The 461,373-nt window shown below is 36.7% G+C and carries 458 protein-coding genes, 1 tRNA gene, 1 other RNA gene, 5 pseudogenes, 3 riboswitches and 3 other annotated features (2 of these 471 running past the window's edge); of the genes and pseudogenes, 131 read left to right on the top strand and 334 right to left on the bottom strand.

Annotation, left to right across the window (positions count from 1 at the left end; all coding sequences use genetic code 11):
• On the top strand, nt 1–197 hold the end of the coding sequence (locus tag MKY00_RS24700) for a potassium channel family protein (protein ID WP_016718786.1). Its footprint begins 799 nt before the window's first position; the window shows 197 of its 996 coding nt (coding positions 800–996); the start codon falls outside the window, past its left edge; the stop codon is at nt 195–197.
• Here MKY00_RS24700 and MKY00_RS24705 read toward each other — a convergent pair.
• Together MKY00_RS24705 and MKY00_RS24710 are read right to left on the bottom strand one after the other, a co-directional pair.
• Nucleotides 184–597 carry a YugN-like family protein gene (locus MKY00_RS24705; RefSeq protein WP_016718787.1) on the bottom strand — a complete coding sequence of 138 codons (414 nt, stop codon included), beginning with the start codon at nt 595–597 and terminating at the stop codon, nt 184–186. The genes MKY00_RS24700 and MKY00_RS24705 overlap by 14 nt on opposite strands.
• A gap of 106 nt (nt 598–703) precedes the next feature.
• Entirely contained in the window at nt 704–2,056 is a 1,353-nt protein-coding gene (locus MKY00_RS24710) for a glucose-6-phosphate isomerase (protein WP_000103652.1), read from the bottom strand.
• Between the two features lie 274 nt (nt 2,057–2,330).
• On the opposite strand from MKY00_RS24710, the gene MKY00_RS24715 reads away from it, so the two are divergent.
• Entirely contained in the window at nt 2,331–2,564 is a 234-nt protein-coding gene (locus MKY00_RS24715) for a DUF378 domain-containing protein (protein WP_000105788.1), read from the top strand.
• A 111-nt stretch (nt 2,565–2,675) separates the two neighbouring features.
• Here MKY00_RS24715 and yugI read toward each other — a convergent pair whose 3' ends face one another.
• From yugI to MKY00_RS24730, 3 genes are all read right to left on the bottom strand, one after another.
• Complete coding sequence (yugI, locus tag MKY00_RS24720; RefSeq protein WP_000003767.1) at nt 2,676–3,020, bottom strand: S1 domain-containing post-transcriptional regulator GSP13; 345 nt, start codon at nt 3,018–3,020, stop codon at nt 2,676–2,678.
• A gap of 253 nt (nt 3,021–3,273) precedes the next feature.
• Nucleotides 3,274–4,464, bottom strand: coding sequence for an aminotransferase (locus tag MKY00_RS24725; RefSeq protein ID WP_016718788.1), 1,191 nt, complete (start codon nt 4,462–4,464; stop codon nt 3,274–3,276).
• Entirely contained in the window at nt 4,461–4,958 is a 498-nt protein-coding gene (locus MKY00_RS24730) for an Lrp/AsnC family transcriptional regulator (RefSeq protein WP_000255706.1), read from the bottom strand. The genes MKY00_RS24725 and MKY00_RS24730 overlap by 4 nt, the downstream gene beginning before the upstream one ends.
• Nucleotides 4,959–5,076: 118 nt before the next feature.
• Here MKY00_RS24730 and MKY00_RS24735 point away from each other — a divergent pair, with 118 nt between their 5' ends.
• Entirely contained in the window at nt 5,077–6,069 is a 993-nt protein-coding gene (locus MKY00_RS24735; RefSeq protein WP_016718789.1) for a 2-hydroxyacid dehydrogenase, read from the top strand.
• Nucleotides 6,070–6,178: 109 nt separating this feature from the next.
• Nucleotides 6,179–7,018, top strand: a complete 840-nt coding sequence (locus MKY00_RS24740; RefSeq protein WP_341035313.1) for an alpha/beta fold hydrolase — start codon at nt 6,179–6,181, stop codon at nt 7,016–7,018.
• A gap of 31 nt (nt 7,019–7,049) precedes the next feature.
• Here MKY00_RS24740 and MKY00_RS24745 read toward each other — a convergent pair whose 3' ends face one another.
• On the bottom strand, nt 7,050–7,301 hold the full coding sequence (locus MKY00_RS24745) for a YugE family protein (protein ID WP_000537636.1): 252 nt from the start codon (nt 7,299–7,301) through the stop codon (nt 7,050–7,052).
• Between the two features lie 117 nt (nt 7,302–7,418).
• On the opposite strand from MKY00_RS24745, the gene MKY00_RS24750 reads away from it, so the two are divergent.
• On the top strand, nt 7,419–8,570 hold the full coding sequence (locus MKY00_RS24750; RefSeq protein ID WP_016718790.1) for a MalY/PatB family protein: 1,152 nt from the start codon (nt 7,419–7,421) through the stop codon (nt 8,568–8,570).
• Nucleotides 8,571–8,694: 124 nt separating this feature from the next.
• Here the strand turns inward: MKY00_RS24750 and sodC are convergent, their stop codons facing one another.
• Together sodC and MKY00_RS24760 are read right to left on the bottom strand one after the other, a co-directional pair.
• Nucleotides 8,695–9,234, bottom strand: a complete 540-nt coding sequence (gene sodC, locus MKY00_RS24755) for a superoxide dismutase [Cu-Zn] (protein WP_000746511.1) — start codon at nt 9,232–9,234, stop codon at nt 8,695–8,697.
• A gap of 68 nt (nt 9,235–9,302) precedes the next feature.
• Nucleotides 9,303–9,479 carry a hypothetical protein gene (locus MKY00_RS24760; RefSeq protein WP_000982762.1) on the bottom strand — a complete coding sequence of 59 codons (177 nt, stop codon included), beginning with the start codon at nt 9,477–9,479 and terminating at the stop codon, nt 9,303–9,305.
• A gap of 165 nt (nt 9,480–9,644) precedes the next feature.
• On the opposite strand from MKY00_RS24760, the gene MKY00_RS24765 reads away from it, so the two are divergent.
• A complete protein-coding gene (locus MKY00_RS24765) occupies nt 9,645–10,028 on the top strand; it encodes a kinase-associated lipoprotein B (protein ID WP_001209341.1) in 384 nt (127 codons plus the stop codon).
• Between the two features lie 41 nt (nt 10,029–10,069).
• On the opposite strand, the gene kapD is transcribed toward MKY00_RS24765, so the two are convergent.
• Nucleotides 10,070–10,693: a 3'-5' exonuclease KapD gene (kapD, locus tag MKY00_RS24770; protein WP_001005369.1), complete on the bottom strand. Its 624-nt coding sequence runs from the start codon at nt 10,691–10,693 to the stop codon at nt 10,070–10,072.
• A 289-nt stretch (nt 10,694–10,982) separates the two neighbouring features.
• Between kapD and MKY00_RS24775 the strand changes: the two genes are divergently transcribed.
• The gene (locus MKY00_RS24775; RefSeq protein WP_000545225.1) at nt 10,983–12,308 is read left to right on the top strand and encodes an ArsB/NhaD family transporter; all 1,326 of its coding nucleotides are present in this window, start codon (nt 10,983–10,985) and stop codon (nt 12,306–12,308) included.
• A 54-nt stretch (nt 12,309–12,362) separates the two neighbouring features.
• Here MKY00_RS24775 and MKY00_RS24780 read toward each other — a convergent pair whose 3' ends face one another.
• Entirely contained in the window at nt 12,363–12,830 is a 468-nt protein-coding gene (locus MKY00_RS24780; RefSeq protein ID WP_000390059.1) for a hypothetical protein, read from the bottom strand.
• A gap of 118 nt (nt 12,831–12,948) precedes the next feature.
• On the opposite strand from MKY00_RS24780, the gene MKY00_RS24785 reads away from it, so the two are divergent.
• The 3 genes from MKY00_RS24785 to MKY00_RS24795 all read left to right on the top strand — a co-directional run bounded on the left by MKY00_RS24785 (nt 12,949) and on the right by MKY00_RS24795 (nt 16,841).
• On the top strand, nt 12,949–13,662 hold the full coding sequence (locus tag MKY00_RS24785) for a DNA alkylation repair protein (RefSeq protein ID WP_016718791.1): 714 nt from the start codon (nt 12,949–12,951) through the stop codon (nt 13,660–13,662).
• Between the two features lie 347 nt (nt 13,663–14,009).
• Nucleotides 14,010–15,386: a glycine--tRNA ligase gene (locus MKY00_RS24790; RefSeq protein WP_000287154.1), complete on the top strand. Its 1,377-nt coding sequence runs from the start codon at nt 14,010–14,012 to the stop codon at nt 15,384–15,386.
• Nucleotides 15,387–15,507: 121 nt separating this feature from the next.
• Nucleotides 15,508–16,841, top strand: a protein-coding gene (locus tag MKY00_RS24795) for an IS3 family transposase (RefSeq protein ID WP_085966774.1) whose coding sequence is annotated in 2 segments (ribosomal slippage) — nt 15,508–15,895 and nt 15,895–16,841 — 1,335 coding nt in all. Because the reading frame shifts where the segments join, the coding sequence is not laid out codon by codon here.
• Nucleotides 16,842–16,897: 56 nt separating this feature from the next.
• On the opposite strand, the gene MKY00_RS24800 is transcribed toward MKY00_RS24795, so the two are convergent.
• Nucleotides 16,898–17,281 carry a hotdog fold thioesterase gene (locus MKY00_RS24800; RefSeq protein WP_001140611.1) on the bottom strand — a complete coding sequence of 128 codons (384 nt, stop codon included), beginning with the start codon at nt 17,279–17,281 and terminating at the stop codon, nt 16,898–16,900.
• Nucleotides 17,282–17,376: 95 nt separating this feature from the next.
• Here MKY00_RS24800 and MKY00_RS24805 point away from each other — a divergent pair, with 95 nt between their 5' ends.
• Together MKY00_RS24805 and MKY00_RS24810 are read left to right on the top strand one after the other, a co-directional pair.
• Nucleotides 17,377–18,120: a DUF3298 and DUF4163 domain-containing protein gene (locus MKY00_RS24805; RefSeq protein ID WP_014893444.1), complete on the top strand. Its 744-nt coding sequence runs from the start codon at nt 17,377–17,379 to the stop codon at nt 18,118–18,120.
• A gap of 50 nt (nt 18,121–18,170) precedes the next feature.
• Nucleotides 18,171–18,764 (top strand): biotin transporter BioY, encoded by a 594-nt coding sequence (locus tag MKY00_RS24810; protein ID WP_016718792.1) that lies wholly within the window; start codon nt 18,171–18,173, stop codon nt 18,762–18,764.
• 118 nt (nt 18,765–18,882) lie between these two features.
• On the opposite strand, the pseudogene MKY00_RS24815 reads toward MKY00_RS24810, so the two are convergent.
• The 3 genes and pseudogenes from MKY00_RS24815 to MKY00_RS24825 all read right to left on the bottom strand — a co-directional run bounded on the left by MKY00_RS24815 (nt 18,883) and on the right by MKY00_RS24825 (nt 23,304).
• Nucleotides 18,883–20,437 (bottom strand): annotated as a pseudogene (locus MKY00_RS24815) (IS1182-like element ISBce1 family transposase).
• Nucleotides 20,438–20,584: 147 nt separating this feature from the next.
• A complete protein-coding gene (galU, locus tag MKY00_RS24820) occupies nt 20,585–21,472 on the bottom strand; it encodes a UTP--glucose-1-phosphate uridylyltransferase GalU (protein WP_029141219.1) in 888 nt (295 codons plus the stop codon).
• 107 nt (nt 21,473–21,579) lie between these two features.
• Nucleotides 21,580–23,304 (bottom strand): phospho-sugar mutase, encoded by a 1,725-nt coding sequence (locus tag MKY00_RS24825; RefSeq protein ID WP_016718795.1) that lies wholly within the window; start codon nt 23,302–23,304, stop codon nt 21,580–21,582.
• A gap of 143 nt (nt 23,305–23,447) precedes the next feature.
• Here MKY00_RS24825 and cdaS point away from each other — a divergent pair, with 143 nt between their 5' ends.
• Nucleotides 23,448–24,053 (top strand): sporulation-specific diadenylate cyclase CdaS, encoded by a 606-nt coding sequence (gene cdaS, locus MKY00_RS24830; protein WP_001158738.1) that lies wholly within the window; start codon nt 23,448–23,450, stop codon nt 24,051–24,053.
• Between the two features lie 81 nt (nt 24,054–24,134).
• On the opposite strand, the gene pepA is transcribed toward cdaS, so the two are convergent.
• The 5 genes from pepA to MKY00_RS24855 form a co-directional block, all read right to left on the bottom strand.
• Nucleotides 24,135–25,619 (bottom strand): cytosol aminopeptidase, encoded by a 1,485-nt coding sequence (pepA, locus tag MKY00_RS24835; RefSeq protein ID WP_016718796.1) that lies wholly within the window; start codon nt 25,617–25,619, stop codon nt 24,135–24,137.
• 125 nt (nt 25,620–25,744) lie between these two features.
• Nucleotides 25,745–26,371: a 3D domain-containing protein gene (locus MKY00_RS24840; RefSeq protein ID WP_000920108.1), complete on the bottom strand. Its 627-nt coding sequence runs from the start codon at nt 26,369–26,371 to the stop codon at nt 25,745–25,747.
• Between the two features lie 86 nt (nt 26,372–26,457).
• Nucleotides 26,458–26,775, bottom strand: coding sequence for a YuiB family protein (locus MKY00_RS24845; RefSeq protein ID WP_016718797.1), 318 nt, complete (start codon nt 26,773–26,775; stop codon nt 26,458–26,460).
• On the bottom strand, nt 26,772–27,278 hold the full coding sequence (locus MKY00_RS24850) for an NUDIX hydrolase (RefSeq protein WP_000415312.1): 507 nt from the start codon (nt 27,276–27,278) through the stop codon (nt 26,772–26,774). The genes MKY00_RS24845 and MKY00_RS24850 overlap by 4 nt, the downstream gene beginning before the upstream one ends.
• Before the next feature lie 122 nt (nt 27,279–27,400).
• Nucleotides 27,401–28,609: an NAD(P)/FAD-dependent oxidoreductase gene (locus MKY00_RS24855; protein ID WP_000856615.1), complete on the bottom strand. Its 1,209-nt coding sequence runs from the start codon at nt 28,607–28,609 to the stop codon at nt 27,401–27,403.
• Between the two features lie 462 nt (nt 28,610–29,071).
• Between MKY00_RS24855 and MKY00_RS24860 the strand changes: the two genes are divergently transcribed.
• The 3 genes from MKY00_RS24860 to MKY00_RS24870 all read left to right on the top strand — a co-directional run bounded on the left by MKY00_RS24860 (nt 29,072) and on the right by MKY00_RS24870 (nt 32,242).
• Nucleotides 29,072–30,061: an NAD(P)/FAD-dependent oxidoreductase gene (locus tag MKY00_RS24860; protein ID WP_000829779.1), complete on the top strand. Its 990-nt coding sequence runs from the start codon at nt 29,072–29,074 to the stop codon at nt 30,059–30,061.
• Nucleotides 30,062–30,185: 124 nt separating this feature from the next.
• A complete protein-coding gene (locus MKY00_RS24865; protein WP_016718798.1) occupies nt 30,186–30,662 on the top strand; it encodes a GyrI-like domain-containing protein in 477 nt (158 codons plus the stop codon).
• 332 nt (nt 30,663–30,994) lie between these two features.
• Complete coding sequence (locus MKY00_RS24870; RefSeq protein WP_016718799.1) at nt 30,995–32,242, top strand: MFS transporter; 1,248 nt, start codon at nt 30,995–30,997, stop codon at nt 32,240–32,242.
• A 17-nt stretch (nt 32,243–32,259) separates the two neighbouring features.
• On the opposite strand, the gene MKY00_RS24875 is transcribed toward MKY00_RS24870, so the two are convergent.
• Entirely contained in the window at nt 32,260–33,141 is an 882-nt protein-coding gene (locus MKY00_RS24875; protein WP_016718800.1) for a helix-turn-helix domain-containing protein, read from the bottom strand.
• Nucleotides 33,142–33,221: 80 nt separating this feature from the next.
• Between MKY00_RS24875 and MKY00_RS24880 the strand changes: the two genes are divergently transcribed.
• On the top strand, nt 33,222–33,677 hold the full coding sequence (locus MKY00_RS24880) for a DUF523 domain-containing protein (protein ID WP_016718801.1): 456 nt from the start codon (nt 33,222–33,224) through the stop codon (nt 33,675–33,677).
• A 184-nt stretch (nt 33,678–33,861) separates the two neighbouring features.
• Here the strand turns inward: MKY00_RS24880 and MKY00_RS24885 are convergent, their stop codons facing one another.
• The 7 genes from MKY00_RS24885 to MKY00_RS24915 form a co-directional block, all read right to left on the bottom strand.
• On the bottom strand, nt 33,862–34,215 hold the full coding sequence (locus MKY00_RS24885; RefSeq protein ID WP_016718802.1) for a YxeA family protein: 354 nt from the start codon (nt 34,213–34,215) through the stop codon (nt 33,862–33,864).
• Between the two features lie 105 nt (nt 34,216–34,320).
• Nucleotides 34,321–34,959, bottom strand: a complete 639-nt coding sequence (locus MKY00_RS24890; protein WP_016718803.1) for an O-methyltransferase — start codon at nt 34,957–34,959, stop codon at nt 34,321–34,323.
• On the bottom strand, nt 34,946–35,287 hold the full coding sequence (locus tag MKY00_RS24895) for a hypothetical protein (protein WP_016718804.1): 342 nt from the start codon (nt 35,285–35,287) through the stop codon (nt 34,946–34,948). Before MKY00_RS24895 ends, MKY00_RS24890 begins: the two co-directional genes overlap by 14 nt.
• A 172-nt stretch (nt 35,288–35,459) precedes the next feature.
• Nucleotides 35,460–35,648: a hypothetical protein gene (locus MKY00_RS24900; protein ID WP_016718805.1), complete on the bottom strand. Its 189-nt coding sequence runs from the start codon at nt 35,646–35,648 to the stop codon at nt 35,460–35,462.
• A gap of 289 nt (nt 35,649–35,937) precedes the next feature.
• Nucleotides 35,938–36,291: a HesB/IscA family protein gene (locus MKY00_RS24905; protein ID WP_000573827.1), complete on the bottom strand. Its 354-nt coding sequence runs from the start codon at nt 36,289–36,291 to the stop codon at nt 35,938–35,940.
• 41 nt (nt 36,292–36,332) lie between these two features.
• Nucleotides 36,333–37,199, bottom strand: a complete 867-nt coding sequence (dapF, locus tag MKY00_RS24910; RefSeq protein WP_000077382.1) for a diaminopimelate epimerase — start codon at nt 37,197–37,199, stop codon at nt 36,333–36,335.
• A 241-nt stretch (nt 37,200–37,440) separates the two neighbouring features.
• Nucleotides 37,441–37,680 carry a YuzB family protein gene (locus MKY00_RS24915; protein WP_000595026.1) on the bottom strand — a complete coding sequence of 80 codons (240 nt, stop codon included), beginning with the start codon at nt 37,678–37,680 and terminating at the stop codon, nt 37,441–37,443.
• Between the two features lie 351 nt (nt 37,681–38,031).
• Between MKY00_RS24915 and MKY00_RS24920 the strand changes: the two genes are divergently transcribed.
• From MKY00_RS24920 to MKY00_RS24935, 4 genes are all read left to right on the top strand, one after another.
• Nucleotides 38,032–39,102: an NAD(P)/FAD-dependent oxidoreductase gene (locus MKY00_RS24920; protein ID WP_016718806.1), complete on the top strand. Its 1,071-nt coding sequence runs from the start codon at nt 38,032–38,034 to the stop codon at nt 39,100–39,102.
• Between the two features lie 230 nt (nt 39,103–39,332).
• On the top strand, nt 39,333–39,506 hold the full coding sequence (locus MKY00_RS24925; protein WP_016718807.1) for an aspartyl-phosphate phosphatase Spo0E family protein: 174 nt from the start codon (nt 39,333–39,335) through the stop codon (nt 39,504–39,506).
• 54 nt (nt 39,507–39,560) lie between these two features.
• Nucleotides 39,561–40,220: an ABC transporter ATP-binding protein gene (locus MKY00_RS24930; RefSeq protein ID WP_016718808.1), complete on the top strand. Its 660-nt coding sequence runs from the start codon at nt 39,561–39,563 to the stop codon at nt 40,218–40,220.
• Nucleotides 40,204–41,001 carry an ABC transporter permease gene (locus MKY00_RS24935; RefSeq protein ID WP_016718809.1) on the top strand — a complete coding sequence of 266 codons (798 nt, stop codon included), beginning with the start codon at nt 40,204–40,206 and terminating at the stop codon, nt 40,999–41,001. Before MKY00_RS24930 ends, MKY00_RS24935 begins: the two co-directional genes overlap by 17 nt.
• A 133-nt stretch (nt 41,002–41,134) precedes the next feature.
• On the opposite strand, the gene phnA is transcribed toward MKY00_RS24935, so the two are convergent.
• Together phnA and MKY00_RS24945 are read right to left on the bottom strand one after the other, a co-directional pair.
• The gene (gene phnA, locus MKY00_RS24940; protein ID WP_000212737.1) at nt 41,135–41,476 is read right to left on the bottom strand and encodes an alkylphosphonate utilization operon protein PhnA; all 342 of its coding nucleotides are present in this window, start codon (nt 41,474–41,476) and stop codon (nt 41,135–41,137) included.
• A gap of 236 nt (nt 41,477–41,712) precedes the next feature.
• Nucleotides 41,713–42,495 carry a DUF2628 domain-containing protein gene (locus MKY00_RS24945; RefSeq protein ID WP_073530180.1) on the bottom strand — a complete coding sequence of 261 codons (783 nt, stop codon included), beginning with the start codon at nt 42,493–42,495 and terminating at the stop codon, nt 41,713–41,715.
• Between the two features lie 492 nt (nt 42,496–42,987).
• Here MKY00_RS24945 and MKY00_RS24950 point away from each other — a divergent pair, with 492 nt between their 5' ends.
• Nucleotides 42,988–43,458 carry an SMI1/KNR4 family protein gene (locus MKY00_RS24950; RefSeq protein ID WP_000858819.1) on the top strand — a complete coding sequence of 157 codons (471 nt, stop codon included), beginning with the start codon at nt 42,988–42,990 and terminating at the stop codon, nt 43,456–43,458.
• Nucleotides 43,445–44,083 (top strand): DUF4304 domain-containing protein, encoded by a 639-nt coding sequence (locus tag MKY00_RS24955; protein WP_029141220.1) that lies wholly within the window; start codon nt 43,445–43,447, stop codon nt 44,081–44,083. Before MKY00_RS24950 ends, MKY00_RS24955 begins: the two co-directional genes overlap by 14 nt.
• A 2-nt stretch (nt 44,084–44,085) precedes the next feature.
• Here the strand turns inward: MKY00_RS24955 and MKY00_RS24960 are convergent, their stop codons facing one another.
• The 4 genes from MKY00_RS24960 to MKY00_RS24975 all read right to left on the bottom strand — a co-directional run bounded on the left by MKY00_RS24960 (nt 44,086) and on the right by MKY00_RS24975 (nt 46,656).
• Nucleotides 44,086–44,631 (bottom strand): hypothetical protein, encoded by a 546-nt coding sequence (locus MKY00_RS24960; RefSeq protein WP_016718813.1) that lies wholly within the window; start codon nt 44,629–44,631, stop codon nt 44,086–44,088.
• A gap of 106 nt (nt 44,632–44,737) precedes the next feature.
• On the bottom strand, nt 44,738–45,415 hold the full coding sequence (locus MKY00_RS24965; RefSeq protein ID WP_029141221.1) for a CPBP family intramembrane glutamic endopeptidase: 678 nt from the start codon (nt 45,413–45,415) through the stop codon (nt 44,738–44,740).
• A gap of 97 nt (nt 45,416–45,512) precedes the next feature.
• The gene (locus MKY00_RS24970; protein WP_074585793.1) at nt 45,513–46,379 is read right to left on the bottom strand and encodes a nucleotidyltransferase domain-containing protein; all 867 of its coding nucleotides are present in this window, start codon (nt 46,377–46,379) and stop codon (nt 45,513–45,515) included.
• Nucleotides 46,348–46,656 (bottom strand): YuzD family protein, encoded by a 309-nt coding sequence (locus MKY00_RS24975; RefSeq protein WP_000248590.1) that lies wholly within the window; start codon nt 46,654–46,656, stop codon nt 46,348–46,350. Before MKY00_RS24975 ends, MKY00_RS24970 begins: the two co-directional genes overlap by 32 nt.
• 206 nt (nt 46,657–46,862) lie before the next feature.
• On the opposite strand from MKY00_RS24975, the gene MKY00_RS24980 reads away from it, so the two are divergent.
• On the top strand, nt 46,863–47,099 hold the full coding sequence (locus MKY00_RS24980) for a NifU family protein (protein WP_000431159.1): 237 nt from the start codon (nt 46,863–46,865) through the stop codon (nt 47,097–47,099).
• Between the two features lie 194 nt (nt 47,100–47,293).
• Complete coding sequence (locus MKY00_RS24985) at nt 47,294–47,509, top strand: hypothetical protein (RefSeq protein ID WP_016718816.1); 216 nt, start codon at nt 47,294–47,296, stop codon at nt 47,507–47,509.
• A 61-nt stretch (nt 47,510–47,570) separates the two neighbouring features.
• On the opposite strand, the gene yutH is transcribed toward MKY00_RS24985, so the two are convergent.
• Complete coding sequence (yutH, locus tag MKY00_RS24990; RefSeq protein WP_016718817.1) at nt 47,571–48,572, bottom strand: spore coat putative kinase YutH; 1,002 nt, start codon at nt 48,570–48,572, stop codon at nt 47,571–47,573.
• 120 nt (nt 48,573–48,692) lie between these two features.
• Between yutH and MKY00_RS24995 the strand changes: the two genes are divergently transcribed.
• Nucleotides 48,693–49,184 carry a phosphatidylglycerophosphatase A family protein gene (locus MKY00_RS24995; RefSeq protein WP_000665103.1) on the top strand — a complete coding sequence of 164 codons (492 nt, stop codon included), beginning with the start codon at nt 48,693–48,695 and terminating at the stop codon, nt 49,182–49,184.
• A gap of 20 nt (nt 49,185–49,204) precedes the next feature.
• Here the strand turns inward: MKY00_RS24995 and MKY00_RS25000 are convergent, their stop codons facing one another.
• Nucleotides 49,205–49,684 carry a GNAT family N-acetyltransferase gene (locus MKY00_RS25000; RefSeq protein ID WP_016718818.1) on the bottom strand — a complete coding sequence of 160 codons (480 nt, stop codon included), beginning with the start codon at nt 49,682–49,684 and terminating at the stop codon, nt 49,205–49,207.
• A 161-nt stretch (nt 49,685–49,845) separates the two neighbouring features.
• Here MKY00_RS25000 and MKY00_RS25005 point away from each other — a divergent pair, with 161 nt between their 5' ends.
• The 5 genes from MKY00_RS25005 to MKY00_RS25025 all read left to right on the top strand — a co-directional run bounded on the left by MKY00_RS25005 (nt 49,846) and on the right by MKY00_RS25025 (nt 55,296).
• On the top strand, nt 49,846–50,949 hold the full coding sequence (locus tag MKY00_RS25005) for an HpcH/HpaI aldolase/citrate lyase family protein (RefSeq protein ID WP_001106073.1): 1,104 nt from the start codon (nt 49,846–49,848) through the stop codon (nt 50,947–50,949).
• Nucleotides 50,894–52,240 (top strand): phosphoribosyltransferase family protein, encoded by a 1,347-nt coding sequence (locus MKY00_RS25010; protein ID WP_016718819.1) that lies wholly within the window; start codon nt 50,894–50,896, stop codon nt 52,238–52,240. The genes MKY00_RS25005 and MKY00_RS25010 overlap by 56 nt, the downstream gene beginning before the upstream one ends.
• Nucleotides 52,241–52,245: 5 nt before the next feature.
• Nucleotides 52,246–53,358, top strand: coding sequence for a cysteine protease StiP family protein (locus MKY00_RS25015; protein ID WP_014893436.1), 1,113 nt, complete (start codon nt 52,246–52,248; stop codon nt 53,356–53,358).
• Nucleotides 53,355–54,170, top strand: a complete 816-nt coding sequence (locus tag MKY00_RS25020) for an HAD family hydrolase (RefSeq protein WP_000575371.1) — start codon at nt 53,355–53,357, stop codon at nt 54,168–54,170. The genes MKY00_RS25015 and MKY00_RS25020 overlap by 4 nt, the downstream gene beginning before the upstream one ends.
• Nucleotides 54,171–54,714: 544 nt before the next feature.
• Nucleotides 54,715–55,296: an NAD(P)H-dependent oxidoreductase gene (locus tag MKY00_RS25025; RefSeq protein ID WP_029141223.1), complete on the top strand. Its 582-nt coding sequence runs from the start codon at nt 54,715–54,717 to the stop codon at nt 55,294–55,296.
• A 225-nt stretch (nt 55,297–55,521) separates the two neighbouring features.
• Here MKY00_RS25025 and MKY00_RS25030 read toward each other — a convergent pair whose 3' ends face one another.
• The 3 genes from MKY00_RS25030 to MKY00_RS25040 form a co-directional block, all read right to left on the bottom strand.
• Complete coding sequence (locus tag MKY00_RS25030; protein ID WP_000276467.1) at nt 55,522–56,286, bottom strand: TIGR01457 family HAD-type hydrolase; 765 nt, start codon at nt 56,284–56,286, stop codon at nt 55,522–55,524.
• A gap of 109 nt (nt 56,287–56,395) precedes the next feature.
• On the bottom strand, nt 56,396–57,028 hold the full coding sequence (locus tag MKY00_RS25035) for a helix-turn-helix transcriptional regulator (protein WP_016718821.1): 633 nt from the start codon (nt 57,026–57,028) through the stop codon (nt 56,396–56,398).
• Between the two features lie 71 nt (nt 57,029–57,099).
• Nucleotides 57,100–57,540 (bottom strand): DUF86 domain-containing protein, encoded by a 441-nt coding sequence (locus MKY00_RS25040; RefSeq protein WP_000274011.1) that lies wholly within the window; start codon nt 57,538–57,540, stop codon nt 57,100–57,102.
• Between the two features lie 147 nt (nt 57,541–57,687).
• On the opposite strand from MKY00_RS25040, the gene glpX (MKY00_RS25045) reads away from it, so the two are divergent.
• From glpX (MKY00_RS25045) to MKY00_RS25055, 3 genes are all read left to right on the top strand, one after another.
• Nucleotides 57,688–58,659, top strand: a complete 972-nt coding sequence (gene glpX, locus MKY00_RS25045; RefSeq protein WP_000439091.1) for a class II fructose-bisphosphatase — start codon at nt 57,688–57,690, stop codon at nt 58,657–58,659.
• Nucleotides 58,660–58,676: 17 nt separating this feature from the next.
• Nucleotides 58,677–58,943: a DUF3055 domain-containing protein gene (locus tag MKY00_RS25050; protein WP_000392606.1), complete on the top strand. Its 267-nt coding sequence runs from the start codon at nt 58,677–58,679 to the stop codon at nt 58,941–58,943.
• Nucleotides 58,944–59,316: 373 nt separating this feature from the next.
• Nucleotides 59,317–59,814, top strand: a complete 498-nt coding sequence (locus tag MKY00_RS25055) for a hypothetical protein (protein WP_016718822.1) — start codon at nt 59,317–59,319, stop codon at nt 59,812–59,814.
• A 36-nt stretch (nt 59,815–59,850) separates the two neighbouring features.
• Here MKY00_RS25055 and MKY00_RS25060 read toward each other — a convergent pair whose 3' ends face one another.
• Entirely contained in the window at nt 59,851–60,153 is a 303-nt protein-coding gene (locus tag MKY00_RS25060) for a YutD family protein (RefSeq protein WP_000435941.1), read from the bottom strand.
• Between the two features lie 118 nt (nt 60,154–60,271).
• Here MKY00_RS25060 and MKY00_RS25065 point away from each other — a divergent pair, with 118 nt between their 5' ends.
• Nucleotides 60,272–60,850, top strand: a complete 579-nt coding sequence (locus MKY00_RS25065) for a YhcN/YlaJ family sporulation lipoprotein (RefSeq protein ID WP_000744038.1) — start codon at nt 60,272–60,274, stop codon at nt 60,848–60,850.
• Nucleotides 60,851–60,887: 37 nt separating this feature from the next.
• On the opposite strand, the gene MKY00_RS25070 is transcribed toward MKY00_RS25065, so the two are convergent.
• A complete protein-coding gene (locus tag MKY00_RS25070) occupies nt 60,888–61,619 on the bottom strand; it encodes a MerR family transcriptional regulator (protein ID WP_016718823.1) in 732 nt (243 codons plus the stop codon).
• Nucleotides 61,620–61,719: 100 nt separating this feature from the next.
• Here MKY00_RS25070 and MKY00_RS25075 point away from each other — a divergent pair, with 100 nt between their 5' ends.
• Nucleotides 61,720–62,535, top strand: coding sequence for a YhfC family intramembrane metalloprotease (locus MKY00_RS25075; protein ID WP_011040809.1), 816 nt, complete (start codon nt 61,720–61,722; stop codon nt 62,533–62,535).
• A gap of 23 nt (nt 62,536–62,558) precedes the next feature.
• On the opposite strand, the gene MKY00_RS25080 is transcribed toward MKY00_RS25075, so the two are convergent.
• Nucleotides 62,559–63,002, bottom strand: a complete 444-nt coding sequence (locus MKY00_RS25080) for a hypothetical protein (protein ID WP_016718824.1) — start codon at nt 63,000–63,002, stop codon at nt 62,559–62,561.
• A 132-nt stretch (nt 63,003–63,134) separates the two neighbouring features.
• On the opposite strand from MKY00_RS25080, the gene MKY00_RS25085 reads away from it, so the two are divergent.
• Nucleotides 63,135–63,689 (top strand): histidine phosphatase family protein, encoded by a 555-nt coding sequence (locus MKY00_RS25085; RefSeq protein WP_016718825.1) that lies wholly within the window; start codon nt 63,135–63,137, stop codon nt 63,687–63,689.
• 74 nt (nt 63,690–63,763) lie between these two features.
• A complete protein-coding gene (locus MKY00_RS25090; protein ID WP_000272744.1) occupies nt 63,764–64,243 on the top strand; it encodes a YbaK/EbsC family protein in 480 nt (159 codons plus the stop codon).
• Between the two features lie 20 nt (nt 64,244–64,263).
• On the opposite strand, the gene lipA is transcribed toward MKY00_RS25090, so the two are convergent.
• Nucleotides 64,264–65,160, bottom strand: a complete 897-nt coding sequence (gene lipA / locus MKY00_RS25095; RefSeq protein ID WP_000166370.1) for a lipoyl synthase — start codon at nt 65,158–65,160, stop codon at nt 64,264–64,266.
• 189 nt (nt 65,161–65,349) lie between these two features.
• Between lipA and MKY00_RS25100 the strand changes: the two genes are divergently transcribed.
• Entirely contained in the window at nt 65,350–66,333 is a 984-nt protein-coding gene (locus MKY00_RS25100) for a M23 family metallopeptidase (protein WP_016718826.1), read from the top strand.
• Nucleotides 66,334–66,369: 36 nt separating this feature from the next.
• On the opposite strand, the gene yunB is transcribed toward MKY00_RS25100, so the two are convergent.
• The 3 genes from yunB to MKY00_RS25115 form a co-directional block, all read right to left on the bottom strand.
• Nucleotides 66,370–67,101, bottom strand: a complete 732-nt coding sequence (gene yunB / locus MKY00_RS25105; protein ID WP_016718827.1) for a sporulation protein YunB — start codon at nt 67,099–67,101, stop codon at nt 66,370–66,372.
• A gap of 54 nt (nt 67,102–67,155) precedes the next feature.
• Nucleotides 67,156–67,458 (bottom strand): YunC family protein, encoded by a 303-nt coding sequence (locus MKY00_RS25110; protein WP_000248463.1) that lies wholly within the window; start codon nt 67,456–67,458, stop codon nt 67,156–67,158.
• A gap of 65 nt (nt 67,459–67,523) precedes the next feature.
• Entirely contained in the window at nt 67,524–68,939 is a 1,416-nt protein-coding gene (locus tag MKY00_RS25115) for a bifunctional metallophosphatase/5'-nucleotidase (protein ID WP_267498555.1), read from the bottom strand.
• A 555-nt stretch (nt 68,940–69,494) separates the two neighbouring features.
• Here MKY00_RS25115 and MKY00_RS25120 point away from each other — a divergent pair.
• Both MKY00_RS25120 and MKY00_RS25125 read left to right on the top strand, forming a co-directional pair.
• Entirely contained in the window at nt 69,495–69,824 is a 330-nt protein-coding gene (locus MKY00_RS25120; RefSeq protein ID WP_000356633.1) for a PadR family transcriptional regulator, read from the top strand.
• Nucleotides 69,824–70,570, top strand: coding sequence for a VanZ family protein (locus tag MKY00_RS25125; RefSeq protein WP_016718829.1), 747 nt, complete (start codon nt 69,824–69,826; stop codon nt 70,568–70,570). The genes MKY00_RS25120 and MKY00_RS25125 overlap by 1 nt, the downstream gene beginning before the upstream one ends.
• Before the next feature lie 363 nt (nt 70,571–70,933).
• Here the strand turns inward: MKY00_RS25125 and sufB are convergent, their stop codons facing one another.
• The 16 genes from sufB to MKY00_RS25205 all read right to left on the bottom strand — a co-directional run bounded on the left by sufB (nt 70,934) and on the right by MKY00_RS25205 (nt 84,180).
• On the bottom strand, nt 70,934–72,331 hold the full coding sequence (gene sufB, locus MKY00_RS25130) for a Fe-S cluster assembly protein SufB (RefSeq protein ID WP_001118823.1): 1,398 nt from the start codon (nt 72,329–72,331) through the stop codon (nt 70,934–70,936).
• Between the two features lie 48 nt (nt 72,332–72,379).
• Nucleotides 72,380–72,811, bottom strand: a complete 432-nt coding sequence (gene sufU, locus MKY00_RS25135) for a Fe-S cluster assembly sulfur transfer protein SufU (protein WP_000009523.1) — start codon at nt 72,809–72,811, stop codon at nt 72,380–72,382.
• Nucleotides 72,801–74,021 carry a cysteine desulfurase SufS gene (sufS, locus tag MKY00_RS25140; RefSeq protein WP_016718830.1) on the bottom strand — a complete coding sequence of 407 codons (1,221 nt, stop codon included), beginning with the start codon at nt 74,019–74,021 and terminating at the stop codon, nt 72,801–72,803. The genes sufU and sufS overlap by 11 nt, the downstream gene beginning before the upstream one ends.
• The gene (sufD, locus tag MKY00_RS25145) at nt 74,021–75,313 is read right to left on the bottom strand and encodes a Fe-S cluster assembly protein SufD (protein ID WP_016718831.1); all 1,293 of its coding nucleotides are present in this window, start codon (nt 75,311–75,313) and stop codon (nt 74,021–74,023) included. Before sufD ends, sufS begins: the two co-directional genes overlap by 1 nt.
• Nucleotides 75,314–75,328: 15 nt before the next feature.
• Nucleotides 75,329–76,114, bottom strand: a complete 786-nt coding sequence (gene sufC / locus MKY00_RS25150) for a Fe-S cluster assembly ATPase SufC (RefSeq protein WP_000929157.1) — start codon at nt 76,112–76,114, stop codon at nt 75,329–75,331.
• A gap of 238 nt (nt 76,115–76,352) precedes the next feature.
• Complete coding sequence (gene metQ, locus MKY00_RS25155) at nt 76,353–77,159, bottom strand: methionine ABC transporter substrate-binding lipoprotein MetQ (protein WP_000722401.1); 807 nt, start codon at nt 77,157–77,159, stop codon at nt 76,353–76,355.
• A gap of 72 nt (nt 77,160–77,231) precedes the next feature.
• Entirely contained in the window at nt 77,232–78,044 is an 813-nt protein-coding gene (gene metQ, locus MKY00_RS25160; protein WP_016718832.1) for a methionine ABC transporter substrate-binding lipoprotein MetQ, read from the bottom strand.
• A 23-nt stretch (nt 78,045–78,067) separates the two neighbouring features.
• Nucleotides 78,068–78,733 (bottom strand): methionine ABC transporter permease, encoded by a 666-nt coding sequence (locus tag MKY00_RS25165; RefSeq protein ID WP_016718833.1) that lies wholly within the window; start codon nt 78,731–78,733, stop codon nt 78,068–78,070.
• The gene (locus tag MKY00_RS25170; protein WP_000601777.1) at nt 78,726–79,751 is read right to left on the bottom strand and encodes a methionine ABC transporter ATP-binding protein; all 1,026 of its coding nucleotides are present in this window, start codon (nt 79,749–79,751) and stop codon (nt 78,726–78,728) included. The genes MKY00_RS25165 and MKY00_RS25170 overlap by 8 nt, the downstream gene beginning before the upstream one ends.
• Before the next feature lie 179 nt (nt 79,752–79,930).
• A riboswitch (SAM riboswitch) is annotated at nt 79,931–80,039 on the bottom strand.
• A 125-nt stretch (nt 80,040–80,164) separates the two neighbouring features.
• Nucleotides 80,165–80,509 carry a hypothetical protein gene (locus MKY00_RS25175; RefSeq protein ID WP_000781222.1) on the bottom strand — a complete coding sequence of 115 codons (345 nt, stop codon included), beginning with the start codon at nt 80,507–80,509 and terminating at the stop codon, nt 80,165–80,167.
• Nucleotides 80,510–80,663: 154 nt separating this feature from the next.
• Nucleotides 80,664–80,972, bottom strand: a complete 309-nt coding sequence (locus tag MKY00_RS25180) for a thioredoxin family protein (RefSeq protein ID WP_001974355.1) — start codon at nt 80,970–80,972, stop codon at nt 80,664–80,666.
• 3 nt (nt 80,973–80,975) lie between these two features.
• On the bottom strand, nt 80,976–81,320 hold the full coding sequence (locus MKY00_RS25185) for a toprim domain-containing protein (protein WP_000263237.1): 345 nt from the start codon (nt 81,318–81,320) through the stop codon (nt 80,976–80,978).
• Between the two features lie 446 nt (nt 81,321–81,766).
• Complete coding sequence (gene gcvH, locus MKY00_RS25190; RefSeq protein ID WP_000026900.1) at nt 81,767–82,150, bottom strand: glycine cleavage system protein GcvH; 384 nt, start codon at nt 82,148–82,150, stop codon at nt 81,767–81,769.
• Between the two features lie 41 nt (nt 82,151–82,191).
• Nucleotides 82,192–82,557: an arsenate reductase family protein gene (locus MKY00_RS25195; RefSeq protein WP_000218967.1), complete on the bottom strand. Its 366-nt coding sequence runs from the start codon at nt 82,555–82,557 to the stop codon at nt 82,192–82,194.
• Between the two features lie 610 nt (nt 82,558–83,167).
• The gene (locus tag MKY00_RS25200; protein ID WP_016718835.1) at nt 83,168–83,407 is read right to left on the bottom strand and encodes a DUF3937 family protein; all 240 of its coding nucleotides are present in this window, start codon (nt 83,405–83,407) and stop codon (nt 83,168–83,170) included.
• Between the two features lie 245 nt (nt 83,408–83,652).
• Nucleotides 83,653–84,180 carry a hypothetical protein gene (locus tag MKY00_RS25205; RefSeq protein WP_000826900.1) on the bottom strand — a complete coding sequence of 176 codons (528 nt, stop codon included), beginning with the start codon at nt 84,178–84,180 and terminating at the stop codon, nt 83,653–83,655.
• Nucleotides 84,181–84,323: 143 nt separating this feature from the next.
• Between MKY00_RS25205 and MKY00_RS25210 the strand changes: the two genes are divergently transcribed.
• Nucleotides 84,324–84,971, top strand: a complete 648-nt coding sequence (locus tag MKY00_RS25210) for a phosphatase PAP2 family protein (protein WP_000713765.1) — start codon at nt 84,324–84,326, stop codon at nt 84,969–84,971.
• Between the two features lie 56 nt (nt 84,972–85,027).
• Here MKY00_RS25210 and MKY00_RS25215 read toward each other — a convergent pair whose 3' ends face one another.
• From MKY00_RS25215 to MKY00_RS25270, 12 genes are all read right to left on the bottom strand, one after another.
• Nucleotides 85,028–86,041: a PTS transporter subunit IIC gene (locus MKY00_RS25215; RefSeq protein ID WP_000666177.1), complete on the bottom strand. Its 1,014-nt coding sequence runs from the start codon at nt 86,039–86,041 to the stop codon at nt 85,028–85,030.
• Nucleotides 86,042–86,063: 22 nt separating this feature from the next.
• Nucleotides 86,064–87,014 (bottom strand): L-lactate dehydrogenase, encoded by a 951-nt coding sequence (locus tag MKY00_RS25220; protein ID WP_011040814.1) that lies wholly within the window; start codon nt 87,012–87,014, stop codon nt 86,064–86,066.
• 245 nt (nt 87,015–87,259) lie between these two features.
• Nucleotides 87,260–87,508: a spore coat protein gene (locus MKY00_RS25225; RefSeq protein WP_001002987.1), complete on the bottom strand. Its 249-nt coding sequence runs from the start codon at nt 87,506–87,508 to the stop codon at nt 87,260–87,262.
• 13 nt (nt 87,509–87,521) lie between these two features.
• A complete protein-coding gene (locus MKY00_RS25230) occupies nt 87,522–87,707 on the bottom strand; it encodes a hypothetical protein (protein WP_001180555.1) in 186 nt (61 codons plus the stop codon).
• A 635-nt stretch (nt 87,708–88,342) separates the two neighbouring features.
• Nucleotides 88,343–88,630 carry a DUF2178 domain-containing protein gene (locus MKY00_RS25235; RefSeq protein WP_016718836.1) on the bottom strand — a complete coding sequence of 96 codons (288 nt, stop codon included), beginning with the start codon at nt 88,628–88,630 and terminating at the stop codon, nt 88,343–88,345.
• Nucleotides 88,627–88,854 carry a helix-turn-helix transcriptional regulator gene (locus MKY00_RS25240; RefSeq protein WP_029141224.1) on the bottom strand — a complete coding sequence of 76 codons (228 nt, stop codon included), beginning with the start codon at nt 88,852–88,854 and terminating at the stop codon, nt 88,627–88,629. Before MKY00_RS25240 ends, MKY00_RS25235 begins: the two co-directional genes overlap by 4 nt.
• Before the next feature lie 172 nt (nt 88,855–89,026).
• A complete protein-coding gene (locus tag MKY00_RS25245) occupies nt 89,027–89,593 on the bottom strand; it encodes a metal-dependent hydrolase (protein WP_016718838.1) in 567 nt (188 codons plus the stop codon).
• 98 nt (nt 89,594–89,691) lie between these two features.
• A complete protein-coding gene (locus tag MKY00_RS25250) occupies nt 89,692–90,249 on the bottom strand; it encodes a TetR/AcrR family transcriptional regulator (RefSeq protein ID WP_016718839.1) in 558 nt (185 codons plus the stop codon).
• 3 nt (nt 90,250–90,252) lie between these two features.
• Nucleotides 90,253–90,975 carry an MBL fold metallo-hydrolase gene (locus MKY00_RS25255; RefSeq protein WP_016718840.1) on the bottom strand — a complete coding sequence of 241 codons (723 nt, stop codon included), beginning with the start codon at nt 90,973–90,975 and terminating at the stop codon, nt 90,253–90,255.
• 140 nt (nt 90,976–91,115) lie between these two features.
• Nucleotides 91,116–92,900 carry an acyl-CoA dehydrogenase family protein gene (locus MKY00_RS25260; protein ID WP_029141225.1) on the bottom strand — a complete coding sequence of 595 codons (1,785 nt, stop codon included), beginning with the start codon at nt 92,898–92,900 and terminating at the stop codon, nt 91,116–91,118.
• Nucleotides 92,901–93,286: 386 nt separating this feature from the next.
• Nucleotides 93,287–94,459, bottom strand: a complete 1,173-nt coding sequence (locus MKY00_RS25265) for an acetyl-CoA C-acetyltransferase (protein ID WP_001206327.1) — start codon at nt 94,457–94,459, stop codon at nt 93,287–93,289.
• A 21-nt stretch (nt 94,460–94,480) separates the two neighbouring features.
• Nucleotides 94,481–96,862, bottom strand: a complete 2,382-nt coding sequence (locus MKY00_RS25270; RefSeq protein ID WP_016718844.1) for a 3-hydroxyacyl-CoA dehydrogenase/enoyl-CoA hydratase family protein — start codon at nt 96,860–96,862, stop codon at nt 94,481–94,483.
• 386 nt (nt 96,863–97,248) lie between these two features.
• On the opposite strand from MKY00_RS25270, the gene MKY00_RS25275 reads away from it, so the two are divergent.
• The gene (locus MKY00_RS25275) at nt 97,249–97,395 is read left to right on the top strand and encodes a YuzL family protein (RefSeq protein ID WP_001096347.1); all 147 of its coding nucleotides are present in this window, start codon (nt 97,249–97,251) and stop codon (nt 97,393–97,395) included.
• Nucleotides 97,396–97,482: 87 nt separating this feature from the next.
• Nucleotides 97,483–98,322, top strand: coding sequence for a D-alanyl-D-alanine carboxypeptidase family protein (locus MKY00_RS25280; RefSeq protein WP_000831458.1), 840 nt, complete (start codon nt 97,483–97,485; stop codon nt 98,320–98,322).
• A gap of 22 nt (nt 98,323–98,344) precedes the next feature.
• Here MKY00_RS25280 and MKY00_RS25285 read toward each other — a convergent pair whose 3' ends face one another.
• The 4 genes from MKY00_RS25285 to MKY00_RS25300 all read right to left on the bottom strand — a co-directional run bounded on the left by MKY00_RS25285 (nt 98,345) and on the right by MKY00_RS25300 (nt 102,247).
• On the bottom strand, nt 98,345–99,262 hold the full coding sequence (locus MKY00_RS25285; RefSeq protein ID WP_000436772.1) for a proline dehydrogenase family protein: 918 nt from the start codon (nt 99,260–99,262) through the stop codon (nt 98,345–98,347).
• A gap of 310 nt (nt 99,263–99,572) precedes the next feature.
• The gene (locus MKY00_RS25290) at nt 99,573–99,818 is read right to left on the bottom strand and encodes a YusU family protein (protein WP_001290596.1); all 246 of its coding nucleotides are present in this window, start codon (nt 99,816–99,818) and stop codon (nt 99,573–99,575) included.
• A gap of 48 nt (nt 99,819–99,866) precedes the next feature.
• Nucleotides 99,867–100,169 (bottom strand): MTH1187 family thiamine-binding protein, encoded by a 303-nt coding sequence (locus MKY00_RS25295; protein ID WP_001018866.1) that lies wholly within the window; start codon nt 100,167–100,169, stop codon nt 99,867–99,869.
• Nucleotides 100,170–100,246: 77 nt separating this feature from the next.
• Nucleotides 100,247–102,247 (bottom strand): methyl-accepting chemotaxis protein, encoded by a 2,001-nt coding sequence (locus MKY00_RS25300; RefSeq protein ID WP_016718845.1) that lies wholly within the window; start codon nt 102,245–102,247, stop codon nt 100,247–100,249.
• A gap of 188 nt (nt 102,248–102,435) precedes the next feature.
• On the opposite strand from MKY00_RS25300, the gene MKY00_RS25305 reads away from it, so the two are divergent.
• Entirely contained in the window at nt 102,436–103,194 is a 759-nt protein-coding gene (locus MKY00_RS25305) for a TrmB family transcriptional regulator (protein ID WP_016718846.1), read from the top strand.
• A gap of 213 nt (nt 103,195–103,407) precedes the next feature.
• Here MKY00_RS25305 and MKY00_RS25310 read toward each other — a convergent pair whose 3' ends face one another.
• The 3 genes from MKY00_RS25310 to MKY00_RS25320 all read right to left on the bottom strand — a co-directional run bounded on the left by MKY00_RS25310 (nt 103,408) and on the right by MKY00_RS25320 (nt 106,279).
• Entirely contained in the window at nt 103,408–103,590 is a 183-nt protein-coding gene (locus MKY00_RS25310; protein WP_016718847.1) for a hypothetical protein, read from the bottom strand.
• 80 nt (nt 103,591–103,670) lie between these two features.
• The gene (locus MKY00_RS25315) at nt 103,671–104,855 is read right to left on the bottom strand and encodes an MFS transporter (RefSeq protein ID WP_141114935.1); all 1,185 of its coding nucleotides are present in this window, start codon (nt 104,853–104,855) and stop codon (nt 103,671–103,673) included.
• Nucleotides 104,856–104,962: 107 nt separating this feature from the next.
• Nucleotides 104,963–106,279 carry an APC family permease gene (locus MKY00_RS25320; protein ID WP_016718849.1) on the bottom strand — a complete coding sequence of 439 codons (1,317 nt, stop codon included), beginning with the start codon at nt 106,277–106,279 and terminating at the stop codon, nt 104,963–104,965.
• Between the two features lie 65 nt (nt 106,280–106,344).
• Nucleotides 106,345–106,581: a binding site (T-box leader), on the bottom strand.
• Between the two features lie 165 nt (nt 106,582–106,746).
• On the opposite strand from MKY00_RS25320, the gene MKY00_RS25325 reads away from it, so the two are divergent.
• The gene (locus MKY00_RS25325) at nt 106,747–106,974 is read left to right on the top strand and encodes a hypothetical protein (RefSeq protein WP_000562235.1); all 228 of its coding nucleotides are present in this window, start codon (nt 106,747–106,749) and stop codon (nt 106,972–106,974) included.
• Between the two features lie 78 nt (nt 106,975–107,052).
• Here the strand turns inward: MKY00_RS25325 and MKY00_RS25330 are convergent, their stop codons facing one another.
• The 3 genes from MKY00_RS25330 to MKY00_RS25340 form a co-directional block, all read right to left on the bottom strand.
• On the bottom strand, nt 107,053–107,868 hold the full coding sequence (locus MKY00_RS25330; RefSeq protein WP_016718850.1) for a hypothetical protein: 816 nt from the start codon (nt 107,866–107,868) through the stop codon (nt 107,053–107,055).
• Nucleotides 107,869–107,997: 129 nt separating this feature from the next.
• Complete coding sequence (yidC, locus tag MKY00_RS25335; RefSeq protein WP_000920550.1) at nt 107,998–108,780, bottom strand: membrane protein insertase YidC; 783 nt, start codon at nt 108,778–108,780, stop codon at nt 107,998–108,000.
• Between the two features lie 28 nt (nt 108,781–108,808).
• Nucleotides 108,809–109,093: a hypothetical protein gene (locus MKY00_RS25340; protein ID WP_000394930.1), complete on the bottom strand. Its 285-nt coding sequence runs from the start codon at nt 109,091–109,093 to the stop codon at nt 108,809–108,811.
• Nucleotides 109,094–109,370: 277 nt separating this feature from the next.
• Between MKY00_RS25340 and MKY00_RS25345 the strand changes: the two genes are divergently transcribed.
• The gene (locus tag MKY00_RS25345; RefSeq protein ID WP_000530037.1) at nt 109,371–110,264 is read left to right on the top strand and encodes a YitT family protein; all 894 of its coding nucleotides are present in this window, start codon (nt 109,371–109,373) and stop codon (nt 110,262–110,264) included.
• Between the two features lie 331 nt (nt 110,265–110,595).
• Entirely contained in the window at nt 110,596–110,982 is a 387-nt protein-coding gene (locus MKY00_RS25350; protein ID WP_001077770.1) for a DUF3938 domain-containing protein, read from the top strand.
• 118 nt (nt 110,983–111,100) lie between these two features.
• On the opposite strand, the gene MKY00_RS25355 is transcribed toward MKY00_RS25350, so the two are convergent.
• The 11 genes from MKY00_RS25355 to MKY00_RS25405 all read right to left on the bottom strand — a co-directional run bounded on the left by MKY00_RS25355 (nt 111,101) and on the right by MKY00_RS25405 (nt 119,000).
• A complete protein-coding gene (locus MKY00_RS25355; RefSeq protein WP_016718851.1) occupies nt 111,101–111,223 on the bottom strand; it encodes a hypothetical protein in 123 nt (40 codons plus the stop codon).
• Complete coding sequence (locus MKY00_RS25360) at nt 111,224–112,657, bottom strand: sensor histidine kinase (protein ID WP_016718852.1); 1,434 nt, start codon at nt 112,655–112,657, stop codon at nt 111,224–111,226.
• On the bottom strand, nt 112,657–113,346 hold the full coding sequence (locus MKY00_RS25365; RefSeq protein WP_016718853.1) for a response regulator transcription factor: 690 nt from the start codon (nt 113,344–113,346) through the stop codon (nt 112,657–112,659). The genes MKY00_RS25360 and MKY00_RS25365 overlap by 1 nt, the downstream gene beginning before the upstream one ends.
• Before the next feature lie 12 nt (nt 113,347–113,358).
• Nucleotides 113,359–114,129, bottom strand: a complete 771-nt coding sequence (locus MKY00_RS25370) for an ABC transporter permease (protein ID WP_016718854.1) — start codon at nt 114,127–114,129, stop codon at nt 113,359–113,361.
• A gap of 10 nt (nt 114,130–114,139) precedes the next feature.
• The gene (locus MKY00_RS25375) at nt 114,140–114,958 is read right to left on the bottom strand and encodes an ABC transporter permease subunit (RefSeq protein ID WP_016718855.1); all 819 of its coding nucleotides are present in this window, start codon (nt 114,956–114,958) and stop codon (nt 114,140–114,142) included.
• Nucleotides 114,955–115,683 carry an ABC transporter ATP-binding protein gene (locus tag MKY00_RS25380; RefSeq protein ID WP_000710432.1) on the bottom strand — a complete coding sequence of 243 codons (729 nt, stop codon included), beginning with the start codon at nt 115,681–115,683 and terminating at the stop codon, nt 114,955–114,957. Before MKY00_RS25380 ends, MKY00_RS25375 begins: the two co-directional genes overlap by 4 nt.
• 249 nt (nt 115,684–115,932) lie before the next feature.
• On the bottom strand, nt 115,933–116,073 hold the full coding sequence (locus tag MKY00_RS25385) for a DUF3985 family protein (RefSeq protein WP_000404784.1): 141 nt from the start codon (nt 116,071–116,073) through the stop codon (nt 115,933–115,935).
• A gap of 96 nt (nt 116,074–116,169) precedes the next feature.
• The gene (locus tag MKY00_RS25390; protein WP_033678579.1) at nt 116,170–117,222 is read right to left on the bottom strand and encodes a M50 family metallopeptidase; all 1,053 of its coding nucleotides are present in this window, start codon (nt 117,220–117,222) and stop codon (nt 116,170–116,172) included.
• Between the two features lie 42 nt (nt 117,223–117,264).
• Complete coding sequence (locus MKY00_RS25395) at nt 117,265–117,975, bottom strand: DUF3169 family protein (protein WP_016718857.1); 711 nt, start codon at nt 117,973–117,975, stop codon at nt 117,265–117,267.
• Complete coding sequence (locus tag MKY00_RS25400; protein WP_000776164.1) at nt 117,962–118,183, bottom strand: helix-turn-helix transcriptional regulator; 222 nt, start codon at nt 118,181–118,183, stop codon at nt 117,962–117,964. The genes MKY00_RS25395 and MKY00_RS25400 overlap by 14 nt, the downstream gene beginning before the upstream one ends.
• Nucleotides 118,184–118,385: 202 nt before the next feature.
• A complete protein-coding gene (locus MKY00_RS25405; protein ID WP_000454756.1) occupies nt 118,386–119,000 on the bottom strand; it encodes a DedA family protein in 615 nt (204 codons plus the stop codon).
• 404 nt (nt 119,001–119,404) lie between these two features.
• Here MKY00_RS25405 and MKY00_RS25410 point away from each other — a divergent pair, with 404 nt between their 5' ends.
• From MKY00_RS25410 to MKY00_RS25435, 6 genes are all read left to right on the top strand, one after another.
• Nucleotides 119,405–119,848 carry a DUF3978 domain-containing protein gene (locus MKY00_RS25410; protein WP_000388750.1) on the top strand — a complete coding sequence of 148 codons (444 nt, stop codon included), beginning with the start codon at nt 119,405–119,407 and terminating at the stop codon, nt 119,846–119,848.
• Between the two features lie 30 nt (nt 119,849–119,878).
• On the top strand, nt 119,879–120,340 hold the full coding sequence (locus MKY00_RS25415; protein WP_000735048.1) for a L,D-transpeptidase: 462 nt from the start codon (nt 119,879–119,881) through the stop codon (nt 120,338–120,340).
• 364 nt (nt 120,341–120,704) lie between these two features.
• Complete coding sequence (locus MKY00_RS25420; protein ID WP_000148833.1) at nt 120,705–121,370, top strand: response regulator transcription factor; 666 nt, start codon at nt 120,705–120,707, stop codon at nt 121,368–121,370.
• Entirely contained in the window at nt 121,348–122,790 is a 1,443-nt protein-coding gene (locus MKY00_RS25425) for a sensor histidine kinase (protein WP_000201975.1), read from the top strand. Before MKY00_RS25420 ends, MKY00_RS25425 begins: the two co-directional genes overlap by 23 nt.
• A gap of 139 nt (nt 122,791–122,929) precedes the next feature.
• Complete coding sequence (locus MKY00_RS25430; protein WP_000410497.1) at nt 122,930–123,832, top strand: EamA family transporter; 903 nt, start codon at nt 122,930–122,932, stop codon at nt 123,830–123,832.
• 72 nt (nt 123,833–123,904) lie between these two features.
• Nucleotides 123,905–124,159: a hypothetical protein gene (locus MKY00_RS25435; RefSeq protein WP_000154154.1), complete on the top strand. Its 255-nt coding sequence runs from the start codon at nt 123,905–123,907 to the stop codon at nt 124,157–124,159.
• Nucleotides 124,160–124,200: 41 nt separating this feature from the next.
• Here the strand turns inward: MKY00_RS25435 and metG are convergent, their stop codons facing one another.
• A complete protein-coding gene (metG, locus tag MKY00_RS25440; protein WP_016718858.1) occupies nt 124,201–125,835 on the bottom strand; it encodes a methionine--tRNA ligase in 1,635 nt (544 codons plus the stop codon).
• A gap of 50 nt (nt 125,836–125,885) precedes the next feature.
• Nucleotides 125,886–126,156 (bottom strand) — a binding site (T-box leader).
• 114 nt (nt 126,157–126,270) lie between these two features.
• Between metG and MKY00_RS25445 the strand changes: the two genes are divergently transcribed.
• From MKY00_RS25445 to MKY00_RS25460, 4 genes are all read left to right on the top strand, one after another.
• A complete protein-coding gene (locus tag MKY00_RS25445; RefSeq protein ID WP_016718859.1) occupies nt 126,271–127,089 on the top strand; it encodes a class I SAM-dependent methyltransferase in 819 nt (272 codons plus the stop codon).
• Nucleotides 127,090–127,501: 412 nt separating this feature from the next.
• Entirely contained in the window at nt 127,502–129,196 is a 1,695-nt protein-coding gene (locus tag MKY00_RS25450) for a methyl-accepting chemotaxis protein (RefSeq protein ID WP_016718860.1), read from the top strand.
• Between the two features lie 188 nt (nt 129,197–129,384).
• On the top strand, nt 129,385–131,076 hold the full coding sequence (locus MKY00_RS25455) for a methyl-accepting chemotaxis protein (RefSeq protein WP_016718861.1): 1,692 nt from the start codon (nt 129,385–129,387) through the stop codon (nt 131,074–131,076).
• 118 nt (nt 131,077–131,194) lie between these two features.
• Entirely contained in the window at nt 131,195–131,512 is a 318-nt protein-coding gene (locus MKY00_RS25460; protein ID WP_016718862.1) for a metal-sulfur cluster assembly factor, read from the top strand.
• Nucleotides 131,513–131,554: 42 nt separating this feature from the next.
• Here the strand turns inward: MKY00_RS25460 and nprB are convergent, their stop codons facing one another.
• The 6 genes from nprB to MKY00_RS25490 all read right to left on the bottom strand — a co-directional run bounded on the left by nprB (nt 131,555) and on the right by MKY00_RS25490 (nt 136,939).
• Nucleotides 131,555–133,204 (bottom strand): neutral protease NprB, encoded by a 1,650-nt coding sequence (gene nprB / locus MKY00_RS25465; RefSeq protein ID WP_014893422.1) that lies wholly within the window; start codon nt 133,202–133,204, stop codon nt 131,555–131,557.
• A 153-nt stretch (nt 133,205–133,357) separates the two neighbouring features.
• Entirely contained in the window at nt 133,358–134,056 is a 699-nt protein-coding gene (locus tag MKY00_RS25470) for a pirin family protein (protein WP_016718863.1), read from the bottom strand.
• A gap of 50 nt (nt 134,057–134,106) precedes the next feature.
• A complete protein-coding gene (locus tag MKY00_RS25475) occupies nt 134,107–134,517 on the bottom strand; it encodes a MarR family winged helix-turn-helix transcriptional regulator (protein WP_000845455.1) in 411 nt (136 codons plus the stop codon).
• Nucleotides 134,518–134,629: 112 nt separating this feature from the next.
• Nucleotides 134,630–135,064 carry a DUF3920 family protein gene (locus tag MKY00_RS25480; RefSeq protein ID WP_000422828.1) on the bottom strand — a complete coding sequence of 145 codons (435 nt, stop codon included), beginning with the start codon at nt 135,062–135,064 and terminating at the stop codon, nt 134,630–134,632.
• Nucleotides 135,065–135,241: 177 nt separating this feature from the next.
• A complete protein-coding gene (locus MKY00_RS25485; protein WP_000380218.1) occupies nt 135,242–136,441 on the bottom strand; it encodes a cation:proton antiporter in 1,200 nt (399 codons plus the stop codon).
• Nucleotides 136,442–136,939: a cation:proton antiporter regulatory subunit gene (locus MKY00_RS25490; RefSeq protein WP_016718864.1), complete on the bottom strand. Its 498-nt coding sequence runs from the start codon at nt 136,937–136,939 to the stop codon at nt 136,442–136,444.
• A gap of 410 nt (nt 136,940–137,349) precedes the next feature.
• Between MKY00_RS25490 and MKY00_RS25495 the strand changes: the two genes are divergently transcribed.
• The 3 genes from MKY00_RS25495 to MKY00_RS25505 all read left to right on the top strand — a co-directional run bounded on the left by MKY00_RS25495 (nt 137,350) and on the right by MKY00_RS25505 (nt 140,197).
• On the top strand, nt 137,350–138,783 hold the full coding sequence (locus tag MKY00_RS25495) for an alanine/glycine:cation symporter family protein (protein ID WP_000227573.1): 1,434 nt from the start codon (nt 137,350–137,352) through the stop codon (nt 138,781–138,783).
• A 336-nt stretch (nt 138,784–139,119) separates the two neighbouring features.
• On the top strand, nt 139,120–139,560 hold the full coding sequence (locus MKY00_RS25500) for a Dps family protein (protein ID WP_001041889.1): 441 nt from the start codon (nt 139,120–139,122) through the stop codon (nt 139,558–139,560).
• A gap of 439 nt (nt 139,561–139,999) precedes the next feature.
• A complete protein-coding gene (locus tag MKY00_RS25505; RefSeq protein WP_000656322.1) occupies nt 140,000–140,197 on the top strand; it encodes a hypothetical protein in 198 nt (65 codons plus the stop codon).
• Nucleotides 140,198–140,214: 17 nt separating this feature from the next.
• Here MKY00_RS25505 and MKY00_RS25510 read toward each other — a convergent pair whose 3' ends face one another.
• Together MKY00_RS25510 and MKY00_RS25515 are read right to left on the bottom strand one after the other, a co-directional pair.
• A complete protein-coding gene (locus MKY00_RS25510; RefSeq protein WP_016718865.1) occupies nt 140,215–140,496 on the bottom strand; it encodes a hypothetical protein in 282 nt (93 codons plus the stop codon).
• A 118-nt stretch (nt 140,497–140,614) separates the two neighbouring features.
• Nucleotides 140,615–141,193, bottom strand: coding sequence for an LOG family protein (locus tag MKY00_RS25515; RefSeq protein WP_001225729.1), 579 nt, complete (start codon nt 141,191–141,193; stop codon nt 140,615–140,617).
• 73 nt (nt 141,194–141,266) lie between these two features.
• On the opposite strand from MKY00_RS25515, the gene MKY00_RS25520 reads away from it, so the two are divergent.
• Both MKY00_RS25520 and MKY00_RS25525 read left to right on the top strand, forming a co-directional pair.
• Nucleotides 141,267–141,590, top strand: a complete 324-nt coding sequence (locus tag MKY00_RS25520; RefSeq protein WP_000355748.1) for a MazG nucleotide pyrophosphohydrolase domain-containing protein — start codon at nt 141,267–141,269, stop codon at nt 141,588–141,590.
• Nucleotides 141,591–141,643: 53 nt separating this feature from the next.
• Nucleotides 141,644–142,150 carry a ferritin gene (locus tag MKY00_RS25525; RefSeq protein WP_000949389.1) on the top strand — a complete coding sequence of 169 codons (507 nt, stop codon included), beginning with the start codon at nt 141,644–141,646 and terminating at the stop codon, nt 142,148–142,150.
• Between the two features lie 25 nt (nt 142,151–142,175).
• Here MKY00_RS25525 and MKY00_RS25530 read toward each other — a convergent pair whose 3' ends face one another.
• From MKY00_RS25530 to MKY00_RS25550, 5 genes are all read right to left on the bottom strand, one after another.
• A complete protein-coding gene (locus tag MKY00_RS25530; RefSeq protein ID WP_016718866.1) occupies nt 142,176–142,409 on the bottom strand; it encodes a hypothetical protein in 234 nt (77 codons plus the stop codon).
• Between the two features lie 92 nt (nt 142,410–142,501).
• Nucleotides 142,502–143,683 carry a NupC/NupG family nucleoside CNT transporter gene (locus MKY00_RS25535; RefSeq protein ID WP_000706846.1) on the bottom strand — a complete coding sequence of 394 codons (1,182 nt, stop codon included), beginning with the start codon at nt 143,681–143,683 and terminating at the stop codon, nt 142,502–142,504.
• 344 nt (nt 143,684–144,027) lie between these two features.
• A complete protein-coding gene (locus tag MKY00_RS25540; protein ID WP_016718867.1) occupies nt 144,028–145,209 on the bottom strand; it encodes a NupC/NupG family nucleoside CNT transporter in 1,182 nt (393 codons plus the stop codon).
• A 296-nt stretch (nt 145,210–145,505) separates the two neighbouring features.
• Nucleotides 145,506–146,945 carry an alanine/glycine:cation symporter family protein gene (locus MKY00_RS25545; protein ID WP_016718868.1) on the bottom strand — a complete coding sequence of 480 codons (1,440 nt, stop codon included), beginning with the start codon at nt 146,943–146,945 and terminating at the stop codon, nt 145,506–145,508.
• Nucleotides 146,946–147,277: 332 nt separating this feature from the next.
• Entirely contained in the window at nt 147,278–148,708 is a 1,431-nt protein-coding gene (locus tag MKY00_RS25550) for an alanine/glycine:cation symporter family protein (RefSeq protein WP_016718869.1), read from the bottom strand.
• A 299-nt stretch (nt 148,709–149,007) separates the two neighbouring features.
• On the opposite strand from MKY00_RS25550, the gene MKY00_RS25555 reads away from it, so the two are divergent.
• On the top strand, nt 149,008–149,646 hold the full coding sequence (locus MKY00_RS25555; RefSeq protein ID WP_014893420.1) for an NAD(P)-dependent oxidoreductase: 639 nt from the start codon (nt 149,008–149,010) through the stop codon (nt 149,644–149,646).
• Nucleotides 149,647–149,689: 43 nt separating this feature from the next.
• On the opposite strand, the gene MKY00_RS25560 is transcribed toward MKY00_RS25555, so the two are convergent.
• The 4 genes from MKY00_RS25560 to MKY00_RS25575 form a co-directional block, all read right to left on the bottom strand.
• Nucleotides 149,690–153,511: a putative mucin/carbohydrate-binding domain-containing protein gene (locus MKY00_RS25560; protein ID WP_016718870.1), complete on the bottom strand. Its 3,822-nt coding sequence runs from the start codon at nt 153,509–153,511 to the stop codon at nt 149,690–149,692.
• Between the two features lie 572 nt (nt 153,512–154,083).
• The gene (locus MKY00_RS25565; RefSeq protein ID WP_016718872.1) at nt 154,084–155,007 is read right to left on the bottom strand and encodes a thioester domain-containing protein; all 924 of its coding nucleotides are present in this window, start codon (nt 155,005–155,007) and stop codon (nt 154,084–154,086) included.
• A 109-nt stretch (nt 155,008–155,116) separates the two neighbouring features.
• Nucleotides 155,117–155,956: an aldo/keto reductase gene (locus tag MKY00_RS25570; protein WP_016718873.1), complete on the bottom strand. Its 840-nt coding sequence runs from the start codon at nt 155,954–155,956 to the stop codon at nt 155,117–155,119.
• A gap of 16 nt (nt 155,957–155,972) precedes the next feature.
• Complete coding sequence (locus MKY00_RS25575) at nt 155,973–157,157, bottom strand: MFS transporter (RefSeq protein WP_161945776.1); 1,185 nt, start codon at nt 157,155–157,157, stop codon at nt 155,973–155,975.
• Between the two features lie 371 nt (nt 157,158–157,528).
• Here MKY00_RS25575 and MKY00_RS25580 point away from each other — a divergent pair, with 371 nt between their 5' ends.
• From MKY00_RS25580 to MKY00_RS25590, 3 genes are all read left to right on the top strand, one after another.
• Nucleotides 157,529–157,873, top strand: coding sequence for a winged helix-turn-helix transcriptional regulator (locus tag MKY00_RS25580; protein WP_000760472.1), 345 nt, complete (start codon nt 157,529–157,531; stop codon nt 157,871–157,873).
• A 435-nt stretch (nt 157,874–158,308) separates the two neighbouring features.
• Nucleotides 158,309–158,749: a DUF1641 domain-containing protein gene (locus MKY00_RS25585; protein ID WP_001115309.1), complete on the top strand. Its 441-nt coding sequence runs from the start codon at nt 158,309–158,311 to the stop codon at nt 158,747–158,749.
• Between the two features lie 44 nt (nt 158,750–158,793).
• Complete coding sequence (locus MKY00_RS25590; RefSeq protein WP_000043204.1) at nt 158,794–159,972, top strand: NAD(P)/FAD-dependent oxidoreductase; 1,179 nt, start codon at nt 158,794–158,796, stop codon at nt 159,970–159,972.
• Between the two features lie 360 nt (nt 159,973–160,332).
• On the opposite strand, the gene tyrS is transcribed toward MKY00_RS25590, so the two are convergent.
• The 5 genes from tyrS to MKY00_RS25615 all read right to left on the bottom strand — a co-directional run bounded on the left by tyrS (nt 160,333) and on the right by MKY00_RS25615 (nt 166,411).
• Entirely contained in the window at nt 160,333–161,592 is a 1,260-nt protein-coding gene (tyrS, locus tag MKY00_RS25595) for a tyrosine--tRNA ligase (RefSeq protein ID WP_001021077.1), read from the bottom strand.
• Between the two features lie 51 nt (nt 161,593–161,643).
• Nucleotides 161,644–161,859 (bottom strand) — a binding site (T-box leader).
• A 96-nt stretch (nt 161,860–161,955) separates the two neighbouring features.
• On the bottom strand, nt 161,956–162,873 hold the full coding sequence (gene murB / locus MKY00_RS25600) for a UDP-N-acetylmuramate dehydrogenase (RefSeq protein WP_001057089.1): 918 nt from the start codon (nt 162,871–162,873) through the stop codon (nt 161,956–161,958).
• Between the two features lie 389 nt (nt 162,874–163,262).
• Nucleotides 163,263–163,658, bottom strand: a complete 396-nt coding sequence (locus MKY00_RS25605; RefSeq protein WP_000573649.1) for an SET domain-containing protein — start codon at nt 163,656–163,658, stop codon at nt 163,263–163,265.
• A 166-nt stretch (nt 163,659–163,824) separates the two neighbouring features.
• Nucleotides 163,825–165,327, bottom strand: a complete 1,503-nt coding sequence (locus MKY00_RS25610) for a DUF4077 domain-containing protein (RefSeq protein ID WP_016718875.1) — start codon at nt 165,325–165,327, stop codon at nt 163,825–163,827.
• Between the two features lie 25 nt (nt 165,328–165,352).
• Complete coding sequence (locus tag MKY00_RS25615; protein ID WP_000734866.1) at nt 165,353–166,411, bottom strand: endonuclease/exonuclease/phosphatase family protein; 1,059 nt, start codon at nt 166,409–166,411, stop codon at nt 165,353–165,355.
• 217 nt (nt 166,412–166,628) lie between these two features.
• A riboswitch (Fluoride riboswitch) is annotated at nt 166,629–166,688 on the top strand.
• Nucleotides 166,689–166,742: 54 nt separating this feature from the next.
• On the opposite strand from MKY00_RS25615, the gene crcB (MKY00_RS25620) reads away from it, so the two are divergent.
• Both crcB (MKY00_RS25620) and crcB (MKY00_RS25625) read left to right on the top strand, forming a co-directional pair.
• Nucleotides 166,743–167,147 (top strand): fluoride efflux transporter CrcB, encoded by a 405-nt coding sequence (crcB, locus tag MKY00_RS25620; protein WP_016718876.1) that lies wholly within the window; start codon nt 166,743–166,745, stop codon nt 167,145–167,147.
• Nucleotides 167,144–167,500, top strand: coding sequence for a fluoride efflux transporter CrcB (gene crcB, locus MKY00_RS25625; RefSeq protein ID WP_016718877.1), 357 nt, complete (start codon nt 167,144–167,146; stop codon nt 167,498–167,500). The genes crcB (MKY00_RS25620) and crcB (MKY00_RS25625) overlap by 4 nt, the downstream gene beginning before the upstream one ends.
• 32 nt (nt 167,501–167,532) lie before the next feature.
• Here crcB (MKY00_RS25625) and MKY00_RS25630 read toward each other — a convergent pair whose 3' ends face one another.
• From MKY00_RS25630 to MKY00_RS25645, 4 genes are all read right to left on the bottom strand, one after another.
• Nucleotides 167,533–167,772, bottom strand: coding sequence for a DUF3947 family protein (locus tag MKY00_RS25630; RefSeq protein WP_061183365.1), 240 nt, complete (start codon nt 167,770–167,772; stop codon nt 167,533–167,535).
• A 66-nt stretch (nt 167,773–167,838) separates the two neighbouring features.
• The gene (locus MKY00_RS25635) at nt 167,839–168,075 is read right to left on the bottom strand and encodes a DUF3955 domain-containing protein (RefSeq protein ID WP_341035337.1); all 237 of its coding nucleotides are present in this window, start codon (nt 168,073–168,075) and stop codon (nt 167,839–167,841) included.
• 134 nt (nt 168,076–168,209) lie between these two features.
• Nucleotides 168,210–168,725 (bottom strand): spermidine N1-acetyltransferase, encoded by a 516-nt coding sequence (gene speG / locus MKY00_RS25640; protein WP_000076827.1) that lies wholly within the window; start codon nt 168,723–168,725, stop codon nt 168,210–168,212.
• A gap of 228 nt (nt 168,726–168,953) precedes the next feature.
• The gene (locus MKY00_RS25645) at nt 168,954–169,505 is read right to left on the bottom strand and encodes a PadR family transcriptional regulator (protein ID WP_016718879.1); all 552 of its coding nucleotides are present in this window, start codon (nt 169,503–169,505) and stop codon (nt 168,954–168,956) included.
• A gap of 148 nt (nt 169,506–169,653) precedes the next feature.
• Here MKY00_RS25645 and MKY00_RS25650 point away from each other — a divergent pair, with 148 nt between their 5' ends.
• On the top strand, nt 169,654–170,814 hold the full coding sequence (locus MKY00_RS25650) for an MFS transporter (protein WP_016718880.1): 1,161 nt from the start codon (nt 169,654–169,656) through the stop codon (nt 170,812–170,814).
• Nucleotides 170,814–171,143, top strand: coding sequence for a DUF1516 family protein (locus MKY00_RS25655; protein WP_016718881.1), 330 nt, complete (start codon nt 170,814–170,816; stop codon nt 171,141–171,143). Before MKY00_RS25650 ends, MKY00_RS25655 begins: the two co-directional genes overlap by 1 nt.
• An 81-nt stretch (nt 171,144–171,224) precedes the next feature.
• Here MKY00_RS25655 and psiE read toward each other — a convergent pair whose 3' ends face one another.
• The 8 genes from psiE to MKY00_RS25695 all read right to left on the bottom strand — a co-directional run bounded on the left by psiE (nt 171,225) and on the right by MKY00_RS25695 (nt 179,192).
• A complete protein-coding gene (psiE, locus tag MKY00_RS25660) occupies nt 171,225–171,629 on the bottom strand; it encodes a phosphate-starvation-inducible protein PsiE (protein WP_016718882.1) in 405 nt (134 codons plus the stop codon).
• A gap of 49 nt (nt 171,630–171,678) precedes the next feature.
• Nucleotides 171,679–172,641, bottom strand: coding sequence for a nuclease-related domain-containing protein (locus MKY00_RS25665; protein ID WP_016718883.1), 963 nt, complete (start codon nt 172,639–172,641; stop codon nt 171,679–171,681).
• A 344-nt stretch (nt 172,642–172,985) separates the two neighbouring features.
• Complete coding sequence (locus tag MKY00_RS25670; RefSeq protein ID WP_000590065.1) at nt 172,986–173,738, bottom strand: iron ABC transporter ATP-binding protein; 753 nt, start codon at nt 173,736–173,738, stop codon at nt 172,986–172,988.
• Nucleotides 173,735–174,799 carry an iron chelate uptake ABC transporter family permease subunit gene (locus MKY00_RS25675; protein ID WP_000631131.1) on the bottom strand — a complete coding sequence of 355 codons (1,065 nt, stop codon included), beginning with the start codon at nt 174,797–174,799 and terminating at the stop codon, nt 173,735–173,737. The genes MKY00_RS25670 and MKY00_RS25675 overlap by 4 nt, the downstream gene beginning before the upstream one ends.
• Complete coding sequence (locus MKY00_RS25680; protein ID WP_000041834.1) at nt 174,796–175,812, bottom strand: ABC transporter permease; 1,017 nt, start codon at nt 175,810–175,812, stop codon at nt 174,796–174,798. Before MKY00_RS25680 ends, MKY00_RS25675 begins: the two co-directional genes overlap by 4 nt.
• Before the next feature lie 19 nt (nt 175,813–175,831).
• Nucleotides 175,832–176,845: a siderophore ABC transporter substrate-binding protein gene (locus tag MKY00_RS25685; RefSeq protein WP_016718884.1), complete on the bottom strand. Its 1,014-nt coding sequence runs from the start codon at nt 176,843–176,845 to the stop codon at nt 175,832–175,834.
• A 331-nt stretch (nt 176,846–177,176) separates the two neighbouring features.
• On the bottom strand, nt 177,177–177,854 hold the full coding sequence (locus MKY00_RS25690; RefSeq protein ID WP_016718885.1) for a response regulator transcription factor: 678 nt from the start codon (nt 177,852–177,854) through the stop codon (nt 177,177–177,179).
• A gap of 717 nt (nt 177,855–178,571) precedes the next feature.
• Nucleotides 178,572–179,192 (bottom strand): flavin reductase family protein, encoded by a 621-nt coding sequence (locus tag MKY00_RS25695; protein ID WP_016718886.1) that lies wholly within the window; start codon nt 179,190–179,192, stop codon nt 178,572–178,574.
• A 103-nt stretch (nt 179,193–179,295) separates the two neighbouring features.
• Here MKY00_RS25695 and MKY00_RS25700 point away from each other — a divergent pair, with 103 nt between their 5' ends.
• Nucleotides 179,296–179,991, top strand: a complete 696-nt coding sequence (locus MKY00_RS25700) for an ArsR/SmtB family transcription factor (protein WP_016718887.1) — start codon at nt 179,296–179,298, stop codon at nt 179,989–179,991.
• 226 nt (nt 179,992–180,217) lie between these two features.
• On the opposite strand, the pseudogene MKY00_RS25705 reads toward MKY00_RS25700, so the two are convergent.
• The 8 genes and pseudogenes from MKY00_RS25705 to MKY00_RS25740 form a co-directional block, all read right to left on the bottom strand.
• A pseudogene (locus MKY00_RS25705) lies at nt 180,218–180,928 on the bottom strand (transposase); the annotation flags it as partial.
• 211 nt (nt 180,929–181,139) lie between these two features.
• Nucleotides 181,140–181,494: a transfer-messenger RNA gene (gene ssrA, locus MKY00_RS25710) on the bottom strand.
• Nucleotides 181,495–181,620: 126 nt separating this feature from the next.
• Entirely contained in the window at nt 181,621–182,088 is a 468-nt protein-coding gene (gene smpB / locus MKY00_RS25715; protein WP_001123901.1) for an SsrA-binding protein, read from the bottom strand.
• Between the two features lie 248 nt (nt 182,089–182,336).
• Nucleotides 182,337–184,757, bottom strand: coding sequence for a ribonuclease R (gene rnr / locus MKY00_RS25720; protein ID WP_016718890.1), 2,421 nt, complete (start codon nt 184,755–184,757; stop codon nt 182,337–182,339).
• Between the two features lie 145 nt (nt 184,758–184,902).
• A complete protein-coding gene (estA, locus tag MKY00_RS25725; protein WP_000761976.1) occupies nt 184,903–185,643 on the bottom strand; it encodes a carboxylesterase in 741 nt (246 codons plus the stop codon).
• 161 nt (nt 185,644–185,804) lie between these two features.
• Entirely contained in the window at nt 185,805–186,038 is a 234-nt protein-coding gene (secG, locus tag MKY00_RS25730; RefSeq protein WP_000557262.1) for a preprotein translocase subunit SecG, read from the bottom strand.
• Between the two features lie 94 nt (nt 186,039–186,132).
• The gene (locus MKY00_RS25735; RefSeq protein WP_000078293.1) at nt 186,133–186,825 is read right to left on the bottom strand and encodes an LrgB family protein; all 693 of its coding nucleotides are present in this window, start codon (nt 186,823–186,825) and stop codon (nt 186,133–186,135) included.
• Nucleotides 186,822–187,190 carry a CidA/LrgA family holin-like protein gene (locus tag MKY00_RS25740; protein WP_000673220.1) on the bottom strand — a complete coding sequence of 123 codons (369 nt, stop codon included), beginning with the start codon at nt 187,188–187,190 and terminating at the stop codon, nt 186,822–186,824. Before MKY00_RS25740 ends, MKY00_RS25735 begins: the two co-directional genes overlap by 4 nt.
• Nucleotides 187,191–187,571: 381 nt before the next feature.
• On the opposite strand from MKY00_RS25740, the gene MKY00_RS25745 reads away from it, so the two are divergent.
• Nucleotides 187,572–188,522: a nucleoside hydrolase gene (locus tag MKY00_RS25745; RefSeq protein ID WP_016718892.1), complete on the top strand. Its 951-nt coding sequence runs from the start codon at nt 187,572–187,574 to the stop codon at nt 188,520–188,522.
• Between the two features lie 50 nt (nt 188,523–188,572).
• On the opposite strand, the gene eno is transcribed toward MKY00_RS25745, so the two are convergent.
• From eno to MKY00_RS25790, 9 genes are all read right to left on the bottom strand, one after another.
• On the bottom strand, nt 188,573–189,868 hold the full coding sequence (eno, locus tag MKY00_RS25750) for a phosphopyruvate hydratase (RefSeq protein WP_000103957.1): 1,296 nt from the start codon (nt 189,866–189,868) through the stop codon (nt 188,573–188,575).
• A gap of 30 nt (nt 189,869–189,898) precedes the next feature.
• On the bottom strand, nt 189,899–191,428 hold the full coding sequence (gene gpmI, locus MKY00_RS25755; protein ID WP_001231150.1) for a 2,3-bisphosphoglycerate-independent phosphoglycerate mutase: 1,530 nt from the start codon (nt 191,426–191,428) through the stop codon (nt 189,899–189,901).
• Entirely contained in the window at nt 191,425–192,180 is a 756-nt protein-coding gene (tpiA, locus tag MKY00_RS25760; RefSeq protein WP_016718893.1) for a triose-phosphate isomerase, read from the bottom strand. Before tpiA ends, gpmI begins: the two co-directional genes overlap by 4 nt.
• A 32-nt stretch (nt 192,181–192,212) precedes the next feature.
• Nucleotides 192,213–193,397 (bottom strand): phosphoglycerate kinase, encoded by a 1,185-nt coding sequence (locus MKY00_RS25765; RefSeq protein ID WP_016718894.1) that lies wholly within the window; start codon nt 193,395–193,397, stop codon nt 192,213–192,215.
• 139 nt (nt 193,398–193,536) lie between these two features.
• Entirely contained in the window at nt 193,537–194,541 is a 1,005-nt protein-coding gene (gene gap, locus MKY00_RS25770) for a type I glyceraldehyde-3-phosphate dehydrogenase (protein WP_016718895.1), read from the bottom strand.
• A 26-nt stretch (nt 194,542–194,567) separates the two neighbouring features.
• On the bottom strand, nt 194,568–195,596 hold the full coding sequence (gene cggR / locus MKY00_RS25775; protein ID WP_001258187.1) for a gapA transcriptional regulator CggR: 1,029 nt from the start codon (nt 195,594–195,596) through the stop codon (nt 194,568–194,570).
• A gap of 135 nt (nt 195,597–195,731) precedes the next feature.
• Complete coding sequence (locus MKY00_RS25780) at nt 195,732–195,977, bottom strand: glutaredoxin family protein (RefSeq protein WP_000869738.1); 246 nt, start codon at nt 195,975–195,977, stop codon at nt 195,732–195,734.
• 9 nt (nt 195,978–195,986) lie between these two features.
• Nucleotides 195,987–197,294 (bottom strand): RNA polymerase factor sigma-54, encoded by a 1,308-nt coding sequence (gene rpoN, locus MKY00_RS25785; RefSeq protein ID WP_000647971.1) that lies wholly within the window; start codon nt 197,292–197,294, stop codon nt 195,987–195,989.
• A 259-nt stretch (nt 197,295–197,553) separates the two neighbouring features.
• Nucleotides 197,554–197,629: transfer RNA gene (locus tag MKY00_RS25790), tRNA-Arg, on the bottom strand.
• Between the two features lie 532 nt (nt 197,630–198,161).
• Here MKY00_RS25790 and MKY00_RS25795 point away from each other — a divergent pair.
• Nucleotides 198,162–198,365 (top strand): hypothetical protein, encoded by a 204-nt coding sequence (locus tag MKY00_RS25795; protein WP_016718896.1) that lies wholly within the window; start codon nt 198,162–198,164, stop codon nt 198,363–198,365.
• A gap of 117 nt (nt 198,366–198,482) precedes the next feature.
• Here MKY00_RS25795 and MKY00_RS25800 read toward each other — a convergent pair whose 3' ends face one another.
• Nucleotides 198,483–199,337: a cell division protein ZapC gene (locus MKY00_RS25800; protein ID WP_016718897.1), complete on the bottom strand. Its 855-nt coding sequence runs from the start codon at nt 199,335–199,337 to the stop codon at nt 198,483–198,485.
• A gap of 238 nt (nt 199,338–199,575) precedes the next feature.
• Between MKY00_RS25800 and MKY00_RS25805 the strand changes: the two genes are divergently transcribed.
• From MKY00_RS25805 to clpP, 8 genes are all read left to right on the top strand, one after another.
• Complete coding sequence (locus MKY00_RS25805) at nt 199,576–199,782, top strand: DUF1657 domain-containing protein (RefSeq protein ID WP_000216166.1); 207 nt, start codon at nt 199,576–199,578, stop codon at nt 199,780–199,782.
• A 93-nt stretch (nt 199,783–199,875) separates the two neighbouring features.
• Nucleotides 199,876–200,364 carry a YhcN/YlaJ family sporulation lipoprotein gene (locus MKY00_RS25810; RefSeq protein ID WP_001226063.1) on the top strand — a complete coding sequence of 163 codons (489 nt, stop codon included), beginning with the start codon at nt 199,876–199,878 and terminating at the stop codon, nt 200,362–200,364.
• Nucleotides 200,365–200,393: 29 nt separating this feature from the next.
• Nucleotides 200,394–200,870, top strand: a complete 477-nt coding sequence (gene spoVAC, locus MKY00_RS25815) for a stage V sporulation protein AC (RefSeq protein WP_000095406.1) — start codon at nt 200,394–200,396, stop codon at nt 200,868–200,870.
• The gene (gene spoVAD, locus MKY00_RS25820; RefSeq protein WP_000938952.1) at nt 200,871–201,887 is read left to right on the top strand and encodes a stage V sporulation protein AD; all 1,017 of its coding nucleotides are present in this window, start codon (nt 200,871–200,873) and stop codon (nt 201,885–201,887) included.
• Nucleotides 201,884–202,234: a stage V sporulation protein AE gene (gene spoVAE / locus MKY00_RS25825; RefSeq protein WP_000575919.1), complete on the top strand. Its 351-nt coding sequence runs from the start codon at nt 201,884–201,886 to the stop codon at nt 202,232–202,234. The genes spoVAD and spoVAE overlap by 4 nt, the downstream gene beginning before the upstream one ends.
• Before the next feature lie 9 nt (nt 202,235–202,243).
• On the top strand, nt 202,244–202,450 hold the full coding sequence (locus tag MKY00_RS25830; protein ID WP_000215900.1) for a DUF1657 domain-containing protein: 207 nt from the start codon (nt 202,244–202,246) through the stop codon (nt 202,448–202,450).
• 20 nt (nt 202,451–202,470) lie between these two features.
• The gene (locus tag MKY00_RS25835) at nt 202,471–203,340 is read left to right on the top strand and encodes a DUF421 domain-containing protein (protein WP_000018910.1); all 870 of its coding nucleotides are present in this window, start codon (nt 202,471–202,473) and stop codon (nt 203,338–203,340) included.
• Nucleotides 203,341–203,581: 241 nt separating this feature from the next.
• Nucleotides 203,582–204,163 (top strand): ATP-dependent Clp endopeptidase proteolytic subunit ClpP, encoded by a 582-nt coding sequence (gene clpP, locus MKY00_RS25840; RefSeq protein WP_001049162.1) that lies wholly within the window; start codon nt 203,582–203,584, stop codon nt 204,161–204,163.
• Between the two features lie 392 nt (nt 204,164–204,555).
• Here clpP and MKY00_RS25845 read toward each other — a convergent pair whose 3' ends face one another.
• The 20 genes and pseudogenes from MKY00_RS25845 to MKY00_RS25940 all read right to left on the bottom strand — a co-directional run bounded on the left by MKY00_RS25845 (nt 204,556) and on the right by MKY00_RS25940 (nt 229,321).
• A complete protein-coding gene (locus tag MKY00_RS25845; protein WP_000250307.1) occupies nt 204,556–204,804 on the bottom strand; it encodes an HPr family phosphocarrier protein in 249 nt (82 codons plus the stop codon).
• Between the two features lie 23 nt (nt 204,805–204,827).
• Nucleotides 204,828–205,778 carry a DNA-binding protein WhiA gene (gene whiA / locus MKY00_RS25850; RefSeq protein WP_000006561.1) on the bottom strand — a complete coding sequence of 317 codons (951 nt, stop codon included), beginning with the start codon at nt 205,776–205,778 and terminating at the stop codon, nt 204,828–204,830.
• A gap of 89 nt (nt 205,779–205,867) precedes the next feature.
• A complete protein-coding gene (locus MKY00_RS25855; protein ID WP_000712175.1) occupies nt 205,868–206,821 on the bottom strand; it encodes a gluconeogenesis factor YvcK family protein in 954 nt (317 codons plus the stop codon).
• 3 nt (nt 206,822–206,824) lie between these two features.
• Nucleotides 206,825–207,706 carry an RNase adapter RapZ gene (gene rapZ, locus MKY00_RS25860; protein ID WP_000138457.1) on the bottom strand — a complete coding sequence of 294 codons (882 nt, stop codon included), beginning with the start codon at nt 207,704–207,706 and terminating at the stop codon, nt 206,825–206,827.
• 20 nt (nt 207,707–207,726) lie between these two features.
• Complete coding sequence (locus MKY00_RS25865; protein ID WP_001190080.1) at nt 207,727–208,185, bottom strand: NUDIX hydrolase; 459 nt, start codon at nt 208,183–208,185, stop codon at nt 207,727–207,729.
• A gap of 228 nt (nt 208,186–208,413) precedes the next feature.
• Nucleotides 208,414–209,220, bottom strand: coding sequence for a DUF368 domain-containing protein (locus MKY00_RS25870; RefSeq protein ID WP_016718901.1), 807 nt, complete (start codon nt 209,218–209,220; stop codon nt 208,414–208,416).
• A gap of 166 nt (nt 209,221–209,386) precedes the next feature.
• The gene (trxB, locus tag MKY00_RS25875; protein WP_001288072.1) at nt 209,387–210,343 is read right to left on the bottom strand and encodes a thioredoxin-disulfide reductase; all 957 of its coding nucleotides are present in this window, start codon (nt 210,341–210,343) and stop codon (nt 209,387–209,389) included.
• An 84-nt stretch (nt 210,344–210,427) separates the two neighbouring features.
• Nucleotides 210,428–211,939 (bottom strand): tetratricopeptide repeat protein, encoded by a 1,512-nt coding sequence (locus MKY00_RS25880; protein WP_016718902.1) that lies wholly within the window; start codon nt 211,937–211,939, stop codon nt 210,428–210,430.
• Nucleotides 211,940–212,084: 145 nt separating this feature from the next.
• Nucleotides 212,085–212,591 carry an acyltransferase gene (locus MKY00_RS25885; RefSeq protein WP_016718903.1) on the bottom strand — a complete coding sequence of 169 codons (507 nt, stop codon included), beginning with the start codon at nt 212,589–212,591 and terminating at the stop codon, nt 212,085–212,087.
• Between the two features lie 23 nt (nt 212,592–212,614).
• On the bottom strand, nt 212,615–213,265 hold the full coding sequence (ppaX, locus tag MKY00_RS25890) for a pyrophosphatase PpaX (RefSeq protein ID WP_016718904.1): 651 nt from the start codon (nt 213,263–213,265) through the stop codon (nt 212,615–212,617).
• 67 nt (nt 213,266–213,332) lie between these two features.
• Nucleotides 213,333–214,145, bottom strand: coding sequence for a prolipoprotein diacylglyceryl transferase (lgt, locus tag MKY00_RS25895; RefSeq protein ID WP_000924232.1), 813 nt, complete (start codon nt 214,143–214,145; stop codon nt 213,333–213,335).
• Nucleotides 214,146–214,169: 24 nt separating this feature from the next.
• Nucleotides 214,170–215,099: an HPr(Ser) kinase/phosphatase gene (gene hprK / locus MKY00_RS25900; RefSeq protein ID WP_001127250.1), complete on the bottom strand. Its 930-nt coding sequence runs from the start codon at nt 215,097–215,099 to the stop codon at nt 214,170–214,172.
• Nucleotides 215,100–215,255: 156 nt separating this feature from the next.
• Nucleotides 215,256–215,636 (bottom strand): phage holin family protein, encoded by a 381-nt coding sequence (locus MKY00_RS25905; protein WP_001267308.1) that lies wholly within the window; start codon nt 215,634–215,636, stop codon nt 215,256–215,258.
• 114 nt (nt 215,637–215,750) lie between these two features.
• Nucleotides 215,751–216,014 (bottom strand): annotated as a pseudogene (locus tag MKY00_RS25910) (DUF4275 family protein); the annotation flags it as partial.
• Between the two features lie 28 nt (nt 216,015–216,042).
• Nucleotides 216,043–216,519 (bottom strand): DUF5680 domain-containing protein, encoded by a 477-nt coding sequence (locus MKY00_RS25915; RefSeq protein ID WP_000026297.1) that lies wholly within the window; start codon nt 216,517–216,519, stop codon nt 216,043–216,045.
• A 115-nt stretch (nt 216,520–216,634) separates the two neighbouring features.
• Nucleotides 216,635–219,511, bottom strand: coding sequence for an excinuclease ABC subunit UvrA (gene uvrA, locus MKY00_RS25920; protein ID WP_016718906.1), 2,877 nt, complete (start codon nt 219,509–219,511; stop codon nt 216,635–216,637).
• Between the two features lie 5 nt (nt 219,512–219,516).
• On the bottom strand, nt 219,517–221,493 hold the full coding sequence (gene uvrB, locus MKY00_RS25925) for an excinuclease ABC subunit B (RefSeq protein ID WP_000441061.1): 1,977 nt from the start codon (nt 221,491–221,493) through the stop codon (nt 219,517–219,519).
• A gap of 150 nt (nt 221,494–221,643) precedes the next feature.
• On the bottom strand, nt 221,644–222,066 hold the full coding sequence (locus MKY00_RS25930; protein WP_016718907.1) for a DUF4362 domain-containing protein: 423 nt from the start codon (nt 222,064–222,066) through the stop codon (nt 221,644–221,646).
• 114 nt (nt 222,067–222,180) lie between these two features.
• A complete protein-coding gene (locus MKY00_RS25935; protein ID WP_341035348.1) occupies nt 222,181–223,902 on the bottom strand; it encodes an LPXTG cell wall anchor domain-containing protein in 1,722 nt (573 codons plus the stop codon).
• Nucleotides 223,883–229,321: an immunoglobulin-like domain-containing protein gene (locus MKY00_RS25940; protein WP_341035350.1), complete on the bottom strand. Its 5,439-nt coding sequence runs from the start codon at nt 229,319–229,321 to the stop codon at nt 223,883–223,885. The genes MKY00_RS25935 and MKY00_RS25940 overlap by 20 nt, the downstream gene beginning before the upstream one ends.
• A gap of 222 nt (nt 229,322–229,543) precedes the next feature.
• On the opposite strand from MKY00_RS25940, the gene MKY00_RS25945 reads away from it, so the two are divergent.
• Nucleotides 229,544–230,956, top strand: a complete 1,413-nt coding sequence (locus tag MKY00_RS25945; protein ID WP_016718910.1) for an HTH domain-containing protein — start codon at nt 229,544–229,546, stop codon at nt 230,954–230,956.
• Between the two features lie 20 nt (nt 230,957–230,976).
• On the opposite strand, the gene MKY00_RS25950 is transcribed toward MKY00_RS25945, so the two are convergent.
• The 7 genes from MKY00_RS25950 to MKY00_RS25980 all read right to left on the bottom strand — a co-directional run bounded on the left by MKY00_RS25950 (nt 230,977) and on the right by MKY00_RS25980 (nt 234,877).
• A complete protein-coding gene (locus tag MKY00_RS25950; protein ID WP_016718911.1) occupies nt 230,977–231,597 on the bottom strand; it encodes a hypothetical protein in 621 nt (206 codons plus the stop codon).
• Nucleotides 231,594–232,355 (bottom strand): MerR family transcriptional regulator, encoded by a 762-nt coding sequence (locus MKY00_RS25955; protein ID WP_016718912.1) that lies wholly within the window; start codon nt 232,353–232,355, stop codon nt 231,594–231,596. Before MKY00_RS25955 ends, MKY00_RS25950 begins: the two co-directional genes overlap by 4 nt.
• A 100-nt stretch (nt 232,356–232,455) precedes the next feature.
• Nucleotides 232,456–232,683, bottom strand: a complete 228-nt coding sequence (locus tag MKY00_RS25960; protein WP_000524119.1) for a hypothetical protein — start codon at nt 232,681–232,683, stop codon at nt 232,456–232,458.
• A gap of 16 nt (nt 232,684–232,699) precedes the next feature.
• Nucleotides 232,700–233,092 carry a hypothetical protein gene (locus MKY00_RS25965; RefSeq protein WP_016718913.1) on the bottom strand — a complete coding sequence of 131 codons (393 nt, stop codon included), beginning with the start codon at nt 233,090–233,092 and terminating at the stop codon, nt 232,700–232,702.
• A complete protein-coding gene (locus MKY00_RS25970) occupies nt 233,089–233,310 on the bottom strand; it encodes a hypothetical protein (protein ID WP_001150192.1) in 222 nt (73 codons plus the stop codon). The genes MKY00_RS25965 and MKY00_RS25970 overlap by 4 nt, the downstream gene beginning before the upstream one ends.
• Before the next feature lie 12 nt (nt 233,311–233,322).
• On the bottom strand, nt 233,323–233,520 hold the full coding sequence (locus MKY00_RS25975) for a helix-turn-helix transcriptional regulator (RefSeq protein ID WP_000538359.1): 198 nt from the start codon (nt 233,518–233,520) through the stop codon (nt 233,323–233,325).
• 334 nt (nt 233,521–233,854) lie between these two features.
• On the bottom strand, nt 233,855–234,877 hold the full coding sequence (locus tag MKY00_RS25980; protein ID WP_016718914.1) for a YeiH family protein: 1,023 nt from the start codon (nt 234,875–234,877) through the stop codon (nt 233,855–233,857).
• Between the two features lie 151 nt (nt 234,878–235,028).
• On the opposite strand from MKY00_RS25980, the gene MKY00_RS25985 reads away from it, so the two are divergent.
• The 4 genes from MKY00_RS25985 (at nt 235,029) to abc-f (ending at nt 238,791) form a co-directional block, all read left to right on the top strand.
• Nucleotides 235,029–235,922 carry a LysR family transcriptional regulator gene (locus tag MKY00_RS25985; RefSeq protein WP_016718915.1) on the top strand — a complete coding sequence of 298 codons (894 nt, stop codon included), beginning with the start codon at nt 235,029–235,031 and terminating at the stop codon, nt 235,920–235,922.
• Nucleotides 235,923–235,973: 51 nt separating this feature from the next.
• A complete protein-coding gene (locus MKY00_RS25990; protein WP_001219200.1) occupies nt 235,974–236,342 on the top strand; it encodes a MerR family transcriptional regulator in 369 nt (122 codons plus the stop codon).
• Nucleotides 236,343–236,346: 4 nt separating this feature from the next.
• The gene (locus tag MKY00_RS25995; protein WP_000497604.1) at nt 236,347–236,892 is read left to right on the top strand and encodes a flavodoxin family protein; all 546 of its coding nucleotides are present in this window, start codon (nt 236,347–236,349) and stop codon (nt 236,890–236,892) included.
• Between the two features lie 264 nt (nt 236,893–237,156).
• On the top strand, nt 237,157–238,791 hold the full coding sequence (gene abc-f, locus MKY00_RS26000; protein ID WP_016718916.1) for a ribosomal protection-like ABC-F family protein: 1,635 nt from the start codon (nt 237,157–237,159) through the stop codon (nt 238,789–238,791).
• A 100-nt stretch (nt 238,792–238,891) separates the two neighbouring features.
• On the opposite strand, the gene MKY00_RS26005 is transcribed toward abc-f, so the two are convergent.
• The 23 genes from MKY00_RS26005 to MKY00_RS26115 form a co-directional block, all read right to left on the bottom strand.
• Nucleotides 238,892–239,203 carry a heavy metal-binding domain-containing protein gene (locus MKY00_RS26005; protein ID WP_000637523.1) on the bottom strand — a complete coding sequence of 104 codons (312 nt, stop codon included), beginning with the start codon at nt 239,201–239,203 and terminating at the stop codon, nt 238,892–238,894.
• Nucleotides 239,204–239,268: 65 nt separating this feature from the next.
• Nucleotides 239,269–240,984, bottom strand: a complete 1,716-nt coding sequence (locus MKY00_RS26010; protein ID WP_000944619.1) for an ABC transporter ATP-binding protein — start codon at nt 240,982–240,984, stop codon at nt 239,269–239,271.
• A 309-nt stretch (nt 240,985–241,293) separates the two neighbouring features.
• Complete coding sequence (locus tag MKY00_RS26015) at nt 241,294–242,496, bottom strand: PDZ domain-containing protein (protein WP_033678208.1); 1,203 nt, start codon at nt 242,494–242,496, stop codon at nt 241,294–241,296.
• Between the two features lie 240 nt (nt 242,497–242,736).
• Entirely contained in the window at nt 242,737–244,173 is a 1,437-nt protein-coding gene (locus MKY00_RS26020) for a S41 family peptidase (protein ID WP_000830290.1), read from the bottom strand.
• 118 nt (nt 244,174–244,291) lie between these two features.
• Nucleotides 244,292–245,185, bottom strand: coding sequence for a permease-like cell division protein FtsX (ftsX, locus tag MKY00_RS26025; protein WP_000645019.1), 894 nt, complete (start codon nt 245,183–245,185; stop codon nt 244,292–244,294).
• The gene (ftsE, locus tag MKY00_RS26030; RefSeq protein ID WP_000594318.1) at nt 245,175–245,861 is read right to left on the bottom strand and encodes a cell division ATP-binding protein FtsE; all 687 of its coding nucleotides are present in this window, start codon (nt 245,859–245,861) and stop codon (nt 245,175–245,177) included. Before ftsE ends, ftsX begins: the two co-directional genes overlap by 11 nt.
• Nucleotides 245,862–246,150: 289 nt before the next feature.
• The gene (gene cccB, locus MKY00_RS26035) at nt 246,151–246,474 is read right to left on the bottom strand and encodes a cytochrome c551 (RefSeq protein ID WP_000727968.1); all 324 of its coding nucleotides are present in this window, start codon (nt 246,472–246,474) and stop codon (nt 246,151–246,153) included.
• A 443-nt stretch (nt 246,475–246,917) separates the two neighbouring features.
• Nucleotides 246,918–248,016, bottom strand: a protein-coding gene (prfB, locus tag MKY00_RS26040; RefSeq protein ID WP_096001716.1) for a peptide chain release factor 2 whose coding sequence is annotated in 2 segments (ribosomal slippage) — nt 246,918–247,943 and nt 247,945–248,016 — 1,098 coding nt in all. Because the reading frame shifts where the segments join, the coding sequence is not laid out codon by codon here.
• 144 nt (nt 248,017–248,160) lie between these two features.
• A complete protein-coding gene (secA, locus tag MKY00_RS26045) occupies nt 248,161–250,668 on the bottom strand; it encodes a preprotein translocase subunit SecA (RefSeq protein WP_048553050.1) in 2,508 nt (835 codons plus the stop codon).
• 562 nt (nt 250,669–251,230) lie between these two features.
• The gene (locus tag MKY00_RS26050) at nt 251,231–251,758 is read right to left on the bottom strand and encodes a hypothetical protein (protein WP_033678590.1); all 528 of its coding nucleotides are present in this window, start codon (nt 251,756–251,758) and stop codon (nt 251,231–251,233) included.
• A gap of 41 nt (nt 251,759–251,799) precedes the next feature.
• A complete protein-coding gene (locus MKY00_RS26055) occupies nt 251,800–252,438 on the bottom strand; it encodes an ATP-binding cassette domain-containing protein (protein ID WP_016718920.1) in 639 nt (212 codons plus the stop codon).
• A gap of 3 nt (nt 252,439–252,441) precedes the next feature.
• On the bottom strand, nt 252,442–253,206 hold the full coding sequence (locus tag MKY00_RS26060; protein ID WP_033678593.1) for a hypothetical protein: 765 nt from the start codon (nt 253,204–253,206) through the stop codon (nt 252,442–252,444).
• A 71-nt stretch (nt 253,207–253,277) separates the two neighbouring features.
• Nucleotides 253,278–253,973: a hypothetical protein gene (locus MKY00_RS26065; RefSeq protein ID WP_074585736.1), complete on the bottom strand. Its 696-nt coding sequence runs from the start codon at nt 253,971–253,973 to the stop codon at nt 253,278–253,280.
• Nucleotides 253,960–254,748 carry a hypothetical protein gene (locus MKY00_RS26070; RefSeq protein WP_016718923.1) on the bottom strand — a complete coding sequence of 263 codons (789 nt, stop codon included), beginning with the start codon at nt 254,746–254,748 and terminating at the stop codon, nt 253,960–253,962. The genes MKY00_RS26065 and MKY00_RS26070 overlap by 14 nt, the downstream gene beginning before the upstream one ends.
• Nucleotides 254,749–254,779: 31 nt before the next feature.
• Entirely contained in the window at nt 254,780–255,349 is a 570-nt protein-coding gene (locus MKY00_RS26075) for a hypothetical protein (RefSeq protein WP_016718924.1), read from the bottom strand.
• Between the two features lie 117 nt (nt 255,350–255,466).
• The gene (locus MKY00_RS26080; protein WP_016718925.1) at nt 255,467–255,949 is read right to left on the bottom strand and encodes a hypothetical protein; all 483 of its coding nucleotides are present in this window, start codon (nt 255,947–255,949) and stop codon (nt 255,467–255,469) included.
• 321 nt (nt 255,950–256,270) lie between these two features.
• The gene (gene hpf / locus MKY00_RS26085; protein WP_000671190.1) at nt 256,271–256,813 is read right to left on the bottom strand and encodes a ribosome hibernation-promoting factor, HPF/YfiA family; all 543 of its coding nucleotides are present in this window, start codon (nt 256,811–256,813) and stop codon (nt 256,271–256,273) included.
• 321 nt (nt 256,814–257,134) lie between these two features.
• Complete coding sequence (cspC, locus tag MKY00_RS26090; RefSeq protein WP_001162041.1) at nt 257,135–257,332, bottom strand: cold shock protein CspC; 198 nt, start codon at nt 257,330–257,332, stop codon at nt 257,135–257,137.
• Nucleotides 257,333–257,458: 126 nt separating this feature from the next.
• Nucleotides 257,459–258,163 (bottom strand): ComF family protein, encoded by a 705-nt coding sequence (locus MKY00_RS26095; RefSeq protein ID WP_016718926.1) that lies wholly within the window; start codon nt 258,161–258,163, stop codon nt 257,459–257,461.
• Entirely contained in the window at nt 258,163–259,512 is a 1,350-nt protein-coding gene (gene comFA / locus MKY00_RS26100) for an ATP-dependent helicase ComFA (protein ID WP_029141232.1), read from the bottom strand. Before comFA ends, MKY00_RS26095 begins: the two co-directional genes overlap by 1 nt.
• A 127-nt stretch (nt 259,513–259,639) precedes the next feature.
• Nucleotides 259,640–260,956 carry a C40 family peptidase gene (locus tag MKY00_RS26105; RefSeq protein WP_016718928.1) on the bottom strand — a complete coding sequence of 439 codons (1,317 nt, stop codon included), beginning with the start codon at nt 260,954–260,956 and terminating at the stop codon, nt 259,640–259,642.
• Between the two features lie 252 nt (nt 260,957–261,208).
• The gene (locus MKY00_RS26110; protein WP_000400857.1) at nt 261,209–261,523 is read right to left on the bottom strand and encodes a winged helix-turn-helix transcriptional regulator; all 315 of its coding nucleotides are present in this window, start codon (nt 261,521–261,523) and stop codon (nt 261,209–261,211) included.
• Nucleotides 261,524–261,696: 173 nt separating this feature from the next.
• Nucleotides 261,697–262,539, bottom strand: a complete 843-nt coding sequence (locus tag MKY00_RS26115) for a DegV family protein (protein WP_016718929.1) — start codon at nt 262,537–262,539, stop codon at nt 261,697–261,699.
• A gap of 239 nt (nt 262,540–262,778) precedes the next feature.
• Between MKY00_RS26115 and MKY00_RS26120 the strand changes: the two genes are divergently transcribed.
• Both MKY00_RS26120 and MKY00_RS26125 read left to right on the top strand, forming a co-directional pair.
• On the top strand, nt 262,779–263,414 hold the full coding sequence (locus MKY00_RS26120; protein WP_016718930.1) for a YigZ family protein: 636 nt from the start codon (nt 262,779–262,781) through the stop codon (nt 263,412–263,414).
• Between the two features lie 74 nt (nt 263,415–263,488).
• Nucleotides 263,489–264,622, top strand: coding sequence for an LCP family protein (locus MKY00_RS26125; protein ID WP_061184241.1), 1,134 nt, complete (start codon nt 263,489–263,491; stop codon nt 264,620–264,622).
• A 32-nt stretch (nt 264,623–264,654) separates the two neighbouring features.
• On the opposite strand, the gene wecB is transcribed toward MKY00_RS26125, so the two are convergent.
• On the bottom strand, nt 264,655–265,770 hold the full coding sequence (gene wecB, locus MKY00_RS26130; RefSeq protein WP_000140128.1) for a non-hydrolyzing UDP-N-acetylglucosamine 2-epimerase: 1,116 nt from the start codon (nt 265,768–265,770) through the stop codon (nt 264,655–264,657).
• A gap of 74 nt (nt 265,771–265,844) precedes the next feature.
• Nucleotides 265,845–267,215: a UDP-glucose dehydrogenase family protein gene (locus tag MKY00_RS26135; protein WP_016718933.1), complete on the bottom strand. Its 1,371-nt coding sequence runs from the start codon at nt 267,213–267,215 to the stop codon at nt 265,845–265,847.
• Nucleotides 267,216–267,704: 489 nt separating this feature from the next.
• Between MKY00_RS26135 and MKY00_RS26140 the strand changes: the two genes are divergently transcribed.
• From MKY00_RS26140 to MKY00_RS26150, 3 genes are all read left to right on the top strand, one after another.
• The gene (locus MKY00_RS26140; RefSeq protein WP_016718934.1) at nt 267,705–268,778 is read left to right on the top strand and encodes a glycosyltransferase family 4 protein; all 1,074 of its coding nucleotides are present in this window, start codon (nt 267,705–267,707) and stop codon (nt 268,776–268,778) included.
• A gap of 200 nt (nt 268,779–268,978) precedes the next feature.
• The gene (locus tag MKY00_RS26145; RefSeq protein ID WP_016718935.1) at nt 268,979–269,716 is read left to right on the top strand and encodes a polysaccharide deacetylase family protein; all 738 of its coding nucleotides are present in this window, start codon (nt 268,979–268,981) and stop codon (nt 269,714–269,716) included.
• 104 nt (nt 269,717–269,820) lie between these two features.
• Entirely contained in the window at nt 269,821–272,496 is a 2,676-nt protein-coding gene (locus MKY00_RS26150; RefSeq protein WP_016718936.1) for a PRD domain-containing protein, read from the top strand.
• Nucleotides 272,497–272,753: 257 nt separating this feature from the next.
• Here the strand turns inward: MKY00_RS26150 and exsM are convergent, their stop codons facing one another.
• Nucleotides 272,754–273,167 (bottom strand): exosporium regulatory protein ExsM, encoded by a 414-nt coding sequence (gene exsM / locus MKY00_RS26155; RefSeq protein ID WP_000207032.1) that lies wholly within the window; start codon nt 273,165–273,167, stop codon nt 272,754–272,756.
• A 189-nt stretch (nt 273,168–273,356) separates the two neighbouring features.
• Between exsM and MKY00_RS26160 the strand changes: the two genes are divergently transcribed.
• Nucleotides 273,357–274,538 (top strand): chromate transporter, encoded by a 1,182-nt coding sequence (locus MKY00_RS26160; protein WP_016718937.1) that lies wholly within the window; start codon nt 273,357–273,359, stop codon nt 274,536–274,538.
• A 40-nt stretch (nt 274,539–274,578) separates the two neighbouring features.
• On the opposite strand, the gene chbG is transcribed toward MKY00_RS26160, so the two are convergent.
• The 5 genes from chbG to MKY00_RS26185 all read right to left on the bottom strand — a co-directional run bounded on the left by chbG (nt 274,579) and on the right by MKY00_RS26185 (nt 278,947).
• Entirely contained in the window at nt 274,579–275,283 is a 705-nt protein-coding gene (gene chbG, locus MKY00_RS26165) for a chitin disaccharide deacetylase (RefSeq protein ID WP_000593452.1), read from the bottom strand.
• Between the two features lie 202 nt (nt 275,284–275,485).
• Nucleotides 275,486–276,811, bottom strand: a complete 1,326-nt coding sequence (gene celF, locus MKY00_RS26170; RefSeq protein WP_000145748.1) for a 6-phospho-beta-glucosidase — start codon at nt 276,809–276,811, stop codon at nt 275,486–275,488.
• A 3-nt stretch (nt 276,812–276,814) separates the two neighbouring features.
• Nucleotides 276,815–277,138: a PTS lactose/cellobiose transporter subunit IIA gene (locus MKY00_RS26175; protein ID WP_000989047.1), complete on the bottom strand. Its 324-nt coding sequence runs from the start codon at nt 277,136–277,138 to the stop codon at nt 276,815–276,817.
• 182 nt (nt 277,139–277,320) lie between these two features.
• Nucleotides 277,321–278,628 carry a PTS cellobiose transporter subunit IIC gene (gene celB, locus MKY00_RS26180; protein ID WP_016718938.1) on the bottom strand — a complete coding sequence of 436 codons (1,308 nt, stop codon included), beginning with the start codon at nt 278,626–278,628 and terminating at the stop codon, nt 277,321–277,323.
• Between the two features lie 16 nt (nt 278,629–278,644).
• The gene (locus tag MKY00_RS26185; protein ID WP_001023567.1) at nt 278,645–278,947 is read right to left on the bottom strand and encodes a PTS sugar transporter subunit IIB; all 303 of its coding nucleotides are present in this window, start codon (nt 278,945–278,947) and stop codon (nt 278,645–278,647) included.
• A 427-nt stretch (nt 278,948–279,374) separates the two neighbouring features.
• Here MKY00_RS26185 and MKY00_RS26190 point away from each other — a divergent pair, with 427 nt between their 5' ends.
• Together MKY00_RS26190 and MKY00_RS26195 are read left to right on the top strand one after the other, a co-directional pair.
• A complete protein-coding gene (locus tag MKY00_RS26190) occupies nt 279,375–279,947 on the top strand; it encodes a sigma-70 family RNA polymerase sigma factor (protein ID WP_011040847.1) in 573 nt (190 codons plus the stop codon).
• A complete protein-coding gene (locus MKY00_RS26195) occupies nt 279,913–280,584 on the top strand; it encodes a hypothetical protein (RefSeq protein ID WP_016718939.1) in 672 nt (223 codons plus the stop codon). The genes MKY00_RS26190 and MKY00_RS26195 overlap by 35 nt, the downstream gene beginning before the upstream one ends.
• Before the next feature lie 66 nt (nt 280,585–280,650).
• Here MKY00_RS26195 and MKY00_RS26200 read toward each other — a convergent pair whose 3' ends face one another.
• The 3 genes from MKY00_RS26200 to MKY00_RS26210 are packed head-to-tail and all read right to left on the bottom strand — an operon-like array spanning nt 280,651 to nt 282,596.
• A complete protein-coding gene (locus MKY00_RS26200; RefSeq protein ID WP_000379635.1) occupies nt 280,651–280,968 on the bottom strand; it encodes a PTS lactose/cellobiose transporter subunit IIA in 318 nt (105 codons plus the stop codon).
• A 9-nt stretch (nt 280,969–280,977) separates the two neighbouring features.
• A complete protein-coding gene (gene celB / locus MKY00_RS26205) occupies nt 280,978–282,279 on the bottom strand; it encodes a PTS cellobiose transporter subunit IIC (RefSeq protein WP_016718940.1) in 1,302 nt (433 codons plus the stop codon).
• Between the two features lie 14 nt (nt 282,280–282,293).
• Entirely contained in the window at nt 282,294–282,596 is a 303-nt protein-coding gene (locus tag MKY00_RS26210; RefSeq protein ID WP_001023538.1) for a PTS sugar transporter subunit IIB, read from the bottom strand.
• 224 nt (nt 282,597–282,820) lie between these two features.
• On the opposite strand from MKY00_RS26210, the gene MKY00_RS26215 reads away from it, so the two are divergent.
• The 3 genes from MKY00_RS26215 (at nt 282,821) to MKY00_RS26225 (ending at nt 285,826) form a co-directional block, all read left to right on the top strand.
• Complete coding sequence (locus tag MKY00_RS26215; RefSeq protein ID WP_016718941.1) at nt 282,821–284,038, top strand: dicarboxylate/amino acid:cation symporter; 1,218 nt, start codon at nt 282,821–282,823, stop codon at nt 284,036–284,038.
• 207 nt (nt 284,039–284,245) lie between these two features.
• Nucleotides 284,246–285,403: an acyltransferase gene (locus tag MKY00_RS26220; protein WP_016718942.1), complete on the top strand. Its 1,158-nt coding sequence runs from the start codon at nt 284,246–284,248 to the stop codon at nt 285,401–285,403.
• 42 nt (nt 285,404–285,445) lie between these two features.
• Nucleotides 285,446–285,826: a VOC family protein gene (locus MKY00_RS26225; RefSeq protein WP_000609844.1), complete on the top strand. Its 381-nt coding sequence runs from the start codon at nt 285,446–285,448 to the stop codon at nt 285,824–285,826.
• A 53-nt stretch (nt 285,827–285,879) separates the two neighbouring features.
• Here MKY00_RS26225 and MKY00_RS26230 read toward each other — a convergent pair whose 3' ends face one another.
• The 5 genes from MKY00_RS26230 to MKY00_RS26250 all read right to left on the bottom strand — a co-directional run bounded on the left by MKY00_RS26230 (nt 285,880) and on the right by MKY00_RS26250 (nt 295,402).
• Nucleotides 285,880–286,698: a class C sortase gene (locus tag MKY00_RS26230; protein ID WP_016718943.1), complete on the bottom strand. Its 819-nt coding sequence runs from the start codon at nt 286,696–286,698 to the stop codon at nt 285,880–285,882.
• A gap of 118 nt (nt 286,699–286,816) precedes the next feature.
• Nucleotides 286,817–288,511 (bottom strand): SpaH/EbpB family LPXTG-anchored major pilin, encoded by a 1,695-nt coding sequence (locus MKY00_RS26235; protein WP_016718944.1) that lies wholly within the window; start codon nt 288,509–288,511, stop codon nt 286,817–286,819.
• A 23-nt stretch (nt 288,512–288,534) separates the two neighbouring features.
• A complete protein-coding gene (locus tag MKY00_RS26240; RefSeq protein WP_016718945.1) occupies nt 288,535–291,462 on the bottom strand; it encodes an isopeptide-forming domain-containing fimbrial protein in 2,928 nt (975 codons plus the stop codon).
• A gap of 661 nt (nt 291,463–292,123) precedes the next feature.
• Nucleotides 292,124–293,283, bottom strand: a protein-coding gene (locus tag MKY00_RS26245; protein WP_085966782.1) for an IS3 family transposase whose coding sequence is annotated in 2 segments (ribosomal slippage) — nt 292,124–293,025 and nt 293,025–293,283 — 1,161 coding nt in all. Because the reading frame shifts where the segments join, the coding sequence is not laid out codon by codon here.
• 118 nt (nt 293,284–293,401) lie between these two features.
• The gene (locus MKY00_RS26250; protein ID WP_016718948.1) at nt 293,402–295,402 is read right to left on the bottom strand and encodes a YhgE/Pip domain-containing protein; all 2,001 of its coding nucleotides are present in this window, start codon (nt 295,400–295,402) and stop codon (nt 293,402–293,404) included.
• Nucleotides 295,403–295,537: 135 nt separating this feature from the next.
• Here MKY00_RS26250 and MKY00_RS26255 point away from each other — a divergent pair, with 135 nt between their 5' ends.
• Nucleotides 295,538–296,422 carry a LysR family transcriptional regulator gene (locus MKY00_RS26255; RefSeq protein ID WP_000421935.1) on the top strand — a complete coding sequence of 295 codons (885 nt, stop codon included), beginning with the start codon at nt 295,538–295,540 and terminating at the stop codon, nt 296,420–296,422.
• A 47-nt stretch (nt 296,423–296,469) separates the two neighbouring features.
• Here the strand turns inward: MKY00_RS26255 and MKY00_RS26260 are convergent, their stop codons facing one another.
• Entirely contained in the window at nt 296,470–297,555 is a 1,086-nt protein-coding gene (locus MKY00_RS26260) for a hypothetical protein (protein WP_001231580.1), read from the bottom strand.
• A 91-nt stretch (nt 297,556–297,646) separates the two neighbouring features.
• Nucleotides 297,647–297,796, bottom strand: a complete 150-nt coding sequence (locus tag MKY00_RS26265; protein ID WP_000283184.1) for a hypothetical protein — start codon at nt 297,794–297,796, stop codon at nt 297,647–297,649.
• A 255-nt stretch (nt 297,797–298,051) separates the two neighbouring features.
• On the opposite strand from MKY00_RS26265, the gene cydA reads away from it, so the two are divergent.
• The 3 genes from cydA to MKY00_RS26280 all read left to right on the top strand — a co-directional run bounded on the left by cydA (nt 298,052) and on the right by MKY00_RS26280 (nt 302,194).
• Nucleotides 298,052–299,407, top strand: a complete 1,356-nt coding sequence (gene cydA / locus MKY00_RS26270) for a cytochrome ubiquinol oxidase subunit I (protein WP_000381964.1) — start codon at nt 298,052–298,054, stop codon at nt 299,405–299,407.
• A complete protein-coding gene (locus MKY00_RS26275) occupies nt 299,400–300,425 on the top strand; it encodes a cytochrome d ubiquinol oxidase subunit II (protein WP_000544167.1) in 1,026 nt (341 codons plus the stop codon). Before cydA ends, MKY00_RS26275 begins: the two co-directional genes overlap by 8 nt.
• Before the next feature lie 410 nt (nt 300,426–300,835).
• A complete protein-coding gene (locus tag MKY00_RS26280; protein ID WP_000021133.1) occupies nt 300,836–302,194 on the top strand; it encodes an arsenic transporter in 1,359 nt (452 codons plus the stop codon).
• A 152-nt stretch (nt 302,195–302,346) separates the two neighbouring features.
• On the opposite strand, the gene thiC is transcribed toward MKY00_RS26280, so the two are convergent.
• Nucleotides 302,347–304,107 (bottom strand): phosphomethylpyrimidine synthase ThiC, encoded by a 1,761-nt coding sequence (thiC, locus tag MKY00_RS26285; protein WP_000814474.1) that lies wholly within the window; start codon nt 304,105–304,107, stop codon nt 302,347–302,349.
• 113 nt (nt 304,108–304,220) lie between these two features.
• Nucleotides 304,221–304,336, bottom strand: a riboswitch (TPP riboswitch).
• Between the two features lie 71 nt (nt 304,337–304,407).
• Complete coding sequence (gene lldP / locus MKY00_RS26290) at nt 304,408–306,066, bottom strand: L-lactate permease (protein ID WP_016718949.1); 1,659 nt, start codon at nt 306,064–306,066, stop codon at nt 304,408–304,410.
• 297 nt (nt 306,067–306,363) lie between these two features.
• Between lldP and MKY00_RS26295 the strand changes: the two genes are divergently transcribed.
• Entirely contained in the window at nt 306,364–306,681 is a 318-nt protein-coding gene (locus MKY00_RS26295) for a DUF4870 domain-containing protein (protein ID WP_001014115.1), read from the top strand.
• Nucleotides 306,682–306,749: 68 nt separating this feature from the next.
• On the opposite strand, the gene MKY00_RS26300 is transcribed toward MKY00_RS26295, so the two are convergent.
• Nucleotides 306,750–307,241 carry a metal-binding protein gene (locus MKY00_RS26300; RefSeq protein WP_001139074.1) on the bottom strand — a complete coding sequence of 164 codons (492 nt, stop codon included), beginning with the start codon at nt 307,239–307,241 and terminating at the stop codon, nt 306,750–306,752.
• A gap of 50 nt (nt 307,242–307,291) precedes the next feature.
• Nucleotides 307,292–307,657 (bottom strand): YkvA family protein, encoded by a 366-nt coding sequence (locus tag MKY00_RS26305; protein ID WP_016718950.1) that lies wholly within the window; start codon nt 307,655–307,657, stop codon nt 307,292–307,294.
• A 545-nt stretch (nt 307,658–308,202) separates the two neighbouring features.
• Between MKY00_RS26305 and MKY00_RS26310 the strand changes: the two genes are divergently transcribed.
• From MKY00_RS26310 to MKY00_RS26335, 6 genes are all read left to right on the top strand, one after another.
• Complete coding sequence (locus tag MKY00_RS26310) at nt 308,203–310,131, top strand: LTA synthase family protein (RefSeq protein WP_016718951.1); 1,929 nt, start codon at nt 308,203–308,205, stop codon at nt 310,129–310,131.
• A 510-nt stretch (nt 310,132–310,641) separates the two neighbouring features.
• A complete protein-coding gene (locus MKY00_RS26315; RefSeq protein WP_049112924.1) occupies nt 310,642–311,526 on the top strand; it encodes a D-amino-acid transaminase in 885 nt (294 codons plus the stop codon).
• 210 nt (nt 311,527–311,736) lie between these two features.
• Complete coding sequence (locus MKY00_RS26320; protein ID WP_016718952.1) at nt 311,737–313,494, top strand: C40 family peptidase; 1,758 nt, start codon at nt 311,737–311,739, stop codon at nt 313,492–313,494.
• Between the two features lie 345 nt (nt 313,495–313,839).
• Nucleotides 313,840–315,051 (top strand): NupC/NupG family nucleoside CNT transporter, encoded by a 1,212-nt coding sequence (locus MKY00_RS26325; RefSeq protein ID WP_001051013.1) that lies wholly within the window; start codon nt 313,840–313,842, stop codon nt 315,049–315,051.
• Nucleotides 315,052–315,298: 247 nt separating this feature from the next.
• The gene (locus MKY00_RS26330; RefSeq protein WP_016718953.1) at nt 315,299–316,054 is read left to right on the top strand and encodes a diguanylate cyclase domain-containing protein; all 756 of its coding nucleotides are present in this window, start codon (nt 315,299–315,301) and stop codon (nt 316,052–316,054) included.
• The gene (locus MKY00_RS26335) at nt 316,051–317,352 is read left to right on the top strand and encodes a glycosyltransferase family 2 protein (RefSeq protein ID WP_000988770.1); all 1,302 of its coding nucleotides are present in this window, start codon (nt 316,051–316,053) and stop codon (nt 317,350–317,352) included. Before MKY00_RS26330 ends, MKY00_RS26335 begins: the two co-directional genes overlap by 4 nt.
• 1,020 nt (nt 317,353–318,372) lie before the next feature.
• Here MKY00_RS26335 and opuD read toward each other — a convergent pair.
• Nucleotides 318,373–319,890, bottom strand: a complete 1,518-nt coding sequence (gene opuD / locus MKY00_RS26340) for a glycine betaine transporter OpuD (RefSeq protein ID WP_001229108.1) — start codon at nt 319,888–319,890, stop codon at nt 318,373–318,375.
• 664 nt (nt 319,891–320,554) lie between these two features.
• On the opposite strand from opuD, the gene MKY00_RS26345 reads away from it, so the two are divergent.
• Entirely contained in the window at nt 320,555–321,427 is an 873-nt protein-coding gene (locus tag MKY00_RS26345) for a cell wall-binding protein EntA (protein ID WP_016718954.1), read from the top strand.
• 79 nt (nt 321,428–321,506) lie between these two features.
• Nucleotides 321,507–321,809, top strand: a complete 303-nt coding sequence (locus MKY00_RS26350) for a DUF3910 family protein (protein ID WP_016718955.1) — start codon at nt 321,507–321,509, stop codon at nt 321,807–321,809.
• A gap of 40 nt (nt 321,810–321,849) precedes the next feature.
• On the opposite strand, the gene MKY00_RS26355 is transcribed toward MKY00_RS26350, so the two are convergent.
• The 3 genes from MKY00_RS26355 to MKY00_RS26365 are packed head-to-tail and all read right to left on the bottom strand — an operon-like array spanning nt 321,850 to nt 325,289.
• Nucleotides 321,850–323,229 carry a zinc ribbon domain-containing protein gene (locus MKY00_RS26355; protein WP_029141234.1) on the bottom strand — a complete coding sequence of 460 codons (1,380 nt, stop codon included), beginning with the start codon at nt 323,227–323,229 and terminating at the stop codon, nt 321,850–321,852.
• A gap of 12 nt (nt 323,230–323,241) precedes the next feature.
• Nucleotides 323,242–324,792 (bottom strand): zinc ribbon domain-containing protein, encoded by a 1,551-nt coding sequence (locus MKY00_RS26360; protein ID WP_016718957.1) that lies wholly within the window; start codon nt 324,790–324,792, stop codon nt 323,242–323,244.
• 5 nt (nt 324,793–324,797) lie between these two features.
• Nucleotides 324,798–325,289 carry a zinc ribbon domain-containing protein gene (locus MKY00_RS26365; protein ID WP_016718958.1) on the bottom strand — a complete coding sequence of 164 codons (492 nt, stop codon included), beginning with the start codon at nt 325,287–325,289 and terminating at the stop codon, nt 324,798–324,800.
• A 158-nt stretch (nt 325,290–325,447) separates the two neighbouring features.
• Here MKY00_RS26365 and MKY00_RS26370 point away from each other — a divergent pair, with 158 nt between their 5' ends.
• Nucleotides 325,448–327,067 (top strand): SWIM zinc finger family protein, encoded by a 1,620-nt coding sequence (locus tag MKY00_RS26370; RefSeq protein WP_016718959.1) that lies wholly within the window; start codon nt 325,448–325,450, stop codon nt 327,065–327,067.
• A complete protein-coding gene (locus MKY00_RS26375) occupies nt 327,051–329,807 on the top strand; it encodes a DEAD/DEAH box helicase (protein WP_016718960.1) in 2,757 nt (918 codons plus the stop codon). Before MKY00_RS26370 ends, MKY00_RS26375 begins: the two co-directional genes overlap by 17 nt.
• A gap of 25 nt (nt 329,808–329,832) precedes the next feature.
• On the opposite strand, the gene MKY00_RS26380 is transcribed toward MKY00_RS26375, so the two are convergent.
• The gene (locus MKY00_RS26380) at nt 329,833–330,318 is read right to left on the bottom strand and encodes a VanZ family protein (protein ID WP_001080717.1); all 486 of its coding nucleotides are present in this window, start codon (nt 330,316–330,318) and stop codon (nt 329,833–329,835) included.
• A gap of 110 nt (nt 330,319–330,428) precedes the next feature.
• Between MKY00_RS26380 and MKY00_RS26385 the strand changes: the two genes are divergently transcribed.
• Nucleotides 330,429–330,653, top strand: a complete 225-nt coding sequence (locus tag MKY00_RS26385) for a DUF1659 domain-containing protein (RefSeq protein ID WP_000257707.1) — start codon at nt 330,429–330,431, stop codon at nt 330,651–330,653.
• A 66-nt stretch (nt 330,654–330,719) separates the two neighbouring features.
• Nucleotides 330,720–330,935, top strand: a complete 216-nt coding sequence (locus MKY00_RS26390) for a DUF2922 domain-containing protein (RefSeq protein WP_016718961.1) — start codon at nt 330,720–330,722, stop codon at nt 330,933–330,935.
• A gap of 19 nt (nt 330,936–330,954) precedes the next feature.
• On the opposite strand, the gene MKY00_RS26395 is transcribed toward MKY00_RS26390, so the two are convergent.
• Nucleotides 330,955–331,353, bottom strand: coding sequence for a DUF4359 domain-containing protein (locus tag MKY00_RS26395; protein ID WP_000747726.1), 399 nt, complete (start codon nt 331,351–331,353; stop codon nt 330,955–330,957).
• A 194-nt stretch (nt 331,354–331,547) separates the two neighbouring features.
• Here MKY00_RS26395 and MKY00_RS26400 point away from each other — a divergent pair, with 194 nt between their 5' ends.
• Entirely contained in the window at nt 331,548–332,054 is a 507-nt protein-coding gene (locus MKY00_RS26400) for a competence protein ComK (protein WP_000997440.1), read from the top strand.
• 55 nt (nt 332,055–332,109) lie between these two features.
• On the opposite strand, the gene MKY00_RS26405 is transcribed toward MKY00_RS26400, so the two are convergent.
• From MKY00_RS26405 to nuoA, 53 genes are all read right to left on the bottom strand, one after another.
• Nucleotides 332,110–332,580, bottom strand: a complete 471-nt coding sequence (locus MKY00_RS26405; RefSeq protein ID WP_016718962.1) for a sigma-70 family RNA polymerase sigma factor — start codon at nt 332,578–332,580, stop codon at nt 332,110–332,112.
• A gap of 218 nt (nt 332,581–332,798) precedes the next feature.
• Nucleotides 332,799–333,476, bottom strand: a complete 678-nt coding sequence (locus tag MKY00_RS26410) for a Yip1 family protein (RefSeq protein ID WP_016718963.1) — start codon at nt 333,474–333,476, stop codon at nt 332,799–332,801.
• Nucleotides 333,477–333,492: 16 nt separating this feature from the next.
• Nucleotides 333,493–334,191 carry a Yip1 family protein gene (locus MKY00_RS26415; RefSeq protein ID WP_016718964.1) on the bottom strand — a complete coding sequence of 233 codons (699 nt, stop codon included), beginning with the start codon at nt 334,189–334,191 and terminating at the stop codon, nt 333,493–333,495.
• A 113-nt stretch (nt 334,192–334,304) separates the two neighbouring features.
• A complete protein-coding gene (locus MKY00_RS26420; protein ID WP_016718965.1) occupies nt 334,305–335,504 on the bottom strand; it encodes an ABC transporter permease in 1,200 nt (399 codons plus the stop codon).
• Complete coding sequence (locus tag MKY00_RS26425) at nt 335,501–336,181, bottom strand: ABC transporter ATP-binding protein (protein ID WP_000631615.1); 681 nt, start codon at nt 336,179–336,181, stop codon at nt 335,501–335,503. Before MKY00_RS26425 ends, MKY00_RS26420 begins: the two co-directional genes overlap by 4 nt.
• Nucleotides 336,178–337,371, bottom strand: a complete 1,194-nt coding sequence (locus MKY00_RS26430) for an efflux RND transporter periplasmic adaptor subunit (RefSeq protein WP_016718966.1) — start codon at nt 337,369–337,371, stop codon at nt 336,178–336,180. Before MKY00_RS26430 ends, MKY00_RS26425 begins: the two co-directional genes overlap by 4 nt.
• 240 nt (nt 337,372–337,611) lie before the next feature.
• Nucleotides 337,612–338,946 (bottom strand): MFS transporter, encoded by a 1,335-nt coding sequence (locus MKY00_RS26435; protein ID WP_000477605.1) that lies wholly within the window; start codon nt 338,944–338,946, stop codon nt 337,612–337,614.
• A 19-nt stretch (nt 338,947–338,965) separates the two neighbouring features.
• Nucleotides 338,966–340,000 (bottom strand): ABC transporter substrate-binding protein, encoded by a 1,035-nt coding sequence (locus MKY00_RS26440; RefSeq protein WP_016718967.1) that lies wholly within the window; start codon nt 339,998–340,000, stop codon nt 338,966–338,968.
• Nucleotides 339,997–340,779, bottom strand: a complete 783-nt coding sequence (locus MKY00_RS26445) for a DUF3919 family protein (RefSeq protein ID WP_016718968.1) — start codon at nt 340,777–340,779, stop codon at nt 339,997–339,999. The genes MKY00_RS26440 and MKY00_RS26445 overlap by 4 nt, the downstream gene beginning before the upstream one ends.
• A gap of 66 nt (nt 340,780–340,845) precedes the next feature.
• Entirely contained in the window at nt 340,846–342,276 is a 1,431-nt protein-coding gene (locus MKY00_RS26450; RefSeq protein WP_000054051.1) for a HAMP domain-containing sensor histidine kinase, read from the bottom strand.
• Nucleotides 342,277–342,287: 11 nt separating this feature from the next.
• Nucleotides 342,288–342,959, bottom strand: coding sequence for a response regulator transcription factor (locus MKY00_RS26455; protein ID WP_000699577.1), 672 nt, complete (start codon nt 342,957–342,959; stop codon nt 342,288–342,290).
• 121 nt (nt 342,960–343,080) lie between these two features.
• Nucleotides 343,081–344,073 carry a UDP-glucose 4-epimerase GalE gene (gene galE, locus MKY00_RS26460; RefSeq protein WP_000095013.1) on the bottom strand — a complete coding sequence of 331 codons (993 nt, stop codon included), beginning with the start codon at nt 344,071–344,073 and terminating at the stop codon, nt 343,081–343,083.
• A gap of 90 nt (nt 344,074–344,163) precedes the next feature.
• Nucleotides 344,164–344,982, bottom strand: a complete 819-nt coding sequence (locus MKY00_RS26465) for an SGNH/GDSL hydrolase family protein (RefSeq protein WP_016718969.1) — start codon at nt 344,980–344,982, stop codon at nt 344,164–344,166.
• 98 nt (nt 344,983–345,080) lie between these two features.
• Nucleotides 345,081–345,992, bottom strand: a complete 912-nt coding sequence (gene tagU, locus MKY00_RS26470; protein WP_016718970.1) for a polyisoprenyl-teichoic acid--peptidoglycan teichoic acid transferase TagU — start codon at nt 345,990–345,992, stop codon at nt 345,081–345,083.
• 102 nt (nt 345,993–346,094) lie between these two features.
• The gene (galE, locus tag MKY00_RS26475) at nt 346,095–347,102 is read right to left on the bottom strand and encodes a UDP-glucose 4-epimerase GalE (RefSeq protein ID WP_016718971.1); all 1,008 of its coding nucleotides are present in this window, start codon (nt 347,100–347,102) and stop codon (nt 346,095–346,097) included.
• Between the two features lie 266 nt (nt 347,103–347,368).
• On the bottom strand, nt 347,369–348,208 hold the full coding sequence (gene rfbD / locus MKY00_RS26480) for a dTDP-4-dehydrorhamnose reductase (RefSeq protein ID WP_016718972.1): 840 nt from the start codon (nt 348,206–348,208) through the stop codon (nt 347,369–347,371).
• A gap of 3 nt (nt 348,209–348,211) precedes the next feature.
• Nucleotides 348,212–349,231, bottom strand: a complete 1,020-nt coding sequence (gene rfbB, locus MKY00_RS26485; protein WP_016718973.1) for a dTDP-glucose 4,6-dehydratase — start codon at nt 349,229–349,231, stop codon at nt 348,212–348,214.
• 11 nt (nt 349,232–349,242) lie between these two features.
• Nucleotides 349,243–349,800 carry a dTDP-4-dehydrorhamnose 3,5-epimerase gene (gene rfbC, locus MKY00_RS26490; RefSeq protein WP_016718974.1) on the bottom strand — a complete coding sequence of 186 codons (558 nt, stop codon included), beginning with the start codon at nt 349,798–349,800 and terminating at the stop codon, nt 349,243–349,245.
• A gap of 13 nt (nt 349,801–349,813) precedes the next feature.
• Nucleotides 349,814–350,707, bottom strand: coding sequence for a glucose-1-phosphate thymidylyltransferase RfbA (rfbA, locus tag MKY00_RS26495; RefSeq protein ID WP_016718975.1), 894 nt, complete (start codon nt 350,705–350,707; stop codon nt 349,814–349,816).
• A gap of 44 nt (nt 350,708–350,751) precedes the next feature.
• The gene (locus MKY00_RS26500) at nt 350,752–352,239 is read right to left on the bottom strand and encodes an oligosaccharide flippase family protein (RefSeq protein ID WP_175574683.1); all 1,488 of its coding nucleotides are present in this window, start codon (nt 352,237–352,239) and stop codon (nt 350,752–350,754) included.
• Between the two features lie 72 nt (nt 352,240–352,311).
• Nucleotides 352,312–353,442, bottom strand: coding sequence for a glycosyltransferase (locus MKY00_RS26505; protein WP_016718977.1), 1,131 nt, complete (start codon nt 353,440–353,442; stop codon nt 352,312–352,314).
• Between the two features lie 60 nt (nt 353,443–353,502).
• Nucleotides 353,503–354,663 (bottom strand): glycosyltransferase, encoded by a 1,161-nt coding sequence (locus tag MKY00_RS26510; RefSeq protein WP_016718978.1) that lies wholly within the window; start codon nt 354,661–354,663, stop codon nt 353,503–353,505.
• A 37-nt stretch (nt 354,664–354,700) separates the two neighbouring features.
• Entirely contained in the window at nt 354,701–355,618 is a 918-nt protein-coding gene (locus MKY00_RS26515; protein ID WP_016718979.1) for a glycosyltransferase family 2 protein, read from the bottom strand.
• Entirely contained in the window at nt 355,611–357,014 is a 1,404-nt protein-coding gene (locus tag MKY00_RS26520; protein WP_016718980.1) for an O-antigen ligase family protein, read from the bottom strand. The genes MKY00_RS26515 and MKY00_RS26520 overlap by 8 nt, the downstream gene beginning before the upstream one ends.
• A gap of 12 nt (nt 357,015–357,026) precedes the next feature.
• On the bottom strand, nt 357,027–358,130 hold the full coding sequence (locus MKY00_RS26525) for a glycosyltransferase family 4 protein (protein WP_016718981.1): 1,104 nt from the start codon (nt 358,128–358,130) through the stop codon (nt 357,027–357,029).
• Nucleotides 358,131–358,191: 61 nt separating this feature from the next.
• Nucleotides 358,192–358,839 (bottom strand): sugar transferase, encoded by a 648-nt coding sequence (locus MKY00_RS26530; protein WP_016718982.1) that lies wholly within the window; start codon nt 358,837–358,839, stop codon nt 358,192–358,194.
• Between the two features lie 260 nt (nt 358,840–359,099).
• Nucleotides 359,100–359,867, bottom strand: coding sequence for a tyrosine-protein phosphatase (locus MKY00_RS26535; protein ID WP_029141235.1), 768 nt, complete (start codon nt 359,865–359,867; stop codon nt 359,100–359,102).
• A gap of 108 nt (nt 359,868–359,975) precedes the next feature.
• Nucleotides 359,976–360,677 carry a CpsD/CapB family tyrosine-protein kinase gene (locus MKY00_RS26540; RefSeq protein WP_016718984.1) on the bottom strand — a complete coding sequence of 234 codons (702 nt, stop codon included), beginning with the start codon at nt 360,675–360,677 and terminating at the stop codon, nt 359,976–359,978.
• Nucleotides 360,667–361,410 (bottom strand): YveK family protein, encoded by a 744-nt coding sequence (locus tag MKY00_RS26545; protein WP_016718985.1) that lies wholly within the window; start codon nt 361,408–361,410, stop codon nt 360,667–360,669. The genes MKY00_RS26540 and MKY00_RS26545 overlap by 11 nt, the downstream gene beginning before the upstream one ends.
• Before the next feature lie 277 nt (nt 361,411–361,687).
• Nucleotides 361,688–362,365, bottom strand: coding sequence for a CpsD/CapB family tyrosine-protein kinase (locus MKY00_RS26550; RefSeq protein WP_016718986.1), 678 nt, complete (start codon nt 362,363–362,365; stop codon nt 361,688–361,690).
• A gap of 518 nt (nt 362,366–362,883) precedes the next feature.
• Nucleotides 362,884–363,318, bottom strand: a complete 435-nt coding sequence (fabZ, locus tag MKY00_RS26555) for a 3-hydroxyacyl-ACP dehydratase FabZ (RefSeq protein WP_000931959.1) — start codon at nt 363,316–363,318, stop codon at nt 362,884–362,886.
• 421 nt (nt 363,319–363,739) lie between these two features.
• On the bottom strand, nt 363,740–364,741 hold the full coding sequence (locus MKY00_RS26560) for a rod shape-determining protein (protein ID WP_000457987.1): 1,002 nt from the start codon (nt 364,739–364,741) through the stop codon (nt 363,740–363,742).
• Between the two features lie 161 nt (nt 364,742–364,902).
• The gene (gene spoIIID, locus MKY00_RS26565) at nt 364,903–365,175 is read right to left on the bottom strand and encodes a sporulation transcriptional regulator SpoIIID (RefSeq protein ID WP_000544012.1); all 273 of its coding nucleotides are present in this window, start codon (nt 365,173–365,175) and stop codon (nt 364,903–364,905) included.
• 307 nt (nt 365,176–365,482) lie between these two features.
• A complete protein-coding gene (locus MKY00_RS26570) occupies nt 365,483–365,617 on the bottom strand; it encodes a hypothetical protein (protein WP_000008903.1) in 135 nt (44 codons plus the stop codon).
• Nucleotides 365,618–365,758: 141 nt separating this feature from the next.
• Nucleotides 365,759–366,664, bottom strand: a complete 906-nt coding sequence (locus MKY00_RS26575) for a M23 family metallopeptidase (protein ID WP_016718987.1) — start codon at nt 366,662–366,664, stop codon at nt 365,759–365,761.
• Between the two features lie 161 nt (nt 366,665–366,825).
• Nucleotides 366,826–367,530, bottom strand: a complete 705-nt coding sequence (locus tag MKY00_RS26580) for an ABC transporter permease (protein ID WP_016718988.1) — start codon at nt 367,528–367,530, stop codon at nt 366,826–366,828.
• The gene (locus tag MKY00_RS26585; protein WP_000170839.1) at nt 367,530–368,372 is read right to left on the bottom strand and encodes an ABC transporter ATP-binding protein; all 843 of its coding nucleotides are present in this window, start codon (nt 368,370–368,372) and stop codon (nt 367,530–367,532) included. The genes MKY00_RS26580 and MKY00_RS26585 overlap by 1 nt, the downstream gene beginning before the upstream one ends.
• Before the next feature lie 180 nt (nt 368,373–368,552).
• Nucleotides 368,553–369,560, bottom strand: a complete 1,008-nt coding sequence (locus MKY00_RS26590) for a LytTR family transcriptional regulator DNA-binding domain-containing protein (protein WP_016718989.1) — start codon at nt 369,558–369,560, stop codon at nt 368,553–368,555.
• Between the two features lie 98 nt (nt 369,561–369,658).
• Complete coding sequence (gene spoIID / locus MKY00_RS26595) at nt 369,659–370,678, bottom strand: stage II sporulation protein D (RefSeq protein ID WP_000672636.1); 1,020 nt, start codon at nt 370,676–370,678, stop codon at nt 369,659–369,661.
• A gap of 361 nt (nt 370,679–371,039) precedes the next feature.
• Nucleotides 371,040–372,344: a UDP-N-acetylglucosamine 1-carboxyvinyltransferase gene (murA, locus tag MKY00_RS26600; protein WP_000411263.1), complete on the bottom strand. Its 1,305-nt coding sequence runs from the start codon at nt 372,342–372,344 to the stop codon at nt 371,040–371,042.
• A gap of 39 nt (nt 372,345–372,383) precedes the next feature.
• Nucleotides 372,384–373,088, bottom strand: coding sequence for a YwmB family TATA-box binding protein (locus MKY00_RS26605; protein ID WP_016718990.1), 705 nt, complete (start codon nt 373,086–373,088; stop codon nt 372,384–372,386).
• A 51-nt stretch (nt 373,089–373,139) separates the two neighbouring features.
• Nucleotides 373,140–373,376, bottom strand: a complete 237-nt coding sequence (locus MKY00_RS26610) for a DUF1146 family protein (protein ID WP_000940742.1) — start codon at nt 373,374–373,376, stop codon at nt 373,140–373,142.
• A 363-nt stretch (nt 373,377–373,739) separates the two neighbouring features.
• Nucleotides 373,740–375,254, bottom strand: coding sequence for an NADH-quinone oxidoreductase subunit NuoN (gene nuoN / locus MKY00_RS26615; protein WP_029141236.1), 1,515 nt, complete (start codon nt 375,252–375,254; stop codon nt 373,740–373,742).
• 7 nt (nt 375,255–375,261) lie between these two features.
• Nucleotides 375,262–376,764 (bottom strand): NADH-quinone oxidoreductase subunit M, encoded by a 1,503-nt coding sequence (locus tag MKY00_RS26620; RefSeq protein WP_016718993.1) that lies wholly within the window; start codon nt 376,762–376,764, stop codon nt 375,262–375,264.
• Nucleotides 376,761–378,623, bottom strand: coding sequence for an NADH-quinone oxidoreductase subunit L (gene nuoL / locus MKY00_RS26625; RefSeq protein ID WP_016718994.1), 1,863 nt, complete (start codon nt 378,621–378,623; stop codon nt 376,761–376,763). The genes MKY00_RS26620 and nuoL overlap by 4 nt, the downstream gene beginning before the upstream one ends.
• A gap of 29 nt (nt 378,624–378,652) precedes the next feature.
• On the bottom strand, nt 378,653–378,967 hold the full coding sequence (gene nuoK, locus MKY00_RS26630; protein WP_000100078.1) for an NADH-quinone oxidoreductase subunit NuoK: 315 nt from the start codon (nt 378,965–378,967) through the stop codon (nt 378,653–378,655).
• Entirely contained in the window at nt 378,960–379,484 is a 525-nt protein-coding gene (locus MKY00_RS26635; protein WP_001012806.1) for an NADH-quinone oxidoreductase subunit J, read from the bottom strand. The genes nuoK and MKY00_RS26635 overlap by 8 nt, the downstream gene beginning before the upstream one ends.
• Complete coding sequence (gene nuoI / locus MKY00_RS26640) at nt 379,481–379,900, bottom strand: NADH-quinone oxidoreductase subunit NuoI (protein WP_000677191.1); 420 nt, start codon at nt 379,898–379,900, stop codon at nt 379,481–379,483. The genes MKY00_RS26635 and nuoI overlap by 4 nt, the downstream gene beginning before the upstream one ends.
• A gap of 25 nt (nt 379,901–379,925) precedes the next feature.
• Complete coding sequence (nuoH, locus tag MKY00_RS26645) at nt 379,926–380,927, bottom strand: NADH-quinone oxidoreductase subunit NuoH (RefSeq protein WP_000573430.1); 1,002 nt, start codon at nt 380,925–380,927, stop codon at nt 379,926–379,928.
• The gene (gene nuoD, locus MKY00_RS26650; protein ID WP_016718995.1) at nt 380,927–382,027 is read right to left on the bottom strand and encodes an NADH-quinone oxidoreductase subunit NuoD; all 1,101 of its coding nucleotides are present in this window, start codon (nt 382,025–382,027) and stop codon (nt 380,927–380,929) included. The genes nuoH and nuoD overlap by 1 nt, the downstream gene beginning before the upstream one ends.
• 4 nt (nt 382,028–382,031) lie before the next feature.
• Nucleotides 382,032–383,195, bottom strand: coding sequence for an NADH-quinone oxidoreductase subunit C (locus tag MKY00_RS26655; protein WP_262731315.1), 1,164 nt, complete (start codon nt 383,193–383,195; stop codon nt 382,032–382,034).
• The gene (gene nuoB, locus MKY00_RS26660) at nt 383,192–383,710 is read right to left on the bottom strand and encodes an NADH-quinone oxidoreductase subunit NuoB (protein ID WP_016718996.1); all 519 of its coding nucleotides are present in this window, start codon (nt 383,708–383,710) and stop codon (nt 383,192–383,194) included. The genes MKY00_RS26655 and nuoB overlap by 4 nt, the downstream gene beginning before the upstream one ends.
• Complete coding sequence (gene nuoA / locus MKY00_RS26665; protein ID WP_016718997.1) at nt 383,701–384,069, bottom strand: NADH-quinone oxidoreductase subunit NuoA; 369 nt, start codon at nt 384,067–384,069, stop codon at nt 383,701–383,703. Before nuoA ends, nuoB begins: the two co-directional genes overlap by 10 nt.
• A gap of 268 nt (nt 384,070–384,337) precedes the next feature.
• Here nuoA and MKY00_RS26670 point away from each other — a divergent pair, with 268 nt between their 5' ends.
• A complete protein-coding gene (locus MKY00_RS26670) occupies nt 384,338–387,067 on the top strand; it encodes a putative bifunctional diguanylate cyclase/phosphodiesterase (RefSeq protein ID WP_341035390.1) in 2,730 nt (909 codons plus the stop codon).
• A gap of 50 nt (nt 387,068–387,117) precedes the next feature.
• Here the strand turns inward: MKY00_RS26670 and MKY00_RS26675 are convergent, their stop codons facing one another.
• From MKY00_RS26675 to MKY00_RS26765, 19 genes are all read right to left on the bottom strand, one after another.
• Nucleotides 387,118–387,771 carry a DUF975 family protein gene (locus MKY00_RS26675; RefSeq protein ID WP_016718999.1) on the bottom strand — a complete coding sequence of 218 codons (654 nt, stop codon included), beginning with the start codon at nt 387,769–387,771 and terminating at the stop codon, nt 387,118–387,120.
• Between the two features lie 49 nt (nt 387,772–387,820).
• Nucleotides 387,821–388,606 carry a DUF975 family protein gene (locus MKY00_RS26680; protein WP_016719000.1) on the bottom strand — a complete coding sequence of 262 codons (786 nt, stop codon included), beginning with the start codon at nt 388,604–388,606 and terminating at the stop codon, nt 387,821–387,823.
• A gap of 130 nt (nt 388,607–388,736) precedes the next feature.
• Entirely contained in the window at nt 388,737–389,138 is a 402-nt protein-coding gene (atpC, locus tag MKY00_RS26685; RefSeq protein WP_000847211.1) for a F0F1 ATP synthase subunit epsilon, read from the bottom strand.
• A gap of 20 nt (nt 389,139–389,158) precedes the next feature.
• Nucleotides 389,159–390,565, bottom strand: coding sequence for a F0F1 ATP synthase subunit beta (atpD, locus tag MKY00_RS26690; RefSeq protein ID WP_001032591.1), 1,407 nt, complete (start codon nt 390,563–390,565; stop codon nt 389,159–389,161).
• A 364-nt stretch (nt 390,566–390,929) separates the two neighbouring features.
• Entirely contained in the window at nt 390,930–391,790 is an 861-nt protein-coding gene (gene atpG / locus MKY00_RS26695) for a F0F1 ATP synthase subunit gamma (protein WP_000157696.1), read from the bottom strand.
• Between the two features lie 408 nt (nt 391,791–392,198).
• The gene (gene atpA, locus MKY00_RS26700; protein ID WP_000027518.1) at nt 392,199–393,707 is read right to left on the bottom strand and encodes a F0F1 ATP synthase subunit alpha; all 1,509 of its coding nucleotides are present in this window, start codon (nt 393,705–393,707) and stop codon (nt 392,199–392,201) included.
• Between the two features lie 11 nt (nt 393,708–393,718).
• Nucleotides 393,719–394,261 (bottom strand): F0F1 ATP synthase subunit delta, encoded by a 543-nt coding sequence (gene atpH / locus MKY00_RS26705; RefSeq protein WP_000064683.1) that lies wholly within the window; start codon nt 394,259–394,261, stop codon nt 393,719–393,721.
• Nucleotides 394,258–394,764 (bottom strand): F0F1 ATP synthase subunit B, encoded by a 507-nt coding sequence (gene atpF, locus MKY00_RS26710; RefSeq protein WP_001142617.1) that lies wholly within the window; start codon nt 394,762–394,764, stop codon nt 394,258–394,260. Before atpF ends, atpH begins: the two co-directional genes overlap by 4 nt.
• Before the next feature lie 129 nt (nt 394,765–394,893).
• Nucleotides 394,894–395,112 carry a F0F1 ATP synthase subunit C gene (gene atpE, locus MKY00_RS26715; RefSeq protein ID WP_000052064.1) on the bottom strand — a complete coding sequence of 73 codons (219 nt, stop codon included), beginning with the start codon at nt 395,110–395,112 and terminating at the stop codon, nt 394,894–394,896.
• A 56-nt stretch (nt 395,113–395,168) separates the two neighbouring features.
• Nucleotides 395,169–395,888, bottom strand: coding sequence for a F0F1 ATP synthase subunit A (atpB, locus tag MKY00_RS26720; protein WP_000399870.1), 720 nt, complete (start codon nt 395,886–395,888; stop codon nt 395,169–395,171).
• 7 nt (nt 395,889–395,895) lie between these two features.
• Complete coding sequence (locus MKY00_RS26725; protein WP_000567600.1) at nt 395,896–396,288, bottom strand: ATP synthase subunit I; 393 nt, start codon at nt 396,286–396,288, stop codon at nt 395,896–395,898.
• Nucleotides 396,288–396,512 (bottom strand): AtpZ/AtpI family protein, encoded by a 225-nt coding sequence (locus MKY00_RS26730; protein ID WP_001171223.1) that lies wholly within the window; start codon nt 396,510–396,512, stop codon nt 396,288–396,290. Before MKY00_RS26730 ends, MKY00_RS26725 begins: the two co-directional genes overlap by 1 nt.
• A 26-nt stretch (nt 396,513–396,538) precedes the next feature.
• Nucleotides 396,539–396,652: a DUF4024 domain-containing protein gene (locus MKY00_RS26735; protein WP_000232961.1), complete on the bottom strand. Its 114-nt coding sequence runs from the start codon at nt 396,650–396,652 to the stop codon at nt 396,539–396,541.
• Between the two features lie 378 nt (nt 396,653–397,030).
• On the bottom strand, nt 397,031–397,660 hold the full coding sequence (upp, locus tag MKY00_RS26740; RefSeq protein WP_000517539.1) for a uracil phosphoribosyltransferase: 630 nt from the start codon (nt 397,658–397,660) through the stop codon (nt 397,031–397,033).
• A gap of 271 nt (nt 397,661–397,931) precedes the next feature.
• On the bottom strand, nt 397,932–399,173 hold the full coding sequence (glyA, locus tag MKY00_RS26745) for a serine hydroxymethyltransferase (RefSeq protein WP_000349818.1): 1,242 nt from the start codon (nt 399,171–399,173) through the stop codon (nt 397,932–397,934).
• Between the two features lie 216 nt (nt 399,174–399,389).
• Nucleotides 399,390–399,962 (bottom strand): TIGR01440 family protein, encoded by a 573-nt coding sequence (locus MKY00_RS26750; protein ID WP_029141237.1) that lies wholly within the window; start codon nt 399,960–399,962, stop codon nt 399,390–399,392.
• Nucleotides 399,963–400,028: 66 nt separating this feature from the next.
• On the bottom strand, nt 400,029–400,472 hold the full coding sequence (gene rpiB / locus MKY00_RS26755) for a ribose 5-phosphate isomerase B (RefSeq protein ID WP_000869919.1): 444 nt from the start codon (nt 400,470–400,472) through the stop codon (nt 400,029–400,031).
• A 95-nt stretch (nt 400,473–400,567) separates the two neighbouring features.
• A complete protein-coding gene (locus MKY00_RS26760; protein WP_016719002.1) occupies nt 400,568–401,008 on the bottom strand; it encodes a low molecular weight protein arginine phosphatase in 441 nt (146 codons plus the stop codon).
• Nucleotides 401,009–401,254: 246 nt separating this feature from the next.
• A complete protein-coding gene (locus MKY00_RS26765) occupies nt 401,255–401,752 on the bottom strand; it encodes a PTS sugar transporter subunit IIA (protein ID WP_000473666.1) in 498 nt (165 codons plus the stop codon).
• A gap of 387 nt (nt 401,753–402,139) precedes the next feature.
• On the opposite strand from MKY00_RS26765, the gene MKY00_RS26770 reads away from it, so the two are divergent.
• Nucleotides 402,140–402,526 carry a DoxX family protein gene (locus MKY00_RS26770; protein WP_016719003.1) on the top strand — a complete coding sequence of 129 codons (387 nt, stop codon included), beginning with the start codon at nt 402,140–402,142 and terminating at the stop codon, nt 402,524–402,526.
• Between the two features lie 159 nt (nt 402,527–402,685).
• Nucleotides 402,686–403,297, top strand: coding sequence for a flavin reductase family protein (locus tag MKY00_RS26775; protein WP_014893403.1), 612 nt, complete (start codon nt 402,686–402,688; stop codon nt 403,295–403,297).
• 496 nt (nt 403,298–403,793) lie between these two features.
• Here the strand turns inward: MKY00_RS26775 and MKY00_RS26780 are convergent, their stop codons facing one another.
• The 16 genes from MKY00_RS26780 to spo0F form a co-directional block, all read right to left on the bottom strand.
• Nucleotides 403,794–404,309, bottom strand: a complete 516-nt coding sequence (locus MKY00_RS26780; RefSeq protein ID WP_000065590.1) for a hypothetical protein — start codon at nt 404,307–404,309, stop codon at nt 403,794–403,796.
• 10 nt (nt 404,310–404,319) lie between these two features.
• Complete coding sequence (locus MKY00_RS26785) at nt 404,320–404,595, bottom strand: DUF3935 domain-containing protein (RefSeq protein WP_000197468.1); 276 nt, start codon at nt 404,593–404,595, stop codon at nt 404,320–404,322.
• Nucleotides 404,596–404,676: 81 nt separating this feature from the next.
• Nucleotides 404,677–404,808, bottom strand: a complete 132-nt coding sequence (locus MKY00_RS26790; RefSeq protein ID WP_001037628.1) for a hypothetical protein — start codon at nt 404,806–404,808, stop codon at nt 404,677–404,679.
• A gap of 19 nt (nt 404,809–404,827) precedes the next feature.
• Nucleotides 404,828–405,376 carry a manganese efflux pump MntP gene (locus MKY00_RS26795; RefSeq protein WP_000142468.1) on the bottom strand — a complete coding sequence of 183 codons (549 nt, stop codon included), beginning with the start codon at nt 405,374–405,376 and terminating at the stop codon, nt 404,828–404,830.
• Between the two features lie 77 nt (nt 405,377–405,453).
• Complete coding sequence (locus MKY00_RS26800; RefSeq protein WP_000557347.1) at nt 405,454–406,494, bottom strand: L-threonylcarbamoyladenylate synthase; 1,041 nt, start codon at nt 406,492–406,494, stop codon at nt 405,454–405,456.
• A 108-nt stretch (nt 406,495–406,602) separates the two neighbouring features.
• On the bottom strand, nt 406,603–407,061 hold the full coding sequence (locus MKY00_RS26805) for a mechanosensitive ion channel protein (protein ID WP_000758435.1): 459 nt from the start codon (nt 407,059–407,061) through the stop codon (nt 406,603–406,605).
• Nucleotides 407,062–407,110: 49 nt separating this feature from the next.
• On the bottom strand, nt 407,111–407,974 hold the full coding sequence (gene spoIIR / locus MKY00_RS26810) for a stage II sporulation protein R (RefSeq protein ID WP_029141238.1): 864 nt from the start codon (nt 407,972–407,974) through the stop codon (nt 407,111–407,113).
• A gap of 113 nt (nt 407,975–408,087) precedes the next feature.
• Nucleotides 408,088–408,939 (bottom strand): peptide chain release factor N(5)-glutamine methyltransferase, encoded by an 852-nt coding sequence (gene prmC / locus MKY00_RS26815; RefSeq protein WP_016719005.1) that lies wholly within the window; start codon nt 408,937–408,939, stop codon nt 408,088–408,090.
• Entirely contained in the window at nt 408,939–410,006 is a 1,068-nt protein-coding gene (gene prfA / locus MKY00_RS26820) for a peptide chain release factor 1 (RefSeq protein ID WP_000887065.1), read from the bottom strand. Before prfA ends, prmC begins: the two co-directional genes overlap by 1 nt.
• 269 nt (nt 410,007–410,275) lie before the next feature.
• Entirely contained in the window at nt 410,276–410,863 is a 588-nt protein-coding gene (locus tag MKY00_RS26825) for a thymidine kinase (protein ID WP_000280862.1), read from the bottom strand.
• Between the two features lie 108 nt (nt 410,864–410,971).
• The gene (locus MKY00_RS26830; RefSeq protein WP_000643437.1) at nt 410,972–411,217 is read right to left on the bottom strand and encodes a type B 50S ribosomal protein L31; all 246 of its coding nucleotides are present in this window, start codon (nt 411,215–411,217) and stop codon (nt 410,972–410,974) included.
• 399 nt (nt 411,218–411,616) lie between these two features.
• Entirely contained in the window at nt 411,617–412,888 is a 1,272-nt protein-coding gene (rho, locus tag MKY00_RS26835; protein WP_001053898.1) for a transcription termination factor Rho, read from the bottom strand.
• Between the two features lie 278 nt (nt 412,889–413,166).
• On the bottom strand, nt 413,167–414,132 hold the full coding sequence (gene glpX / locus MKY00_RS26840; protein WP_000442334.1) for a class II fructose-bisphosphatase: 966 nt from the start codon (nt 414,130–414,132) through the stop codon (nt 413,167–413,169).
• 116 nt (nt 414,133–414,248) lie between these two features.
• Nucleotides 414,249–415,538, bottom strand: a complete 1,290-nt coding sequence (murA, locus tag MKY00_RS26845; protein WP_000413260.1) for a UDP-N-acetylglucosamine 1-carboxyvinyltransferase — start codon at nt 415,536–415,538, stop codon at nt 414,249–414,251.
• 331 nt (nt 415,539–415,869) lie between these two features.
• The gene (locus tag MKY00_RS26850; RefSeq protein WP_001131850.1) at nt 415,870–416,727 is read right to left on the bottom strand and encodes a class II fructose-bisphosphate aldolase; all 858 of its coding nucleotides are present in this window, start codon (nt 416,725–416,727) and stop codon (nt 415,870–415,872) included.
• A gap of 210 nt (nt 416,728–416,937) precedes the next feature.
• Nucleotides 416,938–417,306, bottom strand: a complete 369-nt coding sequence (gene spo0F / locus MKY00_RS26855) for a sporulation initiation phosphotransferase Spo0F (RefSeq protein ID WP_000398594.1) — start codon at nt 417,304–417,306, stop codon at nt 416,938–416,940.
• Nucleotides 417,307–417,507: 201 nt separating this feature from the next.
• Between spo0F and MKY00_RS26860 the strand changes: the two genes are divergently transcribed.
• Together MKY00_RS26860 and MKY00_RS26865 are read left to right on the top strand one after the other, a co-directional pair.
• Nucleotides 417,508–418,035 carry a DUF2529 domain-containing protein gene (locus MKY00_RS26860; protein ID WP_016719006.1) on the top strand — a complete coding sequence of 176 codons (528 nt, stop codon included), beginning with the start codon at nt 417,508–417,510 and terminating at the stop codon, nt 418,033–418,035.
• 178 nt (nt 418,036–418,213) lie between these two features.
• A complete protein-coding gene (locus MKY00_RS26865) occupies nt 418,214–419,074 on the top strand; it encodes a J domain-containing protein (protein WP_061184178.1) in 861 nt (286 codons plus the stop codon).
• A gap of 55 nt (nt 419,075–419,129) precedes the next feature.
• Here MKY00_RS26865 and pyrG read toward each other — a convergent pair whose 3' ends face one another.
• The 8 genes and pseudogenes from pyrG to MKY00_RS26905 all read right to left on the bottom strand — a co-directional run bounded on the left by pyrG (nt 419,130) and on the right by MKY00_RS26905 (nt 429,031).
• Nucleotides 419,130–420,737, bottom strand: a complete 1,608-nt coding sequence (gene pyrG, locus MKY00_RS26870; RefSeq protein ID WP_000170453.1) for a CTP synthase — start codon at nt 420,735–420,737, stop codon at nt 419,130–419,132.
• 257 nt (nt 420,738–420,994) lie between these two features.
• Entirely contained in the window at nt 420,995–421,528 is a 534-nt protein-coding gene (gene rpoE / locus MKY00_RS26875) for a DNA-directed RNA polymerase subunit delta (protein WP_016719008.1), read from the bottom strand.
• A 141-nt stretch (nt 421,529–421,669) separates the two neighbouring features.
• Entirely contained in the window at nt 421,670–422,299 is a 630-nt protein-coding gene (locus MKY00_RS26880) for a TetR/AcrR family transcriptional regulator (protein WP_000238604.1), read from the bottom strand.
• Between the two features lie 64 nt (nt 422,300–422,363).
• Complete coding sequence (acdA, locus tag MKY00_RS26885) at nt 422,364–423,503, bottom strand: acyl-CoA dehydrogenase AcdA (RefSeq protein WP_000545534.1); 1,140 nt, start codon at nt 423,501–423,503, stop codon at nt 422,364–422,366.
• Nucleotides 423,504–423,524: 21 nt separating this feature from the next.
• The gene (locus MKY00_RS26890) at nt 423,525–424,655 is read right to left on the bottom strand and encodes an acyl-CoA dehydrogenase (RefSeq protein ID WP_016719009.1); all 1,131 of its coding nucleotides are present in this window, start codon (nt 424,653–424,655) and stop codon (nt 423,525–423,527) included.
• Nucleotides 424,656–424,727: 72 nt separating this feature from the next.
• Nucleotides 424,728–425,579 carry a 3-hydroxybutyryl-CoA dehydrogenase gene (locus tag MKY00_RS26895; protein WP_000116031.1) on the bottom strand — a complete coding sequence of 284 codons (852 nt, stop codon included), beginning with the start codon at nt 425,577–425,579 and terminating at the stop codon, nt 424,728–424,730.
• Between the two features lie 49 nt (nt 425,580–425,628).
• A pseudogene (locus tag MKY00_RS26900) lies at nt 425,629–426,910 on the bottom strand (acetyl-CoA C-acetyltransferase).
• A gap of 9 nt (nt 426,911–426,919) precedes the next feature.
• Entirely contained in the window at nt 426,920–429,031 is a 2,112-nt protein-coding gene (locus MKY00_RS26905; RefSeq protein WP_016719011.1) for a heterodisulfide reductase-related iron-sulfur binding cluster, read from the bottom strand.
• Nucleotides 429,032–429,337: 306 nt separating this feature from the next.
• Between MKY00_RS26905 and cls the strand changes: the two genes are divergently transcribed.
• From cls to MKY00_RS26920, 3 genes are all read left to right on the top strand, one after another.
• Nucleotides 429,338–430,531 carry a cardiolipin synthase gene (gene cls / locus MKY00_RS26910; protein ID WP_000465820.1) on the top strand — a complete coding sequence of 398 codons (1,194 nt, stop codon included), beginning with the start codon at nt 429,338–429,340 and terminating at the stop codon, nt 430,529–430,531.
• A gap of 32 nt (nt 430,532–430,563) precedes the next feature.
• Entirely contained in the window at nt 430,564–431,517 is a 954-nt protein-coding gene (gene uvsE / locus MKY00_RS26915) for a UV DNA damage repair endonuclease UvsE (protein WP_016719012.1), read from the top strand.
• A 128-nt stretch (nt 431,518–431,645) separates the two neighbouring features.
• Nucleotides 431,646–434,324, top strand: coding sequence for a DUF4084 domain-containing protein (locus tag MKY00_RS26920; protein ID WP_029141240.1), 2,679 nt, complete (start codon nt 431,646–431,648; stop codon nt 434,322–434,324).
• Between the two features lie 17 nt (nt 434,325–434,341).
• Here the strand turns inward: MKY00_RS26920 and papR are convergent, their stop codons facing one another.
• Both papR and plcR read right to left on the bottom strand, forming a co-directional pair.
• Nucleotides 434,342–434,488 (bottom strand): quorum-sensing peptide PapR, encoded by a 147-nt coding sequence (gene papR, locus MKY00_RS26925; RefSeq protein ID WP_000734728.1) that lies wholly within the window; start codon nt 434,486–434,488, stop codon nt 434,342–434,344.
• A gap of 90 nt (nt 434,489–434,578) precedes the next feature.
• Nucleotides 434,579–435,436 (bottom strand): transcriptional regulator PlcR, encoded by an 858-nt coding sequence (gene plcR, locus MKY00_RS26930; protein ID WP_000542932.1) that lies wholly within the window; start codon nt 435,434–435,436, stop codon nt 434,579–434,581.
• 168 nt (nt 435,437–435,604) lie between these two features.
• On the opposite strand from plcR, the pseudogene MKY00_RS26935 reads away from it, so the two are divergent.
• Nucleotides 435,605–436,064 (top strand): annotated as a pseudogene (locus tag MKY00_RS26935) (M4 family metallopeptidase); the annotation flags it as partial.
• Nucleotides 436,065–436,150: 86 nt separating this feature from the next.
• Here MKY00_RS26935 and MKY00_RS26940 read toward each other — a convergent pair.
• Genes MKY00_RS26940 through MKY00_RS26955 form a run of 4 tightly spaced genes read right to left on the bottom strand, consistent with a single transcriptional unit; the run spans nt 436,151 to nt 439,514 of the window.
• The gene (locus MKY00_RS26940; protein WP_000619253.1) at nt 436,151–436,753 is read right to left on the bottom strand and encodes a response regulator transcription factor; all 603 of its coding nucleotides are present in this window, start codon (nt 436,751–436,753) and stop codon (nt 436,151–436,153) included.
• The gene (locus MKY00_RS26945) at nt 436,750–437,880 is read right to left on the bottom strand and encodes a sensor histidine kinase (protein ID WP_016719015.1); all 1,131 of its coding nucleotides are present in this window, start codon (nt 437,878–437,880) and stop codon (nt 436,750–436,752) included. Before MKY00_RS26945 ends, MKY00_RS26940 begins: the two co-directional genes overlap by 4 nt.
• Nucleotides 437,881–438,615 carry an ABC transporter permease gene (locus MKY00_RS26950; protein WP_001202426.1) on the bottom strand — a complete coding sequence of 245 codons (735 nt, stop codon included), beginning with the start codon at nt 438,613–438,615 and terminating at the stop codon, nt 437,881–437,883.
• Complete coding sequence (locus MKY00_RS26955; protein WP_016719016.1) at nt 438,612–439,514, bottom strand: ABC transporter ATP-binding protein; 903 nt, start codon at nt 439,512–439,514, stop codon at nt 438,612–438,614. Before MKY00_RS26955 ends, MKY00_RS26950 begins: the two co-directional genes overlap by 4 nt.
• Nucleotides 439,515–439,672: 158 nt before the next feature.
• Here MKY00_RS26955 and map point away from each other — a divergent pair, with 158 nt between their 5' ends.
• The 4 genes from map to MKY00_RS26975 all read left to right on the top strand — a co-directional run bounded on the left by map (nt 439,673) and on the right by MKY00_RS26975 (nt 453,577).
• On the top strand, nt 439,673–440,467 hold the full coding sequence (gene map, locus MKY00_RS26960) for a type I methionyl aminopeptidase (RefSeq protein ID WP_002096176.1): 795 nt from the start codon (nt 439,673–439,675) through the stop codon (nt 440,465–440,467).
• 728 nt (nt 440,468–441,195) lie between these two features.
• Nucleotides 441,196–451,167 carry a SpaA isopeptide-forming pilin-related protein gene (locus MKY00_RS26965; protein ID WP_262726467.1) on the top strand — a complete coding sequence of 3,324 codons (9,972 nt, stop codon included), beginning with the start codon at nt 441,196–441,198 and terminating at the stop codon, nt 451,165–451,167.
• A 489-nt stretch (nt 451,168–451,656) separates the two neighbouring features.
• Complete coding sequence (locus tag MKY00_RS26970; protein ID WP_000749143.1) at nt 451,657–453,057, top strand: M28 family metallopeptidase; 1,401 nt, start codon at nt 451,657–451,659, stop codon at nt 453,055–453,057.
• A gap of 145 nt (nt 453,058–453,202) precedes the next feature.
• On the top strand, nt 453,203–453,577 hold the full coding sequence (locus MKY00_RS26975) for a hypothetical protein (protein WP_016719018.1): 375 nt from the start codon (nt 453,203–453,205) through the stop codon (nt 453,575–453,577).
• Nucleotides 453,578–453,602: 25 nt separating this feature from the next.
• Here the strand turns inward: MKY00_RS26975 and MKY00_RS26980 are convergent, their stop codons facing one another.
• From MKY00_RS26980 to MKY00_RS27000, 5 genes are all read right to left on the bottom strand, one after another.
• Nucleotides 453,603–454,274, bottom strand: a complete 672-nt coding sequence (locus tag MKY00_RS26980; RefSeq protein ID WP_016719019.1) for an ECF-type sigma factor negative effector — start codon at nt 454,272–454,274, stop codon at nt 453,603–453,605.
• Nucleotides 454,258–454,572 carry a hypothetical protein gene (locus tag MKY00_RS26985; RefSeq protein WP_016719020.1) on the bottom strand — a complete coding sequence of 105 codons (315 nt, stop codon included), beginning with the start codon at nt 454,570–454,572 and terminating at the stop codon, nt 454,258–454,260. The genes MKY00_RS26980 and MKY00_RS26985 overlap by 17 nt, the downstream gene beginning before the upstream one ends.
• The gene (locus MKY00_RS26990) at nt 454,559–455,086 is read right to left on the bottom strand and encodes an RNA polymerase sigma factor (protein ID WP_016719021.1); all 528 of its coding nucleotides are present in this window, start codon (nt 455,084–455,086) and stop codon (nt 454,559–454,561) included. The genes MKY00_RS26985 and MKY00_RS26990 overlap by 14 nt, the downstream gene beginning before the upstream one ends.
• 396 nt (nt 455,087–455,482) lie before the next feature.
• The gene (gene argS / locus MKY00_RS26995) at nt 455,483–457,153 is read right to left on the bottom strand and encodes an arginine--tRNA ligase (RefSeq protein ID WP_016719022.1); all 1,671 of its coding nucleotides are present in this window, start codon (nt 457,151–457,153) and stop codon (nt 455,483–455,485) included.
• Nucleotides 457,153–457,590, bottom strand: coding sequence for a DUF1934 domain-containing protein (locus MKY00_RS27000; RefSeq protein ID WP_000414867.1), 438 nt, complete (start codon nt 457,588–457,590; stop codon nt 457,153–457,155). The genes argS and MKY00_RS27000 overlap by 1 nt, the downstream gene beginning before the upstream one ends.
• A 202-nt stretch (nt 457,591–457,792) precedes the next feature.
• Between MKY00_RS27000 and MKY00_RS27005 the strand changes: the two genes are divergently transcribed.
• The gene (locus MKY00_RS27005) at nt 457,793–458,779 is read left to right on the top strand and encodes a S66 family peptidase (protein ID WP_016719023.1); all 987 of its coding nucleotides are present in this window, start codon (nt 457,793–457,795) and stop codon (nt 458,777–458,779) included.
• Nucleotides 458,780–458,804: 25 nt separating this feature from the next.
• Here the strand turns inward: MKY00_RS27005 and MKY00_RS27010 are convergent, their stop codons facing one another.
• A complete protein-coding gene (locus MKY00_RS27010) occupies nt 458,805–459,167 on the bottom strand; it encodes a YxeA family protein (RefSeq protein WP_016719024.1) in 363 nt (120 codons plus the stop codon).
• A gap of 234 nt (nt 459,168–459,401) precedes the next feature.
• Between MKY00_RS27010 and MKY00_RS27015 the strand changes: the two genes are divergently transcribed.
• The gene (locus MKY00_RS27015; RefSeq protein ID WP_016719025.1) at nt 459,402–460,439 is read left to right on the top strand and encodes a PTS sugar transporter subunit IIC; all 1,038 of its coding nucleotides are present in this window, start codon (nt 459,402–459,404) and stop codon (nt 460,437–460,439) included.
• A gap of 176 nt (nt 460,440–460,615) precedes the next feature.
• Here the strand turns inward: MKY00_RS27015 and speB are convergent, their stop codons facing one another.
• Nucleotides 460,616–461,373 carry the 3' portion of an agmatinase gene (speB, locus tag MKY00_RS27020; RefSeq protein WP_001209831.1) on the bottom strand. It continues 115 nt past the right edge of the window, so 758 of the gene's 873 nt are visible here — the last part of the coding sequence; its start codon lies beyond the right edge, outside the window — the gene reads right to left on this strand; its stop codon occupies nt 460,616–460,618.

Raw genomic sequence — 461,373 nt, forward strand, 5'->3', positions numbered from 1 at the left:
AAATCTCTGATAATAAATTACAACTGATGGAGCTTCCCCCATCCTGCACTGGACAAACTTTTGCAAATTGTAGCTATACTCTTTTAAAGCAAAACATTCTCTTACTAGGTATAAAGCGCGACGAACAATATATGATTAACCCAGTTCATTCTTTTGTTCTCATTGAAAGCGACATACTCATTGTTATTCATCATTAGTAAAATGACGCTCTAGTTCCTGCATGAGCACTTTCCCAATATTGATATATTTTCTTTTTACATCTCCATCTGGATCTTTCGGCTCAGCAAATTGATCCAATCCACTCGTACCGGCTGTTAACGTATTTACATGATCATCTAGTTCGTCTTGATATACGTGCGAAAGAATATACGGCGTTTCAAGACGGACTATTACGCCTGGCACATCTAATTCACCATTCACCGCTGTAAAGGGCACTCGCAGAAATTGATAGCCATCTTCTTCATCAATTTTATAATCAAAGCATCCTTTATCATAATCCCAATTGCCACCAATGCTATATCCGAGTGGCTTCATGATTTCTTCTAACTTATATAACGCATATGTACGTCCTTCTAAATTTGATTGAATCGGAATCAAGTCCATCCCTCCTAGACTTTTTCCTTAGCATACCCACTCTAGTTTGAATATACTGATGGACTTTTCGATGAAATAATAAAAAGCGGCCGGATCCGGCCGCTTTTTATTATTTTAAACGCTCTTCTAATTCTGCTTTTAATTCTTCAAATCCTGGTTTACCAAGTAAAGCAAACATGTTTTTCTTGTATGCTTCTACTCCTGGTTGGTCAAATGGATTTACGCCTAATAAGTAGCCGCTCATCGCACATGCTTTTTCGAAGAAGTATACAAGGTAACCAAATGTGTACTCATTTAATTCAGGAATATTTACGATTAAGTTTGGTACTCCGCCATCGCTATGTGCAAGTAATGTACCTTCGTATGCTTTCGTGTTTACGAAGTCTACAGTTTCACCAGCAAGGTAATTTAATCCATCTAAATCGTTTTCTTCTGATTCGATTGTTAGTTCATGTGTAGGTTTACCTACTTTTAGAACTGTTTCAAATAAGTCACGACGACCTTCTTGAACGTATTGACCTAATGAGTGTAAGTCAGTTGAGAAGTTTGCTGAAGATGGGAAAATACCTTTTTGATCTTTTCCTTCACTTTCACCAAATAACTGTTTCCACCACTCAGCGAAGTATTGAAGTGCTGGCTCATAGTTAACAAGCATTTCAATTGTTTTTCCTTTATTGTATAAAGCGTTACGAACTACTGCATATTGGTAAGCTGGGTTTTCTTCTAGTTCTGATGTTCCGAAGTCATCATGACCAGCAGCTGCACCTTTCATCATCTCTTCAATATTTAAGCCACTCACTGCGATTGGTAATAAACCAACTGGCGTTAATACAGAGAAACGTCCTCCAACATCATCTGGAATAACGAATGTTTCGTAACCTTCATTATCAGCTAATGTTTTTAATGCACCACGCGCTTTATCTGTCGTTGCATAAATACGTTTGCGAGCTTCTTCTTTTCCATATTTTTCTTCTAACAACTTACGGAAAATACGGAATGCTAGTGCAGGCTCTGTTGTTGTACCTGATTTGGAAATAACGTTAATAGAGAAGTCTTTACCTTCTAATACATCCATTAAATCTTTCATGTAAGTGGAGCTAATGTTTTGTCCAACAAATAGCACTTGTGGAGTTTTACGTTGTTCTTTAGAAAGTGTGTTGTAGAAAGAATGGTTTAACATTTCAATTGCTGCACGTGCTCCTAGGTAAGAACCACCGATACCTACAACAAGTAAAATGTCAGAGTCATTTTTAATTTTTTCTGCGCATTTTTGAATGCGAGCAAATTCTTCTTTGTCATATTGAAGCGGAAGGTCTACCCACCCAAGGAAATCGTTCCCAGCTCCAGTTTTTTCGTGGATTGCGTGATGTGTTACTTTCACTGCATCACGTAAATAAGTGATTTCATGTTCACCGATGAAGGATAACGCTTTAGAATAGTCGAACGTTACATGTGTACTCATCTTTTTCCCTCCAATTATGGATATGTATTTCTGTATTCACTTTAGCGAAACTGAAGTTGTAAATCAAGCGATTAGCCAATTGTAAACGCAACCAATATATATTTTTTAAAAAAAGTTCATTTTTTGCATAAAAATTCGCATTTTTCGGTATAGATGTATATACATCCTGTTTCAAACATTTTTTATGTATAAAAACAACATAACTACACCATTCTATAAAAGAGTTAATTAACTCATCGCTTGCTCATGCTTCACAATTAAGGGGGGCTTTTTCATGAGTACTTTGCAACGTATCGCATTAGTCTTTACTGTAATTGGCGCTGTGAACTGGGGATTAATCGGGTTCTTCCAGTTTGACTTAGTGGCAGCTATTTTCGGTGGACAAAACTCAGCTCTTGCACGTATTATTTACGGCATCGTCGGTATTTCTGGGCTGATCAATCTTGGTTTACTCTTTAAACCATCAGAAAATCTTGGTACTCACCCAGAAACGAACGAAATTCGCTAGTCAGTATGTCCTTACTCACCTTCGACATACGAATATGATTGCATGCAATCATATTTGCAAATATATATCATAAGAAAAAGTAAAAGAGGAACGCTCATATGCGCTCCTCTTTTACTTTGTTAACTCGGACTCTTCAATCCATTCTGTTAGCTTTTCTCGCAGCGTATTAAATCCGTCCTTAGATGGATTCGGTATAAGAATCCGTCCTTGTTTTCTTTTCGCCGCTTTTAACGATAAACTCATTTTTCTGTGTTCTTCATCAATTGAAAGTACTTTTACTTCTACTGTATCGCCGACTTTTAAAAAGTCATGAATATCCTTTACATATCCATTTGTAATTTCAGATATATGCACAAGTCCTTGTGTTTCTGCATCTAACGCTACAAATGCACCGTAATCTTGAATCCCAGTCACTTTCCCTGTTACAACCACTCCTGTTGTATATTGTTCTGACATATGAAACACTCCCATACGTTTACCATTTTCTCTACAATTGTAGATAGCAAAGCAGATGATTTATTGTTAAATATCCGATTAGTTAATACGTACCCTAAGTAAAGCAACTCAAGATACGCATACCTTATATTAGTAAATTATACCACTATGACAGAGCTCATTCAAAATTCATGAAAAAATTTCCTTAAGTAAGTATAATTCTCCAATATTAGGATAGAATACTAACACATGGCTTTCTAGTATTCCCCCCCTTTTATGGACAAAACGTATTGTGTTTTGTCCTTTTTTTATTCTCTATAAACCGTTCCATTCTCTTCATTGCTTCCATAAGCTGTTCAAGCGATGTTGCATACGAACAACGAATAAACCCTTCGCCACTTTCGCCAAATACACTTCCAGGTACAACAGCCACTTTTTCTTCTAATAATAACTGTTCTGCAAATTCCGCTGAAGATAGTCCGGTTGAAGAAATGGAAGGAAAGACATAAAATGCTCCGCCTGGCACATGACACGTTAATCCCATGTCATTAAAAGATGTCGTCATAAAATTACGGCGTTTCTTATAACTATCTCTCATCCGAATTACTTCATCATTCCCCGCACGTAACGCTTCAAGTGCTGCGAACTGAGACATCGTCGGTGCACACATCATAGAATATTGGTGAATTTTGAGCATTAATTCTGAAAAATGAACAGGAGCTGCAATCATACCAAGACGCCATCCTGTCATTGCAAATCCTTTTGAAAATCCTGAGATTAAAATCGTATGCTCGCGCATATTTTTAATACTCGCGAAACTTGTATATGCTTCGTCGTATACAAGTTCTGCATAAATTTCATCAGATAATACGATTAAATTGTACTTCTCAACAATCACTGCTATTTCTTCAAGCTCGGACTTGTTTAACATTGCACCTGTTGGGTTATTTGGTGAACAAAGTAAAATTGCCTTTGTCTTCGCTGTAATAGCTGCTTCAATTTGTTCTGGTTGTACTTTAAATTCATTTTCTAAAGTAGTCGCCACAGGAACTGGAACGCCTCCAGCTAATGTCACAAGCGGGGCATAAGAAACGAAACTTGGCTCAATAATGAGTACTTCGTCATCAGGATTTATAATGGCGCGCATCGCTACATCTAACGCCTGACTTGCTCCAACTGTAACAATGATTTCATCGTTTGGATCATAAGAAACTGCAAATTGTTTTTTTAGATACTTTGCTATTTCTTGACGGAGCTCCAATAATCCTGCATTTGCTGTATATGACGTATATCCTTGTTCTAAAGAACGGATACATGCTTGCCTCACATTCCAAGGTGTAACGAAATCAGGCTCTCCTACTCCAAGCGAAATAACACCTTTCATATTTGCTGCTAAATCGAAAAACTTTCGAATACCAGATGGTTGTAAAGATTCCGCTGCTCTAGATAGTTCAAATTGCTTCATGGTGTCACCACAATTCGCTTATCATCATCGTTTTTTTCATAAATAATTCCCTCATGTTTATACTTCTTCAAAATGAAATGCGTTGTCGTAGAAACGACAGATTCAATTGTTGCTAATTTCTCAGAAACAAACATCGCCACTTCTCCCATTGTCTTTCCTTCTAATGTAATAGAAAGGTCATATGTCCCTGACATTAAATACACAGATTTCACTTCTGAATAGCGATAAATTTGCTCAGCAACCGCATCGAACCCAACGCCGTGCTTTGGCGTAACTTTCACATCAATCATTGCCGTTAAACCTGTATGTTCTTTCACCTTCGTCCAATCGATATGTGTTACATAATCCACGATAATCTTTTCCGCTTCTAATTTTTCAACCATTTTCTTTACTTCTTCTACTTCTATATTTAACAGCTTCGCTAATGTATCTACAGTTAATCGACTACTTTTTTCAAGACAAGCTAATAATTCTAATTCTTTTTCTGTCACCATATAAATCATCCTTCCTTTTCGTTTGTGTCTAAATTATACAAATAGCCTTTCCAGTTTGAAAAGAAGATTTTTTTAGTGAATTATGTCAAAATAAAGTGAAACTTTAATCAGCGGATAAATGCGTGATAAAGCGAAAGGGGATGGAACCGTGAAACCAAAAGTTTATATTGCTGAACCAGTTCCAACATTTGTAGAAAACTATTTATCAGAACACTGTGATTATGAAAAATGGGAGCAAAATGAGAAGGTACCTCGTGATGTTCTACTAGAGAAAATACAAGATAAAGATGGTTTATTAAATTTCGGATCTGCTATTAATGAAGAATTATTGGAGGCGGCTCCTAACTTAAAAGTAGTAAGCAACATTTCTGTCGGTTACGATAATTTTGATTTACAAGCGATGGAAAAGCGCAATGTCCTCGGAACAAATACACCTTACGTACTAGATGATACAGTAGCTGACCTCGTTTTTGCTCTTATGTTATCTGCTGGTCGTCGTGTTTGTGAACTCGACTCCTACGTAAAAAATGGTAAATGGAATGCGGAAATTGGAAAAGAGCACTTTGGGCTAGATGTACACCATAGTACAATCGGCATTATCGGTATGGGCCGAATTGGTGAAGCTGTTGCAAAACGAGCGAAATTCGGATTTGATATGGATGTTCTTTATTATAACCGTCGCCGAAAAGAAGAAGCTGAACAAAAATTCGATGCTACATATTGTGATTTACAGACGCTACTCAAACAGTCTGACTTTATCGTTCTTCTTACTCCATTAACAGATGAAACGTACCATCTTATCGGAGAAAAGGAATTTTCATTCATGAAAGAAACAGCTATCTTCATTAATGCTTCTCGCGGGAAAACAGTAGATGAAGAAGCGTTAATTCATGCGTTAACAGAAAAGAAAATCTTTGCAGCAGGCATCGATACTTTTACACAAGAGCCGATTCAAAAAGACAGTCCGCTCTTATCCTTACAAAATGTTGTGACCTTACCACATATCGGATCTGCAACATTAAAAACTAGGCAACAAATGGCTATGACCGCCGCTGAAAATTTAGTTGCAGCGTTACAAGGAAAAACACCGCCTAATATTGTTCGCGGGTAATACTGAATATACGAAAGGCAAGATGACATCGTCATCTTGCCTTTTTTTGTTAACATATTTTTTTCTGCCTTGGAAATGATATGAACAAAAATCAATGGAGTGACAAAAAATGAATCACGAATCTACTTGTCCTTATTTCACTTTTTCCACTCGCGGCACTACTGTTCATTACGAATTGTATGAACATGAAAATAAAACAGAACGTCCTACTTTCGTACTCGTTCACGGTTTTTTATCTTCCTCATTCAGCTACCGCCGTCTTATTCCTTTATTATCGAAAGAAGGCACAGTCATTGCTCTTGATTTGCCCCCGTTCGGAAAGAGCGATAAGTCTCATCTATTTAAGTATTCTTATCATAATTTAGCAACGATTATAATCGATTTAATTGAACACTTATCTCTCTCAAACATTGTGTTAGTTGGACATTCTATGGGCGGCCAAATTTCACTTTACGTAAACCGTATACGTCCTGAATTAATTTCAAAGACAATTTTACTATGTAGCTCTAGCTATTTAGCACGCGCAACTTTACCTTTACTGTACTCTTCTTATTTACCGTTCTTTCATTTATACGTAAAGAATTGGATTATACGGCGCGGCATCGTTCATAACTTAATGAATGTCGTTCATGATCATTCATTAATTGACGATGAAATGAAGGCAGGTTACTCTGCTCCTTTTTATGACAACCGTATATTCCCCGCTTTAACTCGTATGATACGAGATCGTGAAGGTGACTTATCTTCAACTGAATTACAAAAAATCGAAACACCTACTCTACTCATTTTGGGTGAAAAAGATCGGGTCGTCCCTGTACATGTAGGTCATCGTCTGCACAAAGATTTACCGAATTCGAAATTTATTTCTTACGAAAATACAGGGCATTTACTACCTGAAGAAAAACCGGAACATGTTTATGAAGAAATTATCGCTTTTTCTGCGCAATAATATCAAAAAGGCTGTCGGAAATTCCGACAGCCTACAATGAACAACTTCCGCCTTCTTTTATTACAAGTAATTCCACAGCTAACTTCTCACATTTTTCAAGCGCAGGTACTTCCTCAAAAGACATAAAGTATATATGTTGAATCTTCTTTGCGATGTATTTTGAATCATCAAACACACTTGCGACGTTCACAACATCGCTCGCTTCTGTTTCATAAAACTCCGGTCCCATTTGAAACGGATCCCAATTCTTCACAACCTCTATCATCTTTTCATATGTACCCATTCGCTTCCCGCCTTTTCACTTTTTAATACTTTTCTTTATCCTATCACATCAGCTATTCTATAAGAAGAGAGAGAACTTTCATAACTTAACGGTTTTACAGAAGAAGGGAGCAAACTTATGCAACTATTTCATAAAGCAGTCAATCGCCGTGGAACTCATAGTACAAAATGGGATACATATAAAAACGAAGAACTTATCCACGCGTGGATTGCTGATATGGATTTTGAAGTACCACAACCAATTCAAACTGCTTTAAAGCAACGTATCGAGCATCCTATTTTCGGCTATACACTTCCTCCCGAAAATATTGGCGATATTATTTGTAACTGGACAAAAAAACAGTACAACTGGGATATTCAAAAAGAATGGATTGTCTTTAGCGCCGGAATCGTTCCAGCTCTTAGTACGAGCATACAGGCCTTCACAAAGGAAAACGAATCCGTTCTCGTACAACCACCTATTTATCCCCCATTTTTCGAAATGGTCACAACAAACAATAGACAATTATGCGTAAGTCCATTACAGAAACACAATGATACATATGCCATAGACTTCGAACATTTAGAAAAGCAATTTCAACAAGGCGTCAAACTTATGCTTCTTTGCAGTCCTCACAACCCGATAGGGCGTGTTTGGACGAAAGAGGAATTAACAAAGCTTGGATCTTTATGTACAAAATATAATGTAATCGTTGTCGCAGATGAAATTCATTCCGATATTATTTACGCAAATCATACACATACACCGTTCGCTTCTTTATCTGAAGAACTAGCAGCGCGCACGATAACTTGTATGGCTCCAAGTAAAACATTTAATATCGCTGGATTACAAGCATCGATTATTATCATTCCAAATGAAAAACTCCGTCAAGCCTTTACATCTATCCAATATAGACAAGGCTTCCACGGATTAAATACATTTGCCTATACAGCGATGGTAAGTGCCTATACAGAATGTAACGATTGGCTAAATGAAATTCGATTATATATAGAAGATAACGCTAAGTTCGCTTGTGAATATATGAAAGATCACATACCTGCTCTTTCCGTAACGAAGCCAGAAGGTAGCTTTTTGTTATGGATTGATTGCTCTCGCCTACAACTGTCTCAAGATGAGCGCACTAAATTGCTCGAAGAAAAAGGAAAAATTATTGTTGAACCTGGTGAGAAATACGGATTAGGCGGCGAAGAACATATTCGAATTAACATCGGCTGTCCAAGGTCTGTTTTAGAAGAAATTTTAAATAGGCTGCGCCATACGTTTTCATAATAAGAAAGGAGGCTATTTGAGACAGCCTCCTTTGTCATATTTTGTCGGTAAGTCGATATATTTTAAAAATCGCCGATATATTTTCACTTACACTACACAAAAAAGCTACCGCGCACGGTAGCTTTTATTTTTTCTTCATATCCGACGCTTTTTTTACAATAACCCCACAAGCAATTCGATCACCTGATTTACCTGTCGGTTGTGTCATACCATCATCAGCATTTTCTGTAATAATAATAGACGCTCCATCTTTTCTATGAATCGTCGTTTTCCCTTCTTCAAGCGTTATATGTGGCGCATCAATTTCTGCTTTAATTTTCCCGGAACCGTCTGCAATTACGTTCGGTAAATCACCGTTTTCTGCACCCTTCGGATTAAGGAGTCCATGCTTTTTATTATCAGGGTTAAAATGATTCCCAGATGATTCAAAACGCGGTGCTTTACACTCACCAATTTCATGTACATGTATGCCGTGTGGGCCAGGTGTGAACCCTTCCCCTTTAATCTTAATTTTTACTCCGCTTGTTTGCTGCACTACTTTCGCAGTCCCCACTTCATCACCTGAAGCATTATGTAATTTCACGTCAATTTCTTTCGGCTTTCCTTGGTCACAACCTGCCATCAGAAATAGTAAACAACAACTGAAAAAAAGCCGTTTTTTCATTTTATTCCCTCCAAAATACATTCTGCCCTTAGATTGTCCGAGCATAGAGGGAAACATACAAAAATGAGTTACTGTTTCTTTTCAGCTAACAGCTTTTCTTCAACTTTCTGTAATCGATCTGCTTCTCGTTTTGATACACGAATGAACATACGCCACGTGGCAACCGCACCGATAATAAATAGAACACAAACAATCCCTGGAATAATATATTCTGTTTTATCTTCCGGAAAATATAATGGCATCATATAAATCACTCCTTATTATAGGATTCGCAAAACATCAGAATTTTCTGTTATATTATTTTAAATTATAGTGGAACCTATCCACATTCTCAAGGGGGCATTCCGAACGCGAATGATTTCTTTGACTCCTTCTCCTACTTTCCTTACTATAAACTTGAGGTGAAAAATATGAGAGAAACATTTGAAATTGGCGAAATCGTTACTGGTATTTATAAAACGGGAAAATACATTGGCGAAGTTACAAATAGCCGCCCTGGCAGTTACGTCGTAAAAGTATTAGCTGTTTTAAAACATCCGGTGCAAGGTGACTTACATAACGTAAAACAAGCTGACGTACCATTTTTCCACGAAAGACGTGCTTTAGCTTTTCGTGAACAGACGAACATTCCAGAGCAAATGGTGAAGAAATATGAAGGAGAAATTCCAGATTATACAGATTCACTCAAATTAGCATTAGAAACTCAAATGAATTCATTTTCTGAAGATGATTCACCTTTTGCAGTTCGTAGTCTAGAAACATTAGAGCAATTAAAAAAAGACTACAAACTTTAAAAAAACAAAACGACCAAATTACATACTGTGCAATTTGGTCGTTACTGTGTACTCACTTTCTTTAACACTTTTGAAAAATCAACGAGTTCCCCTAATGTTGGAGGTGCTGGTTTCACTAAATACTCTTTATCTTTTTCTACTAACTTAAAAATATTATACGTCGTCATCGCATCATCTAGCGCACAATGATGCTTACCCGTCCCTACTTTTCCATACGCCTCAATTGCTTTCCACAGTCCTGTTTGATTTCTCTCACCAAAAAACTTCTTATACTCAAGTGATAAATCACGACACTGTCCTTGGAAAGGAAAATCTACTCCCGCTTTTTCACAATTATGCTTCAACACTTTCATATCCATATTTCCCCACGTAACAATGGTCGGTTTACATCTCTTTTCATATTCTGCAAGTTTTTCAACGAGTTCTGGAAACGAAATTCCTTTATCTACGACTTCTTGTTTAATCCCTAAAAACTTCTTACATCGATCCGTTAAAGATGGAAAAGTTTTCGGCCTAACATGAGCTGAATACGTATCTTCTACCTTACAGCCAACAACCGAAACGAGTCCTACCTCAATAATCTCCGGGAAAAATCCTTTTGGTTTTTTTCTGTGCTGGGGCATCGTAAACTCAAAATCCAAAAATAAAAATTGTTGTTCATTCATACGATCCCTTCCTTATCATCTTTGTCATTCCTTTCTATTTGACACTCCTACACGAACAAGCTCGAATGCTAATTCCATTTTAAATATTCAGATTGGATGTATCTTATATATATGTCAAATGCCCGCAAATATTTTTAAAAATAAGAAAAAGTAACCTTTGCAGAAAATATAACAAAATAAGCCCTTTCATTTACATCCGACATTTTTCTACTTTATAATGACGTTATGTGTGTTTCATCTAGTTAATTTTTGACACACTAAGAAAAGTGAATGAAAGGAGATGAGAGTTTTGCACGAAACAACGCAAGAGCTCGCAAACTGGCAGTATTATTTTGCTATCGCAGTCTTTTTAATTACATATGCCATTATTATTTCTGAAAAAATTAATCGCGCTGTCATCGCACTTCTTGGCGCAGCACTCATGGTAATTATGGGGGTTGTTGATTTACACAATGCCTTTACGAAACATATTGAATGGGGGACGATTACACTACTCATCGGTATGATGATTTTGGTGAACATTACGAGTAAATCGGGCGTCTTCCAATACGTTGCCATTAAAGCAGCAAAAGGAGCGCAAGGAAATCCAATTAAAATTTTAATTTCACTTTCCTTACTTACTGCACTTGGTTCCGCGTTTTTAGATAACGTTACAACTGTACTTCTTGTTGTTCCAGTTACTTTATCTATTACGCGCATACTGCAAGTAAATCCTGTTCCTTATTTACTTTCTGAAATTATTTTTTCAAACATCGGGGGAACAGCAACATTAATTGGTGATCCACCTAACATTATGATTGGTTCTGCCAATAAGCATTTAGATTTCAATGCTTTCTTGCTAAACTTAGCGCCAATCGTAATTATTATCATTGGTGTGACAGCGACAATCCTTTACTTCATGTACCGCAAACAATTAATCGCTGATCCTGTACAAGTTAAAAAATTAATGAGTTTAGATGAAAAACAATACATTAAAGATCCAGTATTAATGAAAAAGTCTTTAACAGTACTTGGACTTACAATTGTAGGTTTCATGACCCATTCCATTTTCCACGTCGATGCAGCTATCATCGCTTTAACTGGTGCTACTGTACTTATGTTAATCGGTGTAAAAGAACATGAAATTGAAGAAGTATTCGCAAGTGTAGAATGGGTAACAATCTTCTTCTTCGCAGGACTATTCGTACTCGTTGGAGGACTTATCGATATCGGTCTTATTAAAATGTTAGCTCAAAAAGTAATTGGCATAACAGGCGGAGATATTTCTTACGCATCTATCCTTATTTTATGGGTATCTGGTATCGCCTCTGCAACGATTGATAACATTCCATTCGTTGCAACAATGATTCCTCTTATTAACGATATGGCTGTCGGATTAGGTTTATCACCTGCTGACGCGCAAATCGACGTATTATGGTGGGCATTAGCATTAGGTGCTTGTCTAGGCGGAAACGGAACATTAATCGGCGCTTCTGCTAACGTAATCGTTGCAGGTATCGCAAGCCGAGAAGGACATAAATTTAGCTACATGGACTTCTTAAAAGTCGGTTTCCCAATTATGATCGTTTCATTAATCATTTCTCATATTTATATTTATGTACGCTACCTTATGTAGCACAAAAAGCGCCCTGCTTTCAGGGCGCTTTTTCTATCTCAAATATTACATATACTACTCGTTATACCTCACCGGCTCATTTCGAATAATGAACAAGTGAATCGGCAAGAACACCGAAAATGTGATGACATGAATAATTGTAAATAATATAGAGTTCGTTCCATATCTGTCTAAGATAGCGTAGATGAGATAAATGGACAACACAATCGATACAGCTGTTGCTAGTATACTTATAATTGGTACAAAATTAAAAATGAAACACGCGACATATATGCCGAATACTTTCCATCCTGCTTCTTCTTTCAAGAAATCTGGTAATTTATCTTTTGCTAAATCGCCCCACGTTTTACTATTTATAAAAGGAATAAAAGCAAGAACCCCATCCGTTGCACCATCATTTTTCGCCATCGTATACAGTGCAAAAGCCGTTAACAAATACGAAATAATTGCCCAAATTATGATAACAAGAATAAACGCAAAACTAAGAGCAAAGAAACCTGCTAGTACGCCTTGATCTTCCATCTTATCCTCTCCTCTCTACTTTCAACATATTTCGTTACATGGCAAGTTATGTTTTAAAATTCAACCAAACTCTCTGTATAATGAAATAAGCAAGATAATAAGAGAGGAGAATGTACTTATGCACCCATTTGTAAAAGCATTACAAGAGCACTTCATAGCAAATCAAAACCCAGAAAAAGCAGAACCGATGGCACGTTATATGAAAAATCACTTCCCGTTTCTTGGTATTCAAACTCCCGAGAGAAGACAATTATTGAAAGACGTCATTCAAATACATACGCTCCCAGACCAAAAAGACTTCCAAGTTATCGTACGTGAGCTTTGGGATTTACCAGAACGAGAATTTCAGGCAGCCGCACTCGATATGATGCAAAAATATAAAAAGCATATAAACGAAACGCATATCCCCTTCTTAGAAGAACTCATTGTAACAAAATCTTGGTGGGACACTGTCGATAGCATCGTCCCTACATTTTTAGGTACTATTTTTTTACAACATCCCGAATTGATTTCTGCCTATATTCCAAAATGGATTGCATCAAATAACATATGGTTACAACGCGCCGCTATTTTATTCCAGCTAAAATATAAACAAAAGATGGATGAAGAACTTCTTTTTTGGGTTATTGGACAACTACATTCTTCGAAAGAATTTTTCATTCAAAAAGCGATTGGATGGGTACTTCGCGAATATGCAAAAACAAAGCCCCATGTCGTTTGGGAATACGTGCAAAATAACGAGCTTGCCCCGCTCAGCAGGCGTGAAGCAATTAAGCACATTAAAGAAAATTACGGAATAAATAACGAAAAAATAGGCGAGACTCTATCGTAGATAGACGCGTTCCTCTATTGAGATTTAAAAAAGAACGTGTTAGAATATGTTCATTATTATTAATATAAGTAGCGATGACGGACTTATAAGTACTTGCACAAAAAGCGATTCAGGGATAGTGAAAGCCTGAAGCCGCAAGGAAACGGCAGTCTCGAGCAATACGTGATAAAGTGGATGCACCTTTTGTGTATCAACTAGGGTGGAACCGCGGGCAAACGCTCGTCCCTAGGCAATAAGGCCTTGGGATGAGCGTTTTTTTATGTTTTTTAAAGCATATACTGCTCGTTTCACAAGTTACCTGAGCACGTCATCGCCAATACGTTAACTTTCAAAAGGAGGATTTTATTATGTATTCAATGGAACAAGTAGTAAACTTAGCGAAACATCGCGGTTTCGTTTTCCCTGGTTCTGAAATTTACGGTGGTCTTGCAAACACTTGGGATTACGGTCCACTTGGAATCGAATTAAAAAATAACGTTAAAAAAGCTTGGTGGAAAAAATTCATTCAAGAATCCCCATACAACGTTGGTTTAGACGCAGCTATTTTAATGAACCCAAAAACTTGGATCGCTTCTGGTCACGTTGGTAACTTCAACGATCCAATGATCGACTGTAAAAAATGTAAAGCGCGTCACCGTGCTGACAAATTAATTGAAGATGCATTAGATGCAAAAGGCATCGAAATGGTTGTTGATGGTCTTACTTTCGACCAAATGGCTGACTTAATGAAAGAACATGAAGTAAAATGTCCTGATTGCGGTAGTGAAGAATTCACTGAAATCCGTCAGTTCAACTTAATGTTCAAAACATTCCAAGGTGTTACAGAGTCTAGCACAAACGAAATCTTCCTTCGTCCAGAAACAGCACAAGGTATTTTCGTAAACTTCAAAAACGTACAACGCTCTATGCGTAAAAAGCTTCCATTTGGTATTGGCCAAATCGGTAAGAGCTTCCGTAACGAAATCACGCCTGGTAACTTCACATTCCGTACACGTGAATTCGAACAAATGGAACTTGAATTCTTCTGTAAGCCTGGTGAAGATTTAGAGTGGTTCGCATTCTGGCGTGAAACTTGTAAGAACTGGTTACTTTCACTTGGTATGACTGAAGAAAGCATGCGTCTTCGTGACCACGGTGAAGAGGAATTATCTCACTACAGTAACGCAACAACTGACATTGAATTCAAATTCCCATTCGGTTGGGGCGAACTATGGGGCGTTGCATCTCGTACAGACTTCGATTTAAAACGTCACATGGAACACTCTAACGAAGACTTTAACTATATTGATCCACAAACGAATGAGCGTTACGTACCATACTGCATCGAGCCATCTTTAGGTGCTGACCGCGTAACATTAGCATTCTTATGTGATGCATACGAAGAAGAGCAATTAGAAAACGATTCTCGTACAGTTCTTCGTTTCCACCCTGCTTTAGCACCATACAAAGCAGCTATCTTACCATTATCTAAAAAGCTATCTGAAGGTGCTACTGAAGTATTTGCAGAACTAGCTAAAGACTTCATGGTAGACTTTGACGAAACTGGTTCTATCGGTAAACGTTACCGTCGTCAAGACGAAATCGGTACACCATTCTGTATCACTTACGACTTCGACTCAGTTGAAGACAAAGCTGTTACAGTACGTGACCGTGACACAATGGAACAAGTTCGTATGCCAATTAGCGAACTAAAAGGTTTCTTAGAGAAGAAAATCCAGTTCTAATTATAAGAAAAAGAGGCTGCTCTATAAACTGTACCCTATAGAATAGACACTTAAAAAAAGTCTATTCTATAGGGTATTTCTTGTATAATGAGAGAAAAATGAGAATCGGAGAAATTTCAAAATGACGAAAAAATTGCTTACAGAAAAGGAAATTCAAATATTATCAAAAAATCGATACGTAAAATCGGTAAGCCAAAAAGGAATTACCTATACCGATGAATTCAAGCGTATTTTTATTAAGGAAAATGAACAGGGTAAACCACCTCGTATTATTTTTGAAGAATGTGGTTTTGATATAGATATCATCGGTCTACAACGTATTGTGTCATCAGGAAATAGATGGCGTACGTCCTATAAGCAAAACGGTGTATGGGGCTTAAGAGACACACGTAAGGAAAACTCAGGAAGAAAGTCAGAAAGAGAACTTACATTAGAGGAGAAATATGCACGTTTGGAAGCGGAACGAAACTTATTAAAAGCTGAAAATGAACTGTTAAAAAAGATCAAATTTATGGAAGGGAGGATGGGAAAGAAATAACGTTACACGCTAGTCAAAAGTACCTATTAATTCGTTCTATCATTGAAAAATACCGCCTGAAAAATATGGTGAGATATTTGTGTCAGGTCGCAGGCGTTTCACGTTCTGGATACTATAATTATTTTTTAGCCATTTCTCAAAGTCGGCGAGAGAAAAGAATACATCAAGATGAAATAGTGAAAGAGATTATATTAAAGGCATTTCGATTTAAAAACCGAAAAAAGGGGGCTCGTCAGATCAAAATGACATTGGCGGGTCAATTTCAAGTTGTCTACAATTTGAAACGCATCCGTAGAATCATGAAAAAATATGGGATAATCTGTCCTATTCGTAGAGAAAATCCCTATAAAAAAATGTTGAAAGCGACGAAAGAACACTTCGTGGTACCCAATCGATTAAAACGCGAATTTAGGCAAGGTGTACCGGGAAAGGTACTTCTTACAGATATCACATACCTGTTTTATGGTAAGAATCAAAAAGGATATTTATCTACTATTCTAGACGGGTCTACGAATGAAGTTTTGGCGTATCATGTTTCAGAACGACTTACCTTAGATATCGCAACGACGACGCTGCACAAACTAAAGAAGAATAAGAAGGTACGATTAACGCAAGATGCCTATATTCATTCTGATCAAGGTGCTCATTACACAAGTCCTACCTATCAAAAATTAGTCAAAAAATTAAAGCTGGGACAATCTATGTCAAGGCGAGGAAACTGTTGGGATAATGCCCCACAAGAATCTTTTTTCGGGCACTTTAAAGATGAAGCACACATCAAAACTTGTACATCTTTCACACAGTTAAAACAAGAAATTAAAGACTATATGAAATACTATAATCAGCACAGATATCAGTGGAATTTAAAGAAGATGACTCCTGTCGAATACAGAAACCATCTTCTTGATGCCGCCTAACTTTTTTTAAAATGTCCTTTACAAAGGGTACAGATTACTAATGAGCGCCTCTTTTTTTACTTTTCACGTTTTTCTTTAATTGCTACTGTACATCTTGAAATACATAATAAATCGTCATTCTCATCAATGATACGTACATCCCAAACCATCGTTGAGTTTCCTCTATGTATCGGTGTTCCGATCGCTGTTACAATTCCATCTTTCTTTGAGCGAATATGATTTGCATTAATTTCTAGACCGAAACAGATGCATTTTTCTTGATCAATTAAATTGTATGAACCGACACTTGCTACTGTTTCCGCCAACGCAACAGAAGCACCACCATGTAAAAATCCAAATGGCTGATGCGTACGCTCATCTACGGGCATCGTAGCAACCACCTTATCTTCTGTCATCTCTAACAACTCAATTCCAAGTGAATCCATTAAAGTTTTTGCCATATCGTTTCCCCCTTCTCTTACTTTAATAAAATGTATAATTTTACCTATTTATTTTCAAACTACTTATAACACTTATATAAGGAGGTTTCACCTAAATGAAACAGAAATTTTGTATATTACTGCTTATGTGCTCCTTGCTGACTATTGTACCAAATTGTGCACTAGTAGCCAAAGCATCCAACCTGACAATCGATGTTCAGACTGTCACACAAAAAGGTAAGAAACCTTATATAGAATATCAAATTAACAGACCTTCTTTTCATAACTTTTCCGATTCTAAATTTCAAAATAAGCTCAATTTCTATTACAAAAAATCTACTGACAAATTTAAAACCAAATTAGAAAAAGACGCAAAAAAATATTATAAAGAAACAGAAGGATCAAGTACACCATTTCATCCGTACGTGGCGAATGTTGATTATAAAGTCTCTTTAAATAAACCACCTTTTCTTAGCCTATATTTGAATTACTATCAATATACAGGCGGAGCACATGGTCTTTATACGTGGAAGGCAAACACATTCGATTTAAACGAAAAAAAGTTACTACACTTAGACGATTTATTTCAACAAAAAGATGCATACAAAGAAGTAATTCGTGCTGAGATTGTAAGACAAATTAAACAAAATGAAAGTATTTATTTTCCTGATGCATCTGAAAAAGTCATGAGCACGAAAAAGTTCCACTTCTTTTTAGAACCGGACAATCTCGTCATTTATTTCCCTTTATATGAGATTGCCCCTTATTCAAGTGGAATTCCGCAATTTCGTATTCCTTATACGTTGTTAAGAGACTATTTGAAGCCTTCTTATCAAAATATTTTAATTGACAACAAGTAAATCTTTTCGCTACGATAATGTTAACCTAAAAACAACAGGAGGTTAACATTATGAGAAGATTTCATGTTTTAGATTTAGCATTAGCTGCCATGTTCGTTGCTCTTATGGCTATTGGTGCAAATATTGTATCTTGGGCACCATTCTTACAAATAGCGGGCGTCCCACTATCTATGCAACCATTTTTCGCAATTTTAGCAGGGCTTCTTCTTGGAAGTAGACTTGGTGCATTATCAATGACCGTTTACATGCTTGTTGGAGTAGCAGGTGCGCCAATCTTCGCTAACTTCAAAGCTGGATTTGGAGCACTTTTAGATCCTACTGGTGGCTTTATTATTGCATTTATTATCGTTGCTTACGTATCAGGAAAACTAGTAGAACAAAAAGAACGACCGACATTCAGTACATTTGCAATTGCTTCGTTCACAGGAATCATTTTAACGTATATTATCGGTACTACTTACATGTACGGAGCAGTCAATCTCTTCATGGGTGGTAATATGAGCTATAAAGCGGCTTGGATGATTATGATGTGGTTCGCAGTAAAAGATATTGCATTTACCATTATCGGTGCTATTATCGCACCTCGTATATACTATGCTGTACGTCGTTCCGCTTATCAGCATTCTCATTCGACGATTTCATAAGAAAAAGGAGGTTGTCCCAAAAGGTCGTTAAAAACGACCTTTTGGAGACAATTTCTTATATTTTACCTTTATATGGATAAAAACCCAATCATAAGTAGAAAACCAATTGTTTTTCTACTTATGATTGGGGTTTTTTCGCTTTTGATTGAGCTGTTGTTGTCCATTTCCGTAAATTATGGGCAACAACAAATAAGACCCCATTCCAGTCGATTTTTGGAAAGGCCTCGTAAGGAAAAACGTTGGAAGAAACGATTATATTTAATATGACCAAATACGGGTTCCACCTCTATTTTTCGCTTTCCATATAATTCTTTACCTTCTTTTGTATGTAAACGTTCGCGTACTTCTTTTCGCTGTTTTTGATTTTGGACAGAGACACTGATAGATTTTGTTTCTTTTCCTTTGGCACATGTTTCTTGAAATGGACAGTCTAAACATTCTGTACAACGATAGGTTCTTTTGATAGAAGTATAACCATTGCTTGTTTGTTGTTTGCTTTCATGTGAAAAAATAAGGCGTTTTTCATTTGCACAAATCCATTCATCTAGCTCTTCCTCATAAAACATATTTTCCACGCGACCTATTTGTTTCGTCCACGCCTTCGTTTGTTCTTTTTCAAACGTATTGTATTTCACATATGCTTTCATTTTTTTCTCTTCACAAAATGCATAGTTTTCTTCACTTCCATAACCAGAATCGGCAACTACATTTTGAGGCTTTACACGATTGTACTTCTCAAATATTTCAAAATGAGGAATCAAACAAGTTGTATCTCCCGCTTTTTGATGAATACTAAACCCTGTAATAAATTGATCCTCGGTTCCGATTTGTATATTGTACCCTGGTTTAAGTTGACCATTTTTCATGTGATCTTCTTTCATCCGCATAAAGGTCGCATCTGTATCTGTTTTTGAAAAGCTATTTCTTTCTTGAAATGTTTCTTTATGAGCTTCGTATTTTATTTTGCGTGGAAGAAGATCATTTTCTAACTGGCGCTTTGCTTTTTTCATCGTTTTATTTTTCGGTTCATCTTGTAGGCGTTTTTCTAAGGTTTGAATGGTTTGTTTAATTTTTTCTGAAGTGACCGAACAGGTATCTTTCATTTGTTCTTCTTCTAATTCCGCTTTCTGATCGTCTTCACTTGCTTGTTCAATTGTCGCGACAATTTTTTGGTACTTCTCATCTAGTTTTTGATCATATTTTTCTGTGGATTTTTTCCATACAAACGTATATCGATTGGCATTTGCCTCGATTTTTGTTCCATCTAGAAAATAATCTTCGAGTTTGACAAGCCCTTCTTGTTTCAACAGGTCGATGAGAGAGAAGAAAGTTTCATAAATCACGTCTTTCATGCGCTCCGATCGAAAACGATTGATCGTACGAAAGTCTGGTGTTTTTTCATCAGAAAGCCACATGAAATGGATATTTTCATGGAGTTGTTCTTCAATTTTTCGAGAAGAATAGATTCCTTTTGCGTAGGCATATAATAAAATTTTCAACATCATTTTTGAGTGATAAGGTGGTCTGCCACCACCTGGATAACGTGATAAGAGGATAGAGAGATCCATCGCTTCTACAGCCGTATGAACCACACGTGAAAGATGATGTTCAGGAATATGAACCTCAACATCTAGTGGAAAAGTCAGTTGGTTTTTGTTATAATCTATAAACATAAAAGAATCGTTCCTTTCTTTTGATAATTTGGTTGTGGTGACTTAATTATATCAAAAATGGACGATTCTTTTTTATATTTTCCGTAAAGAAAGAGGTTGCCTAAAAGTAGCTATTCAGCTACTTTTGGGACAACCTCCTTTTTTATATTAAGACTCTTGATTCGTTTGTTCTTCTAAAATTTTCTTCATCATCGTAACCATGTCATCACGTAATTCTGGGTGTTGTAGTGCCATTTCGATTGTTGTTTGAACAAATCCTAACTTTTCACCTACGTCGTAGCGCTTTCCTTCGAAGTCGTAAGCGAATACACGTTGAATTTCGTTTAAGCTTTGAATCGCATCTGTTAACTGAATTTCACCACCAGCACCAACATGTTGCTGGTCTAAGAACATGAAGATTTCAGGTGTTAAAACGTAACGTCCCATAATTGCTAAGTTTGAAGGTGCTGTACCTGCTGCTGGTTTCTCAACGAAATTGCGAACTTGGTAACGACGTCCTTCCTGCTCTAACGGATCGATAATTCCGTAACGATGTGTTTCCTCTTCTGGAACCGTTTGTACACCAATAACAGAAGAAAGCGTTTTATCATATTCTTCAATTAATTGACGTAAACATGGTTTTTCAGCTTGAACGATATCATCACCTAATAAAACAGCAAATGGCTCATCACCAATGAATTTACGCGCACACCAAACAGCGTGACCTAATCCTTTTGGTTCTTTTTGACGAATATAGTGAATGTCTACCATTTTTGAAGAAGCCTGTACTTTTTCAAGTAACTCATACTTTTTCTTTTCTAATAAGTTTTGCTCTAACTCAAATGCATTATCAAAATGATCTTCAATAGAACGCTTCGTTTTACCAGTAACGATAATAATATCTTCGATTCCTGATTTTACTGCTTCTTCTACAATGTATTGGATAGTTGGTTTATCAACAATCGGTAACATTTCTTTCGGCATCGCTTTCGTTGCTGGTAAAAAACGTGTTCCTAATCCAGCTGCTGGGATTATCGCTTTTCTTACTTTTTTCATCACAAAATACCCTCTCTCCTGTCGGAATTCATAGCAATCATTTCCTACATAAAACAAAAGGGAGATCTCGCTCCCTTTTGTTCCTTACTACTTAAAATTACTTTATATTATAAACGATTCATAATATCTTCTTTAATAGTAAGTAACTTTTGTTCACTATTTTGTAAAGAATTATCTTGAACACCGAAGTAGAACTTAATCTTCGGTTCAGTTCCAGATGGACGTAGGCAGAACCAAGAACCATCTTCTAATTGATATTTTAACACATTTGATTTCGGTAAGTGAATCTCTTCTTTATGTCCATCTTGTAAAGATGTAATAATGCTCGCTTTATAGTCTTCAACTGCTACAACTGTTAAGCCCGCTACTTCTTTCGGAGGATTTTCACGGAATGTTGCCATCATTTCTTGAATTTGTTCCGCTCCATCTTTTCCTTTTAGCGTTAACGATACAAGATCTTCACGGAAGAAACCGTACTTCTCAAACACTTCTAATAGACCATCGTATAACGTTTTACCTTGTGATTTGTAGTATGCAGCTACTTCACATGCAAATAGAACAGATTGTACTGCATCTTTATCACGGCAGAATGGACGGATTAAATAACCATAGCTTTCCTCATAACCGAATTGGAATTCGTATTGTCCGCTTTCTTCATACTGTTTAATTTTCTCACCGATAAATTTAAATCCAGTTAACGTATCAACTGTATCTAAACCGTATGCTTTCGCGATTGTACGACCAATTTCAGACGTTACGATTGTTTTTAATACAACACCGTTCTCTGGTAGCGTTCCGTTTTCTTTCTTTTGAGATAATAAGTAATCAAGCATTAATGCACCTGTTTGGTTACCAGTTAATACTTGGAACTCACCATCGTGATTACGAACTGCTACACCAAGACGGTCTGCGTCAGGATCCGTTGCGATTAACACATCTGCGCCTACCTTCTCACCGTCACGAATTGCATATTCAAATGCTGCATGCTCTTCTGGGTTCGGTGATTTTACTGTAGAGAAGTTCGGATCTGGTAACTCTTGCTCTTTTACAACTGTTACATCTGTAAATCCAACTTCTTCTAAACCACGGCGTACAGAAATATTTGATGTTCCGTGTAGTGGTGTGAAGACGATTTTTAAGTCTTTCCCAACCTTTTGTACCATTTCTTTATTAATAATGACATTGTTCAATTCTGCAGCATATGCATCATCGACTTCTTGTCCAATAATATGTAATAAACCGTCAGCTTTTAATTGCTCCACATCAGCAACCTCAACTGTTAATTCATCTTCTACTGCGTTTACGTAGCTAATTAATTCATCAGCTTCTTTCGGAGGCAACTGCCCACCATCTTCACCGTATACTTTATAACCGTTATATTCAGGCGGATTATGACTTGCCGTAAGAACGATTCCACTCACTGTATGTAAATGACGAACTGCGAAAGAAAGCACTGGCGTTGGACGTAAGCTTTCAAACACATATGTTGTAATGCCGTGTGCACCTAGTGTAGCAGCAACTTCCATTGCGAACTCAGGTGATTTATGACGAGAATCATACGCTACAACAACACCACGCTTCTTCGCTTCTTCACCTAACTTTTCAATAAACTTCGCTAATCCTTGTGTCGCTTTACGAACTGTATATACGTTCAGACGGTTCGTACCAGCACCAAGTTCACCACGCATACCACCTGTGCCGAATTCTAGATTTTTATAAAAGCTGTCCTCGATTTTTTTCTCATCTTGCTTCATGTTTTCTAACTGTTCTTTTAGTTCTGCATCTAACTCTGCATATGAAAGCCAGCGACTAAATTCTTGTTTCCAGTTCATACTTCTATCTCCTCTCGCTTGTCATACCTTTATTATATGAAAAAAACAACCTGTATCTCAATATTTTTTACAATCTAACAGGATTTTACTAGGAATATTTGTATACACTATGATTAAATACTCCACTAAAGGGAATGAGGATTATGCAAGAATGGGGCTTGTCAGAAGAGCTCAAAATACAAACAAAGCAAATGATTGAAATTGCTGAAAAAGAATTATCAATTATGAGGCAGGCAATTGATAAAGAAGATGAATGTATTTTGTGCAAGATGGAAGATATTCATCATATGTTAGCAAATGTACAAACACTGGCAGCTACATACTATATTCAAGCGTATTTATCACCTTATACAGAAAGCTCACAGTTCATTACAACAGCTGTTCAACATTTAAGTGCCAGAAAACATGGTGCTCTTATTGTTGTGGAACGAAACGAGCCACTTGAATCTTGTATTCAAACTGGAACAACATTACATGCTCATTTAACCGCACCACTGCTCGAATCGATTTTTTATCCAGGGAACCCTCTTCACGACGGAGCCGTTCTCGTTAAAAATAACCATATTGTTTCTGCTGCTAATATTCTTCCATTAACGAAAAGTACAGAAGTTGATCCTGAACTCGGAACACGTCACAGAGCTGCAATTGGCTTATCAGAAAAAAGCGATGCCCTTATTTTAGTTGTCTCTGAAGAAACGGGCCGCACTTCATTCGCTTTAAACGGGACTTTATATACAATTTCTCTATAAAGTAAAATTACATCGGCCGTAACACCATATATCAATAAAAAAGGCTGTTCCAAAATGTAGGAACAGCCTTCTCTTATTATCCTATTCTTCTCCGAAACGTTCAACAAGTGTTGCAAGTGTACGTACCATTGCACCTGTCGCTCCAGCTGGTCCTAAATCATGCGCTCCTGATGATTCAGATGTTCCAGCGATGTCTAAATGTACCCAAGGTGTATCTTCAGCGAATTCACCTAGGAATGTACCTGCCATAACCGCATGTCCTTCACGGCCTGGTGAGTTATTTAAATCAGCAAACTTACTGTTTCTCACGCGCTCTTTATCACGATCAAAAATCGGTAATTGCCAAATTGATTCATCTGTTTCCATAGATGCCTCTAGCACTTGCTCGAATAACTCTTCATTATTTGTCATTGCACCTGTCGTATGATTTCCAAGTGCAACAATTACTCCACCTGTCAATGTCGCAACATCAATAAGGTAGTTTGCACCTAATTTTTTAGCATACGTAATACCGTCAGCTAATGCTAAGCGACCTTCTGCATCTGTATTTAATACTTCAATTGTTTTTCCGCTCATAGATGTGATTACATCGTCTGGCTTAAATGCTGTACCACTTACAACGTTATCTGTTGATGGAATAACAGCGATCACATTTTGCTCTGGGCGAAGTTCACCGATAATTTCCATCGCACCTAATACAGCAGCCGCACCGCCCATATCACCTTTCATACCGACCATGCCTTCACGTGGTTTTAAAGAATAACCGCCTGTATCGTATGTGATTCCTTTTCCAACGAATCCAATAACATCTGTCCACTCTTCTTTTCCTTTATAAATAAGAGCGATCATTTTGGGTGGCTCTACACTACCTTGGTTTACTGCAAGTAACGCACCCATACCAAGCTCTTCCATCTCTTCTTTCTCAAGAACTTTATAATCCATATCATACTTCTCGGCTAACTCAACAGCATACTCAGCGAGCTTTGTCGCTGTTAATACGTTTGGCGGCATATTTACAAGTGTACGAGCTGAATTTGTTGCACGCCCATGTACGTAGCCAACTGTTAATGCAGCTTCAATTTCTTGTGTATCTTCCGCTGTAATAGCCGTGAACTTCTCTAGCTCCACACGATCCTTTTTATCTGATTTATACGTTTGTAACTCATATGTACCAAGGCCTTGTACTTCTGCTGCAATATGAGCGACATCAATCGCGTCTAATTTCTCTGTTACGAAAGAATCAAGCAAGATTGCTGCATCTTGTACTTTTGCTGCTTGCAATGTTTTAAATGCCTTACCAAGAGCCGCACGTAATGTTTCTGTCGTATAAGATTCTTTCTTACCTAAACCAACAAAATAATAGCGTTTTACCTCTGTTTTTCCTAAACTATGTACTTTTGAAATAGCTTTCTTCTTCGTAGAAAGTTCTTTCTCTTCTAATAAAACTTGTAATTGTCCTTCAAACGCTTTGTCCAGTTCTTGTACAAAACTACTCGTTTTCTCTTCTTCAAATAAGGCAACAATCACCGCTTCATGGCTTCCTAATTCTTTTTGTACGTGAAACATGTTCAGACCCCCTAAATTTCTCTACTCTATCTTTATTATAACTTTATTTTCGATAAAATGCGACAATTCTAACTTCTGTTACATCCTATATAAAATAAAAAAAGTCTAGCGTACTTACCACTAGACTATCTTTGTTTTAAATATTGACCACGAAACACTTGCATCGTTTCGTCTTGATTTAACATCGTTAACTCTTCTTCTGAAAACTTACCATTTCCTAGCTTAACTATATACACATTTACTTTTTTCTTACCCCATTGGCTATAAACATCTTTCACCGTATCATAATACAAATCAAGACGGTTTCCTTTTATTGCACCGCCCTTATCAGCTACTACACCATACCCATAACCTGGTATGAATAAAATTGTTCCAATCGGGAATACGCGTAAGTCCGCTGCGATTGTGGAATATAAATCCCGTTTCGCCTTAACACCTGAATATGTAATACCATACTCCGGATGTCCCGGCCTCTTACCAGTTGACTCAATTCCCGATGTATAACCTGTTGCAGTCATTTCAATTGAACGATATTTAGACCAGTCATTTGCCTGCTCTAAAGCATTTATCACTTCTTTACTCGGAGCAACATTTCTCTTAACTTCTGCTGCATGTACTTCTTTTGCACTCGTTCCCTCATATTTCTTTACAATCTCTAATAAAGAAACTCCTGTGAAAGCATTCCATGTTACGCATAATGCGGATACAAGTAAACAAGTCATCATAATGCGAATACAATATCGTTTTAACATTTTTATATTCCACACTCCTTCATCGTTAATCATTCCCTATACGATGAAAGAATATGCAAAAAAATAATCTCCAATTGCATTGGAGATTAAAACATTTGATATCCGCTTTTCCGAAGTTTCTTAATGACGATTCCTGCTAAAACAGCACCAACCAATCCAGTAGATAAAATAAACAAATCTGCTTGTCCTAAATGCGATACACTTGTCCCAAATGAAGAGAATGTTTCTTTTGGCTTTGAAAAATAATCCCACACACTCGCCTTATTAATAATAAGCATACAAACAATCGGATATACAATAACCATTACCCATGTCGCTCGCAATATCATGTTGAGTAAAAATCCAATTCCAAAAAACAAAATGAAAAATAACATCATTGAAATAAGTAATACCGGTATACTCACTCTTTCTCCCTCTCCTTCGTACGTGCCGTAAATACGTGATAGGCTGTATAACCAAATTGCTCTCCTGGATTTAATGTTTTGTCCATTTCAAGATGTAATTCTGATTGTCTTTCTAACAAATATGTAATAAGCACAGACGTATTTGGATCGTCCGCAATCGTATCCGGATGTAGAAACGCTACTTCAGACAATTCCTTCTCCTGTACAATAATCTCTTCCCCTTCAGGCTCCAAAAGGAAAATAATCATATTATCACTAATCTCATTGCGAATCACACCCGATCTAACACCAATGATCCCCTTCACATGAGCGACAATACCTGTCTCTTCTAACACTTCACGCTTCACAGCTTCATCAACGGTCTCACCTTCATTTACAAAACCAGCCGGTAAAGACCATTTCCCCTTTAATCCACTGTATTTCTTCTTAACGAATAGCCACCTGCCATCTTTTGTAGCTACTAGGCCACTGACAGCTAACCATACTTTTCCTCGCTTCTCCATGATGCAGTACCCTCCTCTACCAGAACGGACAGAATATTCTTTCTTTTTATACATTATACTATATTTTTTAAATGAAAAAAGCAGAAACAGCTCTTAGCCGTTTCTGCTTTTTCTACTATATATTAAAAGAACTTTAACTTACCTTTTTTAAGAACTAATAAAGGTCCACCTAATAAGAATAGGTAACGGTTATCGATAACTTTCTTCATGAAGGAAGCTTTCCAACCTGTTAACTTTTTGCCCATAACAACGCCCATTGCATCGTCATGGCCTAAAGAACATACAGATCCTTTATTGTCGAATACGAATTTCTTCATTTCGCCTTTACCACGAACTAACACAGTTAAGTTGTGCGCAATGTTGTAACCTTGTTGAATTGCGATCTGTGCTGTTGGTGGGTATGGACGGTTAATTTCTTCGTTAATGATTAACGCTGCGTCACCAACCATGAATACATCTTCGTATCCTGGAGCGTGCATGTACTCATCAACTTTTACACGTCCGCGCATTGCTTCAAAACCAGACTCTTCCACAATACCGTTACCACGAACACCTGCAGCCCAAACTACTGTTTCAGACTTAATTAATTCAGTGTCATCGCCATTCGCAACGATAATACCTTCTTCAGTTGCTTCTTTAATTGCTGTACCGATGCGGAATTCTACACCTTTTTTCTCAAGTTGTTTCACAGCGTATTCTACTAACGCTGGATCGAAACCTGGAAGTGCTGTTGGAGCAGCTTCTACACAAATAATACGTGCTTTTTCACGTGGTACATTGTACTGTTTACAAAGTTCAGGAACGCGGTTTGCAAGCTCACCTACGTACTCGATACCAGTAAATCCAGCACCACCAACAACGATTGTTACTAACTCATCGCGCTTTTCATCTGCATATTTAGCGAAGCTAGCTTCCATATGCTCACGAATTTGACGAGTTGCATTAATGTTAGCGATTGAGAATGCATGCTCTTTTAATCCTGTAATTCCGAATGTTTCTGATTCGAAACCAAGACCGATTACTAAGTAGTCATATTCTAACTCGCCGTCTTTTAAGATAATGCGTTTTTCAGCAGCTTTAATTTCTACTACTGTATCTTGTACAAAGTTCACTTTATTTGTATCAATAACGTCTTGAATATCTAGACAGATTTTTTCATCTTGTAATGTACCAGCTGCGCTCTCGTGTAACCAAGTCGCTTGGTAGTGATAGCTGTTGTTGTTTACTAACGTAATTTCAGCTTCATTTACAGATAATGCTTTTTGCAGACGAACAGTCGTAATCATCCCGCCATAACCTGCACCTAAAACTACGATTTTTGGAGTCTTCACCAAATCACAACCCTTTTCTTTATATAATAGTAATGAAAAATAATACCAAGTACTAAAAACTCTATTTGTCAAGAATGTGGAATTTATCACATTCTATATCATAACAAAACGCAGTCAAAAAATCGTACGAATTTTGTCATAGAAATTTAACATAATACTTCCCTATATTAGTCGGTTTTATTCCAGAATTCAAGCGTCTGGAGAATTATCAATATTTTAAAATAACATAGCGTTTTCAAGGGTTTTTCAGCCTTTTTTTCATGTATTTTCCTTTCTGTATATTTTATACAATGTAAAAAACATCTATGCGAAAACTTACACACAATTCAGTCGTTTTCAGAAGTATTATGAACTCAAATATGCTATCATTTATTTGAAAGTGTCATCATTTGCAGGATTTTCGTGTACATATGAACAATATATGAAATCAATATCAAAATTCCATCTATAGGGGGAATGAAAGTGGCAGAAAATCAAAAAGTTTACGACATAACAATTATTGGTGGTGGTCCAACAGGACTATTCACAGCATTTTATGGTGGTATGAGACAAGCAAGTGTAAAAATTATTGAAAGCTTACCTCAGCTTGGAGGACAATTATCCGCGCTCTACCCTGAAAAATATATTTATGATGTAGCCGGATTCCCGAAAGTGCGTGCACAAGAATTAGTTGATAACTTAAAAGAGCAAATGAAGAAATTTGATCCAACCGTTTGTTTAGAAGAAGCTGTTGATACGCTTGAGAAACAAGCTGACGGTATATTTAAACTTGTTACAAATAAGCAAACTCACTATTCTAAATCAGTAATTATTACTGCTGGCAATGGTGCTTTCCAACCACGCCGCTTAGAATTAGAAGGAACAGCAAAGTATGAAAAGAAAAACTTACATTATTTCGTTGATGATATGAATAAATTTGCTGGTAAGCGCGTCGTAGTATTTGGCGGCGGCGATTCAGCTGTTGATTGGACAATGATGTTAGAGCCGATCGCTGACAAAGTTACAATCGTTCATCGTCGTGATAAATTCCGTGCGCATGAACATAGCGTAGAAAGCTTAATGAACTCTCGTGCAGAAGTAAGCACACCATACGTTCCAGTAGAACTCATTGGTGATGACAAAATTGAACAAGTCGTTCTTCAGCATGTAAAAACGGAAGAAAAAATTATCATCGATGTTGATGATGTAATCGTAAACTACGGCTTCGTTTCTTCCCTTGGACCAATAAAAAACTGGGGCTTAGATATACAAAAAAACAGCATTCTCGTGAACTCGAAAATGGAAACAAATATTCCTGGCATTTACGCTGCTGGTGACATTTGTACATATGAAGGAAAAGTAAAACTCATTGCTTGCGGCTTCGGTGAAGCACCGACAGCGGTAAACAATGCGAAAGCTTACTTCGATCCAAACGCAAAGCTTCAACCGATGCATAGCTCTAGTATGTTTTAATATAGAAATGAAAAGAACTCCTTTTATGCGAAGGAGTTCTTTTTTATTACGCTATCGTTCCCTTCCAAAATATGTTACAATAAACAAGAACAAACGTTCTATTTAATAAGGGGGATATTTAAAAATGAAAGAACCTACTATCGTAAAAAAAGAAGCTTTTCAAGCAATAGGCATTTCGATTACGACGACCAATGAAAAAGAGGCATCTACTGAAGGAAAAATTCCCGGGCTTTGGAATCGCTACTTCCACGAACAAATCATGCATCACATCCCAAATCAACAAACGAAAGAAACATTCGCTTTTTACTCAAACTACGAATCAGATGAAACTGGTACATATCAATTCACAATTGGTATGCCCGTTTCTTCATTAGAAGACGTTCCTGAAAATATGACAACTTTAACAATACCTGCCGCTACGTATGCGGTATTTACAACGAGAAAAGGACCAGTTGCTGAAGTCGTTTGCGAAGCTTGGGAATATATTTGGAAATGGTCAAAAGGAAACAAACGTGCTTTCACAATAGACTTCGAGCTATACGATGAAAAAGTAACAGATCCAAACAACGCACAATTGGATATTTATATTGCATTAGCCTAAACAACGAAAGAGAAGATACCAAATGGTATCTTCTCTTTCGTCGTTAAATAGCCACTGTGCAAATCCAGCATAATTGTCTACAATGAGAAAGTGCAGTATAGAAATATTAGAAACTGTATAAAGTGAAACTATACTCAGTGGTGGGAGGGGATTCATCCCCCACCACTGAGTATTAGTTGAACCAATCGGACGTTTACGGGCAGTTAGTCTCCCACCTAACTTCTTTGCTCGAGCCAAATTTTGAGGTGGGAGTTTTACTGCCCGTTAACGCGGGATAAAGTGATTGTTAACAAGTTTTTTAGTTTAAATTTGTCGCATAGAAAGGAAGCAATATGGAGGAACTACAACAAAATAAATCTGCTTTAGAAGGAAGCGGAAAACCGTTATTAAAAAATACGAATTTCCTTTTTCTTTGGGCAGCTACTCTTTTTTCAAGTTTCGCTTTAGCCTTTTTTACTTTTTCACAAACGTGGTACATAGCAAAGACATTAAACCTTGAGGCATCACTCGGTGTTGTTTTCGTAGCTCTTAGTGTTCCAAGGCTTATTTTTATGATTATCGGCGGCGCTGTAGCTGATAAATTCCCGAAAAAAAACATTATGTTTTATTCTAATATTGTTCGTGCTATTCTTGTCGCAACCATCCTTACATGGTTTATCGTAGGTGATGTAACACTATATACATTTGCTTTATTCGCTCTATTCTTCGGGCTTGCTGATGCTTTTTTCTGGTCAGCTGATGGATCTATCTTGCCTGAACTTGTAGAAAAAAGCCGTTTAACACAAGCAAACTCACTTACACAAATGACAAACCAAGCATCGGTCATCTTAGGCCCTGTACTTGGCGGCATTCTTATCAAATTTACGAACTATGAAACGATTTTCTCAATTACAATTTTATTACTCATTATCGCAGCCATACTCGTTCAAAAAATACAATTTACGATGCCAGAGCAGCAAAATACAGACAAAGGCATGTTCACTTCTATTAAAGAAGGAATTTTATATGTAAAGGACTCGCCATTCCTTTCAACTTTCCTTATTTGTAGCGCCTTTCTAAACTTATTTTTAATCGGTCCGATGCAAGTCGGTTTCCCGCTTTTCGTTAAAAATGTTCTGCATGGTGACTCGCTTCAGTTTAGTTACTTAGAAGCATCTGTAGGTGGCGGTATGGCGATAGGTGCTGTCATTGTCGGTTTAAAAAATATTAATCGTAGACGCGGTCTATTTTGCATTATCATGATGCTACTGTCTGGTGTATTCTTCTTATCCATCAACTTTAGCACTGTACTATGGCAAGCATTATTAGCTGGCATGTTTTATGGTATTACAATCGCAATGGCTATCGTTCCACTTATGGCGATGATTCAATCGACAGTAAAAGAAGAAATGATGGGACGCGTAATGAGTTTGCTTATGCTATCATCAATGGGCTTTATCCCGCTTTCTTATGCATTCACATCCATCGCACTTGCAATTGGAATTCCAATCGTAACCGTTATGAAAAGTGGTGCAATCGCCGTTATCGTCTTCGTACTATTTGTAGCGATTCGTGTTCCAGTTGTAAGAAAGTTTGATTAACTACTTGGAGTCATGCGTTATACGCATGGCTCCTTTTTAAACGGATCAAATAACGGTATTCCCTTACTTCTTCTCAGTGCTGCTCCCCATTCTAATCCAACTTCTAAAAATAAATCCCGCACTGTACTATATAAAAGAGCCTTCACATTTTTACGGATTTCCCCGTATTTATAAGCTCTCACAACACTTTTCACGCGCCAAATGAAATTTCCATACACTTCTTCATCAGCTAATATTTGCTCCAGTAAAACACCTTGCTCTAGTAACCCACTCTTTTTATATGCAAGTTCCACCTTACTCCAAAATATATTGATCTTCTTCGGATTACTCGTCATCGGTAGAAGTGCATATATAAAAGGCTTCGGTATATCATGACGGCAATACGTCTCATCAAGCTCGTACGTTCCTTTTCTATTCTCTTTTATTTGTGGAAAGTTTTTAAAAAGAATTGTTTCCCCCTCATTTTTTTGCTCATTTTTACTACAGCCAGCTGCATCATTCTCACTTTCACATGCGGACATTTTCATACGGTCATCCATGCGGTCAATTGCAGATGTAAGAAAAACATATAAGTTCGCACTATATCCGCCTCGCCTATGTCTTTCTTTTGTTGCAACACGCTTTATAATTCCTAATTCCTCTAACTTTGCAATGGAGCGACGTACTGTACGAATACTTTTTCTAACATTTTTAGCAATTGTCTCCATTAACGGACAAGCAACTCCCACTGTTTTCTGTTTCTCATTCACTGCATACTTTCCTAAAAAATGAATAATGGTAGCATCCGTTTTATTTAATTGAAATTGATAATGTTTCAAAACTTGTTTTTGATATGTATTAAACTCTTCTTTACTTCGAAATTCACTATATGGTTTCATTAAGTTATATAAGCTTCCCATTTTTATCACCTCATTTATAAGTAAGAGGCAGGAAGGGAATTTGGCGTGCTATTTAATATTTTTTTAGTGGAGATGAAAATATGATCGTAATTAGCGCTTGTTTAGGTGGTATTGCTTGTCGGTATGATGGAAATGACAATCTCGTTTCAAAAATAGAGGATTTGCTGCAACAAGAAGAGACACTACTCATTTGCCCTGAAGTATTAGGAGGATTGCCAACGCCTCGTCCCTCAGCTGAAATTATTGGCGGGAATGGCGATGACGTTTTGGATGGAAAAGCAAAAGTGATGACAAAAGATGGGGAAGATGTCACGGAAGCTTTCGTAAATGGTGCTTATAAAGCATTAGAACAAATGAAAGATTTGCGCCCAGAATATATTATTTTAAAAGAACGCAGTCCCTCTTGTGGTAGTTCTACAATTTATACGGGAGAATTTAACGGAAATAAACAAACTGGTTACGGGGTAACAACTGCTTTATTCAAAAGACATGGATTGAAAGTCATTTCAGAAGAGGATTTTGAGAATATAAAGTGAAACTTTAATCAGTGGGGGTTTTCTTCATCCCCCACTGATTATTAGTTGAACCAATCGGACTTTTATGGGCAGTTGATCCCACCTAACTTCTTTGCTTTTGCTGAATTTTGAGGTGGGGGTCTTACTGCCCATTAAAGCGGGATAAAAAGGAATTGACCCTGTTCGTCAATTCCTTTTTTCTGTCTTATTTCACATTTAATTTTTCTTTCACTTTCGCTGGAAGCTCGTCTTTCTTCACTTCTTCCCAAGCTGTTACACCTTTTTTATCTGAGTGGTATACGCGTAAGAATGCTTCTTTACGAAGGTTTTTTTGTGCCATAAATTCTAATTCTTTTTCTTTACCTTCTTTATCAAATCCAGTTAATTTATATTGGTAATCTTTATATGGTTCACCATTATCAGATTTACCATTATACTCTTTTCCATCTACTGTAATTTGAACGTAGTACTCATCTTTACCCATACGATTTAAATCACAGCCAACTAAAAGACTCGCGAATACAACTAAAATACTAAAAAGTGCAATATATCTTTTCATTTCCTTCACCTCATGTGTTTTTCTTATATTGTTATCTTAAAGCCCAGAGCTTAAAGAAGAAATTCAAAAACATGACATGAACATTACACTTTTGTAAGATATTAATTATTTCTTCACTTTAGAAACCGTCATCCCGTCACCAATTGGAATAAGTACAGATTCTAAATTCGGATGAGCTGCTACTACTTCATTAAACTTCTTCATAACTTCTGTATAACGTTTTTGTTTCGCACCTTCATCAGCTACACTACCACCAGCTAGAACATTATCTGTAACAATTAAAGCCCCTGGCTTAGCAAGCTTAATGCAGTACGTCAAGTAATTTTCATAATTCTCCTTATCAGCATCGATAAAGAAGAAATCAAATTGTTTATTACCTGCAGCTAATATTTCAAGACTTTGTAAGGCAGCACCAGTCATATACGACACTTGTTTTCCAAATCCCGCTTTATGTAGATTGCGGTGCGCTACCTTTGCATATTTTTCTTCTAGTTCCAGTGAAGTTAACGTCCCCTCTTCTCCAAAACCTTTCGCAAGACAAATTCCGCTATACCCACCTAATGCACCTATTTCTAAAATATCTTTCGCTCCAGAAATAGAAACTAACATCGTCAAAAGTTTACCAGAAGAAGGCGATACCGATATGGGCGGCATTTCGTTTTCTTTTATGGAAGCAATCACTTCATCCAAAAGTGTATCTTGACCACAAAATACGGAATCAATATAACGATTAATTTGTTTCATCAGATGCAGTCCCTTTCTCTAAATCTGCCTGCTCATCTAACATAGGCGCTTCTTCTGTTTCACTCTCATGTATTTCAAATAGTTGTGTAAATTCATTAATAACCATATCAATTGCCTTTAATTCCCCAATTAAAATTTGCTGAATAGACTGGAATTCTGGCTCACTTAACTGTTGTTTAATTGTCGCTCGTTTCAAATTCATCATTTCTAAAAAAGCAATTGCTCTCCCGCGTCGAAATGTTTTCGGCCCGCGATGATGCAATCCATCTCTCCCTTTATGACGCTCACCACGGTGGTGTCCTTCTTTCATGAACTTATCTTTTCTCATTTCAAATCCCCCTTTGTATACAAATGTATACGTTTATTTTATTAATCACAAGTGTATACGTTCGTATACATAATGTCAAAAGAAAAAGCCTTAAGGGAGATGAATTTTATCATTCATCTCCCTTAAGGCTTTTTCTCCGCTATCTCTTTACTACCAATTTTTTATGTACCGATTACCGCCAATAACGTCTTTCACGCCAGTTTCGCCACTTATCATGGGCTTTATCACGTAATTTCCTTATACCGTTTATTACACCTTCTATTATGCATTCTATTATAATATCTATCACAATGTATCTTATAAATCTAAAAATAGGACCTATAATGTACTTCAATATAAATTCAAAAGTATTTTCCAGCATATATCCTCTCTTTCTGCCCCTCAATTATAACTCGAAAAAAGAGAACTTTAAAAGAAGCTCAAATAACTAGCAATGAATGAATTGAACAACCTAAAGCTACTTTAGCAGTTTCGTTTTCAATATGTGAAAAGAAATTTCTAAATGATGAAGTGACTATATATTGTTTTCTAACTTTTGAGCAAAAGTTTTTTACATAAGTTTCATTTTGGACTTTTACGCCAAAAGAAAAGACCTCCTTAACGATTGCATTCCATCGCTAAAAAGGTCTTTTTCTATTTCACCTAAAAACTTAGCACTCTTCTGGCTTACCAGCATTCGTCGCTGTACGGAAAGATGATCCACATCCGCATGATGCGATTGCGTTTGGATTGTCGATTGTGAATCCGCCGCCAAGCATAGATTGTTTATAATCAATTTTTACTCCTTTAACAATGGGAGCACTTTCTTTATCGATAACAAATTCGACACCGAAAAACTCAAGAACTGTGTCGTCTTCGTTTGGTTCTACTTCAAATCCTAAGCCGTAAGAAAGACCACTGCATCCGCCGCCATGTACAGCAAGGCGCACGTACTTCTCTCCATCCTCAGCATCTTTTAACATATCTTTAATTTGAAAAGCTGCTTGTTCTGTAACTTCAATCATGAAATACACCATCCTTTCTGTTCTCATTCTATTATACATCTTTACGCTTCTATCTTGTACTCATACACTCCGCGGCAAATTACTTCCGCTGGTCCTTTCATTAACACGTTGCCTTCTTCTGTCCATGCAATCATTAAATCGCCGCCAGCTAAATGAACTGTAATTTCCTTACCACGTTCCATCTTTCCATTTAAAATAGAGGCTACAACTGCAGCACACGCCCCTGTTCCGCAAGCTTGTGTTACACCAGATCCACGTTCCCAAACGCGGAAGTTCATCTCTTCCTCATTTAAGATTTCGATGAATTCAACATTTACTCGTTCCGGGAACATTTCATGTGTCTCAAGGACTGGACCAAGCGTTGTAAGAGGTGCTTGGTCTACATCATCAACAAAAATAACTGCATGCGGATTTCCCATTGAAACAGCTGTAAATGCATAACGATGATTATTGTATAAGAAGTTTTCACGAATAAATGGTGTTTCACCTTCACCAAGCATCGGTATTTCTGCACGTGTTAAACGAGGTGCTCCCATATCGATTTTCGCTAATGTAACTTTCCCTTCTTCTACCGTTACTTCCGCCGTTACAATGCCAGCTAACGTTTCAATTGTGAAAACTGTATCTTCTACTAGTTTATGCTCATACGCATATTTCGCTACGCAGCGTAAACCGTTACCACAGCTCTTTCCTTCTGATCCATCATTATTAAACATGCGCATTTTCACCGGCGCTACGTCAGATGGACAAATTAAAATCATTCCATCTGCTCCAATACCAGTATTAATATTTGAAACCTTTTCCGCCACAAGAGCTAAATCTTCTTCAGGAATTTGTTCTTCAAACATATTTACATATATATAACTATTGCCAAGACCATGCATTTTTGTAAAAGAAAATTGGCTCATTTGTATTCACTCCAAAAATAATTTGTTATTTCAAGTATAAAATGCACGCTTTTAGAACACAATATGAATGTCCCCCGTTTCTCATATTTGACAACATTTGGCGATGAGCCAATCTTGCGCAAATTGTGTAAGAAAAAGCCCTTCTAAAAGGGCCTTTTTTTATTTATATACAGTATTATCTCCCTGCGAAAGAAGATTTTATCTCATAGAAAAAGAAAAAGGTGCTGCCGATTGCAACACCTTAAAACATTGGATTTTCATCCAAATACTCATATACATTATTAACAAGTTCTTCTACTGTAGCACCTTGTACTACTTCACCATTTACAAGTGCAAACGGTCCTTCAAAACAAATGCCACAATATCCTAAACAACCATACTCCATTACATCTAAATTCGGATCTTTTTCTAATTTCTCTAAAGCTGCTTGTGAACCACTTGCAAGGTTACCTACACAAAATTCAATTAATGGTTTAATCAAAATTCTCCCCCCTGTACTACAAAACAAATTACTTTCTGACTTCATCTATAAGAAAAAAACTAAGCTGTTTCTTGTTGTTTTCATTACACCTTCTAAACTATTTAGTTACTTCATTATTTCACTTCAAAATAGATGATTCCTTCTATATAACATGCTACTTGCGATGAAATGGTAACTAAATAAGAAAAACAGTTTACTCTACTTTTCTTCTTATTGTACAACAGAGTATTCATTCATGCATTGTTATTTGTTCACAAATTCGATATAATTTGATTGAGTAAAGTCAAAATATTTTATTAATATAAAATTTTATGATTAGGGGATATTTCAACAGAAAAGGGGTAATCCATCATGAAACACCTCGTAATATTAGGTGGCGGCTACGGTGGAATGAGAATTCTGCAGCGGCTACTTCCAAGCAACCAACTTCCAGATGATGTACAAGTGACATTAATCGACAAAGTACCATATCATTGCTTCAAAACTGAATATTATGCATTAGTTGCGGGTACTATTTCAGAAACGCATATTCGTATACCGTTTCCTGAACACCCACGCCTCAATATTCAATACGGCACAGTAACAAATATTGATCTCGAAGAAAAAGCTGCTCATCTCGATGGCGGCGAAGCGATCCAATATGATGATTTAATTATTGGACTTGGCTGTGAGGATAAATACCATAACGTTCCTGGGGCGAAGGAATATACACATAGCCTACAATCGATTGAACAAACACGTAAGACATATGAACAATTAAATAGTCTAGAACCAAATGCAACAGTAGCTGTCGTTGGCGCTGGATTAAGTGGCGTTGAAGTTGCAAGTGAACTTCGCGAGAGTCGTTCTGATTTAAAAATCTACTTATTTGATCGAAAAGATAGAATTCTATTCCCATATCCAGAGAAATTAAGTAGATATGTAGAAGAATGGTTCGTAAAACATAAAGTTACTATCATACGAAACTCTAACATTACAAAAGTAGAGCCAAATATTGTGTACAACCACGATGAACCACTTGAATGTGATGCAATCGTCTGGACAGCTGGTATTCAAGCAAATGAAGTTGTTCGAAACCTTCCAGTTGAACAAGATGGTAGCGGACGGGTTGTTTTAACAAAATATCACAATATTCCAAATAACGAGCATGTATATGTTGTAGGAGATTGTGCAGCACTTCCACACGCACCATCTGCACAACTTGCTGAAGGGCAAGGAGAACAAATTGTCCAAATATTATTAAAACGTTGGAATAATGAACCACTTCCTGACGAACTACCTGTCATTAAATTAAAAGGTGTTCTCGGCTCTCTTGGTAAGAAGCATGGCTTTGGTTTGCTAGCAAACCAACCATTAATGGGACGTGTACCAAGGTTACTAAAATCCGGTATCCTCTGGATGTACAAATATCATAACGGTTAATACTTTACAGGCTGTCTCCTAAGTAGGCAGCCTCTCTTATTCGTTAAAATATAATTATCAGACACATCTTTCTCAATATGAATCATGATTTATTTTTCATTTTCATATTAAAAACTACCAATAAACAGTGTATGCTATTTATAAGTTGTTTTATTTCCTTTAAGGCCGAATTCATTCGGTCTTATTTTTTGTGTTGTAAATACTTTTACAGGAGGCATTCCATTTCACTTATGAACATAACGAAACTAAACGATCGAATAGAAGCGAAGAAGAAAGAGTTGATTCATCTCGTTGAACAATATGGATTCACTCATCATAAAGTAATTTCTTTCAGCCAAGAATTAGATCGTTTACTTAACTTATTAATAGAAATCAAGACGAAGAAAAAACGTTGCTCTTTATAACCGTTACCTTCTCTTTTTTGATACGATAGAACTAGAATCAGAAAGGAGCCATCTATGTTTATATTAAAAGACGTTACATATAAAGATATACTGCACATTCCTTATTTACAGATTCAAAAAGAAAAAATCACATGTATAATCGGTGAGAGTGGGAGCGGAAAAAGCACATTGCTCCGTATGTTAAATGATCTACAATCTCCAACATCTGGAACAATTGAATATAACGGAAAATTGATTTCTGACTATCCCCCTATTCAATTACGACGTGACGTAGTCATGCTTGGGCAAACGCCACCTATTTTCGATGGAACCATTAAAGACAATCTATTAATGGGACTTCGTCTTTCTGAAAAAACATTTCCAAATGATGCCGCCTTGCGAAGTGCATTAACGACTGTTAGCTTAGAAAAAAATTTAGAAGACAACGCTAATTCATTATCAGGCGGGGAAAAACAACGACTTGCTTTTGCACGTATCGTACTTATGGATCCACCTGTTTATTTATTAGATGAACCAACTTCGGCGCTAGATAGCGATACAGAACGACGCGTTATGAAACAATTCACTACGCTAGCAAGAGAAAAGAACAAAACAGTTATCGTTATCACACACTCGCAACAACTTCCAGAAGAAATTGCAGACGATATTATTGAGATTAGTAAAGCAAACGGTGCAACTAGAAAGGAAGTGCTCTCAGTTGAAGGGCGTGATTGAACTCCAAATTTGGCAACTTGCCGCTGCATATATTTTTATTCTTATTTTAATCGGGCTCGTGAAATTAAAAGGGATACCTCGCGAAAAACAAATCGCGCTCGCAACGTTCCGTATGACGATTCAGCTCGTACTCGTTGCCTATGTCCTTACATACGTATTTGAAAACAGTAATCCATTTTATACAATTGCTCTCATTACTTCTATTACTACCTTTGCAATTTTTAATATTTATAAACGAGTTAATATCCCAATGTCTAAAGAATTAAAACGAGTAGCCGCTCTTTCCATGGTCGCCGGATCAATTGGGCCACTTCTACTATTTATCTTTGTTATTATCGGACACGATCCGTGGTATGCACCGCAATATATCGTTCCGATTACCGGAATGTTAGTTGGGAACGCGATGACAGGTGTTTCTCTCGGTGCAAATACGTTCTTAAACAATATGAAATCGCAAAGAGGTCAACTCGAGGGGGCACTTATGCTCGGTGCCACACCGAAAGAAGCCGCTGCTCCGCTCATACGCGACGCTTTTGACTCTGCTATTTTACCAACAATCAATTCTATGGTCGGAATGGGAATTATAAGCTTACCGGGCATGATGACCGGTCAAATCTTATCTGGTGTATCACCATTTACAGCCATTCAATATCAAATCGCAATTATACTCGGTATTTCAGGAAGTACCGCTTTTGCTGTTATTATCTTCTTGCAGCTTGGATATAAAACTTTCTTTAATAAGCGGTGTCAGTTGAAGGAGATTGACTATGGCGGACGGTAATCTGGCTTTTTGCTCGGTAAATGATGCACCTTTCTCGGTGAGTGAAATTATATCGACGATTCGACAAGGAATATCGACTTACCGACAAAAAATGACAATAAACAAGAGGAGGCTAGTCGCCTCCTCTTGTTACTTACGCCTTCTTCACGAATTGTGATTTTAACTTCATAGCTCCGAAACCGTCGATTTTGCAATCAATATCGTGATCACCATCAACTAGACGGATACTCTTTACTTTCGTACCGATCTTCACAACTGAAGAAGTTCCTTTTACTTTTAAATCTTTAATGACAGTAACAGCATCGCCGTCTTGAAGAACGTTTCCGTTCGCATCTTTTACAACTTTTGCACCATCATTATTTTCAGCTTCTGCTTCTTGGCCCCACTCATGAGCACACTCAGGACATACGAAAAGAACGCCATCCTCATACGTATATTCTGAATTACATTTTGGACAATTTGGTAAAGTAGCCATAAATTCATTTCCTCCGTTCATTATTTATACGTAAAAATCAAAATTGATGTTTACATCTCGATAAATAAAATTTGTACAGCATTTCTTTATAGTGCCATAGTCTCACGTTATTGACAAGCCTACCTGGAATTCTCATTTTTTATTGTATTTTACAAAATTTCAATTCGTATGGTGTTTTACAATAAAAAAGAAGAACCCTCACAAGATTCTTCTTTTCAAAATGGACGAGTTTCCCTCTAGAAAAACCACATATTTTCTTCAACGTACATTTGATATTCTTCTACTTCTTCTTCACTTAACTTTTTATTATTTACATACACTTCTTGCCATTCAAAATAATCATCATTTAAGTATACAGCGAATTTAATTTTTACATTTTTCTTTTCTTCATAATCATAACCAGTAAATTCTACTACGTCATAATCCTTTTCTTTCTTTACATACTTCCAATTTGACTTATCTGTAATAGACTCTAAAGCCTCTCCTTCAAGACTTAGGCGAACAACATTTTTAATATTAGGTTCAGTTGGTACATACGATAAACCAAAGCTAGCACCTGCAAACAATACAAATACTATCGCTTGCAAACCAATCATAAGCCCGATATGAGCGCCGCCTTTTGATTGTAAATAATACTCTTTCTTATACTCAGGTACATCTTCTACTTTATGTAAAATACGGATAACATGCTTATAATACAATCGATTTCCTTGCCATCCAATAAACAGCATCGTTCCAGCGTATATGATAAAATCTATCCACATTGGTATATCAATAAAAGTAGCTACAATGAAAGTAGGTACCGCTAATAACGTAAGTATAATAAACAACTTATACATTTTACGATAAGCTAACCAAAAAGGTGGGAAGAAAAAGGCTACCCAATTCCACGTATTCCCTTGCGCTGGATTTTCTACTTTGCCCCACTTAAAGTCATAATAAGCTGTATTCTTTTGAACAACTTTATGTAATTCTTGTGGAGAAATCGTTTCTTGTAAAACAGTGTCCTTCACGTACATCATCCTTTTCTCATATCTACATACGTGTATTTTATAGAAATAAAAAGAAGGAATCTAACAAAAAGTACATATATTTCATAAAAATGAACAGAAATCGAATATATTCCGACAATTATCCGTTTCTTATTCCATTTTACTTTTAAATATATTAGAATACTTATGAATGATATGTTTAATACACTAGGTTAAGGATTTTATATATACAAAAAAGATGTCTCATTTTTTTTGAAACACCTTACTAACTTTTTATTATTTCAAATTACCTTTCACGTTATCAATACTATCTTCTATACGTCCCGCTATGCATTCAGGCTCCCATTTTAAAATCCTTTTGCAGATATATAAGAAACTCCAACCAATCTTCTTTAGGATTCACATCATCAAAGTATTCGAATACATCCATATTTTATCCCTCTTTCTATTGCTCGTTATTCAAACTAACTATAATATATGACATAAGATTCTTAAAACTATTATTTGAGGTGATCCAATATGAAGACTACAATTTGGACAGAAGATGATTATTTAAAACTAGCACCTATTAACGACGAACTAATCAAAAAAGCAGAAGAAGTACTGAACGTAAAGCTTCCTGAATCGTACATAAACCTTCTAAAAGAACAAAATGGAGGAACACTGCGCCTTGATGCTCACCCTACTTCAGAGCCAAATTCTTGGGCAGACGATCACGTTAATGTGTCTGGCTTATATGGCATTTCTTTTGATGAAAATGAATCTAGTATTTTAGAGAGTCATTATTTAATTCAAGAATGGGAAATGCCTGAGAATCTCGTACTTTTATCGGGGGACGGGCATACGTGGATTGCATTAGACTATCGAAATGTAGCTGAAAATCCTCCAGTTATATTTATTGATAATGAAGTTGAGCAAATAATTGAATTAGCACCTAACTTTGAAAGTTTCTTACAAAACTTAACTACATATGAATATGATGAAGAGTAAGCCTTATTCTAAAGCGGTACAAAGTTCCATGGCAAATTTACATGCTGCTTTAAAACCGCTTGGATTTAAGAAAAAAAGACATACATTTTGCAAAACTGAAAACGGATTTTATAAACTCATTAACATACAAAAAAGTCAATTTGGAGATGACTTCTATATACATATAGGAGTTCATCCTATCGGTCTCCCGCAGCTTATCACGGACCAATTACTAATTAAAGAAAACATCTCAATATTCGATTGCATTCTGCGAACGAGAATAGAGCCTATACATATGAAACAGAACCAGTTATTGCATAATGTTTCACATGAAACTATCGACATTCCAAATTATCTTTCTACTATTTTCGACTGGTTTCAAGTGTGGGCATCTTATGAGAATTTAGTAAAAACAAATATACATTCCGTTACTTCGGTACTAGCCGTCGTTCCAATATTACAGGAAAAAGCGTTTCTGCTTCTTACTTGTTTCTCTTTCTACAATTTAAAACAGTACGAGCAAGCTAATCACTACTTACAGCAATATTTGCAATGTGCTGTACATCTGAATACCGAGGAAAAAGAGCAGGTATTCTTTCGTGAAGTTGATATGTATATGAAAAAACTAGTAGAAGGTGCAATGTGAAATTACATTGTACCTTCTACTAGTGCTTTATATTCCTCTTGTAACTTTTTAAATTCCTCTTCATACTTTTGTATCTTTACCGTATCCGTTTTCGAATTAAGGAGTGGTCTTCTTCTCACAATCACCATTATATTTTTCCCTTCTATTGCATCGTTCATATATACGTATGGTTTGAAAAATTCACATTCCGTATATGGCAATGCCACAGATAATTTTGCATACTCTTCTTCCAATACGTATTGAAGAGCTTCCTCTTTCGCAATTTCTAACACTTCCGAAGGTGCCTCTTCAAAATAATTTGCCGCATCAATCCACTCATCAATTCTTTCACTATTCACATCTTGAAGACATACGATCGTATAATCCGGATGAAACGTAATTGTCCCTTGTTCCCCTTGGCTATCTTGCATACTATAGTTACATCCATCCCATGAACTTTCATGTGCAAAATCAGGCGCATGCGCTACAAAAATTGCGTCTGCAATCGACTTTAATATGCACCCTTTCCATAGCTCTTCTTTATCTATATGTAATTTATATTTACTCATCATCTTCCTCCATGCACATATTTTTTCTATTATCTTTCCTCTACACAATACTTGTAAAGCCTTTTCCACCTACTGTAAAAAGACGCCCTTTTCAAAAGGACGTCTTTTACAGTTGAAAATTTACTAATAAATAAAAGGAATTATTTAATACATGAATCCCCCATGGGACGAGTAAATTGTTTGTTTTCTTATAGGTGTAAGCTAAACATATACCGCCACCCAAAATATATAATACACTACCTAAAGTAAGTGGATGTCCTAAAGTAAATATAAAAGCACTTATAACAATGCTACTGAGCATAGAAAAGCGCTGAGATAATTTCGTGAAAAACATCCCCCGAAATAGAAGTTCTTCCCAAACCGGTGCAAAAACTGTGAGCACCACTACGTATATAAGGATTTCACTTTTGGTAGGCTCGATTACTATATTAGGTTCATCCACACTAACTCCCGTTGGTAGAATTAAATTTAATACCGCAAGATATATAAGCAGTACGATCATCGTCATTACTATTGTTACATAATGTTTAAAATGGTTGAACTGTATTGATTTTACTAACTGCACACAGTAATTTCTTGCTGGTGCATATATTAAAATAATAGTAAGAAATGTTAAAGGCGGAATAAGATGATCTACATACCATGGATATAAGGAAGAATCATATATAATGTTTAAATAACCAATTCCATACATTACCCCAAAAATAATGACTATCATACTGATTACTTCGAGCATGCTCATTTGTACATTTTTTTCTTTATATGTAACTAATTCCGTGTTCAACATATCCCCTCCAGTATAATTAAACCTTTTAACCATTATATACCAAATTAAATGTAAAAAAAGACAATACACCACAATGTATTGTCCATTTTCCTTCCTACCATTTCTCTCTACACGCCTCAATTAAGTGCAGCAAATACCTCTTCGTCATATCCGCTCTTCTCCATCTTGAGAGCATTCGCTTTTCTTTTGGATTCTGCCGTATTCTCTCTACTTCTTTTAATAAAGGTCCCCATTCTTCCGATGAATGTTCTAACAAGTATTGTAGTCCTCTATCTTTTGAAACGATTGTTTTATGATCTAGTGTATATAAAATACGCCCCATCGTAACGACCGCTGATTCTACCCATTCTTCTATAAAGAATAAATATGGCTGCTTCGCCTTCCCGCTCCAGTACTGTTCTACGTTGTATTTCATCGTATTTACTACATCATCCCACCTTATTTGGAACGAAAGGTCTTCTGCTTCTTTCCCGATCACTGTAATACCTTGATTTTTCAATGTCCACCATGTGACTGCATTAATATCCCAATGTCCTATATTCGCCTTACCATCTGCACAATACACGTACTCATTCATTTCATCATTGTATTTTCCTAAATCAGCAAGCGGAATATACATACCATCCATTCTTTTCCCTAACGTACTACCACTAAGTTTCTTATGAAGCTCTACAAGTTGCTGTTTTTCAGCTTCATTCACGGGATCACTTATTACCGTGACAAAATCAACATCACTCGTTTCTGCATGAAATGCACCGAGCGCGATGGATCCGTAAATATATACCCCGACTATTTTTTCATCTAAAAAAATTTCTTTCAGTCCTCCTATGTACTGCTCCATCAACTGCTCTACTTCTTTCGGTAACGCATGCTTCACATCTATCCCTCCAATAAAAAAAGCCTTTGCAAATTCGCAAAGGCTTCCTGCTTTATAAATATTTCTCGATTTCTTCGTAAACATCCTTCAAACGAGGATTTCCTTCTCCAACAATTTCTCCATTTACAAGAACGACCGGATAAAATAAATCTTCCTCCACTACGCGCTCTGCGAATGCTTTTTTATCTTCATCTTCTTGTTCTTCTTGAAAATCAATATACTCGAAATTAAATTTATTTTCTTGTCCTTCATATTTACGACCAATCGCCGCTTGTAACCACTCAAACGTTTCTGTTGAAGATGGCATTCCAACGCAGCTCGCACAAATTACTTTCGTCCCATACACTTGCACATTAACCATTTCTTCTCCCCCACTTCTTGTTCTAACAGTATATTCAGATACCTTATTACATAAGCACATCATTTTACAAACTCATTCCATACCCCTATACTGAAAAAACACGTTGTAAACATGATAAAAAATTTCGGCAATAAAACAAGAACAGAAAAAATAGATTTTCCCCTCTATCTTGATTATAATAAAACTGATGAAAGGAGTCGATAAAAATGGAAAACCCACATATGCAAGAACAAGTACTAGAAGTATTAGATAAATTACGTCCATTCTTACTTCGCGATGGCGGAGACGTTGAATTAGTAGACATTGAAGAAGGTATCGTAAAATTACGCCTTATGGGTGCATGCGGAAGCTGCCCAAGTTCTACAATCACACTAAAAGCTGGTATCGAACGCGCATTACTTGAAGAAGTACCAGGCGTTATCGAAGTAGAACAAGTATTTTAATTAAAAGCGGAAGCGGCTCGTTCAAAGCCACTTGCTAAAAGGAGACCAAATTTGGTCTCCTTTTTTTATACAAATCACATTTATCCGTTAACATCATAAAACAAAATTGGAAATCCTTCTCAAAAAATGCGATAATTGATACTATATAGTGAATCGTTCACACATATAAAGTAAAAAACATAGGGGGACGACACATGCCAAAAATGGGGAACACGTTTTTAACAATTCAAGAACTAGAAAAGAAAAAAGAGTATTTATTGGAGCTTTCATCCGTTATACCGACATGGAATGCGAGCTATCAATTTTTATTTAAAGAAATCCAGCAAGAATTATTGAGTAAAGTAAATGAAAAAATCGAAAGACATCAATTCATTTTAAATATATGTGCAGATCAACAGGTAGGGGCATAATGTATTACATACAATTGTGGTATATAAAAAAGAGACCTCAATCGGTCTCTTTTTTATATTTTTAAGACAGCCAATCTAATTTTCTAATCCCGAGCTTATCAACTGGTAAACGAAGTGAGCCATAAAAATGTTTCATAAATTGCTCAGAGCGGTTCACATCGTGTAAAATGGCTTCTAAGCGATCTCTATATATGCTTTTTTGTTCTTCGTTTCCAGTTTGGTAATATCGTTCAACTGTTTCAAAATAGTGAAGCGGGAACAGGAGCCTTGCAAATAATAGGCGCCACCCAAATGAGGATAGCGAATAGTTCCGTTCATAATCTGTAACAAATTGAACGATTGTTTGCTCCCAGTCTTTCTTTTTTTCAATCATCATATAGCGAATCCATTCTGCTATATCTCGAGTTGGATGATCATACACCCAGTCAAAAGGGAGTTTGAGACGCTTCGTTTGATGCCATAATAAAGGTGTGAATCGTTCTTGGCAAATGGTTGCTGCATCCGTTAGTTGCGGCGTATCATCCATCTCTGTATCAACAACGTATTGAATGGCATTTTCCGCAACTCCTAAGTAATACGGGAAGGATTCAATAAATAATTGATCGAATACGTCTGTAGGGTGGTTCATCACTTGTGACTGCCAAAACTTTTCTAACTGATCGAGCCTTTTTTCCCATAACGCTTTCCATTCACCAATGCGGCTTAATTGCTCAATTTCTTCTGGAAAGAATGCACCTCGTTTATGGAATATAGAAAGCTCACTTCCTAATGACATAGCATGTCGTTCTAACGCGCGCATACCTTTTAATAAACAGTAATTTTGTTCTTCTATCTCACTTACATAGTAGCCGTGTATAGTCGGAACGAAAGTCGCTACAGTTATATCCCCTTGCTGGTTCATATAATCACTGAGCTTTTTCATCTCTACAAGTACTTCTTCCTCCATTTCTCCAATTGGAACAAGTACATAAATTTTGTTGCGAATCCAAAAGCTTTTATAGGGGCCAAGGGGGATTAATTCTTTAACATGCATATGATAATGCTCATAAATATGATGAATCATCGCAGTCGCCACCTATGGTTTTTCTTTATATATATGAGCTTGTGCTCGCCTTTCATTCCTATGCACATGATAAAGCAACGAAACGTATACAAATACTAAAAAGAAAAAAAGGTGATAAACATGAAAGAATCAAATCAACTACAAGAAAGAGCATTGCAACTATTACAAGAACGCGGTGTAACAATTGATGATATTGCTGAGCTTGTTCATTTTCTTCAAAAAAAATATCATCCAAATTTAGAGATGTCAGAATGCCGTTATAACGTTGAGCGTGTATTATCAAAACGTGAAGTACAGAATGCACTAATTACTGGTATCGAACTCGATGTCCTTGCTGAAAAAGGAATGTTAAGTGAGCCGTTACAAGATATCGTAAAACGTGATGAAGGCTTATACGGAATTGATGAAGTGATCGCACTTTCTATCGTTAACGTGTACGGTTCTATCGGTTTCACAAACTTTGGATATATCGATAAATTAAAACCTGGTATTTTAGAATACTTAAATGATAAATCAACTGGAAAGGTGCATACATTCCTTGATGATATCGTTGGTGGAATCGCTGCCGCTGCTTCAAGCCGTTTAGCACATAGAGCTGAGCATTCGGAGTGAAATATGAAAGCCCGTCAGTGTCATACTGACGGGCTTTCGTATTCCATGAGCATAAATTCTCTTCCACGGCTCAAAAAAATAGGTCCTTGTTGAAAACCTATTTTTTTATATAGCGTAATCGCTCTTGTATTAAATGTCGCTACGCTAAGTCGAAACGTTTTCGGCTTATATTCTTTCGCTGCAAAGGCTATCCCAGCTTGAAAAAATATTTTCCCCAGCCCTTTCCCTGTTAACTCCGGCTTCATGCCAAGTCCGATATCCATTACATCTTCTCCACTATATAAATGAGCATCTCTTCCACCTGGCACTTGTGCATTTTCCCCAAAACAAAAATAGCCGATAAACTCTCCATTATCGTCACAACAGCCATAATACGTCCCATCTAGCAATTCTTCTATTACTTCTTTCTCGCCTGAAAAGCTATATAAATTATAGGGTTCTTCGTACGTCCACGTATTTATCTCATTTGCTTCTTCTACCGTCAGCTCATGTATTTCCACTTTCTCTTCCCCCTATTATATTTCTACTAACAATATTCGATACTCATCTTATAATTCATCTTTCTCAATATGTTTTTTTAATTTCTCGCTTTATTTTTATGGAAGATTTTTCTTATTATGTTACGATTAAACAGAATCATTTGAAATAAGGTGGTGACAATTTGAATTATTTTTCTTATCTCTCCTTAGAAGAACGTCAAAATTTTTTCTATAAAGAACCTCTTAGTTTTTCAAAAAATATAGAGAAAGAGCAATTAGCGTACGCATTAGGTGCTACACTATATACTCCTGGCACGAAAGAAACGATCGCGGAAGATATAATTAGAAAAAAACATGTGGAAGCTACCTCGATTATTTTTTGTCTAGAAGACTCTATCAGCGATAAGGAAGTAAAGTTTGCAGAGCAAAATATCGTCTTTCAAATACAGCAAATCGCCAACTTGGTCAGTGCTAACATACTAAATCAAGCAGACATCCCCCTTCTTTTTATTAGAGTTCGACAGCCAAGTCAAATGAGGACAATTGTTACTGAATTAGGTAGTGCGGTTCATTGCTTATGTGGTTTTGTCTTTCCAAAATTCACACCCGTTAATGGAAAGTCTTATATCGATCAGCTTGCTTATATAAACAAGCTATATTCATTATCCCTTTACGGAATGCCGATTTTAGAATCCCCAGAAATTATGTATAGAGAAACACGTGTAAAATCATTGTTACAAATAAAAGATCTACTAGATTCCTATCGTGATTACATCTTAAATGTACGCATTGGTGCTACTGATTTTTCAAGCATATTTGGTATTCGGCGTAATAAACACACCCCTATCTATCATATTACTGTTGTTCGTGATTGTATTTCCGACATTATTAATATTTTCTCCAGAGCAACAAATGGATATGTTATTTCAGGATGTGTATGGGAATATTTTTCTAATGATTACGAAGAAGGGCTCATTCAAGAGGTATCGCTTGACCATGCAAATGGATTAATTGGAAAGACAGTCATTCACCCATCTCATATTAAAGTTGTACAAGCAATGCACATTGTTACAATGGAAGATTATTTAGACGCAAGGTCAATTTTACAACATGCAAATACGTATAACGGAGTGCTAAAAAGCAGTTTTGCTAACAAAATGAATGAAGTAAAGCCCCATTATAACTGGGCTCGCAAAACCATTTTAAAATCTAATATTTACGGGGTGCTACATGAAAACAAACAATTCACCGATCTCCTTATTACAAACGCAAAACAACACGTATAACGTTTTGAATAATATAAAGGTTCATGTAGAAGTACGTGATAATCCATATAACTTAGAATTAGACAATCTTTTTCAAATGGCTGCGAGAATCAATAAGAAGCGGAGTTTTTTATTTGTAAGTACAATTCTTGGAAAGCATCTTCCTATTAAACCTGCAGTCTCTCTAGCAAGTGGATTTGCTCTCGCTGCAAGATATATGGAAATACTACATAATACTTTTCATCCATTTCAAAAAGAAATTTTAAATCTTATTTCATTAGAAGTTGATGAAATTCCAGAAGAAATATTTCATTATCAATATCCCTTGCCAGAAGAAGTTTTATTTATCGGATTCGCTGAAACAGCAACAGCACTTGGCCATTCTATGTTTCAATGCTTTCAAAATGCAAAGTATGTACATACAACTAGGGAATCGATACCCAATCTCGAATCTGTCATTACATTTGAGGAAGAACATTCCCATGCAACATCACACCGTTGTTATGTGGATAAAAGCTTTTTTCAAAACAACAATCCAATCATTCTCGTAGATGATGAGATGACAACTGGGAAAACCGCACTAAATATTATCAGGTCTATTCAACAGCAATTTCCACGAGAAGAGTATACCATCGCTTCTTTATTAGACTGGCGTTCTAATACTAATAGAAGACAATTTAAACAACTAGAAGAAGAACTTCAAATAAAAATTCATGTTATTTCTTTATTAGAAGGCCGCATTCACACAACTGGCCAGCCATTGAATATTACAAAAACAGATACTCATATTGAAGAAACAAAACCTTATTTCAAAAAACATACGATTATTTGTCCAGCATTATCCTATACATCAAATTATATAAAATATACTGGACGCTTTGGCATTTCATCATATGAACAAAAGCACATTCATTCTTTTGCTCAAGAAGCAGGAAAAATGTTACAAAGAAAAAGAATTGGAAAACGAACACTCTGCCTCGGAACGGGTGAGTTTATGTATATTCCAATGAAAATTGCTGCTGAAATGGATGAAAATATTTTATATCAATCTACAACACGAAGCCCTATCCACCCTGTTTCAAATGATGTGAACTACGCCATTCATAATCATTTCTCTTATCCAAATCCCGAAGATTCTACTATTACAAATTACTTTTATAATATTTCACCCCATGAATACGATGAAGTATTTGTGTTTATGGAACGTGATGTAGGAGAAGAAGCCTTATCACCTCTTCTACAGCAGTTACAAACAGTTATTCCTTGTATTCATATCGTCTCATTTTCAAATAGCATAGAAAAGGAAGGTTGATAATTATGGTAAAGGTAAATTCCCATATTAGTAGTTACGATCCAAATGATGCTATTTTTCTATTAAAAGATATTAGTGATTTAATGAAAGAAAGTTCCACAGAAACGAGAGAACAAGCCATTCAAGCTGGCATACATTATTCTGAAATGTTACCAACGGAATATAAACCATCTAAAGCATATATGGATTTATTCTTTTCTTCCCTGCAACATTACAAACACAAACTAGCCATCGCTGTCGGAGTTGTCGCTGAACAAATTATACAGACTAAAGGAACGAATCTCGTCCTCGTCTCATTAGCGCGTGCTGGTACACCTATTGGTATTCTTATAAAACGCTACATACGCTATCAATATAACCTTGATGTACCTCACTATTGTATTTCTATTATTCGTGGACGCGGCATCGATGAAAATGCACTTCACTATATTTTAGAACATCATCCTACAGAAACAATTCAATTCATTGATGGCTGGACTGGAAAGGGTGCAATAAAAAAGGAATTGGAACAGGCAGTACATACATTTAACGAGAGAAATAATACACACCTTTCTCATTGTATGGCTGTACTTGCTGATCCCGGTTACTGTACTTCAATTTACGGTACACGCGAAGATTTTCTTATCCCTAGTGCTTGCTTAAATGCGACCGTCTCTGGACTAATTAGCCGCACTGTACTAAATGACACCTATATTGGCCCAAATGATTTTCATGGTGTTAAATATTATAAAGAGCTAGAACAAGAAGATTTATCAAATTTCTTTATCGATGAGATAACAGATTTATTCCCTTCTGTTCATTCTCATATAGATAATCAATTACATTATATTGCTTCAACATACACCGATCCATCTTGGCAAGGATTAAAAGATATACAATCTATCCAAACTCACTTTGAAATTGATGATATTAATCTAATTAAACCAGGAGTCGGTGAAACAACTCGCGTATTACTCCGGAGAATACCGTGGAAAATTTTAATACGAAAGCAAGACACTCCTGATTTAAAGCATATTTTACTTCTTGCTAAAGAAAAGAATGTCCCTGTTGAAATATATGAGAATATGACTTATTCATGTTGCGGACTCATTAAGCCTCTTAGGGGGAATACGATATGATTTTCGCCAGTGATCTTGATCAGACACTTATTTATTCCCGTAAATCATTTCGTGCTCATATAGAAGATAATTCAATTCAGCTCATTGAAACTTTAGATGGAAAAGAAATTTCTTTCATAACATATAAAACCATTACACTACTAATAAAATTGCAACTGCATTCATATTTTATCCCAGTTACAACAAGAACGATTGAACAATTTCAACGTATTACTTTATTCCAAAATGAAATCATTCCTGAATATGCCATTACAAGTAACGGCGGTAATATCCTTCATAACGGTAAGCAAGATGTTACTTGGAACAAAGAAATAAAAAAAAGAATTTCAGTAGAATGTATAGAGAGGAACGATATACTAAAGGAATTTGAACAAATCGCTCATAAAGATTGGGTTATATCACAAAAAACGGCTGATGATTTATTCCACTATTGCATCATTAAACGAGAGAACATTCCTTATGATGAATTATCATCCTTCACTTCCTGGTTAGACAAACAGGGCTGGAATCATTCACTTCAAGGTAGGAAACTATACTTTGTACCAAAACCAATTAACAAATGGGACGCCGTGCAATATATACAAGAAATACTACAAATGGATACTATTATTACAGCTGGGGATTCTTTACTTGATTTATGCATGCTTGAAAAGGCGAACTATGCCTTTGCACCACTTCATGGTGAATTAGGGGCAACATATAATCATTTACAACCCCATATTGTAAAAACAGATGCAATCGGCATATATGCCGCAGAAGAAATCGTAAGTAAATCACTTCAAATCATTCACAGTTCATCACCTACCTCATAATTGAAATATGCACAATTGCATACGCACGCCCATGGAACAAATGGTACAATTTATTCGAATCGCTGTTGCTACACTTCTTGATCAAAGAAAAGGCGTTAAAACGGATATTAGCGCCTTATCAAACTCAAGCAATTGGCACATTTTGTCATCTTGAAAGACACTCGAAAGAGTGTCTTTTTTTCTATACCTTACAAGGACTTACTCATTTCAAAGCATAAACACATAAAATGATATAACTCTTTACATGCATGAGTCCTTTTTTCAAAGTTTTTAAGTAGACTCAAAATAAAAAAGCACTCTTGTCTAGAGTGCTTTTTACTTTCAAACAAGGAGGTTACATAATATGGATAGTACTCTCGTATTTAACTTCGGCATTGGTATTGTTATCATTTTATTTGTTTTCTTTGTTCTTTGTATGAGCGGAGTGTAGAAAGACGATTTGAGGCGTCTTTTTATACATATGTATTACTTGACTTTCGCAAAAGAGGTAACAATAATGGTTACAGTGAAACCATTCACATATCCACAAATAGGAGGAAGAACAATGAAACATGTAATCGTTTATGCACACCCGAATACAGAAAGCTTCAACCATGCGATTTTAGAAACGGTAAAAAGTGAATTAGAAGAAAAAGGTCATGAAGTACGCGTTCGCGATCTATACGAATTAAACTTCAACCCAGTATTAGACGCTTCCGATTTCATCTCATTTTCTCAAGGAAACACACCAGCAGATATTAAAGAAGAGCAAGAACATATCTCTTGGGCTGATAGCATTACATTTATTTATCCGGTTTGGTGGGCGGGACTTCCTGCTATTTTAAAAGGATACGTTGATCGTGTATTTAGCCACGGCTTCGCTTATGCTTACGGTGAGAATGGTATTGAAAAGTTATTAAGCGGTAAAAAAGGATTATTATTATCTACAATGGGAAATACGAAAGAGGCATACACAACAGGCGGTATGTTTGACGCAATGAAGAAAACAGCGGATGTTGGTATTTTTGAATTTACAGGCATTGAAACAATTGAGCATACATTCTATACAAGTGTCCCTTCTGTGGATGATAGTGTGCGTAAACAATATCTTGAAGAGGTTAAAGATGTTGTGAATCGTGCGTTTTAAATAACATTATATCAGCGATTTTTTTAATATATCAGCGCAACTCAGATTATATCGGCGATTTTCCAAATATATCAGCGCAACTCAAATTATATCGGCGATTTTCTAAATATATCGACTTATCGACAAAAAACGACACTAATTACAACTGAATATTAGCCCACCCCAATCGGGCTACCCGCAAATATTAGAAAAAAGCTGCTCCAAAGTATGGAACAGCTTTCTTCATTACATCTTCTCAATCCACTCCGTCAAGTTATGCACAACTTGCGTCGGTTGAACTTCGTATTCTGTTAACTTCTCCACAGTTGTTACTCCAGTGTGGACAAGAAGTGTATGCATACCAGCATTTATTCCTGCTAAAATGTCTGTATCGTAGTTATCCCCAACCATTAATGCTTCATTCTTTTCTATGCCAAGCACTTTCAAGGCTTGTTCCATAATGATTGATTCTGGTTTTCCGATAAAGATTGGATCCACACCTGTTGATACTGCTACAACTGATGTTAATGAACCGTTACCTGGTAATAATCCGCGCTCAGTCGGAATGGCAATGTCTCCATTTGTAGAAATAAACGTTGCGCCGTTACGCACAGCAAGACAAGCTTTTGCTAATTTTTCATATGTGATGTCACGATCTAAACCGACAACAACGAAATCAGGATTTTCATCTACAAGTTCAAATCCTTTTTCCACAAGCGCATCGTGTAAACCTTCTTCACCAATCATATATACAGTTGCGTCTTGTTTACGTTCATAAATGAAGTTTGCTGTTGCCATACTCGTTGTGAATACTTGCTCTGCTTTCGCTGGAATATCGAAACGAACAAGTTTTTCTGCCACTTGTTCTGGTTTACGAGTTGAGTTATTCGTAACGAATAAATACGGAATGCCGCGCTCTCCTAACGCTTTTACGAAGTCGCTCGCTTCTTCAATTTGTTCTTCTCCGCGATACATTGTACCGTCTAAGTCAATTAAGTAACCTTTATACATCGATTATGTCTCTCCTTCTATGCTAACGTTCTCACCTTATCATACCACTCTTATATTACCCGCTTTTCCAAAAGAAAAAAACGCTTTACCTTAAAGCGCCCCATAACGTTCATTTTTTCTCTTTTATTTGGTAAGAACAACTACAATCGCCCTCGCACATGTTTGCTAGCGTTTTCACATCTGCGTTCACAAATAAACGATTATACATCTCTTTTTCATCTTCACACACTTGCGGGAATCTCTCTGCAATTTCCTTTAACGGACAATTTTGTTTTTCAATTACGAAAGAGTTCTCTCCATCTCTCTTGATTTGAACCATATAACCATTTTTCTCTTGCATAGCTGCTATCTCTTGCACTTTATATGCTAAATTCTTTTGATTACTCACTCGCTTTTGCAACTGTTCTTCCATACGCTTCGTTCTCTCTTTTAAAACGTAACGAAGTATTTTTTCATCGCCCATTCGAGCTAAATCTTCTAGCATATCAATCGCAAATTGCTTATACTCTTTCGGAAATGTATCTTCTCCCTTTTCGCTTAATCCATACAAATAAGTTGGTCTTCCGACATGTTGCCTTACCATCTTGGAATAGATGAAACCATCTTTCTCAAGATTACTTAAATGTCTTCGAATTGCCATTTCTGTAATCTCTAACATTTCAGCTAGTTCCGCTACCGTGTGCTCTCCCTTTACTTTCAACAACTGCACAATTTCATCTTTCGTCGTACGTGCTTCCCCCATGCTTCACCCTTCTCCCTCACATACAATATAAGACCCCCAAAAGGCATTCTCTGGGGATCTTATAAGCATAATTATTCTGGTACAAATGCAGATACAGGTCCTAATTCCTTCTCTAAATAACTGCGAATATTTGCTGGGTATTTCTCTACCACTGCAATATGTTTTTGAATCGTCTTATATAATTCATCATGATTCATTTGAATATAATCTTGCGTAAGCATTTTTCGAAGAAGGATAATTTCTTTCATCCCTTGTCCATCTTCTGTACTTATCACTCGCTCGTCCATTAAAATATCGATAATATCTTCATAACTTCCTGGATCGCGCATAATAAATCCATCAATCATCGCATTCCCTACATCTAATACACAATCAATCATTAGATGAGCTATGCGTTCTAATGCGTAAAATTCAAACTCGGTTTCATATATCTTTTTCTCTTGAAATGTACTTGTTGCTCGTTCTAAACATACTAGCATTTGTTCTATTTTCTTTCTGTCTACAAAATACATGAATGTCACCTACCTGGAAATTAAAGCATTTACATTTTAATTGTAACGCTTTCTTCTGAAAAAATCGACAATTTTTCGAATTCACCTTTTCTCCGTTATTTGTTATAGTTATATTTGTATGATTTTTGAAATTGGAGGAATGGAACCTTGGAACGTGAACTCGCACTAGAAATTGTCCGTGTAACAGAAGCAGCAGCATTAGCATCCGCACAGTGGATGGGCCGCGGAAAGAAAAACGAAGCAGATGATGCAGCAACTACAGCAATGCGTGATATGTTCGATTCAGTAAACATGGCAGGTACAGTTGTAATTGGTGAAGGAGAACTTGATGAAGCACCGATGTTATATATTGGTGAAGAACTAGGAACAGGTAACGGTCCAGAAGTAGATATCGCCGTTGACCCATTAGAAGGTACAAACATCGTTGCAAAAGGTCTTGCAAATGCAATGGCAGTTATCGCAATCGCAGATAAAGGAAACCTTCTTCATGCTCCTGATATGTACATGGAAAAAATCGCGGTTGGTCCAAAAGCAGCTGGTAAAATTAGCTTAGATGATCCAATTGAAAAAACAATTGAAATTGTAGCAGAAGCTAACAATAAAAAGATTCGCGATCTAACAGTTATCGTTCAAGAACGTGAACGTCATCAAGATATTATTGATCGTGTTCGTGCAAAAGGTGCACGCGTAAAATTATTTGGTGATGGTGATGTTGGTGCGTCAATCGCAACAGCACTACCTGGGACAGGTATCGACTTATTCGTAGGTATCGGTGGAGCTCCAGAAGGTGTTATTTCTGCAGCAGCATTAAAATGTCTTGAAGGTGAAATGCAAGCTCGCTTAGTTCCAATGAACGAAGAAGAAGAAGCTCGTTGTCGTGAAATGGGATTAGAAGACCCTCGTCAACTTCTAATGCTAGAAGACTTAGTATCTGGTGATGACGCAATCTTCTCAGCAACTGGTGTATCTGCTGGTGAATTATTAGACGGCGTAAAATTCCTAGGCGGAGATTTAGCTGAAACATACTCTATCGTAATGCGTTACAAAACAAGAACAGTACGATTCATTAAAACGCATCACCATTTAGATCATAAGCCACACTTAAACTTAGATATTTAATAAAAGGAGCCATGTGTATGGAAGAACGTTTCTTTCTGTACGACGACACTGTCGCTACAAAAACTCGTTTCGTTAGCTTTATGGGAGAAAATGAGCGTCATGATTTAGCGCTATTATACTCCGATCGTCATTACGGTAAAACAATTGTCCTTGATATGCAGCGTAATAAATTCGCAATCATCGGCGCTGACGATTTAAACGAACCAGGCTACTTAGAGCACGCATTTTCTATGACTGAAGAAATTGCAGAAGAACTACGCTCATTTTTATTTGAACTTATATAATTTATCCCAAACACCAGCTTTTTAGCTGGTGTTTTTTTCGCTTTAAGTATTTTGAATTTTCTAATCTTTATGTTATAATGAAGAATAAATCTATTTGGATAGAAAGGACGTTATCTACGTATGCCAATAACTACTTTGTAATGGACCAGCAATTGGATAGCATTACTCTCAAAAAAGCACCATGCTTTTTCAAGGGAGTAGTCTGCCCATTCCCATTACAAAGGAACGTATTGCATCTGTAGTATGATGTTTACGGAGGTTCCTCTTTGGGGAACCTCCTTTTATTTTTGTCTTTTCCTTCTGTCTTCATACTACAAGACATCCAAATAGCTGTATTACGTTTCTTTGCCACTACTATAAGAGGTGAAGGAAAATGCAGAAAGTACAACTTTCTTGGAGTTTATATGAAAACGAGCAAAACACAATCGAAAAGTATTGTAAAAATTGCAGACGCACTACCCTATTTACCGATACAAATATTCGTAGGCATAACGCCAACGGAAAAAACATATACCGCTTTGCTATTTATAAATGTCCGAAAGATCATACGTGGAATCAAAAATTGCGTATTTATAAATCATTTACTGATCACGTTGAAACAGTCGATATGTCGCAGCAGGATCAACTAGAAACAACTACTACCATTTCCATTACGCAACATAAAGAAAATGGTATAGCTGAAATTACGATTGTATTAGACCTCGTTTTCGGTTCCCACCGGATGGATAAAACTTTATCCACATATATTTCCGACTGGAGCCGTACACGCATTGTGAATAAAATTAAAAACGGGGATATTCAATTGAACGGACAACAAATGAAACCAAATACAATACTTTCTGAAGGCGATCGTATCTCGATTTGTTTATAATGCAAAAAATCCTCTTACAATCGTAAGAGGATTTTTTTATTTCTTCACTTTTCGTAATACGAAGTGTGCACAACCGAAGTTACAGTACTCGTATAAATACTCCGATAACGTACTAATTTTCGTATCATATGTCGCACGCTGGTTACTGTCATCAAAGAATCCGCGCAATCTAAGTTGCTCATAACCCCAGTCCCCAACGATGTAATCATATTTATTTAAAATTTCTGCATAGCGCTCTTTAAATGCTTCTTCACTAAAACCGTCACGAAAGTTTTTAATTACTTCGTACTGCACATTATTAATGCTCACCGTAGCATGAATCTCTTGCTTTTGCTCCATCATTAACTTCCTCTCTAAGCATTCTTCTTTTTATCGTATCACAAAGCATACCAACCAACAATTTCAAATACAAAAAATTGAAAATTAGTGCATGCTATGGAGAAGGAGGTGATACATCGTGAAAAAACAAATTATACTTTCTCTTCTCACTCTTTCCTTATTTGCAGGCTGCCAATCAACGAATAAAGCCGAAATGGAACGTGAAGAAGGAAGTCGTGTTCTTGTTTCCAATAAAAACGACATGTATCATACGGAAAATACAAATACACGGCTTACAAGAGTCGGTTATTCATCTAAACAAAAGCATGAAGTGTCTAACAAACAAGTAGGAGCCATTAACCGTGAGAAAGTCGCTGAAATGATTACAAGTATGACAGTCAAACTTCCTGACGTTACAAACGCTGCTACGCTCGTTACCGATGATGAAGTATTTGTTGTATACCGTGCAAACACAACAGATCCAAAACTCGTAGCGGATCAAGTATATAGAGCTGCTTTGTCCATCGTCCCTCGCTATTATAAAGCATATGTATCAACAGACCAAAAGTTGATTTCTCAAATTCAAGGCCTTCAATCTGGCGCATTAAATGATACAGAATATACACAGAGCCTCGATATGTTAAAACGTGAAATGAGCAAAAATCCTCATTTGAACAATACGGGGGATCAGACTTTGAATGATATGATAAAAAAATAAAGAAGGTGGAGAAAACCTCCATCTTCTTTATTTTTTACTATTTCTTACGATTTGCGTAAACCTCCATCGCATCACACATAAACTGAGCTAAACCTTCGCCAAACTTATCGATATTTTTCGTAAAGCGCTCATCAGCGACGTACATTTGACCAAGTCCTTTAAAAGCATCTAATGAATATTCACCGAAGTTTTGCAAATAATCGTACCATACTCCAATTGCTTCTTGTGCCTCTTTAGAATCTGGTGCACCATGTCTAAGCGCCGCTAAATTTCTGTAAATCGTATTAAACTCTTCTTGATTGTCTTTTGACATACCTTTCGCATATTCATTCGCTTTATCTACAGCTGCGTCTCCCCATCTTTCACGCGCTTCTTCTTCGTACGGATTATGGCTGAAATCGAAGCCTTCAAATTTCTCTTTATTCGTCATTTCAATCTCTCCTTTTGTATGCTGAATTGTCTTATCAATCGTCGCAATCACTTTATCTAACCTAGCCCGCTTTTCAAGAAGCATTTTTTTATGAAGCTGCAATGCTTCTTCCCGGTCAAATGATGGACTCATGATAATGTCTTTAATTTTCTTCAAAGGGAAGCCTAATTCTTTAAAAAATAAAATTTGCTGCAACGTCTCTAAATTTTCATTGGAATACAGACGATATCCAGACTCTGTCGTCTCGTCTGGGGTTAACAACCCGATTTCATCGTAATGATGCAGTGTGCGCACACTAATTCCAACTAAATTAGCTACTTCTTTTACCTTCATTGTCATGCGTATCTCCCCCTTAGTACATACGATAAAGTATGACGCAACGTTAGAGTCAATAAGTAAATTCATTTTATCTTAAAAAGTTTCATCTCTCCTATATTTCATGCATAATAGATATGTACATATATTAGAAAGCGGTGAAAGTATGGTTTCAAATACTGTAATTGCCAGCATCATCTTTCAACTCATTGTCTCGATTCTGGTCCCAATTATTGTACTCGTTTATTTCCGTAAAAAATATAATATAAATTGGAAAGTAGTCGGCGTTGGTGTTCTTATCTTTATCGGATTTACCCAAATTCTCGAAACACCATTCCACCTATTTATGCGCGGTAATCCAGCAATCGCTCCAATTTTAGAAAATCCATTTGTTTTCGCACTCTATGGCGGACTCACTGCTGGTATTTTTGAAGAATTAGGACGCTTCGTTGCCTTCTTCTTCCTACTAAAAAAATATCAAGAATATAAAGATGGCTTTGCTTACGGAATAGGTCACGGCGGGATAGAATCCATTTTAGTTGGCGGATTCTCTGCATTCCAAGCACTTATATTTGCGAATTCAATTAACAACGGTAGCTTCGCCCAGATGGTCGAAAAAATGCCGGAACTAAGTCGCCTACAGGACATGTTAATTCAGCAACCTGCCTACTTATACTTCCTTGGTAGCTTAGAAAGAATTATGGCACTCGTGCTTCAAATCGCCTTTACAATGCTTGTTTTATACGCAGTGAAGCAGAAGAAATATATCTTCCTTGTGTACGCTATACTATTCCACGCACTTGTAGACTTCTTCGCGGCACTTTACCAAACGAAAACAATTAACATCTTTGTTGCAGAAGGAATCACCCTTCTCTTCACAATTGGTGCTATCATTCTTATTCGTAAAATGAAAGAGAAATTAATGAGTGTGCCGGAATAAAAAATAACCCGCCAATTGGTGGGTTATTTTTTATAAGGATTATCATAGTGATGATAACTTTTGCCACTTTGCAGCTCCTTCTTTGTTTCTGCATCTATAACGATGTACTTGTGTAACTCTTCTACTTCATTTTGAGAAAAGGAAGCGAAAAAATAAACTTGGCGATCAGGGTGAATAAAAGAATCTTGAAGCACCACTTCACCCCGACAACCCGCGGCTGTTTTTTGTAGAAAAGAAAGTTCTTCATCGGGTACTTCTTTAAATAAAATCTTTTTTCGAACACTATACGCTGCATTATTGTATTCTTTATACATTTTCTTATCTAACTGTTCGTAAAACACATCTTCGCTCACAAATGGCTTATTTCGATTACTTGGATAACCTAACTTTTGATTGGATTGTGCATATGTTGTGGACATTTGCGTCAGAAAACACATCATGAATACGATACATATCATTTTTTTCATACTGGCACCTCAATTTTCATTATCCACATTACTTTTCCATATATATAAATCACTATGCACTTTCCAATAAAAAGGAATTTTTTTCGCATTTGTCGAAGTATATAGCGTCAACTTGAAAGATGGGGATGAATTATGAAGAAAATTATTGTAATACGACATTGTTCAGCAACTGGCCAAGAACGTGATGCCGAATTAACGACCGATGGAAAAAAACAAGCAAACACCCTTGCTACATTCCTCTTAGAAAACCAACTACAAATAGATCATATTATTTCAAGCCCATTTGTGCGAGCTATCGATTCTATTCGGCCCTATGCACTCCAAGCTAATTTGTCTATCCAAGAAGATGAACGATTAGCTGAACGCATATTAAGCGACGTTCCAATGGACGATTGGATGCAAAAACTAGAATCTACTTTTATAAATATAGATATTGCCTTTTCAGGCGGAGAGTCAACAAAACAAGCAACGGACCGTGCTATATCGCTTATCGAAGACGTTTTAAAATTAAACCATTCTACAACATTACTCGTTACACATGGAAACTTACTTACGCTCATTTTAAAGCACCTTGATCATACGATCGGCTTTCATGAATGGAAAGCTTTAACCAATCCTGATATGTACGAAATTACAATTGATGAACAATGTAGCCTAAAACGATTATGGAAAGCACCGTCCAAGTAATATCTCTTTCCAACACATTCAGTTGACGCCACGAGAAGGAACTGTACTAATAATAGAAAGGGGTATCACTCCATATGTACGAAGATGTACTTGCTTTACTACATAAAACAAATGTTTCTTATGAAAAATTTGAACATGAACCGGTACTCGATTATGAGACAGATCGGATCGTACGCGAGAGGCTTGGCTTACAAGGCACTCCAAGTAAAAGCTTATTTTTAAAATCAAAGGCTGGAGATTATTACGTATTTTTCACGTTAGAGGGCACAAGGCTTAACCGCGGAGAGATGAAAGAACTAACGGGAGAACGCTTATCTCTCTGTTCTCCTGATGAACTGCGAGACAAAACTGGTTGTACGCCGGGATGTGTAGCTCCTTTCGGGTATTCACACGATGTAACAATTATTGTGGATAACGCTATTTATACGTACGATAAAATTTTAATTACACCTGGTGTACCTGAATTTACAATTGAATTATCCACAGAAGAATTAAAAAAGATTTTATTAACATGTTCAAATACTGTTTTGGAGTACAAACAAAAAGAGAGCTAATCATTAGCTCCCTTTTTTCATTATTTTGCTTCTGCTGTGTTTTCTTTTGCAGAACGAACTTGCTCGTCCGCATGGTAAGAAGAACGCACAAGTGGGCCAGCTTCACAGTGGCTAAAGCCTTTGCTAAGTGCAATTTCTTTTAGCTCTGCAAATTCTGCTGGTGGGTAATATTTAAGAACTGGTAAATGCTTCTTAGATGGTTGTAGGTATTGTCCAAGAGTTAAAATATCTACATTGTTTGCACGTAAGTCATCCATTGCTTCAATTAAATCTTCTCTCGTTTCACCTAAGCCCACCATAATGCTCGATTTAGTTGGAATATCAGGCTGCATTTCTTTTGCTCGACGTAAAAACTCTAATGAACGATCATATTTTGCTCTAGCGCGAACTCGGTCAGATAATCGACGTACTGTTTCAATGTTATGGTTTAAAATATCTGGTTTTGCATCCATTAACATTTTTAAGTTTTCTTCTACTCCACCCATATCAGATGGTAATACTTCGATTGACGTAAATGGATTTTTACGACGTACAGCGCGTACTGTTTCAGCAAAAACAGCTGCTCCACCATCTTTTAAATCATCACGTGCAACCGCTGTTATAACAACGTGCTTTAAGCCCATCTGTACTACAGAATCTGCTACGCGTTCTGGCTCTTGTAAATCAAGCTCAGTTGGTAAGCCTGTTTTAACCGCACAAAAACGACAAGCACGTGTACAAACCGCACCTAAAATCATAAATGTTGCTGTTTTTCTTACAGCCCAGCATTCATGAATATTCGGACATTTTGCTTCCTCACAAACTGTATGAAGATTTTTAGAACGCATCATTTTCTTTAAGCCTGTATAGTTTTCATTCGTGTTTAACTTAATTTTCAACCATTCGGGCTTGCGCTTATATTCTGTTTGTTTTGTCATGGTTATCAACTCCGCACAATATGAAATAGTTTACCGTGTTCGCTTCTTTCAATGTAACATATCTATTCTAACGTATGAAAGCGATTTGCTCAAATGAAGATTCTAAGATTTTTTCCAATCGTTCCCTATAATGAAATACTCCGTATATCCCACACTAAAAAGAGTGATGATGTGAAAGGAGTCTATTTCATGCTTCGAAAAATTTCTCTTTTGCTTTCGATTTGCTTTCTTCTCCACCAAAACATCGCTTACGGTGAAGATAATCAGCAAAGCATATACGAAAAGCGCATGGCACTATATAAAGAAACCGAGCAAGCTTCAGGCATTCCGTGGTATTACTTAGCTGCAATGGATCAATACGAAAGAAATATACGGAGCGTAAGAAAAGATATTCCGAAAAAACCAGATGCCATCATTTCCCTTTATTTCAAACCAGAAATATGGGCTGGACCTGTTAATGGTAACGACACTCTCCCCCATACAATTGCTCTATTTGGCGGGTTAGGTTTAGATGGTGACAAAGATGGATTTGCAAATGCAAATAACGACCGTGATCTTTTGCATACAGCAGCAACGATTTTAAAGAAACAAGGAACGTCAGAAGAACGTATTAAAATCATGCTCTGGGAATATTATAGACGTGCAAAAACAGTTGATTTAATCACCGAATACGCCCAAATTTATAAACATTATGGACGTATTAATTTAGAAGGAAATGCGTTTCCTCTCCCTATTCGCAGTGACCATAGCTACCGTAGTACTTTCGGCGCTGGAAGAAGTTTTGGAGGACGAAGAGTTCATGAAGGAACTGATATTTTTGCAGGCTATGGCGTACCAGTAAGATCCACTTGCTATGGCATTATTGAAACAAAAGGCTGGAACCGCCTTGGCGGATGGCGCATCGGCATTCGCGACCTTCATAATAATTACCATTATTACGCTCATTTAGGTGGATTCTCAAAAGAAATACAGCTTGGGCAAATTGTCGAGCCTGGAAAAGTAATCGGATTTGTTGGTAGCACCGGTTACGGACCTCCCGGCACAGCTGGAAAATTCCCGCCCCACCTACATTTCGGTATGTATAAAGACAATGGTTATACAGAATGGGCTTTCGATCCATACATGCATTTAAGTCTTTGGGAGCGAAAAGAACGCGCGAATACAAAACGATAACCGTAGCACATTGCTACGGTTATTTTTTATATTCGACTAACTATCCGTTTTCTTTTTATCAGGTACAACAACACTTCCGCTTCCATAATACGTAGGCACTTCCCCTTGAACGATACGCGTCGCAATCGGAACATCTTGTTTTACTTTTATTTCTTTCGTATGAAATGGAATAATGACTTGCAACGTCACTTCCATCTCCATAATAATTTGAATCGCAGTCGTATTGATTCCGTGCGGCTCAATTTTTTGTTTAATATCCGTATTTACATGACCAATCGTTGTGAAATCAATTGGAATGCCGGGTCCGATATTTCCAAGAAGTGCATTATTTGTTACACGGCCAAACGGAACTGCCATTGTTGCCCCATTTTTTTCAGAAATACCTAGCCCCTTCAAATTCCCTTGTTCTACTTGCTGTAAATATTTTTCTATGTATGTGGTCGTTGACGTTACGATTTCATTTACTTGCTTCGTATTTAAATTAATTGTGGACACTTTCCCGTTTTTATCATTTTGTACTTTCATTAATGAATCGACATCGAATCCCTCATCGATCCTATCTTTTACCGCCTTCGTCATAACCGCTGTCGCCATTTTATGTGTCTCTACTTCTCCATATTTCATTAATGTCGGCTGAATGCTGCTATTCACAATCCATAATCCTTGCACGAGTAATATGACAAAAAGAATAAACGACATAAGCAGTATGTGCCGAAAGGAAATAGGTCCCCTTCGAAACCGCGAATTTTTCGAACGAAATATACTCATACAAAACCCTCCTTCTTATATCATTTCTATGCAAGAAGGAGGGACGATATATGCTTATCTCATTTTTAATAATGCTTCTTTTCCGATTGTGCCAGCCGTAATACCTAAAGCTTCAGCTTCAATCGTTACTGATTCTAGCGGCGCTTCAAGAAGTTGTTCAATCGTTCTTACACCAACCGCGCGGCCGGCAATAATACCTCGATCCCCTAACTTCTCATTTAAAAGACCTACATCTAATGCACCGCACATAATATATCCTTTATCGCTCATTACAGCTAGCAAATTTGTCTTTGGAAGTTTGACGCTAACCGCAATAAACGTATAATTATCGATTATAATTGGCTCCACATTAACCATAGTTCACACTCCTCTCTTTCTTATCTGTATGACAAGAGAAAAATGAGTGTTACAAGTTAACTAGCCTATAGTTTGACGGAAGATGTATAAGTTATTAACATGTCTGTTAACACATCTCTAAGTAGTTCTGGCATATAATATTGTTTGTCAGAAAGTGTGGATAGCTCTGGGTATAAGTAGCCGAATGTAAACATATCAATCGTTCCTACTGTATATATACGATCTAATTCCAGCGATTCCCCGTTAATTAATACATCTTCGAGTAAAATTTTATTCCCAGGAATCGTATCTGGAATGACTTCTACACCAGCGTAAATCATTTTTCCCATTACTTTCCCGCGGAATCCGAATCCTTTTACCTCAAGGTTCTCCATATTCGGGCGACCTGCTTTCAATATCACTTCTCGTAACGTTTTCCCCGGCACTTTCAATAAACATGGATTAATGGGATGTGGACAAATTCTGTGAATATCTCCGCGCGTCACAACGCCTTCTTCTAATCCTTCAAGAAGTACACCAGCGTTCACCATGCCAATCTCTGCACCACACCAGTTTTTCAGCGCATTTGCTAACATGTGCGAAAATGCTGTCTCATGAAACCAATTAACCGGTAATGATTCCTTTAAATGAACGACAGGCTCTTCCATAATATGTTCACTTTCTTCCTGCAGCGCTTCAATTGTGGATAACGGTTTGCTATAAGCACCTAAACGTTCAGTCTTAATCGCTCTACCATCCTTTTTCAACAGCTTCTTCATCTCTTTATCCACAGTAAGTTGAACGTGCCCAACGTAACGTCCCCACTTCTCACAACAGCAAAGTAACGTATTATTCATAAGAACACCACGCTCAAATAAATGATGCGTATGTGCCCCTAAAATAACATCTATATCATAATGCTCCGCCATATGCTCATCCATGCTTTTTCCAAGGTGAGAAAGGACAACCGTTATATGAGCCTCACCTCTCACTTCTTCTAAAATAGACTCTAAATGCTCGATTGGATCTTCAATATGCCAATCTAACATTTGATAAAACTCTGGATACGCAACCGTTAATCCGATAAAAGCAATCGTAATCCCATCTGTCGTTGTATGTAATTTATAAGGCTTTGCCCACTCCGGACGTACCCCTTCTTTTTCAAATAAATTCGCGACAAGCACCTCAAATCCAGCATCATCATATAGACGATTCAAATGCTCCTTCGCTAACGTAATTCCTTCATTGTTTCCGATCGTTACATAATCATATAACGCCTCATTTAAAAGCTTCGTATTGCCAAGCCCATTCGTCGCTTCCGAAATACTATGAAAACGATCCACATGATCGCCGATATCTACAGTCAAAACGGTCTCTCCCGCTTCCTGTCTTCGCTTTTTCTCTCCTTGTACAAACCGAGAAATTTGCGGCCAATTTTCAAAATGACTATGTATATCGTTTGTATGATAAAGGTGGATAATTGTTTCTTTATTTATATTCAGAGAAAAAACCTCCTCTCAGTTCCTTACTGCCATTTACGCTATGCGTACGCAATAATCCTGTAAATACTTTTCGTCTTTTCTTGCTATTTTACATTGTACTCGCATTGTGAGAAAAAGCAAAAGATTGCCCTTTTTCATATGAGAAACTTTCTTTTTTTAGTTGTTGGATTCGTTGAGAGAACGGGGGTGGGATTTGTCAGAAAGTTTGTTGAGTGGTTTTACGAGGTGTTTGTTTGGTTTTCTTGTGGGGGTGTTGTGGGGGTTTGTCAATATCTTAGCCTCAACTACTTCCATTCGGCCACTTCATGCATATCATCTAAATATTGAGGGGTATACGCCCGCTCTGCTATGTCGTAATTTGTTGATAAGTCGATATTCCTTGTCGAATCGTCGATATATTGAAATAATCGCTGATATATTGAAATAATCGTCGATATATTTGAAAAATCGCTGATATATTGAAATGTATACTAGCAGGGGTATACTCATGCATATATACCTTGTAACACGACATATGTCGTGTTACAATCTCATTATAAGGTGGTGAACCATAAAATGGATAAAGAGATATTAAAAGGAAGTATTGATATTTTACTTCTCTCCATCATTAAACAGCACGATACGTACGGATATGAAATTATTCAAAAGCTAAAAGAAAACAGCAATGATTTATACACAATGAGCCAAGGTACACTCTATCCAGCACTCAAACGTCTGGAACAAAAGGATTTAATAAATTCCTACTGGGGCGAATCTGAAACGGGTATGAAACGAAAATTTTATCGCATCACTACGAACGGAAAGAAAATTTTAGAAGAAAAACTAACAGCGTGGGATTCAGTTACAGCTCTTATTAAAACTTGTCAGAAAGGAGCTTTAAATTAATGACGATTGAAAAATACATAAAGAGTATCGTTCAAAAAACAAACCTATCCCAATCTGATAAAAGCGAACTATACTTCGAAATTTATGATCATCTCACAAGCTTAAAACAAGAATTTCTCGATCAAGGAAAATCTGAAAAAGAAGCTACTGCATTAGCCATTCAAAACTTTGGAGAAGCCTCTACTTTAGGAACTGAAATTGAAAAAGCGATGCAATCTTCTATGCAAAAATATGTGCAGTGGATTGGCTGGGGACTGTTTTTACCGTATTCGTTTGTTTTGTTATTTAAACTATTGCTCGGGAGGTCAGCTTTTTACTTTGGTAATCTGAAGTACTTCTTTGAAACAGGTGACTGGCATGCTATACACGGTGGGTTAATAAACTTAGTTCCTTTCAGAAGTACAATCAACTATTTAAGTGGATTCGATCCTACTCATTTACTAGATCCTTATAATATAGAAATCGTACTTATGAACACATTAGGAAACGTCATCATATTCATCCCATTCGGATTCCTGCTACCTTTATTATTTAAACAAATTAACAATGTAAAAATGGCATCCAAAATTTTTATTAAGTTCATTTTATTAATTGAATCGTTACAACTCCTTACCTTTACTGGTGTTTTCGATATTGATGACATCATACTCAATATGCTAGGAGCTTTAATTGGGTACGGTTCTTTTGTTGGGATGAAGTATATTTTGGAACGTGTTAAATCTGTGGATAAGGTGGATACGATTTAGGTTCGGGGTATACGACCTGTTCTTCCTGTCGTAATTTGTTGATAAGTCGATATCCCTTGTCGAATCGCCGATATATTGAAATAATCGCTGATATATTCGGAGTTATCGTCGATATATTTGAAAAATCGCTAATATATTTAGCCAGAAACCCACCTGGGTATCTCGGCTAACCCCACCCCAAGCCAAGCTCACACAATAAAAAAAGCGCCCTGCACAGCAGGGCGCTTTCTTCATACATATATTGTCCAGCTTCGCCTCCTAGACCCTCATGTCTAAGAACCTTCCGCACGAGAAGATAAAAAGCATCTTCTGTGCGGAAGAACCTTAGCCAACGGGTCTGAACAGTCGGCTCCGCATTTCTATTTAACCGATAGAACCTTCCATCTCAAACTTGATTAGGCGGTTCATTTCAACTGCGTATTCCATTGGAAGTTCGCGAGTGAATGGCTCGATGAAGCCCATTACGATCATTTCTGTAGCTTCTTGCTCAGAAATACCACGGCTCATTAGGTAGAATAATTGTTCTTCTGATACTTTCGATACTTTCGCCTCGTGCTCAAGTGAAACGTAATCGTTTTTAATTTCGTTGTAAGGAATTGTATCAGATGTAGATTGGTTATCCATGATTAACGTGTCACACTCGATGTTAGAGCGAGAGTTTTTCGCTTTTGGTCCGAAGTGTACAATACCACGGTAAGTTACTTTACCACCATGCTTCGCAATCGATTTAGAAACGATTGTTGAAGATGTGTTTGGTGCTAAGTGAATCATTTTCGCACCAGCATCTTGGTGTTGGCCTTTACCAGCAATCGCGATAGATAATGTTAAACCACGAGCACCTTCGCCTTTTAAGATAACTGCTGGGTATTTCATCGTTAATTTAGATCCGATGTTACCGTCAATCCATTCCATCGTTGCGTTTTCTTCACAAACCGCACGTTTTGTAACTAGGTTGTATACGTTGTTCGCCCAGTTTTGGATTGTTGTATAACGGCAATATGCATCTTTCTTAATGATGATTTCTACTACCGCACTGTGAAGTGAGTTAGTCGTGTAAACAGGTGCTGTACAACCTTCTACGTAGTGTACGTGTGCGCCTTCGTCTACGATGATAAGCGTACGCTCGAATTGTCCCATATTTTCAGAGTTAATACGGAAATACGCTTGAAGTGGTGTATCAACTTTCACACCTTTTGGAACGTAGATGAATGATCCACCAGACCAAACTGCAGAGTTTAATGCTGCGAATTTGTTGTCTGTTGGTGGGATTACTTTTCCGAAATGCTCACGGAAAATATCTTCGTTCTCTTTTAATGCGCTATCTGTATCTTTAAAGACGATTCCTAGAGCTTCTAGGTCTTCTTTCATGTTGTGGTATACAACTTCAGATTCGTACTGTGCAGATACACCAGCTAAATATTTTTGCTCAGCTTCTGGAATACCTAATTTATCAAATGTCGCTTTAATTTCATCAGGTACTTCATCCCAAGACTTCTCAGATTTCTCAGATGGTTTTACGTAGTACGTAATTTCATCGAAATCTAAGTCGTTTAAGTCGCCGCCCCATTGTGGCATTGGCATTTCATAGAACTTATCCAGTGATTTTAAACGGAAGTCTAACATCCACTGTGGTTCTTCTTTCATACGTGAAATCTCTTCAACGATCTCTTTTGTTAAACCGCGTCCAGCACGGAAAATCGAAACGTCTTTGTCTTTGAAACCATATTTATAATCGCCGATATCTGGCAGTTGCTTCGCCATGTTGGTGTGTCCCTCCTTAGATAACCTCGTTTTTAGGAACCTTTAACATTACTTATCTTCGTTTAAGCCCTTTTCTAACGCTTTCCACGCTAATGTTGCACATTTAATACGTGCAGGGAACTTGCATACGCCTTGTAATGCTTCAATATCTCCTAAATCGATGCTGTCATCGTACTCTTTTCCTAGCATCATGTCAGAGAAAATTTTAGAAAGCTGAAGCGCCTCTTCAATTTTCTTACCTTTTACTGCTTGTGTCATCATGGAAGCTGAAGACATTGAGATAGAACATCCTTCTCCTTCAAACTTCGCTTCTTGCACAATACCTTCTTCTACTTTCATCGTAAGTTGAATACGATCGCCGCAAGTTGGATTGTTCAAGTTAACTGTAACACTATCTTCTAGCACGCCATGGTTACGAGGATTTTTGTAATGATCCATAATAACTTGACGATATAACGTATCTAAATTATTAAATGACATTTGTGAAATACTCCTTTGTCTTGATTAGCGATTCAACAAATGTATCAATTTCTTCTTTTGTATTATATAAATAGAAGCTCGCACGTGCTGTTGAAGAAGCTTTCAGCCACTTCATAAGCGGTTGTGCACAGTGGTGTCCTGCGCGAACCGCAATACCTTCTACATCTAATACAGTCGCTACATCGTGAGGATGTACGTCTTCAATATTAAATGTAACAAGACCAGCGCGATGCTTTGGACCATAAATTGTAACGCCATCTACTTCTGATAGTCTTTCTAAAGCGTATTGCGCTAATTCATGCTCATGCTTTTCAATATTATCAAGACCGATTTCTTCTAGGAAATCAATTGCCGCACCAAGTCCAATTGCATTACCGATAATCGGTGTACCTGCTTCAAACTTCCACGGAAGCTCTTTCCAAGTAGATTCTTGTAAATCTACGAAATCAATCATTTCACCGCCAAATTCAATTGGCTCCATATTGTTTAGCAATTCTTTCTTACCATATAATACGCCGATACCTGTAGGTCCGCACATCTTATGAGCAGATAATGCGTAGAAATCACAGTTTAAATCTTGTACATCTACTTTCATATGAGGTGTACTTTGTGCACCGTCAACGACCATAATTGCGCCATTCTCATGTGCGATTGCTCCGATTTCTTTTACAGGGTTAATCGTTCCAAGTACGTTAGAAACATACATGATAGAAACGATTTTTGTATTCGGTGTAATTGTTTGACGAGCATCTTCTATTGAAATTGTCCCATCTGGTTGAAGCGGAAGATATTTTAAAGTTGCGCCAGTTTTCTTCGCAACTTGCTGCCACGGAATGATGTTACTATGGTGCTCCATGTAAGAAATAACGATTTCATCGCCTTCTTTTACATTTTCAAGACCATAGCTAGCCGCTACTGTATTTAATGCAGTTGTCGTTCCGCGCGTGAAAATAATCTCTTCCATTGATTTCGCATTAATAAACTTGCGAACTTTCTCGCGTGCACCTTCATACGCGTCGGTAGCTTTCGTACCGAGCGTATGAACACCGCGATGCACGTTAGAGTTATATTCTTTATAGTAATGTTCTAACGTTTCAATGACTTGAATTGGTTTTTGAGAAGTTGCTGCACTATCGAAATAAACAAGTTGTTTGCCGTTCACTTTTTGATCAAGAATTGGAAACTGTTTGCGTATTTCATGAATATTCATTAGCGAACTTTCCTTTCAATTACCTCAACAAGCTGTGCCTTTACTCCTTCAATTGGAAGCTCATTAACTACAGGTGCTAAGAATCCATGGATGACTAAACGTTCTGCTTCGCGTTTTGGAATACCACGGCTCATTAAGTAGTATAGTTGAGTTGGATCTACGCGACCTACTGAAGCTGCGTGACCTGCCATTACATCATCTTCGTCGATTAAAAGAATTGGGTTTGCATCACCGCGAGCTTTTTCATCTAACATAAGAACGCGAGAAGATTGTTGTGCATTTGATTTAGATGCACCGTGTTCAATCTTACCAATTCCGTTAAAGATAGATGTTGCACTATCTTTTTGTACACCGTGTTTTAAAATCCAACCTTCAGAATGTTTACCGAAGTGAACAACTTTAGTTGTAAAGTTTTGTGTTTGGTTACCACGGCCAATTGTTACTGTTTTCGTATCAGCATATGAACCGTCGCCCATTAAGTTTGTAACGTTCTCTGAAATTGTGTTTCCGTCATTCATAAGGCCTAGAGCCCAATCAACGCGGCCGTCGCGTCCAACAATACCGCGGCGGTTAACGTAAGTTGTTACGTCTTTTGCTAATAAATCAACCGCACCGAATTTCACTTGTGCGCCTTGTTCCACGATTACTTCTGCTACGATATTTGCAATACCTTTAGCATTTTCATTTGCAACGTAGTTTTCTACATAAGTTGCAGTACTGTTCGCATCAGCTACGAATAATACGTGGTTATATACGTTAGCTTCTTCGCCGTCTACTAAGAATACAGCTTGAAGTGGCGTTTCAAGAACAACGTTTTTCGGAACATATACGAATGCACCACCGTTGATTAATGCAGCATGAAGTGCAGTTAGACGATGCTCGTCTACCTTCACGCCGTCTTTCATTAAGTACTTTTGTACTAGTTCAGCATGCTCTGTTGCAGCTGTTACGATGTCTGTGAAAATAACACCTTTTTCTTTTGCTTCGTCTGCTAAAGAAACGAATGCAGTTGTACCAGTACGTTGCACTAATACGCTGTTATTTTCATCGATTAAGTTTTTCACTGCTTCTGGAAGCTCTGTTAAAGAACTTACAGGCTCTTGCTTAGCAGCGTCGCCTTTTCCGATAAAGTCCCATTTGTCAATTTTCGTTTTATCAGGAGTTGGCATTGGAAGTTCAGTTGCTTGTGCAAGAGCTTGTAAGCGGAACTCAGTCAACCAAGCTGCTTCGTTTACTTCGCTTGCGCGTTGACGGATTATTTCTTGATCGAAAGGTAATGTACCGATTGTCATGTTTATGCTCCTCTCTTACGCTTCTTGCTCTGTTGTTTCGTCTTCAATACCTAATTCTTTTTTAATCCAGTCGTAACCTTCAGCTTCTAGACGTTGTGCAAGCTCAGGGCCACCAGATTTAACGATACGACCGTTCATCATAACGTGAACGAAGTCTGGAGTGATGTAGTTTAATAAACGTTGGTAATGCGTAATCATTAGGCAACCGAAGTCTTCGCCGCGCATTTCGTTAATACCTTTAGATACAACTTTTAATGCATCGATATCAAGACCTGAGTCAATTTCGTCTAAGATTGCGATTTTTGGCTCAATCATCATTAATTGAAGAATTTCGTTACGTTTTTTCTCACCGCCAGAGAAACCTTCGTTTAAGTAACGTTGTGCCATTTCTGGATCCATTTCTAGGAATTCCATGTTTTTATCTAATTTACGGATAAATTTCATAAGAGAAATTTCATCGCCTTCTTCACGACGTGCGTTAATTGCAGAACGTAAGAAGTCAGCGTTTGTTACTCCGCTAATTTCACTTGGATATTGCATTGCTAGGAATAGACCTGCTTGCGCGCGCTCGTCTACTTCCATTTCTAATACATCTTCACCGTCGATGATGATGCTACCTTCTGTTACTTCATATTTTGGGTGACCCATAATTGCAGAAGATAAAGTTGATTTACCTGTTCCGTTAGGTCCCATAATTGCGTGGATTTCTCCACCTTTTACTTCAAGGTTTACACCTTTTAAAATTTCTTTGCCATCAATTGATACGTGTAAGTCTTTAACCGTTAATGTAGAACCAGCCATCTCAATACCTCCATTAATCCTATATATACATTTTAAAAATTCCTAAAACGTTCATATTCTCATTTTATTCTCATTCTAATTTTATATCAAATAAAATGATATCGCAAACGATGAAAAAAAGTAACAATTTTTTCACAAATGTATATAAGTATTTCACTTGCATCCTTATATGATACACCTTTCTTCTTATTTATATAAAGAAAAAAGGACTGGTAAATTTCCAGCCCTTTCCTTATATCTATTCACTTACCGGAAGTACAGCACCTTTATATTCTTTATTAATAAAATCTTGAATTTCTTTTGAATGCAGCACTTCTACTAGCTCCTTAATTTCTTTTTTCTTCTCGTCACCTTTACGAACTGCAATAATATTTGCATACGGAGAGTCTGATCCTTCAATCGCAATCGCATCCTTTGTTGGATTTAATTTTGCATCAATTGCATAGTTTGAATTAATAAATAATGCATCACCTTCATTATTTTCATATAACTTCGGTGAAAGACCAGGCTCTACATCTGTTTTAAACTTTAAGTTTTTCGGATTTTCTACAACATCTTTTACTGTTGCTTTCACAACATCTACTCCGTCTTTTAATTTAATAACGCCGCCTTTTTGTAACAGCGCTAGCATACGGCCACGCTCCGCTACGTTATTACTCATAATCACTGTCCCGCCATCTGGTAAGTCTTTTAAGCTTTTATATTTCTTAGAATAAATGCCCATTGGCTCTAAATGAATTTTCCCTGCGTTTACAATTTTATATCCTTTTTCTTGAATTTCTTTATCTAAGTAAGGAATGTGCTGGAAGTAGTTTGCATCAATTTCCTTATCCGCTAACGCTTTATTCGGCAGCACATAATCTTGGAATTTTTTAATTTCTAATTTAATACCCTTTTTCTCTAATATCGGCTGTGCCTTTTCTAAAATAACAGCGTGCGGTACGTTAGAAGCTCCCACAACAAGCTTATTCTCCTCTTTTCCTCCGCAAGCAGCTAATGTAAATACAGACAGCGCTGTAACAACTGACAATAAAATCTTTTTCATATGATGTCCCCTTCTCCCGTATAATTATGTAGTTATAAAAAGGGCTGGCATACACCAGCTCTTTTACAGCAATTATTCTTTTACAGGAACAACTGCCCCTTTATATTCTTTATTAATGAAATCTTCAATTTCTTTAGAATGTAATACTTCTACAAGAGCTTTAATCTCTTTCTTATCTTTATCGCCTTTACGAACAGCTACTACGTTTGCGTATGGTGAATCATTACTTTCAATTGCAATTGCATCTTTTTCTGGGTTTAACTTCGCATCAATTGCATAGTTCGAGTTAATTAGAACCGCGTCGCCTTCTTTATTGTTATACACTTGTGGCAATAAACCAGGCTCAATATCTGTTTTGAATTTCAAGTTTTTCGGGTTATCCGCAATATCTTTTGGAGTTGCTTTAACCGGATCTACTCCGTCTTTAATTTTTAAAATACCTTCTTTTTGTAAAATTGCTAGACCACGTCCATGGTCAGCAACTGAATTACTCATAATAATTGTCGCTCCGTCTGGAAGTTCTTTTAAGCTCTTATATTTTTGAGAATATACACCAATCGGTTCTAAATGAATCTTTCCTGCTACTTCAAAATCATATTTTTTATCTTTCATTTCTTTTTCTAAATACGGAATGTGCTGGAAGTAGTTTGCATCTAAATCCTTATCCGCTAACGATTTATTTGGTAATACGTAGTCTTGGAATTTTTTCACTTCTAACTCAATTCCTTTTTTCTCTAATAAAGGTTTAGCCTTTTCTAAAATAACCGCATGCGGTACGTTAGAAGCCCCCACAACAAGTTTCTTTTCATCTTTATCTTTTCCGCCACAAGCAGCTAGCCCCAAAATTGAAGTTGAAATCAGTGCTGTAAGTAATAATTTTTTCATTTGAAACATCCTCCCGTTTTTTATTATCGTTTATCTATTCGAGTCGTTACACGATCACCAATCCACTGAATGAAAAATACAACTAGTAATACACAAATTGTCGCAACGATTGTTACGTCGTTATTTCCTCGTTGGAATCCTTCTAAATAAGCAAGTGTTCCAAGACCACCAGCACCAACAACTCCCGCCATTGCTGTATAGCCCACTAAAGCAATTGTCGTAACCGTAATACCAGATACTAACGCTGGTAACGATTCTGGAATTAACACTTTCAAAATAATTGTGCTTGTTTTTGCTCCCATCGCTTTTGAAGCTTCAATTACACCTTTATCAATTTCGCGAAGTGCAATTTCAACCATTCTTGCGTAAAACGGTGCCGCTCCAATAATTAAAGCTGGAAGTGCAGCACTCGCTCCAAGAATTGTTCCAAGCAAAATCTTTGTGAATGGAATTAATAAAATGATTAAAATAATGAACGGTATCGAGCGAAAAATGTTTACGAAAGCTCCAATCGCTGTGTTAACCGCTTTGTTTTCCCATAAATTATCTTTCGCTGTCATAAAGAGTAACAATCCTAAAATGAGTCCTAAAACAAATGTGGCAAGAGCTGCGATTGCCGTCATATATAACGTTTCACCAGTTGCTTCTAACATTTGATTCCAATCAACATTTGTGAATAACTTATCCATGTGCAATCACCTCCAGCTCTACTTGATCTTGATGTATTCCCTCTATTGCTTGCTGAATCGCTGTTTCCTCACCATTTAAATGAACAACTAAACTACCGTAAGAGCCGTTATTTGTTTGTGCGATATTTCCTTGCAAAATGCTAACTTCTATATCACTGCGTTGCATTAATCTTTGAAGTACTGGTCTTTCTACCGCTTCACCGATAAACTGCAAACGAACCACTTTTCCATCTGGATATTTTTCAATTAAACTTTCAATTGTTTCATTTGTATCTTCAGAATCCGTTAACTGCTGTACAAATCGTTTCGTAATGTCTTGCTGCGGATTACGGAACACATCAAGTACTGGACCTGTTTCTACAATCTTCCCTTTTTCCATTACTGCAACACGATTACAAATCTTTCGAATTACGTGCATCTCATGTGTAATGAGTACAATCGTTAAACCGAGACGTTTATTAATATCTAATAATAGATCTAAAATTTGATCTGTCGTTTCTGGATCAAGAGCTGACGTTGCTTCATCACATAAAAGTACTTGCGGATTGTTAGCTAACGCTCTCGCAATACCAACACGTTGCTTTTGTCCTCCGCTCAGCTGAGATGGGTACGCGTCTCCTCTTCCTTCTAATCCAACAAGATGAATTAACTCATCCACGCGTTTTCTTCTCTTCGCCTTATCAACACCTGCAATTTCAAGTGGGAACTCAATATTTTCACGTACAGTTCGTGACCAAAGTAAGTTGAAGTGTTGAAAAATCATTCCGATTTCTTGCCTTGCCTTACGAAGTTCGCTTCCTGTAATCGCTGAAATGACGCGATTTGCAATTGTAATTTGGCCTGAAGTTGGTTTCTCCAACTGATTGAATAATCGAATTAAAGAACTTTTTCCAGCGCCACTATATCCGATAACACCAAATATCTCACCTTTCTCTATTTTTAAATTGGCATTATCTACAGCAGTGACATCACCGCTTTTTGCTTTATATATTTTCTTTACATTCTCTAATAGAATCATGGTGTATCACCCCTTTTTTGTTTGGATCGACTCCGCAATTTTTTATGTTTAATGCGTGTAGTCCACCGTTATCACTACTTTTATTATTTGAATGTCCTCCACATTCAAACAACAAAAAAACCTTTCTGCCTTAGAGAAGCAGAAAGGTTTATGTGCGTATATAACAACATTATCCCTCTCTCTCATCTCTCAAAGCATTTGCTTTGCAGGAATTGGCACCATTTCAACATAAAGTTGACGGTTGCCGGGCTTCACAGGGCACAGTCCCTCCACCTCTCTTGATAAGAGAAATCAGATTACATTTTCGTCTGATTTGTAATTTATGAAATTATCTATATTTTATGAATTGAATTGTATCAATATCCACACACCATGTCAACAGAAATTTTCGCAAAAAATGAAACTTCAGAATTTTAAGCACCTACTGACATCGGTTTACATATATGAAACATCGATTCAACTAATAGCATCGTTCGATACGTTCCCGAATATTGTACACGTCCATCGTTCATTAACATTTGCAATCGTACATTGCCGTTCACCAATTCTTTTACATCTTCTTCATCTACACACACAATTTGCTCTGTTCCTCTTTCTTCTTTCAACAGCTCTATATAATCTCTTGAAATTTGTAACGAACAACTTTCATCTCCAAAGCGGAAATTAACAGTTTTTTCTCCTTGTCTTAAAAGCGGTTCTAAATGATATTGACCATTAGCGTAATTTACAAATGATTGCAGCAAAGAATATAATTTCACTCTAAATCACATCCTTCATATCACTTTCTATTACACATACCATTCCCTCTCACTAAAGAGCAATCCTGTTATTTTCGCTCGACAAATACTGTAACCACCCTGCATCTCGACATATTTCCCGAGAAATATGTCGAGGCGACAAAAACTTTGCCGCCTACTTTAATTCCGTATATAAATATTCAACCGAATGAAATGCGTATATCTTCTTCATCAGTGTCCCATTTTCAAAAACAAGTAAACAAGGTACACTTTCGATCCCATACTCTTTCGCGAAATGCGGAGCATAATTTAAATCTAACATTCCAATTTTCAAACCTTCAATTGTCATCTCAACGACAGTTAACATCTTTTTTGCTAATTGGCATGTTCCACACATTGGAGTATATACATATAACACTGTTTTTTCTTCATTCTCTATTAGAGCTGTAGCTTCGGCTCCTGTCCAGTCAATCACTTCTATCATTCCTTACCGTAAATATTCTGTATAAACGTCAATGTCAGCTCCCCATAATACATTTGCTAAGTGTGAAGATGGCGCAGTTGCCACTTCTCGGTACGAGCGATCAATATAAATATGCTCTGCTTGCGGGAATTCTTTTCGAAATTGTTTCCTTAACTTTTCTCCAGCATCATCAGCATCCACTAGTACATACACTTCCTTATCAAAAAACTGATCAACGAGCTCATCCATTTTCGACAAACCAATTGTACCATTTGTACAAACAATTTCCACCGGTTCCCGAATAATAGATTCAATCTTTCTTCTATCTGATGTACCTTCTACAATAATGACTTTTTCTACATAAACCATATGTCATCACCCGATCACCATATACTATACAACCTTTAACTTAGTATATAGTATATTCGTTATTTTCATGTTGTTTCCTGTTTATTTTTGCAAAAGAAAAGCGGAACCGACTGCTTAGCCCTGTTGGCTAAGGTTCTTTCGCACAGAAGACGCTTTTTGTCTTCTCGTGCGGAAGGTTCTTAGACATGAAGGGCTAGGAGGTGGAGCTGGACAAAGAAAAGCGCAAGCGGCTCGTTCAGATTGCGAGGGGGATGGAGCTTCTGACGTAAAGGCGCTTTTTGCCTTGCAAGAAGAAGCGAAAACAGCTAGAACTATATAAAGCTTAAAACAAAAAAGTTTTTCCAAAAAACGTTCTCCCACACGATAATTAGTATATGATTCTACGTTCATTATTTTACATAAAATAAAAAAGGACAGCACAAAGGCTGTCCTTCAGTCGACTATAATTAGTCTTGGTTTGTCATTTCTGCATATTTTTCAGCAGTTAATAACTTCTCAACTTGGCTTGCATCAGAAAGTTCAACTTTAACCATCCATGCACCCTCGTATGGAGATTCGTTAACAAGTTCTGGTTGGTCACTTAATTCTTCGTTTACTGCTACAACTTTACCGCTTACAGGTGCGTATAATTCAGAAACTGTTTTAACAGATTCTACGCTTCCGAATGGCTCGTCAGCTTCGATTGTTGCACCTACTTCTGGAAGTTCAACGAATACGATATCGCCTAGCTCACTTTGTGCAAAGTGAGTAATACCGATAACAACTTCATTACCTTCAGTTTTTACCCATTCGTGTTCTTCAGAGTAACGTAAATTATTTGGAATGCTCATGACTGTACCTCCAGTGAATGTATTAATTATGTAAAAATACCTTATTGGTACTTTTTCCACACACTTTCAAACTGCTCTTCGTTAAAACCAAGTGTTACCTTCGTTCCATCTGTTACAATTGGACGTTTAATCAACATGCCATCAGATGCTAAAAGCTCGTACATTTCGTCTTCACTTGCATCTTTTAACTTATCTTTCAGACCAAGTTCACGGTAACGCATTCCACTTGTATTAAAGAATTTTTTTAATGGTAATTCACTTTTTTCATGTAAATTACGTAAATCTTCTTTTGATGGTGGATTTTCAACAATATGAATCATCTCATATGCTACATCGTTTGCCTCAAACCATTTCTTTGCTTTTTGACATGTGCCACACTTTGGATATGAATAAAATGTTACTGTCATAAATTCACCTACTTTTTTACTAACCTTTACCTTTATCATATAGAAAACGTTTTATTATTTCAAACGATTATTCGCTAAACTTTTACTTATTTCGTGATAATTTTTAATAATCCTGCAAATTTTTCTTATTTTTCCGCCATTTGTTAAGAAAAAATAACTATATAAATTTTTTTAGATTCTTCTCTTATCACTCGCCGAACATATATCTTAAACAAACGTTTGATTAACTCCCCTTTTTTCTTTGTTAACCCTTGAGCTGTATCGCTTTCTTCCTACCGAACATACTTCTTAAACAAACGTTTGATTAATTCCCCTTTTTTCTTTGTTAACCCTTGAGTTGTATCAGTTTCTTCCTACCGAACATACTTCTTAAACAAACGTTTGATTAACTCCCCTTTTTTCTTTGTTAACCCTTGATCTACATCGCTTTCTTCCTACCGAACATACTTCTTAAACAAACGTTTATTTAACCATTTCAGCCTATAGTCACAAAACCTGAAAACACTTTACATGACAAAGATGTACAGATAAAAGGAACTAACGATTTTGGCCGTAATAATGAGAGTGTTCCATGATTTTGAAGAAATTACTGCAAAGAAAAAAGACGCATTTAAATGGATGCGTCTTTTGGCGATGTTTCTTTTGTAAAATCATATAAAGCAATTGCGCCTAAAATAACCAATATACTTTCAGGGGCATCTAACAAAATAGTTCTCCAAGTTTCTGATATTACCCATTTAATACCTGCTGATTCAAGATATGCTTGAAAATAACCGATTGTAAAATCAATTACAAATAAACATACAAGTAATGTTAGACCAAAACGAATTAATTTCTTGTTTGTAAACATGTAACACCTCTCAAAATTCACTGGATATTTCTGATTTTAGTTATTTATATACGAAAATCCTTATATTTAATTTTAACACATTTAATATCCAAATAAATACAATATGCATATTTGCATATTGTATTTACAGTATTCCATAATTTCGACTAGTTACCTCATAAACAATGACATCGGTTGAACCCACTATGTACCCGATTCCTGCATGCGAAATAAAGGAGAAGCTTCGTTTACAGGACCCTTCTTCATCATCGACTCAAATAATCTGCAATTGTTTGAAATACGACGATATACATATTGTGAATACTTTCTTCAGTATTTCCACCATTCGATAAACCAACTGCCCATTGTTGTCCTTCCCCACTTCCGATATTTGCAAAGCCTTGCGTATACATAGCATTTACATCTTTTCGGGCACTGTTATACTCTATCCCTTTTGTAATAAAAATCGAATATGATTTATCTTGCAAACCGATAAAAAATACTGGTTTCTTTAGTGATGAAAATACATTTTTATATTGCTCTGTTGAGGCTTCTTGAAAGTGATCTTTCATTATGAGAAAACCATCTACTTCCTTAGATTTCTTTTCCAGTTCCTCTAACTTCATTTCCTCAAACTTTACATTCCTAAACGTATCTTTCGGTTTTTCTCCAACAACTCCAATTACGAGTGCTCTTCCGTTATATTCTAATTTCTCTCCTTCTTTATCCTTTGCACACCCAGCACTCGCTAGGCATATCAATATAAAAACTAAGAAATACGATAAACGCTTCATTTAGCACCCTCCCCTTCTTTTCAGTCAAGTGACAAAAACGTAAGGTTCATTCAAGAAAATGTAAGCAAAATCGATAGCCCAAATTACGTTTCTATATTATAATCAATTGAATTTACTTACATTACTAAACATAGGAGATTATCATGAAGAAATTTAAACTTTCATCTTTTCTTCCGTTAAGTTATATACTTCTACTCGTACTCGTAAGTCCCCTTTACGATGTATTAAATAAATCGACTGTACACGCAGTAGATGTCACAACTGTAGTAGATGATTGGATTCCATTTGTGAAAGCATTTATTATTCCTTATTTACTTTGGTTTCCTTACTTATACGGCGCACTTATTTATTACTGCTTTGCAGATCGAAAACAATATTATGTCACTTTAAGTAGTATCATTCTCGGAAAACTTGCTTGTTTTTCCATTTATTATTTTTGGCAGACAACTGTACCACGTCCAACCGTCGTTGGATCAGACGTGTTTTCTGAACTAGTCCGCTATATTTATAGTATCGATCAACCGGTAAATTGTTTCCCGAGCATTCATGTTCTTACTACATTTGTCATTATGCTAGCTGCCTTTAAACGTAGAGAACAACATGCTTTTGAATATTACATTCTTACCTTCTTCGGTACGCTTATTATTTTATCAACGTTATTTACGAAGCAACATGCATTTGTAGACGCCATCTCTGGAATGACGCTTGCAAGCATACTATACTTCGGCGTTCAGCTGTTATTAGCAAAAGAAACAGTACGTGTTCCAGTAAAACAAAATCAAAAAATGTAAAAAGCAGACTGTGGCTTCTCAGTCTGCTTTTCTCTATATAAAGGGAGATTTTCAAGTTAAGATTGCGGTACAGTCATATCACCAGAGTGAATACGACCTGCTTTTTTAAGAGCAATGTAAAGTATATAAGAAACAGCTACTGGAATGACGATATAAGTGATTACCATCGCTGGGACAACTTCCCATCCTTCGCTGGAAATTAAATTAATTGGTGCGATAAGGGAACTTAATCCAAGACCTGCAATTTCTTTTCCTGCTTCCAGTTGGAAAATTAATGCTGATACTGGACCAACTATCGCACTGGCGACGACCGTTGGGACGAGAATCATTGGATTTTTAGTGATATTTGGCAACTGTACTTTTGGAGTACACAGAGCTTGAGCTAATATGCCACCTAAATTATTTTCTTTCGCTGAGATAACAGAGAATCCGATAAACTGAGCAACGCAGCCTGCAAGAGCAGCACCACCTGCAACACCGTCTAAGCTAAGTGCGATCGCTAACGCAGCTGATGAAGCTGGGGAGATAAGTAATAGTCCCCAAACTACCGCAATAACGATAGAAGCGATGAACGGGCTACCAGCTGAGCTATCTTTAATGAATGCTCCAACTGTATTTAAAACAGGAGTAATATTATGAGATAACCAAATACCGACTAAACCAGAACCTAATATGGCCGCAAATGGAACGAGCATCATATCTAACGCAGTTTTTCCACTTAAACGTTTACCAATATATACAGCTAAAGTCGCTGTTAATAATGCTCCGATTGGCTCACCTGTTTTAATAATTAGACCTGCTTCAGTAATTGAAATGGATCCGGCACCAATCGCTCCAGCTACCATAGCCGAGAAGATTACAAGGCCATTTGCACCAAGCATAAAAGCAATTCCGGCACCAATGGCTGGTGCCATAAGTGATTTTGCAACAACTCCGATTGTAATAAGCAACGGAATATCAACAATTCTTCCTATATTTTCGATCAGTAAACCAATTCCGAGGGATACGAAAATACCTTGTGCAATTCCAGCAGAAGCTTTAAATACACGAGACATTATATATTCCTTCATTTGTTTCACCTTCTCCTATAAGTTAGTAACCAATTGTTTTCATATAATCACGTAAAATGTCGTTTGATTTTGCGAATCGAGATTCTTCATCTTCTGTTAAGTTTAGTTCTACAATTTCTTTTATACCGTCTCTAGTAATAATAGCTGGTACTCCTGTGCAAAGATCATATTCACCATACTCACCATCTAAAATAGCTGATACAGCAATGACACGGTAATCATCGTTAAAGATTGAGCTCGCAATATATGCTAGAGAATTTCCGATTCCGTAATAAGTTGTTCCTTTACGTTTATAAATTTCCCATCCAGCTTTTGCAGTCTTCTCAACAATTTCATCTAAATCTATTTCACCAAATTGATCTTTTTTCTCTTCTAAAATTTGCAGAATTGGTTTTCCACCAACAGTTACGTGTGACCAAGCAACCATTTGAGAATCACCATGTTCCCCTAATGAATACCCGTGAATACTCCGAGGATCTACATGTAACATTTCAGATAAAATTGTTCGTAAGCGAGAAGAATCTAGTGATGTACCAGTACCGATCACACGATTTCTAGGTAATCCAGATAATTTCCACACTTGATATGTAATAATATCAACTGGGTTCGATGCAAGTAAGAAAATACCGTCAAATCCACTTTCCATTACGCCACCAACAACACTTTCCATAATCTTCGCACTCGCTCCTAAAGTATCTAAGCGACTTTGCCCTGGCTTTGGTGCTGGTCCTGCTGTAATAATAACAATATCCATATCTTTGCAGTCTTCATAGCTTCCTGCATATACTTTTGTTCTTGTATTTGTAAAGTTAATGCAGTGTGATAAATCCATCGCTTCCCCAACTGCACGTTCATGATTTATATCAATTAATAATAGCTCTTCGCAAATGCCTTGATTCACAATGGAATATGCACAACTGGATCCAACTAATCCAGTACCGATAATTGCAATTTTTCTTGTATTTCGTTTCATAGCAATCTCTCCTAATTGATCATATAATCTATTTCTTTTGTTCTTTACACTCCTAATTATAGAGATTCCCACGATATAAACCATGGATACTTTGTGAAATATTGAGCAAAGTTTTTGTCCTTTTTGTGAATTGTTATATTCCATTTTCGTCATATTTGTTACAACTGGAAAAATATTTATTATGTATTTATTGACATATACAAAAAGAAAACGAGCGAATAGATTCGCTCGTTTTCTTTTTTCTGTTATTCCGCACTTAATTGGCTCTTTAATTGTTGTACAATCATCGGATTTGCAGGTGCTGCCGGTTTGTAATAACTCTTTTGCTTTGCATACTCATACATATTACGTTGACGCATTTCATCTTGATTACGAATTTGAATTAACGTTTGGTGTAACTGTTCATTATCAGACTGAGCGATATAATTTGCATAACTTGTTAAACTTGCATTTAATCCTGCTAAATAATCATTTACCATATCTTTTTCATTCATCTTTCGCTTCCTCCTATCCTAAGAAAGTCATTAATTGTTGTTTCGTATTTCGTGCATCTTGCGCATCTTTTTGTAGCATTTGTTTCAGTTGTGGATCCGTACACGTCTGTGCATACTGCTCCAACTTGTTAATAATTGTTGCATGTCCACCAATTAAATGACGTAAGTTTTCTACTTCAAGCTCTGTTAAATTTTGCATGGAATACTCCTACCTTTCTTCTTTCATTCTCCTTTAGTATTCTGTTCTTTTTAAATCGTATTCATGAAAAAGCTTTCTTACATTTCACATCTATTTATAAATACAAAAAAATGTTATAATTACAGAAAAATACAAATTTTAAAAAGTCACCTTACACTAACGATAGCATCTCAAAACAAACCATAGTAGGTAGGTGTGCTTATGCAAAAATATTTTAAAATTATCTTCTTTATCGTCTACACCATTCTATATGTAAAATTATTAATTGATGTATTAACTTTAAAACCACTATTCACTTCTATCCCTTTACATATGTTATTTCTCATTTGTTTTTTACTCATTGCGCTTAACAATTATAAAAATCGTAACACTACATTTTTCCTATTGTTTATTAGTGCAACTCTATTAGTCAGTACTAGTTTCATTAAAAGTATTCTTATATAAAGGAGCAATAAACATGAAAACACACGACTTCCTTACAGAAATCCAAAAGGGCTCTGAGCCTAGTCCCTATCAAGATCCCATCGCATTCAGTTTCGTTTGCTTTTTCTTAGCGATATTTACATTTTTCAAACCAGCTAAATAATATCATTTAACAAAAAAGAGCCTCTAAACCACTAGAGGCTCTTTCTCATCTAATATCTTCTTTTCAAAACTACAATAGTTAAAGCATACGAACAAAGCACTCCAGCTAATAAACATGCATTTGCTAACTTATACTGTTCGCCTGTCAGTGAATATAGATTCCCAATCAAAAAGATAACTAAATATAGAAATAAAAATACAAATAATGAAATTTTAGCGGCATTTCCTGTAATATGCTCGCCTCTTTCATCTTCCCCCTCATTCTTCTGAAAACGTGTGGAATATAAAACACCTATTAGTCCTGCTACTGAGATTATGACCCCTATTACAATGCTCATTCCGTTTCCCCCTCTATTTTATATTGAAAAACTTCATAAAACTCCTTACCTAAAATATGTGCAATTTCAAAAGCTAAAATTAAAGATGGATTGTAACGATTTGCTTCAATTGAGGCAATCGTTTGTCTACTTACCCCTGCTTTGTTCGCTAAATCAGTTTGTGACCAGCGTTTTTCTGCTCTAAGTACAACGAGATTATTTTGTAAAATTCCACTCTGTTTCATAACCTCTCCTTTTTTACAATATTTTCTATATTTTGATTGTAATTTATTTTTAACATCATGTAAACTATTTTTAACAATAATAAAAAGAAACTTTAATCCACTTACTGTTCTTTTCAAATCATATACACTAAAAAACCTTAGAATCGCTTCTAAGGTTTCCGGCTATCCATATTCAAAACACTATACTAATAAGTAACGAAAGAATTAATAATATAACTACCAATCCGCCAGTTACTCGTGCTATAAACTTCTTTTGTGCGCCCGCACTTGAAACGATAAAACGGAAGTATAATATACCTCCTATCGCAATAAGAATACATTCCAATATGATACTAATAGCCGGAAATCTCCACCATCCAAAACCAAGCATAGGTAAATCTCCGTAATTGCCCGGAAGTAACGGCAAATCAGCACGGTGCACAAGTAAATCTAAAATCCAATGACTAAAAACTACAGCCCCTATAACAAAACCACTCCGCTTGCCCCAAAACCTTTTCCCCACTATTCCTGCAACAAAAGCAATAAACAGTGCTCCTATTAAAGAATGTGTGTAATCCGCATGAATGATTGCTTCACCATAACTATTCCTATTAATAGGTTCAATTGTCTCTACTCCTAAAATATACAGCGGCAAAAAAATGATATCCAACAATTGTGAGCTTACCATAAGAGCCCAAAGTGGTAGTTTAGGTGACTTGGCTTTTACTGCTGCCGCTAAGCCAAAATGTCCTGCAAACATTTCACTTCACATCCTTTTGTCATTGTCCCTCCAGCAAATCAAAGCCTGCTATATAAAAAGCATCCTCAGCGACAAATTCATGCTTTTTCTCCTCTTATTCACTCTTTCATTCCACGTAATCCTTTAATAAACGTTTCCAACAATACATGTAAACTTATATCCAAATCTAACGGCAAACCAAATCCGCCCTGCTGTTCAATCGACGCAAATCCATGACAAATACTTCTGAATCCACGTGTCGCATGAAGTGCATTCTCTCCTTCTAAGCCGTACTGTTGTAAAACTTGAAGACAAAGCTTTACAATTCCGTCACCTGCTTTTCTTACTTCTTCATCTCGTAAAAAGGTTGCTTCATATAGTCCAGGATGTTTGCGTACGAATGCTACATACGCTTCTCCTAAAGCATGAATTGCTTCATCCATCCGTTTACCCTCGGCCGCTTCTTCCAGTTTGTTATACAGCTGCTTGATTCCGTAAATACCAAGATGTTTCCGTACATCTTGTAAACCTTTCACATGATTGTATAGCGAAGGTGAACGTACCCCTAATGTTTGCGCTAATGAAGCTAACGTTACTTCTTGTATTCCATTTGCATCTGCAATTTCTGCTGCTGTTTCTACAATTTTCTGTAATGTAAGTCCGATTCTCGGTGACATCAATTAACCCTCTTTTCTACTTTCTATATTCCGCTTAGCTTCCTTAATAGCAAGCTCTATGACAGCCCCTGGATCGTTTATCATTTTCCCATGCCCTGCCGCAAGCAAGGACGGCTCATATTCTCTTAGCTTCTCTGCACTTTGTAATGATATTTCTTTACTCCACGTTGCCATCGCTGGAAACGGAAACCAAAATTTCATTTGTCCCGAAACAGCCGTACCTCCTCTCGTTTGGAATGCATCCCCAACAATAAGAGCTTTATTTCGTACATCAAGAAACGCCATGGAGCCTGGCGTATGTCCCGGTGTCATAATCGCAAGAAGCGATCCAACTCGGTCGCCATCTTCCAATAAAACATCAGGTACCGTTTTTACTTTTTTAGGTACACCGCCTTTTATCGGTATATTCGGTTCATCCTTTTGTAACGTCGTATCTCCTTCTAACAGCTTTGCGTCCCTTTTAGAAATATAGACGGGAACATGAGGAAGTACTTCCTTTAATGCGTCTAATGCACCGATGTGATCATCATGCGCATGTGTTAATACAATATTCGTAATTGGTTTTCCTATTTTCTCAGCCGCCTGTAAAATTCCTTTTGCGCTATATGGCAAAGCAGCATCAATTAAAGTTAAACCATCTTCTTCCTCTATAAAGTAACAATTCACAGGAAACACTCTTGGCAAAAATGACAATTGATATACCGTTTTTTCATGCATCATTCTCATATTCCCATCTCCCTTTTCACGAAAACTAATACCATTAGTTTTATTATACTAATGGTATTAGTTTTATGTCACTAAAAACTTTATTTTCTCAGAAAAAAAAGAAAAGCAGTCGTTTATACGACTACTTTTCTTTAAAAATATTAAACCGTGTAACGCTCATCTTCTAAAATTTTCGCAGCAATTTCACGTTTCTTCGGAATTACGTTAAGTGGTGTGTGGCGAGTTAATTTACGTAATGATGATAACATCATGCGCAGCATGTCGCCGTTTTCAACTGCGATAAGTGTTTCTTTCGCATCTGCTTCGATTTCGTTAAATGCTTCTTGGCAGAATACTTCAGTGTATAACACTTTTTGTTTATTCTTTTCAAGACCAGTTGTTTTAATTGCTTTTTCTGTACGAAGAACAGCTGACTCCATTGCGTATAGGTTGCTTACGATGTCAGCGATATTCACAAGAATTTCTTGTTCTTTATCTAATGCTTTACCGTATTTTTGAGCAGCTAATCCAGCTACCATTAAGCCGATTTTCTTCGCGTTATTTACTAAATATTTTTGAAGTGCTAATGGCTCATCGCCTACTTCTTCTGGCATCATCATCATTAACTCTTCTTGTAATTTTTGTGCTTTTTGAAGAAGTGGTAATTCACCTTTCATCGCTTTACGTAAGAACGTACCTGGTACGATTAGGCGGTTAATTTCATTCGTTCCTTCGAAAATACGGTTAATACGAGAATCGCGGTACATTCTTTCAATCTCATACTCTGCCATAAATCCGTAACCACCGTGAATTTGAACACCTTCATCTACTGTATAGTCTAGTACTTCAGAACCGAATACTTTGTTTAAAGAACACTCGATTGCATATTCAGCGATAGAAGCTGCTACTGCTTTACCGTCTTTTACTTCTTCTTCAGATAATGTGCTCATGCGGCTTTCGAATAAGCCTACTGTACGATATACAGAGCTTTCAGCTGCATATGTTTTTGCTGCCATATTCGCAAGTTTCTCTTGAATTAATGGGAAGCGAGCGATTGGTTGTTTGAACTGTTGACGTTGGTTTGCATATTGTGCTGAAATTTCTACTGCACGTTTCGCAGATCCAACTGTACCAACACCTAATTTATAACGACCGATATTTAAAATGTTGAATGCGATAATATGACCTTTACCGATTTCGCCAAGTAAGTTTTCTTTCGGTACTAACGCATCTTCCAAAATTAACGTACGAGTTGAAGAACATTTAATACCCATTTTCTTTTCTTCTGGGCTTGTAGATACACCAGCATAGTCTTTCTCCACGATAAATGCTGAGAAGTGCTCTCCATCAATTTTTGCATATACGATAAATACGTCAGCGAATGCAGAGTTTGTAATCCACTGTTTTTCACCATTTAATACGTAATGTGTACCTTCTGCATTTAAACGTGCCGTTGTTTTTGCACCTAATGCGTCCGATCCTGAACCTGGCTCTGTTAATGCGTATGCCGCTAATTTTTCACCAGTTGCAAGTAATGGTAAATACTTTTTCTTTTGCTCTTCGTTACCGAATAATACGATTGGTAAAGATCCGATACCTACGTGAGCACCGTGAGTAATTGCAAAGCCACCAGCACGAGAGAATTTCTCTGCGATTAACGCTGAGCTTACTTTATCAAGACCAATTCCACCATACTCTTCTGGTACATCAGCGCCTAATAAACCAAGTTCCCCAGCTTCTTTTAAAAGACGAACAGAACGATCAAACTCATGTTGCTCTAAATATTCAAGCTCTGGAAGAACTTCATTTACGATAAAGTCCTCTGTCGTTTTTGCAATCATTTTATGCTCAGATGAAAAATCTTCTGGCGTAAACACTTGATCAATTGTAATCTCATCTACTAAAAAGCTACCGCCTTTAACTGCACTTCCTACTGTTTTTTCCATGAAAATTTCCTCCTTCATATTTTCATAAGCCGCTTCTCTCATTTTGAAAGAAGCTGGCTCTCCCTTTTGTTTTTATAAACCTTTGTTGCTTCCATTCTTTGCATTGGTGACGTCTCGTTCTGAACGGGCCACCTGCACTTTTTTATAGTCCAGTTCCAGCGGCTAGAATGTTCGGTGGCTTCACTTCTTCCTGCGAGGCAAAGAACGCCTCTACGTCTGAAGCTCCATCCCCCTCACATTCTGAGCGAGCCGCTTCCACTTTTTTTCATAATCCAGTTCCGGTGGCTAGAACAGTCGGTCGTTTCACCCCTTCCTGTGAGGCAAAAAGCGCCTCTTCGTCAGGGCTTCCAACGCCCTCCTGTTCTGAACGAGCCACCTGCACTTTTTTATAGTAATTCAAACACTCCCGCTGCTCCCATTCCGCCGCCGATACACATTGTTACGATACCGAATTGTTCGTTGCGGCGTTTCATTTCGTGAATAAGAGATAGTGTTAGTTTTGCTCCTGTACAGCCAAGTGGATGTCCAAGTGCGATTGCACCGCCGTTTACGTTTACTTTTTCTTCATCTAAACCAAGTTCACGAATAACTTGGATCGATTGAGAAGCGAATGCTTCATTTAGTTCGAATAAGCCAATATCAGATAGCTCTAAGCCAGCTAGTTTTAATGCTTTCGGAATTGCTGCGATTGGGCCAATTCCCATTACTTCTGGTGGTACACCCGCTACTGCAAATGAACGGAATTTCGCAAGTGGCTTCATACCATCGCTTACTGCTTTTTCACGGTCCATTAATAATACAGATGCTGCACCATCACTCATTTGTGAAGAGTTACCAGCTGTTACAGAACCGCGAACGTTAAATGCTGGACGTAATTTACCTAAAATGTCTATCGTCGTTTCTGCTCTTACACCTTCGTCTTGCGTGAAAGTGATTGTTTCTTCTTGCAGTTTGTTATTTGATCCAACAGTACGTAACGTTACATCTACAGGTACTGTTTCATCAGCAAAGTTTCCTGCAGCTAATGCTTTCGCAGCACGTTGATGACTTCTTACGGCAAATGCATCTTGCTCTTCACGAGAAATTCCATATTTCACAGCAACTTGCTCTGCTGTATGTCCCATACCCATATAATATTCTGGAGCTGCTTCTACAAGGCGGCTATTTGGACGAACAACGTGTCCCATCATTGGAACTAAACTCATTGATTCCGCTCCGCCTGATAATACAGCTTCTGAGTGACCAAGCATAATGCGCTCTGCTCCGTAAGCGATACTTTGTAAACCTGAAGAACAGTAACGGTTAATTGTAATAGCTGGAACATCGTAAGAAAGTCCTGCTAATCCGCCGATATTACGAGCCATATTTAAACCTTGCTCTGCTTCTGGCATCGCACAACCGAAAATTAAATCATCGATTGGTCCTTCATAATTCGCACGCTTTAACGTTTCCTTTACTACTAACGCCCCTAGATCGTCAGGACGAACTGTTTTTAATGAACCCCTCTTTGCTTTTCCAATTGGTGTTCTTGCTCCCGCAACAATGACAGCTTCTCTCATGAACGATATCTCCCCTCGTTATTAGTTACGTAATGGCTTTCCTTTTACAAGCATGTGCTGCATTCTTGCTTGTGATTTCATCTCACTTACTAAGCTAATAAATGCTTCACGTTCTACATCTAATAAATACTGCTCATCAACTTCTGTTCCATACGGCACTTTTCCGCCCGCAATGACATATGCAAGTTTCTTCGCAATGTGAAGATCGTACTCTGAAATGTAACCAGATAAATGCATTGCTTCTGCACCAAGTGCAAGAGTTGCATATCCTGTTTCACCAACAACCGGTATCTTTTTACGAATCGGCGCTTTATAACCAGCTTCATATAAAGCAAGTGCTTTCTGTTTCGCATCGTATAGTAAGTGATCACCATTCACACTAATACCGTCTTTATCACCTAAGAAGTTATGAGAAACTGCTTCTTGTCCTGAAGTGGAAACTTTCGCCATTGCGACTGTTTCGAACACTTTATTTGCAACTTTTTGTATGTCAAACTCTACGCCGTTTGCCATTTTATTTAAGTGCTTAATGTATAGCTCTTTATTACCGCCTCCGCCAGGGATTAAGCCAACGCCAACTTCTACTAAGCCCATATACGTTTCACTAGAAGCTTGAATGCTCGCTGCTGGTAAGCAAACTTCTGTACCTCCGCCAAGCGTCATACCATATGGTGCTGCTACAACTGGCTTAGAAGAGTATTTAATTTTCATCATTGCATCTTGGAAGTTTTTCACAACTAACTCAATTTCAAAGTAGTTGTCGTCTTGTGCTTCCATTAAGATCATTGCTAAGTTCGCACCAACGCAGAAGTTCTTCGATTGGTTACCGATAACAAGACCTTTATAATTCTTTTCTACTTCATCAACAGCGTAGTTAATCATTTGCGTAATATCCATACCGATTGCATTGCTCTTCGAATGGAATTCTAAACAAAGGATGCCGTCTCCTAAATCAATTAAGCTCGCTCCGCTATTTTTCTTTAATACGCCATTTTTCGCTTTTAATTGCTTAAGAGAAATTGCCTTTTTATTACGTTCGATTAGCTTATATTCGCCATTATCGTAATAGTAGCTATCTCCGTTATCATGTTTGTAGAAAGTAGTGAAACCTTTCTCTAACATTTCTTTCACCCAAGCCGGAACAACTACGCCGTTTTCTTCCATCTTTTGAACGGACTTTTCAACGCCGATTGCATCCCAAACTTCAAACGGTCCTTGCTCCCAGCCGAAGCCCCACTTCATCGCTTGGTCAATTGCAACGATATCGTCAGCAATTTCTTTATGCAGTTTTGCAGAGTATAAAAGAGTCGGTGTAATAATGTTCCATAACAACTCTCCTGCGCGGTCTTTCGCGTATACAAGCGCTTTCAATTTATTCGATAAACCTTTTTCTTGTTTACTTAACTCGATCGATGCAGCTTTTAATTTTTTACGAGCTTCGTACTCCATCGTTTCTGGATTTAATTCTAAAATTTCTTTTCCTTGTTTTAAGAAGAAGCCTTGACCTGTTTTGCTTCCAAGCCATTTTTTATCAAGCATGTCATGCATGAAAGCTGGTACTTTAAATACATCGCGCTCTTCTTCTTGTACGTTTTCATATACGTTATTTGCAACGTGTACGAATGTATCTAAACCGACAACATCTAATGTACGGAACGTTGCGCTCTTCGGACGACCAATAAGTGGGCCTGTTACTGAATCAACTTCCCCAATGCTATAGCCGCGTTTTACCATCTCTTGAAGAGTTACTAATAAACCGTACGTACCGATGCGGTTTCCAATAAAGTTTGGTGTGTCTTTTGCGATAACAACGCCTTTTCCAAGAACGTCTTCGCCAAATAGTTTCATGAAGCTTAATACTTGTGGATCAGTTTCTTTCGTCGGTATTACCTCTAGAAGTTTTAAATATCGTGGTGGGTTAAAAAAGTGTGTGCCTAAGAAGTGTTTCTGGAAGTCGTCTGAACGACCTTCTGCCATTTTTTCAACTGAAATGCCTGACGTATTCGAGCTTACGATAGAACCCGGTTTACGAACAGCATCTACTTTTTCAAATAGTTTCTTTTTAATATCTAAGTTTTCAACTACTACTTCAATAATCCAATCTACATCAGCTAGACGCTCAAGGTCATCTTCTAAGTTACCTGCTTCAATCAGTGCTAAATTTCCTTTCACTGTCAGAGGAGCTGGTTTTTGCTTTAATAGTTTTTGTAGTGCCGTATTACTAAAACGATTTCTCACACTTTTATGTTCTAATGTAAGTCCCTTCGCTTCTTCTTCTTTCGTAAGCGCAGGTGGTACAATATCAAGCAATAATGTCGGAATACCAATATTAGCTAAGTGTGCCGCAATTCCTGAACCCATTACGCCTGACCCTAGAACAGCAGCCTTTTTAATTTGGAACATCCAATTCTCCCCCTATTCTTGAATGAATGCTCATTCAATTTTTCGACATAAGTCGCAATCAATGAGTGAGCCTCTACTAATAAATATATGATACTATTTAAATTTTCGCAATATATTTATTGATAAAATTTTCTGAAATAAAGTGAAACTTTAATCAGTAGGGGTTTCCTTCATCCCCTACTGATTATTAGTTGAACCAATCGGACTTTTATGGGCAGTTGACCCCTACCTAACTTCTTTGCTTTCGCTGAATTTTGAGGTGGGGGTCTTACTGCCCATTAAAGTGGGATAAATATTTTTCTTTTATTTGCCCATGCTATATATGTATTTTCTTCACTAAAATACACTTTCCCTTTTTATAATCTGACGAAACTGGAGGAATATATATGGCAAAACTTAAGAAGAACCCTTCAAAGGCTGGAATTAGCGCAGCAAGTGTGACAGGAAACGCTGGCCCAACCGATCGAGGCGTAGAAAAAGGACGTCAAGGTAATAACCAACAATATAAGAAGCATAATATGGGCGAAAAATAACGCTATATTTTTGGGCAGAGAACGTGGCATAATGGGTAATGGCTGCTTTTTCTGCCCAATTTATTTGTAACAAATGAGGGAATTATAATGAAACGAACAATAGTTATGATTGTAATGATCGCCACACTATTTACAGGGATGATTTTCTTCTCTTACGCACAAAGACAACAAGCTGTAAGAGCTGATCAACCTAATATCACTGGGCAATACGGCATTACAATTGATGCAGACACAGGTGAAATTTTGTATGGGAAACGAGAAGACGAACGCTCTTATCCGGCTAGTATAGCCAAAATGATGACAACCCTTCTTTTACTAGAGAATGTAAAAGAAGATGAAGAAATTACAGTTACAGAAAACGCAATTAAAACAGAAAGTCAAAGTAAGAAAATTAAACTTCGTGCTGGGGAAAAGTTAAAACGTGATGAAGCATTAAAACTGATGCTTATCATTAGTGCAGACCCAATAGCTGAATCCATTGCAGAACATATTGCAGGATCAAAAAATGAATTTGTAAAAATGATGAATGCTAGAGCGAAGGAACTTGGTACAAAGCATGCGACTTTCAAAAACGCAAGTGGTGCTGATGCACTAGGAAACAAAGTATCACCATATGACATTGCTATAATTACGAAAGAAGCATTAAAGTACCCAGTTGTTTTAGAATATATGAATTCAACGCGTACAACTCTACATACTTCAGAACGCTCTCCAAAGATTGCAAACTATGGACGAGAAGAACTATATGACGATCCATATGCAATTGGAAGTAAAAGCGGTCTATCAGCACTCGGAAAATATACAGTCGTAACAGTGGATGAGAAAGACGGTAAACGTGTCATTAATGTTGTATTATCTTCTACTCGCAAGCAACTGTATCCTGATACGAAGAAAATGGCACATTACGCATTTCAGCAATTAAAATAACCAAGGAGTATTTTCTCCTTGGTTATTTTTTAACCATACCTTTTAATACGAACGCAACGTTTGCTGGACGCTCTGCTAGACGACGCATGAAGTAGCCATACCAGTCGTTTCCATAAGGTACGTAAACACGCATTTTGTAACCTTCTTTTACTAGCTCGAGTTGACGCTCATTACGAATACCATATAACATCTGGAATTCAAATTGATCCCTTGGAATGTTGTGTTCTTCGGCAAGTTTTTTCGTATATTCAATAATCGCTTCGTCATGTGAAGCAATTGCAGTATAATTTCCATTTAATAAGTGCATTTTAATAATCTTTTTATAATTGTCATCTACATCTTTCTTGTCCGGGAACGCCACTTCTTCAGGTTCTTTATAAGCCCCTTTTACAAGGCGTAAATTAGGATTATAAGCATTTAAGTCTTCAATATCTTTTTCTGTACGATATAGGTAAGCTTGAATAACAGTACCAATATTATCGTACTCAGACTTTAACTGTTTAAAGATATCAATCGTCTTTCCACAGCGTGTATAATCTTCCATATCAATTGTAACGAACACACCATTTTCTTTTGCAGCTTCTAAAATGCGGCGCATATTGTTCATTACGATTTCATCAGAGATATCTAATCCCATAGAAGTCATCTTTAAAGAAAGTTGCGAATCAAGACCTTCTCTTCCAATTGCACGGATTGCTTCAATCGATTGGTTAGCCATTTCATTTGCTTCCGCTTCATTATCAACGAATTCCCCTAAATAATCGATTGTTACACAAAGTCCTTGCTTGTTTAATTGTTTAATAGCTGCTGTCGCTAATTCAATTGTCTCCCCTGCGACAAAGCGACCTGCACCAAAGCGTAAACCGTACTTTTTAGCCAGTTTTGTTAGCGCTTTATTTTTAGATAAGAAAAGAAACGAATTTCGCATTAATTGTTCCATGTAATTCACCCCTATGACTTAATTTATCTGTTTTTTACCCCTCTTCGAAATTATATCATTGTTTAAAATTATTGGATACAAATAATTATTTAGATAATTTATAAAATACTATAAAAACATTTAAAAACCTATATTCTCGCTTATAAATATGCCTGAAATATTTTTCGTCATTTAGAAAAATAGAGTTTAATAGGCACAAAATAGGCATGCCGAAAATATTCGACATGCCTATAAAACCCTTTATATTCCATGTAAATTATATGAGGATATTAATACAGAAAACTTGAGATTATATTTACCCCAAGTTTTTTTATTGCTCATTTCTCTTCTCTTCATTCAGCCTTTTAATATGTGTAATTAACTGCACCATCTCTTCTTTCGCATCGGGATAAGTCTCATTCCAATGCTTCACTAAAGCCGGCATCGTCTTCGCTATGTAAGAATACAGCGCCCACTTCTGTACCTGTTCTTTTCTCTCTTCATTGCTCTCTCCAAGTAATAGTTCCGTGTATTTCTCTAACAACCCGTCAAATTGTTCGTTAAACTTTTCACTCATCTTATCTACCTCCTATATGAAAAAAGCAGCGAAGATCGCTGCTTTTCTTTATAATTTTGATCGAACAGAGTTTAATTTCTTCTCCATTGTGCTTACTTTATCACGACGATCATCGATACGAATTGTTGTCGCAACGCGCTGCGCACCTTTCGCATATGGAACTTCATGCATTTGTTGAATTACTTCTAGAATGACAGGAAGATCTCCTTCAATAATTGTATTCATTGGTGTTAATTGATACTTCACACGATCTGAGTTTTTCTCTAGCACCTTTTGTACTTCTGCTACATATTCACTCACACTTGGATTACCTGTTCCTACTGGAATAATCGATACGTCAACAATTGCCATAGTAGTCTTCCTCCTATACTTGCTTCTTATATATCCATTGTCTATTTTACCGAAATACGCATCATTTTACTAATTTGTTATTCCTCTATTTTAAACTGCTCAACTAATCTTTCTAAGTCTCTCATATGCTCCGTCAAGCTTTCCATCGTATGAGCTACCTTTTCTAGATGATTCACTTGTGATTCAGTTGCAGCATTTACCTCTTCCGAAACCGCTGCGCTTTCTTGACTCGTACCAGCAATTGTATGCATGACCGCTGTAATTTCTCCTTGCTCGTGACCGATGTTATGTACCTCTTCTACAATTTGTTCCACTGAAGTACTAATTGTATTTACAACTGACATAATGGTACGGAATTCCGCCTCTGCTTCTGTCGTAACATTATTTTGTATATCCGCAATGTCTTTCAATTTACTTACAACTTCTACAACTCGTCTTACCTCTACTTGTACATCACCAATCATCGTCGCAATTTCTACTGTTGCTTCTTTTGATTGTTCCGCTAATTTCCGAACCTCTTCCGCAACAACAGCAAAGCCCTTACCTTGTTCACCCGCACGTGCCGCCTCGATTGAAGCATTTAAAGCAAGTAAATTCGTTTGATCTGAAATACCTTTTATAAGCTCTACAACATTTTGAATCGATCCAACCCTTTGCTCTAACTTTCCAGATGCTTCCTCTGTATAAACAACAATCGAAGAGGATTGGCCCCTCGTACGAACTAAATTACGCATCGTATTTAATCCTTGCTTAGATGCCTCTTCAGCTTTGCCAGCCACACCTTTTATTTCACTAACAGAGTTATTCATTTGTTCCACTGACTGCGCCATATTCTCGAGCTGCTCTGAAACTTCATCTACACTATTAGCAAGCGTAGAAGCTCCTCCGCTCACGTCATCCATTGCACCTGACACTTCTCTACTAGCTGCTACAGTCTCATTCGTTAAATAATGTAGATTATTCGTTGATTGTTGCACGGTTGATACACTATTTTTAATTTTGCTTACCATTTCATTCATTTGCTCAACCATATGATTAAAATGGTTCGTCAGTTCTCCAACTTCATCCTTACTTGTCACTTTCATTTGCAACGTTAAATCACCTTCTGCTACTTTTTGAACGTGATTCGTTAATAGTTGCAGCGGTCTTGCTAACCTTCTTGAGAACAAGTATGAGGCTACAATTCCAACGAATAAGCTAATACATGCCATTATAAGGACTGTATTTCTCGTACTATTTAATAGCCCATCAATCGTTTCTTTCGGATAAAAAATTCCTATCTTCCATTTCATCAAATCAAATGACTGACTATATGCAACTACATCTTCACCTTTTAATGTAGTCACAGCATATTTTGTTACATCTTTATTTAAACTCTTCACAAGTGGCTCTTTCGAAACATCTTTCCCTATCTTTTCTGGGTAAACAAGAGCCATATTTTTATCATTTATAATAAACATTTCTCCGCCGTTATTGTATTGAATATTATGAAGTAATTTCTGAATTGTTCCGAGCGATACATCCATCGCTACAACACCTAATACAGATCCATCTTGAGCTGTGATTGCTTTAGAAACTCCCACACTTAGCTTACCTGTTGCAATTTCATACATAGGTTGTCCCCAGTGAACCTTTTTCACATCAGCTTCTGAGTCTTTATACCAAGGTCTTGTCGTTGGGTCATATCCTTCTGGCACTTGTCCACCTTCAGCAAGATTGGCACTTAATGTTTTTTTATCTTTCGTACCAATATATAAGTCTAAAATACCAGGATGATTCTTTTTATACTCCGAAAACTCTTTCGTCAAAAATGCTTCCTCTTCTGGAGTAACCCCGTCTTGAAGCATATTACGAATCATCTCACTGTTCGCATAATACCCCATATCTTCATCCGTTCTTTGAACAAATGTCGTAAGTTGCTCTGTCACAAGATCCATCGTATTTTGAGAATACTGGTCTAAGGAGCTCACTTCCTTCTCTTTCTGTAATTGATACATAGCTGTACCTAAAATTACGAACATCATTGAAATAAGTACTGAAAATACTACTGCAATTTTTAAACGTAAACTTCTCAACATCTTCCCCAACGCATCCCCTTCTCGTTGTATTGTAATCATATTAATCACTATATTAAGTATAATGGATAAAATTAAAAAATTGAAATTAATTCTCAACTCAATCCCATTAGAAAACCTACTACCACTTGTGTAAAAACAAATAGTTCATTATCCTTAAACTATATAATCTCATTCGTTCGGAGGTAACTATGTTACAAAAATTCGGTTTCTCACAATATGAAAGCCAAGCTTATGAAGTTGTCGTATCAAGCAACGAACCATTAGATGCTACAACGATTGTGAAGCATTCTGGTGTGCCAAAAGCCAAAATATATGAAGTGCTAGCACGCCTGATCGATAAAGGAATGGTAATGGATTCTGTTTCAGAAAAGAAAAAGCTGTATACAGCATTACCACTCAAGCTAGCAATTGAAAAATTAACGACAGAATTCCAATCTAATATTAAAGAATTAGAGACAACTATATCAAAAAAATCATTTACAGATGACCGTGTATGGAGCTTAAAAATGCAATCTTCTATTCGCGTTCAAAGTAAAGAGCTCATCGAAAGTGCAAAAGAATCGATTCGCATTTCAGCTTGGAACGATACTCTTTTAGAATATCTTCCGTTACTAGAAGAAAAAGCAAAACAAGCCGTCCAAATTGAATCTCTTATAGTTGGAGAAGTAGAAACGAATTTAGAAAACATGCATTTTCTAATTCCAGCTGAAGAACCTAACGCATTAGAGCGCTATTTACTACTCATCGTTGACGACCGCGAAATTTTATTTGCTGGTGTAGAGCAAGAGTCATGGCAAGCAATGAAAACAATGTCACAACCTTTCGTAAAGTTCTTTACAGAATTTTTCTATCACGACGTTGCACTTGCAAAGATTACCCAGAAACACCATGATCTCTTTATGGAAGATGAGGAAATTAAAAGTTTGTTGATGAAGTTGAGATACTAATACACATACGATAAAGTTCAACTAATCGAACTTTAATGGACAGCCCGACCCACCTCAAAATTCTTTGCTTTCATTGAATTTTGAGGTGGGTCTTACTGCCCATTAAAGCGGGATAAAAAACAAAAAGCATCTAGTGCGCCACTAGATGCTTTTTTTCAAATTATTGCAATGCAACTTTGATTTCATTTCCAATCCAAAACGGAATCTAGTTCTTTATCTAGACTCCTTTTTATTTTCCTCTTTTATCTCCATCAACAACTCAATCATTTTCTCATTCTGCTCCACTTGTTTCTCTGAATTTTGATAGATGAAACGAACCCATCTTAATACAAAAACAAATATTAATATCGGTAGTAGTGCAATTATCATACCGAATACCGAGAAATTAGACATCATTTTCCATCACCTCGCTGTATACACTTTCTCCATTTCCCTACTAAAACCTGCAATTTTTTACAAATCAAAAAAAGAACCTATCAAACGATAGATTCTTCTTTTGCAAACTGAGTAGAACGCCCTCTCGTAATCGAGAAAATCGCACAAAGTAGCGCTAATATAATAAAGCCGCCCCCTACCCAAGCGTTATATATAACAGATGATTTTTCAATAACAACTCCACCTACTGTTGAACCGAGCGCAATCCCTAAGTGAAGGGCAGAGTTATTTAAACTTTGCTGAATACCAGCTGATTCTGGTGCAATTTCAATTAAATAATTTTGCTGTGCTGGCGAAATAGCCCAGCTCAGCATACTCCAAAGTCCCATCATAATAATGAACAGCGGGAATGAGAATGTCATCATCGGCAATAGGAAGATCGCACACGCAAATACGATAATAATTGAGATAATACTTTTCTTCGATCCCCATTTATCAGCAAGCCAGCCTCCGAAGCCGCCCCCAATTACTGCTGCGATTCCGAAGATGAAATAAAATACACTAATCCAATTCGCTTCCACATGCATAACATCTTTTAAAAATGGTGTTAAATATGCATATAGTGTTAAATGACCCGTTAAAAATAAGAACGACGTTAACTGTGCACTGACGATTTTTTTATCTTTTAACGTAGCAATTTGCTCTCTTATTGATAATACCGATGTCGGTGGTACTTTCGTTAAGAATAATGAAATACAAGCGATTGCCATCACTGTTAAGATTGAAATGAGCACAAATGGTGCACGCCATCCATATGCATTTCCGAGCACAAGGCCAAGCGGTACTCCAAGTACAAGTGACCCACTAATCCCCATGAAAATGATTCCAATTGCACGCGCACGAAAATGCGGTTCTACAACGCTAGAAGCAAGTGTTACTGACAGTGCAATAATAAGCGAACCACTCGCCGCACAAATCACCCTTGAGAACATTAACATCCCATAATTCACACTACATGCTGAAATAATATTTCCGATTAAGAAAATCGATAATGCCCCAACATACAATGCTTTTCTTTCAAATTTCCCTGTTAATGCTAATAAAACAGGGCCTGATAAAGCAAATACTACTGAAAATATTGTGATAAGCTGACCAGCTGCACTAATAGATACTCCTAAATCATTGGCAACTAAATCAAGCGTTCCTCCTATAATTAGCTCAACCGTTCCGACTACGAAAGCCGCGATAGCTAAAATATACACACGAAAATTCAAGTCTTTCCCCACGCTTTCTATTTTGGTTACTACGATTATAGTAACCAAAATAGAAGTTGAACACAAGTACAATTTTTTTACAGTAAAAAAGGTAGGCGCATTATACGCCTACCCTTCACTCATGACACTTCATTTTTATTCTTCTTATTTAAATACCAATATACCGGAAGCCCCGTAAATACAATTCCAATTGATAAGAAACAACTTACCGGATCATTGATAATTGCACTACCAATTACAAAGAGCGAGCCGAAAATGGCAACGATTGGTACGATTGGGAATAACGGTACACTGTATGCACGCTCTTTATTCTTATTACGCTTTCTTAAAATGAAGACGCCAATAAACGTCATTACATAGAAAATATAAATAATGAATACGGAAATCTCAGATAGCTTATTCGGATCACTAATAATCATTAAAATAATTCCTAAAATGATTTCAACAGTAATCGCATTTGCTGGTGTTTTAAATCTTGGGCTTTCCTTCGCAATAAACTTAGCAAATGGAAGTTGTCCACGTTCTGCCATCGACATCGGGATACGTGGGAACGTTAAAATCTTTCCATTTAAACAACCGAAAATAGAAACGATAATACCGATACTAATAATTTTCCCGCCATATTCTCCAAGTAGCATGCCTGCAGCTGTCGCTGTTGCATTTTCTCCAAGGTCTACAATTTGTGTTGCTGGTAATACATTCAGTAACGCCAAATTAATTAATACGTAAGCAGCTGTTACAATTAAAATCCCAACTGTCATAGCTTTCGGTAATAACTTTGTTGGATTTTTCATTTCTCCACCAATCGAAGCAAGTAAAATCCAGCCATCATAAGCAAATAACGTTGCTAAAATTGCCATCCCGATACTTTGATTTTCTGATATTGGCACAACTACGTTAAAGATATCGCTATTTCCTTTCCAAAAACCTAACACAACAATTAATACGATTGGAATCATCTTCCCGATTGTCGTAATCGTTTGAACGATACCTCCGTATTTTGTTCCCATACTATTTACAACGCCAAGGAACACAACTGTTCCGATCGCGATTGGTAAATTCCATACTTTATCTAAATAGAAAAAATTAATCATTAAAGAACTAAAGTATAACCCTAATGTTCCAATAATAGCTGGCCCATAAACAATCGTTTGCATCCAGCCTGATAAATATCCCCAAAAACTTCCGTAAATCTCCTCTAAATACGTATACAACCCACCATTTTTCGGGATTTGCGCTCCAATTTCAGCTACTGTTAAACCACTTGCTAACGTTAACAGACCACCAATTATCCAAGCAAGAATCGCCATATTAGAACTCCCCGAGTAATCTAATACGCTGCCTGGTTTCATAAACACACCAGACCCAATAATCGTTCCTACTACGATAGAAAGTGCTACCGTTAAACCAATTTTGTTCTTCTCATCATGATGCATGCTGCGTATCCTCCTTCCAATCCTAGTGTGATGCAAAAATGAAATAAAAAAACACTCCTCCCTAAAAAAGGGACGAGTGTTGTATTCGTGGTTCCACCCTTGTTTCAATTCGCAAAGTAACACACTTCACCAATTTCTCAAGTCTACATAACGGTTTTTGCCGGCAAGCAATTACTAGATGTTCGTTCACTGCTGCAGTTCAGAGGTGGTAATCTATTTTTCCGTATTAGGAAGCTCACAGCCAAAGGCCTCCCTCTCTGAGAATCGTAAAAAATTGATCATGTCCTCATCATCACTTCTTGATGTCGAATTTTGTAGTTATTGTTCATTATATTGAATTGTTAGAAAAAATCAATATATTTTTTATATAACATATGAAATATTTCTCTTCTTATATTATAACAGAAGTTACGCCACTTCTCTAATTCCCTAAAAATGGTATAATTCATATAGGAGGTGCATCAATCATGATTGCTGTTTTTTGTATCATCGCTACATTTCTTTCTGTTCTATTCGCTATCATGTTCAGGTACAAGTATCCTGGTTATAGCATTTTAGCGGTAGCTATTATACCAGCTGTTTCCTTCTACGTATTAGGTAAATATCAATATACGGAAGTGTTTATCGGCTTTGCAATCTTCTACTGCGTCTTTGGATACATACTAACAATGAAAAGAATTTTATTGAATCATTAAAAGGGACCGATTTCTGTCAGCAGAAATCGGTCCTCGCACGTATCTTCCGGTTGCCCACACGAAAGATACGTAATTCGATTATTTATCTTCTTTGTTCATAAAAAACTTATGATGCGGAAGATCCACATTTAATGCCTCTAATTGTTTCTTTTCATTGTCTAAAATCGCTTTTGCTTTTGTTTTTGTTGCCTCATCTAATCCCGCAAAGATGTCTTCATGCTTCTCTTTCTCTGGGAGCTTCACACCTAGTTTTGTTAATTCTTCTTTTGCTTGCTCATGCGTTAATTTCCCGGACTTTTCCTGTTCAAAAATAGACTTTGCTTTTTCCTTTGTTGCTTCATCTAAGTTAGCAAGTATGTCTTTATGCTTATCCTTCTCTGGCATTTTCACACCTAACTTCGTTAATTCCTCTTTTGCTTGTTCACGTGTTAATTTGCCGGATTTCTCTTGCTCTAAAATTGATTTTGCTTTTTCTTTTGTTGCTTCGTCTAATCCCGCAAACATTTCTTTGTGTTTACCCTTTTCCGGGAACTTCACGCCTAATTTTGTTAATTCTTCTTTTGCTTGTTCACGTGTTAATTTCCCAGACTTTTCTTGCTCTAAAATTGATTTCGCTTTTTCTTTTGTCGCTTCATCTAATCCCGCAAACATTTCTTTACGTTTTTCTTTCTCTGGAAGCTTTACACCTAGCTCCTCTAACTGTTTCTTTGTATCATCCATAATCGTTTTTACTTTTTGTTTTGTAGCGTCATCTAAATCTTTTTTCGCCGTTTTTGTAGATTGCTCAGCTGCTGGAGTATTCGTTGCCGCGAATGCCGGGATGCCGACTCCTCCAATGATTCCGAATGATAAAGCACCTGCAATCGCTAAATACCCAACTGTTTTCTTCTTCATAGGAAATTTCCTCCTTCATATTTCTAATGCATGTACACTCTCGTATACAATGCCTATAGTAATGTTGGTTTCTTAAAATTTCCTTAACGACTTAACAAAAAAACACCGCTCATGATGAGCGGTGTTTTTCTATGCTTTTTGTAATTGTAATTCTTCACGTTCCATTATTCTTCTTAATACAATTGTTTGTGTCATTGTAAATAAGTTACCTGTTATCCAGTACAACACAAGACCCGATGGTGCCGCAAATCCCATAAATAAAATCATTGCCGGCATCATAATTTGCTGCATTTTCAGCATCTGTACTTGTTCTCCAGCTGTAATATTAGACTGGAAAACCTTCATCTGAATAAATGTCGTTAACGCTGCAATAATCGGTAATATATGATAAGGATCTGCATGTCCTAAGTTCACCCATAAAAACGAAGATGTGCGAATCTCTTCTGTTCGGCTAATCGCATAATACAAAGCAGAGAAAATCGGCATTTGTATAAAGATTGGCCAGCAACCAGCAAGTGGATTCCAACCGCCTGATTTCATTAGTTCTGACATTTCTTTTTGATACTGTTTTTGTTTTTCAAGATCTTTACTTACATCACCGTATTTTTTCTTTAACTTCTGCAATTCAGGTTGCATTTTCTTCATTTTCGCTTGGCTACGATATTGCGAAACAGCTAATGGAATCATTGCTGAACGAATAACGAGCGTCATAATAATGATAGCAATCCCGAAGCTAGCTCCCGGTATATGATGAGCAACAAATTGAATCATAAACGAGATTGGATATACAAAATAATGATCCCAAATTCCCGTACTATGTGCATCAATTGGGGCTGCATTACTACAACCAGATAAAACAAAAACAAGTAATAATGATAAACTAACGAGCGCAGTTCGGTATGATTTTAACATGTTCATTCCTCCAATGTTTCGTAATTATTTAGCGAAACATTGGTGTATACGGACCGACCTCGTCATTCTCTTCACTCGATTCTTGTCTGCGTACAGAACGAATCATTCCATATTTATAAAAAATCGAAAATAGCGGTACATTCCCCGCACTATCTTCACACGTATCAACTAACGCAAATGCTCTTTGTCTACCGCTTGATGCTTGCTGACGCACAAAGCGAGAAACGTTAGCAAGGAAGAAAACTTCTAATAAACAAAGTGCTGTCGTTACAAACGATATATATAGAATTGCATCCTGCAATAAAAATTCCATCGCTTCACATCCTTAATAAGGTCATTTTAGCACATTCGGCAAACATTCTCTATTTCCTTTTATCGTCAAAAAAAGTATTTTGCATATTTTCTCAAGAAAACAATAATTAAGAAACATTGTATTCGCTTTCTTTAGTATATTCACACACATCAATGAATAGGCTTGATTTATTAGAAATTTATAAAATTTTTGCATTATAATAAAACTATTGCCAGTTTTTGAAAAAACCTTTATTCTCTTCTTGTAATCAAAAATGAATATGGAGATGAAACATACTATGGGTCAACTAGGAGACGCCGATTACGTTCCCGACACCGCCTTTTTATCCTTCCCAGCAGCTAAAACATTTCACTTAGAATTTATCATACAGTTGGTTGTTATTTTCGTAGCTTCTATTTTGTATGCAATTTCTATGAATATGTTCTTTATCCCGCATAACATGATTAGCGGTGGATTCGCTGGAGTAGGGATGATTATCGGTTATTTAATGCACTACAATATCGGTGCACTTATCTTTTTACTAAACATTCCTCTTCTTATTTTAAGTCACTTTTACTTAGGCAAGAAGACAACCTTTTTAACAGCGTACTTTGTAGCTGTATCATCATTAGCGATGAACATTATCCCTGTACACCAAGTTTCAGACGATATTTTACTATCTTCTGTATTCGGCGGTGTAATCTGCGGAGCAGCTTCAGGAATCATATTCCGATTTGCTTCTTCAACAGGTGGATTTGATGTTGTTGGATTAATTGTAGCGAAATATCGCGATGTTTCAATTGGAGCAATCATATTTGTATTCAACTTAATCTTACTTGTTGTAGCAGGATTTATTTTCGGATGGGATATTACACTTTATACGTTAATTAGTCGATTTGTAGTCAGCAAAGTGATCGATGCTGTGCATACGAAACATATTAAATTGACGATAATGACAATTACAGAAAAAGGCGAGGAAATAAAAAGCGCCCTACTACATCACGGCATACGTGGCGTGACGATGGTAGATGCTGTCGGCGGCTATACAAACCATAAGAAAAAAATGATTTACACTGTCGTGACTCGCTATGAGTTAGGCGAAATGAAACGTATTATCCGTCAAGTGGATAACAAAGCATTTATGAATATTACTGAAACAGTTGAAATTGTCGGCCGTTTCAAACGTATATAAAAAAGCGCAAGGAATGGTATTTCCTTGCGCTTTTTATTTTTTACACTTATTACAAAATCAGATAATTCTATTATTATGCCTCTAAATATGTTATAATGAAAACAGACTCACAAAAAAAGAGTATATAGACTTGGAAGTTTCTCTTATTTTACAAGCAAAAAGAAACGAGCAGTCGGGTATATTTCAGACATCATACACGTAACGGTTTAAAAAACCGATCACTCTTCAATAATCTTTTTATAAAAAGATACGTACAACTAAAACTCACTTCAATATACTATACCTACCTTTTTGACTTCCAAATCATCTTATTACATAAGGAGATGAACATATGAATCAATATATACGATATACAATAGCTGTCCTGTTTGCTATTATCGGCGGAACAATCTGCTTCTGGACAAACACTCAGCTTGGAGAGAATATCATTTTTAATGGAATCGAAACACTTGTAAGCGCTTCAATTTTAGGTGGATACATTTTCTTCCTCTTTAATCCAGAAGAAAATGCGCAAAAAACAATGTTATTAACAATGATCGGAATCGTTGGCGGATGTATTTCCTACTCAATGACTAACTATACATTACCACTTCAATTAAGCTCAGCTTTCTTCCACGGTCTATGGACTTGGTTCATTGCATTCTGTCTAGCTGATGTATTCAACCTATTACAAGACAACGAAGAAGAAAACGGTCGCCAAATTGAAAGTAACTCGTAAGCTGGAAGGGATTCTTCCAGCTTTTTTTATGTTGGTTTGCATACCACGGCATCACAATAAAAAGAAGTTACCCTCACGGCAACTTCTTTCCCATATACCCCATCCAGTATCAACCGGATTATATCAGCGATTTTTCAAATATATCGACGATTTCTCCACTTATATCAGCGATTTTTTCATTATATCGACGGTTCGACACAGGATATCGACTTACCGACATTTTTCGACAATCAATTTTCATCTATATACCTCCGCTCGGAATCCGAAACGAAACGTGTGCCCCGCCTCTCACCTCACTATTTTCTACCTGAGTTTTACCACCATGCTTCTCAACAATTGTCTTAGCAATATATAACCCGAGTCCAAAATGCTCCTTGCTTCCTGAACGCGACTGATCTCCCTGATAAAAACGTTGTAATACTTTTTTCAAATCTCCTTCTTGAAACCCAGGCCCTGAATCATATACATGAAACTCTATTGCGTCATGCCAAGCACATACTTTCAAAAGCATCTTCCCTGACACCGGAGTAAATCGAACTGCATTCATTACGATGTTGTCCATTACTTGACTGATTCGCTCTTGATCAAATACTAAGCTTTGTATATCCTCATTATTTTCAAAGATGACATCCCAATCAATTTCTTTTTTTCTAGCTATGCATTCGTATTCTTCTAGTTTTTTAAGAAAGAATGGATTTATATGTACTTTATTTAAACGTAATTGAAATGAGAAACTCTCTAGCTCATTTACTATTTGGAACTCCTCAAGAAGCTTTGTCATTCTGTTTGTGTTTCTTTCAATCGTTTGTAAATACCGATGTAACAAATCTTCATTTTTCCATAAACCACTTTGCAAACCTTCTGTATGACCTTGCACAATCGTTAATGGCGTTTTTAAATCGTGAGAAATAGCTCTAATATATTCTCTCCTTTCTTCTTCTAACTCCCATTGTCGTGACAAACTAGTAGCTAGCGCTGCACGCATATTTTCAAACGAACTGACTAATTCACCAATTTCATTTTTCGCGTTGTACTCTAAATGAAAATTTAAATCCTGCTCTTGAATTCTTTTTGAGGCCTCTGATAGTTCAACTAGTGGTTTCTTTATTCTTTTTCCCATTCGATTTGAAATAATGTAGGACAAAATTGTAATGTATATAAAGGGTGAAGCTAAAAATAAGATTACAAAAAAGGAATCAACTGCCGAAGCAGTAGATATTGTTAAATGATAATTAAACCCTATCGCTCCTTGTAAATCTCCATTCCTATCTACTAAAGGCAGATATGTCGTAACTTCATTATCATCTTCTTCACCATAAATATTTGTATTAATAACACTCGAAATCGGTCTCTCATTTGTTATTAATTTCTTGTTATATGTACCATAAGAAATATCTCCTTGCCTATTAACAATTTGATATTTAATTCCCTCTTTAGGGACAATTTTCTCTAATCCATTTCGCTCTTTCTCATTTAACAATAGTATGCCTTTATCTTTTACATATTCTTTTATCATAGGTATTTTCTGTTCATAATAATTCGCAGGAAATACTTTCCCATTCTTCGTTAGCCAATACCAACCACTAGCCGCTGTTAAAACCGTTAGTATTAAACTACCAAGTAGAACTATTAAGAAGCCAGCTACTAGCTGTTGTTTAATCCTTAACCTTTGCATCAATTCTGTACACTCCACTTATATCCAATTCCCCACACCGTTTGAATATATGTATTTTCTCTGTCATATACACTAAGCTTTGTTCTAATTTTCTTTATATGCTCAACTACAGTAGAGACATCACTTTCACTATCATATCCCCAAATCTTTTCAAACAGCTGCTCTTTCGTCAAAACTTGACCAGCATGAAGTGCTAACATTTTCACAACTTCATACTCTTTTTTTGTAAAATGAATTTTTTCTTTCCCAGTCATTATTTCGTAGTTTTGCAAATCTATTAATATACTTCCATAGCGTAGAAATTCCTTTTGATCCACCATTCTTAAATCTGTCGTACGGCGCAAATTGGCAACAATTCTCGCTTTCAACTCTTTTAAACTAAATGGCTTACTAATATAATCGTCTCCACCAATCAATAAACCTTCTATCCGAGACCGTTCACTACTATCCGCACTTAAAAATAAGATTGGGCATGCATAAGACTCTCTCATCTTCTCGCAAACTTTAAACCCATTCATATCTGGCAACATAACGTCTAAAATAATGAGATCCACGCTATTATCTAATTTCTTCAAAGCTTCTTCACCACTTAATGCACTTCTTACTTCATACCCTTCCATGACAAGACTATCTTCAATAAATGTAAGAATATCTGGTTCATCGTCTACAAGTAGTATTTTGCTCGTCACGGCAAGTCCCCCCTAATTAAATATATCTTTTTTACACCAACTAAACATAGCCGCTATTGCACATCCTCCTAAAATTGTACCATTTATCAGGTAAAATGTTCCTTTCCCCTCACTTAATATTCTTAGAATTGATCCACTTCCAATTACAAAATAACTTAATTCTTCATTCACATATAAACTTGCTACTAATAAACCGACTATTACAAAATACGTAATGATAGCGTTTTGAAACCACAGACTTACAAAACTACTCAACATTGTTAAAGCACTTGCTATAAACCATAGTATTAAATAATATTTTACAGTATATAAAATAGAAGCATTCGCACTATAAATGACTTGTTTATCTAAAAAGAATGTCTCTTCTGCACGCCTTATAAAAAATGTTCCATATATATAACTCTCAATGAATGCCATTAACAAAAACAAACTTACAATGCTCATTTGAGTAATCCATTTCGCCAATAATAATTCCCATCTACCTACGGGACGAATCATAACAAGCCGATACGCACCAGATGAAATTTCACTATTAAAACTATCAATAAATAAGATTGGAAAAATTAATAAGAATAACGTAAAATACCATTCTCTTGTAACTGCGACAGGAAAGTTTAAATTACTTAAGATTACTTCTGTTCCTTTTGTATCATAAATAGCAACTCCAAAAGTATGAACCCATACGCTATGCAAAATAAGTAGCAGCCCAAAAATAGCTATTAATGCTTTCGTCTTTTTTCTATTAAAAATCCGTTCAAATTCACTTATAAGTATTTGTCTCATTCTTCACACCTCACACAAAATTATCTTTTTTCCCTATCCAATAAACTGTTACAGTATTACAAACAACAATGTATAGTAGTAAAACTACAGATCCAAAAAGAATCATTCTTGAGCTACCAGATAAAGATATAGCAATTCCTTCATGTTGCAATTTAATTAAAGAAGAATAATTAATATAAAGAAAAGTCGGGGATTGGCCTATCACTAACGCCATCGCTGGGTATCCAAAGGAAAATATAATGAATCCCATACCGAGAAGAGTCGCACTTGTTGTCGATTTACTTATAACCGACAGCATAATTAATATGCTAGCCATTGCTACTAAAGTAAGATAAGCAATTCCGTAATAAGAAATACAGTATAAGAACACGCCAAGTGCATTCGTTTTTTCCGTATGATAAAACAAAAGAATATTCGGTTCATGCTCAAAGAAAATATAGCCAATACAATAACTGCAAATAAAATAAACACTTATAAATAGCAAACTTACCGCTACTATCGTAATTATTTTTGCAATCAGAACCTCCGAATACGTATATGATCTTTGGATTACCATCCTAATTTGACCGCTATGATACTCTTGAGCAAACACAAGAACAATTAAAACGAGTAAAACAAGATTACATATACTCATAAGCATTTCAGATAATGCAAGGACGGGGAACGAATTCGCATATGTATAATCAACCGCTATCCTTTCGACCTCTTGATTATGTTTTAAATAGTACTTAGCAGCCCCAAGTAACATCACTGGTATCATCAAAAAACAAAGCCATGTTACTTTCTTCGCCCAAAGCCGCTCCCATTCCGAGCGTACTAACATCATCATGAGCTCATCATCTCCACGAAAATATCTTCTAATTCTTTATTCCTTCCTTGCAATTCTTCCGTCGTTCCCCGCCATATTAATGATCCTTCTCGAATCATGACCCATGAATCACACATAAGCTCCAATTCACGAATTAAATGGCTAGAAATGAAAAAAGTAATGCCCTTCTCACGCTGTAAGTCGAGTACAATTTTACGAAGCTGCTTAATTCCAACTGGATCTAATCCATTAGACGGTTCATCCAAAATGATAAAATCTGGATTCCCAAGAAGCGCCTGTGCAATACCTAAACGCTGCTTCATCCCTAACGAATACGTACCAACTTTATCGTCAGCACGATTTTCTAAACCGACGATTTCTAATACTTGCTGCACTTTATTTTCAAGAACTTCTCCACCAGTACGTAACGTAATCCTCCCTAGATTCCGCAAATTTTTTCGTCCTGACATATAAGGGAAAAAAATTGGAGCCTCTACAATTGCGCCTACATGCTGAAGAGCTTCTTTCCGATTTTTTTGTACGCTAATACCATTAACTAATATCTCTCCTTCATTTGGTCGAATTAACCCCATAATTGTTCGAATAAGAGTTGTCTTCCCAGAACCATTTGGCCCAACAAAACCACAAATCTCATTTTTATAAACAGAAAAAGACATATGACTTAGCAACGTTCTCCCCTTCACCTTTTTCGTCACATCTCTTACTTCTAAAACCGCTTTTTTCATCTCTACCGCCTCCTTACTCTAAGAATAGAAGGTAAAAATAAACAATTTATAAACAAATAAAAAGAAGTTACCCTCACGGCAACTTCTTTTCCATATACCCCATCCAGTATCAACCGGATTATATCAGCGATTTTTCAAATATATCGACGATTTCTCCACTTATATCAGCGATTTTTTCATTATATCGACGGTTCGACACAGGATATCGACTTACCGACATTCTTCGACAATCAAGACGCTCAACATACCCTATCCCCCAAGCAATTTACTGCCGAACTCTACGATTAAAAAGATAATTAATAGGATCGCGAGTATTTTTAATGCTACATATGCCACTTTAAAAACAACATAAATGAGCAAGACGATTAAAATAATCGTTAAAATTTCCATCTAGAATTCCTCCAAGCTTTGCTCTTCACATCTTATTTTACTCGCCCCACACTTTTTATGGAACGGCATAAGACGACATAGAAAAAAGAGGATACCTCACCCATCGTAAGATACCCTCTTCTTTAGCTGCTCAAACCATTCTCTCTCTAATTGTAAATATCCCATTTCACTATTCTCAGCGCTCTTCAATTCTTTATCCGCTTTCCTCATATAAATGTGTGACGCTTCCATATCGCCCTCTAAATATTTAATAATTCCTTGTGTACGATAATATCCGTTTAGGTCCATTTTTGTAATAGCCTTCCCATGTTCCTTCGCTTCTTGCAAAGAAAGACGATCCATCTCATAAAGAGCTTTATATAAAAGGTACCAACTATGAAAACTACTAACGAAAAACTTATTTTCTTTCGTTACAGGTTGTCGAACAATTGGTTCTATATACGGTATCGCTCTTTCCATTCCCTCTTGATCAGCTCTAGCATAAAAAACGAGCATAAGTCCGCTCATTATATCTCTTATACTTTTATCCTCTTTTAATTTTTCCTCACTAAGCTCTATTAATCTCTCATCCCAATCTTTCGGCCTTTTATAACTAAATAATTCACTCGATACTTGAATGTTATATAAATGCTGCTTAGCCTTTTCATCATCTTTAATTAAAAGAAGAAATTGCATGCCATCACTCAAAAACGTTCCTTTTATCGGTACGATTGTAGCTGCAAAAATCACAAAGTGTAAAACAGAAAAATATAAAAGATATTGATAATAACTCACCATGTATATGTAACCGGAAGTAATACCAAATAATAAACTCGTAATCGGTCCACCTAAAGTCATCCACGCCCATTTTTTTGAAAGATTCGGTGTCTCTATAGAAGGAGGCACTAACATCGCCACGCCTCCAAAGTACATCCACAATTTATTTTCTCGAATGCGTACTTTCCCCTTCTCTTTTTGAAAAGTAATCGGCCCTACTGTCATAAATTTAAAATTCAAACCGCCTATTAAACCAAACACTACATGTCCTAGCTCATGAATAGCTAGCACTAATAAAAAAACCCCAAATAATTCCCATACATCCAATATTACTTCTAATTTCCCAGTTCGGATTACTCCGTATAAAATGGACAGAATTAGCGCCACTGTCATTGAGCCAGCTGGCCTTCTTAAAATATCCACCTTTTTCTCCCCTTAATAAATCATTTTTCTATGCATTTCGTACATGAATTTTCCAAGATGCAATATCCAAATAAATGAGATTAAGCCAATTAATACAAAGTTGATATCACTAGCCACCGTATATATAACGGCAGCCCACCATACATATGCCAATATTGTATTCGTAAATTCATATGCTTTATATCCAGCCTCATGCACAATATGTTTTAATCCTTCATCTGCGTTTTTCGTCCACATTTTCATAGATTCCATATATGTTACACCTTGTTCAGGATATAGCTTATTATAACGATTTTTTGTTATGAGCCCACTAATCACTACAATAGTTAAACAAACGATAGAAGCTACTAAATTCCACACTGCAAATGAAACATTTGTATCCTGCAACAGTGCACGTCTACATGCAATAACTGCATATACAAACCATGCTTGCGTAACTATATCACCTATACGTAAATACATAATTACAATTCCTAATTTTCTACCTTGTACACTCTCTTCTTCATCACGTGCCTCCGCTAACATACGTGTATTCTTCCAAGTGTAATACATCATTACCATTCCAAAAAGAGTACATACCCCTATTAATATATTGGGTGATAATTTTCTCGGTTCATCCGAGAGTAAATCTAAAGCTATATAAGATGCAAAAAAGCCACCTACCATACTTAATATGAGTTTGCAAAAATTTAAAAATTGTTTTCCAAATTTACTCTTCACCATCATCTTCCCCCTCCACCAACATAAATATTTCCTCCACCGGTACGTTGAAAATTTGTGCAATTTTTAACGACAATACGATAGATGGTGCATAATCCCCGCGCTCAATTAAACTAATCGTTTGCCGCGATGATCCAATCGCTTTCCCTAAATCCCCTTGTGATAAACGATGCTTTGCCCGCAATTCTCTCACTCGATTTTGAAGCTTCATGTCTTCCCTCTTTTTCATTTATTTAATCAAATTGTAAATAATACCCTTATTTTTGTCGATTATAATTGTCATTTTGACGTTAATAATTGACAATTATAACCTATGGGATTTTAAACTGATAAACAAACAAAAGCTTATTAAAATAAAAAAGGCAGTGCATCTGCACTGCCTTCCTAAATTCTGACATAGAATGGATTCCATATTAACTTGCGTTTTGTAAGAATGCTCGTTTTAACTGTTTGCGGAAACGAACTCCTAACGTAATTGCTACAATCGCAATCACTCCAAAAATAATTTTACCAATGTGACCTTCTAGCGCTCCAAAAATATCATGTAAGTTTCCACCTAACCAGTAACCACCGATTAAGAAGAATGATACCCAAAATAGAGCACCTGAGTAAATTGTAATTGCAAAACGGCGGAATGGTAAGTTAATAATTCCTGCAAAGTATCCTGTAAAGTGACGTACACCAGGAATAAAGAAACCGATAAAAATCAAGAAGTATCCATACTTATCAAACCACATTCTTGTTAAGTCGATTTTTCTTTGTGTTAAAAATACGTATTTCCCATACTTTTGAACAAAGGGCATTCCTAATTTATTTCCTAAAAAGTATTGGATTGTCATTCCTACACTTGTCCCAATAAAGGATAGGATAATTAAAATCGGTAAACTTAAATCACCCTTATGTGCTAAAAATCCCGCATATGCTAACGTTGGCTCTCCCGGAAACGGAAGTGCAATATATTCTAACAGCAAACCAACAAGTACAACATAGTACCCGTATTGCTGAAATAATTCATGAATCCATTCCATGTCATCTCTCCTTTCAATCACGTGCAACTTCTTACTAATATTGTATAAAAAAATTGTCGAAATAACTATCACAATAGCTTACATTTTTATTACATTTTTGTAAGGCTCTCACTAAACTTTTACGTTCATTATGTACTCTCATTTTAAAACAATTTAACAAGTATACACTGCGAAAAATCAGGACCTTAATATGCACTTTTTATCCATTTTTTAACACTTAAAAATCGTTATATTTTGTTCTTAATAAAAAACCACTACAAACTCATACTAACTTCATATTAGCTTCATATACGTATTGTAAGATTATATCGGAATTTGTTTAAAAATTTAACCAATATATGACTAAACATTAATTTGAATAAATATTAATCGCTTTTCGAAATTGAAAAAAGGGTGAATAAAAAATGGAAGCTTATAAAATGCACGATTTTATTAATACAAATGTTGAATCTCACCAAAATGAAACCGTTTTTAATTTGCACATATGTGAAACAAATGAATTTGACGTAAGTTTAACAAAGTCTACAACACTGTCTTTTATCGTTTCAAAAAAGAACATTAAGATTGTTACGAAAAAATGGATTAATTCAAATCAAGAAAGCATGATTGGCAAAAGCTACATCATTCCAACGAAAGCTTTTCACTACTTCTTACCAATTATTTCTGAAACTGAAGATGAATTAAATATTCAAATTCAAAGTTTTGGACTACATGGCGAACTTTTATTAAATGAAAGATTACTTATTGATAAAAACAACAAACACAATGCCAAAATTACTACCTTCTTTGAAACATTAGATGAAAATGTAAATAAAGTATTACGAGGATTGCAAATTCATTGTATGTAAGACTATTACAATAGTAAAAAGGAGAACATAATGAAAAAACTATTATTAAGCGCACTATTATCATTAGGATTTCTAACTATTCCATTCACAAATGCTGAGGCAGCTGCAACAAATGATCAGCTTATCGTGAATACACAGTTAAATAAAATGGATTATTATCAAAACGGAAAATTCATAAAAAGTTTTACTGTCGCTACTGGAAAGGCAGCTACTCCTACACCTAAAGGTACTTTTCAAATCGTAAATAAAATTAAAAATCGTCCTTATTACACAGGCAAAATTAAAGGCGGCGATCCGCGCAATCCACTTGGTGACCGTTGGCTCGGACTAAACATGGCAGGAACTTACGGAACAACTTATGCGATTCATGGTACGAACAATAATCAGGCAATTGGTAAGTGGACAACATTAGGTTGTATTCGTATGTATAACAATGATATACACTGGTTATTTGAGCGTATTCCCCAGCAAGCTACTGTCACTGTAAAATAACCTCAAAGCGCGATTTACGTGTAGCCAAGAATTTTATGTCTTGGCTTATTTTATTTCTTCATTTACAGTAGCAAAACAACTGTATTTACATATATAATAGGAATAGATTGTGTTAGGTAACATCCAAACATTGATAAACATGGATATTAAAATTATACAGTTATAATATTTTATAAATTTTATAATACATACTATAATAGAATTACTGTAATTCTTAAATATTCAGTTTCACTAAACAACTCCCCTTGCTACTTTCATGATTATTTTATGGCAGGGGCTTATTATATGTATAAACAATCTGAGTCATCGAAAAAATGATGAATTCGAATATTGCAGTTAAAAGCGTTATTTAGGAGGTGTTACTATGACGCATATACTGGTGATTGAAGACAACCCAGATATACAAGAACTAATTCGTGAATTTCTAATGGCACAAAACTTTACTGTTGATGTCGTTGGTGCTGGAACAGAAGGTATACTTCTTTTCCAAAAAAATTCATACGATCTTGTCCTCCTTGATGTGATGTTACCAGATATAGATGGCTATAGTATTTGTAAAATTATGCGAGGACAATCTGATGTACCAATCATTATGTTAACAGGCTTACATAATGAAGAAAGTGAAATTAAAGGATTTGAATTAGGTATTGATGACTATATTACGAAACCGTTCCATTACACCGTATTTATTAAACGTGTAGAAGCTGTATTAAGAAGGGCAGCAACGAAGGAAGCCGAAGCTGCGACTATACTACAATTCCATGAATTGATGTTAAATTCTACAGCATACGCCGCTTATGTTCATGGTAATCAAATTGAATTGACAACAAAAGAATTTGAAATTATTTATACTTTACTGCAAAATCGAGGAAAAGTATTATCAAGAAGTGATTTGTTGAATAAGGTATGGGGCTATGAACATTATGGTGATGTAAGAGTTATAGATACACACATTAAAAACTTACGAAAAAAATTAGGAATTCCTTATATTAAAACGGTGAAAGGCATTGGCTACAAAATCGAATCGTAGCAAAGACAACATCACCAAAAATATTTTCATCAAAACCTTATTATTTTGTATTCTTTTATCACTTTGTCTTTATCAAGTTATTTACTTCTTAGCTTCAAACTACGATAAAGAACGTTTTGCGAAAGAAAATGGAACGCATACTACAGAACAAGCGGATTCAGATAAACAAAACGACCAAAGTAAAACGAATCAAAATAAAGCTGTATCACAGGGGGACATGTTTAATTTCCAATCTGCTATTATAGATTATAATTCTCTCTCTACAGCTATCAATCACCTTTTGCAGCCTAGCCAAACTGCAAAAGCAAAAGAACATACTCAAAATATTTCGGGGAAAAATAGCGCTTCTGCTCCACTTACAGAAACGGAAAAGCAAGTCGCTACTAATGATGCCTTACATAAACAAAATGCAGCAAGTAAAGCAAATGATGCACAAGATAATCCAAAATTAACAGATGTACTGCAGCAATTAGCTCCACATATTGGCGCAACAATGCTTGCACTCTCTCTGCTTGGATCTTTAATTTATGCAAAACTAATTGCTAAACCTTTTCAATATATGAGTGATGCTTTAAAAGATATTATGAATCTTGATTTCTCAGATAAAAAGCTACTCAACAAAAATACTGATCAAACAGATTTTAATTTACAAGTAGCTGCTTCACAAATACCAAATATAGTGAAGAATTTGCATGCGAGCAATCAAGATTTAAGAAATGAACTCAAAAAGGAGCAACAATTAGAACAATCCCGTAAAGAATTTATGTCTATGGTTTCCCATGAATTAAAAACACCAATCGCAGCCGTTATGGGACAACTAGATGGCATGATTCACGGAATTGGAGCTTATAAAGATAGAGATAAATATTTAAAACGCTCCTATGAAATGATGCAAGACATTAACATATTAACGGAAAAAATGTCGGAATTATCCAAAATACAAAACCCTCAATTTAAACCTGATTTAAAAGTTATCTCATTAACTAATATTATTGAGGACGTTATGAAGAAAGTAGATTATTTCGTATCTGTAAAGCAGTTAAATGTTCAATCTAACATTAAACAAGATGTACAAGTTTTAGCTGATCCCAAATTTATTCAAACTGCCATTTTTAACATTATTTCAAATGCAATTCATTATACAATTGACCATCAGCATGTATATATAAAGCTTTATGAAAAGCCAAACGGTTACGCATTAGAAGTATTAAATACAGGTTCACAAATAGATGAGGATAAACTTGCCCATTTATTTGAGCCATTCTATCGCGCAAACCCTGACAAACACGGCTTAGTACAAGGTAGTGGTCTTGGGTTATACATTGTAAAACAAATACTAGATAAACATCAATTTCCTTATGGTATACAAAACACGCCTCAAGGTGTAAAATGTTCTATTGTATTCCCAAAAGCAATGTAAAAACCTACTACAATTTCATATCCCAAATTCATACTTCGTATGAGTGGCGGAATTTTGTAGAGTATATGACTCTGTTTCGTTCGCCCGTTATCCTTATTTGGATAGCGGGCGTTTTTTATTATGTAAAAGGAGGATTTTCATGGAGAAATTTAAGTACTCATTACTCGTTTTATTCGGAGCTTGTAGCTACGGCGTACTTTCAACTATTTTCAAACTCGGATTCATTGATGGATTTTCAGCCCATCAACTATTAGGAGGTCAATATGTCTTCGGATGGATCGGTCTTCTTCTGCTCGTTCTTTTCGTTTCACGTCATAAAGTAACAAAAAAGCAATTCTTTTCCTTACTAACAGTTGGCACAACGATGAGTATGACCGGTATCTTCTACGCTATTTCGGTAGAAGAACTACCAGCATCTATCGCTGTCGTCCTACTTTTCCAGTTCACATGGATTGGTGTCGTTATTGAAGCCATTGCAAATCGAACATTTCCAAGTCGTGAGAAAGTTATATCTATCATTATTTTATTTACTGGTACATTGTTTGCAGGCGGTGTCTTTGAAGGCCTCGGACAAAACTTTTCCACAAAAGGTATGATCTTTGGTCTATTAGCCGCTGTCTCTTTTTCATTCTATGTTTTTGCAAGTGGGCGTGTTGCTACAGAAGTTCCGCCTTATACGAAAAGCTTTCTTATGACAACAAGCGCTACTCTTATCGTATGTCTATTCTTCCCGCCAACCTTTTTAACAGACGGTGCTTTGCAAGATGGCCTATGGAAATATGCTTTCTTCCTCGGGTTGTTCGGCGTTGTCGTACCTGTCATTTGTTTTTCAATTGGCGTACCGAAAGTAGGAACAGGACTTGGTACAATACTAGGAGCAGCTGAATTACCAACGGCCATTATCGCTTCTATTACACTTGTACATGAAGTCGTAACGTTCATGCAGTGGATTGGGATCATCTTTATACTACTTGGAATTTTTACTCCTCAGCTACTTACCGCTAGGAAAGAAAAGAAACATAGTAGCGTGCATAGTGCATGAAAATAGAAACTTGCATATAAATGTAAATACAGTTACAATGTGGTATAATTTCAAATCTATTTGGAGGTATAAATGACTATTTTAAGCGTAGCCTTTTTTGCCATTATGTGTATCTTCTTCCTAATAAGATATATGAAAGAAAAGAAATTTTACGATGTGCTCCTCATTCCCATTTGCATATATGCTGGGGCAGTCAAAACCCCTTTGGTGGAGTACTTAAACTTTAATACCACATTCAAAATAACATATGATATTGCAGCTATTATTCTCGTAATCCTTGCTGTGCTGTTCTTCTTAAAGGATAAGAAAGAGAATCCTACTGCATAACAAAAGACCTTTCATATATTTGAAAGGTCTTTTTCTCTATCTCACTTTACTGCTCCATATAACTTCTCTATCTCACACTCAATTTGTTTTACATCAATCCGTTCAAATAGTGGCTGTACACTATCAATTCTATTCGGCAACGTGGTTTGAGGCTCCCAATTTCGGTTCACAATCGATAATGTGTTTCTAACTCTTTCACTTGAAAATGGTAAAAACGGTTCAAGGAGATTTACAAAATTAGCGATGAGATACACACAATTATAAATCGTTTCTTCGCATGAAACTGGATCATCTTCCCTTTGTTTCCAAGGCTGCCTCTCATCAAAGTATTTATTTGCAAAACGTACTGCATCAAATATTGATTCTAGCGCCACCTTAAATTTAGTTTGCTCAATCGCCTCTCCTACATGTTTATATAATCCTTCTATTTTATCTTTCAGCTCTACATCAATACTTCCCTTCGGCACGATACCACCATAGTACTTTTCAATAAATTTTAATGTTCGGTTCACAAAGTTTCCGTATGCACCTAACAATTCACTATTATGACTGTAAATAAATTCCCGCCATGAAAAGTCAGTGTCACGATTTTCTGGTGCGTTCACTGTTAAAAAGTAACGAATAGAATCCGGATCATAGCGTTCTAATATATCAGGCACCCATATTGCCCAGTTTTTACTTGTAGATAATTTTCTTTTTTCCACTGTTAAATATTCATTCGAAACGATATGACGAGGAATTGCCCCTTCTCCTATTCCAAGCAATACCGCTGGCCAAATGATAGAATGAAACGGAATATTATCCTTTCCGTGCACATAATATGTTTTCGCTTCTCTATCCCAAAACTCTTGATCATCTTTCCCTGTTTTTTCAGCCCAATGTTTACTCGCCGAATAATATCCTGTCACTGCTTCAATCCATACGTAAATTTTCTTATCTTCATACCCTTCTACTGGAATTGGTACCCCAATTGGTAAATCACGTGATACAGCCCTATCTAGTAACCCTTCCTTTACGTATCTTTCTGTTAGCTGAATTGCATTGTCGCGCCATGTTCCTGTTTGTTTTGCTGTTTCTACAGCCACTTTGATTTGCTCCTGAAATGTATGCAATGCGAAATAGAAATGCTCTGTTTCCTGTACGGATGGTGTACTACCACATAACTTACATTTCTTTTCTAACAAATCGAGTGGATCTAAAATAGCTGAACACGCATCACATTGATCTCCTCTTGCTGCTTCATGACAATGCGGACATATTCCTTCTACATAACGATCAGGTAAAAACTGCGTACACGTTTCGCAATATGCTTGTTCCACTGTTTTTTTATAAATATGGCCTTCTTCTAATAAACGTAAAAAAACTTTTTGAACCGTTTTATGATGGTGCTCACTATCTGTACGTGTATAGCAATCATACGTAAAACCAAGGTTACGAAAACATCGCTGGAACTCTTCATGATACTGATCAGCAATGTCCTTCGCCGTCATACCTTCTTGTTTTGCCCGAATTGCAATTGGTGTTCCATTACAATCACTTCCCGAAACATACAACACATTCTCACCTTTTGCCCGATAATAACGTGCTAAAATATCTCCAGGTAACAAACTCGCAATATGTCCAAGATGTAACGAACCATTTGCATACGGCCAAGCGCCTCCAATAAAAATACTCATCTTACATTCCTCCTTTAAAATATAAAAAGCCCCGCCCTTATCTAAAAAAAGATAAGGGCGGGGCTGTATAAACAGTCGCGGTACCACCTTATTTCGCCAATTACTCACATAATTAGCCTTAACAAGTACGGAGCTATATGCTCTTATACTGTGGTTTTGATAACGAGTACCAACTCTCGTCGCCGCCTACTATTATCATTTCATAAGTTCAGGACGAAGCTCAAAGGCCATTGTTCAAATGAATATTCTTGCTTCTTCTCAGCTACCGAAGCTCTCTGGACAGAATGATTTCATTCTACTTTTCCTTTTCAACGCTTTTACGTATAACAAGTATTGTACGACTTAATAACAGAAAAATCAAACTTTTGTCCAAAAAGAAAAGGAAATCCCATCCTCCCGCCGAATACCTATACGTTCACAAAAGGAGTGATATGATTGAATCAAAAACAACTAAGCGCGCGGAATGAAAAAAGCTGGAATGCAGCTGCTTATGAAGCTTGGACGAATCGCCATGGGGCCCCAGCAGATTATGCAAAAAAGCTTATGGAAGATCCCATGCGCGAGGTAGATCACTATTTACCTTACATACAATCTCCAAAAGGAAAACGTATTATTAATTTACTCGGGTCAAAAGGAAATAAAGCTGTTGCTCTCGCTCTTTTAGGAGCTGACGTAACGGTTGTTGATATTTCAGCAAGTAATGCAAAATATGCAAATGAACTTGCGGACGCAGCAGGTGTCTCTATTCAGTATGTCGTTTCTGATGTATTACATGTGCAACTATCAGAGTCATTCGATATCGTATTGCTGGAACTTGGTGTACTCCATTACTTTCTCGATTTAAAACCGCTTTTTCAAAAAATTGCTACCTTGCTTAAGCAAGATGGAATGCTTATCCTTCGTGACTATCATCCTGTTTACACGAAATTATTAGGAGTCGACCACCCATCATTTCAGGCCAATGGAAATTATTTTGATGAAGAATTGATTGAAGATGATGTTGCTTATAGCATTCTTCTTACAGAAGCACAGAAAGAATCGCTACCTAAAACAACTATCCGTCGCTGGACGCTAGGAGAAATCATTACAACGCTCGCGGAAGCACATTTTAAAATTGAAAAACTAGTTGAAGAACACGGGCCACATCAAAGATGGGTCTTCCCTCCTACTGCACCGGAAGGAATGGAAGAACGTGTGCCAGGCCTATATACATTAATTGCAACAGCATGCAAAAAAGGATCCCTTCACGGATAGGATCCTTTTTGCATGCTCACGCATATAAGTTGAGGTTGGAGATTACCATAATTCTGTAGAATAGGACACAAGATATTTCAACATTTCGTCTCTGACTTACGTCGTCAAAAAGGGGTATGACCAACATAACGAAGAGTAATGTTATTAGTTGATACTGATAATCGTTATCAACTAATTAGAAGTATACATGATGTTTTTTCAAATTACAATAGCATTTCTAATTTTTATTTATGAATTTTTTGATATACAAATGTATACATTTTAAGAACATTTACTCATACTGATTTGCTATCTTCCATTATCTGCTATAATTTTCATTGAACAGATTAATAACTTCATAATAATGTTTTTATTAACTCTGTATTAACATTTATAAATCATAATAAATAGTTTTTAAAAGGTAGGGGTAACGATGAAATATGTTAGCATTCGAAAAAAACTACTGTTCACACTCTTAAGTATTTGTTCCTTATTTAGCATTGCTCTTATTGTTATTCTTTCATTCGCCATGAATCAAGCAAATGAAGTCGAAACCTTAAAAAATGATGTATCCAAAAGAGCAACCATTTTAAAAGAACGTGGTGATTGGTTCCAAGCACAAGTTGCTGGTTTACAAGAATATTTACTGTCACATGATCAAAAAGGATTGGATAAATTCAACCGAGAAGGAAAAAAACTAGCTGATACGAGAGAAAAAGTAACTAGTGATAAAAAACTTTCGGAAGGAATGAAAGAAGCCATTTTAATGGGTGGAAAATGGCGAAGCGTCATAGATAATGAAGTCCTCCCTCTCGCTCGCGAAGGAAAATGGGACGAAGCATCCAAAATCGCTTTAGCTCAAACCGATTATGTAAACGACCTTTTAAGTCGTTTTACGAAATATGCAAATGAAGAAAATGATAAACGTGACGCATTAATTGCTGACGTAGAATCTTCTTCATCTCTTATTCAATATATTATTTTCTTCTCACTTATTACATGTACAGTAACATCTATTTTATTAGCATGGTGGTTCTCTGGTAAACTCGTTAAACCGATACGACAAATTGATGAGAAATTAAAAGAATTAGCTTCTCAAGATGGTGATTTAACTGCTAGGCTGCACGTAACGAGTAAAGATGAAATCGGTGATATCGCCAATTCCTTTAATCAAATGCTCGCTAACTTACAACGTATCATACAACAAGTGCAACAAACATCAACAAGTGTAAAAGAAGCATCTGAAAATGTGTTTATTGAAACAACTGCTTCTATGGAAAATACAGCAAAAACGCAAGAAACTATGAATGCTCTTGAGCATAATATTCGTTCACAAGTCTCCAGCATCGAAGAAAGTTCAACTGCAATGGACGATATGGCAACGAGTGTTCAACGTATTGCAGAATCCGCCTCTTCTGTTGCTAGCCTAACTGTTACTACTTCAGAAAAAGCTGATAGTGGGAATAAAGTCATTGAGAAATCTATTACACAAATGCATACCATTAATGAAGCTGTGAACGCTACATCACAAGTAGTGGAACGACTCATTACACATACAAATCATATTGATACTGCACTTCAATCTATTTCTAATATCGCGGAACAAACGAATTTACTTGCTTTAAATGCTTCCATTGAAGCGGCTCGTGCTGGTGAACATGGAAAAGGCTTCGCTGTTGTTGCCGATGAAGTACGAAAGCTTGCTGAACAATCTCAGCTAGCAGCAACTGATATTAACCATTTACTTCATCAAATTCAAGCAGATACAAAAATAGCAAATGAAATGATGACGCAAGGTCAGTCAGAGGCTTCTGAAGGCATTACAGTCATTCGTACTGCAGGATCTTCATTCTCAGAAATTGTTAACCACATTAACAAAGTCTCTACACAAATGCAGGAGGTGTCTGCAACTGCTGAAGAAATGGCCGCAAGTTCTGAAGAAATGAATGCAGCTTTAAATAACATCGCTTCTATTTCAAGTGAAGTTGCCGCCGAAACATCACAAACAGCAACTTCAGCTGGTGACCAAGTAAACAAAATGAGTGTCGTTGCTAAAAAAGCATCTGAAATGAAAACGACCGTACAAGAACTTGAAGTTCTCGTTTCTCATTTTAAAACAAATGCTTAAAGTGAAAAAAGAGAGATTTACAATCTCTCTTTTTTCACTTTAAAATATCTCTTTCTATCTCTCATTCCGTCTGCTATAATTCCTAAAGGAAAGAAGAAAGCTTTATTCCAGACGGAGTAAAGCTTTCTTTCAATTTTTTACATTAATTAATTCTAATACTATGATTTCACAAAGGAGGATTTTATTATATGAGTTTTATTAGCATTCGAAAAAAACTAATGTTCATGATGGGAACGATTTGCGCTTTATTTGGAATCGCCTTAGCTTTTATTTTATTTTTTGCTATTGATCAATCTCGTCAAGCTGAAGCATTACAAAAAGAGATTTCCCCCCTTGCAACACAATTAAAAGAGCGCGGGGATGCTTACCAAGTACAGCTCTCTGCTTTAAGAGGGTATTTATTACAGCACGATCAAGTTGAATTAGACAAATTTAATGAAATGAGTAAACTTCTTGAAGATAAGAAGGATGAGCTTCTTTCAAATCCTAATCTTTCTCAATCTGTGAAAAGCACAATGGAATCAGGATCCACTTGGAGAAAATTTATTGAAGAAAAAGTTTTCCCTCTTGCAAAAGAACAAAAGTGGGAAGAAGCTTTACAAGTAGCTTATGCAGAAAATGGTACTGTTTATAAAGTAATTGGTGACTTCACAAATTATAGTAATGAACAAGCTAAGCTACGTGATCAATCTATCGCAAAAATTGATCAATCTTCACTACAAATTGAATATGTTGTCTTCTTATCACTTGTTATTTGTATTATCGTAGCTATCACACTTGCATGGTGGTTCTCTGGTAAACTTGTTAAACCAATTCAACAAATTGATAGCAAGCTAAAAGAATTATCATCTCAAGAAGGTGACTTAACAGCCCGCCTACAAGTAAATAGTAATGATGAAATTGGTACGATTGCAACATCATTTAATAAAATGTTAGAAAATCTACAACATATTATTAATCGTGTTCAAAAAACATCTGTGGAAGTACAAAACGCTTCTGAAAATATGCTAGAAAAAACGAATATATCACGTGAGGCAACAATAAAAGTTCAAAGCTCGATGTCTAGCTTAAATGCAAGTATTCAATCGCAATCTGCTAGCATGGAAGAAAGCTCAACTGCAATGGACGATATGACAGTAAGTGTTCAGCGCATTGCTGAATCTGCTTCATCTGTAACTGAACTTGCTGTAGCTACATCCGAACAAGCTAACGATGGAAATACTGTTATTCAAAAATCTGTTTCACAAATGACAACGATACACGACGCGGTAAATGCTACGTCAGAAGTGGTCGAACGTCTAATCACTCATACAAAATATATTGATACAGCTGTACAATCTATTTCTAATATCGCAGAACAAACAAACTTACTTGCTTTAAACGCCTCTATTGAAGCAGCTCGTGCTGGCGAACAAGGAAAAGGTTTCGCTGTCGTAGCTGACGAAGTTCGAAAACTTGCTGAACAATCTAAAACAGCGGCAACAGATATTAACCAGCTACTACATCAAATTCAACAAGACACTGAAACTGCTAACTCTATGATGTCACAAGGCCGTTCGGAAGCATCTGAAGGCATTCATGTTATTCGTGAAGCTGGCAATTCTTTCACGACAATTGTAGAACAAGTAAACAAAGTATCTACTCAAATGCAAGACATCTCAGCAACTGCTGAAGAAATGGCTGCAAGTGCTGAAGAAATGAACGCTTCACTGAATAACATCGCTTCTATTTCTACTGAAGTATCTAGTGAAACAGCGGCAACAGCACAATCTGCTGAGAAAAAAGTCGTTACGATGAATGAAATGACACAAACAGCTAAACAAATGAAACAAACAGTTGAAGAATTAGATCAACTCGTATCTCATTTTAAAACTGAATAGCCATTCCAAAAATATTCCTCTTCCAAGAGGAATATTTTTTTGAGCTCATTTCCTGCACTTTATACATATATCCGTTATAATGAGAATCGATATCATTAATATGTAGGGGGTGCTACACATGTCACAACAAGCATTTGAAGAAAAGTTATATGCAAACTTAGAAGCTGTTATTGACCCTGAACTCGGTGTTGATATTATTAATCTTGGATTAGTTTATGACGTTACAGCAGATGAAAATAATAATGCTGTCATTACGATGACGATGACTTCTATCGGTTGTCCAATGGCTGGGCAAATTGTATCAGACGTAAAAAAAGTATTATCAACGAACGTACCTGAAGTCAATGAAATAGAAGTAAATGTCGTATGGAATCCGCCCTGGTCTAAAGAACGTATGTCACGTATAGCGAAAATCGCATTAGGTATTCGCGACTAAATACAGAAAGACCTGACATCCTAGTCAGGTCTTTTTCTCTTATTATTTTACGCCTACTGCATCATAAGCTTTCGTTACAGCTTGTACAGCTTTAGAGTTTTTACCATATAAATCTTCAGCTGACTGAAGTGCTGCTTGACGCATCATCTTAAAGTCAGAGTTTGCAGTTAAATATTTCGTAAGAGCACGGTAATAAATCTTTTCTGTCGCTTCACGGCCTACTCCTGTTACTTTCACGCCGTAATGCTCCCCGCCTTCAGATACTAAGTATGCAGCTTTATTGTTAATGCTACTGTTAATATGAACGCCGCCATTATCAGCTGTTCCAGTGTAGCGTTTATTGTAATGATCTGGGTAACCTTCACCTGGTTTTAATGGGTTTGGAATAGACGCTGGATCTTTCAATGAACGAAGTGCATCACCAGGTTTACCAGGTGTATAAATGTCAGCACCTAAATCCCAGCTCTTCTTCTCAACCATAACACCCATAATATCAGATAACGATTCATTTAACGCACCCGGCTCATTTTTATAAACAAGATTTGCTGTATGCTCAGTGACAGCATGCGTTAATTCGTGACCGATAACATCTAGTCCAGCAGATAATGGAATGAATGTTTTACCATCGCCATCACCATACATCATTTGCACACCGTTCCAAGCTGCGTTATTCCAGCTTTCTCCAACGTGAACAGTAGAAATTAGCTTCGCACCTTTATCATCGAAAGAGTTACGATTAAATGTCTTTTTGTAGTAATCATATACTTTCCCTGCATTTACATGCGCATCAACTGCCGCTTTATCTTCGAAGAACTTAGATTTACTCTTAACTTCTTCTCCCGTATACCCAAGAATTTGTGAGAATAGATTAAACCAGTTTTCGTCCATATTCTCTGCATCAAATGTATGGATACCTTGTCCTCGTTTACCATCAAATAAGTTGAATTCTCCTGTTTTCGTATCTTGAGCAATTTCAAATGATTGTTTACCGCCCAATACTCCGTAACCAAATCCTGTAATGTTATCTACAGCGTTATATTTCTCAATCACATTTCCATTTGTCGCATCAACAAAGTAATGCCAATACCCTGGAGCTGGCTTTGAAATCGATGCTTTCACTAAGTATGCAAGATAGTAATTCCCATCTTTTTCATACACATATAAATCTTTTTTCACACCGTCATAATTCTTTACTTTACCAACTTCTTTTTCAATATCTGCCTTTGCAATTGTTTCTGCTTGCTCTGCACTAATCTTTGCAAATGCAGGAATATTTTTATCCTCTAAATTCGGAATAACTTGTCCGAAGAATGCTTTTACATTATTTTCTTTATCTAGTGTAACTGTTTGATCTGAACCGTACACAGGAATGTTATTATGTTTCTCAACTAGCTTCACGTGTGTTGTACCGGATTCAGCATCTTTTTCTTCCCCAACGACATTAAAGTGTTTATCCATATTTCCTGCTAATTTGAACATATCTTTCTTACTCTCTAAATATTGAAAGACCGTTTCTTTTTTATCTAGTCCTTCCGGTGCTTTCCATTCTTCACCTATGTATGCAGGCGTTTTAAATTCTTGATGGTATTGAATTTTTTGTTCTTCCGCTTTCGTTGTCGTTGCTCCAAATGTTCCAAATCCCCCGGCGATAACAGTTAACGCTAATGCTGATGAAATGACTTGCTTTTTCACTATAACATTCCCCATTCCCATAAAGATTTTTGACACTTTTATACAATTCTTGTTTTTCAAGTTGATACCTTTCCCTAAAATTTGAGAAAGTTTTTTCTGACAATTCCACTCAAAAAAAGAGGACATCTATCGGATGTCCTCTTTTCAAACCTTTTATTGTTTTTTCAATTCAATTGCTAAATAGTGAGATTGCTCTTTCGCTACAATATGAATATCTTCTTCTATCGCTTCTGCCGCATCACGCATAACAAGTGTCTCACCATTGATTACACTACTACCTTCAATTTGTACAAGATACAATTGACGGCCTTCTTTCACTGGAAAATGAATTTCTTTTCCAGCATGTAACGATAAAGCATATAAATTCGCATCTTGATGAATTTGAATTGGTGCCCCGCCTTCTACTTGAGATACCATATGAAACCATTCATTTTCACGCTTGTTCCAATCAAATTTAAACTCACCATAGTTTGGTTTATGGTCCGCGCGATCTGGTAAAATCCAAATTTGTAGTAAACGTAATGTTTCATTTCCTAAATTATGCTCACTATGAAATACACCCGTACCCGCACTCATATATTGAACATGTCCACGCTCAATTGTTCCGCGGTTCCCCATGCTATCTTCATGTGTTAAAGCACCGTCTACAACGTACGAAATGATTTCCATATCGCGGTGGGGATGCATATCAAAACCAGTTTGCGGTGCTACTAAGTCATCATTAATTACACGTAATGCACCGAAGTTCATGTTATTAGGATTATAATAATTTGCAAATGAAAAATGAAAATGTGTATTTAACCAACCGTGATTTGCTCTTCCCATATTTTTATGATCAACTTTTCTAAACATATCCTTCACCTCATATTATCTCGAATTCGAGATTTATTTTAAAATTTTTCTCACTGTAACTTTTTTAGTAATTGTAGTAATTGATGTTGTTCTTCTACATTTAAATTTTGAAACTGCTCCGCTTGGAATGTTTCTTGAGGCGGGATGATTTCTTCATATAAAGCTCTTCCCTTTTCTGTTAACGAAATATATTTTGTAGTACCTTCTTGTTCACGACGAATCCATTCGAGCTGCTCCATTTTATTTAAAAGCTGCGTAATATTTCCCTTCGTAACAAATAGCTTATTTCCAAGCTCTTGCTGCGTTAAACGGCCATGCCCTCCAACTTGAGCTAGTACATCAAACTGAGCGGCAGATACTTTCCATTCTTTCAAATGCTGATTCGTCTCACGAATACTTTTGTTATAAAAACGTGATAAACGAAACCATAGTAGTAAACCTAGTCTATCTTCTGTTTTCATTTCATCACCTCGCTCATTTCATACCATTAGTTTAGAACTAAACTTCATAAAAGTCAATTACTTATTTTTAGTAAGAAGCAAAGAAAGCACAGCGCTATTTCTCCACTATGCTTTACATTAACTTTCTATTTTTATATTCATCTAACTTCCTCTCCGCGAACTTTCTCGCATCTTTCTCAATCCATCTATCTTCGTACAATTCACTTCCAACATACAATACTTCGCTCTTATGCTGCATTGCATGACGAAATTCATGCAGTAGTGTTTTAAGGACTTGCTCATACTCTTCCCACATACAAACAAAAATTAATTGTTTTTCTTTATGATAAAAACCACCTACTGGGAATAAAAATTCCTCTTCTTCTTCTCCTAGTGATAAAAGGACATGATTCACATCACACGTATCACAAAAAATAACCGGTGTTTTACATACTTCAATCAGTGAAAATAAATCGTCTCTAAGCCTTTTGACATCCCAAGGAAGCTCCGAATCCAACACATACCAATTCTCCACCTGTTGATATACATTTTGAAACTGGAGTTCCATTTCTCTTTATTCCCCTTTCCAAGCACCCTTTTTCTATATGTATGCCACAATATGGTAAATATTAAACGTATTCTTTCATCCTTGAAAAAATGCCAATCAAAAAGGAATCTATGTCGTCATAGATTCCTTTTCCGTAATCACTTTTTCATACATATCTTTTACTTTTATTTTTTTAATTTAGTTAGTCTTCGTATCCCACTTAAAGATTTTATTTAAAAATTTATATACATTCTTTGACTCTTTTGTCAGAAGTGGACCTAAGATAGATAGTATAAGCACGTATAGTGCTGAGAATGGCTTCAAGACTGACATTAAACCACCAGCGATACCGATATTGGCCATAATGATGGAGAATTCTCCTCTTGAAACGATTGTTAATCCAATATTTGTTGACGCTTTATGAGATAATCCAGCTTGTCGTCCTGCAATCATCCCCGCTACAAAGTTCCCGATGATTGTAAGAAGAACTGCACCTAACGTTAACCATATCGCTCCGCCCAATGAGAACGGATCAATGCTTAATCCGAAACTGAAGAAGAAAATAGCTCCGAAAAAGTCTCTAAATGGAACAACGAGATGTTCAATTCTGTCACTATGCTCTGTCTCAGAGAAAACTAATCCTAAAAGAAGTGCTCCAATTGCTTCGGCAACGTGAATTGTTTCCGAGAATCCTGCAATAAAGAATAATGAAGCAAATACTACAATAATGAAAATTTCATCCGAACTAATATTAAGCAATTTATTTAATAACGGCGTCGCTTTTCTAGCTACAATAAAGAATAGAAGCATATATCCTAAAGCAATTCCAATTGAAGTAAGGGCACCTAAGAATGAAGCGTGATCCCCTAGAACTAATCCAGAAACGACTGATAAATATACAGCAAGGAATATATCTTCGAACATGATAATTCCTAAAATTAATTCGGTCTCATTATTACCAGTTCTTCTTAAATCCACTAACACCTTTGCAACGATAGCGCTAGAAGAAATCGTAATAATCCCCGCAATAATTAAGATTTCTAGTAAAGGGAATCCCATGATAAATCCGTACAATAACCCAAGTGAAAAGTTAATTAAAATATAGATCGTTCCGCCAATCGCAATAGAACGTCCAGATTTAATTAATTTTTTCATCGAAAACTCTAGTCCTAGATAGAACAGAAGGAACAGAACTCCAATCCGTCCAAGGAAGGAAATGACACTTGCACTTTCAATAAACTTGAAATCGATCACACCTATTGTCGGCGCGTGTGGCCCCACTAACATCCCAAGAACAATTAAAAACGGAATGACTGAGAATTTAAACTTTCCAGCAATTACTGCTGCAATTGCAACTAATACTAACGCTGTACCAACTTCAAAAATTAACGTATCCATCTAGTCAGTCCCCCTATTCGAAAGTAACTCATTAATAATTTTTTTAATTTCTTCTCTCTCACCTGAAACTACAAGCATATCGCCTTCCTCAATTACTGTTTCTGGTCCTGGATTAAATAGCTTTTTCATATTCTTTTTCATAACTGCAATAATCGTTACGCTATATGTTTTTCTTATTTCCAGATCGCCGATTGTTTTTCCGATTGCTGGCGCAGCATTCTCCACTTTAAACCACTCAATCGCCAAACCTTCAAAAACCATTTCAACATTTTCTAATGCTCTCGGCTTATATACCATTCCACCTAGTATGGCTGCAATTTGTCTTGCCTCTGAGTCACGTAATGAAATACTTGAGATACTTTCTTCATGTTCTGAATCAAAATGATACATTTCTCTACGCCCGTCATCATGAATAACAATCACCATCTTCTCGTTACCTTTCGTAACGATTTGAAACTTATAACCAATACCCGGAAGTTCACTTTCTCTAATATTCATATTTAGCTCCTCCACAACAATTTTTATTTGAATTTTCTGTTTTTCTGTCTTTTATTCATCCAATCAACTTTAGAAACTCTAACCATTCAGGATACCTGTGATTTGGAAATCTTTTATTGTAATAATAAGTGGCTCCTAAAAAGATACTTAAAGATGTAATGATAAAAAATATATTACTTCTCATTTTCAAACTCTTAAGGCTTACTTTCAATAAAGTTTCTTCTTTCAAATTATCCCCTCTTTCTCGCTCTACATTTAGTTTTTTAAAATGGAAACAATTCTAAAAATATTACGATGTAACATAATCATAACATAAAATAACTTTAAGTAACATAATTTTTTAGAAAAATTGATTCTCATATATTTTTTGCATATAATTTTCTTATTACGGAAAAAAGGAAGTGTATTATATGGTTGATATCTTTAGCAGATTCCTTGAGGTAACGAATAATATTTTATGGTCATATATTCTTATTGCAATGCTAATCGGCTTCGGTCTTTATTTCTCTTTTAAATTAAAATTTGTCCAAATTACTCATTTCGGTGAGATGGTCGGTTTAATTAGTAAAGGATTTAATCGAAAAGAAAAAAAGAAAGATAGCATCTCTCCGTTCCAAGCATTTTGCTTAAGTGCAGCAGCACGTATCGGTATCGGAAATTTAGCTGGTGTAGCATTAGCTATTTCAATGGGTGGACCTGGTGCAGTGTTTTGGATGTGGTTTATCGCCATCCTCGGAGCAGCTACTAGTTTCGTAGAATGTACGCTCGCGCAAATTTATAAAGTAAAAGATGGAAGCAGATTCCGTGGTGGACCCGCATATTACATGGAAAAAGGATTAAACAAACGCTGGATGGGTGTTTGGTTCTCACTTCTTATTACAGTTGCATACGGATTAATTTTCAATTCTGTACAAGCAAATACAGTAACAATTGCATTTGAAAATGCTTTTGGACTAGAGCGAACGATCGTAGGGGCTCTATTAGCTTTATTAGTTGCAGTTATTATTTTCGGTGGCATTAAGAGCATTTCACGTATTACGGAAATGATTGTTCCTCCAATGGCAATCATTTATATTGGTGTGGCTATTTTTGTCGTGATTAACAACTTTACTATGTTACCAAGCATTTTTATGGAAATATTTAATGGTGCATTCGGTTTAGACCAAGCCATCGCTGGTGGTATTGGAGCAGCAATTAAGTACGGAATTCAGCGCGGTCTATTCGCAACAGAAGCAGGTATGGGTAGCTCCCCTAACGCAGCTGCAACATCAGATGTATCTCACCCTGTAAAACAAGGACTTGTTCAAGCATTAGGTGTTTTCGTAGACACATTCTTAGTATGTACATCAACAGCATTTATCGTATTATGTTCTGGACTTTACAAAGGTTCAAATTTAAAAGGTATCGAATTAACACAAAATGCATTAAGTTCACAAATTGGACCGTGGGCAAGCACTTTCTTAGCGATTATTATTTTCCTATTCGCTTTCAGTTCTTTACTAGGAAACTACTATTATGGTGAAACAAATATCGCATTCATTAAAGAAAGTAAAACATGGTTAATGATTTATCGCGTGGCAGTTGTCGGAATGGTATTCTTCGGATCAATCGCTGCCCTTCAAACAGTTTGGAGCTTAGCTGATTTATTCATGGGACTAATGGTATTCACAAACTTAATTGCCATCTCATTCCTAAGCAAATTCGCCTACGCAGCATTAGTAGACTATATTAAGCAAAAGAAACAAGGAAAAGATCCTGTTTTCGTTGCAAGTTCTATCCCTGGCTTACAAAATACAGAGTGTTGGGATGGACAGGATATAGAAGAAAAACAGAAGGCTGTGTAATAATTAAAAGCGGAGGCGGCTCGTCCAGAATCGCAGGCTATTTGGAGCTCTCGACCTTGAAGCGCTTTTTGCTTCGAGCGAGAGAGCGAAATGACCGGAGATTCTAGCCGCTGGAGCTGGATATCACTAAAAGTGAAAGCAGCTCGTTTAGAACAACAGCTATATATCAAACAAAATCCCTATTACTCCAAGGTAATAGGGATTTTTATTTACAACAGTTCATAATTTGTTCAAATTAATTCCAGCAAAAGGGTTGATTTATACGAATTACTAGATTATAATAATTATAAATTAGTAATTGATATCACATAACAACTCAAAAGGAGATTGATCATAATGAACAAACAAGTAATCGAAGTATTAAACAAACAAGTAGCAGACTGGAGCGTTTTATTCACAAAATTACACAACTTCCATTGGTACGTAAAAGGACCTCAATTCTTCACATTACATGAGAAATTCGAAGAACTTTACACAGAATCAGCTACTCACATCGATGAAATTGCAGAACGTATTTTAGCAATTGGCGGCAAACCAGTAGCAACAATGAAAGAATACTTAGAAATATCTTCTATTCAAGAAGCAGCATACGGAGAAACTGCAGAAGGGATGGTCGAAGCAATCATGAAAGACTACGAAATGATGCTAGTCGAACTGAAAAAAGGCATGGAAATCGCTCAAGACTCTGATGACGAAATGACATCTGACCTACTACTAGGCATCTACACAGAACTAGAAAAACACGCTTGGATGCTACGTGCGTTCTTGAATCAGTAATACTTAAAAGCGGAAGCGGCTTGCTCAGAATCGCAGGCTATTTGGAGCTCTCGACCTTGAAGCGCTTTTTGCTTCGAGCGAGAGAGCGAAATGACCGGAGATTCTAGCCGCTGGAGCTGGATATTACTTAAAAGCGGAAGCGGCTCGTTCAGAGTCGCTTTTTTCTATGGAATGGTCGCGTGTATCAGTACATGAAATTTATATCAACGATTTTCCCTATATATCGACGATTTTTCAAATATATCAACGATTTTTTCATTATATCGACGATTCGACATAGGATATCGACTTACCGACAAATCATGACAAGATCTGCGTCCCTCTCCCCTACTTTCATCAATATATTACAATCTCTTTTATGTTAAAATATAGTAACATAGATTCAAAAAAAGCTTTTCCATATTCATCATTTACTACTTAAATGGCGGGAGTGGTTCAGTTGAAAGACTACTTAATTAGAGCATTTTTTGCGTTAATAACAGTTGGGATTGTCTTACTTATAGCTAATATTTTCAACATACGTATCGAAGTGAAAGACTATGCTTTCCTCGTTGTAGTAGCAATTGGTGGCGGCTGGGGTGGCTGGTACTTGTATAAAAAACAAAGTAATCAAAATGATAAAGGCATTCCAAAGTAATACGGAATGCCTTCTTTTTATTTCCGCCTATAATAAATAATGAAATTCAAACCGCTAATACAACCAATCGCAATACACATATTAAAACTCTGTGCATCCCCAGCTAGATTATACTCATCCACAATAAATCCAGACATAAACAACGTGATCGCTGAAACACCGATACACAATATCGAAATAAACCAAAGCGAAAATTCATTAATTCGCTCTTTCTTCTGTGTTGAAACAATTAGCATAACAAGAATAGATGCTGCTAAAATACTTTTAAAAACCGGCCTTAAATACACAAACTCCTCCATCTACTTCTCCTTTTCCCAAAACATTATATCTCAACATTAACATATTTAACCAAATTAAAAACACATGCCTTTTGAAGATAAAGTGACATGTGTTTCCAATAATCTCTATAAAATTGTATTATGATAACTGCTTCCACTTCGTTCCTAAAACAGGACGCTCGTAATTTTGTATTTCATGAATTAATTTATCAGCTGTCTCAGCTGAAACGATTAACTCTTTATTTGACGGATTCATAAATCCTTCTTCCGCTGCGCGTTCAACCATTTGCAAAATTGGTCCATAAAAATCTTTTATGTTCAATAAACCAACTGGCTTATTATGTATACCAATTTGTGACCAACATACTACTTCAAATAGCTCTTCAAACGTTCCGTATCCCCCCGGCAGTGCGATGAAAGCATCCGAAAGCTCTGCCATTTTCGCTTTACGTTCATGCATCGTTTCTACTTCAATTAATTCTGTTAACCCTGTATGAACGATTTCTCCTCGGAATAGACCGCGCGGCATAACACCTGTTACACGCCCGCCTAAACGAAGTACTTCATTTGCTACTTCTCCCATTAATCCAACGCAAGAACCACCGTATACAAGCTCATAATCGTTCTCAACAAACATTTTCCCTAACGCTATTGCCTGCTCTTTAAATTCTGGTCTCTCCCCTAAGTTGGAACCTGCAAACACACAAATCTTTCTCATCCTTACACCCCGAAACTATATATTGTTATGATACAATGAACATTGTACAACATATTGAGGGGATGAGAAAGAAATGGATATCGTTGCATTTCAAAGATGGGTTGAGGAATTTTACGAAAAACGAAGCTGGTCACAGTATAATGCCTTTATTCGCTTAAATTTCTTAACAGAGGAAGTTGGGGAAGTTTCACGCGTTGTTCGCGCAATCGAAATCGGTCGCGATCGTCCTGATGAAGACGCTAAGACAGAAGAAGAACTAAAACAAGAACTAAAAGAAGAACTTGGTGATGTACTATCTAATCTTATTATTCTTTCACAAAAATATGATTTAGATTTGCAAGACATTATGGACGCACACGTCACAAAGCTTTCGAAAAGGTTTGAAACATCCAAATGAGAATATTATCAATTATGATATAATATTCTTGTCACAATACTAAGGGGGATTTTATGTTATCTAAAAAATTGCACGATGCACTAAACGATCAAATGAACTTTGAGTTTTACTCTGCCCACGCTTATATGGCAATGGCTGCTTACTGTACAGCCGAAAGCTATGATGGATTCGCTAACTTTTTCCTTGTACAAGCTGAAGAAGAACGTTTCCACGCAATGAAGCTTTACAACTACATTAATGACCGCGGTGAGCGCGCTATTATTACTGGATTTGATAATCCAAATAACGAATATGACTCTGTACTGAACGCTTTTGAAGTAGCACTTGAGCACGAGCGTGAAGTAACAAAACGTATTTACAATCTATCTGATATCGCCTGGGATGAGCGTGAACACGCAACAATTACATTCTTAAAATGGTTCGTCGATGAGCAAGTAGAAGAAGAAGCTTCATTCGATAGCATCATCCAAAAATTAAAACGTATTACAAGCGATTCAAACGCATTATTTATGTTAGATGCTGAATTAGAGAAACGTACATTTACGCCTCCAGCTGAGTAGTATTTCAATCACCTTAATGAATGGATTAAGGTGATTTTTTTATTTCTTCTCTCAGCTGAATAACCTTCGCCACATCTTTCTTATAAAACCTAGAAACCTTTTCAACAAAGTCACTATGAGTAAAAGTCCCATCGCCTTCTTCTACTATGCTCAAATATCCATGTATCAATTTCAAAAACGCTCTAGCATCTTCTCCAGTTAATTGATCAATGTTATCTATAATCTCGTCAAACTCCCTTAAAATATCCTGTTCTTCCAACCTAATTCCCCCTCTCTGTATTATTTATCATACCAAAACAAAAAAAGTCGTTTATCCTCTAAGTGAAAGATAAACGACTTTTTTACTATTTATTAAAGCATAACCCCAACGATAACCGCTGATAATATACTTACTAACGTTGCACCGTATACAAGTTTTAATCCGAATGATGATACAACGTTTGCTTGTTTGCCATCGATACTCTTCGTTGCACCTGCGATAATTCCAATTGATGAGAAGTTCGCAAATGATACAAGGAAGATAGATAAAATACCTACTGTACGAGCTGATAAATCACCAGCTACTTTACCAAGGTCAAGCATTGCAACGAATTCGTTCGTTACTAATTTCGTTGCCATAATTTGCCCTGCTGTTAGCATCTCTGATGTTGGGATACCCATTACGAATGCTAATGGTGAGAAAATGTATCCTAAAATGCTTTGGAATGTGATTCCGAAAATTGAATCGAACACACCATTAATTGCTGTAATTAATGCTACGAAACCGATTAACATCGCCGCTACTGTTACAGCGATAGAGAAACCAAGCATAATATATTCGCCTAACATTTCAAAGAATGTTTGCTTTTTATCTTCTTGTAATTCTAAAATATCGTCTTCTTCTTTCACGTCATACGGATTAATAATATGAACGATAATGAATCCACTAAATAAGTTTAATACAAGTGCCGTTACTACATATTTTGGATCAATCATTTTCATATAAGAACCGACAATTGACATCGATACTGTAGACATGGAAGATGCACAAAGTGTGTATAAACGATTTTTCGGTAATTTGCTTAATTGATCTTTTACTGTAATGAATACTTCCCCTTGACCGACAATTGCAGCTGCTACTGCATTATATGATTCTAGTTTTCCTAAACCGTTCACTTTACTTAATAGGAAACCGACTGCACGAATGATAATCGGTAAAATTTTAATATGTTGTAAGATCCCAATTAATACTGCTAAGAAAATAATTGGTAATAATACTGTTAAGAAGAATGGTGCTTGTCCATCATTTGCTAGACCACCAAATACGAAATTAACCCCTGCTTCCGCAAATTTTAAAATAGCGCCAAATCCATCTGCAATCCCTTTTACTAATACAAATCCGACCTTTGTATTTAGTAAGAAATATGCAAGTACCAATTGAATGACAAGCATAAGTGCAATTGGTTTATATTTAATTTTCTTACGATCTGAACTGATAAGGAAACCTAGTACAAATACTACAAGTAAACCGACTAGAAACATTACTATTTTCATATGTGAATCCTCCACTTCTCCCACGAGTTATCGGTCGTATAACGAATGACGTCTGACCATTGATGTTAAAAAAATTTAAAACCCCTAAATACTATTCAACTATTATCTAAAATCAGTAAGCGTTTACATAAATTGCAATTTATAAAAGGTAGCTTCTTCTCTCCTACCATACTTGAAAGTCTGAAATTGATACCACCTACAAATCAAATTGTAAGCGTTATCTAACTGAAAAGCAATATAAATTTAAAAAGATTTTTATATGTTAATATATTCCTAATTAATTGGTTTTTCTATGCAAATTTACCATAAAAAATAGCCCTAGCTATGAGCTAGGACCATCTTTTTTATAACATAACACCAACGATAATCGCTGATAGAATACTTACTAATGTTGCACCGTACACAAGGCGTAGACCGAATGATGATACTACATTTGATTGATTTTCATCGATACCTTTCGTTGCACCTGCGATAATTCCGATTGATGAGAAGTTCGCAAATGATACAAGGAATACAGAAAGGATACCAACTGTACGAGCTGATAAATCACCAGCTACTTTTCCAAGATCAAGCATCGCAACAAATTCGTTTGATACTAATTTCGTTGCCATAATTTGTCCCGCTGTTACCATCTCGGCTTGCGGGATACCCATTACGAATGCTAATGGCGAGAAAATGTATCCTAAAATAGCTTGGAATGTAATACCGAACATGGAATCAAACAAGCTATTGATTGCTGTAATTAATGCTACGAAACCAAGTAACATCGCTGCTACTGTAATCGCGATTGTGAAACCAAGCATAATATATTCACTTAACATTTCAAAGAATGACTGTTTTTTCTTATTTTCTAATTTCAGTGTATCTTCTTCTTCTGTAATATCGTACGGGTTAATAATATGAATAATAATGAAACCACTAAATAAATTTAATACAAGTGCTGTTACTACATATTTTGGTTCGATCATTTTCATGTAAGAACCGACGATTGACATCGATACTGTTGACATAGAAGATGCACATAATGTATATAAACGGTGTTTTGGGATTTTACTTAATTGATCTTTTACTGTAATAAATACTTCTGCTTGCCCAACGATGGCAGCTGCTACTGCGTTATATGATTCTAATTTTCCTAAACCATTTACTTTACTTAACAAAGTACCAATAGCACGAATAAATATCGGTAAAATTTTAAAGTGCTGCAGAATTCCAATTAAAACGGCAAAGAATACGATTGGCAATAACGCTGTTAAGAAGAATGAAACCTCTCCTTTATTAACAAGACCACCAAATACGAAAACGATTCCAGCTTCCGCATATCCAAGAAGTGCGCCAAACCCATCTGAAATTCCTTTTACTAAAATATAACCAATTTGCGTATTTAATAAGAAATAAGATAATGCTAGCTGAATAATAAGCATAATTGCGATTGGTTTATACTTAATCTTCTTTCGATCGGAGCTTATAAGAAAACCGAGTACAAATACAACGAGTAATCCTACAAGAAACATAACAAACTTCATTAATAAAATCCTCCATTTAACTCTTCATTAACGTTGAACGTCTGACCACTAAAAACAAGAAATAATCCGAACTTTCCATTTCTCCTCCAAAATCTTCAATCGGATAAGAAAAATCATAAAACCTCTTGTTTCAAAGGCATTTTCCATTCTAACATAAATCACAACTCATATCCGCACTTTTCTTTAAAAAATTACATTTTATTAAGAAACATTCATTAATGTTCGTCTTTTACTTCTTGCAAAGATTTAGATAAAATAAAAAAATGGGCATCAAGTTTCACTTGATACCCATTTCCTTATACCGCTTTTTCTTTATCTGCTACTCGCTCTTCCCAGCACTCTGTATTTTTCAGACCTGGAATTGAATTCGCATAGAAGACTGGATCTTTTCCTTGTTTCTTTTGCTTTACGTAATCTGATAACGCTGCAAAAGCATATTTAGAAAGGAATACGATTGCAACTAAGTTAATAACAGCCATAATACCCATGAATAGATCAGCTACATCCCAAACGATTTGAATTGTTGCTACAGACCCTAACATAACCATACCAAGTACAGCAATGCGGTACGCTGTTAATAACACTTTACTTCCATTTAAGAATTCAATATTCGTTTCACCATAGTAGTAGTTACCTACTAATGAACTAAATGCAAACAAGAAGATTGCAACTGCTACAAATATAGATGCCCACGGTCCGATATGTTGACTTAATGCTTGTTGCGTTAATTGAATACCATTTAAATCAGCTGCATTATGCACATCTGATAAAAGAATGATAAATGCTGTACAACTACAAATTAATAATGTATCTGTAAATACCCCTAAAGTTTGAATGAAACCTTGTTTAACTGGGTGCGTTACGTTTGCAGTCGCAGCTGCGTTCGGCGCACTACCCATACCTGCTTCATTTGAGAATAATCCGCGTTTTACCCCTAATAAAATCGCAGCTCCTAATCCTCCGCCTACTACTTCTTTAATTCCGAAAGCATGTAAGAAAATTTCTTTAAATACATACGGAATTGCCGTAATGTTTGTTACAACAACGAATAATGCTACTGCTACATAAATAATCGCCATTACTGGAACAATCATTTCAACCGCGCGTGCAATTCGCTTTACTCCGCCAAAAATAATAACTGCAAGTAAACCAGCCATTACAAGACCTACTAATCTACTATCTGTTTTGAATGCCCCATCAAAAGCAGCTGCTACAGTATTAGATTGTACAGCGTTAAAAATTAATCCGAAACTTACTGTTATTAATACAGAAAAGATAGCTCCAAGCCAGCGCTTATTTAAACCCTTTTCCATATAATACGCTGGACCACCACGGAACGTATTCCCATCTTTCACTTTATAAATTTGCGCTAATGTGCTCTCTACAAATGCAGAAGCACCCCCAATTACCGCGATTAACCACATCCAAAATACTGCTCCTGGTCCACCTGCTGAAATTGCAATAGCTACACCAGCTAAGTTACCAGTACCTACACGAGAAGCTGTACTCATACAAAAAGCCTGGAATGATGATACACCACTCTTCTCTTTTTGTGCTTTCCTCGTTTTCGAACTCGCCCCATCCCCAAGCAATCGAATCATTTCACCGAAGTAACGAACTTGGACAAATTTCACACGGAATGAAAAGTAAAGTCCTAACCCAATTAACATCGCAATAATGATATATGACCAAAGGACATTATTCACATCCCCAATTACCTTAGCTAAAAAATCCATAATTGCATTGCCCCCTCTTCCTAACAATAAGAAAATTATATTCTAAAAACTCTTAGTAATCAAGAACTTTATGTTAGGTTTTCTGACATCTATACGTTAACATAATTAACACGCATGATTTTTTTACATAAAACTATAACCAATACGCGCATTTATCCAATAATCAATCACTCATCCTATGCGACCAGTCATACCTTTAAGACAGTACGTTCCCTACAAATAACATGAAAAATGAACAACCAAAAATTATATTATTCATTACCTCTTACTCTTTTCATCATTTACTACAATAAAAAACGAGCACCGAATTCATCTCGATGCTCGCCTTTTCATTATACTGCTTTTTCTTTATCCGTTACCGCTGACTTATCCCAACACTCTGTGTTCGTTAAACCAGGAATAGAATCTGCACGGAAGACTGGATCTTTTCCTTGTTTCTTTTGCCTTACATAGTCTGCCAATGCAGCATACGCAAATCGTCCAAGAAGTGTAATCGCAATTAAGTTCGTGATTACCATTAGTCCCATAAATAAGTCCGCCATATTCCATACAACTTGAAGCGTCGCAACAGAACCGAATAATACCATTCCCACTACCGCAATACGGTAAATTGTTAACCAAGTTTTACTTTGTTTAATGAATTCAATATTCGTTTCACCATAATAGTAGTTTCCTAAAAGTGAACTAAACGCAAATAAGAAAATAATAATCGCTAAGAAGCTACTTGCCCATGGGCCAATTTGTGAACTTAATGCATTTTGTGTTAGTTCAATACCTTCTAAATTCGTTGCTTTATATGTACCAGAACATAGTACGATAAATGCTGTTGATGTACATACTAAAAATGTATCTACTAATACTCCAATCGTTTGAATAAAACCTTGTTTCGCTGGATGCGTTACATCAGCTGTTGCTGCCGCATTCGGCGCACTACCCATACCTGCTTCGTTCGCAAATAATCCGCGCTGAATACCATATTTCATCGCAGCACCAATACCGCCACCTACAGCTGAATCTAAACCGAATGCACCTTTAAAGATTTCCGTAAACACATCTGGTATTAAATAGAAGTTTTTAATGACAACGAAAATCGCTACTGCAATATAAATAAGCGCCATTGGCGGAACAATCATTTCCGACATACGTGCGATACTTTTTACACCACCAAAAATAATAACCGCAACTAATGCAGCCAATACAATCCCAACAATATAACGCTCAATACCAAAAGCATTTTTAAATGCTAATGTTACTGTATTTGCTTGTACTGAGTTAAAAATTAAACCGTAACTAATTGTAATAAGGATAGAGAACCAAATTCCCATCCAACGTTTATTTAAACCTTTTTCCATATAATAAGCAGGGCCACCACGGAAGCCACTGCCATCTTTTGTTTTATAAATTTGGGCAAGCGTACTTTCTACGAAACTTGAAGACGCCCCAATAATCGCAATAATCCACATCCAAAATACTGCTCCAGGTCCTCCCATAGAAATCGCTAACGCTACACCAGCTAAGTTACCAATACCAATACGGGCTGCTGAACTCATACAAAATGCTTGGAAAGAAGATACACTACCTTTTTTACGAGTCTTTCCAGTTAACCCATCACTCATTAAACGAATCATTTCCCCTAAATGAGTAATTTGTACGAATTTCAATTTAATAGAAAAATAAATCCCTAAACCAATTAACATTGCTATAAGAATATATGACCAAAGAATTGTATTTGTTGATGAAACGAATTGTTCCAAAATATTCATACAATTAACCCCTCCTTTTCTCCATAAAACGAATTATATTTAAAAAACATTCAAAAATCAACATTTTTCGACAATTTGCAATTTCCAAATATTAGACAGTCTTGCAGTAAAAATATCTCTATGACTGTTCTCCCTCTAACTGTGCATACTAAAACAAAAAATAATTCACAAACAAACCTATTGACAAAAATAACACCCTGTAACTATAATGATTACATCAGGTTGTAACAAACCTAATTACAACAAATTCATTTACTTTCAGATATACACTTTAACAAAACACTTTGGAGGGATTTATTATGAAAATCGGAATTATCGGAGCAACTGGTAAAGCAGGAAGTCGCATTTTAAAAGAAGCATTAGATCGCGGACATGAAGTAACTGCAATCGTAAGAAACGCTGCAAAAATTACAGAAGAAAATGTAAAAGTTTTAGAGAAAGATGTATTCTCTCTTACATCTAACGACCTACAAGCATTCGATGTAGTTGTAAATGCATTCGGTGCTCCAGCAGGCGAAGAACACCTTCACGTAGATGCAGGAAATGTACTAATTGAAGCTATGAAAGGTGCACCTAACACAAAATTACTTGTAGTTGGCGGCGCTGGAAGCTTATTTGTAGACGAAGAGAAAACAACACGTGTATTTGATACACCAGGTTTCCCGAAAGAATACCTTGCAACTGCTCAAAACCAAGGTAAAAACTTAGAAATTTTACAACAAACAAATGACATCACTTGGACATTCATCAGCCCTTCTGCACTATTTGCATTAGGAAAACGCACAGGCTCTTATACAGCTGGTAAAGACAACCTTCTTGTTAACGCAAAAGGTGATAGCTACGTAAGTTACGAAGACTTCGCAGTCGCAGCACTTGATGAAATCGAAAATCCAAAACACGTAAACGAACGCTTCACAGTTGTTTCTGAGGCTGAATAATAAAGAAAAGCTCGTAAAACATAATGTTTTACGAGCTTTTTTATTATCTCACTTGTTCTAAACCATTTGGAGTAATCTTAAAGGAAATCTCTTTAAATTTCTTCGCGTCCCCTTTTCCAAGTAACTCACCAGTTTTATACCAACTTAAACGATCAGATTCTGCATGATACACTTTTATCGTATCTCCATACTGGAATGGTGTACCGTTTACTTGTTCTGCAAAATTCTTTGAAGTTTCTTGCCCTTCTGCTGTTACATGTTTTTTCTCGTTTCCATTTCCATCGTAAATCGTAAGACCTATATATTGTTCATTTACAAAACGATAATGAATCGTATCATTTGTAAATGTTGCATGTAATTTCTTTTCATCATGATTTAGTGTAACAATCGAACGCGTTACATTGGACACTCCTTGATATACTATACTATCTCCATATGTAACTTCTACAGGAACTTCGGTCACTTGCCTATTTCCAAAACGATCCTTTGTCTCTACTTTTACTTTTTGTGCACCGATTTTTGTTGTATTTGGTTTCTCTACAAATCCAATTACTTCTCCATCTTTCACTTCAACAAAGTTTTTTGCATCTAATATTTCACTGTTTGTTCCAATTACTACTTTTTGAGGCAATGCTTTTACTTCTTGCTGCGCTCCCATTTGTTCAAAACCTTGCGTTGTCACTTTAAAGAACACTTCGTTAACACCATACTTCGCATCAATGAATTCATTCTTTTTATACACTTTAAAACGATCAAATTCTTTTTGATAAATTTTTACTATATCACCATATTCAAAAGCCATACCATTGAATTGCGCTGCAAATTCTTTTGTATTTTCAGATGCTTTTACTGTTACTTCTTTTTTCTCTTGCCCATCTTTATCATATACAGCCATCGCCATATACTTTTCATCTTTAAATGAAGTATGCATTGGACCTTCTGAATCTGTTGTACTGAATTTCTTTTCTTCATGATTTAATGTAACAATCGATTTAATATTCGTTCCGTCGTGCCATGTCCCGAAGAACATAATGCTATCTCCGTAAATCACTTCTACTGGCACTTCTGTTATTTGCTTATTTCCGAAACGATCTTTCGTTTCTACTTTTACTGTTTGTTTACCGATTTTCATTGTATTTGGTTTCTCCGCAAATCCAACTACTTCTCCGCCTTTTACTCCAACAAAGTTTTTCGCATCTAGCTTTTCAATTTCTGTTCCGACTACTACTGTTTGTGGCTTTGCTGTTACTTCTTGTAGCATGTCCATTCTCTCAAAACCTTTTTCTGTCACTTTGAAGAATAGTTCTTTCGTTCCTTGTTTTTCACCTTGACCAATAAGATTGTTATTTTGATACCATTTCAAACGATCTGGTTCCGCATGAAATACTTTCACTACATCTCCATACTCGAACTGCATACCATTCACTTGCTTCGCAAAGTCCTTTGAAGTTTCTTGCCCTTCTGCTGTTACATGTTTTTTCTCTTTTCCTTCTCCATCGTATAACGTCATTCCCATGTATAGCTCTTTATTAAAATATTTATGGATTTGACTATCCATATCAGTCGCATGGAATTTCTTATCATCATGCTTTAAAGTTACGATTGAAGCAATGTCATTGTTATATCCCACATATGCGATACTATCTCCATACGTCACTTCTAATGGTACTTCTGTCACTTTCTTATTTCCAAAACGATCTTTCGTTTCTACTTTTACTTTTTGTTCACCGATTTTTGTTGTATTTGGTTTTTCTACAAATCCAATTACTTCTCCATCTTTCACTTGAACAAAGTTTTTTGCGTCTAATGTTTCACTGTTTGTTCCGATTACTACTTTTTGTGGCAACGCCTTTACTTCTTGCTGGGCCCCCATTCGCTCAAAGCCCTTTTCTGTTACTTTAAATAATAATTCTTTCTCTACCTTTGCCTTACCTTGACCGATAAAGTCATTATTTTGATACCAATTAAAGCGATCTGATTCAGCGTGATACACTTTCACTACATCACCATACTCGAACTCTAACCCATTAATTGATTTCGCGAATTCTTCCGCATTTTCAACACCTTTTACTGTTGCTTTCTTTTTCTCATTTCCATTTTGGCCTAGTAATGAGAATTCAAAATACGTGTCTTCTTTAAAATAATAGTGTACTGGATTTGAATCGGCCATCGCACTAAACTTTTTCTGATCATGTTGCAGTGTTACGATGGATTTAATATTAGTATCATAATTAAGCCCTTTAAATACTAAACTATCACCATAACCAATATTCACTACAACAGGAATGAAATTCTTATTCCCTTTTTCATCCATAATCTCTACTTTTACAGTTTTTTCTCCAACTTCGGGCTTATCTTGCATAATTACGCCCGTTGTTTTGACACCCTTCCCTAAATTCTGTACGAGTTCTTTTGCCTTTTTCTCATCATATGTAGTACCAATTTCTACATTTTGGATTTTTGTATCATTCGGCTCACCGTATGGAACCTCATATAATCCAGTTTGTTTTTCACGAATTGGATTGCTGTCTGTAGATAACCATATTTCTTTTTCTAATTTCGGTAAATTTAATTTCTCTATCTTGTCTCTAGTATCATCCTTTGGAGTTAATCCCCATTTTTCAAAGAAAGGAGTTAAATTTTGACCAGCCAGCTTTGATGTCATGTAAATAAACAACTGCTTTTTCTCTTCATCAGATTTAGGCATTTCTGTATTTTGTAACATACGATACATCTGATGTAGTTTCGGATAAAATTGATCTCCATATGCTAAGTGCAATTGCCAAAACATAACTAATTTCTCGAATTCATCCATCTTCTCTTGTGCATCTGTTTGACCTAAATAAGCAAAAGCTGCCTTGTAGCGCTCCTCTTCTTCCAGCCTCGTTTGATGACCAAACTTAGTTTGAACTGCTAAAGAGTAAATATTAACGGTTACCTCTCCCAGGTCTTCCCACTCCCAAGGTGCCTGCTGATGTAAATGCCCAACTTCATGCCAAGGCCCCCATCCATCAGTTTTTAACTCTTTACTGTCTAATACATACTTCATCGCATTCTTAACATAAGAAGTGCGGTAATAGTATGCATTCATCCAATCGCCCTCTTCTGGATATCTATTTTCAACAAATTGAACATAGTGTTTTGGCGCTTTCGCCACTCCTACACTCTCTTCAGATAATCCCGAAATCTTATTTTCTATGCGAATGATTTGATCATGCAGCTTCAATAATTCTGTTGGATCTGTATTTTTCATATAATCTTGTACAGCATCATAGCTTGATGTGATTAGGCTTCTTTCTCCTCTTAATTCCACTGCATATGGATTCTCATACTTTTTCAACATTTCATCCCAATCTTTTTTCGTATGCTTTCCTAATATGAATAATGGAAAATGACTTCCACCATTAGTAACTTCAGCTGTGATATCACCTTGATTGTTCGGGTTATAGAAATACAGTATCCCGCCCACTGGAGATGATATTACATTTTCACCAGGTGTTAAATCAAATTCCTTAGGGTCTTCTTCATCATACGCATGTGTTCCTATAAAAGCTTTAATAGACTTATCACCTTTTATTTTAATTTTCATTTCTTCATTTGGCTTTGCATAAATCCCAGTTGGTTCATTTGCCGCTAGTTCCCAGTCCACCTTTAAACGATCTCGTTCCTCAGTGACATCACCTTTTCCAGGCACATAAAACGTCCTCTGCTCCAAACGACTCTCTTTGCTCTCTTCCAACTTTCCACCTTTAACCTCTTCCAAAGGTGCCGCATATCCTTTTGATGCTTCAAAAGCTACTGGTGATAATAATGTAGAAATACATATTCCAGCTACTAATACCCTACTCTTTTTCTTCTTCGACATAATCTGTGTCCCCTGTTCCTTTATTTAGAAAAACCATCCTATATATTTGTTTAATGAAAAATCCTATTATTTTTATAAAAACATGTAATAAATAAACGAACACCTTGCGCACCTGTATCTATTACTACCGCATTTCCCTCCATGTATTCGCTTTCTTAAATTGTAAAATTTTTATGTAATATGTCCTCCTCACTTCTCTCTATTTGTGATGAGTTCTCTTCGTACATAAAAAGAGAATAGTAAAAGATATCATTTAGTATTGTCATCTATACATGTAAAGTTATAAATAACAATAAAGTCTTACATTTTCTTCATATATGACCATCTATAGGTAGTTTTTCCAACTGAATTTTACACGCTTTACACTTTGTTTGATAGCCTTTTCAATTAGAATAATGTTACAATTTTGTGAATTTAATCTGTTAATCTTAACGTTTGGATTTTATTATATTTCGTTATTTTCAAATAGCTTTTATAACATAAAAACAGTGCTTTGTTTAGTTAATAGTTATTTTAATATAATTTTATATTTCATATATAAAAAGCATTGGTTAATACCAATGCTTTCATCCTTACCTTTTATATTGATTCGGTTTATGCGGTTCGTTTGGAGTATATGGTTTATTATTATGATCATGGCTATGTGTTTTTTTCCAGCTCACCGATAACTCCGGACTTGTTTTTTCCTCACTTCGCTCAAGTAATACGACTGCATTTTGAATCGTCGGTGTCCCTTTATAAGAAATTCCTTGTAACTTCGTTAATTTCCCGATTACTTTAAAGCTAAATCCACCAGCTGGTGTTTGTTTAGGAATTAAAATGCGGAACTTTTCTCCTACATTAAATTCCGTTTTTGCTTCGCCTTTTTCATTTACAAACTTCACGCCCGCTGGTGCACCTGTAGCTTGCACTTTATACGTTCCACTTTTTGCATTTGTTTCTACTGTATATAAGCCTGTTTCAAAAAAATCATTTTTCAATACCGCTTGTTGTTCCTCTGATGGTACGACACTCATCGTAATTTCTTGTAATTCTTCACTAGCATTTGCCTTAGCAACGATATCTTTCGTTAACTTTTCTACATTTTTATTACGGAAGTCTAAATCATTAATATCGATTTGTTTTAATGCATTCCACACTGCAAGCTGCGTTGCGTAATGTGCCTCTCTCCAATCAGAAACACCCAATTCTTGCGGGCTCTTTTGTGGATATCCATTCAATAGTACACGGTACACATTAATATCCACTTTCCCCATTTCCGGTAAATCTTGACCGCTTGGAGATTTCAAATCTACATTTAAGCAAAAAGCAATTTTCCCATCTGCCGTTTTAATAAGCTCTGTGCGGATTGGTTTCTTCTTGGACTTACTATAGCTCCAATCCATTTGATACTTTGTATGGTCCATAACTTCTGCGAATGCCTTTTGAAGTGGGAATAACACAAATAAAACACTTAAAAACATAGCTAAAATTTTGAACGATTGCTTTATATTCATGTTTACAGCCCCTTAATAACAAACTTAATACTAAGTAGTATTTATTTAGAAACTATTTTTATGCACAAAAAAAGAGTGCTTTTACACACTCTTTTTTCTCACCTTCATCTTAGAAATCAAAGTTATCAGGATCTGGACCAACACGGTGATTTTGGTTTAACGCATCGATTTTTTCCATGTCCTCTTTCGTTAATTCAAAGTTAAACACATCAGCGTTTGCAATAATACGGTGTTCTTTCGTTGATTTTGGAATTGTAATTACTCCATTTTGAAGATCCCAACGTAAAATCACTTGAGCTGTCGTTTTACCGTGTTTCTCCGCAATTGCTTGTAATGTTTCATTATCTAATAATTGCCCTTGCATTAATGGTGACCATGCTTCCATTTGAATACCTTGTTCTTTACAGAAAGCTTGTAGTTCTTTTTGTGTTAAACGAGGGTGGTATTCCACTTGGTTAATCATTGGTTTAATTTCTGCATCTTTCATTACATCTTGTAAGTGATGGATTTGGAGGTTACTTACGCCAATTGCACGTACGCGCTCTTCTTTATAAAGTGTTTCTAACGCTCTCCACGTATCTTTATATTTCCCTTCTACAGGCCAATGAACAAGATATAAATCTAAATAATCTAGCTCTAATTTTTTTAAGCTTTCTTCATATGCAGCAAGTGTCGTTTCATATCCTTGATCCGAATTCCACACTTTTGAAGTAATGAATAAATCTTCACGAGAAATGCCTGCTTCTTTTATACCTGCACGAATTCCTTCACCTACAGCTTTTTCATTTCCGTAAATTGCAGCTGTATCGATGCTGCGATATCCTGCTTTAATCGCTGATTTTACAGCTTCTACAAGTTCTGGCCCATCTTCTACTTTAAATACGCCTAAACCGAACCAAGGCATTTCTACACCGTTATGCAATGTTGTTGTACTTTGTAAATTTTTCATTATATTTTCTCTCCTTCTATTTCACTTGATCTCTTTTTTCTAAAGTCATACTCCACGCCGTTAAAATAACAGCACCTACTACCATCACACCGCCTACCCAAGCTGTATGAATTAATCCTAACGAGTTCGTTACAATACCACCTAAATAAGCACCAAGAGCGATTCCAGCGTTAAATGCCGCAATGTTAATCGCGGATGCCACATCAACAGCGCTAGGTACAAATCGTTCAGCCAATATAACAACGTATACTTGTAGTCCTGGAACATTCATAAATGCGAATAGTCCCATAAAAATAATTGTGATGAATCCAGCGACTTGAAACGGCGCTGTAAATGTTAAAACAAATAATACAATTGCTTGAATAAAGAACATGTAAAATAACGCTCGAATCGGATTATGATTTGATAATTTTCCGCCGACCATATTCCCAATCGCAATTGCAATTCCGTACACTAACAAAATAATTGTAACGGTACTTGCTTTAAATCCTGTCACTTCTTGTAATAGGGGAGATAAATACGTAAATGTTACGAATGTTCCCCCGTACCCTAATGCAGTAATGATAAATACAAGTAATAGTCTTCCATTTGTAATCAGCTTAAACTGATCGCGAAATGATACAGACGTACCTTTTTTTAAATTAGAAGGAATGAGCATACTGTTGGCGATTAAGGCAACGATTCCAATTGCCACAATTACCATAAACGATGCTCTCCATCCAAATTGCTGACCGATAAATGTTCCAATTGGCACACCTGTAATGGTCGCAACCGTTAAACCAGTAAACATAAATGCAATTGCACTCGCACGTTTATTCTCAGGTACAAGCGCAGCCGCAATTGTCGATCCTATCGACATAAAAACGCCGTGTGCAAACGCAGATACAACCCTTGCGATAAGTAACACAGTAAAGCTTGTTGCCACTGCCGCAATTCCATTACCAATAATGAAAATAATCATAATCCACATTAATAATGTCTTTCGCGACATACTAGCTGTTACTGACGTTAATACCGGGGCACCGAACGCTACTCCTAACGCATATAAAGAAACGGTTAAACCCGCTGTTGTAACAGAAACATGTAAATCCTCTGAAATAGATGGTAATAAACCGACACTAATAAATTCGGTTGTACCAATTCCAAACGCACTAATTGCTAGTGCTAATAAAGCAAACATACTTCTTCGATTCGTCTGCATAGCCGAAGAAGATACTGTATATGAATTCAATTGAACCCCTCCTTAATACGAGAAATCCAATCATAATAGTGTGAAAAAAGGCCTTTTTTCTTCTACAAAAATAACTTTATTGCTCATATATGCTATTATGAATGGCTTCGCTCTTTTTTTGAAGAACGCACTTAAAAGTACGATAGGTACCAAAAAGTAACATAGGCACTTTTTAGTACCGTACTACTCATTTCCCTCTTACGTATGCTATTATGGAACATATTCAACATGATAAAAAGTACGTACTTTAAAGTGCTATAGGTACTTTTTAGTAACATTTAAATGATTTAGCTTCTTTTGTTGGAGAAATGCAATCTAGATTCATCAAAGGAGATTTTTATATGAAGAAATATAACATTCCCGTTGAAGCGACTTTAGAAGTTATCGGCGGAAAATGGAAAGTCGTTATTCTTTGTCACTTAACGAAAGGTACAAAGAGAACGAGTGAATTAAAACGTCTTATGCCTGGTATTACACAAAAAATGTTAACGCAGCAATTACGCGAACTAGAAGACGACGGCGTTATTCAAAGAAAGGTATACAATCAAGTACCACCGAAAGTAGAATATTCCCTTACAGACTACGGTTGGTCTTTAGAATCCATTCTTGATTCCCTTTGTACTTGGGGCGAATGCCATCTTGAAAAAGAAGGTAAGACATCGATGCTAATTGCAGAAAGTGAATAAAAGGAAAAAGGAAAAAACGAACGTGAATTTGTTCGTTTTTTCCTTTTTTTGTTTATATATATGTACATTTCTAACTGGAACAAAATATTTTATACGCTTCCATACCTTGTCAGTACTACGTTATACACTCAATATCAAATAATTAGGAATCATTTTTATGTTAACATAGGTGTATATAGTATATAATATAGGATATATATTATATACACTTTCCGGTAACGGAGCTTTTCCATTATGCGGACAAGCCATATATCGGACAGTTCATAAATAATAAGTAAGACGTTATGGTTTTAGATTTATGTTTGCAGCTTACTTGCTGTCATAAATTTAAAGGCATTTTATTGTGTTTTGTGAAACTTTGTATAAAGTTTCGTAACCGTTTACTATCTTACTTATCAAAAATAAGAGTATTGCTATCGTAAAGGAGAATTGGAGATGCCAGAAACTATGACTCAAACAAAGCCAGAACAAGAAACTGTACAAATTTCTGCTAGCCAAGGACAACTTGATGTACTTGATCAGTTGTTAAAACCTGAGGTACAAGAATCATTAACAACACTAGTAGAACAGCTTCCAAAATTAACTGAGCTTGTTAACATTTTAACTAAGTCTTATGACTTCGCTCAAACTGTTGCTACTGATGAAGTATTAAAAAGCGACACTGTTGGTGCAATCACAGAGCTTGTAGAACCTGTAAAAGATACAGTGAAAAGCATGGCTGCAACTGCAATCGAAGCGAAAGACCGTGCTGACGAAAGCAACGAAGTTATCGGCCTATTCGGTCTTTTAAAATTACTAAAAGATCCACAAGCACAAAAAATGTTCCGCTTTGTGAACGCATATCTTCAAATTAGTGCAGAACGTAACAATAAATAAGTTAACTTATAACAACAATTAGTAAAGACGGGGGATATCATACTATGTCAAAACAAATTGTCATCTTAGGCGCTGGTTATGGCGGTCTTCTTGCCGCTTTAAACGTACGTAAATATTACAGCAAATCAGAAGCACAAGTTACAGTGATTAACCAATACCCAACACACCAAATCATCACTGAACTACACCGCCTTGCAGCTGGTAACGTGTCTGAGCAAGCAGTTGCAATGCCACTTACAAAGCTTTTCAAAGGTAAAGATATCGATCTTAAAATCGCAACAGTTGAGTCATTCTCAGTTGATAGCAAAGAAATCAAATTAGCTGGCGGCACTACTTTATCTTACGATGCACTTGTAGTTGCTTTAGGAAGTAAAACTGCTTACTTCGGTATTCCAGGACTAGAAGAAAACAGCATGGTATTAAAATCTGCTGCTGATGCAAACAAAATCTACAAACACGTTGAAGACCGTATTCGTGAATACGCGAAAACGAAAAACGAAGCTGATGCTACAATCGTAATCGGTGGTGGCGGATTAACTGGCGTTGAGCTAGTTGGTGAGCTTGCTGACATTATGCCTAAACTTGCAAAAAGCCACGGCGTAAATCCAAAAGAAGTTAAACTTCTTCTTGTTGAAGCAGGTCCAAAAATCCTTCCAGTATTACCAGACCACTTAATCGAACGTGCAACTACTAGCCTAGAAGCACGCGGCGTTACATTCTTAACTGGTCTTCCTGTAACAAACGTTGCTGGCAATGAAATCGACTTAAAAGACGGTCAAAAACTTGTTGCTAACACATTCGTTTGGACAGGTGGCGTTCAAGGTAACCCACTAATCGGTGAATCAGGTCTTGAAGTAAACCGTGGTCGTGCAACAGTTGATGCATACCTACAATCTACTTCTCACAAAAACGTATTCGTTGCTGGAGATAGCGCTGTTGTCTTCGCTCCAGACGGACGTCCATACCCACCAACTGCACAAATTGCTTGGCAAATGGGTGAGTTAATTGGATACAACTTATACGCTGCACTAGAAGGCAAAGCATTCGAAGAGTTCGCACCTGTAAACTCTGGAACACTTGCTAGTCTAGGACGTAAAGATGCTGTTGCTACAATCGGAGCAAGCAATACTCCACTTAAAGGCTTACCAGCATCATTAATGAAAGAAGCAAGTAACGTTCGTTACTTATCACACATTAAAGGTCTATTCAGCTTAGCTTACTAATCTGAATATAAGCCCGAATCATGCCCTGCATGGTTCGGGCTATTTTTATCCCGCTTTAATGGGCAGTAAGACCCCCACTGATTAAAGTTTCACTTTATCCGTAATTTTCTCTAACTTATTTATTCGTCAAAAAAATGATATACCCTTTAAATTTATCTAAATATACTGACTTTTTCACAATAAAAGCTGTCCCGTTTTGGAACAGCTTTTATTGTCACCTTTTGTCGGTAAATCGATATATCGAGAAAATCGCTGATATAATTCGAGTTACGGTCGATATATTTTAAAAATCGCCGATATAATTCGAGTTACGGTCGATATATTCGAAAAATCGCCGATATAATTTTTCCGTCTTGTTTACTATCCTAACTTCACAAGGCTGTAGTTCTTCTTCCCTTTACGAATAATAATAAATCGTCCATCAAATGAATTTTCTACCGTAACATCCGTACCTACATCCGTTACTTTTTCGCCATTCATAGAAATAGCTCCATTATTAATATCTTCGCGTGCTTGTCGTCTAGATGGTTCGATTCCTAAATCAACGAGCCATTCTACGATATTTTTCGTCTCTTTTGAAGACTGAAATGTTGGCATTTCTTTAAAGCCTTGTTCAATTTCATCGGCTGTTAACGATTTAATATCTCCGCTAAATAACGCTTCTGTAATTTTCACAGCTTGTAGCAACGCTTCTTCTCCATGAACGAATTTCGTCATTTCTTCCGCTAATACTTTTTGCGCTTCACGTTTATGAGGCTCTGTCTCTACCTTCACTGCCAACTCATCGATGCGCTCTTTCGTTAAGAACGTAAAGTATTTCAAGTATTTAACGACATCACGGTCATCTGTATTCACCCAGAACTGGTAAAATTCAAATGGTGTTGTTTTTTCAGGATCAAGCCAAACGGCACCACCTGCTGATTTACCAAACTTCGTACCATCAGATTTCAATAGTAACGGAATCGTCAATCCGAATACTTTCGCTTCGTGCCCTTCTAACTTACGAATTAAATCTAAACCACTCGTAATATTTCCCCATTGGTCACTACCGCCAATTTGCAGTTGAACATCTTCTTTCGTGTATAAATGATGGAAGTCCATCGCTTGCAGGATTTGGTACGTAAATTCTGTGAAAGAAATTCCTGTATCTAAACGACTTGCTACGATATCTTTTGCTAACATACTATTAATGCTAAAGTTTTTCCCGTAATCACGTAAAAACTCAATAATATTTATTTCATGTGTCCAATCGTAGTTATTTACCATCTTTACTTCGCTATTTCCGCCAAAATCAAATAGCTTTTTCATTTGTGCTGTTAACGCATCCACATTATGTTGAACTACTTCTAGCGTTTGAAGTTGGCGTTCTGATTGACGTCCACTTGGATCACCAATTGTTCCTGTTGCTCCGCCAATTAAAATAACCGGATGATGGCCAGCTAACTGAAATCTTTTCATCATCATAAACGGAATCAAATGTCCGATATGCATACTATCACCAGTCGGATCAACTCCGCAGTATAGCGAAATCTTTTTCTCTTCTACTAGCTTACGTAAACCTTCTTCGTCAGTCTGTTGATTAATGGCGCCGCGCCATTCTAATTCATCAATAATGTTCATTTTTTGTCATCCCCTTTATTTTTTAAAAACAAAAAATCCCTATGTCTATGACATAGGGACGATGATTCACCGTGTTACCACCCAGTTTGTATAAATAGCATAGCTACTCATACCACTCTCAGCAATAGTATCGATTGCCAATCCGCTTAGCATTACCTAAGATACTCCAGAGTGTAATTCACAAGTTTGTTTGTGCTAGGTTCCAGCATCCCCTAGCTCTCTCGTTAACAGTGACAAACTGCTACTGGGCTCTTTCAACGTATGTTATTTGTTAAATTATTAGCCATTATATTGAATTGCAAACAAATTGTCAACAATACCCAAATGTTATTTTAAAATAATTCGCAGTTTCATACGTATATGTTATTCTTTATCTTCTCCAATAATCCTTACTTCACGCTCTAACTTCACGCCAAATTTCTCTTCAACTGTTTTTTGTACAAAGTGAATTAAATCGATATAATCTTGTGCCGTTCCGTTATCAACATTCACCATAAATCCAGCGTGTTTTAGAGAAACTTCCACTCCACCAATTCGCTTACCTTGTAGTCCTGATTCTTGAATCAATTTACCAGCAAAGTTATTTGGTGGGCGTTTAAATACGCTACCGCATGAAGGGTATTCTAGAGGCTGTTTTGACTCACGTTTAAACGTTAAATCATCCATTTTTGCTTTAATTTCTTCATATACACCTTCTTCAAGTTCAAATCTCGCTTCAAGAATAATGTAATGGTTGTTCGCAAATACACTCTTACGATATCCAAATTCAAATGCTTCTTTCGTCAAAGTACGTAGCTCTCCATCACCTGTCATTACGACAGCTTCTGTTAATACAAACGAAATCTCACCGCCGTATGCACCTGCATTCATATATAATGCTCCGCCAACTGAACCTGGAATACCACAAGCAAACTCAAGACCCGTTAAGTTATGGTCTAGCGCAATACGCGATACGTCAATAATTGCTGCACCGCACTGTGCTACAATCGTCGTTCCTGTTACAGTAACACCTGTAATATGAATTAAACTTACTGTAATCCCGCGAATTCCACCATCTTTAATAATAACATTCGATCCATTTCCTAAAAACGTAACTGGAATATTATATTTGTTCGCATATTTAATAACTTCTTGAATTTCGTCATAATTTGTCGGCGCAACAAAAACATCTGCTTTTCCGCCAACTTTAATATGCGTATGATTCTTTAACATTTCATCTTGTTTCACATGACCTTCAGGCAATACCGTACTTAAATATTCATAAACCTCTTGCATATTCATTTTACGATTCCTCTATTTCTATATTCTTTTTATCCCGTTATACGGGCCCATAATATCCCCACATACATGAAATGAACCTAAAGTGGTGGATACAGTGTACCCAAAATCAATTCGAGACACCTATTAACCTCTTAATTTATAAGAGGTGCCACTCATATTAAAATATATATTGCATAATAAAGCAACCCAAATAGGCTACTAAACTTGACATGTCATCAGAAAGACAACAATTTGTAAAATATATTACTTTTTCAAAACACTACCCTTCAGTATCTTACTATACCACACGAAAATAAAGTGGTATTTTTTTGTAATTTTTGCTTTATTTTCATCAATAAAAAAGATGCTTTTACCTATGTAAAAACATCTTTTTCATTACTTATTTTAAATTACTTTTCGTTCTCTTCTTTTTCTTTATCAAACCATAACAGTTCATCGTTATCCACTTCACCATTATAATTGATTAAGATTTCTTCTCCTGCTTTTATATCTTTATAAGCATAGAAGTTAAATGTATGATTCTCAAAGACAATATCATACGTCGCATTCGGTGTATATGAATGATTGAATAACATGCCGTATCCTAAAAGGATTGCCGTATGATTAATCCCATACTCAAATGCGTAGTCAGCAAGTAATGTTTTCTCAATGTGTTCATGCTGTTCATTCGGGTAAGAGATAACTGGCGCTGCGTGTATCAACTCACCTTTTTTAATATCACGAGTTGCAAATACACCTCTATTAAATTCTCCATCACTAAGTTCAGAAGTCTTAACTTCGATCATATACGTCACCTATTTAATTCTTTCTTTGAAGTATTTTAATTCCGCTATTAGCTGAATTTCATCTTCTTAAGCTTGGCAGAAAACGAGCAGAAAAGCAATTAAAATCCGAGCAAGTCTTCGTTTAAATGAAAAAAGGGCACAAACGTTGTGCCCTTTTTAAGTGATATTACTTTTCTAAAATATTTTCTAACAATTTCACTTGCTCGCTAACAGTATGTAATGTCTTCACAGATGTATCATTTCGATGTTTTTCTTCTTCCACACTTGCTAACACTTCTTCTGTAGCTGCAGAAGTTTGCTGGATTACATTGGAAGCATGTGTAACATCCTTTACGATATTCGTCGTTTTAACTTGGAAACTTTCTTGATGACCAACGATTTCTCTCATTACATCATTAATTTCATCAATAAACTTCCCTAAATCCGTTACATTTGTTAAAACACTTACTAGCATTTCATTACATTCTTCTTGTACTCTTTCTGATTTCTCTACTTGCACTTCTACCTTACTTGCTTGATTACTAAAATCCTTCAAAATCCCTTGAATTCTTCCCGCAGAACGATTCGATTCCTCAGCAAGCTTTAATACTTCATTCGCTACAATAGCAAATCCTTTTCCATGCTCACCTGCTCTTGCAGCTTCAATATTTGCATTTAAAGCTAGCAAACTCGTCTGACTTGAAATATTCGTTATTACATCTACAATTTCATTAATTTGTTTCGATTGCATCATTAAATCTCTAAATATAATTCCTGATTGTGAAACAACATCATTTAAACTTCTCATATTCGCTTCAAAACTTCGTAGAGTATGTACACTACCTTTTGAAATTTCTAAGCTTTCATCAACACGAATCGATGCATTTCTTACTTGAGAAATGATTTGTTCAATATTTCCCTCCATATCGTTCAATACTTCTACCGAACGATGGATCATCTCTGATTGTGATTGCGTGCCAACTGCTACCTCTTCAAAAGCAAAATTGATTTCACTCATTGACTCCATCGATGTATTCATATTTTGTCTTAAATAATTGAAATTACGATCTAGTTTCACAACCGTTTCCTCAATAAGCCTTTGCGTTTCTTCTAACTCCTGAGCTTTTCTCATTACTTCTTGCTTCTCATCACTTAAACGAGCCAGTAAGTTAGAACCAATTTTCGTGACGCCCCACATAGCGATTGTCACGATCGCTAACAAGCTTGCGAAGTTTACAGCTTCAGATGCTGCTGTATAAGCAAAAAATTGCTCTGGCCAATAACTACAAAGAATAAATGTGATTACAACTGCCACTCCGCCGAGAATTACAACGAGACGTTCACTTAAATAAATAAGTGAAACGGCTAGTGTAAAATAGACCATTTGAAATACAGCTGGGCTTTCATTAAAAGCTTGTACCATAATGAAAGACATCGTAAGTAACATAAACGTCATGATATATTTATACATCGCTTCCATGCTTTCTATAAAAGTAAGAAGCGTTCCAAATACAACGACAGAAATACCACAAACCCAAAATGCGATTGCTCTCTCTGTAAAAATATATCCGTAATACCCAATCGCGATGATTCCAAGGAAGAAACTACAAATTGTAATAAACAGCAATAAATGATTTTTCTGTGATTCTTTCTCAAGGTTAGAAAAACAAGTTTTCTTTAACCATTCCATATATAGTCCCACCTTCTGCACTTAATTACTTCAGCTTAAATACCGCACTCACTGGGTTATGATCACTATTTTCAAACTTTAAATCTTTTCCTTGCACATTTACAATCTCAACATTCGGTGAAACGATAAAGCCATCAATAATCGTGACGAAGTTTTCACCTTCTACATACTTCTTCACATCGTCTCTCACCGTCATAACAGATGAGTCTACAGCCCACTTAAAGCCACCATCAGTAAAGTCCTTCGGTAACTCTACCAACCATTCAGGACGCTCTTTCACAAACTTCGGATCACTTAATTGAACGTTAGAAAGTAATTGATTCCAATCTCCGCCCATTATTACGTAATCACCATTTTTATAATGCTTGTTCATATATTCTTTTAAAAACTCTACTTGCTGTTTTCTAATTTTCCCGCCTTCATCGTACGCAGACAAATGTAAATTTACGAGTCTAACAAACTTCCCATTACTAACAGGAATTTTATGCTCAACAATCGCTCGATCTAAATCAAACAAACGCTTCGGCCAAGGCTCCATTCCAGGAAGCTGGAACCTCTCTGCTGTTTGAACTTTATATTTAGAAAATGTACTTAATCCAGCCTCCGCATATCCCATTGGACTTGTAATTGGGACAGGGACCCATTTTGTATCATAGTTCTTTCCGAACGATGAAGCATAATCAGGTAATCCATTTTTCAAAAATTCATGCCCATTTACATCAAAAGATCGCATTGATTTTATATCGACTTCTTGTAATAACGCAAAATCACTATTCTCATTTTGTAAAAACGAAAGCATATTCTTTAAGTTAACTTCCGTTTGCTCTTTACTACTTGAACCAGACCCCTTTCCTCCATCCATAAAGAAGTCTTGGTCCTTATCTAATCCGGCATATCCAATATTAAATGTTGTAACTTTAAATTCATTTCCTGTCGCTAATACGCGCTCTTTATTATTTTCCACCTTCAAACTTACAACATCAGCAGGCTGTTCTTTAGTAAGTGTCATATACCCTAAAAAACCACCTACAACTCCTACCCCTACTAAAATACATATAAGTACTATTTTTAATAACTTCTTCAAATAAACGCCCCTTTTCTAAAACACATAACTTAATTATCTTTATTTTCAGTTAACTAAAACTGAATGACAGACATAACAAATATTTTATCATATCAAAAACCTTATATCACTATATTTAGTTTATAAACAACAATTCTTGCTCTTACATTATCAAAAATACAAAATCCCCTAACTCCTTCACTGGAAATCAAGCGCAATGTTTAGTACACTATATGTAATAATTATAGGCGATGGAGTTCGCCATAAACGCTGCTTAGCTAATGACTCCTACCAGTATCACTACTGGTAGGAGTCTATTTTTTTGAGCAAGCTATTTAAAGAGGTGAGAAAATTGATTTATATTATCGTTGGCATTGCTGGCATATTAGGGGCCCTTTCTCGTTATTATTTAGGTCTTACGATTCAGGAATTTTGGCATCATACATTTCCACTAGCTACATTACTCATTAACTTAGTTGGCTGCTTCTTATTAGCATGGCTGACTACGTATATCGCTCAGCGAAACATCTTGCCTGCAGAAATTATCACAGGCATCGGGACTGGATTCATCGGTTCCTTTACGACATTTTCAACATTTAGTGTAGAGACTATTCAATTGATCAATCATTCCGAGTGGAGCATAGCCTTCTTATATGTATCATGCAGCATACTTGGTGGCCTCATTATGTCTGGACTTGGCTATACATTAGGTGATTTCTTAATTAAGAAACATCTTACGGAAGGTGATCATTTATGATAGAAGCTTTATTAGTAGCAACAGGAGGATTTTTCGGTGCCATTACACGATTTGCAATTAGCAATTGGTTTAAAAAAAGAAATAAAACTCCCTTTCCAATCGCTACATTTCTCATTAATATAACAGGAGCGTTTTTACTCGGATATATAATTGGCAACGGAGTCACTACAGGTTCGCAATTATTGTTAGGCACTGGATTTATGGGTGCCTTCACGACATTTTCAACATTTAAGCTAGAGTCCATTCAGCTCTTCAATCGTAAAAACCTTAGCATACTATTTCTATATTTAAGTGCTACTTATATCATTGGTATCCTCTTTGCATTCCTCGGAATGCATCTAGGCAGAATATAAAAAGAAAGCGACTCTTATCAGTCGCTTTCTTTTTATAAGAAGTAAGTCCCGCCATATGGAATGGAAAACACCCCCGCTGGATGCACATCATAATGCACACTTTGCATTGGAAGTTGTGAGTATGGCATATACTGTCCTTGCATCATTTGTGCCAAATATGCTTGTTGCTGCATTTGAATCACTTGATTCACAGCATGAATGGTTCCCTGTGCGCCAGCTAAAGTAATAGCTGCTCCTACTTGTCTTCCATTATAAAAATGATGGTTCATCATGATTCATCTCACTTATTCTTTTTCTTCCATATGGTATGTTTCTATCTCATAGTGAGTGTTTTGTCCCTATCTATTGCCCTTTTTCAGCTTTGAAGTAATAAATCCAAATAATAATACACCAATACCGCTAAAGGACAATACATAACTTATTGGTACTAGGAAAAAGAAAGGTTCTTCAAGGAATCCATTCGCTCCTACTTTACTGTTTGAAGCATGTATAGCTAAAGTAATAATCGCTAAAATCATGAAAGAAATAGCTACTACATATTTGTTTTTCATCTTGTACTCTCCTTTAATTTTCATTGATCTTATTACCATCATAATAAGCCCGACAGTATCACAAGTCAATAATTATTTATTGTTTTTCGATAAATAATTTCTGTTTACATTACAAAAAAAGCTATAGACACAATATTATCTATAGCTTTTTCAATCGGTTATTTCGTTCCAAAGTATGCCTTTTGGAACATACACATCCTTATTGCATTATGATAGTTACCATCCACGAAAAACTCGTCTAGCAGTTCACCTTCCACCATAAATCCAACCTTTTTATAAACATGTACAGCTTTTTCATTCTCTTTATCAACAACTAAATAGAGTTTATGCATATTTAATACAGAAAAAGCGTAATCCATCGCTAAACGCGTCGCTTCCGCTGCATAACCATATCCTTGATAGTTCGGATCAATAATAATTTGGAATTCCGTTCTACGGTGAATATAATCGATTTCTACTAACTCAACTAATCCAACCATTTCATTGTCCTTTTCAACGATAAATCGGCGTTCGCTTTGATCATGTATATGTTTATCGTATAAGTCTTGCAGCTCTACAAATGCCTCATACGGCTCTTCAAACCAATACGACATAATATGTGCATTATTATTCAGTTCGTGTACAAACTTTAAATCTTCTCGCTCTAATGGACGCAATTTCAATTCCTGACTCATTTCTATAACCTCCAAGTAAAAGAAACCTCTTCACTTAATTTCTCAATTTTTTTCAATTTCAAACGCCCTATTTACATTGTAAACTTTCAAGTAACTTAAAGGTCAAGATTTAATCAGCCCGATCCCCACCTAACTTCTTTGCTTTCGCTGCATTTTGAGGTGGGGGTCTTACTGCCCATTAAAGCGGGATAAAAAAGTAGTGCAAACCTTTGTCTGCACTACCTTCTCTTACTCTTCTTCTCGTAATGTTTCTAACACTTCAATTGCCCATTCACACCAGTCGATGTACATTTTTGAATACCTTATTCCATATTCAACAGTAATATACTCTCCGATTACCTGTTTACGAATAGACGACTGATCCGGAAAACTATAATCTTTCCATTTTTGAGTTTCCCGTATTACATGCGCTTCTCTATCAATTATCTTCTGTAATAGTGAAATAGCTTCACCTACTGAAATAACATTAAAACTTGAGGCTTTTAATAAAAACTCATCCTTTATACGTTGGGGCTTCGTTTTCGAATGAATAATCCATTCAACAAGAGCCTTTTCCCCCTCTTTCGTCAAAGAATATATTTTTTTATTTGGACTTCCTTCTTGATAAATATATTCGAACGTAACCAGGTTATCCTGCTCCATTTTTGATAATTCTTTATACACTTGTGAATGACTTGAATTCCAAAAATAAATGAGTTGTTCTTGAAACGTATGATACAAGTCATAACCAGTTTGTTCTTTTTTTGAAAGTAGTCCAAGTAATGCATAACGAATAGACATTCTTAATTCTCCTAACCGGACTTTGAAATTATGAATAATTTGTTTCAATTTTATTATATCGATTGTACTCCTTTTAATAAACCATTATTATAACCATATGACTATTTAGTCATATGTCATTTAAATAATAAAAGGAAAGGAGGATATGATGAAAAGGAATATACTTCCGTTAATGACCGTTCAATTTTTTATCTTTTTAGGATTCGGCATGATTATCCCTGTTCTACCAGAAATCATTACAAATTTACATGTACCGTCACATCATTTAGGGATGCTGTTATCTTCTTATTCGCTTGCTTCATTCTTAACAGCTCCACTTTGGGGAAAGATTGCTGATCGAGCTGGTCGGCGTCCTGTACTACTAATTGGTATACTCGGATATTCCATTAGTTTTTTCTTAACAGGTTTACTGATTGATAATGTAACTGGCTTATACATCACAAGAAGCCTAAACGGATTATTTGCAGGGGCATTATACACCGCTGCAACAGCTTCCATTGTCGATATGACCAATGAAAATGAGCGTAATCGTTATATAGGACTGATGGGTGCTTGCATTGGCATGGGCTTTATTGTCGGGCCAGCAATTGGCGGTATGCTAAGCCATTTTGGAAATGCGGTTCCTTTCCAAATTGCTAGCAATCTTCTTCTCATTTTATTTCTCTATACATGTTTTACTTTTAAAGAGAGTTTAAACAATGCAGAAGAAAAACATGCTGAAAATCCATTAAAAAAATTCATTCGTTTACCAGCCGCATCAATTGGATTATTTTTCATTACCTTCACAATTTCTATGGCATTAGCTGGATTAGAAGGCACTTATCAACTATTTGGTAAACAAGCAATCGGCATTACACCATTACAAATTGGCATAATTTTTTTAGCAAGCGGCCTAGTAGATGCATTTATACAAGGTGGACTCATACGCTACATTCGTAACGGAGATGAAAAACGCTACATTATAATCGGACAAATCATTTCTGCAACAGGCTTATTTTTAATCCCATTCATTACGAACTTACTATGGGCTGGTATTTGTTTATCCATCTTCACAGCTGGAAACGCACTCGTACGAACATGTACCTTATCCTTTTTAACAAAACAAATAAAAAGTGATCACGGTACCATTTCAGGCTTAAATTATTCATTTGACAGTTTAGGAAGAATTATCGGACCAGTATTTTTCACAATGATATTTACATCACAAGGGGCAATATCTTTCATAATAGGCGGCATGATAACGATACTTTCTATCGGATTCGTAATCCTATTTTCAAAAAAACAACATACATACGGGAGTGAACTGTAATGCTTAATACTTTTTATCAAATTCACGCGGGATCATGGGCAATTCTTATCATCTTATTTATTATGAGTTACATGCTTAACAAACAAGAATTTACACTGTGGGGGCAACGTGCATTTTATGTTCTTATGTTAGGTTCAGGAATCGGAATGGTAGTTATTCAAAACTTCCCTGTCATTTCTATGATAAAAGCAGTATTCGCTCTTATCCTTATTATGTCGATGGAAATTCTCGTAGCAAGAAAAAGAAGAGGACAAACTCATACGTTATGGTGGGGTGTATTTGCTATCACGTTCATCGTTATTTTATTAATCGGATTTCATATTATATAAAGTGAAACTTTAATCAGTGGGGGGTCTTACAGCCCATTAAAGCGGGATAAAGCAAAAACCCCTAAATATAGGGGTTTTTTACTACTCTTTTCTCAAATCCCTCATATTAGATATGTATAAAGCGATAACTAAAATAAGAATTGCTCCTGCGTATAATAACGTCTCCATCGGTTCCTCATGAGACACAATAATCAATCGAATTAACGCCGTGATTCCAATATAAATAAAATAACGTAACGGAAAATGGTAGTTCGACTTAAAATACTTAATAATCAATGCGATGAACTCGAAGTATAAGAAATAGACGATAATACTTTCAACCAATTTATACGACGTATATTCCTTTGTTGAAAATATGTATTGAATAAAAGTAATCGTCTCGTTAATTAAAAAAATAGATAAGACAATGGATAATATAATTAACGCTATATTTAATATCCACTGTAAAACACTCGCGATAAAATGATCAATATTAAATGATTTCATTTTCTCATTAAACTCCCCTTCGTATAAGTACATATTTATTATAGCAAAATTATAATTGGAGATGGGTTAAATCATATTTTCGCCCTTTGTTGGTGCCGGTGTGTGGGATGTTCATTGTTTTGAGGAGTCTTTTAACCGCAGAACTAGATTGCATATTAAGAAAGTCCCTCAATTTGCTATTGGTAGTTATTGTTCCAAACAGAAGTGTGTAGTCTTGTAAAGCACGTAAATGAGCATTTTTAGACGTACTATTACAGTTTGAGCAACGCCAGCCCTGTTTTTCTTTTAACATTGCCATTGTAAAACATTCCTCACACTGCACGCCCTTTAGTAATTCCTCTTTTTTTAATTTATATTGTGCCAAAATATTTTGTCGTTGCGGAATGTGCTCATTCATAATCTGATTTATAAGTCCATCTACATTACCAATTATATCTTCTTTATATTGATTTTCCATTTGTTTGATTCTATTAGGTAAATTTGCACCGTGGATAATTTTATTAGGAAGCATTTCATCTGAAGTTTTAATAATTGTACGAGGAGAACTAATTACAATGAGAGATTCAATCGGAATATTATATAAACCATGCAAACTCAGCCATTTTCTCAGCTGCATCTCTTGCCGTTTCACTTGTAAAAGCGGATCTGGAAAACCCTCTTCTGAAGCACCATCTACGATTCGAATGAGTTGATTAAACTTTGCATCAAAAATTAACGTACCAATGATATTTTTTATTTCAAGAAAAAGAAGAAAACATGAGGAAATTATGAGGGCATCAATTTGGAAATAATGTTTCTGATCAAACAATCTAATGTCATGTAAAATGCTATATTTTGTTTCAGATAGAAAACTAAGCGGATATTCAATTGCCTGCTCTCCTTTATAGCCAGCCATAAATTTCGCTAAATTTTCAGCCACCACGTTCCTTTTTGGATGATGAGCAGGCAATCTTCTAAGTAAAGCTTCTAATTGGAGCAAATGTACGGGCATTTTCCGTTCTTTCACAATCATCTTTATCCCCTCCAAAATATATCAGCGATTTTTCAAATATATCAGCGCAACTCCAATTATATCGGCGATTTTCGAAATATATCAGCGCAACTCAATTTATATCAGCGATTTTCATAATATATCGACTTACCGACAAAAAACGACACAACAAACACTCATAAACAGTATATCACCACATCTAAAATCGCACTGTAAGCATAATGTTACTCCTCCCTTTTGATTACGACATTTTAAAAACGAGAGAATCACATTCACCTTATGTAAAATAACTTTTTTATAAATGCAATCGCAAAAAAGCTGCTACCTACAAAATATAGACAGCAGCTACAGTATACATTTTATAACTAATAAACAGCGATCGGCCCATAAGGACCATCAATAATCTCTATTTTTGTTTCAAAAATATCTGTTAAAAGCGTTGGGTCCATAACTTCTTCTACTGTTCCAAAAGCAGCAATTTGTCCATCTTTCATAGCACAAATTTTGTCAGAGTATTTTGCTGCAAAATTTATGTCATGCATAACAGTCAAAATTGTTCTTCCGAATTCATTAGCTGCACGTCTCAAATGCTCCATCATTTGAACAGAACGAGCAACATCAAGGTTGTTCAAAGGTTCGTCCAAAAGTACATATTCAGTCTCTTGGCACAATACCATCGCTACATATGCCCTTTGTCTTTGACCACCAGAAAGCTCATCTAAATATCTATTCTCTAAATTCGTTAAATCTAGGAAGTCGATATATTTAGAAATAATAACTTCATCCTCTTTCGTTAATCTTCCCTTTGAATAAGGAAAGCGTCCAAATCCAACTAATTGTCTAACAGTAAGCCTCGTTACAAAATGATTTTCTTGTCGCAATATAGTCAAAACTTTTGCTAAGTCTTTTGATTTGGATTCAGAAACATCCATATTTGCTACTTGGATTTGACCTTCATCCATATCTAAAAGTCTTCCTATCATCAAAAGTGTCGTAGACTTTCCAGCACCATTTGGTCCAATTAAAGAAGTAAAGCCCGCTTTTGGTATTTCAATATCCAAAGGTCCTATTTTTACCTTATCAGTATAGAACTTTTTAACATTATCGATTTTTATCATAAAGCCCTCTTCCTTAAAACTATAGTTAAGAATATAATTCCACCAAATAATTCAATAATAACTGAAACTACACCTTGAGCATTGAATACATGATACATTAAAAAGTATGCGCTCGTCATTATTAAAAATCCGATTGCAAAAGCCATTGGGAAAATATATCTATGATCATAAGTTGCCGCCGCCTGATAACTCAAAGTTGCTACTAAAAACCCATAGAAAGTAAGTGGCCCAATTAAAGCTGTTGAAATAGACATTAAAATAGCTACTAATACAAGCGTATAAATTACACTAGGTTGATATTTAACTCCAAAGGAAGTAGCAACATCCTTTCCTAGTGATAACACATTTAAATTCTTAGAATGAGCAAAAATTAATACTGCTACAATTATAATCATCGGAATGACAATAGGAAAATATGCAGGATCTGCATGATTAACAGAACCAAATAATTTTGCTTGTAAAAGATCAAACTCTGAAGGCGCAAGTAACTTTCTCATGAAAGTTGACATAGAATTTAGTCCAGCACCAATAATAATCCCGACTAAAAGCATAAGTTGTAAATTTCCGTATTTACCGGAAAGTAGCCATCCATAAAGTATCAAACTCATGAGGACCATAACAAAAATTTGAAATAAAAATGGACCAATCCCAGTAAAATTGATCAATGCACTAGCACCAAAGAAGAATATTGTACTCGTGTGAATTGCTGAATAAAGTGATTCGAAACCTAAAAGCGAAGGCGTAATAATCTTATTATTCGTAATGGATTGGAAAGCAACTGTCGACAAGCTATGGCAAACAGCTGCAATAATCATTGCAACAATAGCTACAATCCTTCTCTTAACAACTGGGATAAAAGAAGGTGAATCTATCGGAACTGGATTGTTATACACTAACAGTCCATATGAAGAAAGGAGGCCTAAAGCAATCAATGTTATCAGTACAATCCAATAACGTCTTGCTTCCTTCTTAGAACGAAAAGCGCTAGCTGATCTACTTTCATTATGAAGGCTAGAATCGACTTCGACATTTTCTTTATTTCTATAATCTAATGTGATCATCGTGGCCTCCTTGGTTTTCTTTTTCTCAATAAAATAGTAATAAACACGACTGCTCCCACTGATGCCAGTATTAAAGAAACAGGTAATTCAAAAGGCTTTATAATTGTTCGAGAAATGATATCACAGGCAGTTATTGTACCCATTCCGATCAGACACACCCAAGGTAAATTACTTCTAAGATCATCACCTCTAAACATGGAAACAATATTTGGAACAATTAACCCTAAGAAAGGTAAGTTTCCAATAACAGCTGCAACAATCCCAACGGCAAAAGAAATAAGGGCCGTTCCAAAAAGAACAATTCGATTGTAATTAACGCCAAGGCTTGTTGCGACATCTTCTCCTAGTCCAGCTAAAGTCAATCTATTCGCATACATAAAAATAAGCAAAGTAACGATAACAATCAGCCATAAATATTCGTATCTTCCCACCTGAATGTTAGCAAATGAACCTACAAACCAAGTTTCAATACTTTGCGTCATTTGAAAAAGGAGTCCCAAAAAAGTAGACACTGCAGAAATAACTGCTCCCAGCATCAATCCAATAATCGGGACAATTAAAGACGAACGAAGCTTAACTCTTCTTAAAAATAGAAAGAAAATCATAGTTCCTATAAAAGAAAAAATGATTGCACCAGTCATTCTTTGAACTAAAGTCGGGGCAGGAAATAGTAAATACACAAAAAGCAGGCCTAAGCCTGACCATTCAATAGTCCCCGTTGTAGTAGGTTCAACAAATCGATTTTGTGTAATAAGTTGCATGACAAGCCCTGCCATCGCCATTGCAGCTCCAGTAAGCATTAATGCAACTGTTCTCGGAACACGAGTGATGAAAAACATCTCCATTCCGTCCTCTTGTCCACGTATATCATAAACGCCAGTAAACAGTGATATAATCCCTAAAATTAGAACAACTATAATCGCTATTATAAAAGATTTTGTCCATAATTTATTGTGATTATAAAACTGGGGTTGAGAAATATTCTCAACCCTAGAAATTATATTTTTTGACACTGCTTCGTACCCCTTTACACTACTTAGCTAAAGTTTTTGCGATATTTCCAAATAACTCTATATAAGTCTGAATTGATTCATTTGTGTAAGTATCTGCTGGTGCATAAATAACTTGTTTTTTAGAAACAGCAGTTGTGTTTTGAAGAGCTGGTGATTTAGAAATAACATCCTGAGCAGGAGCTGACTTAGCTGCATCAGATGTTGCTGCATCACGATCTAATACGAACAGCCAATCAGGATTTGTTTGTGCAATAGCTTCAACAGAAACGTCGTCACCTTTATGACCTGCAGTAGAATTAGAAACTTCTAATGCCGGAGTCCAACCGAAAATTTCATACATTGGTCCCCAAACACGACCAGTATGTGGAGCAGCAAAACCAATATTACCACCAGTAACGATAACACTCATAACTTTATCTTTTCCGTTATAAGCAGATTTTGCATTTTCAATAGATTTATCAAAATCAGCTACTAATTTTTTAGCTTCTTTATCTTTATCAAAGATTTTTCCTAAAGTAACAGTAGAATCTTTAAGTCCTTTTACTAAGTTTTCTCCAGGCTTAGTAGCCTTCTCAGAAACATCAACATTAAGATCAATAACTGCTGCATTTGGTACTAATTTTTTGATTTCTTCGTAATGGCTAGCAAATCTTTGACCAACGATTACAAGGTCAGGGTTTGCAGCTGCGATAATTTCAAGATTTGGTTCACGGTGATTCCCGATATTTTGAACTTTTTCATCCTTTTTATATGCTGAATCAGCAGGCATGACATCCTTTGGAGCAGCCGCTAATTTAATTCCCCAATCAGCTAAAGTTTCAAACGTTCTATTATCTAAAGCAACTACATTCTTTGGATTTACAGGAACTGTAACTTTTCCATGCGCATCAGTGATTTCTACTGTTTTTGGCTTATCACTACCATTATCTTTAGTAGCCTTCGAAGTTTCTTTACCTGAATCTGAGCAGGCTACTAACATTAAAGTGAAAACTGCTAGAATACTTACTAATTTTAAAAGCATAGTTTTTTTCATACGTATACTCCTTATTATGTAATTTATTTCGAAAATGATGACTTCCAAAGATTGAATTAGATAGTAACTACTATTCACCTAAATCAATATTGATAATCATTTTCATTTGAATATCCTGTAAATAAGTATAGTCATTAATTCTGTGAAAATCTTGTGAATGGTGTGAGTTAATAAAATTAAACATAACTTAAATATAATCTCAACTAATGCGCAACAAATTCATCCCCCACACGTACTAACCAGTAGATTAGCACCTTATAAACTGTGATTTCTACTGTAAAAAAAATGACCATTAATAGCTAATTTTTCATATTTCACATAAACTATTTTATCATTCAATCATTGAATAGCCTCTGCCATGTATCGTTTGAATATATCTGTCTTTCTTCTCACACTTTAACTTTTTTCTTACATATCCAATATATAAGTCTACTACATTTGGATTTACTACTACGTTATATCCCCAAACCTGATTCAAAAGCATTTCACGGCTCAATATTGTGTTTTTATTCTTGATTAAAAATACAAGTAAGTCGTACTCGCGTTTCGTAAGCGAGAGATTTTTACCGCCTTTTTTCACAATATTGCTAGATACATCAACAAGGAGATCTTTAAACTGAACAAAATTCGGCTCATTTTGCTGAGTATAATCACTTCGCCTTAAAATAGCTTGAACTCTTGCTACTAATTCTTCTTTCGCAAATGGTTTTCTTATATAATCATCCGCTCCTGCTTGTAACCCTGCTACGCAATCCTTGCTAGAAATATTGTCGGTCACAATAATGATCGGTGTCATTTTAACAAGTCGTATTTGCCTGCAAATTTCTGGTCCGGACATGCTTAATGAATCCCAATCTAATATGATAATATCCCAATCTTGTTCATATACTATATTTAAACCTTCGTTTTCATTGTGAAGTTTTAAAATGAAATGGCCTTCTTGCTTTAAACCACTTACGATTTTCTTCGCTAAAGACCGTTCATTCTTAATTACTAACACCTGCCTCACCGATGGTTCACCTCTACTTCAATATAACTTGGTTAGATAAAAAATTATTCCCAAAAAATAATTTAAGATTTATAAGTATTAAACTCCTAAAAAAAGTCATTATAACAGCTTATTAGGAGAACTCTATATAATCTTACAATAGATACGAATAGAAACACAAAGGATATGAAGATTTAAATACATATTATTTAATCATTAAGGATAGCTACAGTATTTACCTGCTTAGAATAACTATTTCTTCATATTCTGTTTCAAGGGTGTCCCCCCATCAACTAAAGCATTCTATAAAACCACAAACAAAAAGAACCATAACCTCACCAAAATGGAAAATTGTGGTTTACATCACACAATTTCAATTTACCTATAAGTTGTTCGCAAGAGATTTAGTGCACTACTTCTTGACTTTTAGAATATTGAACGCCGCATGTAGTGCAGATGTAATTTAACATATGTATGCCCCTTTGTTATAAACTTTCTCACAAGCTAATTATAAACCCGCCTTTTAGTTAACAAATTACCATTTATCAACAGTAAATCTCATTAGCAGGCATCAAATTATATATCCTTGTTCTCCTTTTCTAATAAGCATTTTATATCATTGCAAAAGAAAAAATAATAAAGAAACCGAATTCCTTAACAGGTGGAATTCGGTTTCTTACTACAATATTTAACTTCAATTAGGAAAGGATTGTCCACTTTAAAAGATAATATATTTATTTATATTTCGGATCGAAAGGTTTTACCTAACTGGTTACCTAGACCAAAATAATGACGGAAATTATATATAAGTGGGCTCCATTTATTTGGATCAATATGATTTTCTTCAAGGATGATTTCCTTATGAGCGTGTACATGTATAGCTTGTGTCTCAACAATGGCAAAATTAGGAGAATAATCAGGAATTCGAATATGTTTCACCCTTGCCTCAATTTGAATTGGACACTCCATAATTCGAGTAGGTTTTACCGTTTTAGACTCAGTAGGTGTTAATCTACTAATATCATATTTTTCTTTTTCATATGTAAATCCATTCTTTTTCTTATAATCTGGAACGGGATTTTTCCCTGTATAGGGGGCTAATTGTTCAACATTTTCCCATAATGAAGGACTCGGAACATTGATTACACATTCAGGATGTCGTTCTAAATTTTCGATAGCTTTCCCGCCAAGTCCAATTCCTAATATAATACAATCTCCTAATACCCATGATGATGACATAGGGCTGATGTTTACTGTTCCATCTTCATTTAGCGAATTTAGTAAAATCACAGGAGTTCCGTAGTATAGAATTTTAGGTTTAATAATTTCTGTGTTTGGAGCCTGATCCATTTTTTTCATCTTTATTTCTCCTCCTATTCATATATTCTTCCTTATTTATTGTAGAATATAAACATTTCGATTATCATCGAAGTATGGATTACATTAGGGGGAGGGAATTAAAATGAATGCAAACCCAAATGTAGCAATGATTGCTACTCTTGTGAGTGAAGCTTCTCGTGCAGCAATATTAACAGTCCTATTAGATGGTAGATTCCATCCTGCAAGCGAATTAGCATATATGGCAGGAATCAAACCACAGACGGCTAGTTTCCATTTGACAAAAATGGTTGATGCGAATGTAGTTACAGTTGAAAAACAGGGAAGACATCGATATTATGGAATTCGAAATCTGGAAGTTGCTCAAGTTATGGAATCATTTTTATCAATAGCTCCACCAATTGAAATTAAATCATTAAAACAGGCTTCGGAAGATAAAGCGATGCGTTTTGCAAGAACATGTTATGATCATCTTGCGGGAAATTTAGGAGTACAATTAACAGATTCTTTAATTAAAATAGGCGTTATTTATGAGGAAAAGGACGGATTTACTGTTACTGAAAAAGGAAAGTCATTCTTTACAAATTTTCAAATTGATCTTGAAAGGGTTAAGAAAAAGCGTCGTTCATTCACACACAAATGTTTAGATTGGAGTGAAAGACGTCACCACCTTGCGGGAGCATTAGGGAATGCCCTTCTAGAAAGACTATTAGAATTAAATTGGGTTCAACGTTTACCTAAAACAAGAGCAATAAAAATCACTGCTGACGGGGAAAAGGGACTAAAAGAAACATTTTCTTTTGATATTACAAACAACTAGGTTTTGAATAGAAAAGAGCCGATTTACTCTTAACAGGGTAAAATTCGGCTCTTTTCTATTCAAAAATTGCTTAGCGTATTTTTTTCCGAAATGCTGGCGAGCCCCCATCGCCAGCAACCTTAGGGCGCTAAGAGGTTATATGTGAGGATTATTCCTTTAAATTTCTAAGACTGTTCTAAAGATAGGTATAACAAATAAACCTATTAACTAGGCATTTAAAAAAATATTATGCAACCTTGGCACTTTTTGACAACATATAATCATACACAACACCTAAGATATCAAAGACGGTTTTCTTTTCATACCGGTGAGATTTTCTCCCGTTTTTCTCTAAAAGGTAAAACAAACGCAGCAAAACTTTTAATAATTCATGGATGCTTTTTTGTAGTCCCTCATAAAACAATAGATAATAATTCTTTATCATATAGATGGATTTGTATTCACTTAACTCTTTCTTTTTCTTATCCAAGAGTAACTGACGCATTTTGAACATCGTCGATGAACAGAGTAAAATACTAATGAGTTGCCCATATAAATGGCATTCTAAGCGTTCTTTCTTAATTTCTTTGCACCTGTCAATTTTAAAAAAAGATTTCCATATTTTGAACAAAATTTCAATTTTCCAGCGTAATGAATACAAGTCATGGATATGTTTCGTTGGAACATTTTCTGTAGAAAGATTCGTAATATACACGTTGATCCCACTCAACCGTTTACTTCGTTCTTTGTAGGTAATACCTTTCTTCTTTTCTTTTTTTACTTGTTCCTTCAACCTTTTCTCTGTTTGTTCTTTTGTTAATCGATGAATAATAACACGAGCTAGTAATTTTTGGTACTGTCCAATGTGCGCCTCTGAAATCTCCATTGTTTAACCAGGGGACAAATGATTCATGAGTTCTTCCATATCTAACTGAATATAGAGTGTCCCTTTCTTGATAGCGATGTGACGGGACCCCTATTAATAAAAATCCCCCTATAGATAGGTAAACCCAAAGGGATAAAACGATTAACTTTTTTATAATCGGTACGAATTTATTTCAAAGCTACAGGAGGCATAAGTTTGCCACAAACAAAAAGAACCATAACCTCACCAAACTGGCAAAATTATGGTTCAAATCACACAAAATAAAAAACCACCAAATATGTATTGGTGGAGACGGTGGGAGTCGAACCCACGTCCAAAAATATCGGCACTTAAGCTTCTACGAGTGTAGTCGATATATTAGCATTTCGCGAACTCTTCGGCCTATCGACAGGCTTCCAAGTTGCTAGTCTGGTTGTTCTCTTCCTTTGTCCTCAGACGGCGAACTCCGGCGTAGTCCACTTAGTTTGAGTCCCTTACCCTACCACATGGACGATGGAGGGAGGAACCTTTAGTGCAATTAAGCAGCTAAAGAAAGATTGTTTTGTTTGCCAATTATAGGCTTTGACGTTTTAACGAGGCCGATCCCCTCGACTCGCAACCTAAGCTCGAACTATCCCTGTCGAATCCGTAACGTCCCCATGATAAAAATGGAGCATACGAAGAAAATTTCGTGATAGCTACTAAGAGCTGTTTTTCAATGTGCAACAATCTTACATAAGTTATTATAACATACGCGCGCCGTTTTACAAATGTAAATATCTGTATTACATCTTTTGACGATCACGGAACGCGCGTGCAATTTCACGTTTTGCTTCTTTCTCTTTTAAATCGTGACGCTTATCATATTGTTTCTTACCTTTTGCTAAACCAAGTGCCATTTTCGCGAATCCATTTTTCAAATAGATTTTAAGTGGAACTAATGCATATCCTGTTTCTTTTGCAGCTCCCGCTAATTTATCAATTTCTTTTTTATGCAGAAGTAACTTTCTCGTACGAAGCGGATCATGGTTGAAACGATTTCCTTGCTCGTACGTACTAATATGCATATTATGAACCCATACTTCACCATTATGTACACGTGCAAACGCATCTTTCAAGTTCACGCGTCCAGCGCGAATCGACTTAATTTCCGTTCCTTGAAGGACAAGCCCTGCTTCGTATGTTTCTTCGATGAAATAATCATGAAATGCTTTTTTATTTTGTGCAATAACCTTACCTGAACCTTTTGGCATATAACGTCCCTCCTCTATTTTTACTATTGTAACAAATGTTAATAAAAAGCGAAAGTGGCTCGCTTAGAATGTGAGGTGGATGGAGCTTCTGACCTTGAGGCGCCCTTTGCCTCTCGGGAAGAAGCGAAGCCGCCGAACATTCTAGCCACTGTAGCTGGATTCCCATAAAAAGCGAAAGTGGCTCGTTCTCCAGCCACTAAGAAAAAAGAAAAAGCCTCGCTTTTTATCAAAGCGAAGCCATCCTTTTCTTACTTACGCTTTTTCTTTTTCTTCTTGAATCCTGGTACGTTTTCGAAGAATGCTTTTTTCTTCTTGCCGTTACCATCTTTTTTCCCTGGTTGGCTAGCGGACGCGGATGCAGATCCTCTTCCTTTACCTTTGCCACCACGGTCAAATTTTCTACCTGTGCCACGTTCTCCGCCGCGCTCATTACTGCGTTCGCTACGTCCGCCGCGTTTCTTTCTGCCTGTTCTTGGCTGTTCGATCACGACTGGACGATCTTTGAACTTACGACGAGGCGTACCTTTCATGCCAACGATTTCAAAGTCGATTGCCCGCTCGTCTTTGTTTACGTTAATAACGCGAATGGTAATTTCGTCACCGATGCGGAATACGTTACCTGTACGTTCTCCAATCATTGCGAAATGCTGCTCATCATAACGGTAGTAATCATCCGTTAAGTAGCTAACATGTACAAGACCTTCAATTGTATTTGGAAGCTCTACGAATAAACCGAAGTTTGTTACAGAGCTAATCATACCATCATACTCTTCGCCGATCTTATCGACCATATACTCTGCTTTTTTCATTTCGTCTGTTTCACGTTCTGCTTCAACAGCACGGCGTTCCATATTAGAAGAATGATCTGCAATCTCAGGTAATTTTTCACGCCATTTTGCTTGCGTTTCATTATCAACTTTACCATTAATGATATATTCACGAATCAATCTGTGAACAATCGTATCTGGATAACGACGAATTGGTGATGTGAAATGCGTGTAGAACTCAGTTGATAGACCAAAATGTCCTAAGCTTTCTGCATCGTAACGTGCTTGCTTCATAGAACGAAGCATTACTGTCGAAATGACTACTTCTTCTGGTTGCCCTTGAACCATTTCAAGAATTTGTTGTAGCGCACGAGGGTGTACTTCATTTGCACGTCCTTTTACCGCATATCCGAAGTTCGTTACAAACTCGAAGAAACGCTCTAACTTATCTTCTTTCGGATCTTCATGGACACGGTACATAAATGGTACGTTCATCCAGTGGAAATGCTCTGCTACTGTTTCGTTCGCGACAAGCATAAATTCTTCAATTAACTTCTCTGATACAGAACGATCACGCATAACAACGTCTGTCGGTTTTCCTTCTTCATCTACTAATACTTTCGCTTCTTTAAAATCAAAGTCGATTGCACCGCGGCGCATACGTTTTTCACGTAGGATTTGTGCTAATTGCCCCATCTCTTTAAACATCGGTACGAGCGGCTCATAGCGTTTCATTAAATCTTCGTCCTCATCTTCTAAAATGCTTCTTACGTCAGCATACGTCATACGCTCTGTCGTTTTAATTACACTTTGGAAAATCTCGTGCTTTACGACGTCACCTAAGTTGTTGATTTCCATTTCACAAGACAATGTCAGACGGTCTACTTTCGGATTTAATGAACAAATACCGTTCGATAGACGATGCGGAATCATCGGAATTACACGGTCAACAAGATATATACTCGTCGCTCTCTCCGCTGCTTCTACATCAATTGGAGAGCCTTCTTGGACGTAATGACTTACATCCGCAATATGAACGCCAAGTTTATAGTTACCGTTCTCGAGCTTCGTGACTGTAACAGCGTCATCTAAATCTTTTGCGTCTGCACCGTCAATCGTTACGATCATTTGGTCACGCAGGTCACGGCGATCTTTTAAATCTTCTTCTGAAATCGTTTCTGGTACACTGTTGGCGTGCTCCATCACTTCTTCAGGGAACGCTAAAGGCAAATGATGTTTATGGATAACAGATAAAATATCTACTCCTGGATCATTTTTATGACCTAGAATTTGAATAACTTCACCTTCTGCACTTAAACGATTCTCTGGATAGCTCGTAATTTTCACAACTACTTTATGACCTTCTACAGCGCCCATTGATGCGCTTTTCAATACGAAAATGTCACTTGTCCAGCGTTTATTGTCAGGTATAACAAATCCAAAGTTTTTGGACTCTGTATATGTACCAACTAGTTCTTTCGTTCCGCGTTCTAAAATGCGTACAATGGAACCTTCTTGACGCGAACCACTCGATTGAGAACTAAGGCGGGCTAATACTGTATCACCATGAAGCGCACCGTTTAATTCTGTAGGCGGAATGAAAAGATCGTCGTCTCCTGTTTTCTTCTCGTCTGGTACAACAAATGCAAAGCCACGTGCATGTCCAATTAACTTACCACGTACTAAATTCATTTTTTCAGGAAGACCGTAACGGTTGCTACGAGTACGAATAACAAGTCCCTTCTCTTCCATCGTTACAAGCGCCTTTACAAAATCTTTAAAGCCCTCAGAACCTTCAATCCCAAACGCCTCTTCTAACTCTTGTATCGTTAGCGGTTTATACGCTTCTTCTCTCATAAATAATAACAACTTATCAATATGTTCTTGTATGATTTCTTCCAAGCAAAAATACCTCCTTTAAACCCTTATATTATTTAGTGTATCCGAAAGATGGGGGATGTATAAAGCGAAACTTCAATCATCTCCCAATGATTTTTTTACAGCTTCCATAAAAAATTCCCTTATGAAAAAAAGAGGCAACTAGATCTTACCAATCTAGTTGCTCCAAGAAGTTATATACATCCTCATGTAGCTCGTCACGCTGTTTATCAAGTGTAATGACATGCGTAGAGTCTTCATACCATTTAATGTCTTTTAACGTTGATTCTACACCGTTATAAATAATGTTCGCACTATCTGTATTAATCATTTCATCATGACGCGCTTGTACAACAAATGTTGGGGCATAAATCATGTCCACATTGTTACGTACGTCAGCAATTAATTGTTGTAATGCTTTTAATGTATTCATCGGTGTCTTTTGGAATTCCAACATTTCTTGTTCGATTTGCTCTGGTGATTTTTGCTCACGCTTTTTATATTCGCGGGCATATGCCAATATACCTTGGTACATCGTTTCTTCACTCTTAATATACATCGGTGCACACATTGGGACTACACCTAAAACCGGTACTGTATAACCTAATTTTAGAGAAAATACGCCGCCAAGTGACAATCCAACGACAGCAATTTTCTCAAAACCTTTATCTTTTAAAAGCTGATATGCCTCCGTTACGTCTTGCCACCAATCTTCAGGACCTGTATGAACAAGCTCTTCTGGTGGTACACCGTGCCCTTTATAAATTGGGGCATGACAAGTGTAGCCTTTCTTTTCTAAGAAACGCCCTAACATACGTACATCAGCTGAGTTTCCTGTGAATCCATGTAGTAATAAAACAGCGCGGTCTCCACCCTCAAATGTAAATGGTTTCGGAGATGCTAATTTCATCATGTACTTCTCCTCTTTCTCTTCTGTAATCTAGTCGTATTCTTTCTATATCTAGTGTACCATATTTATATTTCTATAATCTAATTAGAAACATCTTTCAAATGACAAAACAAAAAAAGAAGAACCATTAGTACATCTTACTAACGCTTCTTCTTTCAATTCTATAAGTTTAAGTACGTAACACCAATTGTTAATGCGAAGAACAATACAGCTAAAACAATTGTAATACGGTTTAATACCGCTTCAATTCCACGTGCTTTTTGCTTACCAAATAATTGCTCTGCACCGCCTGAAATTGCACCTGAAAGGCCTGAGCTATTACTAGACTGCATAAGTACCATAACAATCATTAAAATCGATACAATAATAAGTAAAACGGATAATAACGTATGCACTTGGCGTACCTCCTACAAAGATTCAGTTATTGTAACTGTAGCATAAATTCTATAGAAAAGCGAGAGCTATAAGGTTGCTCTCGCTTTTCTTCTATTACATGAACATCATTGCAAATAGCGGCCCGAGCAAACATGTTAAAATCGCTGTTAATGTCATTGTTACCGATCCAATAACACCTTCATGTTCATTATTTTTCATCGCTCTCATTACGCCCATAATATGAGAAGCACATCCAAATCCGATACCTTTACCAACTGAGTTTGTAACGCGGCTCCATTTTAATAAAAGCGGGCCGGTAATCGTTCCAGTAATACCTGCAATAACAACGAAGGCTGCTGTTAATGACGGTACACCACCAACTTGCTCTGAAACACTCATCGCAACTGGCATTGTCACTGATTTTGGTAAAGAAGATAAAATTAAGCTTTTATCTGTTCCCATAAGTGACGCAATAGCAAAGTCACTTGCAATGGCAACTGTTGTACCTACTAGTACCCCGCCGGCAATTGGTACAACATATTTTTGAAGAACGTGGCGTTGTTTATAAAGAGGAATTGCAAATGCTACAACACCGGGTCCGAGCAGTTTTGCAATCCAGCCGCCACCACTTTCCATATAATGTTGATACGGTATATCAAGCATAATAAATAAGAAAGCCATTAATCCTGTTGCTACAAGCATTGGAATGGTGAATGGTGTTGGAAATAATTTATAGATTTTTTTAGATAATTGGTATAATAGCACCGTAAAAATAACCCAACCGATTCCGATCAATATTTGGCTCATCGCGACTCTCTTTCCTTTCTATTCGCAAGATATTGTCCTGTATGTCCTGCGACAATAATAATTAAAAATGTACTCGCTACAATTGTAATGAAAAGAGAAATTCCTTTACTCATAAAAAAAGCACCGTAATTCATTAGGCCAAGTGTTGGCGGAATTAATAAAAACGGCATAATAGCAACGAGTGTTTCTGCTCCTAAATCGAACCATTTCACTGGAAGAACTTTTAGGCTAAGTAAAACAAGTAAGAGGAACATTCCAATCAAACTTCCTGGAATCGGAATATTTAACATTTCTTGTACCCAAGTTCCAACCATATAAAAAACGTAAAGAGCAGCAATTTGGACAAGAATCTTTGTAAATTTCATGTTCATCATCCCTCTTGTTTATACGATCTTCTGTTAATATCTTTATCATAGTATAAATTGTAAAAAGCTGCAATTTATCAACTTGACAGCAAAAAACGCCTATGTTATACGCTTACAACCTTGATATGACTACATTTCTAAAAGAAAATTAAGTCAAAAACCTTGACCTAATATAAGAAGTTTTTATTTTCTGAATTTTAAAGGTTGTTATTTCAATAAAATAATCTTTTTATCCTTAAGCTTACATATATATAAAGTGAAACTTTAACCAGTGGGGGTTCTTTATCCCCCACTGATTATTAGTTGAACTAATTCGCTGTATTTCGAGGTGGGGGTCTTACTGCCCATTAAAGTGGGATAAACAAGATAGGGGGTGAACATATGCCCAAAAAAGTTCTCATTTTTTGTGATCCTGGGATTGATGATACGATGGCTCTCCTCTTAGCATTCTTTATTGATGAAATAGAAATCATCGGCATTGTTGCTGATTACGGCAATGTTCCAAAAGAGATGGCCGTACAAAATGCTCATTTTCTTAAGAATGAAACAATGAATAGAAATATTAAGATATTTGGTGGGTCAGAGCGTCCACTTACTGGTGTCCCACCTGCTTTTTTTACCGATGTACACGGGAAACAAGGGCTCGGGCCAATTATTCCAAAAGGGAATGTAACTAACGGGGAAATGGAGAATTTTTTCGAAGTTATTCCTCTTATTGAACAGTATAAAGATGAATTAATCATTGTAAGTTTAGGAAGACTTACCTCCCTTGCAATTTTATTCATCGTATGTAAACAGTTAATGAAGCAAATTAAATCTTACTACATAATGGGCGGTGCCTTTTTACACCCGGGTAATGTTACCCCTATTTCTGAAGCAAACTTTTATGGTGATCCTGCTGCCGCTAATATAGTCCTTCAATCCTCACCTAACATGTACATCTATCCATTAAACGTCACCCAATATTCCATCATTACACCAGAAATGGCTGAATATATTGAAGCAAAAGGAAAAGCCCCACTCGTCAAACCTTTATTCGATCATTATTACTACGGCTATTATAAAAATGCTCTACCACATTTAAAAGGTAGCCCCTTCCATGACACAATGCCAATACTCGCTTTACTTGATAACTCTATGTTTACGTATCACAAATCACCTATCGTTGTCATGACCGAATCTTATGCACAAGGGGCAAGCATTGGGGAATTCCGCGCTTTAGAAGAATCTAAACCATTTATTGATCGGCCGATTCATCAAATCGCAATTGATTTTGATTATAACCGCTTCTTTAAACATTTCATGTCACTTATGACGGATGAGCAATTTTAACATAAAAAAACAGACCGTGATTTCTCACGGTCTGTCGTTATTTTCTACAATTATCGTTTGATGTTGTAGAAAGATTTGATACCATCGTAAACAGCGATTTCGCCTAGTTCGTCTTCGATGCGTAATAATTGGTTGTACTTAGCAATACGGTCAGTACGGCTCATAGAACCAGTTTTGATTTGGCCAGCGTTAGTTGCAACTGCGATGTCAGCGATTGTAGCATCTTCAGTTTCACCAGAACGGTGAGATACAACTGCTGTGTAACCAGCACGTTTAGCCATTTCGATAGCTTCGAAAGTCTCAGTTAAAGTACCGATTTGGTTAACTTTAATTAAGATTGAGTTAGAGATACCTTTTTCGATACCTTCAGCAAGTTTTTGAGTGTTAGTTACGAATAAGTCGTCACCAACTAATTGTACTTTGCTTCCAAGACGCTCAGTTAATAATTTGTGACCATCCCAGTCGTTTTCGTCTAAACCATCTTCGATAGAGATGATTGGGAAGTCTTTGCAAAGCTCTTCGTAGAAATCAACCATTTCTGCAGAAGTTAAGCCAGTACGGCCTTCGCCTGCAAGGTCATATTTACCAGTTTCTTTGTTGTAGAACTCAGAAGAAGCAACGTCCATTCCTAAGAATACGTTCTCGCCAGCTTTGTAACCAGCTTTTTCGATAGCTTCGATGATTACTTCTAATGCTTCACGGTTAGAACCAAGGTTTGGAGCGAATCCACCTTCGTCACCTACTGCAGTGTTAAGACCTTTGTCATGTAATACAGCTTTAAGTGCATGGAATACTTCAGCACCCATACGGATTGATTCTTTGAATGTTGGAGCACCAACTGGTAAGATCATGAACTCTTGGAAGTCTACGTTGTTATCAGCGTGAGAACCACCGTTGATGATGTTCATCATTGGAGTTGGTAATTGTTTTGCATTGAATCCACCAAGGTAACGGTATAATGGAAGACCTACGAAGTCAGCTGCTGCGTGAGCTACTGCCATAGATACACCAAGGATAGCGTTAGCACCTAGTTTACCTTTGTTTGGAGTGCCATCTAATTCGATCATAGCACGGTCGATACCAGCTTGGTCAGTTACGTCGAAACCAACGATTTCTGGAGCGATAATTTCGTTAACGTTGTTTACTGCGTTAACAACACCTTTACCAAGGTAACGAGATTTGTCACCGTCACGTAATTCTACTGCTTCGTGTTCACCAGTAGATGCACCACTTGGTACGATAGCGCGTCCGAAAGCGCCGCTTTCTGTGTAAACTTCTACTTCTACAGTTGGGTTACCACGAGAGTCAAGGACTTCGCGAGCATAAACATCAATAATTGTTGACATAATAAATTCTCTCCTTTTTATATAAGCAAATTATTTAATAATTGTTTTACCTGTCATTTCTTTCGGTTGCTCAACACCAAGAAGTGTAAGCATTGTTGGAGCGATATCACCTAAGATACCACCTTCACGTAATTCTACGTCGTTCTTCGTAACGATGAAAGGAACCGGGTTAGTTGTATGAGCTGTCATTGGCTCTCCGTCAGAAGTTAATTCTTCGTCAGCATTACCATGGTCAGCAGTAATAAGTGCTACACCATCTTTTGCAAGAATCGCTTCTACAACTTTTCCTAAACATTCGTCAGTTGCTTCTACTGCTTTAATTGTTGGTTCCATCATCCCAGAATGGCCAACCATATCACAGTTCGCAAAGTTAAGAATGATAACATCATGTTTATCATTTTCGATTTCATTTACTAAAGCGTCCGTTACTTCGTAAATGCTCATTTCAGGTTTCAAGTCATACGTTGCAACCTTCGGTGAGTTAATTAAGATACGCTCTTCTCCTGGGAATTCAGCCTCACGACCACCGCTAAAGAAGAATGTAACGTGCGGATACTTTTCAGTTTCCGCGATGCGAAGTTGCTTTAATCCCGCTTGCGCAACAACTTCACCTAAAGTGTTATCAAGGTTCATTGGCTTGAATGCCACGTAACCATCTACTGTTTCACTAAAGTGTGTCATACATACGAATTCTGGAATGTGAGGTACTTTTTCACCACGATCGAACTCACGGAAGTCTTCGTTTGTAAATACACGAGCAATTTGAATTGCACGGTCTGGACGGAAGTTATAGAAGATAACTGCATCATCATCATTGATTGTTGCAACTGGCGTGTTATCTTCGTTAACAATTACAGACGGCAATACGAATTCATCGTAGATACCATTTGCATAAGAGTCTTCTACACACTCTTCTGCTGATTTATAAGTAGGTCCTTCACCATTCACCATAGCACGGTAACATTTTTCTACGCGATCCCAACGCTTGTCACGGTCCATGGAGTAATAACGACCAGAGATAGTCGCGAATTGTCCTACTCCTGTTTCTTTAATTACTTCATTTGTTGCATCGATGTAGCTTTGTGCTGTTTTTGGTCCAACATCGCGGCCATCTAAGAATGCATGAATGTATACTTTCTCAACGCCTTCTTTAGCTGCTAAGCGAAGAAGAGCAAACATGTGGTTCATGTGACTGTGCACACCACCGTCAGAAAGTAAACCGAATAAATGAAGTGCAGTACCTTTTTCTTTTACGCTTTTAATTGCACTTTGGAACGTTTCGTTCTTATCGAACTCACCTTCACGAATTGCAACGTTTACGCGTGTTAAGCTTTGATATACAATGCGGCCAGCACCGATATTTAAGTGACCAACCTCAGAGTTACCCATTTGACCTTCTGGAAGACCTACTGCCTCGCCACAAGCTGTAAGCGTTGTGTGAGGGAATTTGTTCCAGTAACCATCAAAATTAGGTTTCTTAGCTTGTGCTACAGCATTCCCGTAAGTTTCTTCACGAAGTCCGAAACCGTCAAGAATAATTAGAGCTGTTGGCTTTCTCATTTTACCGCCTCCAGAAGACCTAAGAACGAAGCAGGCTCTAAGCTAGCACCGCCAACTAAAGCGCCGTCGATGTCAGATTGTGCCATGTACTCTTTAATGTTTTCTGGTTTTACGCTACCGCCGTATTGAATACGAACAGCTTCTGCAGCAGCTGGAGAAACAGCCTCTGCAACAACTTTACGGATGTGCGCACATACTTCGTTTGCATCTGCAGAAGAAGAAGATTTACCTGTACCGATAGCCCAGATTGGCTCATAAGCGATAACAGTTGCTTTAACTTGCTCTTCAGTTAAACCTACAAGTGCTTTTGTCACTTGACCTGCTACTAGATCAAATGTTTTTCCGCTTTCGCGCTCTTCTAAAGTCTCACCACAACATACGATTGGTGTTAAACCATGTTCAAATGCTGCGATAGTCTTTTTGTTTACTGACTCATCTGTTTCAGCAAACATTTCACGACGCTCAGAGTGGCCAAGTACTACGTAGCCTACTTTTAAGTCGCTAAGTGCTACTGGGCTAATTTCGCCAGTGAATGCACCATTTTTTTCGAAGTGCATGTTTTGTGCACCTACTTGTAAATCAGTTCCTTCAGTCGCTGCTACAAGGCGCTCTAAGAATAGAGCTGGAGAGCAAACTACTGCATCAACAGCTGAAGCTGCTGGGATTTGACCTTTAACTTCCTCTACGAAGCTAACTGCTTCAGATAGAGTTTTATTCATTTTCCAGTTACCTGCGATAATTGGTTTACGCATGCTTTGCACCGTCCTTTTTCTTTGGCTGCTACTTATTTGTCGTTAAGACAAACTACACCTGGAAGCTCTTTACCTTCCATGAATTCTAATGACGCACCGCCGCCAGTAGAAATGTGGCTCATTTTATCAGCCATACCGAATTTTTCAACAGCTGCTGCAGAGTCACCACCGCCGATAACAGAGTATGTACCTTCTGCATCTGCTAATGCTTGTCCTACTGCTTTTGTACCTTCTGCGAATGGAGTCATTTCGAATACACCCATTGGTCCATTCCATACAACAAGCTTAGAGTTTTTAATTACATCTGCATAAATTTCACGTGTTTTAGGACCGATGTCCACGCCTTCCCAGTTAGAAGGGATAGAATCGATATTAACGATTTTAGTTGTTGCAGTTTCAGAGAATTCCTCAGTGATTACAACATCAACTGGCATGTAGAAGTTTACGCCTTTTTCTTTTGCAAGTTGCATAAATTCTTTAGCTAGTTCAATCTTGTCGTCTTCACATAGAGATAGACCAATTTCATGACCTAAAGCTTTAACGAATGTGTAAGCAAGTCCGCCACCGATGATTAAGTTATCTACTTTGTCTAATAGATGACGAATTACACCGATTTTATCTTTTACTTTCGCACCACCGATGATAGCTGTGAATGGACGATCTGGGTTAGAAAGTGCTTTTCCAAGAACATCTAACTCTTTTTCCATTAGTAAACCAGATACTGCTGGTAGGTAGTCCGCGATACCTGCTGTAGAAGCGTGAGCACGGTGAGCTGCACCGAATGCATCGTTTACGAAGATGTCAGCAAAAGCTGCAAATTCTTTCGCAAGTTCTGCATCGTTCTTTTCTTCGCCCGCATAGAAACGTACGTTTTCAAGAACTAATACGTCGCCTTCGTTCATTGCTGCAACCATTTCTTGTACAGCTGGTCCGAATGCTTCGTCTGCTTTTTTAACGTCTTTACCAAGAAGCTCGCCTAAACGTGCTGCTACTGGAGTTAAACGCATTTCTTCTACTACTTGACCTTTTGGACGGCCTAAGTGGCTTGCTAAAATAACTTTCGCACCTTGCTCTACTAAATATTGAATTGTAGGAAGAGCTGCACGGATACGAGTTTCATCTGTAATTTTGCCTTCTTTCATAGGTACGTTGAAGTCAACGCGGCAAAATACACGCTTACCTTTTAAATCTACGTCACGAATTGATTTTTTGTTCATTGGATTTCCCTCCGACTACTAGTTAGGATTGACAAAACCCACTCAAAAGCTTAACACATTTGCTTTTAAAACGAAAGAAGAGAGAGAGGGAACAAACCCTCTCCCTCGTTTTGTCATTGATAACTTATATAATTAAGAATTAAAGACCTTTTGAAGTCATGTAAGCTGCTAGGTCTACTACGCGGTTAGAGTAACCAGTTTCGTTATCGTACCAAGAAAGTACTTTAACCATGTTACCTTCCATTACCATTGTAGATAATGCATCGATTGTAGAAGAAGCTGTACATCCGTTATAGTCGATAGATACTAATGGCTCTTCGCTGTATCCAAGGATACCTTTTAATTCGCCTTCAGCTGCTGCTTTGAATGCTGCATTTACTTCTTCAACTGTTACTTCTTTGTCAAGTTCAACAACTAGGTCAACTAGAGAAACGTTAGCAGTTGGAACACGTACAGCGCCACCGTTTAATTTACCTTTAAGTTCTGGTAATACTAATGCTACTGCTTTAGCTGCACCAGTAGATGTTGGGATCATGTTTTCAGCTGCTGCACGAGCACGACGTAAATCTTTGTGTGGTAAGTCTAAGATTTGTTGGTCGTTAGTGTAAGAGTGAATTGTTGTCATCATTCCGCGTTTTACGCCGAATTTTTCGTTTAATACTTTAGCGAATGGAGCTAAGCAGTTTGTAGTACAAGAAGCGTTAGATACTACGTTGTGGCTAGCTGCATCGTATTGTTCGTGGTTAACACCCATAACTACAGTGATATCTTCGTCAGAAGCTGGAGCTGAGATGATAACTTTTTTAACTGATCCACCTAAGTGTTTTTCAGCGTCTGCTTTTTTAGTGAAACGGCCAGTAGATTCTACTACGATTTCTACTCCGTAGTCGCTCCATGGTAATTGTGCTGGGTCACGCTCAGCGATAACTTTAATTTCTTTACCGTTAACAACGATGCTGCTTTCGTTAGCAGATACTTCTGCGTTTAAAGTTCCGTGAACTGTGTCATATTTTAAAAGGTGAGCTAAAGTTTTAGCATCTGTTAAGTCGTTGATTGCTACTACTTCTACCTCAGAGTTGTTAAGAGCTGCGCGGAATACGTTACGTCCGATACGTCCAAATCCATTAATACCAATTTTAGTCATTTGAATTTCCTCCTTGGGGGATTATATTAAAGGGTAATACCCTTTGTTAACTGTTTTGCTGCACCTTCATCTGTAATTAGAATTGAAGTGTGCCCTTGTTTAATTACAGCCTGTATTGCCTTTGCCTTTGAAGAACCTCCAGCGACTGCAACAACGTGAGATACATTTTGTAAATCCTCAAGTTGCATCCCAACTGTTCTTACTTTATGAACAACATTTCCTTGTTCATTAAAGTAGTAACCGAAAGCTTCGCCAACTGCTTCGCTTGCTTGAATCTTTAACCAATCTGCTTCCGAAGTATTTCTGCGACGTGCCATTGTTAACGCATCACCTATTCCATGAATGACGATATTGGAAGATCGAATCAACTCAAGAACTTCTTTCACGGAAGGCTCTGTCACAATAGACGCATATGCTTCGCTGCTAACATGGTCTGGAACATACAATAAGCGATAATTACTCATCGTATTTTGTGCCATCTTGGCACAAATGGTATTGGCTTCTAACTCGACGCCTTCTCCAATTCCACCACGTGCTGGGACAAATAGCATATGTAAATCTTTGCAATCAAGCTGCATCATGTCCGCAACAGCAGCTAGCGTAGTTCCTCCAGCCACAGCAACGATATTATTCGCTGTCAGACGGTCTTTTATACAAGTCACACAAGCACGGCCCATCTCCAGTTTGACCCAAGGCGATTCATCACTATCACCAGGGACAACGAAAACTTCATCCAAGTCTAATGTTTCCTTAAGTTGCTTTTCTAAAACCTTTAACCCGGAAATTTCTTTCATAAAGTCTTCCAAAGCAAGAACTAAAGCTGTTCCTTCTTCTGTCAAAGTCATTCCAGAAGAAGCGACGTGAACTAAGTTTTGTTCTTTCAAAACTTGAACTTCACTTCGCAATACTCGTTCTGTCATACCGAGACTTGCTGATAAATTTCTTCTTCCAATCGGCTGCATAAGCCTAATGTATTGAAGAATTTGCATTCTCGTTTGCATAACAGGTAGCAGATCAGGTAATAATTTTTTTGTGTTCTGAATCCATGAGCGCATATCTTTTCTCCTCACTACATCGGTTCATTTTCCCTTGTGGTCACTTTACGTCCCGTAGTGACATTTTGTGTCCCACATAGGTTAAAAAAATAATCCCTGCTACGTGTATTATTGTAACAGGAGATAGAAACTTATTCAACTCTTAACTGCATTCTTTATATAGTTTATTATGACACCTTTGTGAATGTTACCATATTCTACTTGTTTTCCGTCTATTTCTACAACCGGAATCATTAGGTGATATTTTTCTAAAAGGTCATTATCTTCATATATATCTATTTCCTCAATTTGAAAAGAATATTCACATTGTACTTCCTGTAAAACTTGCTTCGCCTTCACGCAAAGGCCACAATCATTTTTTGTATACAGTACAACTTTCATCTTCTTCACCTATCCGATCGTTTTTCGTAATGACGACGCTGGGATGTGCATTTGCTCCCTATACTTCGCCACTGTTCTTCGAGAAATAACGATTTCATGCTCTTCTTCTAATAATTTTGAAATCTTTTGGTCTGAAAGTGGCTTTTTCTTATTCTCCGCCTCAACAAGCGTTTGAATAAATTGTTTTACACGCTTTGTAGAAACTGCTTCATCTTCAGTAGTCGAAACGGCATTACTAAAGAACGATTTCATCTCAAATAAACCGTGTGGTGTTTGCACATATTTATTTCGCGTTGCACGACTAATTGTCGATTCATGGACGCTTAGCTCTTCTGCTACTTCTTTTAAAGCAAGTGGCTTTAAATACTCCGGACCTTTCCAGAAGAAATCACGTTGTTTTTCCATAATAATGGTCATCACTTGCAAAAGCGTTTGTTTTCTTTGTTTCAAACTACGCATAATCCACTGTACATGCTGATACTTTTCTGAAACGTAAGATGCTACTTCACTTTCACTATTATTAAGAAGCGCACTATATTCAGAATGAATTTCAATTCTCGGCATATTTCTCTCATTCATTTGTAAAACGAGACGATCACCGTCTTTTTTCACCGCCATATCAGGCACAATATAAAGTGGTTTATCAGAAGAAAACGCAAGACCTGGTTTCGGCTGTAATGACGTTATACAATTTACAGCACTCTGTAATTCCTCATTACTACACTTCAACACTTGAACGAGCTTTCGCCAATCTTTCTTCACGAAATAAGCGAAATGGTCTTCTACAACCTCTTCTGCTAATCCATTCCGTCTTTGTAAGCGCTTCAATTGTAAAGTTAGACATTCCTGAATATTACGCGCCCCTACCCCTGCTGGCTCAAGTGATTGGACAAGCTCTACAGAGCGGTCAACTACATGTAGCGGTGCGGAAAGAAGATTTGCTAACTCCTCGTTCGTTTCTTGTAAATACCCATTTCCATCCATGTTCATAATAATGAAAGAAGCTACTTTTCGCTCTTCTTCCTCTATTTTATAATACTGTATTTGATTTAATAAATGTTGCTGAATCGTTGTAGAATCCACACTGTAGATTTCCATCTGATTCTCGACTTGTTTGCTGGTACTTTTACTGTTGTTAGAGCTCTTTTTCTTCTCCCTCTCAAAACCACCTAACTCAATAAGGGGATTCTCTAACGATTGCTCATACAAAAACTCCGATAATTCTTGTACATTATACTGGAGCATTGTAATCGCTTGCCTTAACTCTTGTGTCATTGCCAAACGTAAGCTTTGTTCTTGTAAAAGACTTGCCTTCAAACTAATCTCCCCCTTGTTTCTATTGTACAATAAGTTTGGTAAAAGGAGAATGCTATCACAGACACCCATTCCAAAATATTATTAATTTATATGTATTAATGAGATTTACAACTTAAAACCGAAATTTGAATAATATTGAAAGAAAATAATAACGGAATTTAATTATAACCAAGTACTAATAGTAAATCTTATTATCAGATATAACAAGAGGGAAATAAAAAAAGTCCTAACCTACAAAACGTAAGTTAGGACTTTTTGACGCGCCCAGAGGGATTCGAACCCCCGGCAGACGTGGTACCGGAAACCACCGCTCTATCCGACTGAGCTATGGGCGCATGATAAAATTTTATAAACCGTTTATTATCAAGGTTTTAAGCCTTCTTCTATTCCGCTTTTCCACATTTAATTTCTTGCGAAAAACCTCTAATAGAAGTGAAATATAACAAGTAAATACCTGCTTATTTTCTTCTCATAATAATAGCAATAAAACCCAGCCAAATCAATAAAAATATCTGATACACATTATATAGAAGGAATCACGCTCCACACAAATAAAAAACTCTCTTAACTATTTATCTCACTATTCGCCGAGCAGTAAGACCCATCTCAAAATTCAGCTAAAGCAAAGAACTAAGGTGGGAAGATGAAGAAAACTCCCACTGAATAAAGTTTCACTTTATTCCTCTGAAGTAGAAAAGAACATCCCTGTAAAACTAAGTCAAGTGCTTGTAGGAACAACACCAACATTTTGAAAGTGTCCATTAAAAACTTAGCAAAAAAAAAAGGAGTCCCACGTTTTTTTTTATATAGAAGTATACATCCAAAAAATAAGACGGGTGAATAGAATACGTTAAGCGAGGTACATACATGGACATTTTTAAATTTACAAAGAATAACAAAACGACGGTAACAAAGGTAGATGGATCCAAAGAAGAAACGGACAAAAGTTATTCAATTGAAGGTAGCGGTACTGTAAAATGTGTTGTTGCGACAGTAATCGGTATCATTCTGTGGCACAACACAGACTACGTTTCAGAGTTAATTCCGATCCTAAGTAAACTATTGAAGTAACATCAAAACTCGTCAGAGGATGTACAGATTGCCATGCACGTCCTCTGACGAGTTTTTCAATTTAGAATCCACATAAATTCAACCATTAAAAAAGGAGCGAACCCGCTCCTCCTTTCGCTACTTAATTAACTTTCCTTTATACATTTTCCAATAAGAGTACAGCTCTTTCTCTGGCATATATGCCCCGCGGCTCTCCACAGAACCAGACACTGTAATCTTATCCCCTGGTTTAACATTAGCTAACTCTTTTTTATTATCAAAACTCGCAATAAACGTATGTGCTTGTTCCTCACCAGTAAACTCGCCCCACTGTTTAACGATTGGTTTCGTATTCACTACAACTTTAGAACCAAATACATCCGCTACATAACCGCTCCATGTAAACACTTTTTTATGAATATTTTCATCATAAAACTTACTATTTTCATCTGCGCTTAACGCATAATATTTATTTAAAAATTCCTCGAAAGGCAACGTCGTTAATTCCGCTTCTTGTGCTTTACGTTGGTCTTCTTCTACCTTTTTCTTTTCCGCTTCTTGCGCCTTACGCTGTTCTTCTTCTACTTTTTTCTTCTCAGCTTCTTGTGCTTTTAAGCGCTCAGCCTCTTCTTTATCTTTCTTCTTTTTCTCTTCTTCCGCTTCCTTCTGCGCTTTTTCTTCAGCTTTCTTTTCTTTTTCAGCTTGTTGCTCAGCCTTTTTCTTCTCTTCTTTTTCAGCTTGTTCTTTCGCTTTTGCTTCTTTCTCTTTTTTCGCTTCCTCAGCTTGTTTCGCCGCTTGAGCCTTTGCCTCCGGGCTAGGTTCGTAATTAACAGCTCCGACGATTAACATAAGAAACCCTATTGCCATAGCACCGATAATTTTTTTCTTGTATGGTCTTAATCGTTTCATAAAAAATGACAAAATAAAAACAACAGACAGGATTGGAAAAACAATAAATCCTACTATCGTCATTAACAAAAATAAAGTATTCATGTACAACCTCCGTATTAAAATTCCATAAGTGCCCATTATAAACGGATATACCATGCTAAATAAAGAAATTTATATTGGTATTAAATTCCTTACCTTCTATCCTTCCTATGAAATTACCTTCATTCTATACACTCGTCCCTCTTCCCAGAAGCTCCACCCCTAAATTTTCCAATCATAAATTCACTCCAACTCACAAATTATAATCTTTGAATTGATATTCCAAAGGGGGCTTCATTCAATGACTGTAATTACGAAATTAAAGCAAACTGTTTCTGGATTAAAAAGTGCACAAGCTAGCTTAGAGGGATTCGCTCTTGATACGGATAACCAACAAGCTAAGCAACTTTTCCAAACAGCTGCGCAGCAAACACAAACAATTATCGATTCTTTAAACCCACGTGTTGAAGAAGTCCAACAAGAAGAACCACAATACTCACAGCAATAACGAATCAGTCTTGCTGTGAAATAGAAAAAGGGTGATATGCAGTCATCCTTTTTCTATCACATTACATATTGCAATAGAAATGGAATGATGATTATGCGAAAGATCGGACTCATTACCGCGTTATTTATACTTCTATTTAGTTCTTTTACCGGTTGTGATCACAGCCCATTAGATAAAAAGGTAAAAAAAGAAGAAGCAAAACGAACAGAGAAAGAGAAAGGTCCCAAATTAACAAAGACGAGTACGGAATCCTTTAATCAATCTATATCACAGGGAGCGAAGAAAAGAGCTCTCGCTATGGATGAAATTATAAAGAGCGCAGCTGTGAATTCAAATTTAGATCTCTACATAGCAGTTAAGCCTGAGCATCATGAACGATTTGGGTTAAAACCTTTACGCAAGAAACTTCAAAAGCAACTAAGTGACGAATATCCCACTTTCGATGTTCGTGTTAGCACCGATAAAAAAATCTTTATGTTACTCGAAAAGCTCGAAAACAGAATCAAGAAAAAAGAAATATCTAAAGATGAAATCAAAAAACAGTTAAAACTTATCGGATCAGAAATGGAATCTAACACTTAACGCTTTCAAATAGAAAAGGAAGGATTTAAATGTCTAGTAAAGATAAAAACTTAACCCCTGTACAACAGGAATATAAAAAATTCGAGCAAGAACGCGAACCGAAGCGTCCTGTCTTAAAAAACTGTATAAAAGCCTTTTTCGTTGGTGGTTTCATTTGCCTAATTGGGCAACTCATTTCTACTTTTTATATTACGTATTTCGATTTCACTGAACGCTCAGCAGGGAATCCAACAGTCGCAACTCTTATTTTCATCTCAATGTTACTAACTGGGTTCGGCGTATATGATCGTCTCGGTCAATTTGCAGGTGCTGGGACAGCTGTACCTGTCACTGGATTTGGTAACTCTGTTATCGCAGCATGCATCGAACACCGAACGGAAGGATTTGTCCTTGGTGTTGGAGCTAACATGTTTAAATTAGCCGGCTCCGTTATTTTATTTGGTGTATTTTCAGCTTTCGTCATCGCACTTATTAAAACGATTCTCGTTCAATGGGGAGGGCTATAAATGTTACAAGGACACCGAACGTGGGTATTTGAAAACAAACCAGTTATCATTTCAACTGGAGTCGTTGGCGGACCGTTTGAAGCAAAAGGGAAAATCCCAGAAGACTTCGATATCCTTCATGAAGATTTATGGCTCGGACAAGATTCCTATGAAAAAGCACATAAAATTTTATTCGAAGAAGCTTGTAGCCGCGCCACTGAAAAAGCAGAACTTCGTAAAGATGATATCCAATTTGTACTCGCAGGAGATTTAATTAATCAAATTACCCCTACAAGCTTTGCTTGCCGTACACTGGGCACTCCTTATCTCGGATTATTCGGCGCTTGTTCTACTTCTATGGAAGGTTTAGCACTTGGGGCGAGTATCGTAAATGCAAAAGGCGCAAAATATTTATTAACCGGGGCATCAAGCCATAACACCGCTGTAGAAAAACAGTTCCGCTACCCTACCGAATATGGTGGACAAAAGCCACCTACCGCACAGTGGACAGTAACTGGAGCAGGAGCCGCTATTTTAAGCGATACTGGACATGGCCCTAGGGTAACATCCGCAACAATCGGAAAAGTGGTTGATATGGGATTAACAGATCCGTTTAATATGGGAGGCGCAATGGCTCCAGCCGCCGTCGATACAATTGAAGCTCACTTACGCGAACGTCAAATTGACGCCTCTTACTACGATTTAATCGTAACCGGTGACCTCGGGCATGTAGGACGTGAAATTGCTTATGACTTACTACATAAACACGGAACGAAAGTAACGAGCGAACAGTTTCAAGATTGCGGGCTACTCATTTATAGAGAAGGGCAACCTGTCATAGCTGGGGCTAGCGGACCAGGATGTTCCGCAACAGTCGTGTACGGTCATTTATTAAACCGAATGAAAAGAGGAGAGTTCAAAAAAATACTTGTCGTTGCGACAGGCGCTTTACTATCTCCACTTACATTCCAACAAGAAGAAACGATTCCGTGCATCGCTCACGCCGTTTCAATTGAATTCGGAGGTGCAACGCAATGATTTTTTTCTGGGCTTTCGTCATTGGCGGACTCATATGTGTAATCGGCCAACTTATGTTTGATGTCGGCAAGCTAACACCCGCTCATACAATGGCAACACTCGTTGTTGCTGGAGCTATATTAGATGGATTCAATTTGTATGAACCATTAATTGACTTCGCTGGAGCTGGGGCAACCGTACCTATTACAAGCTTTGGTAATGCCCTCGTTCACGGCGCAATGGAAGAAGCCGCAAAACATGGCATCGTTGGCGTTATTACCGGCATGTTTAAAGTAACAAGCGCCGGTGTATCCGCAGCTATCATTTTCGGCTTCATCGGAGCATTGCTATTCAAACCGAAAGGATAAGGTGTTCGTATGACAGTTATCGCTAGCGTCAAAACCTGCCTTGCTAGTGTAAGGGGCGCTCAAGCAAGTTTAAGCTCCCTTTCACTACATTCACAGGACGCAGAATCAAAACGTGTATTTCATGAATGTATGTTAGAAATGGACAGCATCATCGCTGATTTACAAAATAGAGTTTCAGTATTAGAACGTGAAGAACCTCAATATAAAGGGTTTTAAGTAGACTGGAGGAAATGACTATGTCTCACCTGCCGGAATGGACACTTGTCATTCTTCGCTCTGTATTCATATTAATTATTTTATTCGCTATTACGAAATGGTTAGGGAAAAGACAAATCTCTCAGCTCTCCTTTTTTGAATACATAGCCGGAATGACAATCGGTGACATCGCTGCCCAAGTATCTACAGGGCTCGATTCAAAATTTTTTCACGGCGTCTTTGCGATACTCATTTTCGCTGTGGTACCTTTTTTAACAGGAATCCTTTCTTTAAAAAACAAAACAGCTCGGGACTTCTTTGAAGGGAAATCTACTGTATTAATAAAAGATGGAAAGATACTCGAAGATAATTTAAAGAAAGAAAAATATACAAGTGACGAATTACTGGAACTTCTCCGTGGAAAAGATGCTTTCAGCGTAGCTGATGTTGAATTTGCTGTATTAGAACCGAGCGGAGAATTAAATGTATTATTAAAGAAAGATCGCCAACCACTCACAGCAAAAGACATCGGTTTAAAAGTGCCGAACGAAAAAGAACCACAAACTGTTATTATGGATGGCAATGTCTTAGATGAACCGCTATCCGCAAGTGGACATAACCGCGCTTGGCTACATGCTGAACTAGAAAAGCTCGGTGTTGTTATCGAAAATGTCTTTCTCGGTCAAGTTGATTCATACGGACAACTGACTATCGACATTTATAATGACAAACTACAAATGCCTTCTCCTCAAAACAAACCTTTATTATTAGCATCATTAAAAAAATGTCATGCTGATCTCGAACTATTTTCCCTAGAAACAAAGTCGAAATCAGCGAGCGAAATGTATAGTAAAAACGCGAAACAAATCGAAAAGATTTTAAATAAAGTAACCTATCTTTTAAAAGAATAGATATCGCAAGAACGCTTCAGTCAAAAGGCGTTCTTTTCTTTTTTTCTACAGTTTTTATAACGTTTAAATTTATGTAATTCGGTTATGATGTTGAAGATACATAAGCAGGGAATTTCAAAAACATAGCGAATATTTCATGGTACAACTACATATTTTTTTGATTTAAAGTGGTTTCGTTTGACCTTTATTGACCATAATTGTATTATAAGACTAAGAAAGCTTTATAAGGAGGAAATAACAGATGAATTTAATTCCTACAGTAATTGAACAAACAAATCGTGGAGAACGCGCTTACGATATTTACTCTCGACTATTAAAAGACCGCATCATTATGCTTGGTAGCGCAATTGATGACAACGTAGCTAACTCAATCGTTTCCCAGCTTTTATTCTTGGAATCTCAAGATCCAGAAAAAGATATTCACATCTACATCAACAGCCCTGGTGGTTCTATCACAGCAGGTATGGCAATTTACGATACAATGCAGTTTATTAAACCGCAAGTATCAACAATCTGTATCGGTATGGCTGCATCTATGGGTGCATTCTTACTTGCAGCAGGTGAAAAAGGAAAACGTTATGCACTTCCAAACAGTGAAGTAATGATTCACCAACCACTTGGTGGAGCACAAGGTCAAGCGACTGAAATCGAAATCGCTGCTAAACGTATCCTATTCTTACGTGAAAAACTAAACCAAATTCTTGCTGACCGCACAGGTCAACCACTTGAAGTACTACAACGCGACACAGACCGCGACAACTTCATGACAGCAGAAAAAGCTTTAGAATACGGTTTAATCGATAAGATCTTTACAAATCGTTAATAACTAAAAGCGGAAGCGGCTCGTTCAGAATCGCAGGGTGTTGGAGCTTTTACATCCGAGGCGCTTTTTGCCTCGAATGTAAAAGCGAAACAACCGGAGATTCTAGCCGCTGGAGCTGGATAGATTAAAAGCGGAAGCGCCCTATAACAGGGCGCTTTTTTTATATGCTGTTCTCCGCCCACATACCCCACCTAGTATCAACCGAAATATATCGGCGATTTTTCAAATATATCGACCGTAACTCCAATTATATCGGCGATTATTTTAATATATCGACGTTTCGACACAACTTATCGACTTACCGACAATTCTCGACAAGAACGCACACCCCACATACCCCCACCAACAAGCCCCAAACAACAAAAAAGCTATCGCACATACGCGATAGCTTCTTATTGTACATATGCAGCTAATGCTTCTAAAGCTTCTTCTGCATCTGAACCTTCTGTTGTAATTGTTATCATGCTACCAGTTCCAATTGCTAAGCTCATAATCCCCATTATGCTCTTTGCATTTACTGTCTTCCCATCTTTTTCGATGAAAATATCTGCATGAAAGCGATTGGCCTCTTGTACAAACAACGCAGCCGGACGTGCTTGTAAACCGTTTTTTAATGAAACCTGAACTCTTTTTTGAACCACAGCTCCATTTCCCCTTTAACCTCTTATTTTTTTGCTACCGTTTCCCCCGCGCGTAATTTCTCTGCAATATCATCGATTTTACGCAAACGATGATTAATACCCGATTTACTAATTTTCCCCCCGGATACCATCTCACCTAACTCTTTCAATGTTACATCTTGATAATCTCTTCGTAATTGCGCAATTTCTCGTAGTTTATCCGGCAATATATCAAGACCAACCGTCTCATCAATATAACGGATATTTTCAATCTGCCTTAGCGCTGCACCAATTGTTTTATTTAAATTAGCTGTTTCGCAGTTCACTAAGCGATTTACAGAATTACGCATATCACGTACGATTCGAATGTCTTCAAATCTTAAAAGTGCATTATGAGCACCTATAATATTTAAAAACTCTGTAATCTTTTCGGCTTCTTTCAAATACGTAATGTACCCTTTTCTTCTTTCCAACGTCTTACTATTTAAATCAAATCCGTTCATCAGTTCACATATAGCATCATTATGTTCCTTATATAACGAAAAGATCTCTAAATGATAAGATGATGTTTCTGGGTTATTTACTGAACCACCTGCTAAAAATGCACCGCGTAAATACGATCGTTTACAACATTTCTTCTCAATTAATTCTTGTGATATATTTCGAATAAATGAAAAGTCATCTCGAACGATATGAAGATCAGCTAATATTTCGCGCGACTTCTCAACAAGCCTTACGATATATACATTGTTTTTCTTCAACCGCATTTTTTTACGAACAAGTAATTCTACCGTCACGTCATATCCTTTTTTCAAAAGCGTATAAATTCTTCTTGCAATTGCCGCATTTTCCGTTTGAATATCGATTGATAGACGACGATTTGAAAAAGAAAGCGATCCGTTCATGCGAAGTAACGCTGATAATTCTGCTTTCTCACAGCATTCCTTCATCTCCAGATTCGTCAATTCTTTCTTTGTTTCTGATGCAAATGACACAGTCAACACCTCCTTATACGATTATTGTGGAACAAAAATCTTGTCCTATATGAAATGAGGAGCGTTACCTCAAACGAGGCAACGCACATCTACAACAGTGAATATAAAATAGAAGCTAATTTTAATGTATCGTGTCTTACAACACGGTCATCATACTTCGCTAATTGATCTTGAATCACATTAATATTATTTTCAGTAAAACGCTCTTCATCTACTACAACTGGCGCCGACATTTCTTCCTCATATAACTGACGTAATTCACAAGGAATATCACGGTTATTTACAATTGCAGTATCGATAAATGGTTCACCTAAATGATCATGTAACGCCTGCACATGGTCAAACGCAGTATATCCCATCGTTTCACCAGCTTGCGTCATAACATTACACACATATACCTTCTTCGCTTTTGCAGCAAGAACAGCGTCCCCAATTTTGTTAACAACTAAATTCGGTAATATACTCGTATACAAACTTCCTGGACCGAAAACAAGTAAATCAGCTCGTTTAATTTCAGTCAACGTTTCATGTAACGGTTCTACATCTTCTGGAGTTAAAAAGACACGGTTAATCTTCTTTCCGAAATAAGGAATCTTTGACTCACCTGTTACAATTTCTCCATCTTCTAGTTCCGCATGCAGTACTGCACTTTGATTCGCTGCTGGTAATACACGTCCTCTAACATTTAAAACTTTACTCGTTTCTGTAATAGCGTGGAAGAAGTCTCCTGTAATCGAGGTCATACCTGCCAATAATAAATTTCCTAACGCATGACCTTTCAGCCCATCTCCCGTTGTAAAACGATGCTGAAATAAAGCTTCCACCAGTGGTTCTACATCTGATAACGCAACAAGTACGTTACGAATGTCACCTGGGGGTGGAATTTCTAGCTCATCACGTAATCTACCTGAACTGCCACCATCATCAGCGATTGTAACAACTGCTGTAATATCAACCGGATATTGTTTTAATCCTCGTAATAAAACAGAAAGTCCCGTTCCGCCTCCCATGATAACAATTTTAGGCTTTCTCTCTTTTTTCATCCCTTAATGACCCTTTCTCTTCTCCACATCACGATGAGATACATGAACGCTATACTCTGGTTTCAGATGTTTCCCAAGGTATTCTGTAAGCGTAACAGAACGATGCTGTCCACCTGTACATCCAATTGCAATTACAAGTTGACTCTTGCCTTCTCTTTTATAATGAGGCAGCATGAAAGTGATAAGATCAGTCAATTTCTCTAAAAACTTATGCGTCTCATTAAATTTCAGCACATACGATGAAACTTCTTCATCTAGTCCTGTTAATGGCTTCATATGTGGAATGTAATATGGATTTGGTAAAAAACGAACATCAAATACTAAATCTGCATCAATTGGAATACCGTACTTAAATCCAAATGACATAACATTTACACGAAATGCTTGCTCAGTTTCAGTTGAAAATAGGTGAACAATTTTTTCACGTAATTCTTTCGGTTTTAAATCCGATGTATCAAGCACAATATTCGCGCGTGCCTTCATATCTGTTAATAAATTACGCTCTGCTTCGATTCCCTTTAACGGCAGACCAGTTGGTGCAAGTGGATGCGAGCGTCTCGTTTCTTTATAACGAGTTACAAGCGTACTATCTTTCGCATCTAAGAATAAAATATGAGGAATAATCCATGTACGTTCTGATAAATCATCAAGCGCTTCCCATAAATGTTCGAAAAACTCTCGGCCACGTAAATCAATACCAAGTGCTACTTTATTCATTTTTCCTTTTGAATCCGCCATAAGCTCAATAAACTTCGGCAATAACATCGGTGGTAAATTATCCACACAGAAATATCCTAAATCTTCAAAACTTTGTAAAGCTACTGTCTTTCCAGCTCCAGACATTCCTGTAATAATTACCATTTTTATATCATTATTCTCTGTCATCGTATCCTCTCCTTGACGGTTTAACTCGGATCTAATCGATATGAAAGCAACTCAAAATCTGGGGTATATACAAATGTACCGTAGATTATGCCATTTCCTTTAATTAAATAATCAATAATGTGATAATCTCCTGGTGCCATTGCTAAATCATCAATTTTATCAAATGTATGCCAACCAATGATGCCTTCTTCGCTCTCTAGTTTGTTTTCTCCTGCAAAATCTGTCGCTAAAAAGGAGAACATCATCCATTCAGAAACAACTTTATCACCTTCTTGGATGACAAAGGTGAAGACCCCCTTTAACGCTGGGTTCTTTAAATAAATACCTGTTTCTTCACGATACTCGCGAACAACAGAATCTCTTACAGTCTCACCACGCTCCATTTTCCCGCCTGGTGCAACCCACCAATTCCGGCGAGGTTTTTGGAGTAAGAGTACTTCATTATCTCTAATTAACACACAGTTTGTCACTCTTTGCATGTTTCTTCACCTCAGCTACTTGCAGCAAATTTCTCACTGCATACTCATTTCATTATACTATCAAAAACAGTTTGCTACAACGAAGGAGCCAGTCCCCCTTTCGCTAAGCACTGCTACTCAACAATTTTAAAAAAGCTTTTTATAACAAGCAATGTAAATGCCTGGACTTTCAGTGAATAGCATGAAAAATCCCCTTAACGACTTTTATCGCCAAGGGGACTCCAGCCCTTACTTCTTACCGAAATAAGTAACAATCGCAAATCCTAAAATAAAGGTAATAATTGAACTTATAACTGAAAATCCTCCAGTTGGAATACCAGGGAAAACAATTACAATCGAACCGATAACTAGTCCAATAATTGCCGCAAATGTCATACTTTTATATCGATCTAATAAGAAACTAATTCCTTTACTACTTACAACGAACCCTACCATAACGCCAGCACCAATAACTGCGATTAAAGGTAAGTTGAGTGTAGTTAAAGCATTAATTGCTGTCGGATACACACCAATAATTAATAAAATAAACGATCCGCTAATTCCAGGAAGTAACATCGCCATACTAGCCATCCATCCTGCGAAAAATAAACCAATTGCATTTAAAATTGTTAACGTCGTAATTGGATCTGCTGTCTTATCTGGTTTAAAGAAAGCTGTAATCGCAACAAGAATTGCTGCAACTATTAATAAAACAATGTGCTTACCTTTAAACGACGACTTTGCATCGGCTTCTCTCATTAACATCGGTAATATACTAATAATTAAACCGAGGAAGAAAAATTGAGTCGGTTCATAATGATTTGCAAGTAAATATTTAATAACGTGACTTAACGTTAAAAACGCTGCTGCCACACCAGCTGCAAGTGGAATTAAAAATCCTAAATGTTTTTTCCATTCACGACTAAAGAATCCGCTAATTGCCGCAAGCAATTGTTCATAAATCCCTAACACAACAGCGATTGTACCGCCGCTCACACCAGGAATTAAATCACTAACGCCCATACAAAATCCACGATATATATTACGCCATTCCATACTGAATAAATTCCTCATTTCTTATAGTGATTTTTTCCGTAAAGTTCAGTATATCAATAAGAAAGCTTATAATCCCAATATTTTTTGACAAAACTTTGACATTTTCACACACAAAAAAGAAGAAAGCTCCTATCGGTAGCTTTCTTCTCAAAAGGTATATTATCCCTTATTTTTCTGATACAGTTTTTAGTTCTTCTAATAATTCTTCTACGTAATGTTGTGCACTTTGTGCTGCAATACTACCATCACCTGTTGCAGTTACAATTTGACGTAGCATTTTTTCACGAACATCACCTGCTGCGAAAATACCAGGAACTTTCGTTTCCATACGCTCGTTTGTTTCAAGGTAACCATTTTCATTTGTAATACCTAGTTCAACAAATGGTTTTGATAGTGGTAACATACCGATGTATACGAATACGCCGTCAGTTTTGACTTCTTTCTCTTCTCCACTGTTTACATCTACAAGTGTTACACTTCCTACTTTACCATTTGCTTCGTTAATTTCTTTTATCGTGTGGTTCCAAATGAAGTCTACTTTTTCATTTTGGAAAGCACGATCTTGTAAAATTTTCTGTGCACGAAGCGTGTCACGGCGGTGAACGATCGTTACTTTTGATGCGAAGCGTGTTAAGAACACACCCTCTTCAACAGCAGAATCTCCGCCGCCAATAACTACAAGTTCTTTACCTTTAAAGAATGCGCCATCACATACCGCACAATATGATACACCGCGGCCGCCAAGTTCTGTTTCACCTGGTACACCAATTTTTTTATACTCTGCACCACTTGCAACGATAATTGCACGTGCTTTATATTCTTTTTTGCCAGCAATAATTGTTTTGTATTCTTTACCATCGATGACTTCTTTCACATCACCGTATGCATATTCAGCACCAAATTTCTTCGCATGCTCGAACATTTTATTTGATAAGTCTGGTCCTAAAATAGACTCATAACCTGGGTAGTTTTCTACATCTTCTGTATTTGCCATTTGTCCGCCTGGAATACCACGCTCAAGCATTAATGTGCTTAAATTCGCACGAGATGTATATACTGCAGCTGTCATACCAGCTGGTCCTGCACCAATAATAATGACATCATAAATTTTTTCTTCCGACACACTATTCACTCCTATCCATTCCTACACAATTAAGTTACCCTCATTATACTGTTCGCATCATTTTTTTCCCAATGATTTGCTTATCTATGTGTGCGTACGCTTAACAGCTTGCACATACTTTCGAACAGTCGCTACAGATACATTATACACATCTCCGAGCTCCGACTGTGTCATCTTATTTCCTTGTTCACTGCGTACAATATATTCAACCGCAGCTGACCAGCCGTATACATTTGTAAAAACTGCCCCAGATGTATATAAACGTATGAACGTACAAAACCAAAATTGTAAACACTCTTCGATTAATTCATCATCTTTTTTCGTATAATTGTATAAAGCATCCGCGATTCGCGCGCACTGTTCAAATTGCTGTAAATCAGCCGGAATACTCTTATGGCTATTCAGTAAAAAGAAATACTTTGCAAGTTGCGATACGATCGGAACACCATTCTTCGCCTGCGTTACATCAAAGAAGAATCCAACCTTCTCTGGCGTTGATAATTCATTCATTAAATATAAAGCTAGCATTTGTTCCTCTAGCGTCGCACTTTGCTGAAATGATTTTCGTAATTCTTCAAATAACACGTTTTGTCCTTCATCCGCTAAATTCAATGCATTCCACGGTTCTTTTCCCTTTTTATCAGGGTGCAATTCTACAACATGTTGCCACATTTTTTCAGCTACTTGCTGATCTTTTACCATATACGCAGAATATGCAAACCAATAATAAAAACTAACGTCTCCTTCGTATCCTTGACGCTTTAATAATTTGAACCATTTATATGCAGGCTCGAAATGACCAATTGTTGCAAGTGTCGTCCCAAGTTTCAAACGATGTTCAAACGAAATCGGATATACCGAAACTAACTGAGCAGCTAACGCCTCTACCTGTTTATGCTCTCCAATTGAATATAGAAAAATAAGTGTATTACAAAGCGCATGTATATTACCAGGATTTTTCTCTAAAATCATTTCCGTTAATTTCAGCGCCTTATCTACATTACCAGATTGAAAATGCGCAATGGCTAAATTATTATGCCCCGACCAAAATTCCGGATAATCTTTCGTAACAATTTCTAATGTAGCAATTGCTTCTTCCAATTGTCCGTTACGAATATAACGATTGGCTTCTTCCTGCATAACAATTAAATCATCTTCATCCTCAATCTCTTCCGCACCCATCGCTTCTTCTTCCATAATTTCAAGTAATTCTAATGTATCTTCAACAAATTCCTTCTCTTCTGCAACTTCTAAATAGCGATCCGCATACTTCTTCGCCTGCTGAAATAGCCCCATATATGCATAATTATTTGCAATAAAATAATAACACTGTTCAAGTTCTGGATTAGATCTAACAAGCTTAAAGAAGGTTTGATTCGACTCTTGATATTCACCAGCCTCAGATAATACTGTTGCTAATTGACATAAAATAAACGGCTCCTTCTCACTTTGTGCCGCTCTTCGAAAATATTTAATTGCATCTTGCAATTTTTGTCCTTTGTAAGCCCTCATCCCTTTTTTATAAAAGAAGTCCGCTAATTGATTAAAAGAGATAACTTGTCCGTTCTCCTTATATATTCTTTGATTTTTCCCCATATATCCTCCAGTTTTTTGTTTTCTTCGTTCACACATTCTTCTATCTATAAGTATAAACGATTCCGTAAAAAACAAAACAGTATATTATACTCAATTATTTCCTTTTTATTCATTAAAAAAGAAGAGAAATGTTACATTTTTAGTATCAACCTTCTCTAGCATCCATTTCTTCTTTCGTATAAATAACACGCATTGGATTTCCACCTACGAAAGCACCACTTGGAACATCCCTATGAACAAGTGTGCCAGCTGAAACAATCGCGCCATCTCCAATTTTCACACCTGGTAATATCGTTGTATTCGCTCCAATCATCACTTCATTTCCTATAATGATCTCTCCAAGTCGATATTCACGAATTAAATATTCATGTGCTAAAAGCGTTGTATTATAGCCTATAATCGAATTTTCTCCCACAGTTATCTTTTCCGGGAACATAATGTCCGGCATTACCATAAGCGCAAACGATGTTTTCTTTCCTACTTTCATCCGCAAAAATGTGCGGTACAACCAATTCTTGACCGATAAAAAAGGTGTATAACGTGCAATTTGGATAACCATAAAGTTTTTCATTACCTTCCAAAAAGACACTGTTTTATACACATTCCATAATGAATTCTCTCCTGAAACAGGATAGCGCGTTGTCCGTCGCACTTCACTCGCTCCTCTACTTATCTTTACGAACGATTCATGTCGGACAAAATCGGCAATAAATCACTCATTTTATCTAGCATAAAGTCTGGCTTATAAGCCTCTAAATACGCTCTACCTTTCAATGTCCATGAAACTGCAGCTGTTTTCGTACCGGCATTTTGTCCGCCAACAATATCATGATGGTTATCCCCAACCATCAATGCTTCTTCCGGTTTCGCATCTAATAACTGAAGCGCTTTTTGAAGTGGCTCTGGATGTGGTTTCACATGCTCGACATCATCAATCGTCACAACAACATCAAAGAACTCATCAAGCTTTGAGAACTTTAATCCCATTTCAACGGTTTGTCTCGCTTTCGTTGTAACAATACCAACCTTATAGCCTTGTTTCTTTAACTCTTGAACTGTTTCATATACAGTTTCATATTCTTCTACTAATTCATCATGATGATCATGGTTAAATTGACGATAACTCGTAATTAACTCTTCAACCTTACTTTCATCAATCTTGCTGAAAGTATCATGTAAAGATGGACCGATAAATGGCAATACATCTTCACGCTTATATTGATTTGGATAATATGTATGTAAAGTATGTAAAAAAGAAGAAATAATAAGTTCGTTTGTATTAATTAACGTTCCATCTAAATCAAATAACACTGTATTTATTCTCATTGCCTTATTCCTTTCTCTTTCCTGAATATGAAAGAAGCAGCATCTTATAATAAGATGCTACTTTTCTCTAATTTTCTAAATATCTTTTATCAGCTTGCCCCATTTTTCGTCTCACAATAATGAAAATAATAGAAATAACAACAAGTCCAATTGACATTACTTGTGCAATACGAAGTGGTCCTAGCATTAAACTATCTGTACGTAACCCTTCTACGAAGAAGCGCCCTACTGAATACCAAATTAAATATGTGAAGAATAATTCTCCGCGGCGTAAATTCACTTTTCGTAATGCAAGTAATAGAATTACCCCCGCAAAATTCCATAATGATTCGTATAAAAACGTTGGGTGGTAGTAAACACCATCAATATACATTTGATTAATAATGAAATCCGGTAAATGAAGGCCTTCTAAAAACTGCCTCGTTACTTCATCACCATGTGCCTCTTGGTTCATAAAGTTTCCCCATCGGCCAATTGCTTGTCCTAGTAAAATACTTGGTGCAGCAATATCAGCCAACTTCCAGAATGAAACCCCGCGGCGTTTCGCAAAAAGAATCCCTGTAATAACAGCCCCGATTAAGCCACCATGAATCGCCAAACCACCTTGACGAATATTAATAATTTGACTCGGGTTTTGCGCGTAATATTCCCATTCAAAAATAACATAGTACATTCTCGCAAATAGAATAGCGATCGGTACTGCAATTAATACAAGGTCAACAAATGTATCTTTTGGAATACCTAGCCTTTCTCCTTCGCGAGTTGCTAGCCAAAGACCTAATAGCACACCTGTACCGATAATAATCCCGTACCAATAAACAGGAAACGGTCCAAGTTGGATAGCTACGCGGTCAAGCTGTGGTACAGAACCTAACAGCATATGTATGACCTCCCTCTCCAATGTTTACTCCTGATTTCCTAACTCAATCGCACTCATTAATCGTTCTGAGAACTGCTGTGCTGCATTGACTCCCATACGTTTTAAACGGAAGTTCATCGCTGCCACTTCAATAATAACAGCTAAGTTTCGACCAGGACGAACTGGAAGTGTAATCTTCGTAAGTTCTGTATCAATAATCTTCATCTTCTCTTCATCAAGACCTAAGCGATCATAATTTTTCTTTTGATCCCAAATTTCAAGATTAATAACAAGTGTAATACGCTTATAATTTCGCACTGCCCCTGCACCGAATAACGTCATAACGTTAATAATGCCTAGACCACGAATTTCTAATAAATGCTCAATTAAATCTGGCGAGCTTCCAACTAACATGTCTTCATCTTCTTGGCGAATTTCTACACTATCATCCGCAACAAGGCGATGACCACGTTTTACAAGCTCAAGAGCTGTCTCACTTTTACCGACACCACTTTGTCCTGTAATTAAAACACCAACGCCGTAAATATCAACTAACACACCGTGTACAGCTGTTGTTGGTGCTAACTTACCTTCTAAATAATTTGTTAAACGACTTGATAATCTCGTTGTCGTTTGAGAAGAGCGTAATAAAGGCATGCCTGATTCACGCGATGCTTGCAGCAACTCATCTGGTACATCTTGATTACGAGTTACAATAATACATGGCGTCTCCTCAGTACAAAGCGCTTTCATTCTCTCTTGTTTTTGCTCTGACGTTAACGTGTCAAAGAACGTAAGCTCCGTCTTTCCAAGAAGCTGCACGCGATCAGCTGGATAATATGTAAAAAATCCTGCCATTTCAATACCAGGTCGTGATAAATCACTTGTATCAATCGGACGATGAATTCCTTCTTCACCACTTATTAACTCCAATTGAAATTGTTCAATTAAATCTTTTGTCCTTACTTTCGGCATATGTATAAACCTCCACTCCGCTGCGGGTTCAGTCTCATTTGATGTAAAATTCCATTCTACCGGATATTGTACCATTTTTTTCTGGAAACAAGAAATACGGTTTCTAATAAATAGAAAAAAACATTTCATACATATCATGAAATGTTTTTCTTTTTGTCATTTTCTCTTTTTTTCATATAAAGGTTCCACAATTGCCTTTTCAATAATCATATTAAAAATTGAAATACAAATTGCCGCAACGATCGCTACACCGAAACCTGATATATTAAATGCGTCTCCTAATAATGAATCTGCTATTTTTAACGTAATCGCATTAATAACAATTAAGAAGAACCCGAAAGTTACAACAGTAATTGGTAGCGTAATTAAAATTAAAAACGGTTTTACGAACACATTTAAAACAGCCAAAATAATACTCGCAATAATTGCAGTTTGTATATTTGCTACGTAAAACGCGTCTGGTGCAATCCCTTTTAAAAGTCCCGATACAGCGATTAACACAACACTATTTACAAGAAGTGATACAATCCATCTCATTTTCTTACACATCCTTTTAAACATATATCTTTCATCATACGCTAATAGATAATAAACGCAAGTATCAGCAAACACTTATATCAACTTATTCTACTCTTCATGCTTGTATACCTACTAACACTTCTTTGCGAAATAAGGCCCACACCATCTATGCTCATGCGTTTTCACAAAAGTCCAAGTGAAATCTTTATCTACAATGTAAATATCGCCTTTATACATATCATCTGTTTCACGTAATATATCATCCATACTTAATACACTTGCATCTTTTATTAGTAGTACATCATCACAGTGTTGATAGAAGATGTAGCACTCCTTTTTCACTTCATTATGAAACGCGTTTTCTGCTTCTTTCCCCTTTAAGTATTTCTTTTTCTCTTTTCACATTGTGGTTCTATTAAAATAATTATCGTACTATTCCACCGCTATATTTCAATTCATACACCTTTTCATCACCTATGAGAATAATTTCTTTACCTTGAAAACAATCAAGAGTGCCTTCATACTCATTCTTGAAAATATATGTACCTGATTTATAGTAATTTGGACCACGATAGATAGAATTCGTATCAACTGACCTTAATGCTTGGCGAAGAAAGTTATAAATTGGACCCATGATATCCCAATCTGAGTTTGGGTTAGTGACACCACCTGAATAGACCATTGACCAAATGGGACGATTCTCAAACTCTACAGTTTCTTGTCCAATAAAAAAAGCTGAACCAAAATAAATATCTCGATAAAAATAATCACCGCTACTGTACTCAAGTTGTTTCGATCCGTTTAATAACGCCTGAACCGATGCGTCATCTCCCTGAGATGCATATGTCCTTCTTTTCGCTTCTACAATAAATTGGGCAAGTGATTTATGATTAATTGACATAATCCCCCTCCATTACAATTCCATTTTGATACCTTATAAATTTCTTAAAACCCCATCTTCTCCCCCTATACAATAAAAACCGAGCGTCATTTCAACTCGGTTTTTATTACTAAACTTATTGTGATAACTCTACTTCTTTTATTCTCTCTTTCATTCTTGCTTTATCACGATCTAAAATCTCTTTTAAATACTTACCTGTATACGAGCGCTCTTCTTTCACTACTTGCTCTGGCGTTCCGGAAGCAACGATTTGTCCACCTTTGTCTCCGCCCTCTGGTCCAAGGTCAACGATATAATCCGCTGTTTTAATTACATCTAAATTATGTTCAATTACAAGTACCGTCTCACCGCTCTCAACAAGACGTTGCAACACTTCTAGCAGACGTGCGATATCATGCGCATGTAAACCAGTCGTTGGCTCATCTAAAATGTATAATGTACGACCTGTAGAACGACGGTGTAATTCAGAAGCTAATTTCACACGCTGTGCTTCACCACCAGATAACGTCGTAGCTGGTTGTCCTAATTTCATATAACCAAGCCCTACATCTACAAGCGTTTGAAGTTTACGCTTAATTTTTGGGATATTAGCGAAGAACTCTACCCCGTCTTCAATCGTCATCCCTAACACTTCAGAAATGTTTTTATCTTTATATTTCACTTCTAACGTTTCACGGTTGTAACGTTTACCGTGACAAACTTCACACGGAACGTATACGTCTGGTAAGAAGTGCATTTCGATTTTAATAATTCCATCACCACGGCACGCTTCACAACGTCCACCTTTTACGTTAAAGCTGAAACGTCCTTTTTGATATCCGCGCACTTTCGCTTCATTCGTTTGGGCAAACACATCACGAATATCATCGAACACACCTGTATAAGTCGCAGGGTTAGAACGTGGTGTACGACCGATTGGTGATTGATCAATATCGATTACTTTATCTAAATGCTCAAGACCTTTAATCTCTTTATGCGTACCTGGCTTCGCTTTCGCTTTATATAACTTTTGCGCTAACGATTTATATAGTACTTCATTAATCATCGTACTTTTACCTGATCCAGATACACCTGTTACCGCTACAAACGTACCAAGCGGGAATGACATTTTCGCGTTCTTTAAGTTATTCTCCTTTGCACCGACAATTTCCACTTTTCGTCCGTCACCTTTACGTCTTTCAAGTGGAACTGGAATAAACTCTTTACCGCTTAAATACTTCCCTGTTAGCGAATTCTCATCTTGCATCACTTCAGCTGGTGTACCTGCTGATACGACTTGTCCACCGTGAATACCTGCGCCAGGCCCGATATCAAGTAAATAATCAGCTGCCATCATCGTATCTTCATCATGCTCAACAACAATTAACGTATTACCTAAATCACGCATTTCTTGCAATGTACGAATAAGACGATCGTTATCGCGCTGATGCAAACCGATAGAAGGCTCATCAAGAATGTAAAGTACGCCAGTAAGACGAGAACCAATTTGTGTCGCTAAACGAATACGTTGCGCCTCACCACCTGATAAAGTTCCTGCGGCACGACTTAACGTTAAATAATCTAAACCGACGTTCACTAAGAACCCAACGCGCTCCTGAATTTCTCTTAAAATTAAATGAGCAATTTTTTGTTGTTTCTCTGTTAGCTCCACACTTGAGAAGAATTCCTGTACTTCTTGAACAGAATATTTCGTTACATCAGCAATCGTTTTTCCGCCAACGAAAACAGCTAAACTCTCAGGTTTTAAACGTCCACCTTTACACTTCGGACAAGCTTGTTCTGCCATATACTTTTCCATTTGCTCACGAATGTAATCAGAACTCGTTTCGCGATAACGACGTTCAATATTTGGAATAACACCTTCAAATAAAATCTCATTTTCCTTTACTTGACCAAATTCATTTACATAGCGGAAATAAACTTTCTCTTCACCGCTTCCGTACAACACTTTATCAAATAAATCTTTCGGTATATCTTTCACAGGCACATCCATATCAACGCCGTAGTGATTACATACAGATTGTAAAAGTTGTGGGTAATATTGTGAACTTGTCGGCTCCCAAGGCGCAATCGCATGTTCATTTAATGATAAATCCCAGTTCGGAATAACAAGTTCTAAATCTACCTCTAGCTTTGAGCCAAGTCCATCACAAGAAGGACATGCACCGAACGGACTATTGAATGAGAACATACGCGGCTCTAATTCTCCGATTGAAAAACCACAATGCGGACAAGCATGATGCTCACTAAATAGAAGTTCCTCTTCCCCCATAACATCGATTAACACTCGTCCCCCGCCAAGCTTTAATGCACTTTCAAGTGAATCCGCAAGACGGCTTGCGATTCCTTCTTTTACAACAATACGATCTATTACAACTTCAATGGAATGCTTCTTATTTTTATCTAACGCAATATCTTCAGACACATCAAGCATTTCACCATCAACACGTACACGAACATATCCTTGCTTCTTAATATCTTCAAGTACTTTCACATGTGCACCTTTACGGCCAGAAACGATAGGAGCTAACACTTGTAATTTCGTACGTTCAGGATATTCAAGGACGCGGTCTACCATCTGCTCTACTGTTTGTGATGTAATTTCAATGCCATGATTCGGACAAATTGGCGTACCAATTCGCGCAAATAATAGACGTAAATAATCATAAATCTCCGTTACCGTTCCAACAGTTGAACGCGGATTACGACTCGTCGTTTTTTGATCGATTGAAATTGCTGGTGACAATCCTTCAATCGTATCTACATCCGGTTTATCCATTTGCCCTAAAAACTGGCGTGCATACGCAGATAACGATTCTACGTATCTGCGCTGCCCTTCTGCATAAATCGTATCAAATGCTAATGATGATTTCCCCGAACCAGACAATCCCGTTACAACGACAAGCTGATTTCTCGGAATGGTTACATCAATATTTTTTAAGTTATGTGCTCTAGCACCTTTTACAACGATAAAATCCTTGCTCTTACTCACTCTTTTCACCCTTCCGCTTTTAATTCTAATAGTAAATCTCTTAATTCAGCTGCACGCTCGAAGTCTAACGCTTTTGCTGCTTCTTTCATTTCTGCTTCCATCTTCGCAATTGTCTTTTCACGCTCTTTTTTCGTCATCTTCTTAGCTGGCGTTGCTTCATACGTTTCTGTTTCTTCAGCAGCTGTCGTTGCACGAATTACATCACGCACACCTTTTTGAATCGTTTTCGGCGTAATACCATGCTCTTCATTGTAAGCTTCTTGTATACTACGACGACGCTTCGTTTCTTCAATCGCAATTTCCATCGATCTCGTTATGCGATCTGCGTACATAATAACGCGGCCGTTTTCATTACGTGCTGCACGACCGATTGTTTGAATTAATGAACGTTCTGAACGCAAGAATCCTTCCTTATCAGCATCTAAAATAGCTACAAGTGATACTTCTGGAATATCTAACCCTTCTCGTAATAAGTTAATACCGACAAGAACATCAAACTTACCAAGACGAAGATCCCGAATAATTTCAATACGTTCTAATGTTTTCACTTCAGAATGCAGGTAATTCACCTTAATCCCTACATCTTTTAAGTAGTCTGTTAAATCCTCTGACATCTTCTTCGTTAAAGTTGTAATTAATACACGTTCATTTTTTGCAATGCGATCTTGAATCTCTCCTAATAAATCGTCAATCTGCCCTTCAATTGGTCGTATATCAATTGGCGGATCTAAAAGCCCTGTTGGACGAATAATTTGTTCTATTACTTCTGGCGACTGCTCTAATTCGTACGGTCCCGGTGTTGCTGAAACGTAAATAACTTGATTCGTTTTCTCTTCAAACTCATCAAATGTGAGCGGTCTATTATCTAAAGCTGATGGCAGACGGAATCCATGATCCACAAGTACTTGCTTACGCGCTTGGTCCCCGTTATACATCGCTCTTACTTGCGGCACTGATACGTGCGACTCATCCATAACGATTAAGAAATCTTTCGGGAAATAGTCTAATAACGTATACGGCGTTGCCCCCGCTGGACGGAGTGTTAAATGACGGGAATAGTTTTCAATACCTGAACAAAAGCCCATCTCGCGCATCATTTCTAAATCATAACGTGTGCGCTGCTCTATACGCTGCGCTTCTAACAACTTGCCGTTATCATTTAATTCCTTTAAACGCTCTTCTAGTTCTTTTTCGATATTTTCAATAGCGACCTTCATTTTTTCTTCACGTGTAACGAAGTGAGATGCTGGGAAAATTGCTACATGATCACGTTCTGCTAATACTTCCCCTGTTAACGCATTTACTTCGCGAATACGATCAATTTCATCACCGAAAAACTCAATTCGGATACAATGCTCGTCAAGTGATGCCGGGAAGATTTCAACTACATCTCCGCGCACACGGAATGTACCGCGCTTGAAATCAATATCATTACGTCCATACTGCACATCAACAAGTTCACGAAGCAATTGATTGCGATCCTTCTCCATACCAACTCGAAGTGAAACAACTAACTCGCGGTATTCTTCTGGAGAACCTAAACCATATATGCATGAAACACTCGCAACGATAATTACATCATCCCGTTCAAATAATGCAGACGTTGCCGAGTGACGCAATTTATCAATTTCATCATTAATCTGTGCGTCTTTTTCAATAAACGTATCTGTTTGCGGCACATACGCTTCTGGTTGATAATAATCGTAATAACTAACAAAATATTCAACTGCATTATTTGGGAAAAAGTCCTTCAACTCACTATATAACTGTCCTGCTAACGTTTTATTATGAGCCATGACAAGTGTTGGCTTTTGCACTTCTTTAATGACATTTGAAATCGTAAATGTCTTACCCGTTCCTGTCGCTCCAAGCAACACTTGCTTTTTCTTTCCGCTATTAATTCCCTCTACAAGCTTCTCTATAGCTACCGGCTGATCACCTTGCGGGGAATACGCTGAGACAATTTCAAATTGACGTTCCAAGAAAATCCGACCTCCTCATAAAAATCTGTATTATTATTTTACCACGAATGCCCATAAAAAACCTAAAAAAACGAACAGATATTCGGTAAAGTTTTCGACAATATATACATAGAAAAAGGAAGGAGTATATACTTCCTTCCTCTACTAACTCTATTTTTTAGGTACATATAATACATCATATCCATTGCGCCCATCTTCATTCGTACAATCTATTAGCTTATAAGTGGTTCCTGATTCGCGCTCGTCTTTAACAATACTTTTACAACTATCTTTATATAACCCTTTATTATCACCGGCAAATTGGTCTTTTCTATTATCTGACACATAAAGTATATCGTTCTTACTACGCTCTAACGTTTGAAAAATCGGGTCACCTTCATGGGTATACTGTACAATTCTTATTTTATCAACTTCCCTTTGCTCGACATTCAAAACGAACTTTTCAAATTTATCTAGATTGAGAATTCCTGCTCCCTTTACAATGACATCATTCTTCTTATCAATTGTAGTGTTAGATTGTGAGCATGCTACTAACATAATCAAAAAACTACATAAACACCCCCACTTTTTCATAAGCATTCCTCTCCTAATCATTTAATTGATATACTCTTCTCTCAACTTATAGCAAATCCTTTTCACGAATAAAAAAACAGCCGCTAGAGTTTCCCCTAACGACCATTTTTCACTTTATTTCTTTCTTCTAAAGAATGCTACTACACCTGAAAGCAGAACTAATAAAGAACCAACTAACGGATAAGCAGATGCGCTTGCTCCTGTTTGTGGTAACTCTTTTGCAGAGTTCGTTCCATTACCTTTATTACTTTCATTATTCGTATTACCTTGATTGTTTATAGTATCTTTATTCAAGTTAGTTGTAGTTTTATCATCTTTGCTGCTTGGATCATCCTTACTGTTCTGATCGTCTTTTTCTTTTTGATCATCCTTACTGTCTTGGCCATCCTTACCACCTTGGTCGCCCTTGCCGCCTTGGTCGTCTTTCACTTTCACTGTTACTTCTTTTTCACTAATTACATTTCCATCTTTATCTTTCACAGTTACTGTTCCTTTTCCGTTCTCTTCATCCACTGTGATTTCTACGTTCACTTTCTCTTTATCTTCTTCTTTTAAACCTTCAATCACTTTTGTTTTATCAATCTTATCTTCTTTTACTTTCCCTTCAACAATGTCTTCTTTATTTACTTCAATTTTGTCTTGAATTTCAATCACATTCACTGTAATTTCCGCTTCTATTGTTTCATCTGCTTTATCTGTTACTTTGATTTTCACTTTTTGTTCGCCGATTTTACTTGTATCTAAACCTTCTACTACAGCTTTATCTGTTAAATCACCGTCTTCTTTATCTATTACGGATACCTTCGCTTCTTTCTTCACATCAAAGTCTTTCTTACCTTTTTCTACGAAGATTTCGTCTTTGTCCACTTTGATAACTGGTTTTTCATTGATTACCTTGTTATCTTGGCCATTCTTACCATCTTTTCCATCTTGGCCGTCCTTGCCGTTTTGACCGCCCTTGCCATCTTGGCCGTCCTTGCCGTTTTGGCCGTCCTTACCATCTTTTCCATCTTGGCCGTCCTTGCCATCTTGGCCATCCTTACCGTCTTGACCGTCCTTACCGTCTTGGCCGCCCTTGCCGTTTTGGCCGTCCTTACCGTCTTGACCATCTTTTCCATCTTGACCGTCCTTACCATCTTTTCCATCTTTTCCATCTTTTCCGTCTTGACCGTCTTGGCCGTCCTTGCCGTCTTGGCCGTCCTTGCCGTTTTGACCGTCCTTACCGTCTTGGCCGTCTTGGCCGTCTTGGCCGTCCTTGCCATCTTGGCCATCCTTGCCGTTTTGACCGTCCTTACCATCTTTTCCATCTTGGCCGTCCTTGCCATCTTGGCCATCCTTGCCGTTTTGACCGTCCTTACCGTCTTGACCATCTTTTCCATCTTGACCGTCCTTACCGTCTTGGCCGTCCTTGCCATCTTGGCCGTCCTTGCCGTTTTGGCCGTCCTTACCATCTTTTCCATCTTTTCCGTCTTGGCCGTCCTTACCATCTTGGCCGTCCTTGCCGTTTTGGCCGTCCTTGCCGTTTTGGCCGTCCTTACCGTCTTGACCATCTTTTCCATCTTGACCGTCCTTACCGTCTTGGCCATCCTTGCCATCTTTTCCATCTTGACCGTCTTGGCCGTCCTTACCATCTTGGCCGTCCTTGCCGTTTTGGCCATCTTTTCCGTCTTTTCCATCTTTTCCGTCTTGACCGTCTTGGCCGTCCTTGCCATCTTGGCCATCCTTACCGTCTTGGCCATCTTTTCCGTCTTGGCCATCTTTTCCGTCTTGGCCATCTTTTCCGTCTTGGCCATCCTTACCATCTTTTCCAGTCTGATCATCTTTCGCCTTGGTCATCCTTCACTTTCACAATGACCTCTTTTTTACTAATTGTATTTCCATCTTTATCTTTCACAGTTACTGTTCCTTTTCCGTTCTCTTCATCCACTGTGATTTCTACGTTCACTTTCTCTTTATCTTCTTCTTTTAAACCTTCAATCACTTTTGTTTTATCAATCTTATCTTCTTTTACTTTCCCTTCAACAATGTCTTCTTTATTTACTTCAATTTTGTCTTTCACATCGATGACATTCACTGTAATTTCTTTCTCACTTGTACCCGCATCTTTATCCGTTACTTTTACTTTCACTTTTTGTTCGCCAATTTTACTTGTATCTAAACCTTCTACTACAGCTTTATCTGTTAAATCACCGTCTTCTTTATCTATTACGGATACCTTCACTTCTTTCTTCACATCAAAGTCTTTCTTACCTTTTTCTACGAAGATTTCGTCTTTGTCCACTTTGATAACTGGTTTTTCATTGATTACTTTGTTATCTTGATCATCTTTGCCGTTCTGATCATCCTTACCGCCTTGGTCGTCCTTACCGCCTTGGTCGTCCTTGCCGCCTTGGTCGTCCTTACCGCCTTGGTCATCCTTGCCGCCTTGGTCATCCTTGCCGCCTTGGTCGTCCTTACCGCCTTGGTCATCCTTACCGCCTTGGTCGTCCTTACCGCCTTGGTCATCCTTGCCGCCTTGGTCATCCTTACCGCCTTGGTCATCCTTGCCGCCTTGGTCATCCTTACCGCCTTGGTCGTCCTTACCGCCTTGGTCATCCTTGCCGCCTTGGTCATCCTTACCGCCTTGGTCGTCCTTACCGCCTTGGTCGTCTTTCACTTTCACTGTTACTTCTTTTTCAATAATTACATTTCCATCTTTATCTCTCACAGTTACTTTACCTTTGCCGTTCTCTCCGTCCACTGTGATTTCTACTTTCACTTTCTCTTTGTCTTCTTCTTTTAAACCTTCAATCACTTTTGTTTTATCAATCTTATCTTCTTTTACTTTACCATCGACGATATCTTCTTTATTTATTTCAATGTTATCTTTCACATCGATGACATTCACTGTAATTTCTTTCTCACTTGTACCCGCATCTTTATCCGTTACTTTTACTTTCACTTTTTGTTCGCCAATTTTATTTGTATCTAAACCTTCTACTACAGCTTTATCTGTTAAATCACCGTCTTCTTTATCTATTACGGATACCTTCGCTTCTTTCTTCACATCAAAGTCTTTCTTACCTTTTTCTACGAAGATTTCGTCTTTGTCCACTTTGATAACTGGTTTTTCATTGATTGCTTTGTTATCTTGATCATCTTTGCCGTTCTGATCATCCTTACCGCCTTGGTCGTCCTTACCGCCTTGGTCATCCTTGCCGCCTTGGTCGTCCTTACCGCCTTGGTCATCCTTACCGCCTTGGTCGTCCTTACCGCCTTGGTCATCCTTGCCGCCTTGGTCATCCTTACCGCCTTGGTCATCCTTGCCGCCTTGGTCATCCTTACCGCCTTGGTCGTCCTTACCGCCTTGGTCGTCCTTACCGCCTTGGTCATCCTTGCCGCCTTGGTCATCCATACCGCCTTGGTCGTCCTTACCGCCTTGCTCATCTTTAACCGTTACTGTTACTTCTTTCTCACTAATTACATTTCCATCTTTATCTTTCACAGTTACTTTGCCTTTTACGTTCTCTTCGTCCACTGTGATTTCTACTTTTACCTTTTCTTTACTTTCTTTATTTAATCCGCCTACCACTTTTTCTTTATCGATTTTGTCTTCTTTTACTTTACCTTCTACGATATCTTCTTTATTTACTTCGATTTTATCTTGAATTTCGATTACATTTACAGTCACTTTTGCCTCTACTGTTTCTCCAGCTTTATCGGTTACTGTTACTTTCGCTTTTTGTTCCCCGACTGTTTTTATATCGAAATCTTTTACTTCCGCTTGATCTGTTAAATCTCCGTCTTCTTTATCCGTTATCGTTACTTTTGCTTCTTTTTTCAAGTCGAAGTTTTTCTTATCTTTTTCTACAAACACTTCTTCTTTCTCAACTTTAATTACAGGCTTTTCATTGATGACTTTGTTATCATCTTTCACTTTTACCGTTACTTCTTTTTCTACTTTGTTTCCTTCTTCATCTGTTACGACAACTTTTCCTTTGCCATCTTTATCAATGATAATTTCGACTTTTTCTTTCTCACCTAAACCTTCACCGATCTTCTCTTTATCAATCTTGTCATTTGTTACTTTGCCATCGACGATATCTTTTTCTTTCACTTCAATCGTATCGTTGATTTTCACTACTTTCACTGTTACTTCTTTATTTCCTGTTGCGCCTTGGCTATCTGTTACTTTCAACGTTACTTTCGATTCGCCAGCTTTGCTTGTATCAACTTTTCCTTCTACTTCAATTTTCGCTGTTAAATCTCCATCTTCTTTATCCGTTGCTTTCGCTCCTGATTTCTCAATTACATACTTCGCATCGACTTGATCTCCTACAAAGGCTAACACCTTACCCTTCACTTCTATCATTGGTGCTACATTGATTTTTACTAGTTCTGTTACAGTTTTGACTTTGACTTCTTTTTCACTAACTGTATTTCCATCTTTATCTTTCACAGTCACTTTACCTTTGCCATTCTCTTCGTCCACTGTGATTTCTACTTTCACTTTCTCTTTACTATCTTTATTTAAACCGTCTACCACTTTTTCTTTATCAATTGCTTCATCTTTTACTTTACCTTTATCGATGTCCTTTTTATTTACCTCAATTTCATCTCGAATTTCAATGACATTCACAGTAATTTCTGCCTCTACTGTTTCCTCAGCTTTATCGGTTACTGTTACTTTTGCTTTTTGTTCTCCAACTGTTTTTATATCGAAATCTTTTACTTCCGCCTGATCCGTTAAATCTCCATCTTCTTTATCTATTACTGTTACTTTTGCTTCTTTTTTCACATCGAAGTCTTTTTTGTCCTTTTCTACGAACAATTCGTCTTTTTCTACTTTAATTTCTGGTTTTTCATTAGTTACTTTCACTTTGATTTCTTTTTCACTTACTACATTGTCTTCTTTATCTTTCACAGTCACTTTACCTTTGCCATTCTCTTCGTCCACTGTGATTTCTACTTTTACTTCCTCTTTACTATCTTTATCTAAACCGTCTACCACTTTTTCTTTATTAATTGCTTCATCTTTCACTTTGCCATCAACGATGTCTTTTTTATTTACTTCAATTTCATCTTGAATACGGATCACATTCACTGTAATTTCTTTTTCTGCTGTTTCTCCATCTTTATCTGTTATTGTCACTTTTACCTTTTGTTCACCCGTTTTATCTAGCTCTAGAGTACCTTCTACTACAGCCTTATCTGTTAAATCTCCGTCCTCTTTATCAATCACTTTTACTTTCGCTTCTTTTTTCACATCGAAGTCTTTTTTATCCTTTTCTACAAATACTTTATCTTTTGCTTCAATAGATGGTTTTCCATTAATTTCAGGAGTCACATCTCCGGTTACCTGATGACCGTTTTTATTTGTTACGGTTACTTCGATTTTACCGTTGTTTACTTTTGTAGTTACCTTATCTTCATCATTTAAACCTTCTACAAGTTTTTTAGGATCAAAGTTATTACTATCAAGATCTTTTTGATTTACTGTTACTTTATCTTGAATACGAATTACACGCACTTCAACATCTTTAGACGTTGTCTCATTATGTTTATCAGTTACCTTTAATGAAACTTTTTGCGTGCTAACTTTTTGTGTATCTACTGTACCTTCAACTTGAATTTTGCTCGTTAAATCTCCATCTTCTTTATCCATCGCTTTTGCTTCTGCTGATTTGATTACATCTACTTCGTCTCCAACTTTAGCTAAAATGGAATCTTTCGCTTCAATTACTGGCGCTTGATTATTGGCAGCAGATTTTACTTTTACTGTCTTCACGTTAATATTGTCGTACTCATCTTGAACTGTAAAAGTAACTTCTTCTTCAGCAGATGCTAAGTTTTTCAAATCTTTGTCATATTGAATTGCAACATTTTTCGAAACATCGTCTTTAACCTTTAATAATTCTTTTAGCTTCTCATCTGTTAATGTAGATGGATCATCAACTTCAATTTCATCTGTACCAATCGTTGGTGATGTTACATCAACTACAATGACGTTTCTTGTATCAACTAATTTTTCAATATTTCCTTTATCAAATAAGAAGCTTAACAACCCACCTACTAGTGGAATTTTATCTAAAATAGTTTTCTTCACTAAGATATTGTAATTTACCGTATACGAACCTGGAGCCGGATTCCTTGTATTTAATCCGTTATAATGTATCGTCCCATTCTTTCCTTCAACTAATGGTCCATTCACTTCTTTAGATAATAAATCTAATCCTAAAATATTTTTCGTAGTAATACTTTCTAATAAGCCCTTCGTTGCTGTAATTGTACCTGTTGGGATAGTTGCTGGTTTTCCAGCCTCTTTATACATATTTTGTTCCCCATCCAGTTTAAATACAGGGTCATTCTTACTTAACGTTAAAACAGTCACACCATTGACTGAAATTAAACCAACCTGATTCCCTTTTACTTTTAACACACCGACTTTTAATTGTTTGTTAATCTCTTCAGGACTTACATCTGAATTTAGCTCTAATACTTTTAAACCAACTAGTCCTTTTAACAACTTCACATCTGCTAATTCTAGTTTTTTATTATTACCACCTTGAATATTTAAAACTTCAAGTCGTGCTAAATCATGTAATAAACCTACAGACAATGTTTCCAGTTCATTATTAGCCAAGTCGAAAATACGAAGATCTAAAAACTTAGATTTTTTTTCAGGAATGCTTTTAATTTTATTATTCGATAGTAGTAACGCTTGTAGTTTAGGTAACTCCCATACACTATCTGGTACTGCTGTTATTTTGTTATACGATAAATCTAATACTCTTAATTTATCAAAGGACATATTATCTGGAATTGTTGTAATCGTATTGCGGGATAGATCTAAAATTTTCAATTCTTTTAGCTCTAATACTTGTTGAGGCACTTCTGTGAGATTAGAATTTTTTATATATAAAGCATTTAATCCTGTTAAGTATTGTAAACCTTCAAAGTTTTTAACACCTTTACCACTTAAATCTAGTACGTCACGTACATTACTTAATTGTTCTAGCGTTACTTCATCGCTAGTAGTCCCCATCTTTGTTTTCACAGCATTTCTTAGCGCGCTATCTGGGAATGTTGTATTAAGATCAATTTTAAGATTATCTTTTGAACCTTTATCTGTTTCAGCAACTTGCAAACGATCATACTGCTGTTGTTTATTATTTATCTCTGCAGCATATCCGTGTGTGACAGATGCACTCAAAATCCCAATTGTACATACTGTCGATGTAATCTTCTTCATGTGTCTATTTTTTTTCTTACCCATTTTGCTTATACCCCTCCGTAAGTTGAATTGTCATATATATACAAACACATGAATTGTATCGAACATTTCGCATTAAATTTCATTGTGTTTTTGCATTATATAACGCAAATTCATAATATTCGGAAGAGTATTGCCTCAGTTAAAATTATTTACAATAGTATCCATATTAATCTAAAATTTAGTTGATTTACCAATATATATGTATAAGGTGTAGCGATGACAATGAAGCAACAGCAAATTCAACAATTATTAAGTTTTTTATTAGCCCAACACGATTGGACTACTGTTCAAAAAATATCCGAAGAATTACAATGCAGTAAAAGAAGCGTTTCAAATTACTTAACCCTTTTAAAAAATACATATGGAGAAAACATCATTTTATCTTCAAGGGGAAAGGGAATTAAAATTAATCAACTCAACTTAAAAGAAGGAAAACAAAGTATACAAAACAAACAAGAGTTATATTTTTTTCAAATTTTACAGCTTATACTTAACTATCCAAATGGATTAACAGTAGCAAAGATTGCTACTACACTAAATGTCAGTCAAAGTTATTGCCAAACTTTATTACAAGCTCTTCGTCTTCAGTTCACTAAGCACGATGTTACTTTAACAAAACAGCCTATCCGTCTAGAAGGTGACGAGCTACATATTAGAAAATTAATTTGTCACTATGCCCATTTAACTACACAGTATAGTAATGGATTACAACTCTTATTTCACGAACAAGACATTTCGATAACCAAATATACAATACAACAAATAGAAAGAAATACTGGTACACTTTCTGATATTGGTTATAAACGTATTCATTGTTTATTACTTACATGTATTATTCGTTATCGTCATAAGCAATTTATCAAAAACTTGGAGCCCGATCTCTCCTTTATATTAAAAAATCCATATAGTGATTCTATTTCTAGTCTTATTGAACAAATAGAAAATTTAACAGGTAATAAACTTTTATTTCCTGAAATCCTTTATTTAAATTGTTGTGTAATAAGCGGTCTACATTTCGAACATCAATTTCCACTATATACAAAGAAATTCGATATGCTTATTCCCACGATTTTAGAGGAACTTACTCAAAATCTAATTTTTACGTGCCCGCAAGAAACTATCATTGCAGATTTAAAATGGCTAATTTTTAGATTTTACGTTTTTCAAAAGTTAAATATCCATATCTATCATCCGCAATTACAAAATTTAAAGTCTAAAATTTATTATTATTATGATATAACTCGTAAAATTGTACACAATTTTACTACTAGTAAGCAGGAACCAGTTTCTGAACATATATTAAATTATCTTGCCACCTATCTATTTAGTGTTTCAGAACCTAAAAAGAAGGCCTTACCAAAAAAGTTATTACTTTTATGTACAACAGGTAGTGGGTTAGATTTATATACGAAAAAGAAATTAACTTCTTTATCACCTCATTATTCAGTTACAAGTATTCATACACTAAGAGAAGTGACTTCTTTATTAACAGAAGAAAAGGAGCACTTCGATTGCATTATCTCTATCGGGATATGTCCAAGCATTATTGATTGTGACATTCCTATCATTTCATTCCCAATTGATATCGATGAGCAGGACTTTACAATTATTCCAAAGACTTTAGAAAATGCATGAAAACAAGAAGCTACTTTCCCCTAAGAAAGTAGCTTCTTTTTCCCTTTCTCCTTCTTCGGAAAAAGAACATATGAAAATGAAATAGCTGCATCCACTAAAAGTATAATCGCCCAAACTTGGCTAACCCGACTCGCTGCTTTATTTAAAACAATTCCCGTTTCTAACCAATTACGCCATTGTTCAACCGGAGCAAGACCGTACAGAAAGAAAAAGAAAATATGCACAACAACAAACAAACTAAGGTGCAATACCCAATTTTTTATTTCCTGCTTCGCATAAGCCATACCTGTTAATTCTACCTGTTCTTCTATAATAGGCGCCGGCTCATTTCGCCATTTGGCAACTAACTTTTGCGCAAATATATCAAGCTTCTTCAAATCCTTTTTCCCGTAAAAGACTGCATACAATAAAATGATTACCGTAATGATTTGAAAGTTAGAGAACTTTCCTGTTTGATAGTAATCCACTACTCCTAAAGTTAAAATAAACACTTCATTTATGAGTAGTACAATCCCCATAATAAAACTCGCCTTTTTCAAACGGAATCCGTAACGGAGTAAAAAGAAACCGATAGCTGATAACCAAAATACAATCTCTGCCCCAATTAAAAAATACCAACGATATTCTGCAAGTATACTCATTTATCCTTCTCCTTTTCATCATATATACGAAAAGCTTCATCCATATATAATAAAAGTTCTTCTTCGATTGGATACATGCTCATTTTCTGGGAATCTTCTTTCGATTTTCTAACTTCCCATAACTTATCTAAAAACGCTTCGTCACCATTAGCCATCTCTAAACACTTCTGCATTAATCTCTTCGTTGCCCCTTGTACCTCATCACTCGCTACTTCTTTATCATCTTTCATAAAAGCGCGAAATTGCTTTAATAAATCTACCCACTCTAAAACATTCGGATCTTCTTCACTCATATTCGGCAAATTCTGAAGCAATTTTTGTTCTTCCTTTGAAAACACTTCATTTTGAAATATTTCACGTATACGAGAAGACTGTTTCGAAAGCTGAATTAATTCAAACATAACTTTCCAATCGAGCTCTCCCTCTACATCTACCGAATAAACAACCGCTTGTAAAACACGCTCCATTCGATTAAATTTCTTTTGTTCTTCCTGTACAAATCGAAGTTGTTTTTCAAGAGAATTCTTTAAATCCAACTCACCTTTTACTAACATATTCGCAGTTTCTTTTAACGAAAATCCCATTTCCTTTAAAAATAAAATTTGTTGCAAACGAATAACGTCCGCTTCACTATATAACCGATGTCCACCCTCTGTTTTACCACTCGGCTTTAATAAATCTATTTGATCATAATAACGTAATGTGCGTACTGTTACCCCTGTTTCTTTCGTCAATTGTTGAATTGAAATCACTATCATCACCTCTTCTCCTTCATTATAAAAGATGACGTTACGTAACTTTCAAGTATTTTGTAAAAAAAATACAAAAGGCTGTTTATACGCTTCGTATAAACAGCCTTTACGGAAATAACCCCTTTTGCACAGCACGACCACAAAATAAAATAAGTGCTCCGACAACAACGCTCGTTGCTGTTTTATGATAATGAGCTGAAACTAATAAATAATACGATAAACCTACAGTACCAAGCATAATACAAATACTCGGCACTGGATTATGAGAGAAGTTCTGCATTCCCCAAAACAAAGCAAAAATAGCTGTAGCGACACATAATACCGGTAATCCCATCCCAGTTCCCCTTTTTCTATCTATTCCTTGTTGCTAACACGCTCGTCGATGCCATACTTATTAATAGACCAAAAATAGCAATATATAATAACTCATTTACATGTACTACTGGCCTGTCTAAATACTTATTTACACAAAGATACATAATGAATAAGAAAACGAAGCTTGTCATACTAATCGCAAAATATGACTTCATCTTGTTCACAACTCGCTCATCAATCGACGGTATTCCCTCTTCTTTCAAACGCTTCTGTTCTCTATATTCCGCAATGCCATATAAAATGACTAGTGCTACATTCGATATGAAAATAGTTCTCCACGAAATACTTAAAATCATTAGACTCACATTTAAAATAAAACCCGCTAAAAACAAACTTCCTATAAATCGTATAACCTCTTGCTTACTCATACACGATCAGCCTCTTTACTATTTCTATATCTCCATTTCGGCCAATAGTTCACAAAGAAATAAACAAACTGCCCTAGTACAAATAACACAAACGGCATACCAGCACTTCCGTAAACAATTAAATTGTACAAACTCCATATGGCTAAACTAATCGCTAAAAACAACCCTAAATATTTAAACGCTTTATCTGACTGAAATCTCTCAAACTCATCCTGCATTTTTCTCTCCCCTTACTCCAGCGTAAATATTTCTTCCACCTTCACTCCAAAATATTTGGCGATTTTTAAGGATAACTCTAGACTCGGGTTGTAATGATGGTTTTCAATCGCCACGATTGTCTGCCGTGTCACCTGCATCGCCTTTGCCATTTCAACTTGCGTTATATGATGTTGCTTTCTTAATTCTTTAATTTTATTTTTTACACCCATAGGCTCCACCTTCGAAAGTAAAGATATCTTTACTTTAATTATAAATATTTTCCAACTACAAGTAAAGATATCTTTACAAATTTTAGAAAAACGTCTCATTAAACATCTACTCTAACAAAGTACAAAAGTAATTCAATTTATATCAGCGATTTTTCAAATATATCAGCGCAACTGAAATTATATCGGCGATTTCCCAAATATATCAGCGCAACTCCATTTATATCAGCGATTTTTCGAATATATCGACTTACCGACAAATACCGACATTCGTAGCAAGGTAAACATAAGAAAAAGCTGCCCCCAAATATACCTTCGGGAACAGCTCTCTCCTTTACTACATAAATCCTAACGCATATACAAGAACATATCCAAGCACCGATAAGCAAACCGAGCCAATTAGCCCTGCCACGAATGCTTTGCTTCCTAACTTACGGAACGTTTTAAACTCTACATTTAAACCAAGCCCCGCCATCGCCATTGCGATAAGCATATAAGCGATGACTACAATATATCCCGCAACAACTTCTGGAATAATCCCGAGCGAATGCACTGCACTCATTGCTAAAAATCCGAAGATGAACCATGGAATTGGAAGGTCGCGCCATGATCTTTTTTCCCAGCTTCCTTCACTCTTACCAAACCATAATCCAATTAAAATCGCTACTGGTACAAGCATTGCAACGCGCGTTAACTTCACGATAACTGCGATGTCTACAGCCACGCTTCCTCCTGGCGCCGCAGCTGCGATGACATGAGCAATTTCATGCAGCGTCGCCCCTGAGAATACACCATAACCATACGGAGATAGGCCAAGCACTGGATATAACAACGTATAAATAAGCGTAAATATCGTACCTAAAATTGCAATGATTGCAGCCCCAACTGCCGTTTCATCATCTTTTGCTTTCACTTGCGGCGCAATTGCCACGACCGCTGCCGCGCCGCAAATTGCTGTCCCGCATGCTGTTAAAATCCCAAGTTTCTTTTCTACCTTAAATACTTTCGTTAGTCCATATACAACGAAAATCGTAAATGTAATAACAACCGCAGCGATAACCAATACTTTCGGTCCCGCCTTCGCAATATCAACAAGATTTAATCGCATTCCAAGTAAGATGATCCCGAAGCGCAGCAACTTCTTACTCGCAAAATTCGTCCCTGCAATCGCATCATGAGGAACTCCAATTGCCGCACGCCAAACCATCCCAATTAGAATAGCAATTACTAATTGTCCCATAATATTTAAAAATGGAAGCTCCGCTAAATATTTCGCCACAATTGCGATTAATAATGTAATCCCAATCCCTTGCGAAAATCCAAAACGCTTCTTCTTTTGTATAACAAGTGTTTGTTCCACTTTGAACCACTCCAATAATCGTATTGGAACATGCATGTTCTTTCTACTTACATTATAAGAGAGTTTCTATAATAAGTTTAATACCAATACCAAATCTCTATCATCAGAAATACTTATGATAAGATGATAGAAAAAGAAAGGAGCAGATGATATGAACGTAGACATTTTAAAAATTTTTGTTACGGTTGTTGAACAGAAACACTTCTCTCGTGCAGCGGAATTATTAAACCTTTCACAGCCTGGCGTAAGTATGCACATTCGCAACTTAGAAAGCGAATTTGGAACTACACTTATTCAGCGATCCCCGAAGCACGTTCAAGTGACCGAGGCCGGAAACATATTATATATACACGCAAAGCAAATGCTCTCTCTTTACGAAGATGCCAAACAAGAAATTAACGAACTACATAACGTTGTAACAGGAACGCTTCGCATCGGTGCTAGTTTTACAATTGGCGAATACTTACTTCCAAAAATACTCGCTAACTATGCGAATGAAAATCCGCACGTCGAAGTCCATACTTTTATCTCAAATACAGAAGACGTCTTGCAAAGTCTCCGATCTAATCAAATTGATATCGGCTTAGTGGAAGGGCAAGTCGTATACGCTGACGTTGACGTTGAAACATTTATGCAAGATGAAATGAAACTCGTCGTCCCGCCAAATCATCCACTGCTCCGCACAAATGAAATAAATGAAAGGACACTCCAAGATCAAGTGTGGGTATTAAGAGAAAGTGGTTCCGGAACACGTGCTTATAGCGATCGCTTTATTCATCAACACCATTTAAAAATGAAACGATTCTTTACCTTTAGTAGTATCCAAAGCGTAAAGGAAGCTGTCGCTGCCGGGCTTGGCATCGCTATACTTTCTGATTGGACTGTACGGAAAGAGCTACTGGCAAAAGAACTATTCCACGTCGAAATTCCAAATGAACAACTCATCCGTCCATTCTCCATCGTGCGCGGCAAATATTTTATTCCGTCTAAAGCTATTCAAGTGTTTTTAAATCATGTAGATTACTTTGCGAAAAAACAGAGTTGACCTTCACATTAGTGTGAAGGTTTACAATACATGTAAAAGGAGTGAAACGCATTGCGAATTGGGGAGTTATCAAAAGAAACTGGCGTTAGCGAAAGGTCACTAAGACATTACGAAGAAAAGGGATTACTCCCTTCGAAGCGCCTCGCAAATGGCTATCGTGATTTTGACGAAAGTGCCATCGAAAAAGTGGAGCTTATTCAAATGTACTTACAAATTGGCTTAAATTTAGAAGAGACGGCAAGGATGCTGCGCTGCCTTGAAATTGAACCGCACTTATACGACAATCCGTGCAGCAGCATCCTTACGCTTTATGAAGATAAACTTAATGAAGTAACAAAGCAAATTTCATTGCTTTCCAATATTCAAACGAATTTGCAAAAACACGTTTCACTCCTAAAAAAAGCAAAAGAAAAGGAATGATTACATGTTTGTTATACACGGCAGTTCAAGACAAAATGGAAATACGGAAGCTTTAACACATATGATGATTGATGGAATTGAAACAGAACAAATTTATTTACGTGATCACACAGTCTATCCTATTACAGATCAGCGTCATGATGCAGGAGGATTCCAACCTGTAGATGATGACTACGAGCAGTTAACGAAGCGCATGTTAGAGCACGACACAATTATCTTTGCTACACCATTATATTGGTACGGGATGAGTGGTCATATGAAAAACTTCATCGATCGCTGGTCACAAAGCTTGCGTGATACATCCCTTCATTTCAAAGAAAAAATGAAAGGCAAAAAAATGTACGTTGTTATCGTTGGCGGCGATAATCCGAAACTAAAAGCATTACCGCTTATCTCCCAGTTCCAATACATCTTTGATTTTGTTGGTTCATCATTTGAAGGTTATATTATTGGGGATGCGAATGGATTAAATGAAATTCAAAATGATGCTGAGGCGCTAGCGAAAGCACAAATTTATAATAACGAATTCAAAAATCACAAGCTGAAATAAGTTTGACAAACTCGTTTGTATGCGCATACAATAAAAGTAATATTATGAAAGGAAGGTACTTTGACCAATGAAGTTCTAATTCTCTTATTTATTTCATCCATCACAAATAGTGAACAAAAATGATGAAAACTAGCAGAGGATTAGTCTGTCCATTTGTCGATACTTTCTTTCGAAACGATCATGTGAAAAATCGTTTATTTATGTACGATTTTTACATGCAAGGACGACATTTATCCTCTCTAGTGAAACTAGGGAGGTTTTTTTATGACTATTTTATTCGCACGTAATATTGAAAAAAGCTTTGGTGATCGTACACTATTTACGTTACCATCACTGGAAATTCAATCACAGGATCGCATAGGAATTGTCGGAGTCAACGGTGCTGGTAAATCTACGTTATTACAAATATTAAGTAAAGAAATAGAAGCTGACAAAGGCATAGTAACTCATCATAGTTCTATCAGCATCATTCCTCAGCTTAGCGAAGAACTACCAGAAACCGCTTCTTCTCTCGCAAAAGGAAAATGGTGCATTTCAAACGTTACAGATTCAATGAGCGGCGGTGAACGAATGCGTCTAAAGATTGCCCACGCTCTTGAACAGAATGCAGGCATTTTATTCGCTGATGAACCAACAAGCCACTTAGATATGGCCGGTACAGAACAATTAGAAAAGGCACTTTTATCTTATAAAGGGGCACTTGTTTTAATATCACATGATCGTGACTTTTTAGATGCAATATGTACAAAAATCATCGAAATCGAAGACGGCACTATTCAAGAGTATAAAGGTAATTATTCAAACTATCGCAAGCAAAAAGAACGTGAGCGAATACAAAAACAAGCAGAATATGAGCAATATGTACAAGAAAAAAATCGTTTAGAGCAGTCCATTTTACAAAAAAAGCAACGTGCTTCTAGCATGACAAAAATCCCAACACGGTTCAGTTCATCTGAATCTAAACTGTATAAATTAAGTGGGGCTCATGGCCAAGAACAGGTTAGTAAAGCAGCGAAAGCATTAGAAACACGTCTTGAAAAACTAGAAAAGAAGGAAAAGCCAAAGGATCTTTCTCAAGCTCAGTTTGACGTGCAATACCATACACCCATTCATAGTAAAGTGGCATTACAGTTTAATAAAGCAACAAAGAAAATAGATGACCGCACACTATTCAAAAATATGAACGGAACGATTGTCCCTGGTGCAAAGCTTGCTATTTTAGGGGCAAACGGAAGTGGAAAAACGACCCTGTTCAACATGCTTCTTGCAAACGAGCGTGGCATTCAGCTTTCGAAAAGTTGTAAGATTGGGTACTTTGAACAAACACTATCCATTTTAAAAACGGATAAAACCATTTTAGAAAATGTGCTAGAAGAAACAAACTATACAGAGTCGTTCGTTCGCACAATACTTGCACGGCTTCTATTCCGCCGTGAAGATGTTCATAAACCTGTGCACGTTCTAAGCGGGGGCGAGCGAATGAAGGTTGCACTCGCAAAAGTATTTTTAGGAAACTATAATATGCTTCTGCTTGATGAACCGACAAACTATTTAGACTTAGCAACACAAGAAGAATTAGAAAGCATGTTACAAGAATATCCTGGCACTATACTTTTTATTAGCCATGACCGTGCCTTTATTCGCTCTGTGGCAGACCATATTCTACAAGTAGACGAGAGTGAACCTAGAGTATTCCACGGTAATTACGAGCAATACACCAAGAGAACAACCGAGGATTCTGTAAACGTTACTGAACAAGAATTGTTACGATTACAAACAAAATTAACAGAAATCATCGGCCGAATTTCCATACCAAATCATCACGATGACATTAAATCTCTCGAACAAGAATACGAAACATTATTAATTGAAATCCGGAAATGTAAAGAAGCACTCTAATGTCTTCCCTATATATCGACGGGACATTCCGCATTTCCCAAGAAATATTGAAACTTCGACATAGCATACAAAAAGCCGTGCACCAGCACGGCTTTTTACTTTATATACGAACAGCAGTCCCGCTCACCGCAACCATTAACATCCCTTCGCGAACTACTTCATAATCCACGTCGATACCAACAATTGCATTCGCATTTTTTTGTCTTGCGAAAGTTTTCATTTCTTCCATTGCGATGTCGCGCGCTTCTTTTAATTTACTTTCATAAGCGCCAGCACGACCGCCGACAACGTCACGAACAGAGGCAAAAAGGTCACGAACGATATTCGCGCCCATAATCGCTTCTCCATTGACGATATCGATATACTCAATAATTTCTTTTCCTTGAATTGTAGACGTTGTTGTTACAATCATACTTTATTACCTCCCATATGAGATTTTTACGTACTTATAGTGCACTAATTCCGTACAAATTATATTTACGAACTAAACTGCGCTTCGTATAACCTACTGTATCCCCCGCCTTGCTCAATTAATTCATCATGTGAACCTTGTTCTGCAATCCCATCTTTATTTACAACGACGATGCGATCTGCATTTTTAATCGTTGCAAGTCTGTGAGCGATAACTAACGTTGTACGACCGACAGATAGTTCAGCAAGTGATTTTTGAATCGCAAGTTCCGTCTCTGTGTCTAATGCGGAAGTCGCTTCATCTAATATTAAAATTGGCGGGTTTTTCAAGAACATACGAGCAATTGCTAGACGTTGTTTCTGTCCACCTGAAAGTTTCACACCGCGCTCACCAATAACGGTATCTAAACCGTCTGGTTGTGAGTAAATTAAGTCTTCTAATTGCGCACGTTTTACTGCCTGCCAAATTTCAGCTTCTGACGCCTTTAAATTTCCATAAGCAATATTTTCACGAATCGTTCCAGAGAATAGGAACACGTCTTGCTGCACAATTCCAATTTGCTTACGAAGTGAAGATAACGTCATGTCTTTCGTATCAATACCATCAATTTGAATGGATCCAGATGATTGCTCATAAAAACGTGGTAATAAGCTACATAACGTCGTTTTCCCAGCTCCAGATGGTCCAACGAACGCAACTGTTTCACCTGCATGTATTTTCAAACTAATATCATTTAAAATCGGTTCTTTGTTTTCATATCCGAATGTAATGTTGTTATATTGAATATCACCGTGTACATGTTTCACTTCCATCGCATCTTTAGAGTCTACAATATCTGGCTCTGTTTCAAGAAGCTCTACATACCTTTTAAAACCGGCGATCCCTTTCGGATAACTTTCGATTACCGCATTAATTTTTTCAATTGGGCGGAAGAAAATATTCGTTAATAGAACGAATCCGATAAATCCACCGTACGTTAATTCACCTTGCAGAACAAACCATGTACCGCATATTAAGACGAAGAGCGTTACGAGACGCATGAGCATATAACTAATCGATGAATTTAACGCCATAATTTTATACGCCATTAATTTCGTTGTACGGAAACGAGCGTTGTTCACAGCAAATTGCTCTTTCTCAAACTTTTCATTTCCGAATGCTTGTACAACGCGAATACCACCAACGTTATTCTCAATACATGCATTGAAATCAGCAACGTCTGAGAATAAACGTCTAAACGTACCTGTCATTTTTTTGTTGAAGTAAAGTGCTAACCATAATAGGAATGGAATGACGAAGAACGTTAATAGCGCTAACTTCCAGTTGATCATCATCATAAATGAGAATGCCCCAACTAAAGTCATTACAGCGATAAATAAATCTTCTGGCCCATGGTGAGCAATTTCCCCAATTTCCATTAAATCGTTCGTAAGACGTGAAATTAAATGACCTGTTTTATTATTGTCAAAAAATCTGAATGATAGCTTTTGAATATGATCAAATAATTTTTGCCTCATATCTGTTTCAATGTTAACTCCAAGCATATGTCCCCAGTATGTAACGACATATTGTAAGCCTGCATTTAACATATACACTGCAAGTAAACCGAAACAAGCCCATAAAATAAGCGTCCAGTTTTGCCCTGGCAATAACTTATCAATAAATTGATTTACGATAAGCGGGAAGCCAAGTTCTAGTAATCCTGCGACGACCGCACAAGAAAAGTCGAGTATAAATAAACCTTTATACGGTTTATAATAAGAAAAAAATTTACGTAGCATATCTTCCCTCCATTTTCCAAAATCAAAAAGACTCCCTAAATGATAACCATTATCAAATAATTATTCAAGTGATTCGACTATGAAACTAAAATAAGGTTTGCGATAGTTGTCGTTTTTTGCCGGAAAGTCGATATATTTGGATAATCGCTGATATAATTTCAGTTGCGCTGATATATTTCAATAATCGCCGATATATCTCAAGTTGCGCTGATATATTCCGATAATCGCCGATATAAATTTCATGTACTATAACTACCGCCCATCTTACACAAAAAAAGGCATCACCACAAGGTGATACCTTTTCTTCTATTACATCGCTTCCGAATCCCATTCATGCTCCTGCTGAACAAACACAATACCCAATTCGTGATGTCCACCAGCGTATAATGCCGTTTGAGCAAGACGTAACTCTCCGTTTGTATCTAATACTTCTAACTTACAAAATGCTCCTGTCGTCTTCGTTTGAAGCGCATCATAAAATTCCTCAGCACTTCTTGGAATGACTCCATTTACTTTCGTAATCATTTCTCCAGGCAGTAAATTCAGCTCTGCTCCAATTGTATTTGGAATTGTATCTAGTACAACGAGTCCATCATTACGTGCAGCGAAGTATGCTGGTCTTGTTTCATCCGCAATTTTCTCTTGCATGGAAATTGTAAAACGTCCAAGCATTGCAACGCCCATTGCAATAATGGCAAGTACGTGCCACCAATAACTTGCGATTCCTAAAACAAGCACAAGTCCTGCTAATCCGTACACACGTCTTCCTGTAAATAATAAAGCTTCCGTCGGCTCATAACTTCTAATCCTTCTCATAAATCCAATTAAAAATGGAACGAGGAATAGAGAATATGTATGTGAACCGATTGAAACGACAGGCCACCATGAAATAAACTGCGTTACTGCTTCACCTGGTACAAGAATAAAAATAGGAACGATCCATAAACGCTTTGATTCGTGTAAACCAATCTTTAGTCCACGCTTCCCCTTCCTAATCTTCGGCGTCGAATATCCTACTGCATTTTTAGAAATCAGCAAGCCCTCTACAATGAGCATGATGCCTAGCAAAATAGCAAGGGATACGATTGTATTCTCTTCACCTTCTCCAAGCTGTAAGAAAGAAACTGGTAGCTTAGAAGATAATAGAACACATACAATCGCGATACTAAACGTATAAGCTGCTGATAAATATCGATACATAGCAGTTAATCCAAATAGTAACGTCCAAAGTAAAATGGCCCATAAGCTCGCCTTAGAAACAACAAGTCCGAGCCCAATCGTAATGATAGATACGATTAATCCGTATTTAACTCCCGCCAATAAAGATGTTCGAAGTTCAAACCAAATATCATAAACTTTAAAAGAAAAATCTTTTCGTTCTCGTAACATACGTAAGTATCCAACGAAGATACTACTTATTAAAAATACATAGACAGCAGGGTGTAAGAAAAAACGTCCAACTGCCCGCATTATTTCAAAAATCCATGCCTCCACGAACCCATTCACCACCATTTATATCATTCTTTCTTTTTATATTATCATAACTGGACAAACGTTTGTTTAACACAAAAAAATACAGGCAGCAAACTGCCTGTATTTCTTTTTATCCCACTTTAATGGGCAGTAAGCCTCCCACCTCAAAATTCAGCGAAAACAAAGAATTTAGGTGGGGAGTCAACTGTCCATAAAAGTCCGATTGGTTCAACTAATAATCAGTGGGGGATGAAGCCCCCCACTGATTAAAGTTTCACTTTACTTCGCCATTAATTTTAATGCTGACTGTAATTGTAGATCATTTTCTCCAGAACGGATTTTTTCAATAATTTTCGTTTGAATCGCCTCAGCTGTCTTTTTATCGAGCTGTCCTGTCGCCTCCATCTTATTCGCATTTTGGAATGCTTTCAGTGCTGATTCTGTCTCTTTACTAAAGTATCCATCTTCACGTCCTGGTACATATCCTAAACTCTTAAGCATTTCTTGGGCATGTTTTACTTGTACATCATTTGCATTGTATGAAAGTGTTTTTTCAATTTGAATTGGTGTCGCATGATAATAATCTGGTTGTTTCACTTCTACAGTTGGCTTGATTCCTTTTTTATGAATCCAGTTTCCATCCGGTGTTAACCATTTGAACATCGTTAGTTTGATGTTGCTGCCATCTTTAAATGGAACAGCTTGCTGAACAGTACCTTTGCCAAACGTTTTTTCACCAATTAAATCATATCCTTCTCCCTCTTTTAGCGCACCCGCTAAAATCTCTGAAGCAGAAGCACTTCCGTTATCAATTAATACTGAAATCGGATATGGTTTTCTCTCTTTCAGTTCCGTAGAGAATTTCTTCTTCTCACCATTTCGTTGCTCTACTTGTAGCATCGGCTTTTTATCCGTCATAATTTCTCCTAGTATCTCTTCTACACTATTTAAGTAGCCACCAGGATTACCACGTACGTCAATAACTAAGCCTTTTATGTTTTTCTTCTCTAACTCTTTTAACTGATCCTTAAATTCTTTCGCTGTATTTTCAGCAAAAGAAGTGATTTGCATATAACCGATATCTTTTCCGCTCTCTTGTTTCACAGAGCTAAACACTGTGAAGATTGGAATTTTTTCACGCTTAATTTTAAATACAATCGGATCAGCCACTCCTGCACGCTTAATTTCAATCGCAACAGTCGTTCCTTTTTTACCACGAATCTTTAATACCGCTTCCTCACGTGATAAATCTTTCACACTATTTCCATCTACAGATAAAATTTGGTCATTCGGTTTAATTCCAATCTTTTCTGCCGGTGAGCCTTTAATTGGAGATACGATAATAAGCTTACCATCCGTTTTGTTCACCTCAGCCCCAATCCCTTCTAACTCGGGATCAAGCGATTCACTAAACTGTTTAGCCGTTTCTTTATCCATATACGTGGAATAAGGGTCCTTCAGCGTAGACAACATGCCTTGTATTGCACCTTCGACTAATTTTTCATCTTTCACGTCTTCCACATAACGTGAATCAATTAGTGCATACGCCTCATTAATTTTTGCCAAATTCCCTTGCGCAGTGCTAGCGTTTCCATTCGAAATTGTTTGCGTTACTTCTGCTGGGTTAACCCCAAATAAAGACATACCTGCAAACATTCCGCCAGCACCAATTAAAAATGCAACAACCATTCCAATAATTGCAACTCTACGTTTCAATGCGGAATTCCCCTTTCCAAAACACACAGGTGGTGTAGCAAAAGGCATCACACAGTGTGTGATGCCTTTACCTATTTCTACTATATGATAAGCTTGTACGAATTATGTTTGCAACTTTTTATACTTTTAAGAAGCGACGAATTGACATTACACTTCCCCACATACCGATTAAAGCCCCGATTAACACTAGTAAACCAGCTAATTGGAATACGAATGGGCTGTATGGTAGAAGTTCGAAAATTGTTCCGCCAAGTTTTTCGTTAAACACACCTTGCAACGAATTATACGTAACTAGAATTAAGCCAATTGGAATAATTGATCCTAATACTCCTAGGAATAATCCCTCTAATAAGAACGGCCAACGAATAAACCAGTTTGTTGCACCTACAAGTTTCATAATTTCGATTTCTGTACTACGAGCATAAATTGTAATTTTAATTGTATTAGAGATTAAGAACATCGCTGTGAATAAAAGACCAGCAATTAACACAATCCCGATGTTACGACCAGTTTTTACAGTATCAAATAATCGTTCAACTTGCCCTTTTCCGTACTGAACATTACTTACAAACTGCATTTTTTCAATCTTTTTCGCAATTGTTGCTGTATCTGTTGGTTCTTTTGCTTTTACAACGAATACGTTTTTAAGTGGGTTATCTTGTTCAAATAACTCAAATGTCTTTCCGCTATCGCCTAAGCTTTTAATTAAACGTTTTAACTCTTCTTCTTTAGAAGAATATTTAATAGAGTCTACTTTTGCAATCTTACTCATATCATCTTCTAATTTCTTTTGATCAGCTTCTTTTGCTGCTGGATCAATGTGTACACGAATTTCTACATCTTGCTCTACTTTCGTCGCAAAATGGTTCATATTCATAATCGCTGTTAAAAAGACACCTACAAGTAATAATGTAACTGTTACTGCACTAACAGAAGCAAACGTCATCCATCCGTTACGTGATAGATTCTTTACACCTTCTCGCAAATGTCGACTAAGGGTCTTAGCCTTCATATCCGTATCCTCCCTCCATCTCATCTCGAACAATTTTTCCGCCTTCAATCGCGATTACACGATGACGGATTGTATTTACGATATCTGCGTTATGTGTCGCCATAACGATCGTTGTACCACGCTCATTAATGCGTGTGAAAATCTTCATAATATCAAGAGCTGTTTCAATATCTAAGTTACCTGTTGGCTCATCGGCAATTACAACCTTTGGTCTATTAACAATTGCTCTCGCAATCGCAACACGTTGCTGCTCTCCGCCTGAAAGTTCGCTTGGAAGTGCGTCTGCACGATCTTCAAGACCTACAAGACCTAACACTTCTGTTACACGCTCACGAATTGCATCTGGCTCTTCTTCAATTACTTCTAAGGCAAACGCAACATTCTCATATACCGTTAATTTAGGTAGTAATTTAAAGTCTTGGAAAATCACGCCTAATTGACGACGGAAATATGGAACGTCTCTTTCTGCTAATGACTCGATAGTAAGACCATTTACATTAATTGATCCTGTAGATGGCTTCTCTTCACGATACATCATTTTAATAAATGTAGATTTTCCGGCTCCACTCGGTCCAACTACGTATACAAACTCGCCTTGTTTAATGTTAACTGTGAGACCAGCAATGGCTTTCATACCATTCGGGTACTCCTTATAAACATTCGTCATTTTTATCATTATTTATCACCCAATACTTAATGATTTTTTTCGAAATACTTTTCTGTACATTTGAAAATAAAAGCTAAACCTTCATTCTCTTTTAACCGACTCTTGTTGAAGGTAGTCTACTTATACTCTTTTTCTAAGCAATACTACTCTATGTAATATATTTCAGCAAAATTCTACAAACCTCATTGTAACATCAAACGGTTTCCAGTTTGGATACATTTTTGTTACAGTTATGTTACATTCCAAAAAAAGGGAAACGAGTTGATTATATAAATCAACTCGTCCATTTTACCCCTTTTTATTTATGTTCAGCTAACCATTCAGCTACTTTTTTCGCATCTTCACCTTGAATAAGTCCTGGTGACATTGAACCGCGACCTTTTTTAATAATTTCTTCGATATCTGCCGCGTCGTACTTACCGCCTACTTTTCTTAAATCAGGTCCAGTTGCTCCTGATAAATCTGTTGCGTGACACCCAGCACAACTTCTTTGGAAAATTTGTTCTGCACTGTCTGTACTTGCAGACTGGTTCGAAGGTTTACTCTCTTCTTTATTTCCACACGCTCCTAAAGCAAAAACGACTGATGTTCCTAGCGCAATAGCCAACAATTTCTTTTTCACTTCTATCGCTCCCCATTGTTGATATTCTTTTCATTCCTAACACACTCATTTTCATTATAAGCATTATCTTTATATAGAAAAACTAAGGTATATTTCATATTCTTCAAAAATACAGCGGGAACCCTAATGATATAAAGCTTTTATAAGTTGTTTCAATTCTGTGAACAACTTATAAACTTCTATAAAGGATCCTTTTTGAACGGGAATTTAGAAAAAACCTGTAGAAAGCCTTACTCAATTGCCAATCTGTTTTACTATTTTCTACTTTTTACAAAACAATATACAACATTGTATGCTACATATAATCCCATCAAAAAGAGAAGTTGTCGTTTCCAACTTCTCTTCCTCTGTACTTCATCCATATAAATAAAATAGCACTCTTTATGTCCTCTATATCCTCAGCGTGCGCCAACAATTTTGTTGGCTTTTTTTCACTTAGCTTATTAGATGCGAGAACGTAAGTAAGCATCAATAAACGGATCAATTTCTCCATCCATAACTGCTTGCACATTACCGACCTCTGTATTTGTACGGTGATCTTTCACAAGAGAATATGGGTGGAATACGTAAGAACGGATTTGGCTACCCCATCCGATTTCTTTTTGCTCTCCGCGAATTTCATCTAACTCCGCTTGTTGCTCTTCTAATTTCTTTTGATATAATTTCGCTTTTAACATCTTCATCGCATGCTCACGGTTTTTAATTTGAGAACGCTCTGACTGACACGTTACAACCGTATTTGTCGGTGTATGCGTAATACGAACTGCTGAATCTGTCGTATTAACGTGCTGTCCACCCGCTCCACTTGCACGATACGTATCAATTTTCAGGTCTTCTGTACGCACTTCAATTTCAACTTCATCATTGAACTCAGGTACAACTTCACAAGATACGAACGATGTATGACGACGGCCTGAAGAATCGAATGGAGAAATACGTACAAGACGATGTACACCTTTCTCTGCCTTTAAGTAACCGTAAGCGTTATGACCTTTAATTAATAAAGTAACACTCTTAATACCAGCTTCATCACCTGGTAAGTAGTCAACCGTTTCTACTTTAAATCCACGTTTTTCAGCCCAACGTGTGTACATACGTAGTAACATAGAGCCCCAGTCTTGTGACTCTGTTCCACCAGCACCTGGGTGTAATTCTAAAATGGCGTTATTTTTATCATAAGGATCGCTAAGTAGTAACTGCAGCTCATACTCATTCATTTCTTGAATTAAGCCTTTTACTTCTGATTCAAGTTCCTCATGTAAATCTTCATCATACTCTTCTTTTAAAAGCTCATGCGTAATTTCTAGGTTTTCGAACGTCTCATCTAGCTGACGGAACTTTCCAACCATATCTTTCAGTGCATTTGCTTCGTTAATTACAGCTTGTGCGCCTTGTTGGTCATCCCAAAATCCTGCGCCCATCATTTTCTCTTCTAATTCTGCAATTTGTTTCTCCTTAGTAGGGAGGTCAAAGAGACCCCCTAAAAGCCGCTAATCTCTTAGCCATTTTCTCTAATTCCTGTCTAATTTCTACTAATTCCATTTCCTTCACCTCTATGTAATTGCTGTTACTTTCGCATGAAAACAAGGGAAACTCTCTCCACTTATGACGGAGAGAGTTTAATCCTTCTTAATTATACATTTTTGATGTAAAAGTTTGCAAAGCAACCTGGGCTACCGCCCTATATTACTTCCCAATGCCACAGCAGTTTTTATATTTTTTACCGCTACCACATTTACATAAATCGTTGCGGCCCACTTGGTCACCTTTTACAACTGGTTTTTTCTTCGCCTCTTCGCCATCGCTAGATGGGTGAACAGCTTCACCTTGAACAACTTCTTGACGCTCTAAGTTTTGTTCAATTTCAGCTTTCATAATGTAACGAGAAATTTCCTCTTCAATAGAAGCAATCATTGATTCGAACATTGCGAATCCTTCCATTTGATACTCACGAAGTGGATCAATTTGACCGTAAGCACGTAAATGAATACCTTCACGAAGGTGATCCATCGCATCGATATGCTCTGTCCATTTCGTATCTACAACACGGAATACAACAACTTTTTCGAACTCACGCATTTGCTCTTCTGGCATAAGCTTTTCTTTGTCATTGTAACGCTCTATTAACTTCGCGATAATTGGCTCGCTCATTTCCTCTGGAGCAAGGCGACGTAATTCTTCTTCTTTCACATCTCCTTCTTGCAGAAGGTTTGTATTTAAGTAGTCAACAAGACCTTTAATGTTCCAATCTTCTTCAATTTCCTCTTGTGTATGAAGTGCAACCGCACGCTCTACTGTAGATTTCATCATACCTTCAATGATACCGCGTAAGTTCTCAGACTCCATTACCTCTTGACGCTGTTTGTAAATAACTTCACGTTGCTGACGAAGTACATCATCGTATTGTAGTAACTGCTTACGTGCATCATAGTTATTTCCTTCTACACGTTTTTGCGCAGATTCTACTGCACGAGAAACCATTTTACTTTCGATTGGCTGAGAATCATCCATACCAAGGCGATCCATCATCGCTTTCATATTATCAGAACCGAAGCGGCGCATTAGTTCATCTTCCATTGATAAGTAGAACTGCGTAACACCTGGGTCCCCTTGACGACCAGCACGACCACGTAACTGGTTATCAATACGACGACTTTCGTGACGCTCTGTACCGATAACGGCTAAACCAACGTTTTTCACATCGTCTCCAAGCTTAATATCTGTACCACGACCTGCCATGTTCGTCGCAATCGTTACAGCGCCTTTTATACCTGCTTCTGCAATGATATCCGCTTCACGCGCATGGTTTTTCGCATTTAAGATGTTATGACGTACACCTTTACGCGTTAACATTTTTGAAATAAGTTCTGACGTTTCAATCGCCACTGTACCGACAAGAACTGGTTGTCCTTGTTTATGACGATTTACAATATCCTCAACAACAGCATTAAATTTACCTTCCATTGATTTGAAGATTAAATCCGCACGGTCATCACGAATAATCGGTTTGTTTGTTGGAATTACGATAACGTTCATATTATAAATGTTACGGAATTCCTCTTCCTCTGTTTTCGCTGTACCAGTCATACCAGATAACTTTTCGTACATACGGAAGTAGTTCTGGAATGTAATTGTCGCAAGCGTCATACTTTCATTTTGAATTTCTACGCCTTCTTTTGCCTCGATAGCTTGGTGTAACCCTTCGCTATAACGACGACCTTTCATAAGACGACCAGTAAATTGGTCTACAATTACGATTTCGCCTTCTTGTACAACATAATCTGTATCACGATGCATAACAACGTGCGCACGAAGTGCCTGATTAATATGGTGAAGAAGCGCTACATGTTTTAAATCAAATAAGTTTTCAATATGGAAAGCTTTCTCCGCTTTCGTAATACCATCTTCTGTTAACATTACATTTTTCGTCTTCACATCAAATGAATAATCTTTTTCATTTTCTAACGTACGAACGAATGCATTTGCAAACATGTACAGCTCTGTTGATTTTTGAGCTTGTCCAGAAATAATAAGTGGCGTACGCGCTTCATCGACTAAGATAGAATCGACTTCATCGATAATAGCAAAGTGCAGTGGGCGTTGAACGCACTGCTCTTTATATAAAACCATGTTATCACGTAAGTAATCGAATCCAAGCTCATTATTTGTGCTATACGTAATATCAGCAGCATAAGCCTCTTGTTTCTCTTCGCGTGACATACTGTTTAAATTAATTCCTACTGTTAATCCTAGGAACTCATGAAGTTGTCCCATTTCGCTCGCATCACGTTGTGCTAAGTATTCATTGACTGTAACAACGTGAACACCTTTTCCTGTTAAAGCATTTAAATATACAGGTAATGTAGATGTTAACGTTTTACCTTCACCCGTTTTCATCTCAGAGATATTCCCTTCATGTAAGGCAATACCACCCATTAACTGTACGCCATACGGACGCATTCCAAGAACACGAGTCGCAGCTTCACGAACAACCGCAAAAGCTTCAGGTAGTAGATCATCTACTGTTTCACCTTTTGTTAGACGTTCTTTAAATTCAAGCGTCTTCCCTTTTAATTGTTCATCAGTTAATGGCTTAATAGATGGCTCTAGTGCATCAATTTGCTCAACTGTCTTCTGCATACGTTTAATTTGGCGTTGATTTACATCAAACACCTTTTTTAAGATACCGATCATAGGAAATACGCTCCTCTTTTTATTAAAATAAAACTTCCGATTGTTTTTTCTTTTTCTCTATTACAATCAGTCGTTATAAAAATCAAATGTATGTTATGCCAATTTTTCTCCTAATTAAAAAAACTAAAATGTATATACCTAATGATAATTGTAACACTTGTCTTATAACTATGACAACAATCGGCCGAATGTCAGGCCTTATATTTAAAAAAGTTTTTATCCCGCGTTAACGGACCGTAAAATTCCCACCTCAAAATTCAGTTGGAGCCAAGAAGTTAGGTGGGAGATCAACTGTCCGTAAACGTCCGATTGGTGAGGGCTAATTAAAGTTTCATTTGTTACGTTTCTTTTCTCTATCTCATCATTTCAATTTCACATTACAAATTTCGTATTAAATCTAAATCGATAATTACAAAAAGCCGAAAATTTCACCGGTGCAGTATCCATAGATACTTACACCTGCGCAAAACCTCCGACTTGAAAAGATAATATTATTTTGCAAGAGCTACTCAATCATGGCATCCCAAAAGCACACTTAAAATATATCTGTATCAATCATGTATTAATTTATTGGTATTTCTAATTCATGATATTTCCCTTTCTTATCTTTCACAAAAGAAATGAATTTCACTTTAGTTGATTCATTTGAAAAGTTTTTATAATTTTTATAAGGGTCATCTCCTATAAAATAATTTGTCCCTATATATCCTCGCACTGTTTTACCAGCAGGTATTACAGGATCAAACTGATATTTTTTAGGTAATTCTATTGAATAAGGGATTACATTATAAAACTCGCCTATTTTAGAATAAAACATTGTATTGGAAATAGACTGATTACTGAGCAAATTAATATCCCGATTCGTTGTATTTGTAATATCTAAAGGTAACACATACGTCACTACTTCACGGTCTTCATAAGGATCATAAACTTTTGTAGGATCAAGAGGATCAAGTGCATGAAATGTAACTCCTTGACCATCTTCAAAAGTTCTATTAGATAAAAGCTCACCTTTTATGACTTTATAAGATTCATTATTTTGATTTAATGTTTTAAATCTAAAGAAACTAGCAAATGTACATAGCAACATACACAATCCAATGCTTATTAAGACATGTTTTCTTGTCACTCTTAATCTACCAACCTTCCATTATTAACATGTACAATGCGATCTACTATTTCATTATCTAGAACATGCACATCATGACTAGCTACAATGATAGTCGTTCCTTTAGATTTTTCTACTTTCAAAATATCCAAAACATCTTTTATCCCATCACTATCTAAAGCATTCGTTGGCTCATCTAATAACAATAGTGTTGGTTGTTCCATTAAAGCTTGCGCTATCCCTAAACGTTGTTTCATACCTAAAGAGTATCTTTTATACTTTCTCTTATCTGTTTTATCAAGTCCAACCCTTTGAATAATATTATAAATTTCCTCATCAGAGATTTTATTGTTAATCGATGATAAAAATTTCAAATTCTGAAAACCAGTATACCCTGGAATAAAACTTGGATATTCAATCAATATCCCCATTGAATCCGGAAATTGCTTTTGTTTTCCAATCATTTCATTATCTACGTAAACAGCTCCAGAATTTAAACGCATCAATCCTGATATAGCACGTAAAATCATTGTTTTACCAGAACCATTATGCCCCTTCAAAACTAAAAACTCTCCTTTTTTTACTGACAAACTAATATTATCTAACACAATATTTCCCTTTAATCTTTTCGTCATACATTCACATTTAATATAATTGTCCATAAATTATTCACCTATCACATCTAGTTTTTTTAAACAAAAACTACCTAACAAAATCATTACAACAACAATTACTACTCCGATTAAAAGTAACTCATGCCATTGAATAGATTGATTATTACCTAAAGTCAATTGAATTGAGCTGTGATCAACAAAATACCAACGATTTGGCATAACAAAAGAGCCTAAAAAATAAATACTATGAAAGAAAATAGACAAAAATAGGTATAACAACATTAGTACAAAAACAATAGTTATTGGTATATAAAATGTTAAAAACTCAAAAATCAAAGCTAATAAAAAGCTTATAATAATTTGAATTAGCATAGTACCTACTATCTTATAAGAAAATTGACTATATACATTTGAAAAAGAATGCCCGCCAAAAGTAAGCAAATAATAAACAGTAAACCAAATCAAATACATAACAATCCAAATACTAATTATGTAAAAAAACAAAGATAGTATTTTCGTTAACCAAAGAAAATGCTTCTTCTTAACACGAGGAAATAAATAAACACCATTCTGCTGAATATCTGAAAAAGCAAACTTCCCTACTAGCAACAAAGGAGTAATTTGAAAAAATATCCAATAAAACGGGATAGAAAATCGCCCCTCCTTATAAAAATAAGATAAATCCACAAAGTCTACTCCATGAAAAAATCGATAAAAGGTAACATCTACTAATACAGGTTCTTTACCATTACTCAGAGGCTGATTGTATAAAAAGGTAACTACAATCATAGCGTAAATTAAGAATAAAAAAGCCATTATCTTGATGGAATCTCTAAACCTTACATGTAAATCTCTTTTTAACAAATGATATAAAATCATAATGTAAACTAGATCACCTCTGTCTCATCATTCATAGCAATATAACTTTTTTTAGATAAAATCCATACACTTATAAAAAAGATAAAAAAACATCCAAATAAGCGTATAAGTAAACCAGTAGCATCTTCAAACACATTTATATAAAAAGCATTTGTAAATAAAAATCCATGTAATATAAATCTATCTAATAAAACGGCAGTAATCATACATATTATTACAAGTAAACTAGGTAAAAATAATTGCAATAAAGCACTTATCATACATATAAAAATAGTCGCAAATAATTGAATGCAAAATAACAATGCATAATTCACAGAAATACTATTTACAGCCATCATATTTGACATCAAAAATAACTGTAAAATCATACCCCCAGCAAAAAAACAAACGAAAACGAATAGTTTCAAATAATATATAGAAACTAATTTCCATGCATTATTCACTCGGTAAACTACATAAATACTAAAAAAATTCGACATAGAATATACAGAAAAAACGATTGTTAAAGGAATAAATATGGTCGACAAATTATAAAACGACATAACCTTATACAGGGTTTCCAATTCGTTCATTTTCTCTTTTACAATTCCAGATTCAAAATAATTGAACAAGCAACCAATGATACTAACATTAAGTAAAAAGAGAATACTGAACCAAATATATTTCATCCTTATAGTTTCTTTCATTACATTATAAAAGAACATGCTTCCTACTCCCCCGTAAATAAAGAACTACAGAACAAAACCAAATACATAACAGCACACTAAGAAAAATTTGTAATTCAAAAAAGCCGAAGTCTTTAATTAAATAATCTTTAGGATTGAGAATTCCCTTTCCAATACCAAGCCAAAAAATATGTAAAATAAATGGCACTAAATAAATAAAATAAACTCGTTTTATAAAAAACGACACTGATAAAGCCAAACTTGAAAAAACCGCACCGTATAAACCATTTAAAAATACATACATAAGAAAATATAAAGTCGGATACTCATAATAAACCGTATGAAATTGAGCTGTTGGTGAAACAGTAGCAGCCATATAATTTAATATCGGATGCGGAGCAACTGTCGGATAAGTCATCACATATAAATAAAAATGAAATAGTAAAGGGACACTTATAATAAAAAAAGATACAATAAAATTAATAAAATAAAGTAATCTAAAATAATGACGCGTTCCCATCTTAGAAATGACAGGATAAATAAATCCATAATTTTTATCAATTCTATAAATCCCAGCTACAGCCATTGCAGAAATCATAGGAAATATAAGTAGATAAAATTCACTATAAAATGGTAATCTATTAAAATGTAAAATGTTAGATAAATATGGAGATACCTTTATGATCCCAGCATCATTAAATCCTTTCGTTGTTACACACATAGAAATATATTGAGCAGTAACAATTACTAACATAATAAATAAAGACAACCAAAACATCCTGCCTTTTAAAATCCTCCCTAAAAAGTAACTCATCTACAGCTCCTCCATAAACCATTAATGAAATTTAAATCTTTTTTAATATGAACATTTGATCCGCAACACCATAACATTTATTTTCTTTATTTAACCAGATGTAACGAAAAGAAACATTTACTCTCTCACCTTCAAATTTAGGAAACTCAACTTCATACTGATAAACATCATTTGTACCTTTTCTTTTTACACTCTTAACTTCTTGTTTCCACTCAATTACTTTTCCATCAGTTTGTTCAATCCGCCCCAAAAGATACGCTGGTTTTTTCTTCTTCGTAACACCCGTTAAAAAAACATAATAATTTTCTGGTATAACTCCTGACTTTAAATTTTTATCTGAAAGCCTATCTTTTATTGCAGTATCATTTCTATCTATTTGCCCTTGAAAGAAATCATCACCAGTTTCATTTTCCAAGAATACTTGTTCAAAAACAGTATTTTTATTAATTTCTTTCAACTGAATACTTTTCAAATTATCTTTTTCCGTTAAAGTATCTTCAATATTTACAATAGGTTCATCTACTTTCTTATGGCAAGAAGCTAATAAACAAATAATCAATATAAAACAACAGAATAAAATATATTTTGAAATAAGCTTCATTGCAGCACCTCCTATTCAAAAAATGAAATAGTAGAAAAAGTCGTATAATCCAGATGACGAACTAGACGACTTTTTCTAACGTTACATAATAAATAATTTTAATTTATAATTTCTAAATCAATATTCAGTGTAAGGTCCACTAGGTCTTACACTATCAGGACTCCAAGCAGTAGGATAAGCATTATTTTCTCTAGAATAACCACCGAATCTCACAGGTACATTTTTCCCATAGTTTTCATATGCGTAATTTTGGAAAAGATACGTTTTACCTGGTCGCACCGTTCCTTCATGCTTACCTGACTCACCTGAAACATTTACCCAATCTCTATCACCTTTACCTTTATTTTTATCCGCTTCTGTCCAAACATTGAAAGAACCACCGCCCTTCTCACTGCTCTTCACACGCATATACATAGAAGTAGGTGTCTCTTTAGGACGTGCGTTAGTAAAATCATATGCACTCCAAAGTCTAAAGGTAAATTCTACATGATCATCCCTTGTATCAGCATTAGCTGGTTCGGTTAAAACGAAAGTACTAGCTAAAATACCTAAAGATAAAACAGATCCAAGCATAAAACGACTTTTTTTCTTAATACTCACTAAAAGCACCTCCGATAATTTGTAGCATTATACTAATCTTATTTTTTCACCGAGGGAATAAATAAAATCTCTATAACGCAATATAACAATAACAATCTCTCGATGTACTCTCAATAGCATTCAGAAAACTTAATGTTATATTTATAATGGTAAACATTTTGACAAATTAACAAAAATAATAATACACTCCTAGCAAAAAATTACTTATAGAGATAACTACTTACCTATGCCTGTTCCAAATCATAAAGAGTAACTCACCTTTCGAAAAACAAAAACTAAAATATAAAAAAGCGCAGCCATTTCGGCTACGCTTTTGAATTATTATTTAGTTTCGATTAAACCATATTTCCCATCTTTACGGCCATATACAACATTAGTTTCATTTGTATCAGCATTTGTGAAGACGAAGAAATTATGCCCTAGCATATCCATTTGTAGGATTGCTTCTTCAACGTCCATCGGTTTTAAATCGAATCGCTTTGTACGTACAAGTTCTAGTTCATCCTCTTCTACCTCATCCAGAACAGCTACTGCTTCTGGAAGGATAAAGTTCGTTTTCATAGAACCTTTCTCACGTAACTTACGATTTACTTTTGTTTTATGTTTACGAATTTGTCGCTCAAGTTTATCAACTACTAAATCGATAGCAGCGTACATATCGCTATTAGTTTCTTCTGCACGAAGTAATAAATCAGTAAATGGAATTGTTACCTCGACACGTTGCTTGTCAGAGTATACTTTTAAATTAACTTTAATCTCTGGGAATGTATCAAAATAACGCTCTAACTTACTTAGTTTTTTCTCTACATATTCCTTTAATGCTGGAGTTACTTCAATATTTTCACCACGAATGTTGAATTTCATAGATGAATTCCTCCTTTCAAGCCTATGTACTATAATTTCGACACCGGCTTAAAAACTCCTTCTAACTTTTTTAAAAAAATTAGTGGAATTGCGATTTTTTTATCGTTTTTTGTTGAAATGAAAAGATGCATCGTTTCTATCTTTATTTTATCCTATTAACATCGTGAATAACGAATATAACTGTGGACAATTCGTTACAGAAAAGAAACAACTTTTTGACAACTCCATTCATAACAAAAACCCCTTGCAAAAAAACAAGAGGTTCTACCATATATATAACGTTGCCACAAACGCAGCTTTCTCTTCCCAAAAACAATATACCTACAGTTTTACAACATTAGCTGCTTGCGGTCCACGTGCTCCCTCTACAATATCAAACTCAACTTGTTGCCCTTCTTCTAATGACTTATATCCATCTTGTTGAATAGCAGAAAAATGAACAAACACATCATCACCGTCTTCACGCTCAATAAACCCAAATCCCTTTTCTGCATTGAACCATTTTACTCTTCCTTGCATGTTCATTCCATTCCCTTCACTCTAAAAATCAGGACATTTGCCCCATAATTTCACTATAACGAATGACAACATACGAAGTCAAAGAAGACTTATCGCCTTTTTATTATCCCTTTCGACAGTTACAGATTAACTTCTACAGAGCGTCAAACTAGAAACTTCGCTTGCTCCTTTATCATAGAAAAGACTTCCAATTTGTCTCACTGTAATTCCTGTCGTATATACATCATCAACAAGTAAAATATGTTGACCATGAAACATCTCTTCTCTCTGAAAATAAAAAGGATTACTTCCCGAAAGCCTTTCTTTACGCGACTTCTTACTTTGCTTTTCTGTTTCCTTCCTTCTTAATGATGAATAAAAATTTTTGACAGGCAAACAAGCTGCTAATAACTCTGCTTGATTAAAACCTCGCTCATATTCCCGTTCCCTACTAAGCGGAACAGCAATAACAGTTGAAACGTCCGTAAAATACTTTTGAAATAACTCCCGAAAAGATTGATAAAAAATACGAACTAACTCCGCATCACCTCGAAACTTAAACTGCGCTAGTATACCTTTCATGTCATCATTGTACACGTACAACGAACGATTTTTAAAAGGACGATATCCTTCCTCATTCCTCCATCTTATACAGTCCATGCAAATGTCATTTTCTTTATATCGAGTAGGTAAGTCATCTAAAGGACGACCACAATCCATGCAAATTCCTCCTATAATATAGGAAAGTTTTTGCTCACATCTATCACATACATATTTTTTGGGGGACTTTACAAAGAAGGCGTACCAACTAACTGTTTCCACCATATACTCATCACAAAGTAAACAATGCATTAATCGATCAACCCTTGTTCTTTCGCATTTTTGTTCATACTTTGAATATGTTTTTTCGCACGTACCATTGCCTCTGTCTTACCGTAATGAAAATACATAACCTCACCATATGGCTCTTCAAAACTACGCCCCGCTCGGCCTGCAATTTGTACGAGCGCACTCTCTGAAAAAATTTCTTCTTCAGCTCCTAACACAGCCACTTGTAAGTTCTTCACAGTTACTCCTCTTTCTAAAATTGTCGTTGTAACTAATAACGGAATGTCTCCCTTTCTGAAAGATGCTACTTTTTCTTTTCTCATCGAATCTTCTGCATGCACGCCATCGATTCTATTATCCAACCCTTTCAACAACTGACTTATTTCTTCTATATATTGCACATGAGGAACAAATAAAAAAATAGGATACTTTTTGTTTAAGTTCATTTTTAACCATTGTAGTAACACGCGAGGAATTTTTTTATGATGGAGGCTTTTCTTCCAATTTCCGCACCAACTAAATAGAGGAACTGGTAACGGGTGACGATGGTATCGTCCTGACACAATAACACCTTTTTGTTTCCCCTTTCTGAAATTACGCTTCCACTTTTCATCAGGGGTTGCAGTTAAATAAATACGCGCTGCTTTCTCTTTCATTGCTTGTTGCACTGCATACTGTAACATTTGATCCGCATGATACGGGAAGGCATCAATCTCATCTACAATCATCACATGAAACGCTCTATAGTAACGTAACAGTTGGTGAGTCGTTGCAACGACTAACGCTGCATCTTTTTTATGATCTACACTCCCTCCGTATAAAGCAGCTACAGTTATACTCGGAAACACTTCTTGTAATCTCGGCGCTAATTCCAGTACAACGTCCGTCCTTGGCGTTGCGATACAAACTCTTTCTCCTTTTTGAAGCGCCTCTTCTATACCGTAAAATAACATTTCTGTTTTTCCAGCCCCGCACACAGCCCAAATAAAAAAAGATTCTTTCTGCTTAATCGCTTCTATAACTCCTTGCGCCGCCAACTCCTGACCAGTAGATAAAGTCCCTTTCCAATGTAACCGTTTTTTATGACACTCTCCTGTTCTTTCAGCAATCCCGCGAACAAGTACAGTACATTCACTAACTCTCCCCATCGTGATACACTTCCGGCAATACGCGCATGCTTTACCGCACCTTTTACATAAAAATGATGCAAATAGCCGCTGCTCTATATTTCCGCAGCGCTGACATATATATTTAGAAGCCTTCTTCGTTATACCTTGTACACATACAACCTCTCCCTTCTTTTTCAAATCACTTAATTCTCTCCGTAAATCTGAAGAGAGTTCTTCTAATAGCAACTGTTTTCCAACAAGCATTAGCACTCACCTCCAGCATTACTATAAACCTTTCTTATAATCTCGTAAAAACGCAAAAAAGCCGATAACCTACTTATAAAATAGTAAGCTATCGACTTTATACACATGTTTTATTCGATTATAAATCCTAGAATCTACCGTATCCTAAGAAATGTTTTTGGTTGTAGCTACTGCTTAAGCTAGAGTAAGCAATCCCTTTGTCACCAGCATGAATCATTTGGCCATTGCCAACGTAAATACCAATGTGAGATGGACCATCTTTATAAGTATTTTGGAAGAATACTAAGTCCCCTGGCTGTGGGCTACTTACTTTAGAAACTGAATTCCAGTAACCATTAACATCTTGACGACCTACACCGAATACGTAAGAAATGAATCCACTACAGTCAAAACCACCGTTTGATGGAGATGCACTTCCCCAAACATATGGTAAGCCTAAGTATTGTTGCGCTTTACCAATTACGCCAGGAGCTGGAGCTGGGCCTGGTGTCGGTTCTGGTTTTTTATCTTCTTTTTTAGGTGCTTCTTTTTTAGGCTCTTCCTTTTTAGGTTCTTCTTTTTGAGCTTGTCCACCGTTGTTTGCTGGTGCAGCTGGTGCAGCTTGCTCTACTGGTGCTTGTGCTTTTTGAGCTTGCGCATCTTTAGCAGCTTGCTCTGCTTGTTTTTGAGCAGCAGCTTCTTGTGCAGCTTTTGCTTGTGCTTCTTCTTCTGCAATGCGTTGTAATTGTAATGCTTGTTTTTCAAGCTCTTTCAATTGACTTTCCGTACTTGTCATTGAAGTTACAACTGTATCCATTTTACCGCTTAAATCGTTTACTGCTGCTGCTTTTTTCGCTTTTTCAGCGTCAAGTTCTTTTTTAGCAGTTTCAATTTGAGCTTGTGCTTCTTTTAATTCTTTTTGCTTTGTTTTTACCGTTTCAACATCTTTTTTCACGTTCGCTTGATCTTCTTGTTGTGTTTTCATGATATCTTCGTCAGACTCAAGAATTTTAGAAACAGAAGTTAAACGATCAACTAAATCTGCAACGTTTTTAGAGTTTACAAGAACTTCTGTTACAACGTTTGTGTTTGGTTGCTCTTGAAGTGCAACTAAACGTTTTCTTAATAACTCTTCACGTTTTGCAATTTTCGTTTGTAATTCTGCAATATCTTTATTTTTCTTTTCGATTAATTGCTCAGTGTCCGCAACTTTTTTCGTTGTTTCATCAAGCTTTGCAGCATTCTCTTGAACAGACTTATCTAAACCTTGAATTGTTTTGTTTAAGTCATTCATTTGTTTTTGTAATTCATCACGTTCTTGTTGTTGTTTATGTAAAGTGTCATTTTGTGTATTAATTTGTGATTTCACGTCAGAAATTTTATCTTCTGCAAATACATTTGGTGTTAGTCCTGAAAACATTAACCCTGCCACTAATGCGCAAGATGCCATTTTTAGCTTTTTCATTTTATTTTTTACACCGCTTTCTTTTTTCTTTTTTCCGTATATAACCTATAAAATTTATACCATAATTCGGGATTTTTTTTGCTAATGTTACGCTTTTGTAAAACAAATGTAATATTATATGTAACTCTATCGCAAAATATGCATATTTTTGTATATACGTGTAGAGTTTTAAAAGTTTTTTTAAGCAAAGAAAAAAACGCAAGGTTTCCCTTACGTTTTATTAAATATACTAATATGGATGAAATCAAAACGTTATTTCATCCATTTCTCAGCCCAATTTTGGACTTCATCCATAACACTTTCTAACGCTTTTCCCTTGTCCGTTAAGCCATACTCGATTCGAACTGGTACTTCTGGATAAACATTACGAACTACAATGCCTTCGCTTTCCAATTCCTTTAAACGCTCTGATAACATACGATCGCTCATATTCGGTATAATATCTGCGATTTCTCTAAAACGTTTTGACTCTTCCAGCAAAGATTTAATAATTAAGCCAGTCCACTTCTTACTAAGCAAAGTAAAAGCTGACTCAAACTTTGGACATAAACAAGAATTATGCTCCATATGTTTCACCTCTCTTCTATTATAATATAGTTTCTTGTAAAAAGTAAGTTATAAAACTTTCCTCATTATTTTATTTTACGTACATTTTACCATTTCCAAATATTAACTTGTCAACTTCACGTAAAATATCCGTAAAAAAACCCTCTTCCGAAAGAGAGCTTTTTATATCTTTATTACTTCGTATACCATCCAAGGCCTAATGCACCTTCACCTAAATGCGTTCCAATTACAGCACCGAAATAACCTGTGCAGATTGTAACATGAGGATATTTTGCTTCTAATTCTGCCTTCCATTCATTCGCTTCCTCTTCACGTTGTGCATGAATGATAACTGCTTCCATAGGTACACCTTTACTTGCTTGCTCATCAAAAATTTCAATGATACGTTTTAGCGCTTTTTTACGCGTACGAATCTTTTCAAACGGGATAATGATTTTGTCTCTAAAATATAAAACCGGCTTTACTTGTAACAGACTACCGATGAAAGCTTGCGCACTATTTAATCGGCCTCCACGTTGTAAATGGTGTAAATCATCTACTACAAAATAAGCGTCCATCGTTTTCTTCATTTCATCAAAACGGGCGATAATCTCTTTCGGATCCTTCCCTTCGCTTGCTAGCTTTGCACCTTCACGCACGTAGAATCCTTGTACTTCACAACTAATTTCAGAGTCGTACGTATATACATCAATACCCTCTACCATTTGACCAGCTGTCGTTGACGTTTGATATGTACCACTAATCCCACTTGAAAGATGAATGCTAATAACTGCATCATAATCCTTAGATAATTCTTCATATAGCTCAACAAACTTTCCGATTGCTGGTTGAGAAGTTTTCGGAAGCTCTTCTTGCTCACGTACTTTTACATAAAAATCATCTGCTGAAATTTCAGCTTCTTCTTGATAAGATTCCGTTCCAAACACAACGTTTAATGGAATCATATATATATTGAGTTCATCACGAATATGCTTCGGTATATATGCTGTACTATCAGTAACAATAGCTGTTTTCATTTTCGTACCTGCCTTATAAAAAAGTTTTTATTTCCTAATTTTACACGAAAACTAAAAATGGTGCATCCATACATGAAAATGCGGGTTTGAAATTATACTTATCATCTCGACAAATTACAACAAAAAGGTAAAATACTCATCAAAAATTTCAGCTTATTTATAAAAAATGTTTGAATATAAAAACGCCCGCTTTTAAAATGTAAAGTACTAGTCATTTTGATGGATAGGGGCGTATACAAGTGTTATTACAATATTTAACAATAAAAGACTACGGTGAACACGAAATTGTTATTCAAAAATCAAGATTCATCTGTTATGTTAGTCGTGCTACAACCGAAGAAGAAGCTCAAGAATTCATACAAAAAATCAAAAAACAAAACTGGAATGCAACACATAATTGTTCTGCGTATTTAATTGGCGAACAAGATCAAATCCAAAAAGCAAATGATGATGGTGAACCTAGTGGTACAGCTGGCGTACCTATGTTAGAGGTACTAAAAAAACGCGGTTTAAAAGATACCGTCGTTGTCGTTACCCGCTATTTTGGTGGCATCAAACTGGGCGCTGGTGGATTAATTCGCGCATATGGAAAATGTACAAGCGAAGGCATTAATCATGTCGGTGTTGTCGAGCGAAAGCTAATGCGTATTATGCAGACCGAAATTGATTACACATTACTTGGCAAAATTGAAAATGAATTACGCAATTCAAAATATGCCATTAAAGATATACATTACCTCGAAAATGTCACATTTGATACGTATGTAGAAGAAGATGGAAAACAAGCATTCACGGATTGGATGATTGAATTAACAAATGGGAAATGTACAATTACAGAAGGAGATATGTTGTACTTAGAGCAAGATGTTATCTAAGAATAACTACTGTATCGCCTTTAAAGATTAATGTAGTGAATTACTTTCCTACAAATGAACTAAGGAGATTATATATGGAAGAACGTTATTATCATCTCCAAAATAGCAGAATAAAAAAGAAACGAAGAAGAAAGTTTTTCTACTTCCTTATTTTCTTATTTTTATTTGGTAGTGTAGGACTTTATATATTAAATTCCTACTCTTCTCTCATGGGGATGTATAGTGGTTTTACTCGTGAAAAATCGGATTTGAGAACCGAAGATGTAGAAATTACAAAGGAGCCTTTTACACTCCTTATTATGGGTATAGAAGATTATGCAACAGACGGCCAAAACGGTCGTACAGATTCATTAATGTTTGCGACAGTCAATCCGAAAACACAAAAGATTTCGCTTATGAGTATCCCTCGTGATAGTCGCGTTCCAATTGTCGGAAAGAATAAAGAGGACAAAATTAACGCTGCGCATGCTTACGGCGGAGAAGAAATGGCAATCAAAACTGTCGAAGGTTTCCTAAAAGTACCTGTAGACCATTATGTTAAAATTGATTTCCAAGGATTTAAAGGTATTGTTGATGCTGTTGGCGGTGTTACTGTTGATGTTCCCTTCGATTTTTGGGAGCGTTCAGACGTAGATTACTACAAAAAAATCCAATTTAAGCAAGGACAACAAGAATTAAATGGTGAAGAAGCACTCGCTTACGTCCGTATGCGAAAGCAAGATCCAAATGGTGACTATGGTCGGGCCGCTAGACAAAGACAATTACTAGCTGCTGTTGCTCAAAAACTAAATTCCACCTCTACCGTATTTAAAATTAAAGATTTAACAGCGGTCGTTGGAAAATATATAAAAACTGACATTCCTATTTCTGATGGCCTTGCTCTTTACAAGAAACTTTCTGGGTTTGATCCTTCTACAATACAAACACTCAAACTTGAAGGAGAAGACAAAAAAATAGGTGGTATTTATTACTTCCTTCCAGATCCAAACGGTGTTGAGGCAGTACGTAACGAAATTAAAAAAGAACTAGGAGAAAAGGTAACCACGCAAGAAAATTCAACAACAAAAACGGAATCCACTCCTTCTTCAAATTCTAACTCTAACGAGAAAGCGAAGAAAGAAACGAATCAGAATCAGAACAAAACACCAACTGATCCCCCTCCTTCTACGAATGCTCATGCAGAGTGGATTATGAGAAATCAGCAATAAAAAAGCCAAATCGCATGCGATTTGGCTTTTTTTTATTTATTAAAGTGTTTTAAAATTGCTTCTACAATACGCTCTGATGCACGGCCATCACCGTACGGATTAGACGCTTTTGACATCTTATCATGAGCTTCTTTGTCTGATAACAACTCATCAGCAAGGCTAAAGATTGTCTCTTCGTCTGTTCCCGCTAATTTCAACGTACCTGCTTCAATACCTTCTGGACGCTCTGTTGTATCACGAAGAACAAGAACTGGCACACCGAGTGATGGTGCTTCCTCTTGTACCCCGCCAGAGTCAGTTAACATTAAGTATGAACGAGCTGCAACATTGTGGAAATCAATTACATCTAGCGGCTCAATTAAATGAATGCGGCCATGATCGCCTAAAATATCATTTGCAGTTTCACGAACAACAGGGTTCATATGAACAGGATACACAACTTGTACGTCTTCATGCTTATCAACAAGACGCTTAATTGCACGGAACATATTACGCATTGGCTCTCCTAGGTTTTCACGGCGGTGAGCTGTCATAAGTACAAGACGATCATTTCCAAGTTTCTCTAGTACAGGATGACTATATGTTTCTTTTACAGTCGTTTTTAGCGCGTCAATCGCTGTATTTCCTGTTATGAAAATGCGTGATTCATCTTTATTTTCTTTCTGTAAGTTCGTTGCTGATTTTGCTGTAGGTGAGAAATGAAGATCTGCCATTACGCCTGTTAATTGGCGATTCATCTCTTCTGGGTATGGAGAATACTTATCCCATGTACGAAGTCCTGCTTCGACATGACCTACTGGAATTTGATTGTAGAAAGCAGCTAAACTTGCAATAAACGTTGTCGTCGTATCACCATGTACAAGTACGATATCAGGCTTTGCTTCTTTCATTACTTTATCCAAACCTTCTAAACCACGCGTTGTAATATCGATTAAAGTTTGGCGATCCTTCATAATATTCAAATCGAAATCTGGTGTAATTCCAAAGATACTTAATACTTGGTCTAACATTTGACGATGTTGTGCTGTTACAGTCACAATCGATTCAATTTTCTCAGGATGCTTTTGCAACTCTAATACAAGAGGTGCCATTTTAATTGCTTCTGGACGTGTCCCGAAAATTGTCATTACTTTTAAACGTTCAGTCATTTCATTGCCTCTTTTCTTTCACTAGTTACAAATCCTATTATGACATATAAGAATATACATGAATACATACCTTTTTAACGAATAACAGAAAAATCCCTCTTATGAATACTTTCTCTTCCAACGGAATAATAATCTATTCCTTGTTTCTTGACATCCTCATTAGTATAACAATTTCTTCCATCAAATAAAATAGGCTCTCTCATAAGTTGTGCGTACTTTTCTAACGGATAAGCTCTGATTGCTTCCCATTCTGTCACGATAAAAGCCGCACTCGCTCCTCTAATCGATTCATCTATACATTCGCTATATTGTATAGTCTCCCCAAAGATATTTTTCATATTGTGAATTGCCTTTGGATCATATAGAACTACATCCGCACCCATATGAATTAATTCTTGTATCATAATAAGGGACGGTGCGTCTCTTATATCATCCGTATTCGGTTTAAATGCTGCTCCCAGCACTGCAATCCGCTTCTTGTTCATATTTACTACTTTCTTCGCTTTCTCAATCAATAACAACTGTTGTTTATTATTCACTTCAATGACGGCTTTTAACAAACGAAAATCATGCGCCACATTCCCTGCAATTTGCACAAGCGCTTTCGTATCTTTCGGAAAACACGATCCCCCGTAACCAATGCCCGCATTTAAAAAAGACGCCCCAATTCTCTTATCCATTCCCATTCCTTTTGCAACATCTAATACATTAGCTCCTACCTTCTCACATATATTTGAAATTTCATTGATAAAACTAATTTTTGTCGCTAAAAAGGCATTCGATGCGTATTTAATCATCTCTGCACTTTTTATATCTGTAACATACGTTTGCAAATGTAATTTACTATATAAATTCTCAACTTTTCGCGCCGCTTCCTCATTATCAGCTCCAATTACAATACGATCTCCCTGAAAAAAATCGTAAATCCCTGAACCCTCCCGTAAAAATTCGGGATTCGATACAATATGTAATTCATGCCTATTTTGTAATTTCTCCTCAATCCATCCCCTCATAGCACCATTCGTCCCTACAGGAACAGTACTTTTTGTAACAACAATAATGTCTTTAGTCGCATATGCTCCAATATCAAAACATGCATTTTGAATATATGTTAAATCTGCTGTCCCATCTAATAACGATGGCGTTCCAACTGCAATAAATATAAATTCTGCATCATGAAATGCTTCTTCTTTACTTGTTGTAAAAGTTAAACAATTATTCTCACACGCATCATTCATTAGTTCAGATAAGCCAGCTTCATAAATAGGCAGATCCCCTTGTTTTATCCGTTCAATTTTCTCATCATCTATATCAAAACATGTAACCGAATGTCCCAATACTGCCAATCCTACTCCTGTAATCAACCCAACGTATCCGGTACCTATTATCGTAATTTTCATTTCCTTTTCGCACAGGAATATACAATAGAAAATATACGAATACATAGAATTTACCCTGTGCTTCCCCCTCTCACATTAAAAATGAGAAAACTCTTTTACTTCTTTATTATATGAATTGCTTTCTTCATTCTTTTTTAAGTTTTTGTAAAATTAAATATTGTCCATAAAACCAATAGAAATTTTACCGAGATTAAAGCTGCACGTTCAGGCTTGAAAAATTCCCACATTTTAACACGGAACTTACTCATTTCTACGTGTAACACTTATAATATTGAAATAAAATTATTCGCTATTAAAGAGAAAGAAAAAATGTCATATTCCAAAGCCGAATACGATTAACCTTCTCAAATGATTCAACATTCTGTATACCATTGTCATATATTCTATCTGCTTCCATTTACCATAAAACGAAAAAAAGATTGAATTCTAATCTTTTTGTGATACCATATGTTATGAGCCTGTAAATAAACATCATAATTTTCAGATAAATATATTAAAAAAAATTACGTTAGACTATAAAAGGGTGGGGTATTAATGGACTCACAAGTGATTTATGCCATTTTGGCATCTTTCATCACTGTACTCGTCGTTACTCCTTTAGTTATTAAGTTAGCTTTTAAAATAGGAGCAACAGATAAGCCAAACGCGCGTAAAGTGCACCAAAAGATTATGCCTCGTCTTGGCGGGTTAGCAATATTTATTGGTGTGGCTGTTGGATTTGTTGTCGGTGGCTTATACGAACAAAGAATGTTATCGATAACGCTAGGTGCGATTATCATTGTAATCATCGGTATTTTAGATGATATGTACGAGTTATCTGCGAAGGTAAAATTCGGTGGACAACTATTAGTTGCCATTATGATTGTAAAAAGTGGATTATTAGTGCAAGTATTATATATTCCAATCCTCGGGGATACTGAACTTGGATGGCTTGCTTACCCAATTACAGTATTTTGGATTGTAGGTATTACAAATGCCATCAACTTAATTGACGGCTTAGATGGATTATCCGCTGGTATTTCATCTATCGTACTGGCAACGCTAGCATATATGGCCTTCACTAGCCCATGGGGTACTGGAGCTGCTATTATCTTACCACTAGCATTAATTACATTAGCAAGTACAATTGGATTTTTATTCTACAACTTCCATCCAGCAAAAATTTTCATGGGAGATACAGGAGCACTATTTTTAGGATACTGTATTTCTGTTATATCGTTACTTGGATTATACAAAAGTGTAACGCTATTCAGCTTTATCGTTCCAGTTATCATTTTAGGCGTGCCTGTATTTGATACGACATTTGCAATTATCCGTCGTATCGTAAATAAAAAACCTATTTCAGCACCAGATAAGTCGCATTTACATCACCGTTTACTTGCAATGGGCTTCTCTCATCGTAAAACGGTACTAATTATATACGCATTCGGTATTTTCTTTAGTGTAAATGCAATCATTTTCTCTAGTGCGACATTATGGTTATCCATTATTCTTCTTTTCGTTTTAATCTTCTTTACAGAGATTATTGCTGAAGTAATTGGACTTGTACATGAACGTTACAAACCACTTATTTCCTTTTATAAAAAAGTGAAAAAACGCGAAGACTAATTGTAGTATAGCCTTTACTATTATGAAATATTCAAATAGCATCCTCTTTCTTATAAGAGGATGCTATTTTTTATTCGTTATTTTATATTTCCAAAATATAGCTTGTTTGAGAGTTCCACTATTGGAGAAAGATATACATAATAAGAAAAGGATTATATTTTCTTTTTTACATCTTGATTGTCAAACTGAGGGTGAATGTTATGATCAAGCGAGTATTTCAATACATTATTTTATTTTTAACGATTACTATGTACGCGTCATCTCATGCAGGAGCAACTACAATTCCCCCTGCTGAACATCATCCAAATGCCAAAACTTCCTCTTCTACAAAAAAAATCGCGTACTTAACATTTGATGACGGACCAAACAAATATACTACGCAAATTTTAAACATCTTAAAAGAAAAGAACGGAAAAGCAACTTTCTTTGTTATTGGTGGAAAAGTACCACATTATAAAAAGACAATGCAACGATTAATTAAAGAGGGACATTATATCGGACTTCACAGTATGTCCCATGATGTAAAGCGCCTTTACACTGGTGATCCATCTGCTTTAATTACAGAGATGGAACAAGCACAAAGCATCGTTCAGCAAGTTACAAATTTAAATACGCATCTCGTTCGTGTCCCATATGGTAGCATGCCTTACTTAAAAAAGAATTACCGTGATGCACTTGTATCAGCCCAGTATAAAATGTGGGATTGGACAATCGATACATACGACTGGAAAAGCTATGACAATCCCTCTGCCATACTAGAAAGGGTACGTAATCAGAGCGATGAACAAGTCGAAGTAATTTTAATGCACGATTCGAGTGTAACCGTACAAATACTGCCACAAGTAATTGATTACTTACAGTCACAAGGATACAAGCTTCTTCCCTATAATCCATCTTCTCATCTCGAAGTAAACTTTTGGAAAGACACAAGATTGTAACAGCTTTAGTGCCTATGTGCTAAAGCTGTTTTATTTTTCTCTTCCCACCCTTCCCATTTTTGTGTAAAATTTTAAATAGTGATGAAGTTTCGAGGTGAATAGAAATGAAACGAATAGATCTCATTTTTAACGCAATACAAAAAGGCAATTATACAGAAGGTGTAACTGCATCAGAACTCGCTACCCTGTTGCAGCTAGATCGAGCCAATGTAAGTAGCGACTTAAACAAACTCGTAAAAGATAAACGTTTATTAAAAACAAATACGCGTCCTGTTCGTTTTTATATAGAAACGAACACTTCGTTGGAAACGCATTCAAAAGAAGTAACTTCATTAGATACATTTGCAGTTGAAAATACGAGCCTTAAAATCGCAATCGAAAAAGCGAAAGCTTCTATTCTCTATCCTCCAAACGGTATGCATACTTTACTGCTCGGAGAAACAGGTGTCGGAAAATCCATGTTTGCTTCTTTAATGCACGAATATGCAATTGAAGTTGAACAGCTTCCTAAAAATGCACCATTTATCGTCTTTAACTGTGCTGATTATGCAAATAACCCACAGCTACTACTCGGGCAATTATTTGGGATTAAAAAAGGAGCGTATACAGGGGCAAGTGATCAGAAAGGGTTAATTGAAAAAGCACATGAAGGGATTCTTTTCTTAGATGAAGTACATCGCCTTCCTCCAGAGGGACAAGAAATGCTTTTCACCTTTATTGACCGCGGAGTATATCGCCGCCTTGGAGAAACAGAAAACGAACGTAAAGCACAAGTATTGATCATTACTGCTACAACAGAAGAGCCAAATTCATTTTTATTAAAAACATTTACAAGACGTATACCAATGACTGTCACGCTGCCACCACTTCGTGAGCGTACACATAAAGAACGTTTTGCTTTACTGCAACTATTTTTCACAAATGAAGCAATTCGCTTGCGAAAAGAAATTCACGTTAGTCCGAATGCAATGCGTGCTTTCGTCTTTTACAATTGTCCCAATAACATCGGCCAATTAAAAACAGATGTACAAATTGCCTGTGCGAAAGCCTATTCTGACTTCGTGACAAAGAAACGTGATTCTGTCTATGTTTCAAGTACAGACTTACCTTGGTATATGAAGGAAGGGCTCTTCATTGAAAGAAAAAGCCGTCATTTATACCAAATACCGAATGAAACATTTATATTTACAGGTGATGAAGGTTGGAGTAATCATAAAGCAGAAAACGAAAAACAGTCTTCTATTTACGATTATATTGACTATAAATATGAAGAGCTTCAAGCTCGTGGTATTGAAGAGGAAGAATTAGAATTACTAATAGAAAATGATATTCAAAGCTTTTTCGTACAATATTTTAACCAAATGTCAAAAAAAACAAGTCATGAAAATGTTTTTAAAATTGTAGATCGTAATATCGTTTCCGTTTGTGAAAAAATTGCTGAACTTGCTGAAAAACATTTATCCAAGACATTCGATGAAAAAGTATTTCTCGCTTTAAGTTTACATGTACAGACAACTCTACAACGTTTACAAGCTGGAAAACAAATTCATCACCCACAATTAAATCAAATTCGTACGAAATATAAAGAAGCTTTTTCCGTAGCTATGCAATGCATTCAACTACTGGAAGACGAATTACAAATAACAATGCCTATCGATGAAGCAGGCTTTTTAACAATGTTCTTCGTTGTTGATCCAATTCCTGCCTCACAAACAGAAGTAAAAGTATTAATATTAGCGCACGGCAACGGCATAGCAACAGAAATGGCAAACGTCGCAAACGAGCTGCTCGGCATTGAGGAAGTAACCGGTATCGATATGCCGTTACATGAATCGCCGAAAGATTTCTTAGAGCGTGTGAAAGTGTATATGAAAACACTCCAAAATGTAAACGGGCTTCTCTTACTCGTTGATATGGGATCTCTCGCTTATATTGGTGATATATTAGAAACTGAGTTCAAAATTCCGGTACGTGTTCTTTCCATGACGAGCACTCCACATGCACTAGAAGCTGCTCGAAAAGCTCAGCTTGGCTACTCGTTAGATGCATTATATGAAACAGTAAAGAACTTAACACCGTTTTACTTAAACGTACAAGAAGAAAAGAAAAAGCCACTATCACCAATGAAATCTGTTATTTTAACAGCTTGTTTAACTGGGGAAGGCAGTGCTTTAGCTATTCAAAAAATGTTGGAGAACTATTTGCGATTTGACAAAGCCTTAATTGAAATCATTCCAATTAGTATCGTCCATGAAAAAGATTTAACGAAAATGATTGAGAACATAAAAAAAGAGCGGAATATCATTTGTATCGTCACAAATTTCGATGTGCAGGTGCCATGCTTAACTTATCATTTCCAAGACATTGTAAACTACACAGCGATTCAGCCAATTCAAGAATTAATTACGTATGAAGAAACATATGCAAAAATGGCTGATATTCTTGAACAACAAATGCAGCGTAACGACGGAGCACTACTTATTAAAACGATCCGTTACGCATTAAATACAATTCAAGAATTAATTTCCTTACAGCTAACTCCTGACAGTTTAATGGGTGTTATTCTTCATATGAGCTGTATGGTTGACCGTCTTCAAAAAGGAGAAAGCCTTCTCCCTCATCCAGATAAAGAGAAACGAAGACAAGATGAATACTGGATGTATATGAAAGTAAAAAAAGCATTGCAGCCAATTGAAAATACATTTGAAATACAAATACCTGATGACGAGGTGTTTTATGTTATGGACTTCTTCATTAAAAATCAGCCTGTAAAAAATTAATCGAGGCTGTTTTGTAGTATATCGACCGTAACTCGGATTTTATCGGCGATTTTCAAGATATATCAGCGCAACTCGAGTTTTATCAGCGATTTTCAAAATATATCAGCGCAACTCAGGTTTTATCGGCGATTTTCAAAATATATCAGCGCAACTCGAGTTTTATCAGCGATTTTTCTAATATATCGATTTACCGTCAATAATCGCTAAAATTCGCACCTTATAACAGAAAAGGCTGTTCAATATGAACAGCCTTTTTTCTACTTCTTTACTTTCCTAATTCTCCCCCTGATTTCGCCTTTCTTATTAGACTTCGTATAAACATTTACATATACATTCGCCTGAATGATTTCTTGCAATAAGCTATCAAACGCTCGCCCTTGTAAAGGCCCTTCAAAATCCCCCACATTAACTACACCAGTGACGACTCCTTCATTAACACTAATACCTTGCTTTAATGGACCAAATAAACTTAAAACAATTGGACCAATTTGATCTGTTTTCCCTAAATGAATTTGGCATGATGTAACTTTTTCGATGTTTTTCAATATGACCCGATATTGCAACTTCTTTAAATCCTCACTAAATATAAACTCTGCTACGCCATAAGCTTCTGTATTTACAGGAGGTATTTCCCTCTTACCTGTTAACCTCGCAAAGAAATGTGTTGTCATACGGGCATTCTCCTTATATAAATTTCCCAGCACTACTTCTACTACTTTATGGTTTATACATAATCATTTATGACTTTTTCAAACTTTAATTACGAAGAAAAGATTCACACAATCTTTACATTAGAATCGTTCCTTTTGCTTTACTACCTCTTGTATAATGCACATAGAAAAACATTCTAGGAGGTTATTTTGGAAAATAACAAATATACTATTCACAAATTATTAGAGATTTTTCTCGTTGCATTTAAATTAGGACTTACTTCATTTGGTGGCCCCGTCGCCCATCTCGGCTATTTCCACCACGAATATGTACAAAAAAGAAAATGGATGGATGAACGAAGCTATGGAGATTTAGTAGCACTATGTCAATTCCTCCCTGGTCCTGCTAGCAGCCAAGTCGGTATGGGCGTTGGATTATTAAGAGGCGGAGTATTCGGAGCTATTATTTCATGGATTGGATTCACTTTACCGTCTATGCTTGTTTTAGTTTTCTTCGCCTCATTCCTTAATCAGTTCGATCTTGGAAGTACTGGCTGGATTCATGGACTAAAACTTGTAGCAGTCGCTATTGTCGCTCATGCCATATGGGGAATGGCGCAAAAATTAACGCCAGACCGAAATCGTGCGACGATTGCAATTGCAACTGCCTCAATCGCCCTATTATGGCCAAGTAGCTGGACACAAGTCACTCTCATTATCATATGTGGCTGTATCGGCTGGCTTTTATATCGCAACCAACCAATTAGCCAATCTCAACATATAAAAGTACCTATTTCAAAAAAGATAGCAGTTTCTTGTCTCGTCTTATTCTTCGGACTATTACTACTGCTACCAATATTAAGACCGTTCTCTTATTACATCGCTTTATTTGATAGTTTCTATCGCTCTGGTGCACTTGTATTTGGAGGCGGACACGTCGTGCTGCCCCTTCTTGAAGGTGAGTTCGTACAAAACGGAATGATGACGAAAGAACAATTTCTAGCTGGATACGGATTAACACAAGCAATGCCAGGACCACTATTTACATTCGCCTCTTATATAGGAGCAGTGTTAAACGGGACGCTTGGAGCAATACTCGCAACAATTGCGATCTTTCTTCCTGCTTTCTTACTCGTTATTGGTGTTTTACCATTTTGGAACAGTGTGAGAAAAATATCTTTCATACAAGGCGCACTACTTGGAGTCAATGCCGCTGTTGTTGGTATTTTAATTGCTGCTTTTTATGATCCTATTTGGACAAGCACAATTATGAACGCTGTAGATTTTGTTTTTGCGTCTCTTCTCTTTTGCTTGCTTGCTTTTTGGAAAACACCACCTTGGGTTATCGTTATACTCGGAGCCTTTGGCGGATATATTCTATCCATTTTATAAATATAAAAAACGACGGCATGATATAGCCGTCGTTTTTCTATTAAAACTTCACAAGCTCTATTCCTTCAGGCAACTCGCTCTCTGTTAAAATACGCAATTCTTTCACGCGATCCATTACGTAAGAAGAACGCTTCACAAGCTCTGGATCAATATACGCTGGATGAACCATAATTTCCACCGTTTGTTCACCTTGTACTCTTTCTTTTAACTTCACAAAGTAATCTTCCGTCACACCATCCGCATAAAAGTCACTGTAAAATACGTCAGAAAACGGGCGTACTGCTCGCTCTTCCTCACAACGACGAATTGGAACATTATATGTAGCCGCTAATCTCTCAAGAACATCGTGTAAAATCGGTAATCCATGCACGTGATGATGACTATCTAAATGTGTTGGCGTTAATCCGTAAGATAAGAATTTCTCAATTTGAGCAGTCCATTCTCGCTCGACTTCCTCTGGATTTATCTTCCCTTCCCATACGACGCTTTGTTTATGAAACAATCCATCGCTACTTACAAGTGATGGTACATCTCCAAGAAGCGGTTTCCCCGCCGTTAATACGAGATGTACGCCTACTCCTAATGTGTTATGTTCTTTCGCTAAACGTATCGCATGCTCTGTTCCTGGCATATTCATCATCATCGTCGTTGAATTTACAAGTCCATTTATATGCCCATCAATAATACCGTAATTTGTACCTTCTGTAAGACCAAAATCATCTGCGTTTACAATTAACTTAATCATCGTAATACCTCCTAATAAAGTGAAACTTTAATCAGTGGGGGGTTTTCTTCACCCCCCACTGATTATTAGTTGAACCAATCGGACTTTTATGGGCAGTTGATCCCCCACCTAATTTCTTTGCTTTCGCTGAATTTTGAGGTAGGGGTCTTACTGCCCATTAAAGTGGGATAGAATAAAAAAAAGCGGGCTAAATAGCGCCGCTTTATTTCTCTACCTTTTTGAAGAACTGCGGAAGATGTTCTTTATGTGCTTCCAACATTTCATCTAAAATTTGTTTTGCCACTTTATCTGATGGTACAAGTGGATTAATTGTCATAGCAAGCAGCGCTTTATGATAATCCCCTGTAACAGCAGCTTCAATTGTTGTGCGCTCGAATGATTTAATTTGTTGTACTAAACCGCGAACTGGTACTGGAAGATCTCCAACTGCAATTGGTTTTGGACCTTCTTTCGTAATAATACAGTTCACTTCAACAGCCGAATCATGTGGCAAGCTTGCAATTGTTCCGTTGTTTCGTGTATTAACAGGCTGGATATCACCTTTATTATTATAAATAGACGTAATTAAGCTACATGCTGCGTCACTATAATAAGCGCCTCCACGTTTTTCTAATTGTGGTGGTTTAATATCTAAATTCGGGTCTTTATATAACTCGAATAAATCATCTTCTAATTGTTTTACTACTTCTGCACGTGTACCTTTTTCAACCGAAGCTTCTTTCTCTTCTTCTAGCATTTCACGTGTTTTGTAGTAGTAACGATGGTATGGACATGGAATTGCACGAAGGCCACGAATAAAGTCAGGTTCCCAGTTAAGCGCAGCAATATTTTCCATCGTAATTTGCTTTTCTGGATCTGTTACAAGCTCTAACACACGATCCATTACACTTACGCCATCTAAGTATACGTCTAATCCATATACCATGTGATTTAAACCTGCAAAATCAACGTGAACACGACTTGCATCTACTTCAAGCAATTTTGCAAGACCCATGCGGATTCCGATTGGAACGTTACATAGACCAACTACTCTTTGAATATTTGTATAACGAAGAACAGCTTCTGTTACCATACCAGCTGGGTTTGCAAAGTTAATTAACCATGCATTCGGACAAAGCTCCTCCATGTCCTTACAAATATCTAAAATAACAGGAATCGTTCTCAATGCTTTGAATAACCCACCAGGACCATTCGTTTCCTGACCGATTACATCATATTTTAACGGGATTGCTTCATCTTTTGCGCGAGCTTCTAATAAACCTACGCGAAGCTGCGTCGTTACGAAGTCAGCATCCTTTAATGCTTCGCGACGATCAAGCGTTAAATGTACCTCAATTGGTAAACCAGATTTTTTCACCATACGTTTCGCTAAGTTACCAACGATTTCTAACTTTTCTTTTCCTGCCTCAATATCTACTAACCAAATTTCACGAACAGGAAGCTCATCATAACGTTTAATAAATCCTTCAATTAACTCTGGTGTATAACTAGATCCACCGCCGATTGTAGCAATTTTAATTCCAGTCATGCTTTATTCCCCTTTCGCTTCAAGCTTTTTATAAAGGTCAATAAACTCTGCTGCTAATTCTTTTACTGTAATCGCATTCATTAAATGATCTTGTGCATGAATTAAAAGAACACTAATCTCTGTTTTTTCTCCTCTTGCTTCTGATTGTATGAGCTCCGTTTGAAAATGATGCGCTTCATTAATCGCTTCTTTCGCCTTTGCCATCGCTTCATCAGCTTCTGCCATTTTCCCCTGTTTGGCAAATTGAAGTGCCTCCATCGCAAAGCTTCGTGCATTACCACTATTTAAAATTAATTGAAATGGAATTTGTTCTGCTGTAGTCATCATAATTACCGCCCTCTCTATTATCGTTCAACCGATTGAAATACCCCTTCAGTTTGAACATTTCTATTAAAATATTAATTTATGAATGATAGTTTGGTGTTCTTGTAGATGAGTATCATCTTTTTGAACATGATATAAAGGTAATTATTCTGACGAGCTATAGAAACTCGTCAGAATAATATTTTTTAAAGTGATACTGAATTGTCGCTTCCTTTTGTTTCAGCTTTTGCAGCTTGTACATACGTACGGTCACACATTAATACGAATGGATAGTAAATCAATACTGCAATTGCAAAGTTTACTACTTGTAATGCTGCACCAGCGATACTTCCGCCTGCTACAAGATAACCACTAAAGATTGGTGGCATTGTCCATGGAACTAAAGCAACTGTTTTTGGTACCCATCCTAAAGAGATTGCTGTATAAGAAGTAATAACTAATACAACTGGTGTCAGTACGAATGGGATAATTAATGCTGGATTTAATACAATTGGTGTACCGAAAATAACTGGTTCGTTAATATTGAAAAAACCAGGACCGATAGATACACGGCCTACACCGCGAAGCTGTGCACTTTTCGCAACAAGCATTACTGCAACTAAGAATGCTAACGTTGCACCAGATCCACCGATATATACATATACATCAAAGAATGGTTTTGTGAAGATGTGCGGTACATCATATGCAGACATACCATCGTTAAATAATTTAATATTCTTTTCTAATGCTGGTAAATAAATTGGGTCAATAATACCACCAACGATATTAGGACCATGTAATCCGAAGAACCATAATACGTGAATAAGTAATGCTACAATAATTGCACTTGGTAATGTACCTGCTAAACCTTGTAATGGTACTTGAATTGTTTCAAATACGATTTTATGAATGCTTGTTCCTGCTAATTTCACTGCTAATTGAATACTTGCTGTTACGATTAAAATAACGAATGCTGGAACTAATGCTGCGAATGATTTCATTACTGCTGGTGGAACACCATCTGGCATTTTAATTGTAATATCTCTTTGAACAAAGAATCTAAATGCCTCTGTTACAAGAAGAGCTACAATTATAGAAACGAATAAACCTTGTGATCCAGTCCATGCTAAATCAATACCGCCTTCTTTTGGCGTTGTCGGAGAAATAATAATTAATGCACCGAATGTAATGATTGCTGCTGACAACGCGTCAACGCCGTAAGATTTCGCTAAATTATAACTTATCCCTACTGCGACTATGAGGGCGAGTATAGCGAAGGAACCTGCCCACATACCGCCGCCGATATCTTTCCAAACTTCCCCGAATGCACCTTTCATAAATTTTTGGAATGCATCCACTGGTAAGTTATTAATAAGTATTGCAAATGATCCAACTAAAATAAGAGGCATAACTGCGATAAATCCATCACGGATCGCAACTAAGTGGCGCTGCGATCCAATTCTACCTGCGATTGGGACTAAATATTTCTCCATAAATGCAATAAACTTTTGCATTTTGCTTCCCCCCTAATTATTTTTTTAGTGTTAATGCGTGATCTAAAACTGCTTCTCCATTCATCATGCCGTAGTGCATTGGATTGATAACGTCGATTCCAACGTTCTTCTCATCAGCAAGCGTTTTCATTGAAGAAAGCATGTAACGAACTTGTGGTCCTAATAATAATACATCCGCTTGATCGATATTTGTTTTTACTGCATCCCCAGATACAGCCCAAATCTTTCCTTCTAAACCTCGAGCTTTTGCAGCCGCTTCCATTTTTGTAACTAGTAAACTTGTAGACATCCCTGCTGAGCAACATAATAAAATATTCATTTGAAAATCCCCCTTGTGTAGTATAAAAAATTTATATTTTGTTTATTTTTCTTTACGCTATTTATTAATGCAATTAGCGTGCCAACTTTTTAAAACCACTAAAATCAGCACTTTTTCGACCATTTTCTTTGTGTGTTAACGCTTTCAATTAGTGTGTCGAACAAAAAACACACAGTGTGTTATAAAACAACACGCTTTTAACACATAACTGTATGAAAATAGATTAGTGTTTAGTTGTCTAGTTGTATTTAAAACAAAAAAACACTAAAAAAATTTTTTAGTGTTTTTTTCCCCATGCCCGTCAAGCTAAGATTTTAAAATAAACCCAAAACGAAAAAATGAGATTTTTTTATCATAATGTCAGAAAACCATCATTATAATTCGTATATTAAGTGAATAGAGAATGGAGCAAAGAGTGGTGATAGGAATGCGAGAAGTAGAAATAGTAGAAGGGTTGCGAAAGAAAGATATGAAAGCATTACATGCAGCAATTGATCAATATGGAGATTTAATTTATAAAGTTGTTCACGGTGTATTAGATACATCCCATAGTAAAGTGTTAGTAGATGAGTGTGTTGATGATATTTTGTTAATCATTTGGTACAACATTGATAGTTATGATGAGAAACGCGGAAAATTTAGAAATTGGCTTATATCTATCGCGAAGTTTAAAGCGATAGATTTTAAGAGAAAGAGTAATCAAGTATATAGATTACAGGAATTTCAGCAGGATATATATGAAGAGAGAACGGGCACAAATCAAACAAAAGAAGAGGAGGAAGAAAACTTTTATCTTTTAATTAGGTCGCTAAACAATGAAGATAAAAAAATTTTTATAAAAAGGTATCTGGATGAATATAGTGTGCAAGAGATTGCTTCTGAATTAGGGCTGGCAACAGATACTGTGTATAGCAGGCTTTCAAGAGGACGAAAAAAAATAAAAAAGATAATAGGAGGGGAAACTGATGCGCAAAGAGGAACTGTTGCAGGGTTTAAATAATTTACAATATAGTGATGAAGATGTAGCAGAATATAATGTTGAAACAAAAGTAGATGAAAAGAAAATAGGACGTGCAAAAATGGTAGTAACAAAAAGTATTTTGATGCAGCGTTGTTATCATCAGGTGCAAGGTAATTTACAGCAGGGTGAAGAGATTTTATATAGCATGGCTGCGTCCAATCCGCGTGTAAAGGGTTGGCAAACAGGGACAGCTATAACATTAGGAATCGGTTTTCTTTCTATGAATTTTGGTATTAATAACGTCCTCGTTGTTACAAATAAAAAACTGTATGTGTTCTTTGTAAATCAATATTATAACGATGTTGATTTGAAAATATATCAGTTAGATGAAATTGTCTCTATGAAAACAGTATTAGATCGTAAAAGCGGCAGTGAATTTTTATATATAAAATATACAAACGGGAAAGAGTACGTACTTTTAGGGATTAATGAGGAGTATCGTGAATTGTTTGAAGTAGTATGTAACGTGCCAAAAGGAAGTAAAATAAAGCTGTCGCTACAGGATAGAAAATTAAAATGGATATTAAGGGGGAAAAGAAGTCTCTTTTATATCTTAAGCTGTTCAATTGTATTCTATTTGTTCTATAAGGCGTACGTTAACTTTATGCCACTTTAAAGGGCAGTAATATCCCATGGCCATCAAGCTAAAAAAATGAAATAAAAAACCTTGCATACGCAAGGTTCATTCAGTTACCGACATCTTCTTATATAATTCTACAAATTCACTCGCTAATTCCTTCACCGTAATTGCATTCATTAAATGATCTTGCGCGTGCACCATCAGAAGGGTGACTTCGGTCTTTTCACCACCAGCTTCTTTCTGTATGAGATCCGTTTGTACACGGTGCGCCTCTTTTAATTCTTCTAACGCTTCTTGTAATTTCGCTTCTGCTTCTGTAAATTCTCCACGCTTTGCACAATCAATTGCTTCCATTGAACAACTTCTCGCATTTCCCCCATGCAAGATTAAGTGAAAGGCCTTCGTTTCTATCGTATCCATTTTAGTTCTCTACTCCCCCTTTTCTTCCGCTATTTTTTGTTTATCCCATATTTTTAAGAACGGTAAATATATGACGAACGCTAGTGCAAAGTTAACGAGTTGCAAAATCACACCTGAAATTTTGCCACCCGAGCCTAAATATCCACTAAATAGAATTGGTGTCGTCCATGTTACAGCAGCACCACTCGGGCGAGCTACCAATCCCCATTCCATTGCGAAATAAGAAACAATTGTTAATACAACAGGAACTACTATAAATGGAATAAGTAAAAGTGGATTCATGACAATTGGCATACCGAAAGTTACCATTTCATTAATGTTAAAGATACCAGGTGCAATTGACAATCGTCCTAAACTTTTTAATTGCTGACTTCGTGCAAACAATAACATTCCGACAACTAAGGCTAATGTTGCACCAGAACCGCCCATATAAATCCATAAATCAAAAAACTGTGCAGTAATCGTGTTCGGTACATCTTGGCCCGCTTGAAAAGCAATCCGGTTCTGATCCATTAACGATAACCAAATCGGGCTCATTACACCGCCCACAATTGTAGCTCCATGAATTCCACACGCCCAAAGGACATGAACGAGAATAACCGCTATAACTGCTCCCCAAAGACTAGCACCAAGTATACTCAGCGGTTCTTGCAGTAGCTTCCCTACAACATTATGAATGCTTCCGAAAGTTGTGTGTTCAAAAATCAATCTAATGATCCAAACAACTGTCACAACAATAAACCCAGGAATAAGCGCTGCAAATGAACGCGTTACTGCCGGTGGAACTGTCTCAGGCATTTTTATAATCATCTTTTTTTGTACAAGAAATCGGTATATTTCAGTAGATATAATTGCAATAATCATCGCTACAAATAAACCTTGGCTTCCCATTAATGCCGCTGGAATTACTCCATCTACCAGTATACTTTCTTTCGTACCCGGCATGATATATGCAACTTGAAATGGAGTTGCAAGTAAAAATGTCACAAGCGACAATGCCCCGGATGCTAAAGCGTCCACTTTATAATATTCCCCAAGCCTGTAAGCGATTCCAAAAACAGCTATTAAAGCCATTATATTAAAAGTTGCACTAACTGGATACCCTAATGCTACGTTCCAGTTTTTCCCGAACAAACTCGCCATGAATTCACTATACCCAGGGATTGGTAATGTACTAATAATAAGAAAAATTGATCCTATAATTAAGAACGGCATCGTCAATACAAGTCCATCACGAATTGCTAGCAAATGCCTCTGCTCTGCAACCTTTCCTGCTATCGGCATTACATATTTCTCTAAAAACCGTATCATCTATCCCACTCTCCTCATGGTTTCATTGACAAAGCTGCTTGCAAGATAGCTTCTCCATTACAAAGTCCGTAATGGACGGATTGAATGACATCAACAGGTACTCCTTTCTCCTTACATAATTCTTTCATTTTCGGTAATAAATAACGTACTTGCGGTCCAAGTAAAAGTACATCGGCTTTATCAATATGGCTATTTACTTCAGAACCTGATACAGCCCAAATCTTTACCTCTATCCCTTTTGCCTCTGCTGCTTTCTCCATTTTTGTAACAATCAAACTGGAAGACATTCCCGCTGCACAGCAAAGTAAAATATTCATCCCTTTTCCCTCCCCCTTTTTCCAAACCTAAGTTACGGCGCATCCCTTACCACAACTAGGTTACAAATATATATGTCTAGATTTCCTGCTGTATGCCGAGCTTAAAAACAAAAATTTCTCGGTTTTCACGCTATTCCATCTATCCGTATTCTCCTAGTAAAGAGGGCTCTAACTCGCTATAATAATTCAGTATGATTTTTTATAATTGATAGGAGGATATATTTATGAAGGCATATCGCTTTCCACTTATTTTATTATCTTCTATCCTAATTGGTGGTTTCATTGGTTATTTCATGGGTGCCGATGCAGTTGCTTTAAAGCCGCTTGGTGACATTTTCTTAAACTTAATGTTTACGATTGTTGTACCTCTAGTGTTCTTTAGCATCGCGTCATCTATTGCTAATATGGATGGATTAAAACGTTTCGGTAAAATTATGTCTAGTATGGCTGGGACTTTCTTATTTACAAGTATTTTAGCTGCTATTTTTATGATTATTGTCGTGAAAATATTCCCTCCAGCACAAGGTGTTGTATTAGAACTAACCCAACCTGACAAAGCTGAAAAAGCAGTTAGTGTTGCAGATCAAATCGTCGGTATTCTAACAGTATCTGACTTCTCGAAGTTACTATCTCGTGAAAATATGTTAGCTCTTATTTTCTTCTCTATCTTAATGGGAGTTGCAACTTCAGCAGTTGGTGAAAAAGGAAAACCATTCGCTACATTCTTACAAGCTGGTGCAGAAATTTCAATGAAAGTCGTATCTTTCATTATGTACTACGCTCCAATCGGACTTGCTGCTTACTTCGCAGCATTAGTTGGTGAATTCGGACCACAGCTTCTTGGAACTTACTTCCGAGCAGCAATGGTATACTATCCAGCGTCTCTTATTTACTTCTTTGTATTCTTTACGTTCTATGCATACCTTGCAGGTCGCAAGCAAGGTGTACAAGTATTTTGGAAGAACATGGTCTCTCCTACTGTTACATCTCTTGCAACTTGTAGTAGTGCCGCAAGTATTCCAGCGAACTTAGAAGCAACGAAGAAAATGGGTATCTCTTCTGACGTTCGTGAAACAGTTGTCCTTCTTGGATCTACACTTCATAAAGACGGCTCTGTTTTAGGCGGCGTATTAAAAATTGCTTTCTTATTCGGTATTTTCAACATGGAATTCGAAGGACCGAAAACATTAGCAATCGCACTTGTTGTTTCTCTATTAGTAGGAACAGTAATGGGCGCTATTCCAGGCGGCGGTATGATTGGTGAAATGTTAATCGTTTCTTTATATGGCTTCCCACCAGAAGCATTACCAATTATCGCAGCGATTAGTACAATCATCGATCCTCCTGCAACGATGTTAAACGTAACAGCAGATAACGCTTGTGCCGTAATGACAGCTCGCCTTGTAGAAGGTAAGAACTGGATCAAAAACAAATTTGCTTAATAAATAGAAAGAGGATGCTCGTTTTGAGCATCCTCTTTTTGTCATTATTTGTTGATAAGTCGATATTCCTTGTCGAAACGTCGATATATTGAAAAAATCGTCGATATAATCTATTCCGCCACAAATTTGTTAAAACCTTCACAAATATTCCACATCCATTATTCATTCTCCGTACTATAATCATGTATGGAAAAGGAGATGGACATTATGACTCAAAGCGCACCTGAATTTAAAGTTTTGCAAAGCATTGCATTCCTTGCGGTCGTTTTGCAAAGTTCCTTATTATATACAATGAATCAAGGAAATGTCTTACTTGAGCAATCTCTCATTATGGGCATGCTATTTAACCTTGCAAAATTTTCAGCACCTGCATTCATATTTATCGTCGGCTTCCACTTAATTCGTCACTATACAAAGCAATTAGTATACAAAGAATATATTTCTGAAAAAGCCGCACATTTACTCATTCCTTATTTCTTCTGGTCTGTTCTTTACTTATTAACAACAAACGATATGATTACACTACAAAGCGGAATAAAAAGTTTATTACTCGGAACAGCCGCACCTCATCTTTGGTACGTGATTATGATGTTTCAAATTCACCTACTGTTCCCTTTGCTGTGCACACTATTTTATTGGTTTCAAAAACGAACAGAAAATAAAAAAGACATATATAAATATATGACCATCTTTGCTTCTCTATATTTCCTCTTAATGTGGTATTCTTCGCACTACATTTTTAATGGAGAGAAATTGACTAGCTCAACCATTTTACATTATACAGATCGTTCCTTCTTCTTCTATTCGTTCTATTTCGTCATGGGAGGAATCGCTGCTGTCGCACTAAAAGCGTGGCGTACATTTGTCATAAAACATATTCCGCTTATTACAATCTTATTTTTCGTCTTATTTTTATTCATCAATTATGAGTTATTTAGTTTTTACGGAGCAAACTCTATTCATTTAACCGTTTCGACTTATTTAAAACCGTCTATGTTTTTATATATCGTATGCGAAATTATCATACTTTACGTGCTATCTATTACAATCGTACAGCGACGCGGTTTCTTATATAAAGCTTTACGATTTATCGGGAATTACACGTATGGTGCTTATTTAGCTCACTTTTTCTTCTTGCAACTATGTACAAAGTTTCTTTCTTTATTCACACTGCAAGAAAACACAATATTATATAGCTTATTATTATTTACAATAACAGCCACAATCTCGATTTCAACAATGGTCATATGCAGTACACTACCATTTCATACATGGATTACAGGACCTTCTCCTAGGGCAAATATGAAATGGGCTAAGATTGCACTTCGGAAAAATCACGAAAAGGTATTCAAACCATATCTTTGATATAATAGAATTCCATAAAAGAAAAGAAAGTAGGACACACCTATGATTAATCAAATTGGACAAATTATGCTATATGTAAATAATCAAGATGAAGCAGTACAATTTTGGACTGAGACAGTAGGATTCCAAATTATTGCGGAAGAAAATAACGGACAAGGTTTTCGCTGGATTGAAATTGCGCCGTCAAAAGAAGCAGGCACAAGCATCGTCCTTCACGATAAAGAGTTAATTGCAAAAATGCAACCTGAATTAAACTTACATACACCTTCACTTATGTTCTTCTCTAACAACTTAGATCAACTGTATAAAGATCTTTCTGAGAAAAATGTTACTGTTGGACAAGTTGTAGATTTACCTACTGGCAGAGCTTTTAACTTCGCTGATAACGAAAACAATTACTTTGCGGTAATGGAACGCAAATAATAGGCCAAAAAATGGTTCTCCTTTCATACATATACATTGAAAGGAGAACCATTTTATATTTTCTCTATAGTTTTACGCTTCTTTCTTCTATATAAAGCAATTAGAAATGCACCTACAATGATAGCACCTGCTCCTATCATTCGTTTATCTACTCCAACAACTTCCTTAATCTCTCCTTTTTCCTTTTCGTCATATGGAACACGGTGTCCTCGAACGAGTAACCTATGCGTGTTTACACCATATGGCGTACATGTAATTAGTGTCACATAATCCTGACTTTCAGCTACCGTTAAATCATCCGTTTCTTCTGGTAGCACTACTTTAATTTGATCTACTTTATATGCTAATACTTTATCTAAAGAATGAATATAAAAAATATCCTCTTCTTTTAATTTATCCAAATCTGTAAATAATACAGCAGATGGCAACCCCCTATGTCCAGTCAAAATAGAATGTGTTCCTTCTCCGCCAACTGGCAAAGAGGAATTCTCTATATGACCTACCCCTCTACTTAAAACATCCTCAGACGTTCCATGATATATAGGAAGCTTCACATTAATTTTAGGAATTTCTACATAGCCCATTACTTCTCCTACATTCAACATATCTACGTAAGAACTGGAATTTCCACTCTTATCGGAACGAAATGGATCTGTAACGGTCTGTCTCTCCTGTTGTAGTTTCTCATTGTACTCTTTCGCTTCTTTTTCTTTACGTTTAATTTCTTCCCTTTGCAGCTCTTTCACCTTTTTGTCATATGTACTTACTTCAGAATAATGCGCTCTTGTCGCTAACCAATTACTCACCGTCGGGTATAAAAAAATACTAAGTCCTACTAAAAAGATGCATCCAAAAATAATATTACGTTTCATAATATACCCCTTTATTATGCATATGTAGTTCCATTTATCCCGCTATTTACCGGGCAGTAAATAACGAAAAGAGGAAGATGTTCTTTCTCCCTCTTTTCTCCCTATACTCGTACGCTTATTAAGCTTTTCTTCTTAAGAACATAAACGCTGCGCCCATTAATACAAGGCCAACTACTGTGAAGAGGATTGTCCCAATTCCACCTGTTGCAGGAAGGATCCAGCCACTCTTATTATTTTCTACAGTTAATTTCACCGTTTGGTTATCCTTATCAATCTTAACTTTAATTGGCTCTCTTAATTTTTGATAAGATTTCACTTCACCTTTATCAGTATACTTCGGTGCTTCAATTTCGACGATTTCGTATTCACCGTAAGGGATGTTGTCCCAATTAATAATCCCATCTTTATCAGATACACCGACAACGTCAACACCTTTTACTTTTACGACTTTACTATCTTTTCGTAATTCAAATTTCGCACCTTCTAAAGCATCTTTAGTTGCACCGTCAATTTTTTTCAATGAAATTTTACCATCAGTTACGATAACCTTTACAGGAGGTGTTGTTGTTTCATCGTCTGGTGGTGTTACTTTATCACCAGTTTCATAATCGATCTTTGCTATATTTTCTATTACTGTTCCACCGTTAATATCTCCATTTACTTTCGCCTTGATTTGCAAATGTAGTTCTTTTTTATCTTTTAACGCTGCAAAATTCTCTACAGTCACTGTCACTAATTGACCTGCAGCAGTCTTTTCACCTAACGTTACTTTTACAACATCAGAAGATACTTTTTCACCATCAATTGTAACAACTGGTGTACCGATAATTGTTAATCTTGAATCCACGTTATCTGTTATTACGTATTTCTTGTACAGATGAATATCACCTGGTAGTTTCGTTTTAATGTCGTATGTGAATTCTTCATCTACGTTAATTGGTAAACCATTTAAATTACCGTTAATCTTCTTATCAATTGTCGGTTTTTTATAGTTTATAATTTTATCTAGTTTTACAATTTCCCCATAGCCTGCTTGACCGTCTTTAGGGAATGCACCTGATTTTTCAACTTTAAATTCATATTTTTTAGGATCTAAAACATACCCTTCTAGTGCTTTTGACTCTTTGAAATAATATTCTCCATACAATAAACCGTCAACGCGGATTTTACCATCCTTATCTGTCTTTAGATTCTTTAATTCTTTTCCTGCTTTATCTACTACTACTTTATCAGTCCCTTTATGATATAGTGTGAACTCTACATCTTTTAATGGTTTACCTGCATCGTCTACTTTCGTTAATTCTACTGCTCCACGCTTGATTTCATTTTTTGGATAAATATGAACGTCGTAGTTTAATTTTTTACCTTCTTTATCAGTCATTGGGATATCAATTGTATATGGCTCTGTATTTATATTTACGTTATCTGGACCGCTAACTTCTTTCACTAAGTAACGACCGATTGGAAGGTCCTTAAAAGTTACTGTACCATCTTCACCTGTTACGTCGCTAATAGGTGTTGCATTGTCAACTTTCTCAACAGCTTCTTTTACAATTTCTCCATTTCTTTCAATCACTTTAAAAGTTGCAACTTTTACAACTTCATACTCTACTCCTTTTATCGGTGTTGCCCCTTCAGGAACTTTCTGACCAGGTTCACCAGTTCCTGCTTCACCTTGTTGTCCATCTTTTTCATGCGCATACTTATGAATTGTTAAAGACCCTTTTGTCGGAACCTCATTTGCAGCAAATGCACTTGGCAGCGTTGAAAGCATTAATATAAATGCTAAAACCATACTAAATACCTTTTTCATACTCGTATTGCCCCCTTTATATTTTATAAATTACTGTCCCCTTTTCGGAAATAGAGAAATAGCGTTAACACAATGAGTAATGTGCTAAATAAGTAAATGAGATTTGTTCCAAACCCTCCTGTATTCGGAATGACCCATTCACTCTTGTTGTTCTCTACTTTCAACTTTTGCAAAGGTGATGTAAGTTCTACATGAATTGATTCCTTCAAGATCATGTAACCTGTCGGTGCTTTTATTTCTTTAATTTCATATTTACCGAATACTAGCGGTTCAGAAATTGCTTTTCCACTTTCATCGGTTACTAATTTTCCGACTACATTTCCATCTTTATCGATAATTTGAAACTCTGCATTTTTCAGTTTCAACGTATGATCCTTTGCATCTACTTTTTCAATTTCAATTTTCCCTGACGGAGGAGGTTCCACTGCTATTTCTACTGATGGTTTTTGTGGAGAAATATTATCTCCTTTTACCGTACCTACGTTCAGTATTTTTTTATCTTCATAACCATCTTTTATCTTCACTTGAAATACGATTGTATGCCATTCGGTATCTTGAATGTCTCCGAGTTTCCCTATTACTTTTCCAGCCTTATAATGACCACTGTCAGTATCTTCGGCATCCGTTACTATATTGCCATCCACCCGAATTGATCCTGGTACATATTCCACACCTTCTGGCAATTGGTCTTCTACTAAAGAATTTTTTATGATGCTATCTTTGACTGTATTACGAACCTTAATCGTATATTCAATCGTATCTTTTACTTCATACTTCTTACCTTGTTGTAAGTTCTTTACTTCTTTCACTGATTCCACTTTCGGATTCTTATAATCTACTTTTACTAGTTTTTCAGGTTCCTGCGGTGTAATGTTCTCTCCTGTTACCTTCGCTTTATTTACTATTTCTTTCCCTGCTTGATTCGTTTTCACTTTCACATGGAACACTACTGTATGCCACTCTGTATCTCGAATATCTCCAAACTTCCCGGTTATTTTTCCAGTCTTATAATGGCCACTATCCCCATCTTCTGCATCTGTGACAACCTTCCCATCTATTCGAATCGTCCCTGGCACATATTCCACACCTTCTGGTAATGGATCCTCAATAATAGCATTGTTTATCACGCTACTCGCTACGTTATTACGCATTTTCACTGTATATTCAATCGTATCTCCGACTTCATATATGCTCTTACCTTGCTGTAAGTTCTTTGCTTCTTTTACCGTTTCTAGCTTTGGATCTTTCGGTTCTATTACAATAGATTTCTCTGGTTCTTGCGGTGTAATATTCTCACCTGTTATTTTTCCTATGTTACGAATCGTTTTATCTAACTGATCCAATTTTACTTTCGCTTGGAAGGTAACTGTATGCCATCCTGTATCTGTAATATCACCTAAATTCCCAATCACTTTACCTATCGTATAGTGGCCGCTATCTTGATCTACAGCGTCCGTCACCGCTTTTCCATCTACTTTAATGGTCCCTGGTACATAATCTACCCCGTTTGGTAATGAATCTTCTATTACAATCTTTTTCGCGATGCTATTCTCAATTTTGTTACGCATTTTAACTGTGTATTCAATTGTATCTCCGACCTCGTACTTACTCTTACCTTGTACATTTTTCACTTCTTTAACCGACTCTATTTCAGGGTTTCTTGCAATAACCTCGTTTACAACTTCATTGGAGTTTGTATATTCTTTTGAGCCCTTCAACAAGTTGCCATAATCTATTCTTGCCTTATTCGTAACTTGTTTTCCAATATAACTTGGTAAAGCCCTTACTTTAAATTGAACTGTAATTCCATTTGGATCCTCTTCTGTATTTTGTACGTCGCCTAATTTAACAGTGACTTTTTTGTCTTTATAAAAGCCTGCATCATTATCTTCTGCATCTGTTATAGCTTTTTCGGTTCCATCAGCTTTTAGTTTTATGGAGCCCGGTACATATTCTGTTCCATCTGGAATCATGTCAGTGAACATTGCTTCACCAGCAACATCTCCGCCGTGGTTTTTAACGTTCACTGTATACGTCAACTCATCTCCCGCATACACTTTCCCTTCTGGACTTACAGATTTTGTTGCCGTAACACAAGGTTCTGTTCCTAGGAAAATATCATCTAGGAAATTTCCTACTGATAGGACATTTCCGTATGTTTTGACAGCCTCAAAACCAAATCGAGTTAACGTTTGACCTGCTGGAACTGTATAAGTCCCGCTATAGCGACCCCACGCTTTATTATCATCTTCCATCGTTTGAATAGTAGGTAAGGAAGTAATATTCGCACTTGCTGATCCGATACGAACTCGCATCGTATCTTTCCCATCTCTTCCCCTATGAGCTAATCTCCAATAAATCGTTTGCCCTGGAGTCGTTTTCACATCTTGATATAACATTCCAGGTTCCCTTGCATTTAGTTCGGCAAATTGCTCTCCTTCTGCTGGAAGTGGTGAAGGCAATGGTATTCTATCTCTCGTTCTCCAAATTTCGATTACTTTATAGCGATCTGTCGTTCTCCAGCCCTCTACATTATCTTGATCAATAAAGAAGTCTTTCGTTATCCTTGGCTTTTCAAATCCACCATTTTTAAGTACAACTCTATTTTGCTGAACGCACGTGTTATCTACTAAACTTGCTGGTGCAATATCTTTTATCCAGGAAGACGTCCCAATCCGTTCCTCTCCAACCTCTACAGGAATATCCTTTGCTACATTCTGCTCATAAGATGGACCTGGATCAAAATCTTTCGCAGCTTCTGGATTTGGCTGCTCTTTTACAGAATCTATCTCTATATCTTTCGGTTGTTCTGTTATAGAGTCTGTCTCCGCATGCATCGTCATGTTGTCAATAAAACTGATAGGTATATCCGCGAACACTAATAAAAGCATCAACAGTACTAAAAAGGTTTTTTGTCTTCTTAGCTTCTTTTTTCGCCTCCATATGTTCATATACGATATCCCACTCCTCCCCAGACTTCTTGACTTATTACTACGGCATTTGCATTGTACTTTCCATGTCAAACAGGAAAATTAATTTACATCATTAAGAGTGAGGATCGGTAGTTTCCAAAGAAATGGTTCATCATTATACGTATAAGAAAATTTACTGAATGATTATCCAGTAAAAAGTCCAAACAAACCAACATATAAAGTGAAACTTTAATCAGCCCTCACCAATCGGGCTTTTATGAGCATCAGCCCGCCCCCCACCTAACTTCTTTGCTTTCGCTGAATTTTGAAATGGGGGTCTTACTGCCCATTAAAGTGGGATAAACTATGTATGCCTCCTCTTCCTTTCTTAAAAACATTTGAATACCTTTCCTATCATGTAAAACAATGCCAATATTTAATTTGTACGTTCATTATATTTATTTCAAAAAAACTTTTCCATAATATTCTAACAATTGGCATAGTCCAATTTTAGAATATTCAAAATACTTAAAGCGCATATATATAGAAAAACAAATTAAACACTCTCACTATGCACCCCTTCTCTTATATAGGAACTGGTGTATAAAAAAATAATGCAATACTCTTTTTGCTACAAGCAAAATAAAAAGAAGTCATCCCTGGTCATCTCCCTGTCAAGTAGACAGTCATAAAAAGAGTATTATGCCACGGCCTTTTCCCGATATTCTATCGGGGAAAGGCCGTGAAGTTTTTCTTGGAACCTTTCTGTATTATAGAATTGAATGTATTCTTGAATTGTTTGATAAGCCATTTCATACGTTTTTGGACGCACTAAATACAACTTCTCTGTTTTTAAATGTGAGAAGAATGATTCAATACATGCATTATCAAAACAGTTTCCACGTCTAGAATGACTACCGATAAATCCTAATCTTTCTAACTGCTTTGCGTAAGACTTTGATGTATATTGAAACCCTTGATCTGAATGTAAAAGTGGCTTAGTAGATAAAGATTTCCCCTCTAGTTGTTGTAATGTAGTTAAAACCAAATCTAAATCATTTCTTCGAGACAACTTCCAAGCAACGATTTCATTGTTATATAGATCTAACACAGCTGACAAATACGCGAACTGATCTCCAATTCGTACATAAGTAATATCCGTCACATACTTTTGATTTTGTTTGTCCGCTTGAAATTCTCGATTCAAATGATTGTTAAATATCACCGATGTTTTTCTTCCGTAAAATGGACGTTTTTTCCGGATAATAGATTGAATGCCTAACTCCCTCATGAGACGACGAACACGTTTATGATTCATTACCATTCCTTCTCGAGCTAAAGCACGGGTCATACGTTTATATCCATAATAAGGGTGCTGACGATGAATAGATAAAATATGTTCTTTATGCCACATATCCCTTTTTTGATGTAAACGATGCACGTTATGATATTTTCGCCATTTATAGTATCCAGCCTTAGACACTTCTGCAATTTGAAATAACCATTTGAGTGGGTATGTTTGGCGTAGTGAATCGATAAGAGAAAATCGTTCTTTCTTTAAGACCATTCCTTCCCGTGTAGATTTGGATTGCGCTTTTTTAAATATTCAACCTGCGCCTTCAAATATGCATTTTCTTCTTCAAGACTATTAAAATTCTTACGATTCCAAGCACCACGTTGATCATCAAATGACTGCCCTTGTTGAGAGCGTTTTACCCATTCTATAATTTGTGCATCGCTCTTTATACCAAGGTGTTCACGAATTTCCCGTAATGATTTTCCTTCTTCTATTCGAAGACGAACTGCTTCTCGCTTTAGTTCTTCTGTATATTTTTGAAATGATTGTCCCTTTCTTGCCATAAAAAAATCCCCTCCAGATAAAACAGTATTGAGTCCATCATACCAGATGGACTCTTTTTTTACTGTCTACCTAAAGGGGATAATACCACCCCAAAAAATCGGATAACTTCTTTTTATTTTAAGAAACTTGTTCGGCATTCGTTTCCCTATGTTGTATATGGCTCGTAATCCAAGCAATTCCACCAGCAACAACGAGATAGCATAACAATATTAAAATTTGCATTTGTAATTGCGACCAATCTCCTAAAGAAATCACATCTTGCAATCCTCTAAGAGAATGGGACATTGGGAGAAATTGTCCAATCTTGCTAAGAACAGCTATATTTAATTCTCCTGGGAAAGTACCACCGCTCGTCGCTAATTGCAAGACGAGAAGCGTTACCGCTAAGAACTTTCCAACAAGACCAAACACCGTTACTAACATAAGAATAAACGTCATGAACGTAAAGGAAATCACGATACTTGATAATACAAAGAGCGGCACACTTGCAACTTCTAATTTCATAACTCCTAGCACAACCACATCCACAAGTAATGCTTGAATAAGTCCAATTACATATACCAATCCTAGTTTATTAATAAAATGTACCGTTCCGCTTACCTTCATATTTTGTCTACGGCCAAGCGGTAAAATATTTGATGCCATAATTCCGCCAACATAAAATGCAAGCGATAAGAAATATGGTGCAATACCCGAACCGTAATTAGGCACGTCAGAAACTGTTGACTTCACTAATTGAACCGGCTCTGAGAACATCGTATTGCGTGCATCATCATTGCGAACATCCGCTATCTTCTCTGCGCCCTCTCCCAATTTCGTAGAAAGTTCTTTCGCACCATCGTCAAGTTTAACAAGTCCGTTCGTTAACTGATCAGCACCATGATTCAGTTCTGTTCCCCCGCTCGCAAGTTGATTGACACCTTCTTGTAATGATGTAAATCCAGTTCCCCATTTCGTAAATCCACTAGCTAAATTTGTAGCACCATCTGCTATCTTTTTCGTTCCAGCAGTAGCTTCATTTAACTTAACTCCGAATGTATTCATACCTTCTTCAACCTTATGCTGACCATCTGCAAGCTTCTGTGCACCTTGTGTCAATTGTTTCTGACTATTATTTAAAGTGTTTGTTGCTTGAGCTAATCCATTAGAAGTAGCGATAATCTTTTGAAAAGCAGGATCTTGCTGCACCTCTGGATGACTTTTCACGTACTCTTCTAATTGTTGTTTTACACTATTTGCTGCATTGTCCGCTTTCGCTTGTCCTTCAGCCAGTTTCTCACTTCCGTTCACCCATTCATTTGTACCAGCACTTAATTCACTAATCCCTGATTGTAAGTGTTTTTCACCTTGCGTCAATAACTCCATACCGCTATGAAGTGAGGTTGCTCCTTGACTTAGCTCATTCGCTCCATCAGTTAAGGCTGATTTGCTAGAAGCAAGTTTTTCACTTCCCTCTTTCACTTTTGATGTCCCGTCACTTAAACGATGAATACCATCTGCAAGCTGATTTGCCCCATTTCTTGCATCTGTCGTTCCTTCATGTAACTTCCCAGCACCATTACTTGCATCACTCAACCCTTGTGCTAAGTCTTGAAACTTTGAAAAGACACCTTCTGTATAAGATTTCGTAATACTATTTGAAATTTTTGTTTTCATATTTTCAACAGCTGTCGTTCCAATTTGCGCTGCTACAAAGTTTTTACCCGGATTTACTTTGTACTGCAATTGTGCTGGTTCTGGTTTCTCATCCATAAGTGTACTTACCTTTTTAGAGAAATCGGCTGGAATCGTAACAACCATATAGTACTTATCTTCTTTTAGCCCTTCCTCAGCATTTTTTTCTGATACGAAATGAAAAGCCAGTTCCTTATTCTCTTTTAAATTTTTTACAAAATCGTCTCCTGCATGAATTATTTTCTCATCCATTGCAGCACCTTTATCTAAATTTACAATCGCAACAGGTAATTTATCTAATTTTCCGTATGGATCCCAATATCCAGCTAAAAAGAACCCTGAATAAATTAAAGGAACGATTAACAAAAAAATTAAAGCGATACGCCCATGTTTATGGTGCCACATCGCTTTCCAATCTTTAAATACAAGTTGAATTCCTTTCATGAAACATACTCCTTCTCCGAATTTAACACCGTTAGAATGGTTTAACAGATTTACTATACACGTCCATTTTCATACTGTATAATACATCTTTAATTATCAATCCATTCCTTTTGGTCTATAGAAAGGAGAGTCAAAATGGAACTTCTTCAACTAAAATACTTTCAAACAGTTGCACGATTAGAGCATATGACAAAAGCGGCTGAAGAATTGCATATCGCACAGCCTTCGCTCAGCAAAACAATTGCTAGATTAGAAAAGGACTTAGGCGTTCCATTATTTGACCGCCAAGGGCGACAAATTACATTAAACTCTTTCGGGAAAGTATTTTTAAAACGAGTAGAGCGCATTTTTCATGAATTAAGTGAAGGCGAACGAGAAATTAAAGATTTAGCTAACTTACAACAAAGCTCTATTACGCTGGCTGTTTCTATTCCAAGAATATTACCAGAACTACTCGGTTCTTTTTTACTACAACATCCTAACGTTCGATTCCAACAGTTTCTCGCATCTACTCCTTCTATGAAACGACAACTAGATAATATAGAAATTGACTTTTGCATTTCTTCTGTGCCAATTGAAGGCGAAGAGATTATTTGGGAACCACTTATTACAGAAGAAATTTTCTTAGTCGTCCCTTCAGGGCACCGTTTATCAGAACGTGAAAGTGTATATCTGCATGAAGTAAAGGACGAACCGTTTATTAGTATGAACACTGGTTATGGATTTCGGCACTTAACAGATGAATTTTGTAAAGAAGCTGGCTTCACTCCACATATCGCTTTTGAAGTAGATGAACCAACCGTGATTAGCGACCTGATTAAGCAAGGCCTCGGCATCGCTTTCGTCCCAAGTTTAACTTTATTAAAGAACTCTACTTTAGCATTAAATAAGTTACGTATTATTGAACCAAATTGTGAGCGAACGATTGGCTTAAGCTGGTCAAAAAAACGTTACTTATCGAAAACTGCCCAGCAATTCCGTGAATTCGTGATTGATTACTTCTCCAATATTAGGACTTAAAATGATATCAAACAATAAAAGATGCCATCCCCATAGGGTGGCACCTTTTATTGTTCACTCTTCTCTAATTCTATTTCAGCTAAAAGCGGCAAAACATTATCAAAAATATGCGTATTTTTATTTTCTCCTGTTACATATCCACCGTAATATCTACTAAATACGTTGTCATTTCGGAATGTGGCCATATGATCATATAATTCCTTTGCAAACTTTGTATCACCTGTTTGTAGTACATACAAAATCGTTAATCCGTAAGCCGCAGGCGATTCATAATTCACAGTTTGTTTTCCCGTTTCTAAATTGTAACGACCGTATAGCTTTCCATCCTCCTGGAATTTCTTCTTTATAAATTCCAAATAAGCATCTGATGAAAGGCCACCTAAACTACGATGATATGCAACGTATGATTGGTCAATAAGATTCACTTCTTTGTCGTACGTAAATGTGCCATCTGCTTTATACTCTTTCGGGAATGCCCATCCATGCCTTGGATAATCTGCTAAAAATTGAACGACTTCCTCATATTGCTGAGCAGAAACTTTTCCATACTTTTTCATATAGGAGAATGCGCGCGGATTTATATATGACGTTGTTGCAAAATCATTTTGTTTCCTTGCATCTGCATCATAATAATCAACATAATAATTACCTTTCTTATTATAACGAATTACAGCATCACTCAATTGATCCGCTAAGTTTTTATAGCGCTCTTCCTTGTACATTTCATAAGCGCGATATAACTGTTCTATAATACGAAGATCATCAATAAGTGCATTTGTAGCTGACTGCATTTCTCCCTTTTCAGAGATTTTCCATAAAACAATTTGGTTCTTATGTACAAAGTTATTTTGAATAACTTTAACTTGTTCATCGAATAACGCTTGATCGTCTTTATCGAGTGTATATTGCAGCCATAGCCCTGCTGATTCCGATAAAGCTTCACGGCCTTTCGCTTCACCGGTACCTGCTTTTGTATCTTCTAAACGATATGTAGCAAGCGTCCCATTTTCATTCACCATATGTCTTAAAATAAAATGTTCCGTACGGTTTCCTTGCAAAGCTGACCAAAATACAATTCCACCTAAAGCGATTAAAAGAATAACGCCAATCACTATATATATACGTTTCCGCAAACTTTTCACCTCTCTAGTAAGGCTATCCTTAATTTTACCAGAACATACGTAAATGTAAAAAAGACAATCTATTAGATTGTCTCCCGTTCCTCTATCCCTCACAAGCCTCTTTAGAAGGTCTATATAGCGATTCTACGAGTCGATCATACTCACTACGCGTAATCTCTTTATTATACAGCTTCAATAATAAATCTCTATGCTCTTTTGAAAATGCCATCTTTTTAATGACTTCAGGATACATAAAACATCCTCTCCATTTCACATAAACTTCTTCACTTCGAAAAACAGAACTTATGTTCGCATAAAAGATTATAAAATATTCCTTACTAAAAAACAAACAAAACATTATTAAACATTAAATTCTTTCTATTTATAATATTCAAACATAATATTATCATATCCACTTTTTAAATACATATATATTTTTGGAAGTTTTTTTGAATAAATCTTCCAATTCAATCAGAAAATAATGGCAAAAAAGAAGAGGAGTTTACATATGGATACGGTAACATTAGCAAGAGCATTTTTCGGTTCTTCACTAGCATTCCACATTATCTTCGCAACACTTGGTGTCGGACTTTCATTAATGATTTTTATAAGTGAAATACTCTACCACTGGAAGAAAGATTCCGACTACGCCATTATGGCGAAAAGATGGACAAAGGCCTTTGCCATCCTTCTTGGTGTAGCAATTCCAACGGGAACAATCGTTGGTGTGCAAATCTCACTGCTTTGGCCTGGTTTTGCCAAAATTGTTGGGCAGGTTATTTCTGTGCCCTTTCAAATTGAGATTTTCGCCTTCTTTTTAGAGGCTTTGTTCATGTCGATTTATGTATATGCAGCTGACAAACTACCTCCATTCATGAGATTAATCTCGCTATTCTTCGTCATGATTGGTGCCACGGCATCTGCCGTGCTTATTACATCGGCAAATACATGGATGAATACACCCGCGGGCTTTTCAATGGGGCCAGATGGATCCGTTTTTAACGTTGATCCGTGGAAAGCTTTCTTTAATCCGAGTTTTGGCACGAGCGCATTCCACGTTGTGATTACAGCCTACGCAACTGGAGCTGCCGTCATTGCCTCTATCGCCGGATTTAAATTATTAAAGAAGAATGTAAGTGAACGTGAAGTGGCATATCATAAAAAAGGACTACTGTTAGGACTCGTCGTGACATTTATTACAGGCGCTACGATGTGGCTTTCGGGACACGAATCGGCAATTGCTTTACATAAGCATTCCCCTGAAAAACTGGCATCTGCTGAAGCTTTATTTGAAACGACATCACATGCACCGTTATCAATTGGCGGCGTTGTAGATCCTAACACACTTGAACTAAACTACGCACTAGAAATTCCGAACATGCTTAGCCTACTAGTAGGACTAGACCCTAGCACTGTCGTAAAAGGACTAAAGGAATTTCCACAAGAAACATGGCCACCATTTTACACGCATACACTGTTCAATTTAATGGTTGGCACTGCTGCCTTTACCTTTGCAGTTGCAGCAATTGCCCTCTTATATTGGTACTTTGTTTACCGAAAAAAAGGAACAGAGCTACCGAAGTGGCTTCTTTGGGGAGCTGCCGCATGTGGACCAGTTATGATGCTCGGCATTGAATTTGGGTGGATTTTCAGCTGTAGCGGTCGTCAGCCATGGACCATTTACGGTATGCAACGTACAGTCGACGCTTCTACACGCGCTGATTTTGTCGGTCCTTTATTTATTCTATTCATCATTTTATATATTGGACTCGGTATTTTAACAGTTTTCGTATTACGGACATTCTTTAAGAAACATCCGCTTACAAATGATTTACATCACGAAGGAGGCGATTCTCGTGCATGAGGAAAGTATTGCAATCATCATCTTATGGGCTCTTATTTTCGTATACAGTATATTAGGGTCCATCGATTTTGGAGCAGGTTTTTGGGGCATGGTATACGCAAAACATCCAACGCTCGCTGCCAAGCTTGCCAACCGATACTTATCACCGACTTGGGAAGTAACAAATACATTTCTCGTCTTTGTCGTTGTCGCTTTTCTCGGTTTCTTTCCGAAAGCCGCTTTCACCCTTGCGACAGTCATGTTCGTACCAGTTATGTTAATTTTAATACTCATTGCAATTCGCAGTACATTCATGGTATTTGCTTACTCTGTGCCAAAATATCAGTACCTCCTTCGGGTTATTTCAGGTATTACTGGGCTCTTAATTCCAGCCTTATTAATTACCGTTTTACCTGTTACAGAGGGGGCTTATATTACAATGTCTGAGGGAAAAGAAGTACTCCTGTATGGAAAACTTCTTTCTAGCCCGGTGATCTACTGTTATATGCTCTTTGGGCTAACTTCGGAATTATTTCTTTCCTCCCTCTTTCTTGCTGATTTTGCGAGAGAGCAAGGTTCAGAAGATTCGTATAGAATTTATAGAAGAAACGCCATCATCCTTGGTCCTGCAACACTCGTTACGGCGATTATCGCCCTCGTTGTAATGGATCCGGAAACACACTGGCTTATGCAAGGGCTCATAAAGCAATTCCCGTGGTTTACAGTTTCTATCGTTTTATTCGTTATCGGGTACTCTTCTCTTTGGTGGACAAACAAGAAGTATGGCACACTAGGATACCCTCGCATTGCCGTTTTAGCAGTCGTCGCTCAATATGCATTTGCAAGTTATGCTTACGGCGTTGCGCATTTACCGTATATTATTTATCCTGATGTAACTGTATTTACAAGCTTTACAACGGTCGAAACATTCTATGCATTGCTTATTCTATATGCAATTGGGATTGCAATTTTATTACCAGGATTTATTTTCTTCTGGAATTTATTCTTGAAGGATCGAACTTTTTTGAAGGAGAAATAATTATTGTAGGGCCTGTTCCAAAAGGTATTTTGGGATGGGCTCCTTTTGTCATGTTTTGTCGATAAGTCGATATAATTTAAAAATCGCTGATATATTTTGAGTTGCGCCGATATATTTCAATAATCGCCGATATATTTTGAGTTGCGCTGATATATTTCAATAATCGCTGATATATCTCCATGATCACCTATATAAATTTCATTTACTATCTTACTGCCCCATTAATTTCTAGACTCCTCTCACAATAGTTATTTCACTAAGAGAGATACTTGTCCCATAACTTGAAAAACACATATTCATTGCACTCCGTTATACGTCTAGTTCTTCTTATTTTTTGCTGAATATACTACCAATACAAACCTTAAGACAAGCTACATTGCTTTGAGGAAAAGTAGAAAGGTAGGTAAAATATGAGCATTGAAATATGGATTACTATTATTGTATTCTTCTTAACGATGATTGTTATCTTTTGGCGACCTCGTGGTTTAAATGAGGCGTGGCCGGCAGCAATTGGCGCTGGCATTATCCTGATTACTGGACTTGTATCAAAACCAGACGTCATGGACATTATTAGTAAAATTGGCGGTGCCTCCATAACAATATTAGCGACCATCGTTATGGCGGTTATATTAGAAAGCTTCGGCTTCTTCCACTGGTCCGCAGCGAAACTTGCAAACTTAGCAAAAGGCTCCGGACGCCGCTTATACTGGTATATTCAATTATTATGTTTTCTTATGACTCTTTTATTTAATAACGACGGTAGTATTTTAATTACAACGCCAATTTTAATTCTTCTCCTAAAAAATCTTCAATTAAAACCGCATCAACAAATCCCTTATTTATTAAGCGGTGCTTTAATCGCTACTGCATCTAGTGCACCAATTGGTGTAAGTAATATCGTAAACTTAATCGCATTAAATATCGTGAATATGACTCTTTATATGCATACTGCTATGATGTTTGTACCTGCAACATTAGGACTATTGTTTATGTCATGGCTTATGTATACGGTTTTGAAGAAAAAACTTCCGAAAAAATTGCCTGTTTCTTCATATGATATTGAAGAAATATTCTTCACGAAAAACTTTCATCCGTTAAAAGGAAAAAATTCAGTTGATACGAAGCAAAAACGGACAAGGTTCATGCTAAAAGTATTAGGCTTCGTCTTCCTTATGCGCTGTCTTCTATTCGTTGCATCCTTCTTATCCATCCCAATCGAGATTGTTGCCGTACTCGGTTCACTCGTTCTTCTCATCTGGAGATGGTACTACTTACGAACGAACCCTGTCGATATTTTGAAAAAGACACCTTGGCACATTTTAATTTTTGCTTTCTCTATGTATGTCATTATTTACGGACTTCACAACGCAGGATTAACAGCAGCACTTGTCCAATGGCTTGAACCAGTTGTAAATCAGCATCTACTTTATGCTAGCTTTACAATGGGCGGACTCGTTTCCCTCCTCTCCAACGTCTTCAATAATCACCCTGCACTTATGATTGGTACAATCACATTAACAGAAATGGGACTAGACCCAATCACTTTAAAAACGATTTACCTCGCAAACATTATTGGTAGTGACATCGGTTCACTACTATTACCAATCGGTACGCTAGCTTCCCTCATTTGGATGTATATCCTGAAACAAAACAAAATTAAAGTAAAATGGAAAGACTATTTAAGTGTATCCCTTATCGTTATCCCGCTCACAACAGTCGTCACATTATTCCTCTTATTCTATTGGGTACATCTCTTCTTCGCCTTATAAAGTGAAACTTTAATCAGTGAGGGGTCTCACTGCCCGCAAATAGCAGGATAAACAACAGAAGCCCGCTTTGCTACCGTCTTAGCAAAGCGGGCTTCTTCTATATTTAAGTTAGGTACTACAGTGTGATCAATCAAGTAAAGAGGTGTAACGTGTTATTGGTATAAATGACTACCCGTTTCTTTAAATTCTTTCGCTTTCTCTTTCATTCCTTTTTCAATTGCTTCTGTCGTTTCTAAATCATTTTCTTTTGCATATTCACGAATATCATGTGAAATTCTCATACTACAAAACTTCGGTCCACACATGGAACAGAAATGAGCCGTTTTCGCACCTTCTGCTGGCAATGTTTCATCGTGATACTCCATTGCACGTTCAGGATCTAAAGATAAATTAAATTGATCGCGCCAACGGAATTCAAAACGAGCTTTTGAAAGTGCATCATCACGCTGATGAGCCGTTTTGTGCCCTTTCGCCAGATCAGCTGCATGCGCAGCGATTTTGTACGTAATAACACCTTCGCGTACATCATCTTTATTCGGTAAACCTAAATGTTCTTTCGGCGTTACATAACAAAGCATCGCTGTTCCAAACCAGCCAATCATCGCAGCTCCAATTGCGGATGTAATATGGTCATAACCTGGTGCAATATCTGTCGTTAACGGCCCAAGTGTATAGAATGGCGCCCCCTGACAAATATCAAGCTCTTTCTCCATGTTTTCTTTAATTAAATGCATCGGTACATGCCCAGGCCCTTCAATCATAACTTGCACATCATGTTTCCAAGCAATCTTCGTTAATTCACCAAGTGTTTCAAGCTCAGAGAACTGCGCTTCGTCATTTGCATCTGCAATCGAACCTGGACGTAATCCATCTCCAAGAGAGAACGAAACATCATACTGCTTCATAATTTCACAAATCTCTTCAAAATGAGTGTATAGGAAGTTTTCTTTATGATGGAATAAACACCACTGCGCCATAATTGAACCACCACGCGAAACGATACCTGTCGTACGCTTTGCAGTAATGGGAATGTAACGAAGTAATACGCCAGCGTGAATCGTAAAGTAATCTACGCCTTGCTCCGCTTGCTCAATTAACGTATCACGATACACTTCCCACGTTAAATCTTCTGCAATTCCGTTTACTTTTTCAAGAGCTTGATAGATTGGTACAGTTCCAACTGGTACAGGCGCGTTACGAATAATCCACTCACGCGTCGTATGAATGTTTTTACCTGTAGATAAATCCATAATTGTATCTGCACCCCAGCGAGTAGCCCACGTCATCTTCTCTACTTCTTCTGCAATAGAAGAAGATACAGCAGAGTTTCCGATATTTGCATTAACCTTCACGTGGAAATTACGTCCGATAATCATCGGCTCTGCTTCAGGATGGTTAATATTCGCTGGTAAAATAGCGCGACCTTCCGCAATTTCCTTACGAACAAACTCAGGCTCTACCCCTTCACGAATCGCCACATATTCCATCTCAGACGTAATGATCCCATTACGTGCATAATGCATTTGCGTAACATTTGCACCTTGCTTCGCTCTAAGCGGTTTGCGATCCATCTGCGGGAAAACAGGTGTATGTTTTGAAGCCACCTTCACACCATCATCCTCTGGTTTCACTTCGCGACCTTCGTATGCTTCTACATCTCCGCGCTCTAGAATCCAAGAGTGGCGCGGCGCCTGCAACCCCTTTTCTAACTCCACTTTATACTCTGGATCCGTATAAGGACCGCTCGTATCATACACACGAATTGGCGGATTCGGAACACCGTTTGTATCGCTTTGTTCAATCTCACGCATCGGCACCTTCATACCTTCGCGTGGTCCATCCACATACACTTTCTTACTTCCTGGTAAACTCGACTTCAATTCAATTTGCTCAGCCGAAACAGACTGTTTCATAACCTTTGTTGCCCCCCTGTACGTGACAAGGACGAGATATGGCCAGCGTATGCCAAAATAAAAAGAGCCAGGTCCATAAAAAAATAAGGACCTGGCTCATAAAAGACATCATTATGTAAAGCCGTTAACTTCCCTACGCTGGTACGAGCCAGATCAGGTCCAAAGGGTTAAGAAGTTCACGCGCTTCTCTCTCAGCCTACGCATACGTTAGGCACCCCTAGTTTATCACTGATTTAATTTTCAATACTTTCTCATCATACACGATAATCTGAAAAATGCAAAGTTTATTTCTGTCGCTCTTTACGGAATCATCCAAGTTAAATAATAAGCCTGAACATAAGTCATAATCCCCACAATTATTACGAAGAACAAACTATGCTTTACTGTAAACCGGAATAAATCTGATTCTTTCCCAGCAAGTCCAACTGCTGCACAAGCAATGGCAATCGATTGTGGAGAAATCATTTTACCTGTTACACCGCCCGTTGTATTTGCTGCAACGAGAAGTACTTCAGATACACCGACTTGCTGCGCTGTAATTGCTTGTAAATTTGAGAATAATGCATTCGCTGACGTATCAGACCCTGTTAAGAATACGCCAATCCATCCTAAGAATGGTGAGAAGAACGGGAATAGTCCGCCAGTTCCTGCTAGTGCTAACGCTAGTGTAGAAGATAGCCCAGAATAGTTTGCGATAAATGCAAATCCTAATACAAATCCAATAGATAGAATTGGCATTTTAAGTTCACTTAAAGTTTCTTTAAATGTTACCACTGCATCTTTTACACTCATTTTCAAAATCAGCATGGAAATGAGACAAGCAATTAAAATTGCTGTTCCCGTTGCTGATAATACATCAAACTTCAAAATTGCCTCATAAGGCGTCGCTTTATTTACAATAGGCTCTGCTTTCATTACTAAATTGTGCAAGCCTGGAATTTCAAACTTAAATACAAGGCTTTCTAACGCGCCTCCTGGAGCAAATAATGCTTTAAAGAAACTTTGACTCCAAATGACTACCATAACCGTTAATACGATAAATGGAGACCATGCCTTTACTACTTTTCCTAACGTTAATTTCGGCATCGATGCCGCTGTTGTTGCAGCTACTTCTCTATTTGCTTGCCCTGATTGATAAATTTCTTTCGGTTGCCATACTTTTAAGAACAGCGCTAAACTAACTAAACTTACAAGTGCCGACGTAATATCCGGAAGTTCTGGCCCTAAGAATGTCGCTGTTATGAACTGCGTAATTGCAAATGAGCTACCTGCTACAAGTAAAGCAGGCCACGTTTGTCTTACTCCTTTCAACCCGTCCATTAAAAATACGATAAAGAATGGAACAAATAATGATAAGAACGGTAATTGATGTCCAGCCATTTGTCCAATTTTATGTGGATCAATACCTGTTACTTGTCCAGCAACTGTAATCGGAATACCCATCGCTCCGAACGCTACTGGTGCTGTGTTTGCAATTAAACAAAGACCTGCTGCATATAAAGGATTTAACCCAAGACCTGCAAGAAGCGCTGCCGTAATCGCTACTGGTGCACCAAATCCCGCTGCCCCTTCTAAAAATGCTCCGAATGAAAAACCGATTAAAATAACGAGTAAACGATGGTCATTCGTAATGGATAATACAGATGCACGAATCACATCGAATTGACCTGTTTTCACAGATATTTTATATAAAAATACCGACATAATGATAATCCAAGCAATTGGCCATAATCCGTATAAGAAACCATATCCGGTCGCTGCCATCGCCATCGTGAACGGCATCTTATAAGCGAATAATGCCACTAAAATTGTAAGTACAACTGTAATAAATCCTGCCACATACCCCTTCATGCGGAAAACTGCTAAAGCTAAGAAAAAAAAGATAATCGGAATAAGTGCCACCGCTGCCGAAATCCAAATGTTTCCGAACGGATCATAAACTTGTGTCCATGTATTCATTGTTCTCTCCCCCTAAAGAATCCCCTTTTAAGTAGAATAACCTCATCAATAGACTATCAGGTCATCATACCTTTAAACCTAAAAATAAAAAAACGTTTAAGAAAACGTTTTCAACAACTTTCTTTTATACTGTACCATAACAATTTCCATTTAAAAAGATTTTTTTGAAAATTTTATTATTTAACGAAAAAATCTTACAAAATCGTCATGTTCTTGTCATGTTCATCGATAGAAGGCTCGCTACCTTTCCTGCATAATAAAGGTATAACAACGGATATTATTTATGAGGTGATATATATGAACGGAAACAAAATATTAGCAGCTTTATCATACTTTAGTGTATTATTTGCCCCTATCTTATTCCCGATTATTGTGTGGATTGTGGGAGATGTGGAAACGAAACCACATGCAAAACGTGCTCTATGGACACACATTATCCCAAGTATCGCTACATTCATTGGCATGATTATTTTAGGAGTTATGGGTCTTGGATCTGATCAACCGGATGTAACACTGGGCATCGGTACAATGATTGTCTTATGTATTTGCGGAATCATTAGCTTATACTACTTCATTTGGAACATCGTGAAAGGTATTAAAGTACTGAAAGCTTAATTTCCTTTTTAAACAAACGTTTGATTAAAAAGAAAAACCGTCCCAAAATACCTTTTTGGGACGGTTTTTTATCTTCTGCGTTTCTTCTTTTTTCTCATCATTTTCTTACGGCGCGTATTCACTTTATCCGCTATAATGTGAAGCGTGCTTGCCACAACAATTCCCATTACGAACGTTACAATTTCAACCTCATGTTCCTTCGCCATTTCTATTAAATTTCCGTCAAGCGCGATTACATTTAATAGGAATAAAAACGGAGAAAACACAATTAACATGTATGCAATACGAATCACATCACCAAGTATAATTGTGTGTGTAAAGAAGGAGCGATGCGGCATCACCTTCTTATACGGATACCAAAATATACGCAGGAACCCCCATTTATTATACGCATTACTATACGTATCTAAATCCGGTGTTAAAAATGTAGTACCTACTAAAAAGCCAATTGCAAAAGTTAATAAAAAATCAAAATTTGTTAGTCCATACGAAAAGAGCAGAAACAAAACAACCGGAAGGGATATTAAGTTTATTTTCGTATGCGTTCTTCCTGATGGCATAATGCACTTCCTCGCTTACGTTCGCCCTGTCACCATGTGACAGTTCTTACCTATTGATCTAATTTCTGATCGATAAAGGATGTGTCTATATCCGAACCAAACCATTCTGCCAACTTCATTCGTGCCTTATCTTTTACATCATCATCGACGTATAGCGACGCTTGTAATAGCGCAGCCATTAACGCCCCTAAATCATCCGTATAACCAATTCCAGCAACGAAATCTGGAATCGCATCAATCGGTGCAATAAAATAAGCAAGTGCTCCAATTACAATAATTTTCACTCGTTTTGGAACATCTGGTTTCTGCAAAACGTAAAACAACAATAAACTTGCATAAATGACTGACTGCCCTGCCTGCTTTGCGACATGTTTTACCTTCTTCCAAAATGCTTCAACTGAAAATTTTTGCTCCATGTAAAAGCCTCCCTATTTTTTAAACGAAATAAGCTACAATATGTTTTCAGTAAAAGTTCATCAAAATTACACATAATCTATCAATGAACTTTCATTGTAACAAACAAACCCAAAAAGAACAAGTGTTCGTTAATTTTTACATACTTCCCTTCATATAATAGGTTTCTAGATAACCACTTACCCATTGTCATTTCTTATTTCTCAACAAGAAATTTTTCACTTTCACTTAACATTCTGCTCTACCTTTGTTATATTTTCTAGTTGACGGACATATAAACGAATGTTAAAGTTTTCTCTGGTAGTGACAAATCTCATACAAAAAATGTAAAATGTTATAGTGTTTCTCAGAAATGAATTTTGTTGTATAATACAGAAATGACGTTATGCTTATGAGTAACACAAGAAACTAAAAGGGTATGCATAGTTATAGTCGTATATGGGTGAATATAGAACCTCTAATTATGGCCAAGAAAACTATGTATTTTTTATTTTAGCATTTTTCGCTCCAAAATCGACCAAGCCTGATAGAGAAAGGGTGGAAATGAATGAAAGAAACCTTGAAATCACAATTTCAAAATGTGCGTTTCACTGCATTCGTAGCTTTAGCCTTATGGTTGAAGACATATCTTATTACACGCACAAGCTTTGATTTAAAACTTGAATCTTTCATGCAAGAATTCATTTTATTCCTGAGCCCATTAGCAGCATCATTACTGCTTGTTGGTCTTGCATTATTTGCAAAAGGGAAAAAACGTAACTATATAGCACTTGGAATTAATTTTGTCTTAACAATCGTTCTTGTTGGTAACGTAATGTTCTACGGATTCTACAATGACTTCGTTACTTTACCAGTACTAGGACAAACATCTAACTTCGGAAGTTTAGGTTCTAGTGTAAAAGAATTGTTTAACTACAAAATTATCCTTGCATTTGCTGATATTATCGTATTCTTCATTTTATTGAAGAAGATGAAGAATTTTGCACCGACAGAACGTGTAGCACGCCCAATGCGTTCCCTATACTTCGTGTCAACAATTGCTATTTTCTTCGCAAACTTAGGATTGGCAGAAGCTGAGCGTCCAGAACTATTAACACGTTCATTCGACCGCGTTATGCTTGTTAAAAACTTAGGTTTATATGTACACCAAGTATATGATCTTGGCTTACAAGCAAAATCAAGTTCACAAAAAGCATTTGCTGACGGCAGTAAGTTACAGGAAACAGAGAACTACGTAAAAACAACGCAAAGCAAACCAGATCCAAATATGTTTGGTACTGCAAAAGGGAAGAACGTAATCGTTGTCTCTCTTGAGTCATTACAAACATTCTTAATTGGTGCAACAGTTAACGGACAAGAAGTTACACCATTCTTAAACCAATTTACGAAAGAAAGTTATTACTTTGATAACTTCTTCCATCAAACTGGGCAAGGAAAAACATCTGATGCTGAATTCTTAGTAGATACTTCAATGTATCCACTAGACCGTGGTGCTGTATTCTTCACACACGGTAACAACGAATACACAGCAACTCCAGAAATTTTACGTCAGCAAGGATACTACACTGCAGTATTCCACGCAAACAACGCAACATTCTGGAACCGTAACATTATGTATCCGGCACTTGGTTATGATCGTTACTACAACGAGCTTGACTATAAGATTACGCCAGAAACGAAATTAAACTGGGGATTAAAAGATATCGAGTACTTTGATCAATCTATCGATATGTTAAAACAAGTGAAGCAACCGTTCTATACTCGCTTCCTTACTTTAACAAACCATTACCCATTCACTTATGATGACAATACAAAATTAATTGATGAATACAATTCTGGTGATGGCGTATTTGACCGTTACATGGTAACAGCTCGCTACTTAGACGAAGCAATGAAACACTTTATTGAGCGTCTAAAAGCAGAAGGTATTTACGACAACTCAGTTATCGTATTCTACGGTGACCACTACGGTATTTCTGAAAACCATAACCGTGCAATGGCACAGTTCTTAGGAAAAGAAGAAATTACTGCATTTGACCATATGAACTTACAAAAAACACCGATGTTTATTCACGTTCCAGGTCAAAAAGAAGGTAAAACAATTTCAAAACCAACTGGTGAAATTGACATTAAACCAACTATTCTAAACTTACTTGGTGTAGACTCTACGAATGACGTTCGATTCGGTCATGACGTATTCTCACCTGACAATAAAGGGTTCGTTGTTCTTCGTGATGGTAGCTTCGTTACAGATAAGTACATGTACACGAACAGTACATTCTACGACCGTGCTACTGGCGAAGTTGTACAACTACCAAAAGAAGAATCTCAACCACTTATTGATCGTGCCCAAAATGAATTGAACATGTCTGACAAAATCATTGAGGGTGACTTACTTCGCTTCTCTGAAAGCAACAAGATCAAAACTGGTGAAGTAAAGACAGCTATTAAAGAAGAAAAGAAGAGCGCTGAGTAATCTCAGCCTCTTTTTTTATATTCCTCCATACAATTACTTATATTCATTAACTTTAACATTACATAACCTTTACCAAATATTCACATAGAATTAATGAAGTATCTCTATAATAAAATATGTAAACGAGGTTCTATATATTTCTTATCTCTCATCTGTAATAAGATCCCTTAAAGAAATATGTGAATCGTTTATTTCTACTTTCTTATAATTGTCTTTCAATATGTTTTGTTTCCATACACAAAACATTCAATAAGACGATGTCCCTATGAAAGATAGCTACCCTCCTTGTGCAGCATTCCATAAGAATGTTGCTTTTTTTTATTTAAAAGCAGGATTCTTATTTCTTATTTTCGAATTTGTATATACGAAATGCTGTAAATCACTACCACTTCTCTACCATTTACAAATACATATACGTCATATGTAAAGAATTACTCACATAAAAATTACTGTAGTGATTTTTATTCCAAATGAATGAAAGCTTCACTTTACTTATGCACTTACGAAAGGATGGGACGAAAATTGGCATATGAAAGATTTGTACTTTGGAATGATGCAGTTATTGATACAACGAAACAAAAAACGTACATAGACCTTGAGGAAAGAGGCTTGCAGTTTGGAGATGGAGTCTACGAGGTTATTCGTCTATATAAAGGGAACTTTCACTTATTAGATCCGCATATCACAAGATTATATCGCTCCATGGAAGAAATAGAATTAACACTCCCTTTCTCAAAAGCGGAACTGATTACCCTACTTTATAAACTAATCGAAAATAATAATTTCCACGAAGATGGAACGATTTATTTGCAAGTATCTCGTGGTGTACAAGCTCGTACCCATACGTTCTCATATGACGTCCCTCCAACAATCTATGCCTATATTACAAAGAAAGAAAGACCAGCGTTATGGATTGAATATGGTGTACGTGCCATATCAGAACCGGATACGCGCTGGCTACGCTGTGATATTAAATCATTAAATTTATTACCGAATATATTAGCTACTACGAAAGCGGAACGAAAAGGTTGTAAAGAGGCCCTTTTCGTACGAAATGGTACTGTAACTGAGGGAAGCCACTCTAACTTCTTTCTAATTAAAAACGGAACTCTTTACACACATCCAGCTAATCACCTTATTTTAAATGGCATTATTCGTCAATATGTTCTTTCTTTAGCGAAAACCCTTCGTATTCCAGTACAAGAAGAGCTTTTCAGCGTTCGTGATGTTTATCAAGCGGATGAATGCTTTTTTACAGGAACGACGATTGAAATTTTGCCGATGACTCATCTTGATGGAACCGCCATCCAAGATGGTCAAGTTGGCCCTATCACTAAAATGCTGCAACGATCATTTTCTCAGAGTTTGTTACAATCCAATATGTCATCTTCTTAAACACGAATAATTTCTATCCTTTCTACATTCAATATATGTATTTAAATGGAAATCAAGGTATAGATTTATGCCTTGATTTTTTCTTGTAATCTTTTTGTCATATTCAGATTCCCGCATAAGTCTTGACAGTAATCGACATGCTCTTTAGAATTTTTAACAGTTGGTAAATATTTCTTCACTACATTACAGACAGAAAGGAATCGACAAATTATGAAAAAATACCTTGCCGGTCTTGCGGCAGTGTCTGTAGCAGGAGGAGCAGCACCTACACTTGATAGTGTTCAAGCTGCCCCTGAACAAAATACACAAAAAGCTGCTACAACTGTCCAAGCTTCTGCATCAAACAGCTCATCTTATACGGTAAACGCTAGCGTATTACATGTTCGTGCAGGATCAAGTACTTCTCACGACATCATCTCGCGCGTTTATAACGGTCAATCACTAAACGTGATTGGCGAAGAAAATGGTTGGTACAAAATTAACATGAATGGCCAAACAGGCTTTGTTAGTGGCGAATTTGTATCAAAAAATGGTGCAAGTAATTCCAATGTAAGTACAACAGGTGGAAAAAACAAAGTTACTGCTGATGTATTACGTGTACGTACTGCTCCTAACACTTCTAGTTCTGTTTCAGGACGTGTATATGAAGGACAAACATTAAACGTAATTGGCCAAGAAAATGGTTGGGTGAAAATCAACCATAATGGACAAGTTGGCTATGTAAGTGGCGAATTCGTATCTGGTGTTTCTGCTAATGCAGGTTCTTCAAACAACAATACGAATAATAACAACCAAGAATCTGTAAAACCAGCAAGCGGAAACTATACAGTAAATGTATCTTCCCTTCGTGTTCGTACAGGTCCTAGCACTTCTCACACAACTGTAGGCTCTGTTACGAAAGGACAAGTCGTACAAGTTGTTGGCGAAGTTCAAGATTGGTTCAAAATCAATTATGCAGGCCAAACAGCTTACGTAAGTAAAGACTACGTAACAAAAGGCGGTTCTAGCGATAACGTTACACAAGGAAACAACCAAGATAACAAACAAGAACAAAATAATAATGTAACTGTTCAAACTGGCGGTACTTACGTTGTTAACGCAACATCTCTACGCGTACGTACAGGTCCTGCTACTTACCATAGCGTAATTGGTGGCGTATTAAATGGTACGACATTAAACGTAATTGGTTCTGAAGGTAGCTGGTTTAAAGTTAACTATCAAGGAAAAACAGGCTACGTTAGTAGCGAATTCGTGAAATTTGTTAAAGGTGGCACTACTACTCCTGAGCAACCAAAACAACCTGAACAACCTAATCAAGGTGCAATTGGTGACTACTACATTAATGCTTCTGCCTTAAATGTACGTAGTGGTGAAGGTACAAATTATAGAATCATAGGCGCACTTCCACAAGGACAGAAGGTTCAAGTAATCTCTGAAAACTCTGGATGGAGCAAAATTAACTACAACGGCCAAACTGGTTATATCGGCACACGTTACCTTTCTAAAACACCAGTTGGTGGCGCAGTAGATAATAAGCCTAACAACAACCAAAATAACAATCAAAACAACAATAATAACAATAATAACAATACAAGCAATAATAGCGGTGACAGTTCTTCCGTACTTGCATATGCAAAATCAATGCAAGGTGTACCATACGTTTGGGGCGGAACTTCTGCTACTGGTGTTGACTGCAGTGGTTACATCTACCACGTATTTAAGAAATTTGGTCATAACATTAGCCGTCAAAGTGTTGCAGGATATTGGGGTAGCCTACCACAAACTTCAAATCCACAACCAGGTGACTTAATTTATTTCCAAAACACTTATAAATCAGGTCCTTCTCATATGGGTATTTACCTTGGGGGCGGATCATTTATCCAAGCTGGAGATAAAGGTGTAGCAATCGCTTCATTAAGCAATTCTTATTGGAGTAAGCACTTCTTAGGTTATACGAAAGCACCTTAAGTTATATTTTTAGAGCCTTCTAGATTACTAGAAGGCTCTTTTTAATGTGTATAACCTATTTCCCTAAAAAAATAATGTATCTATTTTCCTATTTCATACACTATATTCTACAATAATGATCCATAACGTTATCATAATGTATATTTTCACATAAAAAACATAACCTATTTCATGTCTAATCATTTTATATGTGTTTTTTTGAAGAATTTTCTTTTTATTTAAACTTTTCGTTAGACGTTTGACCTCTGATGTCCATTATGATAAGTTACTTAAGATGTTATATTTGCAGAAGTATAGACAACTGTTTTATACATTTTTTTACTATGAGGAAGGAGCATACACTGCATGAATCTTTTATGGGGAATTGGCGGCGTGATTGGAGTATTAGCAATCGCTTTCTTACTATCTTCCAACCGCAAAGCTATTAATTGGCGCACGATTTTAATCGCGCTAGCATTACAAATGTCATTTTCATTTATCGTATTACGATGGGATGCCGGAAAAGCAGGTTTAAAACACGCTGCAGATGGCGTTCAAGGATTAATTAATTTTTCTTACGAGGGAATTAAGTTCGTTGCTGGGGATTTAGTCAACGCAAAAGGCCCTTGGGGATTTATCTTCGTTATTCAAGCACTACTTCCAATCGTATTTATTAGTTCATTAGTAGCAATCTTATATCATTTCGGTATTATGCAAAGATTTGTTAGTATCGTTGGTGGCGCATTAAGTAAACTTCTTGGAACTTCTAAAGCAGAAAGTTTAAACTCAGTAACAACTGTATTTTTAGGACAAACTGAAGCTCCAATCTTAATCAAACCTTACTTAGCACGTTTAACAAATAGTGAATTCTTCGCTATTATGGTAAGCGGTATGACAGCTGTTGCTGGATCAGTTCTTGTCGGCTATGCAGCAATGGGTATTCCGTTAGAACACTTATTAGCAGCAGCAATTATGGCAGCTCCATCAAGTTTATTAATTGCGAAACTTATTATGCCAGAAACAGAAAAAGTAGATAATAACGTTGAACTTTCTACAGAGCGTGAAGATGCAAACGTTATTGACGCAGCAGCACGTGGTGCATCAGAAGGTATGCAACTTGTTATTAACGTAGCAGCAATGTTAATGGCTTTCATCGCATTAATCGCTTTATTAAATGGCCTATTAGGATGGGTTGGCTCTTGGTTCGATATTAAACTTAGCCTTGATTTAATCTTTGGTTACTTACTATCACCATTTGCAATTTTAATCGGGGTTTCTCCTGGTGAAGCTGTACAAGCAGCAAGCTTTATCGGTCAAAAACTTGCAATCAACGAATTCGTTGCATACGCAAACTTAGGACCACATATGGCAGAGTTCTCTGCAAAAACAAATCTAATTTTAACATTCGCAATCTGTGGATTCGCAAACTTCTCTTCTATCGCAATTCAATTAGGTGTAACAGGGACATTAGCTCCTACTCGCCGTAAACAAATTGCACAATTAGGGATTAAAGCAGTTATCGCTGGTACACTAGCTAACTTCTTAAACGCAGCAGTTGCAGGTATGATGTTCCTATAAATTAATAAAAAGTCCCTTCTTTCTAAAGAGGGGACTTTTTATTTTCTCAGTATATATTAAATACTTTATGCCGAAATATAAAAACATTATGATACAATAATTATCAAGTCTGTTTATTTTTTCTTACAAAAGAGGGATACTACTTGTTGTTGCCTCTCAAAAAGAATGTAGTCATCCGATCTATTTCTTAATAATTGTGCATACTACAAGTATCCTTGTATGAATTATCTTTAAGGAGGAAAGTTTTGTGAAAGATAACTTCTATAAAGTCCTCTCTATGTGGATTTTACAAATTTTATTTTATTTTACAACTGTACATGTAACGCAATATGAGCATGCTCTCATTTTTACAATTATATATGTAATTGTTAATGTACTATTTCTATTTTTGCCTGATAAAACTGCATTTGTTTTCTTCATATTAGGAACCATTACTTCGGTATTCTACCTGTTCTACCAAGCATGGCTCTACTTATGGAGTACATCAGAACAATGGGAATACATTATTACTCACTTCCTAATGGCAGCAAATTTCTTCATTGTATATATCTTCACTCATCTATTAAAGAAGGTTATTCATGAAAATAAAGAATTAACCGAACGTGTGAGAACGTTAGAACAATACATTGGAGAATCGAAATTATTAACAAGACAAGAATTCGAGAGACGACAAGCATTATTAATCAATGCAATGAATCGTCGTAATGAAACAGGCGTTATGATTTATTTTGACTTCACTTCCTTTAGTAAATATACAAAGGAAAGTGTTATGGACCGTGTAGCTTCCTTATTAGTTGAAACGGTAAGAGCTGACTTTGACCTTGTTGCTGAGTATGATAAAAACACATTAGTCATTTTATTACAAAATACAAATGAAGCTGGTGCCGATATTGTAATGAACCGTCTACAGCCTAAAATGGAAAAATGGCTTGCAGATGAGGCCATTCAAGATATTAAGATGAAACGAGAACAAATCGCTACAAAAGGACCGAAGTTATTATGATGACACTCGTTATACTTCTTTTATTCCTTCTATTTTGCGTACTCGTTTTTTGGATCAGCATCACATTTTCAATTAAGTATGTACTTATTTTTACAGCCTTTCTATTCTCTGGCTTACTCGTTTACTATTCTTTCTTAACACTCGCAGGTTTAGTTCACCGAAGTAGAAAACAAAAAGATCGTACGCTAGAACATTACCCAAGCGTCGATATTTTAATACCAGCTCACAATGAAGGCGTCGTGATTAAGGATACTTTAGAGGCGATGGCAAAGATTGAATATCCAGGCAAACTAACTGTTTATTTATTAAACGATAACTCGCAAGATGAGACACCTGAAATTGGTGACGATTTTGACAAAGCTTATGCTCATATTCGTCACATTCGCGTTCCACCTGGTGAACCAAAAGGAAAATCACGTGTATTAAACTATGGCCTTAGTATTTCAGATGGTGAATACTTCTGTGTTTATGATGCAGATAACCAGCCTGAACCACATGCACTGCGAATGCTTGTAGAACACGCTGAAACAACCGAGGATGCTGTTGGAGCTGTTGGACATGTTCGTACTGTAAATGAAAAAAGAAACTGGCTAACACGAATGATTTCGTTAGAATTTCAAATCTTCCAGCTCCTTATGCAATCCGGACGCTGGTTACTATTCCAAACAGGTTCACTAACAGGAACAAACATGCTTCTTCGTCGCGCTGCATTAGAAGAGCTTGGCGGCTATGACCCTTATGCAATTGCAGAAGACGCTGAATTAACATTACGAATTACACAAAAAGGCTATCTCCTGCCAATCGTTCCAGAGTCAATTACATGGGAACAAGAACCTGAGCATTTAAAAATTCTTATTAAGCAGCGTACACGTTGGCTTCAAGGGAACTTGTACATTTTAGAAAAAATGTTTTCTTCATTAAGTTTCTTTAAAGGAAAACTGCTCGTCCATTCTTTACAACAAGTTTTAGTGTATGTTGTATTTTGGTTATTCTTAATCATTTCGAACGTTTGGTTTGTAATTGGGTTACTCGGGATATTCCAAATTCAATATAGCATCCCACTACTATTTATGTGGTATGTCGCATATGTTACATATGTTTCTCAATTATTTAGTGCCCAGAGTGTGGAACGAACCTTTACACCAACTAATATTTTTATTAGTGTTATCATGTACTTTACGTACGCACAGCTCTTTACGTACTTATTCATTCGTAGCTTAATTTTATACTTACGTGCAAAGAGTAAGAAACAAGTCATTGGCTGGGATAAAACTGTTCGATTCAAAAAAGACAAATAAAAATAAGCACAGAGCGCCGTATGCTCTGTGCTTATTTTTTGCCGTATAAATTATATATCAGACAATACCCCTTAGCTGAAAGTAATTTCACGTCCATCCCCCAACGAACGATCGACCTTCATTTATATACGAAAAAGTGATTGCTATTTTTGTAGAACCAATTGCTTCTCTTGCTGCTCTTTGCGCGTTTCAGTCTTAGGTTCCGTGCTTTCTTGGACACTACGATGTGCCACACGTTTCAAACAAATATGCTTCCACTTTCTTTCGTAACGTTTCATTATTCTAGTTGTCCCCCTTGAATGCGCTTTAAAACTATTTGAAATCGCTTACAGGAAATAATATAGCACATATATATAAACGTGACAACACATTTCCGACAATTTTTTGTCAAAAATATGAATAGAATCTGCAAGATATCGAACATTGTCGAAATGTATCGATTTTTCTCCATATAAAAGGCATACTACTAATATATTGACACTCCCACGGCTAAAGCCGCAAGCTGACTAACGTCAGTGGGATTCTTGCTACCAAAGGCGACGTCTATTTCTAGTATCGCTGACGTGCAAGATTGCGGTGTGCCATCACCACTCCGTATCCAGTGCATCTAGCAGATACGGCACTCGTTCTATTACCAAACGAGTCAGATTGTGAGTTCTCAAATGTGTTTTAGCGTCTTGTACTTGACGACTCAATACATTTTACGGAGCAGAAGAATTTGTTACTCCAACCTCATATGTATTCTGTTTTCAGAGAACAAGATTGTTTTAGAGACTTTTACTTGTCTGTTATGAAAATTATACCATTTCAAATACTTGATGTACAGAACATACTTTCGGTATTTTATCTGTACATCGCATTTGACCTCACTATCATCCCACCCCTAAAGGGGGTACTATCGCACCGTAGTGGGCTTTCCTATTCGGAAAATCTGTAAAGTATTTTATTTCCCTTACTTGCAGTTCAAGTTCCTTCTATATAAAAAAAGAGCTGATACATAATCAACTCTTTTTCCTTCTATTATTTATGACGCTTCATACGCCCTTCTTTTTGTAACTCTTTAAATAATGCTGCCATCATAAAGAAAATAACGAAGACGAATGGGAATGCTGCAATGATAGCTGCCGTTTGTAAGGCTTCTAATCCACCTACATATAATAAGATAGAAGCTAGAGCAGCTAAAACGATACCCCAGATCATTTTAATGCGGTTTGGTGGATTTAAACTACCATGTGTCGTTAACATCCCTAAAACAAATGTCGCTGAATCTGCAGATGTAATAAAGAATGTAGAAATAAGAAGAATAGCTAGAACAGATAACGCTGATCCAAAGCTTCCCATCTGATCAAACATAGCGAATAATCCTACTTCTGTTCCCATCTCTTTAATTTTTTCAAAGATATGTGCATCACCAAACAGTTCCATATGAATACCAGTCCCGCCGAAAACTGAGAACCAAAGAGCACCAATTATTGTCGGTACGAGTAACACACCGATAACAAATTCACGAATGGTACGCCCTCGTGAAACACGAGCAATAAATGTACCTACGAATGGTGACCATGCAATCCACCATGCCCAATAGAAAATTGTCCATGATTGAATCCATTGGTTTCCGCCTTCATCTAATGGACTTAATCGGAAACTCATACTTGGCAATTCCTGAATATAAGAACCGATTGTCGAAGTGAAGTAATTCATAATAAAGTTTGTTGGACCTGCAAACAATACAATAATCATAAGTGCAAACGCAAAAATAATGTTTGTATTACTTAAATATTTAATTCCTTTATCAAGACCTGTTTGCGCAGATAACATAAATAATACTGTTACGATTGCAATAATAACTAACTGAGTCGTTAATGAGTTCGGGATAGAAGTTAAATAACTAACACCACCGGCAATTTGTTTTGCGCCAAGACCTAATGATGTTGCCACGCCAAACACAGTGGCGAAAACAGCTAACACATCAAATAAATGAGCAATGCGCCCATGGTCCCCGCCCTTAAATAACGGTCCTACTGTCGCACTAATTGTACTTGCTTTTCCTTTTCTAAAAGTAAAGTAAGCAATACAAAGCGCTACAAATGCATATAGTCCCCACGGATGTAATCCCCAATGGAAAAATGAAAAACGCAGTGCAAGACGCGCACTTTCCTCAGTTGCACCTTCTCCAAACGGAGGCGCGTATAAATGGTTTAATGGTTCGGCAACGCCCCAGAACACTAAGCCGATACCCATACCAGCACTAAATAACATGGCAAACCATGTCATATAACTATAATCAGGTTCGTCATCATCTTTCCCTAAACGAATAGAACCGTATTTTGAAACAATTAAAAAGATAGACACACCTAAAATAATAGAAACAGAAATAATATAAAACCATCCAAACTTACTAACTAATGCAGTTTGAATTGCGGTTGTTACATTTCCTAAGCTACCTTTTCCAATAATAGATTCGGGAATAATCCCCCAAATTGTAAATGCAATACATAATGTTAATGAAACGATGAATGTTTTTGTCAGTTTCCTCATCAAATCCCCCTTCGTAGGTTTTACTTTTATAAATAACATTAATTCCGATATGTAAAATCGGATAGAAAACTATAATTTTGCGGTGATTTTCTTACTTTCACCTTCACCAACTAGAATTCTGATGGACAGCCTTACCTTCCGTATAACCTTTTCACTCTGCAAGAGCTATAAGATCGAAATACTGCTGTCAAATTGTGCGAGAAAAATGCGGATGGGAATGTATTTTCCCAAAAAAGGATGTGTTACAGATGTAAAAAAGGGCATTTTCCTTCCTTGCAACCCTTTCTTTTTGTAACAATTATGCGGTTTTTTTGCTAGTATATAGCACGTGTTTATAGTTTCACAAACGAAATGTTTATGTTTATATAACTATATTACCCATAAAACGGTAAAATACTCAAGGAATGTAATCGTTTAGTAAACATCATGTAACACTCATGTAATATTTTTATTTACGCCGAAAACAATATGTTGTATTAAATATTTTGAATATAAGTAGAAACCTACTAAACATATAGAATGAAAAACGCTTTCCTATATTTTTTGTTATATTACAGGATGTTAACGACTTATTACGAATGGTTTGTAATTGTGTGTTTTCCCCAAATCCGAAAAAATCTGTTGCTATAATGAGGACACGAAAACAAACGCAATGGAGGCTATCATGAAAAAATTAATTGGTATAGCAACAGCAGCAGTTTTTGGTCTTGGGATTTTCACATCATCTGCTAATGCAGAAACTGTTGTAACAACAGACGTACTAAATGTACGCGAAAACCCTACTACGGAATCAAAAGTTGTCGGTAAATTACTAAACGGTAATAAAATAGATGTTCAAAATACAGAGAACGGATGGTCAAAAATCACTTTAGATGGTAAAGACGCATTCGTAAGTGCAGAGTTCACTAAAAGCATCTACTACGTAACAGCTAACGTATTAAACGTACGTGCTGAAGCGAACACAAACTCAGAAATTCTTGGGACGCTTAAGAAAGATGATATGATCGAAACAACGAACCAAGTACAAAATGAGTGGTTACAATTCGAATATAACGGAAAAACAGCTTATGTTCACGTTCCTTTCTTAACAGGTACAGCACCTGTTATTGAGAAACAAGAACAAACTGCTCCTGCTAAAGCGCAAGCACCAGCTCAAGCACCTGCAGCTCAAGCAAAACAAGCTGCTAAGCCTGCTGTAAAGGCTGCTGAAACTAACACACCTTCTGGTGGTCGTGAGTTAACAGTTGTAGCTACAGCATATACAGCTCATCCGAGCGAAAACGGTGGCACATATGGCGGCCGTGTATTAACTGCAATGGGTCATGACTTAACAGCGAACCCAAACATGAAAATGATCGCTGTTGACCCGAAAGTAATCCCATTAGGATCTAAAGTATGGGTAGAAGGTTACGGAGAAGCTATCGCTGGAGATACTGGCGGTGCAATTAAAGGTAACCGTATCGACATCCTACTTGGATCAGATAGCGCTGCTCAAAAATGGGGACGCAAAACTGTTAAAGTGAAAATTTTAAAATAACCAATGACTGCTGAAGCCAGTTCTCTTTGTTGAGAGCTGGCTTTTATTTTTTTATAATAGCCATAAGGAGGTCATGTCCATGAATGTACAAGCAAAAGTAGACTGGATCGGTACACCAAAACCGTATATATATAAGGATGAAGTAACATACGACGCTACTTCCATTGATTTCTCACTCGCTGACGACGACAATCGATATAAATTAATTGTGCTCAAGTCTGAAGATAATACACATTACAAATTTGTCCAATATGGAATCAAACCTGGCTCACAAAAGCCATTCCCTATCGACATTCCATTCGAACAAAACATGTTACCAATTATAGAGCAAATATTACATGATCCGTATGTACAAGCGATATTAAAGGAAACGCGCTTCTAATCAAAAAAAGACTATCTCAATCATGAGATAGTCTTTTGCATTAATGAGTTGGACCAGATACTTCCTCTGATTTCAACGTATTATTCGCTCCAAGAGAATGGTACAATATCTTTCCATTTCCATTCACAGTAACGATATGATCATTATTAAAGCTTTTGAACTTCACAGAGCCATCACCGTAACGAATATGATACTCTTCATATGTCGTTACTTTATATTTCGTAGCACTTTGACGCTCTACATTACGAATTTCCATTGTTAATAAATCTTCTGTAATTCCTTTTTTGTGTAAATACTGTATATAATCACGGTCTTCCTTATACGATTTCCCGCTCTTATCATAATTATTTTCAATTAAGCTAAAATCATTTAATGAAATCGCACGTACATTATCATAAATATGATTTCGTACAAAGTCACCAACAGCCGAACTTGATGTTTCTTTTGGGAATTTTAAGTAATACGTGCTTTGGTCTCCAATTTTAACACTTTCAGATTTCATCACACCAAAATCAGTAGTTTTCTCTAAATGTACTTCTACTGTTTCATCTGTGGATACAGGACCAAGCTTATAACTTCCATAGCTTAATTTTCCACGTTTTTTTCCATTCACAAATACAGTTGCATCATTTTCATCAGAAGAAAGGGTTACATAATTTCCTTCTAATGATAATGTAACATCCACTTTCGCCTCTTTTTCATCTGCCAAATCCACTTCTTTTTCTGTTTCTAACTCAGTTAGTTCCGTCTTCGCTTTTGCCTTTACAACGTAAGACCCAGGGAAATATGGACCAACTTCTTTTGAAGTTTTATCACTTGATAGCTCTGTCTCTTTCTTATCATTCACATATATTTCAGCACTTTTCGCAGTTGTGCTTACATTCATGTAATAAGATTTCATGTTAAATTTATATTTCGGATATAAGAACCATTCTTTCCCGTCTTCTATAATTTGACCATCTTTAAATGATGCTTTATCTGTTGTTAATTTTTGATTTACTGTCTCTTTCTGTAAATACGAAATTAATTCTTTGTTGTACGAAGGGTTCTCTTTTAAATAACGCATGTACGCCTTAATATCTTCCGTCTTAATCTTTAAGCTTGGATCATCTGCTTTCACAATTTCATCAATTGCCGTAATGTCTTTCTTTTGGAATGCTTCAATCATTACATTCACTTGCTTTTCTTTTGAAAACTTATATGCTCCAAATTTATATGCTCCAAATAATACAGCCGCAATAATGAGGAAACCGATGATTAAAAATACATTTTTCTTACTTTTCGCTGGTTTTATCTCATTTTGTACTTCTGTGTCTGAAGCAGCAGTGTTATCAACAATTACTTCAACTTTGCTTCCACACTCAGGACAAAAGTTCAAATGGCCTGCAACGTTTTTTTTACATGTTCCACAAAACTTCAACATGCTCTCCCCCTATTTTTTAGCTAATTTCATTCCAGCAAATGCCGCCACATATGTCACAATAAAACTAAACATAGTTAAATATACAAATGAATTTTGCATAGATAATACAGTACCGCCCGCTCCAAATAAATTCATTACATTTCCAGATACATCAATTTGGAACTTAGAAAGGATGTTCATTGCAATCATCATAATTGTGTAAGAACCACTGCATACTGCTAATGTAATATATATATTGGCAGTCGGTAATTCAGATAACTTTCTTCCCGCTCTAAACATAAGGAACAATGGAATAATAAGCAGTAATAAACCATAATTGAATACGTTATTCACTTCATCAAATTCAGCAAGGCTTTCCTGACTTGCTCCTTTTGAAATCATTACATCTCTAACCTCTACGCCATTTACAGAGACGCCTGATATAAATGAAAACGATAATGTACTCTCAGATGATTTTGATTTCTTACCAACTCCAGTAAATTCCTTACTCAGTGCTGGACTTGTTACTTCTAACGGAGCAAAATGAGCCATACTCCATAATTGAGGTGTTAACTCTAATGCTAATAATGTACTTTCAGATTTTAAGGTTGTTATTTCTTTTAATGGTTCAATACCGTCTTCCTTACTTACCAACGCCATAATACAAACCGCTACTGCTGTTACTAAAAGTCCTTTTATCATAGCTGAAACACCGTAATAAACAGACGCTCCATATGGCATTAACTCTTGAAATGCTGCTGCCATATTGTTTTTACTTGTATGAGCAATAAATCCTACTAAAGTAAATAACGTCCCGCATACAAAACCACTTAAGAAGCTCTTAATTGCTGAATATCCGACTGTAATCTTACCTGCATCCGAGAACGGGATTGTAACAGATTGTGATGCTATAAAGCTTATAATGAATAAAAAGACACCGTAAATAATACCAACTGTTGCCGCTACAAAAATTTGATCTTTAATCGTTTTTGCAACATGCTGTTTTCCTAACCATATTCCTGTTCCAGCGAAAATAATAAATGGAATGATTAATAATAATGTAAATGGAGTATGCCAAGATAAAGATAATATCAATCCACTATCATCACTAGCTGTAAAACCAAGTAAATGATAATTTAACAACGTAGCAGTTGCGCTTGCATAAAAGCTCGGCAACATTTCTAACTCTTTCGCAAATTTACTCAACATCTCACTTAATATAGACGCAAATAATACACTACCAATCCATCCTGCAATTAACATGAGAATACTTGCAACAGCTCCACCAATGAAACCTGTTTTTAAAACGGCTTTATCTGCTGTAAATTTAACTTCAGGAGTACCGTCTATTGCAGGCAATTTAATAGATTGTTCTTTTTTCTTCACAATAAATAAAGAATGCCCACACTTTTGACAATATAAATTTTGCTGAGCATTTTCACTGCCACAACCTTTGCAGTATTTTGCAGTATCTTGTTCTAACGTTACTACATCTATAGCTCCTGCAATCTCCATACTTCCTTCATTAGGGCAATAATTTACTTCTTCACCATGTTGCTTTCCGCACGTGCGACAATACATCTTATTCACTCCCCACTTTGCTTAATTCCACAAACCGGACAGTAAGTAGAGTTTTTATCGATATGCTCATCGCATGAAATACAATTTGCCGTTTCACCGTCATTTTCTACCGCTAACATTGGGTTAGGATTTCCGCATGAACCACAAAACTTATCATTCATCGATAAAGGTCCACCGCATTCACATGTAGCTTTCTCCCCTTGTTGTTTTTGCAATTCAACAATGCGTTTTCTCGCTTGATAAATAGCTACATCAAATTCTTGAACTGGAGCAATCATTTCTTTCAAACTTTCTTCATTTACTCCGTTTCCTCTTAATTGAACATATACTTGTTGTCCAACTCCTAATAGAACTTCTGCCTTTTTCTGCATTTGCACTTGCATTCCCTTTTTCAATTGGGCGATCTCTTGTGCAACTTGCAGCTTCATCTTCCCTTGCTCAATTCCTTCTTGTAACTTATTCATTCCACTGCCTAACTTCGTCTGTAAATCTGACAAACTAATTACCCTCCTATAAATATATAGTAATATACAAAATTAACATTTTATATATTACCATGATTTTCAAGTAATGTAATCTAAATTTCATTTTTTCTGTTTTGAGCATTTTTTGTTTATAATGGTAAAGGAAAGAAATATGTGTACGGAGGAATATTATGCTGCAACACTCAATTACGAAAGATGAAATTATGATGATTGCGAATGAGTTCGTTCAAGGACTAGATCCACAGCAAACAGCTGATCAGGAACATGTCGCTACAGCTCGGCACCTATATCGTAGTGGTGTTGTCTACAACGTTGACTTTGATGGCTATACGCTATCAGGAACTGTAGATGCTGAAGGCAGCGTATATAGCGTCCATATCCCGATTCGTAACGTCGCTGAAAGCTATTGCGATTGCTTCGCACCAACGCAGTGTGAGCATATGCTCGCTGTATTACTATCGGCAGCATCTAGTTTCGGGCAAGTAGGAGATGTATTAACTTTATTCAAAAATAATACGAAACCTTCTCTTCCTCCTATTCGAACTGCAAGACAAGTATTGCAATCATCAGCTTTTGAAGAAACGGATTATAAAAGTTGGCAATCCTATTTTGATAACGAATATGAATCATTTAAAAAAGAACAAGCTCGGCTTACTTATAAACAAATGTATTTTCTTATGAGTATTTTTACGGACTTCTATACGAAACTCGAGCGGAAAGCTCCGCGTATCATTGTGATACATGAATTGTTCAGGCTACACGCGGCACTTTATTGCTTTCAAAAATTATTAGAAGAAATTCAGGAATTTGAGGCAAATAAAACGTATTCTTATCATCAGCCTGTTAATGTCGTTCGCCTATTTGTAGATAAAGTGGAATCCATCGTTCGGGACTTACAATCAGAATCGATTCCTTCAGAGTCTAAATCAATTCTGCAAGAAACAGCTCGTCTCGTTCACGAAGTATTTTTCTCCACCGATGCCTATACGCAAGAGAGGTTCTTTATTTATCGTCACATATGGAGTGAACTGTTACACAATAACGAGCAACTACAAGAAGAGGAAAAACGAATTGATACGAAAATGAATCCACTTTCCAAAGCATTAGCATCTTCTCATCTACTCTTTTTAAATGACGAAGATCGATTAGCGATGGACTTACTAAAGAAACAACCTGCTTCTGTTGTAAGTCTGTACTTCTATTGGTTAGAAGAGTTATTACATGCAATGAAATGGGATCGTGCGAAAAACTGGCTTTCCTTTACGTATAAACAAGTGAAGAAAACGATACATGAGCACGAAAATACAATTTTCATAAAAGATATCGTTCGCTTATTCGTCATCATGTATGAAACGTATGCAACCCATACAAATGAACAAGCTGGATTCGAAATGATTTTGCAAGAGCTATTACCATATAGTTTCGCAAACTATGAGCAATACGTACTGGCGAAAAAACAGTATCGAACATGGGCAGAACTTCAGCTCTTACATGGATTTGAAGCGATTGAACTTTTGAAAGAGCCGCTGAAAGATATTGAAAAGGAAGCACCAGAAGCTGCACTTCCTCTTTATCATCTTGCTGCTACCGAAGCTATTGAAGAGCGAAATCGCAAATCATATAGACGTGCAGTTCGTTACTTAAAGAAATTACGTACATTATATAAACGATTAAAGCGTACCGATGAATGGGATGCTTTCATTATTCACATCGCAAACTTACATTCACGTCTGCGTGCACTACAAGAGGAATTACGGAAAGGAAAATTAATCGATGATCAATCAAACTGAAGTAACAATTAGGCTCCAGCACGTTAGTCACGGTTGGTTCCTTTGGGGAGAAGATGATAGCGGTACTCCATTATCCGTAACAAGTTGGAAACGAAATGCATTTACATGGCACTCCACTTCCTTCTACGGCACGTTTCTAAAAGAAGCAACCTTTGAAGGAAGACAAGGTGTTATGCTAACAAACGCACAAGCATTTGAATACATCGCGAATAAACCGATGAACTCCTTTGCTCGTATTCAAATGAACGGCCCTATTACAGCACTTACGGAAGATGCGAACGAATTGTGGGATGCCTTCACAAGCGGTAGCTTCGTACCTGATATGGAGCGTTGGCCTAAACAACCATCTTGGAAAGTTCAAAATACTCCAATCGAAGATGACACATTGGCTTCTCTTTTCTCGGCTGCAGTAAATGAAAGCATATTACAAGATAACCGTTCAAATGACGGATGGGAAGATGCAAAGAGACTTTATGAACATTACGACTTTACGAAAAGACAATTGGATGCAGCACTACATGAAGAAGATTGGCTTCGAAAAATTGGTTACATTGAAGATGACCTTCCCTTTACAATCGGACTACGACTACAAGAGCCGCAAGAAGAATTTGAAATGTGGAAGCTTGAAACAATTGTTACGCCAAAGCGCGGGGCACATCGCATATATGTATATGAGAGTATCGATTCTTTACCAAAACGATGGCACGATTATGAAGAACGTATTCTAGAAACACAAGAAAGCTTCAGTAAGCTCGTACCGTGGCTAAAAGATGGTGATACATTCCGAAGTGAACTCTTTGAAACAGAAGCGTGGAACTTCTTAACAGAAGCAAGTAACGAATTACTCGCCGCAGGTATTACAATCTTATTACCATCGTGGTGGCAAAATTTAAAAGCGACAAAACCAAAATTACGTGTGCAACTGAAGCAAAATGCTACGCAAACGCAATCTTTCTTCGGCATGAATACACTCGTTAATTTTGACTGGCGCATTTCAACGAACGGCATTGATTTATCAGAAAGCGAATTTTTTGAACTCGTTGAACAAAACAAGCGGTTATTCAATATAAATGGTCAATGGATGCGACTAGATCCAGCCTTTATTGAAGAAGTACGAAAGCTTATGAATCGTGCTGATAAGTATGGACTTGAAATGAAAGATGTCCTGCAGCAACATTTATCCAACACGGCTGAAACAGAAATTGTAGAAGAGGATAGTCCGTTTACAGATATTGAAATTGAACTAGATGGATATTATGAAGAGCTATTCCAAAAACTATTGCACATTGGAGATATTCCAAAAGTAGATGTCCCTTCATCACTAAACGCCACACTCCGTCCGTATCAACAACATGGCATTGAGTGGTTATTATATTTAAGAAAGCTTGGATTCGGCGCATTGTTAGCTGACGACATGGGACTTGGAAAGAGTATTCAAACGATCACTTACTTACTATATATAAAAGAAAACAATCTCCAAACAGGTCCTGCTTTAATCGTGGCTCCGACATCTGTTCTTGGAAATTGGCAAAAAGAATTTGAGCGTTTCGCACCGAATTTACGTATTCAGTTACATTATGGAAGTAACCGAGCTAAAGGGGAATCCTTTAAAGATTTCCTTCAATCAGCAGATGTTGTATTAACATCTTATGCATTAGCTCAGCTTGATGAGGAAGAACTTAGTACGTTATGCTGGGATGCTGTTATTTTGGATGAAGCACAAAATATTAAAAACCCACATACGAAACAGTCTAAAGCAGTACGAAACTTACAAGCAAATCACAAAATCGCATTAACTGGGACACCGATGGAAAACCGCCTTGCCGAGCTTTGGTCTATTTTTGACTTCATTAATCATGGATATCTTGGCAGCTTAGGACAATTCCAGCGCCGCTTCGTCTCACCAATTGAAAAGGACCGTGACGAAGGAAAAATCCAACAAGTTCAACGTTTTATCTCACCGTTTTTACTGCGTCGTACGAAGAAAGATCAAACAGTTGCATTAAACTTACCAGATAAACAAGAACAGAAAGCTTACTGTCCACTAACTGGTGAACAAGCTTCCTTATATGAACAACTTGTTCAAGATACGTTGCAAAATGTAGAAGGATTAAGCGGAATTGAACGACGCGGATTTATATTACTCATGCTGAACAAACTTAAACAAATTTGTAATCATCCCGCTCTTTATTTAAAAGAAACAGAACCGAAAGACATCATCGAACGTTCCATGAAAACGAGCACGCTCATGGAACTCATTGAAAATATAAAAGATCAAAATGAAAGTTGTTTAATCTTTACGCAATACATCGGTATGGGGAACATGCTAAAAGATGTGTTAGAAGAACATTTCGGTCAGCGCGTCCTCTTCTTAAACGGTAGTGTACCGAAGAAAGAACGTGACAAAATGATCGAACAGTTCCAAAACGGAACGTATGACATCTTCATTTTATCGTTAAAAGCAGGTGGTACAGGATTAAACTTAACAGCTGCCAACCATGTCATTCACTACGATCGTTGGTGGAATCCAGCGGTAGAAAACCAAGCAACAGACCGTGCATATCGCATTGGTCAAAAGCGTTTCGTTCACGTTCATAAACTGATTACAACGGGGACACTTGAAGAGAAAATCGATGAAATGTTAGAAAGAAAACAATCATTAAACAACGCCGTCATTACAAGCGATAGTTGGATGACAGAACTATCTACAGATGAACTAAAAGAATTACTTGGTGTATAAACAAAAGGAGCTAATCTTTTCGAGATTAGCTCCTTTTTCTATTCCAAAACCAATTACTTATTATAATACCTGTTAATCCGCCGCACGTATCCAGTAATGAATCTTGCCACATCGGTGTACGATCGCCCGTAAACCATTGATGAATTTCATCAAATGTTGCATATCCCGCAACGAAAAGGAGAGCGTATATAAAACACCTTTTTCTCGAATAACCTGATCGATGAAAAGCGTAATACGTCAATGAACCGAGCATAAAGAACACCATAAAATGAGCACCTTTACGAAGGAAAAACTCAATAAATCCACCTACACCTTTATTTGCAATACTAACAGGTGTACCACCGCCGTAATCGATAGATACCCATGAAAAATGCTCTTTCACAAACTCCACATTTACATATTGTTCAATATCCGAACGCATATCCTGCTTTTTATATGGTTGTGCCGAGGAATAGAAAATCAGCCCCATCCATAGTAAAACAGGAATCCAAAATAACCATTTACGATTCATTCTTCCGAAACCCCTCTCTTATTCTTTTAAGAGTACCAAAAAAAAGAATAAATTTCACGCCAAAACATGACATTTGCATCCTATTTATATAGTGAAAGGGGGTGATAAACATGGCAGTCGAAACAATCGTAATGGATTTAACTTTACGTCTCGTCTTAAACAATGGATTAGATAAGAATGGAAAAACAGTTTTTAAGAACAAACAATTTAAGCGCGTAAAAACAAACGCAAACTTAGAGCAAGTACAAAACGTAGCACGTGCTCTTGCTTCTTTACAAGCATCACCACTTCACGCTGTACAACTTGTTAGCACATCAGATCTTTCTACCCTTTAAGGTGGAAATGTAATCAGTGGGGATGCCCCACTGATTACAAAATAAATAAAAAGGAGGAATCAACGTATGCAAGTACTAGAATTAATTTTCGCGAAAGAAGATGGAAAAACAGTTGTCTTTTCTATCGAGAAGCCGATCACGCCCGTCGATGCACAAGTCGTAAATCAAGTAATGGATACGATCCTTGCCTCATCTGTATTTTCATCAATTAATGAAAATACCCGAAAAAAAGGAGCTCGTCTCGTAGAAAGGACTGTATCTGAAGTTCCCATTACCTTATAGACAAAAAGACGAATCTGCATCATTTTGCAGATTCGTCTTTTTTCTTCGGCATTTCAATTGGAATAAAGATTTTTGAAAAACCGACGCATACATATTTATAGTGTTCTCCGCCGATATCAAATTCCGTCTTATATGTTGAGAAGAATATATAATCATCTCGCTTCGTATAATGATCGATTAACAATCCAACTTGCGGCTCAACATATTTTTTCGCCAACTTCTTACCAGCCGATGCTAAATCACCAAGGAGCCCCTCTTCATTTTCCTTTTGAACTTCGTCTAGCTTCTTACTTACATCATTACGTTTCATAAACTGCTTCGCTGCCCAATCCGTATATTCACCTTTACTCGGATTACTATTTGCTAAATATACTAGAAGAACAACAACTAGAGCCATAATAATATACCTTTTCTTCATACTATCTCACCGCCTACTCTTTTCTATTTTCATATATATGTACAAGCGATGCAAATTAGAAAGACTATCATCTATTGATTGTAAACGAATAGCTAAAATTTACAATATGAAATAAAAGATTAACAATTAATTTACTTAATTCGTATATAATTATATTGAGAATTATTATCATTTATAAAGGGGGAATTGAATTTATGAATGACGAAAATGATATTATTATTTCTAATTCTACAATGATGTTAGAACCACACAAGCACCCTTACTATCAAACAAAGATTATCGAAAGTAGCGGGAACCATCTTTACTCCTGTCAAACTGCTCTCCAACTTATCAAGAAATCTTGTCTAACCAATGTTCACTCTACTTATCAAGGTAGACGGAAAGCAGTTCAAACAAACTTTCATTTCAAACGAAATGTGCCGATTCCAATTAATCATCGAGAATATATTTGTGCTTTTCCAACAGAGTCTCCTTCTTCTCCAAACTGTATATGGCTATTTTATAACCATATAGATGACATAGAGTTTTTCAAAAAAAGTAAAAAAGCTACCATTCATTTTTCAAATGGTACAACTACAACTATACATATCAGTCAACATAAGTTAAAACAACAATTATTAAAAGCCGGATATGTATTATCACGTATGAACATGCAAGATTCACTACAATTTAAAAGCCTCTTACTACATTTACTACCTTAACAGAATAAGTAGAATGGAAAGCAATATTACTTGCCTTCCATTCTTATGATCATGTTTATCCTCTTAAGCTATTTCGCATTTTCTCAAGTGCTTGCCGATACATCCACCTCACTTGATAATAGGTCATCTCTGTCTCTAAAGCGATTTCCCCCATCGTCTTTCCTACAAAAAAACGCTCAAAAATAATATACTTCTCCTTCTCATCTAATACACTCATAAAATCCTTCGCTTTCATTTCAATATCTTCAAAATGAAAGATATCCTCATACTCTCCTACACATACACACTTTTCTTGCACTGCAAACTCTTTCTTCAACCTTTCTAATATATAACCACGCACCGTTACAACTGCATATGCAGGAAAACTCCCTTTCTCCGCATCAAACTTTTCATACGCATGCCAAAGACCGATTAACCCACATTGATAATACTCTTCATAATCTTGATAGATCCCTAACCTCTTTATTTGATTTACAATCAATCCTTCATACAACAAAGCTGCCTCTTTAAAAGTCGCTGGCTTCACACAGTACCTACTTCTAAAAGGTATACCTCTTTATTATTCCGCCGGTACCTCCACAATATAAAAATAAAGAGGGGAATTCACTGTGAGTAATTTTAAATACTATCGCTGAAATTTAAAATTACACTAGGTTGTATTTGAAATTTCAACGGCGGTATTTGAAGTAAGGGTACAAATAAAAAAGGTGACTCTTGGGAGAGCCACCTTTCTTAACAAATATATTATGCACCAATACCAGTTAACCCTTTTACAACACCTAATGCAACTGATAGAACGAAGAAAATTACGATTAATGTTGTAGCTTGTTTCTTACTTAAACCAGCTACAATGTGTAATCCTAGTCCCGTTAAAACCAAACTCCAAATATTGAAGATTTCAATTGAAGAACCAATTCCATGTAACACTGTCCCTTTTTCGAATAAAGGAGCTAAACTTGTATAAATATCAACACCATTTCCATCAAATACAAAGCCTAACGCTACATTTAACAATCCGCCGATATAATAAACAAGATTAGCATATAAGTAAATAGATAGTATCTTCATGTACGGAGTATCATTGCTCATAAACATCATAATAATTTTATAAAAACCAGCTGCAATAAATAGCCCTATAGGGGTACCTATTACACCAACAAGTGCTCCACCACCAAGTGCAAATCCTTTTATCATTGCGCCCGCTTCACCGTTTAACTCTTTTGCCATCTCTGGCGTATTAATTAATGTTAAGTATGCTGCACCTGTTGCCATAAGTGTTCCTAATAAAACGAATAAGACAAATGCGACCCAAACCGGACTTTTCGTCTTCATTCTCTCAAACTGTTCACCTGGAGAAGTAATCATTCCAAATAATGATGGCTTCTTTCCACCTGCATCTTGCGTATTAATATTTGCCTCCATTATAACGCCTCCTTATTTATACTGGCACATTTGGTAAAAATGCCGCAATTAACATAACGATCGCTGCTAAGAATAACGCTTTAATAATAAATAAAACGATAATTGGAATAGCTGCTTTCACTTTACTTACTCCCGCTGTAATTTGCAGTCCTAACCAAATTAAAACGATATTCCATAAATAGAACACTTCAATTGTATTACCGATTCCATAAGCGAGTGAACCTTGCTCAAATAGTGGTCCTAAACTTGTATATGCATTTGGTGCTTCACCTAAAATTAAAGCTATAATTCCATTAATAAATCCACCAATAATAGCAACAATGTTCGCATATACAACAATCGTTACTAATTTTTTATAAGAGGTATCATTCCCATAGAACATCATAAATACTTTATAGATAGCTGCTACAACGATTATTGCAAACATACCACCTACAGCACCCGACACAATACCAGAAATAACGTCAGATGTCAGTGAACTCTGTCCTGCAAATTCACCTAATTCTTTTTTCATTTTAACCATCTCAGGTGAAGTATTCGTAACGTACGTAGTAAGACCACTTAAAAGCCCCTGTAATAGCGCCATTAAGAAGAACATACCCCAAACTTTCTCGCTCGTCTTCATTCTCTCAAACTGTAAAGCAGGAGAAGTAATCATTCCAAACAATGACGGTCTCTCTCCGCCAGCTTTTTGTGTATTCACATTAGCTTCCATTATAACGCCTCCTTCCATTTATATAACCCGTTCTAACGGGCGGTTCACTTCCTCATATAGAGGCTACGAACCGCCCACTAGAACGGTAATGTTTAGTTCTACTACACTAGTAATTACTCATAACGTAATGCTTCAATTGGATCTAATTTCGCAGCTTTATTCGCTGGAATTAATCCGAAAATAATACCGAGTGTCATCGAGAATAATACGCCGCCGACGACAACTTCCCATGAAACAAGAGGTGGCCATTTTGCGAATGTGGAAACGATATATGCTCCGCCATATCCAAGACCAATTCCAATTAAGCCGCCTAGAAGTGTTAACATAACTGCTTCAATTAAAAACTGTAATAAAATTTTACTACGCGTTGCCCCAAGTGCTTTACGTATCCCGATTTCACGCGTACGCTCCGTTACAGATACGAGCATAATGTTCATAACACCAATACCACCAACGACTAATGAAATACCTGCGATACCACCAATAATCATCGTCATAATGTTAGTAACTTTAGAAACACCTTCTTGGAATTCTTTCAAGTTTACTAATTCATATTTACCTGGAATTTCACTTGGCTTACGACTATTTAATACATCAACCGCTTGTTTCCCTGCCGATTCTAAATCATCTACATTTTTCGACTGAATTGCGATATTTTGAATATCATCTGTTCCGTATAAAACAGGCCATAACGTAAGCGGAATTAACGCTTCTTCCATTTCAAATCCCATAAACTCATTATCAGATGTATACACACCGACAATTTGCATCGGTTGTCCCTTCATCTCAATAATTTGCCCGACTGGGTTTACGTCCTTAAATAATACTTCTTCTGTTTTTGTACTAATCATCATAACGTTATTTGCATGAGAAATATCTGATTCACTTAAAGTACGTCCCTTTACGACCTTTACTTTATTAACGGCAAAATATTCATTATCAAGACCAATAACATTCAGATTTGCTTTTTTATCATTTACATCAAGTGTCTCCATCCCCTGATTTGTTGTAATAACGTGGGATACATCCTTCACTTGTTTTACTTCCAGAATATCTTCTTCCGTTAACTTCGGTATTTCATGCCCGCCCATATTAAACTCGTCATTAATATCTGCTTTAAATTGAATTGGCATAAGATTATTACCAGAACCAGCGATTTTCGACTTCAGCATCGCTTCCCCGCCTTGCCCGATTGCAACGACAGTAATAATAGAACCAACGCCGATAATAATACCGAGCATCGTAAGAGCTGAACGCAGTTTATGAGCTAAAATAGAAGAGAGGGCAATTTTTATACTATCTAGTAAACTCATACCGCACACCTTCTATCTTCTGTAATTTTCCCGTCTCGCAATACAATGCGTCGGGAAGAATACGCTGCTACTTCCTCTTCATGCGTAACCATAACAATTGTTGTACCTTCTGCATTAAGCTTCGTGAAAATATCCATAACTTGCTCACCAGACTTCGTATCAAGCGCACCAGTCGGCTCATCGGCCATAATGAACGTTGGATTATTCGCGATCGCTCTTGCAATTGCTACACGCTGCTTCTGTCCACCTGACAATTCGTTCGGTAAATGATGCACGCGGTCTGCTAATCCAACTTTACCTAACGCCTCTAAAGCACGCTTCCGACGCTCTGCTTTCTTTATGCCACCATATACGAGCGGAAGCTCAACATTTTCGACTGCTGAAAGACGCGGCAGCAAATTAAAGTGCTGAAACACAAAACCGATATATTCATTACGAATTAAAGCAAGCTTTGACTCGTCTGCTGTTAAGATATTCACATCATTCAACATATATTCGCCTTCTGTTGGACGATCTAAACAGCCGATAATATTCATAAGCGTTGACTTACCAGAACCAGACGGTCCCATAATCGAAACGAACTCCCCGCCTTGAATTGTTAAACTAATACCATGCAAAATCGGCACTGCCAATTTTCCTTGATAATACGTTTTAGCAATATTATTTAACGTAATCATTTCTCTTTCACTTCCATTCCGTCATACACATCGTCGGAAGGATTTTTAACCACCTTTTGCCCCACTGTTACGCCTTCAGTAATCTCTGTCCAGTCTCCATCAGTAGAACCTTTTTTCACATTTTGTTTGCGAAGCTTTCCTTTATCCTCAACATAAACAAATGCATCATCACCTTTTTCTACAATGCTCTTAGTCGGAACAGCAACCATCTTCTTATTCTCTAAATTTACTTGCAGAGAAACGTGATAACCTGGAGATAAACCATCTTGACTATCAAGACTTGCTTTATATGTATATTGAGACATATTTTGAGTCGCTTCACCCATACCGCCAGCTTGTGCCATCTCTGCACTTGTTGGGAATTCACTTACTTCTGTAATCTTACCTGTCCACTTCTTCTTATTATTTGCTTTCGCAGTAACAGTAAATGTTTGATCTTTTTGAATTTGTGATTTTTGAAGCTCAGTTAACGTCCCTTGAATTTGGAACGGATCTTTAGAAGCCACTTGTAAAAAGGCTTTCCCTTGACCACCTAACGCTTGAGATGAACTTTGCGCCGCATCTTTATCTAACTTTTGAACGACACCCGCAAAGTTACTATAAATCGTAAGCTCTTTCTGCTTTTTACTTAACTCTTCTTTCTGCAACTTCCCTTTCTCTTTCTCAAGATCAGTTGTCTTTTGCGCCATCTCCAGCTCACTTACTTGCTCTTCCATCGGATCTGTTACTTCTTTCCCAGCTCCGCTATCTTTCGCCTTCTTAATTTCTTTCTTCAACGAATCAATTTTCTTCTTCCCTTGATCATAACGCATATCTGCCATCTTCTGATCAAGCTCAGCTTGCTTCATTTGAAGATTAATCTCTTCATTATCATAAGAGAATAACTTCGCACCCTTCTCTACCTCTTGTCCTTCTTTTACCTCAATATCTTTCACTTTTCCTTTGGCCGGATCCGCATAAAAACTTTCAATATTCCCAGGCTTCACTTGACCTGAAATTAACTTCGTATTATTCAGCTTACGCTCCGTTACCTTCTCGAAACTTACAGCATCAGCAGATGTTGATGCCCCCTTCTTCTTCCCTTGCATTACAAAAATATTAACTGCTGCTACAATAACAATTAGTGCAATAACCCCGATAATAATCCATTTCTTCTTCTTGTTTGGAGTACGAACCGTATTTGGTACCATATTCTCTCTCCTTTTTATAACTTAATAGTTTAATATAAAAATTGTATAAAACTTTCTGAAAATGAATTACATATTATTACATTCTTTTTACAAAGTTTTACACATCCATTTATATTGTAACAAAAATTCCAATGATTAGAAATATGACATTATGTCTTTTAAGATAGATTTAAGGAAAGATTATAGTAATATAAGAAAAGCTATCCAAAATGATAATTGGATAGCTTTTCAAACAAAATATTACGCCGCTTTAGGAGCTTTGCTTTCATGTCCACGTTGAACGATGAACAAGAAGATCGTTGATAAAATAGCACCTGTTAATAGTAAGATGAAGCAACCATCCCAGCCAGAACGATCAACGATAACACCAATTGCTGCGTTTGCTACAAGACTTCCGCCTACGTAACCGAACAGACCACACATACCAACTGTCGTACCTACTGCAAATTTCGGTACTAATTCCATCGCACTTAAACCGATTAAGAATTGTGGTACATAAATTAAACAACCGATAATAGAAACTGCAATACTTACAACAAGTATGCTAGTTGCTTGCCAATATACAAACGTACCAATAACAACTCCGACCATACTAATGATACATAATGGCATACGTTTTCCTTTAAATAATTTATCACTTAAAAGACCAACGATTAATGAACTTGGAATTGCCATACCTTCAAAGATTGCGTACGCCGCATGTGCTTCATTTTTTGAGAAACCTTTAACTGTCGTTAAATAAAGTGGAACCCAGTTAATAACGCCGAAACGAATTAAATAAACGAATGCATTTGCAATACATAAGAACCATACAAATTTATTTTTCACTACATACTTCATTAAAATTTCTTTTGGTGACATCTTGTTAGCATGATCTGCTTTTTCAAGATTTTCATAGTCATTACGATACTCATCAATTGGAGGAAGACCTTCTGATTCCGGTGTATCCTTCGCATTAATCCAAACAAGAACTGCAATTACCATTGCGATAATCGCTGGGAAAATAAACACGCCGCCTTGCCAATGATTTTCACCAAAAATACCTACACCAATTCCGACAAGTGGTGGTACAAGCATTCCACCAACGTTATGTGAAATATTCCAAAGACCTGTTTTCGTACCACGTTCTTTCTTCGAGAACCATTTCGTCATAACGATACTACAAGGTGGTGCTCCCATACCTTGTACAATACCGTTCACAACAAGTAATGTAACGATCATCCCAAATGAAGATGCAAAGCCGAAGCAAATATTTACAAGCCCTGATAAAAATAAACCGACCGCGATAAAGCGCTGGGCGAAAGCTTTATCTGATAAATTGCCCATAAAGAACTTACTAAATCCATAAACAATTGCCATTACTGAACCTAGTAGACCAATTTGAGCTGTACTAAAACCGTATTCTTGTACTAAATACGTACTTGATAACGTAAAGTTACTACGAACTAAATAATAAGCAGCATATCCAACTGAAATTCCGATTAACACACGAATACGTAGTAATCGATATACACGGTCGATCATATCCGCAGGCAATCTTTCAATTGCAGGTGCTGGCTTGAGCCATTTAAACATATTCTTTCGTCTCCTTTTCTCACTTCTGAGAGAGACGTTGTCTATTCCATATCTCGATTATTCCACTATTTGATATATGTTGGTTCGATCTTCTAACCGGCTGTCCTTCTATTTCTTTCTCGTTCTTCGCAAACATCGTTGGTACGCCAAACGAAACCTTTTCTAAAATGTGACCCGCTTCTTCTGATAAACAATAATCAATAAATAAATCCGCAATAATACCGTTCGGTGCACGTTTTAGTTTCGAAATCGCATTAACAGATAGCCCTGTTTGCTCAGGTACGATACTTACAACTGGAAAGCCTTGTTTTTGAAGCATTCTCTGATCTCCCATGAAATTGATGCCTATCATATACTCACCACTCGCAACAAGCTCTACTGGCATGTAACCATTCACCGTTACTTCACCAACTTGCCCTGCAAAGTTCTTAACATATTCTTTCGCTTCCTCTTCACCTACAGTATCAATAAGTGATTGAAAAAACGTATAGGCTGTTCCTGAAACATTTGGATCTGGCATAACAATCTTTCCCTTATATGCTGGATTTAATAAATCTTGCCACCTCGATGGATAAGGAAGTCCGAGCGGTGCTAATTCTTCGTTCCACCGCTCTTTATTGATCGCAATTGCCAGCTTCTCTACTTCATAACCGTACCAATAACCGTCTTTATCTTTCACAGTTTTTGAAATACGGTTCGCATGCTGACTCGTAACAGGAATAGATAGATTTTTTTGCTTCATCATTTGATGCGCGTCTACCGTACCGCCAATAATAATATCCGCTTTCGGATTTCCAGCTTCCTCTTCTACCCTGCGAAGAAGCTCTTCTGTCGAAAGACGAATAAATTCATACGTACAGCCGCGTGGTTTACAAAATGATGAAAGCAACGCTTCCCCAACTTCCTCGCGAGCCGCTACATACGCAACAAGATGACGATCATTCAAAATAGGGAGACCACTTTTATTATATTTAATAGAGGTTGTATCTCGAGAGCAACTAGACATCGCTCCTCCAATTACTAGCAAAAAGAAGAAAAAGGCTATCTTTCTCATGACACATTCTCCTTTACAAATACATTTGCGAGGGAGCTTTTCATATACATGACATTCCCATTATTATCACCGAGATATTGCACAACAAAATACGATGGATACACAGAAATAGTAAGAATGTCTTCACGCTCATTCTTTATACGCTTACCATTTTTATAAGCGGTAATATAAGCGATCGGTTCATTCTGTGATTGTAATAACTTCTGGATTTCTCCGTAATCTGTAATTTGCTTTGCATACCGAATCGAATCAAGTATGTGCGTAACATTCACCGCACGTTCTACACCACCTTGGCGTACTATGACATCCTGTGCTGACGCAAAAAAATCATGAATACGTTCTGGTGTGTAATACAGGCTTAACAAATACGTTTGCAATGCTGAAATCATTGGATCCGTACCATTCTTTCCGTACATATCAGCCCCGTACTGGAACAAGTCACCTACTGCAAAAGTACGTTTCTGTCCATTCAAGTACGTTACTTCTCCAGTAAATACTTGTTCTTGATTCTTAGCTTCACTCGGATTGATTTGAATTCGGTCAAAGAATGAAACAATCGTATGCAAACGAACTTCATCCGTTATAACAATTTCTCCCCACTTTTCATGCCTAACCTTCATTTCAGTAGGCAGGGATTCATTCACTCTTTGTAAAACAGCTTGTTTGTCATTCACGATTGTGATCCGATTATATATTTGCTTCTCCATCACATAAAACAAAATAAGAGAAACGATTATACAAAGGACAAACATAAGAATTTGAAATGATAGCCTTTTCATTTCTGCCTACCTCCAAGATAAAAAAACGTTGTTTCGAAAATACCGCATAATTGTTTCATAAATGTATCATTTAACCGCTTTCAAGTTTTTTATGTCTTCCATCCGTCTCGGAAGTAAGAATGTAATAAATATGGTAGTACCAACCTCTTCACTACTCTCAATCCGCATACTTCCGCCCTGCTTATTCATAATCTCCTGACAAATATACAAACCGTAACCATTCCCGTAACTAGAAGAAAGTACCTTTCCTTCTGGCGATTCATTCCACTCTGCCAGCACACCTTCATCTATACCAATGCCATCATCATGAACAAACACCTTCGCCTCACGTTCATTTACAATGACATTCATACGAATTTGCGTAGCATCGCTATATTTTATCGTATTATCTAGCACATTTAAGAAGATCTGTTTCGTCTTATCGAAATCGGCAACAACATATACATCTGTTAACTCATTAATAACTTCAATCTCAAACTTCTGCAGACGAGGTTTCACGATTGAAACTGCTTCTTCGGCTAATTCCTTTATATTCACAACTGTAGGTGATATTTCAAACGTACTCGTCCCGTACTTTGAAGACTTAAGTAATTCCTCTACAAGTGATAATAAACGCTCACTTTCTACAGCTACATAGCGCAAGCTCTCCTGTACATCTTCCTTCTCCTTTAACTTCGGAATTAAATCCACATAGCCAATAATCGCCGTTAGCGGTGTTTTTAGCTCATGCGTAATGCGATCTAAGAAATCTTTCTGCTTCTCTTTCTCTTCCTTCAATTGCTTAATATGTAGTTCAATCCCATCAGCCATCGCATTAAAAGACGCTGAAAGCTGCGCAATTTCCACATATTCATTTAGCTCAATCTTACTTTTATAATCACCATTCGCAAGCCGGTGCGCCATTTGCCTTAACTGATCAATCGGCTTATGAAGAGACTTTGCTAAACGAATTGCAAAGAAAATACCTGCAGCTACGAGACAAAGAGACGTCATTAAAAACGTCCAACCGACATTTGTTAACACTTCCTTCTCACCCGTTAACTCATTTATAAAACGAACACTACCAATGACATCGTTTCCATAATAAACCGGGCTTGAAAACAAAAGAATTGGAGCTGGGTCTCCCTCTTCAAACACATAAGATTTCTTTCCCTTCAAAGAACTCTCAATATCAATATTCCGATGAAGAAGTGCTCCCTTTTGCGTATCCGCCACAACATCCCCATTCTTCCCGATCATCTGTACACGGACATCCATGCGCTTCGCTAAATATGAAGCAATTAAAAGTGAATTAGGACCGAGCGTCTCTACCTCTGCTTCCTTCTCTAAATAATTCATCGTATAAATTTGTGCTTCTACACTTAACTTTTCTAAAGAATTTGCCGCGTTATGATACATATTCTTTTCTAACGTAATATAAACAACTGCGTACAAAAGAACAAATATCGGGATTAATAGTCCAACGATTCCAAACACCATATTTCTTTTTAAAGACATACCATCACCACTTAACAATCCAGTTTATAACCAACGCCATAAATTGTCTTAATATATTCTCCGCTATTCCCGAGCTTCTTCCGCAGTCTTTGCACCATAATATCAACCGCTCTCGTATTTCCGATATACTCAAATCCCCATACTTTCTCAAGTAACTCATCTCTCATAAATACACGCTGCGGATTGGAAACAAACAACTGACATAAATTAAACTCTCGGTACGTTAACTGAATCTCTTGCCCACTCACATGCACTTTTCTTTCCTTAGGACAAATCGTTATCTCTCCCGCCCCGATTACTTCATGGCTTACCGTTACCTCCTTCTTCTTCACGCGCCGCGTCATATTCTTGACCCGAAGAATAAGCTCCGCATAATTAAATGGCTTCGTCACATAATCATCTGCACCAAGCTGCAAGCCAAGCAATTTATCATTCATCTGACTCTTCGCAGTTAACATGAGCACTGGAATATCCCGATCCTTCTCCCGGAACAAACGAAGTAACTCATACCCATCTGTATCTGGAAGCATAACATCCAAAATCAAAACATCCGGCCCTTCATTCCATCTCTCTAAAGCTTCTCTCCCGTCAGCCGCCGTAAGCACTTCATATCCTTCCATCTCAAGCTGCATCCGAATCAAATTACGAATACTCGATTCATCATCCACTACAAGTATTTTCATCATTCTCCTCCTTCCATCCTGTATTATAGTACAGTTTAGTATAGCAAAAATCTTATAAAAAAAGAGAGGGTATTGTCGAACATATGTTGAACGACAATACCCTCTCCTTCACTTATTAGTCTTACTTATCATAACCATTAGGTTTCTTCTGATGCCAATTCCAAGCATGCTCAATGATTGTCTTCACATTTACATACTGAGGATCCCATCCTAACTTCTCCTTCGCTTTCTGAGAAGAAGCAACTAAACGTGCTGGATCTCCCGCACGGCGCGGCGCTACTTCAGCTGGAATTTCATGATTTGTAACTTCACGAACTGCATCAACGATTTCTTTTACACTGAAACCATTACCATTTCCTAAGTTATAGAAATCACTTTCTCCGCCGTTCTGTAAGTCCTTAAGACCTAAGAAGTGAGCCGCTACTAAATCTTCAACATGAATATAATCACGGATACAAGTACCATCTGGTGTATTATAGTCATCACCAAACATCATAATCTTCTCACGTTGACCTAACGCCACTTGCAATACAAGAGGAATTAAATGTGTCTCTGGACGGTGATCTTCCCCAATAATACCATTTGGAGTTGCACCAGCCACGTTAAAGTATCTGAAAATCTTATAACGTAAATTAGAAGCTTGGCTATACCAATGAAGCATCTTCTCGATTGCTAACTTCGTTTCTCCATACGTATTCGTTGGATTTGTCATCGTTTCCTCAGTAATAAGGTCTACATCTACCTCACCATACGTCGCTGCAGTAGAAGAGAAAATAAACTTATCTACCTTAAACTCATCCATTACCTCTAATAAACAAAGTGCACCATACACATTGTTATTATAATATTGCAGAGGCTTCTCCATACTAACTCCCACTAAAGAATCAGCTGCGAAATGCATAACCGCCTCAATATTTTCTTGTGTAAACACATCTCTTAAAAATGCTTTATCACGAAGGTCGCCATTATAAAACTTCGCACCTTCCGTAATTGCATCCTCATGACCCGTTTGTAAGTTATCTACTACTACTACAGATAAACCTTCGTCTACTAATTTTTTCACAGCGTGAGAACCGATATAACCAGCTCCGCCGCAAATTAGGATTGAACTCATTGTCTTCCTCCTACTATATATTAGGATTTCTTATTCACTCTCTTATTATAAAAGGTATACGATTGCTCGTATACCTTTTGTGTACCTTTATTACTTAGCAACGAAATAATCCGTTACATATTGTGCCCAAACTTCGTGGCCTTTAGCACTTGGGAAACCGAATTCTTCTGTTAAATATGGCAAAATAGCCTTCGTTGACGCATCAGGCCATGCTCCCCAATGATCCACATATGTATAACCATTTTGCGTCGCAAATTGCTTTAACGCCTCAATTGCCTTCGGATAATTCTTCGCACCATACACTGGGTTTGGTGGTTGAATCATAATTGTAGCACCCTTTGCACTAGTAGAAAGTGCTTGTACAAATTTTTGCGTACTTGCCACAGAGTTTCCATTACCAATTTCATTATTATCAGTAATGAATGGTGGTTCAAATAAAATTACATCTGGATTACCTTCCGCGATTTCTTTATCACGTTTATATAAAATTAATGCCTCTGTACTTTCACCCTTATATTCCTTTACTGTCACATTCCACAAACCTTTACCGTAAGCAGTTTCTAAATTAGCCGTTAACTTAGCTGCCCAAGCATCTTTTGCAGATGAAGAAGCTTCATCACCAACAATAACAAGGTTGACTGCCTTTTTATCCTCAGCAGCTTTCTTTAACTTCTCTTTCACTTCATCTGGTAAATTCTTCGCATATGCTTCATTAAAAGATGACTTCGCATCTTGTTTCTTCTCTGATTTCTTCGTTCCACTATCTTTAACTTCAGACTTCGTTTTCGTTACTTCACTCGTTTGTCCTGTTGCATTCGCAACCTTCTTATTCCAGTATAATTTACCGCTCACAACCGAAGCGACAAACAATACAAAAATAACTAGGACAAATACTGCTTTCTTATTCATCGATTCACCTCATCTATTAATCTCACAACATATAATACTAATATAAATTCACGCAAAAATAAACCCAATCCCTACCAAAGGAGTTGGGTTATTACATATTACTTAGTCAATTCAAGATGTGATCTTAACTTATTCGTAATATCTTGTTTTGCTGCATCTGGAACATAGTAGTACCAAATACCATCAGCGGCTTTGTGTCCGTCACCTGGGATTTGAATTTCTTCACTATTTTTCAAGCAATCTTTATAGTTCTTTTGCATATCAAACATTTGATCTTGCGTTAAGTTTGTCTTCACATTCTTTTGAATCGCTGTTAACACATCACCGTAGCTTGATAAAGAAGAGAAGCTTGCGCCCTTCTTAATAACGGCTTGCATTACTTGACGTTGACGCATTTGGCGTCCGAAGTCGCCGCGTGGGTCTTCTTTACGCATTCTAGTATATTTTAGCGCTTCATAACCGTTTAAATGAATATTTCCCTTAGATAAATGAACCCCCTCCAAAGAAAACTCTAAATCATTATATACATCTACCCCTCCAACAGCATCTACAATATCCTTAAACCCTTCCATATTTACTTCAATATAATAATTGATGGGAACATTTAAGAATTTTTCTACTGTTGCCACGGACATATCTACGCCACCAAATGCATACGCATGGTTAATTTTATCACTTTTTCCTTTTCCAACAATTTCTGTATATGTATCACGAGGTATACTTACTGTTTTCATTGAATTATTTTTAGGATTTAGCGTGATGATCATTAAAGAATCGGAGCGCCCTTTATCTTCTTTAATTTCATCTGCTCCTAATAACAAAATCGAAACAGGCGCAGATTTTTCAATTTTTTCTTCTTGCTTTCGCACATTTTGATCACGTTTTAGTGGCTTATGAACCTCATCCAACGTTTTAGAAACTGAGGAGTATATATTATAGGCGTAAATCCCTCCCCCTATAATAACCACTCCTAAAATCCCTAATACCCAAAACAGTAGTTTTTTCTTCATTATCTTAACCTTCTTTCCATAGACCACTCTACTAACTTAGTCTAATATAAACGTACTGCTTTTCTAATAAGGATGAAATAGTTAAAAATCCCCTTTAACTTATTAATATCCATCCTTATTTGTTGATTGCCATCTCCAAGAATCCGCACACATCTCTTCTAATCCACGTGTTGCTTCCCACCTTAGTTCAAGCTTCGCTTTCGAAGCATCGGCAAAGCATACTGCTACATCACCAGGGCGACGCTCCGTAATTTTATAAGGAACTTTCTTACCCGAAACTTTTTCAAACGCTTCAACCATCTCAAGCACACTATAACCTGTGCCTGTACCGAGGTTATAAGCATCTACTCCCGTTGTATTCAGTACTTTTTCAAGCGCTTTTACATGACCATTTGCTAAGTCTACAACATGGATGTAATCACGGACTCCCGTGCCATCTTTCGTTAGATAGTCATTTCCAAATACCCTTAATTCCTTTAGCTTACCTACTGCTACTTGTGTGACATATGGCATTAAGTTATTTGGAATTCCATTTGGATCTTCCCCAATTCGTCCACTTTCATGCGCACCAAATGGGTTGAAATAACGAAGTAATGCGATACTCCATTCCGCATCTGCAAATGCTACATCACGCATCATTTGTTCAATCATTAATTTTGTTTGACCATATGGATTTGTTGCACTTAATGGAAACTCCTCTGTAATCGGTGACGTTTCCGGGATACCATATACAGTTGCAGATGAACTAAAGATCATCTTCTTCACATTACGCTTTTGCATCACTTCACATAATGTTAATGTACTAATAATATTATTATGATAGTACGTTAATGGCTTTGCTACTGATTCACCCACGGCTTTCAAACCTGCAAAGTGAATAACAGCCTCAATTGTATTTTCCTCAAAAATTTTATTCAGTGCCTCGTAATTCACAAGATCTTCTTTATAAAACTTAAATTGTTTTCCTGTTAACTCTTTCACTCGATTGATAGACTCTACTGAGCTATTCGACAAATTATCTACTACAATAATTTCATAATCATTATTCAGTAATTCTACGCATGTATGACTACCAATATATCCTGCTCCACCTGTTACAAGTATCGCCATAATTATAGTCCTCCTCAAATTCAATGTTACTCTTAATTTTTGATTTCATGTCATAATGCTATAGCAATATTTAAATATAAAAAGTATTTTTCGCAGTCTACTTCCCCGACAAGATATGCACAGACATATGTTTCTAAAAATCTATGATTTTAATAATTACCTTATATAACTATTAATTAAAAGATATCGCAATATATCTACTTTGGTTCTTTATTTTCCTAATAGTAATACTCTCTTCAAAAGTCATTACTTTAAACATTAGCCTCTTAAAGAATTTTTAGAAAGTTTCCTAAAGCTACTTTCCAATCCGGTAATGCTTCAAAGCCATTTTGTTGAATCATTCCTTTATCAAGCACTGAATATTTAGGGCGTACAGCAGGCCTTGGAAAATCTTCCGTCTTTAGCGGATTAACTATTACTTCAATCTCAGATTGCTTGAATATCTCTTTTGCAAATTCATACCATGAGCACACTCCTGAATTAGAACCATGATATACTCCATATTTATCAGTTTGTACAAGGCTAATAATAAATCTTGCTAAATCAGCGGTATAAGTTGGTGAACCTACTTGGTCATGAACAACTCCTAATTCTTTATTCTCCTCTGCCAAACGTAGCATTGTTTTCACAAAATTATTACCATATAAACCAAATACCCAAGATGTTCTAACAATATAACTTTTTGAACAATACTCTCGTGTATACTGTTCTCCAACTAATTTTGATTTACCGTATACAGTCTGAGGATTTGTTTGATCATCAGCTTTATATGGAGTGTCTTTTGTTCCATCAAAAACGTAATCAGTACTTACATAACAAAACTTTGCCCCTACTGCTTCAGCAACTTGAGCCAAGTATTTCGTTCCTTCAGCATTGACTTTAAAAGCAACTTCTTCATCACTTTCCGCTTGATCTACTTGTGTATATGCTGCCGTATGAATAATAATATCCGGCTGAATTAATAATACTTTTTCGCTTACTTGTTTTTCATCTGTAATATTTAACTCTTCTCTACCGAATCCAAAAACTTCCCATGTCTGTTCTTTTAATAACTTTACTACATCTTGACCTAACTGACCTTTAGCTCCTGTTACTAATACCCTCATATTTTATACCTCTAATCTATTCGCATATTGATTCTTGAAGTATTCTTGGTATTCTCCAGAAATAATATTTTTCCACCAATCTTGATTTTCTAAATACCATTTAATAGTTTGCTCAATACCTGTATCAAAGTTATACTTTGGCGACCAACCTAACTCTTCACGAAGTTTTGTCGCATCAATTGCATAGCGTCGATCATGACCTGGACGATCTGTAACATACTTAATTAGCGATTCTGGCTTATCTAATGCTTTTAAGATTGTTTTTACAATTTCAATATTTGTACGCTCATTGTTTCCACCAACATTGTACACTTCACCATTTTTTCCTTTATGAAGTACTAAGTCAATTGCCTGACAATGATCCTCCACATGCAACCAATCACGTACATTTAAGCCATCACCATATACTGGTAATTGTTTATCATCCAGTGCATTAATAATCATTAGAGGAATTAACTTCTCTGGGAAATGGAACGGCCCATAATTATTTGAACAGCGTGTAATATTCACAGGCAACCCAAATGTTTCATGATAAGCACGAACTAATAAGTCTGCACCAGCTTTACTTGAACTATAAGGGCTATTTGATGCCAACGGTGTTTCTTCCGTAAAGTAACCTGTTTCACCTAAAGTTCCGTATACCTCATCCGTTGAAACTTGTAAGTATTTTTTTACTTCTGCATTTTTTGCAGCATCTAGTAATACTTGTGTACCTTGAATATTTGTTTGAATAAAGATATCAGGATTTGTAATACTTCTATCAACATGTGATTCTGCAGCAAAATTTAATACATAATCAAACTTTTCGTCTTTAAATAATTGATTAATAAACTGACGATCTGCTATATCACCTTTGACAAATTTATAATTAGGTAATTCCTCAATATCTTTTAGATTTTCTAAATTACCTGCATATGTTAACGAATCTAAGTTTACAATATTATATTCCGGATACTTCTTCACCATATATCGAACAAAGTTACTTCCAATAAACCCTGCTCCACCTGTTACTAATACTTTCATGTTAGTCCTCCTTATTTCTCGTACACAAAATTAATATTTGCTTCTTCTAATAGTGGATGTTTAGTATCCTTTTCTGATAGAATCGGTTCACTTACCGGCCAATCTATTCCTAATGCTGAATCATTCCACAAAATACCTGCATCATGCTCGGGAGAATAGTATTCATCCACTTTATACGCCACAGTCGAATTCGGTACTAGTGTACAAAATCCATGTGCAAACCCTTTTGGAACTACTAATTGACGCTTATTATGTTCACTTAAAATAACACCAACCCACTGACCATATGTAGGTGAGCCTTTACGAATATCAACAGCTACATCATAAATGGCACCTGTAATACAACGTACTATCTTCGTCTGTGCTCTAGGATTTAATTGGAAATGTAATCCTCTCAAGGTTCCAGCAGGTACGGATAAAGATTGATTATCCTGAATAAATTCATAATCTAAACCAAGCTTATCAAAAACAGTTTTACTATAACTTTCCATAAAATAACCCCGATGATCGCCAAATACTTTAGGCTCTAAAATAACTATATCTGGAATCCTGGTTTCAACAATATTCATTATACGTACTCCTTTATTGATAAATTGGTTGCTTTTGTTTACTTTGCTCTGCCAATCGAATTAAATATTGACCGTATTGATTTTTTCTCATTGGTTCTGCTAATTCAAGTAGTTGCTCACGGGTAATATATCCTTTTCTAAACGCTATCTCCTCTAAACAAGCTACTTTTAAACTTTGACGCTTTTCAATTGTTTCAATAAATTGAGATGCCTCTAATAACGACTCGTGCGTACCAGAGTCTAACCAAGAAAAACCACGCCCAAGAATTTCAACATGCAACTCTTGTAATTGTAAATACACCTTATTAATATCAGTAATCTCTAATTCACCACGAGGTGATGGTTGAATATTTTTTGCAATTTCTACAACACGATTATCATAGAAATATAAACCCGTTACAGCATATTGTGATTTTGGATCTTCTGGTTTTTCTTCAATAGAAATTGCCTTTCCATATTCATCAAATTCTACAACCCCAAAACGTTCGGGATCATTTACATAATACCCAAAAACAGTTGCGCTCTCTTGACGTTCTACAGCATTTTGTAATAATTTTGTTAAACCATGTCCATAAAATAAATTATCACCAAGAACAAGAGCTACAGAGTCATCGCCAATAAACTCTTCTCCAATAATAAATGCCTGAGCTAAACCATCTGGTGAAGGTTGCACAGCATATTCGAGCTTTATCCCAAACTGTGAACCATCTCCCAATAACTCCTTAAAACGAGGTGTATCCTGTGGGGTTGAAATAATTAAAATTTCCCGAATACCAGCAAGCATCAGTACAGATAATGGGTAATAAATCATCGGCTTGTCATATATTGGTAATAATTGTTTAGATACCGCCTGTGTTAGTGGATATAGGCGTGTGCCGCTTCCACCAGCTAAAATAATCCCTTTCATAGTACTAATTAACAACTCCTTCTTTCTCATTTTTTATTAATTAACTACATTTTAATTTTTTTTAAAAAATTAATGAGCTCACTATCTATCTCTTTAGTTTTTATCAAAAGGAATACATAGGTTAAAATGTATACTATAAATCCTAAAACTATACTCACTATTCTAGGTATAAACATTTCAAAAATATTAGTAAATAAAACTGCGATAACAATATTTATTACACTAATTATCCCTACCCTAAACAATGTTTTTATAGGAAATTTCCATGGTATATATTTTTTTGAGGTAAAATAAATTAATATAGGATATATTGTTAAACTCACAGATGTTGCATATGCTGCCCCCATATAACCATATAATGGTATTAAAATTAAATTAATTAATACGTTAAAACTAGCTGCTATCAGCACATAAACCAACATACTTTTTGTTTTTTTATATATTTCGTGCCCTTTATGACCAAACATTGCTATATTCCAAAGAAAGTATCCAATCATAGTAACAGGCACTATATCTGCTCCTACCCTATAAGCTTCTCCCAACAATATCCCCACTATATCATAGCGATACAAAGTAATATATATAGTAATTGGTGTTACAATTAATAAGAATATTTGTGAACCTCTTGTAATTACTCCTGCCAACTCATCCTTGTCACTCTTTGCTGCTTTACTCATAATTATTGGGTGCAAAGTTAATAGCACTGGTGCACATATTAATCCCAATGACATCGTCACTAAAGTAGAGTTAGCAGAATATATACCAACCTCCACTGAAGAACGATAAACTTGTAACATATATCTATCTACCATTTGTAGAATAGAGGTTCCCAAAAACCAACCTAACATAGGCATACCGTAACGAGTAAATTGTAAAATGAACTGCATAAATGCTTTTTTATCTATACTAGAAAACCTTAGAGAAAACTTTAAATTACTATTACGTATCATCATACTAATTAGGATAATATTACTAATTATAGTTCCTATCAAAAGAAATCTAATATCCCTCATAACAAATATAATTAATAACATTATAAAAGAAAACTTTAATACATTATTTAGAATTTGATAATTTCTATACATTTGAGGTCTTAAATCAGCTTGATATAAGGTAATCAATATAGAATATATTGATTGGGAAATTATTATTACTACACTCAGCCAATATATCAAATAGTCTTCCATGATTCGGAAACCGACCAAGAATACATTTAAAATTACGGCACTTAGTAAAGTCCCTACAGCAATTATTTGCATCATATAAATTAAATAATTATTAAACTCTTCTTTTTTATCTTCCACAGTATAAGCATGGCGATACCTTTGAATAGATTGTACAATCCATTGTGACAATATAATAGTAACAATGTTAGTTGTCGTAATAACTAATGAATATAGTCCGTATTCACTAGGTAGAAATATCCTAGTAAATATCATCATGGATAGTACATTTATAATAGCTGGAATCAATGTAGCCATCGCATATTTAAACAAACCAGAATCCGAAATATTCAATATTTTTTCTTTCAAATTTATAATATAGCCCCTATTCATTTTAGCTACATTCTCCCTTATCATTTATCTACTATCATTAATAATAGCTTAAATATTTTCGTAATATAATTTTTCCCACTCATCCAAGACTTTCTCTATCCGATACTTTTCTTCTACATACTTTCTTGCCTTGTTACCCATATTCAATCGCTCTTCTACACCTAAGTTCATTATTTGTAACATTTTTTCCGCTAATTCCATCGGATTACTTTTGGACACTAAATATCCATTTTCCCCATCATTAATTACCTCTCGATTACCTCCAACGTCCGTAGCAATTAAAGGCAACTCACATACACTTGCTTCCAACAGTACCATTGGCAAACCTTCATATATCGAAGAAAGAACAAAACTATCCGACATGCTCATTAGGTCCTTGATATCGGATCTTTTCCCTAAAAATTTAATTTTTTCATCAACACCCAATTCTATAGCCAATTCCTTTATTTCATCTAATTTACTTCCCTCACCTACTATTACTAAAACACAATTCCTATTACTTTTTATCAATTCATTAAAGGCCATAATTAAATTGGGATAATCTTTCTCAGATTCAACCCTTCCGACTGCCAACCATACAAATTGATTAGAAATTCCTAATTCTATTCTTTTAGCCTTCCCTATTGTAATGTCTCTCCTAAAGGAATCAATTTCAATACCATTTGGAATATATTTCAATTTTCTTTTCGGAACAATCTTTTTATCTATATATTTTTTTGCGGCAATTTCACTAATTATTGTTGTAACAGTACTTAAGCCGTTTGTAATTCTATATAGATACTCCCTCACCCGTCCGCCTTCATTTATACTATGGATTGTAGATATTTGAACTTGAACAGGAGCAAACATTCTCACTATCCGGCCGAGCAAATTTGCATGAACCATGTGACTATGTAAAATTTGAGGTCTATACTTCCGCATGTAGCGTGCTAATCTTAAAATTGCTTTTGGGTTTGGTACACCTGCCTGCATTCCCAAGTTTAAAGTGTCAATATGATTTTTGGACAATTCTTCAACAAATTCCTTTGGTTGTAACATTGAGACAACAAGTATTTCATGCCCCCTTTTTTTTAAGTTTATTGCTAATTTAACAAGCTGCATTTCGGCTCCACCGTACGCTAAACCTGTAGTTAAAATCATTATTTTTAACCCTTGATTTCCTGTCTTTTTTAAATCCATTAAAGCTTTAACCTCCTCATTTGTATACCCCTGGTAAAGAATACTTTTCGTCAAAGCTTCCTATATAATTTTGGTTATTAATTTACTAAAGTTATCCCAACTTAAATTATCCCTAGCAAACTCATTACAGTGCTTTTTCATTTCCGTTCCATTTACTAAATAACCCTTCAAAAATTGATCAAGATTATCTTCTAGGCTATCAATGCTTCTAATATCAATAGGTAGACCTAATTTATACCGTTCCACATAATCACCATAACTACCGACACCTTTATTTACTATTACAGGACATCCACAAATCAAGTATTCTGCGAACTTAGTAGGGAAGGCATTTTCATTAATGACATCCTTTTTCCTAATTATATATCCCAAATCTGAAGCCATTAAATACTTAGCAACTTCTGCATGATTTAGTGATAAAATTGTATACTCTTCTGGGCTAATATTATTATTACGCATCAAATTTTCAAACTCCATTACATTCGGAGAGATAATCAGCATATGCATCTGATTATGTATTTTCTTAAAATTCATATATATATCTACTAATTCATCAAGAGATTGCCATTTTTGATATAACCCTAGATATGTCAAGACAAATTTATTACTTATACCAAGTTCACTTCTAATTAAATCCCTTGTAGATTCACTATAGTGGAAGATTTTATCATCAACCGCGCAGGGAACTATACAAATAGATTTTTTATATTTATAATCTTTCTGTATATAATTAGCCATTCTCTCTGATACAACCATAACAACTTCCACATATTTCAATAAAAAGGCTTCTAATTTTTTTTGTGCAAATACTTTTATTTTACTTTGAAAAGTTCCATCTAATTTCTCTTCATGCACTCCATGCATACTCCAGATGGTTTTAAGTTTATTTTTTTTGCAGTATGGTGCATATAACAAAGCAAAATTATTAACCAATACCACACTATTAACTTGTTTTTCATCTAAGATCATTTTCAATTGTGCAAGACCATCTTTATAATCAGCTATAAAATTATTCTTACTTTTTATGATTCTAATTTCTAATCCTTCAATTTCTTGAAGAACCTGTTTACTTACTAACAATTCTTCTTCAGATATATCAATTAAAAGCAATATTTTCTTTTCTACATCTATACTTTTTACAATATTAAGCAATCGAGTTTGCTCGCCCGAGCCAGTTGCAACATCCCCTCTATATACTAATATAACTTTTTCTTTATTCATCTAATTATATTCCTCCTACACCATAAGCAATTTATCTTTACTCAAAATTTCTTGCAAGTTCTTCGATTTGGTACATAGTTTGCACCTTATACGCCACTAACTTATCTTCACCTGTTTTAAATTTCAAACGTAATCGTCTAATTTTAGCATTAATAATTACCAGCTTTTTATATAAATAAAACTGTAAATTTGAAAAATGCTTTCTAGCAAAAATGAACTTACTTTTCTGTAACTGAATCATATATTTAAACGGGTTTACCTTCGTAGAGCTTCCTCCCCTGTAATGTATCACCGTTTCAGTTGGGATAACATAACTTGTCCACCCATGCTTTTTCATTCTGTAGCACCAATCTGCTTCTTCCACATAAAAGAAATAATCTTCATCCAATAAACCCACTTCTTCTATCGCTTGCTTTTTCACTAAAAAGTAAGCTCCACATACATAATCGACCTCAAAAGGTTGATTATTAGTCTTATTCTTTAATTTAAATACTTTTTCTAAGAATAAAGTCTCAATAAGAATATTTTTAAAGTTTAATTGTCTACCAAATGATTGTTGATTTGTTCCATCAGCATTTAAAAGTTGACACCCCGCAACACCGGCATCACTATTTTCCTCTAAAAATTCAATGCTATTCTTCAATGCCGATGTATTAATAATCGCATCTGTATTTAAAAGTAAAATATACTCCCCTGTACTATACTTTATGGCAATATTATTAGCTTTTGAAAAACCATTATTCTGAAGTGATTTAATCAATTTTACCCACTTAAATTCCTCTTCAATAATTTTCACACTACTATCAGTAGAGGCATTATCTACCACTATGACCTCTACATCAATTTTATGCTTTAATTCATTCATTGTAGTTAACAACGCATTAAAACATTCTCTAATATATTTTTCACTATTCCAATTTACGACAACGACCGAACACTTAACTTTATTATTCATCTTTACCTCCACGATTCAAATCAAGTATTAAATATTCATTTATAACAACACCGGCTAATACAGCTATATATGGAATTACCGTTATATTGGTAAATTGAGGTGATGTTATTGATATTACCGCACCAGAAATCGTTATATAAATGAAGCTTAATGCTAGAACTCCGCCATTAGATTCTCTTATTCTTTTAATATATACATTACATACTTTTAATAGTGAATACATATATATAACAAATATCACCAATCCGATAATTCCGATATTTAAAAGAAGAAATACATACTGGTTATGAATAAAACTACTGTTATCAATACCATCAACTTCAATAAAGTGCCTTTTTAAAGGTGCTCCTATTCCTTTACCTATCAATGGATTATCCCAATATTCATTTAATGCATCCTTTGTTTCCTCAACTCTGTATATAACACTTTCATCACTTTTCATATAATTTATTTGTAATTTTTGAAAAGAGTCAGTCTGAATAGCATTTATACCCAAGCCCATAATACTAATAATAACCAGCACTATTGCCAATACTTTTTTTAAAGTCAAGGCAAAACCTTTCGGTTTAAATTTGGCCTGACAAATAAAAAATAATAGGACCTGTATTATAACCCCTATCCAAAATGATCTAGTATTAGAAATAAATACTGCAGATAAATTACATAATAATGCAAAAAGAATCCATTTCCTAACCCCAAAAATGTTAAAATACGCTAAACATATACCTACGGCTATAACATTATACATTGGATCTAAATAAAAATTAGGCCGCATTAAACCAAATAATCCTCCACCATATTGCGGAAGGTCTGGTATTAGCAGCAATGCTATACACCACTCAATTGCAGTAAAGACAATTGATGACATAATTATAAACTGAATTAAACGTTTCGGATCGATTTTAACTATTTTCATAAGGAGTAACACTGTTATGCTATAAAGTACTAATCCCCTACCGTGTGCGGTACTATCGTTATAACCTAGTAGATAGCCTCTTGCTATTTGTATTACAATATACGTTAGGAAAATAATTTGAATAGTCATGTATCTTTTTTCAAATTGTATAACCTTATATCCATTCTTTAAAAAGAATATAAAAATAGAATATACGAGCAACCCAAAAAATAATAAATCTGTCGGCATTATGACTATACCTACAAACAAATTATATTTTTGAATTAAATACATTATTAATTGTGTATAAGGTACAAGTATTAAAATACTATATATGAATAATTTTGGTTTAAACAAAAATATAAATGCTATTATTAAACAAAACCACAATAGCAAAAACCATATATTAAATAAAGATGACATACCGCCAATTAGTATACTTATAACTACTATACTTAAACTTTTTTTATTATTTTCATTTATATACACACTAGTATTCACTCTAACAATCACCTATCCATTAGACTTAATTACCTTTTGATAAACCTCAAACGTCTTTTCCATACAAATTTCAAGGTCGAATGACTCTTCATATTTCCTTCTACTCACTTTCCCCATCTGCTTCGCTAATATTCTATCTTCATTAAATTTTTCTAAATATTTTACTACACCCTTAACATCTTGCTTAGCAATTAGAAAACCATTTTTACCATGCTCTACTAATTCACCTACTCCTCCTACATTAGTAGCTATAATAGGTAATGATTGTTGCATCGCTTCAATAATACTTATAGGTAGACCTTCATAATTAGTCGTTAATATAAATACATCCGATTCTGCCAAATATTTAGTTACATCCCTTTGCATCCCCAAGAAGTTCACTTTATTGCACACACCCAAATCATTAGCTAGCTTTTTCATCTGATCCTGCAAATCGCCATTCCCCAATAAATTTACTTCTATAGGAATATCTAGAGCATCTACCGCTCGGATTAAGGTCTCATAATCTTTTGGATAACTAAATCTAGCAACCATGATGACCTTCAATATACCATTCTTCTTTGAACTATTATTTTCATGTATTTGCTTATCTTTTACACCGTTATATATTGTGACAAGTTTTCTACTCGTAGAAATTTTATTTTGTAACGCTAATCGTTTATCATACTCCGAAACGCAAATTATATTATCACTTAAATATCCCATACCTTTTTCAATTGGAATAGCTATCGCTTTTCTTTTTGATGAAACCCCTTCTGAAAACGCCCATCCATGCGCAGTAAAAATTACTGGTACTTTGCTCATTGCACCTGCTATCCTACCAATAACACCCGCTTTTGAAGAATGCAAATGTATTACATCTGGTTTTATTTCATTAATAATCCTTTTTAATTTAATAGTTGCCATAAAGTCTTTTAATGGATGAATAGGATGAACCAAATTCTTCAAATAGATTGGATAAACACCTAATTCCTTAACTCTATTAAAGAACTCCCCTTCCTCTCCAACAACTACTGAGCAAGAATACCCTTTTTGCTTTGCTTCCCTAATCAGATCAAATAAGTGTGCCTGCGCCCCTCCCCAATCCGACCTAGTAATTACATATAAAATTTTCATTCTTTGCACCACATTTTCATTATTTATTTTGACTAATACCTATTATTCCCACCCTTGTAAATTACCTAGCTCCCTCGCCAGTAATAACTACTCTAATAGTTTTTAAGATTATGTACGCATCTATTTTAAAACCCTGTATCTTAATATATTCCATATCTAGTTCCCATTTTTCTTTCGGACTTAAATCGTAACCACCTTTTACTTGTGCTAAACCAGTTAACCCAGGCTTTACTTCAACTCTATTAGAAAATCCACTAATTTTTTTTTCAAATTCTCTAACAAAGACCTCCCGCTCTGGCCTCGGACCGATAAAACTCATTTCCCCCTTAAAAATATTTATAAGTTGTGGCAACTCATCAATTCTTGTCTTCCTTATAAATGAACCAACTCTTGTAATCCTCGGGTCATTTATCGTCGCCCATTGTGCACCCTTTCTTTCAGCATCCTGTCTCATTGACCTCAACTTTATTACTTTAAACTCTTTACCATACAATCCTACCCTTTCTTGCAGGTAAAATATATTCCCTCTTGATTCAATTTTAATTAAAATTCCAACAATTAAAATAAGTGGTGCAACTACTATCAGTCCAATAGAACTTAGTACTACATCTAAAACTCGTTTAATAAATAAGTATCCTTTTTTATTATTCGAATCTCCTAGGGAAATCCTTTGATTATCCTGAGTGACCACTTCTTGTTTTACTTTCACTAAAGCTCCTCCTTCTCCATCCTTACCCTAATCATTATAAATATTTACATCTACAAATATTCTTTGTATAATATATCCTTAAAAAATCAGCTATATGTTTACGTAAACATATAGCTGATTTTTCATCAGAGCGTCTCATTAAAGCCTTGTATCTTTTTCCCTTTATACACTCAACACTATATAATTAAACGTAAGGAAATCGCCTACCACACCATTTTATATTCTATTAATGTTATTAGGCATATAAAATAATTCTTCAATTAAAAAATACCAAACAATTTTTTACGACGAATTTGTTCTGGATCTTCTTTATAAATTGCTTTCCCGCCAATGATTAAATACGGATTCTCTCTTAAATCATTCATAACAGTTGCACCGAATTCTTTCTCTATCAGTTCATAGCTTTCTGCTAGATGAAATCCTCTTGTTGTTGTGTTATGTGCATCTGATGCGATCATATGGGTTAAATTATGCTCCACAAGCTGTAATGAAAATTTTTTAATTTTTTTACCGAATTTCCCAATTAAACTTCCTGCTGTCACTTGTGTTAATGCACCTTTATTAACGAGGTTATATAACTTATCTGGCCGCTCGATTAACTCGGCATTACGTTCGGGGTGAACGATAATTGGGATCATTCCTTTTACACGTAGTTCATACAATAGTTGTTCTGCATAACGAGGTACATGATTAGATGGAAATTCAATGAATATGTATTTGTTTGTTTCATTTAAAGTAATAATTTTACCAGCTTTATAGTCTTCTAATAAATCACCGTATAACCTGACTTCTTGTCCTGGTAAAACTTTCAGTGGGATTTCATGTTGCTCTAATTCATCATTTAATTGCTTCACTTGATGAATAATAGAAGTACGCTCATTTACATATTTTCCATTTTGATGATGTGGCGTGGCAACAATTGTATGTATTCCTTCTTGCACAGCCTTTTGTGCCATCGCTAAACTATCCGTTACTGTTTGCGCTCCGTCATCAATGCCAGATAAAATATGACAATGTAAATCAATCATTTGTTTTGTCCTCCCTCTCTTATAGTAATCTTTTTTCCCTTGAATATGAGACATCTCATATTCAAGGGAAAAAAGGAGATATGTTCTTCCCATATCTCACTCTTTTCATTAATTTGCACCGTAGTAATAATATAAGCCCTGTTCACGTTCACGATCATTCAGGACAACACCTAACAATTTACCTTTTGCTGATTCTAGTAGACCTTTTGCTTTTACTGCGGTTTCTTTATCTGTCGATTCACTACGAACGACAAGAATAGAAGCATCACATACATTTGCCATAATTTGCGCATCAGTAACAGCTAAAATCGGTGGTAAATCGAAAATAACTAAATCGTACGTACTGTATGCTTGTGCCAGAAGCTCCTGCATTGATTTTGACCCTAATAATTCTGCAGGATTTGGCGGGATTGGCCCACATGCTAAAAAGTGTAAATTATCAACTGATGTTTTTTGTACACATTTTTCTAAACGTTCACTATGTGTTAATACGTTTGTTAGCCCGAAAATATTATCTAATTGAAACATTTGATGCATCGCTGGTTTACGCATATCTGCATCAATTAATAATACTTTCTTTCCTTGTTGGGCGAACACGACTGCCATATTCGCTGTCGTCGTTGTTTTTCCTTCACTTGGGTTCGCAGATGTTACCATTAATGAATGTAAATTTTTATCAACAGCTGCAAATTCGATATTTGTTCGAATATTACGATACTGTTCTGAAATTGGTGATTTCGGTTGTTGATGAGCAATTAATTGACGACGTTGACGATGATTCTTTTTCTTTTTAAATAAATTAAGAGCCAATTGTTTGTCCCCTCACTTTTCTTGATGATGGAGCGTGTGATTTCACGTTCGTTGTTTCTTCATCCATACGAGCTACAATACCTAACACTGGTAAACCAAGTAAGTTTTCTACATCCTCTTCTTTTTTCACCGTGTTATCTAAGTATTCTAGTAAGAATGCCAGACCAACTGCAGCCATTAAGCCAATAACGAAGGCAATTGCAACATTTAACATTGGACGTGGTTTAATCGGAGATTGATTTTCTGCAACTTCTGCTTTAGATAGTACAGTTACGTTATCCACGTTCATAATTTTTGCAACTTCACCTTTAAATACATCTGCAGTAGCATTTGCAATATCACGAGCTAATTTTGGATCTTTGTCCTCAGCTGTTACAGAAATGACTTGTGAATCTTTTTCATTCGCAACATTAATCTTTCCCGTTAACGCTTGCGCTGTCATATTTAAATTTAATTTTTCATTTACTTGATCTAAGATTACTGGACTTTTAATAATAACCTTATATGTATTCGTTAATTGAATATTCGTTTGAACTTCACCAGCTTGAATCATTGCACCTTCTTGTTTTTTCTGGTTAACAAGAATTTGCGTCGAAGATTGATAGATTGGTGTCATAAAGAAGAAGCTAATGATAGCACTTACTATAGCGGCACCAAAGGCGATTACGAGGATCATTGCTAAACGTTTTTTTAAAATATGAAATAACTCTTTCAAACTAATTGTTTCTTCCATAAGTTCCTCCAACTTTCTAAAATTTGCACATAAGAAAAATTATAACATATAAATCTTACATTTTTTTATTTTAGTAATATCTATGTACGATTGTTATTTAAAAACCATATATAATCTTACAAAATAATCTTAAATATGACAACACATTCCATCGAATTCCCAAATTTTCCATTATAACATATTTTTTGCATAATACAATAAATAATTTTAAAATAATTCAAAAAAGCCAATAAAAATAATTATTGGCCCTAAAAATCATTGTATCATACATTATTTTCTAATAATATCCATATTGTCCTTTTTCTTCTCTCTTATCATTTAAAACAACACCAAGTAATTTACCAGACGCTTTGTCTAATATTTGCTTCGCTTTTACAATTTTATCTTTTTCTGTTTTTTCACTACGTACGACCAGTACGATTCCATCACATTTGTTCGCTAAGAGTTGTGCATCGGTAACCGCAAGGACTGGTGGTGTGTCGATTAAAATAATATCAAACATGTTATATGCTTCTAGTAATAGCTCGTCCATTGCCCGGCTACCTAATAGTTCAGCCGGGTTTGGCGGGATTGGACCTGAAGCCATTAAGTATACGTTCTCTATATCTGTTTTTTGAATGCATTGCATCAATTTTGCTTGTCCTGATAATAGGTTCGTTAAGCCATTAGGGCTATGAACAGCAAATAAGTTTTGAATTGTTGGCTTACGTAGGTCAGCTCCAATTAACAATACTTTTTTCCCTTGTTGTCCGAAAACAACTGCTAAGTTCGCAATTGTCGTTGTTTTCCCCTCGCCTGGATCTGCCGAAGTAACAATAATAGAACGAACATGATTATCTACAGATGTAAATTCAATATTTGTACGGATGTTACGGTACTGTTCCGTAATGCGTGACTTAGGCTCTTTATGTGTAATTAATTGTCGTAATGGTTTTCTTTTTTTTCTCCCGAACATGGTATGATCTCCTCTTTTCAAAATGCGACACTTTCCCCTTTATCTCTCTATGTTCGATATGCTACGCTCATTTTTCATTTGTTTATACTGTTAATTTTCCCCATCACTTTCCTCTACACTTCATCATAACCAATCATAATAAGCTTTGTCCTATCTCATACCCTTTATAATGTGACAACCGCGTCTCTATTTTTATCGCGCTATCATTTATCCCGCTTTAATGGGCAGTAAGACCCCCACCTCAAAATTCAGCGAAAGCAAAGAAATTAGGTGGGGGATCAACTGCCCATAAAAGTCCGATTGGTTCAACTAATAATCAGTGGGGGATGAAGAAAACCCCCACTGATTAAAGTTTCACTTTATCTTAATTCCAAGATATTTATAGCGTCATTATATACGAACTTCCATTCATTTACAACAAGATTTCTGATTAATCTGCATTTTAATATTTCGGACAAAAAATATATGAATTAAAAAAATTCTCCTGCATGTTGCAGAAGAATTTTTTTCATTCACATCTATTCTTTTTTATCACCAATCGCAAATGTAATTTCAGCTTCACATGCAACTTCACCATCTACTGTTGCGATTGCTTTTCCTTTTCCGATTGGACCACGTACACGTGTCATTTCTACTTCTAGACGAAGTTGATCACCTGGACGTACTTGTTTTTTGAAACGACAATTGTCGATACCTGCGAAGAAAGCAAGTCTTCCGCGGTTTTCTTCTTTCTTTAATACAGCAACTGCTCCAACTTGTGCTAATGCTTCTACAATAAGTACACCGGGCATAACTGCGTAGTCAGGAAAGTGCCCGTTAAAGAATTCTTCGTTTGCGGATACATTTTTAATTCCAACCGCTCTTTTTCCTTCATCTACTTCTAATATTTTATCAACAAGTAAAAATGGATAGCGGTGAGGAATGATTTCTTTAATTTGTTCTATATTTAGCATATAACAATCGCCCCTTTTGTAATATTGGTCTTACCACTTGGACATATTGTCTATTATCCCATTTTGTTTATTGTTTGTCATTATAAAGTGAAACTTTACTTCCTATTTATAAAAAAATGCATACACTCTATTTTCTTAAAATAGTTGCATATCCTTGCAACTGACACGGAGGTAGAAAAGAGTGTATGCCCAGATTAGGGAAAGGCAATATGTATTTGAACATGATTTGCCTTAATGTCGTATTCGACTCATTATATTATAAACGTTTTCAAATACGGAAATATTAAATTTAACCATATATATGAATATTTTACCTATATTCTTTGTTTTTCTTTATTTTTCTTCTATTTTCTCAATAAATCAAAATACAAAAATAAAAATAAAAAAAAGAACTAAGGCTTACACCTTAGTTCCTTTCACTTTATCGTAAAGCACGCTTTGGTAATCTATCGATATTCTCTAACATAATACCTGTACCAACCGCAACGCAGTGCATTGGGTTTTCAGCAATTAATACTGGTACTTTTAGTTCTTCTGCTAGAAGCATGTCGATACCGTGTAGTAAAGCTCCACCGCCTGTTAGAATCACACCGCGGTCGATGATGTCCGCTGATAGTTCTGGTGGTGTGCGCTCTAGTACGCCTTTTGCAGCTTGTACAATAACAGCCGCATTTTCTTTTAATGCTTCTGTAATTTCTTCAGAGCATACTGTAATTGTACGTGGTAAACCTGTTACCATGTCACGTCCGCGAATCTCAAGTTCTTCGCTACGTGCACCTGGGAATACTGTACCAACTTTAATTTTAATATCTTCTGAAGTACGTTCTCCAATTAATAGCTTATACTTACGTTTAATGTAGTTTAAGATCTCCATATCAAACTTATCGCCAGCCATTTTGATAGAGGAAGAGGTAACAATATCACCCATAGATAGTACAGCGATATCTGTTGTACCTCCACCAATATCAACAACCATGTTACCGCTTGGTTGGAAGATTTCCATACCAGCACCAACTGCGGCTACTTTTGGTTCTTCTTCTAAAAATACCGTTTTACCACCTGAACGTTCAGCAGCCTCACGAATTGCTTTTTGTTCTACTGATGTGATATTTGTTGGACAACAAATTAAAATGCGAGGTTTTGAAAAGAAGCTCTTTACGTCCAATTTGTTAATGAAATACTTTAACATCGCTTCTGTAATTTCGAAATCTGCGATTACACCATCTTTTAGTGGACGAATGGCTACAATATTACCAGGCGTACGTCCCACCATACTTCTTGCTTCTTCACCTACTGCTAATACTTTACCTGTGTTACGATCAATAGCAACAACAGATGGCTCATTTAATACAATACCCTTACCTTTAACATGGATTAATACGTTAGCCGTACCTAGGTCAATTCCGATATCTCGCGCAAACATTCCCGTTTTTTCCTCCTCGATATTCAAAATCAGGTTACACCCGAATTCTTTTACACCTAATTTCTGATTTTATCATAAATTTAACAGAAACGTAATATTCGCAAAAAGAATTTTTCTGAAAAATATTACCGAATTGAAACGGAATGTTTGCGATCGCATATTTATTGACGTACCGGCTTTTCTACATCTTCTTTTCTATACTTTTGTTTTGTTGCTTCTCCGCCTCTTAAATGACGAATAGACTTATGATAATCAAGAATTTCTTTCACTTCATTTGCGAGCTCTGGATTAATTTCTGGTAGACGTTCCGTTAAATCTTTATGGACTGTACTCTTTGATACCCCAAATTCCTTTGCAATGACACGCACTGTCTTTCTTGTCTCCACGATATACTTACCAATCTTGATAGTTCTCTCTTTGATGTAATCGTGCACACCACTCGCCTCCCTAAATTGGATGTGAGAAGGGTGAAATGAGCCTCGCTGCATACGACTAAGAAGTAAGTGTGAGTGCTGTTTGTAAGCGTTAAACATTCTTGGATTTATAATGAAATGATTCACGATTTCTCACCTCAAACACTCTCTTTGCTTTGGTTTATACCATTGTATTGCCCGCACTACTGATATATGCTACATGTTCACTATTTTTGCGGACTAAGTTAAGAAAAATTACATTTTTTTGTGAGAAATACGTTAACAGTGACTATTTTGGCGAAAAAAATGACACCTTGTATACAAGGCGTCATTCTTCTCGTTCTAACTCTTCTTCTAACAATTGATGGTGGGGAACCTCTTTCTTACCGGCAATGTAATAATATAAAGTAAATAAAACAAACAATAAAATAATAGCAGTCGACAGAACAAACAAAAATGACACAGTATCCCCTCCTTTTTGTAATATATATTCGTGAATCTCGTCATTTTTCCTTGTTATTGCAACTTTTTTCTCGAAATTGAGTATTTTTATATGGAAATAAAAAAATCAGCTCTCCTAGTGAGAACTGATTTTTTCACTTTCTTATTCTTGTGAAGAAGAACTGTTAGATGATTCTGTAGAACCATTTGTTGATTTTTCTTCTTTCTTCGGTTCTTCTTTTTTGTCACTAGTTGAACCGCTAGTTGATTTCTCTTCTTTTTGAGACTTGTCTTCTGTTTTACTTTCTGGTTTCGTGCTCGTTGACTTTTCTTCTTTTTGAGATTTGTCATCAGCTTTTTTACCAGAAGCGTTCGTTGCCTTTGCAGCACCTGCATCAGCTTTAATTTCTGCTACTGACTTATTTAAGTAGCGCTCAGGGTTCACAGCCACATTGTCTTTACGTACTTCAAAGTGAACGTGAGAACCTGCTTCTTTATTCATTGCACTTAGACCGGATTTTCCTAATACTTCACCTTGTACAACTCGTGCACCTTTTTCTACTTTTACACTGCCTAAGCTTTGATAAGAAGCTGCTACACCATTTCCACTATCAACTGTTACAACATAACCAAGAAGTGAATCTTTTTCAGCTTTCGTTACTGTGCCACTTAAAGCAGCTGTAACATTGAATTCTTTTCCATTCTTCGCAGCAATGTCAATTCCTTTGTTCGGGGAATATGTGTTGTTATAAAAGACAAGTGCTTTTTCTTGTTCCGCCTCAGTTGCTGCATCTTCATAGAACTTCTTCTGTACAACTACTTCCGCATTAGCAGGAGCTGGCATTTTCACTACTTCTGAAGACTTCGTTACTGGTACTGCTGGATCTTCCGTTTGTGTATACGGCGTTGCTTGATCTTGGTTCGGAGTCTTCTTCGTATTAGCTCCTTGGAACCATAGCGCAACCATTAAAATTACCGCTGCACAAGCAATGTATAGTGCCGGAAATACCCATCTTTTTTGAAATAAATGTACTACCTTTTGCGACTTTTTATTATTTCTTCCTCGCATTCCATCATCACCTCAGCAATCATTTTGAACAATATTCACGCATCCTATACAACCTATAACTAATTACTTTTCGACAAAATCTGTAAAAATATGTATAGTGATTGTAAAATTTCCGAGGAAATGATAGAAAAAAGAAAAAACTGAGCGTTTCGGCTCAGTTTTTAATCTAATTGTTTCTTTTTATACACGATTAAACATGCAATAAGTGAAATAATAAGCCAAGCCCCAACATTTATCATATGGCCACTAATACTACTAAATCCTGCACCCTCTACTAAGCTTTTAATTGCCTTTTCAAGATGAGATGTTGGAAGATAACTAATCATTGTCTTAATTACTTTATTTTCAACCATTGGCTCAAATTGTACAGCTAAATACATCGTCATTAATATCGGCATTCCAATTAGTGATGTTTGTGGGACAGACTCAGCTAGTAATCCAATCATTGTTCCAATTAAAGTAAATAGAATTGTTCCACATAAGAAAACAAATGCTAGTAATAAGAAATTTCCACTTAATTGATCTAAAATGAATAAGTTTATAATAGAAATACCTAACGTTAAACATGCTGTTAATATACTTTTCCCAAGAAGAACTTCAACAGATGAAGCTGGTGATAGCATTAACACACGCAATGTATGTTTTTCTTTTTCCTCTGCGATTACCATCGATTGAACAAACCCAGCAACAAATAGAAAGGCCATTAAAGTAATAATGCCAACCCCTGCCTGTCCTTCTCCAAATCGGCTAAATATAAATGCAAATATAATTGGTAAAGATACCATTAGCAACACTTGTGAATTCGTCTTAAAGTCCTGTACTTCTTTTCTAAAAATAGCTGATACACGTCTCATTGAAAATGTCATTATAATCCCCTCCCAGTAACTTCAATAAAGATATCGCCTAGCGTTGGCTCATAAGAATGAATAGATAATAGTTCTCCTTTTTTCATCCATTCTGAAATGCGTTTTGCACCTAATTCATCTTTTTGTACCGTTTCTTTCTTCTTATCCTTTAACACGACTTGTATTTGATCTTTCGCGTATTGTAAGCGAAGGTTCTCCGGTGTATCAAGCGCTACAATTTCTCCGCCACATAGAAAGGCAATGCGATTACAAAGCGTTTCTGCTTCGTCCATATTGTGAGTCGTTAAGAAAATCGTCGTTCCTTCTTTATTTAAATCCTTTAAGATTTTATGAATGTTTTGTACGTTTACTGGATCAAGTGCAGATGTTGGTTCGTCTAAGAAGAGGATATCTGGTTTATGAAGGATTGCTCTAGCTAATGTAACGCGCTGCTTCATTCCCTTTGATAGTTTCTTTACTAATGTTTTTTTATCATCTAATAAGTTTACTTGCGCTAATACTTCATCGATTCGTTCTTTTTTGCAATCGTATAAGTCACAAAATAATAGTAGATTATCATAAATGCTAAGTCTCTCATATAAACCGCTGTTGTCTGTTAAAATACCAATTCGTTTATAATCGATGCTGCTTGGCCCTGTAATATCTTTCCCTAATACTTTTACCGTTCCAACGCTATGAAGTAATTGAGAAGTTAATATTTTTACTGTTGTTGTTTTCCCAGAGCCACTCGGTCCGAGGAATCCGAAAATCTCTCCTTGCTTCACCTCAATATTTACATTTCGAAGTGCCGTTTTTTCATTGAAGCTTTTCATTACATCTTTCATTTCAATTGCCAATGTCATCTCGTCATCCCCTTTGTTTTTTCTTTTATAGATGAAAGTCGCCTTAGCGCTTTTCGTTTGTTTATTTCGCTTTTCTTGACTCAATCATATGAAAATCAAAGGGTTTACGCAGTAAAATACCGGTAAAAGGAGTATTTTTACCGGTGAATGGATCGTATTTTGAGCTTATTGGAGCACTTTTTATAGCCCAATTACACCTTTCAACTCATCCATTCGTCCTTTCGAAAGCGGAATTGAACTTTTTCTTTCGTCGTCTAAAATTAAGCTGAAACTGTTACGAGTCCAAGTAATTACTTCTCGTACTCTTTGTAAATTCACAAGGTAAGAGCGATGACATCTAAAGAAACCAAAACCTGTTAATCTCGCTTCTAGTTCACTTAATGTTAATGCGCATACGAAATCACCTTCACGAACGTGAATATGTGTTACTCCGTTTTGCGTTTCAATGAAATGGATTTCCATTGGATCTAATAAAATGATTTTATCGTTTACTTTCGCTGGTATTCTTTCTAACTTCATTTGCGGAATCATTTGAACGACTTTTTCTTCATCAACTTCTTCTGCTTCCTCTTGTTCAATTTCTACTTTTTTCACACCATCATTGTTTAATATGTATACATCTTCTGTTAACGAAAGGGCGTCCGATAGGAAAGATGATGTAATAAAAATCGCCTTTCCTTGCTCTTTCATTTTCATAATTGCTTTTCGAATCATAATCGTACTCTCTGTATCTACATTTTGCTCTGGTTCTTCCAAAATGACTAAATCCGGATTATGAATCATCACTCGCCCAATATGAAGACGACGTTTCTCTGAAAATGATAGTTTTTCTATTTTAACGTTTAATTTATCTAAGAGGCCGACATATTGTACAACTTCTTCTATGCTCATATTCGATTCATACAGCCCTATTAAAAAATTAAAGTATTCCTTCACCTTCAAACGATCATATGCTTCATCTTTCAAAAAACAAAAGCCGATGCGAGAATAATTTCTCTTTCCAATCGCTTCACCTTCAAATAGCACATTGCCAGTTGAAGCTTCTTCCTCACCAATAATAATGCGGTGTAACACTTTAGCTGTATGGTTATTACATTGCAAAACAACACATTGCCCCTTCTCAACCTCTAGCTCAATTACCGGTAACTGGTTCGTCTTCCCTAACTGTTTCAACTCCAATAACACCATTTCGTCTCCCCCGAATGCTTTTTATCATATTATACCAAACAATTAATGGAAAATTATGATATTTTAAACAAAAAACAGGTGCCAGGAGACCCTGACACCTACTTCTTCACCATCAACTTACCTTCATAGTCGTTCATCGTCTTTATTTCAACGCCTTTATAGTAATGAGCGACGATATCTGTATATTTCTTGCCTTCTGCTGCCATGCCGTTCGCTCCGTATTGGCTCATACCAACGCCGTGGCCGAAGCCTTTCGTCGTAACGATGATTTTATCCCCTTGTTGTTTCCACGTGAAGTCGGAAGAACGTAAGTCTAACTTTTCACGAACTTCCTTTCCTGTTAATGTTTTCCCTTGAAATGCTACATCCTTTACGCGCTTTCCTTCCGTAAGATCTTTAATATTTCCAACTTTTCCGTCTGCTAGCACTTTCACGCCGAGACGTTTTTGAAAGTCAGCTACGGTAAAGGTTTGCTCGCTCGTAAATTTCGGAGAGGCTTGATCCCACGGGCTATCTACACTCTTTAAGTACGGATAATCATTTCCCCAGTAATCGGCTGCATTTTCTGTCCGACCATTACTCGTTGAGAAGAATGATGCTGAGATTGGCTTTCCGTCATACGTTAAAACTTGTCCTGCGGTTTTCGAAACAGCTTCTTCGATTTTCTTCAAATTATTTTCATAGTTATTGCCCCATTGTTTTTTCAATTCTTCTTTGCTTTTGTACACTTGATCTTTCACCGTATCTGTCACGTCCGCATTGTTTTTCTTACCTCCGCTTAGCATACGCTGCACGACAAATGTTCTCGCTGCTAATGCCTGCGCCTTTAGCGCCTCTATTTCAAAACTGGCATTCATCTCAGAAGCTACTACACCGGTCACATACTCCTCCATAGGTAATGACTCTACCTTCTTTTGTTTCTCGCGATATACAGCAACTTGAACCGCTGTATCCACTTTTCCTGGAGCTGGTATACTTTCTATCGCTGGAGGAGTTTTAGAAGCTGCTTTTTCCTCTACTTTTGCTTTCGCAAACGGAATCACAAGAGCAGCAGGTACAATGATAACGAGCGCTATGAGAAGCGCTACTGTAATAAAAAGTGGCTTTGAAAATTTCATCTTATTTCCCCCAATATAAAGTGAAACTTTAATCAGTGGGGGTTTCCTTCATCCCCCACTGATTATTAGTTGAACCAATCGGGCTTTTATGGGCAGCCCGACCCCCACCTAACTTCTTTGCTTTTGCTGAATTTTGAGGTGTGGGTCTTACTGCCCATTAAAGCGGGATAAAAAAAGCTTTACTCCATTCATTCTTATGGAACAACTCTTTCTTTTAGAACATACTTAAGGGGATCCATATAAAACAAAAATTTTCTAAATATTTTTACTGGTACGTGCATAAGTATAGAATTTCTTGACTATAACAGTAATAAGCCCAAAAAAATAGCCCCTATGTCAAAAGACATAGAGACTATTTCAATTAAGCGTGAAGATCAGAAACTTCTTGTTCTTTCACTTCTTCTACTTTTTCGTTTACACGTTCAATAGTTGCACCTAATGCAGCTAATTTCTTATGGAAGTTTACATAGCCACGGTCAAGATGTTTTAACTCAGTTACACGAGTGTAACCTTCTGATACTAAACCAGCTAAGATTAATGCAGCTGCAGCACGTAAATCAGTTGCTGCTACTTCAGCACCTTGTAAGCTGTTTGGACCGTTCATAATAACAGAACGACCTTCGATTTTAATATCAGCATTCATACGACGGAATTCTTCAACGTGCATAAAGCGGTTTTCAAATACCGTTTCTGTAATCATACTTGTTCCATCAGCTTGTAGTAATAATGCCATCATTTGTGATTGCATGTCTGTTGGGAAACCTGGGTGAGGCATAGTTTTAATATCAACCGCTTTTAACTTATCTGGGCCGATAACACGTACACCTTCATTTTCCTCAATAATTTTAACACCCATTTCTTCCATCTTCGCTGTAATTGAGCGTAAATGTTCAGGCACAGCATTTTCAATTAAGATGTCTCCACCAGTAATTGCCGCTGCAACCATGAATGTTCCCGCTTCAATACGGTCAGGAATAATAGAGTGGTTTGCACCATATAATTTATCAACGCCTTCGATACGAATCGTTCCAGTTCCAGCTCCGCGTACTTTCGCTCCCATCGCATTTAAGAAGTTAGCTAAGTCAACGATTTCTGGTTCTTTCGCTGCGTTTTCAAGGATTGTTGTCCCTTTTGCTAATGTAGCTGCAGACATAATGTTTTCTGTCGCGCCCACGCTTGGGAAGTCTAAATAAATTTTAGCTCCTTTTAGTTCTCCCTCAACGTATGCCTCAACAAAACCGTTACCAACCTGTACTTTTGCTCCCATTGCTTCGAAGCCTTTTAAATGTTGGTCAATTGGACGTGAACCAATTGCACATCCACCAGGAAGTGCAATACGAGCACGACCGTTACGTGCTAATAAAGGTCCCATTACTTGAACAGATGCACGCATTTTACGTACATATTCAAATGGTGCTTCAATGTTTAGCTCTTTAGAAGCATCGATTGTTACTTGGTTATTTTCAAATACGACTTCAGCATTTAAATGACGTAATACCTCATTAATTGTGTATACATCAGACAAAACTGGTACTTCAGATAGTACATTCTTTCCATCACTCGCTAATAGGGCTGCAGCGATTATAGGTAATACAGCATTTTTTGCGCCCTCAACACGCACTGTGCCGTTTAACCGCTTTCCGCCACGGACGATGATCTTTTCCAAATTATTCCCCTCCGTGTCCTTTTTTCAGTATCTATTCACTCAATACTCAGAAGTTATGATCGGTGTGCCAACCACAATTGTATCTTTGTTGTCTGTAGAACGTATTGCTATTTGCACATTTATTTTCTCTCTATTTGTTGAAAGAGCGTCATCCCACTTTTTATTGTATGCGGAGACTGACACAAATGCTCTTTCTTCTATCTGTTCGATCGCTCTTGCTGAAAGATCTTTCAAAACCTGATTGGTTTTATTTTGCAAAACACCTTCAATCTTATCATTCAGTACACCTTGAACACAAGTGTAAATTATAGGTTTTTCACTAAAAATTTTATTCGTTTTCTGAATGTACTTCGGGTCCCATTTTGCCCCGCTCACTTCAAAAATAATGAAAGTGTTTTCTTTAGTATTTTCCTTACTCCAAGTTACTACTACTCGTTCTTCATAAGAAGAAAACTTTTTATAGGATGTAGCTTTATATCCATCTGGAGATTGCTCTAATTCCCACTTTTGAATATTCGCCTTGTCCTTCACATCGTTTAACAACTTTTGAAACGTATGTATATTAGAAATCGTTTTTGTTTCTCGCGCTAGCCATGACCATTTTTCTACTTTAGCATCATTTTTCTCTACAGCTGCGATCATGCTCTCCATCTTCTGTTCATCGCTCATTGGTTTCATCTCTCTATACCCAACCAAAAATAAAACAACACTTAATGCAACAACAAGAATGGCTTTAAGCTTCAATTTCATCCCCTCCTATCCCCATTGTTAACGGAGATATGAGGTTCTATACACTTACTTTACTAAATACGTTAAACTCTTTGAATAGCCTAAATAATCAAGGAAAAAATTACTTACAGATGTCCCAATTGCAATTGTAATTAAGATGAGTAATACTCTCGTCTGCATCACCTTTCCAGGCTTCATTAAACGCTCAATGTGAATACCTTGTAAGGCCCACCACGTAATGGTAATAAACAATAAATGCGAAACGATGGCAATCAGTGCTTGTTGCCCTAAAAGATGTGCCAAAAAACCGACTCCTTTTTACCTAGCTACTACTTACGAAATCATATAAAGTGAAACTTTAATCAGTGGGGGTTTTCTTCATCCCCCACTGATTATTAGTTGAACCAATCGGACTTTTATGGGCAGTTGATCCCCACCTAACTTCTTTGCTTTCGCTGCATTTTGAGGTGGGGGGCTTACTGCCCATTAAAGTCGGATAAAAACGATACCATAATAAGTAGGAGCCACACTTTTTCAAATACAAATAAGCATCTTACATTTTACATCGTAATTTTCTCTTTAAAAGCGTATACTTATATGCATTTTCAATCGTAGTTCACACAAAATAAAAAGCGCAGAGTAACGACTCCACACCTTTTATTTTCACTATTGTACCACGTTCCCTAAGAAGAAGAAATCTTTCATTAATGGAAAATATTCATAAAAGAAATTGTACCCAATCATCGGCATAATCCCTAGTATTACAATCGAAATTGCGCAAAGGCTCATCACAACCTTTATGTTGAGTGGCAAACGAATTTTCTCTTCTACTTCTCCTGTACGGAAAAACATTTGCTGTAAAATACGGAAATAATATACGAATGAAATGACTGTCGTCCCCATCATAATAGAAGCTAGTACGTAATGAGCTGGCTCTACATGAAGAGCCCCTAAAAAGATGTTAATTTTCCCAATGAAACCAGCTGTTCCTGGTATCCCCGCTAGCGATAAAATAAAAATCGTCATCACGATTGCTGTAAATGGCGACCTTTTATATAATCCGGTGAAAATGGTGATATTTTCTTTGTCGCTTTGTAAGATTAAGCCGTGGATAATTGCAAACGCGCCTATATTCATAAGCATGTACGCAAGCATGTAAAACCACATGCTATCCATCGTAAATGGTGATAATGCTACAAGCGGTACGAGTAAATACCCTGCATGCGCGATTCCTGAATAAGCAAATAGGCGTTTTACGTTATATTGCTTTAATGCGACTACATTTCCAATAATCATCGTAATACTAGCTAGCACAGCGATGTATATGCTCATACGTCCGTATAGAGATTGCGTGTCTCCTTGCACCGATACACTTGCAAAAACCATGAGGAACAAACGAATAATGAGTAAGAACCCCGCAATTTTAGAAATCGTTCCAAGAAAAGCAGTAACAGGTGTAGCCGCTCCCTCATATACATCAGGCGCCCACATATGAAACGGCACTGTCGCAATTTTGAATGAGAGCCCAACGAGTAATAATAGAAATGCAAGAGCTAGCAATAACTGAATGCCACCAGCCAATTCCCCAGCAAATACCTTTTGCATATCCACAATATTAGTTGATCCTGTAATGCCGTATAAATAACTCATTCCAAAGAGCGTAATTGCCGTTCCAATTCCTCCATTAATGACATATTTCATTGCTGCCTCATTTGATGCACGGTTCTTTTTTCGTATTCCTACTAAAATGTAGGAAGAAAGTGAAAGCAATTCTAAACCGACGAAAAGTGTAATGAAATCAACGCTAGAAGCCATAAACATCGCCCCAAGAAGCGCCATTAAAAATAAGTAATAATATTCTCCCTTATCTTCAATTGGATTTTTCTTATCATCGCTCATTGCGATGCATAAAATGAGGGCCGCCCCGCCTAACAACAACGTTTTAAATCCTTTTGAAAATCCATCTAACACAAATGATCCATTTAAAATATCTCCTGCTGGTTCGCTATATAGCGTAATTAGTGACACGATTGCTAATACGATCGCCGCGATTGCACCAAGTGCTACGTATCTATGGTTCAGCTTAAAAAACAAATCACATATGGAAAGAAGGATGGCAGCACCGAGAATAATGAATTCTGGCACCATGAGATGCCACGATAAGCTAAGTAACGTATTCATATCCATCCTACTTCACCCCCAATGTTTTCAACGTATTTTGAAGCGGATCCCCTAGTATTTCTGGCATTACGCCAATTGCAATAATGCAGAAGATAAGTAGCAATATAGGAACATACTCCCATCCGTGTATATCAGCTTTCGCTTCCCACTCTTTCTTACCAAATGTTACTTGCAGTGTTGCTCTTAATACGTATACAGCGGTTAAAATGATGCCAAGTACTCCTGCCGTAGCAATAACTGGCTCTCCTTGGAATAAACCGAGAAAGGCAAGAAATTCGCTAACAAATCCGGACATCCCCGGCAATCCAAGCGATGCCATTCCTCCCGCTAAGAAGAATCCGCTAAGTACCGGTACACTTTTTGCAAGTCCGCCAAGCGCTGTAATATCCGACGTTCCAAAACGCTGTTCTATAACACCAAGTAAGAAAAAGAGTAAGGCTGCAATTAAACCGTGCGAAACAACTTGGAATAGAGCGCCTTGTGTACCTGGTGCATTTAACGCCCCAAGGCCCATTAATACAATACCCATATGTGAAATACTAGAGTAAGCAAGCACCTTCCGGAAGTCCGTTTGAATGAGCGCTAAGAAGGCTCCGTACAATAAATTGATGACTCCTAAAATCGCAATGAGCGTTGCAAACTCGCGAAAGTATTCCGGGAATAGTCCCTGGCCGAAGCGGATTATACCGTATGCTCCAATCTTCAGTAAAACACCTGCATGAAGCATAACTACAGCCGGATGTGCTTCAATATGTACATTGACCATCCAGCGATGTAACGGGAAAACGGGTAGTTTAATCGCAAAAGCGATCATTATGCTAAGAAACAAGCCGAACTGTAAGCTACTTGAGACAGCCATTCCTCCGCCAGCACCTACACTCGTTAATATTTCTTTAAGCTCTGTAATATTGGTTGTACCTGTTTTCGCAAATAAAACCGAGAAAACGATGAGCAAAATAGCGGAGCCAATACCGTTATATATTAAATAACTATAAGCAGCCTTTTCACTCGACAATTTCCCCCACTTCCCAATTAATAAAAACATCGGTGGCAATGTAATTTCAAAGAAGATAAAGAACAACATTAAATTTTGAGCAGCGAAGACACCGAGCATCCCTATTTCTAATATGAGTAACAGCATATAAAATGCTTTCAAGTTTCTTTTAATAGTAAATGCCGCAATTGCTGCAAGCATCGCTAGAAGGGCCGTCAGTACCATCATAACGAGCGATAAACCATCAATACCAAGCTCGTAATAAATGGAAAACCACCTTTTATCCACCGCTGCAAAATCCCCAAATGTAATCCATTTCACTTTTTCATCAAATAGAGACAAACTCTTTCCAGAAGCATATGTACAAGCGAGGACGATAGCGATTCCGAATGGAAGCGCTGTTCCAAATAAACCGAGCGCTCGCACTGTACGCGATTCTTTTTTCGGTGTGAATGTAAGTAAGAGCATTCCTAAAAGCGGGGAAAAAATGAAGAACGTTAATAACAAATCATTCATCGTAAATCCCCTCCCGTATAGAGCAAAATAATGAAGAGTACTGCCAGTGAAACAGCTGTTACAGTCCCATACACTTGTACATTTCCGTTTTGGAGTCTAGAGCCAATTGTACTTATCCCTTTCACTAAACTCCCTATTAAAATGGCAATTCCTTCGACTACATACACTTCAAATAGGCGAAGCACATGAGCGATTCCTTTCGTAATAGGAAGCACCGTCATATTGTATAGTTCATCCACATAATATTTTTCTTTCAAAAGTTTATAAAGAGGCGAATCCTCGCCACCAGTCCAATCTCTAGAAATAGATTTCTTGCCATATATGACATATGCAAGAGCAATCCCAGTCAAAGAAACGAGCGTCACAACAATCATAATCCAAACTGGTCCGTGCGCCTCTCGCACTTTAAACGCTACATCTTTCGTAAGCCAATCTCCGAGAAACGTTCCAAACCATGGTGTATTTATATAACCTGCCACGACTGCAAGAACGCCAAGGACAATCATCGGATACGTCATAATGCGGGGCGATTCATGCACATCTTCCTTCGTCTTCGCTTCCCCCGTAAAGACAAGAAAGTATAGGCGGAACATGTAGAACGCTGTTAGGAATGCTGCAATTATCGCTAAGACGAATAAAACGTAATTGCCGTTCATCCAAGCTGCCGCTAAAATTTCATCTTTACTAAAGAAACCGGAAAGGAGTGGCACACCACTAATTGCAAGAGTACCGATTAAAAATAAGGCACCCGTTACTTTCATCTTCTTCTGTAAGCCGCCCATTTTATTAATGTTTTGCGTATGCACTGCATGAATGACACTTCCTGCTGCCAAAAATAGTAATGCTTTAAAAAAAGCGTGTGTCGTTAAATGAAACACACCAGCTACATAACCGGCAGACCCTAGTGCAAGCATCATATACCCGAGCTGGCTAACTGTAGAATAAGCAAGCACTCTCTTTATATCCGTTTGTACAAGACCGATGGAAGCTGCAAAGATTGCAGTGAAGGCTCCAACAATTGCTACCGTCTGCATCGCCACCGCACTTGCTGAAAATAGCGGAAACATCGTTGCCACTAAATATACGCCAGCTGCGACCATCGTCGCCGCATGAATAAGTGCCGAAACAGGCGTCGGCCCTTCCATTGCATCTGGTAACCACGTATGAAGCGGGAACTGACCTGATTTCCCCATCGCCCCGATAAAAATTAATATCGCCGTTATTGTAATCATTGTCGGAGTCAGATCACCCGTATGAATCGCTCTGAAAATTTCGTCATATTCAAAACTACCTGCATGCCAGAAAATTAAGATCATCCCAATAAATAAACCGACATCGCCAATACGTGTCATAATAAAAGCTTTTTTCGCAGCAGCCTTCGCTTCTTCTTTAAAGAAATAAAAACCGATGAGTAAAAATGAACCAAGGCCGACTAACTCCCAAAATATATAAAGCTGTAATAAATTCGGTGATATAACAAGCCCGAGCATCGCAAATGTAAAGAGTCCTAAATAGGCATAAAAGGTTGGTAATCTTTCCTCACCTTTCATATACCCTTTCGAATACACGTGTACAAGTAAACTCACAAGTGTAACGATAAACAACATTAAAGCCCCTAATGCTGTCACTTCAAAGCCAAATGATATATCAATATCTCCAGCTCTAAGCCATACCCACTTATGCTTCACTGGTACTGTCGAAAACCGTTCTATTAATACAAGTACCGCAAATATAAAGGAGAGAAAGACGAAGAAAATACTAAGTACACTGCTTCCTTCTCTAATTTTCTTCCCGAATATAATTAATAACAAAAACGAAACAAGCGGGAAAAGCGGTATGAGCCATGCATAATCGATCATTGTTTCCTTCCCCCTTTTCGGTCACAATGTTATCCTTTAAGCGTATCCATTTCATCTACATGAACTGTCGTACGATTACGATATAAAGCAATTAAAATGGCGAGTCCTACCGCCGCCTCCGCTGCTGCTACGGCCATCGTAAACAGAGAGAAAATTTGCCCTGTTAAATTTGGGAACAAACCTAATTTACTAAACGCTACTAAATTTAAATTGGCTGCGTTCAGCATTAATTCAATACAAACTAATACAATCACTGTATTGCGCTTCGTTAAAGCTCCAAATAAACCGATGCAAAATAAAATAATCGCAAGCGTTAAATACGCAGAAGCAGGAACGCTACTCATTGGAATCCTCCTCTTTCTCATCCTTCTTCGCAAGAATAATTGCGCCAACAAGTGCTACAAGTAAAATAACTGAGGTTAGCTCAAATGGAATAATATATTTTGAATAGAGAAGTGTACCGATTTGAAGTGTGTTTTTTTCATGGAGAGGTAAACTTCCTTGTGTGCTTTCATTTGCAAAATCAATATTGTTAACAGCGAAATACATAACTGCCCCAAATGCTACAACCGCAAAGAAGATAATCCATTTTCGAAGAGTAAGACGTGATTCATTTTCTGCGTTATGTTTCGTTAACATAATGCCAAAAATCATAATAATTGTGATCGCACCCGAGTAAAGTAAAATTTGCGCAACCCCGATAAATTCAGCTGATAATAGAAAGTACAAACCTGCAATGCTGAGAAATGTTAGAACGAGAGCTAGCATCATATGCATGACCTTCGTTACATTCAACATAAGAACGCCGCCGATAATTGCAGACAAGGATAGTATAAAGAATGCTATAAACTCGCCATTCATGCTTTATTCTCCTTCCTGACGTTTTCGTCGTTTTCATCAAGCCACTGCAAATTTTTGAATAAGTCATCCCGTGAATATTCCGCGAGTTCAAAGTTATTTGTCATAACGATCGCCTCTGTCGGACAAACTTCTGTACATAAATCACAAAGAATACAAATTTCAAAATTAATATCGTACGTATCGATAATTTTTCCTTTTTTCGTAGGATCCGGATGTTTTTTCCCCGTTAACTGAATACAGTCTGTCGGACAAATATTGGAGCACTGATTACAAACAATACACTTTTCTGGATAAAACTTTTGAATCCCTCGAAAACGATCTGGCAATGGCAACGGTTGATTAGGATAATCATACGTCACCTTCTTTTTACTCAAATTGCTTAATGTATATTTTAGTCCTTTAAATAGCCCTTTCATCTCTTACTGGCACCCCCCTCATAGATTAGAAGAATAACTCCTTAATCAATGCCGTTAAGAAAATATTTGCAAGTGCAATTGGCAATAATACTTTCCAGCCAAACTCCATTAACTGATCACCTCTTATACGCGGAAACGTAACGCGGAACCAAATTAATAGAAAAACTACACTGCTAAACTTTAAAGCAAACCATACGGCACCTGGGATGAATCCAAGGAACATAACTGGATTCCATCCGCCTAAAAAGAGCACAGTAATTAAAGATGCCATCCCGAAGAAATATACGTACTCTGAAAGCATGAAAAACGCCCAGCGAAACCCTGAGTATTCCGTATGATATCCAGAAACAAGCTCCGACTCAGCTTCTGGTAAATCAAACGGCGTCCTATTTAACTCTGCTACCGCTGCGATTAAAAATACGACGAAACCGATTGGCTGCACGAAAATGTACCAAACATTCTCCTGCGCTGCTACGATTTCATTTAAATTTAGGCTACCAGCTAACAAAACGATCCCGATTACACTCATTACGAGCGGAATTTCATAAGAAATCATTTGCGCCGCTGCACGCATCCCTCCTAAAAGGGAATATTTATTATTCGATGCCCATCCTCCGGTTACGACGCCAATCGTCGTAATGCCAGAAACAGCAATGTAATACAGTAAGCCTACGCCAATATCTGCGAACTGAAATTTATCAGTAAACGGGATGACTGCAAGAACCATAAATGCTGGCGCAAATGCAATGACAGGCGCTAATATAAACAACGGTTTATCTGCCGCCTTCGGAATACTATCTTCTTTCAATAATAGTTTTAAAACATCGGCTACCGTTTGCAGTAAACCGAACCGGCCCCCGACTTGGTTTGGCCCAATCCGCCCTTGCATAAACCCCATCACTTTCCGTTCTGCCAAAATACCATATGTAACGAAGCCAAGGACTGCAAATAATAGGAGCACCGCTAATCCGAAAAAAATGAAGAAATTCGTCCAGCTAGAAGGTGATTGTAAGAGCGTTTCAATCATTAGCCATCAACCTCCCCAAGTACAATATCCACTCCACCTAAAATCGTAATTAAATTGGCGATGTTTTCACCTTTCAATAACTTCGGTAAAATTTGCAAATTGTAAAAAGACGGCCTGCGAAACTTCAAACGGTATGGCTCTTTCTTTCCGTCACTAGCAATATAGCAACCAATCTCTCCTCGCGGCGACTCTATACGGACGAATGCTTCCCCTTTAGGAGCCTTAATAATCTTCGGTACTTTCGCAAGTACTGCTCCTTCTTTCGGGAACTGCTGGACAGCTTGCTCGACAATTTTTAACGACTCCTCAATTTCCTTCATGCGGCAAACGTAGCGATCCCAAGCATCCCCCACGCTCCCCACAGGAATATTGAAATCAAAACGGTCGTAAATGGAGTACGGTTCATCCTTGCGAAGATCCCAGTTTACTCCGGTGCACCGCAAATTCGCTCCGCTTAAAGAATACGAAATTGCATCTTCTTCGCTATATATACCAACGCCTTTTACACGATTTAAGAAAATCTCATTGCCACTAACGAGATCATGGTAACCCGCCAATTGCTCTCTCATATACGGAACAAATTCTTCCACTTTTTCAATCCAACCGTCCGGCGCATCCCACTTTACACCGCCGACTCTCATATAGTTAAAAGTAAGCCGGGCACCGCATAATTCGTTTAATAAATTAATAATCATCTCCCGCTCACGGAACGCGTATAAAAACGGGCTGACCGCTCCTATATCGAGAAGATTTGTCCCCCACCAAACGAGATGACTCGCAATCCTTCCAAGTTCCATTGCAAGTACTCGTAAGTATTCAGCTCGCTCTGGAATTTCAAGCCCCATCATCGTCTCTACAGCGTGGCAAATGACGTAATTATTCGTCATAGCCGATAAATAGTCCATCCGATCTGTATAAGGGATAATTTGCGTATACTGTAAGCTCTCTGCAATCTTTTCGGTCCCGCGATGCAAATATCCAATAACCGGTGTAGCTTCTTTAATAATTTCCCCGTCAATTTTAATAACAAGCCTGAACACACCGTGTGTACTCGGATGCTGAGGACCTACATTCAAAAGCATTTCTTCCGTACGGATCATTTAGCTACACCTCCACATCATACGGTTCATAATCTTTTCTAAGCGGATGTCCTATCCAATCATCGGGCATTAAAATACGCGATAAATTCGGATGTCCCTTAAATACAATGCCGAGCAAATCATACGCTTCCCGCTCTGGCCAGTCCGCCCCTTTCCAAAGCGGCGTCACCGATTCTACTTGCGGCGCTTCCCGATCCAGCTTCACCTTTACCGCTACTGACTGTTTCTTTCCATATGAAAATAAATGAACATACACTTCCATATGTGTCACAAAATCCGTCGCATGTAACTCTGACATATAATCAAATGCAAGTTCCTCATAGGATCGCAGTAACTCCATTACTTCATAATATTTTGAGGGCTCCACTACAAGAGTTGGTACATCTTTGGAAAGTTTATTAATGTAGCAATCTACTAAAGCATCCTCTCCTACTTTTCCCTTAATAACTTCAACATACTGATTTAAATACGGTTGATTCACGGATGGCTCTTCCTGCTTCGCTTCCTCTTCCTTCTTACCTTCAGCACCCTCCATCTTCGCCCTTGCAGCCGCTGCCGCTTTTGCTTTTGCGGCCGCTGCTGCCTTCGCTTTCGCCTTGGTCTTTTCTTCTTCTGTTACTTCTTCCATTCCTTCTCTTTTTTGTTTTGCTAGCGCCGCCGCTTTCGCTTTTGCGGCCGCTGCTGCCTTCGCCTTCGCCTTGGCCTTTTCTTCTTCTGTTACTTCTTCCATTCCTTCTCTTTTTTGTTTTGCTAGCGCCGCCGCTTTCGCTTTTGCGGCTGCTGCTGCCTTCGCCTTTGCTTTGGCCCTTTCCTCTTCCGTCACTTCTTCTGTTCCTTCTCTTTTTTGTTTTGCTAACGCCGCCGCTTTCGCTTTTGCGGCCGCTGCTGCCTTTGCTTTCGCCTTGGCCTTTTCTTCTTCTGTTCCTTCTCCTTTTTGTTTTGCTAGCGCCGCCGCTTTCACTTTTGCGGCTGCTGCAGCACGGCGTTTCGCTTCTTCCACAGTCATACCATCATTTTTTGATAGCGCTTTCTCTTTTTCTTGATTTTCTTCCTCAAGTTTACTTATTTCCGCATTATGTTTCGCAACGAGACGCTTTCTCGCCTCTTCTTTCGCACGCCTAGCCGCTTCTCTTTTCAAATCCTCTAAATCTTTGTTTGGATCACTCATTTATTCGTCACCTGCTTCCCCGTCTTTGCCTCGTAACGAATTTTTTCTTTTAATTTATTAATGCCATAAATTAAAGCAGCGGGATTTGGTGGGCAACCAGGGATATACACGTCAACTGGTACAATTTGATCTACACCTTTTACAACAGCATATGAATTTACATACGGGCCCCCTGCTGTCGCACAAGATCCCATTGCAATAACCCATTTCGGTTCAGGCATTTGATCATATAAGCGCCGAACAATAGGAGTCATCTTCTTCGTTACCGTTCCCGACACAATCATAACATCCGATTGCCTTGGTGAAGTCCGAAAAAATGACCCAAATCGATCTAAATCATAATGTGATGAACCTACTCCCATCATTTCAATTGCGCAACATGCCAGTCCAAATGTCATTGGCCATAAAGAATTACTTCGCGCCCATCCCTTCAACTGTTCCAATGTAGAAAAAAAGATATTTCGTTCTAATTCCACTCGCTCATTTGGATGTAATTCCTCAAAATTTATAACCATTGTAACACCTTCTTTTTCCAAGCATACGCTAACCCAACTAGCAACATTACAACAAAAATGAACATTTCAATCAGTGCAAATAAACCGAGCTTGTCATATGCAACAGCCCATGGATATAAAAATAAAGTTTCTACATCAAAGATGACAAACAATAAAGCAAAAATATAATAACGAGCATGAAACCGAATATTTGCATCATGAAAAGGCTCAATCCCACTCTCATACGTCGTCGCTTTCGCTGCACTTGGTTTATTTGGGCGCAGCATCCTTCCTAATGTAAGAGCCACTACCGGAAGCAATATGCCTAATAGCAAGAAAATCAAAACAATCATATAACTATTTTCATATACACTTGCCATTGTGAAACCCTCCCCCCTAAATTAAGAACAAGTTCACTTAGTAAACAATATGTCCTAGTTGCAGTAATTATTATTTTTAAATTTTTCTAAATAATGCAACTATTTTAATCATTATAGCAAACTTCAAATTCCTATGTCGATATGTTGGGGACAGAAACGAGAATTATTAAAATCTATTTTTATAACTGGCTATACCTGTGCAAAATAAGTATAGAAACTATAAAAAATAAAAAGAGGAATTTATATGTATATACCGTGGGTGAGATAAATGAAAAAACAAACACATGTAAGCATTCTTATAAGCATTATATTGTTGTCTATAATGATTCATTACGTGACAATGCCTTTTCTATATGAATACTCATTTCCTTTTCAAATATTAATTGGTATGAGTACATTATTCATTGATGTTATCGCTTGTAGTTATATACTTTATTTTTCAAACATGAAAGAAGGGTTACCTCGTTTATTTTGGACCATTTTATGTGTTGGAACCCTCTCTTATTTCATTGGTGATATCATCGTTGCCTATCAACGTTTAATTTTAAAGGACTACTATACATTCGTTGATCCGTCTGATTTTTTTTATCTACTTTTTTTAATTAGCTTTGCATTTGCCTTTCTATATGAAATCATTTATAACCGAGATTTATTAGAAAAGCTTTTTATGATATGTGATATTTGTATTATTGTTACAGCACAGTTCACTTTAAGTTACTACTTACTTATTGAACGAACCATTTACATTTCTTCAACATCCTATATCGACATATTTGTTCAACTTACTTATCCAATGACCGATTTACTCTTTTTTCTCATAGGGATTAACCTTTTATTCAAACCACTTTCCTTATTACCGAAAAAAGTCGGTGCGCTCCTTGGTAGTGCTTTAATTTTGTATGCGACTACAGATGCGATTTATGCTTATATTAAATACTTCACGCCCGAATATTCTATGTTTACAATTACTCCTCTCTATCAAGTAACTTTAGTGCTAGTAGCAATCGCCTGTATTCTTCATACAAAAGAACCTGAAAAACAAGAACAAGTGCTATTAACACCTAAACTTGGGGAAGCGATCAGATTATCATTACCTTATATTTCTGTCGTAATGCTTATTGTTTTCATATTAGTCGAATATGTTTTTGCACCTATTGTAGTAATCGGGCTTATGATAACTTTCTCCTTCGTTCTCATTCGCCATAGTTTAGTTCGAAAACAAAATAAAATATTATTATTAGCCCAAATGCAATTCAACTCAGAACTCGAAAAACAAATTGAACTGCGTACAGAAGATTTAGTAGAACAAAAAAATGAACTATATCATAACCAACAAATGTTTAAATCTTTATACGAGCATCATCCAGATCCCATTTTCACATTAGATTTATACGGTAATTTTCTTAAAGTGAATAACGCTGGTACGACTTTACTCGGTTATCAAACGAATGAATTATTAAATCAACCTTACTATTCACTTACGTATGAAGAAGATTTGGAAGAAATCATCAATGCCTTCCATCGCGTAAAAAAGGGGAAATCTATTTCTTTAGAAATACGGGCATATCATAAAAATAGAGATATTTACTACTTGCATGTGACAGCTGTTCCTATCTTTTTAAAGGATCATATTTCTGGAGTTTATTTAATGATTAAAGATATTACGGAAAGCAAACAACAACAGGAACAAATTAATTTTCTAGCATATCATGATACACTAACAGAGCTTGCAAATCGACGTGCATTTCATCAATATGTAGAACAAGCAATTGCACGATCCAAAATATCAAAAATGCCTTTTGCTGTTATGTTTCTTGACCTAGATCGCTTTAAAGTTATTAACGATACCCTCGGTCATAGGGTAGGCGACCTTCTATTAATTGCAGTAGCAAAAAGACTCGAAAGTATAGCGACACCAAATATGAAGCTTGCCCGATTAGCTGGAGATGAGTTCACAATCCTTATCGAAAATTATAAAAAGAGGCCAGATGTAAAAAAAATAGCTGATACAATTGTAGCAGCCATGAACGAACCATTCGAAATTGAAAATCAACATTTACAAATCTCACCTAGCATCGGGATAGCAATATACCCTGAAGCAGGTGAAGATCCATTATCGATTTTACAACATGCTGATATGGCCATGTACGAAGCAAAAAATAAAGGGAAAAATGGTAGCTCTCTGTACACGAAAGAATTGTATAAAAAAATGGAACGAAAAGCTCGAATTGAAAAAGATTTACCACTCGCTTTAGTAAACGAAGAATTTTATCTCGTCTATCAACCACAAATTGATATTACGAAGAAAAAAATCATTGGTGCCGAAGCATTACTACGCTGGAAACACCCACTCCTAGGTGACATTCCGCCATGTGAGTTCATTCCAATTGTAGAGGAAACTCCCCAAGTCATTCCACTTGGTCATTGGGTATTAAATGAATCTTGTCGCCAGCTAAAAATATGGCATACTTTTGGCTACAAAGATTTAAAAATAAGTGTTAACTTATCAGCTAAAGAGTTCCAGCAAAATAATTTAATCGAAAATATTTTACAAATAATAACAGACGTTAAAGTCGATCCAAAAGATGTAACACTTGAGTTAACAGAACGAATTGCAATGATCGATGAAAAAGAAACATTATCCAAGCTAAAGCAATTAAAGGAATATGGTATTCAAACGTCCATTGATGACTTCGGAACCGGTTATTCTTCTCTTGCTTATTTATCCATTTTCCCTATTGATACATTAAAAGTACCGAGAGAATTTACACAACTCGCCGATCATCGCCCTGAAGAAAGGGCCATCGTTTCCACTATCCTTTCTCTTGCAAATACTTTAAACCTATCTGTCGTTGCTGAAGGAATTGAAATAGAAAAACAACTTAAGTTTCTACAAAAGAACAACTGTAAATATATGCAAGGTTACTATTTCAGTAAACCACTTACTAGTCATCAATTTATAAAATTTCTACAAAAAACCCCCAGTATGAATCAATAGCTCATACTGGGGGTTTTATAAAACGAATCATTAATGTGGGATGCTCCACTTTATAGTGTTGGAATTTTTTTCTCGTAATATTCCTCTGCAATCTCTTCATAAAAGGCTGCTGACGTCGTATAAAAATATGGAATTAGCCATAAGAATCCAATCCCGAGTGTAATACAACTTAATATAAACCAACCAATAAAGCTCAGACATAAAATGAAATACTCCATCTTATGCCCATCCATCATACGACGGCTTTCTGTAATCGCTTGATTTATAGAATACTCAGGGTGATCATTTATTATAAAGTACGTCATCGCATAAGAAAATGATTTAATAATGCCTGGGATAATGAACAGTAACGTCCATAAGAAAAGATAAAAATTTACTAATAAATATAATAAAAATGACTTTAAAAATCTCTTTCCCTCTGAAAACCAAATGAACACATTACCGATACTAGCTTGCTTTTCACGAAGGATATTTAAAGCAAGATAATATCCACCTAAAGTTAAAGGCCCAGTAACAAAAAATGTAATGATATTTATTGAAATTGAATTTTTCGTTTCTTTCCAATCAAAAATTGAAGAAAATACCCACTCAATACTAAAACTAAAGGTCGTAAGAAGAATCGAAATCAGTAATGTTGCCCCGACAGCTAATCCCCATTTCCCTTCTAATGAGTCCAGTGCTTCTCCTTTTAAATCACTAATCATGTTTAGCCTCGCCTCCTATACACAATAATTCTATTAGTATAGCATATTCCTACTGCAATTCACCCTTTGAAATGTAGCGATAAAAATGCGCTGTCGTTGTACTCACATACGGACTAAGCCATAAAAAACCTATTCCAAGTGTAAAAATCGCTAAAATAGCCCAACCGATAAAGCTTAGCCATAAAAGAAATAGATCTAATTTGTGCCCCTTCATCAGATTCTTACTTTCTTTCATAGCTTGTGATACACTATACTCTGGATTTTCAACCATAACATAGTACGTCATTGCATAAGAAAAGTACATCACAATCATACCAACGATTGAAATAGCTAATAGTACAAAGAAAGCAATAGCAAACGACGTATTTCCTTCTTCACCCAAAAATGCAAATAAGGCTACTAGCAACATCGGAATCCATGTACCTGTATATAATAAAATCGCAAGCATTGCCCACATTGTTTTCATCATTCTTTTAAAGCCACGAAATCCTTCGAATAAGTGATCTACTTTAGCACCTTCTCGTTTACTAATCTGTAAAAACACATTTGTATAACCGTATGATGTAATCCCATACGATGCGTTACTCAAAATTATCATAATGCAATAAAAAATCCCGAATGTAACACCTGCTCCAATTGACATTGTTTCCTCTTCAAGTGAACCTGTTAAACCAGCAAACGAGAAAAATATAATAATTCCTGGAATTAAAAGTATAAGCATTGCAGCCATTGAAACAACATAACTTAAAATAAAATATAAAATCGTTGATCCAACACCTAGTCCCCATTTTCCTTTTAAAGATTGCAATGCTTCTCGTTTCATTTCACCAATCATTTATTCATCTCCTTTATAAATTGTTGTACATTCTCTACTTATACGAGCGCTGATATAATTATACCATTTTTGTAAAATTATCCATAAAATCCACAAAAAAATTCGTAAAGGCAAAGCCTTTACGAATTTTTTATTTCATATCGGAAACGTTTAAACGGTTCACAGCACGTTGCAATGCCATTTCTGCACGTTTAAAGTCAACATGTGCTTGTTTATCTTGCAGACGTTGCTCCGCACGACGCTTCGCTTCATTTGCACGATGGATATCGATATGGTTTGCTTCTTCAGCAGATGATGATAATACAGTTACTTTATCTGGACGAACTTCGATAAAGCCACCACTTACTGCTACATAATCAGTGTGTCCACCATTTTTCAGACGAACTGCACTAATTTTTAATGGTGCAACAGTTGGAATGTGACCTGGTAAAATCCCCATTTCCCCACTCTCTGCTTTTACACTTACCATTTCTACTTCTTTTTCGTAAACCGGTCCATCAGGAGTTACAATACTGACTGGAAATGTCTTCATACTTCGTCCCTCCTAAGGCCTTACGCCATCATTTTCTTCGCGTTTTCAATAACTTCTTCAATGCCACCAACTAAGCGGAATGCATCTTCTGGAAGGTCATCATATTTTCCTTCTAGAATTTCTTTGAAACCACGAACTGTGTCTTTTACAGGTACGTAAGAACCTTTTTGACCTGTAAACTGCTCCGCTACGTGGAAGTTTTGAGATAAGAAGAATTGAATACGACGAGCACGATGTACAACTAACTTATCTTCTTCAGATAACTCATCCATACCTAAGATAGCGATGATATCTTGAAGCTCTTTGTAACGTTGTAAAGTTTGCTGTACTTGACGAGCCACTTCATAATGCTCTTCTCCTACGATTTCTGGAGAAAGTGCACGAGATGTAGATGCTAATGGATCTACGGCTGGGTAAATACCCATTTGTGTTAAACGACGCTCTAAGTTTGTTGTTGCATCTAAGTGAGCGAACGTTGTAGCTGGTGCTGGGTCAGTATAGTCATCGGCTGGTACATATACCGCTTGGATAGACGTGATAGACCCTTTATTTGTAGATGTAATACGCTCTTGTAATTGACCCATTTCTGTTGCAAGTGTTGGTTGGTAACCTACCGCAGATGGCATACGACCAAGAAGGGCAGATACTTCAGAACCTGCTTGCGTGAAACGGAAGATATTATCGATGAACAGAAGTACGTCTTGTCCTTGCTCATCACGGAAGTATTCAGCCATTGTTAAGCCTGTTAATGCAACACGTTGACGTGCTCCAGGTGGCTCGTTCATTTGTCCGAATACCATCGCAGTTTTCTTAATTACGCCAGAATCGCTCATTTCGTGGTATAAGTCATTACCCTCACGAGTACGCTCACCTACACCAGCGAATACAGAGATACCACCGTGCTCTTGTGCGATGTTGTTGATTAACTCCTGAATTAATACTGTTTTACCTACACCGGCACCACCGAATAGACCGATCTTACCACCCTTAATGTAAGGAGCAAGTAAGTCTACTACTTTAATACCAGTTTCAAGAATTTCTACTTTAGTAGATAATTCTTCGAATGCAGGTGCTTGACGGTGAATTGGATCACGGCGTACATCCGCAGGAACCTCACCATCTAAGTCAATAGCATCACCTAATACGTTAAATACGCGACCAAGTGTTGCATCACCAACTGGTACAGAGATTGCTTTACCAGTATCTTCTACTTCTGTGCCACGAACAAGTCCATCTGTGGAAGACATCGCAACTGTACGAACTGTATCATCACCTAAATGAAGTGCAACTTCAAATGTTAAGTTAAGTTCACCGTTTTCGTTGCTCTGTTTTACCGTAAGGGCGTTGTAGATTTCTGGTAGCTTTCCGCCATCAAACTTAACGTCTACAACCGGACCCATGATTTGCGTAACGCGCCCTTTATTCATCGGGTTCCCTCCTAGCTTTCTTTTAATTAGCCAACTTTCTACGAGCAGCTAGCTTTTAATTTTTTATTGGTTTATAAGCTTACGCGGCTCTTTTGAATGAGCCGCTTCCGCTTTTTATTAAATCGAGCTCCGGTGGCTAGAAGGGTCGGCCATTTCACTCCTTCCTACGAGGCAAAGAACGCCTCTTTGTCAGGAGTTCCAATGCCCTCCCCTTCTGGACAAGCCACCTACGCTTTTTATTGAATCTAGTTCCAGCGGCTAGAACAGTCGGTCATTTCGCGCCTTCCTACGAGGCAAAAAGCGCCTCTTTGTCAGGAGCTCCAATGCCCTCCTGTTCTGGACGAGCCGCTTCCACTTTTTATTACTACTCTAACGCTGCTGCTCCACCAACGATTTCCGTAATTTCTTGCGTAATCGCTGCCTGACGCGCACGGTTGAATGAAAGTGTAAGTGAATCGATAACTTCCATTGCGTTGTCTGTAGCACTCTTCATTGCTGTCATACGCGCTGCGTGCTCACTTGCTTTACCGTCTAGTAATGCACCGTACACTAAGCTTTCTGCGTATTGTGGCAATAGTACTTTTAAAATTTCTTCTTCAGAAGGTTCGAATTCATAAGCTGTCGTCGGTTTATCAGACGCCACATCAGTAAGCGGTAAAATTTTATTTTCCGTTACTTCTTGTGAAATTTTACTTACGTAATGGTTGTAGTAAATATACAGCTCATCATAAGCACCATCTGCGAACATCGCAATTGCTCGAGAAGCAAGGTCTTTAATATCAGTGAATGATGGGTGATCAGATAATCCAACTACTTCATCAATGATGTTAAAGCCGCGACGTTTTAAATAATCACGTCCTAGTCGTCCAAGCACAATAATTGAATATTGGTTTGAATCCATATTATGACGTTCACGAATTACGTTACTTACTGTACGTAATACGTTACTGTTATAACCACCTGCTAGTCCGCGATCAGATGTAATAACGATGTATCCTGTACGCTTTACAGGACGCGCATTTAGCATTGGATGATTAATTCCTTTACTTCCTTGCGCAATGCTCGCTACTACTTCTTGAATCTTTTCCATATACGGAACGAAAGATTTAGCATTTTGCTCTGCACGGTTTAACTTAGATGCAGATACCATCTCCATCGCTTTCGTAATTTGACTCGTTTTCTTTGTCGAGTTAATCTTCGCTTTTATATCGCGTAAAGATGCCACAGGTTTTCACCACCTTTTTTCCGGAAGTTGGCACGATTAGTAAGAATCCTCTTCCTAATCTACGTTGCAAGATATTCTTGCTCATGATTGAAGGAAAAGAATAGGTGCACCTACTCTTTTCCTTTCACAACCGTCGGCAATCCCAAAGCCCGAGATGCCTTTATATTATCTAGCTCCAGCGGCTTGAATGCTCGGTGGCTTCACTTCTTCCTACGAGGCAAAGACCGCCTCTTCGTCAGAAGCTCCATCCCCCTCACATTCAGGACGAGCCGCTTCCGCTTTTATTAATCTAGTTCCGCCTCCTAGCCCCTTTCGTCTAAGAACCTTCCCCACAAGAAGGTAAAAAGCACCTTCTGTGAGAAAGAACCTTAGCCGATGGGGCTGAACAGTCGGCTTCACTTTTTATTATTATTCAGAAGCTACGAATACTTTTTTAAATCCATTAATTGCTGCTGCAAATTTGTCATCATCCGCAAGTTTCTTAGTTGTGCGGATTTCTTCTAATAAGTCAGTCGCATTAGAATCTAACCAAGCATGGAATTCTTCTTCGAAACGAGTGATATCTACTACTGGGATATCATCTAGGAATCCACGTGTTAAAGCGTAAAGAATGATAACTTGTTTCTCTACACGTAACGGTTTGTGTAATCCTTGTTTTAATACCTCAACAGTACGAGCACCACGGTTTAGTTTCGCTTGAGTTGCTTTATCTAAGTCAGAACCGAACTGAGCGAACGCTTCTAACTCACGGTAAGATGCAAGGTCAAGACGAAGTGTACCTGATACTTTACTCATTGCTTTAATCTGAGCAGATCCACCTACACGAGATACAGAAGTACCCGCATCGATCGCTGGACGTACGCCAGAGAAGAATAGGTCAGATTGTAAGAAGATTTGTCCATCCGTAATCGAGATTACGTTTGTTGGGATGTAAGCTGATACGTCCCCTGCTTGTGTTTCGATGAAAGGTAGTGCAGTTAAAGAACCGCCGCCTTTTGCATCACTTAATTTTGCTGCACGCTCTAATAAGCGAGAATGTAAGTAGAATACATCCCCTGGGTAAGCTTCACGACCTGGAGGACGACGTAATAGTAATGACAGCTCACGGTAAGCTGCTGCTTGTTTTGATAAGTCATCATATACTACTAATACGTGTTTACCATTGTACATGAACTCTTCACCCATTGTTACACCAGCGTAAGGAGCTAGGTATAATAATGGAGCTGGTTGAGAAGCAGATGCAGTTACAACGATTGTGTACTCTAATGCACCATGCTTACGTAGTGTTTCTACTACGTTACGTACAGTTGATTCTTTTTGTCCGATAGCTACGTAAATACAAATCATATCTTCATCTTTTTGGTTAATGATTGTATCTAGTGCAACTGCTGTTTTACCTGTTTGACGGTCACCGATGATTAACTCACGTTGACCACGGCCAATTGGTACAAGAGCGTCGATCGCTTTAATACCTGTTTGAAGTGGCTCATGAACAGATTTACGATCCATTACACCTGGTGCTGGACTTTCGATTGGACGAGTGTTTGTTGTATTGATTGGGCCTAAACCATCAACTGGTTGACCTAATGGGTTTACAACACGACCAATTAGTTCTTTTCCTACTGGTACTTGCATGATGCGACCAGTACGACGAACTTCGTCACCTTCACGGATTTCTGTGTAAGGTCCTAAAATGATAATACCTACGTTGTTTTCCTCTAAATTTTGTGCTAGTCCCATAACGCCGTTAGAGAACTCTACAAGTTCACCAGCCATAACGTTATCAAGACCATGAGCACGCGCGATACCGTCACCAACTTGGATAACTGTACCAACATCACTAACTTCGATTTCAGACTGATAGTTCTCGATTTGTTGCTTTATCAGTGCGCTAATTTCTTCAGCTCTGATGCTCATGTGCTTCACCCCTATCTATTCTTCATTAATTCACGCTGAATACGTGCTAATTTTCCTTGTAAACTTCCGTCATAAATGCGATTTCCAATACGTACTTTAATGCCGCCTAGTAAATCTTCATCTACAACATTTTTTACGCGAATTGCATCTTTTCCTGTTCTCTTTGCAAATGCTTCTGCAATGTTAAGCTTTTCTTCTTCTGATAGAAGACGAGTAGAATATACAGTTGCGTCCGCTACGTTACGTTCTTCATTAGCAAGAACAACATATTCATCTGCAATTTCAGGTAAGATATCAATGCGCTTGTTATCAATTAAAATATATAACGTATTTAAAATAGATTCAGAAACAGACCCGAATACGTTTGCAAGAAACGTTTTCTTTTGTTCCTTTGAAATGTTCGGTTGCGTTAAAAAGCTATGTAGTTCTCCGTTCTTTACATAAACGTTTTGTACAAGGCGTAATTCCTCTTCAAACATTTCTAATACGTGTTTTTCTTTAGCAATTTTAAAAAGAGCGACAGCATAACGTTTTGCTACAATCCCATTGCTCATCGCGCTTCTCCTACTTCTTTAATATAATCGCGAATTAACTTCACTTGATCTTCTTCTTTTAATTCTTTTTCAATTACTTTAGAAGCAATTTGAACAGATAAAGAAGCAACTTGTTCTTGTAAAGCAGCAATCGCTTGCTCTTTTTCGCGTTGAATTTCTTGTACAGCAGATGCTTTAATTGATTCTGCTTCTTCTTTCGCAGCAGCAACAATAGCATCTTTTTGATCTACAGCTTGTTTTTTCGCTCTTTCGATTAACTCTTGTGCTTCAACACGTGATTGTTTTAACATTTCACGTTGTTCTTCTACTAACTTCTTCGCTTCAGCGTTACTTCTTTCTGCAGCGTCGATTTCATTAGTAACATGCTCTTCACGTTCTTTCATAATCCCCATTAAAGGACCCCACGCGAATTTGCGTAGCATTACTAATAGAAGTAAGAAAATGAACAATGTATAAGCAATCGTTCCAAATGGAATGGCAGCCCCTAATAATAAAGTTGGCACAAGGATTCACTCCCTTCAAAATATCTAAATTGATCATATGAAAAAAAAAGACATACGTTTCGTTCATAAAGCAATGGCGAAGAAAGTTCGGAAAAACACTCTTCGCCATCTATGTAAGGGGAGTCTCCCTTATTTGTTCATTACGATGAATGCAATAACTACACCGATGATTGGAAGTGCCTCAACTAAAGCAACCCCGATGAACATAATTGTTTGAAGTGCGCCTTTTAATTCTGGTTGACGAGCAACACCTTCGATTGTACGTGATACGATAAGACCGTTACCAATACCTGCACCTAATGCTGATAAACCAATTGCAATTGCAGCTGCGATTACACCTAAACTCATTTAATTTGTCCTCCTTTGTATTATAAAAAAATAAATTTTTTCTTACTTAAATTATATTAATGGTCATGACTTACTTTATGAGCCATATAAACCATCGTTAACATAACGAAAATAAATGCTTGGATTGATCCAACGAATACACTGAATCCCATCCATGCTAACATCGGTACAAGTGCACCTAATGCTCCAAGGAATGATGCTCCGCCCAACTTAGCAAGTAATCCTAATAAGATCTCACCTGCATAAATGTTACCAAATAAACGAAGACCTAACGTTAATGTGTTAGCAAACTCCTCAATAACCTTTAATGGGAATAAGAATTTCATAGGTTGGAAATAACCTTTTACGTATTCTTTCGTACCCTTCATCTTAATTCCATAATAATGGGTGAGGGTAACTACCATCACGGCTAATGTTAATGTAACTGCTGGATCAGACGTTGGTGATCTCCACCATGCAATATGTTCGCCAGCTTCAGTTGCTGAATACATGAATGGTAAACCAAGGAAGTTCGATACGATGATAAACATGATAAGCGTAACGCCAAGCGTTAAGAAACGTCCACCTGTTTTCCAGTCCATCGTACTATTGATAATCCCTTTCACGAAGTCAAACACCCATTCCATGAAGTTTTGCATTCCTGTTGGGCGAAGGGCTAAGCTGCGAGTTCCGATAACAGCGATTAAGAAAACAATAACTGCTGCTACAGTAACCATCATAACTGATGACAAATCGAACGTTAAACCTAGAAATTCAACTAATTTACCGTGTTCCACTAGTAATTCACCTCTCTTCCCTGCTCTTATACTCTAAATAAAGAAAATCTATGATCATGACAAGGTATCCTGTCAGCAATCCTACACCTAAGCCCCACATCGCAATTAACTCTTGATATTTGGCTGCAAATAAAATTAATAACCCAATCGTGGCGAATCTTGAATATGTACTTACCGCTGTCGCCTTAAACTTCACGTTTTCTCCATTTGTCACGCGATCCAACAGCTTGTCTGTTCTACGTGCAATGATGCGCAAACTAAGAAAACTGAAAATCGTCCCGATAATCAGTCCAAGAAATACATCCTTGTAAGAGGTGAATCCCCATCCTAGCACTAGAAGCGCAAGCAAGTAGTACATATATTTCTTTTGTCTTTGGACAAGTCCATGTACGTCTATCATCATTGCTCTCCCGAATAGTAATGTCGAATGAGTCGAATCATTGCGTATACCCCTGTTCCTAATCCGAGTAATAACCCTATAATAAGAAACAATGGAAACGTTCCAACCTTATTATCAATCCACTGCCCACCAAAGATTCCAACAAGAATAGAACCGACTAACTGAGCAAGAATACCTGACATTAAAGCATAAGCTTTTATATGGCTGCGATCGTTTTTTTGCAAGGATTCATCCCTCCAATATGTAACCCTCATTCACGATGTGTTAATAATAACTCATTTTTTTGCATAAATCCTATACAAAATAAAAAGTTTACATTTTCGTCACGGAATAGATGTATTTTTGTCACTGAAAGCCCTACCATCTATCCCCGTTGTTAGCATACAATAGGGTATTAACAGTGTCAACGAGAAATCGTAAAAAATCAAAAAATTTGAGTATTAGTCATTTCCTCCCAAAAATGAAAACGTTCCCCTTCTAAATACTGGTTAGAGATATGCAATTTCTAACAGTTTTCTCTTTATAATAGAAGGAAATGTTCACAAGTTTGTCACTATTATATTTTTACGATATAACGCTTTCCTTCCATAATATAGTGCTCTTTAGACGTAAGACTTCTATATTATATGTGATGTGTATGCAACTTATGTTGTATATACTATGTATATTTATCCTCTCCCCTCCCCTACTTGCTTACATCAAAAAAAGACGAGCTGAGGAATCCCCCTGCTCGTCAGTTGTCTTACTTCGTTCCGAATAAACGGTCACCAGCATCACCAAGACCTGGTACTACATATCCGTGGTCATTTAATTTCTCATCTAATGCTGCTACATAAATATCAACATCAGGATGTTCTTCTTGTACTACTTTTACTCCTTCTGGAGCTGCAACGATACACATTAATTTAATTTGTTTTGCGCCGCGCTTTTTCAGAGAGTTAATTGCTTCAGCTGCAGAACCACCTGTTGCTAGCATCGGATCTAGTACGATAAAGTCACGCTCTTCTACATCCGTTGGAAGTTTCACATAGTATTCTACCGGTTGCAATGTTTTAGGGTCGCGGTATAAGCCAACGTGTCCTACTTTTGCTGCTGGAATTAATTTCAGAATTCCATCAACCATTCCTAAACCTGCACGTAAAATCGGAATTAAACCAAGTTTTTTACCAGCGATCACTTTTGTTGTCGCTTTGCTTACAGGCGTCTCAATTTCAATGTCTTTAAGTGGAAGGTCGCGAGTAATTTCAAAAGCCATTAAGCTTGCTACTTCGTCCACTAATTCACGAAAATCTTTCGTACCTGTATTCTTGTCGCGAATATATGTAATCTTATGTTGAATTAACGGGTGATCAAATACATACAGTTTTCCCATGTGAATCTCTCCTTTAGATGATATTCATGCGTTTGCACGCTTTTTTACACTATTTACGATTGTAAAGAAAACGCTACTAATATTCAAGGGCAAATTTGGAAAAGTCATGATTTCCGATGAATCTATCTAGTATCTTTACCAATTATGGGAGCTGTATCCTTCATTATATCGCCAAAATTTATTCATCATTTGTATACATACTTAAAGAACAATATATGTCCACAAAAAAGACTGCTAAAACAATTACGTCTCAGCAGCCTTCTTCAATCTATTATAGATCTGTGTACATTGGGAATTTGCTCGTTAACGCTTCTACACGCTTACGTGCTTCTTCTAATGCAGCTTCATTTTCATGATTTTTTAATGTGTAAGCAATAAGTGACGCAATTTCATCCATTTCTTCTAAACCGAAACCACGAGATGTTACAGCTGCTGTACCGATACGTACACCACTTGTTACAAATGGGCTTGCTGTTTCAAATGGAATTGTATTTTTGTTCACTGTAATACCAACTTCGTCCAATACGTGCTCTGCTACTTTACCTGTGATTTCTAGGTTACGAACATCAATTAGGATTAAGTGATTGTCTGTTCCACCAGAAACAAGTGTAAGTCCTTCTTTTTGAAGACCTTCAGCTAAGCGGTTCGCATTGTTAATGATATTTTGTGCATATGTTTTGAAATCATCTTGAAGTGCCTCACCAAACGCAACAGCTTTTGCAGCGATTACGTGCATAAGTGGACCACCTTGAATACCAGGGAAGATTGATTTATCAATTTGTTTTGCAAATTGCTCTTCACATAAAATCATACCACCACGTGGACCACGTAATGTTTTATGTGTTGTTGTTGTAACGAAATGTGCATGTGGCACTGGATTTGGATGTAAACCAGCCGCTACTAAACCTGCGATATGTGCCATATCAACCATTAAGTATGCGCCCACTTCATCTGCAATCTCACGGAATCGTTTGAAATCGATAACACGAGGGTACGCACTTGCACCTGCAACGATTAATTTTGGTTTATGTTCTTTCGCTTTTGCTAATACATCATCGTAATTAATACGGTGAGATTCAGCATCCACGCCATATTCTACGAAATTATATTGTACTCCACTGAAGTTAACAGGGCTTCCGTGTGTTAAGTGACCACCATGAGATAAATTCATACCAAGTACTGTATCGCCTTGCTCTAAAATCGTGAAGTATACTGCCATGTTCGCTTGTGCACCAGAATGCGGTTGAACATTTACGTGCTCTGCGCCGAAAATTTCTTTTACGCGATCACGTGCGATATCTTCTACTACGTCTACATGTTCACAACCACCATAGTAACGTTTCCCAGGATATCCTTCAGCATACTTATTCGTTAAAACAGAACCTTGCGCCTCCATTACTGCTTCACTTACGAAGTTTTCCGAAGCAATTAACTCAATCTTCGAACGCTGTCTTCCTAGTTCTGCCTCAATTGCAGCAAATACCTTTTCATCTTGACGTTTTAAATGATCCACCAAAATCCCCCTTTTCTGAACGAATTACATCGATTCCCAACAGTTTTTTCTTATTTATTCAGAAAAAACGAAAATTCAGGTTGTAATTCTTTCGAACCTTCATGTTTTCAACTACATTCTAACATGACTTTCTATATCATAAAAGAAAAAAAAGACCGATTTTCGGTCTTTTCTTTCTTCTATAATAAAGTCAGACAACATACCTTATTCATAACTTTAACGGCAAGTGATAGTCTCTTCCTTCGCCGCATAAACAGCACGTGCTCCACCAATTAGCTTTCCACGTGTTGTTGCCATCGTTACATGTGCACTTCCAATTTCCTTCACACTAGTACGAACCGGAACAGCTACGTGCTTTAAATGCATACCGATAAATGTATCACCAATATCCATTCCCGCATCTGCTTTAATAAACTCAATTACTACCGGATCTTTCAAATTGTGATAAGCATATGTTGCTAATGCACCACCTGCTGATCTAACAGGCGTAACTGTTACAATTTCAAATTGATATTTCATCGCCAACTCTTTCTCAACTACTACAGCACGGTTTAAATGCTCACAACATTGAAACGCCAACTCAATACCTGTTTGTTCTTGAAATTGTTTTAACTCAGAAAAAATCGCCTCTGCTACTTCCATCGTTCCTGATGTCCCAATTCTTTCTCCTAGCACTTCGCTCGTACTACACCCCACTACAAAAATTTGACCACTTTGTAATGAAGCTTGTTCTTGGAAATCAGAAAGCGAAATTTGTAGCTGTTCTCTTACCTTTACGATTTCTGTCATTACGCCTCTTCCTTTCACAGGTTGGTTCACCAAATTATATTTCCTACTGCTTCTAGTTAGAATCTATTACTTTGCTTCGTATGTTTTAATTTTTCCTACGCGGTTTTCATGACGGCCGCCTTCAAATTCAGTTGTTAACCAAATTTTTGCGATGTCACGTGCTAGACCAGCACCAATTACACGCTCGCCCATTGCTAACATGTTTGTATCGTTATGCTCTCTCGTTGCTCTCGCACTGAAAGTATCATGAACTAACGCACAACGAATACCATTTACTTTGTTTGCAGCAATTGACATACCGATGCCTGTCCCACAAACTAAAATACCACGATCTACTTCGCCATTTGCTACCATTTCCGCTGCTGGAAACGCAAAATCAGGGTAATCAACAGAACCAGCTTCACATTCACAACCTAAATCAATATATTCAATATTTAACTCTTCTAATAAACTTACAAGTTCTTTACGGATATTCATACCGCCGTGATCAGATGCTACTACTACTTTCATTTTTACCCCTCCAAAGTTTCAATCCATTATCTTCATTCTCACTTAATCCTTTAATGGGACGAAGTGATCTCCAATATCGTATTATACACGAAACATCAACCTTCTGAATGTTTTTTCAGTAAAGTTTGTACAAGTTTTTCCATCTCTTCTAATGTTTCTTTATAAATAGAGAGAGATCCGCCGAATGGATCTGAAATATCCTTACTCATCCCCTCAGTTACTCCATATAATGTATCTACTTTCCCTTCAACACTCGGATAATGCCCAAGGATAATTTCCTTATGGTTTTCCGTCATTGTTACTATAATATCTGCCCAATCAATTAAGGCTTCGTTTACCTGCTGTGAAGCATGATCGATTGCAATTCCCTTTTCAGCTAAAGCTTCTTTTGCATGTACCGACGCATCACTTCCAGGATAGGCGAAAACACCAGCAGATTGCACTTCAAACTTACCTTCTCCATAATGGCGCAGTAACGCCTCAGCCATCGGACTACGGCATGTATTTCCAGTGCAAACAAATAATACTCGTTTCATCTAAACCCACCCCTTTTCTCTATTTCCTTCCTTTTATCATAGCGTACATTACAATAGAACAAAAGAAATGTGAATATACGAAAGGCGCATTTCTCTTATATTTTTTCTAAGAAAAATGCGCCTTATCCACATATATGTGAAACCCTATTTCCAAGTGCCCAAAGTATTTTACCATATATAAGGAACAGACTACAAAACAAAATAAGGAATCCATTTCATACGAAACGGATTCCTTTCATGTGATAATTATTTCATTGTAACTTTCATTACTTCTGTTGAACCTTTTGTAGCAGTTACACCTACAGTTGTCTTAATAGACTCAGCTGCATCTGTGTTTGTAATAACGATTGGAGTAATTGTGCTTTTCGCTTTTTCACGAATTAATTCTAAGTCGAATGAGATTAATTTATCTCCAGCTTTTACAGCTTGTCCTTCAGAAACGTGAGCTTCGAAACCTTCACCTTCCATTTTTACAGTTTCTAATCCAACGTGGATTAAAATTTCTGTACCGTTTTTCGCTTTAATTCCAATTGCATGTTTCGTGTGGAATAATTGTACGATTTCGCCATCAACTGGAGATACAACTACACCTTCAGTAGGATCGATTGCAACACCGTCACCCATCATACGACCAGCGAATACTGGATCTGGTACTTCTTCAATATTTTTCACTGCTCCAGTTAATGGAGCTACGATTGTTTCTTCATTTGTTTTTGAACCAAGACCGAATAATTTTTTAAACATAGGATAGTCCTCCTTATAATTTACCTAAAAGTTTATAGGGCAATCTCTATTAAAGATCAGAATAAACGTAAGACCTCATACTTCGAATATTATACTGTAAAAACGCTTTCGAAATAAATTACGTCATTACTACTAGACTCTTATTGTAGCGTCTCACAAAATTCCAGTCAATTCTGATTGTCTGAATAACAATAAGAAGTTAACTTCTACTTATATTTTCTCTTTTTTTACCCAACTTGTCTAGAGGTCTTTACTACATTTTATTTTTTGTTGTTAATTTGTAAAATTTTTTTCAAACTTTTTTCGAAATCCACTTGACTAAAGTAAGTAACTATTTTATTATTACTTACGTAAGATAAGTTAATAACTTTTAGGAGGTTTTCAAAAATGATGGATTTCGGTCTTCTTATTATTCGTCTTATTATAGGTATTACATTCATGGGTCATGGTGCTCAAAAATTATTTGGTTGGTTCGGCGGTTACGGTTTAAAAGGAACAGGTGGCTGGATGGAATCAATCGGTTTACGCCCTGGTGTATTTATGGCATTTATGGCTGGCGCAACTGAATTATTAGGTGGTTTCTTATTCGCATCAGGTATTTTCACTGCAATCGGTTCATTATTTATCGTTGGAACAATGTTAATGGCGATCTTCACTGTTCATGGAAAAAACGGTTACTGGGTAACTCAAAATGGATATGAATATAACTTAATGTTAATCGCTGTTGCTATCAGTGTAGCTTTAATCGGTCCTGGCGCATACGTTTTACTATAATTTTTATCTTGAATTCGAGATTATTTAGGTGGAACTTACTTCATTGTAGTTGAAGTAAGTTCTTTTTATGTAATAAAAATATTATTTTCAGCAGGAGTTTTCCACTAACATCTTGTAAACAAACAATAAGTCGTCATATTTAGAAAGGGGATTTCAATCATGTTATCCATTAATCCAAATGAACAATCGGAAAAAGAGAATTACAAATTATTAACGGGAAGTATCATCCCACGCCCTGTCGCATTTGTTACTTCTGTAACAAAAGACGGCGTATTAAACGGCGCACCATATAGTTATTTCAATATTGTCGCTGCTAATCCACCACTTATTTCAGTTTCTGTACAACGAAAAGCTGGAGAAAGAAAAGACACTTCCCGAAACGCAATTGAAAAAGGAGAATTTGTCGTACATATCTCTGATGAATCATACGTAGCGGCAATTAACGAAACAGCAGCTAATCTCCCTCCAAATGAAAGTGAAATTGAACTAGCAAAATTAACACCAATTGAAAGTGATGTCATCTCCGTTCCAGGTGTAAAAGAAGCAAATATTCGAATGGAATGCGTACTAGAACGCGCAATCCCTCTCGGCGGAACAGAAGACTCACCGGCTTGCGATCTACTAATCGGACGCGTCGTTCGTTTCCACGTCGCAGACCACCTATACGAAAATGGACGCATTCATGCAGAAGGACTAAAACCAGTAAGCCGCCTAGCAGGACACAACTACGCAAAACTAGGAGAACAATTTGAATTAGTGAGGCCAGTTTAAAAGCGGAAGCGGCTCGCTCAGAATCGCAGGACATTAGAACTCTCGACCTTGAAGCGCTTTTTGCTTCGAGCGAGAGAGTGAAATGGCCGGAGATTCTAGCCGCTGGAGCTGGATAATATTTAAAAGCGGAAGCGGCTCGCTCAGAATGGGAGGAGGATGGAGCTTCTGACGTAGAGGCGCTTTTTGCCTCGTAGGAAGACGCGAAGCCACCGACCATTCTAGCCGCTGGAACTGGATAGGAAGCGTCCCCTCAGAATGGAAGTAACAATAATATAAAAAGGTGTACCAAATTAATTTGGTACACCCCTTTCATAGAAGAAGAAAAATAATTTTTCAGTATTGGTCATCGACCTCTTTTACCATTATTGGTCATCGGTAAAAAGTAACAGTGTGATCGGTTATTGGATGATTGGTTGTCCTTTGGCCATCACAAATCTCATTTTTACAAAAGTGGTCTTCTTCTATGCCTTGAAGCAGAGTCTCACCACTTCAAGGTTTAAAAGTATTTTTCACCATCAAAGTCTAGTTCAATGGCATAGTTTTTCGCATTAATTAAGTTAGATAACCTATTAGCTTGTCTCTCTAACTCTAAACCTTTTACACGATATACTTCTGGATCAAACATGGCTACTTTTACAAGCGATGATGTTTCACCGTAAGAATATACATGTTCTTCTTTCTTACTCACGCCAAACTCTTTACACTTTCGAGCTTTTGCACGTAACTGCGTTGCAAGTTCTATCGCTTCAACAATCGTTATATTCTCTCCGTTGAAATTCACTTCATTTCGGATATTTGCTTCATACATTAATTTATCTAAAAGACGAAAATCAGCGCGAACTTCATCTAGCTCCTGTTCAACTTGTACCAATGTACGCGTCTGTTTTGGAAGTGTATCACCTTTTTCAATTTCAACAAATCCAATTTGGTTCATCTCTTCTTCTAATTCATGTATCCTTTTCGATAATACACTTTTTAATTTTACAGCTTCTGCCAAAGAAATGTTAGACATAGTATCCCCCTTATATCTCTTCTTTCTGCTCCTCTAAAGTAGGTACTTTCTCTTTTTTCGGTTTCCCAAGCTTAATGACTAAGAAATATAGGGAAAGCAATGTAATAAGAAAAACAATTATAAATGGATACGGAGAATAAAAGGCACGCGCTGCCTCCGTTTTCCCTGCAACAAACTTCAATGACTCAATATCTAAAAACTCAGCAAACATTTGTACACCGAGCATACTAAACCAAAAAACAAAAAAACTAATAATAATACCAAAAACTTGCTTCAATCTCGTCATCCATCTCATCCTTTCTATATGTTTAATTTTTTAGCGCAATCAGTATAGTACAAACAAAACTATGCACAGAAAGGAACTATCTTACCATTCGCGAATTAATTTAATCCAACCTAAAATTGAAATTTGTAAAATAATACCCCAAATAACAAGTAGTCGTAACCATCTCGGAAAAAAAGTTACAAATCGAATATACCATTCCAATAATTTGTTCATAACGCCCTCCCCCTTAAAATTATATAGGAAAAAGGAGATATAATCCAAATCCAACCAAAATGATACCACCTACTATCTCACCGTATGTACCGAGCATACCTTTCGCATGCCTACCAATGAATAAACCAGTCCACGCTAATAACATACTAATAAATCCAAAGAGTAATATCGTAATAACTGTCTGTGCTCCGTAAATACCAAGACTAAGCCCTACTGAAAAACTATCTATACTAACACCAAATGCAAATACGAATAAACTAATTCCAATAGGGGCTGTTCTAGTCTCTTCATTCTCTAAAATAGAGGAATACACAATATAAAATCCTAGTCCTATTAATAAAATAGCACCTGCAAAATGTGCAATGTCTCCATACTGCTCTGATAAAAAACGACCTAATACCATCCCAATAAATGGCATGATAATATGAAATATCCCTATCGTCACACCGATATACAGGATCTGTCTTATCTTTAAGGCCATCATTCCCATACCAAGACTCACCGAAAATGCATCCATCCCTAAGGCGAATGCCATAATTATTAAAGGTATTAGCTGTTCAAACGTCATTCATGTCCCTCCTCGGACGTGCTACTTCACAATATGCTTATCCGAGGAGAAATATTCTGTTTGCTAATCGTACCTTATCATTCAGTAATAATTTGATGTCCTGCCGCTTTTGTTAAACGATTCATAATGGCATTCCCTATTCCTTCATTCGGGAATGATTCACTAAAAATAACATCCACTTCACTTGCATCAAATGTTCTAAGTACATCATATAATTTAGTCGCAACGCTAGCTAAATCACTTCGAACACCACAAGATAATACAACATCCGCGCTATATACATGCTGATACTCTTCTGTCGTTAATACACCGACTTTGAATCCTTCTTCCTTTTTCTTATCCACAATAAGCTGAATAAATTCACGTGAACCTTCAACAATACTTAGCGGCGCTTTCGGTGCATAATGTGTATATTTCATTCCAGGTGATTTAGGTTTTTCCTTCTCATCCTTTAGAGCCGGATCTAAAGAAACCGTGCCAATCACCGCTTCCAATTGTTCTTTCGTAATTCCACCTGGGCGTAATATCGTTGGAACAGCGCTCGTACAATCAATTACAGTCGATTCAACACCGACTCCTGTTGCACCACCATCTACAATACCTGCGATTTTCTCATTTAAATCTTCATATACGTGAGATGCTAACGTCGGACTTGGACGACCTGAACGATTTGCACTAGGTGCTGCAACAGGTACATTTGCCTCTTCAATAAGAGCAAGAGCTACCGGATGATCAGGCATTCTTACTCCAACCGTATTAAGTCCTGCCGTTACCTTCTCTGAAATCCCTTCTTTTCTAGGTAAAATAATTGTTAAAGGGCCCGGCCAAAAATGCTCCATTAACTGTTCTGCAACTGGCGGAATTTCCTTCACAATACCATCTAACTGCGATTTTGTACCGATGTGGACAATAAGTGGATTATCACTCGGTCTTCCTTTCGCTTCAAAAATTTTCGCAATCGCTTCATCATTCATCGCGTTTGCACCTAGTCCATATACCGTTTCTGTAGGGAAGGCAATCGCCTCATTTTCCCTTAATAATTTTGCTGCTTCTTGTAACTGTGGATAATATTTTTTTCTTTCCACAACATTATCCACAACCCACATATTTGTATGCATTTTTTCCCACGTCCTTTTCTACCCTGAAATACTTGTCTATTTTTAGTTTACTATGAGATTTATCCAAAAGACAAACAAGGTTTATCCACAAAATGTGGATAAACCTAATTAATCCGTGGATAACTTTGTGAATAGCTGACAATTTAGTATTATTGCATTTGGCTCTTTTATATTTTTACAAAAGTGTTCTAACTGTCGAATTCCCTCTGGTACGTTCTCTTTCTCTATCGTAACAAAGTCAAAAAACTGAAAGATCGTTATAGATTGTGGATGATTTGTTAGTAAGTACAATTGTCGAATATTTTTTTCTTTCATATACTGCAAAAACATTTCAAAAAAATATAAGAAAGTCTGTTTATCCACATTAGGTGTGAATAAACAAGAACGAATAAGTGCGTTTTCTTCACTTTGTTCATATCCAATGACTGCCCGTATTTCTTCCGCCTCTTCCAAAATCATAAACTGTGCGTACAACTCATTTATTTTATCATCTTTTTTATTAGCTTGTCCGAAAAAAGAATGCAATCTTTCCACATCTGCCTTTGTCGCAAAATATACCTTCTTCATAATAAATCCCTCCTCTTTTTTATATATGAGAAGGGATTTACGAATAGTACTATTTAGAGAATAAAGATGTAAAAGCTTCTACAATAAATAACTTAACTTCCGGCTTTTCTTCTTCCTCTTCTACTTTTACATACTCATTTCGCTTTTCTTGTTTTTGTTCCACAGGTTTCTCCACTTTTTCCACAGTTTTTGTTTCCTCTTTACTTGCAGGTTGTTCTTCTACTTTCGTTTCATTTTTTACTACTTTTTTTTCAGAAGCTGTTACTTTTTTTGCGACTTCCTGCTTTACAACTTTCTTTTCTTTCACCTCATCCCCTTTTTTCTCTTCTGCATTTACTTCTTCATCATCTATTTGTTTCACTTGCTCCTCTTCAGGAGATTCAGCCTTCACAACATGTTCTTCTTTCCTTACAGCTGTACCACTTGAAAAATCTAAGAAACACATTGGTGGAAATAGTACACACCACCAGTTTGCCCCTTCACCTTCCCCAATTGTAATTAAGACTGCTTCATATTCCCCTGCCGGATAAATAAAATTCCCATATACCTTTGTAGGAAACTTTACATTTTTACTGAATTTCACTTGAAATGAATCTTTACTTCCTTCTTTTTTCAACGTATTTGCTACTGTTTTTTCGATTTCTGGAATATGACTTTGAATGACCTTGCGTGCCTCTTCAAATGAAGTTAAATCAGCTACCCATCCATCAATTTGTGCTTTTACTTCATCACGCACTTTGCGCTTTAACGCCTGGTCTTTATCTGAATCACTATTTGCTAAAATCCGTAATCGAACGGCCTCTTTCGGAATAACTGAAGGCCCTTTCGCATCAGCTTTCATATATCCAAACTGCACAAGTAACTGTGCACCAATTAATAATAGAAGAAGATAAGCAATAACTTGTTTTTTCATTTCCTCCACCGCCCCTTCTACAAACAGTGTAGACAGACTTTCATCTTTCTAAACTATTAAATTCAAAATCTATATGAATTTTTCCACAAAAAAAATAGAGTAAGGTGTAAACCTTACTCCATCTCCGCAAATACCATACGATCTTTTCCATTAATATCAAAAACAACCTCAACATGAGCATGTGGAAATGCTTGTTGTAACAGCCCTTTCACGTCCTCACCTTGCCCTACTCCAATTTCAAATGCGACAATTGCTTTCTTCTGCAACACATTCGGCAACTCTTCCATAAAGCGGCGATAGAAATCTAATCCGTCTTCACCACCAACAAGCGCTCTCTTTGGCTCATGCTCTTTCACCACTGGAGAAAGACCACGCCAATCTTCTTCCGGTATATATGGAGGATTTGAAACAACAACATCTAACTTTTGACCCGTTTCATAAAATGGTGATAATAAATCACCATGATAGAATGTTACTTCTGCGCCCAAAGTTTTCGCATTTTCTTTTGCAACTTCAATCGACTCCTGCGCAATATCTACCGTATACACATGAAGATTTTTATTTTCCAAAGCAAGCGTAATCGAAATCGCTCCACTACCTGTACCGATATCTGCTACATGTAGTTTCTCATCACCAAAATGACGCTCGATTCTTTCTAACACTCCTACTATAAGCTCTTCTGTTTCTGGTCTTGGTATTAATACTTCTTCATTCACAAAAAACGATCTTCCATAAAACATTTCATGACCAATCATATATTGAATAGGAATACCTTCTACATGCTTGTGGATAAACTCTGTAAAACTTTTTTCTTGTTCCGCAGTTATTTCTTCACGCATATTCATCAATAATCCTGTTCTATTCGTCTTTAATACATGACAAAGGACAATTTCTCCCGCATTTTCATCTCGTCCATTCTCCTGTAAAAAAGAAGAAGCCCATTTCAGGGCTTCATAGACACGCATTACTCAGCTGCCTCCATCCTTTGAGCCTGATCTTCCATTACTAAGGCATTGATGAAATCATCTAACTTACCTTGTAAGATTTGATCTAACTTTTGAATCGTTAAACCGATTCGATGGTCTGTAACACGGTTTTGCGGGAAGTTATACGTACGAATACGCTCTGAACGATCACCCGTACCAACAGCTTGTTTACGGTTTTGATCATACTCAGCTTGTGCTTCTTGTCTAAACTTATCATAAACACGTGCGCGTAATACTTTCATCGCTTTTTCTTTATTCTTAATTTGTGATTTCTCATCCTGACATGATACAACTACACCAGTCGGTAAATGCGTTAAACGTACCGCTGACATCGTTGTATTAACGCTCTGTCCACCAGGTCCACTAGAAGCGAATGTATCAACACGAACATCTTTCTCATGAATATCAATTTCTACTTCTTCTGCCTCTGGTAATACAGCTACAGTTGCTGTAGATGTATGGATACGTCCACCAGATTCCGTTTCAGGAACACGTTGTACACGGTGAGCGCCATTCTCGAATTTCAGCTTCGCGAAAGCACCTTTACCGTTAATCATAAAGATAATCTCTTTATATCCACCTAACTCTGTATAGCTAGCCTCGATAATCTCCGTTTTCCAACCTTGCACCTCAGCGTAACGGCTATACATACGGTATAAGTCACCAGCAAATAAAGCGGCCTCGTCGCCACCAGCAGCTCCACGAACCTCAACGATAACGTTCTTATCATCGTTAGGGTCTTTTGGTACAAGTAAAATTTTCAGACGCTCTGATAATGTTTTTTCTTGTGATTCTAACTCAGAAACCTCTTCTTTTACCATTTCACGCATTTCTGCGTCTAACTTATCTTCTAACATTGCTTTCGCATCTTTTAATTGCTCACGAACATCCTTATACTCACGATACACCTCTACCGTTTCCTGTATATCAGACTGTTCCTTTGAATATTCACGAAGCTTATTTGAATCACTAATAATTGCTGGGTCGCTTAGCAATTCATTTAACTTCTCATAACGATTTTCTACAGCTTGCAAACGATCTAACACATCATTCACCTCTACATCCTAGTATCTAATACAAATAGTATATGGTACTTACTCAAAAAAACGCAAATTATATTTAAAAGTGGTGGTAGCTCATTCAGCTCTGACCAGCTAAGGTTCTTTCGACCTAAAGGTGCTTTTTACCTTTCGGGCGGAAGGTTCTTAGCTGCGAAGAGCTAGCCGCTGGAGCTAGATATCACAACTTAAAGCGCAAGTGGCTCACACCACTCACACTCTCTATTCTGAAAAAAACCCGCCTTGCGCAGCGAGTTTTACTTATCTTTGTTTGTAGGAACTGCATGACAATGACGACAGCGTGGTTCATACGATTCTGAAGCACCAACTAAAATAATCGGATCATCAAATGCCGCTGGTTCTCCATCAATTAATCGTTGTGTACGACTTGCCGGAGATCCACATGCAGAACATACTGCTTGTAGTTTTGTTACATGTTCAGCAATCGCCATCAGCTGAGGAACTTGTCCAAATGGTAGACCACGGAAATCTTGGTCTAAACCAGCTACAATGACACGATAGCCACGATTTGCCAATACTTGCACCACTTCCACAATGTCCCCATCAAAGAATTGCACCTCATCGATTGCAATTACATCCATTTCTTCAGTGATATGTTCAAATATATCTTTTGAAGCTGAAACAGGAACTGCTTTTACCTTTAATCCGTTATGTGATACAACGTCTTCTTCACTATAGCGATTATCAATACATGGTTTAAATACAATTGCATGTTGTTTCGCAAATTGCGTACGACGCACACGGCGGATAAGCTCTTCTGATTTACCAGAAAACATACTACCGCAAATCACTTCAATCCAACCGTTCTGATTTATTAAGTACATGAAGCTCTCCTTTCATCTACTTTTTAATAAAAAGTAGGGTAAAGGTATAATATTTTCGCAAAAAAAACAGACAAGCGAATAGATACACTTGCCTGTTTTATGTTTTTATTACTTAAGACCGTATTTCTTATTGAAGCGGTCAACGCGTCCGTCTGCAGTAGCAAACTTCTGACGTCCAGTGTAGAATGGGTGAGAATCAGAACTGATCTCAACTTTTAGTAATGGATAAGTGTTACCATCTTCCCACTCAACAGTTTCGTTAGATCCTCTAGTAGATCCGCTTAAGAATTTGAAGCCTGTGTTTGTGTCCATGAATACAACTTTCTTGTAATCTGGGTGAATTCCTGCTTTCATTCTTTTCATCTCCTTCCGCCCTGAATCATTTTCGAAACAGAGTTTTTCATCTTCAGCTGCATACACAACTATATTGATGAAACACATATGATGAAATTATAACAAGGCTAACTTCATTTTGCAACTACCTGTTTTTGTCTTTTTAATTTTAAAAGCAGAAGCGGCTCGCTCAGAATCGCAGGCTATTTAGAACTCTCGACCTTGAAGCGCTTTTTGCTTCGAGCGAGAGAGTGAAATGACCGGAGATTCTAGCCGCTGGAGCTGGATAACACCTTAAAGTGGAGGCAACTCATCCAACTAGAACCAACTAATGCCCTTCCACTCATCTCTCTTTAAGATCACCTAAAAAACATAAAAAACTCGCTTACCATAAAATAAGCGAGTCCCAATCTTTTCCCTTTACTTCGTTGTTACATATCTTTTCGAATCTGCAACAATGTTTTGTAAAAATTCTTCATTTGTCTTTGTTTGACGAAGTTTACGTAAGAAACCTTCAACAAAGTCTGGTGTATCACGCATTGTTTTACGAATACCCCATAGCTTGTCTAAATGTTCTTTCGGAATTAATAGATCCTCTTTACGTGTACCAGAACGGCGAATATCAATTGCCGGGAAGATACGACGCTCAGCTAATGAACGATCTAAGTGAAGTTCCATATTTCCAGTTCCTTTAAATTCTTCGTAAATTACATCGTCCATACGAGATCCTGTATCAACAAGCGCTGTTGCTAAAATCGTTAAGCTACCGCCTTCTTCAATATTACGTGCAGCTCCAAAGAAACGCTTCGGTCTATGGAAGGCAGCTGGGTCGATACCACCCGATAATGTTCTACCACTTGGCGGAATAACAAGGTTGTAAGCTCGCGCTAAACGGGTAATACTATCCATTAAAATGATAACATCTTTTTTGTGCTCTACAAGACGCATTGCACGTTCTAACACAAGTTCCGCTACTTTAATATGATTTTCTGGTACTTCATCAAAAGTAGAGCTTACAACATCTCCTTTAACAGAACGTTCAATATCTGTTACTTCCTCTGGACGCTCATCAATTAGAAGGACAATTAATTCAGCTTCCGGATGATTTGTTGTAACACTGTGTGCGATTTCTTTTAATAGACTAGTTTTACCAGCCTTTGGAGGCGCGACAATTAAACCACGTTGTCCAAATCCAACTGGTGCAATTAAATCCATGATGCGTGTCGGTAACTTTTTCGGTTCCGTTTCCAATTTCATTTGGCGATCTGGGTATAATGGTGTTAATGCAGGGAAATGCACACGCTCTTTTGCTGACTCTGGATCATCTCCGTTTACAGCTTCAACTTGTAATAATCCAAAGTAGCGTTCATTTTCTTTCGGAGGTCGTACTTTACCAGAAACCTTATCTCCATTACGTAAATCGAAACGACGAATTTGCGAAGCTGAGATATAAATATCTTCTGAGCTTGGAGAGTAGTTGATAGGACGTAGGAATCCAAATCCTTCTGATTGAATAATTTCTAATACGCCTTCCATGAAGAAGAAACCTTCTTTTTCTGCTCGAGCTTTTAAAATGGCGAAGATTAACTCTTTTTTCGTTAATTTGCTATAATACGAAATTTTAAATTCTTTCGCAAGCTCGTATAACTCTTTTAATTTCATGTTTTCTAATGCTGCAATTGACAAATTCATTCAGACACCACACTTTAACGTTATTCTCTTTTCACATGGGTAAAGGGAAAAAATACGGAAGGCAAATAATTAATAATGAAAGGCAATAAGTTCAAGTAGGGTAATATTCACTATTGTAACCCTTTTATCTAGTTTTAATCAATACGTTGAAACACAAATACAAGAAGCGAAGACAAGAAAATTTGTCTTCGCTTTTTATTTAATCTAGTTTCATCAGCTAGAATGGTCGGTGGCTTCACTTCTTCCCCCTCCCATTCTGAGCGAGCCGCTTGCACTTTTTATTTAATAACCAAGTTCGGTTTTTTATTTAAGCTGTGACGTCCGTCTACGAAGCGTACTGTGCCTGATTTTGCGCGCATAACAAGGGATTGTGTTGTTCCTACGCTACCTTTAAATTGAACGCCGCGTAATAGTTCTCCGTCTGTTACACCTGTTGCTGCGAAGATTGCATCGTCACCTTTTACTAAGTCCTCCATGCGAAGGATGCGGTTGATGTCGTCTATGCCCATCTTTTTGCAACGCGCCAATTCAGCTTCGTTTTGTGGTAATAATTTCCCGTGAATTTCTCCACCTAAACATTTTAATGCAACTGCCGCTAACACACCCTCAGGCGCACCACCAGAGCCGAATAAAATATCTACACCTGTACGATCAAATGCTGTGTTGATTGCGCCAGCTACGTCTCCATCATTAATCAATTTAATGCGAGCACCAGCTTTACGAATTTCTTCAATAATTGCTTGATGACGTGGACGGTTTAAAACTGTCGCTACAACATCTTCAATATCTTTGTTTTTCGCTTTCGCAACTGCACGTAAGTTATCGATAATAGGCGCATCAATATCGACCGCCCCAACCGCTTCTGGGCCAACCGCGATTTTATCCATGTACATGTCAGGAGCATGTAACAAATTACCATGATCTGCAATTGCAATAACAGCAAGAGCATTCCATCCACCAGCTGCTACAATGTTTGTCCCTTCTAAAGGATCAACTGCAACGTCTACACGCGGACCATATCCTGTACCTAATTTTTCTCCGATATATAGCATTGGTGCTTCATCCATTTCACCTTCACCAATTACAACTGTACCTTTCATCGGAATTGTATCAAATACATCACGCATAGCTGATGTTGCTGCACCGTCTGCCTCATCCTTTTTCCCGCGTCCCATCCAACGCGCTGATGATAAAGCTGCAGCCTCTGTTACACGTACTAACTCCATAGATAAACTTCTTTCCACGATAATCCCTCTCCTTTAAGCCTTTATATTTCTGCCGTATTTTGTGAACCGTGTTTTTCTATAAAGTGTACTTCCGCAAGTAGTGATGCTTCGCTTCCCCCTCGCGGAAGTATCACTTATGCGTTCTTCATTTCTTCAATTTCTTGCTTTGTCATTTGTTCTCGCCAAATGTTTGCACCAAGCCCTTTAAGCTTGTCTACTATATTTTCATAGCCACGATCAATATGCTCAAGTCCGGTTACTTCTGTAATTCCATCCGCCATCAATCCTGCAATAACAAGGGCTGCTCCAGCTCGCAAATCACTCGCTTTCACTTTTGCACCTTGTAATAAAACAGGACCAGTTACGATAGCTGACCGACCTTCTACTTTAATTTGCGCATTCATACGACGTAATTCATCAATATGTTTAAAACGTGCGCCATAAATCGTATCCGTTACAACACCCGTTCCATGCGCCTTTGTTAAAAGCGTTGTAAACGGCTGTTGTAAATCTGTTGGGAAACCTGGATATACAAGCGTTTTTATATCAACGACTTTTAATCTTCTATCACCGTTCACTGTAATTTGGTCATCATTCGTTTCAACTTGGACACCAGCTTCTCTTAATTTTGCGGTAACTGACTCCAAATGCTGAGGAATAACATTATCAACTGTTACTTCTCCTCCTGACGCAGCACCTAAAATCATATACGTACCCGCTTCAATACGATCTGGAATGATCGTATGATGACAACCGTGCAGTGAATCCACACCATCAATTCGGATTACATCTGTACCAGCACCTTTAATACGTGCTCCCATGCTAGTTAACAGTGTAGCTACATCAATAATCTCTGGTTCTTTCGCTGCGTTTTCAATAACAGTTCTACCTTTCGCTCGTACAGCTGCTAGCATAATATTAATCGTAGCTCCTACACTAACAACATCTAAATAAATACGTGCCCCTCGTAGTTCATCTGCTCTTAAATAGATAGCACCTTGTTCATTCGTAACATGTGCACCTAACGCTTCAAACCCTTTAATGTGCTGATCAATCGGCCTCGGTCCTAAGTGACATCCACCTGGAAGCCCAATAACAGCTTTTTTAAAACGGCCAAGCATCGCACCCATTAAATAATAAGAAGCACGTAATTTTTTCACTTTTCCATTTGGTAAAGGCATTGCAACCATGTTAGAAGGATCGACTACCATCTCTTCCTCCTGTCCATAAGTCACTCTCCCTCCAATTTCCTCTAGTAAGTCTCCTAACATTTTCACGTCCGAAATATTAGGGACACCACCAATAGTTACTGGAGTATCTGCTAAAATTGTCGCTGGAATTAGTGCAACGGCGCTGTTCTTTGCACCACTCACGCGAATTGTTCCATTTAAAGCTCTTCCGCCTTCAATTAGCAATTTTTCCATATTGAGCTCCCTTCTTGTGAATGTATTTACTTTCTATATTTTTATAGAAAGCTCCCCCTTAAGAATCTCAATTACTTTTCCATCCCAAAACTCAATAAATAGGAAACCATTATCTTCATTTCTCCTGTAATACAAAAAGATAAAGATTAACTATTTATCGAATTTACTTTATCAATTTAGATACGTTATCACATTTATTAATAGGACTATGCACATTATTTTCTATTTCAAAAACAAAATGATAAAATCTTTAGACTTGTTCACGCTTTCATTATACAACGAAAGGAAACCGTCTAAAAGAGTAGACGGTTTCCAAAACGGAATTTTATTCTTACGCTTTACCGTTAGAACCGAATTCGCGAATTTTACCAATAACAGTTGCTTTGATAGCGTCGCGGCCAGGTCCGATAAATTTACGAGGATCGTAAACTTCTTGGTCTTTGTTTAATACTTCACGAACAGCTTTTGTAAACTCAATTTGGTTCTCAGTGTTTACGTTGATTTTTGAAGTACCTAAAGAGATAGCTTTTTCGATATCAGCAGTTGGGATACCAGTACCACCGTGTAATACTAAAGGTACGCCAGTGAAGTCACGAACTTGTTCCATTTCAGCGAATCCTAAGTTAGGCTCACCTTTGTAAGGACCGTGTACAGAACCTAAAGCTGGAGCTAGGCAATCGATACCTGTTGCTTCAACAAGGTGCTTACACTCAGCTGGGTCAGCGTAAATTACGCCTTCAGCGATTACGTCGTCTTCTTGTCCGCCAACTGTTCCAAGCTCAGCTTCAACAGATACGTTACGAGCGTGTGCGTATTCTACTACTTTTTTAGTAGTTTCTACGTTTTCTTCGAATGGGTGGTGAGAAGCGTCGATCATTACAGATGTGAAACCTGCATCGATTGCTTCTTTACATTTTTCGAAGCTTGAACCATGGTCAAGGTGAATCGCTACAGGAACAGTGATGTTCATTTCTTCGATTAAAGCTTTAACCATAGCTACAACTGTTTTGAAACCAGTCATATGACGAGCTGCACCCTCAGATACACCTAGGATTACAGGAGATTTTTCTTCTTCCGCAGCAGCTAAGATAGCTTGAGTCCACTCTAAGTTGTTCATGTTGAATTGACCAACTGCGTATTTTCCTTCTAGTGCTTTGTTTAGCATTTCTTTCATAGAAACTAAAGGCATGGTGAATCCTCCTAAAAAACGTTTTTTGTATCCGATAAGTTCTTATCGCTGGTAGTATGACCAGAATAAGGTAAAATATGTATATCTACATACCGGACTTTTTTCTACACTCAATAGGATAACAACTTGTACTCAAAAACTCAACCGTATTCACCTGCACAATAGTCCATGTAAACGCTTTTTTCCATATTTTTTATAAAAAATTCATTTTTAAGCCTCTACAGCGAGCTCATTTCTCACCGCTTGACGAATTTCATCAATATCAAATGGTTTAGCAAAATGCATTAAAGCACCTAAATCTTTTGCTTCTTGGATCATATCAAGCTCTCCATAAGCAGTCATTAAAATCACTTTAATACTCTCATCAATTTCTTTTACATGCTTTAAAATCTCTATACCATCCATACCTGGAATTTTCATATCTAACACAACTAAATCTGGATTATCTTTTTTCACGATATCTAAAGCTTGAAATCCATTCGCTGCTTGGAATGTCTGATAACCTTCTTTTTGGAACACTTCATGTAATAACACACGAATGCCATATTGATCATCAACGATTAAAATTTTCCCTTCCATAACTCCCAACCTTTCTGTGTAAGTACAAGATTTAAAGCTTCTTATATCTTAACGATTAATTTTCGCTATTCTTTACCAAATTCCTTCCTATTTCTTTCTTATTTTACCGTTTCCCATTTTGTTATGCCACCTTCGATTTCACCTTTCTAAAAAAATAAACTATAATGAAAGCCGGTAAACACGTACGAAGGGAGTAACATTATGTTAAAAATTTTTTCAACCCAATTAAGCGGTTATTTCTCCAGAGTTTCTCAAAAAGAGGAAATGAATATAGAAGATAGCGCCCGTCTACTTGCTCAAGCATTAGTTGGCGAAGGTTTCATTTATTTACATGGTACAAATGAAATGGAGGGCGTTGTTGCTGAAGCGCTATTCGGTGCTGAACCAATGAAGCAAGCAAAACGACTATTTGAAAATGGTAAGGAAGTAGAAGTAACTTCTGCAGATCGTGTACTTCTTATTAGCCGTTTTTCAACAGATGAAGAAGTTGTAGCAATAGCAAAAAAACTTCAAGCAGATGGACACTCTATTGTCGGCATTTCTGCTATTCAAGAAGGCAATGAATCACTAGAACAATATACAGATGTACATATTGATACGAAATTGTTAAAAGGGCTTATTCCAGACGATGAAGGTAATCGCTACGGATTCCCAAGCTTAATGATAGCTTTATTTGCATATCACGGAATCAAATTTACAATCGATGAAATAATTGAGGATTATGAATAACTTACGTTAAAAGGACCTAAAATTTAGGTCCTTTTATAAATCTCTATTTTATTATGAACCAATACGCCCCTTTTACTAATATTCCTTTTTTCCTGTACCTAAATTATATTGGAAGATTCCATTTTAATGATATAAAATAGAATTTGATTTTACATTTCTTAGAAAGAAGGAGAATATATTGGGGTTTATTTTATTTTTAATAGTAATTTATATTGCTTATAAGTGTTTTAGTTCTGATTCTGGGGGAAGTACCCAAGTAAACCGTAACGATTCATCTGGCTCATGGTACCATCCTGATGGACAATTTATAGAAGGATTTTATATAGAAGATAGGGATGTTTACGCTAAAGGTCCTGTCTTCTCCTTTAATTTCGGGGAGCAAGGGTTACTGTATGGATACGAGGAAGGTATTCTCCAACTTCGAAACTCTACTGGTAATATTGAAATCCAACTCAAGCAAGTAAATGACCGTCGTATCGTTCCTATCTTTTTTCATATAAACGGAAAACCATTCTCTGTTGTAGATAAAAATGGAAATTTTCTCAATCAAAATAATTCCAATTTCAACATCATCAGTGTTGTGCACACATTTAGTCATATGTATGCTGAAATATCAGATGCAAACTTCAATGAACAATTAAAAATAGAGGTCTATATTTTCATGAGAGACCTTCTTATTTTCAATATGATGATTAAACGAGGTATTATAGCAAAGTTCGAAAATCAAAACATATTTGTCTCTAACAAATATGATGGCCCCCTATTCGTTGATAAATTTAGAGAGATATTTGTGATTGCTGAAGAAACAATCGAAACTCACATGGACTGGATTACCTCTGAGAATAATGATTCTAGAGTTTCTATACTTCTTGAAATTCTAGAATTACCTACAGATACAAGAGATATGAATATTATTAAAAAACAGTATAGAACTTTAGCCAAGAAATATCACCCTGATACAGGAAATGGATCAGAGGAAAAAATGAAAAAAATCAATGTTGCTTATGAGGAACTTTGTCAACACCTTGCAGCATCTTAAATCAACATTACAAAAAATAAAGCCGGCACTTTAAAAGTGCCGGCTTTATTTTTTATTACTTGCTCTCTTTATTCGTAATAGACGCTCTTACGAAGTCATGGAACAATGGTTGTGGACGGTTTGGACGAGAAACAAGTTCTGGGTGGAACTGTGCTGCTACGAACCAAGGGTGATCTTTCAATTCAACGATTTCAACTAAACGGCCGTCTGGGCTTGTACCAGAGAATACAAATCCTGCTTTTTCCATATCCGGACGGAATTGATTGTTGAACTCATAACGATGACGATGACGCTCATATACAACCGGCTCATTGTAAGCGTTGTAAGCATTTGTTTCTTCAGCAAGCTTACATGGATATAGACCAAGACGAAGTGTACCACCTAAGTCTTCTACATCTTTTTGTTCTGGTAATAAGTCGATGATTGCATAAGGTGTGTCAGGATTGATTTCAGAAGAGTTAGCTCCTTCTAATCCTAATACGTTACGTGCGAATTCGATTGATGCAAGTTGCATACCTAAGCAAATTCCTAGGAATGGAACTTTGTTTTCACGAGCATATTGAATTGCAACGATTTTACCTTCTACACCACGATCACCGAAGCCACCTGGTACAAGGATACCATCTGTATCTCCTACTAATTCTTGTACGTTCTCTGCTGTTACGTGCTCAGCATTTACCCATTTCACTTCTACATCTGTGTCGAAAGAGTAACCTGCATGACGAAGTGCTTCTACAACAGAAATGTATGCATCTTGAAGCTCTACGTACTTACCAACAAGAGCGATTTTTGTTTTCTTAGAAAGGTTACGCACTTTTTCAACTAGCGCAGTCCACTCTGTCATATCTGCAGCTGGATTGTCTAATTTTAAGTGATCGCAAACGATTTGGTCCATATTTTGCTCTTGAAGAGATAATGGAACTGCATATAAAGTATCTGCATCGCGTGCTTCAATAACTGCTTTTGTATCAATGTCACAGAATAATGCAAGCTTGTCTTTCATATCTTGAGAAACAGGCATTTCTGTACGAACAACGATAATATTTGGTTGAATACCTAAACTGCGAAGCTCTTTAACGCTATGTTGCGTTGGTTTTGTTTTCATTTCACCCGCTGCTTTTAAGTACGGGATTAACGTACAGTGAATGTACATTACATTGTCACGACCGATGTCGCTCTTAATTTGACGGATTGCTTCTAAGAATGGTAGAGACTCAATGTCACCAACAGTTCCACCGATTTCTGTAATAACAACGTCCGCGTTTGTTTCGCGACCAGAACGGTATACGCGCTCTTTAATTTCGTTAGTAATGTGAGGAATAACTTGAACTGTTCCTCCTAGGTATTCACCACGACGCTCTTTTTGAAGAACTGAAGAGTAAATTTTACCTGTTGTTACGTTGCTGTATTTATTTAAATTGATGTCGATGAAACGCTCATAGTGACCAAGGTCTAAGTCAGTTTCTGCACCATCATCTGTTACGAATACCTCACCGTGTTGGTATGGGCTCATAGTCCCTGGGTCTACGTTAATGTATGGATCAAACTTTTGAATCGTTACGTTTAAACCACGATTTTTTAAAAGTCTTCCAAGAGATGCTGCTGTAATACCTTTTCCTAGAGACGATACTACACCGCCTGTTACAAAAATATACTTAGTCATGAAAAAGCTCCCTTCTATTTTGCTGTTATATAATCACCGTTGCAAAGCGCAACGTATGTAGATAACACTGTATCCATCTTATTGTTAGACTCTTTTTATTTTCTAAACAAAAAACAAAAAAGAAAATTGCTCCCCTCATCACATAAAGTAATAAGTAGGGAGCAATTTTCTTTTATATTTACACTTTAAAAGTATTATCGTCCTTTTTTAAAGAGCCCAAAAATGATTCTACATGGACGATAATGAAAAGTCAAGAACTACAGTTCTTCCTCTTCTTCTTCTTCAGTTTCATCATACTCAAGTTCTTCTTCAGCGAAGTCATCTTCATCTTCGTCTAAATCATCAAGATCATCGTCGTCTCCGTCTTCGTCTTCAAGAACCTTGTCCAAATCTTCTACATCATCATCTTCGTCTTCATTTCCATCTACATCATCAAAGTCATCTTCATCTTCGTCAATGTAGTCGTCAAAACCGTCTTCTTCAACTTTACGTTTCTTCTTCGGTTTTGGTTGAGGCAAGATTTCTTCATCAATTTGCTCGTATGGGTACCAGCTGCGTAGCCCCCAACGATTTTCTCCTAAATTAATGAAACGTCCATCGATGTTTAAGTCTGTATAAAATTGTGCGATTTTCGCATTAACTTGCTCTTGAGATAGTCCCAGCACTTGAGCGATTTCTCGAACCAACTCGTTGAATGTCGTTGCTTGTTTTTTATCCCCTAAAACGCTATGTACAACTTCAATCATTGAACATTCTTTTAGCTCTTCTGGTGAATATTGCTTAAAATCCACTTATGCGGCACTTCCTTTCATCAAATATAACCTTATATATAACGGCCTGCTTAAAAAAATCCATACTATTCATTATAAACAAAAGTCACACAAATATGCTACAAAAAAAACGGGAAACTTTTATAGGGTAGTATACATTCCTTATTTCGGAAGCATATGGGCCCCTTGTAATACATACCTAATTTGCATGTCTGTATATTCTTCGAGCGTATATAGCTTTTGCAGCGCCCAACGTCGAAATCCCCACATCTGTCCTTGTATAAAAATATTATGCGCAAGAAGCTGTATTTCTTTTTTATTTAATGTAAATGTTCCGTTTTCCGTACACTGTTCTAAAATATTCTCAAACATTCCTACCATTTGAAACTCCTTTTCTAATACGTACGGGAGTGATTCTTTCGGTAAGAAGCGTACCTCTTGATACATTATTAATACTTCTTCCTGCAATTCGTCCATCACTTTAAAATAATTCGTTATTGCTATCTTTAAACTTTCTACACTTCCTTTTTCCGTACAAACTACTTCCTCTAATCTTTCTTTTACATGTTCATAAATACTATCACAAACTAAATACAAAACATCATCTTTTGTACGAATGTATTCATAAAGCGTTCCAATACTAAATCCAGCTGCCTTTGCAATCTCTCTCGTTGTTGTACGCGGAAATCCTTTTTGTTTAAACAGTTGCACTGCACCTTTAATCATTTGTTCACGCCTTAACGCGACTAATTTTTCATCTTTCACTGATGCATGCACATTATGTTTAACCATCCCCTTCACCTCTCTATTATTTTTTGGAAGGAAAAAGCGTAGGAAAATACCTACGCCTTTGATCCTACTTCGTTAACATACGAGAAATTACGAGCCTTTGAATCTCTTGTGTTCCTTCATATATCTGTGTAATCTTTGCATCTCGCATATATCGCTCTACCGGATAATCTTTCGTATAACCGTAACCACCAAATACTTGTACCGCTTCAGTCGTCACCTTCATCGCGGCATCGCCTGCAAATACTTTTGACATCGCCGACTCTTTCCCATAAGGAAGTCCTTCCGATTCCAGCCAAGCTGCTTGATATGTTAGAAGACGCGCCGCCTCCACATCCGTTGCCATATCTGCAAGTTTAAAGCCAATCCCTTGCTGCACCGCAATCGGCTTCCCAAACTGATGACGCTCTCTTGCATATTCTACGGAAGCATCTAAAGCCCCTTGTGCAATACCAACCGCTTGCGCCGCAATACCGTTACGGCCACCATCTAATGTTTGCATCGCTATCTTAAACCCTTGTCCTTCTTCCCCTAGTAAATTCTCTACAGGAATACGGCAATCTTCGAACATAATTTCAGTTGTTGGTGAAGAGCGAATCCCTAATTTACTCTCCTTCTTCCCAACTGAAAATCCTGGTGTATCACTTTCCACTATAAATGCACTCGTGCCACGCTGCTTCGATTCAGGATCAGTTAATGCGAAAACAACATAAATATCAGCAATACCACCATTAGTGATAAATATTTTTGATCCATTTAATACATAATGGTCTCCATCTCTTTTGGCGATCGTCTTCATTCCACCAGCATCCGATCCAGATCCTGGCTCCGTTAAGCCGTATGCACCAATTTTCTTTCCTTCAGCCATCGGTCGTAAAAATGTTTGCTTTTGCTCTTCTGTTCCAAATTTAAAAATTGGCCAACCAGCAAGTGAAGTATGTGCAGACAATGTTACACCTGTAGAAGCACATACGCGTGATAATTCTTCAATAGCAATTACATACGCCAAGTAATCGCTTCCAATTCCGCCGTATTCTTCAGGCCACGGAATTCCGGTTAAACCAAGCTCTGCCATTTGATCAAATAGCGCACGATCAAACCTCTCTTCTTCATCACGTTCAGCTGCTGTCGGTGCTACTTCGTTCTTAGCAAAGTCCCGAACCATTTTTCTTATCATTTCATGTTCTTCTGATAGTTTAAAATGCATGCCCGTCTCCCCCTTATGCTTTTATAAAGCCCGGCTAATAACAAGTTTCTGTATTTCACTCGTTCCTTCATATATTTGCGTGATTTTCGCATCACGGAAAAATCTTTCTACTGGATAATCTTTCGTATAACCGTAACCACCAAATACTTGCACTGCTTCAATCGCAACTTCAACAGCTGTTTTAGAAGCGAATAATTTCGCAATAGATGCTTCTTTACCACATGGTAATCCTTGCGCTCTTAGCGATGCCGCCCTATATACAAGTAATCGCGCCGCTTCTACGCTAGTTGCCATATCTGCAAGTTTGAAGCCAATCCCTTGCTGCGCCGCAATTGGCTTTCCGAATTGCTCACGTTCTTTCGCATAATCAATCGCACATGCAAGCGCCGCTTCAGCAATCCCTAATGCTTGCGCCCCAATTCCAATTCGCCCAACATCTAAATTCGCCATCGCTACTTTAAATCCTTGTCCTTCTTCACCAAGTAAATTCTCAGCCGGTACCTTCATATCCTCGAACGTAAGTTGTACAGTGCGAGAACCGAGCAGTCCCATTTTATGCTCATCTTTACCGATGATTAAGCCTGGTGTATCTTTCTCTACTATGAATGCAGAAATCCCACTCTTTCCTGCCTCTGGATTTGTAGAAGCGAATACAATATATGTACTTGCTTCACCACCATTTGTAATGAACACCTTCGATCCATTAATAATGTAATGATCGCCTTTCTTCAAAGCTCTTGATTTCAAACTTCCTGCATCCGATCCTGCATTTGGTTCTGTTAATGCAAATGCACCTAAATATTCACCAGTCGCAAGTTTAGAAACGTATTTCTCTTTCTGTTCTTCTGTTCCGAAATATAAAATCGGGTTCATTCCAACTGACGTATGCACAGCTAAAATTACACCAACTGTTGCGCTTACCTTTGAAATTTCTTCAATTGCTAAAATGTAAGAAATAAAATCCATTTCTGCACCACCGTATTTTGCAGGCGCTGGAATTCCCATTAATCCAAGCTCACCCATCTTCTGCAAAATCTCTTTTGGGAACACCCCTTGTTCCATACTAGGAACAAAGGGAGCAATTTCCTTCTGTGCAAAATCTCGAACCATTTTCCTCATCATTTGCTGCTCTTCATTAAAACGAAAGTTCATATACTCCGCCTCCATTTGCTATATAACCTTTTAACAATTTGGTAAGACCACTATTTTGTAACAAAGGGGGATTTATTCGTAAACGTAGAAACCACGACCTGTTTTACGTCCTAACCATCCTGCATTTACGTACTTACGTAGCAATGGACATGGGCGATATTTACTATCACCTAAACCTTCATGCAACACTTCCATAATGTATAAACATGTGTCTAAACCGATAAAATCAGCGAGCGTTAAAGGGCCCATCGGGTGATTCATACCAAGTTTCATTACTTCATCAATTGCTTCTTTCGTCGCTACCCCTTCATATAACGTATAGATTGCTTCGTTAATCATCGGTAATAAAATACGGTTCGATACAAATCCTGGGAAATCATTTACTTCAACTGGTACTTTGCCAATTTTCTTCGTAATATCCTCAATTGTTTCGTATACCGCATCATCTGTAGCCAAACCACGAATAATTTCAACAAGTTTCATAACCGGAACCGGATTCATAAAGTGCATACCGATTACTTTTTCCGGACGTTTCGTTACCGCGGCAATTTCTGTAATCGGCAAAGATGACGTATTTGTCGCTAAAATTGCGTGTTCTGGAGCAATTTCATCTAAATTCGCAAAGATTTTCTTTTTAATATCCATTTTCTCGACAGCTGCTTCGATAATAAGATCCGCTTCCTTCACACAATCTAAATCAAGCGTTACTGCAAGACGGTTTAATGTCGCTTCCTTTTCTTCTTCCTTCATGCGCCCCTTTTCTACTTGGCGTGCTAAGTTTTTCGTAATAATAGCCAATCCTCTATCTAATTGCTCCTGTTTTAAATCTTGAACCTTCACATCGTATCCTGCCATTGCACATACTTGTGCAATTCCTGATCCCATTTGTCCTGCACCAATTACAACAATTTTTTGTACACTCATTTCTTCTTCCCCCTTAATTTTCAATAAACTATATACCGTCTAATCTTAATTAGTGAACTTCAATCATCACTGCATCACCTTGACCACCACCGCTACAAATCGAAGCAATTCCAATTCCGCCGCCGCGTTGCTTCAGTGCATGGATTAGTGTAACGATAATGCGCGCTCCGCTTGCTCCAATCGGATGCCCCATCGCCACTGCGCCGCCATTTACATTCAATTTTTCTGGATCAATTCCCGCAATCTCTGTACTTGCAATTGCTACCGCTGCAAATGCTTCATTAATCTCGAATAAATCGATGTCTTCAATTGTCTTGCCTGTTTTTTCAAGCAATGCGTTAATTGCATAACCTGGCGTTCTCGGGAAATCTTTAGACTCCACTGCAATTGCTGTATGTGCCAAAATTGTCGCTAACGGCTTTCTTCCTTCTTGCTTCGCTCTGTCTTCGCTCATTAATACAAGTGCAGCACCACCATCGTTTAAGCCTGGTGCATTACCAGCTGTCACTGTCGCTGTTTTATCAAATACAGGTTTTAATTTTGCTAACTTTTCAATTGTTGTATCCGCGCGTGGCGCCTCATCCTTTGCAACGACAATAGGATCGCCTTTTCTTTGCGGAATCGTTACTGGCACGATTTCCTCTTCAAAACGCCCTTCTTTATGTGCTGAAACCGCACGTTGGTGGCTACGATATGCCCATTCATCTTGCGCTTCGCGAGAAATTCCATCTTCCTTCGCAACTTCTCCGCCATAAACACCCATGTGTATACCAGAAAATGCGCATGTTAAACCGTCAGCAATGTTTAAATCAACGACTTCGTTGTTGCCCATTCTGTATCCCCATCTTGCTCCTCGTAAAATGTAAGGACTGTTACTCATCGACTCCATACCACCAGCTACAATCAATGATTGATCGCCAGTACGAATAATTTGATCCGCTAACGTAACGGCACGAAGCCCCGACGCACAAACTTTATTCACTGTTTCCGTCTGCACTTCCCAAGGGATTCCAGCAGCCCTCGCCGCTTGGCGTGATGGAATTTGTCCCTGTCCACCTTGAATAACCGTTCCGAATATAACTTCCTCAACATCACTAGCAGAAACATTTGCTCTTTCAAGCGCCGCTTTAATTGCAATCCCTCCAAGTTCTGTTGCTTTTACATCTTTTAAAGACCCTCCAAATTTCCCAACCGGTGTTCTTGCAGCACTTAAAATAACTGTTTTACTCATGTTTCTTTCCCCCATTTCTTTTTATCACTGAGCGTGCGCTCGGTGTTCCTACGTTGAGAAGAGGTGCAATAATTGCACCTCTTTCTAAAGTTGTATGCATTCCTACAAACTAGATTGCTTCTTTCTTCTGTCCAATCACTGAACGTTCTAAAATCTCTGTTACATCGAGAGTTTGAACTTTCTCTTCAACTTCTTTCGCTTTCGTCCCATCACTAATCATCGTTAAGCAATAAGGACATCCTGTACCGATAATGGATGGCTGTACAGCTAATGCTTGTTCTGTACGAGCAACGTTAATGCGTGAACCTGTTGTTTCCTCCATCCACATTAAGCCACCACCTGCTCCACAGCACATTCCCGTTTCACGGTTACGTGCCATTTCTACAAGGTTCACACCAGGAATCGCTTTCAAAATGTCTCGTGGCGCTTCGTATACTTCGTTGTATCTTCCTAAGTAGCAGGAATCATGGTACGTAACTGTTTCCTCAATAGCGTGAACCGGTTTTAAGCGTCCTTCTTTCACCCACTGAGCTAACAGTTCTGTATGATGATAGACTTCTGCTTGCAAGCCAAAGTCCGGATACTCATTTTTAAATGTGTTATAAGCATGAGGGTCAATCGTAACGATTTTCTTCACTCCTGCTTTTTCAAATTCCTCGATATTTTTTGTCGCCATCTCTTGGAAGACAAATTCATTTCCAAGGCGGCGCGGTGTATCTCCAGAGTTCTTCTCCTTATTACCGAGTATTGCAAATGAAATGCCTGCTTCGTTCATCAACTTCGCAAACGATATCGCAATCTTCTGACTACGATTATCATATGATCCCATTGAACCAACCCAGAATAAATATTCGAACTCCTCGCCAGCTTTCGATTTTTCTTTTACAGTTGGAACCGTTACTTCATCATCACCTTGGCGCCAAGTTTCACGCTCTTTACGGTTTAGACCCCACGGATTCCCTTGACGCTCGATGTTTGTCATCGCACGTTGCGCTTCCGCATCCATCTTTCCTTCTGTTAAAACGAGATAGCGGCGTAAATCAATAATTTTATCAACATGCTCATTCATAACCGGACACTGATCTTCACAGTTACGACACGTTGTACAAGCCCAAATCTCTTCTTCTGTAATAACATCTCCAATTAAACTCGGATCGTAAGCGAGTGTTGTGACTGCAGATTCTTGTTGTCCTTTCCCCGCTGCCATCATCGCTAACTGATTTCCTTGTGTATTATTAAAAGCAACTACCGGAACCCACGGTGCTTTTGATGTCACTGCAGCTCCTTTATCAGTTAAATGATCGCGAAGTTTTAAAATCAAATCCATCGGCGATAACATTTTCCCTGTTCCTGTTGCCGGACACATATTTGTACAACGACCACACTCTACGCAAGCGTATAAATCAATAAGCTGATTTTGTCTAAAGTCTTCGATTTTACCAACACCAAATGTTTCTTGTGTTTCATCTTCAAAGTCAATCTTTTCAAGTTTCCCTGGATTTGAAAGGCGGCCGAAGAAAACGTTAGCTGGTCCCGCAATTAAATGCGCGTGTTTCGATTGTGGAACATAAACTAAAAACGTTAACAAAATTAGTAAATGCACCCACCAAGAGAAATAGAACACAGAAATGGCTGCGGTTTCATTTATCCCTGAGAAAACGTAAGCGATTGCAGAAGCGATTGGCTCACTCCATGAAAGCTCCTCGCCATGCCATATAATTCCCATCCCATTACCGAGTAGCACAGAAATCATTAAGCCACCGATGAAGATAAGAACAAGGCCTGATTTGAAATTACGTTTTAAACGAACTAGCTTCTCAACATAACGTCGATGAAAAGCCCAAAAGACTGCAATTAAAATAACAAGTGTGACAATTTCCTGGAAGAATGTAAATGCAGGGTATAGTGGTCCAAGTGGAAGATGTGATCCTGGTGCGAGTCCTTTCCAAACGAAGTCAATTGCTCCAAATTGGACAAGAATAAATCCGTAAAAGAACATAACGTGAATAATGCCGCTCTTTTTATCTTTCAGCAGCTTTTTCTGACCGAAAACATTGACCTTAAGGAGATCCCAACGCTCTTTAAAACGACGGTCAAATTCAATCTTTTTTCCTAACTGTATGTAGGCCATCCTCGTTCGTATAAGATACACAAACAAATATCCCGCATAAGCAATAACAGCAATGGCAGCCAGCCAATTCATGATCAGTAAGCTATTCATTTTTATGCTACCCCTCTCTTTGTAAGCCCTCTTTCTTTTTTAGAATCTTCAAAAACATATAATTTTCTGAATTTTATCCCCTACCTTCATTATATAATGAGTGAGCATTCAGTCAACAGTTTTTTGTTATACAACAACATATTTTTTAATAAAGCTGTTTATTTCGGTGAAACTATAAAGTGAAACTTTAATCAGTAGAAGTTATTTACTCCCTACTAATTATTAGCCCACAAATAACAGGATAAAATGAATGTTTGATTTATAAAAAACGAATGGTGAAAAGACCGTGAAGGAGGGAATTTACTCATGTTCTTCTTATCTCTCTTATTAATAGGTAGCACTCTCTGGATTGTAATTGATCTTTCTTATGGGAGAATTGTTCATTTAAAGCGTGTACGTTCTCGTTCTTTCCCTTTACGTCAAAGTGATTTTCACCTTTATACATACGGAAAAGATTTGTATGACGCTCTATTTACTGATATAAAACAGGCGAAACACCATGTGCACGTTTTGTTCTTCATTGTAAAAAACGATAAAATCAGCCGGGAATTTTTAAAGTTACTTATTGATAAGGCAAAGGAAGGAATTGAAGTAAGACTTCTACTCGATCGATTGGGAAGCCATCATTTATCAAATGAGGCCATTCGCTCCCTACAAAAACATGGTGTCTCTTTTTCATTTTGTCACAAAGTAAAGTTTCCCTTTCCTTTCTTTTCTGCAAATCAAAGAAACCATAGAAAAATTACAGTTATTGACGGGAAAATTGGTTATATTGGTGGATTTAATATTGGAGAAGAATATTTAGGACATAATCAAAAATTAGGATTATGGCGCGATTATCATTTACGTCTTACAGGAGAAGGAATACAAGATTTACAAAAGCAATTTTTACATGATTGGCTGGACGATACAGACCAAAATTTATTAGAGGCATCTCTTTATTTTCCTAAGCAACAACCAGGAACCATTCTGCATCGTTTTATCCCTACTGATGGGGCCTACTTGCAAAATACATTTTTATATTTAATTGAAAGCGCAGAAAAAGAACTCTTTATCGGTACACCATATTTCATTCCTGGAAGAAAAATTATGAATGCATTATTAGAAGCACGAAAACGCGGGGTTCAAATCACAATTCTCGTTCCAGAAAAAGCGGATCACCCCCTTGTTCGAGAAGCAAAATTCCCATATTGCCGAAAGTTAATACAAGCTGGCTGTAATATTTACGCATTTCAACAAGGTTTTTTTCACGCTAAAGTTATTATAGTTGATGACTACATCTGTGATATCGGAACTGCAAACTTTGATATGAGAAGTTTATATATTAACCATGAAATCAACTGCCTTTTATATGATGAACATTTTATACAAACAGTAAAAAATAAATTCCACGAAGATCTAGAAAATGCTTCATTACTTTCCTTGAAAGATGTTAGTCCGAATTCTCTCATTAATAGAGGCAAAGAATGGATAGGAACAATACTTGCTTTCTTTCTATAGGAAAGATAATGCATAAAGGAGATGTATTCATTATGATTATGCGTTTCGGATATGTCTCACATGCAATGGCACTCTGGGACTGTTCTCCGGCTAAAACGATGACATTTACAAGCTTTCAAAAGCTTAGTAAACAAGAACGAGAAGATAAATTATACGATGTTACGCGACAGAATCTTGAGCATACAATACGTATTCTTCATTACAATATAGCGCATGAAATTCCATTATATCGCTTATCTTCTTCCATCGTCCCACTTGCAACACATCCCGAAGTCGAGTTTGATTACATCGGGTTGTTCACACCGCTTTGGCGTACAATTGGGGCATTAATTAAAGAACATAATTTACGAGTAAGTTTTCATCCAAATCAATTTACGCTATTTACAAGCGATAAGCCACACATTACAACTAACGCTATTACAGATATGACTTATCACTATAAAGTATTAGATGCAATAGGAATTGCAGATTCTTCTTATATTAACATCCATGTAGGTGGTGCCTACGGAAATAAAGAAAAGGCGGTTGAACGTTTCCATGAAAACATAAAAAAACTTCCTGCACATATAAAAAGGCAAATGACACTTGAAAATGATGATAAAACATATACAACTGCTGAAACTTTATCTATTTGCCAAAAAGAAAAGATTCCATTTGTATTTGATTATCATCATCACATGGCAAATCTTTGCAAAGAACCGTTAGAAGAGTTACTTCCTGCAATTTTTGAAACTTGGGCACATACAAATATCCTTCCTAAAGTTCATATTTCTTCCCCTAAATCAAAAAAAGAATTTAGGGCTCACGCGGAATATATTGATTTAGAGTTTATTAAACCTTTCTTACACGTTGCAAAAAAAGTCAATCATAATTTCGATATTATGATTGAAAGTAAACAGAAAGATTTAGCGATGCTGCAATTCATACATGAATTATCCGCTATAAGAGGAATAAAAAGAATAAATAGCTCAACATTACAATGGTAAATTGTAATGTTGAGCTATTTTTTTCAAAAAAAGTAATTTTTTTAGTGAAAAACACCCTATTTTATATGCTATGATTGGAATTAGCATTTTCCACCTGTGATTCAACTTTATTGAAACGGAGTCATAATATGATTAATCAAAAAAAATATGTACACTTTGTTATGATATATATAATTATATTTTCTCTTTGGATATTTCTTATTCCTAAGAACTTGAATATAAAAGAAATTGGAATTCTCTTCTTATTTTGTTTTGCTGCACTCTTTTCTTGCTATTGCTTATATAAAGCTATTAAGAAAATGAAGCGCGGTGATAAATTATTTTGGGTTTTATTACTATGCACTTGCCTGTGTGGATTGACAATGGAGATAACTTTATTTCTTCATTCACTTTCTATATATGACCAAGTCATATTCTCATATACGGCATTACCCTTTTTTATCGTACAATATATTTTGCTCTTTTCTGGCTTTGCTATAAAGTTCATAAAACATTACTCTATTAGAGGCCTAGCTCAATTTTCATTCGATAGCATCTTTATCATTATTATGAATATTTATTTTACCTTAACTTTTATTTTAGACCGTTCAAGCTTTCGTATGTTAACAACAGATCATTGGGTTTTAATTGGATACTTTATTGCACAATCATTAGTCATTTACGCCGTTATTAGTCTATATAGACGAGAACAATATTCTGCTAGTAGAATCTCATTAATTATCGGCTTTACTATCATACTTGTATACGGATATATACATCTCTTTCAATTAAACGCAGGGATGAAAACTTCTTCTGAAGTCTCTTACTTAATACATACTGCTTCGATTTTATTAATTGGTTTGTCATCCATACTATATATTTTAGATAAACCAATGCAGCATGAAACGAAAACAAAATATTATCGGTTTGATTATGTGCGCTTTATATTACCTTATTTTAGTATAATCATTACTTTTTCTTTTATTATCTTTCAACCTTGGGATGATAAGTTCATGTTGATCGGTCTAGTATTATCTCTCATCTTATTGTTCTTACGACAACTTTATATGTGGAAAGATAATCAGGCACTAATCGATACATACGAGCAGTTGACTACACAACTAGAAGACAAAGTAGAAGAAGGTGCATCTGCGTTATCAAAAAGTGAACAACGTTATAAATCTTTATTCGAAGATCACCCGGATGCTGTTTTCTCTTTAAATATGTATGGTATTTTCCAACAGTCTAATACAGCTTGCGAAAGCTTATTTACTGCCTACTATTGTGAAGTAGAAAGCTATTCCCTTTTACACTTTATTGACTCAAAAGACCATGATTTACTAAAGAAAGCTTTACAACTAACGAAAAAAGGTAGACCACAAACTTTAGAAGTTCGCACAAAAGAAAAAGAAGGTTATTACTATTACCTTCACATTACGCTCATCCCTACTTTCATAAATAAAGAAGTTGTTGGGATGTTCGGCATAGCACGTGATATTACAACTTTATATGAAAAACAAAAACAAGTAGAGCATTTAGCCTTTCATGATGCACTTACTGGACTACCAAATCGCCGCAAGTTCGAAAAGGATTTAAAAAACATTTTAAATACAGCTCAAACTAGCGCAAGTGATGTTGCTGTCATGTTTCTTGATTTAGATCGATTCAAAAAAATTAACGATAGACTCGGTCATGACGTCGGAGACTTATTATTAATTGAAGTAGCAAAACGCTTACGCAGTTGCCTACGTTCAAAGGATGTCGTTGCTCGCCAAGGCGGAGATGAGTTTACAATTCTATTACCAGATATGTACTCAGAAAAAAGTGCGGCTTTTATTGCTGAACAGATTTTAAATATTTTAAACAAACCATTCTTCATTCAAGGCGAAGAACTGTCTATTACACCGAGTATCGGAATTGCAATGTACCCTGATTATGGAACAGATGTAACAGCATTAATGAAAAATGCTGATATGGCTATGTATCGCGCGAAGGCAAATGGAAAAAATCGATTTGTTTTCTTCTCAAAAGAAATAAGTATTGCTCAAAATGAAATCCAATTTTTAGAAGGCGAACTTGCAAAAGCATTACAACAAAATGAATTTTTCCTTGAATACCAGCCGCAAGTAAGCACAAAAACAAAACAAATTATCGGTTTTGAAGCATTACTTCGTTGGAAACATCCAAAGCTTGGTATCGTATCCCCGGCCCAATTTATTCCTCTAGCCGAGGAAACTGGATTCATTATTGAACTTGGAAATTGGATTTTGCGTACCGCCTGCTTAGAAGCAAAAAGATGGCATAATCAAGGTTTTTCTCACTTAAAAGTCGGTGTAAATTTATCTGTTGTTCAATTTAACCATGCAAATTTAATACCTACTATTTCAAAGGTTTTAGAAGAAACAGAGTTAAAACCAGAAGCACTAGATATTGAAATTACAGAAAGTATCGCCATTAACCAAAATCAATCTGTAGTTGCAAAACTAGAACAGCTTCAAAATCTCGGTATTCAAATTTCAATTGATGACTTTGGAACTGGTTATAGTTCTTTAGCTTATTTAACAAAATATCCAATTAATACATTAAAAATTGCTCGAGAATTTATTTGCGGAATTACAACTAGTCCTTTAGAGGAAGCGATTATTTCTTCCATTATTACACTATCAAAAGAACTAAATTTAGAAGTTATCGCAGAAGGTGTAGAAACCGAAGAACAATGGAAGTTTTTATATGGGCAAAACTGTGACCACATTCAAGGATTCTTTATTAGTAAGCCCGTTTCTAGTAAAGACGTTTGGAGGTTACTCCACAAAAAAACAACCGTCTAAGTAAGACGGTTGTTTTTTTAATATTCAAAAGGTACATCTGAAGCTAATTGTACTTCTTGATCATTATGAGAAATTACTTGGTTTTTCTCTAAAGCTGTATCTCCTAATGAAATACCCCATGCCATTGCTAACGTTAACAGACTACCAATAAGTAGTTTTTTCATATTCCATCACCCGCATTTTTTTCTTTAAATATATCATGAAAATCCATCCGTATCTTATGCAATTATGCATATTTGCTTTTTAAATCTTTTTTATTTCTTCATTCTTTTTATAATTAATTCTTTTAATGTATGGTTTCCTAATATATCGAAAAAGAAGTAAGCTTTTTCGCAAGCATCTTCAATTTCTGCTCTATCACACTCTAGCTTTTCTAGGCATTCAACTTTTCGATAGTATAACTGTCCAATCAATGTCATACTATTAATTTGACACGATAATTCAATGGCTTTATTTGCATGACAAAGTGCTTCTTCGTATTGATTGTCCAAGTATAATGCTTTTGCATGATTATGTCTCACCTTTACATCAAACTCTTTATTATCATGTAATACTTCTAATTGTTTTAATATATTTTCATATAACTCAATACTCTTCTTAAAATGGCCATTTTCAGCGTAAATGTTTGCAATTGCGTTTTCAATATAAAGGTTCTGATATACGTCTATCCCTGCCAATTGTTGATTGAGCAATTTCTTTAATTCTGAAATACAATATTCGTAATCAATTTTTTTCAATATGTAAGCAGCTACATGATATTGCCATTGAAGAAACTGCTGAAGCTCAGGATGATATTCTTCCTTTTTCAACTCATTCCATACTTTATTATAAATTTCTTTATATTTCTTTTCCTTACAGAGCATAATAATTCGGTCTTTTAACTGCTTATTCCTTTCCATGTCAGAATAAATAAGTACCTCATAAAAATGGATAATGGGAACTTGTAACTTTGCTGCAATACCTTGCAATATATCCATACTTGGGTATACCGCGCCCGATTCAATTCGGCTCACTTCCGATTGGTGACATATATTCTCGGATAACTGTTTTTGTGTTAATCCCCGCATCACCCTAATTTTCTTAATTTCACTTCCTAATTTTTCTGCGTGCATACTTACTCACCATCCCACTATAACAATCTAATTTTTCGAGTTGTCATACCACTACAATAATGTGAATTCGACAATTTTTGATATGAAATAATGCATAATATATATAAAATTCGGCAAATTTTTCATGCAATTCATCTCACATCCAATAATAGATTAGGAGTATTATAGATAAATTACAGAAAACTTGCCCATACTTCCATTACACTCGGTCTTTTTTATCCTTTATCGGCAAAAACTATCCACACCCAAGAATTAGGAAAAATGAAGTAAAAGTTGAAATTGCTCAGCCTAGCTTAACAATTTGGAAATTAACACAACCTCAAAATGATATAAAAGAAAATATTGCAAAAAAGTATTTAAAAGGTGAGGTAACTGGGGCTAAGGCTCAACAAGAGCAAGTAACAACTGAAAAAATGTAGAATTTCAACCTACCGATAAAGAAAATCAAACCGAATTTCATCTTGCACAAACTTATAAAAACTATAAAGTATATGATCAAGATCTCATTATAAAAGTAGATAAAAATGGAGTAATCACAACTATTAGTGGTAAAGTTATCCAGAATTTAGACCGATAACCTAATCCTACTATAACAAATTTTTTGTCGAAAAATGAAGTAAAATCTATATGACGCAATCCCCCCCTAATTCCAGACTATATAACTGAGACGGAATTACAAAAAAAGAAGTTTACCATTCATAGGTAAACTTCTTTTCATATCCATCCCTTTTCTTCCGCAATTGTAATTGCCTCAATTCTATTTTTCGCATCAAGCTTCGTTAATACTTCAGAAATATAATTACGTACTGTACCTGGCGAAAGATAAAGTGCCTTCGCAATTTCATTTGCCGTCTTTCCTTCTTTCGCAAGTAGCAATACTTCTTTTTCGCGATCTGATAACGGATTTTGCTCCTGCCATAAGCCGAACATTAAATCTTGAGAGATCTCTCGTTTACCTTTCATTATGTTGCGAATCGATGCAGCTAAATCCTCGCTTGGGCTATCTTTTAATAAATATCCGTGCACACCAGCTTTCATCGCTCGTTCAAAATATCCAGGGCGCGCAAATGTTGTTAAAATCATTACTTTACATGCCGATTTTTCTTTCTTCAACGTTTCTGCAACATCTAATCCGCTTTGAATTGGCATTTCAATATCCATAATGCTTACATCAGGTTTTAATGATTCAATTAGTTTTAGCGCCTCTTCTCCGTTCGCTGCTTGCCCAATTACTTCAATATCATCTTCTAGATCGAGTAGGGCTCCTAACGCACCACGAAGCATTCGCTGATCTTCTGCAATAATAATTCGAATCATGCCTTCACCTCATCTTTTCCTGTTCTAATAACAACTGGAACTTTTACTGTTAATAGTGTTCCTCGATTAATCGTACCCAGTTCAACAAATCCATCAATAAGAGCGATTCGCTCCTTCATACCACGAATACCATTCCCATCGTGGTTTTGGTCCGCTAAACCGATTCCGTTATCTTCTACTGTCAAAATCAATTCACCTTGTGATTCTAGTACAGAAACTATGCAACGCGTCGCCTTACTATGCTTTACAACATTCGTAACAGCTTCGCGTAAACACATTCCTAAAATATTTTGTTCAATGGGCGATAGCGAACTTGCACTCGTTTCTTGTTTGATCTCTAATTCAACATTAGCAGCTTGTAAGATCGCTTTTATTTGCTCAAGCTCTTCTTCCACTGTAATCATGCGCATATCAGAAATTAACTCCCTTAGCTGTTTTAAAGCAGTTCGCGATGTTTGTGTAATCTCCTTTGCTTCCGCACTTGCACGCTCGGGATTTTTTACAATTAACTTCTCCACGAGCTGACTTTTTAAAGTAATGAGTGATAGCGTATGCCCGAGCGTATCATGAAGATCTCTTGCAATTCGTTGCCGCTCCTCACGTTTCACCAAATCTTTAATTTGTTCGTTTGCTTCGTTTAATTGATTTCTTAACATCTTTTTTTGATTAAAATTACGCATTCCAAATGGTGTAAGCAGCATTAAAATAAACATCGGAACGATATTTACTAAACTTGTCGGTGTTAGTTGATTCATATTTATAAATACAAATACTCCAAGCATTACAACTAACAAACATAGTAATATCCGAAATACTTTCTTACTTGGTGCAAATCCCATTGCACTTGCTGTGAAAAAGCCAAAAAATATCATGAAGGGATTATAAAATAAAGCAAATAAAAGCGTAAGTATCATTTGAATACAAGCCCACAAAATAAACGTCTTCTGAACAAAATAAAGTTGACGGTATGTGATCATGAAAACTATCAACATACCGCTTCCTATTACAAGCTTCCATCCCGATACTTGTGTTAAATTATAAATTGGAAATAACAAATAAACGAGCCACATATACGGAAAGAATCCCATATGTTTCGGAAAAATCTCAATCCTCTTCTTCTCTATCATTTATACCGCTTCCTGTCTTTTTCTTATATATATTGATACTACAACAAATATAAGGAAATAGCCTCCTAATACCGCGATATTTTCCCAACCAATTGATTTTCCAGCTACAATATCCCATGCACCGCTTCCAAAATGATATGTTGGTGTCCATTCACTAATAGATCTTAATATTTTCGGGAATACTTCGATCGGCATCCATAGACCACCAAGAATTGCTAAACACATATTTAAAATATTCGCTAAGCCCGCAGCAGCATCCGCCTTCTTAATAGAACCTATTACTGTTCCTAACGCTAAAAATGGTGTCACACCTAACAACAACCATAATCCAGCACCAATCCATTGCCCTACTGTTAACTCAACATGATTAATTAATATTCCTGCGATAAAGATAACTAGGATTGAAAAAGCATTCACTACAGTTTGAGCGATAATCTTCGCTGTTATATACGCTCCCTCTGGAAGTGGTGTAATTTTTAAAAGATGTGTCCAACCCTGCCCTTTTTCTTGAGAAATTCTCACACCGAAACTAAAAAGTGCTGTCCCTACAATACTGAACGTTGCCATTGAGATTAAATAATGTGCTTTCCACGCATCTCCGTTTTGTGGCACTTGAACCACATTTGTGAAAATGTAATAAAACATAACTGGCATTAATAATGAGAAAAAGATAAACAATTTATTACGAAACGTACGTAAAATTTCTATTTTGCATTGCATCCATAAAGCTCTCATGCGATTTCCCCCTCCTGATTTGTGATAAATTGTTCAAATGCTTCATCAAGGCTTCCACGTTCAACAGAAACATCTGTTACAGGTAAGTTCTTTTCATAAATTGCTCTTAACGTTGCATCTGTATCTTCTGTTGTTAAAGTGAAGTGTCCTTCTTTTGATTGTACTTCTGTTACGTTTGGTAATTCTTTTAGTAATTTTGCAGGAATACTTTCCTTCGAATAAAACGTGATTGTTTTTCGTGAAATCGTCGCTTTCATCTCATCTGGCGTACCGTCTGCGATAACCTTTCCATTCGCAAACAATAAAATACGATTTGCTAATGCATCTGCTTCTTCTAAATAGTGCGTTGTTAAAATAATCGTTTTCCCTTCACTTGCTAACTTTCGAATTGTTTCCCAAAATGTTCTTCGAGACGTAATGTCCATTCCAACTGTCGGCTCATCTAAAAATAACAAATCTGGATTTCCTGCAAGTGCGAGTGCAAAATTTAACCTTCTCTTTTGACCTCCTGATAATTTCTCACATCTTTGCTTTCTCTCTGATTTTAAATTCGATAACTGTAGCAACGTTTCTTTCGCTATCGGATTCGTATAATAGCTACGGAATAACTCAATTGCCTCTTCCACTGTAATGCTATCGATGACACTTACTTCTTGTAACATCGCACCGAGGCTATTACGAACATCTCTATGCTTTGGACTCTTTCCGAATATAGAAACCGTTCCTTCCGTCGGATCCTTTAATCCAAGCATCATCGACATCGTCGTCGTTTTCCCTGCACCATTCGGTCCAAGCAATGCTATGATTTCTCCTTTATTCACATGAAATGAAACGTTATTTACTGCTTTTTTATGTTTAAATGTTTTAGAAACACTATTTACTTCAATAATCTTTTCCATCTCTCCACCCCCGCTGTTTCTTATATTTACATTGTATTCCTTGGAAAACTTAGGAAACAGTATGATGCGTCATAACATCGATATGACAATTGTCATGTATTCTTTATGAGAGGAATCAATCCGCCATACTGCAAGCGAGTAGCAGGACGAAAATAAACATGATACAATCGGGTAAGATATATATTCGAGGAAGGACAGTGGTTTTCATGATTATTCGTAATGAACAAGATTTAGAAGGCTTACGAAAAATCGGCCGCATCGTTGCGCTTGCACGTGAAGAAATGAAAAAAGAAGCGAAGCCAGGCATGACAACGAAAGAGCTTGATTTGATCGGTAAAAAAGTATTAGATGAGCATGGTGCTATTTCTGCACCTGAAAAAGAATATGATTTCCCTGGCGTAACTTGCATCAGTGTAAACGAAGAAGTTGCTCACGGTATTCCAGGTGATCGTGTATTAAAAGAAGGCGACCTTGTAAATGTCGACGTATCTGCAGCACTTGATGGTTATTATGCAGATACAGGTATTTCATTTGTACTTGGAGAAGATGAAGCAAAAGAAAAGCTTTGCCAAGCAGCTGTTGATGCCTTTTGGGCAGCAATGAAAAAGGTGAAAGCTGGTTCAAAACAAAACCAAATTGGTCGTGCCGTTTCAAACTTTGCACATAAAAATGGATACAATGTTATTCAAAACTTAACTGGTCACGGTATTGGTCTTAGCTTACATGAAGCACCAAACCACATTTTAAGCTATTTTGATCCAATGGATAATGCGCTTCTAAAAGACGGTCTTGTTATCGCTGTAGAGCCATTCATTTCTATGAAAGCTGATCATATTATCGAACGTGGCGATGATGGTTGGACATTCGTTACACCTGATAAAAGCCTTGTTGCACAATGTGAACATACAGTTGTCGTAACACGCGGCGAACCGATAATTTTAACAGAAATATAAAAAGAACCGCTTCTTAATAGGGAGCGGTTCTTTTTACATACTATTTTGAAAAGAAGCAATACGGTTGAACTCTTTTTCATTTACGTATATAATTTTTAACGAAGGTTATTGATGATTATCTCTTATAGAAGATAATCAAGGGAGTACCTTCTTTTTTTATTTAATAACATCGATTAAAGTAATGCGTTCTATTTATTATAAAACGCTGTCTTCACTTTGATCTACGAATTGTATACTCTTTTAGATAGTACATATTTTCTTCATTCTGACCAAATTCAAGCTACATTTTATCACTACCTCAATACGAAAGAACTTTTTACAATGGGATACATTATTTTGGTTAGTATGTATCGTAAAACTCACCTTTATAACGATTCTTTACACATTACAAGAATACAAATTCTTATAAAATAGTTTAAGCATTTCACTGCATATTTTTTGTATGTACTTATTTTATAAAGAACCACATAACAACTCGCATTCTATAAAGGTCTGATATCATTCCTTATCAGCATTTCATTCGACATTTTTTGTCGAAATTTGTATATTCGCTCCCTATATTATTAAAATATGCATTTGTTTTACGTTACAAGACATCGAATATGAACACTTTTCCTATAGGAGTATACGTAGTAAAGGAGGCATCACGTAAGAGCACATTGATCTATGACAAATAATCTCTTCATAAAGCATTGTTATGCAATAGAAGGATTCATAAAGGAGGCACAATGAAAAAACTTTTCAATATATGTTTAATTGTATTCGTACTATTTTCGCAACTTGCTAGTTTTCCATACAATCAAGTAAAAGCGGAAACCTTAACAGGGAATTCATTATTTGACACTGTTGAAATGAAAGATGCAACAAATCATATTATTAACGAAGCATTAAATCCTAAAAACTTAATACAAGTAGGATCAACCATTCACCTAGAATATGCTTGGTCAATAAAAGATCAACAAACAGACTCAGCAGTGCTCCAAATACCTAACGCATTAAAAGTGAAAAGTGACCAACAGGGAAATCTGATGGCAGAGCAACAAATTATTGGTCAATATTTTGTTAAAGCAAACGATAACAAAATGAAACTAGTATTTAACGACCAAGTAAAAGATTCCAAAGGTGCTAACGGAAAAATCAGTATTGATACAGTATTCACTCCAGATTTAAAATCTGGTGCAAAATCTGTTCAACTCTCTTTCCCTTTAGGTGCAACAGCTAAGTCTATTTCAGTTCCTGTTCAAGTAGATAACCCAGCTTCACCTACTACGGATAAGGATGCTGCTCAGCAACCGGCAGAAGAGCAAAAGAACGGTGAGGCTCAGCAACCGGCGGAAGAGCAAAAGAATGATGAGGCTCAGCAACCGGCGGGAGAGCAAAAGAATGGCGAGGCTCAGCAACCGGCGGAAGAGCAAAAAAATGATGAGGCTCAGCAACCGGCAGAAGAGCAAAAGAATGGTGAGGCTCAACAGCCGGCGGAAGAGCAAAAAAATAATGAGGCTCAGCAACCGGCAGAAGAGCAAAAGAACGGCGATTCTCAGCAACCTATGGAGAATCCTGGTGATAACACAACCGAACAGCCTGTTGATAATTCAGATCCATCACCTAAGCAAATTACAGAAAATATTTTAACAGGTGTCACATTAACGGATAAAGACGGTAAACCATTTAATAATACGGATAATCGTCCAAATCCAGATTCTATTACCAAAATCGATTTTACATGGGAAGTTTTAAAGTCGCTGAACGTCAAAACAGGTGATTACTACACTTTCCAACTCCCAGAATACTTTATTGTCCACAATACCATCACAGAAGATTTAATAGATGGTAAAGGACATACAATTGGATCATTCGTTGTTACGCCTGATGGCAAAGTAACGATGACTTTTAACGAATATATTGAAGATCACCCTAATATAGCTGGAAATTTAAATATTCGTACGGAGTTTAATGAAGTAAAAATTACAGGGACTACCGAAAAACAAATCCCATTCCCTATTAAAGAAAAAGACGTTATTATTGAGCTTGATTTCAAGCCTAAAGTAAAAAAATCTATAGATAAAAAAGGTGTACCTGATAGACCAATTAATACGAATCAAATTAATTGGAAAGTAGAGATGAACAAGACAAAAGATAAGCTTACAAATGCCGTCTTTCAAGATGATATTCCAAATGGGGCTATTCTCAACGAAGATTCTATTAAGGTTTACTATTTAGAAGTAGATATTAATGGGAAAACAACTCGTGGTGCAGAAGTTCCTAAAGAAGAATATGAACTTACTTCATCCTCTAATAAATTAAATATCGCTTTCAAAAAAGAAACGAATAAAGCATATGAAATTGAATATGCAACGAAGATTACAGATGAAAGTGTTACTAGTTTCAAAAATAACGCAAAAGTATCCAGTAAAAATCAAAAAGATGTATCTGCAAATGCAACTGTAACTGTTTCACGCGGTACACATCTAGCGAAAAATAGTAGATACAATCCAAAAACACAGACGATTGAATGGACGATTACTTTTAACGGTGACCAGCGAGATATTAAAAAAGCTGATGCGCTTTTAAAAGATGTTTTGGATAAATCTCATAAAGTTGATAAAAATTCTATCGTGGTAAAAAATGCTTCTTATAATGATGCAGGAAAACTTGTTACAGGTGACAACGCCACAAACTTTACTGTAAAGGAAACCGATGAGGGGTTTGATTTACAGTTTAACGAAGATATTAATAGTGCCTATGTGATTACGTATACATCGAAAGCTACGAATGATGTCATAAAAGATGGCGAAATCGAAAATAAAATTATTGCAGATGGTAAATGGAGTCAAACAAACAAAGTTACGTTAAAACAACAAAACATCATAAAGAAACATAATAAAAATGCAAACGATACAGATTACAATGCGAAAACAACAAAATGGACAATTATTGTCAATGATAACAACTACGTGTTAAATGATGCTGTTATCAAGGATACGTTTGACTATGGTGGCCTAACGTTACAGAAAGATAGTTTCAAAATTACAGACGGATCAAGAACGCTTGATCCAAAGTTTGATTACACACTTGATGTAACAGATAAAGGATTTGAAGTGAAACTAACCGGTGATTATAAGTCTAATATGGATAAAACTTTAACTATCACATACACAACAGACTTTAATTACGAAAATCTATCCAAAGAGAAGAATAACAAATCATTCAAAAATACAGCAAATTTATCATGGATAGACATAAATGATAAAAAGAATAATAGCTCATCTGATGATACATTTGATCCTGATTACTACACAAAAGGAAATGGATTTAAATACGGCTCTTACAATGCCCAGACGAAAGAAATTAAATGGGACATAGGGTTTAACTATAATAATAGGCCGATTAAGGATCCTTCTATCGTTGATGTATTAAGAGATAACCAAAAATTAATACCGGAATCTATTGAAGTTCGACATATGAAATTAACTGGTGGTGCACATGGATTTGAAGTAGGCGATCCTGTTCCTCCTAGCGAATATACGATAGAAAATCCAACAAAAGATAACAACAATACATTAACAGTTCATTTTAAAAACGAAATTAATTCTGCATATTATATTAGCTTTAAAACTTCACTTGCAGGTGAACAAATTAATAAGCGCTACGATAATTATGCCGATTTAAAAGATGGATCGAAAACTGTTACTACTATCCATGGTGCATTTGAGATTACAAACGGTGGTAGCGGTGTTACGAAGACAGCAAAGCAAAATGACAAGTATATTGATTGGAGTGTTTCTATTAACGCAAGTCAGTCAACTATTGAAAATGCTGTCGTAACAGACGAACCGACAGACAATCAAATGCTTGATGAAAAGTCCTTCCATCTATATCCGACAACAGTAGCCGTAGATGGAACTTTAACGAAAGATACAGCAAATGAATTAAAAGAAGGAACAGACTATAAACTCAAAGTAATAACAGACAACGATACAGGGAAACAACAATTTAAAGTTGAATTTCTTCATACCATTGACCGGGCTTATATTTTAGAATATCGCTCACTCATTAATGCAGACCATAATGAAAAGGTAAGTAATAAAGCGACGATTACTGGTCACCGTTTAACATTAACGAAAGTGGAAGATGTTAAATTCGTAGAAGTTAAAGTATCTTCTGGATCTGGAGGTGGTTCTGCAAATAAAGGACGAGGAAGCCTTCAAATTATAAAGGTTGATGACAAAGATCGAACAGTAAGATTAGCTGGAGCAGAATTTACTTTATATGATCAAACAGGTACAACCGCTATTCGACCAATTACAACAGGTGATGACGGTGTCGCTAAGTTTAACAACTTACGACGTGATAAATATTTAATTAAAGAAACGAAAGCACCTACAGGTTATGTAATTAGTAAAGAATTAAGAGAAGGTATACTTGTTGAGCTAGGTTCTGAAGAAATCACAAAATATACTTTTACAAATAAAAAGTTTGTCGGGAAAGTAGTACTGACAAAGACTGATGCGAAGAGCAGGGAAAGACTTGAACATGCAGTTTTCTCTTTACTTGATCAAAACAAACAGGTTATTCCTGAACATAAAGAATTAACAACAAATGATAAAGGACAAATTACTGTAGATCATTTAAAACCAGGAACTTACTACTTACAAGAAATAAAGGCTCCTGAGCATTATAAATTAGATGATCGACTGATTGAGGTTAAAATCGCGGAAGATCAAACAACAGTAATAAACCGCACTGCAACAAACAGCTTGATTCCAGGTTCGGCCATTTTAACAAAAGTCGATAAAGATGGAAAAACTTTAGCCGGTGCGGAGTTCAGTGTACGAGATCGACATAACAATGTAATTCGTGGATATGAAAAATTAACGACAAATGATCAAGGACAAATTGAAGCAAAAGATTTACGCCCTGGAGACTATCAATTTGTCGAAGAAAAAGCACCGAAAGATTACGACATAGATAAAAAACCAATTGAGTTTACAATTGTAAAAAGTCAAAAGAAAGCAGTTACTGTTACTGCGACGAATCACCTCATTAAAGGTGGCGTCACTTTAACAAAAACTGATGATATCGATGGTACAGCTCTTGCAGGTGCTGTATTTAAAATTGTCGATGCTCATGATGAAAAGAAAGTCATTCGCGAAAATGTAAAAACTGGTGCTGACGGTAAAGTAACTGTTAAAGACTTAGAGCCTGGTACGTATAAATTTATTGAAACAGAAGCTCCTAAGGATTATGTGTTAAATACAAACCCTATCGAGTTTACAATCGATAAAAGCCAACAGTCTTTAGCTACCGTTACGGCAACAAACAGTTTAAAAACAGGCGAAGTTGAATTATTAAAAGTTGATGAATTTGGTGATAAAAAACCTCTACAAGGTGCCGTATTTAAAATTGTTGATGTAAATAATAATGATGTTCGTACTGACCTAACTACAGATGCTGATGGAAAAACAAAAGCTGATAAGTTACGTCCTGGTACGTATAAATTTATTGAAACAGCTGCTCCTGAACATTACGTTTTACGAGCAGAACCTATTGAATTTACAATCGATAGAAGTCAAAAAGAAACGCTACTTGTGAAAGCTGAAAATGCTTTAAAACCAGGAGATGTTGAATTAACGAAAGTTGATGATATCGATGGTACAGCTCTTGAAGGTGCTGTATTTAAAATTGTTGATGCTAATGATGAAAAGAAAGTCATTCGCGAAAATATAAAAACTGGTGCAGATGGTAAAGCTATCGCTACCGACTTACGCCCTGGCGATTATAAATTTATCGAAGTGACAGCACCGAAGTATTACGATAAAAATACAAATCCGATTAAATTTACGATCACAGAAAGTCAAACGACGTCTGCTACTGTTACCGCTAAAAACAGCTTAACAAAAGGCGGTATTGAATTAACAAAAGTGAATGCTGCAGATGAAAAGGAAACACTTGAAGGTGCTGTATTTAAAATTGTTAATAGAGATACGAATGAAGATGTTCGTGCGGAACTTGTTACGAATAGTGAAGGAAAGTTAGTTGTAGACGACTTACGTCCTGGTAACTATAAACTTATCGAAACAAAGGCCCCAACTTATTACGATGTAAATGTAGAACCAATTGAATTTACAATCGAAAAAGGACAACAAAAACTTCTTCCACTTACATTTAAAAATAGTTTAACGAAAGGAAAAGTTAAACTTATTAAAGAAGATGATGTGGAAAGTAGTATCGCTCTTGCCGGCGCAGTGTTCACATTACAAGACGCAACTGGCAAAGAAATTGCGAAAGATTTAAAAACAAATGATTACGGAGTACTAGTTATTCCTGATTTAGCACCAGGAGATTATCAATTTATTGAAACATCAGCTCCTGAACATTATAAATTAGATCAAACACCTATTAAGTTCACAATTAAAAAAGGTAGCAAGGATGATCTTCCAGTCCCTGTCACTGTAACAAATAGTTTACTTACAGGTGGCGTTACTTTAACAAAGGTTGATGACGTTGATGGGGCTACTCTTGAAGGTGCAGAATTTATCATTGTTGATGCTCATGATACGAAAAAGGTAGTTCGTAAAGGATTAACTACCGATGAACATGGTAAAGTTTCTGCTTCTGATTTACGTCCAGGTGACTATCAATTTCTTGAAGTAAAAGCTCCAAAAGACTATGACTTAAGAAAAGATCCTATTCCGTTCACTATCGGAAAAAGTCAAAAAGAAAATATTAGCGTTACCGCTACTAACAGCTTAACGAAGGGTGGCGTCATTTTAACCAAAATCGATGACATCGATCGTACAATGCTGAAAGGTGCAATCTTTAAAGTTGTTGATATGAATGGTAACGAAGTTCGCACAAACCTTGTTACAGATGACAATGGTGAAATTTCTGTTTCTAATTTACGTCCAGGAGACTATCAGTTTATTGAAACAGCTGCTCCTGAACATTATGTGTTAGATGAGAAACCGATTCCATTTACAATTGAAAGAAGTCAAACAGAGAAAATTACTGTTACAGGTAAAAATACGTTAAAAAAAGGTAGCGTTGAATTAACAAAAATTGACGATATTGATACTGATACGAAGCTCGCTAATGCTGTATTTAATTTATTAGATGCAGACGGAGAGATAGTTGAAGAAGGCTTAAAAACAAATGATGAGGGAAAAATTGTTGTTGAAAACCTACGTCCTGGCACGTATCAATTCGTTGAGACAATAGCTCCTGAACATTACGATTTAAATAAAAAACCGATCAAATTTACAATTAAGAAAAGCCAAACTGAAACTCTTCATATTACGGCTAAAAATGCTCTAACAAAAGGTGGCGTTGAACTTTCTAAAGTAGATGACATCGATGGTACTAAACTTGAAGGTGCAGTATTTAACATTGTTGATATGAACGGTACTGTAATTCATAAAGACCTTGTTACAAATAGTAAAGGGAAAATCGAAATCGATGACCTACGTCCGGGTGATTATCAATTCATCGAAACGAAAGCTCCTAAGCATTACGTTTTAGATGAAACGCCAATCCATTTCACTATTGAAAAAGGACAGAAGAAAGCTATTTCTTTAACTGCTAAAAATAGTTTAAAACAAGGTAGTATCGAATTAATTAAAGTAGATGATTTAAACGATCAAACAAAACTTGCCGATGCTGTGTTTAATTTACTAGATCAAAACGGAACTGTAATTAAAACAGATTTAAAAACGAACGGTGAAGGAAAAATCACTGTTGAAAACTTACGTCCTGGTACGTATCAATTTGTCGAAACAACAGCTCCGAAACATTATGATTTAGATAAAAAACCAATTGTAGTTACAGTTGAAAAAAGCCAGAAAGATGTGGCTACTGTTACTATGACAAATAGTTTAACAAAAGGCGGCGTTGAACTTACTAAAGTAGACGACGTCGATGGTACTACACTTGAAGGCGCAGTATTTAACATTGTTGATATGAAGGGTACTGTAATTCGCGAGAACCTTACTACAAATTCACAAGGTAAAATTAGCGTTTCTAACTTACGTCCAGGTGATTATCAATTCGTCGAGACGAAAGCTCCGAAACACTACGATTTAAATAAAGAACCGATTCCTTTCACTATTGAAAAAGGACAAGCCGAACCGATTTCTGTTACTGCTAAAAATAGTTTAACTAAAGGTGCGGTAGAACTTTCTAAAATGGATGATATCGACGGTACAGCTCTTGAAGGTGCGGTATTTAAAATTGTTGATATGAACGGCAATGACGTTCGCACTGGCATTACGACAGATGCAAAAGGGAAAGTTTCTATTCCTGATTTACATCCTGGAGACTATCAATTTATTGAAACAACAGCTCCTAAGCACTATAAACTAGATGCTACACCAATTAAATTTACAATTGAGAAAAGCCAAGCAGAGAAGTTACAAGTCACTGCTAAGAACAGCTTAATTGAAGGTGCGGTAGAGTTAATTAAAGTGGATGATATAAATCAAGATACAAAACTTTCTGATGCAGTATTTAACATTATTGATGCGAAAGGTAAAATTGTTCGCACAAATTTAACTACTGATAAAGACGGGAAAGTTTCTGCTTCTAATTTAAGACCAGGAGATTATCAATTCGTGGAAACGAAAGCTCCGAAAGATTATGATTTAAATAAAACACCGATTCCTTTCACTATCGAGAAAAGCCAAACAACTCACGTTTCTGTTACTGCTAAAAATGGCTTAACTAAGGGTGGCGTTGAATTAACGAAAGTTGACTCTTTAGATGCGAAAGAAACGCTAGAAGGTGCTGTATTTAAAATTACTGATATGAACGGTAATGATATTCGTACGAATTTAGTTACCAATAAAGACGGAAAAATCATCGCTAAAGACTTACAACCTGGAGACTATCAATTTATTGAAACGAAAGCTCCAAAACATTATGACTTAAATGAAGATCCTATTAAGTTCACAATTGAAAGAAGTCAAACAAAACATGTCTTCGTTACAGCTACTAACAGCTTAACGAAAGGTAGTGTGGAGTTAATTAAAGTGGATGATGTTGAAGAAAACACAACACTCGAGGGTGCGGTATTTAAAATTGTTAATAAGGATGGACACGACGTCCGTACTGATTTAACTACTGATAAAAACGGCCGCTTAGTTGTGGATGAATTACCACCAGGAGACTATGAGTTTATCGAAACAAAAGCTCCTACTCATTATGACTTAAACGAAACACCTATTAAGTTCACAGTTAAAAAAGGGCAAGAAAAAATTGCTTCCGTTACAGCTACTAATAGCTTAACGAAGGGCGCTGTGGAATTAACAAAAGTTGATGACATCGACGGTGTTACTCTTGAAGGCGCAGTATTTAAAATCGTTGATATGAACGGCAATGACGTTCGCACTGATTTAACTACTGATAAAGATGGCAAGATTTCTGTTTCTGATTTACGTCCGGGAGACTATCAATTCGTTGAAACGAAGGCTCCTACTCATTACGACTTAAATCAAACTCCTATCAACTTTACTGTTGAAAAGAGTCAAACCGCTACAGCTTCTGTTATCGCTAAAAATAGCTTAACGAAGGGCGCTGTGGAATTAACAAAAGTTGATGACATCGACGGTGTTACTCTTGAAGGCGCAGTATTTAAAATCGTTGATATGAACGGCAATGACGTTCGTTCTGATTTAACTACTAATAAAGATGGCAAAATTTCTGTTTCTGATTTACGTCCAGGAGACTATCAATTCGTTGAAACGAAGGCTCCTACTCATTACGACTTAAATCAAACTCCTATCAACTTTACTGTTGAAAAGAGTCAAACCGCTACAGCTTCTGTTACCGCTAAAAATAGCTTAACGAAAGGCGCTGTGGAATTAACGAAAGTCGATGACATCGACGGGGCTACTCTTGAAGGAGCTATCTTTAAAATTGTTGATATGAACGGCAACGACGTTCGTTCTGATTTAACTACTGATAAAGATGGCAAAATTTCTGTTTCTGATTTACGTCCAGGAGACTATCAGTTTATTGAAACGAAAGCTCCTACTGGATACGATTTAAACGCTAAGCCAATTCCTTTCACTATTACGAAAGGACAATCTCATGTTACTTCTGTGACTGCTTTAAATAGTTTAACAACAGGTTCAATGGAGTTAACTAAAGTTGATATGGATCACAATGGAACACTTGAAGGTGCCATTTTCAATATTTTAAATCAAGATGGAAAAGTAGTACGAGAAGGTTTAAAAACAGATGGGCATGGTAAATTAATCGTAAATGATTTGAAACCTGGTAATTATCAATTAGTGGAAACAAAGGCTCCTACAGGCTATCAATTAGATGCATCACCAATAAGCTTTACAATTGAAAAAGCGCAAGCTACACCACTACAAATTACAGTTTCAAATAAAAAAATCGATTCTTCATCAGGTGGAGAGGAGAAACCAGTTACTCCTCCTAATAAAGAAGAGGAAACAGGAAAAGAAACTTCTGAAGAACTAGAGAAAGGAAATCCTGAAGCACACGGTAAAGGAACTTCCGAAGAACTAGAAAAAGGTAACCCTGAAACACAAATAAACAAACAGCAAGATGACCGAAATACGGGTAAAGAACTTCCAAATACAGGTCACAAAAAAGATCCTACTCAAACAGTAGGTATCGTACTTCTACTAGCTGGATTGTTAAGTATTTTAGCTACAAAACGAAAAAAATATTATTAATAGTTTTTCACACCCCATCAAGTGAATATTTGATGGGGTGTTTTTTTATACAAAAAAGGACGATACATAGAGTATCGTCCTTTTAACGGGGTGAGGCTGTCCAAAAGTACGGAAAACCTTTGAACAGCCTCGTATTTTCATATGGATGCCTTACATATATCACTGATGATAATTATGAAATGCGGAAACATACTTATCATCACATGATTCAAACACGAGAAAAGAAACCCTACAGTGAATTCTTTTCTCTACATAATCTAAAGTTTGGGTACACTAGATTCATGCAATGTAGGAGCTTTCCAAGCAGAAAGCGAACCTTCATTTAAAATGATAGCATACATATCTCCGTCAAAAATATGTAAATATGCATATAACTTTTTTATTTCTCAATGTCAGAATATTGAAAAACTATAAAGGTAAAGGTAAAATGAAGTCGTTATCCGTCTTCTTTTGTCAGTCAGAGAGAATAGAAGAATAGGAGAGGAAGAAATGAAAAAATCTTTGAAACAAAAAATAGTAAGCTCTTTGCTTGCTGTATCACTCGCTGTTAGCTTAGCCCCGATTGGACAAGCCAAAGCTGATTCCACGTCAGAAATCACACAGACTTCATCTATTACAAAACAAGTTGATGCAAGCCGTGCTATCGAACACATCCGTTTCTTATCCGAAACAATTGGTCCTCGCCCCGGTGGAACAAAATCAGAGGAATGGGCTTCCCGCTACGTTGGTATGCAGCTTAAATCAATGGGCTATGAAGTAGAATATCAACCATTCCAAGTGCCGGATCAATACGTTGGATTTATTGAATCACCATTATCCACAAAACGTAATTGGCAAGCTGGTGCTGCCCCTAACGCACTAATTTCTACAGAGGCTGTTACAGCCCCTCTTATCTTTGTTCAAGGTGGGACAAAATTAGAGGATATCCCAAATGAAGTAAACGGAAAAATCGTTCTATTCGAAAGAGGAACAACAGTTGCAGACTATAATAAACAAGTTGAAAATGCTGTTAGCAAAGGAGCAAAAGGTGTTCTTTTATACAGCTTAATTGGTGGACGTGGAAATTACGGACAAACTTTCAATCCCCGCCTAACGAAAAAACAGTCTATCCCTGTCTTTGGTCTTGCTTATGCACAAGGAAATGCATTTAAAGAAGAAATCGCTAAAAAAGGGACAACAATTCTTTCCCTAAAAGCAAGACATGAATCTAATTTAACGTCATTAAACGTCATTGCTAAAAAGAAACCAAAAAATAGTACAGGTAATGAAAAAGCTGTCGTTGTAAGTTCACACTATGATAGTGTCGTTGGAGCACCTGGAGCAAATGACAATGCTTCTGGTACAGGGTTAGTATTAGAGTTAGCACGCGCTTTTCAAAATGTAGAAACTGATAAAGAAATTCGTTTTATTGCTTTCGGTTCTGAAGAGACTGGCTTACTTGGCTCTGATCATTACGTTAATAGTCTATCCCAAAAAGAACGTGACCGGATTTTAGGTGTCTTTAACGCAGACATGGTTGCAACAAATTACGATAAGGCGAAGAATTTATATGCTATGACGCCTAACGGTTCTCCAAACCTTGTAACAGACGCGGCCTTACAAGCAGGTAAACAATTAAATAATGACCTCGTTCTTCAAGGGAAATTTGGCTCTAGTGATCACGTGCCATTTGCTGAAGTTGGGATTCCGGCCGCCCTATTCATCTGGATGGGTGTCGATAGTTGGAATCCATTAATCTATCATATTGAGAAGGTATACCATACACCTCAAGATAACGTATTGGAGAATATTTCACCTGAACGTATGAAAATGGCATTAGAAGTTATCGGAACTGGTGTTTATAACACTCTTCAAAAACCTGTTGCTCAAACCGAACAGAAAGCTGCTTAATCATTTAAAAGACCACTGATTTTTATCAGTGGTCTTTATTGAGAAAAAATACATATGCATAAAAGCATATTTTCTCCTACTCATTATCGTATACAATATTAACTGTAACGAAAATGATTACAACTAATAAGGAGGCTTTTTTACTATGAAAAAAATGATTTTAGCCGGTGCGTTAACTTTAGCAGGAATTACTGGTGCTACCGCGTTTATTGGTGAAACGAAAGTTGCTGCCGCAACTCAAGAACAGAGCTTTACGAAATTTTATTCTTTGCAAACTGGAGGTAGTTCTGAGCAAGAACCTATTTTCCTTCAAAAGGGACAAGAGCTAACAATTCAACCTAACAGCAAAACTCCTAGTTACAGTGTTTACGACTCAAATCATAATCTTATTGGACGTTATTCTGATGGATACGGACGAATTTTCACTGCAAAAATAGATGGAAATATGTACGTTCAATTTCATGCACCTTACGTTTACTATAGTCCTGTTAGCTTTTCGGTTACGTATACAATCCGATAAAATAAAGGGCCTTTCTCATGGCCCTTTATTTTGTTTCCCAATTCACTTTTACAAAACCATCTTTTACTTTTAATCCACTTATATTCAATACATATTTTTCATTTGCTTTCAACGTAACTGTAAAAGTACCTTTTTTCGATTCACAGATCTCTTTTAACTCTCTTATACCTTCTCCTTGCCTTTCATACAAGCTAAAGCATAAATTCCCACGTTTTGCATCCGTCTCATAAGAAAATGTCACTTCTGTATCCTTTTCATACTCAAGTTCAATATCTTTCCCAGCAATATCCCATGATGAGAATTTTGCCTCGTAACTTGTCTCTCCTTGCTTCTCATTTTCTAAATATATATCTCCTGCTCTCCACGCATCATCTAACGTCTGTGCAAAAGTAAAGCCACTAAGTAATACAAACATTGTACTTGCCAATATCGCAACTAATGTTACCTTCTGCTTTTTAACAAAATTCACCCTATATTCTCCTTCAACTTTCTTTTTACTTCTTCTCACCATATATAATAAAAATCCAATAAAGAATGGTAATATAACTGCTAAAACACTCCACCCTTTACTCATTTGATGTGCTTTCGCATCTGTATATACCCATGATGCAACACATATTAAAAGTGCTATAAAAGCTAAAAGCATTGTCACTCCAGCTACTTCAAATATTACAAACGGATTAGCGAACTCTTTCATGTAATTTATACTCCTTCTTTAAAAATGACTGTATGACAACATATATTGGAATGTATGCGTGCATCATAATAACAACTGCTATAATAATTGGAATTTTGTTATCTAAATGAGTAACAAATTGTTCTATAACAACTGTTAATAAAACAATCCAAATGGCGTGAATACCAATCATCCACCTCTTCTCTAATTTCCGAGCATTTCGCACGCTCTGTTTTGTATGATTTATCAGCTCTTCGCTAGGAATCATCTCTCTCGCTAAACTACTTTTTATCTTTTGATTAAACTTATCTTCCTTCATAAACGAACCCCTCCAAATGTTCTCGCATTTGCTTTTTCGCATAATTAAGGCGGTATTTCACTGTACCAATCGGTATATTTAATATTTCACTCATTTCCTTATAAGAATATTGTTCATAATAGTAGAGTACGAGCACAGTTTTATACTTTTCATTCAATAACTGTATAACTTCCCGTATCATTTCTGCTTCCACTTTTTGAATAAATTCTTCTGATATATTCACTTCATCCGAGAAGTCTATTTCTCCACCATCTTCTTTATGAAACAAATCCAACATTCGATCTTTCCATCTTTTTTTCTTACGATAAAAATCATAAAACGTACGAACACAAATTGTAGTAATCCACTTTTTATGATTCTCCACGTAAGAAAGTTGGTGCCGCGATGAAAAAACTTTTATCCACGTCTCTTGAAAAATATCTTCCGCGTCTTCTTTCGTCTTCGCTAACTTATAGCATAAGGAATATATTTGCTGCTTATATATATCAATCAATTCTTCTACCTTTTCTTCCATCATAAACCTCCTGTCATTTATATAAGACGACGCAAATTTTCCTTTTGTTTGATAAAATTTTATTTTTTTATTATCTCCATACAAAAAGGCAATCACAACATCGTGTGATTGCCTTTTACTGAAAGCGAAAAATCGGCTCCGCTTTTCTCTATGTCTAGCTCTGCCTCCTAGCCCCTTCCATCTAAGAACCTTCCCCACGAGAAGATAAAATGCATCTTCTGTGGGAAAGAACCTTAGCCTTCGGGACTAAACAGTCGGCTCCGCTTTTCTTCATTGTCCAGCTTCAGCGGCTAGAATACTCGGTGGCTTCGCGCCTTCTTCCGAGGCAAAGTACGCCTCTCTGTCAGGAACTCCATCCCCCTCCTATTCTGAACGAGCCGCTTCCGCTTTTCTTCATTACATTTTTTCCGGTGCAGATACTCCTACGATTGCTAATGCGTTTTGAAGTGTAGTGCGTACAGCTTTCATTAACTCGTAGCGAGCTTTACTTAATTCTAAGTTATCTTGGTTTAATACTTTTTCTGCATTGTAGAAGCTGTGTAATGCTGCTGCTAATTCAAATGCATAGTTTGTAATACGGTGTGGTAGACGTTTTTGTGCTGCATCCGCAACTACTGCTGGGAATTCACCAAGTTTTTTCAGTAACTCTACTTCTTTCTCAGAAGTAACAAGTTTGTAGTTCACGTCTCCGCCTGTAGCTAATCCTAATTCTTCACCTTGGCGAAGGATACTGCATACGCGAGCGTGAGCGTATTGTGCATAGTATACTGGGTTTTCATTAGATTTTGATACAGCTAAGTCCATATCGAAGTCTAAATGAGAATCACCGCTACGCATTGCGAAGAAGTAACGCATTGCGTCCACGCCTACTTCTTCCATAAGCTCACGAAGTGTAACTGCTTTACCTGTACGTTTACTCATCTTCATTTTCTCACCATTTTGATACAGTTGTACCATTTGGATGATTTCTACTTCTAGTGTTTCTTTATCGTAACCTAGCGCTTGAATAGCAGCTTTCATACGTGGAATGTAACCGTGGTGGTCAGCACCCCAAATGTTGATTAACTTATCGAAACCACGCTCTAATTTATCACGGTGATACGCGATATCTGGTGTTAAGTACGTGTAAGAACCGTCATTTTTAATTAATACACGGTTTTTATCATCACCGTAAGTCATTGAGCGGAACCAAGTTGCACCATCTTCTTCAAAAATCTCATCGCGCTCTTTTAATACAGCAAGAGCTTGATCGATTTTTCCGTTTTTATATAATGATGTTTCTGAGAACCATACATCAAATTTAACACGGAAACTTTCTAAGTCTTTTTGAAGTTTTGCTAACTCATATTTTAAACCGTACTCACGGTAGAATTCATAACTTTCTTTTTCATCAGCTTTCGCATAACGATCGCCAAACTCTTCAGCTAAACGCTTACCAATTGCAATGATGTCCGCACCATGGTATCCGTCTTCTGGCATTTCTTTCTCTAAGCCTAAAGCTTGCATGTAACGAGCTTCAACAGAAAGAGCTAAGTTATGGATTTGGTTACCAGCATCATTAATGTAGTACTCACGAGATACATCATATCCTGCTTTTGCTAATAAGTTACATAACGTGTCACCTACTGCTGCACCACGTGCATGTCCTAAGTGAAGGTCACCTGTTGGATTCGCAGATACGAACTCAACTTGTACTTTTTCACCTTTACCAGTATTCGTTTCACCGTAAGCTTCACCAGCATTAACGATCGTTGGGATTAAGTCTGTTAAGTAGCTATTATCCATGTAGAAGTTAATGAAACCAGGACCTGCGATTTCAATCTTTTCAATAGAAGCTTTTGCTTTATCGAAGTTTGCAACTAATTCTTCTGCGATCATACGAGGTGCTTTTTTCGCAACACGTGCAAGTTGCATTGCCATATTTGTAGAGAAGTCACCATTTGTCTTATCTTTTGGAGATTCTAATACCACATTTGGAATCTGTTCTTCTGTCGCTAATTCTGCCTTTAATACAGCAGCTTGAATTTCTTCTTTAATTAATCCTTTTACTTGTTCTAAAGAATTCATTATTTTGCCTCCTTCAAATTAATCGTAATTGTATATCTGCCAGCTTCTTGTTCACTTAGAAGCAATGCGTACGTTAAGAAGAGTTGTCCTTTTTTCTTTTCATCCGACCATTTAAAAAGAACGTTATCAGTCTTTGTTTGCAATGCAAACGTACCAAGTTCACTCGTGTACGTACCAGTTGTCCATTCACCTTTCACATGCGTTTGACGCATAGAAACAGCACCTGAACGCATAATGAGAACTTGTTCATCTTGAATTTTAATAATTGTTTTCACTTCGCCTTGTTCGTTCGGCTCTTGGAATGTTACGTATGTACCTTGACCTTTTACATAGTATTGACCATTTGCTTCAAAAGCAACGGTTTCCTTCCTCGCCCCTTCACGGATTTCTGTTACGAAATGAACGTGTACCGGCAAGCCTGCAAGTTGTTTCTCCACGTCTTGCACACCTTTCAACTGTTATAGATATTAAATACTACTTATAATAAATCACTTTTCCTATCATATCAAAAAAAACCTCTGTCTGTCTGCTGAAAAATCAGGAAAACTCCATTTCAAAAAATAATTCACTTTCACTTTATTTCATATGATAAAATATTTTTTAAATCTAAATATTCTTTCATTTAAAGAGGTGAATGAAGTGCTACCAACAAAATTGAAAAAAGGTGATGAAATTAGAGTTATTTCACCATCTTGTAGTTTAAGTATTGTCTCAACTGAAAACAGAAAGCTTGCTGTAAAAAGGTTAACCGACATGGGCTTTCACGTTACATTTTCAACATATGCTGATGAGATAGACAGATTTGCTTCCTCTTCTATTTCTTCACGCGTTCAAGACCTTCACGAAGCATTTAGAGACCCGAATGTAAAAGCCATTTTGACGACACTTGGCGGATACAACTCTAACGGTTTATTGAAACACCTCGATTATAATTTAATTCGAGAAAATCCGAAATTTTTCTGTGGCTATTCAGATATTACTGCTTTAAATAATGCAATTTACACTAAAACAGGACTCGTTACATATTCAGGACCCCATTTCTCTTCATTTGGAATGGAGAAAGGTCTCGAGTATACGAACGATTACTTTTTACAATGCTTAACTTCTACTGAACCTATTGAAGTCCTACCATCTGAAACATGGAGTGATGATTCTTGGTACATTAATCAGGAAAATCGAGAGTTTATTAAGAATGAAGGATATGTTTCAATTCACGAGGGCGAAGCAACTGGAGAGATTATTGGTGGTAATATGAGCACCTTGAACTTACTGCAAGGTACACCATATATGCCAAACTTAAAGGATAAAATTTTATTTCTTGAAGAGGATAGTTTAACTGGAAGAGCTACTCTTAAAACTTTTGATCGATATTTACATTCTCTTATGCAGCAGCAAGATTTTGAACATGTAAAAGGCATCGTTATAGGAAAGATGCAAAAAGGTGCAGAATGTACGATAGAAGACATGCAAGAAATGATTGCTTCAAAGCCTGAGCTTGCACATATCCCTATCATTGCAAACGCAAGTTTCGGTCATACAACCCCAATTTTCACTTTCCCAATTGGCGGACGTGTAAAAATCATTTCTAACAAAGAAAAAACATCTATTACTATTTTAACGCACTAAAAAAGGAGCGAATGAGTCGCTCCTTTTATCGTTTTTCTATTTTTTCCAACGCTTTTTGCGGAATTGATTCTTTCGGGATTTCAGCCCATCCTTTTCCTTGCATACCTTTTGCATAAATTTTTATAAAAGCACCCGTATGCAATTCACGGTTCATCATTCTTTTAATAACCTGTAACTTTCCGTCTTCTGTATACCCTTTAAAAGTATACAAGTATTCTCCGTCTTTTTTCTCACCTTTATCTATAACCGCATAATAATCTTGTATTTCTTTATTTGAAAAGAAGTTGTCTACAAAAGCATGTACACCTTCTGTTTTTGTGTTCAAATAATACGCTGTTCCACCTAGAATAATGGCGAATACAGCTAAAACTTTAATTACCAATTTCATACATGAACCTCCTGTTTGCACTTCTTTTTCCCTAGTCATATATCTATACTTTTATTATACGAAAAATGGCATACTATACTCTATCTAAAAGTCTTACACTTTCCTTACATTATTGTAAGGCATTTTCACCTTATAGCCATTTCCCAATAAAAAATTTTTCCGTTTCATGAACTTTTATATTATTATTGAATGATACGAATTTTTATTACAAAAATCAAAGGAGACAGTTTTCAAATGGCTATCTTGCAAGGTTTAGCACTATTACTTGTTGTACTTTGTCTATTTACACTTTTCAGTTACCGGGCGCCTTACGGAATGAAGGCGATGGGTGCTTTAGCTAATGCAGCAATCGCAAGTTTTCTTATTGAAGCATTTCATCGTTATATAGGTGGAGAAATGTTTCATAATGACTTTTTACAATCAGTAGGAGAAGCTTCCGGTAGTATGAGCGGTGTCGCAGCAGCGATTTTAGTCGCATTAGCAATCGGTGTTTCCCCCGTATATGCTGTTTTAATCGGTATCGCTACTAGTGGATTTGGTATTTTACCAGGATTTTTCGCTGGATACGTTTGTGCTTTTGTCGTGAAATTTCTCGAAAAGAAATTACCGGCTGGTGTAGAGTTTTTAGCAATTTTATTTATCGCTGCACCAATCTCACGCGGAATGGCAATGCTTATGGATCCGCTCGTTAACGCAACACTTGGTAAAATCGGTTCTATGATTTCAGTTGCAACTACAGAAAACCCTATTATCATGGGTATTATGCTTGGTGGATTAATAACAGTTATTTCTACCTCTCCACTGAGTTCTATGGCACTCACTGCAATGCTTGTATTAACAGGTTTACCAATGGCAATTGGTAGTCTTGCCGTAGCAGCCTCAGCCCCAATGAACTTTATTTTCTTTAAACGACTAAAGATTTGTTCAAAGAAAGATACAATTGCTGTAGCAATCGAACCTTTAACACAAGCCGATGTTGTTTCAGCAAATCCGATTCCAATTTATGCGACAAACTTCGTTGGCGGTGCACTTGCTGGTATTATTACATCTCTGTTCCAGCTCGTTAATAATGCACCAGGAACAGCATCACCAATCCCAGGACTTCTTGTTTTATTCGGATTTAATGACGTTGTAAAAGTAACAATTGCTGCTATATTATGTGGAATCGTTACCACGATTGTTGGATACATCGGATCAATCGTGTTCCGTAAATATCCAATTCGCTCTGCTGATGACATTCGCGGCATTACTTCGGAAGAGAAGGTTGCATAAGAAAAAGAGCTATTCCCGTTGTTTGGGAATAGCTCTTTTTCATGTTACGTAATGGTAAATGAAATTATATCGACGATTCGACAAGACATATCGACTTACCGACACATAACGACAAAATAAGAGCCCCTAATCATATAGAGGGCTCTTATTTTATCCAGCTACAGCGGATTCCGCTTTTATTTCACCCAACCGAGCAGCATTTCCCGCACGAATTTGCTTGCTGCGACTGGTGTTTGATCACTATGGTCGTAGACAGGAGCTACTTCTACTAAGTCTGCTCCAACTACATTTATATTTGAATTTGCAATTGCTACGATGGAATCTAATAATTCTTTAGATGTGATACCACCAGCTTCTAACGTTCCTGTTCCTGGAGCGTGAGCTGGGTCTAATACATCAATGTCGATTGTGACATAGACTGGGCGTCCTGCAAGTTTCGGTAATACTTCTTTTAACGGTTCTAATACGTCAAATTTATATAAGTTCATACCTACTTCTTTTGCCCATTCAAATTCTTCCTTCATTCCAGAACGAATTCCGAAAGAATATACGTTTTCCGGACCAATTAAATCACACACTTTACGAATTGGTGTAGAGTGGGATAAAGGCTCCCCTTCATACGATTCACGTAAATCAGTATGAGCATCCATATGGATGATTGCTAAATCCGGATATTTTTTTGCCATTGCCTTAAAAATTGGCCAAGACACTAAGTGCTCACCGCCGAGACCTAGTGGAAACTTATCGGCATCTAAAAGTTTTGATACATATTCTTCAATCATGTCTAAGCTGCGTTGTGCATTTCCGAATGGTAATGGGATATCACCCGCATCAAAATATTTTACCTCTTCTAGTTCACGATCTAAATACGGACTATATTCTTCAAGACCGATTGATACTTCACGAATACGTGCAGGGCCAAAACGAGATCCCG

The sequence above is a fragment of the Bacillus sp. FSL R9-9834 genome (assembly GCF_038006905.1).
Taxonomy (GTDB): Bacteria; Bacillota; Bacilli; order Bacillales; family Bacillaceae_G; genus Bacillus_A; species Bacillus_A pacificus.

Excerpts from the sequence above, each read along its gene's own strand:
- MKY00_RS25385 (WP_000404784.1), bottom strand. The coding sequence starts at position 116,073 with ATGGAAATTTTAACGATTATTTTAATCGTCTTGCTCATTTATGTTGTT.
- MKY00_RS26430 (WP_016718966.1), bottom strand. The coding sequence starts at position 337,371 with ATGGTACCAAATACGGTTCGTACTCCAAACAAGAAGAAGAAATGGATT.
- MKY00_RS26255 (WP_000421935.1), top strand. The coding sequence starts at position 295,538 with ATGGAACTTCTTCAACTAAAATACTTTCAAACAGTTGCACGATTAGAG.
- MKY00_RS25075 (WP_011040809.1), top strand. The coding sequence starts at position 61,720 with ATGCATAATAGATATGTACATATATTAGAAAGCGGTGAAAGTATGGTT.
- ftsX (WP_000645019.1), bottom strand. The coding sequence starts at position 245,185 with ATGAAGGCTAAGACCCTTAGTCGACATTTGCGAGAAGGTGTAAAGAAT.
- MKY00_RS26145 (WP_016718935.1), top strand. The coding sequence starts at position 268,979 with ATGATCAAGCGAGTATTTCAATACATTATTTTATTTTTAACGATTACT.
- MKY00_RS24895 (WP_016718804.1), bottom strand. The coding sequence starts at position 35,287 with ATGAGAAAAGATAAGTTCATGAAAGAAGGACACCACCGTGGTGAGCGT.
- MKY00_RS26235 (WP_016718944.1), bottom strand. The coding sequence starts at position 288,511 with ATGAAAAAGGTATTTAGTATGGTTTTAGCATTTATATTAATGCTTTCA.
- MKY00_RS26325 (WP_001051013.1), top strand. The coding sequence starts at position 313,840 with ATGAATCTTTTATGGGGAATTGGCGGCGTGATTGGAGTATTAGCAATC.
- MKY00_RS25025 (WP_029141223.1), top strand. The coding sequence starts at position 54,715 with ATGAAACATGTAATCGTTTATGCACACCCGAATACAGAAAGCTTCAAC.
- nuoI (WP_000677191.1), bottom strand. The coding sequence starts at position 379,900 with ATGAAAGGGCTATTTAAAGGACTAAAATATACATTAAGCAATTTGAGT.
- MKY00_RS24810 (WP_016718792.1), top strand. The coding sequence starts at position 18,171 with ATGAGAAGATTTCATGTTTTAGATTTAGCATTAGCTGCCATGTTCGTT.
- MKY00_RS26095 (WP_016718926.1), bottom strand. The coding sequence starts at position 258,163 with ATGCATTGTTTACTTTGTGATGAGTATATGGTGGAAACAGTTAGTTGG.
- MKY00_RS24735 (WP_016718789.1), top strand. The coding sequence starts at position 5,077 with ATGCGTGATAAAGCGAAAGGGGATGGAACCGTGAAACCAAAAGTTTAT.
- MKY00_RS25435 (WP_000154154.1), top strand. The coding sequence starts at position 123,905 with ATGACTATTTTAAGCGTAGCCTTTTTTGCCATTATGTGTATCTTCTTC.
- estA (WP_000761976.1), bottom strand. The coding sequence starts at position 185,643 with ATGAAATTAGCATCTCCGAAACCATTTACATTTGAGGGTGGAGACCGC.
- MKY00_RS25100 (WP_016718826.1), top strand. The coding sequence starts at position 65,350 with ATGCTTCGAAAAATTTCTCTTTTGCTTTCGATTTGCTTTCTTCTCCAC.
- MKY00_RS26770 (WP_016719003.1), top strand. The coding sequence starts at position 402,140 with ATGATGGATTTCGGTCTTCTTATTATTCGTCTTATTATAGGTATTACA.
- MKY00_RS26585 (WP_000170839.1), bottom strand. The coding sequence starts at position 368,372 with ATGACATTGGCAATTGAAATGAAAGATGTAATGAAAAGCTTCAATGAA.
- MKY00_RS24765 (WP_001209341.1), top strand. The coding sequence starts at position 9,645 with ATGAGAGAAACATTTGAAATTGGCGAAATCGTTACTGGTATTTATAAA.
- MKY00_RS26575 (WP_016718987.1), bottom strand. The coding sequence starts at position 366,664 with ATGCGAGGAAGAAATAATAAAAAGTCGCAAAAGGTAGTACATTTATTT.
- rfbC (WP_016718974.1), bottom strand. The coding sequence starts at position 349,800 with ATGAATATTGTTGAAACCAGGATTCCAGATATAGTTATTTTAGAGCCT.
- MKY00_RS25260 (WP_029141225.1), bottom strand. The coding sequence starts at position 92,900 with ATGGAAAAAACAGTAGGAAGTGCAGTTAAAGGCGGTAGCTTTTTAGTA.
- MKY00_RS25125 (WP_016718829.1), top strand. The coding sequence starts at position 69,824 with ATGACGATTGAAAAATACATAAAGAGTATCGTTCAAAAAACAAACCTA.
- MKY00_RS24730 (WP_000255706.1), bottom strand. The coding sequence starts at position 4,958 with ATGGTGACAGAAAAAGAATTAGAATTATTAGCTTGTCTTGAAAAAAGT.
- MKY00_RS26410 (WP_016718963.1), bottom strand. The coding sequence starts at position 333,476 with ATGGAGGCAAATATTAATACGCAAGATGCAGGTGGAAAGAAGCCATCA.
- MKY00_RS25995 (WP_000497604.1), top strand. The coding sequence starts at position 236,347 with ATGTTTGTTATACACGGCAGTTCAAGACAAAATGGAAATACGGAAGCT.
- MKY00_RS25905 (WP_001267308.1), bottom strand. The coding sequence starts at position 215,636 with ATGAGATGGATTGTATCACTTCTTGTAAATAGTGTTGTGTTAATCGCT.
- MKY00_RS26725 (WP_000567600.1), bottom strand. The coding sequence starts at position 396,288 with ATGATAGACGTACATGGACTTGTCCAAAGACAAAAGAAATATATGTAC.
- MKY00_RS25700 (WP_016718887.1), top strand. The coding sequence starts at position 179,296 with ATGAATGCAAACCCAAATGTAGCAATGATTGCTACTCTTGTGAGTGAA.
- MKY00_RS25375 (WP_016718855.1), bottom strand. The coding sequence starts at position 114,958 with ATGATGATGTTAGTACGCTCGGAATGGGAGCGGCTTTGGGCGAAGAAA.
- MKY00_RS26465 (WP_016718969.1), bottom strand. The coding sequence starts at position 344,982 with ATGAATAAGAAAGCAGTATTTGTCCTAGTTATTTTTGTATTGTTTGTC.
- MKY00_RS24955 (WP_029141220.1), top strand. The coding sequence starts at position 43,445 with ATGATGAAGAGTAAGCCTTATTCTAAAGCGGTACAAAGTTCCATGGCA.
- murA (WP_000413260.1), bottom strand. The coding sequence starts at position 415,538 with ATGGAAAAATTGCTAATTGAAGGCGGAAGAGCTTTAAATGGAACAATT.
- MKY00_RS25070 (WP_016718823.1), bottom strand. The coding sequence starts at position 61,619 with ATGACAATGAAGGTAAAAGAAGTAGCTAATTTAGTTGGAATTAGTGTG.
- MKY00_RS25575 (WP_161945776.1), bottom strand. The coding sequence starts at position 157,157 with ATGCAGACGAATCGAAGAAGTATGTTTGCTTTATTAGCACTAGCAATT.
- MKY00_RS25360 (WP_016718852.1), bottom strand. The coding sequence starts at position 112,657 with ATGCAAAGGTTAAGGATTAAACAACAGCTAGTAGCTGGCTTCTTAATA.
- MKY00_RS25765 (WP_016718894.1), bottom strand. The coding sequence starts at position 193,397 with ATGAACAAAAAATCAATTCGTGACGTAGATTTAAAAGGTAAGCGTGTA.
- MKY00_RS25610 (WP_016718875.1), bottom strand. The coding sequence starts at position 165,327 with ATGGAATGGTTAAAGAAAACTTGTTTTTCTAACCTTGAGAAAGAATCA.
- MKY00_RS24985 (WP_016718816.1), top strand. The coding sequence starts at position 47,294 with ATGCCAAAAATGGGGAACACGTTTTTAACAATTCAAGAACTAGAAAAG.
- MKY00_RS25585 (WP_001115309.1), top strand. The coding sequence starts at position 158,309 with ATGCCAGAAACTATGACTCAAACAAAGCCAGAACAAGAAACTGTACAA.
- MKY00_RS24740 (WP_341035313.1), top strand. The coding sequence starts at position 6,179 with ATGAATCACGAATCTACTTGTCCTTATTTCACTTTTTCCACTCGCGGC.
- MKY00_RS24880 (WP_016718801.1), top strand. The coding sequence starts at position 33,222 with ATGATCGTAATTAGCGCTTGTTTAGGTGGTATTGCTTGTCGGTATGAT.
- nuoK (WP_000100078.1), bottom strand. The coding sequence starts at position 378,967 with ATGAGTAGCGTTCCTGCTTCTGCGTATTTAACGCTTGCGATTATTTTA.
- cspC (WP_001162041.1), bottom strand. The coding sequence starts at position 257,332 with ATGCAAGGAAGAGTAAAATGGTTCAATGCAGAAAAGGGATTTGGGTTT.
- MKY00_RS25165 (WP_016718833.1), bottom strand. The coding sequence starts at position 78,733 with ATGGATAAGTTATTCACAAATGTTGATTGGAATCAAATGTTAGAAGCA.
- MKY00_RS25545 (WP_016718868.1), bottom strand. The coding sequence starts at position 146,945 with ATGGATTTTTTAGCTAAGGTAATTGGGGATGTGAATAATGTCCTTTGG.
- MKY00_RS26735 (WP_000232961.1), bottom strand. The coding sequence starts at position 396,652 with ATGGTAGGGCTTTCAGTGACAAAAATACATCTATTCCGTGACGAAAAT.
- spoIIR (WP_029141238.1), bottom strand. The coding sequence starts at position 407,974 with ATGAAAAAACAAGTTATTGCTTATCTTCTTCTATTATTAATTGGTGCA.
- MKY00_RS26950 (WP_001202426.1), bottom strand. The coding sequence starts at position 438,615 with ATGAGAGCTTTATGGATGCAATGCAAAATAGAAATTTTACGTACGTTT.
- metQ (WP_000722401.1), bottom strand. The coding sequence starts at position 77,159 with ATGAAAAAGATTTTATTGTCAGTTGTTACAGCGCTGTCTGTATTTACA.
- MKY00_RS25880 (WP_016718902.1), bottom strand. The coding sequence starts at position 211,939 with ATGGGGAAAAATCAAAGAATATATAAGGAGAACGGACAAGTTATCTCT.
- MKY00_RS26795 (WP_000142468.1), bottom strand. The coding sequence starts at position 405,376 with ATGACGTTTGAACAGCTAATACCTTTAATAATTATGGCATTCGCCTTA.
- MKY00_RS24905 (WP_000573827.1), bottom strand. The coding sequence starts at position 36,291 with ATGATTGAAGTTACAGAACAAGCAGCTTTTCAAATTAAAGATATGTTA.
- MKY00_RS26525 (WP_016718981.1), bottom strand. The coding sequence starts at position 358,130 with ATGAAAATTTTATATGTAATTACTAGGTCGGATTGGGGAGGGGCGCAG.
- MKY00_RS26305 (WP_016718950.1), bottom strand. The coding sequence starts at position 307,657 with ATGGAGCAAAAATTTTCAGTTGAAGCATTTTGGAAGAAGGTAAAACAT.
- MKY00_RS26955 (WP_016719016.1), bottom strand. The coding sequence starts at position 439,514 with ATGGAAAAGATTATTGAAGTAAATAGTGTTTCTAAAACATTTAAACAT.
- uvsE (WP_016719012.1), top strand. The coding sequence starts at position 430,564 with ATGATTATGCGTTTCGGATATGTCTCACATGCAATGGCACTCTGGGAC.
- MKY00_RS24870 (WP_016718799.1), top strand. The coding sequence starts at position 30,995 with ATGGAGGAACTACAACAAAATAAATCTGCTTTAGAAGGAAGCGGAAAA.
- MKY00_RS26140 (WP_016718934.1), top strand. The coding sequence starts at position 267,705 with ATGGACTCACAAGTGATTTATGCCATTTTGGCATCTTTCATCACTGTA.
- MKY00_RS26135 (WP_016718933.1), bottom strand. The coding sequence starts at position 267,215 with ATGTATTCGTATATTTTCTATTGTATATTCCTGTGCGAAAAGGAAATG.
- MKY00_RS25370 (WP_016718854.1), bottom strand. The coding sequence starts at position 114,129 with ATGAGACAAATACTTATAAGTGAATTTGAACGGATTTTTAATAGAAAA.
- MKY00_RS25635 (WP_341035337.1), bottom strand. The coding sequence starts at position 168,075 with ATGAAAATTAAAGGAGAGTACAAGATGAAAAACAAATATGTAGTAGCT.
- MKY00_RS24840 (WP_000920108.1), bottom strand. The coding sequence starts at position 26,371 with ATGTTAAAACGATATTGTATTCGCATTATGATGACTTGTTTACTTGTA.
- rfbA (WP_016718975.1), bottom strand. The coding sequence starts at position 350,707 with ATGAAAGGGATTATTTTAGCTGGTGGAAGCGGCACACGCCTATATCCA.
- papR (WP_000734728.1), bottom strand. The coding sequence starts at position 434,488 with ATGAAAAAACTACTTATTGGTAGTCTGTTAACGTTAGCAATGGCATGG.
- MKY00_RS24995 (WP_000665103.1), top strand. The coding sequence starts at position 48,693 with ATGAAAGAATCAAATCAACTACAAGAAAGAGCATTGCAACTATTACAA.
- kapD (WP_001005369.1), bottom strand. The coding sequence starts at position 10,693 with ATGAATGAACAACAATTTTTATTTTTGGATTTTGAGTTTACGATGCCC.
- MKY00_RS25035 (WP_016718821.1), bottom strand. The coding sequence starts at position 57,028 with ATGGGGGAAGCACGTACGACGAAAGATGAAATTGTGCAGTTGTTGAAA.
- MKY00_RS25295 (WP_001018866.1), bottom strand. The coding sequence starts at position 100,169 with ATGGCAATTGTTGACGTATCGATTATTCCAGTAGGAACAGGTAATCCA.
- MKY00_RS26350 (WP_016718955.1), top strand. The coding sequence starts at position 321,507 with ATGAATGTACAAGCAAAAGTAGACTGGATCGGTACACCAAAACCGTAT.
- pepA (WP_016718796.1), bottom strand. The coding sequence starts at position 25,619 with ATGTTTCACGTACAAAAAGAATTAGGAAGCCATGAAGCGGTGATTGTT.
- cls (WP_000465820.1), top strand. The coding sequence starts at position 429,338 with ATGTTCTTCTTATCTCTCTTATTAATAGGTAGCACTCTCTGGATTGTA.
- lgt (WP_000924232.1), bottom strand. The coding sequence starts at position 214,145 with ATGCTGTTAGGTTCTGTACCACAGCTTGACCGCGTAGCTATCCAACTT.
- MKY00_RS26790 (WP_001037628.1), bottom strand. The coding sequence starts at position 404,808 with ATGAACAAATTATTGGAATGGTATATTCGATTTGTAACTTTTTTTCCG.
- phnA (WP_000212737.1), bottom strand. The coding sequence starts at position 41,476 with ATGGCTACTTTACCAAATTGTCCAAAATGTAATTCAGAATATACGTAT.
- MKY00_RS25330 (WP_016718850.1), bottom strand. The coding sequence starts at position 107,868 with ATGAAGAAGAAAACAGTTGGGTATTTAGCGATTGCAGGTGCTTTATCA.
- MKY00_RS26070 (WP_016718923.1), bottom strand. The coding sequence starts at position 254,748 with ATGAGTTACTTTTTAGGGAGGATTTTAAAAGGCAGGATGTTTTGGTTG.
- MKY00_RS26220 (WP_016718942.1), top strand. The coding sequence starts at position 284,246 with ATGACTCAAAGCGCACCTGAATTTAAAGTTTTGCAAAGCATTGCATTC.
- MKY00_RS26785 (WP_000197468.1), bottom strand. The coding sequence starts at position 404,595 with ATGACGAGATTGAAGCAAGTTTTTGGTATTATTATTAGTTTTTTTGTT.
- MKY00_RS26905 (WP_016719011.1), bottom strand. The coding sequence starts at position 429,031 with ATGAATAGCTTACTGATCATGAATTGGCTGGCTGCCATTGCTGTTATT.
- crcB (WP_016718877.1), top strand. The coding sequence starts at position 167,144 with ATGATAGAAGCTTTATTAGTAGCAACAGGAGGATTTTTCGGTGCCATT.
- MKY00_RS26065 (WP_074585736.1), bottom strand. The coding sequence starts at position 253,973 with ATGTTCTTTTATAATGTAATGAAAGAAACTATAAGGATGAAATATATT.
- MKY00_RS25245 (WP_016718838.1), bottom strand. The coding sequence starts at position 89,593 with ATGTTTGCAGGACATTTTGGCTTAGCGGCAGCAGTAAAAGCCAAGTCA.
- clpP (WP_001049162.1), top strand. The coding sequence starts at position 203,582 with ATGAATTTAATTCCTACAGTAATTGAACAAACAAATCGTGGAGAACGC.
- MKY00_RS25565 (WP_016718872.1), bottom strand. The coding sequence starts at position 155,007 with ATGAATATAAAGCAATCGTTCAAAATTTTAGCTATGTTTTTAAGTGTT.
- MKY00_RS24750 (WP_016718790.1), top strand. The coding sequence starts at position 7,419 with ATGCAACTATTTCATAAAGCAGTCAATCGCCGTGGAACTCATAGTACA.
- MKY00_RS25410 (WP_000388750.1), top strand. The coding sequence starts at position 119,405 with ATGGAAGCTTATAAAATGCACGATTTTATTAATACAAATGTTGAATCT.
- map (WP_002096176.1), top strand. The coding sequence starts at position 439,673 with ATGATACAATCGGGTAAGATATATATTCGAGGAAGGACAGTGGTTTTC.
- MKY00_RS26005 (WP_000637523.1), bottom strand. The coding sequence starts at position 239,203 with ATGATTGTAACAACAACGTCTACAATTCAAGGAAAAGAAATTATTGAG.
- nuoB (WP_016718996.1), bottom strand. The coding sequence starts at position 383,710 with ATGGTTATAAATTTTGAGGAATTACATCCAAATGAGCGAGTGGAATTA.
- MKY00_RS24890 (WP_016718803.1), bottom strand. The coding sequence starts at position 34,959 with ATGAAACAAATTAATCGTTATATTGATTCCGTATTTTGTGGTCAAGAT.
- MKY00_RS26265 (WP_000283184.1), bottom strand. The coding sequence starts at position 297,796 with ATGTATCCTGAAGTCATTAAAAAGATGGCATTTTCAAAAGAGCATAGA.
- MKY00_RS25110 (WP_000248463.1), bottom strand. The coding sequence starts at position 67,458 with ATGGTTAATGTGGAGCCAATTATAATCGATAATTATACGTTTATTGCG.
- atpH (WP_000064683.1), bottom strand. The coding sequence starts at position 394,261 with ATGAGCAATGGGATTGTAGCAAAACGTTATGCTGTCGCTCTTTTTAAA.
- MKY00_RS24825 (WP_016718795.1), bottom strand. The coding sequence starts at position 23,304 with ATGAACTGGAAACAAGAATTTAGTCGCTGGCTTTCATATGCAGAGTTA.
- MKY00_RS25475 (WP_000845455.1), bottom strand. The coding sequence starts at position 134,517 with ATGAAAACAGAAGATAGACTAGGTTTACTACTATGGTTTCGTTTATCA.
- MKY00_RS25275 (WP_001096347.1), top strand. The coding sequence starts at position 97,249 with ATGGCAAAACTTAAGAAGAACCCTTCAAAGGCTGGAATTAGCGCAGCA.
- metQ (WP_016718832.1), bottom strand. The coding sequence starts at position 78,044 with ATGAAAAAATTATTACTTACAGCACTGATTTCAACTTCAATTTTGGGG.
- MKY00_RS25985 (WP_016718915.1), top strand. The coding sequence starts at position 235,029 with ATGAACGTAGACATTTTAAAAATTTTTGTTACGGTTGTTGAACAGAAA.
- MKY00_RS25855 (WP_000712175.1), bottom strand. The coding sequence starts at position 206,821 with ATGAAAAAAGAGAGAAAGCCTAAAATTGTTATCATGGGAGGCGGAACG.
- lldP (WP_016718949.1), bottom strand. The coding sequence starts at position 306,066 with ATGAATACATGGACACAAGTTTATGATCCGTTCGGAAACATTTGGATT.
- MKY00_RS26825 (WP_000280862.1), bottom strand. The coding sequence starts at position 410,863 with ATGTACTTAATAAATCAGAACGGTTGGATTGAAGTGATTTGCGGTAGT.
- MKY00_RS26060 (WP_033678593.1), bottom strand. The coding sequence starts at position 253,206 with ATGGCTTTTTTATTCTTAATTTACGCTATGATTGTAGTTACCTTTTTA.
- MKY00_RS26200 (WP_000379635.1), bottom strand. The coding sequence starts at position 280,968 with ATGGATACGATAGAAACGAAGGCCTTTCACTTAATCTTGCATGGGGGA.
- sufU (WP_000009523.1), bottom strand. The coding sequence starts at position 72,811 with ATGTCATTTAATAATTTAGATACGTTATATCGTCAAGTTATTATGGAT.
- MKY00_RS25270 (WP_016718844.1), bottom strand. The coding sequence starts at position 96,862 with ATGTTCCAAATTAAAAAGGCTGCTGTTCTAGGGTCAGGCGTAATGGGT.
- MKY00_RS26050 (WP_033678590.1), bottom strand. The coding sequence starts at position 251,758 with ATGTTGCTATGTACATTTGCTAGTTTCTTTAGATTTAAAACATTAAAT.
- MKY00_RS25470 (WP_016718863.1), bottom strand. The coding sequence starts at position 134,056 with ATGTTTAGAAAAGTTGATCATAAAAATATGGGAAGAGCAAATCACGGT.
- MKY00_RS24850 (WP_000415312.1), bottom strand. The coding sequence starts at position 27,278 with ATGGAGAAGCGAGGAAAAGTATGGTTAGCTGTCAGTGGCCTAGTAGCT.
- nuoN (WP_029141236.1), bottom strand. The coding sequence starts at position 375,254 with ATGAATACGTTACTTAGCTTATCGTGGCATCTCATGGTGCCAGAATTC.
- MKY00_RS26895 (WP_000116031.1), bottom strand. The coding sequence starts at position 425,579 with ATGAGTGTACAAAAAATTGTTGTAATTGGTGCAGGACAAATGGGATCA.
- MKY00_RS25605 (WP_000573649.1), bottom strand. The coding sequence starts at position 163,658 with ATGATCGAAGTTAAGACTTCTGAACTTAGTGATGGAGAATTTAATAGA.
- MKY00_RS26945 (WP_016719015.1), bottom strand. The coding sequence starts at position 437,880 with ATGATAGAGAAGAAGAGGATTGAGATTTTTCCGAAACATATGGGATTC.
- MKY00_RS25570 (WP_016718873.1), bottom strand. The coding sequence starts at position 155,956 with ATGAAAAATTTACAAAGTACAACAACATTGCATAACGGTGTAGAAATG.
- comFA (WP_029141232.1), bottom strand. The coding sequence starts at position 259,512 with ATGCTTGTTGGAAAACAGTTGCTATTAGAAGAACTCTCTTCAGATTTA.
- MKY00_RS26830 (WP_000643437.1), bottom strand. The coding sequence starts at position 411,217 with ATGAAAGCAGGAATTCACCCAGATTACAAGAAAGTTGTATTCATGGAC.
- MKY00_RS24780 (WP_000390059.1), bottom strand. The coding sequence starts at position 12,830 with ATGGAAGATCAAGGCGTACTAGCAGGTTTCTTTGCTCTTAGTTTTGCG.
- MKY00_RS26210 (WP_001023538.1), bottom strand. The coding sequence starts at position 282,596 with ATGAATATTTTACTTTGCTGTGCAGCGGGAATGTCTTCCAGTTTGATT.
- MKY00_RS25965 (WP_016718913.1), bottom strand. The coding sequence starts at position 233,092 with ATGAGTAAGCAAGAGGTTATACGATTTATAGGAAGTTTGTTTTTAGCG.
- MKY00_RS26580 (WP_016718988.1), bottom strand. The coding sequence starts at position 367,530 with ATGACATTTTCAATGAGACGTGTATCAGCTATTTTTAGAAAAGAAGTA.
- MKY00_RS24715 (WP_000105788.1), top strand. The coding sequence starts at position 2,331 with ATGAGTACTTTGCAACGTATCGCATTAGTCTTTACTGTAATTGGCGCT.
- cggR (WP_001258187.1), bottom strand. The coding sequence starts at position 195,596 with ATGCGCTCATGGATTCAGAACACAAAAAAATTATTACCTGATCTGCTA.
- MKY00_RS25945 (WP_016718910.1), top strand. The coding sequence starts at position 229,544 with ATGAAGCAACAGCAAATTCAACAATTATTAAGTTTTTTATTAGCCCAA.
- MKY00_RS26435 (WP_000477605.1), bottom strand. The coding sequence starts at position 338,946 with ATGTTTAAATGGCTCAAGCCAGCACCTGCAATTGAAAGATTGCCTGCG.
- MKY00_RS26185 (WP_001023567.1), bottom strand. The coding sequence starts at position 278,947 with ATGAATATTTTATTATGTTGCTCAGCAGGGATGTCTACAAGTTTACTA.
- MKY00_RS25450 (WP_016718860.1), top strand. The coding sequence starts at position 127,502 with ATGAAATATGTTAGCATTCGAAAAAAACTACTGTTCACACTCTTAAGT.
- MKY00_RS24745 (WP_000537636.1), bottom strand. The coding sequence starts at position 7,301 with ATGGGTACATATGAAAAGATGATAGAGGTTGTGAAGAATTGGGATCCG.
- exsM (WP_000207032.1), bottom strand. The coding sequence starts at position 273,167 with ATGACAACACATTTCTTTGCGAGGTTAACAGGTAAGAGGGAAATACCT.
- MKY00_RS26780 (WP_000065590.1), bottom strand. The coding sequence starts at position 404,309 with ATGTCTAACATTTCTTTGGCAGAAGCTGTAAAATTAAAAAGTGTATTA.
- celB (WP_016718940.1), bottom strand. The coding sequence starts at position 282,279 with ATGATACGGTTTTTAGAGAAATATGTAATGCCGATAGCAGGAAAGGTT.
- sodC (WP_000746511.1), bottom strand. The coding sequence starts at position 9,234 with ATGAAAAAACGGCTTTTTTTCAGTTGTTGTTTACTATTTCTGATGGCA.
- MKY00_RS25020 (WP_000575371.1), top strand. The coding sequence starts at position 53,355 with ATGATTTTCGCCAGTGATCTTGATCAGACACTTATTTATTCCCGTAAA.
- sufB (WP_001118823.1), bottom strand. The coding sequence starts at position 72,331 with ATGGCGAAGCAACTGCCAGATATCGGCGATTATAAATATGGTTTCAAA.
- MKY00_RS25280 (WP_000831458.1), top strand. The coding sequence starts at position 97,483 with ATGAAACGAACAATAGTTATGATTGTAATGATCGCCACACTATTTACA.
- ppaX (WP_016718904.1), bottom strand. The coding sequence starts at position 213,265 with ATGAGAATAAATACAGTGTTATTTGATTTAGATGGAACGTTAATTAAT.
- MKY00_RS25215 (WP_000666177.1), bottom strand. The coding sequence starts at position 86,041 with ATGAAGGAATATATAATGTCTCGTGTATTTAAAGCTTCTGCTGGAATT.
- MKY00_RS26675 (WP_016718999.1), bottom strand. The coding sequence starts at position 387,771 with ATGATTAGTGATTTAAAAGGAGAAGCACTGGACTCATTAGAAGGGAAA.
- tyrS (WP_001021077.1), bottom strand. The coding sequence starts at position 161,592 with ATGAACATTATTGATGAATTAGAATGGCGCGGCGCCATTAATCAACAG.
- acdA (WP_000545534.1), bottom strand. The coding sequence starts at position 423,503 with ATGCATTTTAAACTATCAGAAGAACATGAAATGATAAGAAAAATGGTT.
- MKY00_RS26655 (WP_262731315.1), bottom strand. The coding sequence starts at position 383,195 with ATGAGTGATCCAAACAAAGATTTAGAGGATTTGAAAAGAGAAGCGGCT.
- speG (WP_000076827.1), bottom strand. The coding sequence starts at position 168,725 with ATGAGTCAGGAATTGAAATTGCGTCCATTAGAGCGAGAAGATTTAAAG.
- chbG (WP_000593452.1), bottom strand. The coding sequence starts at position 275,283 with ATGATTAAGTTAATTGTAAACGCAGATGATTTTGGTCTTACAGAAGGT.
- argS (WP_016719022.1), bottom strand. The coding sequence starts at position 457,153 with ATGAATTCTTTAGAACAAGTAAAAGGATTAATTAAAGAAGAAATTCAA.
- MKY00_RS26225 (WP_000609844.1), top strand. The coding sequence starts at position 285,446 with ATGATTAATCAAATTGGACAAATTATGCTATATGTAAATAATCAAGAT.
- MKY00_RS26345 (WP_016718954.1), top strand. The coding sequence starts at position 320,555 with ATGAAAAAATTAATTGGTATAGCAACAGCAGCAGTTTTTGGTCTTGGG.
- spoVAC (WP_000095406.1), top strand. The coding sequence starts at position 200,394 with ATGTCTAGTAAAGATAAAAACTTAACCCCTGTACAACAGGAATATAAA.
- MKY00_RS24885 (WP_016718802.1), bottom strand. The coding sequence starts at position 34,215 with ATGAAAAGATATATTGCACTTTTTAGTATTTTAGTTGTATTCGCGAGT.
- MKY00_RS25970 (WP_001150192.1), bottom strand. The coding sequence starts at position 233,310 with ATGCAGGATGAGTTTGAGAGATTTCAGTCAGATAAAGCGTTTAAATAT.
- MKY00_RS25930 (WP_016718907.1), bottom strand. The coding sequence starts at position 222,066 with ATGAAAAAGTGGGGGTGTTTATGTAGTTTTTTGATTATGTTAGTAGCA.
- MKY00_RS25180 (WP_001974355.1), bottom strand. The coding sequence starts at position 80,972 with ATGATAGAAGTGATTGACTGGACAGGAGCCGAAGCTACAGCTCTAATA.
- thiC (WP_000814474.1), bottom strand. The coding sequence starts at position 304,107 with ATGAAACAGTCTGTTTCGGCTGAGCAAATTGAATTGAAGTCGAGTTTA.
- MKY00_RS26150 (WP_016718936.1), top strand. The coding sequence starts at position 269,821 with ATGAAACGAATAGATCTCATTTTTAACGCAATACAAAAAGGCAATTAT.
- MKY00_RS27010 (WP_016719024.1), bottom strand. The coding sequence starts at position 459,167 with ATGAAATTGGTAATTAAAGTTTTAGCTGTATTCGCCATTATTCTAGGT.
- MKY00_RS25120 (WP_000356633.1), top strand. The coding sequence starts at position 69,495 with ATGGATAAAGAGATATTAAAAGGAAGTATTGATATTTTACTTCTCTCC.
- MKY00_RS24875 (WP_016718800.1), bottom strand. The coding sequence starts at position 33,141 with ATGGGAAGCTTATATAACTTAATGAAACCATATAGTGAATTTCGAAGT.
- MKY00_RS25355 (WP_016718851.1), bottom strand. The coding sequence starts at position 111,223 with ATGAAAATTGATTGTCGAAAAATGTCGGTAAGTCGATATCCTGTGTCG.
- MKY00_RS25415 (WP_000735048.1), top strand. The coding sequence starts at position 119,879 with ATGAAAAAACTATTATTAAGCGCACTATTATCATTAGGATTTCTAACT.
- galE (WP_016718971.1), bottom strand. The coding sequence starts at position 347,102 with ATGGCGATACTTGTAACAGGTGGAGCAGGATATATTGGTAGTCATACA.
- hpf (WP_000671190.1), bottom strand. The coding sequence starts at position 256,813 with ATGAAATTCAACATTCGTGGTGAAAATATTGAAGTAACTCCAGCATTA.
- MKY00_RS26635 (WP_001012806.1), bottom strand. The coding sequence starts at position 379,484 with ATGAATGGCGAGTTTATAGCATTCTTTATACTATCCTTGTCTGCAATT.
- MKY00_RS24710 (WP_000103652.1), bottom strand. The coding sequence starts at position 2,056 with ATGAGTACACATGTAACGTTCGACTATTCTAAAGCGTTATCCTTCATC.
- MKY00_RS25195 (WP_000218967.1), bottom strand. The coding sequence starts at position 82,557 with ATGACAGTAACATTTTATTCATATCCAAAGTGTGGCACATGTCAAAAA.
- MKY00_RS26115 (WP_016718929.1), bottom strand. The coding sequence starts at position 262,539 with ATGAAAACAGCTATTGTTACTGATAGTACAGCATATATACCGAAGCAT.
- MKY00_RS25655 (WP_016718881.1), top strand. The coding sequence starts at position 170,814 with ATGCTTAATACTTTTTATCAAATTCACGCGGGATCATGGGCAATTCTT.
- MKY00_RS26455 (WP_000699577.1), bottom strand. The coding sequence starts at position 342,959 with ATGAAAATACTTGTAGTGGATGATGAATCGAGTATTCGTAATTTGATT.
- MKY00_RS25745 (WP_016718892.1), top strand. The coding sequence starts at position 187,572 with ATGCCCAAAAAAGTTCTCATTTTTTGTGATCCTGGGATTGATGATACG.
- MKY00_RS25480 (WP_000422828.1), bottom strand. The coding sequence starts at position 135,064 with ATGGAACTCCAGTTTCAAAATGTATATCAACAGGTGGAGAATTGGTAT.
- spoVAD (WP_000938952.1), top strand. The coding sequence starts at position 200,871 with ATGTTACAAGGACACCGAACGTGGGTATTTGAAAACAAACCAGTTATC.
- MKY00_RS25390 (WP_033678579.1), bottom strand. The coding sequence starts at position 117,222 with ATGACAGTGGCGCTAATTCTGTCCATTTTATACGGAGTAATCCGAACT.
- MKY00_RS26880 (WP_000238604.1), bottom strand. The coding sequence starts at position 422,299 with ATGGTTAAACATAATGTGCATGCATCAGTGAAAGATGAAAAATTAGTC.
- MKY00_RS25380 (WP_000710432.1), bottom strand. The coding sequence starts at position 115,683 with ATGAAAAAAGCGGTTTTAGAAGTAAGAGATGTGACGAAAAAGGTGAAG.
- MKY00_RS25535 (WP_000706846.1), bottom strand. The coding sequence starts at position 143,683 with ATGAAAATAGTAATGTTTCTAGTCGGTTTACTTGTAGTATTTGTACTA.
- MKY00_RS25940 (WP_341035350.1), bottom strand. The coding sequence starts at position 229,321 with ATGGGTAAGAAAAAAAATAGACACATGAAGAAGATTACATCGACAGTA.
- MKY00_RS26425 (WP_000631615.1), bottom strand. The coding sequence starts at position 336,181 with ATGATTACGTTAAATAATATTGCTAAAACGTATTATCAAGGAAAATTG.
- yidC (WP_000920550.1), bottom strand. The coding sequence starts at position 108,780 with ATGTTAAAATCATACCGAACTGCGCTCGTTAGTTTATCATTATTACTT.
- MKY00_RS26395 (WP_000747726.1), bottom strand. The coding sequence starts at position 331,353 with ATGAAGAAAAGGTATATTATTATGGCTCTAGTTGTTGTTCTTCTAGTA.
- MKY00_RS26850 (WP_001131850.1), bottom strand. The coding sequence starts at position 416,727 with ATGCCTTTAGTTTCTATGAAAGAAATGCTAAACAAAGCACTAGAAGGA.
- yutH (WP_016718817.1), bottom strand. The coding sequence starts at position 48,572 with ATGATTCATCATATTTATGAGCATTATCATATGCATGTTAAAGAATTA.
- MKY00_RS26415 (WP_016718964.1), bottom strand. The coding sequence starts at position 334,191 with ATGGAAGCTAATGTGAATACACAAAAAGCTGGCGGAGAGAGACCGTCA.
- spo0F (WP_000398594.1), bottom strand. The coding sequence starts at position 417,306 with ATGGAAGGGAAAATTTTAATCGTTGATGATCAATATGGCATTCGTGTG.
- MKY00_RS25085 (WP_016718825.1), top strand. The coding sequence starts at position 63,135 with ATGAAGAAAATTATTGTAATACGACATTGTTCAGCAACTGGCCAAGAA.
- MKY00_RS25795 (WP_016718896.1), top strand. The coding sequence starts at position 198,162 with ATGGACATTTTTAAATTTACAAAGAATAACAAAACGACGGTAACAAAG.
- MKY00_RS26380 (WP_001080717.1), bottom strand. The coding sequence starts at position 330,318 with ATGAATCGTAAATGGTTATTTTGGATTCCTGTTTTACTATGGATGGGG.
- MKY00_RS26545 (WP_016718985.1), bottom strand. The coding sequence starts at position 361,410 with ATGGAAGAAACAATTAGTTTGAAAGAGTTATTTCATATTTTAAAAAAA.
- MKY00_RS25810 (WP_001226063.1), top strand. The coding sequence starts at position 199,876 with ATGCGAAAGATCGGACTCATTACCGCGTTATTTATACTTCTATTTAGT.
- MKY00_RS26315 (WP_049112924.1), top strand. The coding sequence starts at position 310,642 with ATGGGACGAAAATTGGCATATGAAAGATTTGTACTTTGGAATGATGCA.
- gap (WP_016718895.1), bottom strand. The coding sequence starts at position 194,541 with ATGACTAAAATTGGTATTAATGGATTTGGACGTATCGGACGTAACGTA.
- MKY00_RS25540 (WP_016718867.1), bottom strand. The coding sequence starts at position 145,209 with ATGAAGTTTGTTATGTTTCTTGTAGGATTACTCGTTGTATTTGTACTC.
- MKY00_RS25955 (WP_016718912.1), bottom strand. The coding sequence starts at position 232,355 with ATGATAGTGATTTCAATTCAACAATTGACGAAAGAAACAGGGGTAACA.
- MKY00_RS26335 (WP_000988770.1), top strand. The coding sequence starts at position 316,051 with ATGATGACACTCGTTATACTTCTTTTATTCCTTCTATTTTGCGTACTC.
- MKY00_RS26295 (WP_001014115.1), top strand. The coding sequence starts at position 306,364 with ATGAACGGAAACAAAATATTAGCAGCTTTATCATACTTTAGTGTATTA.
- MKY00_RS26310 (WP_016718951.1), top strand. The coding sequence starts at position 308,203 with ATGAAAGAAACCTTGAAATCACAATTTCAAAATGTGCGTTTCACTGCA.
- MKY00_RS26375 (WP_016718960.1), top strand. The coding sequence starts at position 327,051 with ATGATCAATCAAACTGAAGTAACAATTAGGCTCCAGCACGTTAGTCAC.
- MKY00_RS26670 (WP_341035390.1), top strand. The coding sequence starts at position 384,338 with ATGAAAAAACAAACACATGTAAGCATTCTTATAAGCATTATATTGTTG.
- MKY00_RS26240 (WP_016718945.1), bottom strand. The coding sequence starts at position 291,462 with ATGAACATATGGAGGCGAAAAAAGAAGCTAAGAAGACAAAAAACCTTT.
- MKY00_RS26560 (WP_000457987.1), bottom strand. The coding sequence starts at position 364,741 with ATGTTTGCGCGAGATATCGGAATTGACCTAGGTACGGCTAACGTATTA.
- lipA (WP_000166370.1), bottom strand. The coding sequence starts at position 65,160 with ATGACAAAACAAACAGAATATAAGCGCAAGCCCGAATGGTTGAAAATT.
- MKY00_RS26250 (WP_016718948.1), bottom strand. The coding sequence starts at position 295,402 with ATGAAAGGAATTCAACTTGTATTTAAAGATTGGAAAGCGATGTGGCAC.
- tagU (WP_016718970.1), bottom strand. The coding sequence starts at position 345,992 with ATGAAGAAAAAACTACTGTTTTGGGTATTAGGGATTTTAGGAGTGGTT.
- MKY00_RS26775 (WP_014893403.1), top strand. The coding sequence starts at position 402,686 with ATGTTATCCATTAATCCAAATGAACAATCGGAAAAAGAGAATTACAAA.
- ftsE (WP_000594318.1), bottom strand. The coding sequence starts at position 245,861 with ATGATAAAAATGACGAATGTTTATAAGGAGTACCCGAATGGTATGAAA.
- MKY00_RS25290 (WP_001290596.1), bottom strand. The coding sequence starts at position 99,818 with ATGAGTGAAAAGTTTAACGAACAATTTGACGGGTTGTTAGAGAAATAC.
- MKY00_RS25500 (WP_001041889.1), top strand. The coding sequence starts at position 139,120 with ATGAACAAACAAGTAATCGAAGTATTAAACAAACAAGTAGCAGACTGG.
- MKY00_RS25055 (WP_016718822.1), top strand. The coding sequence starts at position 59,317 with ATGCAGAAAGTACAACTTTCTTGGAGTTTATATGAAAACGAGCAAAAC.
- MKY00_RS25870 (WP_016718901.1), bottom strand. The coding sequence starts at position 209,220 with ATGGAATGGCGTAATATATATCGTGGATTTTGTATGGGCGTTAGTGAT.
- sufD (WP_016718831.1), bottom strand. The coding sequence starts at position 75,313 with ATGACAATCGGTACATTACCTTTCGATCAAGAAATAATCCGTCAACGC.
- MKY00_RS26300 (WP_001139074.1), bottom strand. The coding sequence starts at position 307,241 with ATGCCATCAGGAAGAACGCATACGAAAATAAACTTAATATCCCTTCCG.
- MKY00_RS26750 (WP_029141237.1), bottom strand. The coding sequence starts at position 399,962 with ATGACAGAAATCGTAAAGGTAAGAGAACAGCTACAAATTTCGCTTTCT.
- MKY00_RS24785 (WP_016718791.1), top strand. The coding sequence starts at position 12,949 with ATGCACCCATTTGTAAAAGCATTACAAGAGCACTTCATAGCAAATCAA.
- MKY00_RS26765 (WP_000473666.1), bottom strand. The coding sequence starts at position 401,752 with ATGTTTAAAAAATTATTCGGTCTTGGTTCAAAAACAAATGAAGAAACA.
- MKY00_RS26055 (WP_016718920.1), bottom strand. The coding sequence starts at position 252,438 with ATGGACAATTATATTAAATGTGAATGTATGACGAAAAGATTAAAGGGA.
- MKY00_RS26230 (WP_016718943.1), bottom strand. The coding sequence starts at position 286,698 with ATGAAACGTAATATTATTTTTGGATGCATCTTTTTAGTAGGACTTAGT.
- murB (WP_001057089.1), bottom strand. The coding sequence starts at position 162,873 with ATGAATATGCAAGAGGTTTATGAATATTTAAGTACGGTATTGCCTGAA.
- MKY00_RS25510 (WP_016718865.1), bottom strand. The coding sequence starts at position 140,496 with ATGGAGGAGTTTGTGTATTTAAGGCCGGTTTTTAAAAGTATTTTAGCA.
- spoVAE (WP_000575919.1), top strand. The coding sequence starts at position 201,884 with ATGATTTTTTTCTGGGCTTTCGTCATTGGCGGACTCATATGTGTAATC.
- upp (WP_000517539.1), bottom strand. The coding sequence starts at position 397,660 with ATGGGAAAACTGTATGTATTTGATCACCCGTTAATTCAACATAAGATT.
- MKY00_RS25060 (WP_000435941.1), bottom strand. The coding sequence starts at position 60,153 with ATGGAGCAAAAGCAAGAGATTCATGCTACGGTGAGCATTAATAATGTG.
- hprK (WP_001127250.1), bottom strand. The coding sequence starts at position 215,099 with ATGCCGAAAGTAAGGACAAAAGATTTAATTGAACAATTTCAATTGGAG.
- MKY00_RS26620 (WP_016718993.1), bottom strand. The coding sequence starts at position 376,764 with ATGAATGATTTGTTATTAACGTTCTTCATTTTTTCCCCGCTTTTAGGA.
- MKY00_RS25740 (WP_000673220.1), bottom strand. The coding sequence starts at position 187,190 with ATGAAATTTACAAAGATTCTTGTCCAAATTGCTGCTCTTTACGTTTTT.
- celB (WP_016718938.1), bottom strand. The coding sequence starts at position 278,628 with ATGCAAAAGTTTATTGCATTTATGGAGAAATATTTAGTCCCAATCGCA.
- abc-f (WP_016718916.1), top strand. The coding sequence starts at position 237,157 with ATGACTATTTTATTCGCACGTAATATTGAAAAAAGCTTTGGTGATCGT.
- psiE (WP_016718882.1), bottom strand. The coding sequence starts at position 171,629 with ATGAAATCATTTAATATTGATCATTTTATCGCGAGTGTTTTACAGTGG.
- MKY00_RS25090 (WP_000272744.1), top strand. The coding sequence starts at position 63,764 with ATGTACGAAGATGTACTTGCTTTACTACATAAAACAAATGTTTCTTAT.
- MKY00_RS25560 (WP_016718870.1), bottom strand. The coding sequence starts at position 153,511 with ATGTCGAAGAAGAAAAAGAGTAGGGTATTAGTAGCTGGAATATGTATT.
- wecB (WP_000140128.1), bottom strand. The coding sequence starts at position 265,770 with ATGACTGAACGTTTAAAAGTAATGACAATTTTCGGGACACGTCCAGAA.
- MKY00_RS26195 (WP_016718939.1), top strand. The coding sequence starts at position 279,913 with ATGCGCAAAGAGGAACTGTTGCAGGGTTTAAATAATTTACAATATAGT.
- MKY00_RS24725 (WP_016718788.1), bottom strand. The coding sequence starts at position 4,464 with ATGAAGCAATTTGAACTATCTAGAGCAGCGGAATCTTTACAACCATCT.
- MKY00_RS26535 (WP_029141235.1), bottom strand. The coding sequence starts at position 359,867 with ATGATTGATTTACATTGTCATATTTTATCTGGCATTGATGACGGAGCG.
- MKY00_RS25960 (WP_000524119.1), bottom strand. The coding sequence starts at position 232,683 with ATGGGATTACCGGTATTATGTGTCGCTACAGCTATTTTTGCTTTGTTT.
- MKY00_RS25675 (WP_000631131.1), bottom strand. The coding sequence starts at position 174,799 with ATGATCACATTAGATTATAGAAATAAAGAAAATGTCGAAGTCGATTCT.
- MKY00_RS26175 (WP_000989047.1), bottom strand. The coding sequence starts at position 277,138 with ATGATGACTACAGCAGAACAAATTCCATTTCAATTAATTTTAAATAGT.
- MKY00_RS24930 (WP_016718808.1), top strand. The coding sequence starts at position 39,561 with ATGTTTATATTAAAAGACGTTACATATAAAGATATACTGCACATTCCT.
- rfbB (WP_016718973.1), bottom strand. The coding sequence starts at position 349,231 with ATGAAAGTATTAGTAACAGGTGGAGCAGGGTTTATTGGAAGTAACTTT.
- MKY00_RS25490 (WP_016718864.1), bottom strand. The coding sequence starts at position 136,939 with ATGAATATTAGAGAAAGTGAACTTCCGGGTATTGGTTATAAGTTTCAA.
- MKY00_RS26985 (WP_016719020.1), bottom strand. The coding sequence starts at position 454,572 with ATGAAGGAAGATAAGTTTAATCAAAAGATAAAAAGTAGTTTAGCGAGA.
- MKY00_RS26215 (WP_016718941.1), top strand. The coding sequence starts at position 282,821 with ATGAAGGCATATCGCTTTCCACTTATTTTATTATCTTCTATCCTAATT.
- MKY00_RS25645 (WP_016718879.1), bottom strand. The coding sequence starts at position 169,505 with ATGTCTATTCGTTATGCATTACTTGGACTACTTTCAAAAAAAGAACAA.
- MKY00_RS25320 (WP_016718849.1), bottom strand. The coding sequence starts at position 106,279 with ATGCATCATGATGAGAAGAACAAAATTGGTTTAACGGTAGCACTTTCT.
- MKY00_RS26550 (WP_016718986.1), bottom strand. The coding sequence starts at position 362,365 with ATGTTCGGGAGAAAAAAAAGAAAACCATTACGACAATTAATTACACAT.
- rpiB (WP_000869919.1), bottom strand. The coding sequence starts at position 400,472 with ATGAAAGTAGTAGTAGCATCTGATCACGGCGGTATGAATATCCGTAAA.
- MKY00_RS26370 (WP_016718959.1), top strand. The coding sequence starts at position 325,448 with ATGCTGCAACACTCAATTACGAAAGATGAAATTATGATGATTGCGAAT.
- MKY00_RS26390 (WP_016718961.1), top strand. The coding sequence starts at position 330,720 with ATGCAAGTACTAGAATTAATTTTCGCGAAAGAAGATGGAAAAACAGTT.
- MKY00_RS26440 (WP_016718967.1), bottom strand. The coding sequence starts at position 340,000 with ATGAGAAAGATAGCCTTTTTCTTCTTTTTGCTAGTAATTGGAGGAGCG.
- MKY00_RS25495 (WP_000227573.1), top strand. The coding sequence starts at position 137,350 with ATGGTTGATATCTTTAGCAGATTCCTTGAGGTAACGAATAATATTTTA.
- MKY00_RS26965 (WP_262726467.1), top strand. The coding sequence starts at position 441,196 with ATGAAAAAACTTTTCAATATATGTTTAATTGTATTCGTACTATTTTCG.
- MKY00_RS26940 (WP_000619253.1), bottom strand. The coding sequence starts at position 436,753 with ATGATTCGAATTATTATTGCAGAAGATCAGCGAATGCTTCGTGGTGCG.
- MKY00_RS25325 (WP_000562235.1), top strand. The coding sequence starts at position 106,747 with ATGATTGCTGTTTTTTGTATCATCGCTACATTTCTTTCTGTTCTATTC.
- MKY00_RS26445 (WP_016718968.1), bottom strand. The coding sequence starts at position 340,779 with ATGAAAAGGCTATCATTTCAAATTCTTATGTTTGTCCTTTGTATAATC.
- MKY00_RS25460 (WP_016718862.1), top strand. The coding sequence starts at position 131,195 with ATGTCACAACAAGCATTTGAAGAAAAGTTATATGCAAACTTAGAAGCT.
- MKY00_RS26805 (WP_000758435.1), bottom strand. The coding sequence starts at position 407,061 with ATGAAGAAGGTATATTTTGCGACAAAGGCAGATGTGGAAAGATTGCAT.
- MKY00_RS25265 (WP_001206327.1), bottom strand. The coding sequence starts at position 94,459 with ATGAGAGAAGCTGTCATTGTTGCGGGAGCAAGAACACCAATTGGAAAA.
- MKY00_RS26420 (WP_016718965.1), bottom strand. The coding sequence starts at position 335,504 with ATGAGTTTACTAGATAGTATAAAAATTGCCCTCTCTTCTATTTTAGCT.
- MKY00_RS24800 (WP_001140611.1), bottom strand. The coding sequence starts at position 17,281 with ATGGCAAAAACTTTAATGGATTCACTTGGAATTGAGTTGTTAGAGATG.
- MKY00_RS25590 (WP_000043204.1), top strand. The coding sequence starts at position 158,794 with ATGTCAAAACAAATTGTCATCTTAGGCGCTGGTTATGGCGGTCTTCTT.
- MKY00_RS25200 (WP_016718835.1), bottom strand. The coding sequence starts at position 83,407 with ATGTTTACAAACAAGAAATTAATTCGTTTTGGTCTAACATTACTTGTA.
- MKY00_RS26010 (WP_000944619.1), bottom strand. The coding sequence starts at position 240,984 with ATGCTACGTAAATTTTTTTCTTATTATAAACCGTATAAAGGTTTATTT.
- MKY00_RS25915 (WP_000026297.1), bottom strand. The coding sequence starts at position 216,519 with ATGTCAATTAATCATAAATCACTTGCCCAATTTATTGTAGAAGCGAAA.
- MKY00_RS25430 (WP_000410497.1), top strand. The coding sequence starts at position 122,930 with ATGGAGAAATTTAAGTACTCATTACTCGTTTTATTCGGAGCTTGTAGC.
- gcvH (WP_000026900.1), bottom strand. The coding sequence starts at position 82,150 with ATGAGCATTCCAAATAATTTACGTTACTCTGAAGAACACGAATGGGTA.
- nuoH (WP_000573430.1), bottom strand. The coding sequence starts at position 380,927 with ATGATTGAAACGCTCTTACAATCACCTTCTAGCTGGACGAATTTCTTC.
- MKY00_RS25975 (WP_000538359.1), bottom strand. The coding sequence starts at position 233,520 with ATGGGTGTAAAAAATAAAATTAAAGAATTAAGAAAGCAACATCATATA.
- sufC (WP_000929157.1), bottom strand. The coding sequence starts at position 76,114 with ATGGCTGGTTCTACATTAACGGTTAAAGACTTACACGTATCAATTGAT.
- MKY00_RS26505 (WP_016718977.1), bottom strand. The coding sequence starts at position 353,442 with ATGGATTTAAAAAAGACAGGAAATCAAGGGTTAAAAATAATGATTTTA.
- pyrG (WP_000170453.1), bottom strand. The coding sequence starts at position 420,737 with ATGACTAAGTATATTTTTGTAACAGGCGGTGTAGTATCGTCTCTAGGA.
- MKY00_RS26800 (WP_000557347.1), bottom strand. The coding sequence starts at position 406,494 with ATGCATACAAATATGTGGGTTGTGGATAATGTTGTGGAAAGAAAAAAA.
- MKY00_RS26980 (WP_016719019.1), bottom strand. The coding sequence starts at position 454,274 with ATGAAAGAGTTCGCTAATCCGTTTGTAATATTTGAAGTAGCTGGAGTG.
- MKY00_RS25735 (WP_000078293.1), bottom strand. The coding sequence starts at position 186,825 with ATGAGCCAAATATTGATCGGAATCGGTTGGGTTATTTTTACGGTGCTA.
- MKY00_RS25515 (WP_001225729.1), bottom strand. The coding sequence starts at position 141,193 with ATGAGAAAGATTTGTGTGTTTGCAGGTTCCAACTTAGGGGAGAGACCA.
- MKY00_RS25240 (WP_029141224.1), bottom strand. The coding sequence starts at position 88,854 with ATGAAACAGAGTGGAATTTTACAAAATAATCTCGTTGTACTTAGAGCA.
- MKY00_RS25670 (WP_000590065.1), bottom strand. The coding sequence starts at position 173,738 with ATGATAAAAATCGATAATGTTAAAAAGTTCTATACTGATAAGGTAAAA.
- MKY00_RS26590 (WP_016718989.1), bottom strand. The coding sequence starts at position 369,560 with ATGGTGTTATTGGAGTTGAAACAGTTAGGGAAGACGAACCAGTTACCG.
- dapF (WP_000077382.1), bottom strand. The coding sequence starts at position 37,199 with ATGAGCCAATTTTCTTTTACAAAAATGCATGGTCTTGGCAATAGTTAT.
- MKY00_RS25865 (WP_001190080.1), bottom strand. The coding sequence starts at position 208,185 with ATGCAAAGAGTGACAAACTGTGTGTTAATTAGAGATAATGAAGTACTC.
- gpmI (WP_001231150.1), bottom strand. The coding sequence starts at position 191,428 with ATGAGAAAGCCAACAGCTCTAATTATTCTTGACGGTTTCGGACTTCGT.
- MKY00_RS26970 (WP_000749143.1), top strand. The coding sequence starts at position 451,657 with ATGAAAAAATCTTTGAAACAAAAAATAGTAAGCTCTTTGCTTGCTGTA.
- MKY00_RS25235 (WP_016718836.1), bottom strand. The coding sequence starts at position 88,630 with ATGAGCATTGTAATAGGGGTCATAATCTCAGTAGCAGGACTAATAGGT.
- MKY00_RS24900 (WP_016718805.1), bottom strand. The coding sequence starts at position 35,648 with ATGCTGGAAAATACTTTTGAATTTATATTGAAGTACATTATAGGTCCT.
- celF (WP_000145748.1), bottom strand. The coding sequence starts at position 276,811 with ATGACTGGAATTAAAATTGCTACAATCGGCGGTGGATCTAGTTATACA.
- MKY00_RS26760 (WP_016719002.1), bottom strand. The coding sequence starts at position 401,008 with ATGAAACGAGTATTATTTGTTTGCACTGGAAATACATGCCGTAGTCCG.
- MKY00_RS26890 (WP_016719009.1), bottom strand. The coding sequence starts at position 424,655 with ATGAACTTTCGTTTTAATGAAGAGCAGCAAATGATGAGGAAAATGGTT.
- MKY00_RS25225 (WP_001002987.1), bottom strand. The coding sequence starts at position 87,508 with ATGAATGAAAAAGATATGGTAAATGATTATTTAGCAGGATTAAATGCA.
- atpD (WP_001032591.1), bottom strand. The coding sequence starts at position 390,565 with ATGAATAAAGGGCGCGTTACGCAAATCATGGGTCCGGTTGTAGACGTT.
- MKY00_RS24980 (WP_000431159.1), top strand. The coding sequence starts at position 46,863 with ATGGAAAACCCACATATGCAAGAACAAGTACTAGAAGTATTAGATAAA.
- sufS (WP_016718830.1), bottom strand. The coding sequence starts at position 74,021 with ATGAATATTCATGAAATACGCAAACAGTTTCCAATTCTTGATCAAAAA.
- MKY00_RS25015 (WP_014893436.1), top strand. The coding sequence starts at position 52,246 with ATGGTAAAGGTAAATTCCCATATTAGTAGTTACGATCCAAATGATGCT.
- MKY00_RS24960 (WP_016718813.1), bottom strand. The coding sequence starts at position 44,631 with ATGAGTAAATATAAATTACATATAGATAAAGAAGAGCTATGGAAAGGG.
- MKY00_RS25185 (WP_000263237.1), bottom strand. The coding sequence starts at position 81,320 with ATGGTTTATGTAGAAAAAGTCATTATTGTAGAAGGTACATCAGATAGA.
- MKY00_RS26510 (WP_016718978.1), bottom strand. The coding sequence starts at position 354,663 with ATGAATAAAGAAAAAGTTATATTAGTATATAGAGGGGATGTTGCAACT.
- MKY00_RS25830 (WP_000215900.1), top strand. The coding sequence starts at position 202,244 with ATGACAGTTATCGCTAGCGTCAAAACCTGCCTTGCTAGTGTAAGGGGC.
- MKY00_RS24970 (WP_074585793.1), bottom strand. The coding sequence starts at position 46,379 with ATGTTTACGAAGAAATCGAGAAATATTTATAAAGCAGGAAGCCTTTGC.
- MKY00_RS25310 (WP_016718847.1), bottom strand. The coding sequence starts at position 103,590 with ATGATGTCTAATTTCTCGGTATTCGGTATGATAATTGCACTACTACCG.
- metG (WP_016718858.1), bottom strand. The coding sequence starts at position 125,835 with ATGAGTATTTTTATTGGAGGCGCTTGGCCGTATGCAAATGGTTCGTTA.
- galE (WP_000095013.1), bottom strand. The coding sequence starts at position 344,073 with ATGAGTTCAATCCTAATTTGCGGCGGAGCTGGTTATATCGGTTCTCAC.
- tpiA (WP_016718893.1), bottom strand. The coding sequence starts at position 192,180 with ATGCGTAAACCAATTATCGCAGGTAACTGGAAAATGAATAAAACTCTA.
- MKY00_RS24950 (WP_000858819.1), top strand. The coding sequence starts at position 42,988 with ATGAAGACTACAATTTGGACAGAAGATGATTATTTAAAACTAGCACCT.
- MKY00_RS26860 (WP_016719006.1), top strand. The coding sequence starts at position 417,508 with ATGTTAAAAATTTTTTCAACCCAATTAAGCGGTTATTTCTCCAGAGTT.
- secA (WP_048553050.1), bottom strand. The coding sequence starts at position 250,668 with ATGATCGGTATCTTAAAAAAGGTGTTTGATGTAAATCAACGCCAAATT.
- MKY00_RS25650 (WP_016718880.1), top strand. The coding sequence starts at position 169,654 with ATGAAAAGGAATATACTTCCGTTAATGACCGTTCAATTTTTTATCTTT.
- MKY00_RS26515 (WP_016718979.1), bottom strand. The coding sequence starts at position 355,618 with ATGAATAATAAAGTTAAGTGTTCGGTCGTTGTCGTAAATTGGAATAGT.
- MKY00_RS25835 (WP_000018910.1), top strand. The coding sequence starts at position 202,471 with ATGTCTCACCTGCCGGAATGGACACTTGTCATTCTTCGCTCTGTATTC.
- MKY00_RS25395 (WP_016718857.1), bottom strand. The coding sequence starts at position 117,975 with ATGGTGAAGAGTAAATTTGGAAAACAATTTTTAAATTTTTGCAAACTC.
- MKY00_RS25555 (WP_014893420.1), top strand. The coding sequence starts at position 149,008 with ATGAAAATCGGAATTATCGGAGCAACTGGTAAAGCAGGAAGTCGCATT.
- prmC (WP_016719005.1), bottom strand. The coding sequence starts at position 408,939 with ATGCGTGTCTATGAAGCCCTGAAATGGGCTTCTTCTTTTTTACAGGAG.
- MKY00_RS25780 (WP_000869738.1), bottom strand. The coding sequence starts at position 195,977 with ATGAAAGTTGTACTGTATACAAAAAATGATTGTGGCCTTTGCGTGAAG.
- MKY00_RS25630 (WP_061183365.1), bottom strand. The coding sequence starts at position 167,772 with ATGATGAACCATCATTTTTATAATGGAAGACAAGTAGGAGCAGCTATT.
- MKY00_RS26015 (WP_033678208.1), bottom strand. The coding sequence starts at position 242,496 with ATGGTGGTGAATGGGTTCGTGGAGGCATGGATTTTTGAAATAATGCGG.
- plcR (WP_000542932.1), bottom strand. The coding sequence starts at position 435,436 with ATGCACGCAGAAAAATTAGGAAGTGAAATTAAGAAAATTAGGGTGATG.
- MKY00_RS26280 (WP_000021133.1), top strand. The coding sequence starts at position 300,836 with ATGAGCATTGAAATATGGATTACTATTATTGTATTCTTCTTAACGATG.
- yunB (WP_016718827.1), bottom strand. The coding sequence starts at position 67,101 with ATGAGTATATTTCGTTCGAAAAATTCGCGGTTTCGAAGGGGACCTATT.
- MKY00_RS24790 (WP_000287154.1), top strand. The coding sequence starts at position 14,010 with ATGTATTCAATGGAACAAGTAGTAAACTTAGCGAAACATCGCGGTTTC.
- opuD (WP_001229108.1), bottom strand. The coding sequence starts at position 319,890 with ATGAGGAAACTGACAAAAACATTCATCGTTTCATTAACATTATGTATT.
- MKY00_RS26680 (WP_016719000.1), bottom strand. The coding sequence starts at position 388,606 with ATGATTGGTGAAATGAAACGAGAAGCATTGCAATCTTTAAAAGGAAAA.
- MKY00_RS25485 (WP_000380218.1), bottom strand. The coding sequence starts at position 136,441 with ATGGATACGTTAATTTTTGAAGTTGGTACAGCGTTAGTATTAGTTGCA.
- MKY00_RS25525 (WP_000949389.1), top strand. The coding sequence starts at position 141,644 with ATGTTATCTAAAAAATTGCACGATGCACTAAACGATCAAATGAACTTT.
- MKY00_RS25340 (WP_000394930.1), bottom strand. The coding sequence starts at position 109,093 with ATGGAATTTTTATTGCAGGATGCAATTCTATATATATCGTTTGTAACG.
- MKY00_RS25345 (WP_000530037.1), top strand. The coding sequence starts at position 109,371 with ATGGGTCAACTAGGAGACGCCGATTACGTTCCCGACACCGCCTTTTTA.
- nuoA (WP_016718997.1), bottom strand. The coding sequence starts at position 384,069 with ATGGCAAGTGTATATGAAAATAGTTATATGATTGTTTTGATTTTCTTG.
- MKY00_RS25400 (WP_000776164.1), bottom strand. The coding sequence starts at position 118,183 with ATGAAGCTTCAAAATCGAGTGAGAGAATTGCGGGCAAAGCATCGTTTA.
- MKY00_RS24805 (WP_014893444.1), top strand. The coding sequence starts at position 17,377 with ATGAAACAGAAATTTTGTATATTACTGCTTATGTGCTCCTTGCTGACT.
- MKY00_RS25455 (WP_016718861.1), top strand. The coding sequence starts at position 129,385 with ATGAGTTTTATTAGCATTCGAAAAAAACTAATGTTCATGATGGGAACG.
- MKY00_RS25210 (WP_000713765.1), top strand. The coding sequence starts at position 84,324 with ATGAAGAAATTTAAACTTTCATCTTTTCTTCCGTTAAGTTATATACTT.
- MKY00_RS25250 (WP_016718839.1), bottom strand. The coding sequence starts at position 90,249 with ATGTCACCGAGAATCGGACTTACATTACAGAAAATTGTAGAAACAGCA.
- MKY00_RS25205 (WP_000826900.1), bottom strand. The coding sequence starts at position 84,180 with ATGAAGCGTTTATCGTATTTCTTAGTTTTTATATTGATATGCCTAGCG.
- nuoL (WP_016718994.1), bottom strand. The coding sequence starts at position 378,623 with ATGATCGATTATGCATGGCTCATACCGCTTTTCCCGCTTGTTTCGTTT.
- MKY00_RS24920 (WP_016718806.1), top strand. The coding sequence starts at position 38,032 with ATGAAACACCTCGTAATATTAGGTGGCGGCTACGGTGGAATGAGAATT.
- MKY00_RS24865 (WP_016718798.1), top strand. The coding sequence starts at position 30,186 with ATGAAAGAACCTACTATCGTAAAAAAAGAAGCTTTTCAAGCAATAGGC.
- cdaS (WP_001158738.1), top strand. The coding sequence starts at position 23,448 with ATGCAAGAATGGGGCTTGTCAGAAGAGCTCAAAATACAAACAAAGCAA.
- MKY00_RS25305 (WP_016718846.1), top strand. The coding sequence starts at position 102,436 with ATGTTACAAAAATTCGGTTTCTCACAATATGAAAGCCAAGCTTATGAA.
- MKY00_RS26105 (WP_016718928.1), bottom strand. The coding sequence starts at position 260,956 with ATGAAAAAGCTAAAAATGGCATCTTGCGCATTAGTGGCAGGGTTAATG.
- MKY00_RS25805 (WP_000216166.1), top strand. The coding sequence starts at position 199,576 with ATGACTGTAATTACGAAATTAAAGCAAACTGTTTCTGGATTAAAAAGT.
- rfbD (WP_016718972.1), bottom strand. The coding sequence starts at position 348,208 with ATGAGGGTATTAGTAACAGGAGCTAAAGGTCAGTTAGGTCAAGATGTA.
- MKY00_RS25550 (WP_016718869.1), bottom strand. The coding sequence starts at position 148,708 with ATGAATATTTTGGAACAATTCGTTTCATCAACAAATACAATTCTTTGG.
- MKY00_RS25935 (WP_341035348.1), bottom strand. The coding sequence starts at position 223,902 with ATGACCAAGGCGAAAGATGATCAGACTGGAAAAGATGGTAAGGATGGC.
- MKY00_RS25040 (WP_000274011.1), bottom strand. The coding sequence starts at position 57,540 with ATGTATTTTGTAGACAGAAAGAAAATAGAACAAATGCTAGTATGTTTA.
- MKY00_RS27015 (WP_016719025.1), top strand. The coding sequence starts at position 459,402 with ATGGCTATCTTGCAAGGTTTAGCACTATTACTTGTTGTACTTTGTCTA.
- MKY00_RS26975 (WP_016719018.1), top strand. The coding sequence starts at position 453,203 with ATGAAAAAAATGATTTTAGCCGGTGCGTTAACTTTAGCAGGAATTACT.
- MKY00_RS26320 (WP_016718952.1), top strand. The coding sequence starts at position 311,737 with ATGAAAAAATACCTTGCCGGTCTTGCGGCAGTGTCTGTAGCAGGAGGA.
- MKY00_RS26075 (WP_016718924.1), bottom strand. The coding sequence starts at position 255,349 with ATGAAGCTTATTTCAAAATATATTTTATTCTGTTGTTTTATATTGATT.
- MKY00_RS25350 (WP_001077770.1), top strand. The coding sequence starts at position 110,596 with ATGAATCAATATATACGATATACAATAGCTGTCCTGTTTGCTATTATC.
- cydA (WP_000381964.1), top strand. The coding sequence starts at position 298,052 with ATGGATACGGTAACATTAGCAAGAGCATTTTTCGGTTCTTCACTAGCA.
- MKY00_RS26450 (WP_000054051.1), bottom strand. The coding sequence starts at position 342,276 with ATGTCTTTAAAAAGAAATATGGTGTTTGGAATCGTTGGACTATTAATC.
- MKY00_RS25665 (WP_016718883.1), bottom strand. The coding sequence starts at position 172,641 with ATGATTGTGAAAGAACGGAAAATGCCCGTACATTTGCTCCAATTAGAA.
- MKY00_RS24925 (WP_016718807.1), top strand. The coding sequence starts at position 39,333 with ATGAACATAACGAAACTAAACGATCGAATAGAAGCGAAGAAGAAAGAG.
- galU (WP_029141219.1), bottom strand. The coding sequence starts at position 21,472 with ATGAAAAAAGTAAGAAAAGCGATAATCCCAGCAGCTGGATTAGGAACA.
- MKY00_RS26990 (WP_016719021.1), bottom strand. The coding sequence starts at position 455,086 with ATGGAAGAAAAGGTAGAAGAATTGATTGATATATATAAGCAGCAAATA.
- MKY00_RS25030 (WP_000276467.1), bottom strand. The coding sequence starts at position 56,286 with ATGTATAAAGGTTACTTAATTGACTTAGACGGTACAATGTATCGCGGA.
- MKY00_RS26125 (WP_061184241.1), top strand. The coding sequence starts at position 263,489 with ATGGAAGAACGTTATTATCATCTCCAAAATAGCAGAATAAAAAAGAAA.
- MKY00_RS24945 (WP_073530180.1), bottom strand. The coding sequence starts at position 42,495 with ATGTACGTGAAGGACACTGTTTTACAAGAAACGATTTCTCCACAAGAA.
- MKY00_RS25520 (WP_000355748.1), top strand. The coding sequence starts at position 141,267 with ATGGATATCGTTGCATTTCAAAGATGGGTTGAGGAATTTTACGAAAAA.
- MKY00_RS25405 (WP_000454756.1), bottom strand. The coding sequence starts at position 119,000 with ATGGAATGGATTCATGAATTATTTCAGCAATACGGGTACTATGTTGTA.
- MKY00_RS25695 (WP_016718886.1), bottom strand. The coding sequence starts at position 179,192 with ATGAAAAAAATGGATCAGGCTCCAAACACAGAAATTATTAAACCTAAA.
- MKY00_RS25685 (WP_016718884.1), bottom strand. The coding sequence starts at position 176,845 with ATGAAAAAAACTATGCTTTTAAAATTAGTAAGTATTCTAGCAGTTTTC.
- MKY00_RS26110 (WP_000400857.1), bottom strand. The coding sequence starts at position 261,523 with ATGGAGCATAATTCTTGTTTATGTCCAAAGTTTGAGTCAGCTTTTACT.
- MKY00_RS25050 (WP_000392606.1), top strand. The coding sequence starts at position 58,677 with ATGGAAGAACGTTTCTTTCTGTACGACGACACTGTCGCTACAAAAACT.
- MKY00_RS25220 (WP_011040814.1), bottom strand. The coding sequence starts at position 87,014 with ATGAAACGAAATACAAGAAAAATTGCAATTATCGGTACTGGATTAGTT.
- MKY00_RS25010 (WP_016718819.1), top strand. The coding sequence starts at position 50,894 with ATGAAAACAAACAATTCACCGATCTCCTTATTACAAACGCAAAACAAC.
- MKY00_RS25950 (WP_016718911.1), bottom strand. The coding sequence starts at position 231,597 with ATGAGTATACTTGCAGAATATCGTTGGTATTTTTTAATTGGGGCAGAG.
- rapZ (WP_000138457.1), bottom strand. The coding sequence starts at position 207,706 with ATGACAGAGAATAATGATATAAAAATGGTAATTATTACAGGAATGTCT.
- rho (WP_001053898.1), bottom strand. The coding sequence starts at position 412,888 with ATGAATTTGTCAATTGCAGCATTAGAAAACATGAAATTAAAAGAGTTA.
- eno (WP_000103957.1), bottom strand. The coding sequence starts at position 189,868 with ATGTCAACAATTATTGATGTTTATGCTCGCGAAGTCCTTGACTCTCGT.
- MKY00_RS26400 (WP_000997440.1), top strand. The coding sequence starts at position 331,548 with ATGAATGACGAAAATGATATTATTATTTCTAATTCTACAATGATGTTA.
- MKY00_RS26360 (WP_016718957.1), bottom strand. The coding sequence starts at position 324,792 with ATGTATTGTCGCACGTGCGGAAAGCAACATGGTGAAGAAGTAAATTAT.
- MKY00_RS25255 (WP_016718840.1), bottom strand. The coding sequence starts at position 90,975 with ATGAGAATGATGCATGAAAAAACGGTATATCAATTGTCATTTTTGCCA.
- fabZ (WP_000931959.1), bottom strand. The coding sequence starts at position 363,318 with ATGCTAAATATAGAACAAATTAAAGAAATCATTCCTCACCGCTATCCA.
- spoIID (WP_000672636.1), bottom strand. The coding sequence starts at position 370,678 with ATGAAATTTTCAAAGCCACTTTTTATTACAGTAGCGCTTCTCATAGCG.
- nuoD (WP_016718995.1), bottom strand. The coding sequence starts at position 382,027 with ATGATCCGTACGGAAGAAATGCTTTTGAATGTAGGTCCTCAGCATCCG.
- MKY00_RS24975 (WP_000248590.1), bottom strand. The coding sequence starts at position 46,656 with ATGGTTAATGTGCAAGTGTATGGGACGAAAGTAATTTGTGCGAGCTGC.
- MKY00_RS25080 (WP_016718824.1), bottom strand. The coding sequence starts at position 63,002 with ATGAAAAAAATGATATGTATCGTATTCATGATGTGTTTTCTGACGCAA.
- yugI (WP_000003767.1), bottom strand. The coding sequence starts at position 3,020 with ATGTCAGAACAATATACAACAGGAGTGGTTGTAACAGGGAAAGTGACT.
- MKY00_RS25800 (WP_016718897.1), bottom strand. The coding sequence starts at position 199,337 with ATGAATACTTTATTTTTGTTAATGACGATAGTAGGATTTATTGTTTTT.
- MKY00_RS25170 (WP_000601777.1), bottom strand. The coding sequence starts at position 79,751 with ATGATTCTATTAGAGAATGTAAAGAAAATATATAAAGCAAAAAGCGGT.
- atpE (WP_000052064.1), bottom strand. The coding sequence starts at position 395,112 with ATGAGTTTAGGTGTAATCGCAGCTGCAATTGCAATTGGTTTATCAGCA.
- MKY00_RS25300 (WP_016718845.1), bottom strand. The coding sequence starts at position 102,247 with ATGTTGAGAAGTTTACGTTTAAAAATTGCAGTAGTATTTTCAGTACTT.
- atpC (WP_000847211.1), bottom strand. The coding sequence starts at position 389,138 with ATGAAGACATTTCCAGTCAGTATTGTAACTCCTGATGGACCGGTTTAC.
- MKY00_RS25230 (WP_001180555.1), bottom strand. The coding sequence starts at position 87,707 with ATGCAAAATTTAACAGAGCTTGAAGTAGAAAACTTACGTCATTTAATT.
- MKY00_RS26190 (WP_011040847.1), top strand. The coding sequence starts at position 279,375 with ATGCGAGAAGTAGAAATAGTAGAAGGGTTGCGAAAGAAAGATATGAAA.
- MKY00_RS25420 (WP_000148833.1), top strand. The coding sequence starts at position 120,705 with ATGACGCATATACTGGTGATTGAAGACAACCCAGATATACAAGAACTA.
- MKY00_RS25580 (WP_000760472.1), top strand. The coding sequence starts at position 157,529 with ATGAAGAAATATAACATTCCCGTTGAAGCGACTTTAGAAGTTATCGGC.
- atpA (WP_000027518.1), bottom strand. The coding sequence starts at position 393,707 with ATGAGCATCAGAGCTGAAGAAATTAGCGCACTGATAAAGCAACAAATC.
- smpB (WP_001123901.1), bottom strand. The coding sequence starts at position 182,088 with ATGCCAAAAGGTTCAGGTAAGGTTATTGCACAAAATAAAAAAGCATTT.
- MKY00_RS25285 (WP_000436772.1), bottom strand. The coding sequence starts at position 99,262 with ATGGAACAATTAATGCGAAATTCGTTTCTTTTCTTATCTAAAAATAAA.
- MKY00_RS26385 (WP_000257707.1), top strand. The coding sequence starts at position 330,429 with ATGGCAGTCGAAACAATCGTAATGGATTTAACTTTACGTCTCGTCTTA.
- MKY00_RS24760 (WP_000982762.1), bottom strand. The coding sequence starts at position 9,479 with ATGATGCCATTATATTTTCCGGAAGATAAAACAGAATATATTATTCCA.
- MKY00_RS26920 (WP_029141240.1), top strand. The coding sequence starts at position 431,646 with ATGATTAATCAAAAAAAATATGTACACTTTGTTATGATATATATAATT.